Origin of the sequence: Jejuibacter sp. L23, assembly GCF_050815825.1 — a bacterium.
GTDB classification, from domain to species: Bacteria; Pseudomonadota; Gammaproteobacteria; order Enterobacterales; family Enterobacteriaceae; genus Jejubacter; species Jejubacter calystegiae.
This window is the reverse complement of sequence record NZ_CP138199.1, coordinates 3,658,826-4,113,918: the sequence shown is the minus strand read 5'-3', so window position 1 is coordinate 4,113,918 and position 455,093 is coordinate 3,658,826. Positions and strand designations below refer to the sequence as shown.

Here is a 455,093-nt window from a genome sequence, read left to right as displayed (position 1 = left end):
TAAGGAAAAGCTTCGTGACGGCTGGCACGAAACTTAAGCATCTGTTCTATGGGCGAAAACGAACTATCCATTTGGGCATAACCTCATTAATTGCAGCCGATATAGTAACGACGGTGATAAATAAAGTAAATGTATTATTTTCTTAAGTGTGGCTAACGGGGCGATGCCTGAATGGCCGCACAGGCCGCAAGTGGCGCGCCATACAGCGATTTCATCACATCATACTCCCAGGGAAAGCGGGAACCCTTAGGGGAAAAACCAGGAATAATCAGAGGGAGCGCTAATGATTTTGAATAAGTGTGCAATGGAAGGATACAGAATGAGGTTAATTTGAACAGGTTGAAATAAAGGGTGAACCATGTGTGATATGTCTGCCAGAATGTAATAAGCATTATGTTTGAATAAAAATACGGATCGTACATTAGCAAACTCCGGGCCGCCTTAACAGTCGCTATTTGAGCGGAAGTCGGCGGCCCGTTCCTTCAGGTAATGCTTTCCTGACGATGGTAACCGCGCCACCAGACCAGCAACCCGAGCACCGAAACCAGCGCGCCCGCACCGCACACGCCATTCCAACCCGCATGCTGCCAGGCGCTGGCGGAAATCAGCGAACCAGCGGCACCGCCGATAAAGTAGCTGGTCATATAGCCCGCCGTCAGGCGATTACGCGCCTGTGGGTGTGCATGATAGATCACGCTCTGGTTGGTGATATGTACCCCCTGAACGGTGAGATCCAGTACCACAATCCCCAGGATCAGCGCGGGGATGGACCACTGGCCCAGCGCGATCGCTCCCCAGGAGAGTAGCAGTAGCAGCAGCCCGCCGCTGGTGGTCAGGTGAGCTTTGCCCTTATCGGCCAGACCGCCGACCGGTCTGGCGCCCAGAGCGCCTGCCGCACCGGCCAGACCAAAAAGGCCGATGACCCCTTCGGAATAGTTAAACGGCGGCGCCGCCAGCAGAAAGGCCATTGAGGTCCAGAGGATGCTGAAGTTAGCAAAGGTCAGGCAACCCAGCAGGGCACGGGTACGCAGCAGGCGATCGTGGGCGAACAGGCTAAAGATGGAGGCCAATAGCTGACCGTAATTCAGGGTGTTGTGCTCTTTAACCCGCGGCAGACCGCGCCACAGGGCGACTGCCATCAGCGCCATCAGAGCGCTGGCCACCCAGTAGACGGTACGCCAGCCCCCAAGGCTTGCCAGCAGGCCCGCCACGGTGCGCGCCAGCAGTATACCCAGCAGCAGGCCGCTCATAATGGTGCCCACCACCCGACCGCGGCGCTCAGGAGCCGCCAGGGTTGCAGCAAGGGGGACCAGAATCTGCGCGACCACCGAAAACAGCCCGGTCAGCGCGGTACCCAGAATCATCAGCGCCAGATTCTGGCTGAGGGCAGTGATCAGCATACCGCCAGCGGACAGTAGCGTCATCGCCACGATCAGGCTGCGACGTTCAAACATATCTCCCAGCGGTACCAGGAATAGCAGCCCGGCGGCGTAACCCAACTGGGCCGTGGTGACAATAAAACCGGCCTGGTTTACCGACAGGGAAAAGGCGCTGGCGATGGTGTCCAGCAGCGGCTGCGCGTAGTAGTTACTGGCGACGGCAAGGCCGGTGGCGACGGACAGTAGCAGCGTCAGCGAGGGGCTAATGCCTCGATCTTGTTGGGTCATTCGATTTTAGCGTTCGATGGGGGATGGAGCGCACAATAATAGTGAATATTCGCGGCGCTGCCACCCTGAACTCACGGTTTTCAGGTGTCGGATTGTGCCACACGACGGCCTGGCTGGCGTTACAAGGGCAGGGTCTCCAGCGCACGGCGGATGGCCGGGCGCGCCAGCTGTCCGACCAGCCAGGGGCTGTAAGCTGCGGGAATGGCGCTAACGCCTGCCAGCAGGCGAACGACGGGAACCCAGCTGTAATCCATCACTTCGTCCGGGCGTGGCTGCGGTTCGCTATCGGTGCGGGTAAACCAGACCGGGCAGTATTCGTTTTCGATAATACCGCTGGCATCGACGGCGAAATAACGATAGTCGTTATCGATAAGCTGCGGCTGTGAAATGGTCAGCCCCAGCTCCCACTGGCAGCGGCGCCTGACGGCATCGCTCATCTCTTCGTTCGGCATGGGGTGTCCACAGGCCGAATTGGTCCACACGCCGGGCCAGGCTTTTTTACTCAGGGCGCGGCGGGTCAGCAGCAGCTCGTTGCGCTGATTAAAGACATAGCTGGAAAAGGCCAGATGCAGGGGCGTATGGTCGCTGTGCACCCGGGATTTGGCTTCGGTCCCGATAACGCGCAGATTGTCATCCAGCAGCAGGACCTGTTCATCAGGTTGATTCATCGTTACTCCGCGCAGTTCGATTGTGTGGCGATAATGATAAATGACCCTATTATCCGTATAAGAACATAACTTGCGGTTAAACCCGTAGCGATTTGTCGACAGATGCTTTCTTCTGCGTACCACTGGCGCCCAGGGGGCGCCAGTGGCTGATTAACGCGATGCGCTCTGGCTTACCGCGCCTGCGGGGTTAATATCGGTGCGGGTCAGAACCGGCTGGGGCTGCGATGTCGCGCTGCCGCTCAGCTCGCTGACCAGATCGTTAATCCCGTCGCTCATACTGGAAAAACGGGTCAGGGGGGAGCGGGTCACCACCACAAAGGCGCCGACGTTTTTCTCCGGCACCATCGCCATATAGGTGATAAAACCCCCGGCGCCGCCGGTTTTCTGGATAATTCCCGGCCTGCCGTCTTTCGGTTTCATATAGACCCAGCCCAGCCCCAGGGCATCGGCCCGGCCAGGTACGTCCATGCCAATCACTTTAGCAAACTGGCTACGCTGGTAGATCAGCGTCTGCATGCGATCCGCCTGGCTGCTTCTGGAATGGAAGTCGGATGCCAGGAACTGCTGCATCCAGCGCATCATATCGTCCGGCGTGGAGTAGATACCGCCGCTGCCGACAGCGGCCAGCGTATTGTTACAGGGGCTGGCGCCACGTTCGGGGATCATCAGCCTTCCGCACTGATCCGGCGAAGGGGTAAAGGTGGTGTCTTTCATCCCGAGTGGACGGGCGATCTGCTCATCGAACAGTTTGGGATACGGCTTACCGGAAGCGCGCGCCAGGGCATCGGCCAGCAGATCGTAGGCCAGGTTAGAGTAGGCGGCCTGACTGCCGGGGGCGTGTTTCAGGCTGGCCGATTCCAGCCAGTTCCAGCGCTGCTGGCGGGTAGGCCAGATAAAGACCGGGCGGGGAGAGACGCCGCCTGGCTGTTCGCGGGGCAGGGCGCTGGTATGGGTCGCCAGGTTAACCAGCCGGATGGGTTCGCCGTGATAGGTAGGCACCCGGGCGCCAGGCGGCGCGTATTTGCTGAGCGGATCGTCGAGTTGCACCACCCCCTGGTCGAGCAGCTTAACCATCACTTCGCTGGTCATCAGCTTGGTCAGAGAGGCAACGCGGATCACCGAATCGAGCCGCGGCTTCACATTGTTGCCGGGGCGGGTTTCCCCCAGGCTCTGAAAGACGCGCTGGTTGCCGTTAATAACGACCATCGCCATGCCTGTGGCGCCGCTTCCGTAGAAGATATGATTGGCGTAACGCTCGGCGATATCTGCGGTGGACAGCGGGTCCGGCGCCTGTGCCGCCCGGCTAGCGATGGGAAGTGCCGCCAGAGCGATAGCGGCAAAAGAGAGAAAACGATGTTTCAATGCAATCCGTCCAGTGAGTGTACAATTTTTAACTTAAGACTATTGGTGTTTATATCACGATGTGGCGCTTTGCCAGCACAGGTGCGCGTTATCGCACGAAAAAAAACGTAACCTGTCGTTTCACGGGTAACCCTTTTTTACCTGAGCGTACCGACAGAGCCAACGGCCGCCGCTGGCGTGGGTGAGGAAAGTTCCCGGAGGCGCTCTTTCGTGCGATCCAGCAAGGCAGAACGCCTTTTATAAGGAATTACTTAAGACGTACTCTTGTCCATCGTCAACCTGCTTCACGGTTTGATACAAGATTCTGACGTTACTGTGACTCGCTTCACGTTATCTTCTGTGGGTTTGGTCACCTGCGCGGGGCGGGATTCCTGCGCCGCCGCTATGGCGATTCGTGTTTATGCTGGAGTTTTATTGATGTTTAAATCTTTTTTTCCGCGTCCGGCGCTGTTTTTCTCTTCGGCGCTTATCTGGATGCTGGTAACTATCCTGTTCTGGCAGCTGGGCGGTGAACGCTGGCTGAATCATATCGTCGGCGCCAGCGAGCAGGTACCGATCAGTGCAGCCCGTTTCTGGTCCGCCAGTTATCTGCTGTTTTACGGCTACTATTGGGCCTGTACCGCGCTGTTCGCCGGATTCTGGTTTATCCGGGCGCCGCACCGCTGGCAGTACTGGTCGATACCAGGTAGTGCGCTTATTGTCTTCGTCACCTGGTTTCTGGTGGAGGTGGGGCTGGCGGTTAACGCCTGGTATGCGCCGTTCTACGATCTGATCCAGCAGGCGTTAACCTCGCCGGGTAAAGTGCGGATTAATCAGTTTTACAGCGAGATAGGCGTCTTTCTGGGAATTGCGCTGATCGCCGTCGTGGTATCGGTACTGAATAATTTCTTCGTTAGCCATTACGTCTTTCGCTGGCGTACCGCCATGAATCAGTACTATACCGCGCACTGGCAGCGACTGCGCCATATTGAAGGGGCGGCCCAGCGCGTGCAGGAAGATACCATGCGTTTCGCCACGACGCTGGAAGATGTGGGCAGCCAGTTGCTTAAGGCGGTGGTCACGCTGTTCGCCTTTCTGCCGGTGCTGGTGGCGCTCTCTCCCCATATTAAAGAGTTACCGGTGGTGGGACAGATTCCGTATCCGCTGGTGGTGGCGGGCGTGGTCTGGGCGCTGATGGGTACCGCGCTGCTGGCGCTGGTAGGGATCAAGCTGCCCGGTCTGGAGTTTAATAATCAGCGAGTGGAGGCGGCCTACCGAAAGGAGCTGGTCTACGGCGAAGACGATCCCACCCGTGCTGCGCCGCCCACGCTGGGTGAGCTGTTTCACTCGGTGCGCCGTAACTACTTCCGGCTCTACTTCCACTATATGTACTTTAATATCGCCCGCATTCTCTATATGCAACTGGATAATGTTTTCGGCCTGATCGTGCTGTTTCCGTCGATTGCGGCCGGGGCTATTACTCTGGGGCTGATGACCCAGATCCTCAATGTGTTCGGCCAGGTGAGGGAAGCGTTCCAGTATCTGATTCTCTCCTGGACCACCCTGGTGGAGCTGATGTCGATCTACAAGCGTCTGCGCAGCTTCGAGCACCATCTGGATGTGCCGCAGCCGCAGATGATTCAGGAAGCCTGAAGGCGCGGGCGTTGACGGCACAGCGGCATAATGGCAGGCTCCCGGTAGCGAACCCGCAATTTGGAAGGAAATCTATGGAGAATCATCGACGCTTGCGGCTGCCTGCCATCGGGATACTGGCCGCGCTGGTGCTGGCGGGCTGTAGTCAACAACGCGCGCAGCCGCTGCCTGAAGGGGTAAAGCCCGTCGACGTGGCTGCCACCGTACGTCAGAAAATGCCGGCCAGCGTAAAGGATCGTGATGCCTGGGCCCGGGATATCGCCACCACCTTCTCCAGCCAGGGGCTGGCGCCCACCGAAGAGAACGTCTGTTCGGTGCTGGCGGTGGCGGCTCAGGAGTCCACGTATCAGAGCGATCCCACGGTGCCGAATCTGAGTAAAATTGCCTGGCAGGAGATCTACCGCCGCGCCGGTAAGCTTTACGTGCCGGAGTTTATGGTGCGGGCGGCGCTATCGGTGAAGTCCCCCACCGGGAAGAGTTACGCCGAGCGTCTGGATCGCGTGAGGAGCGAAGGGGAGCTGAGCGCTATATTCGATGACTTTATCGATATGGTGCCGCTGGGACAGAAGCTGTTCGGGCGTCTGAACCCGGTCCATACCGGCGGGCCGATGCAGGTCAGCATCGCCTTTGCCGAACAGCACCAGGACGGCTATCCGTGGAAGATAACCGGTACCGTACGCCAGGAGGTGTTTACCCGGCGCGGCGGCCTGTGGTTCGGTACTTATCACCTGCTGAACTATCCGGCCAACTATGACCGGCCTCTCTATCGCTTTGCCGACTTTAACGCCGGCTGGTACGCCAGCCGTAATGCCGCCTTCCAGCAGGCGGTCAGTAAGGCCAGCGGCGTAAAACTGGTGCTGGATGGCGATCTGATCCGCTATGACAGCGACGAGCCGGGTAAGACTGAACTGGCGGTACGTCGGCTGGCGTCACAGCTCGATATGAGCAATAGCGAGATCCACCAGGCGCTGAAACAGGGCGATACCCTGGAGTTTGAAGAAGAGTCGCTTTACGAGAAAGTCTTTGCGCTGGCGGAAAAGCGCAGCGGCAAAAAACTGCCGCGGGCTATTTTGCCGGGGATTACTCTGGAGAGCCCGAAGATCACCCGCAATCTGACCACCGCATGGTTTGCGAAACGGGTGGACGATCGCCGGGCTCGCTGTATGGCTCGCTAGCGGCGTAGATGACGACGCCGCAGGCGTAACGCGGTTACCGAGGCGCCCACCAGCAGGGCGCCAAGGGCAAAAACCCCAATCCCGAACAGGCTGCCAACCCCAAGTCCCATTTCAATCTGTGGGCGGGTGGTATCGCTGTTCTGCATCAGATGTTCAAAGACGCCGGGCGCCTGGATCAGCATATCGACCAGCAGCGAGCCGACCCAGAAAAAAAACAGCACGAAAAGTGCGTAGGCGACGTTGCCCAGGGGAGATCCTTTCCCTTTCGTACCGGTCACCGCCGGTTTCGATAAAGTAAAGTCTGCCATATAACCTCCGGGGATACTGTCCTGAATGCGGGATGTAACCCGTAATGGTCAGTGTGGCAGGTCATAGGGATTGTCAATATCGGATTGCTGGTAATTTCGGGTACAGAATGCTCCTGGAGTCGCAATTTCTGCTCCATTTCACATTTATGTAACTTTTATTTCCGTACGGTAATATTTGAGATTTTCCGCACTTAGGGCCGGTTCAGCGCTGGCAGCGCTGAACCGGCATCTGTTTACGGTATGCTCCCGGCGGCTGGTGGAAGGTCCTGGTAAAGATACGGGTAAAGGTCTGCTGCGACTCGTAGCCATACTTAAGACTGATATCAAACACCTTCTCATCGGTATTGCGCAGATCCCGCGCCGCCATCTTCAGCTTTCTTTCACGGATATAGCGACCCAGGCTCTGTCCGGTGTACTGAAGGAACAGGCGTTGAAGGTGCCATTTGGAATAGCCAGCGTGGCGGGCGATGTCATCAATGCGCAACGGCTGGTGCAGATTATCATCGATCCAGTCGATCAGCGTTTCAATGACCTGATGCGGAATGGACATAGTTTCTCTCCCTTTTTGCGGCAGGTGCGACGTTATTATTTTTGCCACCAGGTGGTGAACGGCTGCTGGTGGTCTGTCCGGACGACTTCCCCCATCTGCGGCGTTAGCAGCGTCCAGGGCTTTTCAGCGGCGGCAGCCACCAGGCGCCGCCAGGGGTCGTTCCATTCATGATTGGCCAGTACAAAGCGCCCGGCGTGGCCGGGAATAACGGCGCGGGCATTCAGATCGCTGGCCCCCTGCGCCGCTTCTTCCGGCATCATATGAATATGTTTCCAGCTCGGGTCGTACTGACCGTTTTCCATAATGGCGATATCAATAGCGCCAAAGCGTTGGCCAATCTCTTTAAAGTGCGGTCCGTAGCCGCTGTCGCCGCTGTAGTAAATCTTGCTGTCCGGCGTGGCGAACAGAAAGCTGGCCCACAGCGTCTGGTTGCTCTTCAGGCCGCGGCCGGAAAAGTGGCGGGCGGGCAGCACGTGTACATTCAGCGTATCTGACAGCGGCCAGCTCTGGTGCCAGTCGGATTCAATAATTCTGGCTGGGGCCATACCCCAGTGGCGCAGGTGCGATCCCACGCCGAGCGGCACCAGCGCCTGGCGGATCTTCGGCAATAGCGCCTTAATCGTGGCGTAATCCAGATGATCGTAGTGATCGTGAGAGATTATCAGCGTGTCGATCTCGGGCATGGTCTCGGCCTGCCAGGGCAGGGCGCGGGAAAAGGCCTTGTTCACGAAAGAGAAGGGCGCGGCGTAGTCGCTAAATACCGGATCGATCAGAATACGTTTGCCGCCCATCTGCAGATACCAGGAGGAGTGGCCAAGCCAGACGATAATCTCCTGTCGGGGATCCAGAGTACGCAGATCGGTAGGGAAATAAGGAAGCGGGGCGTCAGGGCGAAGCCCCTCTTTAGCGCGAAACAGCATCTCCAGCAGCAGTCGGGTTCGGCTTTTATCGCCGGTCAGCATCGGCGTTGGCAGCGCATTATGGAACTGGCCGTCGTAAAAGTTGGGCGAGCGGGCCAGCAGCGCCTGATGGGCACCGTCCGGCGCCCGACCAAAACCGGGCGCAAAGCTGAGCGTCATTCCTACTGTAGTTGCTAGCGACATCATAATCACCGCGCTAATAATGAAAATTCTCATGACCAGGGTGCCAGACGACTCACAGATTTTTAGTCAGCACTGACAATAAGTTGAATATGAGTGAGTAAACACTCATTATATGAGCGAGTTGTTTTCCGTCAAGGAAATTATTAGGCGCACGGTTGAGGTTGCGGCCTGGCGGTAAGCCGTGATTCAATTCGCGGCAATCAGAACCCACGGGAGGTAAAACGAGTGGCTCGTCCAAAAAGTGAAGATAAGAAACAGGCATTACTGGAAGCGGCGACTATTGCCATCGCCCATGCCGGTATTGGCGCCTCTACCGCCATGATAGCGCGCGGCGCCCGGGTGGCAGAAGGAACCCTGTTTCGCTACTTTTCCACTAAGGACGAACTGCTGCGAGCGCTTTACCTGCACCTGAAACAGCTGCTTTGCCAGCGGATCCTGGGCGAGCTGGATCTCCAGAATTCACACCCGAAGGTATTGCTGAATAATATCTGGAACAGCTATATCGACTGGGGGATGGAGTGTCCGGACGGTTACCGGGCCGTCTGCCAGCTGGAAGTCAGCGATAAGATCGATGACGCTATCCGCCGTCAGGCCGACGAACAATTTCCTGAACTCAACGATCTGTGCGAACAGCAGGTACGACCGGTGTTTCGCAGTGACACCTACCGGACTTTTGGCGATCGGATGTTTATGGCGCTGGCGGAAACCACCATCGCCTTCGCCAGCCGCGATCCTGAGCGTGCCAGCGAAGTGAAAAGCATTGGTTTTGAAACCATGTGGCGGGCGTTGGCCAACGACTAAGCGGGGCGGTCCCCGCCTGTTGCAATGTCAGAGAACGACGGAACTTTCCAGGGCGCTGTGTTGGGCATGGCGTTCCAGAGCCAGGTCGATCAGGCGGCTGATTAAGTCGCGATAACCTATGCCGCTGGCCTGCCACAGCTTGGGGTACATGCTGATATTGGTAAAGCCGGGTAGCGTATTGATTTCGTTGACGATGACCTCGTTATTCGGCGTCAGGAACACATCCACCCGGGCCATGCCGCAGCATTCCAGCGCCTGATATGCCTGGACGGCAATGGCGCGAATGCGGTCGTTGATTTCCGGGGGCAGATCGGCGGGCACCACCACGTTGGCCTGGCTGTCGCTGATGTATTTCGCGTCATAGCTATAGAACTGGGCGCTGACCACGATCTCGCCGCAGGTGCTGGCCTGGGGCTGGTCATTGCCGAGTACGGCGCATTCGATCTCACGCCCCTGAATCCCCTGTTCGACAATCACTTTGGTATCGAAGCGGAAAGCCAGATCCAGAGCCGCCTGGTACTCCTGTGCGCTGGTCACGCGGCTGACGCCCACCGAAGAGCCCTGACAGGCGGGTTTAACGAATATCGGCAGCCCGAAACGCTGGCTGAGGGCGGCAAAGTCGACACTGTCGCGGGTAGCTGGCCTCAGAGTGACGAAAGGCGCCACATTGATACCGGCGTCGCGTAGCAGGCGCTTGGCCACATCTTTATCCATACTGGCCGCCGAGCCCAGCACGTCAGAGCCGACAAACGGCAGATTCGCCATCCGTAGCATGCCCTGCAGGGAGCCATCCTCGCCGAGGGTGCCGTGCACGATCGGAAAGATGACGTCTACCGGCAGAGCGTCGCCGCTCAGGGTATCGGTCAGCGCTGGCGCTTCGCTTCCCGGCAGCAGGGCAAGAAGGTGTGGAGAGGGATTCAACGCGATATGCGCCGGGGAGTCGGCGTGATTGAGCCAGCTGTCGGGCGCGTTTAACTGCCAGCGGCCTGTTTTATCCATGCCTAACAGCACCGGTTCAAAGCGCGTTTTATCCAGTGCATCGACAATATTCTTCGCCGACTGTAACGACACTTCGTGCTCGGACGATTTGCCGCCGAACACGATACCCACCCGTAGTTTTGCCATGTCAGAAACCCTATAAGAAAATGGTGCAAAGCAGACAAAATAGCACGCTCCCCACAGGGCTTCATCTGCTTCCTGCGTTCAATATGGCACAACCTTCTATACTGATTATTCTCTACGCGAAGAGCCGGATTCTGCCATGGCAAAATGGGGAGGTTTCCTGATTTTCATGCTGCTGGCGGCGACGTTTGCCTGGTGGGGCACTGGCGCGATACCCCCGCAATACAATCCGTGGGCGCCTCTGACCCTGGACGACCCCCCGACGCTTGTGACCCGCTATAAGCTGCGCGGGCTGGAATCACAGCCTCAGCGCTGTTTTGCGCTGCTGGAGACGGCGCGCGCCAGGGGGATGATAGGCTGGCGTCACCAGCCGGACGGCGGCGGCGAGTGTCCGCTGCACGATCGGGTTCGGGTGGCGAATTTTGGCGCCATCGCGCTAAGCGGTCCCTTTCTGGCCAGCTGTCCGCTGGCGCTACGCAGCGTGATGTTCTGGCATCAGCGGGGAGCGAAGCTGGCCGGTCAGTTACAGGGCAGTGCGCTCACCCGTATCGACCATATCGGCAGCTATGCCTGTCGCAATATTTACCACCGCAGCGAAGGGCGGCGCAGTGAACACGCCAGCGCCGATGTCCTGGACGTGCGCGGCTTTCGTTTTGCCGACGGGCAGCGCATCAATATTCTGAAGGACTGGCCGGAAGACGGGCTGCGCGGCGTACTATTACGGGAACTGTTTTACCAGGGGTGCCCTTATTTCGGCAATTCGCTGGGACCGGAGTTTAACGCCGCCCATGCCGACCACTTTCACCTTGGGGTGAACGGCTTCGGTCTGTGTCGCTAATCCGTTTGTATGATAAAATCGCACCGCCTGGAGGAAGGGCATCGGGTGCGCCATCCCGGGGTGCGCTTTCTGCTACGCTTTTATCTCTTTTTGATTGACGTTTGACTTGCTGAGTAACTCCCCCTGATGGAAAAGTGGAAGATCAACCTAATATCGGTCTGGTTCGGCTGTTTCTTCACCGGCCTGGCCATCAGCCAGATTCTGCCGTTTCTGCCACTTTACGTCGCCCAATTAGGAGTGACTTCCCACGAAGCGCTATCCCTCTGGTCCGGTCTGACATTCAGCATCACTTTTCTGGTTTCGGCTATCGTCTCGCCTATGTGGGGGAGCCTGGCGGATCGTAAAGGGCGCAAACTGATGCTGCTGCGCGCCTCCGCCGGTATGGCGGTAGCGATTCTGCTACAGGCCTTTGCCAGTAACGTCTGGCAGCTGTTCCTGCTGCGTGGTTTGATGGGGCTGACTTCCGGTTATATTCCTAATGCGATGGCGCTGGTGGCATCACAGGTCCCGCGCGATCGCAGCGGTTGGGCGTTAAGTACGCTTTCTACGGCCCAGATTAGCGGCGTGATCGCCGGGCCGCTGCTGGGGGGCTTTATGGCTGACCATCTGGGGTTACGCACCGTCTTTCTGGTGACGGCCGGGCTGCTGATGGTGAGTTTTACCGTGACGCTGTTGCTGATTCATGAAGGGGCCCGCCCGGCCCAGGCAAAGAATGAACGCCTGAGCGGTAAGGCGGTGTTTGCGTCGTTGCCTTATCCGAAGCTGATTATTAGCCTGTTTGTGACCACCATGGTGATTCAGTTGTGTAACGGCTCTGTAGGGCCGATTCTGGCGCTGTTTATTAAAGATATGGCGCCGGACAGCAACAATATCGCCTTTATGAGCGGTCTGATCGCTGCGGTGCCCGGCATCTCGGCGCTGATTTCCGCGCCGCGTCTGGGGCGGTTGGGGGATCGTATCGGTACCTCCCGTATACTGGTGGCGACCCTGGCGGCGGCGGTGGTGCTTTTCTTCGCCATGTCATTTGTCACTTCCCCTGTGCAATTGGCGGTGCTGCGTTTTCTGTTGGGATTTGCCGATGGCGCTATGCTGCCCGCGGTGCAGACGCTGCTGGTCAGAAATGTCAGCGAGCAGGTGACCGGGCGTATTTTTGGTTATAACCAGTCCTTTATGTACCTGGGAAATGTCGTAGGGCCGCTTATGGGGGCCGGAGTATCGGCAATGGCGGGCTATCGCTGGGTGTTTATCGCCACGGCGCTGGTAGTGTTAGTTAATCTGTGGCATCTGGGGCGAACGCTGAAGCAGCAGAAGGCGGCATCAAAAACAATATAAGATTATTGTTAACTGATATATAAACTGCACATTTATTTCCTGACTAAAATGGTCGGTAATTGTGAACTGCGACAGTAAAAACGTTTCGCTGCCGCGGATTCTTTGCAGTTTCGCACATTCTCTCACCGACCTGAAAAAAATATGCTATCCGCCTCTGGGATTTATCCTGCATGAGTGTTAAGTTGGTGTTAAAGAATCCTCGTGGGAATCATCTCATGAAAAACTTAATTGCCGAGCTATTGGTTAATCTGGCTGAAAAAGAGGCCCAGACCAACGATATCGCTGCCCGTCTTGGGGCGCTTGAAGTGGTTGTTACTGCGCTACTGGGGGGGCTTGACGCTCCGCAACGACAGGCGCTGGTGGATAATGTCGAGACGGAAGTCGATCGCTACCGGAAAAACATGAATGCAAACGTTTACACGCCGGAATTATTGCAGCATCACCTGCAAAGACTACTCAGCCAGGCATCCTGAACCAGCCTAATTAATCGCTCTCCGCTGTCATAATATCGTCACCTGCTATTTCTATCATGATCCGGTTTTATTTCGTAAACACCGGATTCGGCAATGTGGCGTGCTGGTTATTGTTGGTGCATTTTCAGGATAATGTTGAACATGTGAAACGATCAGGGCTGTAATCTCTTTTCCCTGGCTTTTTTCTTAATGTCGGGCCACTATTTAGCGCGCACAATAAAAAAGGATCGCATGATGAAAAAATTGTTTATGGCAATGGTCGTTATTGGTATGGCCTGTGGCGCCAGCGTGCAGGCTGCGGAAAAGCAGGCGACGCCGCAACAGCAGCGGATGACCGTCTGTAATCAGCAGGCGGGCGCGAAAAGTCTGAAAGGCGATGAGCGTAAAAGCTTTATGAGCAATTGCCTGAAAAAAGATGCAGCGCAGGCAGAGAAAAAACTTACGCCTCAGCAGGCTAAAATGAAGCGCTGTAACGCCGATGCCGCGAAGAAATCTCTGAGCGGCGATGCGCGCAAGAGTTTTATGAGTAACTGCCTGAAAAAGGCGTAATGCGTGAAGCATAACAGCGCGCCCCGGCGATAAACCGGGGCGTTTTTTATGGAAGCAGGTATCAGGACTTGCTCATCTGGCGGGATTTTGCCATGCACTGTTCCATCGCTTCGATAACGGCGGAGCGTAGTCCTTTCTGTTCCAGCACGCGGACCGCCTCAATAGTGGTGCCGCCCGGTGAGCACACCATATCCTTCAGCACGCCCGGATGTTCTCCGGTTTCCATCACCATTCGCGCCGATCCCATCACCGCCTGAGCAGCAAACTTATAGGCCTGAGCGCGGGGCATACCGCCGAGTACTGCGGCGTCGGCCATGGCTTCAATAAACATAAAGACGTAAGCTGGCGCCGATCCGCTCACGCCGACTACCGGGTGAATCATCTCTTCCGAAATCACCTCCGCCTGGCCGAAGCCGCGGAACAGATTTACCGCATCGGCGGTATCTTCCGGGGTAACCAGCGCATTCGGAGTGACAGAAGTCATACCGGCATTCACCAGCGCCGGGGTGTTCGGCATAGCGCGGATAATTTTGCGATCGTGGCCCAGGGCCATCGCCAGCTGATCGAGGGTGATACCCGCGGCGACAGAGATAACCAGAGAGTCTTTACTCAGGCTTGAGGCGATGTCGGTCAGCATCTTCAGCATGATATTGGGCTTTACGGCGGCGAACACGATATCGGCAATCTGAGCCACCTCCTGCGCGCTCTGGGCGCCGTTGATGCCGAACTGCTCGCGCAGGGCATCGACTTTTTCCTGCGTCGGCGTATAGACCCAGATCTGACCGGCGGAGACCAGGCCACTGGCGATAATGCCCCCCAGGATGGCCTTGCCCATGTTGCCGCAACCAATAAAACCGATTTTCTTATCCACAGCATCACTCCGTCATTTGTCTCTCAAGTAATGATAGAGTATCGCAGCTTGCCCTCCTGATGTAGGGGGAGGGCGCATAATGGGAAGACTGACGATTTTCCCCAATGGGTCATATCAGTGGAACGTGGAGTAGATAATGCAAATCTGGGTGGATGCGGATGCCTGTCCGAACGTAATTAAAGAGGTGCTGTACCGGGCGGCGATGCGGACGCAAATTCCCGTCACTCTGGTGGCGAATCAGGCGCTCAGGGTGCCCGCTTCCCCAATGATCCGCACCCTGCAGGTGGCGTCGGGCTTTGATGTGGCGGATAACGAAATTGTGCGCCGCTGCGCAGCCGGAGATCTGGTTATCACCGCTGATATCCCGCTGGCCGCCGAGGTGCTGGAAAAGGGGGCCGCAGCGCTTAACCCGCGCGGTGAACGCTACAGCCCGGCGACCATCCGTGAACGTCTGACGATGCGTGACTTTATGGAAACGCTGCGCAGTAGCGGCGTTCAAACCGGCGGACCGGCAACGCTCAGTCCGCGCGACCGCCAGCAGTTTGCCGCTGAACTGGACAAGTGGCTGCAGGCGGCCAGGAGGGGTTAGAGCCAGCTGTCGTCGTCACCGCCAAAGTCGCCGTCGCCGCCAAAATCGTCGCCGCCGAAGTTCATCCAGTCGCCGCCGTCATCCTGAGTGACACTGGCGTCCTGGAACGCGTCGTCGCCCCGATCGTTGTCGGCTGCGGAGTTGTCAGCCGCCGGGTTATCGGCTGTCGTGCTGGCGGCATCATTCGCCTGTGGCTCGGGCTCGTTAATGATGTTCACGATCTCCTGCGGCTGGGAATGCTGGAACATGCCGGTCAGCATATTACCCAGTACCACGCCGCCCGCCACGCCTGCCGCCGTCTGTAGGGCGCCAGCCATAAAGCCGCCGCCGCGAGTCGCCTGAGGCGCTGCCGACTGGGCATAACCACCCGGTGCGGCACTCTGCTGGTACTGGCTGGTGCCGGGAATGGGGGCGCTACCACCATGAGGCGCGGCGCTGGCGGTTTGACGCGTCGGCGTGCTCTGCTGGCCGCCGCCGAACAGCCCGGCCAGGAAACCGCCACTGGCCGGTTTGGCCTGTTCCAGTTCGCGAACCTGAGATTCCAGCTCCTGAATTCGGGCATTGAGCTGTTTCACCGCCGCTTCCTGGATCAGGATAGTCTGCGCCATATAGTAGGGGGCGGCAGGCTGACGCTTCAGATGCTCATTAATCCGTGATTCGGCTGCTTCATCGCGTGCTGTGCTGTTATCCTGCGCCTGCTGCAGACGATCAAAAAGCCCATCGATCAGGCGTTGTTCTTCAGATTGCATAGTTTCCTGGCTCCATCATTCTCAATACGGTTACCAGTTTGCCGTAAAATGGCGAGCTGTAAACGGGAATCCGGGTAAAGGTTTGCGGAAATATGTTAACGGACATCTCATTCTTATCTGGCAGGAAAAGGTTGAGCACGATGGCCACTTTCGGTAAGGTGGGGCTGCTATTTGGTACATAAAGTTTACAGTTGATAAATACGTTAGACTTTTCTGGTTATCAGACGCGTACCGTTAACGTTGCACTGTATTATTTACGTTACACTTTTCTCTGTACTAGCCAGCTGATATGATCCCAGTTTCGACCCCCAGTCACAAACCTGGACCGACAAGGACGACGGAGAGAGAGGATTTTCCACCCATGACACAACCCCTGTTTTTAGTCGGCGCACGTGGCTGCGGTAAAACCACGGTTGGCGGCGAGCTGGCGCAGGCCCTTAACTATCGCTTTGCCGATACCGATCACTGGCTGCAACAGAATGCCGGAATGAACGTAGCGCAGATTGTGGAAGGTGAAGGGTGGGCCGGTTTTCGCCAGCGGGAATCCCAGGCTCTGCAGGCCGTAACGGCCCCCGAACAGGTGATCGCGACCGGTGGCGGTATGGTGCTGGCTGACCATAATCGTCGCTTTATGCGCGAACGCGGCGTGGTTATCTATTTAGAGGCGTCGGTGGCCGAACTGGCCAGAAGGCTGGAGGCTTTCCCGGAAGAGGGGCAGCGGCCAACCCTGACCGGCCGTGGGATTAGCGATGAAGTGGCCGAGGTCCTGGCAGCCCGCGATGCCCTGTACCGCGAAGCTGCCCATCACGTGGTGGATGCCAGCCTTCCGCCGCAGCAGGTGGTGACGCAGATTCTGTGCGCGCTGCGACTGGCAGATGCTTGCTAGTTTCCTGACTTCCCGTGTGCGGTGTCCCGCCGCACATTAATTATTCCTTTTGCTCATCGTTTTTACCTGTGACTTCATGGGATTAAAGCGCAACGGTTGACATTTCGTTAATCTTTTTAACGAAACATTTCCCGTAACGTGCCAGGCTTGTGGTTAATTTATAATCGACCGTTGGCACGTGCGCGCTGGCGGCCGTATCCGAAAAGTAGTGGTTGGCAAAAAAGGCGAGCAAGATGAACACATCCCTGGCGATTGTCACCGCCGGCGTCGTGCCGGTGGGTGAAGTCATGCCACTTTTAACCGAACATATCACTGAACAACAAATTACGCATATCAGTCTGTTAGGGCGGCTGACCCGCGAAGAGGCACTGGAGGATTACGGCGCCGCCCCGGGTGAAGAGACCGTGCTGGCGCTGCTCAGGGATGGCGAACTGGTACAGCTCTCACTCACTAAGGTCGAACTGGCGCTACAGGGGATGATCGAGCTCCTGGATAACCAGGACTATGACGTCATTCTGGTACTGGGGAATGGCCGCTACACCCGGCTTAGCACCCGCAATGCGATGCTGCTGGTGCCTGACCGACTGATCCCGCCGCTGGTGGCCTCGATCGTAGAAGGGCATCAGGTGGGGATCCTGCTGCCAACGCCGGAGCTGCTCTCGTTCCAGCAGAAAAAGTGGCGGGAGCTGGGGAATTCGCCCCTGTATACCCCCGCGGCTTCTCTGAGCGATGACAGCGCCCTGGTCGGCGCAGGAAGGGAGCTGGTACAGCGTGGAGCCGATGTGCTGGTGCTCGACAGCCTGGGTTTTCATCAGCATCATCGCGACCTGCTACAGCGGGCGCTGGATGTGCCGGTGCTGCTGTCGCATATGCTACTGGCGCGTCTGACTTCGGAGCTGTTGGTTTAAGCGCTGTGGCGGGGATTGCCGCTGGCAACTATAGTCTTCCCAGAGGGCAACGGGGGAGGCCTTATGCTTAACAGCAATGATTATCTGTTGGGGAAAGTGAAATCCATCGGCTTTACTAGCGCCAGCGCCGGACAGGCCTGTGTGGGGGTGATGTCGGTAGGGGAATATACCTTCGATACCGCGCAGCCGGAAGAGTTTACCGTGGTCAGCGGCGCGTTAAAGGTGCTGCTGCCTGGCGAGGCGGCCTGGAAAACCTTTAGCTCCGGCTCGGTTTTCACCGTACCGGCGCAGAGCGGTTTCCATCTGCAGGTGGCGGAGCCGGTGGCTTATCTGTGCCGCTATCTGGTGCGATGATCGTGAAACTATGCTCACGCGATAACGCCCGCGACCATTACGAACGCGGGCGTTTTTGCAATCAGCTATCCGTTACTTCTGGGCAGCCAGCGCCTGTTTGATCCAGCCGTCGAACTGCGCCTGATGGGCTTTGATCCAGCCATCGACGTGGTTATTGATATCCGCTTCGGATGATTTACCGTCATGCATCATCGCGTTCTGGGCGTTGATATCGGCCAGCGGCAGCTTCATGATGGCGAACAGTTTTGCCGCAGCCGGGTTCTTCGCGGCCCATGCCTTATTGGCGACGATATGCATCACGTTCACCGGGAAGCCGTAGTTGGTGCCGTTCGGTAGTTTGGTATCGATATCTTTCTGCTCGCCAGGCATTGAGGAGAAAGGCACCTGCAGCCAGACCACGTCTTTGCCCGGCTTCATCACATCACTGACCCAGTACGGCGTCCAGGTGTAGTACAGAATCGGCTTGCCCTCTTTGTGGCGGGTGATGGTATCCGCCATCATCGCCGCATAGTTGCCCTGATTATGGGTCACGGTTTTTTCCAGACCGAAGGCCTTAAGCTGATGGTTGATCACCGTTTCACAGCCCCAGCCCGGGTTACAGCCGGTCATATCCGCCTTGCCGTCACCGTTAGAGTCGAACAGTTTGGCGATTTTGGGGTCTTTAAGCTGATCGATACTCTTGATCTTGTACTTATCGGCGGTCTTTTTATCGATCAGATAGCCCTGGGCTGCGCCGGTTACAAAGGTGCCTTCGCGGTAGAACTTGTTATCGCCGCCGGCGGCCTTGTACATATCATCGTGCAGGGGCTGCCAGTTGGTGGCCAGGAAGGTGGCATCGCCAGAGGCAATGGAAGTGTAGGCGACGTTGTAATCCACTTCGCCCGGTTTATCGACGGTATAACCCAGTTTTTCCAGCGCGCGGCTGACCAGTAGGGTCTGGAAAGTCTCTTCGGTAATGGTGCTCTGCACCGGTTTTACAGTGATTCCTTTGCCCGGTAGGGCGTCGGCAAAGGCGCTGGTAGAGACCAGTGTGGCAAAGGCTGTGGCAAACAGGACAGAATGTTTCATCGTTATTCCTTTTGTTTGTGGGAGCAGGGCAGGCGGCTGCGAAGCCGCCCGACGCTTATTTGGTGAAGGGACGCATCAGAAGACCCACCGGACCAGAATGATACCAGTGGCGGCTGCCGCGGCTGCGGGCATCGCGGCCGATGGACTGGGTCAGTCGGTCGAGGATAATCGCGAGGATCACGATCCCTACGCCGCCCACCGAGGCAAGACCCATATCCAGTCGGCCGATCCCCCGCAGTACCATCTGACCCAGACCGCCAACGGCAATCATTGAGGCAATCACCACCATCGACAGCGCCAGCATCAGGGTCTGGTTAACCCCGGCCATAATGGTGGGCATCGCCAGCGGCAGCTGAACCTTAAACAGCATCTGACGCGGGCTGGAACCAAAAGATCGCGCGGCTTCGATCAGATCTTCAGGCACCTGGTTAATCCCCAGGATCGTCAGACGCACGATGGGGGGCAGGGCGAAGATAATGGTCACCACCACCCCGGGCACGTTGCCGATACCGAACAGCATGACGATCGGTACCAGATAGACGAAGGCTGGCGTGGTCTGCATGGCGTCGAGTATCGGGCGCACGATCTTCGCGGTTCGGGGGCTACGCGCCAGCCAGATCCCAAGTGGCAGACCTATCACCACGCAGAACAGCAACGCGGTCAGCACCAGCGCCAGGGTGATCATCGCCTGGGACCAGGCGCCGATGGCGCCGATGACGATCAGCGACACCAGGGTCGCCACCCCCATGCTCAGGCTCGACATCTGCCAGGCGATCAGGGCGAAAATCAGAATCGCCACTGGCGCCGGCATGCCCAGCAGCATTTGCTGGAAGGCGTTCAGGATATAGTCCACCGGTACGCGGATCCCCTGGAACAGCGGGCGGAAGTGGGTGACTATCCAGTCGATGGCGGTGGTGACCCAACTGTCCAGCGGAATCAGCGTATGGTGGAACGGATCCATGATGTTGAAGTGTTCTGGTTGCGGCGCGGGGGCGCTGTTCAGCCAGTCGGCACCGCCGCCGCCGTCCTGCGGCGTCTGGGCCGGGGCGCCCCAGGCATCGGCGGCTGAACCGGCGTCTGCGCCGTTATTCGGCGCCTGGTTTGCGGCATCTGCGGCCTGGTTAGTCGTTTCGGCGCTACCCCATGGATTATTCTGTTCACTCATTGTTTGCTCCCTCCCGATCTAATGCCTGCAGCAGCATCCCCTTGGAGATGATGCCGATGTACTGCTGTGCCTCATCCACGACCGGTACCGCGCAGGGGGCCTGGCCGACGGGGGTGAGCAGCTCGCTGAGTGGCGTATCTGCCATCACGGGTTCCGGAGAGTCGAGCAGCGCCTCATCCAGTCCCTGTCCCGCCGCCAGCGCGCGTTTCAGGGAGTCGATAGAGACGATGCCAAGAAATTTCTGGCCGCGCTCGATGATGTAGCCGAACTCCAGAGCATCGTCCTGAAGCAGCTTCAGCGCCGAGCGGGGACCAAAACCGGTGGTCTTGCGCAGCAGGCCGCGCGGTGTCCGGCGGGCGATATCTTTGGCGCTAAAGACCTGGCTGATATCAACGCCGCGGAAGAAAGTGCGAACGTAATCGTTGGCCGGGTTGTTGAGGATCTCATCCGGTGTACCGACCTGAACCACCTCGCCGTTTTGCATAATGGCAATGCGATCGCCAATCCGCATCGCCTCATCAAGATCGTGGGAAATAAAGACCACGGTGCGCTGATGTTTAGCCTGGAGTTTGACTAATTCATCCTGCATTTCACTGCGAATTAAGGGATCGAGCGCCGAGAAAGCTTCGTCCATTAGCAGAATGTCGGGATTAATGGCCAGGGCGCGGGCCAGACCTACGCGCTGACGCATACCGCCGGAAAGTTCATCCGGGTATGCGTGCGCGTAATTTTCCAGTCCCACCTGGCGCAGGGCGTCGAGGGCTTTTTCCTGGCGCTCCTGCTGAGGGGCGCCGGCTAATTCCATACCGAATGCTGTATTATTCAGGACATTCATATGGGGCATTAGCGCAAAGGACTGGAAGACCATGGCGATTTTTTTTCTGCGCACCTCACGGAGTTCAGGTTCCGATATTCTGGCGATATCCACACCATCGATCAGTACCTGGCCGCGGGTGGGCTCTATCAGGCGATTGAGAAGGCGTACCATGGTGGATTTTCCCGATCCGGAAAGCCCCATAACGACGAAGATCTCGCCTTCTTCAATGGTCAGATTGGCGTCCTTAACGCCCAGTGAAAGCCCTGTTTTCTCTAAAAGTTGCTCTTTTGAGAAACCCTGGTCTATATATTTGAAGGCTCGTTGGGGATGTTCCCCAAATACCTTGTAAAGATTTTTGACTTCTAATTTAATTGCCATGCAAGAGCGTATTCCTGTTTTTATTTGAATATATTGAAATTCCTGGTGAAATAAAACTCAGGCTATACCCTAACATACTCAGATTCTGTGGCAACCCTCATATCCTGAGATGACTTTGCATGAGAATATGCTAATGGTTGTAAATTTACCGTGAGACAAGGGCTCGGAGTGGATAATCGATGAGGCTATTTTTGTGATGTGGTGCAGAAAATGGTCATTTTTCTGATGGAGAAATGAACACCATTTTTAAAGATAATTTTTGTAATAAGCAAATGCTTATAGTGTGTTTTTTTTTGGCCCGAATTCAAATAATTCGGGCGTTATTTTTTATTAATTGATCATTCAATTAAAGAATAAAGAGAGATTAAAAATCCCAGTCTTCATCTTCGGTGGCAACCGCTTTTCCCATCACATAGGAAGAGCCTGAACCGGAGAAAAAGTCGTGGTTTTCATCGGCATTGGGAGAGAGGGCGGCCATAATCGCCGGGTTGACTTCCGCCATTTCAGGCGGGAACAGCGCCTCATACCCCAGGTTCATCAGCGCCTTGTTGGCGTTGTAGCACAGGAACGATTTTACCTCTTCTTCCCAACCGGAATCGCCATACAGCGCTTCGGTATAGGTAAGCTCGTTTTCGTACAGCGCCATCATCAACTCAAGGGCGAAATTGCGTAGATCATCGCGCTGTTCCTGGGTCACGCTCTCCAGCCCCTTCTGATACTTATAGCCGATGTAATAACCATGTACCGCCTCGTCACGAATGATCAGGCGGATAAGATCGGCGGTGTTGGTGAGTTTGCCGCGGCTCGACCAGTACATCGGCAACCAGAAGCCGGAATAGAACAGGAACGACTCCAGAAATACGCTGGCGATTTTTTTCTTTAACGGACAGTGGCTTGCGTACTGTTCCAGGATAATACGCGCTTTATTCTGCAGCGCCTCATTCTCTTCGCTCCAGGCGTAAGCGGCATCCACTTCCCGGGTCTGGCACAGGGTGGAAAAGATAGAGCTGTATGAGCGGGCGTGGACCGCCTCCATAAAGCTGATATTGGAAAATACCGCCTCTTCATGAGGGGTGAGGGCATCTTCCATCAGCGCGGGGGCGCCAATGGTGTTCTGAATGGTGTCCAGCAGCGTCAGGCCGGTAAAGACCCGAATCGTTAGCTGCTGTTCGGCGGGACTCAGGCTCTGCCAGGCGGTGATATCGTTAGATAGCGGTACCTTTTCCGGCAGCCAGAAATTGCTGGTTAGCCGGTTCCAGACCTCGAGATCCTTAGCGTCCTGAATTTTGTTCCAGTTGATGGCGGAAACCCGGGTTAAATGTCTCATTAGTGATTCCTTACAGCGCGCAGGAGACGCAGCCTTCGACCTCGGTGCCCTCCAGCGCCATCTGGCGCAGGCGGATGTAGTACAGCGTTTTAATGCCTTTCTTCCAGGCATAGATCTGGGCCCGGTTAATGTCACGGGTGGTGGCGGTATCCGGGAAGAACAGCGTCAGCGACAGCCCCTGATCCACATGACGGGTGGCTTCGGCATAGGTGTCGATGATTTTTTCCGGGCCGATTTCATAGGCGTCCTGCCACAGGGCCTGGTTTTCATTGGTCATAAAGGGGGCCGGATAGTAGACGCGACCGGTCTTGCCCTCTTTACGAATCTCAATGCGCGACACAATGGGGTGAATGCTGGACGTCGCGTGATTGATGTAAGAGATAGAGCCCGTGGGGGGAATCGCCTGTAAATTCTGGTTATACAGCCCCCATGTCATGACATCGTCGCGTAGCTGCTGCCACATTTCCCGGGTGGGGAGGGTAATACCGGCCCGGGCAAACAGCGCCGCCACCTTTTCGGTCTTCGGCTGCCAGCGCTGTTCCAGATAGGGGCGGAACCAGTCGCCGCTGGCATAGCGGGAAGACTCGAACCCGGCAAAGCGCTGGCTGCGCTCTCTGGCCAGTTGGTTAGAGGCCCGCAGGGCGTGCCAGGTGATGGTGTAGAAGTAGATATTGGTGAAATCCAGCCCCTCTTCAGAGCCGTAGGCGATGCCTTCCCGGGCCAGATAGCCGTGCAGGTTCATCTGCCCCAGACCAATGGCGTGGGAAGCCGCATTACCTGCCTCGATGGAAGGCACAGAGTGAATATGGCTCATATCGGAGACTGCGCTCAGGCCGCGCACCGCCGTTTCTACCGTCAGGCCGAAGTCAGGCGAATCCATGGTATGGGCGATATTCAGCGATCCCAGGTTGCAGGAGATATCGCGCCCCACCTTGCTGTAGCTAAGATCGTCGCGATATTCGCTGGCGGCGTTCACCTGCAAAATTTCAGAGCAGAGATTGCTCATATTAATGTGACCGGCGATGGGGTTGGCGCGGTTCACCGTGTCCTCATACATGATGTAGGGATAGCCGGATTCAAACTGGATTTCCGCCAGAGTCTGGAAGAAGGTGCGAGCGCTGATAGTCTTACGACGCACCCGGCTGTCGGCCAGCAGCTGGTCGTACATTGCCGAAATGCTGATATCCCCGAACGCCTTACCGTACAGGCGTTCTACATCATAAGGAGAAAACAGCGCCATTTGCCGGTTTTCCTTCGCCAGACGGAAGGTGATATCGGGGATCACCACCCCCAATGACAGGGTTTTGATGCGGATCTTCTCGTCGGCGTTTTCGCGTTTGGTATCCAGAAAGCGCAGGATGTCCGGGTGGTGAGCATGGAGCCAGACGGCTCCAGCCCCCTGGCGGGCACCGAGCTGATTAGCGTAGGAGAAGGCATCTTCCAGCATCTTCATCACCGGAATCACGCCCGACGACTGGTTTTCGATCCGCTTAATGGGAGCACCCGACTCGCGCAGATTCGACAGCAAAAATGCCACGCCGCCGCCGCGTTTGGAAAGCTGAAGCGCCGAATTTACGGCGCGACCGATGGACTCCATATTATCTTCGATGCGCAGCAGAAAGCAGGAGACCATCTCGCCGCGCTGCTGTTTGCCCGCATTGAGGAAGGTCGGGGTCGCTGGCTGGAAACGGCCGCTCAGTATTTCGTCCGTCAGCTGGCGCGCCAGGCGTTCATCGCCCTGAGCCAGGGTCAGGGCGACCATACAGGCCCGATCCGCAAAATGTTCCAGATACTGGCTGCCATCGAAGCTCTTCAGCGCGTAGCTATTATAGAACTTCCAGGCGCCGAGGAAGGTGCTGAAACGGTAGCCGCTGGCGTGGGCCTGCTCCAGCAGTTCAACCAGAAAGGCGCGTGAGTAACGCTCAACCACCTGGGCTTCGTAATAGCCTTCCTCCACCAGGGTGGTTAGCCGTGTGTTGGTATCCGGGAAGCGACGAGTGTTGGGCTCAACGTGCTGGTGCAGGTAGCTGTCTACTGCCAGATGGTCTTTGTCGAACTGAATGTGCCCCTGCTCATCATAGAGATTGAGCATCGCGTTCAGGGCGTGCCAGTCAGGCATTTCCGGAGTTACAGAGAGGGGGTCTGTTGTCGCCAAAATTCGGTTACTCCCTTACGCACGTTGTCGATATCTTGTGGGGTTCCCAGCAGCTCGAAGCGGTAGAGCAGGGGAACGTGGCATTTTCGGGCGATGATGTCGCCCGCCAGGCAATAAGCTTTGCCAAAATTGCGATTGCCAGCGGCAATCACGCCGCGCAGCAGCGCGCGATTATGTTCGTTATTCAGAAACAGGATAACCGGGCGGGGAACGGCGCCTTTAGAGCCGCCGCCGCCGTATGTCGGGGTGACCAGGATGTAGGGTTCGCTGACGCACAGAGGCTGCGCTTCATCCACCGGTATGCGCAGCGCCGGTAATCCAAGGCGCTGGATAAAGCGGTGGGTGTTCTCCGATGTACTGGAGAAGTAAACCAGCCGGGTCATGCGCCCGCCGCGCTGTTCACTGGCATCCGCAGTCGGTTGATCATATCGGGGCGGAATCCGCACCAGCTTTCGCTATCGGTGACTACCACTGGCAGCTGGCGATAGCCCTGGCTGCGTAGGCCGTCTGCCATCTCGGGATGCTGGTCCAGGTTAATCAGCTCAAAGTCGAAACCGCGGCTCTCCATAGCGCGCTTCGTCGCGTGGCACTGCACGCAGTTATTACGAGTGTAAATAGTAATGCGCATGATTCGTATTTCCATTTAAAATGACAAGGCGGCGACGTTTAGGTCGTCAGGATCGTCTGTTGTCTGATGGGTAAATACTAGATGTAGTTTGTAAAACTTTCAACCGCGCAATATATGGTATTTTAACCATAAAAAACGCCCCGTCCGGGGCGCTGTCGTTCCGTGCCTGAAACTGGCGCTGGCGCTACATTCTCATGCCGACGGCCAGACGATTGAAGGCGTTCATCAGGGCGATAGCGTGGGTCAGATCGCTGATTTCCTGGGGGCTAAAGTGCTGCTCCAGCGGATGATAAACCTCATCACCGGCACCGCTTTCCGCGATATGAGTGACCGCTTCAGCCCAGGCCAGCGCCGCCTGCTCTTTTTCACTAAAACGCTGGCTGACCCGCCAGCCGGCCAGTGCATCCAGTCTGGCCTGATCTTCGCCGCGTTTGCGCAGCGCGTTGCTGTGCATTTCAAGGCAGTATGCGCAGCCGTTAATCTGGGATACCCGCAGAAAGACCAGCTCGATTAAGCGGCCATCAAGCGGCCCTTTTTCCAGCGCCATCAGCGCCGCAACCATCTGTTTATTCACCTCTGCCGAAAGTTCGCGATAGGGCTGACGTAGTGTGCTCATCTTTTCCTCCTCAAGTGGTCCGGGGAAAATAACACTATAATGGTCTGTAAAAGAGAGCCAGAAAATGGATAAAAATGCAGACCAGAACTTCTTCCTCATTTGTACCGCGCTACCGGCAACTGGCGGAGCAGATTAGGCGTTCCATTGAAAGCGGAGAACTACCGCCCGGTTCCCGCCTGCCGTCCAGCCGCGTACTTGCTCAGGAGCAGGGCGTGTCACGAGCTACCGTGGAAAATGCACTGGGGGAGCTGGTGGCTCAGGGCTGGCTGGAACGCCGTAGCCGTTCGGGAACCTATGTCAGCGCGGCACTTTCCGCCCGGCCCGTCCGTCCCTTACAAAAAGGGGCAGATCGCCGCCATCCGGCGCCGCTGCCGTTCCAGCCTGGCCTTCCGGCGCTGGATGCTTTCCCCCGTGGGCTGTGGGCCAGGGTGATGGGCAGGCGCCTGCGTCAGCAGAGTCGCTTCGATCTGGCATTACCGGATCCCGCAGGAAATTGGGGGCTGCGGCAGGCTATTGCCGACTGGCTGCGTTTTTCGCGTAGTATCGACTGCCGTCCGGAACAGGTATTTATCGCCGCTGGCTACCCCATGGTGATGACGCTGCTGCTACGCGCTCTGGCTCGCCAGGGCGACGGTATCTGGGTGGAAGACCCCGGTTATCCTTTTATCCGCCCGGTGCTGGAGCAAAACGGATTACGGCTGAATCCGGTGCCGGTAGATGGGGAAGGGATGGTGATTGATGAAGCCATCCGCCGCTATCCCGGTGCCCGTTTTGCCCTGTTGACTCCAGCTCATCAGAGTCCGCTGGGCGTTGCACTTGCCGCCAGCCGCCGTCGCCAGCTGCTGGCCTGGGCAGTACAGCGTGATGCCTGGATAATCGAGGATGACTATGACAGTGAATTTCGCTATCAGGGGCGTCCGCTACCGCCTCTGAAGAGCCTGGATGCTCCCCGGCGCGTCATCTATGCAGGCACCTTCAGCAAGACGCTGTTTCCCGCTTTGCGCTGTGGCTGGCTGGTAGTGCCGGAAGAGGTGACGAACGCCTTTGCTGAACAGAGCGTGCTGACGCCCTGTTCCGTACCGCCGCTGATTCAGCTGGCCATCAGCGACTTTATCGGCGAAGGTCACTTCTGGCGCCACCTGAAAAAGATGCGCCAGATCTATACTCAGCGCCGCCGCTGGCTGGAACAGGCTCTGGCGGAACAGGGGTTTCCGGTCGTGCCTCAGGCCGGGGGGATCCAACTACTGATGCCGGTGACCGGGGACGATCGCACTGCCGCGGCCAGGGCTCGTGATGCCGGACTGGCGGTGGAGGCGCTGGGCGCATGGCGACTGGAAAGCCAGGGGGAAGGGGGATTGATCATGAGCTTTACCAATATTGCCAGCGCCCGCCACGCGGAAGAGCTGGCAGCGCGTTTGCATCGGGCATTGTTGTAAAAAATCCGGCTCCGCGAGCGGCTGGAAGAAAGAAGGGGTATTTCTCCGGGTTATGGCTTCCCCGAGTGATGAGCGGGAACCAGACAGGCCCGGACGCGCAGCGCTATACGTCGATCCACGATTGCTGAAAAATTCTGTTACCTTGCCGGGTTCCGGATCGCCCGCCAGCGGTGATTTTTTCTGCTACACCTGGTAAATCTCCCGGTCCGATTCCCGAGAAAAACGCCCGAATCTGCATTTTTGCCCCGGAGTGGGCCGCAGGGCATGGTTTGTGGATTATTCCGAAAGCGCATGCCGGGAGCATCATGTAAGGTTGCGCTGCGGTACAAAGATGACGAGGAAAAACTATGTATTTACGACCCGATGAGGTAGCGCGCGTACTGGAAAAAGCTGGCTTTACCATGGAGGCTGTGACCAACAAAGCCTATGGCTATCGCCGCGGTGACAACTTTGTTTATGTCAATCGCGAGGCGCGTATGGGACGTACCGCGTTGATTATCCACCCGGCCCTGAAAGAGCGCAGCCTGACGCTTGCCGACCCTGCCTCGGAAATCAAAACCTGCAATCACTATCATGAATTCCCGCTATGGCTGGGCGGCGATGCAGAAGAACACTACGGCATTCCTCACGGCTTCAGTTCACGCATTGCACTGGAACGCTATTTGTCCGGGCTGTTTGGCTAATACCGAAAATCCCCTTCAGAGATCAGGCGCTTGCCCTGATTCGCTCGTAGCCGGAAACCCGGAACAGGCGCCGACAGTAATCCAGAAAAAACCCGTATGCGGCGCCCATCAGCATGGAAACCACGATGTTGGAGCTGACAGCCGCGAGGATCTGCGCGGGCTCCGCCCCAACCGACCAGAGGATGGCAGCGTACACGGGCGACTGAAAGCTTACGTAGGCCAGCACATCGGCCAGGGTTTTCCCCCAGCGAGCGTTGGTTAGCCGCCGGGAAAAGCGGATAGCCGCATCACGCCACAGGCCGTAGGGCCAGGCGATGATGATATTGACCGGAATTGAGACCAGCCTGGACGACAGCGACTGCTCGAATGCCATTCCTGAAATAAAGATCTCGATCAGCATCCCCGTAACAAAGCACCAGACCACCATAGCGAAGGTGTCTGCGGCCGCATGGCGCAGATGCGACGTTTTAAATATCACGGGATCCTCTCTTTTTGGCGTCAATTGCTGTAAAAGCGCTTTTGTTATGGTTTTATCTTTTGCTTTAATGGGCTTTGTATAGGATATAGCACTATCTTTGCGGTGGGCAACCAGGTGAAAGTTTTTATTTCCGGGACTTTTAGTCACAAAATTTTTTGCGGAACCTCAAAAGGTGCTATTTACACCATTTTTGACGGTCTTCGTCAGGTAATTTCTTTAATATCAATTTGATGATGGATTCATAATTTCAGACTGCTTTTTCTGAACACCCCGGCAGACCGTTGATAAAATGATCGTAAATGTAGATTTATTGTGAACTAATGGTAAACGCCTGACTGTATCACCCGGAGGGGAGTGCGGATGATGTCCGGTGACTACTGCGATATTTCCGGCAGTCTTACGATCGTCATATTTATTATTGTTAAGCGAATTTTCCCGCGCCTGAAACGATATTTCTCTTCGCGCCAGGTAGCGTCCTTTCTGCGTTTTCAGCACGGAGCAGCAACGCTTGTCCACGGCGATATTCGAAGAATAACCTGAATCCAGAGGAGGTTAATATGACAGATGAATCTCATTGGGGTTTAAATAATATTCAGTTAGGTTACTATATATATCGTTATAGCGGCGTTGTTGTTGAAAGTTTATACGGTTGTGGGGCTGCGACTGGTAATATAATTTCCAATCCAGTACCTTATGACGCCGTTTATTTCTAATCCTTGCCTGATACTGTGGGAGATATATGTCTTTAACATTACAAAACCTCAATAACATCCGTACCCTGCGTGCTATGGCGCGCGAATTTTCTATTGAGCAGCTCGAAGAGATCCTGGAAAAATTCCGGATGGTGGCTGAAGAGCGCCGTGAGGAAGAGAGCTCTCGTCAGCAGGAGATTGCGGAACGTGAAGAGAAGTTAAAGACCTGGGTTGAACTGATGCAGGCCGACGGTATTGACCCGAATGAGTTGATTAAAGAGCTCGGCAGCGCCCCGCGTAAAAAGCGCGCCGCCCGTCCGGCGAAATATCGTTATACCGATCTGGACGGCAGCGAAAAAACCTGGACCGGTCAGGGCCGTACGCCGAAAGCTATCGCTCAGGCTATCGAATCCGGTAAGTCTCTGGACGACTTCCTGATCTGATAATACTCCTCTCCCGTATCGGGAGAGGAGTCGCTTATTTAACAGACGCCGAAATCACCCTCTTCCGTATAGGGGGTGACATCGGCGGCTTTCAGGGTAATCTTTTCTGCGTTTTCATCATTTGTCGCTACGCCGACCACCTGGTCGTCGTGAATTTCCACAATTTTCAGTTTCGGCCCGCCAGTGCGCGGCTGCACAATATCACCAATCTGGTACATCATTGTTCTCCTCTGTTTTGTGATAACGCTACTCTCCTGGTATAGCGTGACTGGCGAGATCTGTTTACTGTTTTATGCCATTCGTGCTGTAGAAATGCTACGAGTGTGTTACCAAAAGGTTTTTGAAGATATGATATTTGCGCTTAACTGAGCCATTTAGAGCCTGTTAGCAGGGATTATAACGCTGGCTTGTAACTGAACGACTTTGGCGAATTAACAATGAAGTATGTCATCCTGCTCATTTTTATTGTCTCTGTTCTGTATGTTCATTATCGGGGACGCGTCCGTTATAAATTCTGGCGCCAGCTATCCGATCACTCCACATTTACTGCACCGCTAAACGGGTTTATGTATCTTTTCTCCCGGGTGCCGACTACGCCTTATCTACCACTGGAAACCTTTCCGGAACTTAAAACATTACAGGATAACTGGCAGGAGATTCGTGAAGAGGGTCAGCAACTGATGGCGCTCCAGGAGATTAAAGCTTCTGACAAATATAACGATGCTGGATTTAACTCATTTTTTAAAACCGGCTGGAAACGCTTCTATCTGAAGTGGTATGAAGAGGCTCATCCTTCGGCGCATCAGCTGTGCCCGAAAACCACTGCGCTGCTAAAGACGATACCCTCCATTAAGGCAGCCATGTTCGCGACGCTACCGGACGGTAGCCGTCTGCCGCGTCACCGCGATCCTTATGCCGGTTCCCTGCGTTACCATTTGGGACTGGCGACGCCCAATGACGATCGTTGTTTTATTGAGGTGGACGGTAAATGCTACAGCTGGCGCGATGGGGAAGGGGTGCTGTTCGATGAAACCTATATCCACTATGCGGAAAACACCAGTGGGGAAAACCGCCTTATTCTGTTCTGCGATGTAGAGCGCCCCATGCGCTACCGCTGGACACAGGCCGTTAACCACTGGCTGGGGCGCAATCTGATGAGCGCAGCAGTGGCACCCAACAGTGATAGCGACCGGGTAGGGGGAATTAACCGCGCCTTTAAATATATTTATTCGATACGGCGGGTGGGCAAACGTCTGAAGAAGTGGAACAAGCCGGTCTATTATCTTATTAAGTGGTTGCTGTTTGGTGGTATCGCCGCGCTGATTTGGTGGGCGCTCTAATCCTCTGGCAGGCCAGCTACATCGAAATGTGCGTAACCGGCCGCCGGAGGTAACCCGGAGCGAATCCGATGGCTACACTAATGCATTTAAAAGCCTGGCCGATAATGGAAACCGGCGCGCCGGATAGCGCCACGTCACCAGGCGGTAATCAACTCAGAGTTAATCAGATCACGGATACGATGAAACAGACAATCTTTCATGGCCACAGGGAAAGCCCGACGGACTTCGCGGCTGGAGATGGCAATGGTGGGCAGCAGCCGGTGCGCTACGCCTTTGAGACAGTGGCATTGCTGTACGATCCCGCCAGGCGGGAAGCGGCCAGCGTGCAGTTTGATAAACTGGCTCGCGCCGGTCAGCGGCGTGCCAGGATGGTGATGGTTCCTGCCGTGGGCAATACGCCGCTGGAGCGCTGTAGCGGGCTGTTGACTAGTGCTCTGGATCAGCAGTGGGGGAATCTGCTGGTGCTGGAAAGTGGCATTCACTTCAGCGCCGATCGCCGTGCCTTGAGGAGGCTGAGCAAGTTGCTGCATCACCTGCCTTATCTGGAGTGGCAGGGGCTGATTCTGGGGGCCAGCTATCAGCAGATAGCGCCGATTTCGGCGCTGCCCGGCGTGGCGCGTATTGGCGCTGCGGACCAGCTGTGCGCCTGGGGTGTCTCCGGCGATTATCTTCCCGAACTGCTGGAAGCCAGCCACCAGGCGCTGGTACGCGGAGAAACCGGCTATGCCGGATGGCAGTCGCTGTTTACCCGGGACTGCTGGCTGGGAATGATGCCCGGGTTTGCCCGAATGCTCTCCCCGGCTCCGGGGGAGTCTCTGCCCGAGGGTAAGGCTTTACCGGCCGCCTGAACCCTGGTGATATCACGCGGCGCTGTGGATTTTGCCGTGCCGCGTTGTCATTTTGTGCTGAAGAGTCGGATATTCATAACGCGCCGGTAAAACCATTTATCTTTCACTTCACTACTAATCACTCGGGGTAATAGGTTATCCTCGCAAGCAAATAGCCATTAATTTAAAGCCTTTTCTTAATTCATTTTTCCGCATTATTAATAAATCGCGTCATTTGTAACTTCATCGTTATTTTTATTAACGTTAAATGTTTCTGCGCTCACGGCTTTTTCTGATAAGAAAAAAACTAAAGTAATCTGTTAGTCTGCTATCGTTTCGGGTAGACTTTTAGGCCGTTTTTTGGGTTGCTATCTTGTGGCCTTTTGTTTATATGAATCATTTATGGAACATTACCCGGTGGGAGCTTATTATCTCCGCCATGACTATCATTGTTGTTAGTATCCTTATATCCACGGGCGTTCAGTGCTATAAAAACTATATAAATGACATCAAATCAGTCATGGTGCTGGATACTGATAACATTACCTTAAAAATAACCTAAACGATTTTAATGAGGTAAAGTGAAAAGTCTATCAAGACCTGGATACGATTGCCGCTATTCTTACCCGCGGAAATGAAGCCAGCGTCCAGCGTGGCGGAGAAGATTGAACGGATTGCCCGGCGACTGTCACGGGCTATTGATGCCAGTCCGCAGATTCCTACCGGCGTTAGCATCGGCATTTCCTGTATTGAGCACGGGTGGCGCTGACCTTTAATCGCGCCGATAAAAAGCTCTATCGGGTTAAAAACAGAGAAAAAATAGCTTCCTACTCTAAGTTCCATCGTTGGTGATCATCTTGAAAATTGATATTAACCGGGCGCTGATCGCGGTGTCCAAAACAGAGGAAAATTTTACCAGCACTCCTTCGTTTCACGGTATCAATGTTGGCTTTATGTGCTACCGGCTGGCGTTGACGATGGGTAAGCCAGAGCCTTTGTGTCAGAAAGCGTTAATTTGCGGTCTGCTGCACGATTGCGGCGTTTCCAGTCAGGATGAGATTCGACGGTTGCTGAACGATGAAGTCGACGTGGGCGTCGACAGCCAGCACAGTATTCGCGGCTACAGGATGCTCCAGGAGTGTGCGCCGTTGCGGCAGTTCGCAAGGCCAGTGCAATATCATCATGGCGACTGGCGGAGAGCACGCGACGGCGGTCTGACGGAAGAAGAGTGCTTTTTGTCGTCCATCGTGAATCTCTGCGATCGGCTGGACGTGGCCTGCCGCAAAACCAGGATCTTCGATTTGCTTCAGCACGGCCAGGAGTCGGAAATCGTCATTGAGCCGGTTTATGATTATCTGATCGCCAACAGCGACTGTGCGGCATTCTACCCGGGCATTCTCGCGGCGTTGCATGAGATGATTGAGGTTGACGATTTCTGGTTCTACTTCCGCGCTCACTATATTGAGACCCTGATCCTTAAGCAGGATCTGAATGCGCTGTTTCCGGCGCAGACCCGTCAGTACTTTATTGATATCGCCCAGTTCTTTTCACGGATTGTCGATAATAAAAGCACCTATACCTATCAGCATTCGCGTAAGGTGGCAGAGCTGGCGTTCTTTATCGCCAGCAAAATGGGGGTGGATGAGGCAGGCCGGTATCAGATTTTCGTGGCCGGGTTGTTGCACGATGTCGGTAAGCTATTTACCGATGAAGAGGTGCTGAACAAAAAGGGGCGGCTCGATAACGCCGAATATAAAACCATTCGCCGCCATGTGACCGATACCCGCGCCATCCTGCGCTATATCCTGGATTCTGAAAAGGTCGTGACCTGGGCTGCCGATCACCACGAACGGCTGGATGGGTCGGGCTATCCGCTAAGGAAGCGGGCAGGGCAGTTAGCGCTGGAAAGCCGCATTATGGCGGTGGCCGACGTCTTTCAGGCGCTGTGTCAGCACCGGCCCTACCGCTCATCGCTGACGCTTGAGCAGGCCATCGCTATCGTTAACGATGAAGCGTCCGGCGGTAAACTTTGCCCCGAAGTCGTGGCGGTATTTAACCAGCATGCCCGGGAATGCTACCGGATTGCGACCTGATGCGATCTGCCTGGAACCGCGAGTAACATACTGGAAGCGGTACGTTTTCTGTGCATACTGTTTAAGGGAAATCGCAAACTCTTTGCGCCATGGCCTTATATTAAGGAGTTCACATGTCTGGATGGTTCGAGTTAAGTAAAAGCAGCAACGATCAGTTCCGGTTTGTTTTAAAAGCCGGTAATGGCGAGATCATTCTTACCAGCGAGCTGTACACCACCAAAAGCGCGGCTGAAAATGGGATTAAATCCGTTCAGACCAACAGCCCGCAGGATGAGCGTTACGAGAAGAAAGAGGCCAGTAACGGCAAGTTATTCTTCAACCTGAAAGCGGCTAATCATCAGGTGATTGGCACCAGCCAGATGTACGCTTCGCCCCAGTCCCGGGAAACGGGGATTGCCTCGGTGAAGAGTAATGGCAGCAGCGAGAAGATTAAAGATCTGACCTCTGCCTGAGCCAGAGAGACTCAAGCCCGCATAGGCAGTGCCATGCGGGCTTTGTGCGTTTAACTAACGCCGTCGGTTATTTTTTAAAGTAGTCCGGCGCCCACGGGCGGGGATCGACTTCCATAAACGGCGCCCGCTCAAAACGGGACTTCAGCGCCCAGGGTACCGTACAGTCGAATATCGTTTTACTGGTGATACCCTGCCCGCGAATCGACGGGCTGTAATCCGGCATCTGGGACGGATCCAACTGGTGCCCTCTGACTCCCGGAATATTAGTGATGCTGACATCGCCCTGCATGCGGGTGGTCATAGCCCACAGAATATCGTCGCTGTCGAAGATATCGACATCCTCATCAACCAGAATAATATTCTTCAATTCCGAGTAAGTCGCCAGCGCAATCAGCGCCGCCTGGGCCTGGCGCCCCTCATCGGACGGCTGGCGTTTTTTCACCTGCAGAACCCCCAGGAATTTACCGCCGCCTGCGGTATGGGCGTAAACATTTTGCAGGAAGCCGGGAATAGCCGCATCGACGGCATTCCAGATACTGGCTTCGGTTGGTAATCCAGCCAGAGTGGTGTGCTCCTCGCCCGGGCCGACCAGAGTCTGAAGAATGGCCTGGTGACGCATGGTGACCGCTTTGACCTTAATAACCGGCAGCGACGGGTTGGCTTCACCGCAGTAACCCGGGAATTCGGGCATGGCGTGGCCGGTATTGGTGTGTTGATCTTCCCGGACTCGCACCTCTGGCAGCAGCTCCCCTTCGATAATAATTTCGGCTCTGGCGATGGCTTTTTGTGCAACGGAAACCCCCTGTACCAGCTCGACCGGCGTCTGGCGCAGCGCCCCGGCGACGCCGAGTTCGTTATAGCCAAAGGGCGTGGTGGGGGCTTCAAAGCAGGCGCCGATGTAGATGGCGGGATCGAGCCCCATATTGATGGTGACCGGCAGCGGTTTTCCGGCCTGTTCCGCTTTCTGACGGAAGACTTCGATATGACGCCCGGCGGCAAGGAACATCGAAAGTTCGTCGCGCTCCTGTACGCAGAGGCGGTGAATCGTCACATCGGTGAGCGAGGCGTCTTCAGGATCGCTGGCTAACACCAGCCCCAGGCAGAAGAACGGACCGGCATCGATGGGGGTATTGGTTGGGGCGGGAAGCAGTTTACGCAAATCGAAGTCGGGGTCGTCAGCGTAAAAGACCTGTTCCTGACAGGGAGCCTGTGAGGCAGGCACCACCACGGGAGCGACGGGATTTTTGACCGCCTGACCGACGTGCAAAGCCAGTTGGGAAGGCTCACACCCCAGCAGCAGCGCGGCCCGCTCGCGACTGGCGTGCATCCCCACCAGAATGCGCGAGTGGGGATAGCCTTTGATGCTGTTAAACATCATCGCCGGGCCGGTGCGGGTAGGGCGTTTCACTGTACCACCCGCGCCGATGTGCCGGTATACGCCCGCCAGTTCGGCATTCGGATCCACCGGATGATTCGTTTCAATAAACTGACCGTCATGCTGTTGCAGCAGCGCGATGGCGCTACGCAAATCCTGAACCTGATTTTCCATATATTCCTCCTTCAAACCGATGGGATCAGTGTGATTCGAATAAGGATTGCTATCAATTGCATCATTTATGCAATATTGATAAGTTTTTTATAATCAAAAGGCGAGGGGGGACAGACGATGCAGTTTCGGCTGATGCGCAACTTTATTACAGTGGCGGAAGAGCTTCATATGCATCGGGCGGCGGAGCGGCTGAACATGGCCCAGCCTGCCCTGAGCCAGCAGATTAAAAGCCTGGAGCAGCGGCTCGGCGTATCGCTCTTTTCCCGGGCCCACCGGCGCTTAACGCTGACCCCCGCCGGTGAAGCTTTTTTGCAAAAGGCGCGTATGGCGATTGAGATGGCCGACCAGGCCGTGCTGGAAGCCAGGCGTACGGCGCGGGGAGAGCAGGGGGTGCTGAATCTGGGCTATGTCTCCAGCGCCATGTTTAATGAAAAACTCCCCGCCATGCTGCGCCAGCTTCGTACCCGCTGGCCTGACATCCGGGTTTCACTGACCACCGGCGACGTTCAGACGCTGTATGAAGCAGTACAAAACTATCGTCTGGATATAGCGGCGATCCGCGCCCCGCTTGCAGCAGTGCCGGATGAGCTGGTGGTGCGGCCTTTCTTTAGCGAAAAAACCAGACTGGCGCTCTGGGAGCAGCATCCGCTGGCGAATGCCACGGCGCTAACCCTGGCGTCACTGAAAAATGAAAACTGGATAACCCTGACCGATCCCGACGGTATGGGGCTGGAGCAGTATTTTACCGATGCCTGCCGCCAGGCCGGCTTTCAGCCGAAGGTGGTGCAAAAGGTTAGCGATGTGCCCACGGTGATAAGCCTGGTCTCGGCGGGTTTCGGCATTGCGCTGCTTCCTGCTTCCGTACAGGCGATTCGGCTCAATAACGTCGTCTATATCGATACGCTGGATCGCCTGGTTCAGAGCGAACTGGCGCTGGTTTATCATCGGGCGATCCGCTCCGAAGTGCTGAAAAAGTTTCTGGGGCAGATTCAGGAATGATAAGAGCCCACCGGCTTAGCGCCGGTTCCAGGGCATTTTTTCCAGCAAAATCGCCATACCGCACCAGCCGCTGATACCGGCAAAAGTCAGTCCGGCGCCGACAAAGGCGGGTAGCAGAAAGAACCCAGGGCTGATGCTGTAACCGGCGATGACTCCCGCCAGAATAAGGCTACCGGCGGCGATTTGTACCTGGCGCATCAGGGGGAGCGGCTGTTTGCTGACTTTCACCGTTGGCAACCCGGCCTGCTTCCAGGCGTTGATTCCACCATCCATTAAAATCACCCGGGCGGGCTCAGTCAGACGGGCAAGAGCATCCGCATTTTGCCGGGTTCGCGAACCGGCCTGACAGTGAAAAATCACCGGTTGAGCAGGGGAAGATCCCGCCAGTTTTGCGCCTGCCTGGATCTCTGACAGCGGCAGGGAAATGGCGTCAGGGATATGCTCGCGGCGAAACTCGTCCCGTTCACGGATATCGACAATCAGCGCGCCTTGCTGGTTAATCTGCTGAATTTCTTTGGGTAATGCGCTGGTAAGACTCATTGTTCTGGCTCCGGGCAGTAAATCGCTTTCAGGGTCGCGACAATTTTCTGAACGGCGTCGTCAATGATGAAGTAGTTCATCCGCTGCGCCTGGCGACGACCCTCAATCAGGTTTTCCTCTTTCATCCTGGCAAGATGCTGCGATGTTGCAGACGGGCTTAGCCCAATAAGCCTGCTGAGCTCACCGGCCGGAGTGCCGGGGGCGTCAATTAGCGTGCAAAGAATCATCAGCCTGCCGGGGTTGCTCATGGCATTCAGTAGCGCAGAGGCTGCCCGGGCGCTCTCTTTAAGCTGGGTGAGGTTGCTTTCGGTCATTTTATTTAGAGAATGCTAAATTAAGGAAAGTCTAAAATACAGGAGGATGAGGAGAAGGGGAAGCGTTACCGAAGTAAAACTTCGGTAACAGGAAAGATTAAATCGACATACCGCCATCGACTGAAAAGGTCGAGCCCGTTACGTAGGAGGCTTTTTCTGAAAGCAGCCATAACACGGTTTCCGCTACATCTTCAGGCTGACCGATACGCCGCATTGGAATCATGTCATCAAGCAGATGTGCATCTCCACCGGTCGAACGCATGTAATTTGGCGTTTCGGTCGCGCCCGGGCGGACCGCGTTGACCCGAATACCAGGGCCCGCATACTCCTTTGCGACTGCGCGCGTTAAACCTACATTCCAATGGCGTATATGAGGGGGAAGCGTGAAAATCTGGATATGGTATATTTTCTGGTAGAAAAACAGCTTGAACCTTACCTTGTCTTCATTGAAAGCCACCCTATCGATTGTAAAGAGATACAGAATGAAGTCTGTAAAATCGTTTTTAACTAAACTGGCGTCCCATTCTGTAGAGGGGCTTATTACAGCTGTTTCCGTTTTTCTGGCTATGGGATCTTTTTTCTGGTTTGACAACATATGGGCAAAGTTGAGTGGCTTTGCTGTCTCTCTCATTGCAGGTTACTTTCTCAGCTATCAGGCTGCAAAATGGCGCCAGTCGTAGTGGTTTATACAAGCGTGTTTTGCTGTAACCGGGGATAGATCACTTAGTTATTTACGGGATTGGTTTTGCGGATATCATCTGGTACGTTTTGGATCCAAATTCGCGTTTAATGCCTTTGGGATCGCCACTAAAAGGCAAGCGCAGGCGCGACGGCGTCAGAGACGGTATAATTTTGGTCGACAACCAACTGAGCTGATTCGCATTTTAATTCAGGATTAAAATTTCTTCTTTTCATTGGAGAACCAGTGGTGTTCTGAGGTGAGCATATCATCTCTGTTCAGGTGGCCAAATTCAGTGAACCACTACAACGAAAACTACACCGTCAAGCTGAAGGATATGTATGAGAGGACTCTGTGTGCAAATGAGTATATACTGTTTAAATAACCATGTTTAATTTATGGGGATTGCATGGTTAATTAAGTTTCTTGTTAATAGAAAAACTTGTTATGGAGAATGTATGAAACTTTCTGCGATCTATATCAAAAATTTTAAAGGGATAAGCGAAGAGATAAAAATTTTAATAGATAATGTCGTGGTTTTGATAGGTAAAAACAATAGTTGTAAGTCGACGATACTAGATGCGTATGAAGCCTATTGCACCTTGGGTTCCGGGAGCCGTAGTCTTGATGATTTTCATAATAGAGATGAATCACTTCCTATAGAAATTACTGGTTTGTTTACTGAGGTTGATGAGGATGATATAAGGCAGATCGGGCAGGAATGGTTTCATGAGGAGCTTGATGGTTTTAGACAATGTTCAAAATTCAAAATAATTTGGGAAGACGCTGAAAACGACGGTAAAAAACTTAGTTTTAGTAATCAGACCAATGATTGGAAAGCAGGAGGCGCTGGAGGGTGGAATTCAATTTTATCAAGTAGATTACCAACTCCTATAAGAATAAATCCAAATGACTCTCATGTTGCTTTAGAAACTATAGTAAAAGATTTAATTGCAAGTAATGCCGTTGAGAAATTAAAAAAAGATAAATCGAAAGCGGCAGGTATAATCGCCGAAATTCAGGTTTTAGCAAAGGAAATTGAAGCTGATTTATTAGATAGTATCCAGGATATAAGTTCTGGTATTGAAGAGAATGTTGATTCGATGTTTAAAGGCGTAAAGGTTAGGTTTGAGACAGGGGTAGGAAAGTTTGAACCAGAAAAAGCGATTAAAGAAGGTAGTCGCTTTATTTTTGATACTAATGGTTGTAGTTCACCTCTTTCACACCAAGGTTCTGGTGTACAACGCGCATTTCTGTGGGCTGCCATTAAGACTTTGTGTGGTAAAGGACTCCTTAAAAAGGGTAGGAAAGCTATAAGCAATGAAAAAGCTAAAATTTTATTAGTAGATGAGCCGGAAATAAATATGCACCCCTCAGTAGTGCGATCTGTACGTGATGCAATTTATACCTTAGCTGATATAGCTGGGTGGCAAGTAATTTGCACAACGCATTCTCCTCTTTTTATTGATCTTACTCGTTCACATACAACCCTCATTAAAGTAACTAATATTCAAAGTAATTTAAAATATTTCCAAACTGAGAAAAATACTTTTACTCCGGATGAAAAGGAAAATTTAAAAACACTAAATAGATGTTGTCCAACAGTTAATGAATTTTTCTTCTATGATAGTTCGATATTGGTGGAGGGGGACACTGAGTTTTTAGCCTACAATCATATCTTGTTTAACTCTGGCAAAGAACATGAATATTGTGTCATAAATTGTAGAGGGAAAGCGAATATACCAACTTTCATAAAAATATTAAATCAATTCGGTAGTAAAGCGATAGCAATACACGATTTAGACCAGAAGTTCATTGAAGGTGATAGAGTAAATGCAATGTGGACAATAAATAAAAGGATTCGGGAGGCGGCAGATCTTTCTAATGGCAATATAATTACTGTTGCTCATCTCCCAGATTTTGAAGGGCACTATTTAAAAGAAAAACCTAAAAAGGATAAGCCGTATAATATTTTCTGTCATTTATCTTCAGAAGACTTTAATATAAATGATAAATATTTATCTTTAAGGAGTAGCTTGAGCGATATTGAAAGTGGTATTCACCTTGGTTTGTATGCAAATTGTGATGCTATTGATGCTTGGGAAGGGGTTGAATTTAATTGACCCCTTCAAAAGAATTAAGGCTATGAAAGATATATAAAGTTGCCCCACCATTGCATTAGTTTTTCTCGTTGTTCAAGGTAAAGAGAGCGATTATACGCTCTCCTTACCTCATTTTTATCTGCATGGGCCAAGGCAGCTTCTATAACATCAGCATTGTGCCCAGCTTCATTCATCGCTGTACTTGCTATTGAGCGTAATCCATGTGCAACTAGCTTACTTCCATAACCAATTCGTTTTAAGGCAGCATTAGCCGTTTGGCTATTCATTGGATGCTTTGGATTATTCCTGCTAGGAAATATAAATTCACGATGAGCGCTAATTGGTTTCATGATATATAAAATATCAATTGCTTGAGACGACAAAGGAACAATATGTTCGCGTTTTGCCTTCATTCTCTCCGCCGGTATCGTCCATAACTTCGCCTCGAATTCGATCTCTGACCATCGAGCGCTAGAAGCCTCAGAAGGGAGCACAAGAGTCAGGAGCTGCCATTCAATCAGACCGGTGTTAACAGCGTAAATCATGATTTCGTTAATACGTTGTACTAAGCGGCGAACGGTTTCGAGTGCGCCACGCGCTTTAATCGGCTCCAGCGCTTCAACTAATGTACGCGCTTTTATCTCCTGAACCGGGATCTCACCAATGGTCGGAAATATATCTTTCTCTAGCGAGCGCCAGATATCTTTCGCGTAATCGGGTGTAACGTTATTGCGCTTCATGGCAAACCAGTTTGCGGCCACGTTTGAAAAAATACTATCTATCGCGATCTGTTTCTGCTACCTGCTCGGCTTGTGTTTGCGGGTCGATGCCTCTAGCTAATAAAGAAAGATACTTCGCGCGCAAACTTCTAGCTTCGGCCAGAGACAGGGCGGGGAATGCGCCGAGGCCCATCATGGGGCGCTGTCTTGTTGCCGGTCTTTGGTAGCGAAAGCGCCACAGCTTTTTGCCGCTAGTTTTCACCATAAGGAAAAGGCCGTCGCCATCATGTAGCGTGAGATCTTTATCAGTCGCTTTAGCGCGTATTAGTAAGGGGGCGTGTTGTCCGTGCCACTGTGGCCGCTCCTTCGTGAATTGGTGTACGTTTTTAGGTATACATCCTATCGTATACCTAAACGTATACCAATAATCACCGGATTTAGCCGGGTGTTCTCGGACAACGACAGACACAAAAAAGCCCGCAGGGCTTGCGCCGTGCGGGCTCTTAGGACCTCATCGGATGACTCTGGTAATCACCGATGGAAGATTTTGGTGGAGCTGGCGGGAGTTGAACCCGCATCCGTAGTTAATGCAAGTGAATGAAAATTAAGATTTTCATTTTTTAATAACTCTGCGCGTGCATTTTATGTGCATATTGGTGTCCGTTTGGCGTCCCTCAACAGTGTGCTGGTGGAGGATTTTTGCTAAGAGGCCTGCGAGGTACAAAAAACAGTAAAAATAGTGGATAATCTGGGTCACTTACTATTGATCCATAATATCCATATGACAACACTGGTGCCACCAACGAAGTTTTGCATTTATTCAGATGAGTCTAGGGCTGGAACCCTGAGATTTATCAATGCGATAGAGTCGATTGGTGTGAGGAAAAAAAGTAAGGTAACTGTCGATTTAAGTAAGGTTAAATTTGCTTCAGCAGCGGCTTCAGTGCTCTTTTTCGCCATCGTTAACAGAGCCCAATTTCTTACCAAAGATCCTAACTTTATTCGTTTTGTCTGGCCCAAGAAAGATGAAAATCCTGAGGGACACCGCTGGATCGTCAGTACCGGCCTTTCTAGAGCATTGCTTGCCGGTACAGATGAGAAGCTAAAAATGCTTACTCGTGAGGAACGTTACTTTCAGTCCGCTGTCGAACCCTTTGAGCACATTATTGATACAGTCGTCATGTTGCAACAGAAGGCTGTCTTGAATGATGATCAATTAGGGCTCTTACTCACAGCTATTAGTGAGGCTCTTTTGAACGTTTCGCATCATGCCTATGAAGATGATGCCTTTAAGGAGGACATACTGCTACTTAAGGGCAAGCGCTGGTGGCAATGTGCATGGTTTAATCCAGATGAGAACAAGGTTGTTTTCATAGTCTGTGACCTTGGCTTGGGGATTTTTAAGAGTTTCGTACAAGAAGACGATGGTTTTAGCGTTCAAAACGAAGTATCTTCTATAAGTAGAGCTATGCTGGTAGGAGAGTCTCGGTTTGTTGGCTCTGGCCGTGGGAACGGCTCGGAAGACATCAAACGTCCGATTGGCGTAGGATGTGAAGATGATGAGACATTACTGATCTTAACAGGGCATGCTCGCTACAACTATAATTCTAAAGACAGGTCTCCTCGGTGTGAGAGGCTAGCTGAGTACATACCAGGAACTTTACTACAGTGGTCGTTGGTTCCCAGGAGATGATTTTATGAGAAACATCGTCATTGCGAAGGAGTTCTCCAGAACACCATTTGGGCGCTATACAACTGATAGCCCCAACAGTGCTGAAAGGTTCCGCCGGGAGCTCCTGGTTCCTGCGCTCAAAGGTGAAGAAAAGGAGGTCGTGGTCGACTTCCGGGGTATCGCTTTGGGTGTTGGATCATCGTTTTTGGAAGAGGCTTTTGGCGGATTAATCCGAAAAGAAGGCTTACCGAAGGCTAACATTAAGGCTCGTCTTGTTATAAAAAGCGATGTTCCGTTCTACAAAGAGCAAATTTACAAATTTATTGATATGGCTCAACCGGAAAGAGCATAAGGGCAATCGTTGATCAAAGAAGCACCAGTATCTTTTTTTGCTCAGTTAGGACAGTATTCGTGGTGCCTTACACTAATTGGCCTCTGTGTCGCCTTGATCGGGTGGCGAGTTGCTTATAAAAATTCTATAAGGCTCGCTACTCGGTCGGAGTCTAAATCCATCATTGATTCAGTATCGAAGTTGGTGATTGAAATTTCTGATCTTTCGATAGACTTTTGGTTGAATAAGTCTTCGCCGATAGATGCGAATATTGATGCTGAGCAAAAAAATAAAGAAATAAGAGCAAAAGTTGATCAGTCCTCAAGCTACTTGTTCAATGTGTTAGCCAAGGCTCAACAGATATCAAAACTTTCGGAAGTGTTATCCCTCCGTGGTCTTTCCATTCCTGATAATTTTCTTTCAACTGTTCTTGAAAAAACAACATTGGATTGTGAAACGGCTTATCAAATGGATCACGAATTTCGGACTGAACGATCTCAAGAAATTGTAAGTGCATGTATGAATGTTATTCATAAACTTTATGAAACTTTCCAGTTCTATCATCCTCCTGCTAAACAGGAAACATTCACGAGGATGATTATGAGGAAGTTCTCAGAGGTAGAAGACTGGCATGATGGGATGAAATAAAGGCCATCACTGGCCTTTAGCTATTATATTAGTGTTTCCATCGTAGGCTGCCAAATAAGTTCCATAATGTCTAAACAGCATTTCTGGCCCCTTGTGCCCCATCTGCCCGGCCAGCCAGAAAAGGTTAACGCCTTGGCTGATATGCCGCGTCGCGAACGTATGCCGCGTCTGGTACGGGTTACGATAGCGGACCCCGGCTTTTTTCAACGTCGGCACCCAGGCCTTTTTACGAATGGCATCAGCATTAGCCCACGGGGCGCCAGTTTTCGGATCGCTGAAGATGTACGGGCTTTTCATAAATGTTATGGCCTTCTGGGCCTGAAGCGCCTGCAGTGCTTCGTTGTTCAGTTCAACATTGCGGGTACCGGCTTTAGTTTTTGTCCCTTTGATTACACCGGCGACGCTGGCGTTTTGCACGTGTGCCGTGTTGCCAATGAAGTCGATATCATCCCAGGCCAGCGCGCATAGTTCAGAGCTACGCAACCCCGTATTGAAGGCGAAGCGGAACAGGTTTTCCCACTCCTGATATCTGCAGGCTGAATAGATAGCGGCCGTTTCCGCCGGTGCGAACGGATCCACTTCATAATCGTCATCATCCGGCACGTTCTCAACGACGTGATAACGTGATGCGCTGACCAGGGTAACAGGATTAACCGCCAGCAGGCCGTCTGTTACAGCCTCATCGAGGGCGCTACGCAAAAATGACAGGTTATTCCTGATCGTTTTTAGCCTTGTCGTTCGCGATGCGATCCAGTTTTTCAGCACGCCGGGCGTTAATTCCGCAACATGCATTTTATGAAGCCCGGAAAGGGCGCTCATGCATTTCTTATAACCGCCTATTGTTGACGGTGAAAGATTCCTGTTTTCGCAAATATTAAGATACTCGTCCAGATACGCTTTAATATTTTTTGTTTTCTTTACCCCTCCAAATATTTGAAGTTTTTTGGATTTCGGAAAGTATTTAGCATATTCAAAATCACCAGTCGCGATTTTATTCTGAATCTCTCCCAGTAAGCGTTCAGCATATTTTATTCCACGGGCATTCACTTCGATTCTGGACAGGGGCTCCCTGCAGAGAACCCCTTTGTATGTGAATGTGATTACCAGTGTCGAACCGCTTTTATTATGGCGCTCCGTTATGCCGCGTGGGAGTGATAGGGATCCTTGTTTTTTCTTGCCCATCTTGTGACCTCAGTTAAGTCAATCCACCGCTCCTTTACGCCATCGATCTTTAATACGTGGACACCTTCAAGCCACAAACCGCGCTGGATCCGCTTATTAACAGCTTCCACGGTTTCGCCGGAATCCCGGCAGTAAGTTGAAATAGGTACGCATTCAAGATTCACGATCCACCCCCGAAACTCTTAAACCAAAATTCTCGACAGCTTTGCATACATCACGTTCATACCGGCAGTGCTGAAATACTCCCTCAAACCAGTATTCTGGATCACAGGTTCTGGGCAGTTCTATTTCACTCCTGGCGGTGACCGTGATACCGCGAGAAACTCCGGGGCGAAGGGATATAGCCCCTTTGCGCTCCAGTGCCTTCAGGTGTTCTGCTGCGGCATTGGCTGAGCGAAACCCCATACCAGCCGCGATTTCGGAATTTGTGGGTGGCATACCGTGCCGGGCTGTGTACTGGTCTATGAATTCCAGAACCTGCCGCTGGCGATCGGTAAGGGCACCTTTTGCGATTAACTTGGCCATGGTCTTTCTCTCCATACAGGCCCGGCTGCACCCGGGCTACTTCTTCAGATATGCACAATTACCGCACCCGCCGCGAGCGCCCTCTGTGCAACTGCGGCAGCGGTCGAAATGGTACTGCCGCTGGTTAATATGGTCATACTGCACTGCATTGCTCCGTTCCAGTTTCTCGACATACGCCAGCATCTTTTCAGCCAGCCTGTATAACTCACAATTCTCTCTGTCTGCCGGGTCGCTGTAGTGGTCTTGCATTGAAATGAAATGATCACGCAACGATTCTTTCTCTTTCACGCTTATCGGGCGGAAGCATAAAAACGTTAAAGGCGTCCAACAGTTGGGCATAGTCTGCTGCCGTCAGTTGCAGAACGTCTGCTTCATTCAGATTGCACAGCTGCGCAATCATACGAAGTTCTTTTTCCTCCTCCACGCCGCGATCCTTCGCGTAGGCAATGCGGTCGCGCACCAGTGGTTCACGCATAGTGACCGTATTCAGCGCCGCGCCATTCTCCAGCGTGACCGGGGAGTACAGGTTAATCGTGACGGTATCACCGGGAAAATTCATGATATTTGCTCCATAAAAAAACGGCCCGCAGGCCGTTGTACATAGTCAGATCAGATTACAGCCGCACTTTTGCCGCCAGGCCGGACAACATATCGGTGCCATTAACCCGGCGCATAAAGCGCTCGGTATCGATTTCAAACAGCGAGATGCCATCAAGCGTCTGTTTGTAATAGCTGACGGCAATATCGACCGTAACCGCATTTTCCGATGTTGTTGCGTTAGACCGGGCATCCGGCGTCACCGTCATCACAAAACCCTCGATCTCCTCAATGGTCCCTTGCGCCGTACCATTCGACAGGTAGCCCTGATACGCAGTGAACCGGGTAGCCGTTATACGGGTTATCCGCCTGCGCCTCGGCATAACCGGCACGGGACATCACCGCAGCGCGGACGGAATCCCCTACAATGTTGCCGTTGCCGGCATGGAGGTGAACCGCGCCCGGTCCGGCGCTCGGCGTGGTCCCGGCAGCCAGGGCAGACAGCAACTTGCTGCGCGCCTGCTCAGCGTTACAGCTCATATCCGCGATACACTCCGCTTTCAGGCTGGCGAATGCCGGAAACTGCTCAAATACGGCAGAAACATCAGCAACCCGCTGGGCGTTTGCCTGCTGCATATTCTGCTGCAGCTGTGCGGCCAGGGCACTGATATCGATATTCCCCATCAGGGGCTGCTGGGCCTGCTGCTGTGAAGCCTGCCCTGGATTCTGATGCTCCCCCTGGATTGAAGGCTCTGTGCCATTCTCCCCTTTCGGTTGCGGGCGGTTCTGTGCGGTATGCGCGCGCGGCGTAAACAAATTTTTGATTTCTTGAGGCATATTTCCAAAATCCTTCAGTTTATTTTCATTGATACAGGCCGCGGCCTGCAGTTCTGGCTCCAGCACATCCGCGAAGCCATTCGCCAGCGCTTCGGCGCCATTCATCCAGGTTTCTGCTTTCAGCATCGCCTCCAGAGCCTCCTGCGACAGCCCCGTTTTTTGCATATAGGCGTTTAACATCAGCGATTCATTACGATCCAGCCAGTCGGCATATTCCCGCATATCGTCCGAGTCACCGGCGACCCCTCCCCAGGGTTTGTGAATCATCATCCAGGCGTTTTCCGGCATGTGGACCGTTGCACCAGGAAGGCAGGCAATCATTGAAGCCATGGAAGCCGCGACCCCGTCGATCCAGATGTCCACTTTTGCCGTCAGGCGCGCCAGGGTGTTATAGATGGCGAAACCGTCCATCACGTCACCGCCCGGACTGTGGATATGCAGGTCAATGGCGGCGGCCTCGAATACACCAACTTCCCGGCAGTCGCTGGCAAACCGCTGGGCTGAAACGCCCCAGGCACCGATAACATCGTAGATGTAAACTTCAACCCGCCCGGCAGCCAGCGCGCGGATCTCATACCAGCACTGCCCGTTAACAGCATCCACTCCGGCCAGGCTGGCGCGGGGGTTAATCATCGTCCCGCGGCGCGGGGTTTGTGGTTGCATTGATAGTCGCTCCTTTATCGTTGGCGGCGTCAGAATCGAACACCAGACCGTTATCGCGGTTGTAATCAACCTCGCGCTTACGCTGTCGCTTAACCTCCTGGGGATTCTGCCCGCGGGCGCGTACCCATTATGCTAGCGACAGAGCGCCGGGATCTGGATCTTGATGATGGTTCTTTCTGGCCAATTCTTGAGGGGATCGCCCCTTCCGCTGATGTTGCCATTATCCCGCTGAAGCCCGGGCAGGCATACGGCGCCTTCCTCACTCGCTTCAATGAACTGACCGGGAGTGTCGAATGAGCTACTTACATCCGATGGACGTTCATTTAGAGCGTAGGGAACGGGTTGATGGCATTGTCATCGATGTTTTTGATGAAGATGGCGATCAGCAACTGACGCTCCCCGGCGAGCTTTCTAATTCTGGTGCTATCGCGGTCATCAGGGAAATAAACCGAGCATTTGAACTGGGAGTGCAATCAGGCAAGCGCCAGCGCAGTCGTGAGTTTCTAGCTCTGTTGAAAGATGGGGAGGCCCGCAGCAATGGCGATGAGTGAATTAAGCGCTATTTATGCCGCTCTGCAACAGGCGGGTGTTACCCGGGTGAAACTGACCAGTCCGGCGGCAGATATTGAAAATGCCGCCGGCAGGGCACCCTGGTGTGCGAATATCAATGTTACCCGCATACAAGGGGGCTCTGATGGCTAAATTCCGTTCTTTACTCCCACCGTCAGCGATAACAGCTGAGCGGTCTATGGAACAGGCCAGTACTGAGCAGATCACAGCCATTAATACCAGTATGGTCCGCCAGGTGAAGAGCGCTGATGACTGCCCGGCGCATCTGTTGCCCTGGCTGGCCTGGGAACTGGCTGTCGATTTCTGGGAGGACACATGGACAGAAGAACAAAAACGGCAGGTGATCCGGGATGCGGCGTATGTGCATCAGCACCGGGGAACGGCCGGAGCGGTGAGGCGTTCACTCAGTGCTGTCAGCCTGCCGACGACCGTTATTGAATGGTGGCAGGAAACCCCGAAACGTGAGCCCTATACGTTCCGGGTAGAGGTTTACAGCCACGACGAAATTAATGCGGAGCTATATGACCGTATTCGTCGGCAGGTAAACAAGGCAAAGAATTTACGTAGTTACCTGAGCTCTATTGATGTGATCGCTGATATCGGTGCGACAGGTAGCTATTTCATCGGTGGCGCAATTACTGCGCATATTGATATCGATATTTATCCGGGGGAATGATGTCAGAATACCTTTCTATTATTACTGACCAGGGAAAAGATCTGGAGGCCGCGGCCAAAGAAAGTGGCACGCAAATAGAGTTACAAAAATTTGTTGTCGGTGATGGTTCAGGAAAGCAGGTGACGCCTGATCCCGCCCGAACTGCGTTGGTTAACGAAGTTTATCGCGGTGATATTTCATCCCTGAAGGTTTCTCCGGATCAATCCAGTCAGTATATAGCTATGCTTGTCCTGCCTCCTGATGTAGGTGGGTTTGTTGTGCGCGAAGTGGGGCTTCTGACGTCTGACGGGGTTCTTTATTCAGTCGGAAGTAGCCCTGCTATTGAGAAGCCGAATGATGGCGTCAGTGTTAATCTACAGTATCGCCTTGCTGTGTCGGAGACTGAAAGTATTACATTACAGGTTGCAACGGGGGATGGGCTGTTTCTCCGGCAGGATGAAAATCTTAACGACGTTAACGATAAAGCAGAGTCCCGCAAAAATCTTGGTCTGGGATCTATGGCTGTCCAGAATGCTAATGCTGTTAATATAACCGGCGGGTCAGCGACATTAAACAATTCAGCATCTAATCCGTTAACGGTAAAAAGTCAGAGTCCGTGCATAAAATTTGAAGAAACGGATACTGGTAAAAGTTACTGGATGGTAGTTGATGGGAGTAACATTCGTTTACATCAAGATTCCACCGCAGGAACTGCAATTTATACCTGGGATTCTGCGAGCAGCATATTTACTATTGCTGGTACAGTTAGATTATTGAGCGCGCTATCAATGTCATCCGGTGGGACAGGAGCAACTACGGCGTCAGGTGCCAGGAGTAACCTCGGTTTGGGTACTATGGCTACGCAGAACAGTAATTCAGTCAGTATCACGGGTGGTAGGGCTGTGTTTGATTCCTCTGCCTCGCTGCCGGTTGTCCTGCAGGGGTCATCACCTGCACTCAGGTTTACGGAGACTGATACTGGTCAACAATATTTTCTGCTGGTAGATGGCAGTAATATTCGTCTTGATCAGGACTCTACGGCAGGAATCAGTGTTTTTTCATGGAGCAAAAACAGCAAGTCTTTTTCCATTGGCGGCTCTGTAAATCCCAGTGATTATTCAAATTTTGATTCTCGCTACCAGGCAAAGGGTAGTTACTACACTACATCACAATCAGATGCACGTTATCAGTTAAAGAATTCGGCTGCGAGGTCTTCAAGCGGATGGTTTAAAGACGCCAGTACAGGAATGATTATCCAGTGGGGTACAGTGACAGTTCCTGTATCATCATCGGCGACATCTGGAGTTTCATTTTCATTTCCTACATCATTTCCTAATGCAGCACTATCAATTACCGCCACGCCTGCAAGAACTGGAGTGTCAGTAAGTGGGAATGTGGCTGTTGTGGCTGTGCCTTCTTTTACATCTAGTGGTGGAAGAATTACTGTTGATACCAATCGTGGTGAGGCAATTTCTATTGCACAGCCAATCAGATACATAGCAATCGGATATTAAAATGAATTATTACTCTGCAACCACCAATGGTTTTTACTCATCTGAAAATGAACAGGCGTTTCATGAGTCCGGCAACTGGCCTGATGATGCTGTGGCTATTTCTGATGCCCTCTATAACAAAATGATGTCTGGTCAGTCGGCGGGGATGGTTGTAGTTGCATCTGATTCCGGGTTACCGGAGTTACAGAAATCTGAACAGCCAGAGCCAGCTCAAGAGGCACTTATAGAAGTTGCTGAAGCCGAAAAATCCCGCTTGCTGAGCGACGCAACAGCGATCATCGCCCCACTTCAGGATGCTGTCGACCTCGGCATTGCTACTGATGACGAAACCGCTTCACTGGTAGCATGGAAAAAATACCGGGTCATGTTAAACCGTGTTGATACCAGTATGGCTCCGGATATTGAGTGGCCAGCAAGCCCTAAGAAATCAACAAAGTAATTATTGTTAAGATGGCACGGCTGATAAGTTTTATATCAGCCGTATTGAATTTTTATCGGGCGATCCCTTCGCTCCGCTTCTGCAGGTTATCTATCCTACCTAATTTTAACTTTATCCACATCGTGAATCTAACCTCAATAAGCTTGTGTGTTATATGTGATATGGCGATGGATATAAGAAACGATATAATAGATAACAGCAAAATCATAGGCATAGAGATTGCGTATTTTCCAAGTCTTTTAAATATTATGTAATTTATAGTGTTGTGTGATAAGTAAAGCGAAAAGGATATATCCCCTAAATATATAAATGCTTTCGGTATGTGTTTTTTTATGATTTCGTTTGATAATGCAAGTGCTAATATCAACACACCAATTGTTCCACCCAGTTTAGGGCTGAGAATTGGTAAGTGTCTGGTGAATACACCGTATGCAATTGTGGGGATTAATATGATTGAAATCAGTAGGGATATCTTCTCTATCCAATTGGGGTTATAATTCTTTTTAATTACTAAGAAAAGCCAGCCGGACAAGGCACCAATAACAAAATCAAGGATGATTGGGTTAGACATTAATCCAAATGCGGCATGATTAACATCGTATCCTGATGGGCTTAATGTCGGGGCCTGTCCAAAAACAAATGGTATCAGGAACACTACACAAGCCGCCCATGATATGAGGGCGGCCATCCGCTCCCTTAGTAAAAGACAAAGGGAGAATGCAATGTAAAAATACAACTCATAGTTTAATGTCCAGCGAACATTATACATTCCACTATCATCAATATAGTGTGGCGCGGCGTTTGCGTCATAAACTGTAAACGTTAAAGCGCTAATTAAATTTTCTGTTTTTGATTCATAGTGAAATGTACTCATTGCACCCATAGAAAAGAAGGCAACAAGCAAAAAGAAATAATAAAGGGGTATTATTCTTGTTGCTCTATTTAGCAGGAATTTACATGATGATTTCCATCCGGCATCATATGCTTGGGTTGTATACACCATAATAAAACCGCTAATAACGAAGAAAATATCCACCCCCATAAAGCTCCATCCAAAGATAGAGTGCCAGTATCCTAGAGTATCTGGTTCCAACCATGCCAGTCTGTAGTGATAATGAAAGATGACTACGAATAAAGCGGCTAGTCCTCTAAGAACCTGTAAAGAATCTAATTTTTTCATTTTATATACAAAATTATTGATTAGTGATAGCTCCAATGTTCCGCATTTTAGACAGAACTCGCTCTAATTCGTCGGGAGTCAGCGCGAGTTGTGCAGCTATGTAGAACAGAATATGCGGCGACATCGCTCGCGGTGATTCCCCGCCGGTGTATTTTCGCCACTGGCTATTACTGGCTACGCCAGCCAGATCGGCCATCTGAGCGCCAGTGTAGCCCAGAACCTCTTTCAGTCGGTTCAGATCGTCAGGAGAGGGAGGGGTGTAGTCGTTAATCAGTCGCATATGTCACCAAAGGAAAAGCCCCCGCAGGGGCTTAGCGCTAAATAAATTTGAGCAGTACGGTTGTGATGGTTGCCACCGCACCAATCAGGCCGGAGGCTACCACGATGGGATACCATGCTGATTCTCTGTTGAGTTTTGATGTTTCGGCAATCAGCTTAGCGATTTCAGCGTTGATTTTTGCTAGTTCGGCCTGGGTCATTTCGTTGGTGCTCATCGTTCTTCCTTTCGGGTTCGGGCTGCGGCCTTTCCGCTACCTCATGCGATAAATGATAGCCCCTTTGGTGCTATTTATCAACGACAGGAAGAAGAAAAAAGCGACGCACAGCTCACAACGCGCCGAAATCGAAATGAAAGATTTATGCCCGGCCAGCTTACCGGCATGGCTCGAGCCGGTAAAGATGTGCTGTTCCGGTTTGGAATTCGACTCGCAAATCAGGAGACGGCAGCTGGTTGCCGACGTGCTTTGTGTGTCGCTGAGCAGCATTTAAAGGCATGTTCCGATAGAACGTAAAAGCTGACTTACTTAAAGATGCATATGTCCGGATCGGGGATATTTATCATGACGGGGATTCCGGACGGCGGAGATGGAATAGCCCGGAGCATTAGTGGCCCGAACGACCTGAGTGACCATAATCGGCCGGGGTGTACTCGGCTGTTTTGACCCTGTATAGTTTAGAAATCATAAACGATGGAGCTATTCGTAATGGCATTGCAGGGAAAGTTTATCATTAACGATGCAGACTACTCGCCACTGATGATCTACGGAGTAGGAACATTTATGGCATTTTCTGGTAATGGGGTATACCGCAACCGTGGCGGGTGTGGAATCATTCCTAATAATGGCCCTATTCCTCGCGGGAAATACTGGATTGTAGATCGCCCTGAGGGGGACTGGAAAAACAGGTTACGATCATGGGCTATAGACGTGGAGCGCACGTATTGGGATGGTGTGCCTACGGATCATTCAAGCTGGTTCGCTCTTTATCGTGATGACCATACGATCGATGATACTACGTGGTTTGAAAGTGTGAGACGCGGCGCTTTTCGTCTTCATCCCGGCCAACTTTCGCTGGGGTGTATTACCCTGGCCCACAGTTCTGACTTTCAAACGATTAGAAATGCGCTATTGAGAACGCAGAAAATCAGAGTGCCGTGTATGAGAAGCCTGATGGCGTATGGAAGCATAGAGGTGATCGCAAATGGTAGTACTTGTCCGTAGGATATTAAAAATTATCTTCTTTATCGTGCTGTCAATTGCGATTGGCAGAAGTTTTGATATCTACTCGTTAGTTAGCGTGGATTCTGCGATCCGCTTGTCTTATCAGCTTTTTGGTGAGGGTGGGCAGGAGAATGTAGAGGCTGTATATTCTCTGATTGATATCGTGATTATAATCATATTAACCACGATTGCATACATGCTCGTAATGAAAGGAATTCGCTACTTCAAAAAGTAAGGTGCGCAGGTATGGCGCACCTGCCTGTTATGACCTCATATTCCAGTCATCGGTATACTGAACATTTCCGTCCACATAACGCCACGTGACTCGTTCGTACATCATAGAGACGGATTCCATGTGGTTGATCTGAGAGTTGCCGGATAGTTTAGCGTTCGGCATGCCTGGGTTAACGCCGGTGATCTTCACGCCTTCAAACAGCATGACAAAATAGGCCTCTTCCTGGCCCGCATGATTGATGCGATACCATTTTATTTCGGCGCTTTTCAGCGTCTGGCCTTTAGCTACTGCCTTATAGAGATACGGGCTGGACGAGTCAAACTCCTTTTCAATTATCACCGGTGAGTGGCTACGAGTGCCTGTGATTTTCCCTGTGTTGCTGTCTACAGGGAGATTTAGCCCGTGGCTGAATCCCACAACCTCAATACTTCCTTCACGATCTTGAACGTCTACAGACCCTTTAATGTCTGCGCCTCCATCGTCCTTGAGCCACATATAAGCCGGTATTGGCATGCTATTTCTCCTTGAGTAAATATCCATGAATTATGCATGGTATCACAACATAAGAAATGCTAAAGGAATAATAGGGGGTAACAGATGGCTATGATAAACACAGGGCGGTAGGCTAAATATCGGCGTACAACACGAGAGTGTAGGGGGCATATGGCCAGGTTGAGTACGGAGGTTCTGCGTAACGTAAAATCAGCATAAAAAAAGAACCCGACGGAACCGCCGGGAAAAGAATCTAAAATACATCAGGTTGAACCGGCGGCCTGTGCACTCCTGTGTCAGTAATCGAAGGGGACCTCCGACCAAGCACGCCATTAGATGATTCTACATGCATGTAACATTTGGTCAACCATGGAGTAATTATGGGAAAACGGCTGGTGTTCAGGAATTAATAGTCTGAGTTTTCCTCAGGTTTCTGGCGTTAGGCATGTATGGATAACAGTGCAAAAAAGAGCCCGACATAATGCCGGGCATAAAGCCATATCGTATTTGCTTTGACGGTTATGTTGATGGAGCCTGCCAGGGGGTGAGGCACATGGGAGGCGCAGAACCCATCACAATGTTTATAGTGCACATAAAACATTTTGGCAACATTGAGTGACCGGATGGCGAGTAAAAAAATCCCGGCGTGGACCGGGAGGATAATAAAAACATCAGATTGAGGTGGCGGGCTTGGTGCATCCACCGGCAGCAGACCTGAGCTACTGGGCCCACCGCAAGTAAATACTACATGTGTGAAGCGTTATATCAACCATTGATTTACCATGGATAAGGTGGTTGATGCATCCGGTATGTTACTAACCAGCATTTGCAGACATATTCCGGTAGCGTGATGGAGGTAGGGGGGGCAGAGCAGCCCATAGATATCCAAAAGCGTTCTGCAAAACTATTTGTTATGCATTGATCTTTAAGCATATTTTTTTCCTCTGTTTTGGCTGTTTTATTGCGCTATTTTTATGGTAATAACCTTTTAAATCAGGTTGTTAGGGTTTAAGAAAATCGCTACCGGTCTGGTATATGCATGTCAGACTTCATCGGCGACCATCCACATATCTGCTTCTTCAAACATCTCTTCCAACAGCCGCAGCAGCTTCTCTTTTTCGTGCTTGGGCGCGTCGGTGTTCAGGCTGCTCGACTCCATAGGCTTAACCTTCACGACGGCATCGGGAAAGATCCTGTGAACGCGTTTTGTCAGTTCAGATAGAATGATCTCCCGGGCGCCGGTCAGGCCGTTAACGTTTCTTTTGTCGTAGATCAGCTCAACAAACATAGCTACCTCGTTAATTCACTGTATACATAAACAGTATAAAATTAACTGTGATTATGTCCAGTAAAAAACGGAAGTGGACTGCCGGGCAAGCATAAAGAAAAACCCCAGACCGTTAAGTCTGAGGTTCTGTCAAAGTGCACGTGCATTTCACGTGCATATTTTTGTCTTTTTTCGGTCTGCCTGCTGTCTGGTCAGTGTCCGTAAGTGGCTGTTTTTCTTGCCGCTGTCCGGTTGCAGTCCTGTCAAAAGTGGTGGAGCTGGCGGGAGTTGAACCCGCGTCCGAAATTCCTACATCCTCGGTACTACATGCTTAGTCCAGTCTTTACATTCACCTGCCAGCTGCGGACGGACACGCCACTAACAAACTAGCCTGATTAGATTTAACGCTTCAACCCCAGGCAAGGCATCCACGCGATCTCTTTTGGGTTTGACCTCTCTTGATCCCCGTCCTAAGAGCGGAGGCTAGGGAGAGAGGGCTCTGAGCAGGTTATTAAGCTGCTAAAGCGTAGTTTTCGTCGTTTGCGACTATTTTTTTGCGGTTTTTTAGCGAGGCCTACCGCACCTCGGCATGCACCTTGGGTTTCGCGAATCCCGTCGAATCCAGAATCAGCCCCAAAGAGTGAATCGAGTATATCACAAATTTATCACGGGAGAACCGTCGCTAACGAGAGTGGCGACAATTCAGGCATCCTGCGCTTGCGGGCCGCCGCGTGATTTAGTCTACCAGCACCCGGGGAACGGTGGCGCCCCACAGGATAGAGGTTTGGGTGAACAGCACATCGGTAATCTCTTCCACCTCTTCACCGGTCACTTCGGCATTGCCCTGTTTGCCGAACAGCACCACTTCGGCGCCTGGGGCGATACCCGATGTGCCGGTAACATCTACCATAATGGTGTTCATCGAGGTTTTGCCCACGGCCGGGTAGCGCTGGCCGCCAATCAGTACGTGGCCCTTGTTGCTGAAGTCGCGCAGGTAGCCGTCGGCATAGCCCACCGGAATGTTAGCCAGCAACGAGTCGCGCTTTAACGTGTAAGTGCGGTCATAGCCGACGGTGGATCCTTTTTTATAGGCGTTAACGGCAGCGACGTTGGATTTATAGGTCATCACTCGCTGATAGCTATGGGTGGCGGTGGTATCGCCATAGAAGATGCCGCCGACCCGCACCAGGTCCAGGCGCGATTCCGGTACCCGCAGCGTGGCCCAGGTGTTGGCGGTATGCAGCGTAATATCGCTGCGCTTCAGCCCGGCGGCGGCGATAACGGCAGCCGCCTGCTGGTTAAACAGCTTCAGCCCGGCGCGGATTTCGGCTTCATCCTCCATTGGGTAGTGGGTCATAATCCCCACCACCTTCAGGTTGCTAAGGTGGGCTATCTGGCTGGCCGTGGCAATGCCCTGTGAGGTACTGACATCCAGACCGTTACGCGACATACCGCCAGAGTTCAGTCCCAGGTGGATGGGCAGAGTTTTACCGCGCTGCTTTGCCAGTGCGTTCAGCTCGCTGGCAACCTGCGGGTTACCGATTAACTCCTCGACGTTATAGTCGATCACTTTCGCCATCTCCTGGGGCGAGGCGCTACGCACCCGCATCAGCCGACCTTTAAAGCCCAGGTCACGCACCGTTTTCACTTCGGCGTTGCTGGCAATGCCAATGCACTGAACGTTATTTTCCATCATGACCGGCGTGACCAGCGACAGGTCGTGGCCGTAGGCGTCGCCTTTCAGAATGGCGCACAGCGTGGATTTCCCGCCCAGTAGCTGCTGAACCTGGTGGATATTGCTGGTCAGCTTGCCGCGCGAGATCTCAAGCCAGGCGTGTCCGGGTTGTTCGGCGCTGCGCGACAGGGCCGCGTGATGGTCTGGTGCGGTCTGATGAGCCGATACCGGTGTGGTGGTCTGCTGGCAGCCGGCCAGCGTAAAGAGCGCCAGCAGCGGCAGCGCGTGGCAAAGTCCTTTAGCGTTTTTCATGGTCTGTCCCAAAGTATTGGTGAATGAGTTTTTATTTTTAACGCATAATTATTCGAATTCAGGCGTGAGTCAATACTCTGGCTATGGCCATTTACTAAGAAAAGTCAGGGGGATAGAGGGAAAATGGCTGCCGCCGTGGCGACAGCACGGGAGGGGAGTTGGTTTAGCGACCGGCGTTTTTCATGATCCGCGCTTTATCGACCTGCCATTCACGATCTTTCACATCGTTACGTTTGTCGTGCTGCTTCTTACCTTTCGCCACGCCAATTTTCACCTTGCACCAGGCGTTCTTCCAGTACAGCGACAGCGCCACTATGGTATAACCTTCGCGGTTAATGCGTCCGTACAGGGTGTCCAGCTCGCGCTGATTCAGCAGCAGCTTACGGGTGCGGATCGGGTCGCAGACTACGTGGGTAGAGGCAACGCTCAGCGGCGTAAAGTTAGCGCCGAACAGGTAGGCTTCGCCATCTCTCAGGATCACATAGCTATCGCCAATATTGGCCTTACCGGCGCGCAGCGACTTAACTTCCCAGCCCTGAAGGGCCAGGCCCGCTTCGTATTCATCTTCGATAAAGTATTCATGGCGGGCGCGCTTATTAAGCGCAATGGTGGCTGAGCCAGGTTTGTGTGCTTTTTTCTTCGTCATAGTGCCGCTCAGTATAGGTAATCCGATGGTAAAACGCACCCCCATCCCGTGGGGGACAGACTATGTTAGCATGTCTTGCTGCGTAATTTTTCTTTGCCAGGCCAGAAATGTTATTATCTGTGGGTTGTATGAGACACAGGAAATGGTATGCCGCAGATCAGTCGCACTGCGCTGGTGCCTTATAGCGCTGAGCAGATGTATCAGTTAGTCAATGATGTAAAGTCCTATCCCGACTTCCTGCCGGGCTGCGTGGGTAGCCGGGTGCTGGAATCCACTCCCGGCCAGATGACGGCGGCGGTGGAGGTGGCGAAAGCCGGGATCAGCAAGACTTTTACCACCCGCAATACGCTGACCAGCAACCAGAGTATCCTGATGCATCTGGTGGATGGCCCCTTTAAGAAGCTGATGGGCGGCTGGAAGTTTACGCCGCTGGCGCCGGATGCCTGTCGTATCGAATTCCAGCTGGATTTCGAATTTACCAATAAGCTGATCGAGCTGGCGTTTGGCCGCATCTTTAAAGAGCTGGCGGGCAATATGGTGCAGGCGTTCACGAGCCGGGCCAAAGAGGTGTACAGTGTCGCCTGAAATCCAGGTCGAGGTGGTTTATGCGCTGCCGGAACATCAGTATCTGCGGCGGGTGACGCTACCCCAGGGGGCGACCCTGGAGCAGGCCATTGTGGCTTCCGGTCTGCTGGAGCTGCGCCCGGATATCAGTCTGCAAAAAAATAAGCTGGGTATCTACAGCCGTCCGGCAAAAGCGGGCGATGAGGTGCACGATGGCGACCGGGTGGAAATCTATCGCCCGCTGATTGCCGATCCGAAAGAGCTGCGCCGTCAGCGTGCCGCAGGCAAGAATAAGTCGTAGCGATTTAGCGCATAAAAAAAGCTCCCCTTGGGAGCTTTTTTTATGCCGGTCCGCCGGTTTACTTCTGCAGCGCGGGCTTGTTGTCGATATTGGTCAGTACGCCGTTGCTGTCGAAGGTCAGCGTCAGGGTCTGCTGGGTGACTTTCTCGTGGCCCGGCTGTTGGCGGAAGATGTAATACCAGGTGTTGCTGCCGAAGGGATCGGTCATCATCGGCGTACCCAGCGCATAGGCAACCTGCTGCTGCGTCATACCGACGCGGATTTTTGAAACGTCGCCAGGAGCCAGATAGTTACCCTGGCTGATGTCAGGGCGATAAACCACTCGCTCCAGAGTGGAACAGCCGGCGGTTAACATCAGAAGAACCGCTGCGGCGGCAGTCAGCGTTTTACAGCGCATAGTGATTTGATTCCTTTTCGGGCCCGAACGGCGCGTGGCTCATACGTAATACGCCGATGATAATAAACCTTTACGCAGTTTAAAACCTTAAAGGCGCTTCACTGAGACCGCCAGCGGTGAAAAAAGTTGGCGGCAGGGTGACTGTTTTTACGCTGTTTTTGCCTGAGTGCCGCGTTTTACGCCGCCTCGCTGATTTTCATGACCCGGTCAGTAGCTCGTTTTATTCTGTTGCGAATTCCTGCGTTATTCACTGTTTTACCCGGCGCCGCACCCGAAATCCGGCTGCGGCGCTGTCCCTGGGCTGTCAGGCGGCCAGTAGATCTTTGGCGTTGGCCAGGGTGTTGCGGGTGACTTCGCTGCCGCCCAGCAGGCGTGCCAGTTCGCGTAGTCTGGCTCGCTTATCCAGCGGCTGCATGCGGGTTTCTGTCACTTCGCCGTCGGTCTCTTTGCTGACAAAGAAGTGGTGGTGCCCGCAGCCAGCCACCTGGGGCAGGTGGGTAACGCACATCACCTGGGTGGAGTCGCCCAACTGGCGCAGCATCTGACCTACGACCGCGGCAGTGGGGCCGCTGATACCCACATCCACTTCGTCGAAAATCAGCGCCGGTGTTTCCATCTTGCGGGCGGTAATCACCTGGATTGCCAGCGCGATACGCGACAGTTCGCCGCCGGAGGCGACTTTGGCCAGCGGCTGCAAGGGCTGGCCCGGGTTCGTACACACGTGGAACTCCACGCGATCCGCCCCTTCCGCCGTCAGCTGGTTTTCGCTGAACTCTACCGCAATGGTCAGGCGGCCATGGGGCATGGCCAGCGCCTGCATGCTGTCGGCGATGAGTCGTTCCAACTCGCGGGCGCTGGCGCTACGGCTCTGGTGCAGGCGTTGCGCGGTTTCCAGCGCCTGGCGATGGTTCTGTTCCACCGCCAGGGCCAGCGCCTCCTGACCTTCGCCCTGTTCGTCCAGCAGGCGCTGTTCTTCCAGCAGTTGCTGGTGTAGTTCCGGCAGCGCTTCCGGCGCAATCTGATGCTTGCGCGCCAGGGCTATCTGACGTGAGATACGCTGTTCCAGCTCAAACAGGCGGTTGGGATCCAGGTCCATGCGATCGCAGTAGTGGCGCAGCTCGTCGCTGGCTTCGTCGATCTGGATGGCGGCCTCTTCCAGCATTTCCAGCACTCCGGAAAGCTTATCGTCCATGCCTGCCAGTTCAGTGACCAGCTGGCGGGCGCTATAGAGCTGGCTGCTGAGCGTCTGATCTTCTCCGTCGGCCAGCAGCGTTAGCGCCTGTTGACCGGTAGAGAGCAACTGACCGCTGTTCGCCAGGCGACGGTACTCTTCGTCGATAGTTTCGAACTCGCCGGCCTGAGGGGCGAACTCATTAAGCTCTTTAAGCTGGTAGTGGAGTAGTTCGGCGCGCGCGGCGCGCTCCTGTGACTGCTGCTGGAAGCTGGCCAGTTCCCGGCAGCTACGATGCCAGGCGCGGTAGCGTTCGGCCATCTCCTGTTGTAACGCCGCTTCCCCCGCGTAACCGTCCAGCAGGTGTTTCTGATGTTCCGGGCGCAGAAGCTGCTGATGGGCGTGTTGACCGTGGATCTGGATCAGCCGCTGGCCCAGGTCGCGTAGCTGAGAGAGAGGGACGGCGGTGCCGTTAATAAAGCCCCGGGAGCGACCATCGGCGTTGATCACCCGACGCAGCAGGCACTCGCTGCCATCTTCCAGGTCGTTCTGCTCCAGCCAGCGGCGGGCGGCGGGCGTATCCTTAAGTGAAAAACGGGCGCACAGGTCGGCACGAGCGGCGCCGGGGCGTACCATTTCGGCATCGGCACGGCCGCCCAGGCACAGGGTCAGTGCGTCGATAGCAATGGATTTCCCCGCGCCGGTCTCGCCGGTGATGGCGGTCATACCACGCTGAAAATCTACCTCAAGGTCGCGAACGATAGCGAAGTTGCTGATGGTGAGTTGTGCCAGCATAGCCACTCTCCTGTATAAATATCAGGGCTGTGTTTTTGCACAGTATAGCCTGGTTTTTTATACAGTAAAGTGGCTGAGTGAATTTCAGAATAATTTTTTTGACCAGCCCAGCTTTGAGCTTAATGTATTGAAATAGCTGTAATCTTTGGGGTGGATCAGGTTCAGGTGATAGTCGCAGCGGCGGATCACCACATCTTCGCCTTCCTGAATAGGCAGGGCGATCTGGCTGTCGCAGCTAATTTCCAGGTCGCTGCGCATATGGGAAAAACGCAGTCGGATGGTGCTGCAACTGTCAATGACCAGCGGGCGCGCCGACAGGGTATGGGGGAACATCGGCACCAGGGTAATGGCGTTTAGCGAAGGCGTCAGAATGGGGCCGCCGGCAGAAAGCGAATAGGCGGTGGACCCCGTTGGGGTAGAGATAATCAGCCCGTCTGAACGCTGGGAAAAAGCGAATTTCTCGTCGATATAGACTTCAAATTCGATCATATGCGCCACCTTGCCGGGGTGCAGCACCACTTCATTGATGGCGGTGCTCAGGCGGCTCTGGCGATCGCGGCGGCATACCTGGGCTTCCAGCAAAAAGCGCTGTTCGGTGATATAGTGCCCCTCAAGGACGTCGGCAAGCTGCTGCTGGGCGTTGTCAGGATCGAGGTCGGTCAGAAAACCCAGATTACCGCGGTTGATGCCGATCACTTTAATATCGTAGCGCGCCAGCACCCGTGCGGCGCCGAGCATATTACCGTCGCCACCGACCACCACGGCGAGATCCGCCTGCTGGCCAATTTCCGCCAGGGTGCCGGTGCGTACCTGAGTGAGCTGAAGCTCCTGGGCGATCTGCTGTTCGACAATGACGTCATAGCCCGCTTCGTGCAGCCAGCGCCAGAGCATTTCGTGGGTGGTCAGCGCGGTGGGGTGGCGTGGATGCCCGACAATACCGATGCAGTTGAAATGTTTATTCATTTTCCAGTCAGGTCCTTAAACAAGGCGTGCGTTCCACAATCTGCCAGCGTCCCTTGAAACCGGGAAACTGATCCCCATAATAAGCGAACCAGCCAGATGAATGCTAAAGAAACGCGGAGAATTTCATGAGTAGTAAAGAACAGAATCGACCAGACGAGCAAGTCTCTGAAGAGAACACCACGGAACAGCAGCATGAAGAGGTGGAAGTGACTGAAGGTGCTGAACAGGTGGATCCGCGCGACGAACGTATCGCTAATCTGGAAGCGCAGTTAGCCGCGGCTCAGCAGCAGGAGCGCGATATTCAACTGCGCACCAGGGCAGAGATGGAAAACCTGCGTCGCCGTACCGAACAGGATGTGGAAAAAGCGCACAAGTTCGCGCTGGAGAAGTTCGTTAACGAACTGCTGCCGGTGCTCGACAGCCTGGATCGCGCCCTGGAAGTGGCCGACAAAGAGAATGGCGATATGGCCGCGATGATTGAAGGGATCGAGCTGACCCGTAAATCGATGCTCGACGTGGTCCGTAAGTTTGGTGTTGAAGTGGTGGGAGATACCCAGGTTCCCTTCAACCCGGATGTTCACCAGGCGATCGCGATGGTGGAATCCGAAGAGGTTCAACCGAACCACGTGCTGATGGTGATGCAGAAGGGTTACACCCTGAATGGCCGTACCATCCGCGCCGCGATGGTTTCCGTGGCGAAGGCGAAGGCCTGATAGCCCGAAGAGTGCCGCCCTCTCTCCGGGAGAGGGCGGTATCGATTATCCCTCCACGCTTTCGCGTAGCGGCTTCACCGGCATCACTCTCACCTGCTTAATCATATTGTCCTGAACGTCCAGGATGTCGATATCATATTGTTCGATGCGTACCCGGGTGCCCGGCGCCGGAATCTCTTCCAGAGCTTCCAGAATCATGCCGTTGATGGTGCGGGCTTCGTCTTCCGGCATCTTCCAGTTAAAGGCCTTATTCAGGTCACGCACGTTGGCGCTGCCTTCAATCAGTACCGAGCCGTCATTCTGCGGGCGGACCTCTTCGGCAAGGGTCGGGGACATCGAAGTGGTAAAGTCGCCGACGATCTCTTCCAGAATATCCTCTACCGAGACCAGCCCCTGAATATCGCCATATTCGTCCACCACCAGGCCGACCTTCTTCTTGTTACGCTGGAATTTCACCAGTTGCACATTCAAGGGCGTGCCTTCGGGGATGTAGTAGATCTCATCGGCGGCGCGCAGGACACTCTCTTTGGTGAACTCTTTTTTCTCGGTCATCAGCCGCCAGGCTTCACGCACCCGCAGCATGCTGATGGAATCGTCCAGCGACTCGCGGTAGAGCACGATACGCCCGTGGGGTGAATGGGTGAGCTGGCGCTGAATGGACTTCCAGTCGTCGTTGATGTCGATACCGACAATCTCATTGCGCGGCACCATAATGTCGTCGACGGTCACTTTCTCAAGGTCGAGCACCGACAGCAGCATATCCTGATTGCGGCGCGAAATCTGGGAGTGGGACTCGTTAACGATGGTACGTAGTTCATCTTTGCTCAGGGCGGCGCTAACGGCGCCATCGGCCCTGATACCCACCAGACGCATCAGAAGGCGGGTGATCATATTGAGCAACCACACCAGCGGCATCATGATGATTTGCAGCGGCGCCAGCAGAACGCTGCTGGGGAAGGCGACCTTTTCCGGGTAGAGCGCGGCAATGGTCTTTGGCAGCACTTCGGCAAACACCAGCACCACAAAGGTGAGTATACCGGTGGCAATGGCCACCCCGGCGTCGCCATACAGACGCATACCAACAATAGTGCCCAGCGCCGAGGCCAGAATATTGACGAGGTTATTACCAATAAGTACCAGACTTATCAGGCGGTCGGGTTTCTGCAGTAGCTTCTCAACCCGCTTTGCGGCGCGGTTCCCCTGCCGTGACAGGTGGCGCAGGCGGTAGCGGTTAAGGGTCATCATTCCGGTTTCAGAGCCGGAAAAGTAAGCAGAAATCACCACCATCACGATCAAACTGACGATCAGCGTGGTGGTTGAGATGTGTTCCAAGAGGGTTTCCTTTACAGTGACAAACTTAGCCGGAGATTTGTTGCAGTATCCGGCTTCCGAAGTAGGCCAGCGTCAGCAGGGCGGCGCCAGCCACGTTGAACCAGACTACGCGCCGTCCGCGCCAGCCGCCATGATAGTGGCCCCATAGCAGGATGATATAGACGAACCATGCCATAATAGACAGGACGGCCTTGTCGATATTTTCCGAGCTGAACAGGTTGTTCATATAGAACAGGCCGGAGCACAGGGTCAGGGTCAGCAGCACGACGCCGACCTGGGTGATGTGAAACATCTTGCGTTCGATGGTCATCAGCGGTGGCATATCGGCGCTAAAGGCCAGCCGCTTATTTTTCAACTGATAGTCGATCCAGGCAAGCTGTAGCGCATAGAGCGCGGCGATAATCAGCGTGGCGTAGGCGAACAGCGACAGTCCGATGTGCACCATCACTCCCGGCGTGGCTTCCAGATGCGTAATAAATTCATTAGGCATAAAGGTCGCCAGGGCCAGGTTGATCAGCGCGAACGCATAGACGATGGGCAGCAACAGCCAGCCGCGATTGCGTGAGGCGACGATGGTCATGACGGTGCAGATCATCAGACTGACCAGTGAGCCGACGTTAAGCAGGCTCAGGTTCTGGCCGCTGTCGCCCGCGAAGATGCGAGCCTGTAGCGCCAGGCCGTGGCAGATTAGCGCGATAATGGCGGAGATCAGGGCGAAACGGCGCCATCCGCTGTTTTTCTTTAACAGGCCAGGGACGATCAGCGCCAGACTGAAAGAGTAGGCGACAAGCGCAAGCAGTGCAAAAACAGGCATATACAGGTGTCGATTATGAGCCAGAGAGTCGATAAGGCAGTATAGCGTTACCCGGCTTCCGCTCCAACCGTTGCTTGCATCGCACATGGGCGGCTTCGTGATATACTCGCCCCCAAATGTTACGTTGCAGTCGCGTGAGCGACCTAAAGTCACCACCCCAGGCAAGAGACAATGTTTGATAATTTAACTGACCGATTGTCGCGCACGCTGCGCAATATCAGCGGCCGCGGGCGCCTTACAGAAGAGAACATTAAAGATACCCTGCGTGAAGTGCGCATGGCGTTACTGGAAGCCGATGTGGCTCTTCCGGTAGTTCGTGATTTTATCAGCCGCGTAAAAGAGAAAGCGGTTGGTCACGAGGTGAACAAGAGCCTGACCCCAGGGCAGGAGTTCGTCAAAATCGTGCGCGGCGAGCTGGTCGCCGCCATGGGCGAAGAGAACAATGAGCTGAATCTGGCCGCGCAGCCGCCGGCGGTGGTTCTGATGGCGGGCCTGCAGGGTGCCGGTAAAACCACCAGCGTCGGTAAGCTGGGTAAGTTCCTGCGCGAAAAGCGTAAGAAGAAGGTACTGGTGGTGTCGGCGGACGTTTACCGTCCTGCGGCCATTAAACAGCTGGAAACCCTGGCTCAGCAGGTGGGGGTCGACTTTTTCCCCTCCGACGTTCAGCAAAAGCCGGTCGACATCGTCAATGTCGCGCTGAAAGAGGCGAAGCTTAAGTTCTACGACGTGCTGCTGGTGGATACCGCCGGTCGTCTGCACGTTGATGAAGCGATGATGGACGAGATCAAGCAGGTCCACGCCGCAATCAATCCGGTAGAGACCCTGTTCGTGGTGGATGCCATGACCGGTCAGGATGCTGCGAATACCGCGAAGGCGTTTAACGAAGCGCTGCCGCTGACCGGCGTAGTGCTGACCAAAGTGGACGGTGACGCCCGCGGCGGTGCTGCGCTCTCTATCCGCCATATTACCGGTAAGCCCATTAAGTTCCTTGGGGTCGGTGAAAAGACCGAAGCCCTGGAGCCGTTCCACCCGGATCGTATCGCGTCACGTATTCTCGGCATGGGCGATGTGCTGTCGCTGATTGAGGATATTGAAAGCAAGGTCGATCGCGACCAGGCTGAAAAACTGGCGAATAAGCTGAAGAAGGGGGACGGTTTCGATCTCAACGACTTCCTGGACCAGCTTAAGCAGATGAAAAACATGGGCGGTATGGCAAGCCTGATGGGTAAGCTGCCGGGCATGGGCCAGTTGCCGGACAACGTGAAGTCGCAGATGGACGATAAAGTTCTGGTGCGCATGGAGGCGATCATCAGCTCCATGACCCGCAAGGAGCGTGAGCGACCGGAGATCATCAAAGGTTCACGCAAGCGCCGTATCGCGACTGGCTGTGGCATGCAGGTTCAGGACGTTAACCGCCTGCTGAAGCAGTTTGACGATATGCAGCGTATGATGAAGAAGATGAAGAAAGGCGGCATGGCCAAGATGATGCGCGGGATGAAGGGGATGATGCCCCCTGGCTTCCCGGGGCGCTGATTGGGCTGCGCTTCCAGGCCATTGTTCACTTCTTCAATTGATTTTTGCGCGAAAATGAGTAAAATTTTCGGGCTTTAATATGACACCGGGCTCCGTTCCTCGATGGAGCCCGGTTGTTTTATTCACACAAGAGGATGTTATGGTAACTATTCGTTTAGCACGTCACGGCGCTAAAAAGCGTCCGTTCTACCAGGTTGTCGTTACTGACAGCCGTAATGCTCGCAACGGTCGCTTCATTGAGCGCGTTGGTTTCTTCAACCCGATCGCCAACGAAAAAGAAGAAGGCACCCGCCTGAACCTGGATCGTATCGAGCACTGGGTTGGCCAGGGCGCTACTGTTTCTGACCGCGTTGCGCAGCTGATTAAAGCCGCGAAAAAAGCAGCTTAATCTGTCACGGTGGTCATGATGAGCAAGCAACACGCCGCGGCGGCGCCCGTTGATCCCATTGTTCTGGGTAAGTTGGGCTCTTCCTATGGCATTCGTGGTTGGCTCAGAGTGTTTTCCTCCACCGAAGAGTCCGACGGCATTTTTGACTATCAGCCCTGGTTTATTAAGCAGGCAGGTCAGTGGCAGCAGCTGGAGATTGAAAGCTGGCGCCATCACAATCAGGATATGATCATCAAGCTGAAAGGCGTTGACGATCGCGATACGGCAAACCAGCTCACTAACAGTGAGATTATGGTTGACGCTTCGCAACTGCCGTCCCTTGAGGAGGGTGACTACTACTGGAAAGACCTTATTGGTTGCCAGGTCGTCACTACCGCAGGGTACAACCTGGGCAAAGTCAGCGAGCTGATGGAGACCGGGTCGAATGACGTTCTCGTCATTCAGGCAAACCTGAAGGATGCATTCGGGGTCAAGGAGCGGCTGGTTCCGTTCCTCGATGGGCAGGTTATCAAGAAAGTCGATCTCACGACCCGAACTATCGAAGTCGAATGGGATCCTGGTTTTTAAACCTCCGGATAAACGGTAACAGAGTGGCGCTATGGGGATTGGCTTGTGTTTATTGGTATAGTCAGCCTGTTTCCAGAGATGTTCCGCGCAATTACTGATTACGGGGTAACTGGCCGGGCGGTAAAAAATGGCCTGCTGAGCATTCAGTGCTGGAGTCCGCGTGACTTTACGCACGACAGGCATCGCACCGTGGACGATCGTCCATACGGAGGCGGACCGGGAATGCTTATGATGGTGCAACCGTTAAAGGATGCCATCAATGCAGCCAGAGCCGCGGCAGGCGAAGGCGCTAAGGTGATTTATTTGTCACCTCAGGGGCGTAAGCTCGATCAGACCGGCGTTAGCGAGCTGGCCACCAATCAGAAACTGATTCTGGTGTGCGGCCGTTACGAAGGGGTTGACGAGCGCGTAATCCAGACCGAAATTGACGAAGAATGGTCAATCGGCGATTACGTACTGAGTGGGGGAGAGTTACCGGCAATGACGCTGATTGATTCGGTTTCCCGGTTTGTTCCGGGAGTACTGGGCCATGAAGCTTCGGCAATCGAAGATTCGTTTGCCGATGGATTGCTGGATTGCCCGCACTATACGCGTCCTGAAGTGCTGGAAGGAATGGAAGTACCGCCGGTATTACTGTCGGGAAACCATGCTGAAATCCGGCGCTGGCGTTTGAAGCAGTCGTTAGGGCGCACCTGGCTTAGAAGACCTGAACTTCTGGAAAACCTGGCTCTGACTGAAGAGCAAGCAAGGTTGCTGGCGGAGTTCCAACTGGAACAGACGCAAGAGCAACAGAACGATGATGGGGCGGTATAACGCCGACCACTCAAAATATCAGTTTACCCAGGATAAGAGATTAAATTATGAGCAATATTATCAAGCAGCTTGAACAAGAGCAGATGAAGCAGGACGTACCTTCCTTCCGTCCGGGCGATACCGTGGAAGTGAAAGTATGGGTTGTTGAAGGTTCCAAGAAGCGTCTGCAGGCATTCGAGGGCGTGGTTATCGCTATTCGTAACCGCGGTCTGCATTCTGCATTCACTGTTCGTAAGATTTCTAACGGCGAAGGCGTTGAGCGTGTATTCCAGACTCACTCTCCGGTTGTTGACAGCATTGCTGTTAAACGTCGTGGTGCCGTTCGTAAAGCTAAACTGTACTACCTGCGTGAGCGTACTGGTAAGTCTGCTCGTATCAAAGAGCGTCTGTCCAAGTAATGTTCGCGTAAGCGACATCCCAGAAGAGGGCCGGCATTTGCCGGCCCTTTTTTATGGCTTCAGGCGCCGGTATAGCATGCCGAGCAGTCCGAGAAACACCCACGTCCATAGCACCAGTACCACGGGCGTAAAAAGGTAATGGAGCAGCGGTATCCAGTAACTCACCCCGACCTGAGGCAGAAAGCTCATCGAGGCGACGCAAAACATCCCCATTGGGAAAATGGCGGACCAGTTCTGCATACTGTAGCCGGGCGTGAAGGCGCGGCTGGCAATACGCCAGATCAGAATAAACACTAGCAGTACCAGCCACCAGCAGGATGCCGACCACAGGAACAGGCTGATGCCCAGGATGATGGGGGCCAGAACATCGAGCCGTGGCAATGAAAGCGCCATGGTATACAGATGGCTACCCGCCAGGGTCGAGATGGCCAGCGCGCCCATATTAATCCACCAGGTCGGCGAAAAGCTTTTATCGTCCATTGGCACAAACAGCCAGCGCAGAAATGCCAGCGCGATCACCATCAGGTACAGCATGATACCGATGGCCCAGATACCGACGCAGAACAGAAAGAAGCCTGCGCTGGCGGTCGCGGGAGCCGACAGGCTGCTCCCCAGTACGGCAACTGAGCATCCTGATACGGTGCACAGCAGCCAGCTACCGTTCATCCCCTGCACCAGCGCGGGTTTGGATTTCGCCATGGTCACGCCGGTGAGCATGGTATTTACCAGCACTACATAGAGTCCGCAGCCCAGCCAGAACAGCGCCATCGGTATCGCCGGTAACGCCGTCATTTGCACATACTGAACCCCCAGCACGTTGGTGGCGGCCACCAGCGTCAGATAACCCGGCCCTTTTTCGTGGTGGGTCAGATCGCGCCAGACGCTGCCCGGGGTAAGGATAAGCTTTCCCACCGCCAGCGTCAGGCAGATGGCATACTGGATATTATTCAGAATAAACAGCACCCGGGCGGCAAAATGTATTCCGGCCAGATGGCAGGCAATGCTGACGATACCGGTGGCCATAATCAGTGCGAAATAGCCGTACTGGAAGTTCCTCACACAATCTCTCCTTGAGGCATGCGCCCATGGGCGCATGGTGAAAAATCTCCCTCTATTATTGCTGAATTTTGGGCGTTATTAAGGCTCCTTTGTGCACAATAGCGAAGGGACATCCGGCGTGGAAAATATCCAACGGTTATCGTAACGCTCAATAATCAGGTTGAGCTCTTTTCCCGGCTGCAGATAAAAACCGGGTACGGTAATGCCGGTATAGCGGGCATCCAGGTTATCTGCCAGTGAAGGAACGACCTTTCCTGAGCTCAGCAGATAAGCGTTATGGCGGTGGGTATAGCTAAAATAGATACTGCGGCCCAGGCTCCAGCTACGGTTGGCACTTTTAAGCACGCCGGAAAGTATTGCCAGTCCCTCTCCATCTTTTAACTGGTAGCTCAGATTACCCGAAAAGGTCTCCCTGCCGATTTCCCAGGTGACCTGGCCGCTACAGTGAATGGTGGGGTTGCTCCAGGCGTACCAGCGAACGATCGCCGCCACGATAATCAGTACCGGAACCGCAAGCAGAAGTATTGATCTACTTTTCATGATGGACGCTCAACCAGGTGGAACACACGGCGTGGGGATTGGTGCGCAAGTCGCTACTGCAGACAAACGCGGTGATTTTATTACTGCTGCTCAGGCCGGAAAGATAGAGCGTTGCCTGGTTTTTGCACAGATCCCGGTGTGCGAGCATATAGCTGAGGTAGTAATCAACGAACACCTCATTCGGCTCGTAAAAAATGCGGCAGGATTGCTCCTTCTGCAACTGCATGGAGAGTGGCAGATAGTGGCTGAAAATGGGGGCAGGTTCGGTATTAAACAGAATAAAGAACAGAAACAGCCCGGCCATCAGATAGCTTATCAGCAGCATTCGCGCTTTGCCGGCGGCTCTGAGCGGCGCTTTGTCCGGTGATTGTGCTGCACCGATGGCCGGGAGAGCGCTGGATTCTACAGGCTGTGGTATGGGCTCATCCGGTATGCTTAATGGCGTGATAAGCGGGGGAGCATCATCTTCCGCTGCTTCACAGGCAGTAAGTCGTGCGATCGCCGTCGTTTCAGACAGCATCATGCCGCGTCGTGAAATGGTTTTAATGGTGTCGCGCGGTAAGCCGACGTTTTGCAGTGAGTTACGTAGCGTCAGTATGGTTTGATAGAAGGTATTTGGTGAGGTTCCTCCATTATTATCCCCCCAGCCAGCGGCAATCAACTCTCTTTGTGGCGACACTTTCCCTGTGTTTTTAATTAAATACAGAAAGCATAGCGTAGCCGGAAGTTGCAGATGAACCTCATTCTCAGTGAGCCGATTATAAAGCGATCTCTCGTTAGGTCTGAATTCAACGCTGTGGTTAATCAGATATCCTTTTTCTGAATGCATTAACCTGAGCACAACAATTTCCTTCCGTTTAGGACTATTCTGTAGACTTTACACGTAACTAACAAAATAAGAATAGGCTTAATGTAAATTTGCGATATAAGAAAACCTAAGAAATAACAAAAAACGTTGTAAAACATGTGGTTATATATATTGTTTTGATTTTTTATTAAGTGATCATAACTGAGGAGAAAATCGACAATTGTGATGCTAGATTAACATCAGATTGTTGATTTTTACTTTTTTTGTAGAGATGTTGTTTCATTTATTGGATCCTGGTGCCGGAGATATCCATGTGATGGCGAACGAGATGAGAAAACCACATGATCGTGAGTTGCTATTTTAAAGCAGCAAGGGTTGTGGCGTAAACGTCAATCATCAGGAAGGTAGACAAATTTGTAGATAAGTTCTTTCTTTAATTAAATGTATGAGGAGAGCCAGTCCGGCTGTCTTTATAAATCGTTATGGTTGGAAATAATCGTAACGATGTGGGTTGAGAGTTTTTACCAACGTTGCAGATCAAGGAAAGTGGCAGATGAAAAGACACAGACGTTATTCCCCGTTGGCAATTGCAGTATCCGCAGCAATATCCTCATTGGTTTTTAATGCTTACGCCTCATCTGGGCTGGAATCTATACCGGCGAATGGAGATTCATCTCTGCTACCCCAGTCTATTCGTGATTTACTTCCTGCTTCAGCACCGTCGAATTACCAGAAACTGTCGCCAGGAAACTATGTTTACAAATGGGATGCGGGAACCATAGCCGTATATGGCGATAATGTTTCGCTAAATGGGCCAGGTATGGAGGCATTTGAACACACGGTGACTGCAATCCAGAATAATAAATCTGGAAGTCCGGTCCTGGTTTTTGGTGATGGGCTATCCATTACTACACAATCGAAAAATTCGGCTAATGCAGGAAAAGATGTGGATGGTATCCGCACTCACGGCACTAATACCCCTGATAATCCGGTGGTGGTTATTGTTGGTGATGATGCATCTATTGTTGTCAATGGAAGCAGTGGTGATGGAATAAATGCCGGTTATTCTTCTTATAGTGGAGGAAATGGCTGGCTGGGTTCTGCTAATATTTACGTTGGCGATAGATTAAATATTAAGGTTACAGGAACCGGTGGCTATGGCATAACCGCGAATGCCATGAAAGACTCTACACTGGCGAAAAATAATATTATCGTTGGTCATGATGCTCGTATTGTGACAGAAGGCAGTTCGGGTTATGGTCTGCGCTCTGGTAGTGATGGTTCCTATATACAGCTTGGTGACAGGGCTATTGTTGAGACGTCAGGGCTTTCAGGCTCGGCGGTCTACAGTCATGGCGGGGCTGGGGTTGTATTGGGCGATGCCGCAACGCTGACCACCAAAGGAAATAGCGCTCATGGTATTTATTCATATAATGGCGCGTATGTTAATACCGGCGATGGGCTGAAAATATTCACAGAAGGAGATACGTCACATGGTATTTATGCGTATTCCAAAGAGGCTAAGGTAACCACTGGTGATAATGCCGAAATTTCCACCACGGGGAAAAGCGCATCGGCAGTCTATGCCAATAATACCGGGGCAGTAACCCTGGGGGCAAATAACGTTATCACTGTCTCAGGCACCGAAAAAACCAGTGCGACAGCGTTATCTCCCCATGGCCTTTATGCCAATAAAGGAAAAATAACGCTGTCTGATGGTAGCACTATTACGATGGCGGGTAATCATGATGCCACTAGCTACGCGATATACGCGAATTCGGGCGGCGTTATCGATGGTTCCGCCGGGGGGCGGTATAACATTAATGGCGATATCCTCTCTTCCGGAACCGATGCCTCATTGGGAGACAGCCATATTAAACTCAACATGACCGCTGGCTCGGTCTGGAATGGAGCCTCATTTCTTGGTGATACCGGAAATTTCGACCTGGTCATGAACGACGCTTCCTGGAATCTGCGTGCTGACTCGACGCTAACCCGGCTTACGCTTAATAGTGGCGCAGCGGTTAATTTCCAACATCAGGATGGGAATTTCCAGACGCTGACCGTGGTCGGCGACTACACAAGGGCTGGTGGTACGATCGCATTCAATACCGTCCTGAATGGCGATGGTTCACCCACGGATAAATTGATCGTTCAGGGCAACACTGCGGGGAATACCCAGGTGTCGGTCAATAATGTGGGTGGTACCGGTGAACAAACGGTGGAAGGTATTGAGATCGTTAACGTCGCCGGGAATTCAGACGGTACCTTTACCAAACAGGGTCGTATCGTGGCGGGGGCTTACGACTATAATGTGGTGAAGAAAGAGAAAAACTGGTATCTGACCAGTTACGTGACGCCGGTTGAGCCTGAACCCGAGCCGGAGCCTGAACCGAAGCCGGAGCCTGAACCGAAACCAGAACCTGAGCCGAAGCCCGATCCGGAACCGACGCCAGAGCCTGTCCCGGAGCCAACGCCAGAGCCAACGCCAGAGCCGATGCCGGAACCCACACCAGAGCCGATCCCGGAACCGCATAATCCGCAGCCCGAACCGGTACATCAGTTCCGTCCGGAGTCCGCCAGCTATATCGCCAACAACTATGCGGCCAACACCATGTTTATCACCCGTCTGCACGATCGACTGGGCGAAACGCAGTACACCGATGCGCTGACCGGCGAACAGCGAGTCACCAGCCTGTGGATGCGTCACGTTGGGGGGCATACTCGCTTTAAAGATCGCAGCGGTCAGTTACACACCCAGAGCAGCACTTACGTGATGCAGATAGGCGGCGATCTGGCGCAGTGGAGCAGTGATGGTCTGGATCGCTGGCATCTCGGTGCCATGGCCGGTTACGGCAATAGCCGCAGCCGCACTCGCTCCAGTATTACCGACTATGGCTCCCGCGGTCAGGTGACTGGCTATAGCGTGGGTCTTTATGGCACCTGGTACGCCAACCAGGTCGATAAGAGCGGCTCTTACCTGGATAGCTGGGTACTCTATAACTGGTTCGACAATAAGGTGATGGGCGACCATTTGGCCACCGAGAAGTATAAATCCCGCGGCTTTACCGCCTCGCTGGAAGGGGGCTATAGCATTAAGCTGGGTGAAAGCGCGCGCGCCAGCTACTGGGTCCAACCGAAAGCGCAGGTTGTCTGGATGGATGTTAATGCCAGAGATCACCGTGAGCATAATGGTACCCGGGTCTCTGACAGAACCGACGATAACTGGCTGACCCGCGTGGGCGTGCGAGGTTATATCAGCGGCCACAGCCAGGTCGATGACGGTAAAGATCGCACCTTCCAGCCGTTCGTTGAGGCCAACTGGATCCATAACACCCAGAACTACAGCGTGAAGATGGGCAATGCATCGAACGAGATGCGCGGCGCGAAAAACATCGGCGAGCTGAAAGTGGGCGTTGAAGGGCAACTGACTCAGCGTTTGAATCTGTGGGGCAATGTGGCTCAGCAGCTGGGCGATAAAGGCTATAGCGATACACAGGGAACCCTGGGGCTGAAGTATCAGTTCTGATTTTCCGACCCGCTCACACTCGGCTGACGATCGAACGGGATCGTCAGCCGTTTTTATTGGCAGCGGCCATACTCAGCATAAGTTCACCAACAGAAGGCAGAAACCATGGCGGGATCGCTTTGTGATATTCCAGACGTCAGCGTTGGCCACGCCCAGGATGCAGAAGCCCAGACCGGTTGTAGCGTGGTGCTATTCGGGCAGGGGGCGGTATGCGGTGTGGATGTTCGGGGCGCGGCGCCGGGAACCCGGGAAACGGATCTACTGAATCCCGTTAATGCCGTTCAGAAGGTCGATGCGCTGGTGCTAAGCGGCGGTAGCGCCTTTGGGCTGGATGCCGCCAGTGGCGTTATGCGCTGGCTGGAAGAGCAGGGCAGAGGCTTCGAGACTGGCTATGGGCGGGTGCCGATCGTCCCGGCTGCGGTGATCTTCGACCTCAATTTTGGCGATCCCCGGGTGCGGCCCGATGCCGCCATGGGCTATCGGGCGGCGCAGCTGGCTTCTCGTGCGCCTTTTGCTTCCGGTAATACTGGCGCTGGCGTGGGTGCCACGCTGGGCAAAATGATCGGTGTATCGCGGGCGATGAAAGGCGGTATCGGCAGCGCCTGCGTGGCCGGGCCCGGTGGGCTACGGGTGGCGGCTATGGTGGTCGTGAATGCGCTGGGAGAAGTGCGGGATCCGGATAACGGTCAGCGGCTGGCAGGCGCCTGTGATGAACAGGGCCAGTTGCTGGATTTACCCTCCCTGGCGCTGAGGGCTGAAGGAGGCGCGGAATTCTCTTCGGGCGCCAATACCACAATTGGCGTGGTCAGCTGCAATGCCCGTCTGGATAAAACCGCAATGACGAAAGTGGCGCAGATGGCTCACGACGGCCTGGCTCGTACCATCTGGCCGGTACATACCATGAGCGATGGCGACACGCTGTTTGCCGCCACTACCGACGGCGTGGCGGCATCGGTGACCATTGTCGGTATGCTGGCCGCCCAGGCGGTCGCCAGCGCGGTGATCGATGGTGTCAGCTCTGCCCATAGCGCCCGCGGTGTACCGGGTCTGGCGACCCTGGGGGGAGAGTAACAGTAGTCACACATTATTTAACTACGAAGCAATAAATCCATTACAATAGCCGCCTTTCACAGGCAGACGGGTGGTTAACGGGTGCGGAGACGTTCGGGCAGGATGATGCGCTACGCGGCGCGACTTGCGCTGTTCGCCATGATGCTTATCGTGGTGGCGCCGCAGATCTCGATCGCGCTACGTCACCATACTGCCGCCGATATGTCCCACGCAGGCCACGTCATGCATCCTGGCATGATGATGCCAGACTCTTCCGGCCTGCATATCGATCACGCCGAAGCCTGCGGCTACTGCGTGCTTCTGAGTCACGTTCCCGGCATTCTCTGGCCGCTGCTGGCATTGCTGGTAGCCCGAGGCGGCCGCTGGCGCGAGGTCGCCAGCCCGGCGCGGCGCCGGGCGTTTTCCCGTTTTCTCTGGTCCCGACCGCCTTGCCGTGCCCCACCTGCGTTGAGTGCTTTGCATTAACCCTTTGTTTTGGCTGCTGCCTTCGGGCTGTGGCCCGTTATGATTTGCATAAAGGAAAGCTAATGACTCAACGTGCATCCCGCCAGGCATGGGTAAACCTGTTGCGGCGGCTCCACTTCTATATTGGCCTGTTTGTCGGGCCCTTCATATTTATCGCGGCTCTTTCGGGAACGCTCTATGTCGCCACGCCCCAGCTTGAGGCGTGGCTGTTTCGCGATGCGCTGACGACAAGTGTTAAAGGCTCGCCTCACCCGCTGGCGGACCAGGTGGCGGTCGCCCGCCAGGCCGCTGGTGCTCCATTGCCGGTGCAGGCGGTGCGTCCGGCATCGCAGACGGGGGAAACCACCCGGGTCATGTTCAGCGATCCGCAACTCGGCGCATCGGAAACCCGCAGCCTGTTTATCGATCCCGTCACTCTGGAGGTGAAAGGCGATATGACGGTCTACGGTACCAGCGGGATTCTGCCGCTGCGTCTGTGGATCGATAATCTGCACCGCTCGCTGTGGCTGGGGGATATCGGGCGTAACTACAGTGAACTGGCGGCATCCTGGATGTGGATCGCCGCGCTGGGAGGGATCGCGCTCTGGTTTCTGACCCGGCCACCGCGCCAGCGTAAACCGACCCGCCATAATGCGTTTGTCAGTCAGCGTCGCTGGCACGTGGCTCTGGGGTGGTTACTGCTGGTTGGATTGCTGCTCTTTTCCGCCACCGGGCTGACCTGGTCGCGCTGGGCGGGCGATAATGTTAACCAGCTACGGGCAGCGATGGACTGGATGACGCCCCAGGTCAATGCATCGCTGAGAGGAGAGCCTGCGGATAACGATCCCCATGCCGGGCATCACAGTAGCCACCATGGAATGGCGATGGCGGAGCCCGGACTGGATAACGGACTGTTTGACGCAGTGCTGTCCGCGGCGCGTCAGGCGGGTATTCAGGCAGCCAGGGTGGAGATTCGACCGGCGAAGACGACGGATCGGGCGTGGACGGTCAATGAGATCGACCGTCGCTGGCCTACGCAGGTGGATGCGGCGGCGGTGAATCCCCATACCCTGACCGTTATTGATCGGACGCGCTTCAGTGAATTTCCGCTCATGGCTAAGCTGACGCGCTGGGGTGTCGATTTCCATATGGGGATTCTGTTCGGTCTGGCTAACCAACTGGCGTTAATGGCCTTTGGCACTGCGCTGTGCGTGCTGATCCTGTTGGGTTACCGGATGTGGTGGCGCCGACGCCCGGCGCCGGGACAGGTGAATCCGGCGCTGACTCTGGTGAATGCCTGGCTGGGGTTGAGCTCTGTAGGCCGTGGCGTGACCTTTGTCACCGCGTTGCTGCTGGGCCTGGCGCTGCCGGTGATGGGCGTGAGTCTGGCGCTGTTTCTGGCGGCGGACCTTGCCCGTTGGCATCGGGCAAGGAGTCAGGCACCGGTCGGCGCCTGATGGTCAGGGGGCGCTGACGATCCACCTCAACCGGTGGTTTTCAGCGTCCCCGACGCAGTTTCTTATTGTGGTACATGCTGCTGTCGGCGATCTCCAGCAGGCTCTCAGAGGTTGAGTCCGGTTCCACCAGGGCATAGCCGACGCTCAGAGAGAGGCTAATGGCCTCGCCGTTGCGCAGCGGCATAGGGGGAACAAACAGATAGCCGAGCCGGGAGATTAGCCGCTGGATCTGCTCATCGATGGTGACATCTGAGATGAGCATGGCGAATTCGTCGCCGCCCAGTCGAAAGGTGGGATAGCGGCGGGCGGAAAAGCGCAGCAGGCGGCTGGCGATCTCCCTGAGTGCCCGATCGCCCGCGGCGTGTCCCCAATTGTCGTTAATCTGCTTAAAGTTATCGCTATCCATAAACAGCAGCGCATGATGGGTGCGCTGCAGCGGATCGGTAAGCACCTTTTCCAGGGCTTCCCGAAAGGCGGCTCGGTTTGCCAGCCCGGTTAACGGATCGTGTAACGCGCTTTTACGCAGTGAGGCGCTGTGGCGCTGCTGCTGCTTCTGCCACTGCTCCATTTCATCCAACAGGCAGTTAAAATCATGGGCGAAACGCTGGAACTCCTCGATAGGCTCGGGTTTGACGCGCCGGGAAAAGTGACGATTCTGGCGGACGTCATGCACCACTTCGGTGATGTTCTGTAATGCCTGAACCAGTCCACGATGAAAATAGTGGCTGATGGCCAGCGACAGGGCAGACGCAAGAATGAGAAAACCGGTCAGCAGCGCCAGCGACAGCCAGATAAAGTGGGTGATGAGCCGGCCTTTCGCCGTCAGCTGTACTTCGCCGACGGGCACGCCATCGTACCAGACGGTCTGTACCACTGGATCCGGCAGCAGCCAGCGTTGGATCAGGGCATCGGGCGTTTTGGGGCGCGGACGCGGTGTTGTCGGCCAGCGGGCGATCGGGCGGCCTTCACTGTCGCGGACCAGAGCAGAAGAAAACTGCTGCTGCCGGCCCAGAGCGGTAAGGGTCTCATGAATTTCGCCGACATCCCGGAAGGCAACTGCCGCTTCCAGGCTATGGCTGACCGTTACCCCTAACAGCTGCATATTTTGTTGAGCATACTGTTTAAGCGTTAGTACGGATGCGATGCTCAGAAACAGCCAGCAGGCGATCATGGCGGTCGCAACGCTAAGAATGCTGATGCGTTGCAGGATACGGCGGAAAGTGGGGCGTCCGGAAGAAATAAGGATGTTACTCATAGTGCGGGGTCCGTGAGCGTGCCAGCAATAAAGCATCCGGACTAACGCGTACGCCGCTACGTACCAGCGTGTCCAGGTAAACGGAAAAAAAAACCTGTTTATCGTGAATAGTCAGGCAGAAATCGCGGCTCATTAAGCATTGAAGATCCTGCCCGGCCATTAGCAATAAAGAATGAGATTGATAACCCGCTATTAATTGCATCTGTTGTTATTCACTTTCATTGCCAAAATAAATGGCATAACACTCTGCGGTTAACGCCTCATTATTATTTTCTACCGCTACCGAAATACAACCTGCGGATATGGCTGGGCATGCCGGTGACGATGGTGCGCACCGACGATGCCGCGGGATGTGCGGCGATAGCCGTTACTGCCAGGAGTCATCCAAAAGGGTTCCATGATTTCATTGATGGTGATTTCGCCAGATGATCGGGTTCTGTTGGATCACCTGCTGTTATTATTTCGTGATAATAACATTTAGTATTTATTGCGTCATTATTTACATCTTTACTGTGAATTATCCCATGTTACTGAAATATATAAAACACGGTTTTTTTAATCACAGATAAATAACTATTCATGCCTTTCGGATATCTATGATGCATAAAGGAAAAAACTCCTCAGGCGGTGCTTTTTTCCTTCAGCGTGCGCGCCAGGCTAAAAAACAAGTGTAACTTATTCGTTACACTTAATGGTTGAAAAGCCGATTAAATAGCATGCCGTAAAGTATTATTTACGAATTATGGATTGAAAAGTTTACCTCTTGCGGTTATGGTAATTGCTCCCGCAGGGGAGACTTTTATCGCCAACGTTTATTAAGGATCGCCATCATGCAAAAAGACGCGCTGAATAATGTCCATATCGTAGAAGAACAGGTCATGATCACCCCCGATCAATTGAAAACCGCTTTCCCGCTGACGGCCGCGCAAACGGAGCAGATTGCCCGTTCTCGCCAGACGATCAGCGATATCATTGCCGGGCGCGATCCGCGTCTGCTGGTGGTATGTGGTCCCTGTTCCATTCATGATCCCGAATCGGCCCTGGAGTATGCGCGTCGCTTCCAGGCCCTGGCGAAAGAGGTTGGCGATAGCCTCTATCTGGTCATGCGCGTCTATTTTGAAAAACCCCGTACCACCGTGGGCTGGAAGGGGCTGATTAACGATCCGCATATGGATGGCTCATTCGATGTGGAAGAGGGGCTGAAAATTGCGCGTCGTTTGCTGGTCGATCTGGTGGGTATGGGGCTGCCGCTGGCGACCGAAGCGCTCGATCCTAACAGTCCGCAGTACCTGGGCGATCTCTTTAGCTGGTCTGCCATTGGCGCCCGTACCACGGAATCCCAGACTCACCGCGAGATGGCTTCGGGCCTGTCGATGCCGGTGGGCTTTAAGAATGGCACTGATGGTAGTCTGGCGACGGCGGTTAACGCCATGCGCGCCGCCGCCATGCCGCACCGTTTCGTCGGTATTAATCAGGCGGGGCAGGTGTGCCTGCTGCAAACCCGCGGCAATCCGGACGGCCATGTGATCCTGCGCGGCGGTAAGTCACCTAATTACGGACCAGATGCCGTGTCCCAGTGCGAAAAAGAGATGGAACAGGCGGGACTGCGTCCGGCGCTGATGATAGATTGCAGCCATGGTAATTCAAATAAAGATTACCGTCGTCAGCCGGCGGTGGCGGAATCTGCCGTCGCACAGATCAAAGATGGGAACCGTTCGATAATCGGTCTGATGCTGGAAAGCCATCTGCATGAAGGCAATCAGTCGTCGGAGCAGCCACGCAGTGCGATGCAGTACGGAGTATCAGTCACCGACGCTTGCATCAATTGGGAAACCACGGAAGCGCTGCTGCGAGAGCTGCATTCCGATCTGGCGAAATCGCTGACGGCGCGTCTGGGTTAAGAGGTTATTCATGGTTGCAGAACTGACCGCGTTACGCGATCAAATCGATGAAGTCGATAAATCACTGCTGGCGTTACTGGCCCGCAGGCTGGAGCTGGTGGCCGAGGTGGGCGAAGTTAAAAGCCGCTACGGATTGCCGGTCTACGTACCCGAGCGCGAGGCATCGATGCTGGCGTCGCGTCGCGCCGAGGCGGAAAAGCTTGGCGTGCCGCCCGATCTTATCGAGGATGTGCTGCGCAGGGTTATGCGTGAATCCTACTCCAGCGAAAACGACAAAGGATTTAAGACCCTGTGTCCGACCCTGCGCCCGGTAACTATCGTCGGCGGCGGCGGCCAGATGGGGCAGCTGTTTGCGAAGATGCTGATCCTGTCCGGTTATCAGGTGCGTATTCTGGAGCAGGAGGACTGGCCTCGTGCCGACGAACTGCTGCAGGACGCCGGTATGGTGATTGTCAGTGTACCTATCCATCTGACCGAGGCGGTCATCGCCCGCCTGCCTGTGCTGCCGCGCGACTGTATTCTGGTGGATCTGGCGTCGGTGAAGAACGCGCCGCTACAGGCGATGCTGGCGGCGCACTCCGGGCCGGTGCTGGGGCTGCACCCGATGTTTGGGCCTGACAGTGGCAGCCTTGCCAAGCAGGTGGTGGTCTGGTGCGATGGTCGTCAGCCCGAAGCTTATCAGTGGTTCCTGGAACAGATCCAGATCTGGGGCGCGCGACTGCACCGCATCAGCGCGGTGGAGCACGATCAGAATATGGCCTTTATTCAGGCGCTGCGCCATTTCGCGACCTTCGCTTACGGCCTGCATCTGGCGGAAGAGAATGTGGACCTGGAACAGCTACTGGCGCTCTCTTCGCCTATTTACCGGCTGGAGCTGGCGATGGTAGGGCGCCTGTTCGCCCAGGATCCGCAACTGTACGCCGACATTATTATGGCTTCTCAGGAGAACCTGGCGCTGGTGGGGCGCTACTACCGGCGCTTCGGCGAGGCGATCGCCTTGCTGGAAAATGGCGATAAGCAGGCGTTTATCGACAGCTTTAACCGCGTGAAGCACTGGTTTGGCGATTATGCGCCGCGCTTTCAGAGCGAGAGCCGGGCGCTACTGCGCCAGGCTAACGACAGCCGCAAGTAACCCTCAGCCGGTAAAAAGCCCGCAGCGCGGGCTTTTTTGCTATGCCGGATTCACCGGCACCACATTCTCGCTGGGGTAGCAGCCCAGCACTTTCATCGAACGGGCGATCTCGCCCAACTCACGCAGCGCCTGCCGCATGTCTGCCGACTCAAGGTTGGCCTGAATATCAAGATAAAACATCTCTTCCCACGGATTACCGTGAATGGGCCGTGATTCCAGCTTCACCATAATCAGGTTGTGGTTACGCAGCACCAGCAGCGCCTCCACCAGCGCGCCCGCCTGCTGGCCGGTAGCCATCAGCAGTGTCGTCTTAGCTGGCACCTGGTCGGAAACGCCGATGGCTTTACGGGCCAGTACCAGGAACCGGGTGATGTTCTGGGTCTGGTTAGCGAGATGGCGATCCAATACCTGCAGCCCATAGAGCGCTCCGCCGTCTTCGCTACCCAGGGCGGCGACCTTCGGTGAGCCGGATTGGGCGACTTTCTCCATGGCGGCGGCAGTACTTTCACAGTACTCGATCTTCCAGTTCGGATGGCGATTAATAAACTGGCTGCACTGCTGGAACGGCTGAGGATGGCTGTAGACGGTTTCGATCTGATCCAGGTCAGTGGTGGTCGCGACCAGCACGCAGTGATCGATGGGCAGGGTTAGCTCGCCAACGATGGAAAGGCTGGTGTGCTGTAGCAGATCGTAGACGTCATTGATGGAGCCTGAGCTGGTGTTTTCCACGGGCACCACGGCGTAATCGGCCTGGCCGGTTTCCACCTGCTGGAAAATATCCTGGAATTTAGGGCAACCGCTTTCGATAAACTCGTCGAAGTGGCGGGCGGCATAGCGACGTGCCGCCAGATGGGAGTATGAGCCTTTTGGCCCCAGGAAGGCGATACGGGCGGAGCGGGGATTAATCTTGTTCAGGTGCTTCTGGAGCAGCGCCTGCTGGGTCAGAACCGAATCTTCGATAATCAACTGGAACAGACGGGTAATGTAGTGAGCATCCAGGTGATGGGGTTTGCCCAGGGCGATAAGCCGTTCCAGCAGGTCGCGCTCGCGGTCGATATCACGCACCGGGCGATGGGACCTGAGCTTGGCCTGACCGACTTCTACCGCCAGCTGGCGGCGTTCGGCCAGCAGGGCCAGTAATTTTTCGTCCAGGGCGCTGATTCTGTTACGCAGGGCCAGCAGGGGGTTGTCGCTCATAGTGCTACCTTTTTTGTCGTTATCATAAAAAAGGCCTCCCGTTTGGGAGGCCTGTCAGTTCGTCTTCGCATTCTTTTTACATGACGAAATGCCTCCCATTCAGGGGAAGGTAAAAAAGAAGAATGCGAAGAAGAACGGCTGAAGTTTCACGATATCTGTTCCATTGGGGACCGGTTTTTAAAGTAACTACACTCGTTTCACTCTGTCAATAAAAAACGCGCCCGAAGGCGCGCTCCTTATATGAAACTGTGTCGATAAAACTCAGACCCCCGGGTCGGCTACCGGCGCCGCATCCTTCACTGAAGCGGTGGCGCGGCGGGCTTCTCCCTTGTGCTGTACTTTGTTCAGCTGGCGCTCCAGCTTGGCGATCAGGTCGTTAATGGCGGTATACATATCGTTATGTTTCGCGCTGGCGACCAGCTGGCCGTTGGGGGTGTTAATGGTGGCATCGGCCACAAATCCCTGCGGCTCTTTGGACAAGATGATGTGGGGGTTAATCAAATGAGTTTGCCATTTGTCCAGTTTGGTGAGACGGTCTGCGACGTGCTGGCGGATTGCCGGGGTGATTTCCATCTGTTTGCTGGTAATGTTCATTGTCATAAATTTACCTCTTGTCTTTCCCGTCTTGGTGATTTCAGCATACCGCTTCTAATGTCAAAATGTGTGATCCAAATCACGGAGATATGTCACGTTTTGTCAACAAAACCTTTTTGTGAGTCAGGACAGGAAGAGGCGATTTTTCACTTGAGCTTTCCGGCGCCAGGGGCCATATTTGATGAGATGTCTTGCAGGTTGATACGCGTCAGCAGGCGAAAAAATGTATAAAAAAACGGCAGCGCACGGGCTGCCGTTTTTTGTGGGACGCTGAATCAGCGGTTGGCGGCAATGATTTTTGCGACCTTTTCCGCTTCGGCATTCAGCTGCAGCTGACGGTAAGCATTTTCCATCAGCGGCAGAGCATCGCGCGTGGCCTGAGTATCCGGATAATCACGCAGCATGCCTTCAACACGGTTTACCACCGCTACCCATGCGCCGCGACGGGTGTAGTACTGAGCGACGGAAAGCTCATATTTCGACAGACGATTTTTCAGGAACGTCATACGACGGGCGGCATCGGTTGCGTACTGACTGTTGGGGTAGCCGCGCACCAGCTTTGAAAAGTCATTGAAGGCGTCGCGGGCATGGCGCGGATCGCGATCCGAGCGATCGACCCCAAAGAAGCCCTGAAGCGCGCTGTCATCCATCGCCATATCGGTTAATCCGCGCATATAAAGTACGTAGTCGATATTGGGGTGGGTCGGGTTCAGGCGCATAAAGCGATCGATGGCGGCCTGCGCCAGCGGAAGATCGGCATTTTTGTAATAGGCGTAGATCAGATCGAGCTGCACCTGCTGCGAGTAAGGTCCAAACGGATAGCGGTTATCCAGCGCTTCCAGTTGCGTTATCGCCGCTTTCCAGTTACCGTCCTGCAGCTTTTGCTGAGCAGTCGAGTAGATGTCGGAGGGTGAACTGTCGGGCACCTCATCTTTGGTGCTGGAGCAACCGACCAGGGCCAGGCTCAGCGTGGCGGCAGCCACCAGATATTTCATGCGCGTCATGACGTTTTGACTTTCCTCAGAATGTTATTCAGGGAGACTCTCCGTTAAGCTCCCGTTGAAGACCAGCTACAATAGCACACTATATTAAACGGCGAAGCCGTAAAAACCCAAGGTTAACGAAGAAGCTGTATATGGCACAACCAGTAAAACTCACCGCAACGGTGTCCGAGTCACAACTCGGCCAACGCTTAGATCAGGCTTTGGCCGAATTGTTCCCGGATTATTCCCGTTCGCGAATAAAAGAATGGATTCTTGACCGGCGGGTGCGGGTCAATGGCAACATTTGCGAAAAACCAAAAGAGAAAGTGTTGGGCGGCGAGAGCGTTGATATCGATGCAGAGATCGAAGAGGAAGCCCGCTTCGAACCGCAGGATATCCCGCTGGATATCGTTTATGAAGACGATGACATCATCGTTATCAATAAGCCACGCGACCTGGTGGTCCATCCCGGCGCAGGTAACCCGGACGGCACGATACTGAACGCGTTGTTGCACTACTACCCGCCGATCGTCGATGTACCGCGCGCCGGTATTGTTCATCGCCTGGACAAGGACACCACCGGGTTGATGGTGGTGGCAAAGACCATTCCGGCGCAGACTCACCTGGTGGATGCGCTGCAACGTCGTGAGATCACCCGCGAATACGAGGCCATCGCTATCGGTCATATGACGGCAGGGGGAACGGTAAATGAGCCTATCAGCCGCCATCCCACGAAACGCACCCATATGTCGGTACATCCGATGGGCAAACCGGCGGTAACCCACTACCGTATTATGGAGCACTTTCGTATCCACACCCGGCTGCGGCTGCGGCTGGAGACGGGTCGTACTCACCAGATCCGCGTTCATATGGCGCACATTACTCATCCTCTGGTGGGTGACCCGCTTTACGGCGGTCGTCCTCGCCCGCCGAAGGGGGCGTCAGAAGCCTTTATCGATGCGCTACGCAAATTCGACAGGCAGGCGCTGCACGCTACCATGCTGAGGCTGTATCATCCCATCACCGGTATCGAGATGGAGTGGCATGCGCCCATTCCTCAGGACATGGTGGATTTGATCGCCGCGCTGCGCGATGACTTTGAAGAACATAAGGACCGGGTTGACTGGCTATGACCAAACTGATCGTTCCAGAGTGGCCGATGCCTGCGGGCGTGGCGGCCTGTAGCTCCACCCGGGTGGGAGGCGTTAGTCATGCCCCCTGGGACTCCATGAACCTTGGGGCTCACTGTGGTGACGATCCCCGGCTGGTGGAGGAAAACCGACGCCTTTTCTATGAGGCGGCGGCATTCCCTTCTGCGCCGGTCTGGTTGGAGCAGGTACACGGTCGTGCGGTGCTGAAGCTGGACGGTACTGTGCCAGCTTCGAAGCGTGCCGATGCCTCCTGGAGCGATCGCCGGTCAACCGTTTGTGCGGTAATGACGGCGGACTGTCTGCCGGTGCTATTCTGTAATACGGCGGGAAATGAAGTGGCTGCTGCTCACGCTGGATGGCGCGGCCTGTGTGAAGGTGTACTGGAAGAGACCGTCTCCTGTTTCCGTGACCGCCCGGAGAATCTTATGGCATGGCTGGGACCCGCCATTGGTCCCGCAGCCTTTGAAGTCGGAGGTGAAGTGCGTGAGGCCTTTGTGGCGAAAGACTCCCAGGCTGAAAGTGCTTTTCGTCCGGTCGGTGAAAAATTTTTCGCCGATATATATCAGATTGCACGTCAGCGCCTGGCGAATGTGGGCGTTCATCAGGTCTTTGGTGGAGAACGCTGCACATTTAGCGAGAGTGGCGATTTTTTCTCTTATCGCCGCGATAGAACGACTGGTCGTATGGCAAGTTTCATCTGGCTGATATAACCTATAAAATCAAGACGATCCAGTACGGGTAGCTATTCCTTCACATAATTATGGTCATTAACCTTGAATAATTGAGGGATGACCTCATTTAATCTCCAGTAGCAATTTTGACCTGTTATGGGAGGAGTTATGCGTCTGGATCGTCTTACTAATAAATTCCAGCTTGCCCTCGCCGATGCCCAATCCCTTGCACTCGGGCACGACAACCAATTTATTGAACCCCTTCATCTGATGAGCGCCCTGCTGAAGCAGGAAGGCGGTTCCGTTGCGCCGTTATTAACGTCTGCGGGCGTTAACGTCGGCCAGCTACGTACATCTATTGAGCAGGCGTTAAGCCGGCTACCGCAGGTGGAGGGTACCGGCGGTGATGTACAGCCTTCACAGGACCTGGTTCGCGCCTTAAATCTTTGCGACAAACTGGCGCAGAAACGTAATGACAACTTTATTTCGTCGGAGCTTTTCGTCCTTGCGGCGCTGGAGTCCCGCGGCACTTTGGCGGATCTGTTAAAAACCGCGGGTGCCACGACGGCTGGCGTGACACAGGCGATTGAGCAGATACGCGGAGGAGAAAGTGTGAACGACCAGAGTGCTGAAGATCAGCGTCAGGCACTGAAGAAATTTACCATCGATCTGACCGAACGGGCGGAAAGCGGCAAGCTGGACCCGGTCATCGGTCGTGATGAAGAGATTCGCCGCACCATCCAGGTGTTGCAGCGCCGTACTAAAAATAACCCGGTACTGATCGGGGAACCTGGGGTGGGTAAAACCGCCATCGTCGAGGGGCTGGCCCAGCGAATTGTCAACGGCGAAGTGCCGGAAGGGCTGAAAGGCCGCCGGGTGTTGGCACTGGATATGGGGGCGCTGGTGGCGGGCGCAAAATATCGCGGTGAATTCGAAGAGCGCCTGAAAGGGGTGCTGAACGATCTCTCCAAACAGGAAGGTAACGTCATCCTGTTTATCGATGAGTTGCACACCATGGTTGGTGCCGGTAAGGCTGATGGCGCCATGGATGCCGGTAATATGCTGAAACCGGCGCTGGCCCGTGGTGAACTGCACTGCGTGGGCGCCACGACGCTCGACGAATACCGCCAGTATATAGAGAAAGATGCCGCGCTGGAGCGTCGCTTCCAGAAGGTATTTGTTGCTGAACCGTCGGTTGAGGATACCATCGCCATTCTGCGCGGGCTGAAAGAGCGTTATGAACTGCATCATCACGTGCAGATTACTGACCCGGCCATCGTCGCTGCCGCAACGCTGTCGCACCGCTACATTTCCGATCGCCAGCTGCCGGATAAAGCTATCGACCTGATCGATGAAGCGGCTTCCAGCATTCGCATGCAGATAGACTCTAAGCCGGAAGAGCTGGACCGCCTCGACCGTCGGATTATCCAGTTGAAGCTGGAGCAGCAGGCCCTGTTGAAAGAGTCTGATGAGGCCAGTCAAAAACGGCTGGAGATGCTCAACGACGAACTGTCGGATAAAGAGCGTGAATATTCGACCCTGGAAGAGGAGTGGAAGGCAGAGAAAGCGTCGCTTTCCGGTACCCAGACTATTAAAGCCGAGCTGGAACAGGCGAAAATCGCCATGGAGCAGGCGCGTCGCGTCGGTGACCTGGGACGGATGTCCGAACTGCAATACGGGCAGATTCCCGAGCTGGAAAAACAGCTGGCATCCGCCACGCAGTCAGAAGGCAAAACTATGCGTCTGCTGCGTAACAAGGTGACCGATGCCGAGATCGCCGAAGTGCTGGCGCGTTGGACCGGTATTCCGGTTGCCAGAATGATGGAGAGCGAGCGTGAAAAACTGCTGCGTATGGAGCAGGATCTGCATCAGCGCGTGATTGGTCAGGATGAAGCGGTAGAAGCCGTTTCGAATGCGATTCGCCGTAGCCGCGCCGGGTTGTCAGATCCTAATCGACCGATCGGTTCGTTCCTGTTCCTGGGACCGACCGGGGTGGGTAAAACCGAACTCTGTAAAACGCTGGCCAACTTTATGTTCGACAGCGACGATGCCATGGTGCGTATCGATATGTCCGAGTTTATGGAGAAACATTCGGTTTCCCGTCTGGTCGGGGCGCCTCCGGGATATGTCGGTTACGAAGAGGGCGGTTATCTGACCGAAGCGGTACGGCGTCGCCCATATTCCGTCATCCTGCTGGATGAAGTGGAAAAGGCGCACCCGGATGTGTTTAACATCCTGCTTCAGGTTCTGGATGACGGTCGTCTGACGGACGGGCAGGGCAGAACGGTAGATTTCCGGAATACCGTGGTGATCATGACCTCCAACCTGGGGTCCGATCTGATCCAGGAGCGCTTTGGCGAACTGGATTATGCCCATATGAAAGAGCTGGTGTTAGACGTCGTAAGCCATAGCTTCCGCCCTGAGTTCATCAACCGTATTGATGAAGTGGTGGTCTTCCACCCACTGGGCGAACAGCATATTGCATCGATTGCCCAGATTCAGCTGCAGCGACTCTATCAGCGTCTTGAAGAGCGCGGTTATACCGTTCACATTTCGGATGAGGCGCTGAAACGGCTGGGTGAAAACGGCTACGACCCGGTTTACGGGGCGCGTCCGTTAAAACGCGCTATTCAGCAACAGATAGAGAACCCGTTGGCGCAGCAGATCCTGTCGGGTGAACTGCTGCCGGGTAAGCCTGTCGAGCTGAAGGTGAAAGACGACCAAATCGTTGCTGTTCAGTCGTAATGGAAAAACGGGCCTTTCGGGCCCGTTTTTGTCTTCTTTTTCGCCGGTTCTGCTATATTTTTACTCATGTCGCTTGAAAAGTGTTCATTTGGCATTTTTTTTAAGATATTCCCTTGCCAGCACGAATTCAGGCCCTATAATGCGCCACCACTGACACGGAACAACGCCTTACGGCACACCGGGTCAGCGGGACGAAAGCGAAAATAAACGCTTGACTCTCAAGCGGGAAAGCGTAATATACGCAGCCCGCGCCACTGACAAAACAGCGCGCAACTGCTCTTTAACAATTTATCAGACAATCTGTGTGGGCACTCGAAAGCACTGATATCCTGAACGTCGAAAGACGCTAAATGAATATCAAGTCTCAAGAGTGAACACGTAATTCATTACGAAGTTTAATTCTTTGAGCATCAAACTTTAATTGAAGAGTTTGATCATGGCTCAGATTGAACGCTGGCGGCAGGCCTAACACATGCAAGTCGAGCGGCAGCGGAAGGAAGCTTGCTTCCTTGCCGGCGAGCGGCGGACGGGTGAGTAATGTCTGGGGATCTGCCTGATGGAGGGGGATAACCACTGGAAACGGTGGCTAATACCGCATAATCTCGAAAGAGCAAAGTGGGGGACCTTCGGGCCTCACGCCATCAGATGAACCCAGATGGGATTAGCTAGCAGGTAGGGTAATGGCCTACCTGGGCGACGATCCCTAGCTGGTCTGAGAGGATGACCAGCCACACTGGAACTGAGACACGGTCCAGACTCCTACGGGAGGCAGCAGTGGGGAATATTGCACAATGGGCGCAAGCCTGATGCAGCCATGCCGCGTGTATGAAGAAGGCCTTCGGGTTGTAAAGTACTTTCAGTCAGGAGGAAGGGTGTGAGCTTAATACGTTCATACATTGACGTTACTGACAGAAGAAGCACCGGCTAACTCCGTGCCAGCAGCCGCGGTAATACGGAGGGTGCAAGCGTTAATCGGAATTACTGGGCGTAAAGCGCACGCAGGCGGTTGGTTAAGTCAGATGTGAAATCCCCGGGCTCAACCCGGGAACTGCATTTGAAACTGGCCAGCTGGAGTCTCGTAGAGGGAGGTAGAATTCCAGGTGTAGCGGTGAAATGCGTAGAGATCTGGAGGAATACCGGTGGCGAAGGCGGCCTCCTGGACGAAGACTGACGCTCAGGTGCGAAAGCGTGGGGAGCAAACAGGATTAGATACCCTGGTAGTCCACGCCGTAAACGATGTCGACTTGGAGGCTGTGAGCTTGACTCGTGGCTTCCGGAGCTAACGCGTTAAGTCGACCGCCTGGGGAGTACGGCCGCAAGGTTAAAACTCAAATGAATTGACGGGGGCCCGCACAAGCGGTGGAGCATGTGGTTTAATTCGATGCAACGCGAAGAACCTTACCTGGTCTTGACATCCACGGAAGGTCTCAGAGATGAGACTGTGCCTTCGGGAACCGTGAGACAGGTGCTGCATGGCTGTCGTCAGCTCGTGTTGTGAAATGTTGGGTTAAGTCCCGCAACGAGCGCAACCCTTATCCTTTGTTGCCAGCGATTCGGTCGGGAACTCAAAGGAGACTGCCGGTGATAAACCGGAGGAAGGTGGGGATGACGTCAAGTCATCATGGCCCTTACGACCAGGGCTACACACGTGCTACAATGGCGCATACAAAGAGAAGCGACCTCGCGAGAGCAAGCGGACCTCATAAAGTGCGTCGTAGTCCGGATTGGAGTCTGCAACTCGACTCCATGAAGTCGGAATCGCTAGTAATCGTGAATCAGAATGTCACGGTGAATACGTTCCCGGGCCTTGTACACACCGCCCGTCACACCATGGGAGTGGGTTGCAAAAGAAGTAGGTGGCTTAACCTTCGGGAGGGCGCTTACCACTTTGTGATTCATGACTGGGGTGAAGTCGTAACAAGGTAACCGTAGGGGAACCTGCGGTTGGATCACCTCCTTACCTTTGGATACAGGTTTCGCAGTGTCCACACAGATTGTCTGATGAAAAACAAAGAAGCAGTGAAAACCTCTACAGGCTTGTAGCTCAGGTGGTTAGAGCGCACCCCTGATAAGGGTGAGGTCGGTGGTTCAAGTCCACTCAGGCCTACCAAATTTTCCCTGATGCCGCGTTGTGAAATGACTCGCATACTGATTGTATGCTTCGCCATTCCACGCCTTGCCTCAGGAAAAATTAACGGTGAACGAGGTTATCTAACGACTTTGGGGCTATAGCTCAGCTGGGAGAGCGCCTGCTTTGCACGCAGGAGGTCTGCGGTTCGATCCCGCATAGCTCCACCATAACACTACTTCAGAATGTACTTAATCGTGCATTGTGAAGTATCTGCTCTTTAACAATCCGGAACAAGCTGAAAATTGATAATCCATAAACGGGAAAACCGTTTAATGGGTCTCTCAAGCTTGCAACACGAAGACATCTTCGGGTTGTGAGGTTAAGCGAATAAGCGTACACGGTGGATGCCCTGGCAGTCAGAGGCGATGAAGGACGTGCTAATCTGCGAAAAGCGTCGGTAAGCTGATATGAGGCGTTATAACCGACGATGTCCGAATGGGGAAACCCAGTGTGATTCGTCACACTATCATTAACTGAATCCATAGGTTAATGAGGCGAACCGGGAGAACTGAAACATCTAAGTACCCCGAGGAAAAGAAATCAACCGAGATTCCCTGAGTAGCGGCGAGCGAACGGGGAAGAGCCCAGAGTCTGAATCAGCGTGTGTATTAGTGGAACGGTCTGGAAAGTCCGGCGATACAGGGTGACAGCCCCGTACACGAAAATGCACATGCTGTGAGCTCGATGAGTAGGGCGGGACACGTGTTATCCTGTCTGAATATGGGGGGACCATCCTCCAAGGCTAAATACTCCTGACTGACCGATAGTGAACCAGTACCGTGAGGGAAAGGCGAAAAGAACCCCGGCGAGGGGAGTGAAACAGAACCTGAAACCGTGTACGTACAAGCAGTGGGAGCACTCTTTATGGGTGTGACTGCGTACCTTTTGTATAATGGGTCAGCGACTTATATTCTGTAGCAAGGTTAACCGAATAGGGGAGCCGAAGGGAAACCGAGTCTTAACCGGGCGTTAAGTTGCAGGGTATAGACCCGAAACCCGGTGATCTAGCCATGGGCAGGTTGAAGGTTGGGTAACACTAACTGGAGGACCGAACCGACTAATGTTGAAAAATTAGCGGATGACCTGTGGCTGGGGGTGAAAGGCCAATCAAACCGGGAGATAGCTGGTTCTCCCCGAAAGCTATTTAGGTAGCGCCTCGTGAATTCATCTCCGGGGGTAGAGCACTGTTTCGGCTAGGGGGCCATCCCGGCTTACCAACCCGATGCAAACTACGAATACCGGAGAATGTTATCACGGGAGACACACGGCGGGTGCTAACGTCCGTCGTGAAGAGGGAAACAACCCAGACCGCCAGCTAAGGTCCCAAAGTCATGGTTAAGTGGGAAACGATGTGGGAAGGCCCAGACAGCCAGGATGTTGGCTTAGAAGCAGCCATCATTTAAAGAAAGCGTAATAGCTCACTGGTCGAGTCGGCCTGCGCGGAAGATGTAACGGGGCTAAACCATGCACCGAAGCTGCGGCAGCGGACGTATCACTTAAGACGTCTTACAGAGGCTTAATGATTGACGGAGCGTTTTTTGCGACGTCAATGCGTTCATTAAAGTCGAGGCGGCTTAAGGATACGTCCGTTGGGTAGGGGAGCGTTCTGTAAGCCTGCGAAGGTGTGCTGTGAGGCATGCTGGAGGTATCAGAAGTGCGAATGCTGACATGAGTAACGATAAAGCGGGTGAAAAGCCCGCTCGCCGGAAGACCAAGGGTTCCTGTCCAACGTTAATCGGGGCAGGGTGAGTCGACCCCTAAGGCGAGGCCGAAAGGCGTAGTCGATGGGAAACGGGTTAATATTCCCGTACTCGGTGTTACTGCGATGGGGGAACGGAGAAGGCTATGTCATCCGGGCGACGGTCGTCCCGGTTTAAGCGTGTAGGCTGACTTTCCAGGCAAATCCGGAAAGTTAAGGCTGAGGCGTGATGACGAGGCACTACGGTGCTGAAGTGACAAATGCCCTGCTTCCAGGAAAAGCCTCTAAGCTTCAGGTAACAACGAATCGTACCCGAAACCGACACAGGTGGTCAGGTAGAGAATACCAAGGCGCTTGAGAGAACCCGGGTGAAGGAACTAGGCAAAATGGTGCCGTAACTTCGGGAGAAGGCACGCTGACATGTAGGTGAAGCCCCTGCGGGTGGAGCTGAAGTCAGTCGAAGATACCAGCTGGCTGCAACTGTTTATTAAAAACACAGCACTCTGCAAACACGAAAGTGGACGTATAGGGTGTGACGCCTGCCCGGTGCCGGAAGGTTAATTGATGGGGTTATGGGTAACCAGAAGCTCCTGATCGAAGCCCCGGTAAACGGCGGCCGTAACTATAACGGTCCTAAGGTAGCGAAATTCCTTGTCGGGTAAGTTCCGACCTGCACGAATGGCGTAATGATGGCCAGGCTGTCTCCACCCGGGACTCAGTGAAATTGAACTCGCTGTGAAGATGCAGTGTACCCGCGGCAAGACGGAAAGACCCCGTGAACCTTTACTATAGCTTGACACTGAACATTGAGCCTTGATGTGTAGGATAGGTGGGAGGCTTTGAAGCGTGGACGCAAGTCTGCGTGGAGCCAACCTTGAAATACCACCCTTTAATGTTTGATGTTCTAACCTGGCGCCATTATCTGGCGTGGGGACAGTGTCTGGTGGGTAGTTTGACTGGGGCGGTCTCCTCCCAAAGAGTAACGGAGGAGCACGAAGGTTGGCTAATCCTGGTCGGACATCAGGAGGTTAGTGCAATGGCATAAGCCAGCTTGACTGCGAGCGTGACGGCGCGAGCAGGTGCGAAAGCAGGTCATAGTGATCCGGTGGTTCTGAATGGAAGGGCCATCGCTCAACGGATAAAAGGTACTCCGGGGATAACAGGCTGATACCGCCCAAGAGTTCATATCGACGGCGGTGTTTGGCACCTCGATGTCGGCTCATCACATCCTGGGGCTGAAGTAGGTCCCAAGGGTATGGCTGTTCGCCATTTAAAGTGGTACGCGAGCTGGGTTTAGAACGTCGTGAGACAGTTCGGTCCCTATCTGCCGTGGGCGCTGGAAGACTGAGGGGGGCTGCTCCTAGTACGAGAGGACCGGAGTGGACGCACCACTGGTGTTCGGGTTGTGATGCCAATTGCATTGCCCGGTAGCTAAGTGCGGAAAAGATAAGTGCTGAAAGCATCTAAGCACGAAACTTGCCCCGAGATGAGTCTTCCCTGAGACCTTTGAGTCTCCTGAAGGGACGTTGAAGACGACGACGTTGATAGGCCGGGTGTGTAAGCGCAGCGATGCGTTGAGCTAACCGGTACTAATGACCCGAGAGGCTTAACCTTACAACGCCAAAGATGTTTTGGTGTGATGTTGAGAGACAGAATCAAATCAGCTTGTGACGGATAAACGCTTATGGCCTGTATGGCGGTAAGTGGAACAGAATTTGCCTGGCGGCGAGAGCGCGGTGGTCCCACCTGACCCCATGCCGAACTCAGAAGTGAAACGCCGTAGCGCCGATGGTAGTGTGGGGTCTCCCCATGCGAGAGTAGGGAACTGCCAGGCATCAAACCAGTGAAGAACCCCGGTCATTGACCGGGGTTTTTTGCGTTGAGTGCACCGGGAAAAATTGTCCTGTCCCCGCGGGTGGAAGGCATCAACCCGCAGTACGCCTCACTATCTTTCCTCTCCAGGTTACGACTGAAAGTGGTCTGGTTCTTGCGTTATTTCAAAATTCCAGGCTGCTTCACAAAAACACAAAACAACAAATAATTAACACTTTCTTTACTCTGTCGCTAAGCGCAATCTGATGCTTTGCGTTTTACCGGCTCCAAAGCCGTACCGGAAGACAGGAGAAATAAATAATGACTGAAGCAACCGTCGAAACACAAAAGACGGAATTAGCCGCCAGCGATACCCGAAAGCGGATCTGGGCGATTGTCGGTGCCTCATCCGGCAACCTGGTCGAGTGGTTTGATTTTTATGTCTACTCATTCTGTTCACTCTATTTTGCTCATATCTTTTTTCCCACGGGAAACCCCACCACACAGCTGCTACAGACCGCCGGTATCTTTGCCGCAGGCTTCCTGATGCGCCCTATCGGCGGTTGGTTATTTGGCTGGATCGCCGACAAACATGGTCGTAAAACCTCCATGCTAATCTCGGTTTGCATGATGTGCTTTGGCTCGCTGGTTATCGCCTGTCTGCCAGGTTATGCGACGATTGGGACCTGGGCGCCGGCGCTGCTGCTGCTGGCTCGCTTATTTCAGGGACTTTCCGTGGGCGGTGAGTATGGCACCAGCGCTACCTATATGAGTGAGGTCGCCATTGAAGGCCGTAAGGGGTTCTATGCCTCTTTCCAGTATGTCACGCTGATCGGTGGTCAGCTGATGGCGCTGCTGGTTGTGGTGGTGCTACAGCAAATTCTGACTGATGCTCAGCTGCACCAGTGGGGATGGCGTATACCTTTCGCACTGGGGGCCGTACTGGCGCTGGTCGCTCTGTGGCTGCGTCGTTCCCTGAATGAGACATCAGAAAAAAGCACCCGGGCATTGAAAGAGGCCGGTTCGCTGAAAGGGCTGTGGCGCAACCGGCGCGCTTTCGTTATGGTTCTGGGCTTTACCGCCGGTGGCTCTCTGGTGTTCTACACCTTTACCACCTATATGCAGAAATATCTGGTGAATACCGCAGGAATGTCGACTTCCGTCGCCAGCGTGGTAATGACGGCGGCGCTGTTCATCTACATGCTGGTTCAGCCGCTATTCGGCGCGCTTTCCGATAAGATTGGTCGCCGTAACTCTATGCTCTGCTTCGGCTCGCTGGCGGCAATTGGCACCGTACCGATTCTGACGGCGCTACAGAACGTCAGCTCGCCGTTTGCGGCTTTCGGTCTGGTGATGCTGGCGCTGTTGATTGCCAGCTTCTACACCTCCATTAGCGGCATTCTGAAGGCCGAGATGTTCCCGGCGCAGGTCCGGGCACTGGGAGTCGGTCTTTCCTATGCGGTGGCTAACGCACTGTTTGGCGGATCTGCAGAATATGTGGCGCTGTCCCTGAAGTCTCTGGGCTCCGAGAGCAGCTTCTTCTGGTATGTTTCTGTTATGGGAGCCGTTTCTTTCCTGGTCTCCCTGATGTTGCACCGTAAAGGGAAGGGGATGAAGCTCTAACGCCCCGCCAGTTGCCAGATGGCGTAGCCGGTGGTTGCACCGGCTACGTCCCACGCAAAGTCATGCCAGCTCCAGCCGGTTCCGGCCGGGCGACTATCCCACAGCTCTTTACCCGCTCCGACAGAGACAGAAAACATAAAGCCGATAGAGGCGCTGCGGTCCCGACTGTAGCCCTGATGCAGGCCATATTCAGTACCGGCGGCGGCCAGCATGGCGGATGCGATAAAGTGCTGTGCCTTATCCTCTCCTCCCCAACTGTCATTGGCCATATGGTGGCCGCAGCCGGACAGAAGCAGGGTGGCGATGACGACGGCGGTGCGACGCATAGCTTATCCCTGAGAGTGAATGCCCCACAGTGCGGGGCGGGTAGTTATCAGAGGATACGGCTGATCAACCTGTCGATACGGATACGGCGCAGGCGTCGTATCAGTTTGCGTACCTTTACCGGGTAATCAGCAATGCTCTGCAGATCCCGATAATGATGCACAACGGTGGTGTGGGTGCGGATCAGCGACAGCTCGTGATCGCGCTGTGCTGCCAGTTGATGCCACGGATCGTGGATCAGAATGGCGTTTTCCAGATCCAGTCGCCAGGCGCGGGGATTCAGGTTGTTGCCCGTAAGCAGCATCCATTCATCGTCCACCCACATCCCTTTCAGGTGATAGCTGTTATCCTCGTCCTTCCAGAGCCGGACGGTCAGTTGCCCGTTATTCACATAGTATTGCAGACGGCTGAGGAAACGGCGTAGATTGATTTCGTAGAGATAAGGCAGTGCGCCGATGATTTTAAAAGGCTGGTCTTCAGGAATATAGAAGTCGTTGGCGGTTTTGTCGCCGACGATAATCTCTACCTGCTTTCCGGTACGTAGCAGATGAATAATGCTGCGTACCAGCACGGCCGGTAAGTTGAAGTAGGGCGTACAGATGGTCAGCTTATGCTCGGTACAGGGCATAAGATGATAGATAGCCTTATTCAACTGGCTGGATTTGCCGAGCCCTACCAGCGGGGTGACCGATAGTTCGTCGTCGCTGGCATCGCCTTTAAAACGCAACGGCGCGTCGCGCAGGGTCTGGCGATAGAGGCGAATCTCGTTTTTGATCTCCGGGCTTTTGGGGCGCACCTTGCTGTCCAGGCGGTTAACCGCGCTGCCGTTCGCCAACTGAGTCTGTACCCAGTCGTACATCAAATCCGCCAGCCGGGAGTTGCGAATCAGATGGTAGCGATCGTAGCGGTATTTATCGTGCTGATGCAGATAGACATCATTCAGACTGGCGCCGCTGTACAGTACGCTGTCGTCGATGATAAAGCCTTTAAAGTGGAGTACGCCCAGTGCTTCACGAGTATTGATCGGCACGCCGTACACCGGAATGCTGACGTCAGGATTCTCCTGCGCCATGCTACAGTACCAGTCGGCATTGGTTTGCGAAGCGGCATCGCCGATGCGTCCACGCTGGGCGCGGTGCCAGTCCACCAGTACGCTCACCTCCAACTCGGGACGGCGGCGTTTAGCCTCATACAGGGCGGAGAGTACCCCTTTTCCGCCATCGTCCTGCTCAAGGTAGAGCGCGACGACGCAGATGCGCCGGGTGGCGCTGGCTATCTTCTGGAGCAGAGTCTGCCGGAAGTCAGCGGGGGTATAAAAGAACTCCACGTCATCAACAGACTGAGAAAGTTTTGGTAGCTGAGCAAGGTGTTGTTGATGTTTATTACGTTTAAATTTAGACAACATCACAGTGCGTTTCTTCTCTATTCATTAGATGGCCTTCTGTTCCATGCAGATGACAGAAGCTGACGATAATACCATTACTGTCCGCCGATGTGGGGGAAGATTTCTGCTTGCTCAGGAATCATCCATCCGGGTCAGATAGCGATAACGTCAGGTTAACGATCCCGTCTTCAAGATCGGTTTTGAGCTTAAAGCCGAGTTTACGCGCCAGGGCGATCATTCCCTGATTGCCTGGCATGGTAATCCCATTCAACTGCTGCAAACCGTGATCTCGGGTATAGCCGATCAATTTTTCCAGCAGTCTGCGACCCAGGCCCAGCCCTTTGAGATCCGAACGAATCAGTACCGCGAATTCGGCATCGATATTATCCGGATCGGAGATAGCCCGGGTTACCCCCAGGATCTCTGCGCTGTCGCCCTGGTGACGCACCGCAACGAACGCCATTTCCCGATCGTAGTCGATCTGGGTCATGTTGGCTAAATCATCATGGGTAAATTCGTTGATTTCACTGAAGTAGCGGTAGTAGAGATCCTCTTTGGTCACCAGGGCGATAAAGCGCTGCAACAGCGGTTCATCTTCCGGAAGGATGGGGCGGAACAGGCAGCGTTCACCGTTTTTCATCTCCACCAGCTCTTCCAACTGTTGGGGATAGGGGCGGATAGCCAGCCGACTGTCGGTATCGCCCTGGAACTCCGCCAGTTGGAGCGTCACATCCAGCAGCGTGAATTCGCTGCCGGAGGCGAGCAGGGGGTGGATGTCAAGGCGCTGGATCTGTGGGCAATCCACGACCAGGTTAGAGACCTGTACCAGCAGGCGGCTCAGGCCGTCAATATCCAGCGCTCTGAGCGCGCTGCGCCCGCGGATCTTCTGACGCTTAATGGCCTGAATCACCAGGTAGCGCGCCAGATTCATATTCAGCGGCGGTAGCGCTACGGCGGCTTGTTCATCAGGGCGCCAGGCGACGCCGCCTTCGCCCAGCATAATCAGCGGGCCAAATACCGGGTCCTGCTCCACGACGACTCGCAGCTCCTGGGCTCCGGCTCTGTTGGCCATACTCTGGACCAGCAACCCGTGAACCCGGGCCTGGGGCCAGGTCTGTCGCACGCGTTCGAGAATGGCATCGGCGGCCTGCTGGACTTCAGCAGGGGTACGCAGATAGAGCATGACCCCCTGAACCTCCGATTTGTGGGGAATATCCGGGGAACGCAGCTTGAGTGCGACCGGGTAGCCGATCTGCCCGGCAATATGCACGGCCTCCACGCTGTCGCTGGCAATCCAGGTTGGCAGCGTTGCCAGACCATAGGCACGCATAATTGGCTGTACCTCGTGGGTATCCAGCGTTGTGGCGCCGTCCTGTAACGCCTGGCGAATCAGGCTATGGGCTTCCCGGGTATCGGCCGTCAGGCTGGCGGGCAGGGCGGGCGTTTCACGTAGCTGTTTCTGGTTACGGCGGTACTCCACCATATGCATAAATGAGGTAACGGTTCCTTCCGGCGTTCGGTAGGTGGGAATACCGGCATCGCTGAATAACCGGCGGGCTTCCTGGGATGAAAACTCTCCGCACCAGTTGGTCAGCAGCGTTACGTGCTTACCGCGCGGATGGCGTGCGACCAGCTCGATAATCTGCCGGGCGCTCTCTGTGCCGGGCGCTGAAGCGCTTGGGGCATGGATGACCATCAACGCATCGACCAGTCGGGTATCGAGCAGTATCTCCAGCACCTGTAGATAGCGCTCCGCTGTGGCATCGTCGCGCAGGTCCAGCGGGTTACCGGGAGTTTCACCTGCGGGCAGTACGGCACTTAACCGACTCAGTGTCTCTTCATCCAACTGGGCCAGTTTGCCGTTGCGCGACTCCAGTTCGTCCAGGGCCAGCGCGGCGGGAGCCGCGCCGTTACTGACAATCATCAGTCGCTCGCCGCGTAGCGGTCGCATATAGCTTAGGGTTTCAACTGCGGAAAAGAGCTCGTGAGTATCCTGTACCCGCAACAGACCAGCGCGCTGAATGGCGGCATCCCAGGCGGCATCCAGCCCTGGCTGGCTTTTTAGCAGCGCCTGGGCCCGGGGACCACGTCCGCTCTTAATCACCAGAATCGGTTTATTGCGTGAAGCGCTGCGCGCTGCTGAGACAAAGCGCCGGGCATCGCTCAGATGTTCCAGATGTAGCAAAATAGCGCTGGTTTTACTGTCTCTGGCCAGGAAATCGAGCAGCTCATCGACATGGATATCGACGCTGTCGCCAAGGGCGATAAACCAGGCAAAGCCCAGTTGGCGCTGCTGGGCCCAGTCAAGAATGGTATTGGAAACCGCGGCGGACTGGGAAACGAAGGCCAGCCGACCTTTATGAATGGGCACCGGCGAGAAGCTGGCGTTCAGCCCCTGCCAGGGGGCCAGCAGACCCAGGCTGTTAGGACCAAGCAGGCGAATCTGCCAGCGGGTGGCGCAGGCCAGCAGTTCCGTGTGCTGTTCCGGCGGGGAAGAGAGCACGATGCAGGCTTTGCATCCCTTGCGGCCCAGCGCTTCCAGAAGTTCCAGGTTGCGTCGGGCGTGGGTGCAGATCACCGCCAGGTCAGGCGTGAAGGGCAGGCTATCGATATCTGGCCAGGCCAGCACGCCGCATACTGCCTTCCAGGAAGGGGTTACCGGCAGAACCGGTCCGGAAAAACCGCCGGACAGCAGGTTGCGCATCATCAGATAGCCGGTGCGCTGCGTTTTATTCGACGCCCCGATCACGGCGATCGATTTGGGGCGTAGCAGGGCCTCTAACCCGCGTTGACTCATGGCGCTCTCCTCCTGGAAATATTCCCTGAGTTTAAACGCTTTCCCGTTCCGTTGCTGTGATGGCGTACTGATGATGCGGTTTTCCGGCAAGATAACGCGCCCGGAACAGCGAGAAATGCTGCTGGAGCCCCAAAGCGGCAACGTCGTCACCCGCCAGAGAGAGCAGGGCGCTGGCTACTTCAGCGGTGCAGTAATGGTCCCTGGCATGTACTTCGCGTAACAGATAGTCGCTCAGGCGATCGAGTTCAACGGAGATCACCGGAAAGCCCTCCAGCCACGGACTTTTACGAAACATTTTGCGCGCTTCCGACCAGGTACCGTCCAGCATAATAAACAGCGGCGTCTTACCGTTATCCGGCGGGGCATTAATGACTGTGCGATCGGCGTTAGCGAACGAGGCCGGGAAGACCACCATCGGCTGCCAGTGGGGCTCGCTCAGCAGCGCGAGCAGCGCCGGAGATGGTTCGGTGCGCGACCACTGAAAGGCGAGGGTATCCGGCAGGATATCGGCGATCAGCCGCCCGGTATTGCTGGGTTTCATCGGCTCGGTATCGTACATCACCAGGCAGAAGCGGCTGCGGGCGGGGGCGGGTTGAATGGTGCTACACAGACACTGCTTTAGTGGCAGCAGACAGCGCTGGCAGCGGCGTATCCGGTTGCCGCGGGCGTGAAACGGGCGAGTGGCGCGCGCCAGGCGTTCGGCGCGCAGACGAAGAACGGCGTTTTCAGTCATCAGGGGCGTTGGCAGAGAATAAAAACGTCATTCTTGCAGAGTGAAGTCAGTGGAACAAGCTCCCGGGGCTCAGAGATTCTCGTCCAGCCACTCTTCGAAAGGGGTCTTTGGCATAGCGCCGCTCAGCATGTCCACCAGTTTCCCCTCTTTAAAGATCATAATTGAAGGGATACTGCGAATGCGGAATCGGGCGCTTAGCTCCGGTTCGGCTTCGGTATTCACTTTCACAAAACGCAGCTGTCCGCTACGCTCTTCGGCAACCTCTTCGAAGACGGGCGCGAAATTGTGGCAGGGACCGCACCAGGGAGCCCAGAAGTCCACCACAACCGGCAGGGAATCTTTCAGCAGTGCATCCAGCGTGGCGCTGGTGGCATTGGTAACCTTGCCATCGAACAGCGCATGGCCGCAGCGCCCGCACTTCGCCGCATCGCCGGCACGTTCGTCGGGTACGCGGTTAATCGCCTGGCAGGCGGTACAAACGGTATTCATAGTAACCTCAGAGTACAGATGTTCAGTCAATGGCCCGGAGCCAGTTATGTTTCAATTATGTTAAACAGTATTCGTAAAAAAACCGTCCGGCACAATTCGTTTTGTTCAATGAGTACAATAGCCGCCGGCTTTTGATGAAAGACAATGGCTAACCGGGGACACTTCGGGTAATCTGCGCGCTTCGCGCAGAGCTGGTGGAGAAAAAAATGAGCGACGACGATTTCAAAGGTAAAAGCGGCAAGGTCAAAGTGATGTATGTCCGCGGCGGTGACGACGATGACAAACGCGGCCGTAACCCCCGCACCGGGAAGGGTGGGGCGAAAAGCAAAGCCTCCACCAGTGGCAAGCGACGCCCTGCGCGTGACGATCGCGGCGGCGAGCGCGATCGTTCTCCGTGGCGTACCGTTTCCCGGGCTCCGGGCGATGATGCACTGACCATGCCGGATCACGGCGGTATCAGCGGTAAGAGCTTTATCGACCCTGAAGTACTGCGCCGCCAGCGAGCGGAAGAGACCCGGGTCTATGGTGAAAACGCCTGTCAGGCGCTGTTCCAGAATCGTCCTGAATCCATCGTTCGCGCCTGGTTTGTACAGAGCGTCACCCCACGCTTCAAAGAAGCGCTGCGCTGGATGGCGGCGAACCGTAAAGCCTACCACGTGGTGGATGACGCCGAGCTGGCGAAGGCTTCCGGTACTGAACATCATGGCGGCGTCTGCTTCCTGATCAAAAAACGTAACGGCCTTACGGTAGAGCAGTGGATCGAACAGGCGCCAGCCCAGGAGTGCGTACTGGCGCTGGAAGAGATTGGCAACCCCCATAACCTGGGCGGGATCGTGCGTAGCTGCGCTCACTTTGGCGTGCGCGGAGTGCTGGTTCAGGATGCGGCGCTGCTGGAATCCGGCGCTGCAGTGCGGACTGCGGCAGGCGGTGCCGAGCACGTTCAGGCCATCACCGGGCCGAGCTTTAACGGCGCGCTGGAGCAGTTCCGCCAGGCCGGGTATCGCATTGTGACCACCTCCAGCCATAAAGGCACGCCGCTTTCCCAGGCGGAGCTGCCGGAAAAAATGGTACTGGTGCTGGGGCAGGAGCAGGACGGGATCAGCGATGCCACCTTTGCCAATGCCGATTTGAGCATTAGCATTGATGGCACCGGCAAGGTTGAGAGCCTGAACGTTTCTGTGGCAGCCGGGGTGATTCTTTCCAACTGGTGGCGTCAGAACAGCCACTAAATAATGGTGTCGCGGTCGCCGGGCCGCGACAAATTATTCTGTCTCGCCTTCCGGCAGGCGCGGTGTCCAGTCGATCGGCTGCTCATTGCGCGATTCCAGATACGCATTGGTCTTCACGAAGTGACCGCAGCCGAAGAAGCCCCGATGGGCCGAAAGCGGCGAAGGATGCGGCGCCTGCAGCACACAGTGGCGTTGACGATCGATAATGCGTCCCTTCTTCTGGGCATGCGCGCCCCACAGCAGAAACACCACGCCTTCCCGATGTTCGTTGATGATGGAGATGACCTTATCGGTAAAGGTTTCCCAACCCAGGCTTGCGTGAGAATGCGCTCTTCCGGCTTCGACGGTCAGCACCGTATTTAGCAGCATCACCCCCTGACGCGCCCAACTTTCCAGATAGCCGTGATTCGGCCGTACAAAACCGGGTATGGATTGCTCCAGCTCTTTATACATATTTTGCAGCGAGGGCGGCGTTGCTATACCGGGACGAACGGAAAATGAGAGGCCGTGCGCCTGGCCCGGGCCGTGGTAGGGATCCTGACCGAGGATAACCACCTTAATATCCCCCAGCTCGGTAAAGCGAAAGGCGTTAAAGACGTCTTTCTGCGGTGGGTAAACGGTCACGCCCTGTTCCCGCTTGATGGCGACGGTCTTAAGGGTTTCAATAAAGTAAGGCTGTTGCTTTTCATCCGCCAGCACGTCGTGCCAGGTGAGGTTCGTTGTCATTCCGCTCTCCTGCGATTATTGTCCGTCATAGATTAACCTCTTCTTTCCTCAGCACAAAATGATGTCCGGACAGATGAGGTCAGTAGTTTAAAAATTGTTGAAAATTTACAAAAATATTTGCGTACTCCCTTTTGGCTAAGTTGATGTAAAACAAATAAATGATTTTATGCCCACAAATTACAGGTGGTTTTTATTGACCCAGGTCAAAGAATGCCCCCATCCTGACTGGTATACAGAACAGTAAAGCAACAAAGGTTTTACCAATGTGCCAGTCTGTGGCGCAGGCATCACCGAATAATGAAGCCTATAGGGAGACGAAAATGATTACTGGTATCCAGATTACAAAAGCCGCTAATGACTCACTGATGAACTCATTCTGGCTGCTGGACAGCGAAAAAGGCGAAGCGCGTTGCGTATGTGCGAAAGCGGGCTTTTCCGAAGATCAGGTTGTTCCGGTAAGTCAGCTGGGCGAAATCGAGTACCGTGAAGTACCGATGGAAGTTCAGCCGCAGGTTCGTGTTGAAGGCGGTCAGCACCTGAACGTAAACGTTCTGCGTCGTGAAACCCTGGAAGACGCGGTTAACAACCCGGAAAAATATCCGCAGCTGACCATCCGCGTATCCGGCTATGCCGTGCGTTTTAACTCGCTGACGCCGGAACAGCAGCGCGACGTTATCACCCGTACTTTCACCGAAAGCCTGTAATTAAGAAGGGTTGAATGTACAAACGCCGTCGGGGCAACCCGGCGGCGTTTTTCTTTATCTGACGAATGAAAAAAGCGCCGGGCTGGCCGGCGCGGGTCGGGCATTATTCGTTCTCGCCCTGGGGCTCAGTCGGATGACCGGTGTTGGGCTTGCGGCGTTTACCGACATTTTTAGTATCGCGATGGCGCTGCTTCACCCTGGGCTTATTCTTACTCTGTTCTTTTTTCTTCTCTTCCCGCTTCAGCTTCACTTTTTTGGACGGCTTGCCCTGTAACTTGTCGCTGGGGGGGCGGGTGGTCGGGCGCAGTTCATCGATCACCCGTACTTTAATCTGCTCCTGGATATAGCGCCCGATTTTGCCCAGCAGCAGGTGGTCGTGCGCCTCCACCAGTGAAATGGCAGTGCCCTTACGACCCGCACGCCCGGTACGGCCGATACGGTGCAGGTAGGTGTCGGCGGTGCGCGGCAGATCGAAGTTAAACACGTGACTGACGTCCGGAATATCGATACCGCGGGCAGCGACATCAGTCGCGACCAGCACGCCCACCCGACCTTCGGTCAGTCGTTTGATCGCCTCATTGCGCTTGGCCTGGGGCATTTCCCCTTCCAGCCAGCAGCTCTGAATCCCCGCTTCATGCAGCCATTTCACCAGCTCATGCACGCGTTCGCGCTTGCGAACAAATACGATGGAGCGGCTGGCATCCGGCTGTTTCAGCATATGGGTTAACAGCGCCGTTTTATGTTCGACATTATCGGCGCGATAGTACCACTGATGAATCTTCTTACGCTCGCGGGTGGATGGGGTGGCAGAGACCTCGACCGGCTCATTCAGCAGACGGCGTGAGAAATCGGCAATGGCTTCGCCTTCCAGGGTCGCGGAAAACAGCATGGTCTGGTTACGCCAGCGGGTTTCGCCGGAGATATGTTCGATGTCCTGGGCAAAGCCCATATCCAGCATCCGGTCTGCCTCGTCCAGAATCAGCATCTCGACGGCGCGGCAGTCAAAATTTTCTTCTTTTATATACTGAAGCAGACGGCCGGTGGTGGCGACCACGATATCCTGGTTCTCGCTGAACACTTCGGCGTGGTTCATGTAGGCAACGCCGCCAGTGATGGTAGCGATATCCAGATGGGTATGAGCGGCCAGCTCCCGGGCCTGGTCGGCAACCTGCATCGCCAGTTCGCGGGTCGGTGTAAGAATCAGTACCCGTGGCGGGCCTGATTTCTTGCGCGGAAAGTCGATCAGGTGCTGCAGGACGGGCAGCAGGTAAGCCGCTGTTTTACCGGTACCCGTCGGAGCGGAGCCCAGGACATCGCGGCCGTCCAGCGCCGGCGGAATAGCGGCTGCCTGAATTGCCGTGGGGCGGGAAAAACCCTTCTCCTCCAACGCGTCCAGCAGGCTTTCGTCAAGTTCGAGTTCGGAAAAAGTGGTTACGGTCATGGTCTACCTCTGTGTGGGGCGCCGATTATAGACGTAATGGCGATGATGTTCGACCTCTTTCCGCCGCTGCTATCTTTTCCCCGCCGCGGCTTTCACCTATGCTACTGCGGTCTTTCCTCCAGGTGGTGAAAATGTCTCAACATAAAACGGTGCTCCCAAAAAATGGATTTACCTTCAAACAATTTTTCGTCGCTCACGATCGCTGTGCAATGAAAGTGGGGACGGACGGTATTCTTCTGGGGGCCTGGGCGCCGGTGGCCGGAGCCGACAGTATTCTGGATATCGGTACCGGCAGCGGCCTGCTGGCTCTGATGCTGGCCCAGCGTACCGGGCCGGAGGTAACGATTGATGCCGTAGAGCTGGATCCCGATGCCGCGAGCCAGGCGACGGAGAATGTCGTGGCGTCGCCATGGCGTGACAGAATTCAGGTGTATCAGGACGATATCCGGACCTGGACCTGTCAACAGACCCGGCGCTATTCGCTGATCGTCAGCAATCCGCCTTATTATCCCCAGGGCGTGGCCTGCGCCAGCGAGGCCCGGGAGCGGGCGCGCTATACCGGCGAACTGGATCACCAGACGCTGCTGGCCTGCGCCGCTCAGTTGATTACCGAAGAGGGCTTTTTCTGCGTAGTATTACCGGAATCGTTGGGGGAGCGCTTTACCGCCATTGCGAAAGAGCAGGGCTGGCACTGCCGTTTCCGTACCGATGTGGCGGAAAATGAGATGCGGCTGCCGCACCGGGTGCTACTGGGATTCTCCCCCAAAGCGGGGGAGTGCTTTAGCGAGCGTATCGTTATTCGCGATGCCCACCACAATTACTCAGAAGCCTGGTGCGGACTGACCCAGGATTTTTATCTGTTTATGTAGCCGACGGCACGAGCAGCGTTGGGCCGGATTCCGCCAGTGGCTGAGGGTAGTCGAGCGTATAGTGCAGCCCGCGGCTCTCTTTACGCGCCAGCGCGCAGCGCACCATCAGTTCCGCCACCTGGGTAAGATTACGCAGCTCCAGGAGATCGCCGGAGACCCGAAAGTGGGCGTAATATTCGTCGATCTCCTGCTGTAACATCCGGATACGGCGCAGGGCGCGCTCCAGCCGTTTGGTAGTGCGCACAATCCCTACGTAGTCCCACATGCACAGTCGCAGCTCGTGCCAGTTATGCTGAATCACCACCTGTTCATCGGCATCAATGACCTGGCTTTCATCCCAGGCGGGTAGCCTGGCAAGTTGGGCACGCTGCGGTAGCTGACGCTCAATATCCTGTGCTGCAGACCAGCCATAGACCAGACACTCCAGCAGGGAATTCGACGCCATGCGATTGGCGCCATGCAGGCCGGTGTAGCTGACCTCGCCGATAGCCCACAGCCCGTCGACATCGGTCCGTCCATGGGTATCTACCATCACGCCGCCGCAGGTATAGTGCGCTGCGGGCACTACCGGTACCGGGTCACGGGTCAGGTCGATGCCCAGCTCGTTGAGTTTTTCCGCAATGGTCGGGAAGTGCTGACGTACAAATTCTGCCGGTTTATGGCTGATATCCAGATGCATGCAGTCCACGCCTAAGCGCTTCATTTCATGGTCAATGGCCCGGGCCACGATATCGCGCGGCGCCAGCTCGGCACGAGGATCCACCTCTGGCATAAAGCGGCTGCCGTCTGGCCGGGTGAGCCAGGCGCCTTCACCGCGCAGCGCCTCCGTCAGCAGGAAATTGCGGGCCAGCGGATGGTAGAGCGCGGTGGGGTGAAATTGATTAAATTCGAGATTCGCCACCCGGCAGCCTGCGCGCCAGGCCATTGCGATACCGTCGCCGGAGGCAACATCCGGGTTGGTGGTGTACTGATAAACTTTGGCCGCGCCGCCAGTGGCTAAAACCACGCCTCTGGCCCGGCAGGTTTCCACCCGATCGGCCTGCTGATTCCAGACCCAGGCGCCAATCGCCCGGCGTGAGCCTGCGATGCCGCACTTATCGGACAGGATAATATCTACGGCATGATAATGTTCGAGGATCTCAATTCCGGGATGGGCAAGCGCTTTGCCAACCAGGGTATTTTCCACCTCTTTACCCGTAGCGTCCGCCGCATGCAGGATCCGCCGGTGGCTGTGGCCCCCTTCGCGGGTCAGGTGGTAGCCCGGCTCGCCGTTAGGGCGCGGCTCTGTATCGAAGGCCACGCCGTTGTCGATAAGCCACTGCACGCACTCTCTGGCATGGCTGGCCACGAAGCGTACCGCATCGGGATCGCAGATACCGGCACCGGCGATAAGCGTATCCTCTACGTGGGCGTCAATGCTGTCGTCTTCATCAAACACGGCAGCGATTCCACCCTGGGCATAAAAGGTTGAGCCTTCATTAACGGGGCCCTTACTCAGTACGATCACCCGGGAATGTTCCGCCAGGCGTAAGGCAAGGCTAAGACCGGCGGCACCGCTGCCGATAATCAGTACGTCACAGGAGAGGTCATTGGCGTGGTTCATGATGGTTTGTTTAATTTACTAAACAGAATAATCCCGAGAATAGCACTGGAAGTCGAAGCTGCCCACGGTTTTTTTCCTGGAAGTTATGTAGAATAAACACTGCATTGTCTGACGCTTTCTGAGAAAGGCATCCCAGGATTTAAGGATGAAAAAAGGTGGTGCATGCGATACTCTGCTGGGGTTTGTTTAACGCGGGTTCATTTTGGTGCGTTACGCTTAACATCGCGAAATGAGAACGATTGATAACCCTGATTCGCGAAAACCACAGAACTACAATGGTATAAAGGGAACTAATTGGATAACCGGCACTCTAATCCTCTGCTTGCTCACGGTGCAGAGTTCGGGTGGAATTTCGATTATGCGTGGGAATTTAGTTTGAGGAGACATTACCTCGGATGAGCGAGCAGCTAACGGATCAGGTCCTGGTCGGGAGAGCGCAGAAAAACGATCAGCAGGCGTTTAACCTGCTGGTGGTACGCTATCAGCATAAAGTGGCGAATCTGGTTTCCCGTTACGTCCCGTCGGGGGATGTGCCGGACGTGGTGCAGGAGTCATTCGTCAAGGCATGGCGAGCCCTGGATTCTTTCCGGGGCGATAGTGCGTTTTATACGTGGCTTTACCGCATTGCGGTAAACACGGCTAAGAATTACCTGGTGGCTCAGGGGCGGCGCCCGCCTTCCAGCGATGTAGACGCTAACGAGGCGGAAAACTTCGAAAGTGGCGGTGCGCTGAAAGAAATTTCGAACCCTGAGAACTTAATGTTGTCTGAAGAGCTACGGCAGATAGTTTTTCGTACTATCGAGTCACTCCCGGAAGATTTACGCATGGCTATCACGCTACGGGAGTTGGATGGACTGAGCTACGAGGAGATAGCCGCCATCATGGATTGCCCTGTTGGGACAGTGCGTTCCCGAATATTCAGGGCGAGGGAAGCTATTGATAACAAAGTCCAACCGCTTATCAGGCGCTAACGATAGCGGATACTGAAAAAGGTATTTAGGCATGCAGAAAGAACAACTTTCCGCTTTGATGGATGGGGAGACGCTGGACAGCGAGCTGCTGAACAACATCTCCGGCGATGAAAGACTGCAAGAAACCTGGCAGAGCTACCACTTGATCCGCGATACCATGCGCGGTGATACCAGCAAAGATATCCTCAACATCGATATTTCTGCTGGCGTGATGGCTGCCATTGCCAATGAACCTGTTCGCCGCGCTGCTCCCGCCATTGAAGAGTCACAGCCTGCGCCGCATCAGTGGCAGAAAATGCCGTTCTGGAAAAAGATGCGTCCCTGGGCGTCCCATATCACGCAGATCGGCGTGGCTGCTTGTGTGTCGCTGGCAGTGATCGTCGGTGTTCAACAATATAACTCGCCTGAAGCCAGTGGCGATGGTCAACCTGAATCTCCGGCGTTCAATACGCTGCCGATGATGGGCAAGGCCAGCCCGGTCAGCCTTGGCGTTCCTTCCGGGAACGAGGTCAGCAATCAGGGCGGCCAGCAACAGCAGCTCCAGGAGCAGCGTCGTCGTATTAACGCCATGCTGCAGGACTATGAACTGCAACGTCGTTTACACGCCGAGCAGCTCCACTTTGATCAGTCGCAGAACCAGCAGGCAGCCTTGCAGGTTCCCGGTAATCAATCATTAGGAAGCCAGTCCCAGTAATGAAGCAACTTTGGTGTGCTCTTTCTCTGGTCGCTGGCTGTCTGTTCTACTCCAACGCCTCGGCGGATACATCGTCCGGGGCGTTGTTGCAGCAGATGAACCTTGCGAGCCAGTCTCTTGACTATGAGCTCTCGTTTATCAGTATCAACGCCCAGGGCGTAGAGTCGTTACGCTATCGCCATGCCCGCCTGAATAACAAACCGCTTGCACAATTGCTGCAACTGGATGGCCCGCGTCGGGAGGTGCTGCAACGCGGCGACGAGATCAGCTATTTTGAACCGGGGCTGGAGCCCTTTACCCTGACCGGGGACTATATCGTTGATTCGCTCCCTTCAATCGCCTACAGCGATTTCCGCAAACTGGCGGCGTATTACGATTTTATCTCCGTTGGTAAAACCCGTATTGCCGATCGCCTGTGCGAGGTGATTCGCGTCGTGGCGCGCGACGGTACCCGCTATAGCTACATTGTCTGGCTTGATTCGGAAACTAAACTGCCGATGCGCGTCGATCTGCTCGACAGAGATGGAGAAACCCTGGAGCAGTTCCGGGTGATCTCCATGACCGTGAACGACCAGGTCGGACAGGGGATGACGGAGCTGGCGCAGGCGAACCTGCCGCCGCTGCTTTCGATACCGGACAGCAAGAAATCGACCTTTAACTGGGCCCCCTCCTGGCTGCCTCAGGGCTTCCGCCAGGTTTCCAGCAGCCATCGCCCTTTGCCGGGCGCTGGCATGTCGGTAGAATCGCGTCTTTATTCGGATGGACTGTTCAGCTTTTCGGTGAATGTCAGCCGCGGTTCGGGCAATAACGGCGATCAGGTACTGCGCACCGGGCGTCGTACGGTGAGTACTGAGCTGCGCAACGGGATGGAGATCACCGTGGTGGGTGAACTGCCGCCCCAGACCGCAAAGCGGGTCCTGGACAACGTAAAGCTGGATAATGCGCAATGATTAAAGAGTGGGCGACAGTGGTGTCATGGCAGAACGGTGAAGCACTGGTGAGCTGCGATGTGAAATCCTCCTGCAGCAGCTGCGCTTCCCGTGCCGGTTGTGGCAGCCGGGTGCTGAATAAGCTGGGTCCTCAGACGGAGCATACCATTGCCGTTCCCAGCAGCGAGCCGCTGGCCGTCGGGCAAAAGGTGGAACTGGGGATCGCGGAAAGCAGCCTGCTCGGTTCCGCCGTGCTGGTCTATATGACACCATTGGCTGGGCTATTCCTGATGGCGGCGCTGTTTCAGGGGCTGTTTAGTACCGATCTGGCCGCGGTGTGCGGCGCCCTGTTGGGCGGCGTGGGCGGTTTTCTGATCGCGCGCGGTCTGTCGCCACGCCTTAGCCGCCGCCAGACGTGGCAGCCGGTGATCCTGAGCGTAGGACTGGCTCCGGATGCGCTACGCGTTGATACTTCTCCTGCCGCAGAACAAAAATAGCCGCCGCTCTTCTTTTATATCCCTCCCTTATACTCAGGGTGTCCAGCCGGAGATGCTGTTTCCCCGCTTTCTGGTTGTAGTGTAGAATGCGGCATTTCCGGCAGAATGATACTGTAGGCACCCTGGCCCAGAATAGCGCGAAGCGCGGCGCCCCCGAGGCATAAGTAAGGCATAAAATCTCCAAATATGAAGAATATACGCAACTTTTCGATCATCGCACATATTGACCACGGCAAGTCGACGCTGTCTGACCGTATCATCCAGATCTGCGGTGGTCTTACCGACCGTGAAATGGCGGCTCAGGTGCTCGACTCCATGGAGCTGGAGCGTGAGCGCGGCATTACCATCAAAGCGCAGAGCGTGACGCTCGACTATAAAGCCCCAGACGGCGAAACCTACCAGCTTAACTTTATCGATACCCCGGGCCACGTAGACTTCTCATATGAAGTTTCCCGCTCGCTGGCTGCCTGTGAAGGGGCGCTGCTGGTGGTGGATGCCGGGCAGGGGGTAGAAGCCCAGACCCTGGCGAACTGCTACACCGCCATCGAGATGGATCTGGAAGTAGTGCCGGTTCTGAACAAAATCGACCTGCCTGCCGCCGATCCTGAGCGAGTCGCTGAAGAGATTGAAGACATTGTCGGTATCGACGCCAGCGACGCGGTGCGCTGCTCGGCCAAAACCGGCGTGGGCGTTCCGGAAGTGCTGGAGCGTCTGGTGCGCGATATTCCGCCGCCGGAAGGCGACCCGGAAGCGCCGTTACAGGCATTGATCATCGACTCCTGGTTCGATAACTACCTGGGCGTGGTCTCGCTGGTGCGTGTGAAAAACGGCACCCTGCGCAAGGGCGACAAGATTAAGGTGATGAGCACAGGCCAGGTGTATAACGCCGACCGGCTGGGTATCTTCACTCCGAAACGCGTCGATCGCACTGAACTGAAGTGCGGCGAGGTGGGTTGGTTGGTCTGCGCCATTAAAGATATTCTCGGCGCCCCGGTGGGGGATACCCTGACCGGCGCGCGCGCCCCGGCGGATAAAGCTTTGCCGGGCTTTAAGAAGGTGAAGCCTCAGGTCTACGCCGGTCTGTTCCCGGTTAGCTCTGACGATTACGAAGCCTTCCGTGATGCCCTGGGCAAACTGAGTCTGAACGATGCATCCCTGTTCTATGAACCAGAAAGTTCTACTGCGCTGGGCTTTGGTTTCCGCTGCGGTTTCCTCGGTCTGTTGCATATGGAGATCATCCAGGAGCGTCTTGAGCGCGAATATGACCTGGATCTGATCACCACCGCGCCGACGGTCGTGTATGAGGTGGAGACCACCGGGGGCGAAACGCTTTACGTCGACAGCCCCTCCAAGCTGCCGGCCATCAACAATATTGAGGAGCTGCGCGAGCCTATCGCGGAGTGCCACATGTTGATGCCGAAGGATTATCTGGGCAACGTAATCACGCTCTGTATCGAGAAGCGCGGCGTGCAGACCAATATGGTCTACCACGGCAACCAGGTGGCGCTGACCTATGAAATCCCGATGGCGGAAGTGGTGCTCGACTTCTTCGACCGCCTGAAGTCCACCTCCCGCGGTTATGCCTCGCTGGACTATAACTTCAAGCGCTTCCAGGCGTCCGATATGGTGCGTGTCGATGTGCTGATTAACGGCGAGCGTGTCGATGCGCTGGCGATGATCACCCACCGCGATAACGCGCCGTACCGCGGCCGCGATCTGGTGGAAAAGATGAAAGAGCTGATTCCGCGCCAGCAGTTCGATATCGCGATTCAGGCTGCCATCGGCAACCATATTATTGCCCGTTCAACGGTAAAACAGCTGCGTAAAAACGTACTGGCGAAGTGTTACGGCGGCGACGTCAGCCGTAAGAAAAAACTGCTGCAGAAGCAGAAAGAAGGTAAGAAGCGCATGAAGCAGGTCGGTAACGTTGAACTGCCGCAGGAAGCGTTCCTCGCCATTCTGCACGTGGGCAAAGACGGCAAATAAACCTTTAAAGGAGTTGGCATGGCGAATATGTTTGCCCTGATCCTCGTGGTCGCCACGTTAATCACGGGATTATTATGGTGCCTGGACAAATTTGTCTTCGCACCAAAGCGTCGGGCACAGCAGGAAGCGGCGCAGGCTGCGGTCACTGAGCCGCTGGATAAAAAATCGCTAAAAAAGGTGGGGGCTAAGCCAGACTGGCTGGAAACCGGGGCGTCTATCTTCCCGGTGCTGGCGGTGGTGCTGGTGGTGCGCTCGTTTATTTATGAGCCGTTCCAGATTCCGTCCGGCTCGATGATGCCGACATTGCTGGTGGGCGATTTTATCCTGGTCGAGAAATTCTCTTACGGCATTAAGGATCCGCTGTTCCAGAAGACGCTGATCGAGACCGGCCATCCCAAACGCGGCGATATCGTGGTGTTTAAATATCCCCGTAACCCGTCAGTGGACTATATCAAGCGCGTGGTGGGCCTGCCGGGCGATCGCGTCAGCTACGATCCGCTGGCGAAAGAGGTGAGCGTTGCGCCAAACTGCAGTTCTGGTCAGGCCTGCGACAGGCAGGTGCCGATTGTTTATAGCGGCATTGAACCTGCTGACTTTATGCAGACCTTTGGCCAGCGCAGCAGCGGCTTCTGGCCGGTGCCGAAAGATGAAACCAAAGAGGGGGCTACCCGTCTTCTGGAGCGTCAGGAGTCACTGGGTGAGATTGCGCACCGTATCCTGATGGTGCCTATCGCCCAGGATCAGCCTGGCGCATACTATCGTCAGTCCGGCCAGAGCGCGGGGACCTGGATCGTTCCGCCGGGACAGTACTTCATGATGGGTGACAACCGTGATAACAGCGAAGACAGCCGTTACTGGGGTTTCGTTCCCGAGAAGAATCTGGTGGGTAAAGCCGTCGCTATCTGGATGAGCTTTGAAAAACAGCAGGGCGAATGGCCAACCGGTGTCCGTTTAAGCCGTATTGGCGGAATTCATTAAAATCAAATAACGACATCCCCAGTCGTTACGTATAGAATATTTCCCCGGATTTTCAGGTGCGGCCCCCGAAAGGGGGCCGCGGCACACCAAAACGTTCTGTTTCCTTCAGCGCGGTTTGGTGTGCTGAATTGTTGACGCATCCATAAACTGGTATCACATGAACCCCATCGTAATAAACAGGCTCCAGCGTAAACTGGGCTACACTTTTCAACATTATGAGCTGTTGCAGCAGGCGCTGACCCACCGTAGTGCCAGCAGCAAGCATAATGAACGTCTGGAGTTTCTGGGTGACTCCATTCTGAGTTTCGTTATCGCCAATGCGCTGTATCATCGTTTTCCGCGCGTTGACGAAGGTGATATGAGCCGTATGCGCGCCACTCTGGTGCGCGGTAACACGCTGGCCGAGATCGCCCGGGAATTCGAACTGGGCGAGTGTCTGCGCCTGGGGCCGGGTGAGCTGAAGAGCGGCGGTTTCCGCCGTGAATCGATCCTGGCGGATACCGTGGAAGCGCTGATTGGCGGCGTGTTCCTGGATAGCGATATTCAGACCGTAGAGCGGCTGATCCTCGAGTGGTACCGTCAACGCCTTGACGAGATTAGCCCGGGGGATAAGCAGAAAGATCCCAAGACGCGGCTGCAGGAGTTCCTGCAGGGGCGCCATCTGCCGCTGCCCACCTACCTGGTGGTTCAGGTGCGCGGTGAAGCGCACGACCAGGAATTTACCATCCATTGTCAGGTGAGTGGCCTGAGCGAGCCGGTTGTCGGAACCGGCTCCAGCCGCCGCAAAGCGGAGCAGGCAGCCGCTGAGCAGGCGCTGAAGAAGCTGGAGCTTGAATGAGCGAAAAAAGTTATTGTGGGTTTGTCGCCATCGTCGGTCGACCCAATGTGGGAAAATCGACGCTGCTGAATAAGCTGCTGGGGCAGAAAATCTCCATCACTTCACGCAAGGCGCAGACCACCCGTCACCGTATTGTCGGCATCCATACGGAAGGGGAGTATCAGGCGATCTACGTTGATACCCCGGGCCTGCATATGGAAGAGAAGCGTGCTATCAACCGGCTGATGAACCGCGCCGCCAGTAGCTCCATCGGTGATGTTGAACTGGTGATCTTCGTGGTGGAGGGCACCCGCTGGACCGCAGATGACGAAATGGTGCTGAATAAGCTGCGCGACGGCAAGGCACCGGTGATCCTGGCGGTCAATAAGGTGGATAACGTTGCCGAGAAATCAGAGCTTCTGCCGCACCTGCAGTTCCTGGGCAGCCAGATGAACTTCCTGGATATCGTGCCTGTCTCGGCAGAGACCGGCATGAACGTGGATACCATCGCCGGCATCGTGCGTAAACATCTGCCGGAAGCGATTCACCACTTCCCGGAAGATTACATCACCGACCGTTCCCAGCGTTTTATGGCTTCGGAGATTATCCGCGAGAAGCTGATGCGCTTCCTGGGGGCCGAACTGCCATATTCGGTGACCGTGGAGATCGAACGCTTCATCACCAATGAGCGCGGCGGCTACGATATCAACGGCCTGATCCTGGTGGAACGCGAAGGGCAGAAGAAGATGGTGATCGGCAATAAAGGCAGCAAGATCAAAACTATCGGTATCGAAGCCCGTAAAGATATGGAAGAGATGTTCGAAGCCAAAGTGCACCTTGAACTTTGGGTGAAGGTGAAATCCGGCTGGGCCGATGACGAGCGCGCGTTGCGCAGTCTCGGTTATATCGACGATCTCTGAGGCAAATCGCGATGGAAGGCTGGCAGCGGGCTTTCGTTTTGCACAGTCGCCCCTGGAGCGAAACCAGCCTGATGCTCGATCTCTTCTCTGAAGAGTCCGGGCGGGTAAAGGCCATCGCCAAAGGCGCCCGCTCCCGCCGTTCCAATCTGAAAGGGGCGCTTCAGCCCTTTACCCCACTGTTGGTCCGCTGGGGCGGCCGTGGGGATGTCAAAACCCTGCGCAGCGCTGAAGCGGTCTCCCTGGCGCTGCCGCTCTCCGGAATTCATCTCTACAGCGCGCTCTACGTCAATGAGCTGGTCTCCCGCGTGCTGGAGCAGGAGACGCGTTTCTCCGGACTTTTCTTCGACTACCTTAACTGTATACAGACTCTGGCGGCGGGTAGCGGTTCACCGGAGCCAGCGCTGCGCCGCTTCGAGCTGGCGCTGCTTGGCCACCTGGGCTATGGCGTGGATTTTATGCACTGTGCGGGCAGTGGTGAAGAGGTCAGCGATACCATGACCTACCGCTATCGCGAAGAGAAAGGCTTTATCGCCAGCCTGGTTATCGACAACAGCAGCTTTACTGGCCGGGATCTGCGGGCGCTGGCGACCCGGGAATTTCCTGACCTTGACAGCCTCAGGGCCGCCAAACGCTTTACCCGCATCGCGCTGAAGCCCTATCTGGGCGGGCGCCCGCTCAAGAGTCGTGAGCTGTTCCGCCAGTTTGTGCCGAAAAAGCGCACTCCGGCGGCGCAGTAGCCCGCGGCGATATCGCGGTGTAAACTGCTGATACTGAAAATCGATTTTACGCCTGTCCCGTCAGGCGACTACGTAAGGCAAGTTCATGGCTGAATTACTGTTAGGGGTCAATATCGACCATATCGCCACGCTGCGTAACGCACGTGGTACCTGCTATCCGGATCCGGTTCAGGCGGCGTTTATCGCTGAGCAGGCGGGGGCGGATGGGATCACCGTACATCTGCGTGAAGATCGTCGCCACATCACCGACCGTGACGTGCGTCTGCTGCGCCAGACCCTTCAAACCCGTATGAATCTGGAGATGGCGGTCACCGATGAAATGGTGGCTATCGCCTGTGAACTGCGTCCCCACTTCTGCTGTCTGGTGCCGGAAAAGCGTCAGGAGGTGACCACCGAAGGCGGTCTGGACGTTGCCGGTCAGGCGGAAAAAGTGGGTGCGGCCTGCAAGCGTCTGGCGGATGCCGGTATTCAGGTTTCCCTGTTTATCGACCCCGAAGAGCAGCAGATTGATGCGGCCGTTGTGGCGGGCGCCCCTTACATTGAAATCCACACCGGCGCTTATGCCGATGCGCCGGATGACGCTGCCCGGGAACGGGAGCTGGCGCGTATCGCTCAGGCCGCGCGCTACGCGGCGCACAAGGGCATCAGGGTCAACGCCGGTCACGGTCTGACCTATCACAACGTGAAGCCCATTGCGGCGCTGCCGGAAATGCACGAGCTGAATATCGGTCATTCGATAATCGGGCGGGCGGTCATGAGCGGCCTGAACGAAGCGGTGGCTGAAATGAAACGCCTGATGCTGGAAGCACGCGGCTAATGGCGGTGCTGGGGCTTGGTACCGATATCGTCGAAATCGCGCGTATCGAGGCGGTGATCGAGCGTTCCGGCGAACGTCTGGCGAGAAGGGTGCTCAGCGATGGCGAGTGGGCGCAGTATCAGGCCCATCAGCAGCCGGTGCGCTATCTTGCCAAACGCTTCGCGGTAAAAGAGGCAGCGGCCAAGGCGTTCGGTACCGGCATCCGCAACGGTCTGGCTTTTGCCCAGTTCGAAGTCTTTAACGATGAGATGGGCAAACCGCAGCTGCGCTTTCACGGCGCGGCCCAGGCGCTGGCTATTCAGATGGGCGTGACGGCGGTGCACGTTTCGCTGGCGGATGAGCGGCGTTATGCCTGTGCGACGGTGATTATCGAAAACTAATACCCGTCATTCTTCGAGCTGCAGGTGTGTTGGCTGCGCTCAGCTATTCGGCCCATCCATGGGCCTCGCCCCTTCGGGGCTGTGCTGAAGCACGTTCATATAGATATGTCCTGCAACTCGAATTATTTAAGGTATAGATATTTTATCTGCATGATGGAGCAGCACAAACTTATCCCAAAGCTGCTCCTCATCTTCGACGTGCGCCGGATCTTTCACAATGGTATTGGGGATCGGACACACCTTCTGGCAGGTCGGCGTCTCATAATGGCCGATGCACTCGGTACAGCGATCGCTGTTGATCTCGTAAATACTCTCCCCCATGGAAATCGCTTCGTTCGGGCACTCCGGCTCGCACATATCGCAGTTGATGCATTTTTTCGTGATAAGCAGCGCCATGGGGCAGACTCTCTACGGCTGAAACGGGCGGCTATTATACGCCGCCGGGCGCTGAAAACCAGCGCCGGGAAAGGGATTTTATGCGTTAATGCATTGTTACGGCATCCACAGCGTGGATTTGGCAATACCGGCCACGTACTGGATCTTCGCCACGTCGATGCTGGCCAGACGGATCGGCGCATGATCCTCATTGACCGGCAGCAGGTGATAGTAGCCGTCACGCTCGAACAGGAAGGTTTTTACCATCACTTCGCCGCCGTGGGTCACCACCAGCACCTCATCGCCCGGATGATAGCTGTGATTGGGCTCGATAATCACGAACTCTCCCTCTTTAATACGCGGCATCATCGAATCCCCAACGCATTTCAGGGCATAGACATCGTCGTCGCTGGAAGGCCAGCGCAGATAGCCATCGCCGCTGCCGACCGGATACTCCATATCGCTCCAGTAACCGCCGTGACCCAGTTGGGTATTGCCCAGTACCGGTACGCCGCGGGAGTGGAACTGCCAGGCCTGGTGAGCCAGTGAGTCGCTGTGAGGGCCTTCCTGTTGCAGGTCGCGCTCGATAAGATCGATGGGCGATACCTGAAAGAAGGCGGCGATATTGCTAAGCGTGGTGTATTTCGGGTCCCGTACCTCGCCGGTCAGCATCCGGTGCAGCGTGGACTGCTGCATTCTGAGCTGGCGCGCCAGTTCGCTGACGCTGGCAACCCCAGACTTATCCATCAGATATTTAATGTTTTTTTGCAGAATATCTGCGGCCTGTCCCATCTCCTTCTCCCGCCTCCTGAAAATGCTTTAATGCATAATTGCATAGAATATTGCGATCTTCAAGGGAACCATGGTAGACAGATTATGCGTTTTCGTATAATCTTCGCATTGTGGCTATACGAAATCGGATTTTACGTGGTGTAGTAACGCAACGTAGGGGCAGAGTTTTCTGACGTGGAGGAGGCATAATGCGCAATATTCAGCAGGTACTTGAACGTTGGGGGGGCTGGGCTGCCAGGGATAACAGCGGGCTGGACTGGTCGCCGGTAGCGGCTGGCTTTAAGGGACTGGTGGCAACCCGGCGCTCTAACCGTCCCAACTGTAGTGATGATGATGGTCTGGCCATCGATGCCTGTATCTCAAGGCTGCGCCAGACCCGCCAGAGCGGAGAGTTCGATCTCCTGATGGCGCACTATGTTTACGGCGTTCCCAAACGAACGCTGGCAAAAATGCTTAAACAGGATGAAAAAACGGTACGGGTACAGATGCAGGTGGCGGAAGGGTTTATTGATGGCTGCCTGAGTATGTCGGATATTCGACTCGAAATGGATCCCGAAGTGGAATTCCAGCGAGTGATTCCCGAAATGAATGCCCGGCGGATGAGAATGCTGGCATAAAAGTGAATTAAATAAAGATTACTTCTCTGGATTGAATTATTCAGACTGATGACTATCGTCAAAATAAATATTGATGAGGCGCCATGCTGGGCGCCTTTTCTTTTTATAAAAAGAAAAAATAATATCTTGTGCGGCCCGCAAATTGAGTGCTAGCCTGATAAAAATAAAAAAGTATTGTTCAGGGTGACTGTAGTGGTGTTTTTCGAAAACCAAAAAATAAATTGCATTAAGGGGTTGCGCGGCCCGCAAAGTTGCTGCTAGCCTGATAAAAATCGCGAAATACATATTACGGCGCCTTAATTAAGGCGCTTTTTTATTTTGCGATAAAGTATCAAATAAGGACTTGTGCGGCCCGCAAAACCGGTGCTAGCCTGATAAAAATCGTGAAATACGTATTCAGGCACCTTAATTAAGGTGCCTTTTTGTTTTTCAGGAAAATGATAAAATAAGAGCTTGCGCGGCCCGCAAAACAGATGCTAGTCTGATAAAAATCGCAGAGTAATAAACAAAAACGCTGCATTTTTTATTATGCTGTAAATATAAAGGCTACCTTCGGGTGGCCTTTTTTATTTGCGCATTAATGACTCCCGCTGTTTTAGGTCGCAGGCCAATAAAGTCAGGAGTGATTAATGAATATCAGTGATAAAGGGCTGGCGCTGATTAAGCGTTTTGAAGGATGCAGCCTGAAAGCGTACCCGGACCCCGCCACTGGCGGGGCGCCATGGACCATTGGTTATGGATGGACTCGCCCCGTGGATGGCGTTGCGGTACATCCGGAGATGGTCATCACTAAACAGAAAGCGGAACAGCTGCTGCGTTGCGGCATCGTCAGCTACGAACAGGCCCTGAACCGGCTGATTCGGGTACGGCTGACTCAGAATCAGTTCGATGCTCTGGTCAGTCTGACCTGGAATATCGGCACTCGCGCTTTTTCCACCTCTACGCTGCTTCAGAAGCTGAACGGCGGTAATTACCAGGGCGCTGCGGATCAATTCCTGCGCTGGGTTCACGCTGATGGCAAGGTAATGCCAGGTCTGGAAAGACGGCGCAGAGCAGAGAAAACGCTGTTTTTAGCAGCACCATAAAGAGGAGTAACGGTATGATACTTGATACAAAAGACTTTGAGCATCATGGTCATCGCTATCGACTTTATATAGCCTATAAAGAACAGGTCACTGAACCAGAATTATTTCATCCACTTTATTTCCTCGACCCCAGTATGCAGTTCGATGTGATGATTCAGAATAACAATGAGTCTGATGGCGCTGCAATATTATATGTCGGGATAGGTTATCCGGAAGGTGTGGATGTTCAGGCGGCACGAACCCGCGATTATACGATTCCGGCGGAAGGTGCTGAATATGAAGGTGGCGGTGGGGCTGAAGCGTTCTACGATTTTATCGCCACGCAGGTTAAACCCTGGGTTGAGTCTGCTTATGCAATAGATACCGGTAAACAGACACTGGCCGGGCATTCATATGGTGGACATTTTGTTCTGTATACCTTGTTTAACCACGGTAACGCATTCCAGAATTATGTCTCTGCCAGTCCTTCGATATGGTGGGGCGATGGCATTCTCGTTCCGGAGGGGGATTTGGTTCTTGATAAAGATATTAATCTTCTGAGCCTGATTATTGGGGAGTATGAAGAAAAAGTTCACCCTGAAAACGGTGAGTCGGACAGGGAACGGATAGAGCGAATTAATGCGGATCCTCGCCTGCGGACCCGTAACCTGGCAATGAGGCTAATCGGCAACGAACAGCGATGCAGTTTCAGTTTTCTACCCGGCCGCCGTCATGGAGGTGTTCCTAAGGATTACGCGAAGATCGCGAATATTATTGCTGGTCAACAGCCCCAGGCCGACGGGCTGTAGCTGTTGTTGAAATCTGGCGTGTAATTCTGTTTGCCCGATATAGAACAAGAGAAAGGAACTATTCCTTTTTAATATTCATTAGAAATGTAATGATGAATGGAGGCTGTATGCCTGACGTTAAATTTCCTGAAAATTCAATTATTCCCTCAATTAAAGAATATTCGACTGTAGCAGATGCTTCGTTATCGTTAAATAAATTAACAACTATCTATATATCTAATGAAAACCAGATTCCCGATCTGGAGAGTAAGCTTGCTGTATTTATTGAGGAGTTCAAGTTACTCACCGGTAAGGCGTTGACATTGACTTATGATAAACCTGTTGAGCAAGCTGGTTGTATTATCGTCGAGATTAATTCTGAAAATGCATCAGGGTATTTTGATGAGCATTATATTGATGTGATGCCTGATGAACTACGAATCGCTTCACCCACTGTTTCTGGCATTTTTTTCGCAACACGAACTGTCTTACAATTTGCTCAGCGTACCGGCACTATCCCTGTGGGAAATATTCATGATTATTCGTTGGTGAAGGAGAGGGGGCTGCTGCTGGATGTTGCCAGAAAGTATTTTCCAGTTGCATGGGTTAAAAAACTGATTGAGCATATGGCTGCACTGAAGCTGAACGTTTTGCAGCTACATCTTTCCGATAATGAAGGGTTCAGACTTGAAACTTCTGTCGATAAAGATAAGTATGGTGTGGACTTCGAAACGCCATCCGTACTTACAAAAAATGATATTCTGGAAATTATTCAATATGCAAAGGAACGATGCATCAGTGTTATTCCTGAGTTTGACAGCCCGGGACATATGGCAAACATTATCGGTAAGCTTCAGGAGCATGATGCCGATAAATATAATGACATTTCCTCCGGTATTTTAACGAAAAACAATCTTAATATTAAAAGTGCTCTGGCGAAGCAGATAGTTTCTGACATTATAAATGAATGGGCGGATGCTTTTGAAGGCTGCCCGGATTTTCACCTGGGTGGAGATGAATTTTATGTTTCTTTATTGCCTTTGATTTTCGGTATAACTCATGATGATGCGGTGACATATCTGAATGAACTATCTGATCAGGTTATCAGGAAGGGAATGAAACCACGTGTCTGGAATGATGAAATATTCAGGGATGGCTGGAGTGTTGAACCGAACAAAAATGGCGTTATCTGTTACTGGTCGGCAACTATCGGATTTGCTATTAACGGACAGGTTATCCACCTGGATCACTATGCACCTGTGACGGATTTTATTTCCCGCGGATATCAGGTTGTTAATGCCAACCAGAATTATCTGTATTATTCTCATGGTAATTATCAACCTAAGCCACAGGAAATTTATACAGAATGGACGCCTCTTGTCTTTGCCGGTAAGAATGAAGGGATTGATGCACAGCAAGTTATTGATGACCTGAGTCAGGTTGTCGGAGCATTATATTGCGTCTGGTGCGATGGAGGCGACTCCCTGGAAGAAGATATCATTTATCAGGATATCAAACTAGCTATTCGCTCAATGTCTGAAAAAAGCTGGGCCAGCGATACGGCTAATGATTATTCCCTGTTTACTGCATTATCTGACGACTGGGAGCCGATCCATCTTTAAATTATATACTTGCCATACTTCAAACCGCATCTTTGTTGGCTGCCTTTGCTCACTCTGGTCACATAGCCGGACTATGTGATCGGGGATTCGCTCAGTTGCCGCCGCGATGCAACTTGAATTAATTAGAGTATAGATTTTGGTCGGTCTGAAAATAATTCTCCAGCGAGAAAAGGTATTCATCATTCTGGAATAGCGTTTGCTACTGATTTTAGTTTCAGGTCCGAATAGGACTGAATAACGTCATTATTAATGCAGCAGTTGAGTTGAGTACACCATGAAGTGGATAGACAGTTTTCTTCCATCGCTGTATGCCGCGCTGGCGGCGGGCAGTATCTCTGCGCTGATGAGCATCTACGACGGCAAGTCGGTAGTGAAAACCGTTACCGGCGCGCTGTCATGCGGGATTCTGACCCTGGCGATAGCCGGCTCGCTGGAGCTGTTTGGCTTGCCCGGTAATTCGGTCACCTTTGTTGGGGCCACTATCGGTTTTGTTGGCGCTGAAAAAGTACGCGATAAGGTGCTGGCGCTGTTTAATCGTCGCACCGATAACCGCCGGGGGCCGGGCGGCTGATGGCAGCTATTTTGACATCCTGGCGACTGGCGGGGGGCTGTCTGCTACTGGCCCTGCTATGCGGTGCCGGTTATCTGGCGGGTAAAAGTACGGCGGATAACCGATGGCAGGCGCGCTGGAGTCAGCGCGACGCCGCAGACGCCCGGGAAGCAGCCCGTCATCAGGCGCAGATTAGCGCGCTGGAGGCGCGTCGGCGTCGTGAAATTGAACAGGTCACCCAACATGCACAACAGCAACTTTCCGCGTTACAGGACGATGCCGCTGCTGCTCGCGCTGGCGCTGAGCGGCTGCGGCGCGAGCTCGAACGACTGCGCCAGTCGCGCACAACTGCCGCCGCTTCCGGAGGCGGCACGACAGCCGACGGTTCCGTGGTTCTGCTCACCGGGCTGCTCGCGGAATCTGTCGAGCGCAATCGACAGCTGGCAGCAGAGGCTGACCGGCGACGCGCAGCCGGCATGGCCTGCCAGCAGGCCTGGCAGGCCATGACTGACAGCCAACCGTAACCGCTTATCGCCACCAGGCAGGACACGATGGCAAACCCGTGCCGAACTTGTTCGGCCAGAAGCCCCTGAAAAATAAACAAGGAAAATCAATTCATTGATTTTCGACCGATATCCACAAAGGGGAAAAACCACGTTTTTTCCCCTTTGTCCTCAAACCAGGGCCCCGATGATTCGGGGCCTTTTTTATGGGGCACGCATCGGCGCAGGGCGCCGGGGAGGAGATGTGAGCAACAGCAGTAATACGCCGGGATGGCTGACGCCCCGGTCAGAAGAGCCCGAATACGATGCCGCGCTGGATGCGCTACTGGCCGACTGGATTGTCGGCGTAGCAGCGCTGGCGCCGGACGCGGTCATTGTCAGGCGGGAAGAGGAGGAGGCGGCACCCCAGGGGGATAACTGGTGCGAATACGCGGTAAGCGAAATCGCTCGCGCCACCAGCGCCGCCTTCTCCCGGCAGGGGGAAGAGCAAGTGACCCAGCAACGGGATGAAACCCTGACCTGCTCGCTCTCTTTTTTCGGCCCCAACGGCCAGAGCATCGGCACCCGATTTCTGGATGGCCTGCTGGTCAGCCAGAACCAGGACGAACTACGGGGGCTGGGTTTCGCCTTTGGCGGCCACGGCGCCCTGACCGGCAGTTCGCAGCAGATAAATAACCAATGGGTAAAGCGTTACGACGTGACGCTGCGCCTTTACCGGACGGTGGCCCGTGAGTACGGCGTTATGGCGCTGACCCAGGCTCCCGTCACTTTCTTTACAGGAGAATAGAGTATGTCACAGGGGTTACCTGTTTCTGATGTGGTGAATGTAGACATCATCATGGCGCCCGGTGCGGCATCGGGCCGTAACTTCGGCTCACTGCTGATTCTGGGCAGTTCGCCGATCATTCCGGTTACCGAGCGTATTCGTCTTTATGCATCGGCTGCCGATATCGGTGAAGATTTTGGCCTTGAAAGCCCGGAATATGTGGCGGCAACGGCATTTTTCTCCCAGTCTCCGCAGCCGCGAGAGGTTTATGTGGGGCGTTGGGCTAAAACGCCGGACGATGAAGAGAATGGTACTGCCGAAACGCTGCCGGAGGCTGTGAATGCCGTTCTGCAGTTTACCAACTGGTACGGAATTGGGATTGCCGACAGCGAAGCGGTCTCCGATGCGGACTATCTGGCCGTTGCGGCGGCGATCGAATCTGCTTCGCCCAGTCGTATTCTGGCGATCACCTCGGCAGATTCCACGATCCTCGACACGACCAACAGTACCGATCTGGCATCGAAACTGAAGGCGGCGGGTTTTGCTCGTACCTTCCTGCAGTATTCGTCCGGCAATCCGTATGCGGCTATCTCCGCATTTGGTCGTGCCTTTACGGTCGATTTTACCGGTAGCCAGACCACTATCACCCTGAAATTTAAACAAGAGCCGGGAGTTACTTATGAATCCCTGCGCAGCAATCAGGCTGCCGCAGTGGATGCCAAAAACGCGAACGTCTTTGTGCTCTATGCCAATGACACCGCCATTCTGCAGCAGGGCGTTATGGCCAACGGTGATTTCTTTGATGAACGCCATGGCCTGGACTGGCTGCAGAATTATGTCCAGACCAACCTTTACAACCTGCTCTACACCAGCACTACCAAGGTTCCTCAGACTGAAGCGGGTATTACGCGCCTGCTGAGTAATGTGGAACAGTCGATGGATCAGGCGGTCCGCAATGGCCTGGTGGCGCCGGGCATCTGGAACGGTGGCGATATCGGCGAACTTGGCGCAGGCGAAACTCTGACCCGCGGCTACTACGTTTACGCTCAGCCGCTAAGCCAGCAGGCACAGTCCGATCGTGAAGCCCGTAAAGCGCCGCTGATTCAGGTGGCCTGCAAGCTGGCGGGTGCCGTGCATTACGCCGATGTCGCTATCAACGTAGTACGTTAAGGAGAAACTAATGAGCACTTACTCTTTTATGGATGTGACCGCTTCCTTCGCGGGCCCGACTGGCATTATCGATCTCGGCGCGGGCTCTGGCCTGTCTGAAGAAGGCATCACCGTGGCCATGGCGGAAGAGAAGAACAGCATGAAAATCGGTGCGGATGGCGAAGTGATGCACTGCATGCGCGTCAGCAAGCATGGAACCGTCACCGTCAAGCTGCAACAGACTTCGCCTTCTAATAAGAAACTTTCTCTGGCCTATAACGCCCAGAGCCAGTCTTCGGCGACATGGGGTAATAACGTGATTGTTATCCGTAATAGCGCATCGGGCGACATCACTACCGCCCGCGGCGTGGCCTTTAAAAAGCTGCCCGACCATGCGAATGCCAAAGAGGGCGGCACGGTTTCCTGGGAATTTGAGTGCGCCAAAATCGATCAGGTGCTGGGGGAGTTCTGATAGATGGAAATCGCGATTAAAGCAGCTAATTACCGTATTGCCCGACTGAACGTCTTCGATCAACTGAAAGTGGCCCGTAAGCTCCTGCCGGTACTGGCGGGGATGCTCACCGACTTTCAGGCGTCCCGTCAGCAGGAGGAGGGCGCCATGGCGGCGCTGTTGCCGAAAATCGCCGACGCCATCAGCACCATGAGTGAAGAGGACTGCAATGCCATTATCCACCCCTGTCTGGGGGTGGTTTCCCGACAGCATATGCAGGCCTGGGTGCCGGTGTTCTCTCAGGGAGAACTGGCGTTTGACGATATCGATCTGATGACCATGCTGCAACTGGTGGCCCGGGTGGTGGCCGATTCGCTGGGAAATTTTTTGCAAGAACTCCCCGGCGCGGCGATGCCCGACCAGCCAGCGGCCTGATTCTCGACACGCTGCCGGGCGGGGAAGATTACATTCTGCGTCCGGCAGAGGTCTTTCATATTAGCTGGATGGATCTGAAAAACGGCGCGGTGGATCTCTGTGACATCGCGCTGATGAATGACTATCTGGCCATGAAAGGAGATAACCAGGCGCGCATTGCACGCTGGAGGGAACAACATGGCTGAAAACGAGGAGAAAACTCAGGATTCCGGTGACGCCACAGAGGCAGCCGGCACCCTGAAGAGCCTGTTTAAACAGCTCGAAAGTGGGTTGGGGAAAGTGGCGCTGTCGCTGGCAGAGACACCGCTGCGGCTTGCCGAATTTACTACGGAGGCTGCCCGGTCGCTGGATGCCGTCGAACAGAAAGCACGCGAAGCGAATGTTACGCTGATGCAGTGGCAGGCGCTGAATTACGCCGCAAAGCAGAGCGGTGGCGACCCACAGGCGCTGATTACGGCGTTTCATAGTCTGCAGGAGACGCTGACTCACTCACCGGCAAGTGTGGCTCAACTGTCGACTCTGGGGGTGAGCGTGTTGGACGGTCAGGGGAATCTGCGCGATGCCCTGACGATATTCCAGTCTTTTAGTGAACGGATGGCTTCGCTACCGCCTGAAAGTGCCGAAAAACTGGCCCGGCAGTTTGGGATCAATACAGAAGCCCATCAGGCTATAAGCCAGGGGATGGGAAGGCAGTTGGGGGATTATCGGGCCGTTTCTGGTGTTGCTATGGCAGGCGCATTGCCGTCAGCGCAGGGGGGTGAAGGTTATCTGAATGCGATGCAGCGTCTGGAACTGTTGCAGGACGGTATTGAGCAGCGCTTTACGGTGCAACTCACCAGTCAACTGAATGAGCCCATGAACCGAGCGGTGGAGCTGATTCTGCAAAAGGTGCCGATGATTTTACCGGTGGTGGATAAGCTGGCCGAAGCTGCCGGAACCCTGGCAACGCTGGTCGTAAACGCGATGGCGGATATCGTGGCATCCATTGAGCAAGTCATCGGTTGGTGGCAGGGGCTGGACGGAGAGGCCCGAAATCTGATCGCAACGCTGGGGGGCGCGGCGGCTGCGATGTGGTTGTTGAATATGGCGTTTCAGGCTTCGCCATTGGGACTGATCCTGGGGCTGGCGACGGCCATTATGCTGCTGTATCAGGATTTCCAGCTATGGAGATCCGGAGGCAACAGCCTGATCGACTGGGAAAGCTGGGCGCCAGGTATTGATTACGCGCTGAAGAGTGTTGCCAGCCTGAAACAGAGTTTTATGTCGTTGATGAATGGCGTTGTCACGCTGGGTAGCGGAATCAATCAGCTGTTTTTACGGTTTGATAAATTTCTGGGGATCGATGTGTCCGGGTTTAGCGCCAGGAAGGTGTTTGACTGGATTATCGAGGGCGTTCGACGTTCGGTTAATGAACTGGATGGTCTTATTAGAGCGATAAATCTTCTGATGGATGGAGACATCAGAGGATCGCTGAGGGTGCTGAGCGATACTTTTCGTCCCTCTGATGAGACTAAACGTCTGAGAGAGTTGTCGGCGGATGCGGCGGCGGATTCCCGGGCGTTAACCAGTGGGGGGCGTGATATTCGTCTGAGTGGAGCACAGGGACTTTCTCCGGCATTCCCTTTCCCGGCTCTGAACAGTGAGCATTATGCGCAACTGAATATGTCGCTGGGGCCGGAACCGGGGCGTGCGCCACTACCCGGGGAGATCCGTGAACCGTCCAGCCCGGCGGTGATAGCGCCGAATCTGCAGCAGGAGACCCATATCAATATCTATGGCGCGACGGATCCCAGAGCGACCGGGTTGGAGGTCGCGGATCGTCAGCAGGGGGTCAATACCTGGCTGGCAGAACAGTACCGAACGGGGGTAGCGTGATGGATATTCTCTCTACACTTCTGAATCAGCAAACGCGTAGTATCAGTCTGATACAGCCGGAAGGTGGACAGACCGGCCTGCTATTGCCCAGCGTGGTAATAAGTGAAAGCCATTCGGATACGCTTGAAATCACCGATCACCCGATTGAAGCTCCCACGACGGAGGGGTACGGCAGTGTTGCCGATCACGCCTGGCGTAAGCCCGGCTCGGTCACCATGAAAGTGGGGTTCGGCAGTAGTGGTTCGCTGCTTGACCTGTGGGACACCTCCGGCGTTGTCTCCATGCCGTGGCAAAGTCCAAAGCAGGTCTATGAAACGCTACAGGGTTTTCAGCGTGCCCGTAGCCTGCTGGAGGTCAACACGGGTAAGCGCCTGTATAAGAATATGCTGCTGAAGTCCCTGACGGTAACCACGGACAAGGATACCGAGAATGTACTGTCAGCGGATCTGATATTTCAGGAGGTGCTTATCTCCCGGGCGACCAAAACCATCGTGGAGGATAAGTCCCGAATGCGCGACAGGCAGAGTACCGCAGCGCAGCGCGATACCGGCAATAAGAGCGCGGTCCCGACAGGCAACAATGCACTGGTCACTCAGATCAGCGGTACGCGGGCAGAGAGGGGGTTTAGCTAATGCAATTAAGTGAAATTCCACTGACGCCGGATAATCAGAGCTTTAACCTGGTGGCTGGCAATGGCCGCTGGTGTTTGCAGTTACTGTGGCGTGACAGCGCCTGGTTTCTGGACCTGCTGGATGAGAGCGGTCATGAGGTGCTGACCGGAATGCCGCTGGTTAATGGCTATAACCTGCTGGGGCAGTATGAGTATCTGGATATCGGATTCGGGCTGCTGGTGGTGAGCGAAGACGATGGATTGGGGGCGCCGGGAATTGACGATCCTGGCGTGCGCAGCCGTCTCTATACCGTAACGGAGTAAATGATGAGCCAGAACTGGATGCGTCATTTCGAACTGAAACTGCTCGACAGGGATGATGAGGAGATTCAGTTGAATGACTTTAAGGTGACCTTTCGTATTGACTGGCGTGACGATTCTTCGCCCGTGGTTGCCGACGTCAAAATCTGGAACCTGTCAGATAATCTCTGCAATCGTTTGATGAAAAAGGAGTATAGCCAGATGACGATTGTCGCAGGCTATGACGGCGGTGGCGAAAACGAAGAGGAGCACAACTACGGTACGCTATTCAGCGGTGAGATTCGCTTTGCCGTTAAGGGGAGGGACGATCTGAAAGACACCTGGATTCAGCTACAGGCAGCGGGAAATTATAGCGCCTGGATTGATATGACCACAGAAACCACTCTGGCCGGAGGGCATACAGTTGCCGATATTAACCGGTTAATGATGCGTGACTTTAATACCCGGGGAATTACCCAGGGGGTGACAGGCGCAATGCCGGAGGTGGTTTACCCCCGTGGCCGCGTCATGATGCGACCGGCGCGTGAACAGATGGATCTGGTTGCTGAAATGTGCGCGGCCACCTGGCAGATGGTCGAGGGACAGTTACGAATGGTGCCGGTGGATAACTATATCGATAACGTCGTGGAGCTGAATGGTGAATCCGGGCTGGTGGGTATGCCGCAGCTAACGCTGAATGAGCAGGTAAACGTAAAGTGCCTGATTAACCCTAATATTCAGCTTAATTCTTTGATTAAGCTTACTAAAAATAAGGTCTATTCACCGCTACCAGCGTCGATGAAGCTGGACGGTAAGTTGCCGGAAAAAACGCAACCCGGGCCGGAATCACCAAAGCCGGGAATTGATGGTCTGGGCGAATATATCGTGCGGGCGATTACCTATAAAGGAGATACCCGGGGAAGTGACTGGTATATGGAGATGACCTGTGAAGCGAAAGGCGATAAGCAGCCGCTGGGCTGGTCTTCGCAATAACGACTATCTGGAATAACCACCCGCTACGGCGGGTTTTTTTATGGGAGGAAGCATGCCCGTTGCAATGCAATCCCTTATCGGCGGCGAAGGGTATACCGCCGCCGCAATGATGAAAAAACTGCAGGCCGGTCTGCGGGTCGCGCTACCGGGCATTATTCAGTCTTTTAATCCCGATACGGTGACCTGTGAGGTACAGCCAGCGCTGCGCGGTCAGCGCACCACCAGCGATGGCAAAACTGCCTCTGTGGCGTTGCCGCTGCTGGTGGATGTCCCCGTCGTTTTCCCCCGGGGAGGCGGCTGTACGTTGACCTTCCCGGTGAACAAAGGGGATGAGTGTCTGGTGGTCTTCGCCGATCGCTGTATCGATTTCTGGTGGCAGAACGGTGGAGTACAGGAGACGGTCGATCCCAGGATGCACGATCTGTCTGATGCTATCGCCATCGTGGGGCCGATGTCGCAGCGTGAAAAGATTGGCGCTATCAGCCAGGACAGCGCGCAGTTGCGCACCGACGACGGCGCCGCCTTTATCGAAATTGCGACCGGCGGCGCTATCACCATGACCAGCCCGCAGGTCACCATTAACGGCCCGCTTCAGGTCAATGGCGAAATCAACTCCACTGGCGATCAGGTCGCTGGCGGCATCAGCCAGATGACCCATAAGCACGGTGGCGTGCAGAGCGGCAGCGGGACGACGGGAGGTCCGCAGTAATGCGATACAGACGTGAAGACAGTCACGGCGATTACACCTTTGGTCAGGGGGACGGCGCCTGGCTGATTGATTCGCCGGAAACGGTGGCACAGGCGGTAAAAACCCGCTTTGAACTCTGGTACGGACAGTGGTTTCTGGACACAGCAGAAGGAATGCCGTGGATGCAGGCGGTACTGGGGCGTCATGACCCCAGCCTGCGCGATATGGCCATCCGCCAGCGCATTCTGGAAACCCCGGGTGTTACCGCGATTTCGGCCTTTGACGCCACCTTTAATTCCACCACCCGCCGGGTCCGCTTTACGGCCACGATCGAGACCCGCTACGGGGAAACAACGGTTACAAGTGAGGCATGATGGCTCTTAATCCTGAAACACTGGGGCTGGCGGCGGAGGTCACCCCGGCGGGGATCAGCGCACCTGATTACCCGACCATCTTAAGCCGCATGACGGACTATTTTCGGCAGATTTACGGTGAAGACGCCTACCTGGATCCGGACAGCAAAGACGGCCAGATGCTGGCGCTCTATGCGCTGGGTATTCACGATGCCAATAACGCCGCCATTGCGGTTTATAACGCTTTCTCGCCGGTGACCGCCAGCGGGCGGGCGCTGAGCAACAATGTAAAAATTAACGGTATTGCCCGCAAAGGGGCCAGCTACTCGTCGGTGGATGTGGTGCTGACCGGAGAAGTGGGCACGCTAATCGCCTCTGGCAGTCTGCGTGATGAAAACGGCCAACTTTGGGATCTGCCGACCAATATCACCATTCCGGTTTCCGGCTCAATTACGGTTACCGCAGTCTGTCAGGCGGCGGGCGCGGTGCCAGTCAGGGCCGGTGCGCTCAATCAGATAGCCACCCCGACCCGGGGCTGGTACAGCGCCACCAATCCTCTGGCGGCAACACCCGGTGAGGCGGTAGAGAGCGATGCCGAGCTGCGTCAGCGTCAGTCGCGCAGTACGGCGCTGGCTTCCCGGACCACGGCCGACGGGCTGGACGGCGCACTGCTGAATATTGATGGCGTCAGTCGGGTACGTATCTATGAAAACGATAGCGATATCAGTGACGACAACGGTCTGCCGCCGCATTCGATAAGCTGCATTGTCGATGGCGGCGATGCAACGCAAATTGCTGAAACCCTTTCTGCTCGTAAGGACCAGGGAACCTCTACATGGGGTACGACCCAGGTGACGGTGACGGGGCGCTATGGCGAACAGAAAAATATCCGCTTCTCGCGTCCGGTGTCGGTACCCATTTATGTTCACATCGAACTGGCGGCCTTACCGGGCTACAGCAGCCAGACGGCACAAGCCATTAAAGAGCAGGTGGTGACCTATATCAACGGGCTTGGGATCGGCGAGTCGCTTCTGTTGAGTCGGCTTTATTCCCCCGCCAACCTGGGCGTGATGAGCGGCGGCGACAGTCGTTATTACGATATCCGCGCGCTGGAGATTGGGAAAAACCCACAGGAGCTGGCGAGCGCCAGCATTGAGATCCTGTTTAATGAAGCGGCCCAGTGTAGTGCGGAGAATATTGAGATAACGGTGATCGCATGAGCAAGTATCTTGAACGGATCACCAACTATCACGTCACGCGCACCTGGTTTCCTCAGCATATCGACTTAATTACCCGGCCTTTTGGCGATGTGGCGACCATGGTCTCTGGCCTGGTGCGCCAGTTTGATATCGACCAGGCGCGAGGGGAGCAACTGGATATTCTGGGGCAGTGGATTGGTCGTTCGCGTCAGGTTAAGACCCCGCTTACCGATGTCTATTTCACCTTTGATAAAGAGGGGCTGGGCTGGGAGCAGGGGACCTGGCTGGGGCCTTACGATCCGGAAACCGGGTTTACTTCCCTGAGTGATGATGTTTACCGGCTGGTGCTAAAGGCGCAGATCGCCATTAACGGCTGGGATGGCTCCGTCGCCGGGCTGGACTCGCTGCTGGCGGTGGTGTTCGCCGGTTCCGGCATCGAAATGCAGATTATCGATAACCTGGATATGTCGGTCACCATCAACGCCATCGCGCTTAATGGTATTGCCGCGACTTCTGCCGAACTGATTGCGGTGATTAAGGCCGGTGAACTCAATGTGAAAGCGGCTGGGGTGCGGATTAAGGCGCTGAATATTATCGACCCGGCGCGACCACGGTTTGGGTTTGATATGGAGACCGACACGGTCCTTGGATATGACGAAAGTTACTGGAGTTAATAATGGCAACGAATGAATTTAAAGCTTTTGCCACCGCGGGTGGCGCCAATGTGCTGAGCCAGGAGGAGTATCTGGCTCTGGCGGCTCTCTCGACCGGCTTTCAGTCCGGTATCGCAAAATCGGCCGAGATGAATAAGGCCCTGCGTCAGGCCACCACCGGCGTGGCGGCGCTGACCCAGTTTATCAGCGAGGCGACGGACAGCGATATTAACGATAACGGCGATGTGAGTGCGCTGGTGACGAAACTGGCCGCCGCCCTGGCCGCCCGCGGCCTGAGCCGTGAGAATCCCTTTGCCGATATCGCTGCCGATGGCACGGTAAATCAGGCTCTCGCAAACCTTGGTTTGGGGGAGGCGGCGAAGATGGATGCCCCGGAACTTTCCGATTTAAACGGGAATAGAGGATATGCCATATTCCCGGCTATAATTAATGGAAAGGTATCAAATATCATCCATCAATGGGGTTTAACATCGGAGTCTAATGCTGTTGGACAAGCAACAGTAACCTTTCCGATCCCATTTCCCAATAAATGCTCATCATTTATCGTAACAGAGATAACTAATTCCCAGCCTGGAATCTCTGGCGCAGCAGCAGTTTTATCATGGGGTGTCGTAGGGACATCATTAACAAAAACCAGTTGCATGGTTCAAAACTCTAAAAATGCTCAGGAAACAGCGTATTGGTACGCTGTTGGATATTAAAATTTCATTCCGGATAACCTAATGATTCTCACTAAAAATAATAGTTAGTATTAAGTGTTTTTTTGAATAACACATAATGGCGCTTGTGGATATTTTAAACCCCTATCCTGTTATTATCTTTAAATTTGATACTCCTGTGAGTAAATATGATGAATAGGGTGTTTTGATAAAACAAAATTTCATCACAAACCTAATGGCTAGCACTTATGGGGTGATTTATTTTTATCTTTAAATAGCGGGCACAGGAGAATGAGATTATATCTATAGCTTCACGAGATAAACTCAAACTTCTATGCCTGCATTTATTTAATATAAGCTGAAGTATTGTTAGATAGATTTATCTATCAGGATGCTCTCACAATATAGCTAAATGCTACGTTACATGGCCGGGTTTCGTTGGCCGTTTTAGGTTTATTCATGCCCGGGTTATTCCAGCCAGTGCTGGTTCTATATGTGCGTAAGGACGAATGCGGAGCTTCTGAAGTATTTGCCAGGCCATTATTATTCCCAACTGGTTTACCATCACTCCGAATATATATTTTTGGCTGATTATAATCAGTCCATTGGCCATTACTCCCCTCTGTTCCGACATAACGCATATTGTCAGAAAATGCCGCGTAAATATCTCTCTCTGTACTACCATTTTCAACACCAGCATAACCTTGGTTGGTTGGCAAACTTAGTGCATGATCTTCGAAAGCAAAATCCTGTTTAGATAGTATTTTACGCCCACTATCAACCCCGCGCCCATCATCCCACCCACGAATAAACTCGCCCCTTAAATCAGGTAATTTCCCGGATGGATAAGCCAGCGCCAGCTTTGGGTATTTCGTTGTATCAAAGGCAGCACCATTACATTTCAGCCAGCCTTCTGGGGCTGTTTCTCCAGGCCAGGGAACGGGCACCCCCACTGGCAGCGCGCTACCTTCCCCCAAACCAAGGTTTCTAAGAACCTCACCCAGCCGCTAGCATAGCCCCTTTTGATCGGGAGACAGCGATGCGGATTGGCTATGTGCGGGTATCCACCAGTGAACAACATACGGCGCTACAGCGTGATGCGCTGGAAAATGCCGGTTGCGATTTAATCTTTGAGGACAAAATCAGCGGGCGCAGTACCGAGCGGCCAGGATTAAACCAGTTGTTAAAGCGGCTGGCGCCGGGGGATACCCTGATGGTCTGGAAGCTGGATCGGCTGGGTCGCAGTATGCGCCATCTGGTGGCGCTGATTGAGGAGCTGCGCGAGCGCGGGGTGAATTTTCGCAGCCTGACCGATGCGATTGATACCTCCACCCCAATGGGCCGTTTCTTCTTTCATGTTATGGGGGCGCTGGCGGAAATGGAGCGCGAGCTGATTGTCGAACGCACCCGGGCAGGGTTGGCAGCGGCCAGGGCACAGGGGCGCATTGGCGGCAGGCGTCCGAAGCTAACGGAGCAGCAGATTGCCCAGATAGGCCGCCTGATTCAGGCGGGCCACTCCCGTGATGCTCTGGCGCGTATCTACGATGTTTCGGTTAAAACAATCTACCGCTATCACCCGGCTGGCGCCGGGCGTTGAGTATCACACCAACCTCTTCACCAGCGCCTCGCTCTGTCGGATAAGCACCGGGGCGTGCTCCAGATCTTTCTGGATCAGCCCCATAAACAGCAGATCGGTGAGCAGCCCCTGCGCGCTGGTGGAAGAGATAGCCGCGCTGCGGGTGGCCTGTTCTTCGGCAAGGGTAAACAGGTTGTGACTGGCGTGCTGATGCAGGCTATTGGGGGCGAAGCCGGTGATTGCCAGCACCGGCATGCCCACGCGTCTGGCCTCTTCGGCCGCCAGATTGATTTCGCGGCGTTCGCCGGAGTAAGAGATCGCGACCAGCAAATCCTGTGCGCTCATCGCCTGTACCGTCGCCAGCAGGGCGTGCATATCCTGCTCCGCCACCGCGTTCACCCCAATCTTCATCAGCTTCCACGCCAGATTCTTCGCCACCAGTCCGGAGGCGCCAATTCCCACCAGCATAATGCGCCGCGCGCCATAGAGCATCTCTACGCCGTGCGCCAGCATCTGTTCGCTGTTGATCTCCAGGGTGGCGTTCATCGCCGCCATATTTTCCCGAATCAGCTTTTCCCCCACGCTGCGCAGCGGATCGTTGCCATAAATATCGTTGTGTACCAGCACCGGGTCCGTGGAAATCGGGTTTGCCAGGGCGTCGCTCAGGGCCAGTTTTAATGCGGGAAAGCCCTTGTAACCGAGCTTCTGGGCGAACTTCACCACGCTGGACTGACTGACGCCAGCCTCTGCCGCCAACTGTTGCGAGCTAAGATGGCGGGCCCGATCCGGCTTTTCCAGCAGGTAGTCCGCAAGGCGCTTGTCGCTCTGGGCCAGCAGGGGATAGCGCTGGCGGATAACTGTCAGGCAGTTCACATCTCTTCCTCAACGTCGGTGGTCAGTCTGTGATCGTTACCGGAAATTATCACAATTACCGCTCGCGATTAAGAATTTTATATTCCATTATAGGCTCAGTTTTATGAATTAAATATTCAAGAGAGGCATAATGAATCTTGGCGCACTGGTTTCTGAATCACGTAATCCTGAAACAATGGATCTGGACGCACTCTCCACCCTGGAGATGGTCACCCGGTTTAATCAACAGGATGCCACGGTGGCGCAAGCGGTAAAAGCCACGCTGCCGCAGGTGGCGCAGGCGGTGGATGCCGCGGCCGCTGCGCTGCTGGCGGGGGGGCGAATTATCTATATGGGTGCCGGTACCAGCGGTCGTTTGGGAATACTGGATGCTGCCGAGTGTCCGCCTACCTTTGGGGTATCTCACGATCTGGTGGTGGGCCTGATCGCCGGGGGACCGGGGGCGCTGCTCAAGGCGGTGGAAGGGGCAGAGGATAATCCGCAGTTTGGCGAACAGGATCTGCGTGAGATCAATCTGGAAGCGCGGGATCTGGTGGTGGGGCTGGCCGCTTCCGGGCGCACTCCCTATGTGCTGGGCGGTCTGGCTTATGCGCGTAGTTGCGGTTGTACCACGGTGGCAATTTCCTGCAATCCGGATTCCGCTATCGCCCGGGCGGCGGATATCGCTATCTCGCCGGTAGTGGGGCCAGAGGCGCTGACCGGCTCCACCCGCCTTAAGTCGGGCACTGCCCAGAAACTGGTGCTGAATATGCTCTCCACCGGTGCGATGGTGAAATTCGGCAAGGTATTTCAGAATCTGATGGTGGATATGAAAGCGACCAATGCCAAGCTGGTGGATCGCGCCTGCCGGATGCTGATGGAAGCCACCGGCACGCCGCGTGAGCGGGCCGAGGTGCTGCTGGCGCAAACCGACTATGAGGTGAAGCCCGCCATTCTGATGGAACTGGCCGGTCTGGATGCGGTAACCGCCAGGGCCCGCCTCGCTGAGCATCGCGGCTATCTGCGCGCCGCGTTGCAGGGATAAAGATCATCAGAGGGAGAAACAGGGATGGACAGACAACAGCTGGCTCAGGCGATTTTGCTGGGCGTTGGCGGGCAGGGCAATATCGTCCGCCTGGAAAACTGTATGACGCGGGTGCGGTTAACGGTGCGCGACGAAGCGCAGCTGGCGCTGGACAAGCTGAAAGGCCTGCCCGGCGTCAGCGGCTATGTGAAGCAGGGGGAGCAGCACCAGCTTATCGTCGGCCCCGGTCGGGCGGCCCAGGTAGTGGAGTCGATGCAGACTCTGATGAGCGGCGCCCCCGCTCAGGCGCAGCCGGTGGATACCGCCGCCCGTACCAAAGCCGAAGCAAAAGCGCGCTATAAAGCACCGATGAGCGATGCGTTGCGCCAGTTGGCCAATGTCTTTATCCCGCTGATTCCGGCCTTTATCGCTTCGGGTCTGATTACCGGCATCGTCAATATCCTTAAGCGCCCGGATATCGTCGGCGATTTTGCGGTGCAAAACCCGAATTTGCTGGGACTGATGGGCATCTTTGGCAGCGCGGTTTTCGCCATTATGAATATTCTGGTGGGGGTTAACGCTGCGAAGGTCTACGGCGGATCGATGGCGATGGGCGGCGTCATGGCCGGGATCCTCTCCAGTCCGCAGCTGGCGCAGATCGAACTGTTCGGCGAACATCTGCAGCCCGGGCGCGGCGGGGTGATCGCCGTGCTGCTGGTGGTGGCGCTGATGTGCTGGATTGAAAAGCGGCTGCGTAGCTGGCTGCCCGGCTCGCTGGAGCTGATTCTTAACCCGCTGCTGACCACGCTGATTGCCGGTACCGTGGCTATCGTGGCGCTACAGCCGCTTGGCGGCTGGATCTCGGATGCTATCGCGCATGGCGCGACTCTGGCTATCGATAAGGGCGGGCTGCTGGTCGGCGCCATTCTGTCCGGGGCTTTCCTGCCGCTGGTGCTGACCGGGCTGCATCAGGGGCTGGTTCCTATTCACGTCGAACTGGTACAGGCGCATGGCTTCAATGCGCTGCTGCCTATCCTCTCTATGGCCGGTGTCGGTCAGGTGGGAGCGGCCATCGCCGTTCTGATGAAAACCCGCAATGCGCGTCTGAAGCAGATGATAAAAGGGGCACTGCCGGTGGGGCTGCTGGGCATCGGCGAGCCGCTGATTTTCGGTGTGACTCTGCCGCTGGGGCGCCCGTTCCTGGCCGCCTGTCTGGGGGGCGCGGTCGGCGGAGCCCTAATCAGCTACTGGAAGGTTTCTACGGTCATTACCTTTGGGCTTTCCGGGCTGCCGCTGGTGTTCACCATGGTTTCCGGTAAAGTGATGTTGTATCTGGCGGGGTATCTGATTACCGTGATTGCCGGTTTTCTGTTTACCTGGCTGATTGGCTTTAAAGATCCAGAGGAGTAACGATTGAGCGATAACGGACGTCGGGTGGTTTTTTTTGACCTGGATGGCACGCTGCACCAACAGGATATGTTTGGCTGTTATCTGCGCTGGCTGCTGCGTCGCCAGCCGTTGAACCTGCTACTGGTGATACCGCTGCTGCCGGTGGTGGCGCTGGGGCTGCTGATTCAGGGGCGCGCTACCCGCTGGCCCATGAGCCTGCTGCTGTGGGGCTGTACCTTTGGCCGCAGCGAACGTCGACTCCGGCAGCTCGAAGCCGATTTTGTCGCGGCGTTTCGGAGCAGGGTCACCGCTTTTCCGGTGGTTCAGCAGCGGCTGAATGACTATCTGGATAGCGCCGATGCCGATGTCTGGCTGATTACCGGCTCTCCCCAGCCGCTGGTGGAGCAGGTCTACGGCGATAGCCCGTGGCTGCCCCGGGTGAAGCTTATCGCCAGCCGTATGACCCGGCGTTGCGGCGGTCAGGTGCTGACCCTGCGCTGCCTGGGCCACGAAAAGGTGGCCCAACTGGAACAGCGGCTGGGCGTGCCGCTTCAGCTCTATAGCGGCTACAGCGACAGCAGCCAGGATAACCCGCTGCTGCGCTTCTGCGAGCACCGCTGGCGGGTCACGCCCCAGGGGCGACTGCAGCAACTGGAGTGAAGTCATCGCCCCGTGTATAATGCGCGCCCCATTAATCCGGAGGTCGCCGTGTCCGAACAGCCCATCGATCATGAATACTGGATGCGCCATGCGCTAACCCTGGCGCAGCGCGCCGGGGAAGAGGGCGAAGTGCCCGTCGGCGCGGTACTGGTCTGGCAAAATCAGGTGATTGGCGAAGGCTGGAATCGCCCTATTGGCCGTCACGATCCCACCGCGCACGCCGAAATTATGGCGCTGCGCCAGGGGGGGATGGTGCTGCAAAACTATCGTCTGCTGGATACCACGCTGTACGTAACCCTTGAGCCCTGCGTGATGTGCGCCGGGGCCATGGTGCATGGCCGGGTCAGCCATCTGGTGTATGGCGCCAGCGATGCCAAGACCGGCGCTGCGGGTTCGCTGATGGATGTGCTGGGCCACCCGGGAATGAATCATCGGGTACAGGTTAGCGGGGGGATTCTTGCGCCAGCGTGTTCGGCACTGTTGAGTGAATTTTTTCGCCAACGGCGAGCGCAAAAAAAGGCGCAAAGGGAAATGGACCGTAATCGGGGATAGCCACTTCGCCTGGGGTGACCGCCGGATACCCCTGGGCCAGTTGAGTGCTTTTCGCTTTTTGGCGCTCTTTCTCTCTCAGGTACCCTTCCAGACTCTGCTGGTAGCGGCGAATATTCTCCACATAGGCGTGGGCTTCGTGACCCCGGGCATAGCCGTAAGTGGTCTGAGTGTAGTAGCGCTTCTGGCTCAGTAGCGGCAATGTCTGCTTCACATCCGCCCAGCTGTCGGGATTCTTTTTCAGCTTTGCGGTCAGTGCCCGGGCGTCCAGCATATGGGCATAGCCCATGTTATAGGCTGCCAGCGCGTACCAGATGCGCTCCTCTTCCGGCACCGTTTCGGGCACCTTACTCATCATCTTCTGCAGATAGCTGGCGCCGCCGCGAATGCTCTGTTCGGCATCCAGCCGATCTTCAACCCCCAGACTTTGCGCCGTATTGCGGGTCAGCATCATCATGCCGCGCACCCCGGTGGGGGAAGTGGCCAGCGCGTTCCAGTGCGACTCCTGATACGAAATGGCCGCCAGCAGGCGCCAGTCGATGCTTTGCGCATACTTTTCAAATAGCGGCTGCAGTTCCGGCAGCACGTTATCGATGGCGCGCAGGAAGCTGCGGGTGTCCACGTAGTCGAAGGTGCCGACGTGGCCCAGGTATTTCTCTTCAAGACGTGCCAGGGTGCCGTCACTGCAGATGTCGTTAAAGAAGTCGAGCAGCGCTGCAGACAGGCTGTCGTCATCGTCACGGGGAGAAAACCAGGTGACGGGCTGCTCTTCGGTGACGTCCAGCGCGACGGCCAGTTGCGGATGAATACGCTGAAACATGCTGATGGCGACGGAGTCGGCGATGGTGTAAGTGATATCGCCGTCCAGCACCTTGCGCAGTAGCTCATTGCTGCTCCGGCGTTCATCAACGTGCCAGCTCAGTTCGGGATACTGACCTTCGCGCAGCTTACGCAGTTCGCTCAGCGCCGCCAGACCGGGCGTCAGGGTCATCTGCTGCGCGGTGATCCCCTCCAGGCTCTTTGGTCTGAGGGTGCCCTTACGGTAGACCAGCTGTTGAGATACGGCGTAATAGGCCGGGCCAGCCTGGTAAGCCTGACGGCGATCGTTGTTATATACCAGCCCGGCCGCCAGAATATCCGCCTTACCGCTGTCCAGATCGTCGAACAGTTGATCGATGGTCGAACGCACTTTCACTTCCAGCTTCACCCCCAGATAGCGGGCAAACTGCTGCGCCAGCTCATAGTCCAGGCCGGTGATTTTATTTTTCTCGCGGTACCAGGTGAGCGGGGTGGCGATGGTACTAACGCGCAGCACTCCCCGACTCTGAATCTCAGCGAGACGGTTTTCAGCTTTGCCAAACCAGGGAACGGAGGGCCATAGCGCAATCGCCAACAACAGGGCGACCACCCCGACAAGCAGATAGTTAATCTTTAGTTTCTTCAATAAGTTAAGTCTCTGCGCTGTCTTAAGTCCTGGTTGGGAGCCAGGAAAATTTCATTATTATACGGGGCTATTGGAGCCGCATTTTGCTCAACAATGCGTGCGCTGGCAACCGCTTAGTGCGTTTTTTGACCATTTTACGTACAGCGTCACAGGAATTTTATTTCTGCGCAAACGGTTTCGTCGCCGCTGTGGATTCTCTATAATGACGCCCGTTTTCCCCTGGTGCCATCGATGGCGCCATACAGTCGCTTCGAAGACGAGAGATCTTATGATGGAAATTCTGCGTGGTTCGCCCGCCCTGTCAGCCTTCCGAATCAATAAATTGCTGGATCGTTTTAACGCGGCCCGGCTGCCGGTAACCGGCGTCTATGCCGAATATATGCACTTTGCTGACCTGGCGGCCCCCCTTGACGATGAGGCGCGCGCGCGGCTTGTGCGCCTGCTGGAATATGGCCCGACCCTGGCAAGCCATGCGCCTGGCGGTACGCTGCTGCTGGTGACGCCCCGTCCCGGTACGCTCTCCCCCTGGTCCTCTAAAGCCACCGACATTGCCCGCAACTGCGGTCTGAGCCAGGTGAAGCGCCTGGAGCGCGGCGTGGCCTGGTATCTGGAAGGGGAGTTGAGCCCCGCTCAGCGCGATGCGGCGGCGGCCCTGGTTCACGACAGAATGATGGAAAGCGTGTTTACCGCGCCTGAGCAGGCCGAATGCCTGTTCGCCCATCACAATCCGCGTCCGGTTCAGAGCGTCGATCTGCTCGGTCGCGGGCGCGAAGCGCTGATCGAAGCCAACGTTCGTCTGGGGCTGGCGCTGGCGGAAGACGAAATTGACTATCTGCAGCAGGCGTTTACCTCTCTGGGTCGCAATCCTAACGATATCGAACTCTATATGTTCGCTCAGGCGAACTCGGAACACTGTCGCCACAAGATCTTTAACGCCGACTGGATTATCGACGGGGAAACTCAGCCGAAGTCGCTGTTTAAGATGATTAAGAACACCTTCGAGCAGACGCCGGAGTACGTGCTCTCCGCCTATAAAGATAATGCCGCAGTGATGGAAGGCTCTGAGGTTGGGCGTTTCTACCCGCAGGACGCCGATGGTCGCTACCAGTATCATCAGGAGCCGACCCATATTCTGATGAAGGTCGAGACCCACAACCACCCGACCGCAATCTCCCCGTGGCCGGGCGCGGCCACCGGCTCCGGCGGTGAAATTCGCGATGAAGGTGCCACCGGGCGCGGCGCAAAACCCAAGGCGGGGATGGTCGGTTTCTCGGTTTCTAACCTGCGTATTCCCGGCTTCGAGCAGCCCTGGGAAGAGGATTTTGGCAAGCCGCAGCGCATCGTTTCGGCGCTGGACATCATGCTGGATGGCCCGCTCGGCGGCGCTGCCTTTAACAACGAATTTGGCCGCCCGGCCCTGAACGGTTACTTCCGTACCTACGAGGAGCGGGTGAGCAGCCACAACGGCGCCGAAGTGCGTGGTTATCATAAGCCCATTATGCTGGCGGGCGGTATCGGTAATATCCGCGCCGATCACGTCCAGAAAGGGGAGATCCCCCCGGGAGCGAAACTGATCGTGCTGGGCGGTCCGGCCATGAATATCGGTCTGGGCGGCGGTGCCGCTTCGTCAATGGATTCCGGTCAGTCCGACGCCGATCTCGACTTTGCCTCGGTACAGCGAGATAACCCGGAAATGGAGCGTCGCTGTCAGGAGGTGATCGACCGCTGCTGGCAGTTGGGGGATAACAACCCGATCCTGTTTATCCACGATGTGGGGGCGGGTGGACTTTCCAACGCCATGCCGGAACTGGTGAGCGACGGCGGGCGCGGCGGCCGTTTTGAGCTGCGGGATATCCTGAGCGACGAGCCGGGTATGAGCCCGCTGGAAGTCTGGTGCAACGAATCTCAGGAGCGCTATGTGCTGGCGGTGGCGCCGGAACGACTGGCGGATTTCGATGCCCTGTGCCGTCGCGAACGCGCGCCCTATGCAGTGATTGGCGAGGCGACAGAGGAAGAGCATCTGACCCTGAATGATAGCCACTTCGACAATCAGCCCATTGATATGCCGCTGGATGTTCTGCTTGGTAAAACCCCGAAAATGACCCGCGACGTGGCCAGCCAGCAGGCTCAGGGCCAGGCGCTGGATCGCACCGGTATCGATCTCATTGATGCGGTGAAAAGGGTATTGCATCTGCCTGCGGTGGCTGAAAAGACCTTTCTGATCACCATTGGCGACCGTACCGTCACCGGTATGGTGGCCCGGGATCAGATGGTCGGCCCCTGGCAGATCCCGGTGGCTGACTGCGCGGTGACCACCGCCAGCCTGGACAGCTATCACGGCGAAGCCATGTCCATGGGCGAGCGCGCGCCGGTTGCGCTGCTGGATTTTGCCGCCTCCGCCCGTCTGGCGGTGGGCGAGGCGCTGACCAATATCGCCGCGGCGCAGATTGGCTCCCTCACGCGGGTGAAGCTTTCCGCTAACTGGATGGCCGCGGCGGGCCACCCCGGTGAAGATGCCGGTCTGTACCAGGCGGTGAAAGCGGTGGGCGAAGAACTGTGTCCGGCGCTGGGGCTGACCATTCCGGTGGGTAAGGATTCAATGTCGATGAAAACCCGCTGGCAGGAAGGCAGTGAAGCGCGTGAAGTGACGTCGCCGCTGTCGCTGGTGATTAGCGCCTTTGCCCGGGTAGAGGACGCCCGTCGTACCGCCACACCGCAGCTCAGCACCGAAGAGAATGCCCTGCTGCTGATCGATCTGGGTCAGGGCCGTAATGCCCTGGGCGCCACCGCGCTGGCCCAGGTTTATCGCCAGTTGGGCGACAGCACCGCTGACGTTCGCTGTCCTGAGCAGCTAAAAGGCTTCTTCGACGCTATCCAGGCGCTGCTGGCCCGCGGTTCGCTGCTGGCTTACCACGATCGCGGCGACGGCGGCCTGCTGGTCACTCTGGCGGAGATGGCCTTCGCCGGTCATTGCGGTCTGGATGTGGATATTGCCGCCCTGGGCGACGATCGCCTGGCGGCGCTGTTTAACGAAGAGCTGGGCGCTGTGATCCAGGTTGCGGCCGATGAGCGCGAAAGCGTGGAAGCGCTGCTGGCGTCCCACGGTCTGGCAGCATGCACCCATTATTTGGGCCAGGCGAGCGTCGGAGATGACTTTATCGTTCGTGCCGGGAGCGAAACGGTGTATCGCGAGAGCCGCAATCAGTTACGTCAGTGGTGGGCAGAAACCACCTGGCAGATGCAGCGCCTGCGCGACAACCCGGCCTGCGCCGATGAAGAGCACGCGGCGAAGGGCGATAATAGCGATCCGGGGCTGAACGTCGCCCTGAGCTTCGATATGGATGAGGATATCGCGGCACCCTTTATCGCCACCGGTGCGCGCCCGAAAGTGGCGGTGCTGCGCGAACAGGGGGTCAACTCTCATGTCGAGATGGCGGCGGCATTCCATCGCGCCGGTTTTGACGCCGTGGACGTGCATATGAGCGATCTGATTGCCGGACGTCACGATCTGGGCGATTTCCATACCCTGGTCGCCTGCGGCGGCTTCTCTTACGGCGACGTACTGGGAGCCGGCGAAGGCTGGGCGAAATCGATTCTGTTCAACGAGCCGGTTCGCGAAGCGTTCCGCGGCTTCTTCCTGCGCCCGGATACCCTGGCTCTGGGGGTCTGTAACGGCTGCCAGATGCTCTCTAACCTGCGGGAGCTGATTCCGGGTAGCGACCTGTGGCCGCGCTTTGTGCGTAACCAGTCCGAGCGCTTTGAGGCGCGGTTCAGTCTGGTTGAGGTGGCGGAAAGCTCCTCGCTGCTGATGGAAGGCATGGCCGGTTCCCGTATGCCGATCGCCGTTTCCCACGGCGAAGGTCGGGTGGAGCCGCGCGTCGGCGCGCCGCTGAGCGAACTGGAAAGCCGGGGACTGGTGGCGCTGCGCTATGTCGATAACTTCGGCAAGGTGACCGAGCGCTATCCGGCTAACCCGAACGGTTCAGCGAATGGCATTACGGCGGTAACCAGTGAAGACGGGCGCGTTACTATTATGATGCCGCACCCCGAGCGCGTATTCCGGAGCGTGGCGAACTCCTGGCATCCGGCACAGTGGGGCGAGGACAGCCCCTGGATGCGTCTGTTCCGTAACGCCCGTCGTCAGTTGGGTTAATGCTGCTGCCTCCCGTTACTCAGGAAAATCGTAACGGGAGGTAATGATAGTGTCGGGAAAGCGCGACAGCATGGGGCATCTGATGTCGCCAAAAGGTGACATTTAACTTGTTGATTTTTTGTTTCTGAGCTTAAACGGGTTATGAGTGTCTCCATAAGGAGACAGTTCTGAGGAGCACTTCTCTGGTCAGTTTAAGAATGTTTTATAATAAACACATTTAAAATCATGAGTTTATTTGTTTTCTTTTATTTTTGGCATAAAACGTGCATTATATGAATCAGTGGCTCATTCACCTTCTTATGTTAGCCCCGCCAGTCGGACGTGCTACATAAACCTACGAATGACGCACAAAAAGGTGCCTGCCGTCCACCATCTGATAATAGTGAGTTCGCTCCTTTATCAGGCATCGGGCGAAACGTTGAGTAAGGCACCGCCTGATTCCAGTAAAGCGGCAGAGTCAATTTGGCTCTGCCGTTTTCACATCTGGCGCTTTCCTCCTGCGTCGCGCTCCGTTAGCATCATGGCATTATGGATAACCTGAGAGCATGCCGTTGAAACGCTGGTCCGTCTTCCCCCGTTCCCTGCGTCAGGTGGTTATGATGGCGTTTTTGCTGGTGCTGGTGCCGCTACTGGTGCTGGCCTGGCAGGCATGGCAGAGCCTGAATGCTCTGAGCGATCAGGCGGCCTGGACCAACAGAACGGCGCTGACCGACGCCCGCCGCAGCGAAGCCATGACCAGCGCCGCGCTGGAGATGGAGCGTAGCTATCGTCAGTACTGCGTGCTGGATAACCCCACCCTGGCGAACGTTTACCAGAGCCAGCGCCAGCGCTATGGCCAGATGTTGGCGGCCCACGCCAGCGTGCTGCCTGATGAGCGCATCTGGCGCACGCTAAGTCACGCCCTTGAAGGGCTGAGCGCCCTGAAGTGCCGCAATAGCGGCCCGGATGAGGCGGCGTCGGCGCAGCTCGAAACCTTTGCCCATGCCAATACCGAGCTGGTACAGGCGACCCGCTCGGTGGTTTCTGCCCGCGGCATACAGCTACAGCGGGAGATTGCCGAACGCGGTCGCTACTTTGGCCGTCAGGCGCTGGCCCTGTTTCTGGTCAGCCTGGCGCTGGTGATGCTGTTTACCCGAATGATTATTGGCCCTGTTAAGGGGCTGGAACGCATGATTAACCAACTGGGAGAAGGGCAGAGGCTGGATGAGATGCCGCTGTTCAAAGGGCCGCGGGAACTGCGCTCGGTAGGGCAGCGCATTATCTGGCTGAGCGAGCGCCTGAGCTGGCTCGAATCCCAGCGCCATCAGTTTTTGCGGCATATTTCCCACGAACTTAAGACCCCGCTTGCCAGCCTGCGCGAAGGTACGGCGCTGCTGGCTGACCGGGTGGCAGGGCCGCTGACGCCGGAGCAGGAAGAGGTAGTGGCGATTCTCGACAGCAGCAGTCACAATCTGCAACGGCTGATAGAACAACTGCTGGACTATAATCGCAAGCTGACCGACGGCGCCAGCACGCTGCAGCCAGTGGCGCTGGCGCCGCTGGTGGAGCGGATTATTGCCGCGCATGCGCTGCCGGCACGGGCTAAACTGATGCAAACCCGGGTCACCCTGGCCCCGGAAGACTGCCTGGCAGACCCCAGTCTGCTGACTAGCGCGCTGGATAATCTCTACTCCAATGCGGTGCACTATGGCACTGAATCCGGTACCATTTATCTGCGTAGCTACCGGGCGGGTGATCATCTGACCATCGAGGTCGCCAACGATGGCCCATCGATTCCGGAAAGTGAACGGGCCATGATTTTCGAACCCTTTTATCAGGGCAGCCAACAGCGCAAGGGCGCGGTAAAGGGCAGCGGTCTTGGACTGAGCATTGCGCAGGATGCGATCCGGCGTATGCAGGGCACCCTGCGCCTGGTGGATGATAACGACGCGGATGTCTGTTTCCGCATCGAACTGCCGGTCTGTACCGGAAATGAGACGATATGACGAATGGGTTGACTGGCGTTGCGCGGTGGCGCAGCGCCTGTACGGGACTGCTACTGGCGGCGAGCCTGACGCTGCTGGCAGGCTGCACGACCGTTAAGGAACAGGGCGCGCACCATGCAGGGGCGCGTCCGGCTGAACCGGAACGCCAGGTGGCGGATTATCTGGCGACGCCCTGTCCCACACTGTGGCGACTCAAAGGCGCCGTGGCGGAAAATAATCCGCTGTACTGGCTGCGGGGCATTGACTGCGCTGAACGGCTGGCGCCTGCCGATGCCCGCTCGCTGGCTCATCGCTTTGATGAAGAGACCTGGCAGGCGGCGTTTCGCCAGGGGATCCTGCTGGCGAAGGCGAAGATTACTCCCCAGGAGCGGCGGCACAATCTGAATAAGCTGGATAACATGAGTTATGCGGTGCCACGTCAGGTGCACACGCTGTATCAGATGCTGCGCGATAACCAGGCCCAGGAGCTGTCGCTCTCCGACGCCCGCTGGCGCTATAGCACGCTTCAGGAGCAGAGCGATAGCGAGCTGGATGAGCTGCGTCAGCAGCAGAAACATCTGCACGGCCAGTTGGAGCAGACCCGGCGTAAGCTACAAAACCTGACTGATATTGAGCGTCAGCTTTCCAGCCGCAAAGGGGCGAGCAGCTACCTGCCCGATGGTGATGCACCAGCCCCCCAGGCGCCGCAAAGCGATGACGCGCAGGAGGCCAAACCATGACACAGCACAGCGGCGCGCGACTGCTATTGGTGGATGACGATCCAGGGTTGCTGAAGCTATTGGGTATGCGTCTTACCAGCCAGGGCTACCAGGTCACCACCGCGGAAAGCGGCCAGCAGGGCCTGAAACTGCTGGCCAAAGAGCGGCCGGATCTGGTGATTAGCGATCTGCGGATGGACGAGATGGACGGCATGCAGCTGTTTGCTGAAATCCAGAAAACGCAGCCGGGGCTGCCGGTGATCATCCTGACCGCCCACGGCTCGATTCCCGATGCGGTGGCTGCCACCCGTCAGGGAGTATTCAGCTTTCTGACCAAACCGGTGGACCGGGACGCGCTCTACAGGGCGATAGACGAAGCGCTGGCCCAGAGCGCCGGGACGGGAGACAACCTGTGGCGTGAAACTATTGTCACCCGCAGTCCGGTAATGCTGCGTCTGCTGGAACAGGCGCGTATGGTGGCCCAGTCGGACGTCAGCGTACTGATTAACGGCCAGAGCGGCACCGGTAAAGAGGTGCTGGCCCGCGCCATTCATCAGGCCAGCCCCCGTGCAGGCAAGGCATTTATTGCTATTAACTGTGGCGCGCTACCGGAACAGCTGCTGGAGTCTGAACTTTTTGGTCATGCGCGCGGCGCTTTTACTGGTGCGGTCAGCAGCCGTGAAGGACTGTTCCAGGCTGCCGAGGGCGGGACGCTGTTTCTCGATGAGATTGGCGATATGCCGGTACCGCTTCAGGTGAAGCTGCTGCGGGTGTTGCAGGAGCGCAAGATACGGCCGCTGGGCAGTAATCGCGATGTCGATATTAACGTGCGTATTCTTTCCGCCACCCACCGGGATCTGCCGAAAGCGATGCAGCGCGGCGAGTTCCGCGAGGATCTGTTCTATCGCCTGAACGTCGTCAGCCTGAAGATTCCGGCGCTGCACGAGCGGGCTGAGGATATTCCGCTGCTGGCGAATCATCTGCTGCGTCAGGCGGCGGAGCGGCATAAGCCCTTTGTGCGCAGTTTTTCCACCGACGCGATGAAACGCCTGATGGCCGCCAGTTGGCCGGGCAATGTTCGCCAACTGGTGAACGTGATTGAGCAGTGCGTGGCGCTGAGCCCGGCGCCGGTCATTAGCGAGGCGTTGATCCAGCAGGCGCTGGAGGGTGAAAACACCGTGCTTCCCACCTTTGTAGAAGCGCGCAGCCAGTTTGAACTGAACTATCTGCGTAAGCTGCTGCAGATCGCCAAAGGCAATGTCACCCATGCAGCAAGAATGGCGGGCCGCAACCGTACTGAATTCTACAAACTGCTGGCGCGTCATGAACTGGACGCCAGTGACTTTAAAGAATAGGCTGTGTTCCCTGATGCCCGACAGTTTATAACCAACGAGGCGCCGACACAGAGGCGAGCGCTGCGTGTAACGCAAGTTGATTTAAGGATGCACCATGAAAAAGATTGATGCGATTATTAAACCCTTCAAACTGGACGATGTGCGTGAAGCGCTGGCCGAAGTAGGGATTACCGGAATGACGGTCACCGAGGTGAAAGGCTTCGGCCGCCAGAAGGGGCACACCGAGCTTTATCGCGGCGCCGAGTATATGGTCGACTTTCTGCCGAAGGTGAAGATCGAAATTGTGGTGGCGGACGATATTGTTGATACCTGTGTCGATACCATTATTCGTACCGCCCAGACCGGCAAGATCGGTGACGGTAAGATTTTTGTCTTTGATGTGGCGCGCGTGGTGCGGATTCGTACCGGCGAAGAGGATGACGCGGCGCTGTAATCGTCACGCTCTGTTAAACAAACGGCCCGCTTTTGCGGGCCGTTTCGTTTTTTACAGCACCTTATGCGGGCCGAAGCATTCGTAGTGGATGCGTGATTTATCCACGCCCAGTTTCACCAGCTGTTCGGCGGCGAACTGCATAAAGCCGACCGGCCCGCACAGATAGAACTGGGTGGCTGAATCGCTGAACTGACCGGCTTCGTCCGCCAGCGTCATCAGCCCTTCGCTATCGAAACGCTGCTGCGCGCGGTCGTCGGCGTCCGGCTGGCTGTACCAGACGTGGCTGTGGAATGCCGGTAGCTGATTGCCCAACTGGGCTACCTCATCAGCGAAGGCATGCACGCTGCCGTTTTCGGCGGCGTGGAACCAGTTCACCTGGCCGCGATGACCGGTAGCGGCCAGAGTGTTAAGCATCGCCAGCATCGGAGTCTGACCGACGCCGCCGGAAATCAGGGTAACCGGTGTTTCAGGCGTAACATCCATAAAGAAGTCGCCCGCCGGCGCCACCAGGTTGACCACATCGCCTTCTTTCGCATGCTGATGCAGCCAACTGGACACCTGGCCTTCGCCTTCGCGCTTCACCGCAATACGGTAGCTCTTGCCGTTGGGATTGCGGGTCAGGGAGTACTGGCGAATCTCCTGATGAGCAAAGCCTTCTGGCTTCAGCCAGACGGCGGTGTACTGGCCAGGGCGGTAGTCGGCCACCGGCTTGCCGTCCACAGGCTCCAGTTCAAAACTGGTGATAAGCGTGCTCTGGGGCTTTTTCGCCGCGATGCGGAAAGGACGGGTGCCTTCCCAGCCACCCGTTTTGGCTTTGGTTTCGTCGTAGATTTGCCCTTCGCGGTCGATAAACACCTGGGCCAGCACGCCGTAGGCTTTACCCCAGGCATCCAGCACTTCGTCGCCCGGGCTGAACATCTCGTCCAGCGTCGCCAGCAGATGGTGACCGACGATCTGATACTGATCGGGGCGGATCTGGAAGCTGGTGTGCTTCTGGGCGATTTTCTCAACGGCCGGCAGAATCGCTGCCAGGTTTTCAATATTGGTGGCATAGGCGCAGATGGCGTTAAACAGCGCTTCACGCTGGTCGCCGTTGCGCTGGTTGCTCATATTGAAAATATCTTTCAGTTCCGGGTTGTGGCGGAACATACGGTCATAAAAGTGGGCGGTGAGTTTGGGGCCGGTGTCGGCAAGCAGGGGGATGGTGGATTTCACGACGGCGATGGTCTGGGCGTCTAACATTGCGCACTCCTTATTCTCAGATTTCTTAAAGTGGTATATGTGATGCATTTTATGGAAATGTCATAACCATGTAAAGGAGGATGTTATGTAAGTGAATAAAATACAACTGGACGATGAGTATCTTTCCTGTCATGCGTGTAAACCTGGAAATCCATAACGCCTTGTTTGGCGGGTAGCCAATCGTTTGCGCACAATCCTTTGTCAAGACCTGTTATCAGACTTTTAATCGGTTATACTGGGGGCCGTTGCCCGCCGTGGGCGAGTCCTTTTATCGTTAGCTGAGTCAGGAGATGCGGATGTTAAAGCGTGAAATGAACATTGCCGATTATGATGCCGAACTGTGGCAGGCTATGGAGCAGGAGAAAGTACGTCAGGAAGAGCATATCGAACTGATCGCCTCCGAAAACTACACCAGTCCGCGTGTGATGCAGGCGCAGGGCTCTCAGCTAACCAACAAATATGCCGAAGGTTATCCCGGCAAGCGCTACTACGGCGGCTGTGAGTATGTCGATATCGTTGAACAGCTTGCCATCGATCGCGCCAAAGAGCTGTTCGGCGCCGACTACGCTAACGTCCAGCCCCACTCCGGCTCTCAGGCTAACTTCGCTGTTTACACCACGCTGCTGCAGCCGGGCGATACCGTGCTGGGCATGAATCTGGCCCATGGCGGCCACCTGACTCACGGCTCGCCGGTTAACTTTTCCGGTAAGCTGTACAACATCGTGCCTTACGGTATCGATGAAAGCGGCCATATCGACTACGCGGATCTGGAAAAACAGGCAAAAGAGCATAAACCGAAGATGATTATCGGCGGCTTCTCTGCATATTCTGGCGTGGTGGACTGGGCGAAGATGCGTGAAATCGCCGACAGCATCGGCGCATATCTGTTTGTTGATATGGCGCACGTTGCCGGGCTTATCGCCGCCGGCGTCTACCCGAACCCGGTTCCGCATGCTCACGTGGTGACTACCACTACCCATAAAACTCTGGCCGGTCCGCGCGGCGGACTGATTCTGGCCAAAGGCGGCAGTGAAGAGCTGTACAAGAAGCTGAACTCTGCGGTTTTTCCCGGAGCTCAGGGCGGTCCGCTGATGCACGTGATTGCCGGTAAGGCCGTGGCGCTGAAAGAAGCCATGGAGCCGGAATTCAAAACCTATCAGCAGCAGGTGGCGAAGAACGCTAAAGCCATGGTGAAGGTGTTCCTGGATCGCGGTTATAACGTGGTTTCCGGCGGTACTGATAACCACCTGTTCCTGCTGGATCTGGTAGCGAAAGATCTGACCGGTAAAGAGGCGGATGCCGCGCTGGGCCGCGCCAACATTACCGTGAATAAGAACAGTGTACCGAACGACCCGAAGAGCCCGTTTGTGACTTCTGGCGTGCGTATTGGTACTCCGGCGGTTACCCGTCGCGGCTTTAAAGAAGCGGAAGTTCAGGAGCTGGCGGGCTGGATGTGCGACGTGCTGGACAATATCCAGGACGAAGCGACCATCGAGCGCGTGAAGCAGAAGGTGCTGGATATCTGCGCCCGCTTCCCGGTTTACGCGTAAGCGCCTCTTATCTTTAAGTAATGCCAGTCAGTTAAGAAACTGACTGGCTTGTTTATCTGGAGTCTATTTCGGACATACTTCCGGAAAGTAAAAAAATATTTAGTGGATTATTTTAGTGTTCTGTATGTCCCCTGGGGGGCTTTCCCGGGTACTTTAGTTAAATTAAAATTATCTGGTCGATATTTATTGTTTTCTGATTTTGTCTTCGCCAGCATGAGCCCCAGAAAGAAAATAGCATTAACAGCATTTCCGCCGCCTTCTCCTACAGCCTCAACAATCAAAACAATAATAAACAGGATCAGCAATATCCATCCACTCTGGCCGGTATCATGTAGTCGCCTGACGGAGAAAGCTAATCCGGCAAGCCAGGAATAAAGGCTAATGCTAATAACGATAAAGAGTCCGACACCAGAATAACCCTGAAAAATAACCTTCAGATAAAATGAAGCCAGAGTTACCAGGATAATAACAATCCACTGAAAGAGCACAAAAAATAAATAACTCTTGCGATCGGCAACGCCTTTGTAAGAAAAAGCCTTCCTGTAACCTTCAACTCCATTTTTGATAAAAAACATCGCTTTCCCCTGCTCTTATCAATGAACGCCAATTGCGTTCATATCCATAACATAAAGATGGTCATCCTGCCGAAATTTATCATGATCCCAATTGTTTGAATAGATTCAAACAATTGGGGGAGTAAAGTCGCCCGTATCCGTTTTTCATTTTTTCAGGGTTGCGGTATTTTGGGGGAATTATCCAAAAAAGGAGTGGGTATGGCCAGGTATCGGGTGGGGAACCGATTTCTTTCGCAGGAAGAATATGATGCAGAGCAGGACGGGAAGTGGATGCCGGGTCTTTTTCTTGTTGGGGCGCTTGGTTCCGGATTCCTGCTCCATACCTATGTGGTTAACCCTGCATGGCATGCTGCCATATGCTTTATTGTGACGGTGTTTCCCGCCGTGGTGATCGGTTGTCTGCTTGCCCGATTTCGAAGGATTATCATAATGCTGATAGATCTGGGGATTGCCCTGTTGGTGATTGCTGTTGTGATTGGGATTCTGGTGAAAATAGTATAGTGCCCCGGGGAGTGGCGCCGTAGCATTCTGGCATTTCTGTTCCCGGACGAGTAAGTCAACGATCAGCTACGCCAGAAGGTGCGCGACAGTAAAATCAGCACCGGATAAATTTCCAGGCGGCCCAGCAACATGGCGGCGCACATCAGGTATTTGGCCGGATCGTTCAGGGTGCCGAATCCTGCCGCGGTTTCGCCGAAGCCCAGCCCCATATTGTTGATACAGGCGGCGACGGTGGCGAAGGCGGTCAGCAGATCGTAGCCCAGCAGATTCAGCAGAATGATAAACAGGCAGGTACAGAGGGCGTAAAGAAAGAAGAAGCTCCAGACGCTGCGCAGCACCCGGTCGCTGACCGGGTGGCCGCCGATGCGCACGCTGATCAGCGCCCGGGGATGCGCCAACTGGTGGATCTCCTGGCGGCTCTGTTTAAACAGCACCAGGAAGCGCAGCGCTTTAATACCGCCGCAGGTAGAGCCGACGCAGCCGCCAAAGAAGCTGCTTAATAGCAGTAAGACAATGATATGTACCGGCCAGTCGGCATAATCACCGGTGGCCAGCCCGTTATCGGTAATCATCGAACTGGTCAGGAAGAAGGCATGGACAAAGGATTCCGGCAGGCCGTACATCCCGGCGCGCCAGACCTCCAGCGTGACGATAATCACCACCACTGCCACGACCAGCAGGAAGAAACGCAGCTCGGCGTTGTGTAAAAAAGGCTTCAGGCTGCGGCGGCTGAGCACCACAAACCAGAGCGCGAAGTTAATGGCCGACAGCAGCGAAAAAAGACCCGCGACGCCCTCCACGGCCAGGCTATCGGCATGGCCCAGGCTTTCATTCCAGGTGGAAAAACCGCCCAGCGATACGGTCGAGATACCGTGGCACAGCGCATCGAAACCGGGCATTCCGGCGAACCAGAAGGCAAGAGAACAGGCGGCGCCCAGCAGCAGATAGGTCAGCCACAGTTGCTTTGCGGTATCCGCCAGCCGCGGCGTCAGGCGCTCTTCCTTAAAGGGGCCCGGCATCTCTGATTGATACAGCTTCATCCCACCAATGCCCAGCAGCGGCAGAACCGCCACCGCCAGTACGATAACCCCCAGACCGCCCACATAGTTAAGCTGCGCCCGGTAGTAGAGCATCGAGCGCGGTAGTCCCGAAACTTCGCTCAGTACCGATGCGCCGGTCGTGGTAATGCCGGATATCCCCTCAAACAACGCATCCACCGGCCGCAACTGTAGCTCATCGCTCAACCACAGCGGCATGGCGCTAATCAGCGAAAACAGCAGCCAGAACAGCACGATAATCAGAAAGCCGTCGCGGGTTTTAAGCTGCACGCTGCTGGTGCGCGTGATGGCCCAGCTTCCGGCCCCAAGCGTGGCGAAAATGGCAAAGGTGAGCAGAAAAGCAAACAGGCTGCGCTCTTTGTTGATAAGAGCGACAAACGCTGGCGGCAGCATGGTCAGGCTGTAGAGAAAGACCAGAAAGCCGCACAGATGGATGACTACCCGGGTGCGGGAGGGCGATGATGAAACGGATTCGGCGCTGGCGTACAAACCTGTTGTCCTCATGACTCCCCCGTTCGGAGGAGGTCGTTCACGTAAACGCGGCTAAAGATATCACAAGCGGTACGCCATATCCTGAAAACACGTCGTCAGATGGCTTCCAGATTCAGGCCCCGGGTCTTCGGCCCGAACAGTCCCACCGACAGCATCACCATCATCATGCTGACCACGATAAAGATAATCACCCCGCTGGTGCCGCTGTATTGCAGAATCAGACCGATCAAAATGCTGGTGAATGCGGTAGATAACCGACTGAAAGAGTAGCAGAAGCCAACGCCTCTGGCCCGAATATGGGTCGGAAAGACCTCGGCCTGATAGGCATGATAGCTAATGGTCAGCCAGGCGTTGGACCAGGTGATCATAAAGCCGCACAGGATCAGCAGCAGAGGCTGGTTCTGGAGTGCGAACAGGGTGCCGAACACCACCGTGGTCAGGGAAGAGAAGACTATCTGCCACTTGTTTTCCATGCGGTGAGCATAGCGGCTGCAGATCAGGCAGCCCACCGGATAGGCCAGGGTGATAAAGAAAGCATAGAGCAGGCTGTGGGTAATGCTGGCCCCCTGGCCGGAAAGCAGAGCCGGTAACCAGTTGCCGAAGCCGAAGAAGCCGATGGCCTGGAAGAAGTTCATCACACACAGCATTAGGGTGCGGCTGCGATATTCCGGCGACCACAATTCCCGGAAGCTGCCGCGACCGGTGGTATTGGACGACATGTCACCGGCATTGAAGCGGGCGGCGGGCTGAAGGCCGCAGCGCCGTTCCATATCGCACATGACCCGGTGCGCCTCATCACTGCGACCGTGACGCGCCAGCCAGCGTGCCGATTCCGGCAGATTTTTACGCACCAGCCAGATAACCAGCGAACAGACGGCGCCGATGATCACCACCAGTCGCCAGCCGCTGACGCCAAAGTAGTTATGGGGCACCAGCCACCAGGAGAGCAGAGCTACCGTGGGCACCGACAGAAACTGGATAAAGAACGCGAAGGAGAAGGCTTTGTTGCGCAGCGACGCTGGCACCCACTCGGTCAGATAGGTATCGATGGTGACCAGCTCAATCCCCAGGCCAATGCCGACCATAAAGCGGCACAGAATCACCCCTTCCGCCGTGGTCTGGCAGGCCATCAGCAGGGAAAACAGGCCATACCAGGCCAGGGCGAACATAAAGGTCAGGCGGCGGCCGAAACGGTCGGCCTGGGGAGCCAGCAGGCTGGCGCCGATGAACAACCCCAGAAAGGTTACCGAGGCGAATGCGGCCTGATCGGCCACGCCAAACAGGCCGTCGCTGCCGGTATGAAAGATGCCATCGGCCACCAGACCGGTGCTGATCCAGGCGGTCTGGAACAGGTCGTAGAGTTCGAAGAAGCCGCCCAGCGACAGCAGCACGATAAAGCTCCACAGGCCGCGGGAGGAGGGCAGAGCGTTGATTCGCCCGGCGATATCGCGCCCGGGAGCGGCATCGGGCTCTGGCGCATCTAAGGGTAAAGTGCGGGATTGCATGTTACTGTTATCCTCTGATAATTATTGTGTTTGCCCGTCAATGTTAAGTTAATGTAAATCGAGTTAAATTTTTAAATCATTAGCTGGCAATGAAAATTCAGCGTAAAAGCAGGAACAGTGACGGTCAGTTAGTGAAAGATATGGGATGAGGCGCTTTTGCCTTCGCCGGCTGGGGTGCCAGCACAGAGAATTCTTCTATCCTTTAACGTATTCCGTGCCTGACATTGCCTCCTCACACCGGGCAGGAAACCGGAGCCTTATGAAAAAGAGTTTATTGTGTCTTGCTATCATCCTGATTACCTGGAGCGCGCGGGGAGAGTCGCAGGTACAGCCTTTCCGTCCGGCGATGGCCAGCTTGTCCAACGAACTGGAGTTCGATGCGCTGCGCGGCCACGTAAAAAGTTTTGAGCAGGCGCTGTATGGCGACAGCGACAAACCGCTGATGGTGGCGAAAGGGCAGTTTGATCCCAGCGGTTGCCTTAAAGAGTATGAACGGGCGGACAGAACCAGCGGCGAGTATATGAAGCTGGTGCGCGGTAGCGACAGCAACACTCTGGTGTCGGTACGCGATAAGCGCAATACCATTGTGCTCAATGACAAATGCCAGATTGTGGAGACCACTAACAGCGATCCTGTCCATAAGCTCTATATCTACGACAATGGCTTTCTGGTGAAAGTTAAGGATGCAAAAGACGCCTGGGTCTATCGCGAGTACTTCTATACCCGCGAAGGCATGCCAAAAAGCATTGTATTTTATAGCGAACAGAACGATGTGCTGCTGATTACCGAGCCAAAGCGCAAGCTGGACGAACCCTGGGATTTTATTACCCAGGGGCTGAGTAACGGTATGCCGTTCTACCAGGCGCTGAAGAAGTGCCGCTACGACAAAATGGCCAACCCTCTGGTCTGCGACTACGCCGTCAATACCCTGACCGACGGCGGCGAAAAGAAAGAACAGCAGCGGATCCGCTATCGCACGACCTATTACTGACTTCCTGCTTGCCTGAATGCGGAGCCTCTGACAGAGTATCGGCTCCGCAGGGGAGGGAATAATGGTCGTGCAATCAACGCGCTGGCTGGCGCTCAGCTACTTTACCTACTTTTTTAGCTACGGCGTTTTTCTGCCATTCTGGAGCGTCTGGCTCAAAGGAACCGGCCTGACGCCGGAAACCATTGGCCTGTTGCTTGGCGCCGGGCTGGTGGCGCGTTTCCTGGGAAGCCTGCTGCTGGCGCCGAGGGTGCGGGATCCGGGACGTCTGGTGCAGGCGCTACGCCTGCTGGCGCTGGTAGCGCTGATCTTCGCTATTGGCTTCTGGTTGGGTAATACCGCGCTTTGGCTGCTATTGGTGATAGTCGGTTTCAACTTTTTCTTCTCTCCCCTGGTGCCGCTGACCGATGCACTCGCCAATACCTGGCAGCGCCAGATAACCATGGATTACGGTCGGGTCCGGCTATGGGGATCGCTGGCCTTTGTCATTGGTTCAGCCCTGACCGGTAAGCTGGTCAGCCTTTACGGTCATCAGGCCATCCTGATGGTACTGACGCTGGGGATCATCGCCATGCTAAGCGGAATGCTGCTACGGCCTTCGGTGGCCCCACAAGGGGACGCCCGCGGCGCAGATCATGTCGGCTGGCAGGCCTGGCGCCAGCTGTTGCAGGAAAACTGGCGTTTCCTGGGCTGCGTGACTCTGCTACAGGGGGCTCACGCCGCTTACTACGGCTTTAGTGCGCTGTACTGGCAAAGCGTGGGCTATTCGCCGAGCGTGGTGGGCTACCTCTGGTCGCTGGGCGTGGTGGCGGAAATCCTGATCTTTGCTTTTAGCAACCGACTGTTCCGGCGCTGGAGCCCCCGGGATCTGCTGCTGCTTTCCGCGCTGTCTGGCGTGGTGCGCTGGGGGCTGATGGGCTGGACCACCGAACTGCCGTGGCTGATTGTGATGCAGATTCTGCACTGCGGCACCTTTACTGTTTGCCATCTGGCGGCGATTCGCTATATCTCGGCGCACCGTGGCGCTCAGGCGATTCGCCTGCAGGCGCTCTATTCGGCGGTGGCGTTGGGGGGCAGTATCGCGCTGATGACCATGATCTCCGGCTTCCTCTATCAGCATCTGGGGGCCGGGCTATTCTGGGTGATGGCGCTGGTGGTGCTACCGGCTCTGGTGCTGCGGCCTTCCGTGGCGGCAAGAGATTAACCTTCCAGAATTTCCCGGATGTGTCGCTGCTGGCGTTCGCCCAGCGGCCCTTCGCTGTGGATCAGCGGTGGCGAAACCAGCGGCAGGGGCGTGGCATAGGGGGTGACAATCACCGCCACCCCTTTGGGCGAACCCGATGCCTGAAAGTCCGTCAGCGACTGATGGCGAATGGCGATGGGCAGCAGCGTTAGTTCACGAAGCTGCTGCTCGATCTCCGCTTCCAGCGCTGGATTGGCGCCCGTGACGATCAGCACCTGGCGTTCATGAAGATCCTGGGCCTGCATCAGCCAGGCGCCGAAAATCACCGCCACCAGGCCCGCTTCATCATCGGAGAAACGCACGCCGTAGCGATTTTCGAACGGGATTAGCGCTTCACGGGTGGTGCGCATCAGCTTTGGATAGAGGGTGGCCACATCCCGGGTCACCGGGCTGGCGACCATAATATCGAACAGCGAGCGGTCCAGCGCCTGGGCCAGGTGAATATAGAGTTGCCTGCTGAGCCCCTTCTCATCGCTGAAGTCACGACCGGAAAGTTCGCGAAAGTAAGCGATCAGATCGGCGATGGCGCGCTTCAGGCGCCGGTCCTGACGCTGGCTATCGTTACGCGGATCCGGGGTTCGCAGCAGCATAAACAGCACCGCCAGGAACAGACGCTCGTTCTCATGGGGGGGATGCGGTGTGCGACGATCCCAGTGGCGCACAATCTCTTTGGCCGCCAGCGCTTCAGCACGGGTCTGGGCCCAGCGCCGCTGGCTGTCGCTAAACTGGGGAATATGGCCCTGCTGATGCTGAGTCAGGCAGAACTGCAGGTAGAGGTTCAGGAACTGGTTGTCGCCAGGTGTGAACTGTCGCTGCAGACGGCGCGAACAGAGGTTGACCAGGGCCTGAAGGTTGGTATCGTCATAGAGCGCGCGTGAAATCCCCTGCTGACGCAGCTCCTGTTTCAGAGCGGGGGCAAACTGATGCCGGACGAAATCCGGACACAGACGCAGGCCCCGACGTAGCCAGTGAAGCAGGCAGAGGCGACGATCCAGTGCGGTGCCTTCAATCCGGTAGCTGCCGTCGGGTTGAGTCAGGATATTAAGCCGATAATTCTCCCGAATTTCATGGCGGGCATCGGCGATATCCTGGTGAACGACGGCTTCATCCACCCCATTAAGGCGTGCGATGACCTGGGGGGTCACCGTCTGTCCCGGAAGACAGAGCGTTAAAAGCAGGTGGCAGCGGCGTTGCGGATCGGAAAGCACAGATGGTGGCGGCTGAAGCAGTGTCATCATCCGATTTTTCCCGTTAGTCGTGTTCAGATCCAAGGATAGTCGAAGTTTTATGCTCCGTTTTTTCTGCTGAGCATTTTTCAGAAGGTTGTTTCGCCTGGCTCACAGTATTTTTCGCTGAGGAATGATGGATATCACTAAATCAGGACGTTGCAGCGCGCTGGCGCTGACTTTGCTGGCCCTCTCTGCCGGTGCCTTTGGGCATCCGCACAGCTTTATCACTCTTGAGAGCCAGATGGTGGTGGAGAATGATGCACTCGCCGGGCTGGCGATGCGCTGGACTATGGATGAAATGACCTCGGCCGATCTGCTGTATGACGCAGGCAGCGCCGCGCCGGATTCACCGGTCTGGAAAAAGCTGGCGGCCGAGGTGATGGCGAATGTGCTGGGGCAGCACTACTTCACGGAATTCTGGCATGGCGATCGGAAGGTGACTTTCAGCAATCTGCCACGCGATTACCGGCTGGCACGCGAGGGGAACAAGGCGGTGCTCTTCTTTACGCTGCCGCTGGCGCATCCCCAGCCGCTGGCAGGGCAACGCTATCGCTTTACCACCTTTGATCCCACTTACTATGTGGATATGCGCTACGACAATGCGAATTCGCTGACGCTGCCAGAAGCGCTGCGCCAGCGCTGTAAGCTCAACCTGAACACCCCGGAGCCCGACGCAAAACTGCAGGCCTGGGCCCTGTCGCTGGATAAAGAAGATGCGCCGCCGCAGGAGATGGAACTGGGTAAACACTTCGCGCAGCAGGTGACGCTGACATGTCAGTAATCAATAACCTTTCCTCACCCCCTGCTCGCCGCTGGCTGGCGTTTTGGCCGCTGGCGCTGCTGATACTGGCAATTGTCGGTGCTGGCGTGGCGCTGTGGCTGAACTGGCCGCAGTTGATGCTAAAGAGCACGCTTTGGCAGCGTGAGGTTAATGGCAAGCTTAGTGCGCTGTTACAGGCGGTGGCCGAAAACCCGGTGCGAGCTGGCAGCGCGCTGCTGCTATTCAGCTTTGCTTATGGCGTGCTGCACGCGCTGGGGCCGGGGCACGGCAAGGTGGTGATGACCACCTGGCTTGCCACTCATCCCTCGCGGCTGCGCGCCAGTCTGGGCGTGACGCTGGCATCGTCGCTACTCCAGGGACTGGTGGCTATCGCGCTGGTCAGTCTGGTGCTGTGGCTGCTGGCGCTGCCGGTGCGCACACTGCATCTCAGCGCTTTCTGGCTGGAAAAAGGGAGCTACCTGCTGGTGGCGCTGCTTGGCGTAATGCTGTGCTGGCGGGCGCTCAGGCGACTGCGCGGTCTGCTGCGGCGCCCGGTTTTCCTGCGGATGACACCGCATCATCAACACAGCGCTACCTGCGGCTGTGGTCATCAGCATCTGCCCTCGTCGCAGCAGATGGAAGAGAGGGGGAGTCTGCGCGAGCGGATTTTGCTGGTGCTGTCGATGGGAATGCGGCCCTGTTCCGGCGCGATCGTGGTGCTGTTATTCAGTAAAGTGATTGATGTTTTCTGGTGGGGTGTGGCGGCGGTGATGGCGATGTCAGCCGGGACTTCGCTGACCATTTCCGGGCTGGCGCTGCTGGTGCATAGCTGTCGGCAACTGGCTCGACGCATGAGCGTGAGTCGAACTCCGGCGCTATGGCAACGGGTGGCCGGTGTCACTCTGGCGCTGGCTGGCGGTGTGATACTGGTGGCGGCGGGAATTATGATGTGGCTGGCGGCGGCTCAGCCGGTCGGGCGGGGGCTCCGCCCCTTCTGACCAGGGGCGGAGTGCGGGCATCAGCGCTTAAGCGCTTCGCTCAGATCGTCGCGCACGCAGGCGAGCAGGGATTTCACCACTCGCGGGTTACCGGCCACGATATTGCCGCTGGTCAGGTAGTTATGACCGCCGACAAAGTCGCATACCAGACCGCCTGCTTCACGCACCAGCAGTTCACCGGCGGCGAAGTCCCAGGGCTTCAGGCCAATTTCGAAGAAACCGTCCACGCGACCGGCGGCAACATAGCCCAGATCCAGCGCGGCGGAGCCGGTGCGACGGAAGTCGGCGCACTGGGTAAACAGGCTGGAAACCATCTTGATGTAGGCAGTGGAGTGCTGCTTGGCTTTGAACGGGAAACCGGTGGCGAGAATGGTGCCGTCCAGATCGCGGGCGCTGCTGCCGCGCAGGCGATAGCCGTTTAGCTGGGCGCCCTGACCGCGGACGGCGCTAAACAGTTCGTTACGCATCGGATCGTAAACCACGGCCACTTCGGTACGGCCCTTAACGCGCACGGCGATAGAGACCGAAAAATGCGGCAGGCGTTTGATAAAGTTGGTGGTGCCATCCAGAGGATCGATAACCCACTGTACATCCTGGTCGCTGCCCGCCAGTTCGCCGGCTTCTTCAGAAATGATGGAATGCTGCGGATAAGACTTACGGATAGTCTCGATGATAATGCGTTCGGCTTCTTTGTCGACGTTGGTGACAAAATCATTGCTGCCTTTCTGGCTGGCTTCCACCGCGTCCGGGGTTTCATAGCTTTTAGCAATAAAATTACCGGCCTTGCGCGCCGCGCGCACGGCGATGTTGAGCATCGGATGCATGAGTTACTCTCACTGGATGTTAAAGAACGGGAAAAACGGGCGGAGTATAGCAGAGGGTTCGGAATGTGTCTTCGCTTTATGGTAGGATCGCCTGTAAAACCTGATTATTAGTCCAAAGGCATATGCTGCAGAATATTCGAATCGTACTGGTGGAGACCTCTCACACCGGCAATATGGGCTCGGTCGCCCGTGCTATGAAGACCATGGGCCTGACCAATCTCTGGCTGGTGAATCCGCTGGTGAAGCCGGATTCCCAGGCGATTGCGCTGGCGGCTGGCGCCAGCGATGTGATTGGCGATGCGCGCATCGTTGATAGCCTGGACGAAGCTCTGAGCGGCTGTAGCCTGGTCGTGGGCACCAGCGCCCGTTCCCGAACGCTCCCCTGGCCGATGCTCGACCCCCGCGAATGCGGCGTAAAAAGCGTTGAAGAGGCGCAGCACGCGCCGGTGGCGCTGGTTTTTGGTCGTGAACGCGTTGGCCTGACCAACGATGAACTGCAGAAGTGCCACTACCACGTGGCGATCCCCGCTAATCCGGAATACAGCTCCCTTAACCTGGCCATGGCGGTACAGGTTATCTCTTACGAAGTCCGTATGGCGGCGCTTGCTGCTGCTGAGCAGACGGCACCGGAACCGGGTGATGAAACGCCTTATCCGCTGGTTGACGATCTGGAACGCTTTTATGGCCACCTGGAGCAGGTGCTGCTGGGAACTGGTTTTATTCGCGCCAACCATCCGGGGCAGGTGATGAACAAGCTGCGCCGTCTGTTCACCCGTGCCCGTCCGGAAAGCCAGGAATTGAACATCCTGCGCGGGATTCTCTCTTCGATGGAAGAGGGGAATAAAGGGAAGCCGCAGAATCAGAAATAGTTGAGTGTTTTACCTGGGTAAATAGTTGACCAAATTACTCAGGAATGTCAGACTTGTGCCGCTATGTAAAAACTATATCTATGGTAAACCCCCGGGTCGAGGGGCATTTTTGAGGTTAAGTAAGACATGAGACTGACATCAAAAGGGCGCTATGCCGTGACCGCAATGCTGGACGTTGCACTCAACTCCGAAGCGGGCCCGGTACCGTTGGCTGATATTTCTGAGCGGCAGGGAATCTCGCTCTCATACCTGGAGCAGTTGTTCTCCCGCCTGCGTAAGAATGGTCTGGTGGCCAGCGTGCGTGGACCGGGGGGCGGTTACCTGCTAGGTAAAGAAGCCGGCAGTATCGCGGTGGGCGAAGTGATCAGTGCCGTTGACGAATCCGTCGACGCTACGCGTTGCCAGGGTAAGGGCGGTTGTCAGGGCGGCGATAAGTGTCTGACGCACGCGCTGTGGCGCGATCTGAGCGATCGCCTGACCGGCTTCCTGAACAATATTACGCTGGGTGAGCTGGTGAACAACCAGGAAGTGCTGGACGTTTCTGACCGCCAGCAGAATGACTCTCATCGCAGCAGCCGCGCACAGGATGCTATCGATCTGAAACTGCGCGCTTAGTACCAGAATAACGATATTCAGAATCAGGACGGGGCGCATCGAGTGACTGGCCGTACGTCCCCGCCAGCCCGACCTGATTCTTTGCATTGAAGTGATGTACGGAGCTTAAGAGCAATGAAATTACCGATTTACCTCGATTATTCTGCGACCACGCCGGTGGATCCGCGCGTCGCAGAAAAAATGATGCAATTCTTAACGATGGACGGAACCTTCGGTAACCCGGCATCCCGCTCCCACCGTTTTGGCTGGCAGGCCGAAGAGGCGGTCGATATCGCCCGTAATCAGATTGCCGATCTGATTGGCGCCGATCCGCGTGAAATCGTCTTCACCTCCGGTGCAACCGAATCTGATAACCTGGCGCTGAAAGGTGCGGCCAACTTCTATCAGAAAAAAGGCAAGCACATCATTACCTGCAAGACCGAGCACAAAGCGGTGCTGGACACCTGCCGTCAGCTGGAGCGTGAAGGCTTTGAGGTCACTTACCTTGCCCCGAAAAGCAACGGTATTATCGATCTGAAAGATCTGGAAGCGGCGATGCGTGACGACACCATCCTGGTTTCCATCATGCACGTGAACAACGAAATCGGCGTGGTGCAGGACATTGCCACCATCGGCGAAATGTGTCGTTCCCGCGGTATCATCTTTCACGTTGACGCCACTCAGAGCGTAGGTAAACTGCCTATCGACCTGAGCCAGCTTAAAGTGGATCTGATGTCTTTCTCCGGCCATAAAATCTACGGCCCGAAAGGGATCGGCGGTCTGTACGTTCGCCGTAAGCCGCGTATCCGCATCGAAGCGCAGATGCACGGCGGCGGTCACGAGCGCGGCATGCGTTCCGGCACTCTGCCGGTACACCAGATCGTTGGCATGGGTGAAGCCTACCGCATCGCGAAAGAAGAGATGGAGACCGAAATGGCCCGTCTGCGCGGTCTGCGTGCTCGCCTGTGGGACGGCCTGAAAGATATTGAAGAAGTTTACCTGAACGGCGACCTGGAACAGGGCGCGCCGAACATCCTGAACGTCAGCTTCAACTATGTTGAAGGCGAATCGCTGATTATGGCCCTGAAAGATCTGGCCGTCTCTTCCGGTTCCGCCTGTACGTCCGCCAGCCTGGAGCCTTCCTATGTGCTACGCGCGCTTGGGCTGAATGACGAGCTGGCTCACAGCTCCATCCGCTTCTCTCTGGGGCGTTTCACGACTGAAGAAGAGATCGATTACACCATCGAGCTGGTGCGTAAATCCATCGGTCGTCTGCGTGACCTTTCTCCGCTGTGGGAAATGTTCAAACAGGGCGTTGATCTGGACAGCATTGAGTGGGCTGCGCATTAATCGATTTCGGACGTAAGGAGTATTTAACATGGCATACAGCGAAAAAGTCATTGATCACTACGAGAACCCGCGTAACGTTGGGTCCTTCGACAACAGCGACCAGAACGTGGGCAGCGGCATGGTCGGCGCGCCGGCCTGTGGCGACGTGATGAAACTGCAGATTAAAGTTAACGGTGAAGGCGTGATTGAAGACGCCCGCTTTAAGACTTACGGCTGCGGCTCCGCTATCGCTTCCAGCTCTCTGGTGACCGAGTGGGTCAAAGGGAAAACCCTGGACGAAGCGCAGGCGATTAAAAACACCGATATTGCGGATGAGCTGGAACTGCCGCCGGTGAAAATTCACTGCTCGATTCTCGCGGAAGACGCTATCAAAGCGGCCATCGCGGACTATAAAAGCAAACGTGAAGCAGAATAATTTTTTTTGAGGTTGTGATATGTCGATTACCCTTAGCGATAGCGCTGCTGCGCGCGTAAACACTTTTCTTGCCAATCGCGGCAAAGGGTTTGGCCTGCGCCTTGGCGTGCGCACTTCAGGCTGTTCCGGTATGGCCTATGTACTGGAGTTTGTCGATAGCCCCGCCGATGATGACGTGGTGTTTGAAGACAAGGGCGTGAAGGTGGTGATCGACGGTAAGAGCCTGAGTTTTCTGGACGGCACGCAGCTCGACTTCGTGAAAGAAGGGCTGAACGAAGGCTTTAAATTTACCAACCCCAACGTGAAGGATGAGTGCGGTTGCGGCGAAAGCTTCAACGTCTGATTCGGCCTCTTCTCTGACTGCCCCACCACCTTCCCGGTGCGTGGGGCAGTGCTTTACTTCGCTAACCCGGAACGGATATGGATTACTTCACCCTCTTTGGGCTGCCGGTTCGCTTTGAGCTCGAAAGCCGCACTCTGGCTGCCCGCTATCAGGAGCTGCAGCGCAAGTTCCACCCGGATAACTACGCCAGCCGCCCGGAAGCTGAACAGCTTCAGGCCGTGACCCAGTCAGCCACCATCAACCAGGCCTGGCAGACTCTGCGCCATCCGCTGCCCCGCGCTGAATATATACTGTCGCTGCACGGTTACGACCTGGCAAATGAGCAGCAGACGGTGCGCGACACCGCCTTTCTGATGGAGCAGCTGGAACTGCGCGAAGAGCTGGACGATATCGAACAGGCCCGTGATGAAGCGCGGCTCGAGGCGTTTATCGCTCGCCTGAACGCAACGATCAAAACCCGCAGCGAACAGATGGTTCAGGAACTGGATAGCGAAGTCTGGGATCAGGCTGCGGATACCGTGCGTAAGCTGCGTTTTCTCGATAAACTGCGGAGCACAACAGAACAACTCGAAGAGAAGCTGCTCGATTTTTAATTCTGGAAGCTTAACATGGCCTTATTACAAATTAGTGAGCCCGGCCTGAGTAACGCGCCGCACCAGCGCAAGTTGGCGGCAGGCATCGATCTGGGGACCACCAATTCGCTGGTGGCCACGGTGCGCAGCGGGCTAACCGAAACACTGGCGGATTGCTATGGGCGCCATCTGCTGCCCTCTGTGGTGAATTATCAGCAACAGGGCCTTATCGTTGGCCAGGAAGCGCGCGCGCTGGCGGCGCAGGATCCTGTTAATACCATCAGTTCCGTTAAACGCCTGATGGGGCGCTCGCTGACGGATATTCAGAGCCGCTATCCTCATCTTCCTTATCGTCTGCATGCCAGTGTTAACGGCCTGCCGATGATCGATACCGCCGCCGGTGTGGTTAATCCGGTGCGGGTTTCCGCCGATATTCTGAAAGCCCTGGCCGATCGCGCGCGTGAAGCGCTGGCGGGGGAGCTGGACGGCGTAGTCATTACCGTTCCCGCCTATTTCGACGACGCCCAGCGTCAGGGCACCAAAGACGCTGCCCGTCTGGCGGGTCTTCACGTTCTGCGCCTGCTGAATGAACCTACTGCCGCGGCCATTGCTTACGGCCTGGATTCCGGCAAAGAGGGGATTATCGCCGTCTACGACCTGGGGGGCGGCACCTTCGATATTTCGGTGCTGCGCCTGAGTCGCGGCGTCTTTGAAGTGCTGGCGACCGGCGGCGACTCCGCGCTGGGTGGTGATGACTTCGATAATCTGCTGGCCGACTGGCTGCGCGAGCAGGCCGGGGTTAGCGACCGTCAGGATGCGACGCTACAGCGTCAGTTACTGGATGCCGCCACCGCTGCCAAAATCGCCCTGAGCGATGCGGATAGCGTGGCAGTCGATGTCGCAGGCTGGCGCGGTAACGTCACCCGTGAACAGCTTAATGAACTGATTGCGCCGCTGGTTAAGCGTACGCTGCTCTCCTGCCGCCGCGCCCTGAAAGATGCGGGCGTTGACGCGCAGGAAGTGCTGGAAGTGGTGATGGTTGGTGGCTCTACCCGGGTACCGCTGGTGCGCGACAGGGTGGGTGAATTCTTTGGCCGCGAACCTCTGACTTCCATCGACCCGGATAAAGTGGTCGCTATTGGCGCCGCGATTCAGGCCGATATCCTGGTGGGCAACAAGCCGGACAGCGAAATGCTGCTGCTTGATGTTATTCCGCTCTCGCTGGGGCTGGAAACCATGGGCGGTCTGGTGGAGAAAGTGATTCCACGTAACACCACCATTCCGGTCGCCCGCGCTCAGGAGTTCACCACCTTTAAGGATGGTCAGACCGCTATGGCGATTCACGTGCTGCAGGGCGAGCGCGAACTGGTGCAGGACTGCCGTTCGCTGGCGCGCTTTTCGCTGCGCGGGATCCCGGCTATGCCGGCAGGCGGCGCCCATATCCGCGTCACTTTCCAGGTGGATGCCGACGGCCTGCTGAGCGTCACCGCGATGGAAAAATCCACCGGCGTGGAAGCCTCAATTCAGGTGAAACCTTCCTATGGTCTGAGCGACAGCGAAATCGCCGATATGATCAAAGACTCCATGGCTCATGCCGGCGAGGATGTTCAGGCCCGTATGCTGGCTGAACAGAAGGTGGAAGCCGCACGGGTGCTGGAAAGCCTGCACAGCGCGCTGGCCGCCGATGGCGAGCTGCTGAGCGACCAGGAGCGCGGAACCATTGAACAGAGCGCGGCCCATTTGCGCACTGTTGCCGCGGGCGACGATGTCGACGCAATTAAAGAAGCCATTAAAACGATAGACAAACAGACCCAGGAGTTTGCCGCGCGCCGGATGGATCTCTCCATTCGTAAAGCGCTCAAAGGCCACTCTGTGGATGAGGTTTAATATGCCAAAGATTGTTTTTCTGCCCCATCAGGATCTCTGCCCGGATGGCGTGGTTGTGGAAGTCGAAGCTGGAGAAACTATTCTTGATGCCGCGCTGCGCAACGGTATTGAGATTGAGCATGCCTGTGAGAAATCCTGCGCCTGCACCACCTGTCACTGCATCGTACGCGAAGGCTTTGATTCGCTGGATGAGAGTAGCGAAGAAGAAGATGACATGCTGGATAAAGCATGGGGACTGGAGCCGGAAAGCCGCCTTGGCTGCCAGGCAAAGGTCACCAGCGAAGATCTGGTGGTGGAAATTCCGCGTTACACAATTAACCATGCCCGCGAGCACTAACGGGGATAGAGTGATGGGACTAAAATGGACCGATAGTCGGGAGATTGGCGAGGCGCTGTACGACAGCCGCCCGGACATCGACCCGAAAACCGTGCGTTTCACCGATCTGCATCAGTGGATTTGTGAACTGGAAGAGTTCGACGACGACCCTAAGGCCTCAAACGAAAAGATTCTTGAGGCGATACTGCTGGTCTGGCTGGACGAAGCGGATTAAGACAACGGGCTGCCAGAAGGCGGCCCGTTTCGATCCAGAACGAAAAAAGAAGGAGTTCAGGATGAGTGAAGCGATGAATATTACCCTTTCCACACAACCGGCCGACGCGCGCTGGGGCGAAAAAGCCAGCTTCAGCATCGGTAATGACGGCATCACCCTGCATCTGAACGGCAAAGAAGATCTGATTCTGATTCAGCGCGCCGCGCGCAAAATTGACGGACAGGGCTTTAAGCGGGTGCGCCTGGCCGGTGAAGGATGGGACCTGGAGAAAAGCTGGGCCTTCTGGATGGGCTACCGGGGTCCGAAAGGGGAGCGTAAGGTTGAATGGGCCGAGCTGGACGAGGCTTCGCAGCGCGAGCTGGAAAGTCGCCTGAAAATTATCGACTGGGTACGCGACACCATTAACCTGCCGGCGGAAGATTTGGGGCCGTCTCAGTTGACTCAGCGGTCCGTCGACCTGCTGAATGACGTGGGCGGCGAGCAGATTAGCTACCGTATCATTCGTGGCGAAGATCTGCGTGAGCAGGGCTATACCGGGATCCATACCGTGGGTCGCGGCTCCGAGCGTTCGTCCGCGTTGCTGACGCTGGACTACAACCCAACCGGTGATGAAAATGCGCCGGTCTACGCCTGTCTGGTCGGCAAAGGGATTACCTTTGATTCCGGCGGCTACAGCATTAAGCCCAGCGCATTTATGGACTCCATGAAGTCCGATATGGGCGGTGCCGCGCTGGCGACCGGCGCGCTGGCTTTTGCGATTACCCGCGGCCTTAAGCGCCGCGTGAAGCTGTTTCTGTGCTGCGCGGATAATATGATCAGCGGCAACGCCATGAGGCTTGGCGATATTATCAGCTACCGTAACGGCAAGCGGGTTGAGGTGATGAATACCGATGCCGAAGGGCGCCTGGTGCTGGCGGACGGCCTGATCGACGCCTGTCGTGAAAAACCGGCGCTGATCGTTGACTGCGCCACCCTGACCGGCGCTGCCAAGACCGCGCTCGGCAATGATTATCACGCGCTGCTGAGCTTTGACGATGCGCTGGTTGAGCGCCTGATGGCAAGCGCCCGGGCCGAAAACGAAGCGTTCTGGCGCCTGCCGCTGGCGGAAATGCACCGCAGCCAGTTGCCATCTAACTTTGCGGATATGAGCAACACCGGCAACGCTGCCTGCCCGGCGGGCGCCAGTACTGCGGCGGGTTTCTTGTCGCACTTTGTTGAAGAATACCAACAGGGCTGGCTGCATATCGACTGTTCGGCCACTTACCGTAAATCGGCGGTGGATCTGTGGGCGGCGGGCGCTACCGGTATTGGCGTTCGTACCCTGGCGAATCTGTTGACCGCGGAGTAAAGATTTGCCCCTCACCCTGACCCTCTCCCCAGAGGGGAGAGGGGATAAAGAGCCACAACCGGCTCCCTCTCTCCAGAGGTGAGAAGGGATAAAGAGCCACTACCTGCCCCCTCTCTCCAGAGGTGAGAAGGGATAAAGAGCCACTACCTGCCCCCTCTCCAGAGGTGAGAAGGGAGAAAGAGCCACAGCCGGCCCCCTCTCCCTTCGGGAGAGGGATGGGGTGAGGGTAAGGGGAAAAATAAATCATTCGGAAAACCCTATGTCAGAAAATAATAATCAACTGGAAACCCTGCTGGCGCAGGCCGCCACCGAACCGGCGTACCGCCCGGCCTTTTTCCGCACCCTGCTGGAGTCCAGCGTTTGGGTGCCGGGTTCTGCGGTGGAAGAGGGCGCTTTCTCTGCCGATTCCGCCGTTGACCTCCACCACTGGGAGAAAGCCGACGGCACATCGGTGATCCCCTTTTTTACCTCGCTACAGACTCTTGAACAGGCGGCCCGGGATGAACAGCCTTTTGTGGTGATGCCAGCGCGGACGCTGTTTGAGATGACCACCGGCGAGACGCTGTTTCTGAATGCCAGGCTTGAGACCGGCAAAGAATTTTCCCCTCAGGAGATCCGCCATCTGCTGAGCCAGGAGGGCGATCCGCTCAGCCAACAGCAGGTGCTGGAAGGGGGCGAGGCGCTACTGCTTTCTGAAATCGCCCAGCCGCCGCAGCAGATGCTCGATTCACTCGCGACGCTGTTTAAAACCATGAAGACGGTGAAGCGGGCGTTTATCTGTTCCCTGAAAGAGCAGGCCCAGGACGAACCGGTATTGCTGATTGGCATTGAGGCTGAAGGGGAGCTCGAGTCGATTATCCAGGCGGCAGGCAGCGTGGCGATAGATACGTTACCGGGAGACGAGCCGGTGGATATCTGCCAGGTGCAGGAAGGTCAGGGGGGGATCAGCCACTTTATGATTGCCCATTTAGCGCCTTTCTATGAGCGCCGCTGGGGCAGCTTCCTGCGTGATTTTAAGGACCGCCGTATTATGTAAAACAAACGACCCGGTCATTCAGGCCGGATCGTTTTGCCGTCAGGCGTCGGGGGCTACCGGCAGATCGTCGCGACTGCCCCATTCGCTCCAGGCGCCGTCATACAGGCGCAGATCCTGAGCACCCAGTTCGGTAAGAGCCAGTAGCACCACGGCTGCGGTCACGCCTGAGCCACAGCTGGCAATCACCGGGCGTTGCGGATCAATTCCCTGCTGTGCAAACAGCGCGCGCAGCGCTTCGGGGCTTTTCAGCGCTCCCTGCTCGACAAGAGACCCCCAGGGCATATTCAACGAACCGGGAATATGGCCGCGTTTCAGGCCCGGTCGGGGCTCATCCACTTCGCCGTTAAAACGCGCTGCCGGGCGGGCATCCACCACCTGAGCCCCCCCTTCGTGGCTGGCGAGTAACACTTCGGTCAGCCGGGCAACGACGTGGGCGTCGAACTCCGCATTGAATTCGCCCTCTTCGGGGGCCGCTACGGCACCGCTCTGTAACGGACGCTGCTCCGCCTGCCAGCCAGCGAGACCGCCAGCCAGAATCGACACCTTACGGGCGCCGAAACTTTTCAGCATCCACCAGGCGCGGGGGGCCGAGAAGAGATCGCCCTCGTCATAGACCACAAGATGGCGATCGTCGTGAACGCCCAGCTCGCGCATGGCGACGGCGAAGCCTTCCGGGCGCGGCATCATATGCGGCAGGGAAGAGGTGTGATCGGACAGGGCTTCGATATCAAAAAACAGGGCGCCGGGCAGGTGGCCCGCGCGGTATTCGCCGGGAACGTCCCGGTGTTCCTGGCCCGGGGGCGCCATGCGGGCATCCAGAATCTGAATTTCTGGGTCATTGATATGTTCTGCAAGCCATTCGCTTGCAACGAAAAGAGACGTACACATGATTGCGTCCTCGCGCCATTACTCGTGTTGAAATTGTTAAATTTTTTTATCCGTTCAACAAGCGCATTTACAGCGTTGCGCGAGATGGCGCAAGAATTAGCGGGAAAATACGCTCCCGGAATCGGGAGCGTGAAAGGGGGCTCAGAATGAATCCTGATGCAGATAGCGCCAGGCATATTGAGCATAAAGCTCCGCACCGGTAGCCATAGCGTCTTCATCGATATTAAAACAGCCGTGATGGTGCGCGAAGTCAGAGCCTTTTTGCGGACAGCCGCAGCCGACCAGCGCGAAACAACCCGGTGCTTTTTCCATATAGAAACTGAAATCTTCACCGCCGGTGGTGGGACGTTCGGTCATGAGCGCCGCATCGCCAAAGGCGTCGCAGATCACCGATTGGGCCAACAGCGCGCTACGCTCTTCGTTTATCACAGGCAGCGTACCGTAGGTGTAATCTACCTGCGCGCTGGCGCCGTAGATGGCGGCAGTATGTTCGGCATAGCGTTCGATGGCGGTTTTCAGACGTTCGCGGGTTTCCAGGGTGAAGCAACGAACGGTGCCATCTAGCACGGCATTTTCCGCGATGACATTAAAGCGTGTACCGACTTCCATTTTACCGATGGTTACGACGGCGGAATCCTGTGCGGCCGTTTCGCGGGAAACGATGGATTGCAGGTTCATTACGAATGAAGAGGCAACCACCGCAGCATCGACGCAGGCTTCCGGCATGGAGCCATGGCCGCCGCGTCCTTTAAACGAAACCTTAAGCAGGTCAGCAGAGGCGAAGGATGAACCCACTTTACAGGAGACCTTACCGGAGGGCATCTGGCTCCAGATATGGATGCCAAAGACATTATCCACGCCTTCCATGGCTCCCTGATTGACCATTTCTCTGGCGCCTTCGGCGATTTCTTCCGCGGGCTGGAAAATCAGGCGGACATTGCCGGGAAGCTGGCTGCGAATGCTATTCAGCGCAGCGGCTGCGCTGAGCAGCATCGCGGTATGGGCATCGTGACCACAGGCGTGCATTTTCCCCGGAGTATGGGATTTGTAGCTCAGGTCATCATTAAGTTCCAGTATCGGCAGTGCGTCCATATCGGCGCGCAGTCCCACTGTTTTCCCGGGTTTACCACCCTGAATTTCGGCAATAATTCCGGTGGGTGTTGTGAGTCGGTAGGGTATGCCGAGTTCGTCGAGAGCTTTAGCGATCTGTTGGGTGGTGCGTATCTCATCCCATGGCAGTTCAGGATGGGCGTGCAGATCGCGGCGAAAATCTATCATCTGATGCTGGTGCGCTTTAATAAATGCCGCAATGGCTGGGTTAGTCATGGTTTTTGGCCTCTGTCATTGCTTTAACCGTGTGGAAGATAACTTCTACGCCTTTGGCTATTTGTTCTGCATCCGTCCACTCATCGGGATGGTGACTGAGTCCATCACGGCTGGGGACAAAGATGAGCCCGGTTGGTGCCAGTCCCGCGAAGACCATGGCGTCGTGCCCGGCGCCGCTGACCATGGTTCTGCGGCTATAGCCAAGCCTGTCGCACTGTTGCTCCAGACTGTGGACAATCTCTGACGCCATGGGGGTAGGGGCAATGTACAGCGTTTGTTCAACTGCCGCAGTGATGCCCTGGTTTGCCTGTTGGTTGATAGCTTCCCGGGTCTGGTCGATAACCTGGCGCAGTTTCCGCTCATCACGTGAACGAATATCTACGGAAAACACGACCTGATGGGGAATAACGTTGGCGCCGTTAGGGTGGACCCGAAGCTTACCGACGGTTGCCACGGTCGCATCCCCGGCCTGGCGGGCGAAATCTCCCACCTGGCTGATGATATGGCTGGCAGCGAGAAGTGCATCCTGGCGTCTGTCCATCGGGGTTGTGCCCGCGTGGCCTGCCTTGCCGGTAAGCGTTACGCTAAGCTGGGTCATTCCGACAACCACATCGACAATACCGATATCGGTGCTGGTTTGTTCCAGCACCGGTCCCTGTTCAATATGTAACTCGATAAAGGCTTTGAGTGATTCAGGAGTGCGAACCACGCTGGAGACATCCCGGGGGGCATAACCGGCTTCTGACATGCGTTGGGCTGCGCTGATACCCGTGCTGTCATGCAGGCTTTCCAGCATCTGAGAAGAAATATGACCGGCCATGGCAGAGGATGCCAGCAGGCCACGTTCGAAGCTGGCGCCTTCTTCTTCTACCAGTGCGACGACTTCCAGCGGGTAATGCGGAGACAGACCCTGTTCATTAAATAATGTGGCGATTTCCAACGCCATAATCACACCGGCCGCACCGTCAAAGGCTCCACCATGGGGAACCGTGTCAAAATGGGAACCAATCATGACCGAAGGGAGATCGGCTCGGGTACCAGGCAGTGTACCGATAACGTTGCCTATGGCGTCTTCGCGAACCTGAAGTCCCGCCTGTTCCATCTGCTGGCATAGCCAGGCGCGTGCGGCGTGGGCCTGCGGACTGTAACTCATACGAGTGATACCCTGACCTGGCGTGGCGTTAAATTCGGCCAGTTCATCAAGAAATCGCCTAATGCGGGAAGCGCAAACTTTCATCGTTTTATCCTGTTATCGGGGTAATGTAGCTAACCAGAATACCGGCCAGCACAACAGAAACCATGGTGACGGAAATAAAACCACCGACCAGCATCGGGCCCAGCATATGGTGAGTTAATACCTCCCGCTCTTTTGCATCCCGGGTCAGGGAGTTAATGGCTTCGTTGGTAATAATATAGTCCGCCGGAAAGCCGTACAGAGCTGTCAGTGAAATGGCGAAGGCCATCGGCATATTAACGCCAAGTAATTTGCCGACCAGCCATGAAACAATAAACATACCTATTACCGCAGTAGTAATCAGCACCAGCATCGGGTAAAGCAAACGTAACAGCATTTCCGGCGTTGCTTTATTTAGCGTGTCGAAAATAAATAACATCAACCCCATAACGGCGAAGCCAAAGCCATTCGCTTTCTGAAGTGTTTGGCGCTCAAGAAAACCGAATGACGTGAAAATGACGCCGAATAACAGGCAGAGTACAAAAGGGCTAATGCTCACCAGCGGGGCGCAGAGATCGGAAACCCACCAGGCCAGAAAACCGACGAAGGCCAGACGCAGGAATTTAAAGTAGCTGGTATTATACTGGGCCGGAAAGGCGTTGAAGAAACGCGGCATTTCCTCTTCACCCGCGACAGTTGTGGTCTGTGCCTTATTCGGCTCTGTCTGGGGTGAGTATTCTTTCCATTCACCGCGACGATACTTTTCCAGTACGTGACGGCCTTCTCGCTGTAGCATAATCGCGGTAAGAGGGTAACCCGCAAAGCCCTGCATGACGTAAATCAAGATAGCGAAGACAGACAGATCGACCAGCCCAGCTTCGGCGGCACCTTTGGACATGATTAACGAAGAAACGATGCCGCCGACCAGCGGAGGAATCGTCACCAATGCAGTGTTCATGTCGAATAACACTGTGCAGACGGCAAATACGGCAATAGCGATGCCTGCGATACCGGCAAGGGCGATCACCACCGTTTTCCACTGTTTACCTAACTCTCGCAGGGACAGCAAAGTTCCCATGTTGGTAATAAGCAAATACATTAGCATTACTGCAATGGCTGGTGTGATTCCGGCCTGACTGATGATATCCGCCGGGAAAAAGGTCCAGTAACCCACCAGGAATAGAACTGCGCAGACGAATACCGACGGTATCCAGGCTTTTGAACGCGTAGAGACGATATCGCCGATATAAAGTATTGCAATAATAATAACGAGTGCGACCATCTGATTCATTGGCAACTTCCATTGTTTTTTATGCTGTCAGGGGATGAGTGCGTTGCCATAATACAATAATTTCCAGAACATTCACGATATGTTATTTCGGGGGTGCCCGGTGTCGTGGTTGAAAATAAGATTATAATATTGGTTTTTTCAGTAACACCTGGTGTTTTATTCTGGGTGTTTTGATTATCCTGGTAATTAATTGTGGTGTTTTGAATAAAGTGTTACGGCGTTTTCTTATGACCTTCCAGCCAGCGGTTCTGGAACGAAGCCACCGGAGAATGTAACGCTCAGGGAGGCATTACCCGTTCAGGACGCGGCAGGCAGAAGGAGATAGACGCAGCTTTACGGAGAACGGGTTAGTGCTCCAGGATGTTGCCGAACATTGTTTCTTTTTAAAAAAATGTTGCCTTTTCCCGTAGGCAACGCCGTGATAGCTCTTTATAATCCTGCGCCAGGCATTACCGGGGGACCCGGTGTAAAACAGAACAACATCATAAGAGGTTATCATGGCTATTGAACGTACGTTTTCCATCATCAAGCCCAACGCGGTGGCGAAAAACGTAATTGGCAGCATCTTTGCTCGCTTTGAGACGGCTGGGCTGAAAATTGTGGGTACCAAAATGCTGCATCTGACCGTTGAGCAGGCGCGCGGTTTTTACGCTGAACACGACGGTAAGCCGTTCTTTGACGGCCTGGTTGAATTCATGACTTCTGGCCCGATCGTGGTTACCGCACTGGAAGGTGAGAGCGCCGTGCGTCGTCACCGTGAAATCCTGGGCGCCACCAACCCGGCGGACGCGCTGGCCGGCACCCTGCGCGCCGACTACGCCGACAGCTTTACCGAAAACGGCACTCATGGTTCTGATTCCGTAGAGTCTGCGGCCCGCGAGATCGCCTTCTTCTTCGGTGAAGGCGAAGTCTGCGCCCGTACCCGCTAAGGGAATCTATTAAGCGGCGCTTACACTTTATTTCCCGGCAGCTGCTTGCAGCCGTGGAATCTGCGCCACAGAATTTGTACAATGCTGCGCCCCTGGAGGCTGAATGCTTCCCGGGGCGCTTCTTTTTTTAACCCGCCAGGGGCCATAACGTGTAACAACGAGGCCGGAAAAAATTATGTCAGAGCAAATTGTCACCCCCGCAGTTGCATCCGCTGCCGATACTGCTAACAACGAAAAAATTAACCTGCTGGATCTCACCCGCCAGCAGATGCGTGAGTTTTTTGTCGAGATGGGCGAAAAACCGTTCCGCGCCGATCAGGTCATGAAGTGGATCTACCACTACTGTAGCGATGACTTCGATGAGATGACCGATATCAACAAGGTGCTGCGTGGCCGCCTGAAGGCGGTAGCGGAAATCCGCGCGCCGGAGGTGGTTGAAGAGCAACGCTCTTCGGATGGCACGATAAAATGGGCGATTCTGGTCGGCGGTCAGCGAGTTGAAACCGTTTATATTCCGGAAGAAGATCGCGCCACGCTTTGCGTCTCTTCTCAGGTGGGTTGCGCGCTGGAATGCAAATTCTGCTCCACCGCGCAGCAGGGCTTTAACCGTAACCTGCGGGTATCGGAGATTATTGGTCAGGTATGGCGCGCGGCGAAAATTATTGGCGCCGCTAAAGTGACCGGTCAGCGCCCCATAACCAACGTGGTGATGATGGGGATGGGTGAGCCGCTGCTAAATCTGACCAATGTAGTACCGGCTATGGAGATCATGCTGGATGACTTCGGCTTCGGGCTTTCCAAACGTCGCGTGACCATCTCCACCTCCGGCGTGGTACCGGCGCTGGATAAGCTGGGCGATATGATCGACGTGGCGCTGGCGATTTCGCTGCATGCCCCGACCGATGAGATCCGCAACGAGATCATGCCCATCAACAAAAAATATAATATCGAGACCTTCCTGGACTCGGTCCGCCGTTATCTGGAAAAATCTAACGCTAATCAGGGTCGCGTGACTATCGAGTATGTCATGCTCGATCATATCAACGACGGTACCGAACACGCGCATCAGCTGGCGGAATGCCTGAAGGACACTCCGTGCAAAATTAACCTGATTCCATGGAACCCCTTCCCGGGGGCGCCCTACGGTCGCAGCTCTAACAGCCGTATCGACCGCTTCTCGAAGGTGCTGATGGGCTATGGTTTCACCACCATCGTTCGTAAGACCCGCGGTGATGATATCGATGCCGCCTGCGGCCAGCTGGCGGGCGAAGTTATCGACCGTACCAAGCGTACTCTGCGTAAGCGTATGCAGGGTGAAGCCATCGACGTTAAAAGCGTCTGATGCATTCGCCGCCCGCACCGGGCGGCGAAAATTCCGCTTTTCGCGATATCATCCAGGATTATGAGTCGCGAAGCGATAATTACGGTGCGTTTTTTCACGCTTTAAGGCAGTATGTAACGGCACAACAACAGTTTAGCCGCGTTAAAGTGGACAACTTTTGTGTACTGAGACCGGACAGGCGAGAAAAAGCTGTCTATGGTTAAGAAACCCGGCGCTAATATACCTGGCGCAAACGGTCGGTTCCGCAGATGGCGGAGTCGATACAACGGGAATAGCGCGGCGGCGAAGCCCGGTTGCGCAGAGATCTTTCGCGGCGCAGGACTAGCGCGAAGAGCGCAATAGTTGCCCTGAATGAAATACGGGGAATTCCAGTCGGCGCCAGTTACTTAATTCGAACCGTACCAGCAGTTGTAGCTAAATGAATACAGAAGCCACTAACGAACAGAATGCAGCACAAAGTACGGGCGAACGTTTGCGTAACGCCCGTGAACAACTTGGACTGAGCCAGCAGACGGTGGCTGAAAGACTGTGTCTTAAAGTCTCTACCGTTCGCGATATCGAAGAGGATAAATCCCCTTCGGACCTGGCCTCTACCTTCCTGCGCGGTTACATCCGTTCCTATGCGCGACTGGTGCATATTCCGGAAGACGAACTGCTGCCTATGATGGAAAAGCAGGCGCCGCTCAGAACCTCTAAAGTACAGCCGATGCAGAGCTTTTCGCTGGGCAAACGCCGTAAAAAGCGCGATGGCTGGTTAATGAGTTTTACCTGGCTGGTGCTTTTTGTGGTGGTCGGCCTTACCGGCGCCTGGTGGTGGCAGAATCACAAAGCGCAGCAGGAAGAGATTACCTCGATGGCGGATCAGCCCGTCACCAACCAAAGCGATGACGGTTCCCAGTCAGTACCGCTGGATACCGGTAGCGCCAACGATAGCGCGACGCCGACCGACAATAGCGCCAGCGCCGTTCAGAACAACACGCCGGCAGCGACCGCGCAGCAGGCTCCGCAGACTCAGCCGGAAAGCGCACCTCAGGCTACGCAACAGCCCGCCAGCCCGGCGGATAATAACGCCGTTGTGGCGCCGAGCCAGGCGAACGTAGAGCAGACAGCGGGCCAGCAGCAGGCGCCTGCCAACGCGCAGGATCCGAACGCAACGACGGCTGGCCAGGGTCAGCTGCCGACCGATGCTGCGGGCGTAACGCCGCCGCCTGCCGATCCTAATGCGATCGTCATGAATTTTAATGCTGACTGCTGGCTGGAAGTCAGGGATGCTACCGGTAAGAAGCTGTTCAGCGGGATGCAGCGCAAAGACGGAAGTCTGAATCTGGCGGGCCAGCCGCCGTACCGCCTGAAAATTGGCGCACCGGCCGCCGTTCAGATCCAGTATCAGGGTAAACCCGTCGATCTGAGCCGCTTTATCAGAACTAACCAGGTTGCACGTTTCACACTGAACGCCGAATAATCGGCGTTCCGTTCCGAAGCCTGCATGACAGAGAAGTAGCATGAACCACGAATCCCCTATCCGGCGCAGGAAGTCGAAGCGCATCTACGTCGGAAATGTTCCTATCGGCGATGGCGCCCCCATCGCCGTACAGTCCATGACTAACACCCGCACCACCGATGTGGCGGCGACGGTTAATCAGATCCAGGCGCTGGAGCGCGTTGGCGCCGATATCGTGCGCGTTTCCGTGCCGACCATGGATGCGGCAGAAGCCTTTAAGCAGATCAAACAGCAGGTGCAGATCCCGCTGGTGGCCGACATTCACTTCGACTACCGCATCGCCCTGAAAGTAGCGGAATACGGCGTGGACTGCCTGCGTATCAACCCGGGTAATATCGGTAACAACGAGCGTATTCGTCAGGTAGTGGACTGCGCTCGTGATAAAAATATCCCGATCCGCATCGGCGTTAACGCCGGATCGCTGGAAAAAGATCTGCAGGAAAAATATGGCGAACCGACTCCGCAGGCGCTGCTGGAATCGGCGATGCGCCATGTGGATCATCTGGATAAGCTCAATTTCGATCAGTTTAAGGTGAGCGTGAAGGCTTCCGATGTCTTCCTGGCTGTAGAAGCTTATCGCCTGCTGGCCAAAGCTATCGATCAGCCTCTGCACCTGGGGATCACCGAAGCGGGCGGCGCCCGTAGCGGTTCGGTGAAATCCGCGATCGGCCTGGGAATGCTGCTGGCTGAAGGGATCGGCGATACGCTGCGCGTTTCGCTGGCGGCGGATCCGGTGGAAGAGATCAAAGTGGGCTTCGATATTCTGAAGTCGCTGCGGATCCGCGCTCGCGGGATCAACTTTATCGCCTGTCCGACCTGCTCGCGTCAGGAGTTCGACGTGATCGGCACCGTCAATGCCCTGGAGCAGCGGCTGGAAGATATCATCACCCCGATGGATGTTTCGATCATCGGCTGCGTGGTTAACGGCCCAGGAGAAGCGCTGGTATCCACCCTTGGCGTGACCGGGGGCAGCAAGAAGAGCGGCTTCTATGAAGACGGTAAGCGTAGCGATCGTCTGGACAACGACGATATGATCGATCAGCTGGAAGCGAAGATTCGCGCCCGGGCAGCCATGATGGACGAAAGCAAACGCATTGACGTTCATCAGCTGGAAAAATAAAGCAAACTGGGAAGCGGCGCGCTTCCCGTGTATGATTGAACCCGCAAAGGCGCTCACGAACTTTCGGAGCCGCCGGAACCGGGTTCATTTTTTGTATAAGAGAACAGAGAACTAACGTGGCAAAGAATATTCAAGCCATCCGCGGCATGAACGATTACCTGCCGGAGGAGACCGCGCTCTGGCAGCGTATTGAAGGCATCCTGAAGCAGGTGCTCGCCAGCTACGGCTATAGCGAAATTCGTACACCGATTGTAGAGCAGACCCCGTTATTCAAGCGCGCCATCGGTGAAGTGACCGACGTGGTTGAAAAAGAGATGTATACCTTTGAGGATCGCAACGGCGACAGCCTGACCCTGCGTCCCGAAGGCACCGCGAGCTGCGTTCGCGCCGGCATCGAGCATGGTCTGCTGTACAATCAGGAGCAGCGCCTGTGGTATATCGGGCCGATGTTCCGCCACGAGCGTCCCCAGAAAGGGCGCTATCGTCAGTTCCACCAGATCGGCGCGGAAGTGTTTGGTCTGGCCGGCCCGGATATCGATGCCGAGCTGATTATGCTGACCGCCCGTTGGTGGCGCGAGCTGGGCATTGAACAGCACGTGAGCCTGGAGCTGAACTCCATTGGTTCTACCGAAGCGCGGGCCCGCTATCGCGAAGCGTTGATCGCCTTCCTGGAGCAGCATAAAGAGACGCTGGATGAAGACAGCCAGCGTCGGATGTACACCAACCCGCTGAGGGTGTTGGATTCCAAAAACGCACAGGTTCAGGCATTGCTTGACGATGCGCCCCAGCTTGGCGACTACCTGGATGACGAGTCCCGCGAACATTTCGCCGGGCTGTGCGCTTATCTGGATGCCGCTGGCATCAGCTACACCGTGAACCAGCGTCTGGTGCGCGGGCTTGACTACTACAACCGCACCGTTTTTGAATGGGTGACCACCAGTCTGGGCTCCCAGGGAACGGTATGCGCCGGTGGCCGCTACGACGGTCTGGTAGAGCAACTGGGTGGCCGAAGCGCGCCGGGTGTCGGCTTTGCCATGGGCCTGGAGCGCCTGGTGCTGCTGGTTCAGGCGGTTAATCCTGAATTTAAAGCGAATTCCGTTGTCGATATTTATCTGGTCTCTTCGGGAAGCGGCACCCAGGCTCCGGCTATGCTGCTGGCGGAGCAGGTGCGCGACCGTCTGCCGGGGTGCCGGTTGATGACCAACTACGGCGGCGGTAACTTTAAGAAACAGTTCGCCCGCGCCGACAAGTGGGGTGCCAGCGTAGCGCTGGTGCTGGGCGAGGACGAGGTAGCCAATGGCAATGTGGTGGTGAAGGATCTGCGCTCCGGCGAGCAGCAGACCGTACCGCAGAGCGACGTGGCCGCCCATGTGCAGACGTTGCTGGGCTAATCCCCGGCAATAAGGCGTGAAGGAGTAAGGACTGCGTGGAAATTTACGAGAACGAACACGACCAGGTCGACGCGGTAAAACGCTTTTTTGCCAATAATGGCAAAGCGTTGGCCGTTGGCGTGGTGATTGGCATTGGCGCCCTGATCGGCTGGCGCTTCTGGAGTAGCCACCAAACGGAATCGGCCATGGGGGCATCTCAAGCCTATGAGCGCGCTATTTCCGGCGCCCAGGCAGGCAAGCCCGATTCGCTGGAAGCTGCCGGCAAATTCGTCACGGATAACAAAAACGCTTATGGGGCGCTGGCGGCCCTGAACCTGGCGCAGAAATACGCCCAGGACAACGACCTGCCGAAAGCGGCGGCTCAGCTGCAGCAGGGGCTTTCCGCCACGAAGGACTCCAACCTGCAGGCGTTGATTAACCTGCGTCTGGCGCGGGTGCAGATCCAACAGAAGCAGGCGGATGCCGCGCTGAAGTCGCTGGATACCATTAAGGGCGAAGGCTGGTCTGCGATTGTGGCCGATCTGCGCGGTGATGCGCTGCTCAGTAAGGGCGATAAGCAGGGGGCTCGCGAAGCCTGGAGTAAAGGGGTTTCCAGCCAGGCATCTCCGGCGCTGCGTGAAACCATGCAAATGAAAATAAACAACTTGTCCAGCTAAGAGGGACCCGATGCAATTGCGTAACTTACTTGTGCCAGGATTGCTGTCTTTGACCCTGCTCAGCGGCTGCTCGCTGTTCAGCAGCGAAGAAGATGTGGTGAAGATGTCTCCGTTGCCGGAAGTGACCAATCAGTTTTCGCCCAGCGAAGCGTGGAGCACTTCCGTCGGTAACGGAATCGGTGACTTCTATTCCAACCTGCATCCGGCTTCCCGGGACGGCGTGGTCTATGCCGCGGATCGCCACGGTATCGTAAAAGCCGTAAACGCCGATGATGGCCGTGAAGTGTGGTCTGTCGACCTGTCTGAAAAAACCGGTTTCTTCTCGCGTAACCGTTCGGCCCTGCTGTCTGGCGGTGTGACCATCGCCGGTACTCATATTTACGTTTCCAGCGAAAAAGCGGTGGTTTATGCCCTGAATGCGGCCGATGGTAGCGTGGCATGGCAGAGCAAAGTCGCCGGAGAGGCGCTCTCCCGTCCGGTGGTCAGCGACGGGCTGGTGCTGGTTCATACCAGCAACGGCATGCTGCAGGCGCTGAACGAGAGCGACGGAGCATCGCGCTGGACGGTGAACCTGGATATGCCAACCCTGTCGCTGCGCGGTGAATCTGCGCCGGCAACCGCCTATGGCGCGGCCATTGTTGGCGGCGATAACGGTCGCGTCAGCGCCGTGATGCTGGAGCAGGGGCAGATGATCTGGCAGCAGCGTATTTCGCAGGCCACCGGCGCCACCGAAATCGATCGCCTGGGCGATGTGGATACCACGCCGGTTATCGTCAATGGCGTGGTTTACGCGCTGGCTTATAACGGTAACCTGACGGCGCTGGATCTGCGCTCCGGCCAGATTATGTGGAAGCGCGAGTTGGGCTCGGTTAACGACTTCGTCGTTGACGGCAACCGTATTTTCCTGGTGGATCAGAATGACCGCGTACTGTCTCTGACCACTGACGGTGGCGTAACGCTCTGGACTCAGAGCGATCTGCTGCACCGTAACCTGACTACCCCGGTGCTGTTTAACGGCTACCTGGTGGTGGGCGATAGCGAAGGCTATCTGCACTGGATTGATACCACCAGTGGCCTGTTCTCTGCTCAGCAGAAGGTGGACAGCTCTGGTTTCCAGACCGAACCGGTTGTGGACGGCGGTAAGCTGTTTATTCAGGCGAAAGACGGTACGCTCTACGCAATTACCCGCTAATATATTAAGCGTAGCGAGAAGGAAACGGCTCCTGTACACATCAGGGGCCGTTTTATTGTTTACTGAAGCGATGCTAACGGCATCGTGGATTGTCAGTTATGAGGCTTTAGATAATGGTACCTGTGGTCGCGCTGGTCGGGCGCCCGAATGTCGGAAAATCTACCCTGTTCAACCGTTTAACCCGCACCCGAGATGCGCTGGTTGCGGATTTCCCGGGACTGACCCGCGACCGTAAGTATGGTCGTGCGGAGGTAGAAGGGCGCGAGTTTATCTGTATCGACACCGGCGGTATCGACGGCACCGAGGAAGGGGTGGAAACCCATATGGCGGAGCAGTCGCTGCTGGCGATTGAAGAGGCGGATGTCGTGTTGTTTATGGTGGATGCTCGTGCAGGCCTGATGCCGGCAGACGAAGGCATTGCCCGCCATTTGCGTACCCGCCAGAAGCCGACCTTCCTGGTGGCTAATAAGACCGATGGTCTGGATCCCGACCAGGCGGTTGGCGAATTCTATGCGCTGGGTATGGGCGATATCACCCCCATTGCAGCTTCACATGGGCGCGGCGTTACCAGTCTGCTGGAGCGCGTACTGCTGCCGTGGATGGAAGATGTCTCGCCTGAAGAGACTACTGACGACGATGAGTTTCCTCCGTTCGATGAATTTGATGAACAGGCGGAAGAAGAGGAAGAGGCGTTCAATCCCCAGGATCTGCCGATCAAAATGGCTATCGTCGGACGTCCTAATGTCGGTAAGTCCACACTAACCAACCGTATCCTCGGTGAAGAGCGGGTTGTGGTCTTCGATATGCCGGGCACGACCCGCGACAGTATTTACATCCCGATGGAGCGCGACGAACGTGAGTATGTACTCATTGACACCGCCGGGGTGCGTAAGCGCGGTAAAGTGACCGAAACGGTTGAAAAATTCTCGGTCATCAAAACCCTGCAGGCAATTGAAGATGCCAACGTGGTGCTGCTGGTCATTGACGCCCGTGAAGGGATCTCCGATCAGGACCTTTCGCTGCTGGGCTTTATTCTTAACAGCGGTCGCTCGCTGGTTATCGCCGTCAACAAGTGGGATGGCCTGAGCCAGGAAGTGAAAGAGCAGGTGAAAGAGACCCTGGACTATCGACTGGGCTTTATCGACTTTGCGCGGGTGCACTTTATCTCCGCCCTGCACGGTAGCGGTGTGGGCAATCTGTTTGAATCGGTACACGAAGCCTACGACAGCGCCACGCGCCGCGTGAGCACCGCGATGCTGACCCGTATTATGAATATGGCGGCCGACGATCACCAGCCGCCGCTGGTACGCGGACGTCGCGTGAAGCTGAAGTATGCCCACGCCGGTGGTTACAACCCGCCGATCGTGGTGATTCACGGTAACCAGGTGAAGGATCTGCCGGATTCCTACAAGCGCTACCTGATGAACTACTTCCGCCGCTCCCTGAATGTGATGGGCACGCCTATCCGTATTCAGTTTAAAGAGGGGGATAACCCCTTTGCAGGCAAGCGCAACACCCTGACTCCGACTCAGATGCGTAAGCGTAAACGCCTGGTTAAGCATATTAAGAAAAGCAAATAGCGAACCGGCGAGATTCACTAAGACGCATCAAAACCATCAAGCCCGCACTGTGCGGGCTTTTTTGTTGACCACTACACTTACCCCAGAAGGAAATACACCGTCCTTTGGCCGGTACCCCGTGGTGTGATTTATCCGTGAGGCGCTTATGACAGAGATAGAAAAAGCTGTATACACATTTAATGACCTCAGCGCGAGCATGGGATATGAGGTCAGTCCTCCATGGTCAGGCAAAATAAAGCCCTATAATTTTGGGCGCGATATCGCTCCGGAACAGCCTGATTTTTGGTGTCAGTACGAGGCGTTATTGCGTATCAGTAATGGGTTATTCGCTGATGGGCACACTTTCTACGGTATCAGCGTGGACGGAGAGCCTGGTCTGATTGAGTACAATGATGCGTTAAATACGCCGGATCTTGAAACAAAAGCCATGCAGGGACGAATAGTCGTAGGGGAGAATAATACCGATATCCTTTACTACGATACCCTTACTGGAAGGTGGGAGTCATGTGACCACATTGGCACGGATAATGTGTGGAAATCATGCGATAGCCTGACTCAACTTGTTCAAACTCAGGTAGATATGCTTACTGAGGTTTAAGTGGAACATGCTTGAATGGGACGGGCGCCCGGAGGTTTATCAATGGTTCTGAGCGGAGAGATTCAGGATGCGTATGGCGCGAAAGTAATGCTAACAGAGCTATTAAATAAAGTCCCTGAGAATAGCTGGGACTGGAGAATGTTTGAGTTTGAGGGCACAGGTGTAGCTCCGCAGGGAATGACAATGCCCGATTTTGAAGATCTGGTGATGTCCGAAGAATATGGGTTTGCTTTTAGCTGGGATAGTCTGACCCAATTTGCCAGCGAACTGTCTGATGTAAAATCATGTGTACTTGCCGCAGTGAGTAGTCCTGTGGATTATGAATCGCTTGATGATGGCTCAGGAGAGGGGGTTATTGCCTTCATCGGTATTTATGACAGTACCGACTGGGAGATAAAAATCCCTTAGCAGTCAGGAAAACCGGGGATTGTTCCCGGTTTTTTATTGTCACCAGCATGGCCTGCCGGATCGGATTATCTTGGAATATTCCTTATGGGATGCTTACAGGTGACTATCAGGCACTCATAAAATTATTGAGCTTCTGTCGGGTTGAGTGATGCACATATGGCAAGGATGTTTACACAGCATGTGAACTGTTATTTATGGTTAAAATATGAACATAAATAGTGTCATTAAGTTTGATCGCTTAACATGAAGTTACGATCTCCTTGTGCCAGAATTAATTATCTACTGGTGACCGATGGGGTTATAAATGTGAAGAAGTTCCTTATATTTTGTCTGCTACCACTTTTTCTGGTGGGTTGTAAGCCAGGAGGAGAGAAGGCAACCCAGTTGGCACAGTCTGTGGTAGCTAATGACATGAACGATCCTGAAACGACAAAATTCCGCAATGTGCATTACGTTCAGGAAGAAGAAAAGCCGGATGGCACCGTCAGAGGCGCTGTCTGTGGGGAGATCAATTCCAGGAACATGTTTGGGGCCTATGATGGCTATCAGCCATTCCTTGTGGTGCTGGAAATGAAGTCTAAAGGAACTTTCTCTAAGAGACTGTAATTAAAATTGTGTAATTGCCTGTTTTTGGTATGTTCACTCCAGTAACGGAGACAGGCATTTATGGACGAAAAGAAACTCAAAGCCCTTGCGGCTGAACTGGCTAAAGGCCTCAAAACCGAAGCCGATCTCAATGCTTTTTCCCGCATGTTGACGAAGCTTACCGTCGAAACGGCGCTCAATGCGGAGCTGACTGACCACCTCGGGCATGAGAAAAATGCGCCCAAAACAGGCTCAAACACCCGCAATGGCTACTCGTCAAAAACGGTGTTATGCGATGACGGCGAGATCGAACTGAACACGCCGCGTGACCGCGAAAACACCTTCGAACCACAGCTGATTAAGAAACACCAGACGCGCATTACGCAGATGGACAGCCAGATTTTATCCCTCTACGCCAAAGGCATGACTACCCGCGAAATCGTCGCCACCTTCAAAGAGATGTACGACGCCGATGTGTCACCCACGCTGATATCTAAAGTCACGGACGCCGTAAAAGAGCAGGTCACGGAGTGGCAAAACCGGCAACTGGATGCGCTGTATCCCATTGTTTATATGGACTGTATTGTTGTTAAAGTTCGCCAGAATGGCAGTGTGATAAACAAAGCTGTTTTCCTGGCGCTGGGGATCAATACTGAAGGCCAGAAAGAGTTACCGGGCATGTGGCTGGCCGAAAATGAAGGAGCAAAGTTCTGGCTAAGCGTGCTGACGGAGCTGAAAAACCGGGGTCTTCAGGACATCCTGATTGCCTGTGTGGATGGTCTGAAGGGCTTCCCGGATGCGATAAACAGCGTCTATCCGCAGACTCACATCCAGTTGTGCATCATCCATATGGTGCGTAACAGCCTGAAATACGTATCCTGGAAGGACTACAAAGCCGTCACCAGCGGGCTAAAAGCAGTTTATCAGGCCCCGACCGAAGAGGCGGCGCTGATGGCGCTGGATGCGTTCGCGGGCGAATGGGACGATAAATATCCGCAAATCAGCAAAAGCTGGCGTACGCACTGGGAAAATCTGAACACGTTTTTCGGCTACCCGCCGGATATCCGTAAGGCTATCTACACCACGAACGCGATAGAATCGCTGAATAGCGTGATCCGTGCCGCGATTAAGAAACGCAAAGTGTTCCCGACAGATGACTCGGTGCGGAAGGTTATTTATCTGGCGATCAAGGATGCGTCGAAAAAATGGAGTATGCCGATCCAGAACTGGCGGCTGGCAATGAGTCGTTTTATTATTGCGTTCGGTGACCGCCTGAGCGATCACCTTTAATACATTGGCAGTTACACAGAATTACTGACAGGCTCTTCTCTAAGGGAGTCTCTTACACCGTCCCCTTTAAGCATGTCTTTGCAGATATCGCAGCGGCAAGGCAAACTAAGATATATCGCGAGCGCTGCGACAGCCAAAAATAACGTTAATCCTTAGCCCGCAGCAAGCGGGCTTCTTATGACAAGCCGGGTGTCTCTTTATTCCTGGTTGTACATGCCAAGTGGCGCAGTTCCTTACTTCATTCCTTAATTTGTAACAGATATCTCCTAAATCCATACGGGTCGTTATTTACAGGCTATTCTTAACTACACGCCGTGATACCTGTGTCATGATTAACAGGTATGACATCCATACGTCTGTAGATGAGGGAACTATGAAAAAAACAATCGTCGCGCTGTCTGCGCTTTTCCTGGCCGCTCCGGTATTTGCTAACACCATGACACATGCAACCGATGAGACCGTTGCCGAAGCGCATAAAGGCGCTAACTCGGCAAAAGAGGGACTGCACCAGGCACAGAATAAAGGCGAGGAGCTGAAGCTGAAGTCACAGCATGCAGCAGAAGGAAAAAGTGACACCATGGGCAGCAAGGTGAGTGAAAAATCTCAGGAAACCTGGCATAAGACCAAAGAGGGCACCGAAAAGGGCTGGAACAGCACCAAAGAAGGCGCCGAGAAGGGCTGGGATAAAACTAAGGAAGGAACCGGCAAGGCCTGGGATAAGACCAAAGAAGGGTCTGAAAAAGCCTGGGATAAAACCAAAGAAGGCGCGGAGAAAGGCTGGGATAAAACCAAGCAGGGCGCCGAAGATCTGAAGAAGAAAGTGACCGAATAATCACGCTGATTCAGACTATCAACAGCCCACGCTATGCGTGGGCTGTTGCGTTTATAGCATCCGCCAGACAAATCCCGCTTTCAGCATTGTCTGGCGGTGGGCGCTACTGCTGGATACCGAGGTATTTTTAAACTCGATAAATGGCGCCAGACTGTCGGTTAACCGGTAGCTGATTTGCAGCTTTCCTTCCGCATCTTCCCGGTGACCGCGATACAGCGTCTGGTTGCTTTTCTTATATTTAATGCCGTAGCTCAGTGACACCCTGTCTATTTTATAGCCGTTCATTAACTGCCACATTTGTGTCTGCTTACGTGGTTTACCCGTGGATCTTTTTATTTCATAGCGATACATCAGCGACAGCTTTTGATGCTTTGCATAGCTGTAACTGAACTTTAACTGTGGCTTATATTTACGGGCATTGGTTTTTCTGCTCCAGCCCATTTCCGGGGTCACATCCAGTAATGAAGACAAACGAAATCTCTGCTTCAAATGATATTTTAATTCATCGTGACCTCCGTGACTCCATGCGGCGACCCCCGATTCCCGGGCGGCGCGTTTATATTCCAGACCGGCGCCGAAGCCGTTAGAAAAACCATGGCTGATGCCCAGACTTTCTTTATGGATCTTATCGACATCGGCGATCTCATGGTAATACTTCAGTTCCAGCGCGCAGGCGTGATGAGCCGCACCGCACAGGAACAGCAGCAGCGAAATAAGATATTTCATGGTGGATGAGCTCCATGCCGCGCTATTGCGGCGAAGCGGCCCGTAGCGAAAGGGCTCCGCTACGGGCGGTCAGTCAGCAGTGGTTACCACTCAGAGTGCCAGTCGATCTCCGGTAGGGCGTCTGAATCGATAGCCTTATGCATATGATCCAGGCTGGAGGCCAGCGGGCAGAGGGTTCCGACCTCGGTTTTACGGCAGTCCGGGGCCTGGTATTCGGTTTTCAGTAGTGGGTGCTGGCTATCCAGCGGCGTCAGGTTGCGGACCTGATCCAGACTCTGGGACTGGAACAGGATGCGGATATAGCGCTGTCCGCTGTCGTTGTCGCGCCAGCGCTCAAATACCAGGCTACCCGCCGGTGGAATATTGCCCTGAGGGTAGTTGCTCTGCTGCCAGTTAAAGCCCAGCAAAGTGCGCAGAAACGCAACGTTGGTGTCATGGGCCACGATCAGCAACCAGCGCGCTTCGGGCGGACCTTTCGGGGCGCGTTTGCCGGTCTGAAGCGCCAGCGCTATCTGGTTAAGCAACACCGAACCACCGCGTCGGGCCACCAGCGGGATATCATTGGTCAGGCTGTATCTAAGGGTGAGCAGCGGCATCAGGGCTGCGACCTCTCCGGCGTTACGGGCATGCCCAAAGGCGACCTGTTCCGGTGGCAGATTTTCGCTCCAGCCCAGGCGAATGGTCTCTGCCATATTCGACAGTACATTCAGCCCCTGAATCGCGACTTTGCCATTGGCGCTGACCTGCGGCGTCCAGGCCTCATCGAAGGCCGGGCAATTGTCGCCAGCGCAGACTGCCTTCTTCAGCCGTGCGACATCCCCGGCATAGCGCTGTTTCAGCTGTTCGGGAGAGCCCTTCATGGCCTGATCGATAGCGGCTTTCGCCTGCTGTGGATCCAGTGTGACCAGCCCCATTTTCAGCGAGTGGAACAGCGGGTCGCGATCGCCTTTCAGGCCGTGAATCGCGACGCCGCAGCCGGGAAAGGCGCCGTCGGTCAGCGCTCTGGCGGTGGCGCGGGTGCGCTGTAGCGGACTTGCCCAGACGTAAAGATCGCCCGGCGCAGGGCAGCCTGCCGGTAACAGACCGTGCTGACGCCAGCTTTTCGCTTCGGCCTGGCCTTTCAGCAGGGCGGCGGCATAGCCGTGACCGGTCAATTCGCCGTCACTGTTGTACCAGACCGGCCAGCTGCGACCGCTACCGGCCTCCATGGCTTCGCGGTTGCCCGGCGTTGGGGGACGAACCCCGTGGCGGCTGACCTCCACCACTTTTTCCAGGGTCCAGGAGGGGGCGGCCAGCGCACTGCCTGTGGAAATGGCGGCAAGGAAAACCCCCGCCAGTAATTGACGTAATTTACACATATTCTTGTCCTTATAGGTCTGATGTCGGCCTGAATCAGGCGCTGACGGAGTGCCTGAGGCTGTTGCGTCGGATAACAATGGCGGCGGTGATACAGGACATCAGCACAGAGGCCAGCCCGGTCGCCACCCAGAATATCGACAGGGCATGAAAATTGTAGAGCGTTTGCCCCGCCTCGATGACGGACGTTTTACTGATGATAACACCGGTAATAAATTCCCCAACGCCAGCACCAACATAGCTGGCGATGCCGATAGTGCCCAACGCTGCGCCAGCGGCTTTTTTCGAGGAGATATCCACCGCGATAAGTCCCCCCAGAAAGCAGGTGAGGGCGCCAATGGAAGCGCCAAACAGCACCATGGCGAAGATATCGCTGTAATAGTGGCGAGGGAACCACAGGATCAGCGCCAGACCCGCCAGATTCAGCATGCCGATCAGAGCCGCCATAATGCTGCGGTTATTGGAAAAGAAGCGATCGGAGAGGACGCCGGCGATAAGGGTACCGGCAATGCCCGCAATGGCGTTAACCCCAACAATGCCGGATGCCTCCAGGGTCGTGTAGTGCTTGGCCTGCTGCAGGAAGAAGATCCCCCATGAGTTAATGGCGTAGCGATCGACATACATAAAGGCGGAGGCCAGCGCCAGGGTCCAGAGGGCCGGGTTGCGCAGCGAGAATAACTGCTTTTTCAGCACCGAGCCGCTGGCCTGAGTGTCATCCTCTTCCTGAGGTGACATAGCAGGGTAACCGGCGCTCTGGGGGGAATCGCACATTAAAAACAGTATCAACACTATGCCCACCGCGCCCAGCACGGCCGTGGTCAGATAGCCCGCATGCCAGCCGAAACCAGCAATCACGGCGGCGATCACGATATAGGTCATCGCTTCACCAATGTTATGGGCAGTGGACCAGATACCGTAAAATGTTCCGCGCTCCTGATCGCCATACCAGCGCGCCAGCGACACCGCGCAGGGGCCTACGCCCATCGACTGGGCCCAGCCGTTAATGCCCCAGAACAGCGTTAGCAATACGACGTTGGTGGTCACCCCCATCATCAGGTTCATGATGGCGCTCAGCAGCAGGCCGAAGGCCATAAAGCGCACTACATTGGCGTGATCGGCCAGAAAGCCGTTCACCAGCTTGCCTATGGCATAGGTGAAGAACATTGCCGAGCCAATCACGCCAAGGTCGGTGGGGGTCAGCCCCAGATCCACCAGGGCGCTCTTGGCCACGGTGAAGGAGAGGCGACAGACGTAAAACATCACATAGGCGACGGTCATCGCCAGAAAGGTGCGCCAGCGCAGCAGGCGAAACGCTTTTTCGTTAAATCCCCCTCGCGGTCGGACCGCGGGAGACGCTTTAAAAAAAGCCAGGATACCAGACATTGTTCTTACTCCACGGCAGGGATTGAATATCAACGTGGCTATGTGTTCACTGACTGTTCCTGAGGTCATGACTCTGCCTGGCTCCGGTGTTTCGTTACGGGCGCATTTCGCCGCTCCGATACCGCCGGGGCGCGTCAGAGTATTTCAGTTGGGCATACTGCCATGCCTGCCGCAGCCTGACCTGTGCACAAAGATGACTTTCCGCTGTCGCACATTAGCCAACGCCGTCGTTCAGCGGCGGCTTGTTATTGTTCTGGCCGCCGTGTTTTTGCAACCGGAGTCCGGTCGTGAAACTGCTACTTCAGTGGTTGGACGATCATCTCCGCCAGTTGCGGGTAGAGCGCCGGTGTGCTCATTAATACCGGGTTGCCGTGATCCAGACCGCCGTCGTCCAGATAGCGATTGGTGATGCCACCGGCTTCCTGAACCAGTACCAGACCGGGCAGGCTATCCCAGGGATTCATATGGGGTTCGTAGTAGCCAATCAGCCGACCGGCGGCGACCTGGGCCGTCATCAAAGCACCGGAGCCGCTACGGATAAACATGCCGCCAGCGCCGAGTAGATGGCTGATAAAGGGAACGAAATCTTCCGGGGTGACCCGATGCGAGGTGCCCACGCCCATAACGCCTTCTTCCACAGAGTGAGCGCCATGTACGCTGATACGCTCCTGGTTCAGGAAAGCGCCTTGGCCCCGGCAGGCGTGGAACAGCTCCTGATGATTGGGATCGCAGACTACGCCGATAACCGGTTCCCCACGGTACAGTACTGCCAGCGAGACGCACCAGGTGTGTAGTCCATTCAGAAAGCAGGCGGTGCCATCGATAGGGTCGACCACCCACAGAAACTCCGCCTCACGAGGCTGACCGCCACTCTCCTCGCCCAGAAAGCCGTCCTGCGGGAAGGTCGTTTCCAGAGTATCGCGAATCTGATTTTCCACATCGCGATCCGCCTGGCTTACCACATCCTGCAGATCGCCGCCTTTATGCTCCACGGCAAGCTGCTGACGCTTGCGGTAAAACGTCATCGCCCGCTGTGCTGCGCTGTCCGCTAACTGGCAGGCGAACTGATAACGTCGTTCTATTTCTGTCGATATTTCTGTGGGGATAGCCCGGTTCATACGTCGTTTTCCTTTTGGTTGCACACGTGTGCAATTTCAGGGTTAAAAAAATGCCCGACCGGCACAGGGCAGTATGGGCACATTGCTCACCCGGTTCTGTGATCCTCTCCAAATAAAATAAAAATTCTGTTTTTTTATAAATAAAATAATAATTTCGACTAGCGGCGGGCGATCAACTGTACGGGAACCACCTTTTTTACCGGCGGGCGCTGATCGTCTTCCATACGCTGGATAAGCAGCGACACCGCTTCACCGGCCAGCCGCTCGACATCCTGGCGCAGGGTGGTTAACTGCCGGGCGGCATATCCGGCCTCCGGAATATCGTCAAAGCCGACCAGCGGCAGCGAAGAAAGCGACGGATGCTGACTAAGGGCGTCACGCAGGCCCAGCGCCAGAGTATCGGTGGCGCAGAACACGCCATCGATATCGGTGCATGTTTGTAACTGCGCAACAGCGTTAAAGCCTGCGTGGTAGTCGCTGCCGTTAACGTCAATGCAGGTAGCATTGGTCAGCGCCTGGCAGAACGCGTCCCGACGCTGCCGGGTACTAAAGTTGGCGGGCTGTTCGCCAATAAATGCCGGGCGCTGGCAGCCGCGCTGCTGCAACCAGCGGGCGGCCTGGCGAGCGCCGTCGACGTTATCGCTATAGACCACATCGGTGCCGGGCAGATCGGTATCGCGATTGATAATAACCACCGGGATACTGCGGGCCACGTATTCCTGGGCCAGAGACAGCGGCGGGGCGCCGGAAGTCATGATAATTCCCGCCACGTGATAGCTCATCAGATCCCGCAGGCCGGGCGCCTGCTGGTAGCTGTCTTCGGCGTTGACCAGCAGAGGGATCAGCCCCTGGCGCGCCAGCTGGTGGGTGAGGGGGCCAATCAGCTGGTTGCGAAAGGCGTTACTGAAACCCGCAGTCACCAGCCCGACAAAATTGCTGCGCCCTTTGTTCATGCTACGGGCCAGAATATTGACCTGATAGCCCAGCTCCCGGGCGGCCTCTTCCACCCTGCGGCGGGTTTCGGGCGCGACGGAAGCCCCGGGCGTAAAAGCGCGCGAAACGGCGGAGCGGGAAACGCCGGCCAGCCGGGCCACATCGCTGGCGGTAACCCATTTTTTCTCGGTGCTCATGGCTTCTCCGATGGACGATAGCTGGCTTCTACTGTACTGGAAGTGGCCTGCGCTATCTATCGTTCAGGTCGGGCATCGCGTTGATTGTTCGCAGATATTAACGGCACGGCTTCGACAGCATAGCAACCAGCGTATACACTTTTCCCCCAGAATTTTATTTGAGTCAGGAATACCCTATGGCCTCGCTGCAAAGACCCGTACTGTCGCTTCCGGATGGCGCCGATAAGCTGCTGCTGCACTCCTGCTGTGCGCCCTGCTCAGGAGAGGTGATGGAGGCGATTCAGGCGTCGGGCATCGACTACACGATCTTTTTCTACAACCCGAATATCCACCCGCAAAAAGAGTATCTGATCCGCAAGCAGGAAAATATCCGCTTTGCGCAGCAGCACGGCGTACCTTTTGTCGACGCTGATTACGATACGGATAACTGGTTTGAGCGGGCAAAAGGGATGGAGTGGGAGCCGGAACGCGGCGTTCGCTGTACCATGTGTTTTGATATGCGCTTCGAACGCACCGCGCTGTACGCCTGGGAGAACGGCTTTCGCGCGATTAGCAGTTCACTTGGCATTTCGCGCTGGAAAAATATGCAGCAAATCAATGATTGCGGGCGTCGCGCCGTGGCGCCTTACGCCGGAATGCATTACTGGGACTATAACTGGCGCAAGCAGGGCGGTGCGGCACGGATGGTGGAAATCAGCAAGCGCGAGCATTTTTATCAGCAGGAGTATTGCGGCTGCGTTTATTCATTACGCGATACCAATCTGCACAGGAAAAATCAGGGGCGACCGCTGATTAAGATCGGCGTTCGTTACTATGGCGATGACAGTGATGCGGAGTAACGCCAGCTCCCGGCAACAGAGGTAAAACGGATGGAAGTACTACATTGCCCTGACTGCGAAGGTTTACTGGTACAAGAGGGCGACCTGGCCCACTGCAACGACTGCGGGCAGGATTTTCAACTGGAGGCGCGCTGCCCCGAATGCCATCAGCCGCTGGAAGTGCTGAAAGCCTGCGGTGCGGTGGACTATTTCTGCCGTAACGGCCACGGTTTGATCTCGAAAAAGCGGGTGATCTTTGCCCCTGGCGCCGGGGCTTAGGGATCGCCGCACTCCTCGCCGTGCTCCCACAGATCTTTTAGCGCTGGCGGGGCGTCAGTCTCCGGCACCAGCAGGATCACATCCTGATATTGGGTGCTGACGTGGCGGGTCCAGGTTATCTGGATCCGGTAGTAGCGTTGGTCGCCCTGGCCGGGGGAATCCGGGCGACCGGGGGGCATCCCCAGCGGCAGTATCTGGCGCAGAATTTCGCACACCCGGCGGCGGCGCTCTTCGTCCAGCGCGGCCAGCACGATGCGCCGCTGGCCGGAAAGGCGTGGGATCCAGGCGAAGCCGCCCTCGCGGGCCAGCTCCACGATGGCATCGTCGGTCAGTTCGGGGAACGGCGCCATTAGAGTACGCCCACCGTTTTCCACGCCTGCTCAATGGCTCCGGCGACCTCGTCATCAAAACGCTGGCGGGCGTGAGCCAGAGTCAATTGTGCGAAGGTGGCGAAGTCGGCATCCTGCGGCAGTTCGCTGTCGCACAGCGTGTCGTACCAGATCCGTCCGGCGCGCTCCCAGGCGTAACCGCCCAGGGCGCTGGCCGCCAGATAAAAGGCGCGATTGGGGATGCCGGAATTCAGATGGACGCCGCCGTTATCCTCCCGGGTTTTGACAAAATCGTTCATATGGCCCGGCTGGGGATCCTTGCCCAGCAGCGGATCGTCATAGGCGCTTCCGGGGTCGGACATAGAGCGCAACCCCTTGCCGTTAATTCCTGACGCCAGCAGATCGGCGCCAATCAGCCAGTCTGCCTCATCGGCACGCTGGCGCAGGTGATACTGCTTTACCAGACTGCCGAACACGTCCGACAGCGACTCATTCAGGGCTCCGGCCTGTTCAAAGTAGACCAGCGCGGCTTCGTGTTCGGTCACGCCGTGGCTCAGCTCATGGGCCACCACGTCAATAGCGATGGTAAAGCGGTTAAAAATCTCACCATCGCCGTCGCCAAACACCATCTGCTGACCGTTCCAGAAGGCGTTCTGGTACTCCTGACCGTAATGGACGGTACCGACCAGCGACATACCCTGATTATCCAGCGAGTCGCGCTGGTACTCGCGCCAGAAGAAGTCGTGGGTAATCCCCAGATAGTCGTAAGCTTCATCTACGGCGCTGTCGCCGCTGGCGGGCTGACCCTCTTTACGGGCCTGCACGCCGGGAAGCTGTTCCTGATTTTGCGCATCGTAGATGTCGCGCAGCAGCGCGCCTTTGGCGCCGGTGGCGGCATGACGCTGTCGGGGATAGCCCTGGGCCATCAGCGTCTGTACATGGGTCAGCGTCTGGCGGGCGCAGCGCTGCTGGAGCGCCGAGCCGTGGGCGATAATTCGGGTCAGAATATAGGGCGGGATAACGCCGGAGTATTGGTTGCGTCTCATTCGGGCCTCCCTGATGTCGATGCCTTCCGCCAGGTGGCTTAAGTATAGCCGCCGGAAGGCGCACCGGTGGTTCAGGGGGCCTTTTTGGCGCGTCGTTTTTTCTCGGGCGTGATGCGGGTCACCTGACTTTCTACCCAGCCGTCCGCCAGGCGGGTGGTCAGGCTATCGCCGGCGTGCACCTGGGCGGTCTGTTTCAGCACTTTGCCGTCAGATGCGGAAGTCACGCTATAACCACGGGCCAGCGTCGCCAGCGGGCTGACGGCTTCAAGGTGAGTCAGGGCGCTGCCAAAGCGCTCGCGGGTGGCGCTCAGGCGACGGGACATAGTCTGAGACAGTCGATATTCCAGATTCTGAATCCGGCTGGCGGCGCGGTGGATACGGGGCTGTGGCTGCTGCTGGTCAAGACGGCGGACCAGGCGAAGCTGGCGCTCGTTAGCGCGTTTCATCTGCTGCTCCAGAGCGCCGTCCATCCGCTGGCGTAGCCGAATAAGCGCGGTCTGCTGGCGGGCCAGGCGTAGCTGTGGATGCTGCTGCTGCAGACGATGATTCACCAGGGAAAAACGTCGGGCGCAACCGGCCAGGTAGTAATCCATCGCCATCTCCAGCCGACGCTGTTGCCCCTGGATCTGACGCAGCAGCTCCTGCTGATTACGGCTGACGATCTCCGCGGCGGCCGAAGGGGTCGGAGCGCGCAGATCGGCCACGAAGTCTGCGATGGTCACGTCGGTTTCATGCCCTACGGCGCTGACGATGGGAATACGGCTGGCGAAAATCGCCCGGGCCACCCATTCGTCGTTAAAGCTCCACAGATCTTCCAGCGAGCCACCGCCGCGCCCGACGATAAGCACATCACACTCATTGCGAAGGTTTGCCAGTTCGATGGCGCGAACGATCTGCGCGGGCGCTTCGGCGCCCTGTACCGCGGTGGGGTAGATAACCACCGGCAGCGAAGGATCGCGACGCTTCAGAACGTGCAGGATATCGTGCAGCGCGGCGCCGGATTTCGAGGTTATCACCCCAACCCGGTGCGCCGGAGTTGGCAGCGCCTGCTTGAGCGCCGGGTCGAACAGCCCCTCGTCATTAAGCTTTTGCTTGAGCAGCTCGAACTGCTGTTGCAGCAGGCCATCGCCTGCGGGCTGCATGCTTTCGGCAATAATCTGGTAGTCGCCGCGCGGCTCATAGAGTGTGATATTCGCCCGAATCAGCACCTGCTGGCCCTGTTCCGGGCGGAAGGTGACGCGGCGATTGCTGTTGCGGAACATGGCGCAGCGTACCTGGGCGCCGTCATCCTTCAGCGTGAAGTACCAGTGACCTGAGGCAGGGCGGCTAAAGTTAGAGATTTCGCCGCTTATCCAGACCTGGCCCATTTCGCGTTCCAGCAGTTGACGCACCGTCTGATTAAGACGGGTGACGGTAAAAACGGAGGCGGGGAGAATCGAAGACATGTGAGCTGGATCAAATTCCAAATCAGCAGGTTATTCAGTCGATACTACCGTTACGACAGGTGAAGGCAAGTTTTTTAGCAAAAAAATGTGGATGCAACCGATTACCACCTGTATAATGCCGCGGCAATATTTTATCTGTTCTCTAACCCCCAGGTCGAGATATTGCCCATGCTACGTATCGCTAAAGAAGCACTCACGTTTGATGACGTTCTGCTGGTTCCCGCACACTCCACCGTTCTGCCGAACACCGCCGATCTCAGTACTCAACTGACCCAATCCATTCGCCTGAATATTCCTATGCTTTCTGCGGCTATGGATACCGTCACCGAAGCGCGTCTGGCGATTGCGCTGGCTCAGGAAGGCGGACTTGGTTTTATTCACAAGAACATGTCCATTGAGCGCCAGGCCGAAGAGGTTCGGCGGGTGAAGAAACACGAAAGCGGCGTAGTGACTGACCCGCAGACCGTGCTGCCTTCCACCACCCTGAAAGAGGTCAGAGAGCTGACCGAGCGTAACGGCTTTGCCGGTTACCCGGTGGTTAACGAAGCTAACGAACTGGTCGGTATCATCACCGGCCGTGACGTGCGTTTCGTGACCGATCTCAGCCAGCCAGTCAGCGCCTATATGACCCCGAAAGAGCGTCTGGTCACCGTGCGTGAAGGCGAGTCCCGCGATGTGGTGCTGACCCGCATGCACGAAAAGCGCGTTGAGAAGGCGCTGGTGGTGGATGAAGGTTTCCACCTGCGCGGCATGATCACCGTGAAAGATTTCCAGAAGGCCGAGCGTAAGCCAAACGCCTGTAAAGATGAGCATGGCCGCCTGCGCGTAGGCGCGGCGGTAGGCGCTGGCGCCGGTAACGAAGAGCGTATCGACGCGCTGGTTGCCGCAGGCGTTGACGTGCTGCTGATCGACTCTTCCCACGGTCATTCAGAAGGGGTGCTGGAGCGCATTCGCGAAACCCGCGCCAAATACCCGGATCTGCAGATTATCGGCGGTAACGTCGCGACGGCCGCTGGCGCGCGTGCCCTGGCGGAAGCTGGCGTTAGCGCAGTGAAAGTGGGTATCGGCCCCGGCTCCATCTGTACTACCCGTATCGTCACCGGGGTAGGGGTTCCGCAGATCACTGCCGTCTCCGACGCCGTTGAAGCGCTGGAAGGCACCGGTATTCCGGTTATCGCCGATGGCGGTATCCGTTTCTCCGGCGACATTGCCAAGGCTATCGCCGCTGGCGCCAGCGCCGTGATGGTGGGCTCCATGCTGGCGGGCACCGAAGAGTCCCCGGGGGAGATCGAACTCTACCAGGGCCGTTCCTTCAAATCCTACCGCGGTATGGGCTCGCTGGGCGCCATGTCCAAAGGCTCTTCCGATCGCTACTTCCAGAGCGATAACGCCGCCGACAAACTGGTGCCGGAAGGGATTGAAGGGCGCGTAGCCTATAAGGGCCGCCTGAAAGAGATAGTGCATCAGCAGATGGGGGGCCTGCGCTCCTGTATGGGCCTGACCGGCTGTGGTACTATCGACGCCCTGCGCACCAAAGCGGAGTTTGTTCGCATCAGCGGCGCGGGGATTCAGGAAAGTCACGTCCACGATGTGACCATCACCAAAGAGTCCCCCAACTATCGCCTGGGCTCCTGATATGACTCGCCCGGCCCTGCGCCGGGCGATTGACTTTAATTGCTACTGCCTCGGAATAAACGTCAATGACGGAAAACATTCATAAACATCGCATACTTATTCTCGACTTCGGTTCTCAGTATACCCAGCTGGTTGCGCGCCGCGTGCGTGAACTGGGCGTGTACTGCGAACTCTGGGCGTGGGATGTGACTGAAGAACAGATTCGTGGGTTTAACCCCAACGGGATTATTCTTTCCGGCGGTCCGGAGAGCACCACGGAAGCCAACAGCCCGCGTGCGCCGCAGTATGTCTTTGAGGCGGGAGTGCCGGTATTCGGCGTGTGCTACGGCATGCAGACCATGGCGATGCAGTTGGGTGGCCAGGTTGAAGGCTCCAGCGAGCGCGAATTCGGCTATGCCCAGGTGGAAGTCACCACCGACAGCATGCTGGTGGAAGGCATTGAAGACGCCCTGAGCGCCAGCGGTAACCCGCTGCTGGATGTCTGGATGAGCCACGGCGACAAAGTGACCGCCATCCCCGACGGTTTTGTGACCGTTGCCAGCACCGAAACCTGTCCGTTCGCCATTATGGCTAACGAAGAAAAACGCTTCTACGGCGTGCAGTTCCACCCGGAAGTGACGCATACCCGCCAGGGCCTGCGGATGCTGGAACGCTTCGTGCGTGACATCTGTGGCTGCGAAGCGCTGTGGACGCCAGCGAAAATCATCGACGATGCCGTTGAGCGCATCCGCCAGCAGGTGGGTAACGATAAAGTGATTCTCGGCCTGTCCGGCGGCGTGGATTCTTCTGTGACGGCGATGCTGTTGCACCGCGCCATTGGCGATCGCCTGACCTGCGTCTTCGTGGACAACGGTCTGCTGCGTCTGAACGAAGCCCAGCAGGTGATGGAAATGTTCGGCGACCATTTCGGACTGAACATTGTTCATGTGCCCGCAGAAGAGCGCTTCCTGTCACAACTGGCCGGTATCGACGAGCCGGAAGCCAAGCGTAAAACTATCGGTCGCGTCTTCGTAGAAGTGTTCGACGAAGAAGCGCTGAAACTGGAAGACGTGAAGTGGCTGGCCCAGGGCACTATCTACCCGGACGTTATCGAGTCTGCCGCTTCCGCCACCGGTAAGGCGCATGTCATCAAGTCGCACCACAACGTGGGCGGCCTGCCGAAAGAGATGAAGATGGGCCTGGTTGAACCGCTGAAAGAGCTGTTCAAAGACGAAGTGCGCAAGATTGGCCTGGAGCTGGGTCTGCCGTTCGAGATGCTGTATCGCCATCCGTTCCCGGGACCGGGTCTGGGCGTTCGCGTACTGGGCGAAGTGAAGAAAGAGTACTGCGATCTGCTGCGTCGCGCCGACGCCATTTTCATTGAAGAGCTGCGTAAAGCCGACCTGTACGACAAAGTCAGCCAGGCGTTCACCGTGTTCCTGCCGGTGCGTTCGGTAGGCGTTATGGGCGATGGCCGTAAGTACGACTGGGTGGTTTCCCTGCGTGCCGTCGAAACCATCGACTTTATGACCGCTCACTGGGCGCATCTGCCTTATGAATTCCTGGGCCGCGTCTCTAACCGCATCATCAACGAAGTGGATGGCATCTCCCGCGTGGTGTATGACATCTCTGGTAAGCCGCCAGCGACCATTGAGTGGGAATGATCCAACGTCTGGCATTGTCAGGCATCTACTGGCATTAATAACATCTAAGTCCGCGTAAATGCGGACTTTTTTCGATTTTGCGTCTGGCAGTGTCTGGCAATATAGGGCATCGTCAAGCAACTCCTTCTTATGGCAGAATGGGTGGTACGATTTGAACCTGATGCCATGTTCGGAACTCGATACCATGCGACCCTCAGTGGGGTGTTCATGGTATCAATATAGGCTAACGCATTGTTTTGTAAGGTGATTATGGAGGGATTGCGGAGGTTCTTGAGCATGGTATTTTTGAGTGGAGATTCAATCCGATCATGCTGACTGATACCAAGCTGCGCAACCTCAAGCCCAAGGACAAGCTCTACAAAGTGAATGACCGTGACGGCCTCTACGTGGCCATCACGCCTGCGGGTTCGATTTCATTCCGCTACAACTACTCGATCCACGGTAGGCAGGAGACCATCACCTTCGGCCGGTACGGTGTCGGAGGGATTACGCTAGCCGAAGCCCGCGAACGGCTCGGCGAGGCCAAGAAGATGATCGCCGCAGGGAAATCTCCAGCCAAAGAGAAGGCGCGGGACAAAGCCCGCGTTAAGGACGCTGAAAACTTTGGTGCTTGGGGCGAAAAGTGGCTACGCGGCTATCAAATGGCTGACGTTACCCGCGATATGCGTCGAGCTACCTTCGAGCGCGAGCTTAAGCCGAAGTTCGGTAACCAGAAGCTGACAGAAATCACCCATGAGGATTTACGGGCGCTGACTGATGCGATCGTGGAGCGCGGGGCGCCGGCAACGGCCGTGCTTTGCCGCGAAATTGTGATGCAGGTCTTCCGTTGGGCCATAGAACGCGGCCAGAAGGTTGAGAACCCGGCCGATCTGGTGCGCCCCTCGACTATCGCCAAGTTCGAGCCGCGAGATCGAGCACTGACGCCAGATGAAATTGGCTTGATGTACCAGTATATGGAGCGCATTGGCACCACACCTTCGATCCGTGCGGCCGCCAAGTTGCTGTTGCTTACGATGGTACGCAAAAGCGAACTGACCAACGCAACGTGGAGCGAAATCAATTTCACCGACGCGCTCTGGACAATCCCCAAGGAGCGGATGAAGCGCCGTAATCCCCATTTGGTGTTCCTTTCTAGGCAGGCGCTCGACATTTTCATAGCTCTGAAAATCTTCGCGGGCAGCTCGGAGTACGTGCTGCCGTCGCGCTATGACTCGGACTTACCGATGAGCAGCGCCACGCTCAATCGGGTGCTCACGCTGATCTATCGTCTGGCTCAGAAGGAAGGACAGTCGCTTGGCAAGTTCGGACCGCACGACTTGCGGCGTACAGCCAGCACGCTGCTGCATGAGGCAGGCTATAACACTGACTGGATCGAGAAGTGCCTTGCGCACGAACAGAAGGGCGTTCGCGCCGTCTACAACAAGGCCGAGTACCGCGATCAGCGCAGGGCGATGCTACAGGATTGGGCGGACATGATCGACGAGTGGACAATCAGGAAGCCCCGCCTCAAGGACTGATTCGGAGCCTTGAGACCTGCTTTTTGTAGCGAAATGCCCACTTCGGTGGGCTTTTCTTTGTCCGTAAAAATATGTTTGACGGACATTTATTATCTCCAAAAATTCTTTAAAAAAACTCCCGGAAAACAAGAGATTTGGCGAATAACGCTGTCCGCCAAACGGACGTTTGACGTGCACTATGTGATTGATTTTTTTTGAAAAAAATGGCGATAGATGTCTGGAAATATAGGGCATTTTAGAGCAATACTTAAGCCTCGCATGATGACAAAACGAGGTATTCGGTATGCAAACAAAATTCACGCATAAGCCCACGGTCCTTATCGACAAAAAGAGGCTGTTAGAAATAATTCCGTTTTCTGAAAGAACAATTTTCAATCTTGAGCAACAAGGGGCATTCCCTCGTCGCATTGCACTCAGCAGCCGAAAAGTTGTTTGGGATTTGGCCGAGATATTGGAATGGCTTGATGCACGTAAGAAAGGCGGCCCGGCTCCCCGGCCCGGAATGGGGGCCTGAATTGTGGCGATTGACTTACGGGCGGCGTTCGAAAACGAACCGCCCACACTGGACTTTATTTGGCCGGGCTTCCTTGCAGGGACAGTAGGCGCGTTGGTGGCTCCCGGAGCCACAGGAAAGAGCTTCTGGGCACTGGAAGCCGCAATGACCATCGCTTGCAGCATTGCCGGTGGTGATCTTTTAGGGCTTTCCCCGGCCAGTACTGGCCGCGTGGTCTATTGCGCTGGAGAAGACCCGAAAGTCGCACTGGTGCGCCGTATTCATTCCATTGGCCAGCACCTGAACCAGCAGTCACGCGAAGCCATCGCGCAGAACCTCACCCTTGAGCCGATCATGGGTAAGCGCTTGAACGTGATGGATGAGCGGCACCTTGCCCGCGTCATTGAATTTTGCGCCGGTGCCCGGTTGATCGTACTGGATACCCTGAGCCGCATTCATGACAGAGACGAGAACAGCAACGGCGACATGGCAAGACTTGTTGCCACGCTTGAGCATGTTGCGGCCAGCACCGGAGCCTCAGTTCTATACCTGCATCATGTCAGCAAAGGTAGCGCCCGCGAAGGTCAGACGGATCAACAGCAGGCAGCACGAGGCGCATCCGCTCTAATCGACAATGCCCGCTGGTGTGGCTATGTCGCCAGAATGACCGAGGCTGAGGCCGAACGCCTCAGTGATCGCATATATGACCGACGGCCTATCGGAAATGAGCGGCGCAAACACTTTCTGCGGTTCGGCGTGAGCAAGGGCAACTACGCCGAAGACGACGATGATCGCTGGTATCAGCGTCATGACGGCGGCGTTTTGCTGCCGGTGGAGTTGTTGGACGCCAAGCAGGACAGCGGAAAGGGGCATCAACGTGAGCAAGCATGACTTAACTCACGCCCGGCACGACCCGGTGCATTGTCTGGCACCCGGCCTGTTCCGTAGCCTCAAACGTGGCGAACGCAAGCGTAGCAAGCTGGACGTTGTATATGACTACGGCAACGGCAAGCGTATCGAGTTCAGTGGGCCGGAACCGCTGGGGGCCGACGATCTCCGTATTCTGCAAGGACTGGTAGCAATGGCTGGACCTTCTGGCCTTGTGCTTTCTCCCGATCCTCAGACAGAAGCCGGTCGGCAGCTGCGGCTATTTCTCGAACCCAAGTGGGAAGCTGTCCAGCAGGATGCGATGGTGGTCAAGGGTAGCTATCGGTCGCTGGCCCGTGAGGTTGGCTATGCGGATATCGACAATACTAGGCCAGTACGCGATTGCATTGAGAGGCTCTGGAAAGTCTCTATCATTGCGCAAAATGGAAGGAAGCGGCAGGGCTTCCGATTGCTGTCTGAGTACGCAAGTGATGAGCAGGACGGCAAGCTGTATGTGGCATTGAACCCTCTTATTGCTCGCGCAATCATGGGCGGGCAGCACATCCGCATAGACATGGCCGAAGTTAGGAAGCTACAGACCGACCCCGCCCGCCTGATTCATCAACGACTATGCGGCTGGATTGACCTCGGTAAGTCGGGGCGGGTAGAGCTGGACACGCTATGCGGCTATGTTTGGCCGGATGAACCGACCAACCCGAATACCATCAAAAAGCGCCGCCAGACGGCACGCAAGGCGCTGGCCGAGCTTGCTGCCGTGGGTTGGAGGCTGGACGAGTATGCTAAGGGCAAATGGGAAATCGGGCGACCCAAGGCATCCGACTGTAACGCTGCTCCCCCTGTTTAACGGCACCCCACCCCCTGTTTAACAGTACCCAGCCCCCTGTTTAACGGCACCCGGCCAGTTTCTGAAAACCCAGCAACGGCGGGCCTTTGCGGGCCGTTCGCAAATTCCATCCAAGATTCTCTAAGAATCTCCAGCATGCGCGCTAAGCGCCGCGCCTTGATGGCGCAGCTCATCGCTTGCTGCTCTTGGTCGGCCTACGGCCGTTGGGCACCAAAAAGGTGGGGTGGGCCAGCCGTCGCCGACGCGGTTAGTTCCGTGGATTACCCACCGGTCGCAGAGCCTGGTCGAGCTGTTGAAACCGGCAAAAAGACATCAGGCACCAAAAAGGGAAGGACAGGGCCAAAACCGGCATAAGGCTCTAATGGACTGAAAAAGCGTACAAAATCGCTCCCGCATGGGTCGTGGTGGTGTTTTTTTCGGCGTCGCAATGGAGTTTATTGCTGTCAGGTGTGAAAACTTCTCACAGGGCGATACAGGCCGTTTTTACGGTGTGTAATAGACGGAGCGGAGAACGTCCTTCCTTTTGGTGCCAAAAAAAGCCCTGCACTTGGCAGGGCGGGCGGGATCATTTGCGGCGCTGCTGGCGCTCTTTTAGTGTTTGTTCCGACATGATGGCCATGCGCAGTTGCTCTATCATCACCACCTGATGCTTGCTTCCGAACAGCGGGAGGCGGTTGATGGACTGCGCCGCCCCAAACAAGCCATTAGCAGCCTTAAGGCGATAACGGTTCATGCGTTGTTCTCGTGGTTCCAGCCACCGCGCAAATGCATCGAGTTGCGGTCCATAGCCCCGTGAGCGCAGGTATTCGCGCAGGAAGTACATGCCGAAGGCGACAGCGAAGGCCGCCACACAGAAAATCAGATATTCAATCATTGTTCGGTCTCCGGTGCATTGGCCGCCTTGGCAGCAGTTGATTGGGTTTCATCGCTCTTGCGGTTTCCAGTCGCTGCCAGCGCGTCAGCCTTGGCCGTCGCTTCCGCTGACATGCCGGGCACCTTCATGCGAGCAAGGGTGCCGGGAATTGGTTTGCTATAGAGGTTCATGCCTCACCTTCCTGTTTCGGGTTGTTGGATTTCTCCGCGCCGGTCGGTTGTGCCGGGGCTGCGGACGGTTCTTGTGCTGGACGAATAACATTGGTTTCTTCCGCAACATCTGCGGATACACCGCTGTTAGGTGGGTGTTTTTCGTCACCCTCATCGCCGTCAGGCATTTGCGGCGGGGTGCCGCCGCCCATACTCGCCGCGCCTTCCATGCCCGGCACAGAGATAGCGGCGAGCGTCCCGAGGCCACGGGTGGCCGCACTAGCCAAGTTGTTAGCGCCGGAGGCCGCTTTTTTCAGTGTTTGCGCCGCCTGCTGCGGCCCACTGAGACCACTGTTGCGCGGAGTGTCGATCGGGCTGTTGATGCCGCTATCTGACAGCGATTTGCCCGCCTGCGAGCCACCGACGCGAGAACCGGCCGACTGAGCGGCTGTGCTACCGCCCGTCGCCGTTCCTTTGGTCGACGTACTGTTCATGGACGGCATGGCGGACGGTGCAAGGTTCTGCTGGCCACCGGCCATGCTCGCATTGATGCTTTCGGCCAATCCACTTCCAGCGCCACCACCAGAACCGCCGCCCAACGCACCCGCAGCGCCACCGGCTGCATTTGCGCCGCCTGACATCATGGAACCCACAGCCAAGCCGCCGACGGCGGCCGTAGCAGTCATTGCCATACCACCGATCGCCGCACCGCCGCCCATCGATGAGCCGGTGATCATGCCCGCAATCAGATCCGGGATAGAACGAGACAGGTAGGCGCACACCAACGACAGACCCAGTAAGGTTAGCGTTGATCCAATATCACCTTGGTAGTGAGCGAACCATTCCTTTGATACCGTCACGATCAGGCCGACAATCAACGTCAGAATGAACAGCTTGGCACCAACGGCCACGGCATAGCGAAGTGGAGCAATTGCGAAATCCCGCGTCCACGACGAACCGCCAAAGCCGACGAACAGCACGGCCGCATTTATCAGTACGTAAGACTCGACAAGCGTCACGAACATAAATGCGGCGATGAACGCGAAACACAGCAGAATGATGATGCCCGAAATAGCAATGACAATCGCAGTTTCGGGAGAGAAAAGAGAAATGCTGGATAGCACTTTCTCTGATAGCTCCACAGCAGTGGCGAACATATCGCCGGGCATCAGTTCCTTGACAAATCCCGAAGCATGTGCCCCTGCTTCACGGAAGCTGTTCACGATAGCCGTGCTCCACTCCGTGGAGTACGTCAGCAAGGCGAGGAAAAAGCCTATCGTCATGACGAACTTGATCAGCTCGCGGAACATTTCTCCTACTTCCGCACTTTGCCAAAGCAAGTTGCCGAACGTCCAAACGAACTGAATCCCAGCGAGCAGGAACAACAAATTTCGGGCATACCCTTGTAACTTTGGCCCCCACTCGCTGGATTTCTCCAGAATCATATCCAAGAGGCTTTGCATTGAAGTGTCGCTTTGCCCCAAATCGACACCGGCGGCCGAGGCGCTTCCGGCTGTCAGAAGCAGGCCGATAATGATGCAATTCAGCATTAGTGAACGCTGCATAATCAGTACCCCTTAGCGCCGCCGCGTGTGCTTTGGCCGCTCCAGAATTTTGCGTCTGCCTCTTTCGGGGTCTGGGGTGTCGTTACCGCGCAATCATTGCCCGCGTAGACAATCACACCAGCCAAAACGGCCCCACCAAGAGCGGAACCGAGGCACAGCATCAAAAGGAAGATCTTAGAAATCGTCATAATCAGTACCCTTTAGCGCCGCCGCGTGTGCTTTGACCGCCCCAGAAATGTTCATCAGCGGCGTTCTTCATGGCCTCCTGCTCGGTTTGCTTGGCCATGTAGTTGCCTTGCAGGGTGATTTGCGTAGCCACCAGATCGCGCAGCTTCTGGAGCTGCTGCACGTTCTGCGCCGCAATCTCGTTCCCGGCTTGAATGGCCTGCTGACGGCCAACGGCCGACTGCGAACGGCTCACCAACTGATCCAGCATCGCGCTCTCATTCTCGAATGTGCTGGTATTTACGCCAGCGGCCTGCATGGCCGTGCGGGCGTTATCGAAGCCCGATTGCGCCCAATCTCGATAACGCTGCGGCATGTTGCTTTGGCCTTGGCCAATCGAGTTCAGATAGCTGTCATAGCCCTTGAACTGCTGGCGAAACTGTTCGTCCAGATTGCTGATGTTGCGGCCGAGCGACTGCGCCGAGTTGTAGACACTGGCCACGCGCTGAAGGTCGCCAGTGATGGTGTTGAACATGCGGTTGGGCAGTGACATGCCCTGCTTAATCATGTTGTCGTACTGCTGGATCTGCGTCTGCAACTGCTGCGCGGTGTTCAGTTGTGTGTTGACCGCTTCGGCGTACTCGTACATCTGCTGATAGAACGTCGAGCAGTTCGAGCAGTAGATGGCATAGGCCGGAGCCGGTGCCATGTAGAGACTTACACTAAGGCTTGCGCTTGCCATTGCTAGAGCGAGCGCCGCGCCTCGACCGAATTTTCGGGCGGCATAAGCTGACGTTTTTTGCGATTCTATTTCCATACCGAATGCCTCGTTTTGTCATCATTAGAGGTTTGATTATTTACCGATATGGAGCAGTTTTAAATATGCGGATAATTTTTTATCTGCATATAATTCAATGGTTTATGTCCGTAAACTGTCCGTCAATCTTCAAGAGATTGTTTCTCAACACTATGATTTTGATCGCGTTTTTCTTGACGCGTGAATGGGGTTCGGCTGTCCGGTTTGTTACGTTTTGCGGACAAAAAAAGCCCACCGAAGTGAGCTTTTGATAAGGCGGTGTGCGGCGTCAGTGGGTCGCGTAATAGGGATTCTGTACGCGATAGAGGTCACGCTCTGTTTCAGGGATGTGCAACGTTTCAAGGTGCCACTCTTCGAGTGAAGAAGCCAGCTCGGCCGCAATGCGCTGGGCTTCCATAACGCTCTTGCTAGACCTCCCACTGGCTCGACCGAGGCAGGCTTGCAATTCGTTGAGTTGATTGGCCAATGCGCTGATGCGGTGAGCTGTCTTCATGATCAATTCCCCTTGCTGATCCTTTCCACGATTTTGTCGAATTCCTCCCGGACTTGATCGTCCGTAAGATCAAGATTAACCAATCCTGACTTTATTGCAATTCTTCCGATTCTTTCTGCTGCCTCATTGTCGAGTTTTGCCAATCTGGCTTTCGCCATTTCAAGCTCAGAAAGCGCATCAGCTCGCCGCTCTGAAAGTGTCTTTCTAGCCAATTTATCCACTCCTCTTTGGTGTTATTTTGGCTTTACGCCGTTGAATGTAATTGCATTCTAACGACCGTCGGCATGCTTGACCATAACAGGATCATCGCTTCCCATCGTGCTTGTAGGGAGCGAGAATTGGCTGACCTCGTTTGATATATCGTGTGACGTATTTTGTGAACTGGGTGTATCCCATTTCGAGCCGGTCCGCGAATGCCTCATAAATCCACACCAGCGGTACCCCGCGCTCGTGCTCCTTCCGCACCTCATCAAGTACCGCTACGAACGATGCGCGGCCACGGCGTTGAGGGCGACGTTCAGTATTTGCATTTTGATGGTCGGTCATGTGCCTTTCTCCGTTCTCGATGTTCGGTCCAAACCAGTATATCCAAGCAAATAAAATTAGCGCAATTTTACGCAATTCTGTGCTCGTAATAACGCGACACTGCGTGATTTAAGGAAAACTAGCGCAATTATAGGAAAATGAACGCAACTGATGTTAGCGAAGCTGGCCATTAGCGTTAAATTGCACTGAGCAGTACGGCAAGATGTGTGTTGTAGGCCTACGCTGCTACGCAGCTAGGGCCTCCACCACCGCCCCTTACTCGCCTGCGGCTCGACGGCATCTTGCTCTGCGAGGCTGACAGTCGCTGCCGCGCCCCACCAATTACGCTGTGGAGGTTTGATGAACGACAACAAGACATCAAAGAGAGAGGCAGACCGGCCGCGCCGTCAGGTGCCCCCTATTAAGGTCTGGGTGACTGATGATGAAAAGGGAGAATTGGTACGCAGAGCGGATGCGGCGGGCTTGTCCTGTGCTGCGTTTTTAAGGGCCATCGGACTGAATCAGCCGATAGGGTCACGGGCTGATTTGGAGGCAGTGCGCGAACTTGTGAAGATGAATGGCAATCTTGGTCGAGTTGCGGGTTTGTTGAAGCTCTGGCTAGCTGAAAGGCGCGGTCAAGGTGCAAGGCCCGTTGACGTTGAGCAGATGATGATCGAATTTCGCGAATTACAGGCGGGAATTCGAGAGAAAATGAGCGCTATAGTCTTTTCCAGAAAATGACGAAGGGTTATGCTCAGTTTTTCGGGTTTTCTGTTTGATGCTTCTTCGGGATTGGTTGCTGGTTTAACCTGCAATACATATCCATTTTGATGTACTTTGGATTGTGCAATCCAATAAAATTCGGTGGGCAACATGAAATATATCAAAATTCTGCATGCTTGATTGTTCCGTAGGGATGGGGGTATCGCGAAATGAAAGACAGATCACATATTGAGGTAATGGTCGAATATCTCCGCGCCAATCCGGCCTATTCAGAACAGTTGCTTGCCGAAGTACGTCGCGATGGAAGTTTGGATGAGTTGGCGATTCTTTTACGACAGATGAAAGAGGCATTTGAGTGCGACTGTACATGTTCGGGATCCGCAGCGAAACAATGATGACCAAGCTGCGTCGGTCGTGACGGCCCAAGCTGGATGCGGTTTCCTCAAAAATGAGTGAATATCCTTTGCGACGCTGGGCGCAAGGTGGCTTCGTAGTGTGTATGCTTAAGTCCGTTTCGCTAATTCTCGCGTTCGGGGGGACTCGCAATCGGCGCGAAAGGGGATAAAATGCTATCTGATATTTCTATAACAAACGAAGCAAGTTACGGGGCAAATACGCAACGTCTGGCAGGACTTCGCTCAATCAATTTTATTTTCGGTACCAATGGATCGGGTAAAACGACTATCTCGCGTGTCATTGCAGACCCCGCTTCAAAACCCGCCTGCGCTGTTACGTGGACCGGTCAGCCACTGGAGCGTCTTGTCTACAACAGTGACTTCTGCTCTCGGAATTTCGCTCAACAGATGCCGGGCATTTTCACGCTAGGGCAGGCGGAGGCTGAAACGCTTGCCAAGATCGAAGCGGCGAACGCCCAAGTGCAATCCCTAACCCGAGACATTGCTCAACTCCAAAATACCTTGGGTGACGTAAGCTCCGGCAAGCTCGGGGAACTCCAGACTTTAAGGACTGGCATAGAACAGAAATGCTGGGAGATCAAGACACTCCACGATCCTTATTTTCAAGAGGCATTCACTGGCTTCCGAAGTTCAAAGGCTAACTTTTGCGACAAGATCCTGATGGAGTGGGCGCAGAACTCTGCTGAGATTGTCCCGCTTGACGAGCTCAAACAACGTGCGCTGACAATTTTTGAGAAAGGGCTCGAACGTCTTACACCCATCGTAGTGTTTGACGCCAACGACCTTGTGGTCCTTGAAGGCTCGGCAGTTCTCTCGAAAAAAATCGTAGGGAAAGAAGACGTCGACATCGCTGCACTTATACGTCGCCTCGGCAACAGCGACTGGGTGCGGCAAGGCCTTGGTTATGTAGACGAAACGGGGCCGCAGTGCCCATTCTGCCAGCAGGAGATGAACGACTCTCTTAAAACAAAACTGAATGACTACTTTGACGAAACCTATCTTGCTGATATCGCAGCAATCGAACGCATAAGGGACGCATATGATGCTCACTCCAAAACCCTTTTGTCTCGGCTCGAGTTGATCCACAGTGCGGGAAGCAAGTATCTTGATGTGGTAGCGTTTCGCGCCGATATCGATCGACTCTCGGCACGGTTAGAGTTGAATCTTCGGCAAATCGACCGCAAACGGAAAGAGGCAAGTTCGCAAGTCACGCTTGAGCCCGTTGGTGAAATCGTCGCCTCCCTTCAAGATGCTATCTCCAACGCGAATACTGAGATAGGTAAGCACAATGCGACAGTTGACAATCTGGCGACCGAGCGGGCCACTCTTATATCGCAAATCTGGAGATGTTTACTTGAGGAGTCGAGGCTCGCATTTACTGACCACGATAACGCGAAAAGGGGGCTTGATCGTGCCGTTACTGGCCTGACGGCCGGGCTTGCTTCAAAGCGAGCGGCGCTTGCAGAGGCCAGTAACGAACTTGCAGCGTTGGAACGCGAAGTAACGAGTGTTCAGCCAACCGTTACGGAAATTAACGCCATTCTAAGATCGTTCGGCTTTACGGGTTTCCGCCTCGCGACCGTTGGCCAACATCAAAACCTCTATGAAATTGTAAGAGGAGATGGGAGCGAAGCGGCTACCACCCTTAGCGAGGGAGAGCGCACCTTCATCACTTTCCTCTACTTTTACCACCTCATTAGAGGCAGTATGAATGCAAGCGGGATAAATGCGGAGCGAGTCGTCGTGTTTGACGATCCTGTCTCTAGCCTTGACAGCGATGTGCTCTTTATCGTCAGTGCTCTGATCAAACGTGTGCTCGATGAGGCTTGCCGAGGGACTGGGCTTATTAAGCAGGTCTTTCTATTGACGCACAACATCTACTTCCATAAGGAAGTATCTTTCGATCCCAAGCGCGGCACAGAATGCCGAGCACATGAGACGTTTTGGATCGTGCGGAAAGTGAACGATGTATCCGTAATCACCAGCTACAATCACAACCCTATCAGTACTTCTTATGAGCTCCTTTGGGCTGAGGTCAGATCGCCGAACCGATCAAATATCGCGCTCCAAAACACGCTAAGACGCATCCTCGAGAACTACTTCAAGATTCTCGGAAACCTTGATAAGGATGACATCTGCGCGAGATTCGAGGGTCGCGACCAGCAAATATGTGGTTCGCTATTTACTTGGGTGAATGATGGATCGCACAGTTTCAACGATGACCTGTACATTTCTGTCGATGAAGCAATGGTCACCCGTTATCTCGATATTTTTCGCAGAATATTCGAAGTCACAAATCACCTCGCGCATTATGAGATGATGATGGGGCCACAAGCGCTAGCTACTCTAGCACTTGCGAATGAGAACACAGCCACCGACGCAGTGGACGAAACGGCAGCATGAGTTACGATTTCAAAAATCTATCATCGGCCGACTTTGAGGATCTTGTTCGAGACCTCATAGGACGAGAAGAAGGACTTCGCTTCGAAGCATTCTGCGCAGGGCCGGATGGCGGTATTGATGGCCGGCACGCGCAGGCTAATGGTAACGTCATTCTACAGGCGAAGCATTATGAAGGTTCGCCGTTCGGTAAGTTGATAGCCACTATGAAGCGTGAGCGATTTTCAATCGATAAGCTCGCTCCGATTCGCTACATTTTAGCGACTTCCTGTAAGTTCACCCCACTTGGAAAGGGTAAGCTCACTCCGCTTATAGGGCCCAGCCTGAGGTCGGAAGCGGATATTTTTGGTCCGGAGGACCTCAACGGTCTTCTCCGGAAGTTCCCAGATATTCTCAAGTCGCACATCAAACTGTGGCTTTCAGGTGCGGGTGTTCTAGACCGAGTCGTACGCGCGGCGGCCCATACCTTTGCAGCGTTCACGCGAGAAGATATTGAACAGAAGGTCCGTGTCTACGCATCAAACCCGAGCTTCGATCAATCACTGGCTACGCTGGAGAAGCATCGGCTTCTTATCATCTCAGGGCCCCCGGGTGTTGGTAAAACGACACTGGCCGAGATGCTGTGTTACACCTTCCTGAGTGAGGAGTGGGAGCTCGTTCCCATCCGTAGTCTAGAGGACGGCTTCGCGGCCATTAGCGACAGCAAAAAGCAGGTGTTCCTTTTCGACGACTTCCTGGGAAGGGTTGCCCTCGACCGGCAAGCTCTGGCGCACAAGGATTCTGATTTAGCGCGGTTCATGAGCCGAGTACGTCGCTCCCCAAATGCTCGTTTTATCCTGACGACGCGCGGGTACATCTTTGAAGAAGCCCGGAGGGTTTCCGAACATCTTGGCGACCAGCGCCTCGATGTAACGAAGTACGTTCTCGATGTTGGTGTTTATACGCGCCGGATTAAGGCGAGGATTCTTTACAATCATCTACTCGTGTCAGAGACACCACAGTCGCATATCCGTGCGCTATTGGAAAGCAAGAAGCTTGCGGAAATTGTTGATCACAAGAACTATAACCCGCGTGTCATCGAGGCTATGACCGATGCATTTCGCATTGGTGATATCGAACCCGCAGACTATGCTGTGGCCTTTATCGGTGCTCTGAATAACCCTAGCCAGATTTGGGATACCGCATTCCGGACACATATCGATCATCGGTGCAGACACCTCTTGATGGCGATGTTTTTTCTCACGGAGTATGGGGTGCCCCTTGGCACGCTTCGCTCGTCTTTCGAGCCCTTACATACAGCGATGAGCACAGCCTATGGCCAACCGCACGGGCCTAAGGACTTCGAAGAAGCCCTTCGCATCCTAGAAGGTAGCTTCGTCAACATTGTCAACATCAGCGGACCAAGGGTTTCTTTTCTCAATCCTTCGCTCAAGGATTATCTCTCATCCTATCTGTTGGACACAGAGCTATTAATTCGTCTTGTCCCTACAGCCGTCTCCATAGACTGGTTGTCGAGTTTGTGGGATTTTGTGTATCCGCGCGGTCTTAGCGAAGACGATCAAACAAAGATCGCCCTAGCCTGCGCTGGCATGCTGGATATGATCGAAACGCGTCCGCACTGGCGCCCGCGAGCTGGCGACGCGCGGTCGCTTGAATACAACGATGCTGCAAACTCCAAACGGCTGGGGATGTTGATGGACTGGTGGCGGCTCACGAACGAGCGGGCATTTGCTGACAGCATCATGGCGATTGCCCGCAATCCACAGCAGGGCTTTGGTGCATGGTTGGATGGAGAGGCCTTGATCGACATATTTTGTCGGCTAGGTGACAAGGGATATGGGCGGCCATTCATATACGAAACCGAATTATTGGAGCTCCTTGAGAAGGCGATCACGGACACTATACGCTGGTGTTCGAGTGACATGCTCTCCACGCTCGTGGATGCAGTGGATGCAGCGCAAGGGCTGCCGTCCAGCATCAACCATGCCTTGCAGGCCGCTGTGCTAGAAGAGTTCGAGGAGAATACCAGTCGCATCAACGAGGATGATAGCGAGTCCTCCTTATCGGATCGTATCGATGCCCTCAAAAAGTTCGCGCCCCGTTTCGGCGTGCCGGAAGATGTTTTGAGTAGCGCCGTCTCAGACATCGAGGACCGAATCGGCGAGATTGAAGACCGGAGCAGTCCCGCTCCCTCCCCGAGTTTCCCACCATCGAACAAGAGAGAGCGGGAGAAGTTTGACGATAGAGCTCTTCGAGACCTTTTCACTCCTCTCTTGGATCGGTAGTAAAGTTATTGCCGTTTAGGCCGTTTCATTCAGGAATGGGATCATCTTCCTGACATGGTATTTATTATGGTATTGCCGATAGGTTTTTTTATAACCATATGATTTTAATGTAAATTAATTATAACAATATAATTGAGTGGGAATAAGCCGATAACCCTTCCTGAGTTTTCATGAACAGGTAAAACTGCAATCAACCCTCTGTTTTTACAGGGGGTTTTTATTTATGTACATTCATACTTGCTCGATATACCGTCCTCGCCCATCCCCATGTCCCAGATCCGTTGAGGTTACCGCCAGCGCCTCTTTGTAGCTTAACCCCTGCCCCTCGTAATAGCGGATCGCATCCTGCGCCCAGGCATAGCGAAGAGCGTGAGGGGAGTATTCGCCCGTCAGCCCGGCATCGCGGAGAGGGTTGTGCCAGTAGTCCATCGCGGATTTCAGATCCGGCTTGTCAATCAGATGCTCGTTACGCTCCCCCGGCAGTTCCTCCTGTATCGGTAGAGCGCTGCCTGTTGAAATTCTGCCGCGGTATTTCCTTCTTATGTATATCCCATTGACATATCCCATGATTGCCTTATGCTGGCACTGTGTATAAAACTTCACCACTGGAGGCGAGAATGGAAAAGACAACCGTATTCAAAAGCAACCGTAGCCAGGCGGTGCGTCTGCCAAAAGCGGTGGCTTTACCGGAGGATGTCAAACACGTGGATATCGTCGCGGTAGGGCGAACGCGCATTATTACTCCCGCAGGCGAAAGTTGGGACAGCTGGTTTGATGGTGAGAGCGTGACGTCTGACTTTATGGCCGCCCGTGAACAGCCAGGTGACCAGGACCGGGAAGAGTTCTGATGCTCAAATACATGCTGGATACCAATATCTGTATCTATACGATCAAAAATAAACCTCAGGCAGTCCGGGAGGCGTTTAACCAGCATTACGGGCGGATGTGCATCAGTTCTGTCACGCTGATGGAGCTGATTTACGGCGCGGAGAAATCTGCCAGCCCGGAGAAAAACCTGCGCGTGGTCGAAGGATTCATCGCCCGGTTGGAGGTGCTGAATTATGGTATCGATGCGGCGGTACAGACGGGGCAAATCCGGGCAGAACTGGCAAGAGCAGGTACGCCCGTTGGCCCGTATGACAGCATGATTGCGGCCCACGCCCGCGCACTGGGTTTAATTCTGGTGACGAACAATACCCGTGAGTTCGAACGTATTAATGGATTACGTCTGGAAGACTGGAGTATCAGCTAAGCCATTTAGTTCAAAGACAATGTCAGGGGAATGATTTAACGTCTGGCGCATAACAGCGATAAAACCCCTCTAAGCCCGCGTGAATGCGGGCTTTTTTGTTTTTGTGTTTACCTCGTGCTATTTAGTACAGACACCTGCCCTGATGATGGGTTAATCAAATCAGGAGAACGCAAGATGTCTGACTATCCCACTGTCGCGCTGATTGGTCCTGGCGCTATCGGGACCACCATCGCCGCTGTTCTGCATGAAGTTGGCCGAACGCCGCTCCTTTGCGGGCGTACCGCGCATTCGCAGTTAATTTTGCGGCACGACGCGAGGGAAGTCGTGGTGCCAGGCCCGGTATTGAACGATCCGGCAGCGATCGGTCGCCCGTTCGATCTGGTGTTTGTCGCGGTGAAAACCACCCAGGTTGCTGATTGCGCCAGTTGGTTGGCTGCGCTGTGTGATGAAAACACGGTGGTATGTGCGCTGCAAAATGGCGTCGAGCAGGAAAGCCAGTTAGCGCCCTACGTCAACGGCGCGACGGTGCTGCCTTCGGTGGTCTGGTTCCCGGCCCAGCGTGAGCCCGATGCTTCAGTCTGGCTGCGCGCTAAACCACGTCTTACGTTGCCTGATGTGCCGCAGGCAAAACGGATAGTTGATGTGCTCGGCGACACAGGCTGCGCGGTTGAGCTGTCAGCCGATTTTATCTCCATCGCCTGGCGTAAACTGCTACAGAATGCCGTTGCCGGTCTGATGGTCCTGGCTAACCGACGCGCCGGGATGTTCTCACGAGAGGATATCACCGAACTGGCTCTGGCTTATCTGCGCGAGTGCCTGGCGGTAGCCCGTGCCAGCGGTGCATCGCTGAACGATGATGTTCCTCAGGAGATCGTTAATGTTTTCCGCCGTGCTCCTGTCGACTTAGGCACCTCAATACTTGCCGACCGACAGGCTAATCGCCCGCTGGAATGGGATATCCGCAATGGCGTGATACAGCGTTATGGTCGCGTTCATGGTATTCCTGTGCCCATCAGCGAGGTGCTGGTGCCGCTGCTGGCGGCCGGGAGCGAAGGGCCGGGGTGAGCTGTTAAGGCCGGGGGGTAAGACCCCCGCTCAATACATCCATCTGTCCGCAGTCTCATCATCAGGGCGCAGGCTCATTACAGGTTCAGGTGCGGATTCGCCGTCAGGCACGGGTGAATAGACGTTGTGCGGGTTTTATGTCACTTTGTGGTGATGATTCCCTATACACGTCTACGATATCTATGTTCAAACGTCTCCTCTCTTCCCTGAGCAGTAAAAAAAATTCCTCAACAGTAGAGCCCGCGGCGGCGGATGAATCATTGATTGTTGCCTACGATGCTTACGGACAGCAGATGAAAATCCCGCGTAGCGAGTGGCGCGACAAGGTGTTTTTGCCTGCTCTGCAACAAAAGTGGGACAGTGCGGCAGACCTCTATAGCGCAATTCTGTCGGGCCTGGAGGATGGTTTCCCTGCCGATCTGATACCGGCTGCCGAACGTCTGGTTGAAATTGACGACATCCCCGAGCGCGCGCATGTGATTCAGGGGATTGTATTAATGGAAAATGGTCAATCCGATGCCGCCGAACGCACGCTGCGTGCCGGGATTGCGAAAGTCGGCGCAACCGGAACGCTGCTGACTAATCTGGCTAAGGTCTTTGCCGGGCGCGGTGAGGACAGCCGCGCAGGCGAAACGCTCTGGCAGGCGATTCAGGCCGATCCGAATCAGGATAACGGCCTGCTTTGGTGGGCAACGCTTCAGCAGGAGAGCCAGGGAGACGCCGGATATCTGAATGCGCTTCGCACGGCAGCAGCTTTACCCGGTAGCTGGAGAGCGCAACTGTGGCTGGCGCGCCATCATCTGGAGCAGGGCGAAACAGAGCAAGCCCGGGTCTTATACCGTGAAGTGCTGGCTGGTAAGGCGTTCGACGCCGGTGCGTTAATGATGATTTCCGGCGATCTGGGACGGAATGGCGAAATCGCGTCAATCGTTGAACTTGTCGCACCGATCTATGACGAACATCAGCATGATCCCATGGCGGGCATTAACATACTGCGCGCTTATCAGGCGCTTGGTGAGGTTGAGGAAGGCGAAAAGCTGCTTGCCCGGATGTATGCCCTGGGTCTGGCGCCCCTTAAACAGCATCTTGATGAGTTCGCGCAGGCTTTTCAGGAGATGCGTAAACAGGATGTTCAGCACGCGGCTGTCGATCCCAATGAGTTGCAGATCAAAACGTTGTCACTGACTCAACCGATTTGGCATTACGGTTTGAATCGGGCTGACTGGCTCTTTAGCCGCAAGCCTGAAGACGCTCAAAAAATAGGATTCTTTGCACTTTCAAAAATAGTGGAAGGCTCTGTGCAATCCGAATCGCAGCTTGAAGACAATATTGGACGTCTGAGCCGTGCTATTCCCCTTTATTTTGCTGAAGCGGTGCATTACTGGAGCCACTACGCGTCGAGTTGTTATATCCAGGTGGTGGAAGGTAAAGGTCCCATATTATCCGGCAATGAGACTGATGGTAACGCGCTTTTCGATCTGGTACCGCCCGCGATGAACTATTTTGTTACCGGAGAAATCGGCTGTTCCGGAAAAGGGGAGCAGGAGCAGTGGCAAGTGTCGCTCACCCTCTGGAACTGCGCGGCAAGAACGAAACAGGTCTCAGAAAGTGGCCAGGCGCTGGAAGCAGAGCTGGGATCGCTGATTCTGGACCTTGAGCAACGTCTGCTTGCGCACGTAGGGTTAAGGCGTGAACAGCCATTGGATCCGTTTTATCTGCGGCCTTCTACAGAAATGATGGGCGTTTATCTGTCTGAACTGGGTCAGGCGTTTATGCTGACGCTGGTTGCGAATAAGCAAATACCCCGAAGCGCCATATGGGGAGAGCGGGCGATGCTTGAATGGCCGCTCAGGATGGCGCTGCATTGGCCGCAGGCGGAAGTTCCGAAGCTAATGTATCTTTCCGGACTGGGGAAGGCATTTGATTATCGCTCTGACCTGGTTGCCGAATATAAGGAACAGAGTCTGGCGCTGTTGCATGAAGCCAGGGAAACAAACAGCCCCGTGGACAGACTGGCTCCGCTGGTCTGGAAATTATTTGATATGCATGATGAGTTTGCTGACCGTCGCCAGCATTTGTCGCCGGGAGCAGATGAAGCCTATGCGGCGTGGCTGGCACGGCTGGCGGATAAGTAAACAGGAATGCTTGAGCCAGCGGGCTATTCTGTTACATCACCCACAATCGCTTATATCAGGGCCGTCTGCGCAAAGTAGGGTGACTGATTGAAATACTCGATCAGAAGCTCGGTAAGAACTCGTATCTTGCGCGCAGGATGTTCGGTGGCCGGATAACATATGTCCCTGCCGGAGGGGGCGGATGATGAGTCATGATCGGCACGAGCGCGCCAGAGGCGACATGTTGCCAGGTCAGGCAATCTGGTAGGTAAGCGATTCCCAACCCAGCTACGGCGGCGGCAACCAGAGCCGTGCCGTTATCGGCTTTAAAACGCCCCTGTGAACGAACCGTAATCACCCTGTTGCCCGCCATAAGCGCTGCCCTGCATCAGGGCCTGGTGGGTGAGGAGAGCCTCAGGTGTTTTTGGCTCCCCATGCGCCAGCAGCCTGGCCAGTATGGGATGCGGTATTGTCGGTCATTCCTGCTCCACGAATAAACCGCGCCCGCCAGGGCTTAAGCACCAGCAGCGCCAGCAGGGCGCAGATAATATCCAGAGTAATGGCGCAGCCGAAGACCAGATTCCAACTGGCGGTATGTTGATAAAGCAGCGCCGCCAGCGGCCCGCCGAAGATCGAGCCGATTCCCTGAGAAATATAAAGCCAGCCGTAATTGGTGGTGGCGAAGCGGGTGCCGAAGGTATCGGTCAGGGTGGCGGGAAACAGCGAGAAAATCTCGCCCCAGCCAAAGAACACCACCCCGGAAAGCAGTACAAACAGCAGCGGATCGTCCTTGCACAGCAGCCATAGCGTCATGGCAATGCCCTCAAGACCGAAAGCGAAAAACATCATCTTTTCGCGGCCTATGCGGTCAGAGATATAGCCGCAGACCGGTCGGGTCAGACCATTCATCACACGATCGATAGTCATCGCCAGCGGCAGCGCCGCCATACCCAGAATGGTGACCGAAGTGATACCAAAATCACCGGCGAAGATAGCCATTTGCGACGTCACCATCAGACCGGAAGTCGACATCATGGTCATCATCACGAACATCAGCCAGAACAGCGGCTGGCGCAACATCTCTCTGGGGGTAAAACTGCGGGTGGTGACGTTTAGTGGCGTATCGATCTGTTGCGCCGGTTGGGGTTTTGGCGCGCGCAGCCCCTGGCCGGCGATAAACCCCAGCACCGCCATCAGCAGGCCGAACTGCCACAGGGTGTTTTCCAGCCCTTTTGCCGCCAGCGCGGTGGTGATGGGGAAGGTGGTCAGGATAGCGCCCATACCGTAGCCCGCCGCTACCATGCCGGTCGCGAAGCCGCGTTTTTCCGGGAACCAGCGCACCATCAGCCCAACCACGCCAATATAGACAATACCGGTGCCCAGGCCGCCCAACACGCCGTAATAAAGATAAAGCTCTGTCAGGGAGTTCATTCTGGCTGCCAGCATCCAGCTTATGCCGGTCAGTACCGTGCCCAGGGTAATCAGACGACGTGGGCCAAAGCGGTCGATCAACCGTCCCTGAAATGGTGAAAAGAAGGTTTGCAGAATAATCAGCAGCGAAAAGGTGAGCTGAATTTCCGCCAGTGGGGCCTGTAGTTTTTCCATCAGTGGGCGGGTAAAAAGCGCCCAGACATATTGCGGGCTGGAGATAGAAATCATGCAAATCAATCCCAGCGCCAGTTGGATCCATTTCATTTTCTGACTGGCAACAACCGCGCCCGATAACGTTGTATTGGTCATATCGCCGCTCCGATTTCGTGAGAGTGAGCCAGCGGTGCATTAACCATGCCATTACCGTGAAATCGATGCGGGAGCCTGAACGGGCGCGGCCTGGCGTGCTTATTCTGTATCCTTTAGGACTCTTTTCTCTGCCCCGTCGTGAGGCAGACGTAGCGTATTCGCGGTGCAACGGATCAATCCCAGCGAGTATTTTGCGGCACATTTTCTGGTTTTATTCTTTGAGGCTGGACAGGGCAGCCCAAAAGCGCGATTTACTCTGCTCAATGTTTTCAGGCAGAGCGAATGAAGGGTCGGTATTTTCGACTATTATTCGCGCGTTTTTTAAACCGGACTAACCGAACTTAGTTTAGGTTCGGGGGCGGAGATGCGTATTGTGAATATTCATGAAGCAAAGACACAGCTATCGCGGCTGGTTGAGCAGGCGGTGGCAGGGGAGCCGTTTACTATCGCCAAAGCGGGCAGGCCGCTGGTAAAGGTCATGGCTCTGGATGCCGCTGAGCCGGGGCAGGAGCAGCGGTTAGGCTTTATGGCGGGAAGGTTCCAGGTTCCGGACGACTTCGATCGAATGGGCGATGAAACCATTGAGAAGCTGTTTGGTGGTGAGCAATGAAATATTTGCTGGATACCCGTGTTCTGCTGTGGGCGGCGGGAATGCCGGAACGCTTATCGCCCGGGGCGGTGGCGCTGCTGAACGATAGGGAAAACAGATTATTTTTTAGCGCCGCCAGCCTGTGGGAGATCGCCATCAAACGTGGTCTGGGGCGCGCTGACTTCCCGGTTGACGGCCGGGTGTTGCGGCGCGGCCTGCTGGATAACGGCTACAGCGAGCTGGCTATCAGCAGCGAGCACGTAGCGGCGACAGAAAGGCTACCGGGGTTGCATAAGGATCCTTTCGATCGCCTGCTGGTGGCCCAGGCTGCAGTTGAGGGCATCACACTGCTGACCGCAGATGCCCTGGTGGCCCGCTATCCCGGGCCGATCGAGCAGATCTGAGGGTTATTCCGGATGATAGTCGCGGTCATAGAAATCGCGTATTGCATTCCAGGCCAGCATGCGGTGACGTTCCAGTAGCAGCATATGGGTGGATTCGCCTATTTCCAGCCACTGGCGCCAGGGCGCATTTTCCAGCTCGCTAAATAGTGCCCTGGCAATCGCCAGCGGGACATCGATATCCCATTCGCCGTGCACCAGCAGTACCGGAACGCGGATATCTGCGGGTTGATAGTATTTGCGGCCCACGCGCCAGTAGTCACGGATATCCTGAATGGGGCCGCTGACGGCACGTATTTTCCCGGGCGTATGGCTCTGGCTCCAGGGATCTTCGGCCAGGGTGGCGTCGGCCCACTGATCGAACCAGCCTGCGGGAATGAGCCTGTCCCGGGCATGTTCCGGTGCGGCGCTTAGCCAGCCGTTCAGGGTTTCGCGCACTGCAATCAACCTCCAGGCGCCGGGATCGCCTCCGCTATCGATACGGGTGGGTTGGTCGTTCAGCCACTGGGGAGCGACCAGCGCCAGCTTGTGGACTCTGGCGTTATTACGGCTGGTCCAGGCGGCAGCGACGGTGCCGCCCCAGGACATGCCGAAGATATTCAGTTGTTCAAGATGACGGCGCTTAAGTACGAAGTCGACCACGCTGCCCAGATCGGCTACGCCATCATCAGTGCCTGCCAGCGGTGGATGTTGCCCGGCTGGTTGATCCATCTCTGGCGGGCGGGTGGAGCGGCCATAGCCCCGCACGTCCAGAGCGTAGACGTCGTAGCCTGCGGCAGCAAGATAGTCGAGAAACGAGATGCCGTTAAAGGGAACGTCGTACAGACTACCTGATGAGTATGTGGCACCGTGTACCAGGACGATGGTGCGCTGAGGGCTGAAGGTTGTCATCGCCGCCGGGCGACGGTGACGGACATGAAGTTGAATATCCGGGCGCTGCGCCGGAACGTACAGTGCTTCATCAATGAGTTCGATACCTTTAATGGTGCGAACGGTGCTCATAGGGGGCTCCTCAGGCGTATTGCCAGCTAAAGACGTTTCCCTGACGGCTAACGTGGCCGACAGAGCTACGGGCGAAATGGGAGGTAAAGACCAGAGCGTCGTGCTCAGTGGCCCAGGTCAGCATGCGTTGGCGCGAGCGTTGTGCCTGTTCTGGCCACTCGCAGTAAAGGGTATTGAGGTCAGGCGCCATAATCTGCAGCGGGTGATGCATGATATCGCCGCTGAACAGCGCCTGTTCTCCCTGGGATTGCAGGGCGATGGACATATGACCGATGCTGTGTCCCGGGGTGGGAATAAACTGGAAGTTATCGAGGAAGTCGCCCCCGTCGGGGCCGATACGTTCGGCCTGTCCGGCAGCGATAACCGGCGCTACGCTGTCTTCAAATACGCCGCGATTCGGAATATTGACCTCGTTGTGGCTGTCCGGGCTGGCATACCACTCCTCTTCACGCTGGGGAAAAACGTAGCGCGCCCGGGGAAAGGTGGGGACCCAACGACCATCGATAAGGCAGGTGTTCCAGCCGCTGTGGTCAACGTGCAGGTGGGTCTGTAGTACGTAGTCGACCTGCTCCGGCTGTATGCCTGCTGCAGCGAGACGCTGTAGCCATGGCGTATTCAACTGATGAAACAGAGGGTTAAGCGGTCGCAGCTTATCGTTGCCTGCGCCGGTATCGATAAGGATGGTATGGTGACGGGTACGAACCAGCCAGCTGTGAATACTCTGGATCAAATGACCGCTGGCAGGATCGAGATCGCCTGGCATCAGCCAGTCGCGGTTCTCTTCAACCAGTTGGGGATCGAGCTTCGGATAGAGCCGGGAAGGCAGGGTGCCATTCAGGGAGAGCTCGTCAATTCGCGTGATAGTGATATCGCCAATTCGGTAACCGGGATTTAGGTGCATAGCCTGTGCTCCGTTGGTGAATTTGTCACCGGTAGTCTATGATTAGCGTCTGTAGTGAACAAATCGATTCAAATTATGTCCTCTATTGATCATTTCAATTTGTGGTCGTTTGACCTGAACCTGCTGATTGCATTCGATGCGTTGATGCGCGAGCGCAGCGTAACCCGTGCGGCGGCCCGTCTGAAGATTCAGCAACCGGCGATGAGCCATAACCTGAAGACGCTGCGGCTGCTGTTTGACGATGAGCTATTTGTCAGAGTGGGGCAGGTGATGAGACCCACTGCCCGGGCGTTGACGCTATCGGCCTCGGTTAACCAGATTCTGGAACAGGCCCAGACTGCGATTACGGCACGTGAAGTATTTCGCCCCGAGGTGGAGCGTCGTACCTTTGCCATTGGATTTTCCAGCGAAATGGAGGTGCTGCTGATGCCGGGGCTGACCGCCAGGGTTCAGTCTGCCGCACCAGGTATTAACCTGTTGGCGCGACCGGCGCAGCCCGCTCAGGTTCACCGCTTGCTGGACGAAGGGGAGATCGATCTCGCTATCGGCTGTTTTGAGTCAGGGAGTGAACGCTATCGTCGGCGTTTGCTGTTTGAGCAGTCATTGATGAGCTGTTTTAACCCGCAATTGTTGGATCTGCCAACGCCGATAGATCGCCCAACCTGGCTGGCTCAGCGCCATGCCCTGGTATCCCAGAATGCCAGCATTCGCGGGTGCCTGGACCGGGCGCTGCAGGCGGCAGGGGTTGAGCTGGAAATGGCGATGGCGGCCCCGGAGTTTCTGACTGTATTGAGCGCCGCCATGCAAACACCGGTGCTGGCGACGCTCCCGGCGCGTATTGTGCGGCGTTACGCGCCGTTGCTGAGTCTGGCGGTTAGCCCTGTCCCCCTTGAGCTGCGGGTGATGCCTATTGCCATGGTCTGGCCGACCCATACAGACAGCGATCCGGCGAGCGAGTGGCTGCGTCAGCAGGCAACGGCGGTGCTGGCTGAGGTCGATTAACTACCTGGTTAGGAGTAGATGCCGTCGCTTATGCGGTTTTTGGGCTGGAATGAGTCGATAATTAGTCGATGATTCTTTACTCAAGGGGACGGGTTCGGGGTATGATCCGGCCGTTATAACAGCAGGGCGCTGACGCTATCTATTGTTTTTGGCGCTACTGACGTGAGATACGGTCCTGGGAGGTACTCAGGCTGGTCTGTTGGGCGCTGACTTTCTCCTGATAGTGATGCCATGCACCGATAGAAGAGTAAATAAAACGGGCAAAGAAGAGAATAAAGCTAATAAGCAGTACGATGCGGATCATGCGACTGTTCGATCGCTGCCGTTTTCGCGTGCCGGTAAACTGTGTCACTGAGTGATCCTGTTGGTAAGCCCGTTTGGGCGATAGCGTCATTAGGGCACAGCGGGAATGCCGGGTCAATGTTTGTACTGTAAAAAAACGTCAGATGTCTGAGATGTTATATAAGTGTTTTTAATTAATAATCGGATTGCTGGAAAAAAGCGATGCGTATTAAAAAACACCCTTAAATAGTCGTGACAGGCCATGTAAATTGATTTTAATCAATTTTAACTTTTAGCGAGTAACTAGAATCAGCACTCGCTTAAGAGAGGGGGAGCTGTGATCCACTTTTCACCACAACGGTCAGGTTGGATGCCTGTCTGAAAATACCATCATGGAGCTTCTGGTATTCTGAAGGACATCTAATGCAATTTTCTGGCTGGTACCAACGAAATAAAAACAAATGGTGGTGTCTTCCGTTAATTCTTCCGGTTTTGATTCACCCATTGGCATTTTATTTTTCCGTTTACACGGAGCTGCACGGCATTCGTGTTGTTCTTTACTATATGTTGCCGGCGATGATGTTGGCACTGATGATGATTTTCAGCTGGGCGGCGCTGCCGGGTATTGTGCTGTCTATTCTGTTTCACTACCTGCCGCTGCGCGGCAGCTTTGACGGTTTTGCCTCTGCGCTGCACTATCTGCTGATGCTCACAATTTGCTGGGGCGGCTACAGCCTTTTCGTGCCGAGGCGTAATAACGTCAACTTCGGCAATATGTACCAGACGGCGGCCCGCATGTTCTGGCTGGTGTTCTGTAGTGCGACCGCCTTTTTCCTGCTGTACCAGAGCGCGATCCGTTTTGGTTTATATGCCGCCCAGGTCAGCCTGTTGGGGGATACTCCCTGGAAAATCAGTACGTTGATTAACTATCAGGCGCTGCTGGTGAGCTGTCTGACCGGTTTGCCGTTCTGCTACTTTATTATTCGTACCCTGCGCCACCCCCGCTTCGCACGCAGCTTTTTCTCGCGTATGCGCGCCCAGTTCCACCCGAATACCACCCGACTGGAGCTGGGGCTGTGGTGGGCCTGTATTCTGCTGTTGCTAAGCCTGCTGCTGCTGCCGCTGACTGACGCCAGCACCATCTTTAATACCAACTACACCTTTACGCTGATGTTGCCGGTGATGATTTGGGGGGCCATGCGTTTTGGTTTCCTGTTTATCACCACGGTCTGGACGATCATGCTGCTTATTGTCAGCCACTATTTTTACCGCTATCTACCGCCAGGCCTGGATTATGACAATCAGATGGCGCTTACCAGCTCCTGTTTTCTGGTGTTTTCGTTTTCCATCTATCTGATGGCGGAGGTAACCACGCGCCAGCGCGCCAGTCACGAAAAGGTACGCTATGCGGCCTATATCGACCCGGTAGTACAGATGCCGAACCTGCGCGCCCTGAACCGGGATCTGAACGGTCACGCCGGTTCTATGCTGTGTCTGCTGCGCTTCCCGGAGCTCGAACTGCTGAGCCGCAACTACGGTATGCTGCTGCGCATCACGTTTAAGCAGGAGATGGCGAACTGGTTAAGCGGGATGTTGCAGGAAGGGGAGCAACTCTATCATCTGTCCAGCGACGAACTGGCGTTACGCCTGAATGGCGAAACCCAGAAAGAGCGTATCGAAGCGCTGGATGAGCAGATCAGGCAGTTCCGCTTCAGCTGGGACGGCATGCCGTTTCAGCTCCAGGTGGGTATTAGCTACAGCTATGTGCGCGCTCCGGTGGCCCATCATCATCTGCTGCTGGGGGAGCTCGGCACCATGGCGGATCACTCTGTACACACCGGCCATCCGGAAAGCCTTCAACTCTATGGCGCTCGCCACGTACAGAAGGCGGTGAAGAGCAAAGTGGATATGATGAACCAGCTTCAACAGGCGCTGGATCATGATGGTTTCTTCCTGCTGGCGCAGCCTATCGAAGGGGTACGCGGCGATACCTATCATGAGATATTGCTGCGGATGAAAGATGAAAACGGCGAGGTTGTCGAACCGGACTGTTTCCTGCCGGTGGCCCACGAGTTCGGCCTGTCATCGAAGATCGATCTGTGGGTGCTGGAAAAGAGCATGGCCTTTATCTCCGACCATCGCGATGCGCTGCCTGCCTGTCGTTTCTCGGTCAATCTGACACCGTCATCGGTGTGTCGACCGCGCTTTGTGAATGACGTTCAGCGTCTGCTAAAACGCTATGACGTACAGGCGTGGCAGTTGGTGTTTGAAGTGACCGAAAGCCACTCTCTGACCAACGTAGAGCAGGCCAGTCGCACCCTTTCTGCATTGCAGCACATGGGGTGTCGGGTGGCGATTGATGATTTTGGTACCGGCTACGCCAGCTATGCGCGGCTGCGCGATCTGAACGCGGATATCATGAAAATCGATGGCAGCTTTATCCGCAATTTACTGGTTAGCAGCCTCGATTATCAGATTGTGGACTCCATCTGCCAGCTGGCGCGTACCAAGAAGATGCAGCTGGTGGCCGAATCGGTCGAAACCGACGAGATTCGTGAGGCCATACGCAAGCTGGGCATTGACTATATGCAGGGGTGGGCGATTGGGCGCCCTCTGCCTCTGGAAGCGCTGGCGCAAGGGAAATAACCTGAGGGCTGCCCCAGTGGCAGCCCTGGATTTTATCAGGCGTCAGGCGCCGACTCTTCCTCTATTTTTAGCTTCCAGCCGGTGACATTGCGCCAGTACAGCTGTTCTTTTTCCAGATCCAGCAGCGACAGCGCGTTCTGGCTGAACCAGTTATGGGGAAAGCGCAGGGTCCAGTGGTGATCGTCGGTTTCCAGCACCAGCGTGGGCGGCGACGTGGAGGCCTGACGCTGGTTATTCAGCAGCACCCCCAGGCGCAGCAGCTTAATCAGTGGAATAAACTGCTTCTTTTTAAACAGCGTAAAGCGCGGTAGCTCGTCAATCTTAATAGCTTTGCGGTGATAGCGCACCAGCGTCGCCATTAACGCCTGCTGCTCCTGGGTAAAGCCGGGCAGGTCGCTGTGTTGAAGGATATAGGCCGAGTGGCGGTGCAGTCCGCTGTGATTAATATTGAGCCCCACTTCGTGCAGCATGGCGGCCCACTGGAGCAGTACCGCCATCTGCGGGTTGGCAAGCTTAGGATTCTGCGCCTGCCACTGCTCGAACATGCGCAGAGTCGTTTCCAGCACCCGCTTCGCCTGTTCGCTGTCGATATTGTACTGGCTTGCCAGGCTCTGGGCCGTGCGGCTACGAATATCCTGATGGCGGAAACGGCCTTCCATTTCATAAAGCACCCCCTCGCGCAGGGCGCCATCGGAAAGACGCAGCTCCTTAATGCGCAACGAGTCGAAAACGCCGCACAGAATCGCCAGCCCGGGTACGAAAACCGCCCGACGCTCGTCAGACAGTCCTGGTAGTTTGAGTGAACTGATGCGCTTGTATTTCAGGACTTCGTGACACAGCATCTCCAGGCGTTCCGGCGTGATCAGTCCATCCTTTTCACCCATCTCCAGCAGTACCTCATGAGCCGCTTTGATGGTACCGGAAGCGCCCAGCGCCACGTTCCAGCCTTCAATGCGGTACTGCCAGGCCAGATTCTCCAGCTTTTGGGTGGCGGCCAGTCGGGCGCGATTAAAGCGCACGGGGGAAATTTCGCCTTCCGGAAAGAAGTTTTGCCCGAAGCTGACGCAGCCCATGCGTCGGCTTTCTACCATACGCGGTTCAAAGTTTTCACCGATCACCAGTTCAGTAGAGCCGCCGCCGATGTCGATCACCAGTTTGCGGCCCCGTTCCGGCTGGGTATGCTCCACGCCCATAAAGATCAGGCGAGCCTCTTCGTTACCGGAGATGATCTCGATGGGGTAGGGGATCACCGCCTCGGCGCGTTTCAGAAATTCCGCCGCATTGGCCGCCTGACGCAGGGAGTGGGTGCCGACGATAGAGACATTGGCGGCGCTGAATCCCTGTAGCCGCTCGGCGAACAGCGCCAGGCAGGCCAGGCCACGCTCCATGGCCTCTTCGCTCAGGATGTTGTCGGCGTCCAGACCATCGGCCAGATGAACGCGCTGCTTAAGACGACCGATGATCTGCATGGCGCCATCCACCACTCGGGCGATGACCATGTGAAAGCTGTTGGAGCCGAGATCGACCGCAGCGAACTCCTGCGGTCGGGGGGCTTGTTGAGTGATCGGCATAGGTATTATTCAGGCTGTTCCAGAGATTTGATGTATTCATAAATCGCCTGTTGCGAGCGGACCTTACGGCGATTGCCGCGCGGTACATAGCGATTACTGAGTTCTTTGTCGATGATGCGCGCTTTAACGGTGTCGCTAAACAGAATGGCGATAATGTCCAGTACCCGCTGCTTCAGGCGCGGATCGAGCAGGGCAACGGCGACCTCGATGCGGTAATCGATGTTACGCGTCATCCAGTCTGCCGAAGAGAGGAAGACTTTTTTGTCGCCCCCGTTTTCAAAGATGTAGACCCGGTCGTGTTCCAGATAACGATCGACGATGCTGATTACCCGGATATTTTCGCTAATACCCTCCAGGTCAGGGATCAGCGAACACATACCTCGCACCAGCAGATTTACCGGTACCCCGGAGCTGGAAGCGGCGTACAGCCGATCCACCAGACCTTTATCGACCAGGTTATTCAGCTTCAGGGTAATGCCCGACGGCAGCCCCTGCTGGGCGTTGGCGATTTCGTTATCCACCAGTTCGTAGAGCAGACGGCGCGAGTTTTGCGGCGAAACCATCAGGTGGTCGAAACTCACCGGCCGGTAGGGGTTTTCAATAAAGTTAAACACCCGACGCACCTCGCCCGTGATGCGGGCATCGGCGGTCAGCAGCGAATAGTCGGTATACAGGCGCGCGGTCTTTTCGTTGAAGTTGCCGGTACCGATATGGGCGTAGCGTACCACCTGCTCCCCTTCGCGGCGGGAGATTAAAAACAGTTTGGCGTGAATTTTCAGCCCCGGGGCCGAAAAGATCACGTGGACTCCGGCTTCGGTCAGACGTTTGGCCCAGTGAATATTGGCCTCTTCGTCAAAGCGCGCCTGGAGCTCCACCACCACCGTCACCTTTTTGCCGTTGTGGGCGGCATGGATCATCGAATCGATAATGCGTGAATCTTTGGCGACCCGGTAAATATTGATTTTGATGGAGATAACGCTCGGATCGAAGGAGGCCTGGCGCAATAATTCCAGCACGTGCTCAAAGGTATGGTACGGATAGTAGAGCAGCACATCGCGCTCGCGAATGGCGTCGAAGCCATTACGGAACCTGTCGAACCAGATATGACGCAGGCGCGGCATCGGCTTATTCACCAGGTTGGCTTTACCTACGTTGGGGAAGTCGATGAAGTCCTTAAAGTTGTGATAGCGACCGCCGGGAATAATGGAGTCATAGCGCGAGATCGACAGTTTGTCGGCCAGCAGTTGCACCATGGCGTCCGGCATATCGCGCTGATAAACGAAGCGCACCGGTTCGGCAGTCAGACGCTGCTTCAGGCTGGAAGACATCAGCTCCAGCATCCCTGACTCCATTTCATGCAATAGCTCATATTCGGCGTCGCGGGTCATCTTCATGGAGTAGGCGTTCAGCGTGTCGTAGTCGAAGAAGCCGCTAAAGATCTCATCCAGGCAGTAGCGCATGATGTTATCCAGCAGAATCATCGGCTTACGCCGACGCGGCGCTTCCGGCGGCAGGTTGACGAAGCGCGGCACTTTATCGGAGGGGATCTCCAGCAACGCATACTTAATCTCTGAACCGCGAATGATCTCCACCGTCAGGTAGGTGTAGTCATCCTTCAGGAACTGCACCAGATCGGTTTCCCGGGTAATCAGGATCGGCGTAATGTGCGGGCGCAGATAGTGTTTGAAGTAGTGACGCAGCCAGTTTTGCTGGTTGGCAGAAAGCTGACGTTCGTTAATCAGGAAGATCTGGTTACGCGCCATCTCCAATAACAGATCGTTATACAGCCCATCGAACTCCTGATCGGCTTTGAGCACCCGGTTCTGGATTCTGGTTAACAGATGGCGGGAGTTGGAGTGGGTACCCTGAACCTTGTTAATCAGGATCCGCCGTTTCAGTTCAGCGAAGCGTACCTTGTAAAATTCATCCAGGTTATTGGAATAGATGCCCAGAAAACGCATGCGCTCAATGAGCGGATTTGATTTGTCCGCCGCTTCCTGAAGTACGCGTTCGTTGAACGATAACCAGCTTAGCTCTTTTTCAATGTACAGCTTTTCCTGACCCATGCGACTCACACTCCGTTTGGTTGGTTCCCGTTTCCGGACGTGGAAAATCCGTCTCGGCGCTTATTATGGCGAGCAATATCCGGGTATGTCCAACGCCAGGCAGAAGTATCAGACAAGACTCTCCTTCCCGGGAGGGAAGGAGAGTGGTTATTCGTCGGCGGCGTAGCCCCGGGAAGGCAGGGGCTGGTCGTCCAGCCAGGCGGCATTATCGCGCATAGCCAGACGGCCATCCATAAACCAGCCGATCACCAGCGGGTAGATGGCGTGCTCCTGGTGCTGAACCCGGGCGATAACGGTCTCTTCGTCGTCGCCTTCAAAGATGGGCACGTTGGCCTGGAGGATCACCGGACCGCCGTCCAGCTCTTCGGTGACGAAGTGTACCGAAGTGCCGTGTTCGCGATCGCCGTTTTCCAGCGCCTGGCGGTGGGTATGCAGGCCGGGATATTTCGGCAGTAGGGAAGGGTGGATATTGAGCAGGCGACCACGATAATGGGCCACAAAAGCCGGGCTAAGAATACGCATATAGCCCGCCAGTACCACCAGATCGGGCGCGTGCTCATCAATCTGCGCCATTAGCGCATGATCATAGGCTTCACGATCCGGATAGTCGCCAGGTGAGAGCGCAAACGCGGCGATACCTGCCGCGCGAGCGCGCTCAAGACCGTAAGCATCGGCCTTATTGCTAAATACCGCCTCAATGGTGCCATCAATCCGTCGTTGCTGGCAGGCATCGATAATCGCCTGCAGATTGCTTCCACTGCCAGAAATAAGCACCACAATCTTTTTCATTACCCAATAACCACGCGTTGTTCAGAGTCAGAGGCCCTGATAATACCGATTTTCCACGCCTTTTCACCCTCTGCATTAAGCAGAGCGATGGCTTTTTCGGCTTCGTCAGGCGCCAGGGCGATGACCATGCCCACCCCGCAGTTAAAGGTGCGATACATTTCGTGCTGGCTGACGTTACCCGCCTGCTGAAGCCAGTCGAACACCGTCGGCCACTGCCAGCTGGATTCATCGATAACGGCCTGGGTATTATCCGGCAGAACGCGCGGAATGTTTTCCCAGAAGCCGCCGCCGGTCAGGTGGGCGACGGCGTGAACGTCGCACTGTTCGATAAGCTTAAGCACCGATTTCACGTAGATGCGGGTCGGCGCCAGCAGATGGTCCGCCAGCGGCTGGCCGTCGAGCTGGGTAGTGAGCGGGTCGCAGCCGCTGACTTCGACAATCTTACGCACCAGCGAGTAACCGTTAGAGTGCGGGCCGCTGGATCCCAGGGCGATCAGCACGTCGCCGTCGGCCACTTTGGTTCCGTCAATAATCTCTGATTTCTCTACCACGCCGACGCAGAAACCGGCCACGTCATAATCTTCGCCGTGGTACATGCCGGGCATTTCAGCGGTTTCCCCCCCGACCAGCGCACAGCCAGCCTGCAGACAACCTTCGGCGATGCCGCCGACGACGCTTGCTGCGGTATCTACGTCCAGCTTGCCCGTCGCATAGTAATCAAGGAAGAACAGCGGCTCTGCCCCCTGAACCACCAGGTCATTGACGCACATGGCTACCAGATCGATGCCGATAGTGTCATGACGTTTCAGATCCATCGCCAGTCGCAGCTTGGTGCCAACGCCATCGGTGCCGGAAACCAGCACCGGCTCGCGGTATTTCTGCGGCAGGGCGCACAGTGCACCAAAGCCGCCAAGCCCCCCCATCACTTCCGGGCGGCGGGTTTTCTTCACCACTCCTTTAATTCGGTCGACCAGTGCATTGCCCGCATCGATATCAACACCGGCGTCTTTATAGCTGAGAGAGGTTTTATCGGTCATAAAAAAGGTTCCAGCGCGGTAGAAAAAATCGCGGTGATTCTAACAGTCCAGGCAAACGTTTGCGAGCCCTTCCGGTAATGAAAAACGCGCTAAGGAAGCAGGGCGCTGAAACAGGGCTCTGCTCTATACTGATCCGGAATCGATTGATCCCGATCGTGCGCCTTAGTGATGGCGCAGCGGCAAAAAAGCGGTATAATCCGGCGATTTTTTTTATGGCTGACGCATTTTGGGGAGATAGAGCATGAAGATTGTGGAAGTGAAACACCCACTCGTGAAACACAAACTGGGTCTGATGCGTGATGTGGACATCAGCACTAAACGTTTTCGTGAGCTCGCCTCGGAAGTCGGAAGCCTGCTGACTTATGAAGCCACTGCCGCTCTGGAAACCGAAACGGTGACTATCGAAGGCTGGAACGGCCCGGTGGAAATAGAACAGATCAAAGGTAAAAAGATAACTGTAGTGCCGATTCTGCGTGCCGGTCTTGGCATGATGGACGGGGTGCTGGAAAACGTACCCAGCGCGCGCATCAGCGTGGTAGGCGTTTACCGCGATGAAGAGACCCTGGAGCCGGTGCCTTACTTCCAGAAACTGGCCTCGCATATCGACGAGCGTATGGCGCTGGTGGTGGACCCGATGCTGGCGACCGGTGGCTCGATGATCGCCACTATCGACCTGCTGAAAAAAGCGGGCTGCCACAATATTAAGGTGCTGGTGCTGGTAGCGGCGCCGGAAGGTCTGGCTGCGCTGGAGAAAGTACACCCGGACGTAGAGGTTTACACCGCCTCTATCGATCAGGGACTCAACGAACACGGATACATTATTCCGGGCCTCGGCGACGCCGGGGACAAGATATTTGGTACTAAATAATTTATTCAGCCGACTTTAACAGTCGGCTTTTTTTTGGATTTTCTTTCTTCGTTTATCACACAGAGGATATTGCTATGACGCGCCGTGCTATCGGGGTGAGTGAAAGACCGCCGCTGTTACAGACGCTCCCACTCAGTCTACAGCATTTGTTCGCCATGTTCGGCTCCACCGTACTGGTGCCGATTATGTTCCATATCAATCCGGCAACGGTCCTGCTATTCAACGGCATCGGCACGCTGTTGTATCTGATTATCTGTAAAGGGAAGATCCCTGCTTATCTGGGCTCCAGCTTTGCCTTTATTTCACCGGTACTGCTGCTGTTGCCGCTGGGCTATGAACTGGCGCTGGGCGGCTTTATCGCCTGTGGCGCGCTGTTCTGCCTGGTGGCGCTGATTGTGAAGAAGGCGGGCACCGGCTGGTTGGATGTGATGTTCCCGCCTGCGGCGATGGGGGCCATTGTGGCGGTGATCGGCCTGGAGCTGGCGGGCGTTGCCGCCAATATGGCGGGCATGCTGCCTGCTGACGGTCAGTCAGTGGACGGCACCACGCTTTCCATTGCGATGGTAACCCTGGGCGTCACGGTCTTTAGTTCGGTTCTCTTCCGCGGTTTCCTGGCGATTATCCCGATTCTGATCGGCGTGCTGGTGGGCTATGCCTTCTCCTTCTGTATGGGCGTGGTGGACATTACGCCGATCCGTGAAGCTCACTGGTTTGCGCTGCCGACCTTCTATACCCCGAAATTCGAGTGGTTTGCCGTGCTGACAATTCTGCCCGCGGCGCTGGTGGTGATTGCCGAGCACGTCGGCCATCTGGTGGTGACCGGAAACATCGTGCGCAAGGATCTGGTGCGCGATCCGGGCCTGCACCGTTCGATGTTTGCCAACGGTTTTTCCACCATGTTCTCCGGTTTCTTTGGCTCGACGCCGAATACCACCTACGGCGAGAACATCGGCGTTATGGCGATCACTAAGGTGTACAGCACCTGGGTGATCGGCGGTGCGGCTATCCTGGCGATTCTGCTCTCCTGCATCGGTAAACTGGCGGCGGCGATCCAGATTATCCCGGTACCGGTCATGGGCGGGGTCTCCCTGCTGCTTTACGGGGTGATTGGCGCTTCCGGTATTCGGGTGCTGATTGAATCTAAAGTGGACTTCAGCAAGGCTCAGAACCTGATCCTGACTTCGGTCATTCTGATTATCGGCGTTAGCGGCGCTAAGATTCACATCGGCGCCGCTGAGCTGAAAGGCATGGCGCTGGCGACCGTGGTGGGTATCGCCCTGAGCCTGATCTTCAAGGTGATTAGCATTCTGCGCCCGGAAGAGACGGTACTGGAGGCGGACGACGACGAACAACAGGCTCCGCACGCTTGATCCTTGTGCAAGCTGGCCCGCCGCTTGCGCGGGCCAGCTTCAACCCTTTCGCTAAACTGTGGTAAACTTCCTCGCGATTTTTTCGCAAGTTCTGGTTGAGGTCCCTCTGAACACACCGGCTCAGCTCTCTTTGCCGCTCTATCTTCCTGACGACGAGACGTTCGCCAGTTTCTGGCCGGGCGATAATCCTGCCTTGCTCGCTGCGCTACAGAACGTTTTGCATCAGGAACACAGCGGTTACATTTACTTCTGGTCCCGGGAAGGAGGAGGCCGCAGCCATCTGCTGCACGCCGCCTGTGCCGAGCTTTCCCTGCGTGGCGAAGCGGTGGGGTATGTCCCGCTGGATAAGCGGACCTGGTTTGTGCCTGACGTACTGGAAGGGATGGAGCAACTGTCGCTGGTCTGCATCGATAATATTGAATGCATCGCCGGGGATGAGTTGTGGGAGATGGCGATCTTTAACCTCTATAATCGCATTCTGGAGTCCGGCAACACCCGGCTGCTGATCACCGGCGATCGCCCGCCGCGCCAGCTTAATCTGCAACTGGCGGATCTGGCATCGCGCCTGGACTGGGGGCAGATCTACCGGCTGCAACCGCTTTCTGATAACGACAAGCTTCAGGCACTGCAGCTGCGCGCCCGGCAGCGCGGTTTTGAACTGCCGGAAGACGTGGGGCGTTTTCTGCTCAAAAGGCTGGATCGCGAAATGCGTACGCTGTTTATGACGCTCGATCAGCTTGACCACGCTTCGATTACCGCGCAGCGCAAGCTGACCATTCCGTTCGTGAAAGAGATTCTTAATCTGTAACCGTTATCAGGCCAGCAGTTCCAGTACCTGTTCCGGCGGTCGACCAATGCGCGCTTTATCGCCCTTAACCACAATGGGGCGTTCGATAAGCTTCGGATTCTCCACCATGGCCTGAATCAGCTGCGCCTCGCTAAGAGAGGCGTCGCCCAGATTCAGCGTCTTGTACAGATCCTCTTTCTGACGCATCAGACTGCGGGCGCTTTCGAATTCCAGCATGTTCAGTAGCTTACTGATGGTGGCTGCATCCGGCGGCGTTTCCAGATAGAGCACGATTTCGGGTTCAACGCCGTTTTCCTTCAGCAGGGTGAGGGTCTCCCGGCTCTTGGAGCAGCGGGGATTGTGGTAGATGGTAACGGTACTGGACATGCCTGATTAACTCCTTAGCTGTTCTTCTGATACTGACGGAAACGCTGCTGCATCTGACGCAGTTGATCGATACGCGCATCGTAACGCGCCTGCTGCAAACTCCCAACCTTCACCTGGCTACTGGCGCTGCTTAATAGCGTAATGGCCTGATCCAACTGACCGCGCAGCGCCAGCAGTTCGGCGCGAGCGGCCAGTTCCTGGTCGCGATTGCCCTGGGCGGCTTCAGCCTGGGCCAGCAGATCCCAGCCGTTGGTATCGTCGCGGTGCGAAAAGGTGTAGCGGTTAAGAATCGTGGCGGCTTTGGCGGACTGCCCGCTCTGAACGTAAGCGTTCGCCAGGTTAAGCTGCAACACCGGGTTGGTTTTTAGCCCCGGGGCGCCATTCAGGCGGCTGATGGCCGAGGCCGCTTTGTTCTGACCCAGATCGATATCCGTGGCGAGATCGAGATACCAGGGGTTGTTCGGGCTGGCGCTTAGCAGCGGCTGGAGCTGACGCCAGGCTTCGGCGTAGTTTTTGTTTTCCATCGCCTGCAGGGCCCGGCCATAGCGGGCGGCGTGCTGCTGACGCACGTTACCTTTATCCAGACTATCCAGCAGCTCGCCGGTGAGCTGGTTGCGGCCGGTGTTATACATGCCCAGCACGCGTACCTTCGCCATATAGAAGGCTTCCGATGACTGAACGACCACCGGACGCATCTGATTGGCGCGGTTGCGGGTATCGGAAAGACGGCTTTCCGGCAGGGGGTGAGTCAGCAGAATTTCCGGTGGGCGGCTGGAGTAGCGGGCCTGGTCGAGCAGCTTATCCAGAAAAGCAGGCATTGCCTGGGGATCAAACCCGGCACGCTGCAGCACCTGCAGGCCGATGCGATCGGCTTCCTGTTCGTTCTGCTGGGTGAAGCTTATCATCCCCTGACGGCTACCGGCCAGGGTGCCGGACATAGCCGCCATCCCGGCCTGGGGGCTGGCCATCGCCAGCAGAATCGATCCCAGCGCGCCGACCCAGGTCAGCGGCGCATAGCGCTTCTGATCTTCCATGGCGCGTGCCAGATGGCGCTGGGTGACGTGGGAGATTTCGTGAGCCATGACCGAGGCCAGCTGGCTTTCGTTATCGGCATAGCGAAACAGCGCTGAATGCAGGACGACATTACCGCCGAAAAAGGCGAAGGCGTTGATTTCATCGTTGCTGATCAGGTGAAAGTAGAACGGCGTGCGCACCGAATGGGCGTGGTTCACCAGGCGCATGCCCAACTGATTAATATACTGCTGGAGCAGCGGGTCATTAATCAGCGGGGCGCTACCGCGCAACTGGCGAATATAAAAGTCGCCCATCTGCATCTCCTGGGCGATGGAGAGCGTGCTTGCGGCGGTTGTTCCGATATCCGGCAACTGGTCCGTGGCGCTATCAGCGAAGGCCGGCGCAGTCTGACCCGCCATCATGGCGGTAATGAGGGTGGCAACCAGTGTTTTTTTCAACTGCCTGAACATAGCCTCTATCCTGTGTAATCAGCGTCTTCTTTTATGACAACCCACCGGCGACAGGGTTCGTTGCCGGTGGGTAACCGGGAGTGTAGCCGCCCTGGGTCGTGAATGGAAAGCTTAATTGCCCGCGTTGGTTTCGGGGTCATCAAAAATAAAAAACGCGGCCTTTACCGCAACATTTCGCTACAATCTGAGCGCATTTTTTTCATCAGGAGACCTCAGGGTTAAGGAAACATGCTCGAACTTTTAACGCAATGGTACCGTCGCCGCTTTAGCGATCCGGAGGCGATTGCGCTTCTTGTGATCCTGGTGATGGGTTTCGGTATTCTGTTCTTCTTTTCCGGTCTGCTGGCGCCGTTGCTGGTGGCGCTGGTGCTGGCTTATCTGCTGGAGTGGCCCACGGCCCGGCTGGAAAGTATGGGTTGTTCACGCTGGCTTGCCACCAGTGTGGTGCTGGTGCTGTTTGTCGGCATTCTGCTAATCATGGCGCTGGTGGTGGCGCCTGTGGCCTGGCAGCAGGGGATCTATTTGATCCGCGATCTGCCCAATATGTTGAACAAACTGACGGATTTCGCCGCTGCGTTGCCCAGGCGCTATCCGGCGCTGGTGGATGCCGGCATTATTGATGCCATGGCGGAAAATCTGCGGGCGCGAATGACGCTGCTCGGCGAGTCGGTGGTGAAATATTCGCTGGCCTCGCTGGTGGGATTACTGACGCTGGCGGTCTATCTGGTGCTGGTGCCGCTGATGGTTTTCTTCCTGGTGAAGGATAAGGTGCAGATGCTCAATGCGGTGCGCCGGGTGTTGCCCCGTAATCGCGGGCTGGCCGGGAAAGTCTGGGCCGAGATGAATCAGCAGGTCACCAACTATATTCGCGGCAAGGTGCTGGAGATGGTGATTGTCGGCGTCGTGACCTGGCTGGGTTTCTTGTACTGTGGGCTGAACTACTCGCTGCTGCTGGCGGTACTGGTGGGGTTTTCGGTACTGATTCCCTACATTGGCGCCTTCGCGGTCACCATTCCGGTGGTGGGGGTGGCGCTGTTCCAGTTTGGACTGGGGGCCGAATTCTGGACCTGCTTTATTATCTACCTGGTGATTCAGGCGCTGGATGGCAACCTGCTGGTACCGGTGCTGTTTTCCGAAGCGGTGAACCTGCACCCGCTGGTGATTATTCTGTCGGTGGTGATCTTCGGCGGTCTGTGGGGATTCTGGGGCGTTTTCTTCGCCATTCCTCTCGCTACGCTGATTAAAGCGGTGGTCAGGGCCTGGCCGGATAGCCTGGTGGACGAGCGGAAGGCTGACTAACGCTGAATGGCAGACCCGCAAAGCGTTGTGGTAGCGGGTCTGTTTCCAGCGGTTAGAAAATCCCCGTGAAGGGGTTCCAGCTGTTGTAGCCTTTAACTTTATGCAGATAGTAAGCGTAGTTGGTCGTGATGCCCCACATGACGCTGACGATAAGGCCGCATAAAGAATCTAAATTCAATCCGGTAATGAGTTCGACGATACCTAAAATAAAGCCGATTGCCACAGAGCAGACAATAAGCGTAAGACATCTTTTCCACATACCCAGAATCAAAAAATAGATCGGGCCGAAGAAAAAGGAGATGACGTTCATATTATATAAGAAGCGTTTGTACCACGGCAGGCGGCGTAATGCTGCTTTAAACTCTGGCGTTTTGGGAGCCCCGTTTTTTTCGAAGAAATCAAAACGTTTCTGCCACTTTTCTGAATGTTGCTGTGTTGTCACTAAGAATGTTCTCATGCGTGAACGGGAAGGCTGGAATTTACATAAATTTAACTAGCGATTCAAGCGATCCCGGTTGCGCGATCCAGAGGAATAAAACAGGGAAGGGGAAGGCGCACCTTAGAATGACGCTTTAAGGTGCGTTTGAACTTAAGAAGATAGCGCGACTCAGGCGGCGTTTTCTTTCAGCCAGGCCAGCACGATATCGTGATGGTTACTGGTCTTGAAGTTGTCGAATACGTGCTCGACGTTACCCTTTTTGTCGATCAGGAAACTGATACGGTGAATGCCGTCATAGGTCTTGCCCATAAAGCTTTTCTCACCCCAGATACCAAACTGTTCACATACGCTGTGGTCTTCGTCGGACAGCAGGGTAAAGTTCAGATCCTCCTTGTCGACAAAGCGGGACAGCTTCTCGGGTTTATCGGTACTGATACCGAGAACCTCGACGCCGTATTGCTTTAACTCATCCATGCTATCGCGCAGGCTGCAGGCCTGAACGGTGCATCCGGGCGTCATTGCTTTCGGATAGAAGTAAACCAGAACACGCTGCCCCTGGAAGTCGGTTAAATTTACCTGTTCGCCGTCCTGATCGGGCAGACTAAATTTAGGGGCGACATCGCCAGCTTTCAGTGGATTCATACGACTCTCCGTCTTATTCATCATCTTGCTGTGGGTAATTCACAACGTTAATAGTGCCTTGCGCATTGAGTTCTGTACACAAGTCTTTAAAGGCCTGCTCAATGTTTGTCGCATCCTGCAGTGCCGGGCTATGCGCCGCGATTTGGATATAAAGCTGCGGCGCTCCCGGCTGCTCGTTTTCATCGTTCGCCTGAGTCCGGGAAATCAGTTCGGCAATATTCATTTGATGGGAGTCGAACAGGTCGGTAAATCGCTCAATCAGGTGAGGGGAGTCCGCCACTTCCACCTGGACGCGTACCGTTGCGGGCATGGCCTGGCGCGCCTGAGCATGGGTGCGTTTCATTACGATCAACAGATCCAGTTCGGCGCCTTTTAACGGCAGCGTGGATTCAATCTGGGTAATGGCATTCCAACTGCCGGAAAGCAGCATGATAAAGGTAAATTCGTCCCCCAACATGGCCAGGCGGCTATCTTCGATATTACAGCCACAACTACTGACGTGTCGGGTGATGGTATTCACGATGCCGGGACGGTCTGCACCTAACGCGGTGATGACCAGATGGTGTTGTGATGAGGCTGTCAAACCGGAGCTTCCTGTGGTTCTGTAGAGGTAATCATAAGGAAAGCATAAAAAAATCCGCCATACAACCGCACAGGTGCCCTGGCCGCTTGCTTTTACTGCGGCTCCAAACGTACCATTGTGGCACTAGTGTACGGAGAGGATGGACCATGTTCACGGGAAGTATTGTCGCGCTGATTACGCCGATGGACGATAAGGGCAACGTCTGTCGGTCCAGCCTTAAGAAACTGATTGATTACCATGTCGAAAGTGGAACTTCGGCAATTGTCTCGGTAGGGACCACCGGCGAGTCTGCCACGCTGAGCCACGATGAACATGGCGATGTGGTGATGATGACGGTTGAGCTGGCGGATGGCCGTATTCCCGTTATTGCGGGCACCGGTGCGAATGCCACCTCAGAGGCCATCTCTCTGACCAAAAGGTTCAACGACAGCGGCATCGTCGGCTGTCTGACGGTCGTGCCTTATTATAACCGCCCCACCCAGGAAGGACTGTTCCAGCACTTTAAAGCGATCGCTGAAAACACCAGCCTGCCGCAAATTCTGTATAATGTGCCCTCTCGTACCGGCTGTGACTTGCTGCCGCCGACCGTTGCGCGTCTGGCGCAGGTGCCGAATATCGTTGGTATTAAAGAGGCAACGGGGAACTTAAGCCGCGTTAACGAGATCAAAGATCGGGTTGCGGATGATTTTATTCTGCTTAGTGGCAACGATGACAGCGCGCTGGACTTTATGCAACTGGGCGGCCACGGCGTGATTTCCGTAACCGCTAACGTGGCGGCGCGTGATATGGCGCGGATGTGTGAACTGGCGGCCGCAGGCGAATTCGCCGCTGCGCGCGAGATCAACCGACGCCTGATGCCGCTGCACGAGCGTTTATTTATTGAACCCAATCCTATCGCGGTGAAGTGGGCCAGCAGGGAGTTGGGACTTGTGGCGACCGATACGCTTCGCCTGCCGATGACCCCGCTGACCGCGGAAAGTCGTCCGGTGGTGCTCGATGCGCTGAAGCATGCCGGTTTGCTGTAAAGTTTAGGGAGAATTGATGGCTTACTCAGTCTCAGTACAAAAATCAACCGTGGCAAAAGTGGTGGGCCTGTCGCTCGTCATGATGCTTGCCGCCTGCAGTTCCGATTCACGCTATAAGCGTCAGGTTAACGGCGATGAATCCTACCTGGAAACACCGGCGCTGGCCGAGCTGCATGCTCCGTCGGGGCTGATGTTGCCGCTGCAGAACGGTCAGTATGATGTGCCGTCGGCTCGCACCAGCGGCGCTATCGGCAAAAAACTCGATATTCGTCCGCCAGCGCAGCCGCTGGCGCTGGTGAGCGGTGCGCGCACTCAGTTCACTGGCGATACGGCGACCATGCTGCTGGAAAGCGGCAATCAGGGCTCCCTCTGGCCGCAGGTGGTGAGCGTTGTTCAGGCTCAAAACTACCCGATTATGAAGCGGGAAGATGCGAATCAGAGCCTGACCACCGACTGGGTAAACTGGAACCGTGCCGATGAAGATCAGCAGTATCGCGGCCGTTACCAGATTGGCGTGCAGCAGCAGGGCTATCAGCAGGCGCTGACGGTGAAACTGCTGAGTCTGGAGCAGAACGGTAAACCGGCTGCCGACGCGGCGTCGATGCAGCGTTACAGCACTCAGATGTTGAACGCCATTGCGGGCGGTCTGGAGCAGAACCAGAGCAACCGCAGCAGCAATGCCAGTACTGGCCGTATCGACGTGCAGAGCGGCGCGGATGATACGGGTCTGCCGATGCTGGTCGTTCGCGCGCCCTTTAACGATGTCTGGAACCGTCTGCCGCCGGTACTGGAGAAAGTGGGGATGAAGGTTAATGACACCACCCGCTCCCAGGGCAGCATGGAACTGAGCTACGATCCGCTTTCCGATAGCGACTGGCAGGCGCTTGGCGCTCGCGATCCGGGCCTGTCCAGCGGTGACTACAAGCTGCAGGTCGGCGACCTCGATAACCGCAGTAGCCTGCAGTTTATCGACCCGAAAGGGCACACGCTGACCCAGTCGCAGAACGATGCGCTGGTGGCGGTATTCCAGGCCGCATTCAGCAAGTAATTCCGGGGCCGGCGCCAACACGCCGGCCTTTTCAATTCGCGTTAATACACTGACTACACCTGGAGTAATAAAGATGCAAAAGCAAGCTGAGTTGTATCGCGGCAAGGCGAAGACCGTCTACAGTACGGAAAATCCCGATCTGTTGGTGCTCGAATTTCGCAATGATACGTCAGCAGGCGACGGTGCGCGCATCGAACAGTTTGATCGCAAAGGGATGGTGAACAATAAGTTTAACCACTTCATTATGAGCAAGCTGGCAGAGGCGGGGATCCCGACGCAGATGGAAAGACTGCTTTCTGACACCGAATCTCTGGTGAAGAAGCTCGATATGGTGCCGGTAGAGTGCGTTATCCGCAACCGCGCGGCGGGTTCGCTGGTTAAGCGTCTCGGCGTGGAAGAGGGCATTGCGCTGAATCCGCCGCTGTTCGATCTTTTCCTGAAGAACGATGCCATGCACGATCCTATGGTCAACGAGTCTTATTGCGAGACCTTCGGCTGGGTAAGCAAAGAGAACCTGGCGCGGATGCAGGAGCTGACCTACAAGGCGAACGACGTGTTGAGCAAGCTGTTCGACGACGCCGGTCTGATCCTGGTGGACTTCAAGCTGGAGTTTGGTCTGTACAAAGGTGAAGTGACCCTGGGTGATGAGTTTTCGCCGGATGGCGCGCGCCTGTGGGATAAGAACACGCTCGACAAGATGGATAAAGATCGCTTCCGTCAGAGCCTGGGCGGCGTTATCGAAGCGTACGAAGAGGTTGCCAAACGTCTCGGCGTTAATTTGGACTAACTGCGCAATCGTTTCCGTTGTCTCCCCCGGAGCCCGCACCCTGCGGGCTCTTTCTTTCTGGTTTATTCCCTTCCCGGCGGTTTTTTTCTGATTCTTACACTGTATTGACGTTTGCTTAGGGAAATACTGGCCTGTCTCCCCGGATATCGCTCATAATTAACCTTATTATCCTAACAACAGGAATGATGTTATGCGTTGGCAAGGGCGTCGCGAGAGCGACAATGTTGAAGATCGTCGTAATCAGTCGCGAGGAGGTTTTCCTGGCGGGGGCCGTGGTTTTCGTCTGCCGCGTGGTAAGGGGGGGATTATCCTGCTGATTGTGATAGTGGTAGCAGGTTATTACGGTTATGACCTGACGCCGCTGCTGACCGGCGGCGGCCAGTCGCAGCTCCAGCAGCAGAGTTCCCAGTCGATTAATCCCAACGAGGATGAAGCCGCGAAATTTACTTCGGTGATCCTGGCGACCACGGAAGATACCTGGAGCCAGCAGTTCCAGCAGATGGGGAAAACCTATCAGAAGCCGAAGCTGGTGATGTACCGCGGAGTGACGTCCACCGGCTGCGGCACTGGCCAGTCAGCGATGGGGCCGTTTTACTGCCCGGCGGATGAGACCGTCTATATCGATCTCTCCTTCTATGATGAGATGAAAAGCAGCCTGGGCGCCGATGGCGACTTTGCTCAGGGCTATGTGATTGCCCACGAAGTGGGTCACCATGTGCAGAAGCTGCTGGGCATTGAACCGAAGGTACGCCAGATGCAGCAGAATGCCTCTCAGACTCAGGCCAACCAGCTGTCGGTACGTATGGAGCTTCAGGCAGACTGCTTTGCCGGAGTCTGGGGTCACGGCATGCAGCAGCAGGATATTCTGGAGGTGGGCGATCTGCAGGAAGCCCTGAACGCTGCCGAAGCGATTGGCGATGACCGATTGCAGCAGCGCAGTCAGGGCCAGGTGGTGCCGGACAGCTTTACCCACGGTACTTCCGAGCAGCGCTATACCTGGTTTAAGCGCGGTTACGACAGTGGCGACCCTAAACAGTGCGACACCTTCGGCGACAACCTGTAACCGATGTGGCTGAATGAACTCGATGCCCTGACGCGCCAGCAGCAGCGTCAGGGCATTCGTCGTTTACTGGTGCTGAGCGGCGAGTCGGACTGGAGCCTGGAACAGGCCAGATGCCTGAAGCAGCGGCTGAGTGGCGACTGGTTGTGGGTGGGTGAGACAGAAGAACAAACTGCCCACTGCGCGCCCGGCGCGATTCGTCGTCTGCTGGGGCGTGAATTTCTTCATGCGATATTCGATGCCCGGACGGGGCTGGATGCCGAAGCGCTGGCGGCGCTGGCGGGAACGCTGCGGGCCGGTAGCTGGCTGGTAGTACTGGCGCCCTCCTGGACTTCGTGGCCGAATCAGCCGGACGCCGACAGTCTGCGCTGGAGCGGTCAGCCTGACCCCATTCCCACCCCGCACTTTATTCACCGTTTGCAACAGGCGCTAAGTCAGGAGCCAGAATGCGTTATCTGGCGCCAGGGGCAGGCGCCACGTCTGCCGGTGCAGGTTGAACGCCCTGACTGGCAGCCTGCCGCTGGTGGTCCACTGGCGGAACAGCAGGCGATTTTGCAGGCGCTGCTCGCTATGCCTGCGGGGGTGGCGGTGGTGACCGGGCCGCGCGGGCGCGGCAAGTCGACTCTGGCGGGGATGCTGGCCCGCCAGTGCGGCAGGCCAGTGGTGATTTGCGCTCCAACCCGGTCCGCCACCGACGTACTGATGCATCACGGCGGTGAGCATGAGTCGTTTATGGCGCCAGACGCGCTGTTGCAGGCGATACAGCGCGGGGAGCCCCCGGTGGGCGAGTGGCTGATTGTTGACGAAGCTGCCGCCATTCCTGCTCCCTTGTTGCGTCAGTTGATCGCCGCTTTTCCCCGAACGCTGTTAACCACGACGGTACAGGGCTATGAGGGAACCGGGCGCGGTTTTCTGCTCAAGCTGTGCGCTTCGCTGCCCCGATTGCAGAGCTTTACGCTCGATGCGCCAGTACGCTGGGCTTCTGGCGATCCGCTGGAGCGTCTTCTCGATCGGGTTATGTTATTCGACGATCGTCTGGCGGCGCCCTGCGCGGGCGATTTGCAATATCAAACGCTGCCAGACGGCGCTTGGCTGAATGACGATGGTCGCGAGGCGCAAACCTGGCGGCTGCTTACCGGAGCCCATTATCGTACCTCACCGCTCGATTTGCGGCGTCTGTTGGATGCTCCAGGCCAGCGTCTGAAGGTCGCCTGCGTGAATGAGCGAGTGGCGGGGGCGCTATGGCTGGTCGAAGAGGGGGGATTAACGCCTGAGCTGAGCGAGGCGGTATGGGCCGGGCTGCGGCGACCGCGCGGTAATCTGGTGGCTCAGTCGCTGGCGGCCCACGGTGGCTCGCCGGATGCCGCTACTCTGAAAGGGCTGCGTATCAGTCGGGTGGCGGTACATCCGGAGCGCCAGCGCCAGGGGATCGGTAGCCGTTTACTGGCGAGCGCTGGTGATATGAGCGATGGTCATGACTACCTGTCCGTCAGTTTTGGCTATACCGATGAACTGTGGCGTTTCTGGCAGCGCGTCGGCTTTATGCTGGTGCGTATCGGCAGCCATAGGGAGGCCAGCAGCGGCTGCCATGCGGCAATGGCGCTACGCCCGCTGAGCGAGCGAGGAGAAGCGCTGGCACTGCGTGAGCAACTCAGACTGCGGCGCGACGCATGTTGGCTGCAACCGTGGATTCGGGAGCCGATTCCGGTTGCTCAGCTTCCAGAGACTACGCTTAATGATGAAGACTGGCGCGATCTGGGTGGTTTCGCCTTTGGTCACCGGTCGTCGGAAGCCTGCATCGGCACGCTACAGCGGTTGCTGCTCAACAGCGAGCTGGCGCTGCCCGGGCTGCGGGGCTGGTTGACGCAGGGGCTGGCGGGGACTGAACTCTGCGCTCAGTTGGGAATAAACGGGCGTCGGGCATTGCTGGTGCGCCAGCGCCAGGAGTGCGCCACGGCGCTAAAAGCGCTGGATGCCCAACGGACAGATGTGCTGGAAGCCTGGCTGGCGAAGGTCAAAAATTTTCAGTGATATCATCAATTTTGTGCCATGGTGATTTTTCGCTATCGGCGTAGAGTGGCCCCCATAGTCAGGAGGCAACGATGAAACATGACCATTTTGTAGTTCAAAGTCCTGCCACACCCCCTCAGCAATTGCTGCTGCTGTTTCACGGGGTGGGCGATAATCCGGTCGCGATGGGGGAGCCTGGCAGCTGGTTTGCGCCGCTGTTCCCCGATGCGCTGGTGGTCAGCGTCGGGGCGCCGAATCCAGGCGGAGCGGAGCCGGGTCGTGAGTGGTTCTCCGTGGCTGATGTCAGCGAAGAGAACCGCCAGGCGCGTATCGATGCGGCAATGCCGCACTTCTGCGCCCTGGTACGTTACTGGCAGGAAAAAAGCGGCGTGATGCCCGCAGCGACGGCGCTGATTGGCTTCTCTCAGGGGGCCACCATGGTGCTGGAAAGCCTGAAGGCGGAACCGGGGCTGGCATCGCGTCTTATCGCCTTTAACGGCCGTTTTGGTCAGTTGCCGGAGCGAGCCAGCCTGACCACCACGGTGCATCTGATTCACGGCGACGAGGATCGGGTCATCGAGCCTCAGCATGCGGTGAAGGCCCACGAGGCGCTACTGGCCGTGGGGGGCGATGTGACGCTGGATATCGTCGAGGGGCTGGGTCATGCCATTGACAATCGCAGTATGCAGCTGGCGCTGGATCACCTGCGCTATACGGTGCCTAAGCACTACTTCGATGAAGCTCTGGGCGGTAAGCCCGGCGAAGACGATGTGATTACGATGATCTAAAACCAGGGATTGCAGGCAATAAAAAAACCGACGGGTGAGGTCGGTTTTTTTATGTTCCGGCGTGGAGCGGATGGCTCTGCCCGGGGGAACTCTTCTATCTAACCCTGGCGATTTTATAACCACCTGCACGGTTTTACAAGTCGTTCCCGGTATAATTCCGCATGGTTAGCTCTGGAGTGATTTTCCTCTTTGGCATTCTGGCCATATCGGTTTCAAGTCCTGGCTGAATTCACGGGTGGTGCCGGATTCGGTGCTCTGGCCGGAGAGGGAACTCTTCTATCTAACCATGAGGAGCCGCTGTGGTGACAGGCAACCCATGAGTAAGCCGCGGTGTGTTCTCCCTCCATGGAGTGGAGAAACGGATGAAAACTTTTATCGATAAGGTTCTCATCGTTCTTAAAGCGCTGGTTGCGCTGCTGGAACTGATTCGCCGGTTTATTGTGCGGTAAGGGCGGAAACGTAACTAAGGACGGAGACCGCCTCCGTCCTTTAATAACGCTTTACGGCTTCTTCTTCGGCCAGTCATCGTCATCGTCCCACTTGTCGTTAAAGTCGCGGTGGGGCGGCAGATCGGGCTTATTGTCCAGATACTTCTTCGGGTCAACGCGCTTCAGATCTTTAATGACGTTGATAAAGATACCGACCAGAATCACCAGTACCAGTATCCACCAGTATTTACTTAGCCAGTCCATGCGCCTCTCCTGAAGGGTAAACGGCCGCTCAGGCGACCAGTTGTTCCATAATACGTTGATACATCCGGGCCAGCAGTTGCAGGTCAGCGGCGTTCACGCACTCGTTAATCTTGTGAATGGTCGCATTCACCGGTCCCAGCTCTACCACCTGCGCCCCCATTCTGGCGATAAAACGCCCGTCAGAGGTGCCGCCGGTAGTCAGCAGCTGCGGCTTAATTTCATTATAGTGCTCAACGGCGTTGACCACCGCTTCCACCAGACGACCACGGGAGGTCAGGAACGGTTGGCCGGACAACCACCAGTCCAGGGTATAGCGCAACTGATGACGTTCCAGCAGTTCGCAGACCCGCTGTTGCAGCATCTCCGCCGTACTTTCGGTGCTGAACCGAAAGTTGAACTGAACGAACAGTTCACCGGGAATCACGTTATTGCTGCCGGTACCGGCCTGGATATTCGCAATCTGCATGCTGGTGGGGGGGAAGAACTCATTGCCCCTGTCCCATTCGATATTCACCAGCTCATCCAGCATAGGCGCGGCGCGGTGTACCGGATTATCCGCCAGCTGCGGATAGGCCACGTGGCCCTGAACGCCGTGAATGGTCAGGTTGCAGGTCAGGGAGCCGCGACGACCGTTTTTTACTACGTCGCCCACCACTTCGCTGCTGGAGGGTTCACCTACCAGACAGTAATCCAGACGTTCATTACGCGCCATCAGCGTTTCCACCACCTTCACGGTGCCGTTTTTCGCGCTGGCTTCTTCGTCGGAGGTTACCAGGAACGCCAGGCGACCACGATGGTTCGGATGCTGGGTGACGAAGCGTTCGGCAGCGACCACCATGGCCGCCAGCGAGCCTTTCATATCGGCAGCGCCGCGACCGAACAGCAGGCCGTCGCGAATGGTGGGCTCGAAAGGGGGATTGATCCAGCGATCGCCATCTCCTGGGGGGACCACGTCGGTATGACCAGCGAAGGCCAGGGTCTCCCCCTCGCCACGCCAGGCCCAGAAATTACGGGTATCGCCGAAATCCATAGCCTCAATGGTAAAACCAATGGCGCGCAGGCGTTCGATAAGCAGATCCTGGCAACCCGCGTCATCGGGGCTGAGGGAGGGGCGGCGAATAAGCTGTTGGGTCAGTTCGATGACCGGGCAAGACATACTACTTAACCTCATTGAAAAACTGCTGATAGCTGCTGTCGCTGAAACCCAGCAGCATAGGCTTCTGCGGCGCGCAGAGCAATGGTCGTTTGATAATCGCCGGCATCTCCAGCATCAGTTCGATAGCCGAAGCGGCGTCGGTAATGGCGTTGCGCCGTGATTCATCCAGCTTACGCCAGGTGGTGCCGCGGGTGTTAAGCAGCGGCTCCCAGCCCAGTTCGGCGATAACGCTTTCCAGTAGCGCGGCGTCAAGACCGTCTGCCCGGTAGTCGTGAAAACGGTAATCGATGTTTTCGGCTTCCAGCCAGCGGCGGGCCTTTTTAATTGTGTCGCAGTTTTTTATGCCGTACAGAGTGACCATGCCAGGTTATCCTTGTGACTTTCAGGGAATAAAGCGTCAGGCGTGACGTTAATTATTTTCGGGGCGTCGAATATTCCCGGGCTGATGGTAAAACAGACGATCAGCGTGAGACGGCGGAATTATTTGGCGCTTCCGGTACTGCGCCAGCATATCAATTTGCCACCTTCCGGGCTACTGCCGTTTCTGATGCGGGCTGGCGGGGGATTTTACGTCGTTATTTTCAGAGTATTCTGCGGTGGCAAGGCATGACCTTTTATCCGGAATTATACAGATGATTTTATCGGGGCGGAAAGAGGATGTTACCGATGTTGATAAAAAACAATGATAATGAGGCTGTAATGATTGAATGCGGACGGGTGAACTGGAAAGAATTTATTGAGATGATGCCCGGTAAATAAAGAGTTCGGTATTTTTAACAGGTAAAGCGCTGCATGGAATCAATAAAGGCGACCTGAAAAGGTCGCCTTTTTACATAACGTTTAATCGGTGGGGCGTTCACGTAGCGGGAAACGGCGCCGTACCAGCACAAAGAAGATAGGGACGAAGATAATCGCCAGTACGGTGGCGGCGATCATTCCGCCGATAACCCCGGTGCCCACCGCGTGCTGGCTGCCGGAACCGGCGCCGTTACTGGTGGCCATCGGCAGCACCCCAAAGACAAAGGCCAGTGACGTCATGAGTATCGGACGCAGGCGCTGGCGGCAGGCTTCCATAGTGGCGGCGACAAGCTCCTTACCCGCGGCGTTCATATCGTTGGCGAACTCCACGATCAGGATGGCATTCTTCGCCGACAGGCCGATCACCGTCAGTAGCCCCACCTGGAAGTAAACATCGTTTTCGAGGCCGCGCAGCCAGGTGGCGAGTAGCGCGCCGGCCACTCCCAGCGGCACCACCAGCATCACCGAGAAGGGCACCGACCAGCTCTCGTAGAGTGCCGCCAGACACAGGAATACCACCAGCAGCGAAATCGCATACAGTGCCGGAGCCTGGGCGCCGGACAGCCGCTCCTGATAAGACATACCCGTCCACTCCAGGCCGAAGCCGGTGGGCAGTTTCTGTACCAACTGCTCCATAATATCCATCGCCGTACCGGTACTGACCCCAGGAGCTGCTTCGCCGACGATCTCCAGCGCCGAGTAGCCGTTATAGCGTTCCAGGCGCGGCGAGTCAGTAACCCAGCGCGAAGTCGCGAAGGCCGAGAAGGGCACCATGGTGCCAACGCTGTTGCGTACGTACCACTTATCGATATCTCCCGGCAGCATTCGGTACGGCGCGGCAGACTGAACATAAACCTTCTTCACGCGCCCGCGATCGATAAAGTCGTTAACGTAGCTCGAGCCCCAGGCCGTTTGCAGCGTGTCGTTAATATCGTCTACCGAAATTCCCATGGCCTGAGCCTTACGCTGGTCGATATCCACCTGCAATTGCGGGCTGTCGTCCAGACCGTTATGACGAACCCGGGTCAGGCGCAAGTCCTGGTCCGCCATGGTCAGCAACTGGTCGCGGGCCTTCATCAATGCATCGTGGCCCAGTCCTGCGTGATCCTGAAGCTCCATATCGAAGCCGGTGGAGTTACCCAGACCGCTGATGGCCGGCGGGCTACTGGCGAAGACCCTGGCCTCTTTAATATTGCGGAAGGCTTTGGTGGCCCGCTCGATAATGGCGAACGACGAGCCGGTCTGCGGATCCCGGTCATCCCAGTCATTCAGGCGAATAAACATGCGCGCCACATTCTGACCATTCCCTCCAGGTCCGGAGCCAATGGTGGCGAAGACCGAGCGGACGTTCTCTTTCTCTTCGGTCAGATAGTATTTTTCAATTTTTTCAACGACCTTCAGGGTCTGTTGCTGCGTTGCGCCCGGCGGCAACTGCACCGACGTGGTAAAGACGCCACGGTCTTCATCGGGCAGGAACGACGTGGGCAACTGCATAAACAGCACCACCATACCGCCCAAAATCAGCACGTAGAGCACCAGCCAGCGCAGGGTGCGCTGCAATATCTTGCCCACGCCGGTTTCATAGCGCTGCGCGTAGCGGTTAAAGGTGCGATTAAACCAACCGAAGAAGCCGCGGCTTCCGTGGTGTTCGCCCTTCTTTAACGGCTTAAGCAGTGTGGCGCACAGCGCCGGGGTCAGGATCATCGCCACCAGCACTGAAAGAATCATAGAAGTGACAATGGTGATGGAAAACTGGCGATAGATAGCGCCGGTGGTGCCGCCAAAGAAGGCCATGGGGATAAAGACTGCCGACAGTACCAGGGCGATACCCACCAGCGCTCCCTGTATCTGTCCCATCGACTTGCGGGTGGCGGCCCTGGGCGACAGACCCTCTTCGCTCATAATTCGTTCGACGTTTTCCACCACTACGATGGCGTCATCCACCAGCAGACCGATGGCCAGCACCATGGCGAACATGGTCAGAGTGTTAATACTGTAGCCAAAGCCATAGAGCACCGCGAAGGTGCCCAGCAATACCACGGGCACGGCAAGGGTCGGGATTAATGTCGCCCGAAGATTTTGCAGGAACAGGTACATCACCGCGAACACCAGTACCACCGCTTCGATCAGCGTTTTCACCACGTCGTGAATCGAGGCCTGGACGAAGGAGGTGGTTTCAAAGGCGATACGGTATTCCAGCCCATGAGGGAAGTACTGAGAGAGCTGGTCGAGCCGGGTCAGCGCCAGCTTTGCGGTTTCCATTTCGTTGGCGCCAGAGGCCAGTTTAATCCCCAGCCCCGAAGCGGCCAGGCCGTTATAGCGGCTCAGGTAGTCATATTTTTCCGCCCCCAGCTCCACTTTTGCCACATCCCCCAGCGTCACCAGAGATCCGTCCTGATTGACCCTGAGTGTGATTTTGCGGAACTGCTCCGGGGTTTCCAGCATCGCCTGGGCGTTGATCGTGGCGTTCAGCGCCTGGTCGTCGACGGCGGGCGTTGCCCCTAATTGTCCTACCGCCACCTGGCTGTTCTGAGACTGTATGGCGCTGACCACATCCTGGGTGGTGAGCTGGTAGCTGTTGAGTTTGTCGGGGTTAAGCCAGATACGCATCGAGTATTGAGTGCCGTAGGCATCCACGTCACCCACGCCGTTCACCCGGCTGAGCGGGTCCTGAATATTACTGGCCACATAGTCGGCGATATCCTGCTTATCCATACTGCCGTCGGTAGAGACAAAGGCGATCATCAGAATATTGGTATCGCCGGTTTTCCTGACGGTTACCCCCTGACTTTGTACCGCCTGAGGCAGCTTGCGCAGGGCGGACTGAAGCTGGTTCTGCACCTGTTGCACCGCTTCATCCGGATCGCTGCCGGCCTGGAAGGTGAGGCGAATGGTCGCCTGGCCGGTATTGCTGCTCTGGGATGACATATACATCAGATTATCGAGCCCGGTCATATTCTGTTCGATAACCTGGGTCACGGTATTTTCCAGGGTCTGCGCCGACGCTCCCGGATAGTTGGCGGTGATCCGCACGTTCGGAGGAGCGAGATCGGGATACTGTTCAACCGGCAGTGACAAAATGGCCATCGTCCCCGTCAGACAGAGCAGGATTGCGATAACCCAGGCAAAAATCGGGCGGTCGATAAAAAAGTTCGCCATGTTAAAGAGGGCCTCAAAACAGCAATGGGCGGTAAAAGTAGCGTGGTTGTCACTTTATCCTCTCCTCCAGAGTTAAACGTGGAGAAAATGAGGAGATAGTGTAAATCAGGGACGTTATATGAACATAAATGTATAGACGGGGGTTATATCCCCCGATTCTCCAGGAACAGCACCGTGGCGGCGACCCTCGAGCGCACGTTCAGCTTGCGCAGCAGGTTACGGATATGCACCTTTACCGTCTCTTCAGAAATATGCAGCGTCCCGGCGATCTGCTTATTGGAAAGCCCGCGGGCGACTTCCTGAAGTACATCAAGCTCGCGTTCGGTCAGCGCAGCGAACGGGGACTCCTGAGCGTCAGACATATCGCGATGATTCAGGTATTCCCGGATGCGCTGGCTAAAGGCGCCGCCCTGGGTCGCCCCTTCGCGGATAGCCTCCAGCAGCGTATCGGGATCGCTGTCTTTCAGCAGATAGCCATCGGCGCCGGCGTCGATCATGGCGCGGATGTCCCCTGGCGCATCGCTCACGGTCAGGATAATGACCCGGGCGGTAATACCGTCGCGGCGCAGGGCATGGAGCGTATCCAGTCCGCTCAGGCCTTTCATATTCAAATCCAGCAGGATGATATCCGGCGCAACGCGTTCGGCCAGGCTAACGGCCTCTGCGCCGCTGCTGGCTTCTCCTTCCACGCTGAATACGTCGTCGGTCTCCAGCAACTGACGGATACCGCGACGCATTAACGGATGGTCATCGACAATTAAAACCCGGTAGCGGATCTTTTCTGACATGGGGTAACTCCCTGGAAGATATTCTCTTGTTATCATTATGGCCGGAGTTCGGCCTGTGCTGTGGTCTCGTCCGCCGCGCCGGGGAAGCTGACGCGTACGCGGGTGCCTCCTTCCGGCAGGCGGGAAATCGTCAGTTCGCCGCCGAGACAGTCGGCGCGCTCCTGCATAATATTAAGGCCGTAATGGCCTTCCGGCTCTTCGAGGCTGGGAATTCCCCGACCGTCGTCAATAATATCGGCAATATAGCGGTTGGGCGCCGCACTGTAACAGCGCACCCGAATCTGCCGGGCATCGGCGTGACGAATGGCGTTCAGGAGCGCCTCGCGGATAATCTGTAACAGGTGCACCTGGCGCGGGGCGTCCAGCGCCTGGTCCGCCAGGTTGCAGGTCAGTTCGATAGTCGCTTCGCTGCGGTCGCGCAGCGGGGCGATCATCTCCTGTAAGGCTTCCGGCAGGTTAGCCTGCTGAAGCGTCAGGCGGAAGGTGGACAGAAGCTCGCGTAGCTGGCGGGTGGCATCGTCCAGCGCCTGGGTAAAATCGCTGATAATGGCCCCGGCGCGCGGGTTCTCATCCGGCACCGCGCGGCGCAGCAGCGTAATCTGAATCCGCAGATAAGAGAGCACCTGGGCCAGGGAGTCGTGAAGCTCCCGGGCGATGGTGGCGCGCTCTTCCATCAGCAGTAATTGCTGGTGCTGCTTCTGGGCCTGAAGCAGCCAGACGCCGCGTCCCAGCATATTGGCGACGCTTTCCATCAGTTGCAGGGCGGGTTGTTTATCCCGGGCCTGCCAGCGTAGCTGACCGATGGTTTGCTGCTGCTGGCGAATAGGCGTGCTCTGCCAGGAGAGGTTGTCACGGGCCCGGCCTGCGCTCAGGCACCAGTAGTCTCCTATCTGCATCTCCAGCGCGCAAACCGGTTCGTGGCGCAATACGATCTGCAGCGCCTGCTGAAAATTCTGATTATCGGTCACGCTAATGGTCATGGCCTGGGAGCAGCCGTACAGTACCTCCAACTGGCGGTTGGCCTCCTGCAGACTCAGGGTCTTTTCCTGGACGCTCTCTTCCAGTCGCTGCCACAGTTTATGCAGTTCCCCGGACATGCGGGTGAAACTGTGCGCCAGCCAGCCCAGCTCATTTGGCAGACTGCTGTCGAGATGCGGATGGTCAAAGTCGCCGCGCTCGATAGATTCGCTGGCAGATACCAGTGCGTTCAGCGGCGCCACCACCTGGCGGCGAATACGGCGCAGGGTGAAGAAGATCAGGGTGATAATCGCCAGAAATCCCACGGCCGACACTGCAATCATGACCCTCATTTTATATTCAGCATGGTGCTGAAGCGCCAGAACGAACAGGTCTATCTGCCCGACATAGTCGGCGATATTGGCCTGATACCACTGGCGATCGCCCTGCGCCAGGCGCAGATCCATCTGGCGCCAGTTGTTATCCAGAGCGCGATAACGCTGGCTGACCTCCCCGGGCGTCAGAGGGCTTTCCAGCGCCCTGAGCACCGGCGCCTTCAGGGTTTGCGCGTACAGTTCCCGATGCTGCGCCAGGGCCTGGGGATCGCCCTGCAGGTCGTAACCCAGCCGATAGCTCTGCATCCGTAGGGATCCGGCGATATTCACCGCTTCCGCATCCCGCATACTGCTGGAAAGCGTCAACAGCGCCGCACCGGTCGTCAGCAGCGACAGCAGAACAATCGAAAAAAAGGCGCGCGCAAGGCTGGTCGAAACCGGGCGTTTTACCATGGCGGGTTATTCATTCACTCATTATTTATGTGGGCGCAAGCTATATCAGAAACGGGGGATGAGGCAAAGCGTTTAGCGCTGAAATTTCGCACTGTGCGGCAGCACGACCGTACCAGGATACGATCTGATAAAAAAGGGATAACGTTACTGTTACGATTCCCGTCAGGACGCTCAAATTTTATTGCATCTGCACAACGTTATTTGATCCACCACAGATTACACCACATCAGGCATTGTCTGCGACGTGAAATATCCTTACTAATAGTGCCACTAAATATCGTGCAGATGGATAATGCCATGATGAGTTCTTTCGTCCTTGCCAGCGCGCAGCGCTGCCTGGGGTGCCGCGCCTGCGAAGTTGCCTGTGTAATGGCCCACAATCAGCAGCGTCATCCACTCACGCCTCAGGGTTTTTTGCCGCGGGTCAGAGTGGTGAAGTCGGTGGGGGCGCGTAATGCGGTCAGTTGTCACCAGTGTGAAAGCGCCCCCTGTCAGGCGAGCTGTCCGGTGGCGGTTATCTCCCGGCGCGATGGGGTGATCCAGGTGGCGCAAAGCGGCTGTATTGGCTGTAAGTCCTGCGAGCTGGCCTGTCCCTTCGGCGTCATGCAGGTGGTGGTGGACGATGACGAGTCAGGGGTTCAGGCACTGAAGTGCGATCTGTGTGAAGGGCGCGAAGGCGGCCCGGCCTGTGTGGCGGAATGTCCGACCGGGGCGATAGCGCTGATGACGCCGCAGTGGCTTGGCGCTCAGGGAAAGGCCCGGCGTCAGCAGGCCGCCAGCGGAAAAGGGCTGGCGCCAACCAGGCCGGTCACAGCAGAACAGCTTCTGGCCGCCATTGCGCCACGCGCCGAACCGGCAAAGCGTGAGGCCGCAGAGCGCCGCCAGGATAGTCAGGAGATTGTCCTGGCGTTCAATGCGAAGCAGGCGCAGACCCAGGCCGAACGCTGCCTGAGCTGCGGTACCCACAGCATCTGCGAATGGACCTGCCCGCTACATAATCCGATTCCCCGCTGGCTGGAGCGGGCCAGGCATCAGGGCGAACAGGCGGCCGTTGAACTGTTGCATCAGACTAACTGCCTGCCGGAGGTCACCGGGCGGGTCTGCCCCCAGGATCGCCTGTGTGAAGGCGCCTGTACGTTACGGGATGAAGGCGGCGCCGTAACTATCGGTAATCTGGAACGTTACGTTGCCGACCAGGCGCTGGACCAGGGCTGGCGCCCGAATCTCTCCGACGTGGTCGCCACCGGTAAACGGGTGGCGGTTATCGGCGCCGGTCCGGCGGGGCTGGCCTGTGCCGATCGTCTGGCCCGGGCCGGCGTGGCGGTCACGGTGTTCGACAGGCATCCGGAGATCGGCGGCCTGCTGACCTTCGGTATTCCTGCCTTTAAGCTGGATAAATCGCTGCTGGCGCGCAGGCGCGAGATTTTCAGCGCCATGGGGATAACGTTTGAGCTTAACTGCGAGGTGGGCCGTGATGTTGCGCTACCTCAGCTACTGACGCAGTACGATGCGCTCTTTGTCGGCGTGGGCACGTATCGCGCCATGAGAGCTGGAATTCCTGGTGAAGAGGCGTCCGGCGTCTGCGCCGCGCTGCCCTATCTTATCGGCTATACCCGGCGTGAAATGGGGCTGGAAGCATCGCCTGCATGGCCGTTGCGCGATATGGCAGGCCAGCGCGTGGTGGTATTGGGCGGCGGCGATACGGCGATGGATTGCGTACGTACCGCTCTGCGCCAGGGGGCGCAGGAGGTGACCTGCGCCTACCGTCGCGATGAGGCCAATATGCCCGGCTCGAAAAAAGAGGTCAAACACGCCCGGGAAGAGGGGGCAAGCTTTGAATTCAACGTTCAGCCGCTGGCCTTTGAAACCGATGAGCGGGGGCAGTTAACTGGGGTGAGGATGTTGCGCACCCGAATGGGAGAGCCGGATGCCCAGGGGCGTCGCCGCCCGGAGCCGATCCCCGGTTCTGAGTTTATTCTGTCTGCCGATGCCGCCATCGTCGCCTTTGGTTTCCATCCCCATGCGCTTCCCTGGCTTGAAGAGATGGGAGTAAGCCTGACCCGGGATGGACGCATTCAGGCCAGCGTCACCAGCCCGCGCCCCTACCAGACCAGTCATCCGCAGATTTTTGCCGGCGGCGATGCGGTACGGGGTGCCGATCTGGTGGTGACTGCCATGGCGGAAGGCCGGCATGCGGCCCGCGGAATCCTCGACTACCTGGGGGTAGTCACCCGACCCTGAAGGGGTAGATTTATCCTAAAGAAACGCCCCTGTCAGGCCTGGCCTGACAGGGGGATTCCCCGTTTCGTGCGCCGCTTTTCAATAAACTCGCCCTAACCTTGATCGCACTACGTCTTTTACCCCTAAAGGGTGATGCGGTGGTAACCCCTGCTCGCCTATGTTAACGCCTGAAAACAGGATCGATGCAACGACCCTTAGCGGCGGCGCGAATTCTGAAATAACAAAAGTAATTCTCTTTTTTCTGGGTGCAATGGAATGGCGATAACGCAACTCTCGCGACGTGGTCTGTTGACCGGCTGGCGCCGTTCGACACAGGCCATCCGCCCGCCGTGGAGCGGCAGCGAAGCCGATTTTATCGAGCGCTGCTCGCGCTGCGACGCCTGCTCGGCAGCCTGTGAAAGCGCCATTATCCTGGCAGGTCAGGGCGGCTATCCCCGAATCGATTTCCGCAACGGTGAATGCACCTTCTGCTATGCCTGCGCCCGCGCTTGTCCGCAAGCGCTTTTTACGCCGCGTGACAGCGCGCCCTGGTCGCTACGGGTGGCGGTGAATGACGTCTGCCTGACGCGCCAGCAGGTGGACTGCCGCAGTTGCGAAGACAGCTGCGAGCCGCAGGCGTTGCGTTTTCTTCCCACCCGCGATGGCGTAGCCGCATTGCAGGTCGATGTATCGCTGTGTACCGGCTGCGGCGCCTGCGTGGCGGGCTGCCCGGTTTCAGCCCTGAGTCTGAGGAGTTCTGATGGACAGTAACTGGCAGGTCTGCGGGCTGATGGTGCAAACCCGCCCGGAAAACGTCGCTACGGTGACAGGCGCGCTGAACGCGCTGCCCGGCAGCGAAGTGGCAGTCAGCGATGCCGCTACCGGCAAGCTGGCGGTTGTGATGGAGGCGGCATCCAGCAGGGAGCTGCTGAACAATATTGAGTCGGCACGCGAACTCGCAGGCGTGCTGGCGGTGTCGCTGGTTTACCACCAGCAAGAGAGCTAAGGTGAGGAAACACCAATGAAACTCAGTCGTCGTAGCTTTATGAAAGCTAACGCCGTCGCCGCGGCCGCTGCGGCAGCCGGCATCAGCGTCTCTTCGGTCGCCCGTGCGGCGGTCGGTAAGAGCGATGCCATAAAATGGGATAAGGCGCCGTGCCGCTTTTGCGGTACCGGATGTGGCGTGCTGGTCGGCACCCAGAATGGTCGCGTGGTGGCCAGTCAGGGCGATCCGGAAGCGCCGGTAAACCGCGGGCTTAACTGCATTAAGGGCTATTTCCTGCCCAAGATCATGTACGGCAAGGATCGTCTGACCCAGCCGATGCTGCGTATGCGCAATGGCCAGTACCACAAAGAGGGGGAGTTTACCCCGATTAGCTGGGATCAGGCTTTCGACATTATGGCGGACAAATTTAAGGGCGCCCTGAAAGAGAAGGGCGCCGACGCCATCGGGATGTTCGGCTCCGGCCAGTGGACCATCTGGGAAGGCTATGCCGCAGCCAAGCTGTTTAAGGCGGGCTTCCGCTCTAACAACATCGACCCGAACGCGCGTCACTGCATGGCGTCCGCGGTAGTGGGCTTTATGCGCACCTTCGGGATGGATGAGCCGATGGGCTGCTACGACGATATCGAACAGGCGGACGCTTTCGTGCTGTGGGGCTCTAACATGGCGGAGATGCACCCGATACTGTGGTCGCGCATCACTAACCGCCGCCTGTCGGATACCAACGTTGAGGTTGCGGTGCTCTCTACCTTCCGTCACCGCAGCTTTGAGCTGGCGGACAACGGTATGGTCTTCACGCCCCAGAGCGACCTGGCCATCCTTAACTATATCGCCAACTACATCATCCAGAATAACGCGGTTAATGACGCTTTCTTTAAGCAGCACGTGAATCTGCGTCGCGGCGTCACCGACATCGGCTATGGTCTGCGCCCCAGCCATCCGCTGGAAAAATCGGCGAAAAACGCCGGTTCCGACGCCTCTGAACCGATGAGCTTCGAAGAGTACAAAGCCTTTGTGGCTGAGTACACCCTGGAGAAAACCGCAGAGATGAGCGGTGTGCCGAAAGATCAACTGGAAGCGCTCGCGAAGCTCTACGCAGACCCGAATAAGAAGGTGATCTCCTACTGGACCATGGGCTTTAACCAGCACACCCGCGGCGTCTGGGCCAATAACCTGTGCTACAACCTGCATCTGCTGACCGGCAAGATCTCCCAGCCTGGCTGCGGACCTTTCTCCCTGACGGGGCAGCCTTCCGCCTGCGGTACCGCGCGTGAAGTCGGCACCTTTGCCCACCGTCTGCCTGCCGATATGGTGGTGACGAACGAAAAGCATCGCGCTATTGCCGAACAGCAGTGGCAACTGCCCAGCGGCACCATTCCCGCGAAGGTGGGTCTGCACGCCGTGGCGCAGGATCGCGCGCTGAAGGACGGCACCCTTAATGCCTACTGGGTGATGTGTAACAACAATATGCAGGCCGGTCCGAATATCGATGAAGATCGCATGCCTGGCTGGCGCGATCCGCGCAACTTCGTGGTGGTTTCCGATCCCTATCCAACGGTGAGTGCCCTTGCCGCCGACCTGATTCTGCCTACCGCGATGTGGGTGGAAAAAGAGGGGGCTTACGGTAACGCCGAGCGCCGTACCCAGTTCTGGCGCCAGCAGGTGCAGGCGCCGGGTGAAGCGAAGTCCGATCTCTGGCAACTGGTGAATTTCGCCAAACGCTTTAAGACCGAAGAGGTGTGGAGCGAAGAGTTGCTGGCCCAGAAGCCGGAGTACCGCGGTAAAACGCTGTACGAGGTGCTGTTCGCTTCTCAGGCCGTGAGTCGGTACCCGCTGAGCGAGCTGGCGGAAGATCAGCTTAACGATGAATCCCGCGAGTGCGGTTTCTATCTGCAGAAGGGGCTGTTCGAAGAGTACGCCGCCTTTGGACGCGGCCATGGCCACGATCTGGCGCCTTTCGACGACTATCACAAGGCGCGCGGCCTGCGCTGGCCGGTGGTGGACGGTAAGGAAACCCAGTGGCGCTACAGCGAAGGCCACGACCCCTATGTAAAAGCGGGCGAGGGTTACAAATTCTACGGTAAGCCGGACGGTAAAGCGGTTATCTTCGCGCTGCCTTTTGAACCGGCGGCGGAAGTACCGGATAAAGAGTACGACTTGTGGCTCTCCACCGGTCGCGTGCTGGAACACTGGCATACCGGCAGTATGACTCGCCGCGTACCGGAGCTGCATCGCGCTTTCCCGGAGGCGGTGCTGTTTATCCACCCGCTGGATGCCAAACAACGCGGCCTGCGCCGCGGCGATAAGGTGAAGGTGGTATCGCGTCGCGGCGAGGTTATTTCGATCGTCGAAACCCGCGGCCGTAACCGTCCACCTCAGGGACTGGTCTATATGCCGTTCTTTGATGCCGCTCAGTTGGTTAACAAGCTGACGCTGGATGCGACGGATCCGCTCTCTAAAGAGACGGATTTCAAGAAGTGCGCCGTGAAACTGGAGAAGGTCTGAGTCCATGGCCAGAACGGACGCGCCCGGTCCCGCCCGTCGTCGCTTTTTGCGCGATGTGACGCGTGCCGCCTGCGGTCTGTCGGCGGTGCTGGTTCTGCTGGGTATTCGTACCGAAAGTAGTCGCGCCAGCGGTGTCCGGCTGCGGCCCCCCGGCGCGTTACCGGAACCAGCCTTTTCCCGGGCCTGCGTTCGCTGTGGTCAGTGCGTACAGGCCTGCCCTTACCAGACCCTGAAGCTGGCGACTCTGGCTTCGGGCGAGGCGGCGGGCACGCCGTACTTTGTGGCCCGGGAGATCCCTTGCGAAATGTGCGAGGAGATCCCCTGTGCGGTGGTCTGCCCGAGCGGGGCGCTGGATAGCGGATTGCCCTCTATCGACGCGGCCCGTATGGGGCTGGCGGTACTGCTGGATCAGGAAAATTGCCTGAACTTCCAGGGGCTGCGCTGCGATGTCTGCTACCGGGTTTGTCCGGCTATCGATAAGGCGATCACCCTCACGCCTGAGAGTAATAGCCGCACCGGTAAACACGCCCGCTTCCTGCCTACGGTGCACAGCAGTGACTGTACCGGCTGCGGCAAGTGCGAACAGGCCTGCGTGCTGGAACAGGCGGCGATTAAGGTGCTGCCCCGGGAACTGGCGAAAGGCGAGCTGGGGCATCACTACCGCTTTAGCTGGCTGGAGGGCGCCGATGGCAAATCGTAAGCAGGAAGCCGGTCGCGATGCGCTGGCGGTAAAAGGGTGGTGGCGTAGCTACCGCTGGCTGTTGCTGCGGCGTCTGTGTCAGGTGATGGTGCTGGCGCTGTTTTTGTGCGGCAGTTGGAGCGGCGTCTGGATTCTGCATGGCAACTACAGCAGTAGCCTGCTGCTGGATACGGTGCCGCTCAGCGATCCGCTGATGGTGCTACAAAGCCTGGCGAGCGGCCATCTGCCTGCGACCCTGGCCCTGAGCGGCGCGCTGATCGTCGGGGGATTTTACGCCCTGGCGGGCAGACGTCTGTTCTGTAGCTGGGTCTGCCCGGTGAATCCGCTGACCGATCTGGCCGCCTGGCTGCGTCGGCGGCTGGGGATCACCGCTTCGGCATCGTTGCCGCGCTGGCTGCGCTATCTGATTCTGGCGCTGGTGCTGGCAGGAAGCCTGCTTACCGGCAGTCTGCTGTGGGAGTGGGTGAATCCGGTGTCGATTGCCGGACGCGGCCTGATCTTCGGCTTTGGCGCCGGGATCTTCCTGCTGCTCGCCCTGTTTCTGTTTGATCTTCTGGTGGTTGAACACGGCTGGTGCGGCCACCTCTGCCCGCTGGGGGCCTTCTATGGCCTGACCGGCGGCGCCGGTGCACTGGGCGTAACCGCAGCCGGGCGCGAACGATGCACCCGCTGTATGGACTGTTTTCACGTTTGTCCGGAGCCGCAGGTACTGCGGGCGCCGGTACTGGATAAGCAAAGTCCGGCCCGGATCGCTGGCCGTGACTGCATGACCTGTGGGCGCTGCGTCGATGTCTGCGCCGAAGAGGTTTTCAAAATAACAATTCGATGGAGTTCGGGAGCAAAAGATGAATAGCCCTGTCCGTAAAAAAGGAGTACTGCGCACCCTGGCGGCGGCGCTGATGTTAATGATGAGTGGCATGGCGCTGGCGGAGGGATCGGTGGATCTGAGCCAGTCGCCGGAAGTCTCGGCGACCCCGGAAGGGGCGATTCGTATGCCCAAACAACAGGAGCGTATGGCACTGAACTATGTGAACCAGCCGCCGATGATTCCGCACAGCGTGGACGGTTATCAGGTGACGACCAATACCAACCGCTGCCTGCAGTGCCACGGTGTAGAACACTACCGCACCACCGGCGCGCCGCGCATCAGTCCCACCCACTTTATGGATAGCGACGGTAAGGTGCTTTCCGGCGTGGCGCCGCGCCGTTACTTCTGCCTGCAGTGCCACGTACCGCAGACCGATGCGCCGCCGATTGTGGAAAACACCTTTACGCCTTCCCAGGGCTTTGGAAAGTAGAGGCGAATGATGGAAGAGCAAAAAAAACCGGGCGTAATTCGCCGTCTGTGGCGCTGGTGGCGCCGTCCGAGCCGTCTGGCGCTCGGCACTTTACTGCTGGTTGGCTTCGGTGTCGGTATTATCTTCTGGGGCGGTTTCAATACCGGTATGGAGATGTCCAACCGCGAAGAGTTCTGTATCAGCTGCCACGAGATGCGTAATACCGTCTACCAGGAGTATATGGAGACGGTACACTACAACAACCGCAGCGGCGTACGCGCCACCTGCCCGGACTGTCACGTTCCCCACGAGTGGGGCCCGAAGATGGTGCGTAAAATCCAGGCCAGTAAAGAGCTGTATGCCAAAGTCTTCGGGATTATCGATACCCCACAGAAGTTTGAGGATCATCGTCTGGCCATGGCTCAGAACGAGTGGCGGCGAATGAAAAACAACAACTCCCAGGAGTGCCGTAACTGTCATAACTTCGACTATATGGACTTTACCGCCCAGAAGACGGTGGCGGCGAAGATGCACGATCGGGCGGTGAAAGAGGGGCAGACCTGTATCGACTGCCATAAGGGTATTGCCCATAAGTTGCCAGAGATGCACGGTATTAAGAACGGATTTTAATCCTGACCCTGAAGCCGCCCCGACCGGGCGGCTCAGGTTGATGACAAAGAGGGAAAAAACGTGGTTTTTTCCCTTTTTGTGATTATCAGACGAAAATCAATGAATTGATTTTCCTTGTTTATTTTTCTGGTGATTCTGGCCGAACAGGTTCGACCCGGGTTTGTCATCAGTCTCAGCCGCCCCTGACCGGGCGGCTTTTTTGTGAGCCGCGACAAATTTTGCCTCACCACGTAGTATAGGGGCGAGCCGTAAGTCGTTGGAGCAACTATGTCATCGCTAAAAATAGACGTAATTAAAGATAAGATCCTGTCGGAAAACTACTTCGTACTGCGCAATATCACCTATAACCTGACTCGTGGGAGCGGCGAGGTGGTGCGCCACAAGCGGGAGGTTTACGATCGGGGCAATGGCGCCACCATCCTGCTCTATAATCGGGAGCGACGCAGCGTGGTGTTGACGCGTCAGTTTCGGGTAGCGACCTGGGTTAACGGTAACGCCGACGGTATGCTTATTGAAAGCTGTGCCGGGCTGCTGGACGCCGACGCGCCTGAAGCCTGTGCCCGTAAAGAGGCAATAGAAGAGACCGGCTTTGAAGTGGGAGAGGTGACGAAGCTGTTCGAACTCTATATGTCGCCCGGCGGTGTGACCGAACTGATTCACTTCTTTATGGCCGAATATAGCGAGGCCGCGCGGGTTAACGCTGGCGGCGGCGTCGATGATGAAGATATAGATGTGCTGGAACTTCCGTTTGAGAAAGCGCTGGCGATGGTGCGCAGCGGCGAGATTCGCGACGGTAAGACGGTTATCCTGTTACAGCATCTGCAACTGCTGGGCATGATGGATTAACGCGGACCCTTCCCTGGGTCCATGCTCTGGTTAACGCGACTGCCGCGCCAGGGTCTGGCGCGCTTTGTCCACGATATTGTCGACGGTGAAGCCGAAGAACGGGAAAAGCTGCTCCGCCGGAGCTGACTCGCCGTAACTGGTCATACCGACCACATCACCGTGCAGGCCGACATATTTCCGCCAGTAATCGGCAATACCCGCTTCGACTGCCACCCGGGCGCCGATACGGGCGGGCAGTACCGACTCGCGCCAGTCGTCATCCTGGGCGTCGAAGGTGTCGGTGGAAGGCAATGACACTACCCGTACGCCCACGCCTTCCTGTTCAAGGCGCTCTGCCGCCTGCATCGTTACCGCCACTTCCGAGCCGGTGGCGATCAGAATCAGTTCGGTTTCCCTCTGACTCTCTTTCAGTACGTAGCCGCCGCGGGCCACCGCGTCGAGCTGTAGCGGTGTGCGATCCATCTGCGGCAGCCCCTGACGCGACAGAATCAGCGCCGTGGGGCCGGTGCGGTGTTCAATGGCCGCTTTCCAGGCGACTGCGGTTTCGACCTGATCGCAGGGGCGCCAGGTGCTGAAGTTTGGGGTCAGGCGCAGGCTGGCGAGCTGCTCTACCGCCTGGTGAGTTGGTCCGTCTTCCCCCAGACCAATGGAGTCATGGGTATAGACCATAATCTGGTGGGCCTTCATTAACGCCGCCATGCGTGCCGCATTACGGGCATATTCCACGAAGGTCAGGAAGGTGGCGCTGTAGGGCAGAAAGCCGCCGTGCAGGGCGATACCGTTGCCGATGGCGGTCATGGCGAATTCGCGCACCCCGTAGTGGATGTAGTTTCCGGCGATATCCTCTTTGAGCGAGCGAGAGCCGGACCAGATGGTCAGGTTACTGGGGGCCAGGTCTGCCGAGCCGCCCATCAGCTCCGGCAGCGACGGGCCGAAGGCGTTCAGGCAGTTCTGCGATGCCTTACGGCTGGCTATTTTCGCCGGGTTGGCCTGCAACTGATGGATAGCCCCCTGGCTCAGGGCCGCCCAGTCTTCCGGTAGTTCGCCGCGCATCCGACGCATAAACTCTCGCCCCTGCTGCGGATTGGCTTCGCTCCATTGCGCCAGCCGGCTCTCCCATTCGGCTTCGGCACGCTCACCGCGCGCTCTGGCATTCCACGCCTGGTAGATATCATCGGGAATCGAGAAGGGGGGATATGTCCAGCCCAGCTGTTTGCGGGCCAGCGCCACCTCCTCTTCACCCAGCGCCGCGCCGTGCGCCTCTTCCTTACCGGCCTTATTGGGGGAGCCGAAACCGATGATGGTGCGGCAGATAATCAGCGAAGGCTTGTCCTTCACCCGCTGGGCTTCCTGAATCGCACGACGGATAGCTTCCGGATCGTGGCCGTCAATCTCATGGACCACGTGCCAGTGATAGGCTTCGAAGCGTCTGGCAGTGTCGTCGGTAAACCAGCCTTTGGTTTCGCCATCGATAGAGATGCCGTTGCAGTCGTAAAAACCAATCAGCTTACCCAGCCCAAGGGTTCCGGCCAGTGAACAGGCTTCGTGGGAGATCCCCTCCATCAGACAGCCGTCGCCCATAAATACCCAGGTATAGTGGTCGACGACCTCGTGGCCCGGCTGGTTAAACTGTGCCGCCAGGGTGCGTTCGGCAATCGCCATCCCCACGGCGTTGGCCAGCCCCTGGCCCAGTGGGCCGGTGGTGGTTTCAACGCCGGGCGTCAGCCCGGATTCGGGGTGACCGGGGGTTCGGGAGTGGAGCTGGCGAAAGTTTTTCAGCTCATCCAGCGGCAGATCGTAGCCGCTCAGGTGCAACAGGCTGTAGAGCAGCATCGAGGCGTGCCCGTTTGAGAGCACAAAGCGGTCGCGATCCGGCCACAGCGGGTTGGCGGGATTATGTTTCAGGAAGTCGTTCCATAACACTTCGGCAATATCCGCCATCCCCATAGGCGCGCCGGGATGCCCCGAATTAGCCTTCTGTACGGCATCCATACTCAGGGCGCGGATAGCGTTGGCAAGTTGTTGTCGGTTCATTATTCACTCCAGGGAAGGCAGTTAGAATCTGGAGGAGAGGAGATCCTCCAGCTTGCGTTGATCGATGGCGAACAGCCGAATGCCTTCGGCTAGTTTGTCCACCGCCATGGGATCTTCGTTGTGTTCCCAGCGGAATTCCGCCTCGTTAAGCGGCGTTGGGCGTTTAAAGCCCTGTGAATTGGGGACCAGCTTGCGGGGCGCCGGTTCTTCGCTTTCCTGTAACTGCTGGAGCAGGGACGGAGAGATGGTCAGGCGGTCGCAGCCCACCAGCGCCAGAATCTGTTCGGTACGGCGGAAGCTGGCGCCCATCACGATGGTCCCGAAATTATGCTGCTTATACCAGGCGTAGATATTGCGCACCGACTTCACGCCGGGGTCCTCATCCACCACGTAGGGATTCAGGGGCTGACGCGCCTGGTACCAGTCGTAAATACGGCCCACGAACGGCGAGATCAAAAAGACGCCCGCTTCGGCGCAGGCTCTGGCCTGAGCGAAAGAGAACAGCAGGGTGAGGTTACAGTTGATGCCCTCTTTTTCCAGCAGCTCTGCGGCGCGAATCCCCTCCCAGGTGGCGGCGAGTTTGATCAGGATGCGTGATTTGTCGATCCCCTGTTGCTGATACAGCTCCACCAGACGGCGCGCTTTGGCAATGCTTTTCTCCTGGTTGAAAGAGAGGCGGGCATCCACTTCGGTAGAAACCCGGCCTGGAACGCTTTTAAGAATTTCTACGCCAAAGTTAACCGCCAGCTTGTCGCAGGCATTCATGACCTGCTCTTCATGGGTGTTCCCCTGCTTTTTGCCCCATTCAATGGCATCGTTAATCAGATGCTGGTACTGCTCCAGCGCCGCGGCCTTAAGCAGCAGGGATGGGTTGGTCGTAGCATCCTGGGGTTGATAGTGGCGAATGGATTCAATATCGCCGCTGTCGGCAACCACGGTGGTGAACTGTTTGACGGCGTCTAGCTGGTTCATTTGAAACTCCCTGGTTATAGAAAATACCTTGTGGCATAACAGAAAAAGGATAGCAGAGAGGTGTGGTAATGCTTTGCAGGATATGTAACATAACGGTTAAAACTAAATAACATTTCGAGACCCGTGATGCTGATACTTTGGCTCTGTTCAAAGTTTGCGTGGCGGCTCGGCGCGATACTCTACCGGTGCCAGATGGCGCCATATCCCTGACATCTTCCTTAGCGAAAAAGATAGGAACAAAAAATGGACGAACAGTTAAAGCAAAGTGCCCTCGATTTCCACGAGTTCCCTGTGCCGGGCAAAATTCAGGTTTCGCCGACCAAGCCGCTGGCAACCCAGCGCGACCTGGCGCTGGCCTACTCCCCGGGCGTGGCGGTACCTTGCCTTGAGATTGCCGCCGATCCCCTCGCGGCCCACAGATACACGGCGCGCGGCAACCTGGTGGCCGTGGTCTCTAACGGTACTGCGGTGCTGGGGCTGGGAAATATCGGCGCACTGGCTGGTAAACCCGTTATGGAAGGGAAGGGCGTGCTGTTCAAGAAGTTTGCCGGCATCGATGTGTTCGACATCGAAGTTGACGAAACGGATTCCGATAAGCTTATCGACGTGGTGGCGGCGCTGGAGCCGACCTTCGGCGGGATCAACCTGGAAGACATTAAGGCGCCCGAGTGCTTCTACATTGAGAAGAAGCTGCGCGAGCGCATGAATATTCCGGTCTTCCACGACGACCAGCACGGTACCGCCATCATCTGTACTGCCGCGGTGCTGAACGGCCTGCGGGTGGTGAAGAAGAACATTTCCGATGTGCGGCTGGTGGTTTCTGGCGCGGGCGCGTCAGCCATTGCCTGTATGAACCTGCTGGTGGCGCTGGGTATGCAGAAGCACAATATCGTGGTGTGCGACTCCAAAGGCGTTATCTATAAGGGCCGTGAAGAGAACATGGCTGAAACCAAGGCTGCCTACGCCGTCGATGACAACGGCCAGCGTACCCTGGGTGAGGCGATTGAAGGCGCCGATATCTTCCTGGGCTGCTCCGGCCCGAAAGTGCTGACTCAGGAGATGGTCAAGAAGATGGCCGACTCGCCGCTGATTCTGGCGCTGGCTAACCCGGAGCCGGAAATCATGCCGCCGCTGGCGAAAGAAGTGCGTCCGGACGCCATTATCTGCACCGGCCGTTCCGACTTCCCCAACCAGGTTAACAACGTTCTCTGCTTCCCGTTTATCTTCCGTGGCGCGCTGGACGTGGGCGCGACTGCCATTAACGAAGAGATGAAGCTGGCGGCGGTACACGCCATTGCCGAACTGGCCCACGCCGAACAGAGCGAAGTGGTCGCTTCCGCCTATGACGATCAGGAGCTTTCCTTCGGGCCGGAATATCTGATCCCCAAACCGTTCGATCCGCGCCTGATCGTTAAGATCGCGCCGGCCGTCGCGAAAGCGGCCATGGATTCCGGCGTGGCGACGCGGCCCATCAGCGACTTCGAAGCCTATAAGGATAAGCTGACCGAGTTTGTTTATAAGACCAACCTGTTTATGAAGCCGATCTTCTCCCAGGCGCGTAAGGATCCCAAGCGAGTGGTACTGGCGGAAGGCGAAGACAACCGCGTGCTGCACGCCACCCAGGAGCTAATCTCGCTGGGGCTGGCGAAGCCTATCCTGATCGGTCGTCCGAGCGTGATCGAAATGCGCATCAAGAAACTGGGTCTGCAGATCGAGCCGGGTCGTGATTTCGAGATCGTTAACAACGAATCCGATCCGCGCTACAAATCTTACTGGAGTGAGTATTACGAGATCATGAAGCGCCGCGGTGTGACTCAGGAGCAGGCCCAGCGGGCGATCCTGAGTAACACTACCGCCATTGGTGCCATCATGGTGCATCGTGGAGAGGCCGACGCGCTGATCTGCGGTACGATTGGTGAATATCACGAGCACTTCTCGGTGGTGGAGAAACTGTTTGGCTATCGCGAAGGGGTGAGTGCGGCCGGGGCGATGAACGCGCTGATGCTGCCGAGCGGCAACACCTTTATTGCCGATACCTATGTGAACGACGATCCGACGCCGGAACAGCTGTCGGAAATCACCCTGATGGCGGCGGAAACCGTGCGTCGCTTCGGGATTGAACCTAAGGTGGCGCTGCTGTCGCACTCCAACTACGGCTCTTCGGATGCTCCGGCGGCTCGTAAGATGCGCCAGACCCTGGAGCTGGTGCGCGAGCGAGCGCCGGATCTGATGATCGACGGTGAAATGCACGGTGATGCGGCGCTGATGGAGAACATCCGTAACGATCGTATGCCGGACAGCCCGCTGAAAGGCTCGGCTAACATCCTGATTATGCCGAATATGGAAGCGGCGCGTATCAGCTACAACCTGCTGCGCGTTTCCAGTTCGGAAGGGGTGACGGTAGGACCGGTGCTGATGGGCGTCGCCAAACCGGTTCACGTGCTGACCTCTATCGCTTCGGTACGTCGTATCGTGAATATGGTAGCGCTGGCGGTGGTTGAAGCCCAGACCAACCCGCTGTAACGAATAGCGGCCATCAAAAACGGCCACTTCGGTGGCCGTTGTTTCAGGTTAAACCCAGTCCCGCACTTTCAGGAAGTCGCTTAACTCCGCCTCCGGGCTGCCAGGCTCGGGCTGGTGATCATACTGCCAGCGCACCAGCGGCGGCATCGACATCAGTATCGATTCGGTGCGCCCGCCGGTCTGCAGACCAAACAGCGTGCCGCGATCCCAGACCAGATTAAACTCCACGTAGCGCCCGCGGCGCCACAGCTGAAATTCGCGCTCGCGCTCGCCCCAGGGCATGGCGCGACGCTTGTCGACAATCGGCAGGTACGCGTCCAGATACCCCTGGCCGACGGCGCGAGTGAAGTCGAAGCAGTGGTCGAAGTCCGGGGTGTTCAGATCGTCATAGAACAGACCGCCAATACCGCGTTGTTCATCCCGGTGTTTCAGCCAGAAATATTCATCGCACCACTTCTTGTAGCGCGGGTAGAGCTCTTCGCCGAACGGCTGGCAGAGATCGCGCGCGGTGCGGTGCCAGTGGCGGGCATCTTCCTCAAAGCCGTAATAGGGGGTGAGATCGAAACCGCCGCCAAACCACCACACCGGTTCGGTCCCTGGCTTTTCAGCCATAAAGAACCGCACGTTGGCATGGCTGGTGGGAACGTAAGGATTGCGCGGATGTACCACCAGCGAAACCCCCATCGCCTCGAAACTGCGGCCTGCCAGCTCGGGGCGGTGCGCTGTGGCGGAAGCCGGCATCTGGTCGCCGTGGACGTGAGAAAAGTTAACCCCTGCCTGTTCGAATAGCTCGCCATTCAGTACCCGAGTACGACCGCCGCCGCCGCCCGGGCGCTGCCAGTTATCTTCGCGAAAGCGGCTGTCATCACGGCTGGCAAGCTCATGACAGATGCTGTCCTGCAGTTCCAGCAGGCAGGTTTTTACTTTTTGAATATCGGGTTTCATGATGCTGCTTTGCGTTTAGAGTGAGCCTTGTGGTTATCGAACCAGTTAAAGTAGTTCACCACGCCGCCCGCGATGGCATGGGCGATTTTCTGACGAAATGCGGTGGTGCCTAACAGGCGCTCTTCTGCAGGGTTGGTGATAAATGAGGTCTCCACCAGTACCGACGGTATAGAAGGTGATTTTAGCACCACAAAGGCGGCCTGTTCAGTGCTCTTACTGTGCAGGCGGTGAACCGCGCGAATTTGCTTAAGCACATGAGATCCCAGGGTCAGACTGTTGCTGATGGTATCGGTCTGAACCAGATCGAACAGCACCTGCTGCAGGTAGTGGTCGCGATTTTTGGCCTTGCTGCCCGCCACGTCATCGGCGGCGTTTTCACGCTCGGAAAGGTATTTGGCCATAGCGCTACTGGCGCCGCGGTTAGAGAGCGCAAAGACCGATGCGCCGGAAACCGAAGGGTTGGTAAAGCCGTCCGCGTGGATCGACATAAAGAGATCGGCGCCGTGCTTGTGGGCGATCTCCACCCGGTCATAGAGCGGAATAAATTCGTCGGTAGTGCGGGTCAGACGGGCATCGTAGCCCTTCTGGCGCAGAATGGTACGCACGTTTTTGGCGATGGCCAGTACTACGTGCTTCTCCATGGAGCCGTTGCTCCCGAGCGCGCCGCTATCGATACCGCCATGGCCGGGATCCAGTACGATCACCCGGCGACCGCCGGATTTACGGCTGGGGGTACTGTGCCCGTTCTGGGTCTTTAATGCCTTACTCTCTTCCCGGGCGTACGCGCTATTGAGTCCGGCAAAGGTCAGTGCAGCCAGACCGGTTAATAAAAACTGGCGGCGTGATGCAATGGGTTGCAGCGTCTTTATTTTACTCATACGGCCTTGTTGTTTTGTCTTTGTGATGTCCCTTGAAGCCTGAAGGCTCCATTATTGTTACTTTAGCCACGCCCCTGGGGCGGGGTGTTGTTATATCCTATCGTAACTTGTGAAACGCCAGCGGCTGATAACAAATGTTTTACTTTTCATTTCAATCAATGACAGTCGCTATTATGCCACCGATAGCGATGTTGTGAGGCCAGGATATTGGCTATTTCTTCTATTGAAGCCATAATCAGCCTTTTCAGGGTAAAAACGCGGGGCTACTCATGGAGATACGCATTTTTCGCCAGGATGATTTCGAAGAGATAATTACGCTCTGGGAACGCTGCGAGCTGCTGCGCCCCTGGAATGATCCTGAAATGGATATCGAACGTAAAATGAATCATGACCCGGATCTGTTCCTGGTCGCCGAAGTGGGCGGAGAGATTGTCGGCTCGTTAATGGGTGGATACGACGGCCACCGGGGGTCGGCATACTATCTGGGGGTGCATCCGGAATTCCGCGGTCGCGGTATCGCCAATGCGCTGCTCAGCCGTCTTGAGAAAAAGCTGATTGCCAGGGGCTGCCCCAAAATCAACATTCAGGTGCGCGAAGATAATGACGTGGTCATTGGAATGTATGAGCGTCTGGGGTATGAACAGCAGGATGTGATTAATCTTGGGCGACGTCTGATAGAAGATGAAGAGTACTAAATGAAGCTGAAGCGCGCCCCGTGGCTCAACGGGGCGCAATAATCGATTACGGTTTGGTGATTCTCTTAACGTCGATTTCGACCGAGTTCCAGTCTTTATCCACTTCACCTTCGATACGGACTTTATCTTTCGGGGTCACCGTCAGACCGCCCCAGACGTCGTCGTCGATATCGACATTGACTGAGCCGCTGGCGTCGCGGAATTCATACAGTTCCTTGCCGACTTTACGTACGATACTGCCTTCCAACACCACCCAGCTATCGTCGCGCAGACCTTTCGCCTTTTCCACCGTGGTATTGGAAACGTTAGGACCAACAAACCCCCCCTGACGCTGGGTCGACTGAGTATCCGGACCGGAAAAACCGCCATTCTGAGCCATTGCAGAGGTTGTGGTCAGAGTGGCAGCGGCGAACAGCAGAGCCAGAACGCTTTTTTTCATCTTAATCTCCTTATTCGTGTTACGCATATGTGCGTACGGCTTTCACAATGCCATAATTTACCGCTTCCATCTTATCTAAAGCTTAAGGCATATGTGGGAAGCATCTGATTATAATAGCCAGGGCTGGTTAAGACTGCCGCCGCTATTTTGGGTGGTGCTGGTGCTACAGGCCCGTACCTGGGTACTGTTGGTGTTGGCAGGAGCCTCACGCCAGCAGGGGGAGACGCTGCTCGCACTGTTCTATCCGGACCGTACCGCCTTTTGGCTCGGCCTGCTGGCGGGGATCCCCGCAGCCCTGGCGTTTCTGCTTAGCGGACGCCGTCACCGGTTTGTGCGACTGTGGCGGGGATGGCGGTGGGTGCTTATCGTGGCACAATTAGCCCTTTCACTCTGGCAACTGTGGATGCTGGCACAGGGAGAGGCGGAAACCGTGACCGCGCTGGCGTTGCTTATCGTCGATCTGCTGGCGCTCTGGTGGCTTCTGGTCAGCCACCGCCTGCGTGCCTGTTTTGAGCAGGATGGCACTTTTACCTGATGCCGCACTCCAATAGTGCGTCATACAACAAGTTCGGGAATGAGAATGAACAAACTGCGAGCATTACTGATCGGGGGGCTGGTACTGATGACGAGCGGTTGCTCGACCCTGTCTGAGGTTCACTGGTCGAAGATGGCGCCCTGGAACTGGTTTGGTTCCTCTATCAGCGTCAGTGATAACGGCGTAGGGGGCATCAGCGCCGCCACGCCGCTTAACGAAGAGGCTCTTGCCGACGGTCTGAACGGGGATTACCGGTTGCGCAGCGGGATGAGGATGACCAACGGGCGGGTGATGAGCTATTACGAAGCCCTGAAGGACGACAAAGTGGCGCTGATTATCAGCGGCGATGGCGGCCAGGTCGGGAAAATCGAGGTGATGGACGAGGATATCGCCACCGCTGACGGCGACGTGAAGCCTGGAACGCCCTTTAGCGACCTGTATAGCAAGGCTTACGGCGCCTGCACCAAAGGCAGCGGCGACGATGCTGAACTGGTGGTCTGCAAGGCGCCGAACAGCCAGCACCTGAGCTATCTGTTCGGCGGTACCTGGCGCGGACCGGAAGGGCTGATGCCTTCTGACGACACGCTGAAAGAATGGACGTTGAAAAAAATCGTCTGGCAGCGTTAAGCCGCGATACTATATAGCCCTGTCGCGCCGCGTTTATCCGGCGCTGATTTCATCACAGGACGGGTGGTATAAGCCCGCATAATAATTAACGCGCTGTCGTTGAGTTTATTTTCAGGAGGAGTTATGTCCCGGGTGCAGACCGGTATTTTGCCGGAACACTGTCGCGCCGCTATCTGGCTGGAAGCGAGTTTTCAGGGGGATTTCGCTGCGCTGAAGCAGGGATGTCAGGATTTTCATGCACGTCTGGAAGCGCTGCGCGCCCAGTGGCCGGATGCCCGCCTCGGCGCGGTGGTGGCCTTTGGACACGATCTGTGGCGCGATCTGAGCGGCGGCGTTGGCGCGCCGGAGCTGAAAAACTTTACCCCGCTCAGTAAGGGACTGGCCCCGGCCACCCAGCGTGATGTGCTGATCCACATCCTTTCCTGGCGTCATGACGTTAACTTCAGCGCTGCCCAGGCCGCGCTGGCGGCCTTCGGCGATGCGCTGAAGGTGGAAGAGGAAACCCACGGCTTCCGCTGGGTGGAAGAACGCGACCTCAGCGGTTTTGTGGATGGCACCGAAAACCCGGCCGGTGAAGAGCTGCGTCGCGAGTATGGCATCATCAACGGCGGCGTGGACGATGGCGGCAGCTACGTGCTCGCCCAGCGCTGGGAGCACAACCTGAAGCAGCTCGACCGCATCAGCGTGCCCGATCAGGAGATGATTTTTGGTCGTACCAAAGCGGCGAATGAAGAGATTGAACCGGAAGAGCGTCCGGTCACTTCGCACCTGACCCGCGTGGACCTGGAAGAAGACGGCAAGAGCCTGAAGATTATTCGCCAGAGCCTGCCTTATGGTACCGCCAGCGGTCCCCATGGCCTGTATTTCATTGCCTATTGCGCGCGGTTGCACAACATCGAGCAGCAGCTACTGAGCATGTTCGGTGAAGCCGACGGCAAGCGCGACGCCATTCTGCGCTTTACCAAACCCGTGACTGGCGGCTACTACTTCGCCCCCTCCCTGGACCGTCTCCTGGCCCTGTGAGTCAACTCTGGCGCGGCTTTCCGGTCGCGCCGCCTTCTTATATTGTTTTGCGCTTGTAAATCACCAAACGGTATATAAAAGCGTTACAGCTTTGCCTCCCGTTATAAATACACTGATATCCATTGAAGTATCGGCGTGATAGCTGCTGGATTCAGATATTAGGGTGGGAGAATGTCCGTTAAGTCATTAAAAACATCAGGACGCGCGCTGGCGGTTTCGCTGCTGTTGCTGGCGGGCCAGGCGCAGGCGACCGAGCTGCTCAACAGCTCCTACGACGTTTCGCGTGAACTATTTGCCGCGCTGAACCCGCCGTTTGCCAAACAGTGGGCCAGTGAAAACAACGGCGATCGCCTGACCATCAAACAGTCCCACGCCGGATCCTCGAAGCAGGCGCTGGCGATTCTGCAGGGCTTAAAAGCCGACGTTGTAACTTATAACCAGGTGACCGATGTGCAGATCCTGCACGATCGTGGACGCCTGCTCCCCGCCGACTGGCAGGGCCGTCTGGCGAATCATAGCTCGCCGTTTTACTCCACCATGGCGTTTCTGGTGCGCAAGGGAAACCCGAAGAATATCCACAGCTGGCAGGATCTGGGGCGCAGCGACGTTAAGCTTATCTTCCCGAACCCGAAAACCTCGGGCAATGCGCGTTACACATACCTGGCTGCCTGGGGGGCAGCTCAGAAGGCAGACGGCGGCGATAAGGCGAAAACCGAACAGTTTATGACCCGCTTCCTGAAGAACGTTGAAGTCTTCGATACCGGCGGTCGCGGCGCCACCACCAGCTTCGTGGAGCGCGGACTGGGTGATGTGTTGATTAGCTTTGAATCCGAAGTGAACAATATCCGCAACCAGTACCCGGACCAGCAGTTTGAGGTCGTGGTGCCGAAGGTCAACATCCTGGCGGAATTCCCGGTGGCCTGGCTGGATAAAAACGTGAAAGCTCGCGGTACTGAAAAAGCGGCGAAGGCATACCTGAATTACCTGTACAGCCCACCGGCCCAGAAGATCATTACCGATTTTTATTATCGGGTGAACAACCCGCAACTGATGGGACAGTTGAAGGATCGCTTTCCGGAAACCGAGCTGTTCCGGGTGGAAGATCTGTTTGGTGGCTGGAGTGAAGCGATGAAAACCCATTTCGCTAGCGGTGGCGAACTGGACCAACTGCTGGCGGCGGGGCGTAACTGATGTTTGCCGCTTCGTCAAAGCGGGTATTGCCAGGCTTTACCCTGAGCCTGGGCACCAGTCTGCTGTTCGTCTGCCTGATTCTGCTGCTGCCGCTGAGCGCGCTGGTGATGCAGTTGTCCCAGATGACCCTGGATCAATACTGGGAAGTGGTTACCAATCCACAGGTGGTGGCCGCCTATAAGGTGACCCTGCTCTCTGCCGCCGTGGCGTCGGTGTTTAACGGCGTTTTCGGCATGCTGATGGCCTGGATTCTGACTCGCTATCAGTTCCCCGGTCGTAGCCTGCTGGACGGGTTGATGGACCTGCCGTTCGCGCTGCCGACGGCCGTGGCGGGCCTGACCCTGGCGTCGCTCTTTTCGACCAACGGCCTGTACGGCGAATGGCTGGGCGAGATGGGCATTAAGGTGACCTACACCTGGCTCGGTATTGCGGTGGCGATGGCCTTTACCAGCGTACCCTTTGTGGTGCGTACCGTTCAGCCGGTACTGGAAGAGCTGGGGCCGGAATACGAAGAAGCGGCTCAGACCCTGGGAGCGACCCGCTTTCAGAGCTTTCGCCGGGTGGTGCTGCCGGAACTTTCTCCAGCGCTGATGGCCGGCGTGGCGCTCTCTTTTACCCGTAGCCTGGGGGAGTTCGGTGCGGTGATCTTCATCGCTGGGAATATCGCCTGGAAGACCGAAGTGACTTCGCTGATGATTTTTGTTCGGTTGCAGGAGTTTGACTATCCGGCAGCCAGCGCCGTGGCGTCGGTGATTCTGGGGGCGTCGCTGTTGCTGTTGTTTAGCATCAACACGCTGCAGAGCCGCTTTGGTAAACGGGTAGGGGGGCACTGATGTCTGAGGTAACCCAACTTTACGATCGTCCACGGGTGGACTGGGTGAAATGGCTGCTGATTGGTATTGGCGCGCTGTTTTCATTCCTGCTGCTGGTAGTGCCGATGATCTACATCTTCACCCAGGCCTTTGCCAAAGGGGTGATGCCGGCGCTGAATAATCTGGCGGACCCTGACATGCTGCACGCCATCTGGCTGACGGTGCTGATCGCGCTGATCACGGTGCCGGTTAACCTGGTGTTCGGTACGCTGCTGGCCTGGTTGGTGACGCGCTTTACTTTTCCCGGTCGCCAACTGCTGTTGACCCTGCTGGATATTCCCTTCGCGGTATCGCCGGTGGTGGCAGGCCTGGTCTATCTGCTGTTTTACGGTATTAACGGCCCGGTGGGATCCTGGCTGGATGCCCACGGCCTGCAGATTATGTTCTCCTGGCCCGGCATGGTGCTGGTCACCATCTTTGTGACTTGCCCCTTCGTGGTACGTGAACTGGTGCCGGTGATGATGAGTCAGGGCAGCAATGAAGATGAAGCCGCTATCCTACTGGGGGCATCCGGCTGGCAGATGTTCCGCCGGGTAACGCTGCCCAATATCCGCTGGGCGCTGCTGTATGGCGTGGTGTTGACCAACGCCCGCGCCATTGGCGAGTTTGGCGCGGTGTCGGTAGTTTCCGGCTCGATACGCGGAGAGACGCTGTCGCTGCCATTGCAGATAGAACTGCTGGAGCAGGACTACAACACGGTCGGCTCCTTTACCGCCGCGGCCCTGCTGGCCCTGATGGCGATTATTACCCTGTTTTTAAAGAGTACGTTGCAGTGGCGCCTGAATAATCAGCACAAACGCCAGCAACAGGAGGGACAACAATGAGCATTGAGATCGACACAATCAAAAAATCATTTGGCCGTACCCGGGTGCTGAACGATATCTCACTGGACATTCCTTCCGGCCAGATGGTGGCGTTGCTGGGGCCTTCTGGTTCCGGAAAGACCACGCTGCTACGTATTATCGCCGGGCTCGAAAGCCAGAGCAGCGGACGTATTCGCTTCCACGGCACCGACGTCAGCCGTCTGCATGCCCGGGATCGTCGGGTAGGCTTTGTGTTTCAGCATTACGCGCTGTTCCGTCATATGACGGTATTCGACAATATTGCCTTCGGTCTGACGGTGCTGCCGCGTCGTCAGCGGCCGGATGCCGCGACTATTCGTCAGAAGGTCACCAAACTGCTGGAGATGGTGCAGTTGGCCCATCTGGCGGACCGCTTTCCGGCTCAGCTTTCCGGAGGTCAGAAGCAGCGCGTTGCGCTGGCCCGAGCGCTGGCGGTGGAGCCGCAGATTTTGCTGCTGGATGAACCCTTTGGCGCGCTGGATGCTCAGGTACGTAAAGAGCTGCGTCGTTGGCTGCGTGAATTGCATGAAGAGCTGAAATTTACCAGCGTCTTCGTGACCCACGACCAGGAAGAGGCGATGGAAGTGGCCGATCGGGTGGTGGTGATGAGCCAGGGCAACATCGAACAGGCCGATGCGCCGGAGTTGGTATGGCGTGAACCGGCGACCCGTTTCGTGCTGGAGTTTCTGGGCGAGGTCAATCGCCTGAGCGGTACCCTGCGCGGCGGTCAGTTCCACGTTGGCGCTCACCGCTGGTCGCTGGGTTTCACTCCGAGCTGGCAGGGCGAGGTGGATCTGTTCCTGCGTCCCTGGGAGGTCGACGTCAGCCGTCGCACCAGTCTGGATTCGCCGCTGCCGGTGCAGGTAGTAGAGGTAAGCCCCCGCGGCCACTATATGCAGCTGGTGGTGCAGCCCGAAGGCTGGAGCCGCGAGCCGCTGACGGTGGTGATGCAGGATGAGCAGCCCCTCAGACGCGGCGATCGCCTGTTCGTCGGTTTGCAGAACGCGCGAATTTATCATGGCGATGAGCGTATTCAGCCGGTTGCGTTAGCGCGCACAGCCTGATAGAAGAGAAGAAAGAGTTACCAGAAGCGGCCATCTGGCCGCTTTTATTTTCTGGATAAGTAAAACGTGAGCACACTGGAAAACACAATTGGCAATACCCCGTTGGTTCGCCTGCAGCGCATGGCGCCGGATAACGGCAGTGAAATTTGGGTCAAGCTGGAGGGCAGCAATCCCGCTGGTTCGGTAAAGGATCGGGCGGCGTATTCGATGATAGTCCATGCCGAGGCGCGCGGCGATATTAAACCGGGCGATGTGCTTATCGAAGCCACCAGCGGCAACACGGGGATCGCTCTGGCGATGATTGCGGCGCTGAAAGGGTACCGCATAAAACTGCTGATGCCGGATAACATGAGCCTGGAGCGTCAGGCGGCGATGCAGGCTTACGGCGCTGAGCTAATACTGGTGAGTAAGAGCGACGGCATGGAAGGCGCCAGGGCGCTGGCCCGGGATATGGCAGAGCGCGGTGAAGGCTACGTGCTGGATCAGTTCAATAATCCGGATAACCCGCTGGCCCATTATGAAACTACCGGGCCGGAGATCTGGCGCCAGACTGCTGGCAGGCTGACCCACTTTGTTTCCAGTATGGGGACCACCGGCACCATTACCGGGACATCGCGTTTCCTGCGCGAGCAGAGTAAGCCGGTCACCGTCGTCGGGCTGCAGCCGGAAGAGGGCAGCAGCATTCCGGGAATTCGTCGCTGGCCCCGGGAGTGGATGCCGGGCATCTTCGATGCCGCGCTGGTAGACGAAGTGCTGGATATCAGCCAACAGGATGCAGAAGTCACCATGCGCCGTCTGGCGAGGGAAGAGGGGATTTTCTGCGGCGTGAGTTCCGGCGGCGCGGTGGCGGGCGCTCTGCGCGTGGCGCGTACCACGCCGGGGGCGGTGGTGGTGGCGATTATCTGCGATCGCGGCGATCGCTATCTTTCCACCGGCGTTTATGGCGAAGAGCCCCTGACTCAGGGAGCGGGTATCTGAATCCTGCCCATAAAAAAACGGCGCCAGAGAGCGCCGTTTTTACATCGGGTAAACGCGATTATTTTTTAATACGGATAACCGGCGTTTCGCCAACGGTTACGCTACCGGACAGCTTGTTGAGCTCTTTGATTTCATCCATATTGGAGATAACAACCGGGGTCAGCGTAGATTTCGCTTTCTCTTCCAGCAGCGGCAGATCGAACTCGATGATCGTGTCACCGACCTTCACGCGCTGGCCTTCTTCAGCGATGCGCTTGAAGCCTTCGCCTTTCAGCTCAACGGTATCGATACCGAAGTGGACGAACAGCTCAATGCCGCTATCAGATTCGATAGAGAAGGCGTGGTTAGTTTCAAAAATTTTACCGATGGTGCCGTCAACCGGTGCGACCATTTTGTCGCCGGTCGGTTTGATAGCGATACCATCGCCAACGATTTTCTCAGCGAATACCACGTCAGGTACGTCTTCGATATTGACGATTTCGCCGGACAGCGGCGCAACGATATCAATTGTACCGGTATCGCTGCCGCCTTTATTGTCACCGAACAGTTTACTAAAAAACCCCATTAACCTTCTCTCCTAAGCAGTAATTTGAGCCGCATCTCGTGGATTAGCAGATTGTTTTTTCTTCAATGAACTTGTTAACCAGCGTCATTAACTCGTCCGTTGTCGGTTGAGCAAGAGCCTGCTCTGCTAACACCTTCGCATCTTCGAAGTTAGTGTTACGGATTATCTTCTTGATGCGCGGGATAGAGATGGCACTCATACTGAACTCATCCAGCCCCATCCCCAGCAACAGAAGTGTAGCACGTTCATCACCAGCAAGCTCACCGCACATACCGGTCCATTTGCCTTCTGCATGAGAAGCATCAATAACCTGCTTGATCAGGTTAAGGACCGACGGCGACATCGGCTGGTAGAGATGCGAGATCATATCATTACCACGGTCTACTGCCAGTGTATACTGCGTCAGATCATTGGTTCCGATACTGAAGAAGTCGACTTCTTTAGCCAGATGGCGGGCAATGGTCGCCGCGGCCGGGGTTTCCACCATCACGCCAATTTCAATTTTTTCATCGAAGGCTTTGCCTTCGTCGCGCAGTTCGGCTTTGTAGCCTTCCAGCGCTTGCTTCAGTTCACGCACCTCTTCGACAGAGATGATCATCGGGAACATGATACGCAGTTTACCGAAAGCGGAAGCGCGCAGGATGGCACGCAACTGATCGCGCAGGATCTCTTTACGATCCATAGCAATACGGATGGCGCGCCAGCCGAGGAACGGGTTTTCCTCTTTCGGGAAGTTCATATAGGGCAGCTCTTTGTCGCCGCCGATGTCCATGGTACGCACGATAACCGCCTGTGCGCCGCAGGCTTCCGCCACGGCCTTATAGGCTTCAAACTGCTCGTCTTCAGTCGGCAGTGACTCGCGATCCATAAACAGGAATTCGGTGCGGTAGAGGCCAACGCCTTCCGCGCCGTTGCGCTCGGCGCCCGCGACGTCGCGCACGGTACCGATGTTGGCGCAAACTTCAACCTGATGACCGTCCAGCGTGATAGCCGGCAGATCTTTCAGCTTAGCCAGTTCGGCTTTCTCTTCGGCAACCTGAGTCTGGAGCTGACGCATGGCGTCGATCTCTTCCTGGCTCGGGTTGACATAAACTTTATTGTTTACCGCGTCGAGGACCAGATAGTCGCCGTTTTTCACCTGACTGGTGACGCTACCAGTACCCACGATCGCCGGCAGCTCCAGGGAGCGGGCCATGATGGAGGTGTGGGAAGTACGGCCACCCAGATCGGTGATAAAGCCCAGCACCTTGTCCAGGTTCAGCTGTGCGGTTTCTGACGGGGTCAGATCGGCCGCTACCAGGATCACTTCGTCCTGAATGGAGCTCAGATCGATAATTGCCAGACCGAGGATATTGCGCAGCAGACGCTTACCGATGTCACGCACGTCAGCCGCGCGCTCCTTCAGGTATTCGTCGTCCAGCTCTTCCAACGCAGTGGCCTGACCTTCGATAACCTCGTACGCCGCTGCATCAGCGGTGGCGTGCTTATCTTTAATCAGGGCTATGATTTCCTGCTCCAGCTCTTCATCTTCCAGCAACATGATGTGGCCTTCGAAGATGGCTTCCTTTTCTTCACCGAAAGTCTCGCCCGCTTTAACTTTGATAGCTTCGAGCTGAGTGGATGCTTTGGCGCGACCGTCCAGGAAGCGTTTGACTTCCTGATCGACGTTGTCGGCAGAAATCTTTTTCCGGTCGATGACAATTTCATCTTCCTTCAGCAAGAGCGCCTTGCCGAAAGCGATACCCGGGGATGCTAAAATGCCTGAAATCATAACCCTACCTTTAATTGACTGATATTAATCCGAAACTGAATGAGTGATTACTCAAGTTCCGCCATCAGTTTTACCAGATGCTCTACGGCTTTCTGCTCGTCTTCGCCTTCAGCGGAGATAGAGACAACGGTGCCCTGAGTCAGGCCCAGAGTCTGCAGCTTAAACAGGCTTTTGGCGCTGGCGCTTTTGCCGTTGGAAGTCACGGTGATCTCGGAGCTAAAGCCTTTAGCTTCTTTAACAAACTGCGCGGCAGGGCGGGTGTGCAGACCGTTCGGAGCGGTAATGGTAACTTCTTGCTGGAACATTGTATTTCCCCAACTTATAGGTTTAGTGTTATGGAACTAAAGTCTAGCCTGGGGGCCACACTTTAGCCTCTATTACTTAAGCGCTGGCGTAACCGGGACGCGGTGCGAATGCTGCAAGCCGTCGAAGTGCGATGGGCTCGATCAGCCATCTTGCCGTTAGCGCCTCGCTCGCCACCGAATATTATGCATCCTGATGCCCGAGTCTACCAATGGGATAAATCGATTCAGCCGTTAAGGGCTCTCAGCGAATAATTTCGCGCATCAAAATAATTAGCAGGTTAAATACCAGAGGCGGGGGGGGTTAAGCAATGCCAACAGGGGTAAAAGTTTGATGGAAGCCACAAAAAAGCACCCCTAAAGGTGCTTTTTTAAGCTTTTTTAACAAGATGGCATCACTGTTGCAACTCTTTTTCGGTAAAGAGATCGGCGAACAGTGCGGTGCTCAGATAGCGTTCGCCGGAAGAGGGCAGAATCACCACAATATTCTTGTTAGCGAAGGTCTCATCTTCCTGCAGTTTCAGCGCGGCGGCGACGGCGGCACCGGAAGAGATACCGGCCAGGATACCCTCTTCTTCCATCAGGCGACGGGCCGTAGAGATGGCTTCTTCATTGGTGATGCCAACAACCTGGTCAACCAGTTCGAGGTCGAGGTTGCCTGGAATAAAGCCGGCGCCAATCCCCTGGATCTTATGCGGACCGGGTTTCAGCTCATCGCCTGCCAGCGCCTGAGCGATAACCGGAGAGTCGGTAGGCTCAACGGCGACGGCGATCAGGTCTTTTTTGCCTTTGGTATTCTTGATATAGCGGGCTACGCCGGTTAGGGTGCCGCCGGTACCGACGCCTGCAATAAACACATCCACATTGCCGTCAGTATCTTCCCAGATTTCCGGACCGGTGGTTTTTTCGTGGATCTCCGGATTGGCCGGATTGCTGAACTGTTGCAGCAGCAGGTATTTTTCGGGGGCGCTGGCGACGATCTCTTCCGCCTTTTGAATAGCGCCTTTCATCCCTTTAGCCCCCTCGGTCAGCACCAGGTTAGCGCCCAGCGCCTTCAGCAGCTTACGACGTTCGACGCTCATGGTTTCCGGCATGGTAAGCGTCAGTTTATAGCCCCGGGCCGCGGCGACGTAGGCCAGTGCGATACCGGTATTGCCGCTGGTCGGTTCAACCAGCTCGACGCCAGGTTTCAGCAAGCCGCGCTTTTCGGCATCCCAAATCATGTTAGCGCCAATACGGCACTTAACGCTGAAGCTGGGGTTACGGGATTCCACCTTTGCCAGGATGCGCCCGTTACCGATGCGGTTGAGACGCACCAGCGGCGTGTGGCCGATTGTCAGGGAGTTATCTTCGTAAATCTTACTCATGGCCGGTCCTTAACTGTATGAAATTTGGGAACCCCACCAGCATACCCGGTTGGAGTCCAGGGTGAAGTAAGGAAATCGCATATCTATATATTGATGCGAAATAAATGACTGACAGTATGGAATAAGGATGAAAATTGCCAGGGTGGGCGCACAAATAGCGTATTGCAGAATGACGCCCGGGACGGGCGTCATCTTTAGCGCTTAACGCCAACGGGCATGTCGGGTCCGGTAGCAGTCCACCCACATGGCGGTGGCGCCGCAGACCGCGACCGGCATGATGACCAGATTCAGTATCGGGATCAGCGTGAACAGGCTGACCAGGGCACCGAACTGCATATTAATCATCTTGCGTTCGCGCAGTGCGATACGCATTTCGGCGAAGGGAACCTTGTGGTTATCGAACGGGTAGTCGCAATACTGAATCGCCAGCATCCAGGCGCTGAACAGGAACCAAAGTACCGGCGCCACGGTCTGGCCGATTCCGGGAATAAAGTACAGAAGCAGCAATACTACGGCCCGGGGCAGGTACCAGGCAAACTTCTGCCATTCGCGTTTCATGATGCGCGGCAGATCTTTCATGATGTCGATAACGCCGGTATCCGGCGGCGTGGCGCCGGTCAACCGTGCCTCGAGCTGTTCCGCCAGTAGTCCGTTAAACGGGGCGGCTATCCAGTTGGCGACGGTGGAAAAGAAGTAGCTGAAGACCAGCAGGATAGAAAGCGTGGCCAGCGGCCACAGCAGATAGCTCAGCCATTGCAGCCAGTCGGGAACGTGACTCATCAGCGCCGGAATCCAGGCCCCCAGTTGGGTAAACAACCACCAGAAGGCGCCGCCCATCCACAAAACGTTAACCAGAAGGGGCAGGAAGACAAAACGGCCGATGCCCGGCTCGCGAATCAGCTTCCAGCCCTGAGAAAAGTAGTGCAGCCCGCTACGGGGGGTGCTGCCGCTGTGTGATACCATGTCTGGCGTTGCTCCTTAATAAGACAACCGATTTGGTGCCCGCCTATCATATGTCGGGCAAAATGCGATAACCACCTCGGAAATGGTCGAAAAAACAGCAAAAAGACCTTTTTAGGAGATCTTTCTGATGAGAAGCTCAAGGGGGCACTTGCACTTAGGCAGATGGACAAATACTCTTAGTGAGTAAATGTTTGCCGCGGTGGCAAGGTGTTAGAACAACAGAGAATATAATGATGCAGGACTTGCGTCTGATATTAATCATTGTTGGCGCGATAGCCATAATCGCCTTACTGGTACACGGACTGTGGACCAGCAGAAAAGAGCGTTCCTCGATTTTCCGGGATCGTCCGCTTAGACGCATGAAGTCTGAGCGCGATGAGTATGAGCCGGAAGCGGAGGCCGACGAAGGCGTCGGCGAAGTTCGCGTGCGTCGGGTTCAGCCAGCGGAGCCGCAGGATGAGCTCCGTGAGCAGGCGCCACAGCACAACTACCAGCCGCCTTATGGCGCGCCGCAGCCGCGTCAGCAGACGCCGCAGCAACAACCGGGACAGCAGCAGGCGCCGCAATCTCAGCCTCAGCGCCCTGCGCCTCAGCCTGCCGTACAGCCACAGCCTGTGGTTCAGCAGCCAGAGCCGGTGGCGCAGCCTCAGCAGCGGCCTCAGGCCCCTCAGCCGACGTCTGCACCGGTTCAGCAACCCCCGCAGCTGGAGATGCCGCCTCAGGCTCCCCAGCCGCAGCCCGAACCACAACAGCCGCCTCAGGCGCCGGAGCCTGTCGCACAGCCTGAACCTGAACCCTTTGCGCCAGAGCCTGCCGCGCCAGCGCCGCGCAAAGAGGCGGTGATTGTCATGAACGTCGCCGCTCACGCCGGCAGCCAGCTTAATGGCGATGTTCTGCTTAACAGCATTCAGCAAGCGGGCTTCATGTTTGGCGAAATGAATATTTTCCATCGCCATTTAAGTCCGGACGGTAGCGGCCCGGTGCTGTTCAGTCTGGCCAACATGGTTAAACCCGGCTCTTTCGATCCGGAAACTATGAATGATTTTATGACTCCGGGCATCACGATCTTTATGCAGGTTCCCTCTTACGGGGACGGGCTGCAAAACTTTAAGCTGATGCTGCAGTCGGCTCAGCACATTGCCGATGAAGTTGGTGGCGTAGTGCTTGATGACCAGCGTCGGATGATGACGCCGCAGAAACTGCGCGAGTATCAGGATACGATTCGTGAAGTGTTGGGCACCCAGCCCTGACGCGCTACGTTAATCGGTTTCCGCTTTCCCTGAACCCCCGCTCGTCGGGGGTTTTTTATCGTTGATGGTGCGATATGGACTCTATAGAAGACAAACTTTTACTGCTGCGAACCACGCTTCGTCATCATGAATATCTCTACCACGTGCTGGATGCTCCGGAGGTACCGGACGCGGAGTACGATCGCCTGATGCGTGAATTGCGTACGCTGGAAGAGGCCCACCCTGAGCTGGTCACGCCGGATTCGCCCACCCAGCGGGTAGGGGCGGCGCCGCTGAGCGAATTTACCCAGGTACGTCATGAAGTGCCGATGCTGTCGCTGGATAACGTCTTTGATGAAGAGAGCTGGCTGGCATTCTATAAGCGCATTCAGGACCGACTGAAGAACGGCGATGAGATCACCTTCTGCTGCGAGCTTAAGCTCGATGGCCTGGCGGTCAGTCTGCTGTATGAAGAGGGTGTGCTCACCCGCGCTTCCACTCGAGGGGACGGCACTACGGGTGAGAACATCACCAGTAATGTGCGGACCATCCGCGCTATTCCTCTGCGCCTGCAGGGGGACAACATCCCCAGCCGGGTTGAAGTGCGCGGCGAAGTGTTCCTGCCGCAGGCTGGTTTCGAAAAGATTAATGAAGAGGCGCGTCGCACTGGCGGCAAGATTTTTGCTAACCCGCGTAATGCGGCGGCGGGCTCTTTGCGCCAGCTGGATCCGCGAGTTACCGCGAAGCGACCGCTTACTTTCTTCTGTTACGGCGTGGGCCTGCTGGAAGGCGGTACGCTTCCGGACAGCCATATCGAACGACTACAGCAGTTTAAAGCCTGGGGGCTGCCGGTGAGCGACCGCGTGCGTCTGTGCAGCGGCGAACAGGCGGTGCTCGATTATTACCATCAGGTGGAGCAGGATCGCGAAACCCTGGGTTTCGATATTGATGGCGTGGTAATTAAGGTCGATTCGTTGCCGCTCCAGGAAACGCTGGGCTATGTAGCGCGGGCGCCGCGCTGGGCCGTCGCCTTTAAATTTCCGGCTCAGGAGCAGATGACTTGGGTACGCGACGTGGAGTTTCAGGTGGGCCGCACTGGTGCTATTACGCCGGTGGCGCGTCTGGAGCCGGTGCAGGTCGCGGGCGTAATGGTCAGTAACGCCACGCTGCATAACGCCGATGAGATCGAGCGTCTGGGTCTGCGCATTGGCGATACCGTGGTGATTCGCCGGGCGGGCGACGTGATTCCCCAGGTAGTGAGCGTGGTAACCTCTGAGCGCCCCGACGACGCCCGGGAAGTGGTCTTTCCGACCCACTGTCCGGTCTGTGGTTCAGAGGTGGAGCGGGTGGAAGGTGAAGCGGTGGCGCGCTGTACCGGCGGACTTATCTGCGGCGCTCAGCGCAAAGAGGCGCTGTGGCACTTCGTCTCTCGTCGGGCTATGGATGTCGACGGTATGGGCGTGAAAATTATCGACCAACTGGTGGATAAAGAGTACGTCAAAACACCGGCAGATCTGTTCCGACTCAGCGCCGGGGTGCTGACAGGATTAGACCGCATGGGGCCGAAGTCGGCCCAGAATCTGGTGAACGCGCTCGAAAAATCGAAACAGACCACCTTTGCCCGTTTCCTCTATGCGTTAGGGATTCGCGAAGTGGGGGAAGCCACGGCGGCCGGACTGGCGGCCCACTATGGCAACCTGGACGCGCTAATGGCGGCGAGCGTGGATGAACTTCAGCAGGTGCCGGACGTCGGCGTGGTAGTCGCCAGCCACGTGCATAACTTCTTTGAAGAAGAGAGCAACCGTGACGTTATTCGCCAGTTGACTGAAGACGTGGGAATTCACTGGCCTGCGCCGGTGGTGGTGCGCGCCGAAGAGATAGACAGTCCGTTTGCTGGTAAAACCGTGGTGCTGACTGGCTCTCTGAGCCAGATGTCACGGGACGATGCCAAAGTGCGCCTGGTGGAACTGGGGGCGAAGGTGAGCGGTAGCGTATCGAAGAAAACCGATCTGGTCATTGCCGGGGAAGCCGCTGGTTCCAAACTGGCAAAAGCCCAGGAGTTAGGGATCGACGTTATCGACGAGGCGGAGATGCTACGCCTGCTGGGGAAATAATCAATGGATAAAGAGCGCCTGATTGAAATTGCCAATACCATCATGCCGTTCGGAAAGTATCAGGGCAGGGCGTTGATTGATCTGCCGGAGGAGTATCTGCTGTGGTTCTCCCGCAAGGGAGAATTTCCGAAGGGGCACCTTGGCGAACTGATGGCGCTGACGCTGCTGATAAAGGTCGAGGGGCTGGACCATCTGGTCCGCCCCCTTAAGCGTCAGTAGTACCATTATCCTTCCTGTGTCGCCTGGATGGCGCCGCTTTCCAGCTGGCGCCGCCGGTAACGCTGCGCCAGCATGGCGCAGACCATCAGCTGAATCTGGTGGAAAATCATTAGCGGCAGCACCATCATCCCTACCGCCTGAACCGGGAACAGAATATTGGCCATCGGAATCCCGTTCGCCAGGCTCTTTTTCGATCCGCAGAAGACAATGGTAATTTCATCCGCCTTGCTGAAACCGGCGCGGCGTGCCACCAGGGTGTTAACCGCTAATACAATCGCCAACAGCACGATGCTGGCCAGTACAATGAAACCCAGTGCACCGATCCCTACCTGACTCCAGATACCGTTATTCACAGCTTCGCTAAAGGCGGTATAGACCACCAGCAGAATCGAGGTCTGATCGGTTTTGCCGATCCACTTACGATGGCGTGCCACCCAGTTCGCGGTCCAGGGGCGTGACAGATGGCCGAGCACGAAGGGCAGCAGCAGTTGCAGCATAATGGCGCCGACCTGGCGCAATCCGTCCTGGCTGGCGCCACCGCCGGTATGCATCAGCAGGCTCACCAGCAATGGCGAAAGGAAAATCCCTAACAGGCTGGAGGCGGAAGCAGAGCAGACCGCCGCCGCCACGTTACCGCCTGCCAGCGAAGTAAAGGCGATGGCCGACTGCACGGTCGCGGGCAGAATGCACAGATAAAGGAATCCTGAGTAGATTTCCGGGCTGACATTCACTGGCGCCCACCAGGCGAACAGCACGCCCAGCGCCGGAAACAGAATAAAAGTGCTGCACATCACCCACAGATGCAAACGCCAGTGGCTGCCGCCTGCGACCAGCGCATCTCGAGATAGCTTGGCCCCGTGCATAAAGAACAGCAGGGCGATGGCGGCGGTGGTCAGCCAGGAGAAATAATCCACGAAGACGCCGCGGGCCGGAAGGAACGAGGCCAGCAGCACGGTTGCGATGAGGGTCAGGGTAAAGGGATCGAAAATACGTAGCAGTTTCATAACGTCACCTGTGATCTTTTCTTTTTATTGTGCAAAGGGTGGTTTAATAAATAAAATTGATTTATTTCATCTATACATGAAGGTTTTCGATGAATTACTCGCTGAAACAGCTTCGCGTTTTTGTCGCGGTGGCCCGGGCCGGAAGTTTCAGCCGGGCCGGACAGCGTATCGGGCTGAGTCAGTCCGCCGTCAGCCACAGCATTAAAGAGCTGGAAGAGACGCTCGGCGTTCGTCTGTTGGATCGCACAACCCGCGAAGTGACGCTGACCGTCGCCGGGCAGCAGCTTGCCGTTCGTCTGGACAGGGTGCTGGATGAACTTAACAATACGCTGCTGGATGCCCGCAGCACCGGTCAGCAGTTGAGCGGTACTGTGAGGGTCGCAGCCAGTCAGACCCTCTCAGCGCATCTGATGCCGCAGTCTATCGCCTGCTGTCAGCAGCGCTATCCGGCGATCCGTTTTGTGCTGCATGACAGACCTCAACATTGGGTGCTGGAAAGTATCCGCAGCGGCGAAGTGGATTTCGGTATGGTGATTGACCCGATTCAGGCGGCGGATCTCGATAGTGAAACGGTACTCTCGGAACCTTTTCTGCTGCTGTGCCGTTGCGATCATTCGCTGGCGGCCCAGGATCAGGTGCCCTGGCAGGCGCTGAATGGTGCCGAACTGGTGTTGCAGGACTATGCCTCGGGCAGTCGCGCGCTGATCGATGAAGCGCTGTCCAGTCAGGGCATTGAAGCCAGTATCGTGCAGCAGATCGGCCACCCTGCCACGCTGTTTCCCATGGTGGAGGCGGGAATCGGCATCAGCGTGTTGCCGGCGCTGGCATTACCGTTACCGGAAAGTCGGCCGTTGGTGGTCAGGAAGCTGGTGCCGGTGGTTCAACGGCAGTTGATGCTGGTGAGGCGTAAAAACCGTTCGCTTTCCGGTGCGGCCCGGGCGGTATGGGATGTGGTGGCGGAACAGGCGCGTTTGCTGAACGAGGCCCGTAAAGGCGATGCGCTGTTTGAATAATCGAAAGGGAAGGGCAGAAAAGCAAAAAGGCGCCTTTAGGGCGCCTTTCTACATGGTGGGTCGTGCAGGGCTCGAACCTGCGACCAATTGATTAAAAGTCAACTGCTCTACCAACTGAGCTAACGACCCGAAGTGGTGGGTGATGACGGGTTCGAACCGCCGACCCCCTCCTTGTAAGGGAGGTGCTCTCCCAGCTGAGCTAATCACCCACTTCGGTACTTCTGTATAACACCAGTTTTATCAACCGGCAAGAAAAGCTGCCGCTGAAGAGTTTGGTGGGTGATGACGGGATCGAACCGCCGACCCCCTCCTTGTAAGGGAGGTGCTCTCCCGGCTGAGCTAATCACCCGGACTCTTCAAACTGCTCTTCTACACGGCGGGATACACTATAAATAGTGGTGGGTGATGACGGGTTCGAACCGCCGACCCCCTCCTTGTAAGGGAGGTGCTCTCCCAGCTGAGCTAATCACCCCCGCTGTGTGGAGTCGCATTATAGGGATAGCGGAAAATGAGTCAACGCCTTTTCCAAAGTTTTTGTTTATTCGTCGTAAAATTAAACAAAGCGCTGTTGGATCCCCCATCGCGGATGGATTTTACGACAATTTTTGGCTATCCAACCGGTGCCTGCCCGCACCGACATTGAGGAATCGCCTCACGGTGGTAGAATGTTGCCCACTTTATTTTCCCTGGCTTGCCGACTTCCGGCACTTTTATACGTAATTAAGGCCGCTTAATGAAAATCAAAACCCGCTTCGCGCCCAGTCCGACTGGCTATCTGCACGTCGGTGGCGCTCGTACCGCACTCTATTCATGGCTGTTTGCCCGTAATCACGACGGCGAGTTTGTGCTGCGTATTGAAGATACTGACCTGGAGCGTTCAACCCAGCAGGCTATTGACGCCATTATGGATGGTATGAACTGGCTGGGGCTGGACTGGGATGAAGGTCCTTATTTCCAGACTAAACGCTTCGACCGCTACAACGCAGCCATCGACGAGATGCTGGCGGCGGGAACGGCCTATAAATGCTACTGCTCGAAGGAGCGGCTGGAAACACTGCGCGAAGATCAGATGGCAAAAGGCGAAAAGCCGCGCTATGACGGGCGCTGTCGCCACGATCACAGCCATCACGACGCCAGTGAGCCCTGCGTGGTGCGTTTCGCTAACCCGCAGGAAGGATCCGTGGTGTTTAACGATCTGATCCGTGGCCCTATCGAATTCAGTAACCAGGAGCTGGACGATCTGATCATCCGCCGTACCGACGGCTCTCCGACCTATAACTTCTGCGTGGTGGTGGATGACTGGGATATGGAGATCACCCACGTGGTACGTGGTGAAGACCATATCAACAACACGCCGCGTCAGATCAACATTCTGAAGGCGCTGAATGCGCCGGTGCCGGAATACGCCCACGTTTCGATGATCCTGGGCGACGATGGCAAGAAGCTTTCCAAGCGTCACGGCGCGGTAAGCGTGATGCAGTACCGCGACGATGGCTACCTGCCGGAAGCACTGCTCAACTATCTGGTGCGTCTGGGCTGGTCCCATGGCGACCAGGAGGTCTTCTCTATCGAAGAGATGAAGCAGATGTTCACCCTGGAAGCAGTCAGCAAATCTGCCAGCGCTTTCAATACCGATAAGCTGCTGTGGCTGAACCATCATTATATCAACCATATGGATCCGAATTATGTGGCGACGCACCTGCAGTGGCATATCGAGCAGGAGCAGATTGATACCCATAACGGTCCTCAGTTGTCCGAGCTGGTAACGCTGCTGGGTGAGCGCTGCAAGACCCTGAAAGAGATGGCGGCCAGCTGCCGTTACTTCTATGAGGATTTTGCGGAGTTCGACGCCGATGCGGCGAAGAAGCATCTGCGCCCGGTCGCTCGTCAGCCGCTGGAAGTGGTACGCGACAAGCTGCAGGCTATTACTGAGTGGAATGCGCACAATATTCACGAAGCCATCCAGGCTACAGCCGATGAGCTGGAAGTCGGTATGGGTAAAGTCGGGATGCCGTTGCGTGTGGCGGTTACCGGCGGTGGTCAGTCACCGGCGCTGGATGTGACTGTTAACGCCATCGGTCAATCCCGCAGCCTGGAGCGCATCAATAAGGCGCTGGAATTTATCCAGGCGCGCGAGCAGGCGTAATAGTGCTAAGTCGCTCTTTCCTTGAGGAAGGGGCGATTATTCCTTCCCCGACAGGCGCCGGAAAATACCGGAAATGCCTTCCCGGTGCAGCAGTGCGGTTAGCTTCTGCCGCTCTTCGTCCGTTAGCTGACGCAGGGCTTCCACCCATAACACTTCAAGCGTATTTTGGCCGCCAGCGTATGGCACGGCGGGTTCGGCAGCGTTTTTCTGGGTGCGCTGGCGCATCAGCGGCGTATTCATCAGAAAGCTTCGCACATCGGCATTAACGTGAACCACATGGGCACGACCGCCTTTTACACCGTGCAGCGGTGTTGTCTGCCAGCCGAACCTGCGGGTCCAGCGGTTAATGGCCTGCGGGGTATAGCCTGTCAATCGCGCCAGCTCTTTTGGCGTCATTTTGTTTTTAAAGGCGATCATCCGTATTCATCCTGGCGGATGCTAAGTCGGGTTAACATGCCGCCGATACCTTCACGTAGTAATAATGAGGTGAGCTGCTTCTGCTCTACCGCGTTCATCTCTCTGACGGCATTAAGCAGCAGATTTTCCAGTGAGGTTTCCCCTGCCTGGTAGACAGCGTTGCTATCGGCGGCGCTACGTTGGGTACTGAGAATAAATTCGCGCACCCGCTCATCAACGTGGATCAGCCGGGCCTTGCCCCCCTGAATACCGGGGCGTGGGGAGGTTATCCAGCGCTCTCTGCGTACCCATTTATTGATTGTCTGACGGCTATAGCCAGTCAGCGCCGCCAGTTCGTCTGGCGTCATTCTCTCCCTGAACATAGTGCTACCATCCTGGTTTGTTTTTAATGGATTAGTTTACGCCATCATATTACGTGAATCCGTGACGGGATTAACTAACATTTGGTCAAAATGCGAACTGCCACGAAGGATTTGCTGCCTTTTTCAACGGTTGATCGGGGAGAGTGAAAATAGCGTTGACACCGGGAAAGGGAATTCATATTATGCCGCCCGTCGAGACGACAAGTCGTTTACGAAGGGGCTATAGCTCAGCTGGGAGAGCGCCTGCATGGCATGCAGGAGGTCAGCGGTTCGATCCCGCTTAGCTCCACCAAACCTTATCCCACAAGGTTCGGATGTTAAACGATGCGACTCGGGGCTATAGCTCAGCTGGGAGAGCGCCTGCATGGCATGCAGGAGGTCAGCGGTTCGATCCCGCTTAGCTCCACCAGATACTGAACCCCTGCTGTTACAGCAGGGGTTTTTTTATGCCTGATTAAGAAAGACCTGAACAGATCTTGCGCAATAATTATCCCTCCGTGCGCGGCTGTACTTATTTTGGTGATGAGCTTTTCTTATTATTTCTTATGCCTGAAATTGGCCGCCTGAGTATCCAGGCAGGGTCACCGTAAATTCCGGCCTGACTGCTCTTATTTGCTGCTTTTTTCCCTTGTCGCCTCTCACTATTTGGTAAAGATGTATTGGCTTCTGCCAGTATTCTGGAGTCACTGTCTGGCAGGGTAAAAAAGGGCTGAATGCCCTGCTTTTCTTGCCTGGATATGCGAACAAACCTATTATTCTGAAGCAGCCAGCCCGGCTACCGATCACAAGAGCGATTAGGCCAAATGAATGGATATTTCACGCCAGCGATAAGGAAATTCGCGATTTCACTGGTGCTTTTCTTGATTCTTCTACCGCTGTCGCGGGCGGTTTCTCCCAGGGCCATCATCGAAGGTAATGATATCTTCCTGGTCTGGATGCCCCTGAGCGCGATTATTGCCATGCTCTATCTGTTTGGGCGTGCGGCGGTGCCGTCGCTGTTTATTGCGCTACTGCTGTTTTTCCCTGTGAAGTTTCATTTAAGCACGGTGCAGTTGTTGGTGTTTATCGGCTGCGTGACGCTACCAGTATTAGTGGCCTGCACGGCGCTGCGCATCATTCTCGGCCGGGCCTGGCGCTTTGCGGTACCGCTCACCGGCCTGGGTGTTCGCCTTTTCTGGCTCGGCTTTTTTGCCCCCTGTTCAGTGAAGCTGTGTATGTATCTGGCCGGTAAAATGCTCGATTTTCCACCGGTACTGAACCACTACTTCGGCAATAACACACCGAAATTTTTCTCCATTGTTGATGTTATGGGGCTGGTTGCGGCAGCGCTTCTGTTTCCACGCCTGTTCTATTATCCGCTGCGTATGCTGCTGAATCCGCGCTTTGCCCGCGCTTTCTGGCGTGCCAGCATTTGCCCTATGCTGGAAGAAGGGCGCCGCAGCTGGTCGCTGTGCTGGGTTGTTCTGCTGGCGACCTTTCTTATCGTGCTGTGCTGGTACTCTGAGACCGTGCTGATCTCCGGTTATCTGGTTCCCCTGGTGTTCGTTCTCTTTACGGTCGGAATTCGTCTGGTGAATCAGGGGTTGATGCACCTGCTATGGGCCTTTTCCGCCTGGCTGCTGCTGACCTTTAACAGCAATTTTCTCGCTGGCGTGGCCAACGGGGGATCGCTCGCTTTTATTCTGTCGGTATTTATTTCGTTTACGGTCTGCCTGTTCTACATGACTACGATCTATCGCAAGAGCGAGTGGATGCAGAGCAACTACTATCGGCAGTCAGAGACCGATCCCCTGACGCTGCTCCCCAACCTGCGTGCGCTGGAGCGTCATCTGGCGGATTATCCCCAGGGGGCGCTGTGCTGCCTGCAGATGTCTAACCTGGAATTTTTGAGCCGTCACTACGGTATTGTGATGCGTATTTACTGCAAACGTAATATCACACAAACGTTGCAACCCTGGCTGCATGAAGGGGAGAGGGTCTTTCAGATCCCAGGCTGTGAGCTGCTGATTTTCCTGCGTGGCCCGGAAATTCAGGCGCGGCTTAGCCATATGGTTGATCTGCTGAGCACCAATAAAATTCACTGGAACGGCCATGAGATCGATATTGAGTATGGCGCTTCCTGGGGCGTGGTAAACCATATCCAGCCGGATGATCTCCAGCAGCGGCTGGGGCAGCTTAGCTGGCTGGCGGAGCAGGCCTGCGCCGATAATCGGGTTCAGGCGATGGATCAGAACGATCAGGAGATGCTGCTGGACCAGAGTTCGGAGCGAGTCTATCTGCTGCGCCAGGTGACCCGGACACTGGACGAAGGGCGGCTCCGGCTCTATGCCCAGCCGATTCTGGATCGCAATGATAAGGGCTATCGCGAGATTCTGTGTCGGATTTTCGACGATAGCGGTCAGATGATTATGCCGGACCGTTTTATTCCCGTGGTGGCGGAATTTAACCTTAGCGCCCGTTTCGATATGCGGATTCTGGCTCAGTTGCTGGAGTGGCTGCGTTGCCATCCCTCATCCCAGACCGGAGCGCGTTTCTCGGTCAACCTGATGCCGCTGACTCTGATGCAGAAGGATATCGCTGGCGATATCATCAGGCTGTTTGAGGATTACGGTGTCATGCCGGAGGCCGTAATTATCGAGGTGACAGAGGCGCAGGCCTTTTCTGATGACGGCGTCAGCCATAGGAACATAGCGCTACTGCGCAGTCGGGGATTTCGAATCGCTATTGATGACTTCGGCACCGGTTACGCCAACTACGGGCGCCTTAAAGATCTGGATGCCGATATCATCAAGATCGATGGGTGTTTCGTGCGCGATATCCTGAACGGCCCGCTGGATTCGATGATTGTCCGCTCCATTTGCGAAATGGCTCAGGCTAAATCGATGACGGTGGTGGCAGAGTTCGTGGAAAACAGTCAACAGCGCGATCTGCTGCTGTCGCTGGGCGTGGATTATCTACAGGGCTGGCTGATAGGTAAGCCGGAACCGCTGGAGGCATAAAAAAACCTCCCGCAGGAGGTTTTTTTACCAGCCGTCTGAGCCTTACAGCACCAGCGCGGCAATGGAAGCAGAGAGTACGCTCACCAGGGTTGAGCCATACACCAGTTTCAGACCGAAGCGGGAAACCACATTACCCTGTTCTTCGTTCAGCCCTTTAATGGCGCCAGCGATAATCCCGATAGAGGAAAAGTTAGCGAACGAAACCAGGAATACCGAAAGAATACCTTCGGCGCGTGGCGACAGGCTACCGGCCACTTTTTGCAGCTCCATCATGGCGACAAACTCGTTGGAAACCAGTTTGGTGGCCATGATGCTACCCGCCTGTAGCGCTTCGCTGGCCGGAACGCCCATAATCCAGGCCACTGGCCAGAAGATGTAGCCCAGAATCCCCTGGAAGGAGATACCCAGCACCGCGGCAAACAGCGCGTTCAGGGCGGCGATAAGAGCAATAAAACCGATCAGCATAGCAGCGACGATAATCGCCACCTTAAAGCCCGCCAGAATATATTCGCCCAGCATTTCAAAGAAGCTCTGTCCGGCGTGCAGATTGGTCATCTGCAGGTTTTCGTCGCTGCCTTCCACACGGTAGGGGTTAATAATCGACAGGACAATAAAGGTGCTGAACATATTCAGAACCAGCGCCGCCACCACATACTGCGGTTCAAGCATGGTCATATAGGCGCCGACGATCGACATAGACACGGTGGACATCGCCGTGGCCGCCATGGTGTACATGCGGTTGCGCGACATCTTGCCCAGAATGTCCTTATAGGCGATAAAGTTTTCCGACTGCCCCAGAATCAGTGAACTGACCGCATTGAAGGATTCCAGGCGACCCATTCCGTTCACCTTCGAGAGCAGGGTACCAATAAATCGGATAACGACGGGCAGTACCCGGATATGTTGCAGAATGCCGATCAGCGCGGAAATAAAGACAATAGGGCATAATACTTTCAGAAAGAAGAAGGCCAGTCCTTCATCGTTCATTTTGCCAAAGACAAAATCGGTGCCTTCACTGGCGAAGCCCAGCAGCTTCTCGAACATCTCTGAGAATCCCTTCACAAATCCCAGTCCGGCCTCCGAATGCAGGAAGAACCAGGCCAGCACAACTTCAATGGCGAGCAGCTGGATGACATAACGAATGCGGATTTTTTTCCGATCGTGGCTAACCAGCAGAGCGAGTAGTGCAACTACGGCAATCGCCAGAACAAAGTGCAGAACGCGGAACATGTTGGCTCCAAATTATGAGGAAGGTTTAATTTCGGCGCACATTCTATGAAACACACGATAATAAAACGAGAGAAAAGTCACACTATGGTGACCTGATTCGTCCACAAAGCTCAATCGAGGGTCAACCCCTGTTATGTAATGTTAATTAAAACAGTGAAACGTTATGTTGTTCTGTTAGAATGATCGTCAGGTCGCTGATTTCCTGTTCGATGACATTTAACTATCAGCGTAGTCGTCCAAACCCCGCCTTTCATTGTTTTCAGCTATCACAATTATCAGGAACCCCCTCAATAAATGCACTTGATAATCATTCGCATTTTGGTAGCATAAAACATAGCAAAGGCTATATTTTTGAGGCAGTGATGACAAACAGTCGCGTTGAAGCTAATACAGGGCGTGCGGCACGCAAGCTAAGACTGGCGCTGATGGGGCCAGCGTTTATTGCCGCCATTGGCTATATCGATCCCGGTAACTTCGCCACCAATATTCAGGCTGGCGCCAGTTTTGGCTACCAGCTGCTGTGGGTGGTGGTCTGGGCCAACCTGATGGCGATGTTGATTCAGATCCTGTCAGCGAAACTGGGGATCGCTACCGGTAAAAACCTGGCTGAACATATACGCGATCGTTACCCGCGTCCGCTGGTCTGGTTCTGGTGGGTTCAGGCGGAAATTATCGCCATGGCTACCGATCTGGCGGAATTCATTGGGGCCGCGGTGGGCTTTAAGCTGCTGCTTGGCGTTTCGCTGCTACAGGGTGCGATACTGACCGGTATCGCCACCTTTTTGATCCTGATGCTGCAACGCCGTGGCCAGAAGCCGCTGGAAAAAGTGATAGGCGCGCTGCTGTTGTTTGTGGCTGGTGCCTATATCGTTGAGTTGATTTTCTCGCAGCCAGACCTGCCAACGCTGGCAAAGGGCATGATCGTGCCCGGGCTGCCGAACGGCGAGGCGGTCTTCCTGGCGGCCGGGGTGCTGGGCGCCACCATTATGCCTCACGTTATCTATCTGCACTCCTCGCTGACTCAGAATCTGCACGGTGGTACCAGGCATCAGCGCTACAGCGCCACCCGCTGGGATGTGGCTATCGCCATGACCATTGCCGGATTTGTTAACCTGGCGATGATGGCGACCGCGGCGGCGGCTTTCCACTTTAGCGGCCACACCGGGGTGGCGGATCTGGATGAAGCCTATCTGACCCTGGAGCCGCTGCTCAGCCACGCCGCCGCCACTATATTTGGTCTTAGCCTGGTGGCTGCCGGTCTGTCATCCACGGTGGTGGGTACTCTGGCGGGGCAGGTGGTGATGCAGGGATTTGTGCGCTTCCATATTCCGCTGTGGCTGCGCCGGGCGATCACTATGGCGCCTTCCTTTGTGGTGATCCTGATGGGGCTGGACGCCACCCGCATTCTGGTGATGAGCCAGGTGCTGCTCAGTTTCGGTATCGCGCTGGCACTGGTTCCGCTGCTGGTTTTCACCAGCGACAAATCGCTGATGGGCGATCTGGTAAACAGCCGCTTGATCAGGCTGCTCGGCTGGCTGATCGTCGCCGTGGTGGTGGCGCTCAACCTCTGGTTACTGATAGGGATGGCAACGGGGAATTCGCGTTGAACGTCCCCTCCTGGTCGGGAGGGGAGGTTTTAGTGATGATGGCGGCCGTGATGCCCATGGCGATCGTGATGACGACGCTCATGATGATGCTTGCGGTAGTGGTGGCGGTCATGATGGCGATACTTCTTATGGCCGCGCCAGGCGTTACGATGGTGCCAGCGGCCGTCATGCCAGCGCCAGTCCCGGTTCCAGCTGTTGCGATCGCGCCAGTGGTGCCCGTCCCAGCGATGACCGCGGTGATCGCGATCGCCAATCTGCAGTTTTACCCCAGGCAGTAGATAAATTTCTCCGGCGTTGGCGAACCAGGGTGTGGCGGCCAGTAGCACAGCGGCAAGAAATAATGACTTCAATTTCATACGAACTCCTTATTATCAGCCGGGTTTATTTCATACCCGTTGTGCTAATTTTAAGGAAGGGTAACGACGTGTTTCATCGCCGCTATTCTTAAATCCTGCGCCGGAGCACTTTTTGTAAAAGTCTGATATTACGCGTTCAGGATGGCCTCGATTTCGGCGCGTTCATCGTTGCTGAACTGACGCATTGCCAGCATGCCCGCGGCATCCTCAATCTGAGCCACCTTACTGGCGCCAATCAGTACCGATGTGACCAGCTCATCGCGCAGTACCCACGCCAGCGCCATCTGAGACAGCTTCTGACCACGGCGCTGCGCCACATCGTTCAGGCGGCGGATGCGCTCCAGGGTCTGGGGCGTGATCTGCTCCGGATTCAGGAACTTACTGGCGCCAGCGGCGCGTGAATCTTCCGGAATCCCGGCCAGATAGCGATCGGTCAACAGTCCGCCTGCCAGCGGTGAAAAAGCGATACAGCCCACGCCGTTCTGCTTCAGCGTATCCAGCAGCCCGTTTTCCGGTTCACGTTCAAACATCGAATATTTTGGCTGGTGGATCAGACAGGGGGTACCCAGGTCGCGCAGAATGGCGAATGCCTGGCGGGCCAGCTCCGGCGGATAGTTAGAAAGGCCGACGTAGAGCGCCTTACCCTGACGCACCAGATGGTCGAGCGCTCCCATGGTCTCTTCCAGCGGAGTTTCCGGATCCGGCCGGTGATGGTAGAAAATATCCACATACTCCAGCCCCATACGCTTCAGGCTCTGGTTCAGGCTGGACACCAGATACTTGCGTGAACCCCAGTCGCCGTAGGGGCCTTCCCACATGGTATAGCCTGCCTTGGATGAGATAATCAGTTCGTCGCGCCACGGGGCAAAGTCGGCCTTTAACAATTGCCCGAAGTTACGCTCCGCCGAGCCAGGAGGCGGTCCATAGTTATTCGCCAGATCGAAATGGGTAATGCCAAGATCGAAGGCGCGGCGCAGTAACTGGCGGCTGTTGTCGATTAGCGTGGAATCACCAAAGTTGTGCCACAGCCCCAAAGAGACCGCGGGCAACTTAAGGCCGCTGTGGCCACAGCGGCGATATTCCATCTGTTGGTAACGGGTATGGCTGGCCTGATAGTTCATGGTCAGAGTCCTGTTTGACTAATTAAAGTGACCGTAGTGTATACGGTTACACTGGCCCTGTGGCAAGTGAATAGGCTTTATAGTTGTGTGGAAATTTAAATTGCCATCATAGGATTATGGTATTTGCCTGGACAGAGGCGGCGGCTACTTAATACTCAGAACAGATACTGACTGAGAAAGGAGCCATTATGCCAATCCACTACAGCGTTGCCGATTATTTGCTGGATCGCCTTGCCGAATGTGATATCGGACATCTGTTCGGCGTCCCCGGAGACTATAACCTCTTTTTTCTCGATCACGTCATCGATCACCATTCGGTGCGCTGGACCGGCTGCGCTAACGAGTTGAATGCCGCCTATGCCGCCGACGGTTACGCCCGCTGTCGCGGCGCGGGCGCGCTGCTTACTACCTTCGGGGTGGGGGAACTGAGCGCTCTGAACGGGGTGGCGGGCAGCTATGCGGAGTACCTGCCGGTTGTCCACATCGTTGGGGCTCCAAAGCGCGAGATCCAACAGCGCGGCGCGCTGGTACACCACACCCTGGGCGATGGCGACTTCCATCACTTCGTGCGCATCGGCGCCGAAATGGCGGCGGCCTGGAGCATTCTGACGCCGCAAAACGCCTGTTCTGAGATTGACCGCGTCATCTGTGCGGCACTGAGCGAGCGGCGCCCGGTCTATCTGCTGCTGCCCTGTGATGTGGCTGAAGCGCCTGCCACACCGCCAGAGTTCTCGCTGGAGATACCAACATATTTTGCCGCACCGAAGCGGCTGGAAGCGCTACGCCTGAGTGTTCAGCAGTTACTGGATAATGCCCCTCGCGTGGCGCTGCTGGCGGATTTCCTGGTGCAACGCTACGGTCTGGACGGTGAGCTACGCAAGTGGATGAGCGAAGCGCCGCTGCCCCATGCCACCACACTGATGGGCAAAGGACTGTTTGATGAGACTCAGCCGGGATTTATCGGTACCTGGAGTGGGGGCGGCAGCGCGCAAAGCGTACGCCAGGCCATTGAAAACGCCGATCTGACCCTCTGCATTGGCGTACGTTTTACCGACACCGTCACCACAGGATTCACTCATCACCTGGAGGAGGCGCGCACCATTGATATTCAGCCGGATGCCGTCAGGGTAGGAAACCGCTGGTTCAGCGGCATCCCCATGGCGCAGTCGGTGGAGGTGATTCAGCAGCTATGCCGCCAGAACCTGCGGGGGCGCGAACTGGATGCGCCATCGCCACCGCCGCTACCGGCCTGTCATGAAGGGCTGCTCGATCAGCATGCCTTGTGGCAAACCCTGCAGGCCTTTATTCAGCCGGGCGATATCGTGCTGGCGGACCAGGGCACGGCCTCTTTCGGCGCCGCTGCGCTGCGTCTGCCCGGGGAGGTTAACTTTATCGCTCAGCCGCTATGGGGCTCGATTGGTTATACGCTACCTGCCGCCTTCGGCGCCCAGACCGCCTGTCCGGATCGCCGGGTGTTATTGATTGTTGGCGATGGCGCGGCCCAACTGACTATCCAGGAGTTAGGAAGCATGCTGCGCGATGGCCTGCGGCCGATTATCCTGGTGCTGAATAACGACGGTTATACGATAGAGCGGGCGATCCACGGTGCCGAACAGCGCTATAACGATATCGCACGCTGGGACTGGACCCGGCTTCCCCAGGCGCTGTGCGTGGACTGCCCGGCGCAAAGCTGGCGGGTGACGGAACGGGTACAGCTGGAAGGGGCGCTCAACAAGGCGGCCTCTTCACGGCGGCTGTCGCTTATCGAGGCGGTACTGCCCCGTCAGGATGTGCCGGAGCTGCTCAGTCGGGTGACCGAATCCCTGGGTTACGCCCAAGAGTCATAACCGTAGCTGAAACGTTTAAGGTTATTCTGTGACGGGGGTCAATATTCACGGGGCATCTGTGCTATGGTCGTTGTTGTTGTCCGGGCTTGATTCTAGAGTATGGACAGACTTTTCAGACTTAAGCGGAGCATCTGACCAATGACCAATTTTGCCCTGGTGGGGGACGTCGGCGGCACCAACGCGCGCCTTGCGCTGTGTTGCCTGGATAATGGCGAAATTTCCCGTGCTAAAACGTATTCCGGGCTGGATTACCCCAGCCTGGAAGCCGTGGTGCGCGTTTATCTGGAAGAACAGAGCGATGTCAGCATTGATAAAGGCTGTATCGCCATCGCCTGTCCGGTCAATGATGACTGGGTGGCGATGACTAACCACACCTGGGCCTTTTCGATTGCGGAGATGCGCAAAAATCTGGGCTTCAGCACCCTGGAAATCATCAACGACTTTACCGCGGTTTCGATGGCGATTCCGATGCTCAGTTCAGAGCACCTGATTCAGTTTGGCGGCGGCAAGCCGGTGGAAGGCAAGCCCATTGCGGTATACGGCGCCGGTACCGGGCTGGGAGTGGCCCATCTGGTGCATGTGGATAAGCGCTGGGTCAGCCTGCCCGGGGAAGGGGGGCATGTGGATTTCTCCCCCAACAGCGAAGAGGAGGATATTATCCTTGAACAACTGCGGGCCGAAATGGGACACGTTTCAGCCGAGCGCGTGCTTTCCGGCCCAGGTCTGGTGAATCTCTATCGCGCTATCGTGAAGGCCGACGGGCGGCAGCCGGAAAACCTGCAACCGAAAGATGTGACCAAACGGGCACTGGACGATAGCTGCACCGACTGTCGTCGCGCGCTGTCGCTGTTCTGCGTGGGGATGGGGCGTTTCGGCGGCGATCTGGCGCTGACCATGGGCACCTTCGGTGGGGTCTATATCGCCGGTGGGATCGTGCCGCGGTTTCTGTCGTTCTTCCAGGCCTCGGGATTTCGCGGCGGCTTCGAAGATAAAGGGCGCTTTAAGTCCTGGGTCGAAGATATTCCGGTTTATCTGATCACCCACGAACAGCCGGGCCTGCTGGGCTCCGGCGCCCATCTGCGTCAGATTCTGGGGCAGGTGCTTTAATGCCGTGCGCCTGGCTTACAGGCGCATCAGCTGGCGAAAGGCCTTTACTCTGCTGCGGCTGACCGGCACCTGAAAATCCAGATCGCGTAGCCGCAGTATGTAGGTATTGTTAAACCAGGATTCGATCTCGCGGATCTTACTGAGGTTGACGCAGTAAGAGCGGTGGCAGCGGAAGAAGTGACCTTCCGGCAGACGGCTGCAAAACTCCGTGATGTTGATCGGCATAATATAGGTCTCACGCCGGGTATAGACGAAAGTCATCTTCTCGTGGGCTTCGGCGTAGTAGATATCATTGATATCGGTCACGATAATCCGTTCGTCTTTGATCAGATTGATCGTGGCGTTTTCGCGCGCAGCGCCACCCTGCGGCTGGTTCTGCTGCTGCCAGGCGTGGTGCAGCTTGTTCAGCATGCTGATAATGCGCGACTCTTCCCAGGGTTTGAGAATATAGTCGAACGCTTCCAGCTCGAATGCCTCTACCGCATGCTCTTTCCAGGCGGTAATAAAAACGACAAAGGGCCGTTTGGCGAATTTGCTGATATTCTGCGCCAGCAGTACCCCGTCGAGAGATGGAATGTTAATGTCCAGGAAGATGGCGTCCACTTCGTGATGCTGCAGATATTTCAGCACGTCCAGCCCGTCGTCAAAGATGCCCACGATCTCCATCTGGCTGTGTTCTTTGATTAACCAGCTCAGCTCCTGCTGGGCCGGGACTTCATCTTCAACGATAATCACTCTCATGCTTCATCCTCCTGCGGGGCCGCACCGGCTCTCGGGACGGTGAAGGCGATTTCGGTGCCGGGCTCCAGGCGGTGAATATGCAGCCCCTCGCCGTAAAGCAGCTTTACCCGGTGGTGTACGTTCAACAGGCCAATCTTATTGCCCGGCATCTCGTTGCTTTCCACCCGGGCGATGACCGCCGGGTCAATGCCATGGCCGGTATCCCGCACGGCAATGCGTACCCGGTTGTCGTACTCGCTAATGCAGATGGTGACCACGCCTTTACCTTTACAGGGCTGAATGCCGTGCACGATGGCGTTTTCGACCAGCGGTTGAATCAGCAGGCTGGGGATCCGGCATTCCACCTCTTCATCAATGTCGTAAATCACCGTCAGCTTATCGCCAAATCGTGCCTGCTCAATGGCGATGTAGTCTTTGATCTGGTACAGCTCGCGCTTGATATCGATGGGTTCGTCGTCATTCAGCTCAATGTTGTAACGCAGATAGCGCGACAGATTAAAAATCAGCTGGCGGGCGGTATCGGGATTCAGCCGAATCGACGATGAAATAGCATTCAGGGCATTAAACAGGAAGTGAGGGTTAATCTTGCTCTGTAGCGCTCGCAGTTCTGCTTTGTTAGCCATTTCGCGCAACTGCTCGGCCCGGGAAACTTCCAACTGGGTAGAGATAATCTGCGACAGTCCTACCGCCATTTCGCGCAGCGAAGAAGTGATCTGGTGGGCGTGGCAGTAGTAAATCTTCAGGGTGCCGGTCACCACCCCTTTTTCCCACAGTGGGATCACCAGCATGGAGTGGATCTCCGGAGTGCGCCAGGCTTCATCATCATTGCGAATAATAATCCGCCCGTAGCGGATAGCCTGGCGGGTGGTGGGGCTGATCTCATCCATATGGCCGCGATAGTTGTCGTGGCCAACTCCGGTGTAGGCCAGCACTTCGGCGGTATTGGTGATCGCCACTGCATCGGCATTGATATCGCGCCGGATGATATCGCAGATCTGATGCAGCGCGTCGCCGTTAATATTACGAAACAGCGGCAGCGTTTTATTGGCAATCTCCAGCGCCAGTTTGGCCTGGCGCGCCGCGCTGGCCTCTTTTTCCCCCTCCACGCTCTGTACCAGCAGTACGATAAAGCCGATACAGACGCTGCCCAGAATCATGGGGATACCGATCTTCGACACAATATCCAGCCCCAGCGCCATATCGGGAGCCAGCAGTACCACCAGCACCATGGTCAGGGTTTCGCACAGCATGCCGCCAAGAATACCGACGCGCCAGTGGTGCGATTTGGGAATACGCAGACTGATCCAGCCAGCGACAAAGCCCGCCACGATACTGGTGATCAGGCAGGGAATAGAGGTAATGCCGTCAATATCGATCAGGTAGCGGTGAATCCCGGCGATAAAACCGGTGATGATCCCCACCCAGGGGCCGAACAGAATACCGCCAGACATCACGGCGATAATGCGCACGTTAACCAGCGAGCCTTCCACCGGCACGCCGGACCAGGTGCTGAACAGTGCGAACAGCGAAAACAAGACCGTCACCGCCATCAACTCTTTGGGCGTATGGGCACGCTTATGCAGCAACTGGCGGAACAGCCGGATGCGAATCAGGAAGAACAGGCAAATCAACATCAGGGCCGCGCGGTCAAATACCGCCAGCAGCATATTGAAAATATCGTGCACCAGGCGCTCGTAACAAAAGGGGAGGGGTTATAGGATAAAAAATCTGGCGCGGGATCGCCAGCCGAAGCCCCATTCAGACGCGCTCCCCGGATAGCAAAACGCAATAACGGTGAAAAAACTCTGCCTGTAGTGCCGTCTGGCTTTAGATATTGCTTATATCAGATACGGTAAGTTAACTGCCTGGTTTTGATCTTAATGTCAGAATAATAATCTTATAATAAATCCGTTTCCCTCTATCCTTCGGTGGATCTTTTTTAATTTGCCTCTCGACAGCATAAAATTTTTCATGGCAGGATGGATAAAGGCCATGCAGTGGCCGCGTCGCTCGGACGGTCCGGGCGCTGACGTGAATAAAGAGGAATCTATGACTGACTCCAGTCCCAAACGCCGTTTCGGGCGTATCGACAGGCTTCCCCCCTATGTGTTTAATATTACCGCTGAACTGAAGATGGCTGCGCGACGGCGCGGCGAAGATATTATCGACTTCAGTATGGGCAATCCGGACGGCGCCACGCCGCCGCATATCGTTGAGAAGCTCTGTACCGTGGCCCAGCGCCCGGATACCCACGGCTACTCCACCTCGCGCGGTATCCCGCGACTGCGGCGTGCGATCTCGCGCTGGTATCAGGAGCGCTATCAGGTAGATATCGATCCTGAAAGCGAGGCCATCGTCACCATCGGTTCTAAAGAGGGGCTGGCGCATCTGATGCTGGCGACCCTGGAGCATGGCGATACGGTGCTGGTGCCAAACCCGAGCTACCCGATCCATATCTACGGTGCGGTGATCGCCGGTGCCCAGGTGCGTTCGGTGCCGTTGGTGGATGGGGTGGACTTCTTTAACGAGCTGGAGCGCGCCATTCGGGAAAGCTACCCCAAGCCGAAGATGATGGTGCTGGGCTTTCCGTCTAACCCCACTTCTCAGTGCGTCGAACTGGAGTTTTTCGAACGGGTTATCGCCCTGGCGAAGCGCTACGATGTGCTGGTGGTGCACGATCTGGCCTATGCCGACATCGTTTACGACGGCTGGAAGGCGCCGTCGATTATGCAGGTGCCGGGCGCCCGCGATGTGGCGGTGGAATTCTTTACGCTTTCCAAAAGTTACAATATGGCAGGCTGGCGTATCGGCTTTATGGTCGGCAACCAGGAGCTGGTGGCGGCGCTGGCGCGCATTAAGAGCTATCACGACTACGGCACCTTTACGCCGTTGCAGGTGGCGGCCATTGCGGCACTGGAAGGCGATCAGCAGTGCGTGCGTGATATCGCGGAGCAGTACAAGCGTCGCCGGGACGTACTGGTTAAAGGGCTGCATGAAGCGGGATGGATGGTGGAATGTCCGAAGGCGTCGATGTATGTCTGGGCGAAGATCCCTGAACCTTACGCCGAGCTGGGCTCGCTGGATTTTGCTCGTAAGTTGCTGAAAGACGCCAAAGTTTGCGTGTCGCCGGGTATCGGCTTCGGCGAATATGGCGATACTCACGTGCGCTTTGCGCTGATTGAAAACCGCGATCGCATTCGCCAGGCGGTGCGCGGCATTAAAGCGATGTTCCGGGCTGACGGGCTGCTGTAACCCAGCGGCAGAAACACAAACAGGAGCCATTGGCTCCTGTTTTTCTTCCCCGGCGGGGTTAATCAAGCATCAGGAAAAAGGTGCCTGCCCACAGCAGCAGAATCACCGAGATGCCCATCAAAAAGTATTTCACGTTACTTTGCTCCGCGTTTCCGCCTGCACGCTTGAATTCACATTTCAATGCTCAAACACAGTACCTGGAAGAGGGCCGATTTAGCGCTCCGCTCCTCTGGCACCATGGCCCGGACGGGTCAGACGGCGCTAATGTACCTGCAAAGCTGGATCGAGACAAGCCTCGCTGCATAGCCTGATAAACATTTGGTGCGGCAGCTGCTTTAGCGTGGTGGCGAAAAGCGCGGCCCTGCTGTTAACACTGTCTGATAACAATGAAATGATGTTTCATTGATTAAGAAAAATCGTATCGCATCGATGGATCAGAAAAATGTCTGGGGGGCTTCTGGTATTCAGACTTTCTTTAATAACAGCCGGTCAGTACATGGCTACTTCCGTCTGGTATCTGTTTGACCCGTGGGACGGCGTGGCGGCATATCAACCTGCGCCGCAGTGGTTAATTTCCACGGCACCAGCGGCGTACAATAAATGCCGCGCCGACGCCGTTAAGCACGCACAGCATAGCGGCTATCCAGATATCTTCCTCTCCGGCCTCGAAGCCGGAGAGGTACCAGAATGTCGGCAGTGTCAGCAACAGGGTAATGGTCAGCCAGGGGATGAGTTGTCGACATGGCATGGTTGTCGCCTCAGCGGAAGAAGGCCGTCGCCTGGCTCAGGGTAATGCCAATACCCCACAGCAGCGGAATTCCCACCATCAGCCAACTGATGATGAGCTGAGGATATTCCGGGTTCGCTTTCCAGTTTATGGCAGGTGACAGCGAGTTTTCCGACGTAGTGACCACCTCGCGCATCCGGTGTTTGTCCGCCACTGGTCGCACCAGCAGCGTGCAGAGCAGGCCGACTATCAGCAGCCCCGATAAGACGATAAGCGTAATATCGTAGACCTGGCGCGGCGGCACGCCGATGCTCAGCTGCCAGTCGCGCAGGTAGTTAACCAGCACCGGGCCGCTAATTCCTGCCGCAGACCAGGCCGTCAGCAGGCGACCGTGGATAGCGCCCACCATCCGGGTACCGAAGGTGTCGGCCAGCCAGGCGGGAATGGTGGCAAAGCCGCCGCCGTACATCGAAATAATGACGCACAACACAATGGCGTACAGGGTGACGTTACCGGCGCTGTTAATCAGCAGTAGCGAACTATAGAGGCTGGCGCCCAGCAGAAAGAAGAGGGAGAAGGTGATTCTGCGGCCGCACAGATCAGATAGCGAGGCCCAGAAGAAGCGCCCCATAATATTGAACAGGCTAAGCAGGCCGGTAAAGCCTGCCGCCAGAGTGGCGATGCGTGCCAGTTGGTCTTTATCAAGCTGCTGCCAGCTGAGATCCAGTCCCAGCAAACGCCCGGCGAAGATCTCCTGCAACATAGGAGAAGCCATGCCCAGTAACCCGATACCGGCGGTGACGTTCAGCCACAGCACCAGCCACAGTAGCCAGAACTGCGGGGTGCGCCAGGCGACATTGACGTGTACCTGAATGGTACTGATGCCGCGGCCAGTTGAAGGCCGGTAGCTTTCGGGAGTCCAGCCTTCGGGCGGTACCCGATAGCTAAGGGTGCCGGTTAGCATAAAGATAGCGTAGAGCAGGGCCAGCGCCAGCAGACTCTGCCAGACGCCATACCCCTGATCGGTGGCGAAAACGGTCATCAGCCAGTCGGCCAGCGGCGCGCCGATCAGCGCGCCGCCGCCAAATCCCATAATCGCCATACCGGCTGCCATGCCCCGTTTATCCGGGAACCAGCGCATCAGCGTAGAGACCGGCGAGATATAGCCCAGACCCAGGCCGATACCGCCAATGGCTCCGGCGCCAAGCCACAGCAGCCATAGCTGGTGGGTGTAAATCGCGAGCGACGACAGCGCCAGGCCGCCGCACCAACACAGGGTTGCTACCATTCCCACTCGCCGTGGTCCCACCTTTTCCAGCCAGTCGCCCCAAAGCGCGGCGGAGGCGCCCAGAAAGACGAAGAACAGGGTGTATGTCCAGCCGAGCATCGATATTTTCCAGTCGCATTCCCGGGTGATGAGCTGCTGCCAGACGCTCATCTCCGCCGGGCAGGTCAGCGGCGCGTTGCCGCCAATCAGCTGTGACATTGGCAACCAGTACACTGAAAAGCCGTAGGCCATGCCGATACACAGGTGCAGCGCAAGGGCCGCAGGCGGAACCCGCCAGCGGTTATAGCCCGGTCGGGCGATGGTGCGCTGCTTACTGAAAAAACCGTGCTCTGCAGTATGAAACGGCAGGTCGCCGACGCTCTGTTGAGTCATATTTCTGCTCCTTGATATGGGATACAACGCCTGGCGATTTAGTAAGCAGAATGGATGCCAGGGGGAGGCTGGCAGGGGCAAAAATGCGAGGAAGAACGATTAAGCGTGGATCAAAAAACGGCGAAATGAACAAGATGGACCATTAAGCAAAACGGATAACCCGGGGGGAGGTCATCACGCTTTCGTATTTTGATAATCAGCAGGATGCAGCGCAGTCCGATATCCTGCGCTACCAGACAGCCTGGAGTGTCTCATATTGAGAACCGCGGGAAGAAAATAAATGCTCAGCTTCCCGTCACCGTGGCGGAACCATCGCGTTTCGCCACCTTAAAATTGCGGGTGTCTTTCGCCAGGTCATCTACCACGCCTTTCATATCGTTCAGTGTCAGCAGCTTACTGGCGTTGGAAATTTGCTTACCCTGGCCTTTACGCACAAACTTCGCCACCACTTTATGGGTTTGCGAATCGATAAGTTCGCCTTCGAAGTAGAGGTGGGTATCCTGGGTTCGATAGCCGGTGACATACTCGGTTCCCGCCAGCGCCAGGGTGATGGGCAGCACCTCATAAAATTGCAGTCCCTGGTTTGAGGTATCTACGGCGGTAATGGCGCTACGGAACACCAGGGTGCCTTTACCCGGTTTATCGACCAGCGGATAGCGTTTCGACACCGCATCCTTCATCTGGATATCGGTATAAGAGAGGATCTTATCCAGCGTCTCTTTACCGATCTGGGTGGTGGGTTTTGGCTCGGGATAATAGACAACCGGCTGATAAATCACGCTGTGATAGTCTTCGGGGTTAAAGTCTTTGGCGATCCAACGCATCACCGGTTTTCCGGAGGCGGTCTCGGCCTCCTCAAGTCCGGAGTAATCTTTCATAAAACCGGAATACTGCTCCGGTGAGGCAAGTTTGCTGGCGCAGCCGCTTAATAAAAGCGCGCAGCCAGCGAATAAAAATGGGACAAAAGTTGAACGCTTCATATCGGCTCCTGGATATAGAGGCGCCAATCATAGCGGTGCCGAAAAAATAGACTACTTAATCATTGTGTTAGCGCATCTAATTTCGTGAGTGGTTATTTCCGATAAAACAAATTAGCGGCTGATAGTTTCCGTAATGAAACATTATAGAGAGATATTAAAAATGTTGTTTTTTTGGGGGGCAGGAATGGAAATACGGATGAATGTGGCGTCCCCTGCAGGAATCGAACCTGCAACTAGCCCTTAGGAGGGGCTCGTTATATCCATTTAACTAAGGGGACGGCGGCGACCAGTATACCTGTTTTTGCCGTCAGGTTAAGCTACCGGTCGCCTGACTGCTTAAAGTATCGCCAGCCGCTATTCCACCTGCGCGCTGCGGGATTTTTTCTGATTCGCCATATCGTTGCGAATCTGGGCGTGGCTAATCAGCGCGAAGATAAAGGTGCCGCCGATAATATTGCCCGCCAGCGTCGGCAGGGCAAAGGGCCACAGGAACTCGCTCCAGCTGGCTTCGCCGTTAAAGACCAGGAAGAAGATCTCGACGCTGCCGACCACGATATGGGTGGTGTCGCCTAAAGCAATAAGCCAGGTCATCAGAATAATGACCCAAATCCTGGCGGAACCGGCGGCGGGCAGCATCCACACCATGGTGCCAATCAGCCAGCCGGAAACAATGGCTTTGGCGAACATCTCCCCCGGGCTGTTATGCATCACCGCCGCGCCGATTTCGCTGAAGGCGGCGCGGGTCGGTTCGTCGAACACCGGCATAAAGTTAATGGCCAGCGCTGCCAGCGCGGTGCCTGCCAGGTTGCCCAGCACCACCAGGCCCCACAGCCGCAACAGTAACAGCAGATTACCCGCGCCGGGTTTATGCATCACTGGCAGCACGGCGGTGACCGTGTTTTCGGTAAACAACTGCTGGCGCGCCATAATCACGATAATAAAGCCGAAGGTATAGCCAAGGCACTCAATCATAAAGGCGCCGGGCACCCCTTCCAGATGGACGTGGAAAATGCCTTTTGCCATTAGCGACGCGCCCATCGACATTCCGGCAGCGATGGCGGACCAGAGCAGCGCCATGGCGTCGCGCTCCAGCTCTTTTTCTCCCTCGTGGCGTATCTGTTCATGGGTGGCCATGGCGCGTGAGGGCAGCGCCTGTTCACGGCGCTCAATCTGTTCGCCTTTTTGCTTCTCTTCGCTTTCGACCTGCTGGTTGTCATTAGACGGGTTCATGATGGTTTTCCCTTCGTTGGTTATCCTGGTATTAAGCGTAGCCGCGCTCTGGCAAAACTATCCGATCACTTTTTGATCTGATTAAAAACATTACCCCTTTATGAGTATCAATCAGGCCCGGCCGGGCTTAGAGCAGGCCAGCGGTGTATGGTATGATTCCCGCGCCCTGAATGATGATGGAGTTCCTCCCCGATGCTTGATGCGCAAAATCTGACCTGCGTTCGTGATGAACGAGTGCTGTTTCAGGCGCTGTCGTTTAGCGTTGGAGCGGGCGATGTGGTGCAGGTTGCCGGTCCTAACGGCGCCGGAAAAACCTCGCTGTTGCGTATCCTGTGCGGGCTGGCCTCTATGGAAGCGGGGCAGGTATGCTGGCGCGATACGCCGCTGCGTCGCGACCGCGAAGGCTACCATCGAGAATTGCTGTGGCTGGGTCATCAGCCTGGGGTGAAAAGCGTGATGACGGCGGATGAAAATCTGCGCTTTTTCCACGCTGGCTCCGATCAGCAGGCACGCTGGCAGGCGCTGGAGGCAGTCGGGCTGGTGGGCTATGAAGATGTGCCTGCGGCCCAACTTTCTGCCGGACAGCAACGGCGGGTCGCATTGGCCCGTCTGTGGCTAAGCACAGCGCCGCTGTGGATTCTGGATGAGCCTTTTACCGCGCTCGATGTCTCCGGGGTTGAAAAACTGACCCAGCGTTTTGAATTTCACGCCGCGCGCGGGGGAATGGTGGTGCTGACCACCCATCAGCCATTACGGCCAATGTCCTGTCCGCTGCGCTGTATTACCCTTGCTCCCAGTGTGATGGAGGAAGGCGCATGATGTGGCAGATCTTCCGGCGCGAGCTGCGGGTGGCGTTTCGCAAAGGGGCGGAGATTATTAATCCGCTGTGGTTTTTCCTGATCGTGATAACGCTGTTTCCGTTAGGACTGGGGCCGGAGCCGCAGATGCTGGCGCGTATCGCCCCTGGCGTGATTTGGGTGGCGGCGCTGCTCTCTTCGCTGCTGGCGATGGAGCGACTGTTTCGCGACGACTGGCTGGATGGCGGCCTGGAGCAACTGATGCTGATGCCGTTACCGCTACCGGCGGTGGTGTTAGCCAAAGTGTGTGCTCACTGGGTGGTGACCGGCCTGCCATTACTGTTACTGTCGCCGCTGGTGGCGATGCTGCTGGGGCTGGATTTTCACAGCTGGCAGATAATGGCCCTGACGCTGCTGCTGGGCACGCCGACCCTGAGCTTTCTGGGCGCCATTGGCGTTGGACTAACGGTGGGGCTGCGGCGCGGCGGCGTGCTGTTGAGTCTGCTGGTGCTACCACTTACCATTCCGCTACTGATTTTTGCCACGGCGGCGCTGGATGCGGCGGCGATGAATCTGCCGGTAAACGGCTATATGGCGATTTTAGGCGCCTTTCTGGCCGGGAGCGCCACCCTGAGTCCTTTTGCCACGGCGGCGGCACTCAGGGTTAGCGTGCAATAACAAAAGAATTTCTGAGCTTTGTGAGCGATAAAACAATGTGGAAAGCATTACATCGACTGGCGATTCCGGAGCGGCTCTATGGCCTCTGCGGGCGCTTTATCCCGTGGCTGGGGTTACTGAGTGCGCTGCTTCTGGTGGTGGGCTGCATCTGGGGCTTTGCCTTCGCGCCTGCGGACTACCAGCAGGGGCAGAGCTATCGCATCATGTATCTGCACGTACCGGCGGCCATGTGGTCGATGGGCATCTACGCCTCAATGGCGATTGCCGCCTTTATTGGCCTGATCTGGCAGATGAAGATGGCCGATTTGGCGGTTGCCGCTATGGCACCGGTCGGCGCTACCTATACCCTGATTGCGCTGATTACCGGCTCTGCCTGGGGTAAGCCGATGTGGGGCACCTGGTGGATCTGGGATGCCCGTTTGACTTCGGAGCTGGTGCTGCTGTTTCTGTACGTTGGGGTTATCGCCCTGTACAACGCCTTTGACGACCGCCGCCTGGCGGGGCGCGCCGCTGGTATTCTGGTGCTGGTGGGCGTCGTAAACCTGCCGATCATCCACTACTCGGTGGTCTGGTGGAATACCCTGCACCAGGGCTCCACCAATATGCAGCAGACTATCGATCCGGCTATGCGGATACCGCTGCGCTGGTGCATTTTCGGGTACCTCACGCTGTTTGTGACGCTGACGCTGATGCGCCTGCGTAACCTTATTCTGATTCAGGAACGCCGCCGCCCGTGGGTGGCCGCGCTGGCGCAAAAAGGGAGGAATGCCTGATGCAACTGGCCTTTAATAGCTGGCAAGATTTCTGGGCGATGGGGGGGTACGCTTTCTACGTCTGGCTGGCGGTCGCAGCAACGGTTGTCGCCCTGTTCGGCCTGGTGGCTCATACCCTGTGGCAGCGTCGTGCGCTGCTGGAAGAGGTTCGCCGTCAACAGTCCCGCGAACGGCGTATTCGCGCGGCGCAACAGAATATTAAGCCTGAGGAAGCATAAGTGAATCCACGTCGAAAAACCCGACTCTGGCTGGCGCTGGCGCTGCTGGCGGGGTTAGCGCTTACTGTCACGCTGGTGCTTTATGCGCTGCGTTCCAATATCGATCTCTTCTATACCCCCGGCGAAATTATCTACGGCAAAGGGGAAAGCCACCTGAAACCGGAGCCCGGGCAGCGCCTGCGGGTTGGCGGCATGGTGATGCCCGGCAGCGTGAAGCGCGATAAAGAGAGCCTGAAGGTGAGCTTTAAGCTTTACGACGCCCGTGGTGTGGTGGATGTCTCTTTTGAGGGCATACTGCCGGATCTGTTCCGTGAAGGGCAGGGCGTGGTAGCCCAGGGGGAGTTTGGCGAAAACAATCATATTGTCGCCAAAGAGGTACTGGCTAAGCATGATGAAAACTATACGCCGCCGGAAGTGAAAGAGGCGATGAAAGAGAACCACCATCGCCCCGCGGAAGCTTATAAGGATAATCACTGATGATGCCGGAAATAGGCAATTACCTGCTCTGCCTGGCGCTGGGCATTGCGCTGGTGCTGAGCATCTGGCCGCTGTGGGGCGCATCGCGTCAGGATGTGCGGCTAATGGCGCTGGCGCGGCCGCTGAGCTGCGCGCTGTTTCTGGCTATTCTCGGGGCGTTTCTGATCCTGGTGTACGCCTTTGTGGTCAATGACTTCACCGTGCTGTATGTGGTGAACAACTCCAATACTGAGCTGCCGGTCTGGTATCGGGTGGCGGCCACCTGGGGGGCCCACGAAGGATCGCTGCTGCTGTGGGTACTGCTGATGAGCGCCTGGACTTGTGCGGTGGCGCTGTTCAGCCGCCGGATGCCGCTGGATTCCGTAGCGCGGGTCCTGGCAGTAATGGGGATGATCAATGTCGGCTTCCTGCTGTTTATTCTGCTGACCTCAGACCCTTTCACCCGCACCCTGCCGGATTTTCCCATTGAAGGGCGCGATCTGAACCCGCTGTTGCAGGATATCGGGCTTATCTTCCACCCACCGCTGCTGTATATGGGCTATGTCGGTTTCTCGGTGGCCTTTGCCTTCGCCATCGCCTCGCTAATGGCGGGCAAGCTGGATACCGCCTGGGCGCGCTGGTCGCGCCCCTGGACTCAGGCCGCCTGGGTGTTCCTGACCATCGGTATCGTACTGGGCTCCGCCTGGGCATACTACGAGCTGGGCTGGGGCGGCTGGTGGTTCTGGGATCCGGTGGAAAACGCCTCCTTTATGCCCTGGCTGGTGGGTACTGCGTTGATGCACTCGCTGGCGGTGACCGAAAAACGCGGCAGCTTTAAGGCCTGGACCGTGCTGCTGGCGATTACCGCGTTCTCGCTCTGCCTGCTCGGTACTTTCCTGGTGCGCTCAGGCGTGCTGGTGTCGGTACACTCCTTTGCCTCGGATCCGGCACGCGGCATGTTTATTCTGGCGCTGCTGGTGATCGTGATCGGCAGTTCGCTGCTGCTCTACGCCGTGAAGGGCAACCGGGTACGGGCCAGGGTCAGCAATGAACTGTGGTCGCGCGAATCCTTCCTGCTGGGCAACAATGTGCTGCTGGTAGCGGCTATGCTGGTGGTGCTGTTGGGCACGCTGCTGCCGCTGGTCCACAAACAGCTGGGACTGGGCAGTATCTCCATTGGCGAGCCCTTCTTTAACACCATGTTCAGCGTGCTGATGGCGCCTTTTGCCCTGATGCTGGGCATCGGGCCGTTGGTACGATGGCGTCGCGATGAACCCCACAAGCTGCGCGGGCGGTTGCTGATTGCGCTGGTGGTTACCGCGTTGCTTGCGTTGCTGCTGCCCTGGCTGTTCCAGGACCGGATCGAAGCGATGACGGTAGTCGGGCTGCTGATGGCCATCTGGGTCTTTGTGCTGGCGCTGATGGAAGTTCATGAGCGTGCCACCGTCAGGCACGGCCTGTGGCGCGGGTTGACGAAACTGTCGCGCAGCCACTGGGGCATGGTGCTGGGCCACGTCGGCGTGGCGGTCACTGTGGTCGGTATCGCCTTCAGCCAGAATTACAGCATCGAACGCGATGTGCGGATGAAGTCCGGCGATAGCGTGAATATCCACCAGTACCACTTCACCTTTCGCGATGTACACGATATTACCGGCCCTAACTACCGGGGCGGGGTGGGAATTATCGACGTCACCCGCAACGGCAAGCCGGAAGCGACGCTGCGTGCCGAAAAGCGCTTCTATAACAGTAATCGGATGATGATGACCGAAGCGGCTATCGATGGCGGTCTGACCCGGGATCTCTACGCTGCGCTGGGCGAAGAATTGGACGATGGCAGTTGGGCGGTTCGTCTGTACTACAAACCCTTTGTCCGCTGGATCTGGTACGGCGGCGTCCTGATGGCGCTGGGGGGCGTGTTCTGTATGCTCGACCCGCGTTACCGTTTACGTAAAACGCTAAAGGGGGCGCGCAATGAATCGTAAAGTGCTGTTTATTCCGCTATTCCTGTTTCTGCTGCTGGCAGCGGCGCTGCTCTGGCAACTGGTGCGCAACGCCGATGGCGACGATCCCACCCGACTGGAATCGGCGCTGATCGGCAAACCAGTGCCGGTATTCCGCCTGGAGTCGCTGGAAAGCCCGGGTAAAATGTACGATCAATCGGTGCTGACCGACGGCAAGCCGCTGCTGCTTAACGTCTGGGCCACCTGGTGCCCCACCTGCCGCGCCGAACATCAGTTCCTGAATGGCCTGTCGGCCCAGGGGATCCGCGTGGTGGGCATGAACTACAAGGACGATCGCCAGAAGGCCGTTCGCTGGTTGAACGAACTGGGCAACCCTTATGCTCTGAGTCTGTTCGACGGCGACGGTATGCTGGGACTGGATCTGGGGGTCTACGGCGCGCCGGAAACCTTCCTGATCGACGGCAAAGGGATCATCCGTTACCGCCACGCCGGCGATCTTAACGATCGGGTCTGGCAGCAGCAGTTGAAACCACTGTGGGATAAATACAGCCGGGAGGCGGGGGCATGAGTCGTTGGTTAATCGGGCTGATGGCCCTGATGATGACGCTCAGTGCCTGGGCGGCCATCGATACTTACCAGTTTAAAAACGAGGCCCAGGAGCAGGAATTCCGCCAGCTTACCGAACAGCTACGTTGCCCCAAGTGCCAGAACAATAGCATTGCCGACTCTAACGCTATGATCGCCGCCGATATGCGCCAGAAGGTGTATGAGCTGCAACAGCAGGGCCAGAACAAACAGCAGATCATCGACTATATGGTGGCGCGCTATGGTCATTTCGTCACTTATGAGCCGCCGCTGACGCCGCTGACCATTTTACTGTGGCTGATCCCGGCGCTGTGCGTGCTGGGAGGCGCGGTGGTGATTGTGATGCGCAGTCGCCGTCGCGGTAAGCGCGATGAGAGCGCCCTGAACGAGCAAGAGCAGCAGCGGCTGAAAGCGTTGCTGGAAAAAGAAAGGAAGGCGCCATGACGCTGCTGATTGTCACTATTATCGTCCTGCTGCTGGCCGTATCTCTGCTGCTGTTTGTGCCCTGGGGACGTGCGCAGAGCCCGGATCGCAACGAAATGAACCGCGCTTTTTATCACGCCCGACTGCAGGAACTGGAACAGGATAATGCGCCGGTCTCACCCGAGCAGCGCGCACGGATGGTCGAAGAGCTTCAACAAAACCTGCTACAGGATATTCCCGACGAACCGGGCTCCCGGGATGCCCGGGCATCCAGCCGCTGGATACTGCTGCCTGCGGTGCTGCTGCTGGCGGCGGTAAGTATTGGCGTATTTCTGAAAACGTCGGGCGTTTCCAAAGTGCGTGAATGGCAGGCGGTGACCCAACAGACGCCGGCGCTGATGCAGCGTGTGATGGATCCCAACGCCCAGCCGCTGAATATGGAAGAGATGGCGCGTCTGGGGTTGGGGCTGCGTACCCGCCTGCAGGATGATCCCACTAACGTTCAGGCCTGGCAGATGCTGGGACGTATCGGTATGGTACTCAACAATGCCAGCACTGCCACCGACGCCTTTGAGCGCGCATGGAAACTGGCGCCGGATAACACCAGCGTCAGGCTGGACTATGCTGAAGTATTGACCCGTTCCGCTGATCCGCAGGATAACCAGCAGGGCGGTGCTATGTTGCGTGAAATGTTGCGCGCCGATCACACCAATATTCGGGTGCTGAGCCTGCTGGCGTTCAACGCTTTCGAACAGAAACAGTACCAGGAAGCTATCGGTGCATGGCAGATTATGCTGCGACTTCTGCCTGCGAACGATGAGCGCAGAGCCGTTATTGAGCGGAGCGTCGCTCAGGCGAAAGTGGAGTCCGGCGTAGACAACGTGAAACTGGCTGTTACAATCACGCTCACACCGGAAGCAAAAAAAACCTTACCCGAGAACGGGATACTGTTTATTTCGGTAACCGATGGCGAATCGAATGTGCCGGTAGCAGTCAAAAAACTGCCGCTGAGCCACTTCCCGCTGTCGCTGACGTTAGATGATACCGACGCCATGATGTCCAACCGGCCATTGTCCGGCCTGCATCGGGGCGTTGTGAAAGTGCATATTTCTCAGAATGGCAGACCCGAGCCGCAGTCTGGCGACTGGCTTGGGGAAAGTGCGACCATTGCGCTGCCAGCCCAGGGGCCGGTGGCGGTTGAAGTGTCGCGGCAGCAGCCTTGAACGCGCCAGTCACATAATACAGGGAGATGCTATGAAAGTTCGCCTGACCGGGCTGGCGATCGCCACCTTACTTTTGGTGGGCTGTGCCAGTTCTTCAGACCCGCAGCAGCAGCAGGGGCGTTCGGATCCTTTCGAAGGATTCAACCGCTCGATGTACAACTTTAACTTTAACGTGCTGGATCCCTACGTTGTACGGCCGGTGGCCGTGGCGTGGCGGGATTACGTGCCGCAACCGGCGCGTAACGGGCTGAGCAACTTCACCAGTAACCTGGAAGAGCCCGCCGTTATGGTGAACTCCTTCCTGCGTGGCGATATCTACAAGGGAATGGTGCACTTCACCCGCTTCTTCCTGAACAGTACCCTGGGGCTGGGCGGCCTGATGGACGTGGCCGGGGCGGCGAACCCGAAACTGCAGCGTACCGAACCGCACCGCTTTGGTAGCACCATGGGCCATTATGGTGTGGGTTATGGCCCTTATATGCAGTTACCGTTCTACGGCAGCTTTACTCTGCGTGAAGACGTCGGCGATATGGCGGACGATCTCTATCCGGTACTCTCCTGGCTGACCTGGCCGCTATCCATCGGTAAGTGGACCATTGAAGGGATTGAAAGCCGCGCCCAGTTGCTGGATTCCGACGGCCTGCTGCGCCAGTCGTCCGATCCCTACATTATGGTGCGTGAGGCTTATTTCCAGCGCCACGACTTTATTGCCAATGGTGGTGAACTGAAGCCGGAAGAGAATCCTAACGCTCAGGCGATTCAGGACGATCTTAAAGACATTGATTCTGAGTAATTGTCGCTTTCTTGTATAAAGAACCGGCTATCATGCCGGTTTTTTATTGTATACAGAAAACCCCCAGCTAGGCTGGGGGTTCCGTGAAGCTTTCAGCTATAAATCAGTTATATAAACCCCTTTTGATTTGTTAAAACACCTTGCGGTCTGGCAACTGCAAGGGTTAAACAAGAAATCAAAAGGGGGTCCCAATGGGGGACGAAAAGAGCTTAGCGCATACCCGATGGAACTGTAAATATCACATAGTTTTTGCGCCGAAATACCGGAGACAGGTGTTCTATGGAGGGAAGCGCAGGGCGATAGGTAAGATCTTAAGAAAGCTGTGTGAATGGAAAAGTGTGAAGATACTGGAAGCGGAATGCTGTGCAGATCATATCCATATGCTTGTGGAGATCCCGCCGAAGATAAGCGTGTCGAGCTTCATGGGTTATCTGAAAGGGAAAAGCAGTCTGATGCTGTACGAGCAGTTTGGAGATCTGAAGTTCAAATACAGGAACAGGGAGTTCTGGTGTCGTGGGTATTATGTAGACACGGTGGGCAAGAACACGGCAAGGATACAGGAATACATAAAGCACCAACTGGAGCAGGACAAGCTGGGAGAACAGTTATCGATTCCGTATCCAGGTAGCCCGTTTACGGGCCGTAAGTAACGAAGTTTGATGCAAATGTCAGATCGTATGCGCCTGTTAGGGCGCGGCAGGTAAGAGAGCCTTATAGGCGCATCTGAAAAACCTCCGGCTATGCCGGAGGATATTTATTATGTAGATAAAGCGGGAAAATAAAATCTCTCCGTATTTGTAGCCAGCTTTCTTATAAAAAACTTTTCTCCCTATTTTATTATCTCTTTTTCCTGTTATGCCTACGGTTATTCCGTTTTGATTAAATAGACTTCTGTTTTTATTTAGAGCGTGGTTAATTGAAAAGGTGATTTAAATAAGAATTTTTCATATTGTATTTTTCAAAACTATCTAAAATAGTGATGTTTGCTGGCGACGTAGGGTAAGAATCGCCTTAATACCGGTGCGTTAGGCTTTAGCGATATTCATAACAAAGCGGATTTTAAAATCGAACATTCTGGTATCATTCTTAGTGGTGGTGGCAAATGGCACCATCACTATCCATAATAAGAACCATCAGCAGCTTTTTTCAGAATCGATTAACTGGCTTATGAATATTGTCGTGGCGGTGATTTGTTCAGGGGAAATATGCTGCGTTGATGAAGGTTTCGTTCACCTTAAGGTTACTTTTCTCTGTCACTTCTGGCACCGGTGAATGGGTAAGGAGGTTCAGGCATCGCCTCCTTACAACCTGGGTTTCCAGTCCGGATGGGGAGCCAGCAGTCAGTATCCAGCGTCGAAACCCTCACTATTTTTCTCAGATATGCCGAAATTTTTGGCGAGAATCATTCCGTAGGCAATTAGCTTGTTATCGTCCGGGATGGAGATTATCGCTCTGCAAATATCCGAATCAATGGCTGGATATGAGATAAAATAAGTATTCGTTGGGATGTCATTAACAGCAATAGTTACTTGCGTAACTATTGCTGTTTTTGTGACGTCATACTGATAACTTGCTATTTTTAAATAAAATTATGACCTGTCTGTTCTGGCATTTTTTAAACGCGCACTGTCATATTTGTACTAATAATAATACGAGAGGGATCGTTCGTTGATTTTTATTGTTCAGGTAGCTATAAAATAAGCGTGGGGAACGCCTCACAACAGGAGAATTATCTTGAATTTATATATCAGGAGATGGGATATATGAGAGATCTTAATATTCATGAAATGAATGAAGTTTCTGGTGCTGGCGTTATCGCTGATGCAGGTACTGCTTTAGGCCGTGGTATTGGTGCTATTGTAGAAAACTGTGGTGTAGAAGGCGCTACGGATGCAGGAGCTTCGCTGGGGACTGGTATTGGCCAGGTAGTTGAAGTCGGTGTTAATCTGGTGGGTTCAATTTTCGGCGGTCTGTTTGGCGGGCTGTTTCGGTAAGAAATAAGGCTCGCTGTCATTAATACCTATAGCCATAAGAGCTCTGTCTTATGGCTATCAAGAAGGTGTCTATGTGAGAGTTGTATGTAGCGAAATGAATATCGTTAGCGGCGATGTCGTTATTCAGAATGGGATCCAGGAGCAGGTAAAACTTTTGGCGATATAATCGGCCGGGGGATGATAACGCTGCCTGGCCCAGCTATACGGTGTTCGGTAATTTTGTTTTTGGTCGACCAGACGCTCAGATTGGTAATAAAAGTGGTGGCTTTATTAGTTCCGGAGTTGGCAAAGGTATTGATGGATTGATTGAAAAAACACTGGTATTAGTGAATATTTATTTATAAGGGAAATGTTTTTTTCTTAAACTTTTTTGTAGTTACGGGCATAAAGTTCCCTTTTGTTTAAGCCTCGTACTTTCAGGAAAAAATGCCGGTATTTTATGAGTAAAAAAGGGTTGTTTCGCCAGGAAGCGCTTGAAAATGCGAAAGCCAGATGGCTCGGACAGGCATTGCTGCTGTCGAGTTATCCAGGATGGGTCGTGATGTTCTTAACCTGTGCTTTTATCGGTGTACTACTGTCAGTGATTATTTTTTGTGATTACACGCGAAGGATCAATGTTAACGGAGAAGTGACCTCCTTGCCAAGAGCCGTAAATATATTTTCACCCGGCCAGGGGTTTATTAGTCATGCCCGGGTAAAGGTTGGTGAGTGGGTTAAAAAAGGTGATTCACTCTATCAAATCGATGTTAGTCGAACGACTCGCTCTGGTAATGTCAGTGAAAATGTTATTCAGGCGATGCGCGAACAAATTCTTATTGTTGAAAATATTATTCGTAAGCTGGAAGTCAATAAAAAAAGTACCTTAGCGCATATGGAAGAGCAGTTGGCGAAGTATCAGAACGCCTTGCAGGAATCATACCGGGTTGTTAATAATGCGAAAAAGGGCATGGCAGACATGAAACTGACCATGGAAAATTATGTTGATTATAAGCGCCGCGGCCTGATTAATAATGATCAGTTAACAAATCAACGTTATCTGTACTATCAACAGCAAAGCGTTTATCAGAATCTGAATACCCAACTAATTCAGCAAAGTTTGCAGATAATCAGTCTGGAAGACGATATCGTCACTAAAGCGACCGGGTTTGATAACCAAATTGCCCAGAATCAGTACCAGTTAAGTAACCTACGGCGCCAGCTGGCGGAGATGGATGCGACAGGAACGCTGCTGGTTAGCTCGCCTCTCGATGGCAGAATAGAGTCTCTGAGCGTGACCCAGGGGCAGATGGTTAATAATGGGGACAGCCTGGCGCAAATTGTACCGGAAAATAGCCAGGGCTATTTCCTGATTCTTTGGTTGCCTGATAGCAGCCTTCCTTATGTTGGCGTTGGGGATAAAATAAATATTCGCTATGAAGCTTTTCCCTATGAGAAGTTTGGTCAGTTTTCCGGGGAAATCGTATCCGTTTCCAGCGTGCCCGCTTCACCTCAGGAGCTGGCGTCATACAGTAATCCCCCCCAAATTCAGCAGAACGGCATGGTTGAACCTTTTTATAAGGCGATTGTGAATATTGAGTTCGATCATAGACGGCGTACGTTGAGGCTGACAAATGGAATGAAAGCTCAGGCTACGGTATTTCTTGAGCGACGGCCTCTTTATCAATGGATTCTTTCGCCTTTCTATGATGTTGTGAATAGTCTGATGGGGCCAGTAAATGGATAAGTCACTATTAGCCCGAATTTATAACCGGCTACAGTTTGCTCTGATAAGAAAGGTGCCTCAGATACTGCAAACTGAAAGCGCAGAGTGTGGGTTAGCCTGTCTGACTATGATTTGCCGCTACTATGGAATGGATGTCGATCTATTCAATTTGCGTCACCGATTCGGAATCTCTTCGCATGGTGCGACGCTTGGCCTGTTAGTGGATATTGCCGGTAAAGTTAATCTTAAGACCCGAGCGCTGTCGCTGGATCTTAACGAAGTTCGCCAGCTCAGAACGCCCTGTATCCTGCACTGGGATATGTGCCATTTTGTGGTACTGATTTCGGCTCGCCGCAACCGCTTTGTAATCCACGATCCGGCGTTTGGTCGTAGGGTCGTAGGGCTTGCCGAACTTTCCCGACACTTTACTGGCGTAGCTCTTGAACTATGGCCGGTTAAAGGGTTCTCAAAGGAAAAATCCCGCAGCAAGATGCGGTTGCGGGATCTGATGAGCAATATTCACGGGCTGGCTGGGGCATTAAGCAAGATCTTCTGCTTCAGTCTGTTGGTCGAAGCCATTAACTTGCTTATTCCGGTTGGTACTCAACTGGTCATGGATCATGTGATTATTGCAGAAGATCACCATCTGCTTTCGCTAATCTGTATCGGACTGCTGGCCTTTATCCTGTGCCGTACATTTATTGGTACGTTACGGGCATGGACCACTCTGGTTATGGCCTCGGTCATTGATGTTCAGTGGAAGAGTGGAATATTCGACCATTTAATGAAGCTACCGCTGGACTATTTCGAAAAGCGTCGTTTGGGTGACATTCAATCACGAATCGGGTCACTGGATATAATTCGTCAGACGCTAACGGAAAACCTGGTTAGCAGCATTATTGATATTATCGTCGCTACGGGCGTATTTATTATGATGGTGCTTTATGGTGGCTGGTTGGTGTGGGTTGTCTGCGCATTTACGCTGTTTTATATGATTTTGCGTATTTCTACTTATAATCGCTATCGTCAGGCCTGGGAAGAGAAGATAGTGAAGGAGGCTAAAGCTAGTTCACATTTTATGGAAACGCTGTATGGAATTAGCACATTAAAGGCGCTGGGGATTACCGGGTTACGCTCACGGTTTTGGCTTAATTTGAATATTGATAGCGCCAATGCGCGAATTCGTACCACGCGGTTGGACATGTTGTTTGGAGGCATTGTCAACTTTATCGGCGCTGTCGACCAGATAACGATCCTCTGGCTTGGGGCATCAATGGTTATTGATGGAGGAATGACGCTGGGAATGTTTGTGGCATTTAGCGCTTATCGTAGTCAGTTTTCCGCTCGGACCGCCAATTTGATTAATATTGCTTTACAGATGAGGCTGCTGGGGCTGCATAATGAGCGCGTGGCGGATATTGTGCTCAGCGAGCCAGAGGAGGAACAACCGGAAAGAGAGCTGGCGGCGGTTAATGAACCCATCGCGTTTCGTACCAGGAATATCGCTTTTCAATATGATGCGTTGTCCCGACCGATTTTCTCCGGGCTGAATATTACGGTTAAAGCAGGGGAAAGCGTGGCGATAGTCGGCCCGTCGGGGGTGGGGAAAACTACGCTAATGAAAGTGATGTCAGGATTACTGAAACCGACCGAGGGAAGCATTATCGCCAATGGGTTGGATATTAATAACGTTGGATTGAATAACTATCGACATAGTATCGCCTGCGTTTTGCAGGACGATAAGCTGTTTGCCGGCTCTATTGCTGATAATATAAGCAGTTTTGAAGAATATAGAGATTATGCCAGGATCGAGGAGTGTACTCGTCTTTGCAATATTCATGATGAGATAATGCATATGCCTATGGGGTATGAAACTTTGATCGGCGAACTAGGGGGAAACCTCTCCGGCGGGCAGAAGCAACGCCTGCTAATCGCGCGCGCGCTGTATCGTCAGCCAGGCATTCTGTTTCTTGACGAAGCGACCAGCCATCTGGATCTGGATAATGAAGCGAAAATCAACCAGGCCATTCGTGACCTCTGTATTACACGTATTTTTATCGCACATCGACCTTCGACTATCGCCAGCGCCGATCGCGTTATCGATCTGACTGCTGGCGTATCGTGATTAATGCGTCATTTCGTCAGTCGCGTAGAGCACCAGTGCCATATAAATCGAGAAATACATACGAAACAGCGAGATAAATTTTTCAGACAGCAGTATGGAAAGGTTATTCTGAATTTTCAGGTAACCTTTTTCCTGCGCCTCTCGTAATACGCTACAGACGTGAGAACGTGAAACGTGGCCATACTGAGCAATTTTCTTGCTGGATAACATAATACAGCGGCTATTTTGTTGAACATATTCCCGGTATATGATTAGCATGATCATATGGCCAGCATCTTTCTCAATAAAGAGTGCAACTTCAGGTAATATATCTACGATAGTAATATAATTTAAAATATAATCACTATAACGAAGCAGGAAATGGGGGATAAAATTTTCCGCATTGCGCGCATAGTGTAAAGAAACGGTGCTGTTCAGAATTTCGTAGGGTTTAAGCATGCTTTGGATCAGCTCAAACGCTTCCTGGAGAAGGCTGGTTGAAGGGGAATACAGACTTTCGCGGCGGTTGTCGTTGCGGCGGCAGGTTTCCAGGCGGCCGGAGACCCGAAGTTGTATCAGTAATGCGTTGAGGGCGCTGGCACTCATCAAATCTTTTCTTTTGAGAATGAAGTGCTTAACTTGCTTTAACGTTGCGCTGGATTTATTACGATAGTAAATCGCCAGAATCGTTGAACAGACGTAGAAACGATGATGCTTAAATAATACTTTGTAAAATAACGGCTTTCGGGTGTAGAATGTACTGAGCATCATCTCGTGAATCATAATCATTTCATTAAGATTCGTTTTCTTACATATATTACAGGCTCTTTCTCTTAATTCATTAATAAGGATATATCGTCGCTGGCTTTCCATGATTGCTACCATCCCTGACTCATTAATTATATAAAAATGCGCGGCGAACATTCGGAGCGCTATAGTAAGGAGCGCAGCGAAAACACTACCCATCCCTCTATTATGACGCTATTTTCGGGATTTGGGCAACAGATAATATAATTTTACGTTGTAACATGGGTGATAGCACGTTGTTCTCTTTACTTATTGCCTGCCACAATGGGAGGGTTCTGGTTAAAAATTAAAGAGTGATTTCGTATAAGAAAGCGTTGGTTAGTAACTAATGAGATTTGGATACAAACTTACAGTATTTCACTATCCGGGGATAACAGCAGGCTGTTGGCGCGGGTGGAAAACGATCCGCTGTTTTTATCGCTGTCCAGCCGCAATACCTTTTACGACTCGTGCTGGCTGATATAGAGTTCGCTACGTTTAAATGTTCAGGGCACCGTTGTCGATGCGCTTAATTATTTTCCAGGATCCGGATTCCGGGAATAAAAAAGGGATGAGCCATGCTCACCCCTTTTGCCTTCATCGTACCGCGCTTAGAAGCGGTAGTTAAAGTTGGCGCCATACAGCCAGGCTTTACCGTCAGATTTAAAGGTGTAAGGACCTTCGTTGATGGTGACGTGCTGACCGTGCATATAGGAAACGCCCACATCCACCGACGCATCCTCGTTAAAGGCGTAGGTGGTGCCCAGGCTAAGCCACAAACGATCCTGATCCGGAATAGAGATGGAGCGGGAGTTAGCCGGAACCGGGCTGTCATCGAAGGCGATACCGCCGCGGAAGGTCCAGTTATCGTCCATATAGTAAGTGGTACCCAACGCCACGCGCCATGCATCCTTAAAGCCTTCATGCTTATAGAACAGGGTCTGCCCGCCTTGTCCTTTGGCCTTCAGCTCCTGGAACTGGCTCCAGCTGGTATAGGTCATGCTGTAGTGAATAGCCCATTTAGGCGCGACCCGGTTGTAGCCTGAAATTTCCCACATCTCTGGCAGATTAAGCGTCAGAGCACCATCCACGGTGCTGCCGTCAGTGCCCATCGGCAAACCGAAACCGCCCAGAATCTGGTTATAGGCCGAAGGCAGCGAGCTCTTATAGGCGCCGTCGAAGTCAATCTTCACTTCGGAGCGGTAGGTCAGACCGTAACGGTTGTTTTTATCCAGTTCGTACAGGATACCGGCGTTCCAGCCAAAGCCCCATTCGTTGCCCTTAAGGCGGGCGATTTGGGTGTCGTAGGGCAGGTTCGCCACCATACCCGCCTGTGCAGGCGGCAGCATGCCGGAGCCCGCGGCGATCTGGCCCATATCCCCGGCATAGCGCTCAATTTTGGCCCGGGCGTAAACGGCATTAAAGCCCAGTCCGAAGCTCCACTGCTCGTTCAGACGATAAGCGCCGCTCAGGTTCAGGTTCATGGTTTCCAGGTCGGTCTTACCACCCATAGTGCCTGCGGCATAGCTATCGGCAAACTCGGTGGCCAGACCGTAGTTGGAGGTCAGCGATGCCCCCCAACCGAAGTGTTCGTTAATCGGTGCCACGAAGTGGATATTCGGCACCCATGCGGTGGGGGCGATGTTATCCGCGTCCAGGCTGTTGCCGGTAGGAGAGGTGCCGGAAATATCCACGTCCGGATCGACGAAGATGGCCCCGGCGGAAAAGCTCGGACGATCGAACATCATAATGGTTGCCGGGTTGCGGCTGGCGGAGCCCGCGTTATCGGCGATGGCGCCTTCCCCTGAATAGGCGCGACCAAGGCCTGAGGAAGAGAACTCGTTTAACTGAAAGCCGGCAGACCACGCGGATGTTGAGATGAGTGCCACTGCGACTGCTATCGATGATTTTGTAAACAGGGTTTTCTGGCTCATGACCAAAACCTCATAATTTATTTTTATTCAAACAATGTTACATGCCGTAACAGGAGCGCGAAGTGTAGGGTCTGTGGTACTGCGAGGAAATCAGACCAGTGGCGAGAGTATGGTACGACCAGCAGGAATGTTGCAGTTATGTATACGATTTTTTTCAATTGTAATTAACGAAACGAGATCTGGCTGGCAATTTCCCGGGGGATTACGGGGTCATTGGCGGGCATTTTTTGTTTTAGATCATTTTTAATTGTGATTTTTGTCACGTAAGCGGTATTCCGACATTCTCAACTGGAGAGGGGCAGGGACGGGGCGTAAAATATTCGCAGTATCTACCGGCGCATCTTCGGGTGCGTAAACAGAGGAAATGATTATGAGCAAATGCAGTGCTGATGAAACTCCGGTTTGCTGCTGCGTTGATGTTGGCACCGTCATGGACAACACTGACTGCACCGCTTCCTGGAGCCGGGTATTCTCAACTAAAGCCGAAGCTGAAAAGATGCTGGCGGAACTGACGGCCAAAGCGCGTCAGGCCGAATCTGAACCCTGCCAGATTACGCCGCGCTTCACCGAAGAAGCCGAAGGCGTGCGCATGGATGTCGATTTCGTTTTCGCCTGCCAGGCAGAAGCACTGATCTTCCAGCTCGGCCTGCGTTAATCCCTCTTATAAGCCCTCCATCCCGGAGGGCTCTTTTTGTATACAGAAAACCCCCAGCTAGGCTGGGGGTTCCGTGAAGCTTTCAGCTATAAATCAGTTATATAAACCCCTTTTGATTTGTTAAAACACCTTGCGGTCTGGCAACTGCAAGGGTTAAACAAGAAATCAAAAGGGGGTCCCAATGGGGGACGAAAAGAGCTTAGCGCATACCCGATGGAACTGTAAATATCACATAGTTTTTGCGCCGAAATACCGGAGACAGGTGTTCTATGGAGGGAAGCGCAGGGCGATAGGTAAGATCTTAAGAAAGCTGTGTGAATGGAAAAGTGTGAAGATACTGGAAGCGGAATGCTGTGCAGATCATATCCATATGCTTGTGGAGATCCCGCCGAAGATAAGCGTGTCGAGCTTCATGGGTTATCTGAAAGGGAAAAGCAGTCTGATGCTGTACGAGCAGTTTGGAGATCTGAAGTTCAAATACAGGAACAGGGAGTTCTGGTGTCGTGGGTATTATGTAGACACGGTGGGCAAGAACACGGCAAGGATACAGGAATACATAAAGCACCAACTGGAGCAGGACAAGCTGGGAGAACAGTTATCGATTCCGTATCCAGGTAGCCCGTTTACGGGCCGTAAGTAACGAAGTTTGATGCAAATGTCAGATCGTATGCGCCTGTTAGGGCGCGGCAGGTAAGAGAGCCTTATAGGCGCATCTGAAAAACCTCCGGCTATGCCGGAGGATATTTATTATTTCTCCATCTTTCCGTGCGTTGACTCGCATTTTCCCGTCGCCGCTCCTGGCTGAATGCCGCTTTCTGGTTAACACTGATATCAGGTCAGACCTCTTTAAAAATTACGCCAGGAAAACAAGGGAGCGTTATGAATCAACCCGGACCGCTGGTCACCCGCCAGGGGGAGCGTATTGCATTTGTCGCCGGTCTGCGTAGCCCATTCGCCCGCCAGGCGACGACACTCCGTGCGCTGCCGGCGCTCGATCTGGGCAGGATGGTGGTGGCGGAATTGCTGGCGCGTAGTGAAATTCCCCCCGAATCCATTGAACAGCTGGTCTTTGGCCAGGTGATTCAGATGCCTGAAGCGCCCAATATCGCCCGTGAAATCGTGCTGGGGACCGGCATGCGGGTAGAGACCGATGCCTACAGCGTCAGCCGCGCCTGTGCCACCAGTTTCCAGGCGGTGGCCAATGTGGCGGAAAGCCTGATGGCGGGAACGATTCGTGCCGGTATCGCCGGCGGTGCCGATTCGGCTTCGGTGTTGCCCATCGGCGTCAGCAAACGGCTGGCGGCTACGCTTGTGGATCTCAACCGCGCGCGCAGTCTGGGGCAACGCATGAAGCTGTTGGCGGGTCTGCGGCCCCGGGATCTGCTGCCGGTGGCACCGGCGGTAGCGGAATATTCCACCGGCCTGAGGATGGGGGATTCGGCGGAACAGATGGCGAAAAAACACGGCATCAGCCGTGAGGATCAGGATGCCTTTGCGCATCGCTCGCATCAGCTGGCAGCTCGCGCCTGGCAGAAGGGGTGGCTGAATCCGGAGGTGATGACCGCGTACGTCCCGCCGTGGCGGGAGCCGGTCAGCGGCGATAACGGCATTCGCCAGGATTCCCGACTGGAAGATTACGCCAGGTTGCGCCCGAGTTTTGATCGCCACCACGGTACGGTCACCGCCGGAAACAGTTCGGCGTTGACCGACGGTGCGGCGGCGCTGGTGATGATGACCGAATCCCGGGTCCGGGAGTTGGGGCTTACCCCGCTGGGTTTTCTTCGCAGTTACGCCTTTCGCGCGCTGGATGTTCGTCAGGATATGTTGCTGGGCCCGGCCTGGGCCACACCGCTGGCGCTGGAGCGGGCCGGAATCGCTATGGCGGATTTAACCCTGTTCGATATGCATGAAGCCTTTGCCGCTCAGGCGCTCTGTAACCTGAAGATGCTGGCAAGCAGCCGCTTCGCCCGGGATGTTCTGGGGCGCTGCCGGGCCACCGGCGAGGTGGACGGCAGTCAGTTTAACGTGCTGGGGGGCTCGCTGGCTTACGGGCACCCCTTTGCCGCCACCGGTGCGCGCATGATAACCCAAACTCTGAATGAACTGCGGCGGCGCGGCGGCGGCCTGGGGCTGGTCACCGCCTGTGCGGCGGGGGGGTTGGGTACCGCCATGGTTCTGGAGGTCGAATAATGGAAACAGGCTCCGCATTTTCCCTGACGCTACGCCCGGATAATGTCGCCGTCATCACCATTGATATTCCCGGCGAGCAGATGAACGTCCTCAGGATCGATTTTGCCGATGAGGTGCGCGCTATGCTGTGCAAGCTAAGGGAAAACCCCGATCTGGCTGGCGTGGTGTTTATCTCCGGTAAGCCGGATAACTTTATCGCCGGTGCCGATATCAACATGATTGCCGGTTGTCAGAGTGCCGAACAGGCCGAAGCGCTGGCGCGTCAGGGGCAGCAGTTAATGGATGAAATTGCCGCCTTGCCGGTGACCACGGTGGCGGCGATTCACGGCCCTTGCCTGGGAGGCGGCCTGGAGCTGGCGCTGGCCTGTCAGCAGCGGGTATGCAGCGACGACGAGATCACCCGGCTGGGGCTGCCGGAAGTTCAACTTGGGCTGTTGCCGGGCTCCGGAGGAACCCAGCGTTTGCCGCGGCTGGTGGGCGCCAGCCGGGCGCTGGAGCTGATGCTGACCGGCCGCCAGTTGCGGGCGAAGCAGGCGTTGAAGATGGGACTGGTGGATGAGGTGGTGTCACAAAGTATTCTTCTCGACAGCGCAGTAGCGCGCATTATGAATGAGAATGTACCGCGTCGTACCTTACCGATACGGGAACGACTGCTGACCGGGCCGCTGGGGCGAGCGTTACTGTTTCGCATGGTGGAAAAGCAGACCCGGCGCAAAACCCGGGATAACTACCCGGCAGCGCAGCGCATTCAGGCAGTGGTACATACGGGGCTGACTCAGAGCGACACCGTGGGCTACGACGAAGAGGCCAGAGCCTTTGGCGAACTGGCGATGACGCCTGAATCTGCGGCGCTGCGCCACCTGTTTTTTATTAGTACCCTGATGAAAAAAGATCCTGCCAGTAAAGCGACGCCGCTACCCGTCAGGCAGGTTGGCGTACTGGGCGGCGGCCTGATGGGGGGCGGTATTGCGTATGTGACCGCCACCCGGGCCGGGTTGCCGGTCAGGATTCGCGACATCCGGGAAGAGGGGATTCATCACGCGCTGAAGCACGCGTGGCAGCAGCTTTCGACCCGGGTCACCCGGTGTCAGTTAACTGTAGCGCAGCGCAATGCGCAGATGGCGTCTATCACTGGCACTACCGATTACAGCGGCTTTGGCCAACGGGATCTGGTGATTGAAGCGGTGTTCGAAGATTTGGCCCTGAAGCGTCAGATGGTGGCGGAGGTCGAAACTCACGGGGCGCCGCAGACGATTTTTGCCTCTAACACCTCGTCGCTGCCTATTAGCGAGATTGCCGCCGGGGCCCAACGCCCGGGGCAGGTGATCGGGCTGCACTATTTCAGTCCGGTGGAAAAAATGCCGTTGGTAGAGGTGATTCCCCATGCCGAAACCGACGAAGCGACGCTCGCCACCGCGGTCTGGCTGGCGAAGCGTCAGGGGAAAACCCCGATAGTGGTGGCCGATCGCCCGGGCTTCTACGTAAACCGCATCCTGGCGCCCTATATTAATGAGGCGCTGCGCTGCCTGAGCGAAGGAGAGCCGGTGGAGCATATCGACGAAGCTCTGACCGCCGCCGGGTTCCCGGTCGGGCCGATACAGCTGCTGGATGAAGTGGGTATCGATGTTGGAACTAAGATCATCCCGATACTGGAACAGGCTTTCGGCAGTCGCTTTAGTCCACCTGAAACGATTGCAGCAATTTTGAACGACGATCGCAAAGGGCGCAAAAATGGCCGTGGCTTCTATCTTTATCCCGCCAAAGGGGGTAAAAGCAGGAACAAGAGGGCCGATCCGGCTATCTACCAGCTTCTTGGCGTGACGCCAGCGGCGCAGCAGAGCGCTCAGGCCATTGCCCGGCGCTGTATGCTGATGTTGTTGAACGAAGCTGCGCGCTGTCTGGATGAATCGGTAGTGCGCAGCGCGCGCGATGGTGATGTCGGCGCGGTCTTCGGGCTGGGGTTCCCGCCGTTTCTGGGGGGGCCTTTCCACTATATAGACAGGCTGGGGGCCCGCACGCTTGTGGCGGAACTGGAACAACTGGCGGAACGTTTTGGCGAACGTTTTAGCCCCTGTCAGGCGCTGCGCGCTCGGGTACAGCGGGAAAAAGCCACCGGTCAGGGGAACCCTGAACCGCAGGAGGGAGTCTGAATAGAGGTAACTGATTGAAGCGTCAGGCAAGGCTTGAATGTTGCGCTGGCTGTTTTGTCATCAGTCATTGACTACACTTACACCATTAAGGTAAAAGACAGCGTTTCATTCGAAAAATGGATCAGGCACAATGCCCGGCCGTCGACTACGCGCAGTTAACAGATGATCCTGTTTAACCGTGCAGGTCGGCGTTTCTGGTTAACAAAAGCGGTGCAATATGCAAGTTTTTATCATGCGTCACGGCGACGCGGCACTCGATGCCGCCAGTGACTCGGTTCGTCCGCTAACCCACTGTGGTTGTGATGAATCCCGTCAAATGGCGACCTGGTTAAAAGGTCAAAAGGTGGATATCGAACGTGTTCTGGTAAGCCCCTATCTGCGAGCCGAACAGACTCTGGATGTGGTGCGTGAAACGCTCTCCGGCCTGTCACAGGTAGAAGTCATGCCGGAGCTGACCCCCTGCGGCGATCCCGCCATGGTCAGCGCCTGGTTGCAGACCCTGGCAAACGAGGGCGTCTCCTCGGTGCTGGTGATTTCACATCTGCCGTTGGTGGGGTATCTGGTATCAGAGCTTTGCCCGGGGGAAACTCCGCCAATGTTCTGCACTTCAGCGATCGCCAGCGTCACACTGGATGCCGAAACCGGACAGGGGAAATTCGACTGGCAGATGAGTCCCTGCAACCTGAAAATGCCGAAGGCGATCTAACCTCCGGCCTGACGCATATCTTCCGATCTGCGCCCCCGAAGCCGCCTCTGTGCGGCTTCGGTCATTTATAGCACCGGTCTGCCGCTACGGTAGCTCCGGCGGCTGCCACTCCTCCACTTCGATCAGCACCAGCAGCGCGGCATCGCCACCCCAGGTCTTTGGTGCCTGATGGAAGGCCATAACGTGAGGGTGCTGCGCCAGCCACAGTGGCGTCTGCTGTTTCAGAATATGTTTGCCGTGACCGTGCATTACGCAGGCGCACCAGACGTGCTCGCGGCGACAGGCCGCAATCAGCGCCCCCAGTTCCTGTTTAGCCTGCAACTGAGTCAGGCCGTGCAGGTCGAGGAACAGCTCTGGCGAATAGTCGCCCCGCTTAAGCTTCTTGAGTTCGAAGTGGCTGACGTCTTCGCGCACGTAGCGCATGGGGCCATCGTTTGACAACAGAGGCTGAAATTCGTCTGAAAAGTAGTGGCTGGCATCCACCTGTTCCTGAATCAGACGTTTGGTCGGCACTTCACTGCTTTTTTTGCGCAGCGGACGGTGCACGACCGTGTCCTGGGAAAGCTTGCGCGTACCGCGCATCAGCTCCCGGAACAGCGCCTTATCTTCGGGGTTAAGTGGATCTTTTTTGTTCATAACGTTCTCATACTCGATGGAGATCGTGGATTTTAGCATTTTCTCATCGACTGTTAATAAAAGCCGTTGTCGCTTTATCTGTCTGAGTGCTGATTTGTCGCGGCGTTCATGGCAAACTAGCCGCCGGAAAGAATGCGCTATCGGCCTGCGGAGGGCAATGTGGATAAAATTTTTGTTGATGAGGCAGTCAGCGAGCTGCATACCATTCAGGATATGCTGCGCTGGGCCGTCAGTCGCTTTAGCGCCGCCAATATCTGGTACGGCCACGGCACCGATAATCCCTGGGACGAAGCCGTACAACTGGTTCTGCCTACTCTCTACCTGCCGCTGGATATCCCGGAAGATATGCGTACTTCGCGCCTGACCTCCAGCGAACGCCACCGCATTGTCGAACGCGTGATCCGCCGGGTGAATGAGCGTATTCCGGTGGCCTACCTGACCAACAAAGCCTGGTTCTGCGGGCATGAATTTTATGTGGATGAGCGCGTGCTGGTGCCGCGTTCGCCGATTGGCGAGCTGATTAATGGCCGCTTCTCCGGGCTGATTGGCCACGAGCCGCGCCACATACTGGATATGTGCACCGGCAGCGGCTGCATCGCCATCGCCTGTGCTTATGCCTTCCCGGAAGCCGAAGTGGATGCCGTGGATATCTCCCTGGATGCCCTGGCGGTTGCCGAGCGCAACATTGACGAGCACGGCATGCAAAATAATGTCACGCCTATTCGCAGCGATCTGTTCCGCGATCTGCCAAAGGTGCAGTATGACCTGATCGTCACCAATCCGCCGTACGTCGATGCCGAAGATATGGGTGACCTGCCGGGCGAATATCATTTCGAGCCGGAGCTGGGGCTGGCGGCGGGGTGCGATGGCCTGAAGCTGGCGCGTCGCATCCTTGGCTGTGCTCCGGACTACCTTAACGACGGCGGCGTGCTGATTTGCGAAGTGGGCAACAGTATGGTGCATATGATGGAGCAGTATCCGGACGTGCCCTTTACCTGGCTTGAGTTCGATAACGGCGGCGATGGGGTCTTTATGCTGACCAAAGAGCAGCTAATCGCCGCCCGTGAACATTTCGGCATCTATAAAGACTAAACGCAAAACAACAGACGGGAGCGGGCAATGAATCCGCTCCTCTTCAAATACAACGACGACAACGGTAAGGAGCCGTGATGGCAGGGAACAGTATTGGACAACTCTTTCGCGTAACGACATTCGGTGAATCCCACGGTCCGGCGCTGGGCTGTATTGTAGACGGCGTACCGCCGGGCATTGCGCTGACCGAAGCCGACCTGCAGCACGATCTGGACCGGCGCCGCCCGGGCACCTCGCGCTACACCACCCAGCGCCGCGAGCCGGACCAGGTGAAGATTCTGTCCGGTGTCTTCGAAGGGGTCACCACCGGCACCAGCATCGGCCTGCTGATTGAAAACACCGACCAGCGCTCCCAGGACTACAGCGCCATTAAGGATCTGTTCCGTCCCGGGCACGCCGATTACACCTATGAACAGAAATATGGCCTGCGTGACTATCGCGGCGGCGGTCGCTCTTCGGCGCGGGAAACCGCCATGCGCGTGGCTGCGGGGGCCATTGCCAAAAAGTATCTGGCGCAAAAACACGGCATTGAGATTCGAGCCTGTCTGACCCAGATGGGCGATATTCCGCTGGAGATCAAAGACTGGTCCCAGGTTGAACAGAACCCCTTCTTTTGCCCGGATCCGGCGAAAATCGACGCGCTGGACGAGCTGATGCGCGGCCTGAAGAAAGAAGGCGACTCTATTGGCGCGAAGGTGACCGTTGTTGCGGATAATGTTCCGCCCGGGCTGGGCGAACCGGTTTTCGACAGGCTGGATGCCGATATCGCTCACGCGCTGATGAGCATCAACGCGGTAAAAGGGGTGGAGATTGGCGACGGCTTCGATGTTATCGCCTTACGCGGCAGCGAAAACCGCGATGAGATTACTCATCAGGGCTTCCAGAGCAACCACGCTGGTGGCGTGCTGGGCGGTATCAGCAGCGGTCAGCAGATCCTGGCCAGTCTGGCTCTGAAGCCAACCTCCAGCATTATGGTGCCAGGCCGTACCCTGAATCGCGCTGGTGAAGAGGTGGAAATGGTAACCCGTGGGCGTCACGACCCCTGCGTCGGGATCCGCGCTGTGCCTATCGCAGAGGCGATGATGGCCATCGTCCTGATGGATCATCTGCTGCGTCAGCGCGGCCAGAACGGCGATGTTGTCAGCCCATTGCCGCGTTGGTGAAGCCATGAAAAAACCGCTTATCGCTCTGGCTTGCGCGCTAATGTGCGCGGGCGCCGCGGCCGCTACGCCGTGGCAGAAAATCACCCATCCTATCGCCGGAAGCCCGCAGTCAGTGGGCACCTTTTCTAACGGCTGTATTATCGGCGCTCATCCGCTGCCGCTGGAATCAGATAACTATCAGGTGATGCGTACCGACCAGCGTCGCTACTTCGGTCATCCGCATCTGGTGGCGTTTATTCAGCGCCTGAGCAGTCAACTGCATCAGGACAATCTGGGCACCATGCTGGTGGGGGATATGGGAATGGCGGCCGGTGGCCGTTTTAGCAGCGGCCACGCCAGCCACCAGACCGGTCTGGACGTCGATATCTTCCTGCAGTTGCCGCACTATCGCTGGACCAGCGCGCAGCTGCTGCGACCCCAGGCGCTCGATCTGGTCTCCGCTGACGGTAAGCGGGTGGTTTCCTCCCGCTGGCAGCCACAGCTTGGCACCATGGTGCGGCTCGCCGCTCAGGACGACGAAGTCACGCGTATCTTCGTGAGCCCGGCCATCAAGCAGCGGTTATGCGAAGATGCCGGAGCCGATCGCGACTGGCTGCGCAAGGTTCGTCCCTGGTTTGGTCATCGCGCCCATATGCACGTCCGTTTGCGCTGCCCGGCAGATAGCCTGGAGTGTGAAGAGCAGGCTCCGCCACCGCCGGGTGACGGTTGCGGCTACGAACTGCAGAGCTGGTTCGAGCCACCGAAGCCTGGTAGTCAGCCCCACAAGAAGAAGACGCCGCCACCGCTGCCGCCTTCCTGTCAGGCCCTGCTGGATAGACACCTGCTATAACAGGAGAGCAAAATGGAATGGTTTATGGTGTCACCACTGCTTCTGGTGGTGCTGTTTTTCGTGGCTGTTCTGGCCGGTTTTATCGATGCCCTGGCCGGGGGCGGTGGACTGTTAACGGTTCCTGCCCTGATGGCGGCGGGTATGTCGCCTGCTCAGGCGCTGGCTACCAATAAGTTGCAGGCCTGCGGGGGATCGCTCTCTGCCAGCCTCTACTTTATCCGGCGTCGGGTGGTGAACCTGGCCGATCAGAAGCTGAATATTCTGATGACCTTTATTGGCTCTACCAGCGGCGCGTTGCTGGTGCAGCACGTTCAGTCGGATATCCTGCGTCAGATTTTGCCGCTGCTGGTGATTGGTATCGGCCTCTACTTTCTGCTGATGCCGAAAATCGGCGCAGAGGATCGTAAGCGCAGGCTGTACGGTCTGCCATTCGCCCTGGTGGCGGGTGGTATGGTCGGTTTTTACGACGGTTTTTTCGGCCCCGGCGCGGGCTCTTTCTACGCGCTGGCGTTCGTTACCCTGTGCGGCTTTAACCTGGCGAAATCCACGGCCCACGCCAAGGTGTTGAACGCCACTTCGAATCTGGGCGGCCTGCTGCTGTTTATTATCGGCGGTAAGGTGGTCTGGGGGACCGGCTTCGTGATGATGGCCGGGCAGTTCTGCGGCGCCCGCCTTGGCTCGCGCCTGGTATTAAGCAAAGGACAGCAGTTGATCCGCCCGATGATCGTGGTCGTCTCCGCGGTGATGAGCGCTAAACTGTTATATGACAGTCATGGACAGGAATTCCTCCACTGGCTGGGGATGGCATAACACGATGAAACATCACTATGAGCAGCTTATCGACGTGTTCGATAGCTGTTTTTTCGATGAATTTAATACCCGTCTGATTAAAGGCGATGATGAACCGATCTATCTTCCGGCAGATGAAGAGGTCGGTTATCACCGTATTATCTTCGCACACGGCTTTTACGCCAGCGCCCTGCATGAGATCTCTCACTGGTGTATTGCGGGCGCCAAACGTCGTGAGCAGGTGGATTTTGGCTACTGGTACTGCCCGGACGGTCGCGATGCGCAGACCCAGGGCCGCTTTGAGGATGTCGAAGTGAAACCGCAGGCGCTGGACTGGCTGTTCTGCGTGGCGGCGGGTTATCCCTTTAACGTCAGTTGTGACAACCTGGAAGGGGATGTCGAGCCGGATCGCATTGCCTTCCAGCGTCGGGTGCATGGCCAGGTGATGGCGTATCTTGAGCAGGGGATCCCGGCGCGACCGGCGCGCTTTATCGACGCCCTGCGTCACTATTACCATACGCCGCCTCTGGCGGCTGAGCAGTTCCCGTGGCCGGAAGATTTCCGGTAAGCGACAGATTTATGATGAGGAAAAACGATGATCGCGGATTTTGAAGCAAGCATTCTGGCGTTAATTGACGATATGGTGGAGCACGCCAGTGATGATGAACTGTTCGCCAGCGGTTATCTGCGCGGCCATCTGACGCTGGCGGTGGCCGAACTGGAACACGGCGAGGATCACTCGCCGGACGCGGTCTATGCCACCGTGGCTGGAAGCCTGGAAAAGGCGATCGGTGCGGGCGAGCTGTCGCCCCCGGATCAGGCGCTGGTACTGGATATGTGGGATCGTCTGTTCCAGAAGGCGAAGGCGCAGTAATTCCCCTCACCATAACCCTCTCCCCAATGGGGAGAGGGAACCCAAAGACGGTATCAACCTACACCCTCTCCCTGGGAGAGGGTTGGGGTGAGGGAGAGGGCCTTCCCCTTCAACAACTTCCTGATCCATAACCGATTCGGATTCAGCGCCGCCAGGGTTGTGGCCTCCAGCGGCAGCGGTTCGCCGCTCATCTGCGCCGCCAGAATTTCGGCCGTGAGCGGCGCGCTGCACAGTCCCCGCGATCCCAGGGCCCCCAGAACAAACAGATTCGGATAAACCGGCGCATTTTCTACCCGCTCTGGCGTTGTCGCCTGTTCAGCCAGATGCGCATAGCGGGAGACCGTGCTGTTAAAATCCGGAACGGCGCCCACCATCGGCATGTGATCGCGGGTGGCGCAGCGTACGCCGCTGCGCGCTTCACCGGCGCTGATATCGACCTCCCTGGCCCACTGCGCTTCGGGGAAGCAGTCGATCAGACGCTGGCGATTCTGCTGCTGGTCGTCTGACCGATAGTCGGTGCTGGTTTCGCCCCGATGGTAGCTGGCGCCAATGCAGTGCTGGTCGAAGCCCGGACTGCGTGGGGTCAGATAGCCGTCGTAGCACAGCACCTGGCGTAATGCGCCCAGCGCTGGCGTTGAGGGGATATGACTGACCTGACCAGCAACCGGGTAAACCGGTAGCGCTTCGCTCTGGGCAAAACCGCCGATCTGATGACCGCAGGCCAGTACCAGCGCCTGATGGCGGCTTGTTTTGCCGTCGGCGAAGTGAAGCATCCAGCCGTCACCGGAAGGCTGGATATCGGCCACTTGACGGCGGTAGTGCAGTTGCAACCCCCTATCCACAGCGAGCGTGAGGGCGGCGGCGGTGAGCTGCGCCGGATTCAGCCAGCCTCCCAGCGGATAACTGATACCGCCGCAGCCGGTCGCCACGCCAGTCAGTTGTTCAGCCTCTCCGCTATTCAGGCCCCGGGCGATGGCGTCCGGTAGCCCTGTGGTCAACATTTTGGCGATCTTGTTGCGACTCTTCTCATTCCAGGCCAGTTGGGTTACGCCGCACCAGTCGTGCTCGAAGGTTAGCGGCAGGGCGTCGTAGAGTCGGCGTGCGAAGGTGAACGCGGCGGGGAAAAAGCCCGCCAGCGCGGAATCTCCGGGGTTGAGCAGGGGATAGAGTGCCCCCTGGCGGTTGCCGGAAGCGCCCTGCGCCGGGGAATCGTCCGCACAGTAGAGCGTGATCTGCCAGCCGCGCCTGAGCAGCGCCAGCGCCAGTAGCGCGCTGGCGATACCGCCGCCGATTAGCGCCGCTTCCCGGCCCTGGGCTGGGGGGCGGTGATACCACGGGGTTTGCCCATGCCCATGCCCAGGCGGGGCGGTTTCCAGCGTACCGGTTAACATTTCACGCTTGCGGCCAAATCCTTTGCGTTTCGCCATGGCAAAGCCCGCCTCCTGTAAACCACGCCGCACAAACCCGGCAGCGGTAAAGGTAGCGAGCGTGGCGCCGGGGCGTGCCAGTCGCGCCATGCCGTGAAACAGTTCCGGTACCCACATATCCGGATTCTTCGAAGGCGCGAAGCCGTCAAGGAACCAGGCATCGACCTGATTGCGATAGCTGTCATCCAGTTGTGACATAGTCTGGTTAATATCACCAAACCACAGATCGAGCGTGACCTGGCCATTATCCAGCAGTAGTCGGTGGCAGCCGGAGAAGGGGAGCGGCCAGCTGTTCTGAAGCTGGTTAGCCAGCTCCGCCAGCTCGGGCCAGTGGCTATGTGCGCGAGTCAGGGAGTCCCTGGTCAACGGGTACTTTTCAAAGCTGATAAAGTGCAGACGCTTCAGCGTTGCCTCGGGATGGGCGGCGCGAAAGGTGTTAAATGCCTGCCAGAGCGTCAGAAAATTGAGCCCGGTGCCGAAGCCGCTTTCGGCGGTGATAAACAGCTCACGCGGGTGCTGCGCAAAGTTCTCCGGCAGCTGATTTCCCCCCAGAAACACATGGCGCGTCTCCTCCAGTCCGTTATCATTAGAAAAGTAGACGTCATCGAATTCTCGGGATACAGGTGTACCCTCTTCGTTAAAGTGGAGGTTGGCCGGTTGTATAGAGGATTGTTTCACGTAAGTTGCTCGTCTGACAGGCAGTAGAACGATCTTAACGATGTGTGTAAGAGTGCGCAAATTTCCCGACTAATTCTCTGATCGGACTTGTTCGGCGTACAAGTGTACGCTATTGTGCGACTCGAAATGACTAATCGTGCATTGACTTGCAAAGAGGTATTGAATGAAACGTGCAGTGATTACTGGCCTGGGCATCGTTTCCAGCATCGGTAATAACCAGCAGGAAGTCCTGGCATCTCTGCGTGAAGGACGCTCAGGGATCACTTTCTCTCAGGAATTTGTCGATTCCGGAATGCGTAGCCACGTATGGGGCAACGTTAAACTTGACACCACCGGCATGATCGACCGCAAAGTGGTCCGTTTCATGAACGACGCCTCCATCTATGCATACCTCTCCATGCAGCAGGCCATTGAAGATGCCGGTCTGAAAGACGAGGTTTATCAGAACAACCCTCGAGTGGGCCTGATTGCCGGATCCGGCGGCTCCTCTAAATCTCAGGTGTTCGGCGCCGATGCGATGCGCAGCCCGCGCGGCCTGAAAGCGGTGGGTCCGTATGTCGTGACTAAAGCGATGGCCTCTGCGGTTTCCGCCTGTCTGGCGACTCCGTTTAAAATCCACGGCGTCAACTATTCCATCAGCTCCGCTTGTGCAACTTCCGCACACTGTATCGGCAATGCGGTCGAACAGATCCAACTGGGCAAGCAGGACATCGTATTTGCCGGCGGCGCCGAAGAGCTGTGCTGGGAAATGGCCTGTGAATTCGATGCCATGGGCGCGCTTTCCACCAAATATAATGACACGCCGGATAAGGCGTCCCGTACCTATGATGCAAGCCGCGACGGCTTCGTTATCGCAGGTGGTGGCGGTATGGTTGTGGTGGAAGAGCTGGAACACGCGCTGGCGCGTGGTGCTCATATCTACGGCGAGATTGTTGGCTACGGTGCGACCTCCGACGGTGCCGACATGGTGGCACCTTCTGGCGAAGGCGCGGTACGCTGCATGAAGATGGCGATGGATGGCGTGGATACCCCTATCGACTATCTGAACAGCCACGGTACTTCCACACCGGTCGGCGACGTGAAAGAGTTGGGGGCTATCCGCGAAGTCTTTGGCGATACCACCCCGGCTATCTCCGCCACCAAGGCCATGACCGGTCACTCCCTGGGGGCCGCAGGCGTTCAGGAAGCTATCTACTCTCTGCTGATGCTGGAGCACGGCTTTATCGCGCCGAGCATCAACATTGAAGAGATGGACGAGCAGGCGAAAGGCCTGAACATCGTCACCGAGCCGACCGAGCAGCAGCTGACTACGGTGATGTCCAACAGCTTCGGCTTTGGCGGCACTAACGCCACGCTGGTGATGCGTAAATACAGCGCCTGATTCAGGTACTGAATGGAAAAGGCCGCACGAGCGGCCTTTTTTACGTCCGGAGCAGATGGAGTCAGCAGTATGTCTGCCATAGAACAAAGCAAAAAAGCCTCTCAATCAGAAAATCTGTCGCTGTTTCGTATCGCCTTTGCCGTCTTTCTGACCTATATGACCGTCGGATTGCCGCTGCCGGTGATTCCGCTGTTTGTGCATCAGGATCTGGGTTACGGCAATACCCTGGTCGGGGTGGCGGTAGGGATTCAGTTCCTGGCCACGGTACTGACTCGCGGCTATGCCGGTAAACTGGCGGATCAGCGCGGCGCCAAACGTTCAGTGATGCAGGGCATGCTGGCCTGTGGGCTGGCCGGGCTGGCCTGGCTGCTGGCGGCGATCCTGCCGGTGCCGACGGCGGCGAAGTTTGCCCTGCTGGTGGTGGGGCGTCTGATCCTCGGTTTTGGCGAAAGTCAGCTGTTGACCGGTAACCTGGCCTGGGGGCTGGGACTGGTGGGGCCCCGACGCTCCGGTAAGGTAATGTCCTGGAACGGTATGGCGATTTACGGCGCGCTGGCGGCGGGGGCACCGCTGGGATTATGGATCCACAGCCACTTCGGTGTGGCGGCGCTGGCGGGTACGACGGTTGCGTTGCCGCTGGTGGCGCTGTTGTTTAATGCCGGCGTGGGACGCGTACCGACCCATAATGGCGAGCGTCCGTCGCTGTGGAGCGTGGTGGGGCAGATTTGGCCCCAGGGCATTGGTCTGGCGCTTCAGGGGGTAGGTTTCGCGGTTATTGGTACCTTTGTCTCACTGTGGTTTGTCAGCCGCGGCTGGCCGATGGCGGGCTTTACCCTGACGGCATTTGGCTGTGCTTTTGTACTGATGCGTATTCTGTTCGGCTGGATGCCGGATCGCTATGGCGGAGTGCGGGTCGCCGTGGTGTCGTTGCTGATAGAGTCCATTGGCCTGACGCTGCTGTGGCAGGCGCCTAATGCCTGGATTGCGCTGACCGGCGCGGCCCTGACCGGTTGTGGGTGTTCGCTGATCTTTCCGGCGCTGGGCGTTGAGGTGGTGAAACGGGTGGCGCCGCAGGTGCGGGGCACGGCGTTAGGGGGATATGCCGCATTCCAGGATATCGCCTACGGAGTGAGCGGACCGCTGACTGGCCTTCTGGCCACATCAATGGGATATCCTTCCGTGTTTCTTGCTGGCGCTATCAGTGCGTTATTGGGGATAGCGGTCACGCTGGCGGCGTTTCGTCGCTAACTGAAAGGCGCCCCGAAGGGCGCCTTTTCACAGCATCAACCAGAGTAACGCGATAACCGCAATCACCACGATCAGCGCCAGGCCTGGGCGCTCCTTCAACTGATTCAGCGGCGCCATAATGGGGCCGAACAGCACCTCCTGCCGGACATGTTCCTCCTGACGGTGGGAGACTTCTTTACGAACGCGATCGCAACGCAGCATTAAGAGCTGATTTAACAGATCCTGCACCTGGGGCGGCGTCAGTATGCTGTTGGGCAGAGCTCCATACTGCTGTCGGGCGTAATCGCCGATCTCCCGCCATTCGTTGCTTTCCAGCGGCTGCTTTAGCGCTGCCTGCAGGCTATGCAGAGTCGGGGCGCTTTCGCGGGACAGCATCAGACGGGCCTGTAACCAGGTGGTCAGCGGCGCATAGTGGCGGGCAGCTATGGGGGCTCCATGCTTTGCGCCGGTCAGCTCCAGCATCGACTGCCAGATAAGCTTCGCCGACTCCCCGGTGGCGGCGGAAAGCTTACCCACCAGTTGATTGAGCGCGTTATGCTCGGCAGGCAGCAGCGGGCGCTCGGTGGCCGGGCGCTGTACCGGTTGGGGGATAGAGAGCTCGCCGCGCTGTAGTAGGGTCAGCACCTGTTTGAGCTGGTCCGGCGTAAGCTGGCTCAGCACCGTCTGCCCGAACTGCTGGCGGATATAATCGCTCACCGCCTGGCGGTTATTGCCGTGCTGGAGTAGCACGGTGAGCTGTTGCAGTACCTGACGCGGCTCATGACGGACCTGTGCCTGACTCAGACGCTGCTGTAGATTCTGCTCGGCGGCGGGAAAGTGACGCGCCAGTAGCGGCTGATCGTTGTTCATACCCAAATCGTGCTTTAGCGCGGCCCAGACACCGGCTCCAGGCTGCTGGCTCAGGGCGATGATACGGGTCACCAGACGCTCCAGCACGGTGCGCTGCTGTGGTGTCAGAGGCTGAGGCGCGGTCTGAGGGCGGCCAACGGGAGGTTCACCCGGAGGATGCGCACCGGCGCCTGAAAGGGGCTGTATCATCGATATTCCTTACTCTGTACGATAAAACATTGAGCGGCAGTAACAGACACTGTCTGGGCCTGGCGGCGGGATTATGGCACACTTATATCCTTTATACTTCATATTGCAGGCACGGGTTTGCCCTGTGCTCACAGAGCTGCCATCCAGGCCCGATTGTAATCTGAAGTGGCTGCGGGGAGATCCCTTCTCCCGCACAAAAACAGGTACGGTAACGTGAAAATTCTCGTCGATGAAAATATGCCTTACGCCCGCGAACTTTTTAGCCGCCTGGGCGAGGTGAAGGCTGTTCCCGGCCGCCCGCTGCCGGTGTCAGAACTGAGCGATGCAGAGGCGCTGATGGTGCGTTCGGTCACGAAGGTGAACGAGGCGCTATTGCAGGGGCATGGGGTTAAATTTGTTGGCACCGCCACTGCGGGTACCGACCATGTGGATCAGGCGTGGCTGGCGCAGCAGGGCATTGGTTTCTCGGCGGCACCTGGCTGTAACGCCATTGCCGTAGTGGAATATGTCTTTTCCGCGCTACTGATGCTGGCGGAGCGCGATGGTTTTGCGCTGCGCGATCGTACTGTCGGGATTGTCGGGGTTGGTAATGTCGGCTCCCGTCTGCAGGCGCGCCTGGAAGCGCTGGGCATTCGCACTCTGCTGTGCGATCCGCCCCGTAAAGACCGCGGCGACGACGGTGATTTTCAGCCGCTGGAAACCCTGGTTCGGGAAGCCGATATTCTCACATTCCATACGCCGCTCTATAAAGAGGGGCAGTATAAAACGCTGCATATGGCCGATGAAGCGCTGATTGCCAGCCTGAAACCCGGGGCTATCCTGGTGAATGCCTGCCGCGGACCTGTGGTGGACAACGCCGCTCTGCGCCGTCGTCTGGAGGCCGGACAGGCGTTGAGCACGGTGCTGGACGTATGGGAGCCGGAGCCGGATCTCGACGTGGAATTGCTTAAGCGTGTCGATATCGGCACTGCGCATATCGCCGGCTACACTCTGGAAGGCAAAGCGCGTGGCACGACCCAGGTGTTTGAAGCCTACAGCACTTTCCTGGGGCAATCCCAACAGGTGGCGCTGGATACTCTGTTGCCAACGCCGGACGTGGTGCGTCTGGCGGTACATGGCCCCCTTAACCAGGCGCTGCTGAAACGTCTGGCGCATCTGGTGTATGATGTGCGCCGCGATGATGCGCTGCTGCGTCATGCAGCGGGGCGACCGGGCGAATTCGACAAGCTGCGTAAGAACTATGCCGAACGCCGCGAATGGTCCTCGCTTTACGTATTATGTGACGACGCCGCAACGGCGGCTCTGCTGCAAAAGCTGGGCTTCGGCGCCGTACACCATCCATCCCATTAATTCTGTTGACCGTCCGCCACAGGGTGGGTGGGCGGTCATTGTCTGGAGTAAACCACCATGTCTGAAGGCTGGAATATTGCCGTGCTGGGCGCCACTGGCGCCGTGGGCGAAGCGCTGTTAGAGCTGCTGGCGGAGCGCCAGTTCCCGGTTGGGGAGCTGTATGCGCTGGCGCGTAGCGCAAGCGCGGGTGAACGACTGCGTTTTGCGGGCAAAAGTCTCGTCGTTGAAGATGCCGAAACCTTTGACTGGAGCCAGGCACAACTGGCGTTTTTTGTTGCGGGTGAAGAGGCTTCGGCGCGCTATGCTCAGCAGGCCGCCGATGAAGGATGCCTGATTATTGACTCCAGCGGCCTGTTCGCGATGGAGCCCGATGTACCATTGGTGGTGCCGGAGGTTAACCCGGGCGTGCTGGCGGACTACCGCAACCGTAATCTGGTCGCCGTAGCGGACAGTCTGACCAGCCAGGTGCTGGTGGCGATAAAACCGCTGATGGAAGAGGGCGGGCTGGCGCGCCTCCAGGTCACCAGTCTACTGGCCGCTTCGGCCCAGGGTAAGGTGGCGGTGGACGCGCTGGCCGGTCAGAGCGCGCGTCTGCTGAATGGCATGCCGCTTGACGATGACGATCACTTTGGGCGCCAGCTGGCGTTTAACCTGTTGCCGCTGCTGCCGGATGCCGATGGCAGCGTGCGCGAAGAGCGTCGCATCGTCGATCAGGTGCGTAAAGTGCTTCAGGATGAGGGCCTGCCGATTTCCGCCAGCTGCATCCGTTCGCCGGTTTTCTACGGTCATGCCCAGATAGTGAGCATGGAAGCCCTGCGCCCGCTGGCCAGCGACGAAGCGCGCGATGCCTTTGAGCGTGGCGAAGATATCCAGCTTAGCGAAGAAAATGATTTCCCGACCCAGGTCGGAGATGCTTCCGGTCACGATCTGCTTTCTATCGGCTGCGTGCGTAACGACTACGGTATGCCGGAACAGGTCCAGTTCTGGTCGGTGGCCGATAACGTACGCTTCGGTGGTGCGCTGATGGCGATAAAAACCGCCGAGAAACTGGTACAGGAGTATATGTACTAATGACGGAGCAGCAGCAACCGCTTTACACCATCGCGCTGGGCATCGAATACGACGGCAGCCGTTATTACGGCTGGCAGCGCCAGCGCGAGGTGCGTAGCGTTCAGGAGAAACTGGAGAAAGCGCTGTCACAGGTGGCGAATGAACCCGTAACGGTCTTCTGCGCCGGGCGAACCGACGCTGGCGTACACGCTACCGGTCAGGTGGTGCACTTTACCACCCATGCGCTACGTAAAGATGCGGCCTGGACGCTGGGCGTAAATGCGAATTTGCCTGGAGACATTGCGGTACGCTGGATGAAAAATGTGCCGGAAAAGTTTCATGCGCGTTTTAGCGCCACCGCGCGCCGTTATCGTTACCTGATCTACAACCACCGCCTGCGTCCGGCGGTGTTGCAGCAGGGGGTGACCCACTACCATGCACCGCTGGATGCCGAACGAATGCACCGGGCTGCTCAGTGCCTGCTGGGGGAAAACGACTTTACTTCGTTTCGGGCGGTGCAGTGCCAGTCGCGTACTCCCTGGCGCAACCTGATGCACATCAACGTGGCGCGTCACGGCGCTTACGTGATGGTGGATATCAAGGCCAATGCGTTCGTCCACCATATGGTGCGTAACATCGTCGGCAGTCTGATGGAGGTGGGCTGTGGCAATCAGCCTGAAGGGTGGATTGCCGAACTGCTGGCGTTGAAGGATCGCACCCTTGCGGCGGCCACGGCAAAGGCAGAAGGGCTGTACCTGGTGGCGGTGGACTACCCTGAAGAATTCGCGCTTCCGCGCCCCCCGATGGGGCCTCTTTTTCTGGCAGACTGATAGTAGCCGAGGAATAAAACACGATGGATTTCATCCGCTTTGTTATTGATTTTATCCTGCATATTGATGCCCACCTGGCCGAAATGGTGGCGCAGTACGGGATTTGGGTTTACGCCATTCTGTTCCTGATTCTGTTTTGTGAAACGGGCCTGGTGGTAACACCTTTCCTGCCCGGGGATTCGCTGCTGTTTGTGGCGGGCGCGCTGGCGTCTCTGCCTTCAAACGAACTGGATGTACATACCATGGTGGCGCTGATGGTGGTGGCCGCTATTATCGGCGATGCAGTGAACTATACGATTGGTCGGCTATTCGGCGACAGGCTGTTCAGCAATCCGAACTCGAAAATCTTCCGCCGCAGCTACCTTGATAAAACCCACGCCTTCTATGAAAAACATGGCGGAAAAACCATTATCCTGGCGCGTTTTGTACCGATCGTTCGCACTTTTGCGCCGTTCGTGGCGGGAATGGGGCGTATGTCCTATCGCCACTTCGCTTTCTATAACGTGACCGGGGCGTTACTCTGGGTACTGCTGTTTACCTATGCGGGCTATTTCTTCGGTAATATGCCGGTGGTACAGGAAAACCTGAAGCTGCTGATTGTGGCGATTATCGTGCTGTCGGTACTGCCCGGTGTGGTGGAAGTGGTGCGTCACAAGCGCGCTGCCGCCCGTCAGGCGAAGGCGAAAGAGTAATTATCACGGGTTAGACCAGTTTTTTGTCCAAACTCGCAGGCCGTTATGTTTTAATGAGCGACATTTATGGCCTGTGGCAGGCAAAAATGGCATCATGCGTCCCACAGAAAAACTGGCATTGACCAGGTTCAGGCAGAAAGGTCATCAATGAGCTGGATTGAACGAATTCTCAATAAAAGCAATATTACACCTACCCGCAAGGCGAACATTCCGGAAGGGGTGTGGACCAAGTGTGACAGCTGTGGGCAGGTTCTCTATCGCGCCGAACTGGAACGTAATCTGGAGGTTTGCCCGAAGTGCGACCACCATATGCGTATGCCGGCGCGCGAGCGGCTGCATACACTGATGGACGAAGGCTCCATGGTGGAGCTCGGTAGCGAGCTTGAGCCGAAAGATGTGCTGAAGTTTCGCGACTCCAAAAAGTATAAGGATCGCCTGGCGAGCGCCCAGAAAGAGACCGGTGAGAAAGACGCGCTGGTGGTGATGAAGGGCACCCTGCACGGTATGCCGGTAGTGGCTGCCGCCTTTGAGTTTGCCTTTATGGGTGGCTCTATGGGCTCTGTGGTCGGTGCGCGCTTTGTACGGGCCGTTGAGCAGGCGCTGGAAGATAACTGCCCGCTGATCTGCTTTTCCGCCTCTGGCGGCGCCCGTATGCAGGAAGCGCTGATGTCGCTAATGCAGATGGCGAAAACCAGTGCCGCGCTGGCGAAAATGCAGGAGCGCGGTCTGCCCTATATCTCTGTGCTGACTGACCCGACCATGGGCGGCGTATCGGCAAGCTTTGCCATGCTGGGCGATCTTAATATCGCTGAGCCGAAGGCGCTGATTGGCTTTGCCGGTCCAAGGGTTATTGAGCAGACCGTACGTGAAAAACTGCCGCCGGGCTTCCAGCGCAGCGAATTTCTGATCGAAAAGGGCGCCATCGATATGATCGTCCGTCGTCCGGAAATGCGCCTGAAGCTGGCGAGCGTGCTGGCTAAGCTGATGAATCTGCCGGCGCCGGATCCCGAAGCGTCCCACGACCCCGTCGTCGTGCCGGATGAACCGGTGCAAGAGCAGGATTCACAGGCCTGACGATGAACAGGGGCAGGGCCGCAGGGCGCTGCCCTTCGTATTTCTGAACCCTGATTACAGAAACGGGCATCATGGAAAAATCTATTCCACAAGCCACGTCGTCTTTGGGCACGTGGCTTTCTTATCTTGAAAATCTGCACAGTTTAACCATCGATCTGGGCCTGGAACGGGTAAGCCAGGTTGGCAGCGCGCTGGACGTTCTGAAGCCAGCGCCTTTCGTTTTTACTGTTGCCGGAACCAATGGCAAAGGCACCACCTGCCGAACTCTGGAAGCCATGCTGCTCTCTGCCGGGCTGCGGGTTGGAGTTTACAGTTCGCCGCATCTGGTGCGCTATACCGAACGGGTCCGTATTCAGGGCGAAGAATTGCCGGAAACGCGCCATACCGCCTCATTCGCGGCAATCGAAGCCGCGCGCGGCGAAACCTCGCTGAGCTACTTTGAGTACGGCACCCTTTCTGCGCTGTGGCTGTTTAAGCAGTCATCGCTGGATGTGGCCATTCTTGAGGTGGGGCTGGGAGGCCGTCTGGATGCAACAAACATCGTGGACGCCGACGTGGCGGTGATTACCAGTATCGCGCTGGATCATACCGACTGGTTGGGGCCGGATCGCGAAAGTATTGGCCGTGAAAAGGCGGGGATCTTCCGTACCGATAAATCTGCGGTGGTGGGGGAGCCGGATATGCCGGAAACCATTAGCGAAGTGGCCCGGGAAAAGGGCGCAATGCTGCGCCGCCGCGGGGTGGAGTGGGATTACGAAGTGACCGGCGATACCTGGCGCTATCGCGATGCCGCAGGCGTGCTGGAAGCGCTACCGCAACCCCTTGTGCCGCAGCCCAACGCCGCCACGGCGCTGGCGGCGCTGCGCGCCAGTCATCTTCCGGTAGGGGAGACCGCCATTCGCGAAGGACTACGCCAGGCAATGTTGCCGGGCCGCTTCCAGCAGGTCGGCGAGTCGCCGCGGGTGATTCTCGACGTGGCCCATAATCCCCATGCAGCGGCTTATCTGGCCGGGCGCCTGAAGACGCTGCCGCGTGAAGGGCGGGTACTGGCGGTGGTGGGAATGCTGCACGATAAGGACATCGCCGGTACGCTTGCCTGTCTGGAGCCGATGGTGGATAGCTGGTATTGTGCTCCGTTGGAGGGGCCGCGCGGTGCGACGGCGCAGCAGCTGATTGAGCACCTTGGTAACGGGCAATGTTTTGATAGCGTGGCACAGGCGTGGCGCCGTGCCTTAAGCGAGGCCCGGCCCCAGGATACGGTGCTGGTGTGTGGTTCTTTCCACACGGTAGCCCACGTAATGGAAGAGATGGAGGCGGTGAAACGAGGTGGCGAGTAAGTTTCAGAACCGATTGGTAGGCACTATCGTGCTGGTGGCGCTGGGCGTCATCGTGTTGCCAGGTCTGTTGGACGGGCAGAAAAAGCATTATCAGGATGAGTTTGCCGCCATTCCCCTGGTTCCCAGACCGGGGGACAGCGATGAACCGGATATGCTGCCGGATGCCGGCGCCGCGCTTCCGGCGCAGCCGCCGGAAGGGGCAGGCGAAGAGGTCCGCGCCAGCAGCGCCACGCCGACGGTGGATACCCGTCGACTGTCTGGCGGTACCGAGACGCAAGTCAGCGAGCCGGAACCGGTCGCGCAGCCTGAGCCGGTGAAACCGCGCGAGCAGCCGAAACCAGCGCCTGAACCTGCTAAACCCGCTCAGCAGGAAAAACCGCCGGTGGGTAAGGCATACGTGGTACAGCTGGGGGCGTTGAAGAACGCCGATAAGGTCAGCGAAATCGTGGCTAAACTTCGCGGCGCTGGCTACCGGGTGTACACTATTCCGTCCACGCCGGTACAGGGCAAAATCACCCGCATTCTGGTTGGACCGGATGCGTCGAAGGATAAACTGAAATCATCCCTCGGAGAGCTGAAGAGTCTTTCAGGCCTGAGCGGTGTCGTGATGAACTACAGTCCGTAACCGGCGCCGGGCAAGCCGGAACGGCGAAATGTGAGGGAGTGGGCAATCAGCGGTTGAACGTTTTTTGCCCACTTTTTCTTTTCTGCGATGCGAAGGAAACCGCTACGCAAACGTTTTCTTTTTCTGTTAGAATGCGCCCCGAACAGGATGTCAGGGCAAGTAGGTACGGAACGAATATGGTCTGGATTGATTACGCCATTATTGCGGTCATCGGCTTTTCCTGTCTGGTAAGCCTGGTCCGCGGGTTTGTGCGCGAAGCGCTGTCGCTGGTTACCTGGGGATGCGCTTTCTTTGTCGCGAGCCACTACTACACTTACCTGGCAACCTGGTTCACAGGCTTTGAGGACGAACTGGTTCGTAATGGGATAGCGATAACGATACTGTTTATCGCCACGCTTATCGTCGGTGCTGTCGTGAACTACGTGATAGGCCAACTGGTCGAAAAGACCGGCCTGTCCGGAACGGACAGAGTGTTGGGGGTCTGCTTCGGCGCCTTAAGGGGCGTGCTGATTGTCTCCGCCATCCTCTTCTTCCTGGACTCTTTCACCGGTATGGCGAAGAGCGAAGACTGGCAGAAGTCGCAGCTTATCCCACAATTCAGTTTCATCATCAGATGGTTCTTTGACTATCTGCAAAGCTCGTCAAGTTTCTTGCCCCGGTAACCACGCCGGGGTTGCGGCTTAATGAGGAATGACAACATGTGCGGTATTGTCGGTATCGCCGGTGTAATGCCGGTAAACCAGTCGATCTATGACGCGTTAACGGTGCTTCAGCACCGCGGGCAGGATGCCGCAGGCATCATCACCATCGATGCGAACAACTGTTTTCGCCTGCGTAAGGCCAACGGTCTGGTGAATGATGTGTTTGAAGCCCGCCATATGCAGCGGCTGCAGGGGAACATGGGAATCGGCCACGTCCGTTATCCCACCGCCGGCAGCTCCAGCGCCTCTGAAGCCCAGCCTTTCTACGTTAACTCTCCGTACGGGATTACGCTGGCGCACAACGGCAATCTGACCAACGCCCACGAGCTGCGTAAGATGCTGTTTGAAGAGAAGCGTCGCCATATCAATACCACCTCCGATTCTGAAATCCTGCTCAATATCTTTGCCAGCGAGCTGGATAACTTCCGCCACTACCCGCTGGATCCGGACAACATCTTCGCGGCCGTAGCCGCCACTAATCAGCAGATTCGCGGCGCTTACGCCTGTGTGGCGATGATTATTGGTCACGGCATGGTGGCCTTTCGCGATCCTAACGGTATCCGCCCGCTGGTGCTGGGCAAGCGCGATGTGGGCGATGGCCGTACCGAGTATATGGTGGCCTCCGAAAGCGTGGCGCTGGATACCCTGGGCTTTGAGTTTCTGCGTGATGTGGCCTCTGGCGAGGCTGTCTACATCACCGAGAAAGGGCAGCTCTATACCCGTCAATGCGCAGAAAATCCCACCACCACGCCCTGTCTGTTCGAGTATGTCTACTTTGCACGGCCGGACTCCTTCCTGGACAAAATCTCCGTCTACAGTGCGCGGGTGGGTATGGGGCGCAAGCTGGGTGAGAAGATCGCCCGCGAGTGGGAAGATCTGGATATTGATGTGGTGATCCCGATTCCGGAAACCTCCTGCGATATCGCGCTGGAGATTGCGCGGATCCTCAATAAACCCTATCGCCAGGGCTTTGTGAAAAACCGCTATGTCGGTCGCACCTTTATCATGCCTGGCCAGCAGCAGCGCCGTAAGTCGGTGCGTCGTAAGCTCAATGCCAACCGCGCTGAGTTCCGTGACAAGAACGTGCTGCTGGTGGATGATTCCATCGTACGCGGCACCACCTCGGAGCAGATTATCGAGATGGCGCGCGAAGCCGGGGCGAAAAAGGTATATCTGGCCTCTGCGGCGCCGGAGATTCGTTTCCCTAACGTTTATGGCATCGATATGCCTTCCGCCAATGAGCTGATCGCTCACGGACGGGAAGTGGAAGAGATTCGCCAGATTATTGGCGCCGATGGTCTGATCTTCCAGGGGCTGGAAGATCTCATTGAAGCGGTACGCGCCGAGAATCCCGATATTGAGCAGTTCGAATGTTCGGTATTTAACGGAGTCTATGTGACGAAGGATGTGGATCTGAAGTATCTGGAGTTCCTTGACTCACTGCGTAACGACGACGTGAAGGCAATGCAGCTTCAGAACGAGGTCGAAAGCCTGGAGATGCATAACGAAGGCTGACCAGTGACGGCCCCCGGATCTGGCCGAACGCGTTCGGCCCAGGTTTGTCATCAGTCTCACGGCTCCCGGAAGGGAGCCGTCTTGCATCATGCGCCATAATCCGGCACAGTTGCCGCACCTTTGATATGAGATGGGCGCAAGCATGAAGCGACTGATTGTAGGTATATCCGGCGCCAGTGGCGCGATTTACGGCGTACGACTGCTGGAGGTGCTACAGCCGCTGCCGGATATCGAAACTCACCTGGTGATGAGCCAGGCTGCCCGCCAGACCCTGGCGCTGGAAACAGACCTTCAATTGCGTGATGTCCATGCGCTGGCTGATGTGGTTCACGACCCGCGTGATATTGGCGCCAGTATCTCTTCCGGTTCGTTCCGGACCCACGGTATGGTTATTCTTCCCTGCTCCATTAAAACGCTGTCTGGCATCGTAAACAGCTATACCGACGGTTTGTTGACCCGCAGCGCTGATGTGGTGCTCAAGGAGCGACGCCAGCTGGTGCTGTGCGTACGGGAAACGCCGCTGCATCTGGGGCACCTGCACCTGATGACCCGGGCGGCGGAAATGGGGGCGCTGATTATGCCGCCGATGCCGGCTTTTTATCATCGTCCGCAAAGCCTGGAAGATCTGATCGATCAGACCGTCAACCGGGTACTGGATCAGTTCAATATCGAACTGCCGCAGGATCTCTTTAACCGCTGGCAGGGCACCGCAAAGGTGCGCTGATAAGGGAAATCTGCAACGCCTTGCCCCAGGATGGGGCAAATCTGTAATCGCGATCATATCCTGACAAATTATTTCCTCTCTGCAATCCGTTTTTCTGCTGTCGCTGTTCTGAAGCTGCTATCTTTTGCCTGTCGGTAACTTTTTATTAACATTTACTGTCTGCCAGACTGGCATAAGACGTGCAAATAGTTTGTGGTAGTCCCGGCTATGCAACACAACATCTGATAATAAAATTTCCCCGTACAGAGGAATCTCCAATGAAAAAGCAGGCTCTTGCACTCACTCTGCTCTTTGGCCTTACCAGCAGCGCGTTCGCGGCACTTCCGCAGACTATTCGTATCGGGACCGATGCCACCTATGCGCCATTCTCATCACTCAATACCCAGGGACAGGTGGTCGGTTTTGATATCGACCTGGGGAATGAAATGTGCAAACGGATGGCGGTAAAGTGCAACTGGGTACCCAGCGACTTCGATGCCCTGATCCCTTCACTCAAGGCAAAGAAGATAGACGCGATTATCTCGTCGCTGTCAATTACCGAAAAGCGTCAGAAGGAGATTGCCTTCTCCGATAAACTTTATGCCGCGGATTCCCGGCTTATTGCCGCTATGGGTTCGCCCATTACACCCACCCTGGATTCGTTGAAGGGTAAACATGTCGGGGTCCTGCAGGGCTCCACTCAGGAGGGATATGCCAACGCCCACTGGCGCACGGCGGGCGTGGATGTGGTGGCCTATCAGAATCAGGATCTGATCTATTCGGATCTGGCTGCCGGGCGTCTGGATGCCGCCTTCCAGGATGAGGTTGCGGCCAGCGAAGGCTTCCTGAAACAGCCTGCCGGAAAAGAGTTTGCTTTCGCGGGACCCGCGGTGAAGGACAAAGCCTTCTTTGGTGACGGAACCGGGGTGGGGCTGCGTAAGGAAGATAGCGAGCTGAAAGCGGCAATGGATAAGGCGCTGGCAGAGATACGTAAAGATGGCACTTACGACAGGATGGCGAAAAAATACTTCGATTTTAACGTTTACGGTGACTGAAATGCTATGCACCACTCTGGTGCCAGATGCGCACCAGAGTGGTGCGTGGATGCATAGTTAGTCACCCGCGGCAGATAAAAATGGGTAATTAAGGCGGAAAGCTTTGGCCTCTGTCATGGAAAAATGGCAGGATAGCCGGTACGCCTGTTGTTTTTACGGCTTTGATAATAAAGATCGCTCAGCTGAGGATAATGATGAAAAAGTTGGCTTTGTCTCTCTCTCTGGTGCTGGCATTTTCCAGCGTTTCCGGCGCCCTGGCTGCCGTTCCCCAAAAACTACGCATCGGTACCGATCCCACTTATGCCCCCTTCGAATCGAAGAGCCCCAGCGGTGAGCTGGTCGGTTTTGACATCGATCTGGCGAAGGAGCTGTGTAACCGCATTAAGACGCAATGTACCTTCGTGGAAAGCCCGCTCGACGCGCTGATCCCGATGCTGAAAGCGAAGAAAATCGACACCATTATGTCGTCGCTATCGATCACCGAAAAGCGCCAGCAGGAGATCGATTTCACGGATAAACTCTACGCTGCCGACTCCCGTCTGGTGGTGGCAAAGGGCTCCACGATTCAGCCGACCCTGGAAAGCCTGAAAGGTAAGCGTGTGGGTGTGCTGCAGGGCACCACTCAGGAGACCTATGGCAACGTCCACTGGGCGGCTAAGGGGATCGAGATTGTCTCCTATCAGGGGCAGGACAATATCTATGCCGACCTGACGGCCGGGCGTATCGACGCCGCGTTTCAGGACGAAGTTGCCGCCAGCGAAGGTTTCCTGAAGCAGCCGGTGGGTAAGGATTATCAGTTTGGCGGTCCGGCGATCAAAGACGAGAAGCTGTTCGGTGTAGGTACCGGTATGGGGCTGCGTAAAGGGGACGACGAGCTGCGCGAAGCCCTGAACCATGCCTTTGCCGAAATGCGTGCCGATGGTACTTACCAGAAGCTGGCAAAGAAGTACTTTGATTTTAATGTGTATGGTGACTGATCGTTACCGTCTGACATGGCGTCTGCGGGCGCCTGTCGTTGCAAACGCTTCATCATGAGACGGACAGATGCTGTACGGTTATTCACAAGTCATTCTTAACGGCGCGCTGGTGACCCTGGAGCTGGCGCTCAGTGCCCTGGTGCTGGCGGTGCTGATTGGCCTGGCAGGCGCTTCGGCGAAGCTGTCGCGCAATCGCCCACTGGCCTGGCTGTTCGGCGGCTATACGACCCTGATCCGCGGCGTGCCGGATCTGGTGTTGATGTTGTTGATCTTCTACGGTCTACAGATGGCGCTGAACGGCGTAACCGAAGCGATGGGTTTCTCCCAGATCGATATCGATCCGCTGGCGGCGGGGATCGTGACGCTGGGTTTTATCTACGGCGCGTATTTTACCGAAACCTTTCGCGGCGCTTATATGGCGGTCCCCAGTGGACATATCGAGGCCGCCACCGCGTTCGGTATGAGTAGTGCGCAAACCTTCCGGCGTATTCTGTTCCCTGCCATGATGCGCTATGCGCTGCCTGGAATTGGCAATAACTGGCAGGTGATTCTGAAGGCCACGGCGCTGGTGTCGCTGCTGGGGCTGGAGGATGTGGTAAAAGCCACCCAACTGGCGGGTAAGGGAACCTGGCAGCCGTTCTGGTTTGCCATTGTCTGCGGCATTATCTATCTGGTGTTCACGACGGTCTCTAACGGCGTGCTCTGGCTGCTTGAGCGTCGTTACTCGGCAGGCGTCAGGAGGGCTGAACTGTGATTGATATTGTGCAGGAGTACTGGAAGTCGCTGCTCTGGACCGACGGCTACCGCTTTACCGGCGTGGCGATCACTCTGTGGCTGCTGATTCTCTCGGTGGTGCTGGGAGGCATGCTGGCGCTGTTGCTGGCGGTGTGCCGGGTATCATCGAATAAGTTTCTGTCGCTGCCGGTCTGGCTGTTTACTTATATTTTTCGCGGTACGCCGCTTTACGTGCAACTGCTGGTGTTCTATTCCGGAATGTACACCCTGGAGGTGGTCAAGGGCAGCGAGATGCTGAGCGCCTTTTTCCGCAGCGGCCTGAACTGTGCGCTGTTGGCCTTTACCCTGAACACCTGCGCCTATACGACCGAAATCTTTGCCGGTGCCATTCGTTCGGTGCCTCATGGCGAGATCGAGGCGGCGCGAGCCTATGGCTTTTCGCGTTTTAAGATGTATCGCTGTATTATTCTGCCGTCGGCGCTGCGTATCGCGCTGCCTGCTTACAGCAATGAAGTGATCCTGATGTTGCACTCCACGGCGCTGGCCTTTACTGCCACGGTACCGGATCTGCTGAAAATCGCCCGCGACATCAATTCGGCGACCTATCAGCCCTTTACCGCTTTCGGGATCGCAGCCGTGCTGTATCTGATTATCTCTTATGTGCTGATTAGCCTGTTCCGCCGGGCGGAAAAACGCTGGCTGCGGCACACTAAACCTGCCTCTGCGCACTGAGTACGACCATGTCTGACTATCAATTAAAGGTAACCGATCTGCACAAGCGCTACGGCGAACACGAAGTACTGAAAGGCGTGTCGCTACAGGCTCGGGCGGGTGATGTGATTTCGATTATCGGCTCTTCCGGCTCTGGCAAGAGCACTTTCCTGCGCTGCATTAACTTTCTGGAAAAACCGAGCGAAGGCAGTATTGTGGTCGATAACCAGGAGATTAATCTGGTGCGTGACCGGGACGGTCAACTGAAAGTGGCGGATAAAAATCAGCTACGTTTGCTGCGCACCCGGCTGACCATGGTGTTTCAGCACTTTAATCTGTGGAGCCATATGACGGTGCTGGAAAATGTCATGGAAGCGCCGGTTCAGGTTCTGGGGTTGAGTAAGGCTGAAGCCCGGGAGCGGGCGCAGAAATATCTGGCTAAGGTGGGCATCGATGAGCGCCAGCAGGCCAAGTATCCGGCGCATCTGTCAGGCGGTCAGCAGCAGCGCGTCTCTATTGCCCGGGCGCTGGCGATGGAGCCGGAAGTATTGTTGTTCGATGAGCCGACTTCGGCGCTGGATCCTGAACTGGTCGGCGAGGTGCTACGTATTATGCAGCAGTTGGCGGAAGAGGGGAAAACCATGGTAGTGGTGACCCACGAAATGGGCTTTGCCCGCCACGTTTCCAGCCACGTGATTTTCCTGCATCAGGGCAAAATTGAAGAAGAGGGAGCGCCGCAGGCGGTGTTCGATAATCCTCAGAGTCCACGGCTACGGCAGTTCCTCTCCGGCTCGCTGAAATAATCATGACTTATGAAGCCGTCAGGAGCCTGACGGCTTTCAGTGCCGGGGCGCTTCGCCCAGTTTTGCCAGCTCTTCCAGCGCCAGACCGGTAATCTGGGCGATCTCTGTGGGGGCCATTCCGGTGCTCAGCAATTTTTGGGCAATGTGCAGACGGGCCTCTCTATCCCCCTGACGTTTCCCCTTGCGGTGGCCTTTGCGTTCCAGATATTGGGCAATGGTTTGCATACTTTGCTCCCTCTCTTTCGGTAGTCGTGTGGCCAGTTGCCGCAGTAACCGGGCTGGCACACGGGCTTTCCCTGCCAGCAGCAGATAGTTGATCAAGGCATCAACGTGCTGGGATGGTGTTTCACTGTCTTGCAGCAACTGCGCCAGCTTATCCATTAACGCCGTCAGATCCCGGCGACGGATATGTTTTTGCAGCAGCGTGAGCGCCGCCAGGCTCCGGTGCCTGAGGATCTCCGCATCGGAAAGTGCCTGAATATCCACCAGGGGCAGCGGGCTGTTGTACAGCCTGCGCGCCCCGACCGGATCGCAGAAGGCATCGAACCAGCGCAGCGACCAGGGCCAGCAGTGAAGTTTCCCCTGGTAGAAGAGCGCCGGAATCACCAGGGGTAATGTGCGATGCCCTTCGTCCAGATGGCGCTGCATGGTGGCGATGGCATAACGGATTAACCGGAACGCCATGAGCTTGTCTGGCGTACTCTGGTGTTCGATCAGCAAATAAATATATCCTTTGCCGTCCGCCGTTTTCATGCGCCAGAGCACATCGCTGTAAAACGGGCGCAGGCTCTGTTCGACAAAGTTGCCGGACACCAGTCTGAGCGTTGATGGATCGCAAATATCACGCAGCCAGCACGGCAGGTGTAACGCAATAAAATCACGGGCCGTGTCAGGGTGAGACAATAACTGGCGAAATACGGCGTCGTGCGGGGTTGTTGCAGCGGCTGATCCCATGATGACCTCCCTGTTAATTGTCCGGAAATTATCACAGACCAGAGAAGACGCCAGCCGCTAAAATAGAAACCCCGAGACGCCTCGGGAAAATAGTTTATTCCGTCGCCAGCAGCCAGCGGGCCGTCGCTTCGTCAGTCACCAGCCCGGAGATCCAGGCGCCGCGCAGCGCAGCGCGAATCGCCTGATATTTCTGCTGCCCGCCGGCGAAGCCGATAATCGGCCGTGAAGTCTGGCTTTCCAGGGGAACGCTGGTCAGTAACTGGTCGGTTTCGCCATAGATGCGTTCGCCATCGTGGTTAAAGAAATGCCCCAGCATTTCCCCCACCACGCCACGGTTATTTAGCTGGCGCACCTGCTCATCGGTAATAAAGCCTTCGGTATTCAGGGGGCAGCCAGGCCCCACTTCGCCAATACCCAGGAAGGTGATGCTGGCAGCTCGGGCGCGGTCCGCCACGCGCTGCCAGACCTGGTGGCGGCACCACATTGTTTTATCTTCCGGGCTGTCGGCATAGAGCGGTGCCGGAATGAAGAAATACTTGCCCTGCATTTTCTCCGCCATTTTGAGCGGCATATCGTAGCGGGTGCCGGAGTCATCCCGGGCGATAGCCCCAATCATGGAGACGCACTGGTGCTGGGGGCGTTCCAGCCAGGGGAGGGCGTCGACAATGGCGCCCAGGGTTTTTCCCGAGCCTATTCCAAAAGTCTGGGGCGATTCATCGGCAATAAACTGCGCCATCACTTCTGCGCCTTCCACTGCCAGAATCTGCAGTGCCGGTTCGTCGATCAGCGCGCCTGACGGAGCCACCCGGCACAGCGTCAGGCCATATTTTTCCTGGAGCGCACTGGCCAGATCCAGGCAGTAACTCACCGGGTGACGAATACTGACGCTGACAATCCCCATTTCGCGCGCCGAGGAGACCAGTCGCTGAGCCACCTGGCGTGAAACACCCAGCGCCTGAGCCACCTCCTGCTGGGTAAGACCGGCAACGTAGTACATCCAGGCGGCGCGTGCCGCGAGTTCCTGTTTTTTCTCTTCTTTATTCATCGTCGTGTCCGATTCTGTCCTGCCGTCATTCTATCCCTGAAGCGTTATTTTCCATAGTGGGCAAAAGCCCTTTAAAAAAGCAAATGTTCAAAATGAGGCGTAGATCGCGGAAAAAAACACCATTCGGCAACTACTATTCAACAACTTTTTAAAAATAGGGCAAATGCTCTTTGATTTGGCAAATATTTAAAACCGGAGCGACTATGACGACGAAATCGGTGTGGATGCATATCGGCGCAGGCTCTTTCCATCGCGCGCATCAGGCCTGGTACCTGCACAGACTGAGGGAGCAGGGGGATGATGCGTGGAGTATCGCCCTGGGAAATGTGCGTTCCGATGCGGCGGCGTTACTGGAACGGCTGGCAGTCCAGCAGGGGAAATACGTGCTGGAGACGGTGACGCCCGACGGCGAGCGGGAATGGGAGACCATTACCTCCATCCGCCGCATTCTGCCCTGGGATAGCGAACTGAGCGCGCTGGTGGCGCAGGGAGCGGCGCCGGAGACCCGCATTATTGCCTTCACGGTGACCGAAGCCGGTTACTACTTAACACCCGATCATGAGCTTGATCTTACCCAGGTCGATATTCAGGCCGATCTGCGCGGCGATGCCTGCACGCTGTATGGCGCGCTGACCCGGATCCTCCACCAACGTATGGCGCAGGGTGGCGCACCGGTGACGCTGTTGAGCTGCGATAACCTGCGCCATAACGGCGGGCGCTTTCGTCACGGTTTTCTCGCCTTCCTGGCGGAAAAGGGCGAGCAACCGCTGGCGCAGTGGGTACGTGATAACACGACCTCGCCGGATACCATGGTCGATCGCATCACGCCGCGTCCTACGCCGGACGTAGCGCAGCGGGTAAAAGAGGCCACCGGCTTTGACGACGGGGCGGCAGTGATGGGTGAATCCTTTATCCAGTGGGTTATCGAAGATGACTTTATCGCCGGAAGGCCCGCGCTGGAGAAGGTTGGGGTGGAGATGGTGGATTCGGTACTGCCCTGGGAGGAGGCGAAAATTCGCATTCTGAACGCCACTCACAGCTGTATCGCCTGGGCAGGGACGCTCGTTGGCTACGATTATATCGATGAGAGTACCCGTCAGCCGCAGATACAGCAGATGGCGCGGGAATATATTACCCGCGATGTGATCCCATCGTTAACGCCCAGTCCGCTCGATTTAGCCGATTACCGCGACGTGGTGCTGGCGCGCTTCGCCAATCCGTGGATCCGCGATACCAACCAGCGGGTAGCGGCAGATGGTTTGTCGAAAATTCCTGGCATGGTGACACCAACCCTGATTGAACGCCTGCGGGCCGGGCATACCCCTGAGGCGACCGCGGTGCTACCGGCGCTGTTTTTCCTGTTTCTTGAACGCTGGGCCCAGGATGCGCTGCCCTGGACTTATCAGGATGGCGTGATACAGCCGGAAGCGCTGCGCCAGCGCCTGACCGGCAGCGATCCGCTGGGCAGTTACCTGCGGGATCCCGCCCTGTTTGGCGAGCTGGCCCAGGATCGGACATTCCACAAGTTGGTGGCGCATACCGTCGCGCGGCTGGAAACCTGGATCGAACAGCACCAGCCTGTTTCTGGCTGAATGTAACGAGCGGCCTCTGTACCTGCCTGAGGCCTTTATTTCCGGTAAAAAAAAGGAAGATTGTTATGCAATCTCAATCTAAAGAATACTGGTTTGGCTTACCGACAAAACTGCTGTGGGGATTCATCGCTATCGCGATCTTCATGTCCGGCGACGGATTCGAAATGGCTTTTTTATCGCGACACATTACCGATATGGGCTTTAGCCCCGCCCAGTCGGCAATGGTATTTACGGTATATGGTCTGGCGGCGGCGCTGGCCGCCTGGGCTTCCGGCGTGGTGGCGGAAATCATTACCCCGCAACGGGCAATGCTGATCGGTTTTGTGCTGTGGATCGTCATGCATGCGCTGTTTATGGCGCTGGGACTGGGGATGCGCAACTACCCGCTGATGCTGCTGTTCTATGGGATTCGCGGCCTGGCCTATCCGCTGTTTATCTATTCATTTATGTTGCTACTGGTTCAGGTGCTGCCGCGGGAACGGCTGGCGGCAGCCACCGGCTGGTTTTGGGCGATGTATTCGGTCGGTATCGGCGTCGTGGGCAGCTATCTGCCCAGTCTGATCATTCCCGGAATGGGGGAAACCGGAACCCTGTGGTTTGCCATCGCCTGGGTGGCCTGCGGCGGGATCCTCGCCTTTTTCAGTCTGCGTAACGTGGAGGTGGATCGCTCGCGAATGAATCTGCCGCTGCGCGATAAGATGACCGAACTCTCCCGGGCGGTCACCATTCTGTTTGTGAACCGCGATGTGTTCTATGCCTGCCTGATCCGCATTATCAATACCCTGTCACTGTTCGGATTTGCGGTGATTATGCCGCTACTGTTCGTCGATCGGCTGGGTTTTTCCATTTCGGAGTGGCTGCAGATTTGGGCGGTCTTTTTCTTTGTAACCATCTTTACCAATATCTTCTGGGGGATCACCGGAGAGGTTATTGGTTGGATTCGTCAGGTGCGCTGGTTTGGCTGTCTGGGCATGGCTGCCTCCAGCCTGGCGTTCTACTACGTGCCGCTCTGGTTTAGTCATAATTACTGGATGGCGATGGTACCGGCGGTGATGCTGGGCATCTTTGTAGCGGCATTTGTGCCGATGACGGCAGTGTTCCCGACTCTTGAGCCGAATCACAAGGGGGCAGCAGTTTCTATCTATAACCTTTCTGCCGGGCTGAGTAACTTTGTGGCGCCGGCCATTGCTTCGGCACTACTGCCATTCTTTGATATCGTGGGCGTGGTGTGGGCCTACACCGGACTCTATCTGTTTGCCGGGGTTCTGACCTTTATTATTCGGGTGCCGCAACCAAAGCGAGTCCGGCAACGCACGCCGACCGCTGAGCCGACGCGCCAGGAGTAATCGCTATCTGGAGGAGGTCTGATCCAGCACGTCCTGTAACGCCTCCTCCAGATCGTACCAGCGAAAGCCAAAGCCCGATGCCTCCAGCCGTTTGGGTAATGCCCGCTGCCCGCCCAGTACCAGCACTGAAGATTCTCCCATCAACGCCCGGATGGCGAACGCGGGGGCGCGAACCAAAGCAGGCCGCTTCAGGGCATGGCCCAGCGCATGGGCAAACTGCTCGTTGCGGACCGGGTAGGGGGCGACCATATTAAAGGGACCACGTAAATCGTTATCCAGCAGCCAGATAATGGCGTTGACCATATCATCAATATGGATCCACGGCAGATATTGACGCCCGCTGCCGCTGGGGCCGCCGAACCCGATGCGAAACAGCGGCAGCAGCTTACCGAGAATACCGCCCTTCGGGGCCAGCACCACGCCGGTACGTAACAGACAGACCCGGGTCTGGTCACCCTGAGCCTGGCAGGCGATCTGTTCCCAGCGGGCGCAGAGTTTATGGGTAAACTCGTTATGCGGCGGCTCCTCTTCGGTCACCACCACTTCCCCGAGATCGCCATAATAGCCGGTTGCCGAGCCGGAAATCAGAATGGCGGGCGGTCTGGCGCTGGCTTTAAACAGCGCAACCAGCTGTTCGGTTATCTGCCAGCGGCTCTGGCACAGACGCTCTTTCTGGGCCGTGTTCCAGCGCCGGTCGGCAATAGGCTCTCCCGCCAGATTAATCACAGCATCAAAACCGTCCAGCGAGGCCTGGTCATACAATCCTTTCCACAGGCTGATGCGCGGATCGAGCAGACTCCGCGCCCGCTCCGGGTTGCGCGTGACCACTGTGATTTCATGGCCCAGGCTCAGCAGGCGTGGCGCGAGATGACGGCCGATCAGTCCGGTGCCGCCGGTGATGACAATTTTCATGAGCCCTCCTGAACGGGAACATGCTCCTCCTTCCATCATAGAAGAGCCTGATTAGATAACAAGTATTTGTAATCAATTGAAATCACACTATAAAGCTAAATTTTTTGGTCAGGCTGCCAGCACCATTCGCGTTTATCGCCAGGTAACTTCCAACGGGGCGGTGAGCCGAAACGGTCGATAAAAAAGTCGATAACCGTCCGGACGCTGAGCGACAGGTAACGGGTATGGGGATACAGCATGGCGATCAGCGGCGGCTCCTGATGAGTGGAAACCGTATAGTCTGGCAACAGTAATGCCAGCTGTCGGGTGCGTAGCAGTTCGCCTATCTGCCAGTCGGGCATCATGATAATACCGGCGCCGCTAAGCGCCGCATTGACCAGGGTTTCAGCGTTGTTGGAGGTCAGCGAACCACTCAGCGTCATCACCTGCGGCGTAGTACCGGGGCGGGAGAAGAAAGTGCGTTGAAGCCCCATGGCGCCCTTGTAGACCAGACAATTATGGTTCATCAGGCTGCGGGGCGTTTCGGGTATACCATGGCGCGCCAGGTAGCCGGGGCTGGCCGCCAGCAGCAGTTCCGAACGGTCGACAATGCGGGCGTGGGCGCCGGAGTCTGCCAGCGGGCCAATACGAAACAGCAGATCGGCGGCATCGGCCAGCGGATCGATAAACTCATCGGTCTGAACCAGCTCAACCTTCAGATCTGGCCAGGCGCGCCACAGCTCCCCCAGCCAGGGGGCGATATGTTTCTGGCCGAAAACTACCGGGGCGTTAATCCGCACCAGACCGCCAGGGGAGCCTTCCCGTTCGTGAACCCGGCGGGTGGTTTCATCCAGCTCGCTCAGCATAGCGCGAAAGGTCTGGCCGTACTGGCGCCCGATCTCTGTTGCAACGATGGCGCGGGTATTGCGGTACAGTAGCTGGGCGCCGAGTTCGCTTTCCAGTTGCTGAATGATCCTTGATACGGAAGAGGGGGACATGTTCTCCCGCCGGGCAACCTGGGAAAAATTCCCCATCTCCAGTACGGCGACAAACAGTCGCATGCTGCGGATATCCACGCTCATGGTCACTCCATTTATGCGGGAATTGCAAAGGTGTTGTGTAGTTTATCCTGTTTTTAGAATAGATGCTCCCGGCTAACATCTGCGTCATCTCATAAAATCAGGTGTACTGACAATGAAATTACTGGCGGTATTTTTGGTCATTCTGGCCGGAATGGGGCTTTCCGTAGAGGCCGGGCTACTTGGCCCGCTTGGTGAGAAAGTGGGTCACTACTGGGCCAGTCTGAGTCTGTTCGGGATAGAGGCGGCGCTGGCAGGGCTGTTGATGCTGTTCTGGGGACCGCGTAATCCGGTCTCTTTTCTGTCGGCGCCGGGCTGGCAGTTAACCGGCGGTATCTGGGGGCCGCTCTACGTCATTATTCTGACCGTGGCGACGCCGATTATCGGCATCACGCTGTTAATGACCGGCGTGCTGGCGGGCCAGGTCGCTAAAAGTCTGTTGATCGACCACTTTGGGTGGTTCGGCGCTGAACGACGCCCGGTTAACGGGAAAAAACTGATCGCGCTGGCGTTTGTCGCTGCCGCGCTGGTACTGATTGCCGGAGGGCGTTAATGATGATTGTGATAATGACTTTACTTGCGCTGGCGGGTGGCGCCTTTCTTAGCGTCCAGGCTGCTGTGAATGCCCGTCTGGGCGCCAGTCAGGGAGCTATCCGCACTGCGTTTCTGACCTTTCTGGTGGGCACCCTGGTCTGCGCGGTTCTGGTTATCTTTTTCGAGCCGCCCCATGCGGTGACGCTGCTGGACGTGCCCAAGTGGCAGCTACTGGGGTCGCTGCTCGGCCTGGTTTACGTGCTGACCATGGTCTTTGCCGTACAGCGTATAGGAACGGCCCTGGCGACGGTGGCGGTGATTCTGGGGCAGCTTAGTATGTCGATTATCATCGACAGCTTTGGCTGGTTGGGCAACAGCGCGATTCCTTTCTCCACTAACCGGGTTCTGGCGGCGATCTGCCTCGCTATTGCGCTGTGGTTTATCTGGCAAAGCCAGCAGGACGAGAAAACGCAGGTCATTCAGGAAGCAGAACAGTCGTAGTTACACGGCATCAGGATTTGGCTGATTCTTCTGTGATGGCCGGGCTTTTTTATCCGGCCTGAACCAGGCTACATTATTGATTCCAATAATCGCCGTGAGAATGCCATGAATCAGCCAGTGATAACGCTATGGAGCGATGCTCAGTATTTTAGCCCCTGGGTTATGTCGGTTTATGTCTCCCTGATGGAAAAGGGGGTGCCTTTTACTCTGGAAACCGTCGATCTGGAACAGCAGGCGAACCTGAATCCGACATGGCCAGGCTATGGCGTGACCCGACGGGTGCCACTGCTGGAGATTGACGGTTTTGCCCTGAGCGAATCATCGGCGATTGACGAATATCTGGAAGAGCGTTTTGCGCCACCCACCTGGGAACGGCTTTATCCGTTCGATCGCGAAAAACGGGCTCAGGCGCGGCAGCTCCAGGCCTGGATACGCAGCGGCCTTGTCGGGCTGCGGGCCGCGCGTCCTACCGACGTTATTTTCGCCGCTGCCCGGCGTCCTCCCCTTGATGAAAGCGTACAGCGTGAAGTGAACAGCCTGTTCAGTCTTGCGCAATCGCTACTGGCCCAGGGATCGCAAAATTTGTTTGGTGAGTGGTGTATTGCCGACAGCGATTTAGCGCTGATGCTCAACCGACTGGTGATGCACGGCGATACCGTGCCGCCGCGCCTTGCGGAATATGCCGGCTTCCAGTGGCAGCGCGCCTCTGTGCAGCGTTTTGTCGCACTATCGGCAAAGGCAGCCGCAGGCTGAACCGTGCTAAAAAATCCGTTATCATTACCTCCTGTCTGATTTACACGGGTATAAGTGAAATGAAACTGATGTTCGCATCGGATATTCACGGTTCGCTGTCGGCCACTGAAAAAGTGCTGGAACGCTTTGCCGCCAGCGGCGCGCAGTGGCTGATTCTGCTGGGAGACTTGCTGAATCACGGCCCGCGCAACGCGCTGCCGGAAGGTTACCAGCCTGCCCGGGTGGCGGAACGCCTTAACAAAGCGGCTGAGCGCATTATTGCGGTACGCGGCAACTGTGATAGCGAAGTGGATCAGATGCTGCTGAACTTTCCCATTACCGCTCCCTGGCAGCAGGTTTTACTGCCGCACGGGCGATTGTTTCTGACCCACGGCCATCTTTATCATCCGGATAAGCTGCCCGCTCTGGCGGCAGGTGATGTGCTGGTCAGCGGCCATACCCATATCCCGATGGCGGAGCGCCGCGGCGAGATTTTTCTCTTCAATCCCGGTTCGGTCAGCATCCCAAAGGGGGGCTTTGCGGCCAGCTATGGAATGCTGGATGATGGACTTCTGAGCGTTTATAGCCTTGAAGATAACGCGCTTATTGCGCAGCAGGATATAACACCGTAATTTGACTGACGACCAGGCATTGCCTGACCATTAACGCGCCGTCAGAGCGCCCAGAACAGAATAAGGTTTCCCGATGGTGGAGCAGAGTCAAACTGGCACGGAATGGGTTGACATTGTCAACGAAGATAATGAAGTGATCGCGCAGTCCAGCCGCGAGCAGATGCGGGCGCAGTGTTTGCGCCATCGCGCGACCTATATCGTGGTGCACGACGGTATGGGCAAAATTCTGGTGCAGCGCCGTACTGAAACCAAAGACTTCCTGCCCGGCATGCTGGACGCTACCGCGGGCGGCGTGGTGATGGCGGACGAACAGATGCTGGATTCCGCCAAACGCGAGGCGGAAGAGGAGCTGGGGATTGCCGGGGTGCCTTTTGCCGAGCATGGACAGTTCTACTTTGAGGATGAAAACTGCCGGGTCTGGGGCGGGTTGTTTAGCTGCGTATCTCACGGCCCCTTTGCACTGCAGGAAGAGGAGGTCAGCGAGGTATGCTGGATGTCGCCGGAGGAGATTACCGCCCGCTGCGACGAATTTACCCCTGACTCCCTGAAGGCGCTGGCGCTGTGGATGAGCCGCAATGCCGGTAATGAGTCGCGCAAAGAGCGTGACGACAAGCCGGTGAAAGCGGAAAAGGAAAAGAGCCCGGAACCAGCCTCAGACCAGAAACCGGACAGCGAACAACCGGCGGAATAAGCTGTTAACAGCTTTCCCGCAGACGGAGCGTTGGCAGTAGCGGCGTGCCGTCTTCCGGCTCTTTCCCGCCAAGGCGCGCCAGCAAGGCGCGTCCGGCTTCTTCCCCAATTCGATAATGTGGTACCGCTACGGTGGTCAGCGCAGGCTGGCATACCCGGCTGGCATCGCTGTCTCCGAATCCGACAATCGCCAGATCGTCCGGTACCCGGATGCGCCGTCTTTGACATTCCCAGAGGGCTCCGCAGGCCAGTTCATCAGAGACACATACCAGGGCGTCCAGCTCTGGCCAGGCTAACAGAAACTCCGGTAGCTGGGCGGCACCGGTTGAGAAATTCGGGGCCGTTGCGGCATTGATGACGCGCCCGGGAGCGAGGTGGTATTTCATCATTGCCTTATACCAGCCCTGCAGGTGCTGCTGAAAAATCCACTGTTCCTGGCGGGCGCACAGCAGCCCGATATTCTGATAGCCGCGCTTTATCAGCATTTGAGTCAGTTCGAACATGGCAGTGACAATATCGATGCCGATATTCATATCAATGGGATCGTCACAGGTCGCGCCGATCTCCAACACTGGCATTTCCACCTGGGTCAGCCAGTTTGTTACCGTTTCGCTATGCTCTACGCTTAGCAGAATTGCAGCGGCAAGATTAGAGGCCATCAGCGTTTCCAGCAATTTTTCTTCCCGCTCCAGGCGATGGCGCGATTCAGCCAGCATGATCTGGTAGCCGGCCGGTTGCAGTACCTGCTGTAATCCGGCGAACATCTCGGTACACCCCGATTCGGCCAGGTCGGGCACAATCATGGCGATGGTGCGCGAAGAGGCAGAGGCGAGGGCGCTTGCCGTCAGATTAGGGGTATACCCTAATTCCTGTACCACGGCCTGAATCTTCTCTCTCAGCTTTTCTGAAACCTGTTCCGGTGTACGCAGCGCGCGTGAAACGGTCATGGTGCCCACGCCTGCCTGCTGGGCCACATCTGCGAGCGTCACTTTGCCAGTGCCACGTCTCTTTCTGGTTATCGACATGCTAATTCCTGCTTCACAACCTGTGAGTTATCTGGCGCTCCCGCTCCGTGCTGCGGATTGGGAATTCCCGCAAGTATACGTCGTAACCCGGGAGGTTTTCTGCCTTTTCTCAGCATTCGCTCTTTCTGATAGCGCTATCACAAATTGCGAGTGCGCTAAATGGTAGCGCTATCTTTTGTGGTGCTCATCACAGTAAGAGGTGAATGCCTTGCATAAAGTTTGTTCATTCCAAACGGGTAGCACCGGAGGTTGAAGATGCTGAGTCGCTGGCTGAACGACGCCACCATTCAACTGGCAACGTCAATGGACGACTGGCAGCAGGCACTGGCGTACTGCGCCCGGCCATTGCTGGATCAGGGGGTGATTACGCCGGGCTATCTGGAGGCTATCCAGCAGCAGTATCGCCAGCTGGGCCCGTATTTTGTGCTGGCGCCGGGACTGGCAATGCCCCATGCCCGACCGGAGCAGGGGGCTTTGGCCACAGGGCTGGCGTTATTAAAGCTGGAGCAGGGGGTGACCTTCGGCGGCGTGGAACAGGAGCCCGTGGATTTGATTATTCTGCTGGCAGCCGCCGATCGCCACAGCCATATTGACGCGCTTGCTGCGCTGGCCGAACTTTTTTCCAGTGAAACGGATTTAGCGGCACTTCATGCGGCCACCCGTCGGGAAGAAATAATGGCGATTATCGCCAGATATTAATTAACCGCTCTTTATTTATTTGCTGTGGTAATCCGCGGCATACACTTCTGTTACTCCTGAATAAAGGTGAATGATGATGAAAATTATGGCGGTGTGTGGATCGGGACTCGGCAGTAGTTTTATGGTCGAGATGAATATCAAAAAAATTCTTAAAAAAATGGAGATTGAAGCGGACGTGGAACATGCCGATCTGGCCTCTGCCACCATAGATGCGGCCGATCTTTTTGTGATGGCGAAAGATATTGCCGCCAGCGCCAGCGTTCCGGAAGAAAAACTGGTGGTTATCGATAACATTATCGATATTAATGAGCTGGAAACCCGGCTGCGTGCTTATTTTTCCCAAAAATAACTTCTGAACATCGGGTGGAATTATGCTGAGTTTCATCGTCGATATATTAAAAGTTCCTGCTATTCTGGTGGGGATTATTGCCCTGACTGGACTGCTGGCGCAGAAAAAAGGATTTTCTGATGTGGTGAAAGGCACCATCAAAACGATTCTGGGTTTTGTCGTGTTGGGCGGTGGTGCTACCGTGCTGGTCAGTTCGCTTAATCCTTTGGGGGGAATCTTTGAACATGCGTTTAATATTCAAGGGATTATTCCTAATAATGAGGCGATAGTCTCTATCGCGCTGGAAAAATATGGCGCGGCAACGGCGCTGATCATGGCATTTGGGATGGTGGCGAATATTGTGGTAGCGCGCTTTACCCGGCTGAAATTTATTTTTCTGACCGGCCATCACACCTTTTATATGGCCTGCATGATTAGCGTGATTCTGACGGTGGCGGGGTTTAAAGGGGGAGCTCTGGTCTTTACCGGTTCGCTACTGTTAGGGCTGGTGATGGCCTTCTTTCCGGCGCTGGCCCAGCGCTATATGCGGCGTATTACCGGCAATGATGATATCGCCTTTGGTCATTTCGGAACCCTGGGCTATGTACTGGCGGGCTGGATCGGGGGACTGTGCGGTCGGGGATCGCGCTCGACCGAAGAGATGAACCTGCCAAAGAACCTGAGCTTCCTGCGCGATAGCTCTATCTCTATCTCGCTGACGATGATCGTCATCTACATGATTCTGGCAGTATGCGCCGGACGCGACTACGTCGAAGGAGAACTTAGCGCCGGTCAAAACTTCCTGGTCTACGCCATTATTCAGGCTATCACCTTTGCTGCCGGAGTATTCATCATCCTTCAGGGGGTGCGGCTGATTCTGGCGGAAATTGTTCCGGCCTTTACCGGATTTTCAGAGAAGCTGGTACCCAATGCCCGACCGGCGCTGGACTGCCCGGTGGTCTATCCCTATGCCCCGAATGCGGTACTGATTGGTTTCCTGTTTAGTTTTCTTGGCGGGCTGGTGGGGCTATTCCTGTTGGGCCAGTTAAAACTGGTGCTGATCCTGCCCGGGGTGGTGCCACACTTTTTTACCGGCGCAACGGCCGGGGTGTTTGGCAATGCCACGGGGGGACGACGCGGCGCGATGCTGGGGGCCTTTGCTAACGGCCTGCTGATTACCTTTTTGCCGGTACTGCTGCTGCCGGTGCTGGGGGCGCTGGGATTCGCCAATACCACCTTCTCTGATGCCGATTTTGGGGTTGTGGGGATCGTGCTGGGCAATCTGGCACGCTGGCTGTCGCCGATACAGATTACCGGTGTGGTGGTGGTCGTGTTCGCACTGCTGGTTATCGCAGGGGTATTGATGAGGAATAAGCCGGTTCGTCGTCACGACGGCGAAGAAAAAGGAGGGGTGAAATCATGACGTCGGTAAGTGAACTGACGCGCCTGGCGCGCGCTATCCGTATTGAAACATTGAAAATGCTGAATCATCTGGGGTTTGGTCATTATGGCGGCAGCATGTCAGTGGTAGAGACCCTGGCGGTACTCTACGGCGATGTGATGCGAATTGATCCCTCAAAAGCAGACTGGCCGGAGCGCGACTATTTCGTGCTATCTAAAGGTCATGCGGGCCCGGCGCTATATAGCACTCTGGCGCTCGGGGGATTTTTTCCCATGGAGGCGCTGGCGACACTGAATCAGAACGGTACCCGTTTGCCGAGCCACCCCGATAGGCTGAAAACCCCGGGGGTGGACGCCACCACCGGTTCGTTGGGACAGGGGATCTCTATCGCGGCAGGGATTGCGCTTTCCCACAAGCTGGCCAGCCGCCCGAACCGGGTATTCTGTATTGTCGGTGACGGTGAGTTAAATGAGGGGCAGTGCTGGGAGGCATTCCAGTTTATCGCCCATCACCGCCTGAATAATTTACTGATCTTCGTAGACTGGAATAAGCAGCAACTGGACGGCACCCTGGATGAAATTATCCAGCCTTTCGATCTGGCCGAAAAGTTTCGCGCTTTCGGTTTTGATGTGCTGACCATCAAGGGGGACGATATTGCGGCACTGCATCAGGCGGCGAAGCCCGCGCGCGGCGAGGAGCAACGGCCATTGCTGGTGATTCTGGACAGTCATAAAGGGCAGGGGGTGCCCTGTCTGGAGGCGTTGAGTAATTCACACCATTTACGGCCCAATGCGAAAATGCGGGCAGCGCTGGAACAGGCTGTCAGAGAACTGGAGGCTATCCATGATTAAGGTTGCCGCCCCGGGCGGAAAAGATAGCGTGGAGATGCGCAGCGTCTATGCGCAGTTTGTCACGGAGCAGATTGCGGCCCAAAGCGGCATTATCGCGTTGGAGGCGGATCTGATGAGTTCAATGGCGATGGACAGCGTGCAGCGTGACCATCCCAGGCACGTAATTAACTGCGGTATTATGGAGGCCAATGCCGTTGGTGTGGCGGCAGGTCTGGCCCTGACCGGGCGGCGCCCCTTTTTTCACACCTTTACCGCCTTTGCCAGCCGTCGCTGCTTCGACCAGCTATTTATGGCGCTGGATTACCAGGGTAACAATGTGAAGGTGATAGCTTCCGATGCCGGGGTGACGGCCTGTCATAACGGCGGGACCCATATGTCGTTTGAGGATATGGGGATTGTGCGCGGTCTGGCGCATGCCGTGGTAATGGAGGCCACCGATGCGGTTATGCTGCGCGGGCTCCTGGAACAATTGATCGATATGGAGGGGTTCTACTGGCTGCGCACTATTCGCAAACAGGCCGCCACCGTCTATCAGCCCGGCAGCCGGTTTACTATCGGCAAAGGTAACCTGCTGCGCGACGGCCAGGATGTGACGCTTATTGCCAACGGTATTATGGTGGGTGAAGCGCGCCAGGCGGCACACATACTGGAACAGCAGGGGATAAGCGCCGCAGTTATCGATATGTTCACCCTTAAGCCTATCGATCGACAGCTGATTGTCAGATATGCACGTCAGACGGGGCGCATCGTAACCTGCGAGAATCACAGCATCCATAATGGCCTGGGCTCCGCCGTTGCCGAAGTGCTGGGAGAGTCCTGCCCGACGCCGATGCGGCGCGTTGGGGTTAATGGGCGCTATGGTCAGGTGGGCACCCAGGCGTTTCTTCAGCAGGAGTATGGCCTTACCGCCGGGGATATCGTTGCGGCGGCGCACGAGCTGTTGTAATAGCTCCCCCGTCTCAGGCGGGGGAGGTTCATACCAATTACAATAACTCCATCACCCGGCGCAGCAGGCGAATGCGCGGTTCGATACTGGCGATATCCAGATATTCCTCCGGGCTGTGAAAACCCGCGCCGATGGGGCCCAGGCCATCAAGCGTCGGAATTCCCGGCGCTGCGGTATGGTTGGCGTCGCTGCCGTCGCCCACCGATTGCCAGCGGATGCCCCCCTTCATCCGCACCCGCTTGATACAGTTTTTTTCCGTTGCCCACTGAGGTGAACTGATTCAGGTCATATTTGGTGTCGAAGGGAAAAGCCAGAAACAGGAAATGTGACAGAGAGTGGGTTTGGGGGGAGAAATGTCCGGGCCGCCCCAAAGGACGGCCCGGACATCAGTACGCCACAGCTTACTGCTGGGTGGACTGAATCGCGGTCAGTGCGATGGTGTAGACGATATCGTCAACCAGCGCGCCGCGGGACAGGTCATTCACCGGCTTACGCATACCCTGCAGCATCGGTCCGATGGAGATCAGATCAGCGGAACGCTGTACGGCTTTGTAAGTGGTGTTACCGGTGTTCAGATCCGGGAAGATGAAGACGGTAGCGCGACCAGCAACCGGAGAATTCGGTGCTTTAGATTTAGCTACGTCGGCCATTACGGCGGCGTCATACTGAAGCGGGCCGTCGATCATCAGATCCGGGCGTTTTTCCTGGGCCAGACGGGTGGCTTCACGCACTTTCTCTACATCGCTACCTGCGCCGGAGGTACCGGTGGAGTAGGAGAGCATCGCGACACGCGGCTCAATACCGAAGGCAGTGGCGGAATCAGCAGATTGAATAGCGATTTCAGCCAGCTGCTCGGCGGTCGGATCCGGGTTGATGGCGCAGTCGCCATAGACGTAAACCTGTTCCGGCAGCAGCATAAAGAACACGGAAGAGACCAGCGAGCTGCCCGGCGCGGTTTTGATCAGCTGCAGCGGCGGACGGATGGTGTTGGCAGTGGTGTGAACAGCGCCAGAAACCAGACCGTCGACTTCGTCCTGCTCCAGCATCAGCGTGCCCAGCACGACGTTGTCTTCCAGCTGTTCGCGAGCAACGGCTTCGGTCATGCCTTTGTTCTTACGCAGCTCCACCAGGCGGGCAACGTAGCTTTCACGTACCACGTTCGGATCGACGATTTCGATACCGGCACCCAGTTCAACGCCCTGAGAAGCCGCAACGCGGTTTACTTCGTCCGGGTTGCCCAACAGCACACAGGTCGCGATACCGCGCTGTGCGCAGATAGAAGCCGCTTTGACGGTACGCGGTTCGTCGCCTTCCGGCAGCACCACGCGCTTGCCTGCTTTGCGCGCCAGCTCGGTGAGCTGGTAGCGGAAGGCGGGCGGAGAGAGGCGACGGCTGCGCTCGGAAGTGGCGGTCAGAGAGTCGATCCACTCCTGACTGATGTGGCTGGCCACATATTCCTGAACCTTCTCGATACGCTCGTGGTCATCGGCCGGAACTTCGAGGTTGAAGCTCTGCAGGCTCAGCGAGGTCTGCCAGGTATTGGTGCTGACCATAAAGACCGGCAGGCCGGTGCTGAAGGCGCGTTCGCACAGTTTGGCGATGCGCTCGTCCATCTGATAACCGCCGGTCAGCAGCAGGGCGCCGATCTCAACACCGTTCATGGCGGCGAGGCAGGCAGCGACCAGTACGTCGGGGCGATCGGCAGAAGTTACCAGCAGAGATCCCGGGCGGAAGTGCTCCAGCATATGGGGAATGCTGCGGGCGCAGAAGGTCACAGACTTCACGCGACGGGTGTTGATGTCGCCTTCGTTAATGATGTCGGCATTCAGGTGACGAGCCATATCGATGGCGCGGGTGGCTATCAGATCGAAGCTCCACGGCACGGCGCCCAGCACTGGCAGCGGGCTGGTTTCCTGCAGTTTTTTGGGCTCGATGTGGATGACCTGGGCCTTGGTGGAGTCGTCGAAGATCTCGGAGAGATCCGGACGAGTACGGCCCTGCTCGTCAACCGGCGCGTTCAGCTTATTGACGATAACGCCGGTGATGTTGCTGTTCTTCGCGCCGCCGAAGCTGCTGCGAGTCAGTTCCAGACGCTCTTTGATCTGCTCCGGGCTGTCGGTGCCGGGTGCCGTCACGAAGACGATTTCCGCGTTCAGCGTTTTGGCTATCTCGTAGTTCAGCGACTGGGCGAACTGGTGTTTACGGGTCGGCACCAGGCCTTCGACCAGCACCACTTCCGCATCTTTGGTATTGGCGTGGTAGTTGGCGATAATCTCTTCCATCAGCACGTCTTTCTGGTTGCTGGACAACAGCGACTCGACGTGGCTCATGCGCAGCGGCTCGGCGGCCGGCAGGTCGGAGTTAGCGCGGATGATGGTGGTCGTCTGGTCAGGCGCATCGCCGCCGCTGCGCGGTTGGGCGATGGGTTTGAAGACGCTCAGACGAACGCCTTTACGTTCCATTGCGCGGATCACGCCGAGGCTGACGCTGGTCAGGCCGACACTGGTTCCGGTTGGAATAAGCATGATGATACGGGACACGATTTATCCTCTTGCTGCAGGCGCCCGCTGCGGCGGGCGCGACACAAAACAACACCGCCAGCAGGGCTGGCGGTGGGGAATCAGGCGGTCAGACGGCTGGCGTCCTGCGCGATGACCAGTTCTTCGTTGGTCGGAATGACGATGGCCGGACGAGTGCCTTCTTTATTGATGAAGCCAGACTTGCCGAAGCGGGCAGCCAGGTTGCGCTCGTGATCGACTTCGAAGCCCAGTACGCCCAGTTTGCCCAGGGAGAGTTCACGTACCATCGCTGCGTTTTCGCCGATGCCGCCGGTGAAGATGACCGCGTCCAGACGACCATCCATCAGCGCGGTGTAGGAACCGATGTACTTCGCCAGACGGTGGCAGTAAACGTCCATCGCGCGCTTCGCATCTTCTTTGGTGTCGTAGTTATCTTCAACGTAGCGGCAGTCGCTGGTCACTTCGGTCAGACCCAGCAGGCCGGACTCTTTGGTCAGCAGCTTGTTGATCTGATCCACACTCATACCCAGAGTATCGTGCAGATGGAAGATGATAGCCGGGTCGATATCACCGGAGCGGGTGCCCATAACCAGACCTTCCAGCGGGGTCAGACCCATGGAGGTGTCAACGCATTTGCCGTTGCGAATCGCAGAAACGGAACCGCCGTTGCCCAGGTGGCAGGTAATGATGTTCAGCTCTTCCACCGGCTTGTTCAGCACTTTGGCGGCTTCCTGGGTGACATAGAAGTGGCTGGTGCCGTGAGCGCCATAGCGACGGATGCCGTGCTCTTTATACAAGCTGTATGGCAGGGCATAGAGGTAAGACTCTTCCGGCATGGTCTGATGGAACGCGGTGTCGAATACGGCCACGTTTTTGTCCTTCAACTGCGGGAAGGATTTCAGCGCTTCTGCGATGCCGATCAGGTGAGCCGGGTTGTGCAGCGGTGCAAAAGATGCGGAGTCTTTGATACCCTGGATAACGCTGTCGTCAATGACAACGGAGCGGGTGTATTTCTCACCGCCGTGCACGATACGGTGGCCGATAGCGGTCAGTTGGGCGGATAGCTCCGGCTTCTGCGCCAGAATGTTATTAACAATAAAGTTCAGCGCTTCGCTATGGGCAGCACCTGCGCCCAGCGCGGCTTCTTCTTTATTTCCGTCCATTTTCCATTTGATGCGGGCTTCCGGCAGGTGGAAACACTCGGCCAGGCCAGAGATGTGCTCTTCGCCGTTAGCGGCATCAATGATGGCGAATTTCAGTGAGGAGCTACCGCAGTTCAGAACCAGTACTAACTTACTCGACATGGAAGTACCTATTTATATACGTGGCTAAAAAAACGACATTCAGTCTCTCAGCGTAGCGTAAGATGACGTCGACGTTTATGATTAACGTCATGCCAGGTTCTTTATTTTGGCATGGCGAAGAAATAGTCATGCGTTCAGGCGATTTCGCGTAAACTAAAGACACAGGCGCAAAGCGCAAAATGTGGCACCAGGTGTTCCGTTACGGTTAACCCTACGGGAATCAAAAGGCGGCCACCAAAGGCCGGCACAGGATACTCGATTGCGCCACTTAATGACAAAACATTTTGAATCTTGTCACTTACTGTTGTTATCTTGCATAAAAATTTTATTTTTTGTTTGTGAATTTGAGGTATAAGCCATGTCATCTTCCCCGAATCGCCCGGTGAGCGGGTTTAGCCTGTTTCGTCGGGGTCAGCAGTACGCCGGGACGTGGCCAATGGAAAAACGTCTTGCCCCCGTCTTTGTTGAAAACCGCGTGATTCGCGCTACCCGTTTCGCCATCCGCTTTATGCCGCCGATCGCCATCTTTACGCTGTGCTGGCAGATAGCCCTGGGGGGCCAGATCGGCCCGACTGTCGCAACCGCGCTATTTGCGCTGAGTCTGCCGCTACAGGGGCTGTGGTGGTTGGGTAAGCGTTCGGTGACGCCGCTGCCGCCGTCAGTCCTTCAGTGGTTCTATGAGGTTCGGGAACGTCTGGAAGAAGCCGGGCAGTCAATGACGCCGGTACAGGGCAAGCCTGACTACCAGGCGCTGGCGGAAACCCTTAAACGCGCGTTTCGCCAGTTGGATAAAACTTTTCTTGATGATTTGTAATCCCCCCTGAATTACGCATATAAAGGAAGGCACATTTATGTGCCTCTTTTTTTAGTCTATTGTTCGCAGGCTCTCAGCCTTGAGGAGTAAAGAAATGGAAATGACCAACGCCCAGCGTCTGATTCTTTCGAACCAGTACAAAATGATGACCCTGCTCGATCCGGACAACGCCGAGCGTTATCGTCGCCTGCAGACCATCGTGGAGCGTGGCTACGGGCTGCAGATGCGCGAGCTGGATCGCGAATTTGGTCAGCTCACGGAAGAGACCTGCCGCGAAATCATCGATGTGATGGAGATGTACCACGCTCTGCACGTCTCCTGGAGCAACCTTAAGGATAACCAGGAGATCGACGAGCGTCGGGTCACCTTCCTGGGTTTTGATGCCGCGACCGAAGCGCGTTTCCTGGGCTATGTGCGCTTCATGGTGAATGTGGAAGGGCGCTACGCCCACTTCGATGCTGGCAGCCACGGCTTTAACTCGCAGACGCCAATGTGGGATAAATACCAGCGTATGCTGAAGGTCTGGCACGGTTGCCCGCGTCAGTATCACCTCAGCGCCAATGAAATTAGCCAGATTATTAACGCCTGAACCGGGAGGTAATGCGTGGAGTGTCAGGGATTCCTGTTCGATCTTGATGGTACGCTGGTGGATTCACTGCCGGTGGTGGAGCGGGCATGGTGCCGCTGGGCCGATCGTTTCGGCATCAACCATGAAGAGGTGCTGAGCTTTATTCACGGTAAGCAGGCGATAACCTCGCTGCGCCATTTTATGGCCGGGCGTGATGAGGCGGACATTCAACGCGAATTCTACGCGCTGGAGAAAATCGAAGCGGAAGATACTGACGGTGTCATCGCGCTGCCCGGGGCACTGGCTCTGCTTGAACAGTTAAACGCGGCGGGTGTGCCCTGGGCTATCGTGACCTCCGGCTCGCTGCCGGTGGCATCGGCCAGGATCCGGGCGGCGGGGCTGCCGGAGCCGAAGGTTCTGGTGACCGCTGAGCAGGTGGCGAAGGGGAAACCGCAGCCGGATGCCTACCTGCTGGGCGCCCAACGTCTGGCGCTGCAACCGGAAGCTTGCGCGGTGGTGGAAGATGCCCCTGCGGGGATCGAAGCTGGTCTGGCGGCGGGCTGCCGGGTGATTGCGGTTAATGCGCCTCAGGGGACGCCGCGCCTCGACGAGGTGGACTTCGCTATCGCGCGCCTGGATGCGCTGCGAATACTGCCTGAGCCCGGCGGTTTAACGCAGGTGGAAACGCACTGAATAATGATTTGGCCCCGCTTCTGGCGGGGCTTTTTTATGGCATGATGCATGTCTGTGTGAATTCAACAAGGATGGGTTGTGAACGCTGAACTTATCTGGGTTCTGTCCCTGTTGGCGATTGCCGTTATTTTATTTGCGACCGATAAGGTACGCATGGATGCCGTGGCGCTGATGGTGATTGTCGCCTTTGTATTGAGCGGCACTCTGACCCTGAGCGAGGCCTTTTCGGGCTTTAGCGATCCGAATGTTATCCTGATCGCCGCGCTGTTTATTATCGGCGAGGGGCTGGTGCGCACCGGTGTGGCGGCGCGGATGGGCTCCTGGCTGGTACAGGTGGCGGGCAGTAGCGAAACCAAAATGCTGGTGCTGCTGATGGTTACCGTTGCCGGGTTGGGCGCATTTATGAGCTCCACCGGCGTAGTGGCGATTTTTATTCCTGTGGTGCTGAGCGTTTCAGCGCGTATGAAAATTGCGCCTTCGGGTCTGATGATGCCGCTCAGCTTCGCTGGTCTCATCAGCGGCATGATGACCCTGGTGGCGACGCCACCTAACCTGGTGGTGAACAGCGAACTGCTGCGCGAAGGGCTGCAGGGCTTCCACTTTTTTAGCGTGACGCCGATAGGCGCGGTTATTTTGCTGCTGGGCATCGGCTATATGCTGGTGGCGCGCTTCGCCCTGAAGGGACGGGAGCGGGACGACGGTAAAGAGGGCTGGAAGCGCCGGACTTTTCGGGATTTGATTAAAGAGTATCGCCTGAGCGGGCGGGCGCGGCGCCTGGCGATTCGCCCGGGTTCTCCGTTGATCGGTCAGCGGCTGGACGATCTGAAACTGCGCGAGCGCTATGGTGCTAACGTGATTGGCCTGGAACGCTGGCGTCGCTTCCGGCGTGTGATTGTGAACGCGACCGGTGGAACCGAGTTTCGGGTGCGGGATGTGCTGTTGATCGATATGTCCAATTCAGAAGTCGACCTGCGCGAATTCTGTGGCGAACAGATGCTGGAGCCGATGATACTGCGTGGCGAATACTTTTCCGACCAGGCGCTGGACGTAGGGATGGCCGAAGTGGTGATGACGCCGGAGTCGGAGTTGATGGGACAGACGGTGCGTCAGATAGCGTTTCGCAGTCGCTATGGTCTGAACGTGGTGGGCATCAAGCGCAACGGCGAAGCGATAGCGGGCGGCTTACTGGATGAGCCGCTGCAGTTGGGAGATACCCTGCTGGTTGTCGGTAACTGGAAGTTGATCAGCCAACTAGGACAGCAGAGCCGCGATTTCGTGGTGCTCAATTTGCCGGTGGAAGAGCAGGAAGCCTCTCCTGCCCATAGTCAGGCACCCCATGCCATTTTTTGCCTGGCGCTGATGGTAGCGCTGATGCTAACCGATGAGGTCCCCAATCCCGTTGCGGCCATTATCGCCTGTCTGTTGATGGGTAAGTTTCGCTGTATCGACTCTGAAAGCGCCTGGAAAGCGATCCACTGGCCAAGCATTATCCTGATTGTGGGCATGATGCCTTTCGCGCTGGCGTTGCAGAAAACTGGCGGGGTGGATCTGATCGTTAAAGGGCTAATGGAGGTGGGCGGTGGTTACGGGCCGCATCTGATGCTGGTTTGTCTGTTTGTGCTGTGCGCCACCATTGGGCTGTTTATCTCTAACACCGCCACGGCGGTGTTGATGGCGCCAATCGCGCTGGCGGCGGCGAAGTCGATGGGCGTTTCTCCTTATCCTTTTGCGATGGTGGTCGCCATGGCGGCATCCGCCGCCTTTATGACGCCGGTTTCGTCGCCGGTGAATACTCTGGTGCTGGGGCCGGGTAACTATCAGTTCAGCGACTTTGTGAAGATTGGCGTGCCATTCACCCTGATTGTGATGGTGGTCTGCGTGTTGCTGATTCCGGTACTGTTTCCGTTCTGATCTCTTCCCGCCCGGTGTTTAACGCCGGGTGGTTATTTCTGATGCGCCGAGAGTTCGTGACGCGCCGCTTGGGCCAGAAAGTGACTACGATCTCGATAAGCGGCGGGATTCTCTTTTACCCGATTATCAATGCAGGCCAGCAGAGTATCGGGTAGTGAAATATTGATGCGCAGCGGCTTACCGCTAAAGCGGCTGATATCGACATCGACGGCGAACCATTCGCTATAGTCTACCCACTGGGGATCCTTCTTATAGCGCAGAGTGCCCGCATCGTGGAGAGTGGACAGATCGACGCTGTCTTCCGCCATCTGTTCCACAATAAGCAGAATGGCTTCCCTTGCCCTGGCGGCCATTTCCGCTTCGGTATCGGCGGCGGAAAGGCAACCGTAGCTTTCGTTACACAGAGCCGGTACCACCAGTCCGAACGCGGTCTGGTCATTTTCCGGTAAGCAAACGCCAACAGAGAAAAACATATATGGCCTCCTGGTTAGTGGGTCTGGATCCCCGCCATCCTTTTGATAGCTTTTACCGTGCCGACAGGTAAATCCTTTTTGGGATGTGGGACCGGGAATGTACGCCCGGTAATGGGAGACCACCAGATTTGATGACTGCCGCCGCCCTGGCGGCGCAGAATGCAACCTGCCGCAGTCAGCGTTTTTATCAGATCGCCGGATTTCATGGCTCCCTCCCGGTAGTGATATTTATACACACGAGTACACACAAATCAAGTTCGGCCTGACCATAATGAAAAATGCGTCACGGCATGATACGGCGTTGTGGTTCCAAAGGGCGGGAGAGAGTGATTTTTTGCGAGAGGTTACGAAGAGAAAAAGAGCCCGTCAGAAGCGGGCTCCAGGAAACGGTTACAGCGGAGAATCCTGGCTGATTTCGTCGAGCGACAGATGAAAGCTGGGAACGAAGACCTGCATAAAATAGTCCATTTCTTCACTTTTTCGCTCGGCCAGGGTCTTTTCCAGTCGGCTCTTTGCCAGCAGAAACTCATTGTTCCCGGCGGACAATTCCTCCAGACATTTCAGGTAAGCGCACAGAGCATCTGCCTGTTTAACCAGCGATTTTTCCTCTGCGCTGCATTGCTGTTCATCGATAAGCGGGGCGAAGATATCGCGCAGCTCTTCGGGAACCATCTCGACCAGTTTGTGCTGGGCTATCTTTTCAATCGCCTTATACTCATGAGCAATCTGGGTGTTGAAATACTTTACTGGTGTCGGTAGATCGCCGGTTAGCACTTCGCTGGCGTCGTGATAGAGCGCCAGCAGGGCGATACGTTCGGCGTTAAGATTGCCGCCAAACTTGCGGTTTTTGATAGCCGCCAGCGCATGGGCGACCATCGCCACTTGCAGACTGTGCTCGGAAACATTTTCCGTACGCACGTTGCGCATCAGCGGCCAGCGATTAATTAGTTTCAGGCGGGAAAGGTGGGCGAAAAAGTGACTCTGGCTCATAGTACATCATTCCGGAAACGGTATTGAGCCATTGTGAGGGCAGCGAAGGGAAGATGCAAATCCCTGCGCTGCCGCGCGCTTTACTGATGGTAACCGGAAAGGAAACGGCCGAATTTGCTGATGGCCATCTCCAGATCGTCAACCCGGGGCAGGGTGACGATACGTACGTGATCCGGGTAAGGCCAGTTAAAGGCGCTGCCCTGAACCAGCAGTACTTTTTCCTGCAACAGGAAGTCGAGCACCATTTTCTGGTCGTCGTGCAGATTAAAACGCTTAGGATCGATGCGCGGGAACATATAGAGCGCGCCATTTGGCTTAACGCAGCTCACGCCAGGAATATCGTTAATCAGTTCCCAGGCGCGATTACGCTGCTCATAAAGACGGCCGCCTGGCAGGATAAATTCGCTGATGCTCTGATAACCGCCCAGGGCAGTCTGAATGGCGTGCTGGGCCGGGACGTTAGCGCACAGCCGCATCGACGCCAGCATTTCCAGCCCTTCGATATAGCCGCGGGCGTGTTTCTTCGGCCCGTTCAACACCATCCAGCCCTGGCGGAAACCCGCCACGCGGTAAGTTTTTGACAGACCATTAAAGGTGATGGTCAGCAGATCGGGCGCCAGTGCGGCAATAGAGTGATGTTGCGCCTCATCGTAAAGAATCTTGTCGTAGATCTCGTCGGCAAAAATGATCAGGTCGTGCTGGCGGGCGAGCTCAACAATCTCCAGCAGCAACTCTTTGGAATAGACGGCGCCGGTGGGATTGTTGGGGTTAATGATGACGATTCCGCGGGTGCGGGGCGTAATCTTTGAACGAATGTCATCCAGATCCGGGAACCAGTCGGATGATTCATCGCACAGATAATGCACCGCATTACCACCGGACAGAGAGACCGCTGCAGTCCACAATGGGTAGTCCGGCGCTGGTACCAGCATCTCGTCGCCGCTGTTCAGCAGAGCCTGCATGGCCTGCACAATAAGCTCTGAAACCCCATTGCCGATATAGATATCTTCGGTGGTAATATCCAGCATGCCGCGCTGCTGATAGTGCTGCATAATGGCTTTACGGGCCGACCAGAGTCCCTTGGAGTCGCAGTAGCCCTGAGCCGTTGGCAGATTGCGGATGACGTCCACCAGGATCTCATCCGGGGCCTCAAAACCGAAAGGGGCCGGGTTGCCGATATTCAGTTTCAGAACCTTATTGCCTTCTTCTTCAAGGCGTTTGGCCTCTTTTAGTACCGGGCCACGGATGTCATAGCAGACGTGATCGAGTTTGCTGGATTTTTCGATGGGTGACATGAATCAGACCTTTTATTGTTACGGCTTCCGGCCGTGGAAGCGCAGCGCCTGTCAATGTACTCCTCCCGCGCGCGCTTTTGAAGCCCGAAAAGAGGGCCAAAACGTCGAGACGGGACAATTGTTACAACATTCGGGAAATAATAAAAAAAAACGGCTCAGGATAAAATAATGTTTTGATTCCACAGGTTTTTATGGGAAAGAACAGATAACTTAGCGTTAAATGCGATACGGTTTTACTCAAGGCGCTATCCAGGAGAAAGTGTGATCCCGACATGCAGAATTATCCTGTTTTTCACTTAAGTAATGGTTAACATTTCCAGGTGAGAAGATTTGAAAATTAATTATCAGGTTAAAAATCTGTAGAGTAAGACAGACAACGTTGTAAGCTAAAGTTGCAAAATGGATGATTAATTATTCAGATACCTCTAATAGGGTAGGTTCTCTGTTGAGTGTTATAAACAGTGAAACAGAGCTTTCAAAAACAGATACAGATCAGATAAATCGCAAGAAAGCTTATAAATGAAGCAAAGTTGCGATAAGATGTTCCCCTACCGTCAGAGTGGGCCAACTCGGTTCCACGTTATCTGCCGGAAGCGATAGTCGCACAAAAACCATGTAGTTCGAAGGGATTAGCTAACAAATAGTCTAACTGTAAAATAGTTTAATTTCCCTAAAGCTAAATTTTACTGAAGTGATAAAAACCATTAATTCTTTAAACGCGTTGACAATGATTTCCATACTTTAATTGACGGGGGTAGCGTATAAAAACGAGAATTTGGCCGTTGGATTGATTAACAGGATATATGAATCCGACAAAAATGCTGTCAATAACCTTCAGTACCAGGAATAGATGTCCCAATAAATAAATCAGGATGACTGCCAGGAACAGGCAGCTTCAGAACTGAACGGAGACGTGCTTCAAAAGGAATTGCTTTATCTCTTTGATAATACACAGCAATAGAACCGGGGCAGCTCCATAAGAGCAACCTACTACGTGAAAAAATATGATAAATGCAAACCGTCCGATACTTAACCTCGATCTTGATCTGCTGCGAACCTTCGTTGCAGTCGCCGATCTGAATACCTTTGCTGCTGCTGCTGCAGCCGTTTGCCGTACTCAGTCCGCTGTCAGTCAGCAGATGCAGCGGCTTGAGCAATTGGTGGGTAAAGAACTGTTCGCTCGCCATGGACGCAACAAGCTGCTAACGGAACACGGTATCCAGCTCCTGGGGTATGCCAGAAAAATCCTACGCTTTAACGATGAAGCGTGCAGTTCATTAATGTTTAACGATCTCCAGGGTGTTCTGACGATCGGCGCTTCTGATGAGTCTGCAGATACCATTCTGCCGTTTTTACTCAACCGGATTAGCTCATCCTGGCCACGGCTGGCGATTGACGTTCGGGTAAAGCGTAATCCTTGCATGCCCGAGATCCTGCGTCAGCAAGAAGTGGACCTGGTCGTTACCACATCGCGCCTGGAGCAGGCTGACTGCCTGACATTACGTACCTCGCCCACGCTCTGGTATTGCGCGGCTGATTATATCTTCCAGAAAGGGGAGACCGTGCCGCTGGTATTACTGGATGAACCCAGCCCCTACCGGGATATGATGGTCGGGCTCCTGAACGAAGCTGGCATTCCCTGGCGTATCTCTTATGTCGCGTCTACGTTGCCGGCCGTTAAGGCGGCGGTGAAAGCGGGCCTGGGGATTACCGCTCGCCCTGTCGAGATGATGAGTCAGGAGCTACGCGTGCTGGGACATTCTGATGGCCTGCCGCAGCTGCCGGAAACCCGCTATCATCTGTGCCGTCACCATACGTCTTCCAGCGAGCTTGCGGAAGCCGTGTTCCGGGCGCTGGGTGATGAACACAACTCCTGGCATTACTACCAGAACGGCGGCGCCAGTGGCGAAGCGCAGTCACGTGGCGAAAGCAGCGGCGACTGATGAAAGCGTCTGTGACTTTCCGAACGTAATGATTAAAAACAGGCCGCTAAACGGTTTTTTAAGCCGGGCGGCTCGTTTTTTAACCTCTCCTCGTCGGCAGGCCTGCTGGCGGTGAAAAAATGCGCTAATTTTATAAAGGCGCCTCTGCTTTTTTTGATCTCAAACCGTGAATCCAGGATGACAGGCCGCATTTCTTGTTAAAAAAACACCGTCATTGTTGCTGCTTTTTTATGTGAATTAACAAAACCGTGTCCTGGATCAAGAAATTACTCCCTTCAGGGGGGATGAAACTCTGACAATTCCTGCCAGAATAGTAGGGTAGTACCCTTTTCACACAGTGACGGACTCGATTCAACAGTAGCATTTTGGGCTATATGTCCCGCAGATGTAATCGATATGGCATAAAATGTTAATGAGAATGGTGTTATGTGAACTAATGTGTGGATACCTTTGTTAAAGTTGACAAAAGGTTATAGAAAGGGGTAAAAAACCCTAATAATTAGCTGCCTTACCGTTCTTCTTTGTGGCAGAAATTGTGCGGTTTTTTGTTCCTTCCCGTAAATCATTGTGGTGTTCATCTGCTGCATGCGCACAGGCAGAGATTCCGTAACCACTTTTTGAGAAAGCTTTGAGTATGTCAACATCCATTGAAGTCATCGCTCACCACTGGGCGTTTGCCATCTTTTTCATTGTTGCCATTGGTCTGTGTTGTCTGATGCTGGCCGGGGCCTGGTTCCTGGGTGGTCGCGCTCGCGCAAGACACAAAAACACGCCCTTTGAGTCAGGTATCGATCCGGTTGGAACGGCACGCTTACGCCTTTCAGCTAAGTTCTATCTGGTTGCCATGTTCTTCGTCATCTTCGACGTAGAAGCGCTTTATCTTTACGCATGGGCAATCTCCGTTCGCGAAAGCGGGTGGGTAGGATTTATCGAGGCCGCAATTTTCATTTTAGTGCTACTGGCAGGTCTGGTTTATCTGGTGCGTATCGGCGCGCTGGACTGGACGCCCGCGCGTTCGCGCCGCGAGCTTGTTAATCCGGAACCGACCAACAGTCACACTCACCAACAACGCTAAACGCGAGGCAATCAGATGGACTATACGCTCACTCGCATAGATCCTAACGGCGAGAATGACCGTTACCCCCTGCAAAAGCAGGAGACCGTAGCCGATCCTCTCGAGCAGCATGTACACCGCAGCGTGTATATGGGCAAGCTCGAGCATGCGCTGCACGATATGGTGAACTGGGGGCGTAAAAATTCCCTGTGGCCTTATAACTTCGGCCTTTCCTGCTGCTACGTTGAAATGGTGACCTCCTTTACGGCGGTGCACGACGTTGCGCGCTTCGGCGCCGAAGTTCTCCGCGCCTCTCCGCGTCAGGCGGATTTTATGGTGGTCGCTGGCACCTGCTTTACCAAGATGGCACCGGTTATTCAGCGTCTTTACGATCAGATGCTGGAGCCCAAATGGGTCATCTCTATGGGGGCCTGCGCCAACTCCGGTGGCATGTACGATATTTATTCTGTGGTGCAGGGGGTGGATAAATTCCTGCCGGTAGATGTGTATATTCCAGGCTGCCCACCGCGTCCGGAAGCGTATATGCAGGCGCTGATGCTTTTGCAGGAGTCTATTGGCAAAGAGCGCCGTCCGCTCTCCTGGGTCGTAGGCGACCAGGGGGTTTATCGCGCCAATATGCAGTCTGAGCGCGAACGTAAGCGCGGCGAACGCATTGCCGTGACAAACCTGCGTACACCAGACGAAATTTAACCGACGTCTGCGGTCGTGAAACCTCCCCTCGCATATTAAAACCCATAAGCGCGAGGTCACGACCGGCAGTCAGCATTGAACCGTTGGCAATGGTGAACAATATGACCGACTTAACCGCGCAAGACGTGACACAGCCAGGCTGGCAAACCCGGGATCATCTGGATGATCCAGTCATTGGCGAACTGCGCAACCGTTTTGGGCCGGATGCCTTTACTGTCCAGGCGACCCGTACCGGGGTTCCCGTTGTCTGGGTCAGAAGAGAACAGCTCCTGGAAGTGGGGGAGTTTTTAAGGAAGCTTCCCAAACCTTATGTCATGCTTTTCGATCTGCATGGCATGGATGAACGACTCCGCACACACCGCGAAGGCTTGCCCGACGCGGATTTTTCCGTTTTCTACCACCTGATTTCCATCGATCGCAACCGCGATATTATGCTGAAAGTGGCGCTGGCGGAAAACGATTTGAATGTGCCGACTTTCACCAAACTTTTCCCGAACGCCAACTGGTATGAGCGCGAGACCTGGGAGATGTTCGGTATTACCTTTACCGGCCACCCGCACCTGACCCGCATCATGATGCCGCCCACCTGGGAAGGGCATCCGCTGCGTAAAGACTATCCGGCGCGCGCCACCGAATTCGACCCCTTCACCCTGACCAAACAGAAAGAAGATCTGGAAATGGAGGCGCTGACCTTCAAGCCGGAAGAGTGGGGCATGAAGCGCGGTAGCGAAAATGAGGACTTTATGTTCCTCAACCTGGGGCCGAACCACCCGTCGGCCCACGGTGCGTTCCGTATTATCCTGCAGCTGGACGGCGAAGAGATCGTCGACTGCGTGCCGGATATCGGTTACCACCACCGCGGCGCGGAAAAGATGGGCGAGCGTCAGTCCTGGCACAGCTACATCCCTTATACCGACCGTATCGAGTATCTGGGCGGTTGCGTTAACGAAATGCCTTACGTGCTGGCGGTTGAAAAGCTGGCGGGCATTACCGTGCCGGATCGCGTCAACGTGATTCGCGTGATGCTCTCTGAGCTGTTCCGTATTAACAGCCACCTGCTCTATATCTCCACCTTTATTCAGGACGTCGGCGCCATGACGCCGGTCTTCTTCGCCTTTACCGACCGCCAGAAGATTTACGACCTGGTGGAAGCGATCACCGGTTTCCGTATGCACCCGGCCTGGTTCCGCATCGGCGGCGTGGCGCACGATCTGCCGCGCGGCTGGGATCGCCTGCTGCGTGAATTCCTTGAGTGGATGCCGAAGCGTCTGGACTCCTATGAGAAAGCGGCGCTGCGTAACACCATCCTGAAGGCCCGTTCCCAGGGCGTGGCCGCCTACGGCGCGAAAGAGGCGTTGGAGTGGGGCACCACCGGGGCAGGGCTGCGCGCCACCGGTATCGACTTCGACGTGCGTAAGGTGCGCCCGTACTCCGGTTATGAAAACTTCGACTTCGAAGTGCCGGTGGGCGGCGGTGTCAGCGACTGCTACACCCGCGTGATGTTGAAGGTGGAAGAGCTACGCCAGAGCCTGCGGATTCTGGAGCAGTGTCTGAACAATATGCCGGAAGGTCCGTTTAAGGCCGACCATCCGCTGACCACGCCGCCGCCGAAAGAGCGCACGCTGCAGCATATCGAAACCCTGATCACCCACTTCCTGCAGGTTTCCTGGGGCCCGGTCATGCCGGCCAACGAATCCTTCCAGATGGTGGAGGCCACCAAGGGGATTAACAGTTACTACCTGACCAGCGACGGCAGCACCATGAGCTACCGTACTCGCGTGCGCACGCCGAGCTTCGCGCACCTGCAGCAGATCCCGTCGGCGATCCGCGGCAGCCTGGTATCGGACCTGATCGTCTATCTGGGTAGTATCGATTTTGTCATGTCAGATGTGGATCGCTAATTATGCACGAGAATCAACAACCACAAACCGAGGCTTTTGAGCTGAGTGCCGCTGAGCGCGAGGCGATCGAGCACGAAAAACATCACTATGAGGATCCTCGTGCGGCCTCCATTGAAGCATTGAAGATCGTCCAGAAGCAGCGCGGCTGGGTGCCGGACGGCGCCATCGAAGCCATTGCGCAGATCCTGGGGATTCCGGGTAGTGACGTGGAAGGCGTGGCGACATTCTACAGCCAGATCTTCCGCCAGCCGGTGGGGCGCCACGTGATTCGCTATTGCGACAGCGTGGTATGCCACATTACCGGCTATCAGGGCATTCAGTCGGCGATTGAAAAGCACCTGCAGATCAAACCGGGTCAGACCACCTTCGACGGCCGTTTTACTCTGCTGCCCACCTGTTGTCTGGGCAACTGCGACAAGGGGCCGACTATGATGATTGACGAAGATACCCACAGTCATCTGACGCCGGACGGGATCCCCGAACTACTGGAGCAGTATAAATGAAGCCGATCACCCTGACTCCCGAAACCCATCCTCTGACCTGGCGCATGCGCGACGATCAACAGCCGGTGTGGCTGGATGAGTACCGCAGCAAAAATGGTTATGAAGGTGCCAGGAAGGCCCTTGGCAGCATGGCGCCGGATGAGATTGTCGCTCAGGTGAAAGACGCTGGCCTGAAAGGGCGCGGCGGCGCGGGCTTCTCCACGGGTTTGAAGTGGAGCCTGATGCCGAAAGATGAATCCATGAACATCCGCTACCTGCTATGTAACGCCGATGAGATGGAGCCTGGCACCTATAAAGACCGTCTGTTGATGGAACAGCAGCCGCACCTGCTGGTGGAAGGCATGCTGATTGCCGCTTTCGCTCTGAAGGCGTACCGCGGCTACATCTTCCTGCGCGGCGAATATGTGGAAGCGGCGGCGAACCTGCGTCGCGCCATCGCGGAGGCGACCGAAGCCGGGCTGTTGGGGAAAAATATCCTCGGTTCTGGTTTTGACTTCGAGCTGTTTGTGCATACCGGCGCGGGTCGTTACATCTGCGGTGAAGAGACGGCGCTGATTAACTCGCTGGAAGGGCGCCGCGCGAATCCACGCTCCAAGCCGCCGTTCCCCGCCACTGCCGGGGTATGGGGTAAGCCGACCTGCGTGAACAACGTGGAAACGCTGTGTAACGTACCGGCGATTCTGGCGAACGGCGTTGACTGGTACAAAGGCATCTCAGCCGGTAAGAGCGAAGATTGCGGTACTAAGCTGATGGGCTTCTCTGGTCGGGTGAAAAACCCCGGCGTCTGGGAACTGCCGTTCGGCACTACCGCTCGCGAGATTCTGGAAGACTACGCCGGTGGTATGCGCGATGGTCTGACGCTGAAAGCCTGGCAGCCAGGCGGCGCCGGGACCGACTTCCTGACCGATGCACACCTCGATCTGCCTATGGAATTTGCCAGTATCGGCAAAGCCGGCAGCCGTCTGGGTACTGCGCTGGCGATGGCCGTCGACAACGAAATCAATATGGTCTCTCTGGTGCGTAACCTGGAAGAGTTCTTTGCCCGTGAATCCTGCGGCTGGTGTACTCCGTGCCGCGACGGTCTGCCCTGGAGCGTGAAGATCCTGCGGGCGCTGGAGCGTGGTGAAGGGCAGCCGGGCGACATCGAAACCCTGGAGCAACTGTGCCGCTTCCTGGGGCCGGGGAAAACCTTCTGTGCTCACGCGCCCGGTGCCGTGGAGCCTCTGCAAAGCGCGATCAAATACTTCCGCGACGAATTTGAAGCGGGCATTAAACAGGACTTCAGCAACCTGCATGCCATTAACGGCATCCAGCCTAACCTGTTAAAGACGCGCTGGTGATTAGCCCCCTCACCCCGACCCTCTCCCCACAGGGGAGAGGGAGATAAAGCGGGAACCCGGCCTTCGGGTTCCTCCTCTCCCGGAGGGAGAGGGCAGGGTGAGGGTGGTTTTACGAATTTTGATTAACGCCCGGTATTCGCCGGGCCAACTGGAAGCATGCTGACTATGGCTACGATTCATGTAGACGGCAAAGAATACGAGGTAGATGGAGCGGATAACCTGCTACAGGCTTGTCTCTCCCTCGGCCTTGATATTCCTTACTTTTGCTGGCATCCGGCGCTGGGAAGCGTAGGTGCCTGCCGCCAGTGTGCGGTGAAGCAGTATCAGAATGCGGAAGATACCCGCGGCCGCCTGGTGATGTCCTGTATGACCCCGGCCGCTGACGGCACCTTTATCTCTATTGATGATGAAGAGGCAAAACAGTTCCGCGAAAGCGTGGTGGAGTGGCTGATGACTAACCATCCCCACGACTGCCCGGTGTGCGAAGAAGGGGGCAACTGTCACCTTCAGGATATGACGGTAATGACCGGCCACAGTTTCCGCCGTTACCGCTTTACCAAGCGCACCCACCGCAATCAGGAACTCGGCCCCTTTATTTCTCACGAGATGAACCGCTGTATCGCCTGCTACCGCTGCGTGCGTTACTACAAAGATTACGCGGACGGCACCGACCTTGGGGTTTACGGCGCCCACGACAACGTCTATTTCGGGCGCCCGGAAGACGGTACGCTCGAGAGTGAGTTTTCCGGCAACCTGGTGGAAGTCTGTCCGACCGGGGTCTTTACCGATAAGACTCACTCCGAGCGCTACAACCGTAAGTGGGATATGCAGTTCGCTCCGAGCATCTGCCAGCAGTGCAGCATCGGCTGTAACACCAGCCCCGGTGAGCGCTATGGCGAGCTGCGTCGCATTGAGAACCGCTATAACGGTAGCGTAAACCACTATTTCCTGTGCGATCGCGGCCGTTTCGGCTACGGCTACGTTAACCTGAAAGACCGTCCACGCCAGCCGGTACAGCGCCGTGGCGATGATTTGATTGCGCTCAACGCTGAGCAGGCGATGCAGGGCGCGGCGGATATTCTGCGTCAGTCTAAAAAGGTTATCGGTATCGGTTCACCGCGCGCCAGCATTGAAAGCAACTTCGCGCTGCGCGAGCTGGTGGGTGCCGACAACTTCTATACCGGCATTGCCGGTGGCGAGCAGGCGCGCATTCAGATGATGCTGAAGGTGCTGCGTGAAAGCGGCGTCAGCACGCCATCGCTGCGTGATATCGAATCCTATGATGCGGTGTTGGTCCTCGGTGAGGATATCACCCAGACCGGCGCCCGCGTTGCGCTGGCTATCCGCCAGGCGATTAAGGGGAAGGCGCGTGAGATGGCTGCCGCCCAGAAGGTGGCCGACTGGCAGATTGCCGCCATCATGAATATCGGTCAGCACGCCAAACACCCGCTGTTTGTCACCAACGTAGATGCTACCCGCCTCGACGATATGGCAGCCTGGACCTATAAGGCGCCGGTGGAAGATCAGGCGCGTCTTGGCTTCGCTATTGCCCACGGGCTGGACGACAGCGCTCCGGCAGTGGAAGGGCTGGATCCGGAGCTGGGCCGTAAGGTGGATGTCATCGTACAGGCGCTGGCTGGTGCGAAGAAACCGCTGATTATTTCAGGCACTAACGCCGGTAGTGAAGCCGTGCTGCAGGCAGCGGCCAACGTGGCCAAAGCGCTGAAAGGGCGCGGTGCCGATGTCGGCGTCACTATGGTTGCCCGTGCGGTCAACAGCGTTGGGCTGGGCATGATTGGCGGCGGTTCGCTTGATGAGGCGCTCACCGAGCTGGAAAACGGCAGCGCCGATGCGGTCATCGTGCTGGAAAACGATCTGCATCGTCACGCTTCGAAAGCGCGGGTTGATGCGGCTCTGAGCAAGGCGCCGCTGGTGCTGGTTGTCGACCATCAGCGCACGGCGATTATGGATCATGCGCATCTGGTGCTTTCCGCTGCCAGCTTCGCAGAAAGCGACGGAACGGTCATCAACAATGAAGGTCGCGCCCAGCGCTTCTTCCAGGTTTACGACCCGACCTACTACGACAGCAGTGCGATTATGCTGGAAAGCTGGCGCTGGCTGCATTCGCTGCACAGCACGGTGGAAAACCGCGAGGTGGACTGGACCCAGCTTGACCACGTGATCGACGCCTGCATTAAGCAGTTCCCGGAACTGGCCGGTATTAAAGATGCCGCTCCTGATGCCTCTTTCCGCATCCGCGGTCAGAAACTGGCGCGTGAACCGCACCGTTACAGCGGCCGTACCGCCATGCGCGCCAACATCAGCGTGCATGAACCGCGTCAGCCGCAGGATCAGGACTCAATGTTCGCCTTCTCAATGGAAGGGAACAACCAGCCGGGAGCCGCGCGCTCTCAGGTACCTTTTGCCTGGGCGCCAGGCTGGAACTCCCCGCAGGCCTGGAACAAATTCCAGGACGAAGTGGGCGGCCATTTACGCCATGGCGATCCTGGCGTTCGCCTGATCGAAGCGGCCGACGGTCAGCTTGATTACTTCAGTGACGTTCCTGCACGTTTTACTCAGCAGGAAGGAAGCTGGCTGATCGCACCTTACTACCACCTGTTTGGCAGCGACGAGATGTCGGCTCGCTCGCCGGTGTTCCAGAGCCGTATGCCGCAGGCTACGGTGCGCCTTAACCCGGCCGATGCTGCAAAGCTTGGCGTTAACGAAGGCGCCATGCTGACCTTTAGCTGGGAAGGGCAGGCCATTACGCTGCCGCTCACGCTTTCCGAAGGGCTGGCGCCGGGTCTGGTGGGATTACCGATGGGCATGCCGGGTATCGCGCCGGTCCTTGCCGGGGCACGTCTTGATAACCTGAGGGAGGCAGCGCAATGAGTTGGTTAACACCGGATGTTATCGAGATCCTGCTGAGCGTCCTGAAGGCCATTGTGATCCTGCTGGTCGTGGTCACCTGCGGCGCCTTTATGAGTTTTGGCGAGCGTCGTCTGCTGGGCCTGTTCCAGAACCGCTACGGACCTAACCGTGTGGGCTGGGGCGGTTCGCTGCAGCTGGTGGCGGACATGATCAAGATGTTCTTTAAAGAGGACTGGATCCCGAAATTCTCGGACCGCGTCATCTTCACCCTGGCGCCGATGATCGCCTTCACCTCGCTGCTGCTGGCCTTTGCTATTGTGCCGGTCAGCCCTAACTGGGTGGTGGCCGATCTGAACATCGGGATTCTGTTCTTCCTGATGCTGGCGGGTCTGGCGGTCTACGCGGTGCTGTTCGCTGGCTGGTCGAGTAACAACAAATACTCTCTGCTGGGGGCGATGCGCGCTTCGGCCCAGACCCTGAGCTATGAGGTGTTTATCGGGCTCTCCCTGATGGGTGTGGTGGCGCAGGCCGGTTCATTCAATATGACCGACATCGTCAACAACCAGGCGCATCTGTGGAACGTCATTCCGCAGTTCTTCGGCTTTGTCACTTTCGCTATCGCAGGCGTTGCGGTGTGTCACCGTCACCCCTTCGACCAGCCGGAAGCCGAGCAGGAGCTGGCGGATGGTTACCATATCGAATATTCCGGCATGAAGTTCGGTCTGTTCTTCGTCGGGGAATACATCGGAATCGTCACCGTTTCGGCGCTGATCGTCACGCTGTTCTTCGGTGGCTGGCATGGTCCGTGGTTGCCGCCCTTCATCTGGTTTGCGCTGAAAACCGCATTCTTCATGATGATGTTTATTTTGATCCGCGCGTCACTGCCGCGCCCGCGTTATGACCAGGTCATGTCCTTCGGTTGGAAGGTGTGCCTGCCACTGACGCTGATCAATTTGTTGGTGACCGCCGCGGTCATTCTCTGGCAGATGCCATAAGGGGTGAGAAAACCATGACATTGAAAGACTTAGTGGTTGGTTTCGGCACCCAACTGCGCAGTATCTGGATGATTGGCATGCACGCGTTCGCCAAACGCGAAACGCGCATGTATCCGGAAGAGCCGGTATATCTGCCGCCGCGCTACCGTGGCCGTATCGTGTTGACCCGCGATCCGGACGGCGAAGAGCGCTGCGTGGCCTGCAACCTGTGCGCGGTCGCCTGCCCGGTGGGCTGTATTTCTCTGCAGAAAGCGGAAACTAAAGACGGGCGCTGGTATCCGGAATTCTTCCGTATCAACTTCTCGCGCTGCATCTTCTGCGGCCTGTGCGAAGAGGCCTGTCCCACCACCGCGATTCAGCTGACGCCGGATTTCGAGCTGGGCGAGTTTAAGCGCCAGGATCTGGTGTATGAAAAAGAGGATCTGCTGATCTCCGGTCCGGGCAAGTACCCGGAATATAACTTTTACCGGATGGCGGGTATGGCAATCGACGGCAAAGATAAGGGCGAAGCGGAAAACGAAGCTAAGCCTATCGACGTCAAAGGCCTGTTACCTTAAGGAGTCGGGAATGGAATTTGCTTTTTATATCTGCGCCCTTGTGGCGGTCCTGGCCACCCTACGGGTGATCACCCATACCAATCCGGTGCATGCGCTGCTGTATCTGATCATCTCTCTGTTGGCTATCTCGGGCGTTTTCTTCGCGCTGGGCGCCTACTTTGCCGCGGCGCTGGAGATCATCGTGTACGCCGGAGCCATCATGGTGCTCTTCGTCTTCGTGGTGATGATGCTTAACCTGGGCAAGTCGGTGGTGGATCAGGAACGCGAGTGGCTGAAGCCGCAGCTGTGGATTGGTCCGGGGCTGCTTTCCGCCATTCTGCTGGCAGTGGTGGTTTACGCCATCCTGAGCGTTAACGACCAGGGCATCGACGGTACCGCCATTAGCGCCAAACAGGTCGGTATCGCGCTGTTCGGCCCCTATGTTCTGGCGGTGGAGCTGGCTTCTATGCTGCTGCTGGCGGGCCTGGTCGTGGCCTTCCACATCGGGCGTGAGGAGAGGCCAGGCGAGCTTTTGAGCAACCGCCCTGGCGATAGCGCGAAAAGAAAAACGGAGGAGCACGCATGATCCCGTTACAACATGGACTGATTCTGGCCGCCGTGCTGTTTGTTCTTGGGCTGACCGGTCTGGTCATTCGTCGCAACCTGCTGTTTATGCTGATTAGTCTGGAAGTGATGATTAATGCGGCCGCCCTCGCCTTTGTGGTGGCGGGCAGCTACTGGGGTCAGGCCGACGGTCAGGTGATGTATATCCTGGCTATTAGCCTTGCCGCGGCCGAAGCCAGTATTGGCCTGGCGCTGCTGCTGCAGCTCCATCGTCGTCGCCAGAATCTGAATATCGATTCAGTAAGTGAGATGCGCGGATGAATCTGCTCTGGTTAACTATTGTTCTGCCACTGATTGGCTATTTGCTGCTCGCTTTTTCCCGCGGGCGCTGGTCGGAAAACCTGGCGGCTGCGGTGGGCGTCGGTTCCGTCGGTCTGGCGGCGCTGGTCACCGCGTACGCCGGTATAGAGTTTATGGAAAACGGTCGCCAGGCTTTCAGCCTGCCGCTGTGGACCTGGATGTCGGTAGGCAACTTCCATATCGACTTCACCCTGGTACTGGACGGTCTGTCGCTGACCATGCTGAGCGTGGTCACCGGCGTAGGCTTCCTGATCCATATGTTCGCCTCCTGGTATATGCGCGGTGAAGAGGGTTACTCCCGCTTCTTCGCTTACACCAACCTGTTTATCGCGAGCATGGTGGTACTGGTGCTGTCCGATAACCTGCTGATGATGTATCTCGGCTGGGAAGGGGTGGGGTTGTGCTCCTATCTGCTGATCGGTTTCTACTACAGCGACCCGAAAAACGGCGCGGCGGCGATCAAAGCCTTTGTGGTCACCCGCGTGGGCGACGTGTTCCTGGCCTTTGCGCTGTTTATCCTCTACAACGAGCTGGGAACCCTGAACTTTCGCGAGATGGTTGAGCTGGCGCCGGCGCACTTCGCCGCGGGCAACAATATGCTGATGTGGGCGACCCTGATGCTGCTGGGCGGCGCGGTGGGTAAATCGGCACAGCTGCCGTTGCAGACCTGGCTTGCGGATGCGATGGCCGGTCCGACGCCGGTTTCCGCGCTGATTCACGCGGCGACCATGGTGACCGCGGGTGTTTACCTGATCGCCCGTACTCACGGCCTGTTCCTGATGACGCCGGAAGTGCTGCATCTGGTAGGCATCGTCGGCGCTGTGACTCTGGTACTGGCGGGCTTTGCTGCGCTGGTACAGACCGATATCAAGCGCGTGCTGGCCTACTCCACCATGAGTCAGATTGGCTATATGTTCCTGGCGCTGGGGGTTCAGGCCTGGGATGCCGCTATCTTCCACCTGATGACCCACGCCTTCTTTAAAGCGCTGCTGTTCCTGGCATCCGGCTCGGTGATTCTGGCCTGCCACCACGAGCAGAACATCTTTAAGATGGGCGGACTGCGTAAGTCGATTCCGCTGACTTACGCCAGCTTCCTGGTGGGGGGCGCGGCGCTGGCTGCGCTGCCGGTGATTACCGCTGGCTTCTACAGTAAAGATGAGATTCTGTGGGGCGCCGCGGCTGGTGGTCATAACATCCTGATGCTGGCCGGTCTGGCCGGGGCGTTCCTGACCTCTGTCTACACCTTCCGCATGATCTTTATTGTGTTCCACGGCAAAGAGCAGATTCATGCTCATCCCGGCAAGGGCATTACCCACCATCTGCCGCTGATTGTGCTGATGATCCTCTCCACATTCGTGGGGGCGCTGATTGTGCCGCCGCTGGCAGGCGTTCTGCCGGAGAGCGACTTCGGTCACGACGGCAAAATGGCGCTGGAAATCACCTCTGGCGTGGTTGCCGTAGTGGGGATCCTGATTGCAGCCTGGCTGTGGCTTGGCAAGCGTCGCCTGGTGACCGCAGTGTCCAACAGCGCGCCGGGCCGCTTCTTCGGTACCTGGTGGTTCCACGCATGGGGCTTTGACTGGTTATACGACAAAGTCTTCATCAAACCGTTCCTGGGTATCGCCTGGCTGCTTAAACGCGATCCGCTGAACGGCATGATGAACATCCCGGCCATCCTTTCCCGCTTCTCAGGCCGTGGCCTGCTGCTGAGCGAGAACGGCTACCTGCGCTGGTATGTGGCATCCATGAGCATTGGTGCGGTCGTGGTACTGGCCCTGCTGATGGTACTGCGCTGAGTTGCAGATGTGGGCATCGCCCCACGAAGAGAACAATTTTTAGGTCATTATTCCTGATAACCAGGCCGGGCCTGAACAGGAATTAAGAGAAGGGACAAACATCGCCATGTTATTACCCTGGCTAATACTAATCCCCTTTATCGGTGGGTTTCTGTGCTGGCAGACTGAACGCTTCGGCGTGAAAATGCCGCGCTGGATCGCGCTGATTACCATGGGGCTGACGCTCGCACTCTCCCTGCAGCTCTGGCTGCAGGGGGGTTACTCTCTGACTCAGGCGGCAGGAGTGCCACAGTGGCAGGAGCAGTATGTTCATGACTGGATCCCGCGCTTTGGCATCTCCATCCATCTGGCGATGGATGGCCTGTCACTGCTGATGGTGGTGCTGACCGCGCTGCTCGGCGTGCTGGCGGTACTCTGCTCCTGGAGAGAGATCGAGAAGTATCAGGGCTTCTTCCACCTGAACCTGATGTGGATTTTGGGTGGCGTTATCGGGGTATTCCTTGCCATCGATATGTTCCTGTTCTTCTTCTTCTGGGAGATGATGCTGGTACCGATGTACTTCCTGATCGCACTCTGGGGTCATAAAGCCTCTGACGGGAAGACCCGCATCAGCGCAGCCACCAAGTTTTTCATCTATACCCAGGCGAGCGGTCTGGTGATGTTAATCGCTATTCTGGCGCTGGCGTTTGTTCACTATAACGCCACCGGCGTCTGGACCTTTAACTACGAGCAACTGCTCAATACGCCGATGTCTCACGGCGTTGAATATCTGCTGATGCTCGGTTTCTTTATCGCCTTTGCGGTGAAGATGCCGGTGGTACCGCTGCACGGCTGGTTGCCGGATGCGCACTCTCAGGCGCCGACCGCCGGTTCCGTGGACCTGGCGGGGATTCTGCTGAAGACCGCGGCCTACGGTCTGCTGCGCTTCTCGCTGCCGCTGTTCCCTAACGCGTCTGCGGAATTTGCCCCTATCGCCATGTGGCTGGGCGTTATCGGTATCTTCTACGGTGCCTGGATGGCCTTCGCCCAGACCGATATCAAGCGTCTGATCGCCTATACCTCGGTTTCCCATATGGGCTTTGTGCTGATTGCCATCTACACCGGCAGCCAGCTTGCCTACCAGGGCGCGGTGATTCAGATGATTGCCCACGGTCTTTCTGCGGCGGGTCTGTTCATCCTGTGTGGTCAGCTCTACGAGCGTATGCACACCCGCGATATGCGCCAGATGGGCGGTCTGTGGAGCAAGATTAAGTGGCTGCCAGCCATGTCGATGTTCTTCGCCGTCGCCACCCTGGGGATGCCGGGGACCGGTAACTTCGTGGGCGAATTCATGATCCTGTTCGGTAGCTTCCAGGTTGTGCCGGTAATCACCGTTATCTCCACCTTCGGTCTGGTGTTCGCCTCGGTTTATTCGCTGGCGATGCTGCACCGCGCGTGGTTCGGCCAGCCGAAGAGCGAGGCGGCGAAACAACAGCTTCCTGGGATGTCACTGCGCGAACTGTTTATCATTCTGTTGCTGGTGGTGTTGCTGGTACTGCTCGGGGTTTACCCGCAGCCGATTCTGGACACTTCTCACGCTGCTATGGGCAACATCCAGCAGTGGTTCACCAGTTCAATTTCAACTACAAGGCCGTAATTCGCCATGACTTTAACTGCACAACACTTGATTGCGCTGCTACCGCTGTTAATCGTGGGGTTAACGGTGGTGGTTGTGATGCTCTCCATTGCGTGGCGACGCGACCACTTTATCAATGCCACGCTGTCGGTTATCGGGCTTAATGCTGCGCTGCTGTCGCTCTGGTTTGTCGGGCAGGCGGGCGCGATGGATGTCACGCCGCTGCTGCGGGTCGATGGTTTCGCCATGCTCTACACCGGGCTGGTGCTGCTGGCAAGCCTCGCGACCTGTACTTTCGCCTATCCCTGGCTGGAGGGGTACACCGATAACCGCGAAGAGTTCTACCTGCTGGTGTTGATCGCCTCGTTGGGTGGCATTCTGTTGGCTAACGCCAACCATCTGGCTGCGCTGTTCCTGGGTATTGAGCTTATCTCACTGCCGCTGTTCGGTCTGATTGGCTACGCCTTCCGTCAGAAACGCTCTCTGGAAGCCAGTATCAAGTACACCATTCTGTCGGCGGCGGCCTCGTCGTTCTTGCTGTTCGGGATGGCTCTGGTCTATGCCGAGTCCGGTTCTCTCTCCTTCGTGGCGCTCGGTAAGAGCCTGGCCGACAGCATGCTGCATGAGCCGCTGCTGCTGGCAGGTCTGGGGCTGATGATTGTCGGTCTGGGCTTTAAGCTCTCTCTGGTTCCTTTCCACCTGTGGACGCCGGATGTCTACCAGGGGGCGCCTGCGCCGGTTTCCACCTTCCTGGCTACGGCCAGTAAAATCGCTATCTTCGCCGTCGTGATGCGTCTGTTCCTGTACGCGCCGCTGGGCGACAGCGATGCGGTGCGGGTGGTACTGGGTGTCATCGCCTTCGCCTCCATCATCTTTGGTAACCTGATGGCGCTGAGCCAGACCAATATCAAGCGTCTGCTTGGTTTCTCGTCTATCTCTCACCTGGGCTATCTGCTGGTGGCGCTGATTGCGCTGCAGAATGGTCAGATATCGATGGAGACGGTAGGGGTCTACCTGGCGGGTTATCTGTTCAGCAGCCTGGGCGCCTTTGGTGTCGTTAGCCTGATGTCCAGCCCGTATCGCGGACCAGATGCCGACTCGCTGTACTCTTACCGCGGGTTGTTCTGGCACCGTCCGGTTCTGTCGGCGGTGATGACGGTGATGATGCTGTCGCTGGCGGGTATCCCGATGACGCTGGGCTTTATTGGTAAGTTCTACGTGCTGGCCGTGAGCGTGGATGCGCACCTGTGGTGGCTGACCGCCGCCGTGGTTATCGGTAGCGCCATCGGCCTTTACTACTACCTGCGTGTGGCCGTGAGTCTCTACCTGAGCGCGCCGCAGCAGCTGAACCGCGATGCGCCTTCCGACTGGGCCTTCACTGCGGGCGGTGTGGTGGTGCTGATCTCGATGCTGCTGGTACTGGTGCTGGGCGTCTGGCCACAGCCGCTGATTAGCCTGGTGCAGATGGCGCAGCCGCTGATGTAATGCCGTTTGTCCGCTTCAGGTTTGGGCAATGAGAGCCTCTCTCCCCGTCGGGGAGAGAGGCTCTGTTTCATTTACCCCGGGTAAATAATGATTATGTCCGGTTTAACGATAACCTTCACTGAACGGCCGGTCTGGAATCCGGCTTCCACCAGCCAGTGGCCTTTCAGATGCAGACTGGGGCTGCGGCTGTAATACGTTGTCATGCCGGTGGCGCGATTTTCGTGACGCGTGCTGATATATCCGACGGTCAGGTTGCGTTGTGTTTTGGAAATAGCGGGGCGTGGCTTATGATGGGCATCAGCCATAATCAACTCCTGTTTAGTTGGTTGTGGTTAGCGGCCTGTCAGTGTTCCTGCACTGGCGGGTCGCGTCTGTGTTAATCAGAGTTTCTGTCTTCTTCCTTCCTCCCCTGAATAAAAATCGCTGTTGGTATTTTAACCTGTAATAAATCACAGTGGTGCGCTGTATTTCTGTTCTCTGAATCTGGTTCGCAATAATTCTGTGCGTTTTCGGTGTTGTTTCATTGATGGGAAATATTATTACGGTGGTGCTGTATTCATGAGCAATATGCTGCGCTGGCGAAGATTCCGTTCACCTTAAGGTGAGTTTGCATATGTGAATAGCGGAGTCGGTGAACGGGTCAGGGGGACTTCAAACGCCAGTCCCCCTGACCACCCCCGGCTTTCCGGCGTAAAAATCGCCCTTCGGGTCCCCTGCGCTACTTCCCGTCGGGCTTATCGGACCGGGCGAGAGCCGCCTTCCCTGGCGGCCTCGCCCTGGAGTGACATCCCTGTCACTCCTCCGGCCCTCCGTGAACGCTTCGGCGATTTTTAGGCCGGAGAGTGTCACCGTCTTTAATCTTCTGCCGGGATTAATTAAAACAGAACAGGGCGGCGGCGATTGAGCCGCGCCTTCCCCGTTCACCGGCTGTGAATCAACAGAGAAGCAGTGACGTAAAGTGAACGGAATAGCCCACTACGCACACATATTCCGCCGGTTTTCGGTTCCCGCGTTCGAATACTTCACGTTAATTTATGAACAATAGAAAACAAAAAACGCCCATCACCAGTACCCCAGCCACTTCCACCATAGCCCGCCGACGGTTAACCAGACCACCAGGTTAATGACGCTCATAATAAAACCGGCCTTCCACCACTGCCCAAGCGTGGTATAGCCGGAACCGAAAATAATCGGCGCCGTACCGGTGGCGTAGTGGGTTAACGACATCATCAGCGAAGAGGAGAACCCCAGAATCAACCCCAGCAGCACAGGCGGCGCGCACAGTGCGATACCGGCCGCGAAGAAAGCGGCGAACATCGCGGTGACGTGGGCGGTGGTGCTGGCGAAGAAGTAGTGGGAATAGAGGTAGACCAGGGTTAACAGTAGCGTACTGCTCACCCAGCCCAGCCCCATATGGCTGATACTGCCGCCGACCGCCAGCGACAGCCAGTGAATCAGCCCCAGCTTGCCCAGGAAGCTGGCCATCATCACCAGCGCGGCAAACCAGACTACCGTATCCCAGGCGCCTTTATGTTTCAGAATATCGTCCCAGCTCAGTACGCCGCTGCCTAACAGCACCGCCAGCCCAATCAATGCCGCGGTAGTCGGATTCACCGCCAGCGCCGGGCCAAACAGCATGGCCGGAACGCCTGCCCACAGCAGCAGCAGTAGCGCGAAGACGGCCAGGGTGATTTTTTCCGGTAGCGTCACCGGACCCAGCCCCTGTAGCTTTTCCCGGGCGAAATGGGGCGCGTCCGGCGTGCTTTTAATTTCCGGGGGATAGAGGAAATAGACAATCAGCGGCATCAGCAGTAGCGAACAGACGCCCGGTACCAGCGCCGCCAGCGCCCACATGCCCCAGCTTAGCTCTACGGCCCCGTGAGTGCCTTTGGCGATCAGGCTAACCACCAGGGGGTTCGGCGCCGTGGCGGTAATGAACATCGCCGAGGTGATCGGGTTGATATTGTAGTTAACCAGCGCCAGATAGCGGCCGATTTTACCGCTGCTATTCAGTTCGGGCCGGGAGCCAAAGCTGTCGGCAATCGACTTCATAATGGGGTGAATAATACCGCCGCCGCGTGCGGTATTGCTGGGCGTGACCGGCGCCAGGGTGGTTTCCGCCAGGGTCAGGGCATAGGCGATCCCCAGCGTTTTCCTGCCAAACAGCGAAATAAAATAGTAACCGATACGCGCTCCCAGCCCGGTTTTATTCAGGCTGATGGAGATCATCATCGAAAAGCCAATCAGCCAGATCAATGGATTAGAAAATCCGCTCAGGGCATCGCTGAGCGCAGCGCCAGGCTTACCTGGATTAGTGACGCCGGTGACGGCGACCAGGGCAATAGCAATAATCGACACCGCGCCAATGGGCATGGCCTTACCGATAATCGCGATAATGGTGCCGATAAACAGCGCCAGTAGCTGCCAGGCATTCGGCTCTACGCTTGACGGCGGCGGAATAAAAAACCAGAGCGCCAGGGTGACGGCAACGGCAACCAGTGTGGGAACAGGCCTGAGCGGCGTGAGTTTATCCATAACATCCCCATTTATTACCCGCGATCGTTCAGATCGGCTGACGACAACCTGAATTCTGTTGGGATGACTTAACGTAATGGTGTTCCGGCAACGGGACGTCCCGGTGGCTCAAGCGTGGGGGGATGCGGTGTTTCTCTCAATGATGTATATCAATGCGATGGGGGATATATGCGATCGTCCTGATAAACGTGCCGGATAGCGTGCTGATATCCGGCCTGTACGGGGGGCTTAAAGGGATACGCTGTAAAAGTCCTCCGCCAGCTCAGTTTCCGGAAACAGCGCCCGGCTTTCGGCCAGCAGGGCGGCAGCGCCCTCCGGACTATAGCGTGAGCTGATATGGGTAATAATCAGCCTGGCGGCATGGGCATCCCGGGCCAGTGCTGCGGCCTGGCGACTGGTTGAGTGGCCGCGACTATTGGCTTTTTCCGCCATGGCGTGCTCCAGCGTCGCTTCATGAACGATCAGATCTGCTCCGTTGGCGAGCGTCAGCGCTGCTGGCCCTGGCGCCGTGTCGCCGAAGATGGCGACAGTTTTGCCGCGTTGAGGCGGCCCCAGCCATTCGCGGCCGTCAATAACGCGGCCATCCTCCAGCCTGACGCGCTCGCCTTTTTTCAGCTTCTGGAACAGCGGACCGGGGGAAACGCCCGCTGCCGCCAGACCGCGGGCGTCCAGAGTGCCTGGCCGGTCGTGCTGCTCAATGCGCCAGCCGTAACACTCCACCGGATGCACCAGGGAAGCGGCGCTGACCCGCAGGTCGCCATCATCAAAAATCTGACCCGCTTTAATTTCCTGAATTTCCAGCGGATAGTCGGTCCAGGAGCCGCTGAGTCGCAGACAGGTTTCAACATATTCCCGCAACCCTTCAGGCCCGTACAGGGTGAGCGGCGCGACGCTGCCCGCCATGGAGCGGCTACACAGCAGGCCCGGCAGGCCGAAAATATGGTCGCCGTGCAGATGGCTGATAAAGATCTTCTCGATATTTCCCGGATGGCTGGCGGTGCGCAGCAACTGGTGTTGGGTGCCTTCACCGCAGTCGAACAACCAGCGTCCGCTGCCCTGATCGCCGGGTTTAAACAGAATGGCGGTGACATTGCGCGAGCGGGTCGGGACACCGGCGGAGGTGCCGAGAAAAGTCAGTTCCATGGTAATGTTCTGTTGTCTGCGTAAATTGAAGTACCAGTATAACGATAACCGTAAGATAAATAAGGAACGCATCATGATTCAGTGGCAGGACCTGCACCATTCCCAACTTTCGGTAACTCAGCTTTATGCGCTGCTACAGCTGCGCTGCGCGGTGTTTATCGTCGAGCAAAACTGCCCCTATCAGGATATCGACGGTGAAGATCTGCGAGGCAGCAACCGCCATATTCTGGGCTGGCGTGAGGGAGAGCTGGTGGCCTGTGCCCGGCTACTGGAAGAGCCGGATGGTGTGGTCGCCATCGGTCGGGTGATCGTGTCCCCTCAGGCCCGGGGCGAGAAGCTGGGCTATCAGTTAATGGAACAGGCGCTGGCGGCCTGTAAGCGCCACTGGCCCGGTGTCGGACAGCGGCTGGGCGCTCAGGCTCACCTTGAAGCATTCTATGCCAGCTTCGGCTTTCAGCCAGTGACCGATATCTATGACGAAGATGGTATCCCCCATATCGGTATGGCGCGCAGCTAGAGTACGCAAATTACCCATATCCTGGCTATAGTCAGTTGAGGTTAACTTGTATGAGGGAGGTAAAGAATGGCAGGGGCTTCAACTGGTTATCGTAACAATCCGGAAGACGATCTGGCGCAGCTCAGGGAAACTCTGGACGAGATCCTGCACGCTTCCGACGATCCCACGGATCAGAAATATATCGAGCTGCGCGAGCTTGCAGAGCAGCGGCTGCATCATATCAGGCAGCGCCTGAGCAGCGCATCGGACAGCTATTACTACCGGGCGAAAAAGGCGGTGTGCTGCACCGACAGCTACGTCCGCGATAATCCCTGGCGCGGGGTAGGTATCGGCGCCGCTGTTGGCGTGGTTCTGGGGTTATTACTGGCCCGCCGCTGATTTCGCACATCGTGCGTCATTGCTGACCTTACCTAATGGGTGGGATTTCTCTTTGCTACCCAGACCACGTATACTTCAGGGCTTTTCAGGGAAGGTGGGGTTACCGTGAATTCACTTACTGGGGCATTGAATCAGCTGCTGCGTCAGCTCGATGGCCCGTTTCCTGAAGCGCCCGGCCTGCGGCAGTTTTATGTCACCGTGACGCCGGAAGGCGAACCCGACGGGCTGGCGTGGCTGGCGAGCCAGTGGCTGTGGCCGCAATTTTACTGGCAACAGCGCGACGGCGTGGAAGAGCTGGCGGCGCTGGGTGCGGTGCGCCGCTTTTCCAGCCTTGCAGCCGCCCGGGATTTTCTGACGGCGGAGCAGGGTGGCGCGCTGATGCGCGTCTGCGGCCTGAACACTTTTGACCCTGGACAGGGTAGCCTGTTCGTTCCGCGCCTGCTGTGGCGCCACCGGGGCGATGAAATCACACTGACGTTAACGCTCTATAGCGAGCATAGCCTCCAGCAGGATGCGCTGGCCGCCCGCCGTTTTCTCCGCCGTCTTGTCGCTCCTCAGCCTCTGGTTGCCATGACCGGTGAATGCCTGGAAGAGCGACACCTGCCCGATAGGGAAGGGTGGCATAGCATGATTACCCGGGCGCTGGATGCGATCATCGCTGGTGATATGGAAAAAGTAGTACTGGCCAGAGCCAGCGATCTGCGCTTTAGCTGCCACCTTTCGCCCGGCTCGCTGCTGGCAGCCAGTCGGGCGGTTAACCGCGGTTGCTACCACTTCTTTATGGCCTTTAATGAGGGTTCGGCCTTTCTGGGCTCCAGTCCGGAGCGTCTGTGGCGCCGTCGCGGTCTGGCGCTCACCACCGAAGCGCTGGCGGGCACCGTGGCCGGGGACGATGACGACGGACGCGCGGCGCATCTTGCCCGGTGGCTGCTGAACGATGAAAAAAACCAGTACGAAAACAGCCTGGTCGTCGAGGATATCTGTCAGCGGCTGGAAGGCGCCGCCAGCGTGACGGACATTGCAGAAGCGCGAATTGTCCGGCTGCGCAATGTCCAGCATCTGAGACGTGATATCGAGGCCCGACTGGCTCAGCCTGACGATGCTCTGTGTTTGCAGCGGCTCCAGCCCACCGCCGCCGTAGCAGGGCTGCCGCGCGAAGCGGCGCGGCGTTTTATTGAACAGGCGGAGCCCTTTGACCGTGAGTGGTATGCCGGCTCTGCGGGCTGGCTCTCCGTTGATGACAGCGAATTTTGCGTATCGCTGCGTTCGGCACGCGTTCAGGAAGACCGCCTGAGGCTGTATGCCGGCGCCGGGATAGTGGCGGGCTCAGTGCCCGATGCCGAATGGCAGGAAATAGAAAATAAAGCGGCGGGATTGCGCTCGCTGCTGTTTTCGTCCGGGCGATGAATGCGCTGATACCGATATATATCAATAATCAGACCTGGCGCAATTCTTATAATATTTGATAAATGAATACCGGACTCCGACATGTCAACAAGTACCTTTAACCGCCGCTGGGCGGCCGTCATTCTGGAAGCGCTGACTCGCCATGGCGTGCGCCACGTTTGCATTGCGCCTGGCTCACGCTCCACGCCGCTTACGCTTGCGGCGGCGGAAAATGGCGCCTTTATCTGCCATACCCATTTTGATGAGCGCGGGCTGGGCCATCTGGCGCTGGGGCTTGCCAAGTCTGGCGGAGAGCCGGTCGCAGTCATCGTTACCTCCGGCACGGCGGCGGCGAATCTCTACCCGTCGCTTATCGAAGCGGGGCTAACCGGTGAGCGCCTGATTCTGCTGACCGCGGACCGTCCGCCGGAGCTGATTGATTGCGGCGCCAATCAGGCGATTCGCCAGACCGGAATGTACGCCAGTCATCCGAGTCAAACCCTTTCCCTGCCGCGCCCGACGCCGGATATTCCGGCCCGCTGGCTGGTTTCGACGATCGACAGCGCCATGGGACAGCTACGTGCCGGGGGGCTGCATATCAACTGCCCCTTCGCCGAGCCGCTCTACGGTGAGCCGGACGCCAGCGGTCTGCCCTGGCAGCAGGCGCTGGGTGACTGGTGGCAGGAGGACACTCCCTGGCTGCGTGAAGAGCAGGAGCTGGGCTGCGCGCGCCAGCGTGACTGGTTCTTCTGGCGTCAGAAACGCGGCGTGGTGGTGGCCGGTCGGCTGAGCGCCAGGGAGGGCGAACAGGTCGCCGCATGGGCTAAAACCCTGGGCTGGCCGCTGATTGGCGATGTGTTGTCCCAGACCGGTCAGCCATTGCCCTGCGCCGATCTGTGGCTCGGTAATGCCCGGGCGGTGACCGAACTGAACGAAGCGCAGGTGATTATCCAGTTCGGCGCCAGCCTGACCGGCAAGCGTCTGCTGCAGTGGCAGGCGACCTGCCATCCGCAGGAGTACTGGCTGGTAGACAACCTGGAAGGACGGCTCGATCCTGCTGCCCATCGCGGGCGTCGCCTGGTGGCGGAAGTGGCCGACTGGCTGGAGATGCATCCCGCGGAAAAACGCGCCCCCTGGGCACAGAGCCTGGCGCCGCTCTCAGAGCAGGCCAGAGCGCGGGTCGGGCAGATGACAGAAACCTTTGGCGAGGCTCAGGTTGCCAGCCGACTGCCGCAGCTACTGCCGCATCAGGGACAGCTGTTCCTGGGCAACAGCCTGGTAGTCAGACTGGTGGATGCGCTGGCGCAGATGCCTGCGGGGTATCCGGTTTACAGTAACCGTGGCGCCAGCGGCATTGATGGTTTGCTTTCGACCGCCGCCGGGGTACAGCGTGCCGTCGCGCGGCCGACCCTGGCTGTGGTGGGCGATCTTTCGGCTCTTTACGATCTAAATAGTCTGGCGCTGCTGCGTCAGTGTCCGGCGCCTTTCGTGCTGCTGGTAGTGAATAACAACGGCGGTCAGATCTTTTCGCTACTGCCAACGCCGGTGAATGAGCGCGAGCGCTTTTACTGCATGCCGCAGAACGTTGATTTTTCTCACGGGGCGGCGATGTTCGGTCTGAACTATCAGGCGCCGCAGAGCTGGGAAGAGCTGACGGCGGTCATAAATAATGCCTGGCGAACGCCGGGGGCCACCGTGGTGGAACTGAAGGTCGAAGAAACCGCAGGCACCCGGACGCTCCAGCAACTGCTGGCGCAGGTCAGCCATCTGTGAAACTCCACGCTACTGCTCATCTGGCCCGGGATGAACATTCTCCCTGGCTGGTCTGGCTGCACGGCTTTCTTGGCAGTGGCGAGGAGTGGCGGCCCTTTATGCAGAGCTTTCCCGGCTGGTCTCAGCTGTGGGTGGATCTGCCAGGACATGGCGGCTCTGCGGATATCGTGGTGAATGACTTTGACGATGTCAGCGCCCGACTGGCGGAAACGCTGGCGTATCACGGTATTGCGCGTTACTGGCTGGTGGGCTATTCGCTGGGTGGTCGGGTGGCGATGTATCACGCCTGTTTGGTCCGGCCGCAGGGGCTACAGGGGCTGGTGGTGGAAGGTGGAAATCCCGGTCTTGAAACCCCTGCGGCCAGACGTGAGCGGGCGGAGAATGACGCCCGTTGGGCTATGCGACTGCGCTCGGAACCGCTGGAACAGGTGCTGGACGACTGGTATCGCCAGCCGGTATTTCGCCATCTGAGCGCGCAACAGCGCGCGGCGCTGGTCGAACTTCGCCGCCGTAACGATCCCCGGGCGCTGGCGGCGATGCTGGAAGCCACCTCGCTTTCGCGCCAGCCGTATCTGGTTCCGCAGTTAAAAGCGCTGACAATTCCTTTTTATTATTTGTGCGGCGAGCAGGACGCGAAATTTCGCGCGCTGGCAAACCGCAATACGTTGCCGCTACGTACCATTCCCGGCGTCGGGCATAACGCTCACCGGGAAAATCCACAGGCGTTTAGCGCGACGCTTTCTGAATTACTTCATTCGGCTTATGAGGAAAAACCATGATTTATCCAGATGAACAAGAGCTCTATGCCCCGGTGAAATGGCACGACTGCTCGGAAGGTTTCACCGATATTCGCTATCACAAATCGGAAGATGGGATCGCGAAGATAACCATTAACCGCCCGCAGGTGCGTAACGCCTTTCGCCCGCTGACCGTTAAAGAGATGCTCCAGGCTCTGGCCGATGCCCGTTATGATGATGGCATTGGCGTTATTGTTCTGACCGGAGAAGGGGATAAAGCCTTCTGCGCAGGCGGCGATCAGAAAGTGCGCGGCGACTACGGCGGCTATCAGGATGACGGCGGGGTTCATCATCTCAACGTGCTGGATTTCCAGCGCCAGATTCGTACCTGCCCGAAACCGGTGGTAGCGATGGTGGCGGGCTACTCCATCGGCGGCGGCCATGTTCTGCATATGATGTGCGACCTGACCATCGCGGCGGAAAACGCCATCTTTGGTCAGACCGGGCCGAAAGTCGGCTCCTTCGACGGCGGCTGGGGCGCTTCCTATATGGCGCGCATCGTGGGGCAGAAGAAGGCGCGTGAAATCTGGTTCCTGTGTCGCCAGTACGATGCGCAGCAGGCGCTGGATATGGGGCTGGTCAATACAGTCGTACCGCTGGCGGAGCTCGAAAAAGAGACCGTGCGCTGGTGTCGCGAAATGCTGAAGAACAGCCCGATGGCGCTGCGCTGCCTGAAAGCGGCGCTGAATGCCGACTGTGACGGTCAGGCGGGGCTGCAGGAGCTGGCGGGTAACGCCACCATGCTGTTCTATATGACCGAAGAAGGTCAGGAAGGACGTAATGCCTTTAACCAGAAACGCCAGCCCGACTTCAGCAAATTTAAGCGGAACCCCTGATGCGTAGCGCCCAAATCTGGCGCTACAGCCTGCCGATGGAGGCGGGCGTGGTGCTGCGCAACCAGCGGCTGAAAAGTCGGGACGGTATGGTGGTTCGCCTGTGTGAGGAAGGCCGTGAGGGATGGGGCGAAGTCGCGCCGCTGCCGGGCTTTAGTCTGGAGTCGCTGGCGGAGGCCGAGCGCCAGACGCTGGACTGGGTCGATGACTGGTTAGCGGAAAACAACCCCGACTGGCCGTCGGCGCCGTCAGTGGCTTTTGGTCTGAGCTGCGCGCAGGCGGAATTGACGGGCGAATTGCCTCTGGCGGCGGAGTATCGCGTCGCGCCTTTATGCACTGGCGATCCGGATGAGCTGTTCGCTATGCTGCAGGCGCTGCCGGGCGATAAGATCGCCAAGGTGAAGGTGGGGCTTTATGAAGCGGTTCGCGATGGCATGGTGGTGAATCTGTTACTGGAGGCCATTGGCGATTTACGGCTGCGGCTGGATGCCAATCGCGGCTGGACACCGCTTAAGGCGCGACAGTTTGCTAAATATGTGAATCCGGAAGTCCGTTCGCGCATCGCTTTTATCGAAGAGCCCTGCCAGACCCGCGAGCAGTCACGGGAATTCGCCCGGGAGAGCGGTATCGCTATCGCCTGGGATGAGAGCCTGCGGGAAGCGGATTTTACTTTCGAGGCGGAACCGCATCTGGCGGCAGTGGTGATTAAGCCAACCCTGACAGGCAGCCTGGAACGGGTGCGGCAACAGGTGGCGCAGGCCAGGGCGGCGGGTCTGGAAGCGGTGATTAGCTCCTCCATCGAGTCCAGCCTGGGGCTCACCCAACTGGCAAGAATCGCCGCCTGGCTGACGCCGGGAACCCTCCCAGGTCTGGATACTCTGTCGCTGATGGAAGCGCAACTGGTACGGCCCTGGCCCGGCAGTTCGCTCCCTGTTATTGCACATAGCGCGCTGGAGCGAGTGCGATGACGTTTAACGACTGGCCCTGGCGTCACTGGCGCCGGGAGCGGCCTGATGCTCCGGCGTTGTGGATCGACCAGCAACGGCTGGACTGGCAAAACCTGGGGTTACGGGTAGATGCCCTGGCGGCGGGTTTCCGGGAACAGGGCGTTCATGAAGGCGATGGCGTAGCGCTGCGGGCCAAAAACGGTGGGCAAACTCTGCTGGCCTGGCTTGCGTTGCTACAGTGCGGAGCCCGGATCCTGGCGCTGAATCCGCAACTGCCGTCCACGCTGCTGGATGCATTACTGCCTGAGATGACCCTGAGCCATGCGCTGGATCTGACCGGAGAGGCATCGCTTTCCGGTCTGCCAGCCCTCGAGTGTCGGGAAACGGCGGGTGAAGCGGTAGTACCGTGGCTACCCGGGCGTCTGGTGTCGATGACCCTGACTTCCGGCTCTACCGGTCTGCCGAAGGCGGCGGTACACAGCGCCGCGGCCCATCTGGCCAGCGCCGAAGGGTTGCTGGCGCTGATGCCTTTTGAACCGGAGGACTGCTGGTTGTTGTCTCTGCCGCTGTTCCACGTTTCGGGGCAGGGAATATTGTGGCGCTGGCTGCTGGCGGGAGCGACCCTGGCGGTGCGCGCCATGCATCCGTTACATGACGCGTTACAGGGGTGTACTCATGCCTCCCTGGTGCCCACCCAGCTCTGGCGCCTGTTGAACGAGGAAATCAGACCTGTGCGGCTTCGCGAAGTGCTGCTGGGTGGGGCCGCGATACCGGCATCCCTGACCCGGGAGGCGGAAGCGCGGGGCATTCGCTGCTACTGCGGATATGGTCTTACGGAACTGGCTTCTACGGTTTGTGCTCGCCGGGCCGATGGCGAAGGCGATGTGGGGCCAGCGCTGCCCGGGCGCGAAGTCAGGGTGGTGGATGACGAAATCCAGATTCGCGCCGCCAGTATGACCAGCGGTTACTGGCGTAACGGCAATGTGCAGCCGGTGGTCGATGCCCGGGGATGGTTCCATACCCGGGATCGCGGCGTGTTAAGGAACGGAACGCTGACCGTGCTGGGGCGTCTCGACAACCTGTTCTTTAGCGGCGGCGAAGGGATCCAGCCCGAGGCAATTGAACGAATTATCGCCGCGCATCCTGGCGTGCATCAGGTGCTGGTCGTACCGGTGGCGGATGTCGAATTTGGTCATCGTCCGGTCGCGGTGGTGGAGTGTGACGGCGCGCTGGATCTGGATACGCTTCGCGGCTGGGCCGCAGAGCATCTGGCGCGTTTTCAGCAGCCGGTATGCTGGCTGCTTCTGCCGGAAACGTTGAAGTCTGGCGGCATTAAAATTTCTCGCCGTGCCGTGCAGACGTGGGTGGAACAGCAGCGGTTATGATCAACAGAAAAGGCCGCCGATATCCCGGCGGCCTGTGTGTTATGCCTGGCGCTGCAACTGCGCCATGTCCTGCGCGCTAAGGCCGGTGATTTTTGACACCGTTGCGGGGGAAAGTCCGCTGTTCAACATCGCGAGGGCGATTTGTCGCGTGGCTTCGCGAATGCCTTCCTGGTGTCCTTCAATGCGGCCCCTTCGCTTATCACTCCGGGCTTTTCGGACAGGGCTAGAGTCGCCGTCCCTGGAGATCTCGCCCTGGAGCGACATCCCTGTCGCTCCTCCGGCTCTCCGTGAATGCTCCGGCGTTTTTTAAGCCGGGATTAGGCCACTACTGTCATGTACTGCGATAGACATCAACTTGCGCTGGCTTCTTCCTCTTTATCTTTACCGCGCTGGCGGCGGCGCGCCAGCCGCACCAGCGGTGGAACCACGATTATCAACACGGCCAGCACCAGCAGGGATTTGGCCACGCCGCTTTCCCACAGGATATTAAGATTGCCATTACTGATAGAGAGCGCGCGGCGCAGGTTCTGCTCCAGCAGTTCTCCCAGCACGAAGCCCAGAATCAGCGGCGACATTGGGAAATGCATTTTGCGCAGGATGTAGCCCAGGATCCCCAAACCTACCATCAGCAGCAGGTCGAAGGTGGTGCTGTGTACCGCATAAACCCCTACCGCAGAGACAGCGGCGATAGCCGGTACCAGGAACCATGAAGGGATAGCGAGCATCCGGGTAAACAGGCCGATCAGCGGGATGTTCATCACCAGCAGCATCACGTTGGCGATAAGCAGCGCCGCGATCAACCCCCAGACGATATCGGGCTGTTCGGTGAACATCGCAGGACCTGGGGTGATGTTATAGAGCGTCAGGGCGCCCATCATCACCGCCGTGGTGCCGGAGCCAGGAACGCCGAGCGTCAGCATCGGAATAAAGGAGCCGCAGGCCGAGGCGTTATTCGCCGCTTCCGGTGCCGCCACGCCGCGAATATTCCCTTTACCAAAGCTCTCTTCATCGCCGCTGATTTTTTTCTCCATCATCCAGGTGATAGCGCTGGCGATGGTGGCACCGGCGCCGGGTAGGATCCCTACGAAGAAACCGATGAACGAGGATCGCAGCGTGGTGCCTGCGCACTGGCGCGCTTCCTTAAGGTTAAACAGCAGGCGCCCGGTTTTGCGCACCAGGCCCTGGCCGCTACTGGTGCTCTCCAGCATCAGCAGGATCTCGGATACCGAGAACAGGCCAATCACCACCACCACAAACTGGATGCCGTCGGAAAGATGCACGCTGTCGAAGGTAAAGCGGTAAACCCCGGTATTGGCATCGACGCCGACTGTCGCCAGCCCCAGACCGATTAACGCCGCCAGGAAGGACTTCAGCGGGTTCTGAGCCATCATGCTGCCCAGACAGGCGATAGCAAACACCATCAGCGCAAAGTATTCCGCCGGACCGAAGGCCAGCGACCAGTTGGCCAGCAGCGGGGCGAACAGGATGATACCGCAGATAGCGATCAGCGATCCCACGAAGGAGCTGACGGCAGAAATAGAGAGCGCCACGCCTCCGCGTCCCTGTTTCGCCATCGGGTAACCGTCCAGCGCCGTCATAATGGCGCCAGCATCCCCCGGAACATTAAGCAGGATCGAAGAGATACGCCCGCCATATTCACAGCCGATATAGACGGTGGCCAGCAGTATCAGCGCCGATTCGGGGGGCAGATGCAGGGCAAAGGCCAGCGGCAGCAGGATAGCCACGCCGTTAATCGGTCCAAGGCCCGGCAGCAGCCCGACGATGGTGCCGACAAAACAGCCGATCAGGGCGATCATCAGGTTGCCGGGGGTCAGTGCCACGGCAAAGCCCTGGGAAAGATAGAGCCAGGTATCCATCGCGGTCTCCGTTATTGAGGCAGCCACGCGCCCAGGGGCAGCGTGACGTCCAGCAGTCGATCAAAGGCATACCACAAGGCGATGCCCAGGAAGGCGCCGGAAAGCAGCGCCGCGGGAAGCCTGGCGCCAAACAGCAGGCCAAGCGTGGCGGTGAGTAACGCGGTGGCCAGCGCAAAGCCGAGCCACTCAAAACTCCAGGCGTAAATCACCAGCGCCAGCATCATAATCAGCAGGCGGCGCAGGGTAGTGGCAGACGGCCAGTCCACTTTTTCCGGGCGGCGCACCAACAGCATCAGTGAGCACAGCAGCATCAGCGCCATAATGACGACCGGAAAGGGACGAGGCCCCACCGGCTCATAGCTGTATTCGCTGTGGATCTGCCAGCCGACAATCAGCCCACCGATACATAGCAACGCCCAGATAACGGCAAAAATACGATCGCTCATCGTAGCCTCCGGTTATTTCGCCAGACCGAACTCTTTGGCTTTATCGCGGTAGTAGGTCACCTGTTTCTTCACGTAGGCATCCAGATCTTTGCCGGTTTTATTGAATTCAAACAGGCCGCGCAGATCGCGCTGTTTCTTGAATTCGTCGCTCTGCTGGAGTTTGTTAAAGGCGTCCACCCACCACTGATAATCGGCGTCGCTAACCTTAGGCCCAACGTAGAAACCGCGCATCACAGACCATTCCACGTCGTAGCCCTGCTCTTTGGCGGTGGGGATATCAGCCAGCTTGCCGGGCAGGCGCTTGTCCGACAGCACTGCCAGTACGCGGATCTTATCGCCGCCGACATAGGGGATCATTTCACTCAGATCGCCGGAGATGGCCTGAACGTGATTGCCGAGCAGAGCGGTAATGGGTTCGCCGCCCCCTTCAAAGGCGACGTAGCGCATCTTGCGCGGATCGACCTTCGCCTGTTGAGCGACAAGCGCCGTTTTCATCCAGTCCTGGCTGCCGATAGAGGCTCCGGCACCAAAGACGACGTCGTTGGGATTCTTTTCCAGCGCGGTCATCAGATCCTTCAGGTTTTTCCACGGGGAGTCGGCGCGAACGGCGATCATGCCGTAGTCGGTACCGACGCTGGCGACCCAGCGCACATCGTCAACGCCGTAGCGGCCAAACTTGCCCTGAGCCAGGTTAAGCAGGGAGCCGCCGGAAAAGGCGACCACGGTGCCGGGCTCGTCCGGGCGCTGGGCGATGACGGCGTTATAGGCCACAGCCCCCACGCCGCCAGGCATATAGGTGACACGCATCGGTTTTTCGATGGCGCCGGTCTCCAGCATGCTGACCTGCAGCAGCTTACAGGTCAGGTCGAAGCCGCCGCCGGGCTTGGCGGGAGCGATACATTCGGTACGCGACGGCGCCTTTTGCTCCGCCTGGGAAGGCAGCGCGCCGAGCAGCAGGGGGAACACGGCCAGGGTCGCGATCAGGCTCTTTTTCATTGCTTATCCTCATACCATAGATGTGAGTCATTGTTATTGCTTGTCGTGGACCGCCGGTGACGGCCTGGTTGCGTGATTGTTAAGGCAGTTACCTTTCATTTCCCTTTCAGCGACGGATGGATGTGAATTTATGTGACGGGGGTCGTGGGTTAACCGGCTGAAGAGACGAGATTATCGCGGTACCGTTTTGCTAACCCACCTGCAAATACGGCAATCATTTGTTGCAAAAATGTAATGTATTTCCATGATCTCTGTGGATCGGAAATCACGACGTCTCACATACCCGTTCGGGTTTTGCGGAGACGTACAAGAATAAGAGCAGGGGAAAATGCGTCTGTTACTGGCTGAGGATAATCAGGAGCTGGCCCACTGGCTGGAAAAGGCTCTGGTACAGAGCGGCTTTGCCGTGGACTGTGTGTTTGACGGCCAGTCGGCCGATCATCTGCTGCAAAACGAGGGCTATGCCGTGGCGGTGCTGGATATTGAGATGCCGCGCCTTGACGGCCTGGCGGTACTGCAGCGCCTGCGCCAGCGTGGACAGTCGCTGCCGGTACTGCTGCTGACGGCCCGCAGTTCGGTGGCGGATCGGGTTCGGGGGCTGAATCACGGCGCCGACGACTACCTGGCAAAACCGTTCGAGCTGGAGGAGCTGGATGCCCGACTCAGGGCGCTGGTACGGCGCAGCGAGGGGCAACTGCAGGAGACCCAGTGTCTGGGGGAACTGAGCTGGCATGATGGCGGCTACTTCGAACTTCAGGGGCGGCCGCTGTCGCTGACGCCGCGCGAACAGGCGCTATTGACGGTGCTGATGTATCGTCGCCGTCGCCCGGTGGCACGCCAGCAACTGTTCGAGCAGATTTTTAGCCTGAGCGACGAAGCCAGCCCGGAAAGCATTGAAATCTACGTTCACCGGTTACGCAAGAAGCTACAGCCCGGCAACGTGCGTATCACCACCATCAGGGGGCTCGGCTATTTGCTGGAGTGCAGCGATGAACTGGCTTAAAGGTCCTTCATCGCTGCTCTCCCGCCAGTTGCTGTTTCTTGGTCTGCCGCTGGTGGTGCTGTGGGGGTTTTCGGCCTTCAGCAGCTATATCAGCGCTATGAATGCCGCCACTCAGGCGTTTGATCGAATGCTGCTGGCGTCCACTCGTACCGTGGCGGAACGGTTGGTGGTGCGCAATGGGCGATTGCAGGTGGATGTGCCCTGGGTGGTGCTCGACAGCTTCGAGCGCAATATGGATGACCGACTCTACTACAAGGTGGTTGATACCGAGGGCAGGGTGATTTCCGGCTATGACAGCCTGCCGGATATTCCTGGCGGCACGCCGCGCAGTGAACTCTATCCGGCACTGGCGTGGTTCTGGCATACCCGCTGGCGCGGGCAGGGAATGCGGGTGGCCTGTCTGTTGCAGCCGGTAAACGAAGGGGGCATCAACGGTATGGCCAGGATCTACGTGGCCGAAACCCTGCAATCCCGGCGTGAGATGGCGGCGAACCTGCTGGCGTCATCGCTGTGGACCCAGGGGGGACTGGTGATACTGACCCTGATTTTGAGCGGGTGGCTGCTGCGCCGCGTACTGCGGCCGCTGCGTCGTCTTTCGGCGCATCTGGCCCGGCGCCAGCCTGGCGATCTCTCGGCGTTACCGGCGCTGCTGCCGTGGTCGGAAACCCGGCCGTTGATGAGTGCCTTTAACCGCTATCTTGAACGTCTGCGGCACCTGATTGCCCGCCAGGCGCGCTTTAGCGCCGATGCTTCGCACCAGTTGAAAACGCCGCTTACCGTGCTGAAGACCCAGGTGGCGGTGGCGCTGGCAAGTCAGGATCCTCAGGTATGGCGCCAGAGCCTGGAGGCGATGAGTGGCACTCTGGACGGCACGGTACAGCTCACAGAGCGGCTGCTGCAGCTGGCCAGTCTTAAGCGTCGCGAGCCGGGAAGTCAGGCCTTTACCCGGATCGATCTGGTGGCGCTGGCCCAGGCCTGCTGTTTTTCCCGGCTCACCCAGGCGCGCAGTCGGCGTATTGACCTGGGCTATGAAGGGGAAACCAGTCCGGTCTGGATTGACGGCGAAGAGCTACTGTTGGCGGAAATGTGCGCCAATCTGCTGGATAACGCCCTGAAATATACGCCTACTGGCGGCACCGTCACCGTACGGGTGGTATGTCAGACGCCCCAGGCGCTGCTGGAAGTAGAGGACAGCGGGCCGGGGATCGACGAGCATCAGACGCAGCAGGCGCTCACGCCGTTTCGCCGTCTGGAACAAGGATCGATGCAGCCGGGAGCGGGACTGGGGCTGGCGTTGGTTAATGATATCGCGCGCTGGCACCGTACCAGGCCGGAACTGCTGCATGGAGAAACGCTGGGGGGATTACTGGTGCGGGTGCGGCTGATGAGCCGTGAAAAGCGGGGGCCCTGAGGCCCCCGGCGGGAATTACTTCTGTGCTTTTAGCGCTTCCAGCGCGCTTGCGACGCCCGCGCCGTAGGCCGGATGCACCTGGGTAAACAGGCCAATCTGGCGTTCCTGAATAAATTCCGGCACCTGCGCCAGTTCGCCGGCGATACGACCAAACATCCGCTGATGCTCTTCTTCGCTCAGCAGTTCAAACAGCTTGCGCGGCTGGCTGAAGTAGTCGTCATCTTCCCGGTGGTTCCAGTGATCGGCGGCGCCTTCCAGCGACAGCGGCGGTTCGCTGTAATCCGGCTGTTCCTGGAATACCCCAAAGCTGTTCGGCTCGTAGGTCGCGCCGTTACCGCTGTTACCGTCAACGCGCATGGCGCCGTCGCGGTGATAGTTGTGGAACGGGCAGCGCGGGGCGTTGACCGGGATCTGGTGATGATTCACGCCCAGGCGATAGCGGTGAGCATCGCCGTAGGAGAACAGACGGCCCTGCAGCATACGGTCTGGCGAGAAGCCGATACCGGGAACGATGTTGGCCGGAGACATGGCAACTTGCTCGACTTCGGCAAAGTAGTTGTCCGGGTTGCGGTTCAGCTCCAGTTCGCCCACTTCAATCAGCGGGTAGTCGGCATGCGGCCAGACTTTGGTCAGATCGAACGGGTTGTAGGGTACCTTAGAGGCGTCGGCTTCCGGCATCACCTGAATGTAGAACTTCCAGCGCGGGAAGTCGCCTTTTTCAATAGATTCAAACAGATCGCGCTGGGAGCTTTCGCGGTCTTCGGCCACCAGGCGTTTGGCTTCGTCATCCATCAGGTTTTCAATACCCTGCTCGCAGCGCAGGTGGAATTTCACCCAGAAGCGCTGGTTATCGGCATTGATAAAGCTGTAGGTGTGGCTACCAAAGCCGTGCATAAAGCGGTAGCCGCGCGGCAGGCCGCGATCGCTGAAGTCAATGGTCAACTGATGCAGGGATTCCGGTAGCTGAGAGAAGAAGTCCCACTTATAAGTTGGGTTACGCAGGTTGGTACGCGGATCGCGTTTCACTACATGGTTGAGATCCGGGAATTTCAGCGGGTCACGCAGGTAGAACACCGGGGTATTGTTGCCCACCAGATCCCAGTTGCCTTCTTCGGTATAGAATTTGATGGCGAAACCGCGGATATCGCGTTCGGCATCGGCGGCGCCACGTTCACCGGCAACGGTGGAAAAACGGATGAAAAATTCGGTCTTTTTCCCCTGCTCGAAGACTTTGGCACGGGTATAGCGGCTGATATCCTGGGTGATGGTAAAGGTGCCGTAAGCGCCGGAGCCTTTGGCGTGCATGCGGCGTTCGGGAATCACTTCACGGTCAAAGTGCGCCAGCTTTTCCAGAAACCAGACATCCTGTAGCAGCATGGGGCCACGCGGGCCTGCGGTCGCTACGTTATTGTTGTGAGCCACAGGGGCGCCTGCGCCAGTAGTTAAGCCTTTCTTGCTCATCGATTGTCTCCCTGGGATAAAATCGGGTGGGTTGTTAATTTTCCGTTTATGACGGATCACGCTACGCCTTATTGTTGTCCTGGTTGTTGATCGCACGCAATTTGGCTTTCTCTATCACAGTTATTTTCCCTGCCTGTCATAATCATCATAAAAATAAGGATTTTTCTGCACTTCCGGGCTGGGATAAGGCCTGGATTTTGAAATATCCAGGCGCAGGAGGTTATTCAGGCTGACCGCCAGGCTATAGTGGAACTCTTTATTTGTGCGGGACCGAACGATGATAAAAGTAGAAATGCTCTCCACTGGCGATGAAGTGCTGTATGGGCAGATTGTGGATACCAATGCCGCCTGGCTGGCGGATTACCTGTTCGAACAGGGGTTGCCGATGAGCGGGCGTAGTACCGTAGGGGATAATCTGGAAGCGCTGGTTTGCGCTTTGCAGCGTCGTAGCCGGGAGTGCGACGTACTCATCGTTAACGGCGGTCTGGGGCCGACCAGCGACGACCTCAGCGCCGAGGCGGCGGCCCGTGCCGCAGGTGTGGCGCTGGTGGAGGATGCCGGCTGGCTGGAGACCATGGCGCGTTACTTCTCTTCCCGCGGTCGCGAGATGTCGCCCGCTAATCGCAAGCAGGCGCTGATTCCGCAGGGGAGTGAGGTCATCGACAACCCGGTGGGCACCGCCTGCGGCTTCGCGATGCGGCTGAATGGCTGTCTGCTCTGCTTTACCCCGGGCGTTCCCAGCGAGTTTAAAACCATGGTGGCCCAACAGATCCTGCCGATGCTGCGTCGCTGCTTTGAACTGCCTGCGCCACCGCTCTGCCTGCGCCTGACCACCTTTGGGCGCGGTGAGAGCGAGCTGGCTCAGGCGCTGGATACCCTGCCGCGCCCACAGGGTGTGACGCTGGGTTACCGCTCTGCCATGCCGATTATCGAACTGAAGCTAACAGGCCCGGATGCCATGCGTACACAGATGATGACGCTGTGGCAGGAGGTGCGGCGAGTGGCGGGTGATAGCCTGATTTTTGAAGGTACAGACGGCCTGGCTGCACGGCTTGCCGGGCTGCTTGCGGCTCGGGAGTTGCGGCTTGCGGTCAGCGAACAGTTTACCGGTGGCCTGCTGTGCTGGCAGTTGGGGGAGGGCGGCGTGACGCTACAGGCGGGGGAAGTTCTGGCGCCGCCATCTCAACCGGAAACTTTGGTACAGAGCGCGGCACGAGCGGCCCGGTTTGCAGAACAAACTCAGAGCGATCTCGCGCTGGTGGTGGGAGCCCGGCAGGAAGAGCATCTGAATCTGGTGCTACATACGCCTGAGGGGAGCCAGGGGCTGAAGATTTCGCTTAACGGTCGGCGCTACAGCCAGCGCGACCTTCAACAGGTGTGCGCCATGATGGCGCAGAACATGCTACGCCGCTGGCTGGAAGGGCTGCCGCTGGAGGCCAGCCATAGCTGGATCCAGGTGGAGTCGCGTTTTCCTTCCTGACCTGTCGCCCCGGAGAATCATTCCGGGGCTATTTCCAATATGTTGTTTTTCGACCGCCAGAAAGTTCCCTGTCACCCGTTTTGGGTATTTTAATAATGATTTTTTGTTTTTTTGTGAGCGAAAACGCGCAATTGGTAATGGGGATTGTGTGGTTTTCTGGGCGCTGTCGTCATTTTTTAATAAATATGTAACACAATGTGCGATGTTTCACATTAAAATATGCTCGTATTCACTATTATTACGCTCGAAAAAGAAAATTGATTATTCTTTAATCAGTTAATAATCAAAATAATCAGTGAATTGCCAGAAATAAAACGCCACGGAGGCTACATGTTAACTATTTTTAAACCCGCCGCGCATAAGGCGAGGCTACCGGCTGAAAAAATCGATCCGGTTTATCGTCGTCTGCGCTGGCAGATTTTTATGGGGATATTCTTCGGCTACGCCGCTTATTACCTGGTGCGTAAGAACTTTGCGCTGGCGATGCCTTATCTGGTAGAGCAGGGTTTTTCCCGCGGCGATCTGGGTTTTGCGCTTTCCGGCATTTCCATCGCCTACGGTTTTTCCAAATTTATTATGGGCTCGGTCTCCGATCGCTCGAATCCGCGCGTTTTTCTGCCGGCGGGGTTAATTCTTGCCGCCGCCGTGATGCTGTTTATGGGATTTGTACCCTGGGCGACGTCCAGCATTGCCGTGATGTTCGTACTGCTGTTCCTGTGTGGCTGGTTCCAGGGAATGGGGTGGCCGCCGTGCGGGCGTACCATGGTGCACTGGTGGTCCCAGAAAGAGCGTGGCGGCATCGTTTCGGTCTGGAACTGCGCCCATAACGTGGGCGGCGGTATTCCACCGCTGCTGTTTCTGTTGGGGATGGCCTGGTTCAACGACTGGCACGCGGCCCTGTATATGCCCGCTTTCGCCGCCATTCTGGTCGCGCTGTTCGCTTTCGCCATGATGCGCGATACGCCGCAATCCTGCGGCCTGCCGCCGATTGAAGAGTATAAGAACGACTATCCGGACGATTACAGCCAGGAGCACGAGCAGGAGCTGACGGCGAAGCAGATCTTTATGCAGTACGTTCTGCCGAACCGCCTGCTGTGGTACATCGCTATCGCGAACGTTTTTGTCTATCTGCTGCGTTACGGCATTCTCGACTGGTCGCCAACTTACCTGAGAGAGGTGAAGCACTTCGCGCTGGATAAATCCTCCTGGGCCTATTTCTTCTATGAGTATGCCGGTATTCCCGGGACTCTGCTGTGCGGCTGGATGTCCGATAAGGTGTTCAGAGGCAATCGCGGCGCTACCGGCGTCTTCTTTATGACTCTGGTGACCATCGCCACGGTGGTGTACTGGTTGAACCCCCCCGGAAATCCGGGAATCGACATGACCTGTATGATCGTTATCGGCTTCCTGATTTATGGTCCTGTGATGCTGATTGGTCTGCATGCTCTGGAGCTGGCGCCCAAGAAGGCGGCGGGGACTGCGGCAGGCTTTACCGGGCTGTTCGGCTACCTGGGTGGTTCAGTGGCCGCCAGTGCGATAGTCGGCTATACCGTCGACTTCTTCGGCTGGGATGGCGGCTTTATGGTGATGATTGGCGGCAGCGTGCTGGCGGTACTTCTGCTGCTGGTCGTGATGATAGGTGAACATAAGCACCATCGTGAAATGCAGGCAAAACAGGAGAACAAAGGATGATATTCCAACGACGACTGGCAGGCGTCGGTATAGGTATCGTGGTTGCCGGTATGATGGTGGGTGCGGCGGCTCAGGCACAGGATAAGCTCGTTATCGCCCATCGCGGCGCCAGCGGCTATCTGCCGGAGCATACGCTACCGGCCAAGGCGATGGCCTATGCTCAGGGTGCGGATTACCTTGAGCAGGATCTGGTGATGACCAAAGATGATCAACTGGTGGTGCTACACGACCACTATCTGGACCGGGTCACCGATGTGGCTAAGCGTTTTCCGGGGAGGGCCCGTAAGGACGGGCGCTATTACGCCATTGATTTCACCCTGGCGGAAATTAAGTCGCTGAAGTTTACCGAAGGGTTCGATATCGAAAACGGTAAGCAGGTGCAGACTTATCCCGGCCGCTTCCCGATGAATAAGTCGGATTTTCGGGTTCACACCTTTCAGGAAGAGCTGGAGTTTATTCAGGGTCTGAATCACTCCACCGGTAAAAATATGGGCATCTATCCGGAAATTAAGGCGCCCTGGTTCCATCATCAGGAAGGCAAGGATATTGCGGCGAAGGTGCTGGATGTTCTTAAACAGTATGGCTATACCGGTCCACAGGATAAGGTTTATCTGCAATGCTTTGATGCGAATGAGCTTAAGCGGATTAAAAATACCCTGGAGCCGCAACGCGGTATGAACCTGAAACTGGTGCAGCTTATCGCTTATACCGACTGGAATGAAACCCAGCAGCAACAGCCGGACGGTAAATGGGTGAATTACAGCTACGACTGGATGTTTAAACCCGGCGCCATGAAGCAGATTGCGCAATATGCCGACGGTATTGGCCCCGATTACCATATGCTGGTAGAAGAGGGCTCAACCAAAGGCAACATTCGCCTGACCGCGATGGTGAAAGAGGCCCACGCCAGTAATATGGTGGTACACCCTTATACGGTACGCGCCGATGATTTACCGGACTATGTGAGCGACGTCAATCAGCTGTTCGACCTGCTCTATAACCGGGATAACGTGGACGGCCTGTTCAGCGACTTCCCCGATAAGGCCCGCGCTTTTCTTGATAAATAAGCAACGACCATAAAAAAACGCCAGTCGGTATGCACCGACTGGCGTTTTTTCTGACCTTAATCAGTCACATCTCGATTTCGATATCGCCTGTAGCCTGGCAGCAGCAGGGCAGTATCTCGCCGGGCTGAATAAAGGCCAGCGGCTGACTCAACCAGTTAACCTGGCCGGCGATCAATCGGGTACGACAGGCGCCGCAATAGCCTTCGCGGCACTGATACTCCACATCGACCTGGTGCGATTCCAGCGCCGCCAGCAGCGACGGGTGTTCGTCCTGGCACTGGAGCTGGGTGCCGCTGTGGCGAAGGAGGATACGGAAAGCCATAATCAGAGCTGGAAGTTGCTCAGATCGTCGGCGTCGATATTGGAATCGATCTGACCGACCAGGTAAGAGCTGACTTCCACTTCCTGAGGCGCGACCTGAACGTTGTCAGACACCAGCCAGGCGTTGATCCAGGGGATCGGGTTGGAGCGGGCTTTGTCGTACGGCATATCCAGGCCCACTGCATTCATACGAATGTTGGTGATGTACTCAACGTACTGGCACAGAATATCCTTGTTCAGGCCGATCATCGAACCGTCGCGGAACAGATAGTTGGCCCACTCTTTTTCCTGCTGCGCCGCCATAACAAACAGATCGTAGCACTCCTGCTGGCATTCACGGGCAATCTCGGCCATTTCCGGGTCATCTACGCCGCTACGCATCAGGTTGATCATATGCTGGGTGCCGGTCAGGTGCAGCGCCTCATCACGGGCGATCAGCCGGATGATTTTGGCGTTGCCTTCCATCAGTTCGCGCTCGGCAAAGGCGAAGGAGCAGGCGAAGCTGACATAGAAGCGAATCGCTTCCAGGGCGTTCACGCTCATCAGACACAGGTAGAGCTTTTTCTTCAGCTCGTGCAGGTTAACCGTGACGGTCTTGCCGTTAACGTTGTGGGTGCCTTCGCCCAGCAGATGCCAGTAGCTGGTCATCTCAATCAGGCCGTCGTAGTAGGTGGAGATATCCTTCGCGCGCTTGAGGATCTCTTCGTTGGTGACGATGTCGTCGAACACCAGCGCCGGATCGTTGACGATGTTCCGGATGATATGGGTATAAGAGCGCGAGTGGATGGTTTCTGAGAAGGCCCAGGTTTCCACCCAGGTTTCCAGTTCCGGAATCGAGATCAGCGGCAGCAGGGCGACGTTCGGGCTACGGCCCTGAATGGAGTCCAGCAGGGTCTGATATTTCAGGTTGCTGATAAAGATATGTTTCTCGTGATCCGGCAGGCTCTGATAGTCAATGCGGTCGCGGGAGACATCCACCTCTTCCGGACGCCAGAAGAAAGAGAGCTGCTTCTCGATAAGCTTTTCGAAAATCTCGTATTTCTGCTGGTCGAAGCGGGCCACGTTGACCGGCTGACCGAAAAACATCGGTTCGCTTAGCTGGTCGTTTTTCGTCTGTGAAAATGTGGTGTATGCCATGTTATTTGTTCCTGTGATACGAAAAACAGGGGCAGGTTAGCCCGCCCCCTGATATCAGATTTTGCAAGCGCCGCTTTCGCAGCCATCATCCTGGATGGAAGGCGCCAGGTCGTCCTGAGAATCTTCCGCGCCGTCGCGGGTGTTCTGATAGTAGAGCGTCTTCACACCGAACTTATAGGCGGTCAGCAGATCCTTAAGCAACTGCTGCATCGGCACCTTACCTGACGGGAAGCGTACGGGATCGTAGTTGGTGTTGGCGGAAATCGACTGATCGATAAACTTCTGCATCAGGCCTACCAGCTGCAGGTAACCGTCGTTGCCCGGCATATCCCACAGCAGCTCATAGTTATCCTTCAGACGCTCATATTCCGGCACCACCTGGCGCAGAATGCCGTCTTTCGAGGCCTTAATGCTGATGTGGCCGCGCGGCGGCTCGATACCGTTGGTGGCGTTCGAAATCTGCGAAGAGGTTTCAGACGGCATCAGGGCAGAGAGTGTCGAGTTGCGCAGGCCGTGAGTCTTAATGGATTCACGCAGAGCCTCCCAGTCGCAGTACAGCTGCTCGTTGCTGATGGCATCGAGATCCTTTTTATAGGTATCGATGGGCAGCACGCCTTGCGCGTAGGTGGTTTCATTGAACCACGGGCAGGCGCCCTGTTCCTTCGCCAGTTCGTTAGAGGCTTTCAGCAGCCAGTACTGGATAGCTTCGAAGGTTTTGTGAGTCAGATTGTTAGCGCTGCCGTCGGAGTAGCGGACGCCGTGCTTCGCCAGGTAGTAGGCGAAGTTGATAACGCCGATACCCAGAGTACGACGGCCCATTGCGCCGCGTTTCGCTGCCGGAATCGGGTAATCCTGGTAGTCGAGCAGGGCATCCAGCGCACGTACCGCCAGGGTGGCCAGCTCTTCCAGCTCGTCCAGGCTTGAGATGGCGCCCAGGTTAAAGGCGGAAAGGGTGCACAGCGCGATTTCGCCGTTTTCGTCGTTCACGTCGTCCATCGGTTTGGTCGGCAGGGCGATCTCCAGGCAGAGATTGCTCTGGCGAACCGGCGCCACCTGGGCGTCGAACGGGCTGTGGGTGTTGCAGTGATCCACGTTCTGGATGTAGATACGGCCGGTAGAGGCGCGTTCCTGCATCATCAGAGAGAACAGCTCTGCGGCCTTAATGCTCTTCTTACGGATGCTGCCGTCATTTTCGTACTGCACGTACAGGCGCTCGAACTCTTCCTGATTGGCGAAGAAGGCGTCGTAGAGGCCAGGCACATCGGACGGGCTGAACAGCGTGATGTCGCCGCCTTTCAGCAGGCGGGTATACATCAGCTTGTTGATCTGCACCCCGTAGTCCATATGACGGACGCGGTTAGCTTCGGTACCACGGTTGTTTTTCAGTACCAGCAGGCTTTCGACTTCCAGATGCCACATCGGGTAGAACAGGGTGGCGGCACCGCCGCGAACTCCGCCCTGGGAGCAGGATTTCACCGCCGTCTGGAAGTGCTTGTAGAACGGAATACAGCCGGTGTGGAACGCTTCGCCGCCGCGGATCGGGCTGCCCAGGGCGCGGATACGACCGGCATTGATGCCGATGCCGGCGCGCTGGGACACGTATTTCACAATGGCGCTGGAGGTGGCGTTAATGGAGTCCAGGCTATCGCCGCACTCAATCAGCACGCAGGAGCTGAACTGGCGGGTCGGGGTACGTACGCCGGACATAATCGGCGTCGGCAGCGAGATCTTAAAGGTGGAAATCGCGTCATAGAAGCGCTTCACGTAGTCCAGACGGGTTTCGCGCGGATAGCCAGAGAACAGGCAGGCGGCAACCAGAATATAGAGGAACTGGGCGCTTTCGTAGATTTCGCCGGTCACGCGGTTCTGGACCAGGTATTTACCTTCCAGCTGTTTTACCGCGGCGTAGGAGAAGTTCATATCGCGCCAGTGGTCGATAAAGCCATCCAACTGCTCGAACTCTTCCCTGGTATAGTCTTCCAGCAGGTGGCGGTCGTATTTACCCATTTCCACCATTTTGGATACATGATCGTAAAGCTTCGGCGGTTCGAACTGGCCGTAGGCTTTCTTACGCAGATGGAAGATGGCCAGACGCGCAGCCAGGTACTGGTAGTCCGGCGCTTCGCGGGAAATCAGGTCTGCCGCCGCTTTGATCATGGTCTCGTGGATATCGGAGGTTTTCATCCCGTCGTAGAACTGGATCTGGGAACGCAGTTCAACCTGAGAGATGGAGACGTTATTCAGCCCCTCTGCCGCCCAATCCAGTACCCGATGGATTTTATCCAGATTAATGCGCTCAGTGCGACCGTCACGTTTTGTAACCAGCAGACTCTGATTCATGTGGGAAATACCTGTCCGTGAGATGAAAATATCCCCCGTTTTATTCACAGAAGCAGCCCTGTGACTAACTCTGTGGATAAATACTATATGTAGGGGGTTGAAGATAAATGAACCGCTATATGGTGAGTATTCTAGTAAGGAATCTCGGGAGAACAAGTATTGATTTTGTTATCAAATTGGGGTTGTCAGGTAGGGGATTTCGCTAAGTCCACGCCACGTAAGGGCCGGGCGGGTTGTCAATGACCTGGAAAAAAAAATGAAAATTTGATCGAGTGCTGAATTCTTAGCCCTGCCAGGAAAAATCCATTCTGAAACCAGGTAAAAGTCCTGGAGAAAACCGGCACCTTTCGGGTGCCGGAATGAACAGCTCAGGCCGTTGTATGCAACATATAGTTAACATCCACGCCGGGACCCAGGGAAAAGCGATCGCGCAGCGGGTTATAGTGCAGGCCGGTCATATGTTTTTCCCGTAACCCGCTGCTACCCACCCAGCCAACCAGCTCCGCCGGCTTGATAAATTTCTTCACGTCGTGGGTGCCACGCGGCACCATGCGCATAATATATTCCGCGCCGACCACCGCCATCAGCCAGGCTTTGCCATTACGGTTGATGGTCGAAAAGAAGATGTGGCCACCGGGTTTTACCAGGCGTGCACAGGCGTTGACCACCGATTGCGGATCCGGCACGTGCTCCAGCATTTCCATGCAGGTCACTACGTCATAGGCCTGAGGATGCTGGTCGGCATGCTGTTCCACGGTTTGCTGAACGTATTCGACCTGGATACCGCTTTCCAGCGCGTGGAGGCGCGCCACCTGCAGCGGCTCGGCGCCCATGTCCAGACCGGTGACCGTGGCGCCTTCCCGGGCCATGCTTTCGCTCAGAATGCCGCCGCCGCAGCCGACATCCAGCACTTTCTTGCCAAACAGGCCGCCCGCGCGTTCGCAAATATAGCCCAGACGCAGGGGGTTAATGCGGTGCAGGGGGCGGAATTCCCCCTCCATATCCCACCAGCGGGAGGCGACCGCTTCGAATTTGGCAATCTCATCCCGATCGACATTGGGTGAAAGCGGCGCGTTTTCTTGATTCATGGCGGTTCACACTCCTTCTTTGTTGTAAAAGCGAGTATATCAGGCCGGGCGCCTGAATAAAGCGCCGGGAGAGCGCTATCCTGCTTACCTGAGCCGCCAGGGCTGTGTTATAATTTTTGACCTTTAAATCCGGGATACAACAGAGGGATAGCGGTTACATGAGCGACCTTGCCAGAGAAATTACACCGGTCAATATTGAGGAAGAGCTTAAGAACTCTTACCTGGACTACGCGATGTCGGTCATTGTTGGCCGTGCACTGCCGGACGTCCGCGATGGCCTCAAACCGGTTCACCGTCGCGTCCTGTACGCCATGAACGTACTGGGAAATGACTGGAACAAAGCCTACAAAAAGTCGGCCCGTGTCGTTGGTGACGTAATCGGTAAATACCATCCCCACGGCGATTCCGCTGTTTATGACACCATTGTTCGTATGGCGCAGCCTTTCTCCCTGCGCTATACCCTGGTCGATGGCCAGGGTAACTTCGGCTCCATTGACGGCGACTCCGCGGCAGCGATGCGTTATACCGAGATTCGCCTGGCGAAGATCGCCCATGAGCTGATGGCCGATCTGGAAAAAGATACCGTCGACTACGTGGATAACTACGACGGTACCGAGAAAATTCCTGATGTGATGCCGACTAAGATCCCTAATCTGCTGGTTAACGGCTCTTCCGGTATCGCGGTGGGGATGGCGACCAACATTCCGCCTCACAACCTGACCGAAGTCATTAACGGCTGCCTGGCCTATATAGATGATGAAGACATCAGCGTTGAAGGGCTGATGGAGCACATCCCCGGGCCGGACTTTCCCACCGCCGCCATTATCAATGGCCGCCGCGGGATCGAAGAGGCCTACCGTACCGGTCGCGGTAAGATCTACATTCGCGCGCGCGCGGAAGTGGAAACCGACGCGAAAACCGGGCGTGAAACCATCATCGTTCACGAGATTCCCTACCAGGTTAACAAAGCGCGTCTGATCGAAAAGATCGCCGAACTGGTAAAAGATAAGCGCGTCGAAGGGATCAGCGCCCTGCGCGACGAATCCGATAAAGACGGGATGCGCATCGTTATTGAAGTGAAACGCGATGCCGTGGGTGAAGTGGTGCTGAACAACCTTTACTCCCAGACCCAGCTTCAGGTCTCTTTCGGGATCAACATGGTCGCGCTGCACCACGGTCAGCCGAAGATCATGGCCCTGAAGGAGATACTGGAAGCCTTCGTCCGTCACCGCCGCGAAGTGGTGACCCGCCGTACCATTTTCGAACTGCGTAAGGCCCGCGATCGTGCGCATATCCTGGAAGGTCTGGCGATCGCCCTGGCCAATATCGACCCGATCATCGAACTGATTCGCCGGGCGCCGAACCCGGCCGAAGCCAAAGCGGGTCTTATCGCGAAAGCCTGGGATCTGGGTAATGTCTCCGCCATGCTGGAGCGTGCTGGCGACGACGCGGCACGCCCCGAATGGCTGGAGCCGGAATATGGTATTCGTGACGGTAAATATCATCTGACCGAACAGCAAGCTCAGGCGATTCTGGATCTGCGTCTGCAGAAACTGACCGGCCTGGAGCACGAAAAGCTGCTCGACGAATATAAAGAGCTGCTGGAACAGATTGCCGAACTGCTGCACATCCTTGGCAGTGCCGAGCGCCTGATGGAAGTGATTCGTGAAGAGCTGGAGCTGATTCGCGATCAGTTCGGCGACAACCGCCGTACCGAAATCACCGCCAACAGCGCTGACATCAACATCGAAGACCTGATAAGCCAGGAAGATGTGGTCGTCACCCTGTCTCATCAGGGCTATGTGAAGTATCAGCCGCTTACCGATTACGAAGCTCAGCGTCGCGGCGGTAAGGGCAAATCTGCTGCCCGTATAAAGGAAGAGGACTTTATCGACAGGCTGCTGGTGGCCAACACCCACGACACCATCCTCTGCTTCTCCAGCCGCGGTCGTCTGTACTGGATGAAGGTCTATCAGCTACCGGAAGCCAGCCGCGGCGCCCGTGGTCGACCTATCGTCAACCTGCTGCCGCTGGAAGCGGACGAACGTATTACCGCTATTCTGCCGGTGCGTGAATACGAGGAAGGGGTCAACGTCTTTATGGCAACCGCCAGCGGTACCGTGAAGAAAACTGCCCTGACCGAGTTCAGCCGTCCGCGTAGTGCCGGTATCATCGCCGTGAATCTGAACGATGGCGACGAACTGATTGGCGTGAACCTGACCGATGGCAGCGACGAAGTGATGCTGCTCTCCGCTCACGGTAAAGTGGTGCGCTTTAAGGAAGACGCCGTGCGCGCCATGGGTCGTACCGCTACCGGCGTACGCGGCATTAAGCTTGCCGAAGGCGACCGTGTGGTATCGCTGATTGTTCCGCGCGGCGAAGGGGCTATCCTGACCGTCACGCAGAACGGCTACGGTAAGCGTACTGCCGTGAGCGAGTATCCGACCAAGTCCCGCGCCACTCAGGGGGTTATCTCTATCAAGGTGACCGAGCGTAACGGTCACGTGGTGGGCGCGGTTCAGGTGGATGACTGCGACCAGATCATGATGATCACCGATGCCGGTACCCTGGTGCGTACCCGGGTTTCCGAAGTGAGCATCGTGGGCCGTAATACCCAGGGCGTGATTCTGATCCGTACCGCGGAAGATGAAAACGTAGTGGGTCTGCAGCGCGTGGCTGAGCCGGTGGATGACGAAGAGCTGGACGCTATCGACGGTAGCGTGGCGGAAGGCGAAGATGAAATCGCGCCGGAAACCGACAGCGATGATGACGCTGATGCCGAAGGCGACGATAACGCCTGATTGGTTTAGTTGACGTGATAAACCGGCCGGGGAGACCTGGCCGGTTTTTTTATACGCGCGTTCAGAACAGCAGCAGGCCGATAATAAAGAGCGGCGCTGAGAAGAGCAGGGCGGTCATACAGAACCCCATGATATCGCGCACTCCCAGCCCGGCAATGGCCAGCGCAGGCAGCGCCCAGAATGGCTGAGCCATATTCATCCACTGTTCTCCATAGGCGATAGCCATTACTGATTTGCCCATATCAGCGCCCAGCTCCTGAGCGGCCTGCATCACAAAGGGGCCCTGAATCACCCAGTGGCCGCCGCCGGAAGGTACCGCGAAATTGATTAATGCCGAGCTAAAAAAGGTCATCAGTGGAAAGGTGTCCTGACTGGAGACCCGAATAAAAAATTCGGTAATCAGGCCACCGAGGCCGGAGTGTTCCATCATCAGTTGAATACCGGCATAGAAGGGGAACTGAATCAGGATCCCGGCAGTGCTGCGCGCCGCCGCGACGGCGGCACGCATATAGGCCATTGGCGTGCCGTGCAGCAGCAGTCCGGCAATCATAAACATCAGATTGACGGTGTCGATCGTGATGTTAAAGCCGTGGCCGATAAACCAGATAACCAGAAAGGCGATACCGAGCGCGCCGATAATCAGCGCCAGCAGGCGGCTCTCTTCCAGACGTTCGGCAGGAGTCGCGTCGGTAGCCAGGGTCTTGCGGGTCGGGGCCTCTTCACGCAGCAGTTCGGGATCGATGGTTACCACCTGGTGCGGCGCGGGCATCATCATCCGGGTCACCAGCGGCATCACCACAATCAGTGCCAGGGTGATAAACAGATTAAAACCGGTAAACAGCGTCTGACTGACCGGTATCAGGCCGACGATGTGCTCCACCGGATTACCGGGTGTTGCCGCCAGCAGCGGCATCGATCCGGAAAAACCGCCGCCCCAGGTCAGAAAACCGATATAGGCGCAGGCGATCAGCAACGGATAATGGGAACCCGCTACCCGCCGCGCGACTTCCCGGGCGAACATGGCGCCGACCACCAGTCCGAATCCCCAGTTGATGACACAGGCGACGGAGCCGAAGAAAGTGACCAGCATCACACCCTGGGTCGGCGTTTTTGCCAGCGATGCGGTGCTGCGCAACAGGCGCCTGACCGGGCCGGAGCTGGCCAGCGCGTGGCCGGTCACTACAATCAGCGCCATCTGCATGCTGAACTCCAGCAGATTCCAGAAACCGTCGCCCCACATGCCTACCAGCGAAACCGGCGTGACGGGGGTCAGCCATAGCGCCAGCCCAAAGACCAGCAGGGTTAACAGCATGGCGAAAATGAGCGGATCGGGCAGCCAGCGGCTGACCAGACGCGTCATCAGGTATGAAATACGCCCGGGCATCAGGTTTCTCCTGTCAGTTTGCTGAAAAGCGGCGCCCGACTGCGGGCCACGTATGGGATGCAGTGTGGTAAATGTTAATTAATAGTTAAAGAAAGTTTTATTAATTGTGTGATTCAGGCGGGCTTTGTCGACGGGCGGCAAAGTAAATCGGCCACAGGAATGGGAGTCCTGGCGTTGCGGGAGAAGGCGTTTGCGGATACCTTATCCGCATTCCTCCAGAGGTATTAAGGACGCCGGGGCCGCTTTGAAATATTTTGTCTCCTTTCGCACCACGCTGAAAGTTTCTCGCTATCTGTTTCGCGCGCTGGCGCTGCTGCTCTGGTTACTGATCGCGCTGTTCTCGGTATTTTACATCGTGAATGCGCTGCATGAGAAAGAGTCGGAGATTCGCCGCGAATTTAATCTGAGCTTCGATCAGGCCCAGCGTTATATCCAGCGCACCTCGGATGTCATGAAGGAACTGAAATATATTACCGAAAACCGTCTGGAAGGCGCCCGGCAGCCGCCGCTCCACAACAGCGACGATGAAACCGTTCAGCCGCCCAATTTTGTGCCGCTGTTTGCGGATTCTGACTGCTCGGCGCTGGGCAACACCTGGCGTGGTTCGCTGCAGTCGTTGGCCTGGTTCCTGCGCTACTGGCGGGAAAATTTTTCGGCCGCTTACGATCTTAATCGGGTATTTCTGGTCGGCGGCGACAGCCAGTGCATGGCGGATTTCGGGCTACGAAACTTGCCACTGGAGCGCGAAGGGGCGCTGAAATCCCTGCACGATAAGGTGCTGAAGTATCGCAATACTCCGCAAAATGAACAGTCCAACAGCCTGTACTGGATAAGTCAGGGACCGCGCCCGGGGATCGGCTATTTCTATACTCTGACGCCGGTCTATCTGGCGAACCGCCTGCAGGCGCTGCTGGGCGTGGAGCAGACCATCCGGATGGAGAACTTCTTTACGCCGGGCAGTCTGCCGATGGGGGTTACCGTACTGGATGAAAACGGTCATCCGCTGTTTTCACTCACCGGCGGCGATAGCGCTATTGTGCCGGACAGCCGCTGGGTGCAGGAGCGCGCCTGGTTTGGCTATACCTCCGGCTTTAAAGAGCTGATCCTGAAAAAGAATCTGCCGCCTTCTTCACTGAGCGTGATCTATTCGGTGCCGGTGGATATGGTGCTGGAGCGCATCCGGATGCTGATTCTGAATGCGGTGCTGCTCAATGTGCTGGTGGGGATCGTACTCTTTACCCTGGCCCGCCTGTACGAGCGGCGGATCTTTATTCCGGCGGAATCCGACGCCCAGCGTCTGGAAGAGCACGAACAGTTTAACCGTAAGATCGTAGCCTCGGCGCCGGTGGGGATCTGCATTTTGCGTACCCAGGACGGCACCAATATCATCAGTAACGAGTTGGCTCACAACTACCTGAATATGCTGACGCCAGAAGACAGGCAGCGCCTGACCCAGATTATCTGCGGCCAGCAGGTCAACTTCGTGGACGTGCTGACCAGCGACAGTACCAATCTACAGATAAGCTTCGTACATTCGCGCTATCGCAACGAGAATGTGGCGATCTGCGTGCTGGTAGACGTCAGCGCCCGCGTGAAGATGGAAGAATCCCTGCAGGAGATGGCCCAGGCGGCGGAGCAGGCCAGTCAGTCGAAGTCGATGTTCCTGGCGACGGTCAGCCACGAACTGCGTACCCCGCTGTACGGTATTATCGGTAACCTGGATCTGTTACAGACCCGGGAACTGCCGAAAGGGGTCGATCGGCTGGTCACGGCGATGAATAACTCCTCCAGCCTGCTACTGAAAATTATCAGCGATATCCTCGACTTCTCCAAAATCGAATCGGAGCAGTTGAAGATCGAACCGCGCGAGTTTTCGCCGCGTGAGGTGATGAGCCACGTGACGGCCAACTATCTGCCGCTGGTGGTGCGTAAGCAGCTCGGGCTCTACTGCTTTATTGAACCGGATGTCCCGCTGGCGCTGCGTGGTGACCCGATGCGTCTGCAGCAGGTGATCTCCAATCTGTTAAGTAACGCAATCAAGTTTACCGACGTGGGCTGCATTATTCTTCACGTCTCGGTGGATGACTGCTATCTGCGTTTCCGGGTTCGCGATACCGGGTTGGGAATCGCCGCTAAAGAGGTGGTGCGTCTGTTCGACCCCTTCTTCCAGGTGGGTACCGGCGTACAGCGCAACTTCCAGGGAACCGGTCTGGGGCTGGCGATTTGTGAAAAACTGGTCGGCATGATGGATGGTGATATCGCGGTGGATTCGGAGCCTGGCATTGGCAGTCAGTTCACTATCCGTATTCCGCTGTATGACGCGCGCTTTTCGATGCCAGAGGGCATTGAGGCACTGGAAAAGAGCTGTTGCTGGCTGGCGGTGCGCAACGCTTCACTGTACCACTATCTGGAGCGACTGCTCGGACGTCACGGCATTCCGGTCCAGCGCTATAACGGCGAAACGCCGGGCGAAGAGGACATACTACTGGTGGACGACGATCCGCATAATCAGTGGGCGGGCAGGGCGCAGGTGGTCTTCTGTCGGCGCCATATTGGCGCGCCGCTGGAACGTGTCCCGGGCTGCTGGATTCACAGCGTCTCCTCGCCCCATGAACTGGTTGCGCTGTTGGGCCGTATCTTTAGCGTAGAGGTGCAGCACGAGGGGGGCGCGCCGGAGCTACCGGCACCGGACACCATTCGCGAGCAGAATGACGATATGATGATTCTGGTGGTGGACGATCATCCGATTAACCGCCGCCTGCTGGCGGATCAGCTGGCCTTGCTGGGCTATCCGTGTCTGACCGCTAACGATGGGGTGGACGCGCTGAATGTGTTGAGCAAGAATCATATCGATATCGTCCTCAGCGACGTCAATATGCCCAATATGGACGGCTATCGTCTGACTCAGCGAATTCGCCAGCTGGGGCTGACGCTGCCGGTGGTTGGGGTAACGGCGAATGCGCTGGCGGAAGAGAAGCAGCGCTGCATTGAGTCCGGAATGGATAGCTGCCTGTCGAAGCCGGTGACGCTGGATATTATCAGGCAGACCCTGGCGCTTTATGCTGAGCGGGTGCGTAGTACCCGGGAATAAAAAAGCTCTCCGTAAGGAGAGCTTTTTTACCGGAGCATGTTGTTACTCTTTATCGGCGGGCGTCAGGCTGACCGAAGAGAGATAGTTCAGCAGGGCGATGTCGTTATCAACGCCCAGCTTCATCATGGCCGATTTCTTCTGGCTACTGATGGTTTTAATACTGCGGTTCAGCTTGCGGGCAATCTCCGTGACCAGGAAGCCCTCGGCGAACAGGCGCAGTACCTCGCTCTCCTTCGGAGAGAGACGCTTGTCGCCATAGCCGCCGGCGCTGATTTTTTCCAGCAGGCGGGAAACGCTCTCCGGGGTAAACTTCTTCCCTTTTTGCAGCGCGGCCAGAGCCTTCGGCAGATCGGTCGGGGCGCCTTGCTTAAGGACGATCCCTTCGATATCCAGATCCAGCACGGCGCTGAGAATAGCCGGGTTGTTGTTCATCGTCAGAACGATGATCGACAGGCTCGGGAAGTGGCGCTTGATGTACTTAATGAGCGTAATGCCATCGCCATATTTATCGCCCGGCATGGAGAGATCGGTGATCAGCACATGCGCGTCAAGTTTCGGCAGGTTGTTGATTAAAGCTGTGGAATCTTCAAACTCACCGACAACGTTCACCCACTCAATCTGCTCAAGAGACTTGCGGATGCCAAACAGTACGATCGGATGATCGTCGGCAATAATTACGTTCATGTTGTTCATGTAATAGGCTACCTTGCTATGCTACAGCAAGCTTTTGACATAACTGTCAATCTCGCTGATACATTTCTCTATGGCCGGCGCATCTTTCTCACGAATATGATGTTCCAGCGTTTCACATAACTGCTTGCCGGGTACCAGATTAAGCATGGCAAACACCCCTTTAAGGCGGTGAGCCGTCTGTGCCAGCGAAGCAAAATCGTCCGTTGCTGACTCAGTATACAGCCTCTTTACATCATCCGGTACTGTATCGACAAAGAGCGCGTAATAGCCACTGGCGTGGAGTTGAGCGCTTTCATCGCTGACGGGCGATGCCGTTTCAGTTACGGTTTCCTGTGCCAGTTGCTCTTCTATTAGTTGTAGCACTGCTTCCTGCATGGCATGACTAATATTAAAGTTAACGCGGTACTGGCCTGGGCCGAGTTTCCGCATTCCTGGCTCATCATCGCTTAAAAGTATGCCGGAATCTGTAAGATTAGACGGATTATCAGTCAAAAAGAGATCAAAGTCTTGACTGGTTGTTTTTTCATCTGGCGTGACGCAGGTGGCGCCCCAGCTTTCCAGCTTACGTACCACAATGTTGCGGACCTCGTTCGCCGTGATGTCCACCAGGGCTATCACATCGTCCAGCAGGCCTTCATCCTGCTCTTCCGTGGTTTCGTTGAGCTGTTGGGGCATGCTGACGTGCAGGCTGTAACGGGTACCCAGTCCTTCCCGGGTTTTAATATTGAGATGCCCGTCCAACTGGCGCGCCAGTTGGTTACACAGCCAGAAGGTCAGGCCGTCGGCCGTGTCGAAATCATCTTCGCTGGTCGCATTGCGGAACGGAAAGTGCAGATTGTCGATCTCGCCGCGTGCGATCCCTTCCCCGGTGTCCATCACCCGGAACAGGAGGCGGTCTTCTGAGCCCTCTTCGGCGCTGATCTCCAGAGTAATCTTGCCGATAGGAGTGGTGACGATAGCATATTGCAGCAGCATCAGCAGGATCTGACGCAGGGCTTCGCGATCGCCGTGCCGCTCGTCGTTTGCCGCCAGGCAGTTATTGGTCAACAGCTGTAGCCCTTTGCGACGAATGGCAGGCAGTACTTCCGGCACCACATCATCAATCAACGATTGCAGGGTAAAGCTTTGGTTATGAGGCTTCCAGCCGCCATCTTCCAGCAGCGTCGCCAGTTGAATTTCGTCGACCAGCCGCACCAGGCGTTGAGCATCATCCACCAGAGCGCGGCGCGGTTCATCGGCAAGCATCGCTGCCTTATCCGCCAGCTGATTTACCGGGCGTTTCAGCGCGTTGCTGATGTGCTTCATAAACTCTGCGCGTCCGCTCTGGTTGCGTTCATACAGCAACTGAGCCTGGCGCAGTTTCTTGTTCACCAGAATCTCTTTGTCCTGATCGCGAATCACAAAGATCTGCAGGCGAGGGGCTATCTGGCTGCGGAACAGGCGAATTTCGTAAAGCTCGTTGTTGACCGTCGCCTGAATCACCCCCTGATGCTGATCCGCCATAGAGGCAATGTTCTGCAGGTTCAAATGGGGCAACAGATGATCGGCCGTCGGGTTGCTGATTAGCGTGCGGCGGGATTCCGGGTCCCAGGCCAGTAACCCGAGAGGAAGCTGGGCGACGATCTCTTCATTGAGCGCCCGCAGGGTTTGCAGTTCGCCGCTGGCGGCGCTGCTCTCTTCCTGGCGCGGCGCCGGGTTGCGGAAGGTGGTGTAACCGAATAGCGCCAGTGCCAGCAGGCCGATATTCAGCAGCAGGGGCAATAAGATGTTCTGCAGGGTGTCGGTTAACAGTGAACCGAAGGGAACCTGCCAGACCAGCTTCAGGTGGGTGCTGGTCAGCGGAGCCACAATTTCCAGCCGGGTGCCATTAAAGGTGACGGCTACGCTGTCCCGGGCCTCTTTCTCCTGTCCGCTGGCGCTGACGGCGTCATCATCCGGGTCCAGCCGGAAGTTTTCCAGCGGCATGCCCGGCGGGATCAGATCGTTGATTGGTAGATCGAAGGCCACCACCGTTGCCAGGTGGCCCGGCTGGTTAAAGGTGGTGCGCAGCGTAAAGTAGTAGCCGTTCTGCCATGCCAGACGACGCAGCGGCGAAAAGCTTTCGCGTTCGTCCAGGGCGTTAGCCTGCTGGAGCATTTCGGCCCGTCGTGAATCGACAATACTGCTGACGCCGGACTCTTTTAGCCCGGTGGATAGATCCTTAAGCGGCAGCGTGGATACCAGGATCAAACTGTTGTCCTGGCCATTAAGGTAGTACATCGACCAGGGGGTAGATTCTGCGCCCCACAGGGTATCGAGATAGCTGGAGATACGCTGGGTCATCTCCAGCGTAGTGCTGTCATGGGAGCCGAAAATCAGCGCTTCCGTCTTACGGCGCGGCTTTTCCAGATACCAGACATCCTGACGCAGACGGGTTTCCTGCAAATTATCGCTGCCTTCGCCGGAAGAGGGCGGCGTGGCGATATTGTCGTAGATTTGCCATGTGGCGTAGCGCCAGGTATCGACCCGCTTATGCAGCGCCCGGGTGATATCGGCGACCTGGTAGCTCTTACTCTTCAGCCAGGCGTTAACGGAGCTCTGAACCATCACTCCCATGGTGACCAGAAGGACGATGATCAATAGCAGAAAGAAGCGGGTAATGCTGCCCGGCATAAGGGAAAATTTATTGGGGCTCATAGCGTCAGATTGACTCATTATTCCGGTGTAATCCTGCGGCCCCTGGCCGTTGGTTAGTGGATGAAGATATCAATGGCGCGCAACAGGCCGCGCAGATGCCAAAAGCATACCGGGAAAAGGGGCTGGCGTCATCGCCAATCAGGGCGCCGACGGCGCGAAATATCGCAAAAAATGGGCGAATAATAGCGCGAGACAGCGCTGGCAATGATGAAAAGCTGGCGACCCGATGAGAGAGTGAAGGGGGGGCATTTTTTGACTGGCGTGATAATCCAAAAGGAAATATTTGACTCGGTGAATTAATTTGGATGCAGTTTATTCTCAACAAAACATTGATTGAAGCTTAAACAATTTCTGGGTTTTGTGACGAGTGCAACCTTATTAGCATAAATAAAGGTAAATTTAAGTAAAAAGGAAATAAAAAAAACCGGATCGAAGATCCGGTTTAAATAGGGGTAAACGGACATTCAGAACTGAATGACGGTAATAAATAAAGTTAATGATGATAGCGAGAGTGATTCTATATTTGAATGGCGTCACTGTTTTGACAATCAGTGCTTAACCTTTTCTTTACTGGGATAAGAAGTATCTGTTGCCTGTTATTGCAGGGCTTTCTTAACCTTTGATGCGCTGTTTTTTGCTTAATGTGCGGAAAAAAGTTCCCTGTGATTTACATTTGGTTACATCTATATTGCAGACCGAAACATCTAAAAAGTTTTAGTATCATAATCCCATTGGATTATTCCGTATTTGTTTTACACAATGGGTTGCCGGCTGATTATGAGGGTAATCAGCAAGCAGTGGCAAATTACCTGAATTATTTGGTTTGCATCGTGCAGCAGGTATTCACAAATCGGCTTTAAAGCGATGAAAAAAGCCAGCCGCACAGCGCCGGGCCTCTGAGGGGGGGCTCGCAATACCCGGTCGCCCTTTACGGTTTTGCGATGAGGGGGCGCGCTGAGATGTCGCCAGTAATGAGGGTAAAAAAGGCATATAACAGAGGGTTAATATAATGAAACTGAAAGTTCTGTCCCTGCTGGTTCCAGCTCTGCTGGTAGCAGGTACCGCGCACGCGGCCGAAATCTACAATAAAGACGGAAACAAGCTGGATCTTTACGGGAAAGTCGACGCTGAACACTACTTCTCCGATGACGACGGTGCTGATGGCGATCAGACCTATATGCGTATCGGCTTCAAAGGCGAAACCCAGGTTAACGACCAGATCACCGGCTATGGCCAGTGGGAATATCAGATCAACGCCAATACCGATGAAAGCGAAAACAATGCCTGGACTCGTGTGGCCTTTGCCGGTCTGCGCGTAGGTGACGCTGGCTCTCTGGACTATGGCCGTAACTACGGCGTTATCTATGATATCGGCGCCTGGACCGACGTACTGCCGGAATTCGGCGGTGACACTTACGGTTCTGATAACTTCCTGATGTCCCGTGCTAACGGCGTTCTGACCTACCGTAACAGCGACTTCTTCGGTCTGGTGGACGGTCTGAACTTTGCCCTGCAGTATCAGGGTAAAAACGGCAGCGCCCGCGGTGAAGACTTCGATGGTCGTAAACTGCAGAAGCAGAACGGTGACGGTTACGGTCTGTCCGCGACCTACGATCTGGGTGCTGGCTTCGCCATCGGTGGCGCCATGTCCTCCTCCAAGCGCACCTGGGATCAGAACAACCTGACTCCTTATGGCAACGGCGACCATGCTGAAGCCTATACCGGTGGTATTAAGTACGACGCCAACAACATCTACCTGGCGGCTATGTACACCCAGAACTACAACACTGCCCGCTTCGGTGGTCGTGATAATGATATCTACGGCTTTGCTAACAAAGCGCAGAACTTTGAAGTGGTTGCTCAGTACCAGTTCGACTTCGGTCTGCGTCCGTCTATTGCCTACCTGCAGTCGAAAGGTAAGGACATTGAAGGCTGGGGCGACCAGGATCTCGTGAAATACGTGGATGTGGGCGCAACCTACTACTTCAACAAAAACTTCTCCACCTTCGTGGATTACAAAATCAACCTGATCGACAGCAACGACTTTACCCGTGCCGCGGGTATTGGTACCGACGACATCGTTGCGCTGGGTATGGTTTACCAGTTCTAAAAAAACATTTGCGCGTCACCAGAGGGTCCTTCGGGGCCCTTTTTTTATCTGTTAGCTAAACCACCGACCGCCGACTGCCACAACGAACCGCTTTTGTTGTACCCTTGCCTGCGCATGTAACCAGAGGAAAGAAAAATGGATCTGACGCTGATGCGACGCGCGCTGCTGGTGGCGGCCGTAGCGCTGGTGGCGGGCTGCGACAACGCGCCGCAAAAAACGGCATCGAAAGGGCTGGTGCTGGAAGGTAAAACCATGGGGACTTACTGGCGTGCCAGTCTGGCCGACGTTGAGCCGGGGCGCGGCGCGGAACTGCGCCAGAAAATCCAGGCCCAGCTGGATGCCGACGATCGGCTGCTCTCGACCTGGAAGCCGGACTCGGCCCTGTCGCGCTTTAATCAGTCGCGATCCATCGCCCCCTGGCCGGTGGATGAAGCGATGAGCGATATCGTCACGCTGTCGCTGCGTATCGGGGCGAAGACCGATGGCGCCATGGATGTGACCGTCGGTCCGTTGGTGAATCTGTGGGGATTCGGCCCGGATAAGCAGCCGGTACAGACGCCGACTCAGACGCAGATTGACGCCGCCCGGGCGCAAACCGGCCTTAACCACCTGAAGGTGATTAACGCGTCAGGCCGACAGTGGCTACAGAAGGATCTGCCGGAACTCTATGTGGATCTCTCCACCGTCGGTGAAGGCTATGCCGCCGATCATCTGGCGCGCCTGATGGAACAACAGGGCATCAGCCGCTATCTGGTTTCGGTGGGTGGAGCGGTCGTGACCCGGGGCACTAATCCGGAAGGGCGGTCATGGCGGGTCGCAATTCAGAAACCGACCGATAAAGAGAACGCCGCTCAGGCGGTTGTCGATCTCAACGGTCACGGAATCAGCACTTCCGGCAGCTATCGCAACTACTATGAGCTGGACGGTAAACGGATTTCCCATGTGATCGATCCCACCACCGGCCGCCCGATTCAGCATAAGCTGGTGTCGGCCACGGTCATTGCGCCGACGGCGCTGGAAGCCGACGGCTGGGACACCGGGTTGATGGTGCTGGGCACCGAGAAAGCAAAGCAGGTCGCGCAGAAAGAGGGGCTGGCGGTCTATCTGATTGTCAAAGAGGAAAAGGGATTCTCTACCTGGATGTCGCCGCAGTTTAAAACTTTCCTGCTGAGCGAATAAAATTAAAAAGCAAGAAACCGGGTTTTTAGTGGGGAACTGGCTGGCACAGTAGCGGAAAACCTGAACATAAGGAGTCCGTTATGACCGAATACATTACCGATGAATGCCGCTGGCAGGCGCTTCAGGCGCGGGATTCGGCGGCGGATGGTCACTTCGTCTTTGCCGTGATCACCACCGGCATTTTCTGTCGCCCCTCCTGTCGTGCGCGTCATCCGCTACGGCGCAACGTTCGCTTCTTCGGGGATGCCGCTAAAGCGGCGGAGGCAGGCTTTCGCCCCTGCAAACGCTGTCAGCCGGACAGAGAGGATGCCCGGGCGCGGCAGCGGGAGCGAATTATCGAGGCCTGCCGCCTGCTGGAGCGCAGCGAAACGCCGCTGACGCTCGAAAAACTCGCACGCCAGGTGGCGATGAGTCCGTACCATTTTCATCGTCTGTTTAAAGCTATGACCGGCCTGACCCCCCGGGCCTGGCAGCAGGCCCGCCGCGCCAGCAAGGTGCGCGAGGCGCTGGCGTCCGGGCAGGAGGTGACCCGGGCGCTTTACGATGCCGGCTATCCTTCCGGTAGCAGCTTTTATCAGCAGGCGGATGCCGCGCTGGGGATGACGGCGCGTCAGTATCGCCAGGGCGGCGAGCGGGCCGATATTCGCTATGCCCTGACGCACTGTCAGCTGGGAGCGCTGCTGGTGGCGGAAAGCGCACGCGGTATCTGCGCCATTCTGCCGGGGGACGAGCCTCAAAGCCTGGTGGCGGAGCTGACGCAGATGTTCCCCCGGGCACGGCTGGATGCCGACGATCGCGGCTTTGCACAACGGGTCGCCCAGGTGGTGAGCTGGCTGGACAGGCCTGTAGGCGCCTTCGCGCTGCCGCTGGACTTACAGGGCACCGCGTTTCAGCGTCAGGTGTGGCAGGCGCTACGCAGCATTCCCGCTGGCGCCACCCTGAGCTACCAGGCTCTTGCTGCGCGTATCGGGCGACCGCAGGCCACCCGAGCGGTGGCTGGCGCCTGCGCCGCGAACCGGCTGGCGGTGGTGATTCCCTGCCATCGTATTATTCGCCAGGATGGCGCGCTCTCTGGCTACCGTTGGGGCGTGGCCCGTAAGCGACTGCTACTGGCGCGGGAAGCCGAACAGGAGGAGTAACGATGCTCAGTCTTTTTGACGGTGAAGCTCCCTGGCAGGAGCCGCTGGGGGCGGGGGCGATGATTCTGCGTCGTTTTGCCAGCGCGCAGGCGCAGGCATTGCTGCAGGCGATTGAACAGGTGGCGACAGACTCTCCTTTCCGCCAGATGGTGACGCCGGGGGGATACCGCATGTCGGTGGCGATGACCAGCTGCGGCCCGCTGGGCTGGGTGAGCAGTCCTCAGGGCTATCGCTATGCCGAATGCGATCCCTTAAATCATCGTCCCTGGCCTGCCATGCCCGAAGCCCTGCGGCGGCTGGCTGAAACCGCAGCCTTCGACGCGGGTTACCCGGAGTTCCGTCCGGATGCCTGTCTGATCAACCGCTATGCTCCCGGGGCGAAGCTGTCGCTGCATCAGGATAAAGATGAACGCGATCTTAGCGCCCCTATTGTTTCGGTGTCGCTGGGGTTGTCGGCCATTTTCCAGTTTGGCGGCGCTAAGCGTCACGATCCGCTGCGCCGCTTTTTACTGGAACATGGCGATGTGGTGGTGTGGGGAGGTCCGTCGCGCCTGTGGTATCACGGTATTCAGCCCTTAAAACCGGGCCATCATCCTGCTACGGGGGAATGCCGCTATAATCTGACCTTTCGTCGGGTCGCGTAAAGCGAGTAAAAATAAGAATTATTCTTGCCGTCTGGCGCCAGCCGTTTAAACTGCCCGCTGATTTAGCGTCGTTGTGGATTGATGGTTTATGAAACTTCTCTTTGTCGTCTGGCGCCAGTATCGCTGGCCCTTTCTGATGGTGATGGCGTTAAGCCTCGCCAGCGCCGCATTAGGCATTGGACTTATTGCTTTTATCAATCTGCGCCTCATCGAAACGGTGGATCGCTCGCTGTCGATACTGCCGGAATTTCTTGGGCTGTTGCTGCTGCTGATTGTTGTCACTCTGGGCTCCCAGTTAGCGCTTACTACCCTGGGGCACCACTTTGTTTACCGGCTACGTAGCGAATTTATTAAACGGATTCTGGATACCCACGTCGAGCGCCTGGAGCAGTTAGGCAGTGCTTCGCTACTGGCGGGGCTGACCAGCGACGTGCGGGCCATTACCATCGCCTTTGTGCGCCTGCCGGAACTGGTGCAGGGAATTATTCTGACGGTGGGCTGTGCGGCTTATCTGGCCTGGCTATCGCCCACCATGCTGTTTGCCACCGCCGCCTGGGTGGTGGTGACCATTATCGGCGGCTGGCTGCTGGTCTCCCGGGTTTATCGCCATATGGCGATTCTGCGTGAAACCGAAGACAAGCTCTACAACGACTACCAGACGGTGCTGGAGGGATGCAAGGAGCTGACCCTGAATCGCGAACGCGCCGCGGATATCTACCAGAATACCTATATTCCCGATGCCAAAGAGTACCGGCACCATATTATCCGGGCCGATACCTTCCATCTTAGCGCTCTTAACTGGTCCAACATTATGATGCTGGGGGCTATCGGCCTGGTCTTCTGGATGGCCAACAGTCTGGGCTGGGCCGACACCAATGTGGCTGCGACTTACTCCCTGACGCTGCTGTTCCTGCGCACCCCGATGCTTTCTGCCGTAGGGGCGCTTCCTACGCTACTTGCCGCCGAGGTGGCCTTTAATAAATTGAACCGCTTTGAACTGGAGGCGTATCGCGAAAGCTTCCATCATCCCCGGGCGCCTGAAGCATGGCAGACTCTGGAGCTGCGCGATGTGGTCTTTACCTATGGGGAAGGGGGCTTTACCGTCGGGCCGCTGAACCTGACCATTCAACGCGGCGAGCTGCTGTTCCTGATTGGCGGCAACGGCAGCGGCAAGTCGACCCTGGCAATGCTGTTAACCGGGCTGTACCGGCCGGTTTCCGGTTCGCTGTGTCTGGATGGCAGGCCGCTTGCCGCAGAGGATATGGAGGCCTGGCGTAGCCTGTTCTCGGCGGTCTTTACCGATGTCAGTCTGTTCGAGAGGCTGCTGGGGCCGGAAGGTCAGAGCGCCGATCCGGCGCTGGTGGAGCAGTGGCTGGCGCGTCTGCAGATGGAAAATAAGCTGAAGCTGGACGACGGACGCATCCTGAACCTGAAGCTTTCCAAAGGGCAGAAGAAACGGGTGGCGCTGCTGCTGGCTATTGTGGAACAGCGCGATGTTATTCTGCTGGATGAATGGGCCGCGGATCAGGATCCTCACTTTCGCCGTGAGTTTTACCAGGTGCTGCTGCCGCTGATGCAGCAGATGGGGAAAACCGTGTTCGCCATCAGTCACGACGATCACTACTTTGTGCATGCAGATCGCCTGCTGGAGATGCGTCAGGGGCAACTGAGCGAGCTGGTGGGCGAAGATCGCGAACACGCCAGCCGTGATGCGGTGGCCCGTACCGGCAGTTAATCAACCACGATTGCGCACTATTCCAGCGAACGATCGCTTTTTTTACGCCAGAACAGCGCGATATGGCGGTCGTTTATTATTATTTACAGAGCCTGCCAGTATGCTTGCTGCCTTCCCGTACGGGAAGGCGCGATTGAGTTAATGTTTCCAGGGATGTCGAGTTATGACCGCGACTGTTAAATACAGTATTCAAGAGCGTGCCGCAGACCGGGCGCGCATTCGCTATCTGCTCTCCGAAGGGGAAGAGGTCACCGAAGCGATACTGGGTAAACCCGGTCCCGTGGATGAGCATGACGCACAGCGGTTACATGACGATATTGATGAAGTCACCCAGTTGGCCCGCCGTCTTCCCGAGCCCGACCTGGCCGATACCCTTGAAGCGTTGCCTTCTGAAGAGCGCCACGCCCTGTGGCGCCTGGTGGGGGAAGAGAAACGCGGTAAGGTGCTGCACGAGGTTTCTGAGCACGTCTGGGAAGATCTGATCGATGAGATGAGCGACCGCGACCTGCTACGGGTGCTCAGTACCCTGGATATCGACGAACAGATTTACCTGGCCCAGCGCCTGCCCCGCGATCTGACAGGCCGCCTGCTGGCAACCCTGTCACCGGAAGAGCGGGCCCGGGTGGGGCAGGTACTGCGCTATGAAAAAGGCAGCGTCGGCGCCATCATGGAGTTCGAGGTCATCACGGTCCGCGCTGAGATCACCCTGGCCACGGTACAGCGCTACCTGCGGCGTTTGGGTAAAATGCCGGAAAACACTGACAAACTCTTTGTCACCACCCGGGATATGACGCTGCTGGGTGAGCTGGAGTTGACCACTATTCTGCTGCACCGCCCCCAGACCCGGGTGGAAGAGGTGATGGAGAAAAACCCCGTCACCTTTATTCCGACCGACCCGGATGAAGAAGCGGCGCGCACCTTTGAACGAGACAACCTGGTCAGCGCCGCGGTGGTCGATCACCAGGGTAAGCTGATGGGGCGTCTGACGGTTGATGAGATAGTCGATGTGGTTATCGAAGAGACCGACAGCGGCCTGCGCCGGATGGGGGGGATCAGCGCGGAAGAGGATGTCTTCGCACCGGTAGGCAAGGCGGTAAAATCTCGCTGGGCCTGGCTTGCCATTAACCTCTGCACCGCGTTTATCGCTTCAAGGGTAATCGACGGTTTTGAACATACCATCTCCCAACTGGTGGCGCTGGCCTCGCTGATGCCCATCGTGGCCGGTATTGGCGGCAACACCGGTAATCAGACCATCACCATGATTGTACGCTCCCTGGCGCTTCAGCACATTCAGCCTGGCAACTTCGGTTTTCTGCTGGGGCGTGAAATGGGTGTGGCGTTAATCAATGGCCTGGTGTGGGGCGGCATTATGGGCATCGTAACCTGGCTGCTGTACGACGATATGGCGCTGGGAGCGGTAATGACGCTGGCGATGGTGCTGAATCTGCTGGTTGCGGCGGTGATGGGTGTAATTGTGCCGATGGTGATGGTGCGACTCGGGCGCGATCCTGCCGTGGGATCCAGCGTGATGATTACCGCGATTACCGATACCGGCGGTTTCTTTATTTTCCTGGGGCTGGCGACGCTGTTCCTGATGTAAACCGGAGCGCCGCCAGCCGCCTGTTACAGCA

Annotated in this window: 440 protein-coding genes, 9 tRNA genes, 3 rRNA genes, 1 other RNA gene, 6 pseudogenes and 1 other annotated feature (2 of these 460 running past the window's edge); of the genes and pseudogenes, 286 read left to right on the top strand and 173 right to left on the bottom strand. The window is 56.1% G+C overall.

Annotated elements, in window-relative coordinates; all coding sequences use genetic code 11:
- The 4 genes from mprA to ampH form a co-directional block, all read right to left on the bottom strand.
- Positions 1–71, bottom strand: partial view of a transcriptional repressor MprA gene (mprA, locus tag SCU88_RS19775; RefSeq protein WP_175340919.1) — the 5' end (the start) only. The gene continues 460 nt to the left of window position 1, outside the view; only the first 71 of its 531 coding nucleotides appear in the window; its start codon is at positions 69–71; the stop codon falls past the left edge of the window.
- A gap of 411 nt (positions 72–482) precedes the next feature.
- The gene (locus SCU88_RS19770) at positions 483–1,667 is read right to left on the bottom strand and encodes an MFS transporter (protein WP_175340918.1); all 1,185 of its coding nucleotides are present in this window, start codon (positions 1,665–1,667) and stop codon (positions 483–485) included.
- Between the two features lie 119 nt (positions 1,668–1,786).
- Entirely contained in the window at positions 1,787–2,335 is a 549-nt protein-coding gene (gene idi, locus SCU88_RS19765; RefSeq protein WP_175340917.1) for an isopentenyl-diphosphate Delta-isomerase, read from the bottom strand.
- Between the two features lie 150 nt (positions 2,336–2,485).
- The gene (ampH, locus tag SCU88_RS19760) at positions 2,486–3,646 is read right to left on the bottom strand and encodes a D-alanyl-D-alanine-carboxypeptidase/endopeptidase AmpH (RefSeq protein ID WP_421805511.1); all 1,161 of its coding nucleotides are present in this window, start codon (positions 3,644–3,646) and stop codon (positions 2,486–2,488) included.
- 468 nt (positions 3,647–4,114) lie between these two features.
- Here ampH and sbmA point away from each other — a divergent pair, with 468 nt between their 5' ends.
- Together sbmA and SCU88_RS19750 are read left to right on the top strand one after the other, a co-directional pair.
- Complete coding sequence (sbmA, locus tag SCU88_RS19755; protein WP_138099050.1) at positions 4,115–5,329, top strand: peptide antibiotic transporter SbmA; 1,215 nt, start codon at positions 4,115–4,117, stop codon at positions 5,327–5,329.
- Between the two features lie 74 nt (positions 5,330–5,403).
- Positions 5,404–6,504, top strand: coding sequence for a DUF1615 family protein (locus SCU88_RS19750; RefSeq protein WP_175340916.1), 1,101 nt, complete (start codon positions 5,404–5,406; stop codon positions 6,502–6,504).
- Here SCU88_RS19750 and SCU88_RS19745 read toward each other — a convergent pair.
- From SCU88_RS19745 to SCU88_RS19735, 3 genes are all read right to left on the bottom strand, one after another.
- Entirely contained in the window at positions 6,501–6,812 is a 312-nt protein-coding gene (locus SCU88_RS19745; RefSeq protein ID WP_138099048.1) for a DUF2755 family protein, read from the bottom strand. The two genes, SCU88_RS19750 and SCU88_RS19745, sit on opposite strands and share 4 nt — an antisense overlap.
- Before the next feature lie 202 nt (positions 6,813–7,014).
- Positions 7,015–7,362 (bottom strand): RamA family antibiotic efflux transcriptional regulator, encoded by a 348-nt coding sequence (locus SCU88_RS19740; RefSeq protein WP_138099047.1) that lies wholly within the window; start codon positions 7,360–7,362, stop codon positions 7,015–7,017.
- Between the two features lie 35 nt (positions 7,363–7,397).
- Complete coding sequence (locus tag SCU88_RS19735; protein WP_175340915.1) at positions 7,398–8,498, bottom strand: MBL fold metallo-hydrolase; 1,101 nt, start codon at positions 8,496–8,498, stop codon at positions 7,398–7,400.
- 192 nt (positions 8,499–8,690) lie between these two features.
- Between SCU88_RS19735 and SCU88_RS19730 the strand changes: the two genes are divergently transcribed.
- Positions 8,691–9,266 carry a TetR family transcriptional regulator gene (locus SCU88_RS19730; RefSeq protein WP_175340914.1) on the top strand — a complete coding sequence of 192 codons (576 nt, stop codon included), beginning with the start codon at positions 8,691–8,693 and terminating at the stop codon, positions 9,264–9,266.
- Positions 9,267–9,293: 27 nt separating this feature from the next.
- Here SCU88_RS19730 and ddlA read toward each other — a convergent pair whose 3' ends face one another.
- A complete protein-coding gene (gene ddlA, locus SCU88_RS19725) occupies positions 9,294–10,391 on the bottom strand; it encodes a D-alanine--D-alanine ligase (RefSeq protein ID WP_175340913.1) in 1,098 nt (365 codons plus the stop codon).
- A gap of 136 nt (positions 10,392–10,527) precedes the next feature.
- On the opposite strand from ddlA, the gene SCU88_RS19720 reads away from it, so the two are divergent.
- The 4 genes from SCU88_RS19720 (at position 10,528) to SCU88_RS19705 (ending at position 13,580) form a co-directional block, all read left to right on the top strand.
- The gene (locus SCU88_RS19720) at positions 10,528–11,226 is read left to right on the top strand and encodes an extensin family protein (protein WP_175340912.1); all 699 of its coding nucleotides are present in this window, start codon (positions 10,528–10,530) and stop codon (positions 11,224–11,226) included.
- 126 nt (positions 11,227–11,352) lie between these two features.
- Positions 11,353–12,558, top strand: a complete 1,206-nt coding sequence (locus tag SCU88_RS19715) for an MFS transporter (protein WP_175340911.1) — start codon at positions 11,353–11,355, stop codon at positions 12,556–12,558.
- A gap of 215 nt (positions 12,559–12,773) precedes the next feature.
- Positions 12,774–13,031, top strand: coding sequence for a sigma-S stabilization anti-adapter protein IraP (locus SCU88_RS19710; protein ID WP_168198859.1), 258 nt, complete (start codon positions 12,774–12,776; stop codon positions 13,029–13,031).
- 234 nt (positions 13,032–13,265) lie between these two features.
- Complete coding sequence (locus SCU88_RS19705; protein WP_138099320.1) at positions 13,266–13,580, top strand: PsiF family protein; 315 nt, start codon at positions 13,266–13,268, stop codon at positions 13,578–13,580.
- Between the two features lie 61 nt (positions 13,581–13,641).
- Here the strand turns inward: SCU88_RS19705 and proC are convergent, their stop codons facing one another.
- Positions 13,642–14,451, bottom strand: coding sequence for a pyrroline-5-carboxylate reductase (gene proC, locus SCU88_RS19700; RefSeq protein WP_138099040.1), 810 nt, complete (start codon positions 14,449–14,451; stop codon positions 13,642–13,644).
- Positions 14,452–14,587: 136 nt separating this feature from the next.
- Between proC and SCU88_RS19695 the strand changes: the two genes are divergently transcribed.
- A complete protein-coding gene (locus SCU88_RS19695) occupies positions 14,588–15,040 on the top strand; it encodes a YaiI/YqxD family protein (RefSeq protein WP_138099039.1) in 453 nt (150 codons plus the stop codon).
- Here SCU88_RS19695 and SCU88_RS19690 read toward each other — a convergent pair.
- Entirely contained in the window at positions 15,037–15,789 is a 753-nt protein-coding gene (locus tag SCU88_RS19690; RefSeq protein WP_175340910.1) for a DUF2076 family protein, read from the bottom strand. The genes SCU88_RS19695 and SCU88_RS19690 overlap by 4 nt on opposite strands.
- Before the next feature lie 361 nt (positions 15,790–16,150).
- Here SCU88_RS19690 and aroL point away from each other — a divergent pair, with 361 nt between their 5' ends.
- The 3 genes from aroL to ppnP all read left to right on the top strand — a co-directional run bounded on the left by aroL (position 16,151) and on the right by ppnP (position 17,937).
- Entirely contained in the window at positions 16,151–16,675 is a 525-nt protein-coding gene (aroL, locus tag SCU88_RS19685; protein ID WP_138099037.1) for a shikimate kinase AroL, read from the top strand.
- 233 nt (positions 16,676–16,908) lie between these two features.
- A complete protein-coding gene (locus SCU88_RS19680; RefSeq protein ID WP_175340909.1) occupies positions 16,909–17,583 on the top strand; it encodes an AroM family protein in 675 nt (224 codons plus the stop codon).
- 63 nt (positions 17,584–17,646) lie between these two features.
- Positions 17,647–17,937, top strand: a complete 291-nt coding sequence (gene ppnP / locus SCU88_RS19675) for a pyrimidine/purine nucleoside phosphorylase (RefSeq protein WP_138099035.1) — start codon at positions 17,647–17,649, stop codon at positions 17,935–17,937.
- A 72-nt stretch (positions 17,938–18,009) separates the two neighbouring features.
- Here ppnP and proX read toward each other — a convergent pair whose 3' ends face one another.
- The 8 genes from proX to SCU88_RS19635 all read right to left on the bottom strand — a co-directional run bounded on the left by proX (position 18,010) and on the right by SCU88_RS19635 (position 26,091).
- Positions 18,010–19,005, bottom strand: coding sequence for a glycine betaine/L-proline ABC transporter substrate-binding protein ProX (gene proX, locus SCU88_RS19670; RefSeq protein WP_138099034.1), 996 nt, complete (start codon positions 19,003–19,005; stop codon positions 18,010–18,012).
- Positions 19,006–19,060: 55 nt separating this feature from the next.
- Complete coding sequence (proW, locus tag SCU88_RS19665) at positions 19,061–20,170, bottom strand: glycine betaine/L-proline ABC transporter permease ProW (RefSeq protein ID WP_138099033.1); 1,110 nt, start codon at positions 20,168–20,170, stop codon at positions 19,061–19,063.
- The gene (proV, locus tag SCU88_RS19660; RefSeq protein WP_175340908.1) at positions 20,163–21,365 is read right to left on the bottom strand and encodes a glycine betaine/L-proline ABC transporter ATP-binding protein ProV; all 1,203 of its coding nucleotides are present in this window, start codon (positions 21,363–21,365) and stop codon (positions 20,163–20,165) included. The genes proW and proV overlap by 8 nt, the downstream gene beginning before the upstream one ends.
- A 364-nt stretch (positions 21,366–21,729) precedes the next feature.
- Positions 21,730–22,692, bottom strand: a complete 963-nt coding sequence (nrdF, locus tag SCU88_RS19655; protein WP_175340907.1) for a class 1b ribonucleoside-diphosphate reductase subunit beta — start codon at positions 22,690–22,692, stop codon at positions 21,730–21,732.
- Positions 22,693–22,702: 10 nt separating this feature from the next.
- Positions 22,703–24,847, bottom strand: coding sequence for a class 1b ribonucleoside-diphosphate reductase subunit alpha (gene nrdE / locus SCU88_RS19650; RefSeq protein ID WP_175340906.1), 2,145 nt, complete (start codon positions 24,845–24,847; stop codon positions 22,703–22,705).
- A complete protein-coding gene (gene nrdI, locus SCU88_RS19645; RefSeq protein ID WP_175340905.1) occupies positions 24,820–25,230 on the bottom strand; it encodes a class Ib ribonucleoside-diphosphate reductase assembly flavoprotein NrdI in 411 nt (136 codons plus the stop codon). Before nrdI ends, nrdE begins: the two co-directional genes overlap by 28 nt.
- A complete protein-coding gene (nrdH, locus tag SCU88_RS19640; protein ID WP_138099028.1) occupies positions 25,227–25,475 on the bottom strand; it encodes a glutaredoxin-like protein NrdH in 249 nt (82 codons plus the stop codon). Before nrdH ends, nrdI begins: the two co-directional genes overlap by 4 nt.
- A gap of 184 nt (positions 25,476–25,659) precedes the next feature.
- Complete coding sequence (locus SCU88_RS19635) at positions 25,660–26,091, bottom strand: carboxymuconolactone decarboxylase family protein (RefSeq protein WP_138099027.1); 432 nt, start codon at positions 26,089–26,091, stop codon at positions 25,660–25,662.
- Between the two features lie 74 nt (positions 26,092–26,165).
- Here SCU88_RS19635 and SCU88_RS19630 point away from each other — a divergent pair, with 74 nt between their 5' ends.
- Both SCU88_RS19630 and SCU88_RS19625 read left to right on the top strand, forming a co-directional pair.
- Positions 26,166–27,527, top strand: a complete 1,362-nt coding sequence (locus tag SCU88_RS19630; RefSeq protein ID WP_175340904.1) for an aminotransferase class I/II-fold pyridoxal phosphate-dependent enzyme — start codon at positions 26,166–26,168, stop codon at positions 27,525–27,527.
- 347 nt (positions 27,528–27,874) lie between these two features.
- Positions 27,875–28,210: a DUF2002 family protein gene (locus tag SCU88_RS19625; protein ID WP_138099025.1), complete on the top strand. Its 336-nt coding sequence runs from the start codon at positions 27,875–27,877 to the stop codon at positions 28,208–28,210.
- A gap of 22 nt (positions 28,211–28,232) precedes the next feature.
- Here the strand turns inward: SCU88_RS19625 and SCU88_RS19620 are convergent, their stop codons facing one another.
- A complete protein-coding gene (locus SCU88_RS19620; protein ID WP_421804689.1) occupies positions 28,233–28,688 on the bottom strand; it encodes an L-alanine exporter AlaE in 456 nt (151 codons plus the stop codon).
- Positions 28,689–29,245: 557 nt separating this feature from the next.
- Between SCU88_RS19620 and SCU88_RS19615 the strand changes: the two genes are divergently transcribed.
- Together SCU88_RS19615 and stpA are read left to right on the top strand one after the other, a co-directional pair.
- A complete protein-coding gene (locus SCU88_RS19615) occupies positions 29,246–29,401 on the top strand; it encodes a hypothetical protein (RefSeq protein WP_168198858.1) in 156 nt (51 codons plus the stop codon).
- A gap of 26 nt (positions 29,402–29,427) precedes the next feature.
- Complete coding sequence (gene stpA, locus SCU88_RS19610) at positions 29,428–29,823, top strand: DNA-binding protein StpA (protein ID WP_138099024.1); 396 nt, start codon at positions 29,428–29,430, stop codon at positions 29,821–29,823.
- Between the two features lie 38 nt (positions 29,824–29,861).
- On the opposite strand, the gene SCU88_RS19605 is transcribed toward stpA, so the two are convergent.
- Complete coding sequence (locus tag SCU88_RS19605) at positions 29,862–30,041, bottom strand: hypothetical protein (protein WP_138099318.1); 180 nt, start codon at positions 30,039–30,041, stop codon at positions 29,862–29,864.
- Positions 30,042–30,260: 219 nt separating this feature from the next.
- On the opposite strand from SCU88_RS19605, the gene lpxO reads away from it, so the two are divergent.
- From lpxO to SCU88_RS19580, 5 genes are all read left to right on the top strand, one after another.
- The gene (lpxO, locus tag SCU88_RS19600) at positions 30,261–31,163 is read left to right on the top strand and encodes a lipid A hydroxylase LpxO (protein WP_138099023.1); all 903 of its coding nucleotides are present in this window, start codon (positions 30,261–30,263) and stop codon (positions 31,161–31,163) included.
- 68 nt (positions 31,164–31,231) lie between these two features.
- A complete protein-coding gene (locus SCU88_RS19595; protein WP_175340903.1) occupies positions 31,232–32,011 on the top strand; it encodes a hypothetical protein in 780 nt (259 codons plus the stop codon).
- A 613-nt stretch (positions 32,012–32,624) separates the two neighbouring features.
- A complete protein-coding gene (locus tag SCU88_RS19590) occupies positions 32,625–32,759 on the top strand; it encodes a hypothetical protein (protein ID WP_431810048.1) in 135 nt (44 codons plus the stop codon).
- 88 nt (positions 32,760–32,847) lie between these two features.
- Positions 32,848–34,083: an HD domain-containing phosphohydrolase gene (locus SCU88_RS19585; protein WP_175340902.1), complete on the top strand. Its 1,236-nt coding sequence runs from the start codon at positions 32,848–32,850 to the stop codon at positions 34,081–34,083.
- A 113-nt stretch (positions 34,084–34,196) separates the two neighbouring features.
- The gene (locus SCU88_RS19580) at positions 34,197–34,535 is read left to right on the top strand and encodes a DUF1508 domain-containing protein (protein ID WP_175340901.1); all 339 of its coding nucleotides are present in this window, start codon (positions 34,197–34,199) and stop codon (positions 34,533–34,535) included.
- Positions 34,536–34,602: 67 nt separating this feature from the next.
- Here SCU88_RS19580 and SCU88_RS19575 read toward each other — a convergent pair whose 3' ends face one another.
- Positions 34,603–36,084, bottom strand: coding sequence for a UbiD family decarboxylase (locus SCU88_RS19575; protein WP_138099019.1), 1,482 nt, complete (start codon positions 36,082–36,084; stop codon positions 34,603–34,605).
- A 117-nt stretch (positions 36,085–36,201) separates the two neighbouring features.
- Between SCU88_RS19575 and SCU88_RS19570 the strand changes: the two genes are divergently transcribed.
- Positions 36,202–37,083 (top strand): LysR substrate-binding domain-containing protein, encoded by an 882-nt coding sequence (locus SCU88_RS19570; protein ID WP_175340900.1) that lies wholly within the window; start codon positions 36,202–36,204, stop codon positions 37,081–37,083.
- Positions 37,084–37,098: 15 nt separating this feature from the next.
- On the opposite strand, the gene SCU88_RS19565 is transcribed toward SCU88_RS19570, so the two are convergent.
- From SCU88_RS19565 to SCU88_RS19555, 3 genes are all read right to left on the bottom strand, one after another.
- Complete coding sequence (locus SCU88_RS19565; RefSeq protein ID WP_175340899.1) at positions 37,099–37,623, bottom strand: rhodanese-like domain-containing protein; 525 nt, start codon at positions 37,621–37,623, stop codon at positions 37,099–37,101.
- Entirely contained in the window at positions 37,620–37,937 is a 318-nt protein-coding gene (locus SCU88_RS19560) for an ArsR/SmtB family transcription factor (RefSeq protein ID WP_138099016.1), read from the bottom strand. The genes SCU88_RS19565 and SCU88_RS19560 overlap by 4 nt, the downstream gene beginning before the upstream one ends.
- A 97-nt stretch (positions 37,938–38,034) precedes the next feature.
- Positions 38,035–38,568, bottom strand: coding sequence for an SDR family NAD(P)-dependent oxidoreductase (locus tag SCU88_RS19555; protein ID WP_431810047.1), 534 nt, complete (start codon positions 38,566–38,568; stop codon positions 38,035–38,037).
- 506 nt (positions 38,569–39,074) lie between these two features.
- On the opposite strand from SCU88_RS19555, the gene SCU88_RS19550 reads away from it, so the two are divergent.
- Positions 39,075–40,739, top strand: a complete 1,665-nt coding sequence (locus SCU88_RS19550; RefSeq protein WP_175340898.1) for an AAA family ATPase — start codon at positions 39,075–39,077, stop codon at positions 40,737–40,739.
- 20 nt (positions 40,740–40,759) lie between these two features.
- Here SCU88_RS19550 and SCU88_RS19545 read toward each other — a convergent pair.
- Positions 40,760–41,790: pseudogene (locus SCU88_RS19545) on the bottom strand (tyrosine-type recombinase/integrase).
- Positions 41,791–42,218: 428 nt separating this feature from the next.
- Here SCU88_RS19545 and SCU88_RS19540 point away from each other — a divergent pair.
- From SCU88_RS19540 to SCU88_RS19530, 3 genes are read left to right on the top strand one after another with little or no spacing between them, the layout of a single operon-like run.
- On the top strand, positions 42,219–43,130 hold the full coding sequence (locus SCU88_RS19540; protein ID WP_175340897.1) for a hypothetical protein: 912 nt from the start codon (positions 42,219–42,221) through the stop codon (positions 43,128–43,130).
- Positions 43,131–43,134: 4 nt separating this feature from the next.
- Positions 43,135–43,461 (top strand): STAS-like domain-containing protein, encoded by a 327-nt coding sequence (locus tag SCU88_RS19535; protein ID WP_175340896.1) that lies wholly within the window; start codon positions 43,135–43,137, stop codon positions 43,459–43,461.
- A 9-nt stretch (positions 43,462–43,470) separates the two neighbouring features.
- Entirely contained in the window at positions 43,471–44,088 is a 618-nt protein-coding gene (locus SCU88_RS19530; RefSeq protein ID WP_175340895.1) for a hypothetical protein, read from the top strand.
- A 6-nt stretch (positions 44,089–44,094) separates the two neighbouring features.
- Here the strand turns inward: SCU88_RS19530 and SCU88_RS19525 are convergent, their stop codons facing one another.
- From SCU88_RS19525 to SCU88_RS19500, 6 genes are all read right to left on the bottom strand, one after another.
- The gene (locus SCU88_RS19525) at positions 44,095–45,270 is read right to left on the bottom strand and encodes an Arm DNA-binding domain-containing protein (protein WP_175340894.1); all 1,176 of its coding nucleotides are present in this window, start codon (positions 45,268–45,270) and stop codon (positions 44,095–44,097) included.
- A complete protein-coding gene (locus tag SCU88_RS19520) occupies positions 45,225–45,434 on the bottom strand; it encodes an excisionase (protein WP_431810046.1) in 210 nt (69 codons plus the stop codon). The genes SCU88_RS19525 and SCU88_RS19520 overlap by 46 nt, the downstream gene beginning before the upstream one ends.
- Positions 45,424–45,795: a LexA family transcriptional regulator gene (locus tag SCU88_RS19515; RefSeq protein ID WP_175340893.1), complete on the bottom strand. Its 372-nt coding sequence runs from the start codon at positions 45,793–45,795 to the stop codon at positions 45,424–45,426. Before SCU88_RS19515 ends, SCU88_RS19520 begins: the two co-directional genes overlap by 11 nt.
- A gap of 262 nt (positions 45,796–46,057) precedes the next feature.
- Positions 46,058–46,354: a phage tail assembly protein gene (locus tag SCU88_RS19510; protein ID WP_175340892.1), complete on the bottom strand. Its 297-nt coding sequence runs from the start codon at positions 46,352–46,354 to the stop codon at positions 46,058–46,060.
- Positions 46,355–46,409: 55 nt separating this feature from the next.
- Complete coding sequence (locus SCU88_RS19505; protein ID WP_175340891.1) at positions 46,410–46,715, bottom strand: phage major tail tube protein; 306 nt, start codon at positions 46,713–46,715, stop codon at positions 46,410–46,412.
- Complete coding sequence (locus SCU88_RS19500) at positions 46,621–47,832, bottom strand: head maturation protease, ClpP-related (RefSeq protein WP_175340890.1); 1,212 nt, start codon at positions 47,830–47,832, stop codon at positions 46,621–46,623. Before SCU88_RS19500 ends, SCU88_RS19505 begins: the two co-directional genes overlap by 95 nt.
- 126 nt (positions 47,833–47,958) lie before the next feature.
- On the opposite strand from SCU88_RS19500, the pseudogene SCU88_RS19495 reads away from it, so the two are divergent.
- The 6 genes and pseudogenes from SCU88_RS19495 to SCU88_RS19470 all read left to right on the top strand — a co-directional run.
- Positions 47,959–48,129, top strand: a pseudogene (locus SCU88_RS19495) (HD family hydrolase); the annotation flags it as partial.
- Positions 48,126–48,383, top strand: coding sequence for a hypothetical protein (locus tag SCU88_RS19490; RefSeq protein ID WP_431810045.1), 258 nt, complete (start codon positions 48,126–48,128; stop codon positions 48,381–48,383). The pseudogene SCU88_RS19495 and the gene SCU88_RS19490, both read left to right, overlap by 4 nt.
- Positions 48,376–48,534, top strand: a pseudogene (locus SCU88_RS19485) (baseplate assembly protein); the annotation flags it as partial. The gene SCU88_RS19490 and the pseudogene SCU88_RS19485, both read left to right, overlap by 8 nt.
- Positions 48,535–48,580: 46 nt before the next feature.
- Positions 48,581–49,078 carry a phage tail protein I gene (locus tag SCU88_RS19480; protein ID WP_431810044.1) on the top strand — a complete coding sequence of 166 codons (498 nt, stop codon included), beginning with the start codon at positions 48,581–48,583 and terminating at the stop codon, positions 49,076–49,078.
- Positions 49,075–50,571, top strand: a complete 1,497-nt coding sequence (locus SCU88_RS19475) for a phage tail protein (protein ID WP_175340888.1) — start codon at positions 49,075–49,077, stop codon at positions 50,569–50,571. The genes SCU88_RS19480 and SCU88_RS19475 overlap by 4 nt, the downstream gene beginning before the upstream one ends.
- Before the next feature lies 1 nt (position 50,572).
- Positions 50,573–51,010 (top strand): tail fiber assembly protein, encoded by a 438-nt coding sequence (locus SCU88_RS19470; protein WP_175340887.1) that lies wholly within the window; start codon positions 50,573–50,575, stop codon positions 51,008–51,010.
- 52 nt (positions 51,011–51,062) lie between these two features.
- Here the strand turns inward: SCU88_RS19470 and SCU88_RS19465 are convergent, their stop codons facing one another.
- The 3 genes from SCU88_RS19465 to SCU88_RS19455 are packed head-to-tail and all read right to left on the bottom strand — an operon-like array spanning position 51,063 to position 52,684.
- On the bottom strand, positions 51,063–52,190 hold the full coding sequence (locus tag SCU88_RS19465; RefSeq protein WP_175340886.1) for an acyltransferase family protein: 1,128 nt from the start codon (positions 52,188–52,190) through the stop codon (positions 51,063–51,065).
- A gap of 13 nt (positions 52,191–52,203) precedes the next feature.
- Positions 52,204–52,470: a helix-turn-helix transcriptional regulator gene (locus SCU88_RS19460; RefSeq protein WP_175340885.1), complete on the bottom strand. Its 267-nt coding sequence runs from the start codon at positions 52,468–52,470 to the stop codon at positions 52,204–52,206.
- A 37-nt stretch (positions 52,471–52,507) separates the two neighbouring features.
- Complete coding sequence (locus SCU88_RS19455) at positions 52,508–52,684, bottom strand: hypothetical protein (RefSeq protein ID WP_175340864.1); 177 nt, start codon at positions 52,682–52,684, stop codon at positions 52,508–52,510.
- 489 nt (positions 52,685–53,173) lie between these two features.
- On the opposite strand from SCU88_RS19455, the gene SCU88_RS19450 reads away from it, so the two are divergent.
- Complete coding sequence (locus tag SCU88_RS19450; RefSeq protein WP_175340884.1) at positions 53,174–53,689, top strand: tlde1 domain-containing protein; 516 nt, start codon at positions 53,174–53,176, stop codon at positions 53,687–53,689.
- The gene (locus SCU88_RS19445; protein ID WP_175340883.1) at positions 53,670–53,924 is read left to right on the top strand and encodes a hypothetical protein; all 255 of its coding nucleotides are present in this window, start codon (positions 53,670–53,672) and stop codon (positions 53,922–53,924) included. Before SCU88_RS19450 ends, SCU88_RS19445 begins: the two co-directional genes overlap by 20 nt.
- A gap of 27 nt (positions 53,925–53,951) precedes the next feature.
- Here SCU88_RS19445 and SCU88_RS19440 read toward each other — a convergent pair whose 3' ends face one another.
- The 5 genes from SCU88_RS19440 to smpB form a co-directional block, all read right to left on the bottom strand.
- A complete protein-coding gene (locus SCU88_RS19440; RefSeq protein WP_175340882.1) occupies positions 53,952–54,437 on the bottom strand; it encodes a type VI secretion system tube protein TssD in 486 nt (161 codons plus the stop codon).
- Between the two features lie 1,021 nt (positions 54,438–55,458).
- Positions 55,459–55,704: a DinI-like family protein gene (locus tag SCU88_RS19435; RefSeq protein WP_175340881.1), complete on the bottom strand. Its 246-nt coding sequence runs from the start codon at positions 55,702–55,704 to the stop codon at positions 55,459–55,461.
- 249 nt (positions 55,705–55,953) lie between these two features.
- Positions 55,954–56,318: a transfer-messenger RNA gene (ssrA, locus tag SCU88_RS19430) on the bottom strand.
- 101 nt (positions 56,319–56,419) lie between these two features.
- On the bottom strand, positions 56,420–57,670 hold the full coding sequence (gene alr, locus SCU88_RS19425; RefSeq protein ID WP_175340880.1) for an alanine racemase: 1,251 nt from the start codon (positions 57,668–57,670) through the stop codon (positions 56,420–56,422).
- Between the two features lie 163 nt (positions 57,671–57,833).
- The gene (gene smpB / locus SCU88_RS19420; protein ID WP_138098996.1) at positions 57,834–58,316 is read right to left on the bottom strand and encodes an SsrA-binding protein SmpB; all 483 of its coding nucleotides are present in this window, start codon (positions 58,314–58,316) and stop codon (positions 57,834–57,836) included.
- A 147-nt stretch (positions 58,317–58,463) separates the two neighbouring features.
- Between smpB and SCU88_RS19415 the strand changes: the two genes are divergently transcribed.
- Together SCU88_RS19415 and SCU88_RS19410 are read left to right on the top strand one after the other, a co-directional pair.
- Positions 58,464–58,901, top strand: coding sequence for a type II toxin-antitoxin system RatA family toxin (locus SCU88_RS19415; protein WP_138098995.1), 438 nt, complete (start codon positions 58,464–58,466; stop codon positions 58,899–58,901).
- Positions 58,891–59,181 (top strand): RnfH family protein, encoded by a 291-nt coding sequence (locus SCU88_RS19410; protein ID WP_138098994.1) that lies wholly within the window; start codon positions 58,891–58,893, stop codon positions 59,179–59,181. The genes SCU88_RS19415 and SCU88_RS19410 overlap by 11 nt, the downstream gene beginning before the upstream one ends.
- A gap of 58 nt (positions 59,182–59,239) precedes the next feature.
- Here SCU88_RS19410 and bamE read toward each other — a convergent pair whose 3' ends face one another.
- The 3 genes from bamE to nadK all read right to left on the bottom strand — a co-directional run bounded on the left by bamE (position 59,240) and on the right by nadK (position 62,507).
- The gene (gene bamE / locus SCU88_RS19405; protein ID WP_138098993.1) at positions 59,240–59,578 is read right to left on the bottom strand and encodes an outer membrane protein assembly factor BamE; all 339 of its coding nucleotides are present in this window, start codon (positions 59,576–59,578) and stop codon (positions 59,240–59,242) included.
- Between the two features lie 304 nt (positions 59,579–59,882).
- On the bottom strand, positions 59,883–61,544 hold the full coding sequence (gene recN / locus SCU88_RS19400; RefSeq protein ID WP_175340879.1) for a DNA repair protein RecN: 1,662 nt from the start codon (positions 61,542–61,544) through the stop codon (positions 59,883–59,885).
- A gap of 84 nt (positions 61,545–61,628) precedes the next feature.
- Positions 61,629–62,507, bottom strand: coding sequence for an NAD(+) kinase (nadK, locus tag SCU88_RS19395; protein ID WP_175340878.1), 879 nt, complete (start codon positions 62,505–62,507; stop codon positions 61,629–61,631).
- A gap of 125 nt (positions 62,508–62,632) precedes the next feature.
- On the opposite strand from nadK, the gene grpE reads away from it, so the two are divergent.
- Positions 62,633–63,220, top strand: a complete 588-nt coding sequence (grpE, locus tag SCU88_RS19390) for a nucleotide exchange factor GrpE (RefSeq protein ID WP_138098990.1) — start codon at positions 62,633–62,635, stop codon at positions 63,218–63,220.
- A gap of 45 nt (positions 63,221–63,265) precedes the next feature.
- Here the strand turns inward: grpE and SCU88_RS19385 are convergent, their stop codons facing one another.
- Both SCU88_RS19385 and SCU88_RS19380 read right to left on the bottom strand, forming a co-directional pair.
- Complete coding sequence (locus tag SCU88_RS19385; protein WP_175340877.1) at positions 63,266–64,552, bottom strand: CNNM domain-containing protein; 1,287 nt, start codon at positions 64,550–64,552, stop codon at positions 63,266–63,268.
- A 25-nt stretch (positions 64,553–64,577) separates the two neighbouring features.
- On the bottom strand, positions 64,578–65,366 hold the full coding sequence (locus SCU88_RS19380; RefSeq protein ID WP_138099317.1) for a cytochrome C assembly family protein: 789 nt from the start codon (positions 65,364–65,366) through the stop codon (positions 64,578–64,580).
- A 171-nt stretch (positions 65,367–65,537) separates the two neighbouring features.
- Here SCU88_RS19380 and ffh point away from each other — a divergent pair, with 171 nt between their 5' ends.
- The 5 genes from ffh to rplS all read left to right on the top strand — a co-directional run bounded on the left by ffh (position 65,538) and on the right by rplS (position 69,065).
- The gene (gene ffh, locus SCU88_RS19375) at positions 65,538–66,899 is read left to right on the top strand and encodes a signal recognition particle protein (protein ID WP_175340876.1); all 1,362 of its coding nucleotides are present in this window, start codon (positions 65,538–65,540) and stop codon (positions 66,897–66,899) included.
- Positions 66,900–67,038: 139 nt separating this feature from the next.
- A complete protein-coding gene (gene rpsP / locus SCU88_RS19370) occupies positions 67,039–67,287 on the top strand; it encodes a 30S ribosomal protein S16 (RefSeq protein ID WP_138098987.1) in 249 nt (82 codons plus the stop codon).
- A gap of 18 nt (positions 67,288–67,305) precedes the next feature.
- Positions 67,306–67,854 carry a ribosome maturation factor RimM gene (gene rimM, locus SCU88_RS19365; protein ID WP_138098986.1) on the top strand — a complete coding sequence of 183 codons (549 nt, stop codon included), beginning with the start codon at positions 67,306–67,308 and terminating at the stop codon, positions 67,852–67,854.
- 45 nt (positions 67,855–67,899) lie between these two features.
- Positions 67,900–68,667, top strand: a complete 768-nt coding sequence (trmD, locus tag SCU88_RS19360) for a tRNA (guanosine(37)-N1)-methyltransferase TrmD (RefSeq protein WP_138098985.1) — start codon at positions 67,900–67,902, stop codon at positions 68,665–68,667.
- Between the two features lie 47 nt (positions 68,668–68,714).
- Positions 68,715–69,065, top strand: a complete 351-nt coding sequence (gene rplS / locus SCU88_RS19355; protein WP_138098984.1) for a 50S ribosomal protein L19 — start codon at positions 68,715–68,717, stop codon at positions 69,063–69,065.
- Positions 69,066–69,116: 51 nt separating this feature from the next.
- Here the strand turns inward: rplS and SCU88_RS19350 are convergent, their stop codons facing one another.
- The 3 genes from SCU88_RS19350 to SCU88_RS19340 all read right to left on the bottom strand — a co-directional run bounded on the left by SCU88_RS19350 (position 69,117) and on the right by SCU88_RS19340 (position 71,343).
- On the bottom strand, positions 69,117–70,124 hold the full coding sequence (locus SCU88_RS19350; RefSeq protein WP_175340875.1) for a tellurite resistance/C4-dicarboxylate transporter family protein: 1,008 nt from the start codon (positions 70,122–70,124) through the stop codon (positions 69,117–69,119).
- Between the two features lie 78 nt (positions 70,125–70,202).
- Positions 70,203–70,664, bottom strand: a complete 462-nt coding sequence (locus tag SCU88_RS19345) for a hypothetical protein (protein ID WP_175340874.1) — start codon at positions 70,662–70,664, stop codon at positions 70,203–70,205.
- Positions 70,654–71,343, bottom strand: a complete 690-nt coding sequence (locus SCU88_RS19340; RefSeq protein WP_431810043.1) for a winged helix-turn-helix domain-containing protein — start codon at positions 71,341–71,343, stop codon at positions 70,654–70,656. The genes SCU88_RS19345 and SCU88_RS19340 overlap by 11 nt, the downstream gene beginning before the upstream one ends.
- Positions 71,344–72,025: 682 nt before the next feature.
- Here SCU88_RS19340 and SCU88_RS19335 point away from each other — a divergent pair.
- From SCU88_RS19335 to SCU88_RS19320, 4 genes are all read left to right on the top strand, one after another.
- Entirely contained in the window at positions 72,026–75,001 is a 2,976-nt protein-coding gene (locus SCU88_RS19335) for an autotransporter outer membrane beta-barrel domain-containing protein (RefSeq protein WP_175340872.1), read from the top strand.
- A gap of 105 nt (positions 75,002–75,106) precedes the next feature.
- The gene (locus SCU88_RS19330) at positions 75,107–76,072 is read left to right on the top strand and encodes a P1 family peptidase (RefSeq protein WP_175340871.1); all 966 of its coding nucleotides are present in this window, start codon (positions 75,107–75,109) and stop codon (positions 76,070–76,072) included.
- A gap of 81 nt (positions 76,073–76,153) precedes the next feature.
- Complete coding sequence (locus SCU88_RS19325; RefSeq protein ID WP_241666551.1) at positions 76,154–76,537, top strand: DUF2946 domain-containing protein; 384 nt, start codon at positions 76,154–76,156, stop codon at positions 76,535–76,537.
- A gap of 62 nt (positions 76,538–76,599) precedes the next feature.
- Positions 76,600–77,973 carry a PepSY domain-containing protein gene (locus tag SCU88_RS19320; protein WP_175340870.1) on the top strand — a complete coding sequence of 458 codons (1,374 nt, stop codon included), beginning with the start codon at positions 76,600–76,602 and terminating at the stop codon, positions 77,971–77,973.
- Between the two features lie 40 nt (positions 77,974–78,013).
- Here the strand turns inward: SCU88_RS19320 and dgcN are convergent, their stop codons facing one another.
- Together dgcN and SCU88_RS19310 are read right to left on the bottom strand one after the other, a co-directional pair.
- A complete protein-coding gene (dgcN, locus tag SCU88_RS19315) occupies positions 78,014–79,228 on the bottom strand; it encodes a diguanylate cyclase DgcN (RefSeq protein ID WP_175340869.1) in 1,215 nt (404 codons plus the stop codon).
- Positions 79,221–79,388 (bottom strand): hypothetical protein, encoded by a 168-nt coding sequence (locus SCU88_RS19310; RefSeq protein WP_431810181.1) that lies wholly within the window; start codon positions 79,386–79,388, stop codon positions 79,221–79,223. The genes dgcN and SCU88_RS19310 overlap by 8 nt, the downstream gene beginning before the upstream one ends.
- Before the next feature lie 670 nt (positions 79,389–80,058).
- Here SCU88_RS19310 and aroF point away from each other — a divergent pair.
- Together aroF and tyrA are read left to right on the top strand one after the other, a co-directional pair.
- A complete protein-coding gene (gene aroF / locus SCU88_RS19305; RefSeq protein WP_175340867.1) occupies positions 80,059–81,129 on the top strand; it encodes a 3-deoxy-7-phosphoheptulonate synthase AroF in 1,071 nt (356 codons plus the stop codon).
- A 10-nt stretch (positions 81,130–81,139) separates the two neighbouring features.
- On the top strand, positions 81,140–82,261 hold the full coding sequence (gene tyrA, locus SCU88_RS19300; protein ID WP_175340866.1) for a bifunctional chorismate mutase/prephenate dehydrogenase: 1,122 nt from the start codon (positions 81,140–81,142) through the stop codon (positions 82,259–82,261).
- 39 nt (positions 82,262–82,300) lie between these two features.
- On the opposite strand, the gene pheA is transcribed toward tyrA, so the two are convergent.
- The 4 genes from pheA to bamD all read right to left on the bottom strand — a co-directional run bounded on the left by pheA (position 82,301) and on the right by bamD (position 85,056).
- Positions 82,301–83,458, bottom strand: coding sequence for a bifunctional chorismate mutase/prephenate dehydratase (gene pheA / locus SCU88_RS19295; RefSeq protein WP_175340865.1), 1,158 nt, complete (start codon positions 83,456–83,458; stop codon positions 82,301–82,303).
- A 24-nt stretch (positions 83,459–83,482) separates the two neighbouring features.
- Positions 83,483–83,609, bottom strand: a sequence feature (Phe leader region).
- Complete coding sequence (locus SCU88_RS19290; protein WP_196240491.1) at positions 83,558–83,608, bottom strand: hypothetical protein; 51 nt, start codon at positions 83,606–83,608, stop codon at positions 83,558–83,560. (Overlaps the previous feature by 51 nt.)
- A 110-nt stretch (positions 83,610–83,719) precedes the next feature.
- Positions 83,720–84,058: a ribosome-associated translation inhibitor RaiA gene (gene raiA, locus SCU88_RS19285; RefSeq protein WP_138098973.1), complete on the bottom strand. Its 339-nt coding sequence runs from the start codon at positions 84,056–84,058 to the stop codon at positions 83,720–83,722.
- 269 nt (positions 84,059–84,327) lie between these two features.
- Positions 84,328–85,056: an outer membrane protein assembly factor BamD gene (gene bamD / locus SCU88_RS19280; RefSeq protein WP_138098972.1), complete on the bottom strand. Its 729-nt coding sequence runs from the start codon at positions 85,054–85,056 to the stop codon at positions 84,328–84,330.
- Positions 85,057–85,187: 131 nt separating this feature from the next.
- On the opposite strand from bamD, the gene rluD reads away from it, so the two are divergent.
- The 9 genes from rluD to SCU88_RS19235 all read left to right on the top strand — a co-directional run bounded on the left by rluD (position 85,188) and on the right by SCU88_RS19235 (position 96,867).
- On the top strand, positions 85,188–86,168 hold the full coding sequence (gene rluD, locus SCU88_RS19275) for a 23S rRNA pseudouridine(1911/1915/1917) synthase RluD (RefSeq protein WP_138098971.1): 981 nt from the start codon (positions 85,188–85,190) through the stop codon (positions 86,166–86,168).
- Positions 86,165–86,896: a purine nucleoside phosphorylase YfiH gene (yfiH, locus tag SCU88_RS19270; RefSeq protein WP_138098970.1), complete on the top strand. Its 732-nt coding sequence runs from the start codon at positions 86,165–86,167 to the stop codon at positions 86,894–86,896. Before rluD ends, yfiH begins: the two co-directional genes overlap by 4 nt.
- Positions 86,897–87,025: 129 nt before the next feature.
- Positions 87,026–89,602, top strand: coding sequence for an ATP-dependent chaperone ClpB (clpB, locus tag SCU88_RS19265; RefSeq protein WP_138098969.1), 2,577 nt, complete (start codon positions 87,026–87,028; stop codon positions 89,600–89,602).
- A gap of 418 nt (positions 89,603–90,020) precedes the next feature.
- Positions 90,021–91,562: ribosomal RNA gene (locus SCU88_RS19260) — 16S ribosomal RNA — on the top strand.
- 73 nt (positions 91,563–91,635) lie between these two features.
- Positions 91,636–91,712: transfer RNA gene (locus SCU88_RS19255), tRNA-Ile, on the top strand.
- 112 nt (positions 91,713–91,824) lie between these two features.
- Positions 91,825–91,900, top strand: a tRNA-Ala gene (locus SCU88_RS19250).
- A gap of 150 nt (positions 91,901–92,050) precedes the next feature.
- Positions 92,051–95,046 (top strand): 23S ribosomal RNA (locus SCU88_RS19245).
- 104 nt (positions 95,047–95,150) lie between these two features.
- Positions 95,151–95,266, top strand: a 5S ribosomal RNA gene (gene rrf / locus SCU88_RS19240).
- The 16S, 23S and 5S rRNA genes sit together here with 2 tRNA genes alongside, the layout of an rRNA operon.
- Before the next feature lie 299 nt (positions 95,267–95,565).
- A complete protein-coding gene (locus tag SCU88_RS19235) occupies positions 95,566–96,867 on the top strand; it encodes an MFS family transporter (RefSeq protein WP_138098968.1) in 1,302 nt (433 codons plus the stop codon).
- Here the strand turns inward: SCU88_RS19235 and SCU88_RS19230 are convergent.
- The 5 genes from SCU88_RS19230 to trxC all read right to left on the bottom strand — a co-directional run bounded on the left by SCU88_RS19230 (position 96,864) and on the right by trxC (position 102,594).
- Positions 96,864–97,193 carry a YfiM family lipoprotein gene (locus SCU88_RS19230; protein ID WP_138098967.1) on the bottom strand — a complete coding sequence of 110 codons (330 nt, stop codon included), beginning with the start codon at positions 97,191–97,193 and terminating at the stop codon, positions 96,864–96,866. The genes SCU88_RS19235 and SCU88_RS19230 overlap by 4 nt on opposite strands.
- 47 nt (positions 97,194–97,240) lie before the next feature.
- A complete protein-coding gene (pssA, locus tag SCU88_RS19225) occupies positions 97,241–98,596 on the bottom strand; it encodes a CDP-diacylglycerol--serine O-phosphatidyltransferase (protein ID WP_175342103.1) in 1,356 nt (451 codons plus the stop codon).
- A gap of 118 nt (positions 98,597–98,714) precedes the next feature.
- Positions 98,715–101,372, bottom strand: coding sequence for a GNAT family N-acetyltransferase (locus SCU88_RS19220; protein WP_175342049.1), 2,658 nt, complete (start codon positions 101,370–101,372; stop codon positions 98,715–98,717).
- Positions 101,373–101,403: 31 nt separating this feature from the next.
- On the bottom strand, positions 101,404–102,105 hold the full coding sequence (locus SCU88_RS19215; protein ID WP_175342050.1) for a DTW domain-containing protein: 702 nt from the start codon (positions 102,103–102,105) through the stop codon (positions 101,404–101,406).
- 69 nt (positions 102,106–102,174) lie between these two features.
- A complete protein-coding gene (gene trxC / locus SCU88_RS19210) occupies positions 102,175–102,594 on the bottom strand; it encodes a thioredoxin TrxC (RefSeq protein WP_138098964.1) in 420 nt (139 codons plus the stop codon).
- Between the two features lie 206 nt (positions 102,595–102,800).
- Between trxC and SCU88_RS19205 the strand changes: the two genes are divergently transcribed.
- The gene (locus SCU88_RS19205; protein ID WP_175342051.1) at positions 102,801–103,823 is read left to right on the top strand and encodes a tRNA/rRNA methyltransferase; all 1,023 of its coding nucleotides are present in this window, start codon (positions 102,801–102,803) and stop codon (positions 103,821–103,823) included.
- A 33-nt stretch (positions 103,824–103,856) separates the two neighbouring features.
- Here the strand turns inward: SCU88_RS19205 and ung are convergent, their stop codons facing one another.
- Complete coding sequence (ung, locus tag SCU88_RS19200; RefSeq protein ID WP_138098962.1) at positions 103,857–104,549, bottom strand: uracil-DNA glycosylase; 693 nt, start codon at positions 104,547–104,549, stop codon at positions 103,857–103,859.
- 320 nt (positions 104,550–104,869) lie between these two features.
- Here ung and grcA point away from each other — a divergent pair, with 320 nt between their 5' ends.
- A complete protein-coding gene (gene grcA / locus SCU88_RS19195) occupies positions 104,870–105,253 on the top strand; it encodes an autonomous glycyl radical cofactor GrcA (protein ID WP_138098961.1) in 384 nt (127 codons plus the stop codon).
- Positions 105,254–105,356: 103 nt separating this feature from the next.
- Here the strand turns inward: grcA and srmB are convergent, their stop codons facing one another.
- The gene (gene srmB / locus SCU88_RS19190) at positions 105,357–106,694 is read right to left on the bottom strand and encodes an ATP-dependent RNA helicase SrmB (RefSeq protein ID WP_175342052.1); all 1,338 of its coding nucleotides are present in this window, start codon (positions 106,692–106,694) and stop codon (positions 105,357–105,359) included.
- Between the two features lie 131 nt (positions 106,695–106,825).
- Between srmB and trmN the strand changes: the two genes are divergently transcribed.
- Positions 106,826–107,563 (top strand): tRNA(1)(Val) (adenine(37)-N(6))-methyltransferase TrmN, encoded by a 738-nt coding sequence (trmN, locus tag SCU88_RS19185; RefSeq protein ID WP_175342053.1) that lies wholly within the window; start codon positions 106,826–106,828, stop codon positions 107,561–107,563.
- Here trmN and nadB read toward each other — a convergent pair.
- On the bottom strand, positions 107,556–109,166 hold the full coding sequence (gene nadB, locus SCU88_RS19180) for an L-aspartate oxidase (RefSeq protein ID WP_138098958.1): 1,611 nt from the start codon (positions 109,164–109,166) through the stop codon (positions 107,556–107,558). The two genes, trmN and nadB, sit on opposite strands and share 8 nt — an antisense overlap.
- 294 nt (positions 109,167–109,460) lie before the next feature.
- Here nadB and rseD point away from each other — a divergent pair, with 294 nt between their 5' ends.
- The 12 genes from rseD to acpS all read left to right on the top strand — a co-directional run bounded on the left by rseD (position 109,461) and on the right by acpS (position 118,892).
- On the top strand, positions 109,461–109,565 hold the full coding sequence (gene rseD / locus SCU88_RS19175; protein WP_138098957.1) for a rpoE leader peptide RseD: 105 nt from the start codon (positions 109,461–109,463) through the stop codon (positions 109,563–109,565).
- Positions 109,562–110,137, top strand: a complete 576-nt coding sequence (gene rpoE / locus SCU88_RS19170) for an RNA polymerase sigma factor RpoE (RefSeq protein ID WP_138098956.1) — start codon at positions 109,562–109,564, stop codon at positions 110,135–110,137. Before rseD ends, rpoE begins: the two co-directional genes overlap by 4 nt.
- A 31-nt stretch (positions 110,138–110,168) precedes the next feature.
- Complete coding sequence (rseA, locus tag SCU88_RS19165) at positions 110,169–110,831, top strand: anti-sigma-E factor RseA (RefSeq protein ID WP_138098955.1); 663 nt, start codon at positions 110,169–110,171, stop codon at positions 110,829–110,831.
- Complete coding sequence (gene rseB, locus SCU88_RS19160; RefSeq protein ID WP_175342054.1) at positions 110,831–111,781, top strand: sigma-E factor regulatory protein RseB; 951 nt, start codon at positions 110,831–110,833, stop codon at positions 111,779–111,781. Before rseA ends, rseB begins: the two co-directional genes overlap by 1 nt.
- Entirely contained in the window at positions 111,778–112,257 is a 480-nt protein-coding gene (rseC, locus tag SCU88_RS19155; RefSeq protein ID WP_138098953.1) for a SoxR-reducing system protein RseC, read from the top strand. The genes rseB and rseC overlap by 4 nt, the downstream gene beginning before the upstream one ends.
- Positions 112,258–112,443: 186 nt before the next feature.
- Positions 112,444–114,243, top strand: a complete 1,800-nt coding sequence (gene lepA, locus SCU88_RS19150; RefSeq protein ID WP_138098952.1) for a translation elongation factor 4 — start codon at positions 112,444–112,446, stop codon at positions 114,241–114,243.
- An 18-nt stretch (positions 114,244–114,261) separates the two neighbouring features.
- On the top strand, positions 114,262–115,221 hold the full coding sequence (gene lepB / locus SCU88_RS19145; protein ID WP_175342055.1) for a signal peptidase I: 960 nt from the start codon (positions 114,262–114,264) through the stop codon (positions 115,219–115,221).
- A gap of 157 nt (positions 115,222–115,378) precedes the next feature.
- Complete coding sequence (rnc, locus tag SCU88_RS19140; protein WP_138098950.1) at positions 115,379–116,059, top strand: ribonuclease III; 681 nt, start codon at positions 115,379–115,381, stop codon at positions 116,057–116,059.
- Positions 116,056–116,958 (top strand): GTPase Era, encoded by a 903-nt coding sequence (era, locus tag SCU88_RS19135; protein WP_175342056.1) that lies wholly within the window; start codon positions 116,056–116,058, stop codon positions 116,956–116,958. The genes rnc and era overlap by 4 nt, the downstream gene beginning before the upstream one ends.
- Before the next feature lie 11 nt (positions 116,959–116,969).
- Complete coding sequence (gene recO / locus SCU88_RS19130; RefSeq protein ID WP_175342057.1) at positions 116,970–117,695, top strand: DNA repair protein RecO; 726 nt, start codon at positions 116,970–116,972, stop codon at positions 117,693–117,695.
- An 85-nt stretch (positions 117,696–117,780) separates the two neighbouring features.
- The gene (gene pdxJ, locus SCU88_RS19125; RefSeq protein WP_175342058.1) at positions 117,781–118,512 is read left to right on the top strand and encodes a pyridoxine 5'-phosphate synthase; all 732 of its coding nucleotides are present in this window, start codon (positions 117,781–117,783) and stop codon (positions 118,510–118,512) included.
- Entirely contained in the window at positions 118,512–118,892 is a 381-nt protein-coding gene (gene acpS / locus SCU88_RS19120; RefSeq protein WP_138098946.1) for a holo-ACP synthase, read from the top strand. Before pdxJ ends, acpS begins: the two co-directional genes overlap by 1 nt.
- A 126-nt stretch (positions 118,893–119,018) precedes the next feature.
- On the opposite strand, the gene SCU88_RS19115 is transcribed toward acpS, so the two are convergent.
- On the bottom strand, positions 119,019–119,288 hold the full coding sequence (locus SCU88_RS19115; protein ID WP_138098945.1) for a YfhL family 4Fe-4S dicluster ferredoxin: 270 nt from the start codon (positions 119,286–119,288) through the stop codon (positions 119,019–119,021).
- 96 nt (positions 119,289–119,384) lie between these two features.
- A complete protein-coding gene (locus SCU88_RS19110; RefSeq protein ID WP_138098944.1) occupies positions 119,385–120,059 on the bottom strand; it encodes a S24 family peptidase in 675 nt (224 codons plus the stop codon).
- A gap of 188 nt (positions 120,060–120,247) precedes the next feature.
- Between SCU88_RS19110 and SCU88_RS19105 the strand changes: the two genes are divergently transcribed.
- From SCU88_RS19105 to SCU88_RS19010, 20 genes are all read left to right on the top strand, one after another.
- Positions 120,248–120,676, top strand: a complete 429-nt coding sequence (locus SCU88_RS19105) for an antiterminator Q family protein (RefSeq protein WP_175342059.1) — start codon at positions 120,248–120,250, stop codon at positions 120,674–120,676.
- A 629-nt stretch (positions 120,677–121,305) separates the two neighbouring features.
- On the top strand, positions 121,306–121,761 hold the full coding sequence (locus tag SCU88_RS19100) for a lysozyme (protein ID WP_138098942.1): 456 nt from the start codon (positions 121,306–121,308) through the stop codon (positions 121,759–121,761).
- A gap of 14 nt (positions 121,762–121,775) precedes the next feature.
- Positions 121,776–122,549, top strand: coding sequence for an alpha/beta hydrolase (locus SCU88_RS19095; RefSeq protein WP_138098941.1), 774 nt, complete (start codon positions 121,776–121,778; stop codon positions 122,547–122,549).
- A gap of 107 nt (positions 122,550–122,656) precedes the next feature.
- Complete coding sequence (locus SCU88_RS19090) at positions 122,657–124,150, top strand: family 20 glycosylhydrolase (protein ID WP_175342060.1); 1,494 nt, start codon at positions 122,657–122,659, stop codon at positions 124,148–124,150.
- A 274-nt stretch (positions 124,151–124,424) separates the two neighbouring features.
- Positions 124,425–124,721: a phage holin, lambda family gene (locus tag SCU88_RS19085; protein ID WP_138098939.1), complete on the top strand. Its 297-nt coding sequence runs from the start codon at positions 124,425–124,427 to the stop codon at positions 124,719–124,721.
- Complete coding sequence (locus SCU88_RS19080) at positions 124,721–125,224, top strand: DUF2514 family protein (protein ID WP_175342061.1); 504 nt, start codon at positions 124,721–124,723, stop codon at positions 125,222–125,224. Before SCU88_RS19085 ends, SCU88_RS19080 begins: the two co-directional genes overlap by 1 nt.
- 223 nt (positions 125,225–125,447) lie before the next feature.
- Entirely contained in the window at positions 125,448–125,990 is a 543-nt protein-coding gene (locus tag SCU88_RS19075; RefSeq protein ID WP_175342062.1) for a phage neck terminator protein, read from the top strand.
- A gap of 3 nt (positions 125,991–125,993) precedes the next feature.
- The gene (locus SCU88_RS19070) at positions 125,994–127,139 is read left to right on the top strand and encodes a DUF3383 family protein (protein ID WP_175342063.1); all 1,146 of its coding nucleotides are present in this window, start codon (positions 125,994–125,996) and stop codon (positions 127,137–127,139) included.
- A gap of 10 nt (positions 127,140–127,149) precedes the next feature.
- A complete protein-coding gene (locus tag SCU88_RS19065) occupies positions 127,150–127,590 on the top strand; it encodes a phage structural protein (protein WP_175342064.1) in 441 nt (146 codons plus the stop codon).
- Between the two features lie 3 nt (positions 127,591–127,593).
- Positions 127,594–128,004 carry a phage tail assembly chaperone gene (locus SCU88_RS19060; protein WP_175342065.1) on the top strand — a complete coding sequence of 137 codons (411 nt, stop codon included), beginning with the start codon at positions 127,594–127,596 and terminating at the stop codon, positions 128,002–128,004.
- 68 nt (positions 128,005–128,072) lie between these two features.
- Entirely contained in the window at positions 128,073–128,189 is a 117-nt protein-coding gene (locus SCU88_RS19055) for a DUF6889 family protein (RefSeq protein ID WP_431810042.1), read from the top strand.
- Positions 128,182–129,879, top strand: coding sequence for a hypothetical protein (locus tag SCU88_RS19050; protein WP_175342066.1), 1,698 nt, complete (start codon positions 128,182–128,184; stop codon positions 129,877–129,879). The genes SCU88_RS19055 and SCU88_RS19050 overlap by 8 nt, the downstream gene beginning before the upstream one ends.
- Positions 129,879–130,511: a phage baseplate protein gene (locus SCU88_RS19045; RefSeq protein ID WP_175342067.1), complete on the top strand. Its 633-nt coding sequence runs from the start codon at positions 129,879–129,881 to the stop codon at positions 130,509–130,511. The genes SCU88_RS19050 and SCU88_RS19045 overlap by 1 nt, the downstream gene beginning before the upstream one ends.
- The gene (locus SCU88_RS19040; RefSeq protein WP_175342068.1) at positions 130,511–130,813 is read left to right on the top strand and encodes a phage baseplate plug family protein; all 303 of its coding nucleotides are present in this window, start codon (positions 130,511–130,513) and stop codon (positions 130,811–130,813) included. The genes SCU88_RS19045 and SCU88_RS19040 overlap by 1 nt, the downstream gene beginning before the upstream one ends.
- A 3-nt stretch (positions 130,814–130,816) precedes the next feature.
- Positions 130,817–131,782, top strand: a complete 966-nt coding sequence (locus SCU88_RS19035) for a hypothetical protein (protein ID WP_431810041.1) — start codon at positions 130,817–130,819, stop codon at positions 131,780–131,782.
- Positions 131,783–131,834: 52 nt separating this feature from the next.
- Positions 131,835–132,491, top strand: a complete 657-nt coding sequence (locus tag SCU88_RS19030) for a Gp138 family membrane-puncturing spike protein (protein ID WP_175342070.1) — start codon at positions 131,835–131,837, stop codon at positions 132,489–132,491.
- On the top strand, positions 132,491–132,844 hold the full coding sequence (locus SCU88_RS19025; RefSeq protein ID WP_175342071.1) for a hypothetical protein: 354 nt from the start codon (positions 132,491–132,493) through the stop codon (positions 132,842–132,844). Before SCU88_RS19030 ends, SCU88_RS19025 begins: the two co-directional genes overlap by 1 nt.
- Positions 132,844–134,043 (top strand): baseplate J/gp47 family protein, encoded by a 1,200-nt coding sequence (locus SCU88_RS19020; RefSeq protein WP_175342105.1) that lies wholly within the window; start codon positions 132,844–132,846, stop codon positions 134,041–134,043. The genes SCU88_RS19025 and SCU88_RS19020 overlap by 1 nt, the downstream gene beginning before the upstream one ends.
- Positions 134,040–134,696 carry a DUF2612 domain-containing protein gene (locus SCU88_RS19015; protein ID WP_175342072.1) on the top strand — a complete coding sequence of 219 codons (657 nt, stop codon included), beginning with the start codon at positions 134,040–134,042 and terminating at the stop codon, positions 134,694–134,696. Before SCU88_RS19020 ends, SCU88_RS19015 begins: the two co-directional genes overlap by 4 nt.
- 2 nt (positions 134,697–134,698) lie before the next feature.
- Positions 134,699–135,397, top strand: coding sequence for a gp53-like domain-containing protein (locus SCU88_RS19010; protein ID WP_175342073.1), 699 nt, complete (start codon positions 134,699–134,701; stop codon positions 135,395–135,397).
- Positions 135,398–135,741: 344 nt separating this feature from the next.
- Here the strand turns inward: SCU88_RS19010 and SCU88_RS19005 are convergent, their stop codons facing one another.
- Positions 135,742–136,332, bottom strand: coding sequence for a tail fiber protein (locus SCU88_RS19005; RefSeq protein WP_175342074.1), 591 nt, complete (start codon positions 136,330–136,332; stop codon positions 135,742–135,744).
- Positions 136,333–136,394: 62 nt separating this feature from the next.
- Here SCU88_RS19005 and SCU88_RS19000 point away from each other — a divergent pair, with 62 nt between their 5' ends.
- Complete coding sequence (locus tag SCU88_RS19000; protein ID WP_175342075.1) at positions 136,395–136,952, top strand: recombinase family protein; 558 nt, start codon at positions 136,395–136,397, stop codon at positions 136,950–136,952.
- 3 nt (positions 136,953–136,955) lie between these two features.
- Here SCU88_RS19000 and SCU88_RS18995 read toward each other — a convergent pair whose 3' ends face one another.
- Complete coding sequence (locus tag SCU88_RS18995; protein WP_175342076.1) at positions 136,956–137,804, bottom strand: MurR/RpiR family transcriptional regulator; 849 nt, start codon at positions 137,802–137,804, stop codon at positions 136,956–136,958.
- 130 nt (positions 137,805–137,934) lie between these two features.
- Between SCU88_RS18995 and murQ the strand changes: the two genes are divergently transcribed.
- The 4 genes from murQ (at position 137,935) to tadA (ending at position 141,408) form a co-directional block, all read left to right on the top strand.
- Positions 137,935–138,828 (top strand): N-acetylmuramic acid 6-phosphate etherase, encoded by an 894-nt coding sequence (murQ, locus tag SCU88_RS18990; protein WP_175342077.1) that lies wholly within the window; start codon positions 137,935–137,937, stop codon positions 138,826–138,828.
- A gap of 24 nt (positions 138,829–138,852) precedes the next feature.
- On the top strand, positions 138,853–140,217 hold the full coding sequence (locus tag SCU88_RS18985) for a PTS transporter subunit EIIC (protein ID WP_175342078.1): 1,365 nt from the start codon (positions 138,853–138,855) through the stop codon (positions 140,215–140,217).
- A gap of 3 nt (positions 140,218–140,220) precedes the next feature.
- The gene (gene yfhb / locus SCU88_RS18980) at positions 140,221–140,856 is read left to right on the top strand and encodes a phosphatidylglycerophosphatase C (protein WP_138098930.1); all 636 of its coding nucleotides are present in this window, start codon (positions 140,221–140,223) and stop codon (positions 140,854–140,856) included.
- Positions 140,857–140,937: 81 nt separating this feature from the next.
- The gene (gene tadA, locus SCU88_RS18975; protein WP_241666668.1) at positions 140,938–141,408 is read left to right on the top strand and encodes a tRNA adenosine(34) deaminase TadA; all 471 of its coding nucleotides are present in this window, start codon (positions 140,938–140,940) and stop codon (positions 141,406–141,408) included.
- Here tadA and mltF read toward each other — a convergent pair.
- A complete protein-coding gene (gene mltF / locus SCU88_RS18970) occupies positions 141,299–142,849 on the bottom strand; it encodes a membrane-bound lytic murein transglycosylase MltF (RefSeq protein ID WP_138098928.1) in 1,551 nt (516 codons plus the stop codon). The genes tadA and mltF overlap by 110 nt on opposite strands.
- 268 nt (positions 142,850–143,117) lie before the next feature.
- Here mltF and purL point away from each other — a divergent pair, with 268 nt between their 5' ends.
- From purL to glnB, 5 genes are all read left to right on the top strand, one after another.
- Positions 143,118–147,002 carry a phosphoribosylformylglycinamidine synthase gene (gene purL / locus SCU88_RS18965; protein ID WP_175342079.1) on the top strand — a complete coding sequence of 1,295 codons (3,885 nt, stop codon included), beginning with the start codon at positions 143,118–143,120 and terminating at the stop codon, positions 147,000–147,002.
- Between the two features lie 551 nt (positions 147,003–147,553).
- The gene (locus SCU88_RS18960; RefSeq protein WP_175342106.1) at positions 147,554–148,987 is read left to right on the top strand and encodes an ATP-binding protein; all 1,434 of its coding nucleotides are present in this window, start codon (positions 147,554–147,556) and stop codon (positions 148,985–148,987) included.
- Positions 148,984–149,706, top strand: a complete 723-nt coding sequence (qseG, locus tag SCU88_RS18955) for a two-component system QseEF-associated lipoprotein QseG (protein ID WP_175342080.1) — start codon at positions 148,984–148,986, stop codon at positions 149,704–149,706. The genes SCU88_RS18960 and qseG overlap by 4 nt, the downstream gene beginning before the upstream one ends.
- Positions 149,703–151,040, top strand: coding sequence for a two-component system response regulator GlrR (glrR, locus tag SCU88_RS18950; protein ID WP_175342081.1), 1,338 nt, complete (start codon positions 149,703–149,705; stop codon positions 151,038–151,040). The genes qseG and glrR overlap by 4 nt, the downstream gene beginning before the upstream one ends.
- Before the next feature lie 94 nt (positions 151,041–151,134).
- Positions 151,135–151,473, top strand: a complete 339-nt coding sequence (gene glnB / locus SCU88_RS18945; RefSeq protein ID WP_138098924.1) for a nitrogen regulatory protein P-II — start codon at positions 151,135–151,137, stop codon at positions 151,471–151,473.
- Between the two features lie 51 nt (positions 151,474–151,524).
- Here glnB and hmpA read toward each other — a convergent pair whose 3' ends face one another.
- Complete coding sequence (gene hmpA / locus SCU88_RS18940) at positions 151,525–152,715, bottom strand: NO-inducible flavohemoprotein (protein ID WP_175342082.1); 1,191 nt, start codon at positions 152,713–152,715, stop codon at positions 151,525–151,527.
- A gap of 296 nt (positions 152,716–153,011) precedes the next feature.
- Between hmpA and glyA the strand changes: the two genes are divergently transcribed.
- A complete protein-coding gene (gene glyA / locus SCU88_RS18935) occupies positions 153,012–154,265 on the top strand; it encodes a serine hydroxymethyltransferase (protein WP_138098922.1) in 1,254 nt (417 codons plus the stop codon).
- Positions 154,266–154,372: 107 nt separating this feature from the next.
- Here glyA and SCU88_RS18930 read toward each other — a convergent pair whose 3' ends face one another.
- Positions 154,373–154,840 carry a DUF805 domain-containing protein gene (locus SCU88_RS18930; protein WP_175342083.1) on the bottom strand — a complete coding sequence of 156 codons (468 nt, stop codon included), beginning with the start codon at positions 154,838–154,840 and terminating at the stop codon, positions 154,373–154,375.
- A gap of 198 nt (positions 154,841–155,038) precedes the next feature.
- Between SCU88_RS18930 and SCU88_RS18925 the strand changes: the two genes are divergently transcribed.
- Positions 155,039–155,341 carry a hypothetical protein gene (locus tag SCU88_RS18925; protein WP_175342084.1) on the top strand — a complete coding sequence of 101 codons (303 nt, stop codon included), beginning with the start codon at positions 155,039–155,041 and terminating at the stop codon, positions 155,339–155,341.
- Positions 155,342–155,403: 62 nt separating this feature from the next.
- On the opposite strand, the gene SCU88_RS18920 is transcribed toward SCU88_RS18925, so the two are convergent.
- A complete protein-coding gene (locus tag SCU88_RS18920; RefSeq protein ID WP_175342085.1) occupies positions 155,404–156,903 on the bottom strand; it encodes a TrkH family potassium uptake protein in 1,500 nt (499 codons plus the stop codon).
- 83 nt (positions 156,904–156,986) lie between these two features.
- Positions 156,987–158,396, bottom strand: a complete 1,410-nt coding sequence (locus SCU88_RS18915) for an MFS transporter (protein ID WP_138098917.1) — start codon at positions 158,394–158,396, stop codon at positions 156,987–156,989.
- Positions 158,397–158,655: 259 nt separating this feature from the next.
- Between SCU88_RS18915 and SCU88_RS18910 the strand changes: the two genes are divergently transcribed.
- A complete protein-coding gene (locus SCU88_RS18910; RefSeq protein WP_138098916.1) occupies positions 158,656–159,387 on the top strand; it encodes a YnfC family lipoprotein in 732 nt (243 codons plus the stop codon).
- A 61-nt stretch (positions 159,388–159,448) separates the two neighbouring features.
- Complete coding sequence (locus SCU88_RS18905; protein WP_138098915.1) at positions 159,449–160,588, top strand: 3-phenylpropionate MFS transporter; 1,140 nt, start codon at positions 159,449–159,451, stop codon at positions 160,586–160,588.
- Here SCU88_RS18905 and csiE read toward each other — a convergent pair.
- Positions 160,585–161,865: a stationary phase inducible protein CsiE gene (gene csiE / locus SCU88_RS18900; RefSeq protein ID WP_175342086.1), complete on the bottom strand. Its 1,281-nt coding sequence runs from the start codon at positions 161,863–161,865 to the stop codon at positions 160,585–160,587. The two genes, SCU88_RS18905 and csiE, sit on opposite strands and share 4 nt — an antisense overlap.
- Before the next feature lie 124 nt (positions 161,866–161,989).
- Here csiE and SCU88_RS18895 point away from each other — a divergent pair, with 124 nt between their 5' ends.
- On the top strand, positions 161,990–162,637 hold the full coding sequence (locus SCU88_RS18895) for a DUF1007 family protein (RefSeq protein WP_431810180.1): 648 nt from the start codon (positions 161,990–161,992) through the stop codon (positions 162,635–162,637).
- Positions 162,628–163,614, top strand: a complete 987-nt coding sequence (locus SCU88_RS18890; RefSeq protein ID WP_175342088.1) for a nickel/cobalt transporter — start codon at positions 162,628–162,630, stop codon at positions 163,612–163,614. The genes SCU88_RS18895 and SCU88_RS18890 overlap by 10 nt, the downstream gene beginning before the upstream one ends.
- A gap of 20 nt (positions 163,615–163,634) precedes the next feature.
- Here SCU88_RS18890 and suhB read toward each other — a convergent pair whose 3' ends face one another.
- Positions 163,635–164,438, bottom strand: a complete 804-nt coding sequence (gene suhB, locus SCU88_RS18885) for an inositol-1-monophosphatase (protein WP_138098911.1) — start codon at positions 164,436–164,438, stop codon at positions 163,635–163,637.
- Between the two features lie 122 nt (positions 164,439–164,560).
- Between suhB and trmJ the strand changes: the two genes are divergently transcribed.
- The 11 genes from trmJ to sseB all read left to right on the top strand — a co-directional run bounded on the left by trmJ (position 164,561) and on the right by sseB (position 173,403).
- Positions 164,561–165,307, top strand: coding sequence for a tRNA (cytosine(32)/uridine(32)-2'-O)-methyltransferase TrmJ (trmJ, locus tag SCU88_RS18880; RefSeq protein ID WP_138098910.1), 747 nt, complete (start codon positions 164,561–164,563; stop codon positions 165,305–165,307).
- A 126-nt stretch (positions 165,308–165,433) separates the two neighbouring features.
- Positions 165,434–165,922 (top strand): Fe-S cluster assembly transcriptional regulator IscR, encoded by a 489-nt coding sequence (gene iscR / locus SCU88_RS18875; RefSeq protein WP_138098909.1) that lies wholly within the window; start codon positions 165,434–165,436, stop codon positions 165,920–165,922.
- 114 nt (positions 165,923–166,036) lie between these two features.
- Positions 166,037–167,251 carry a cysteine desulfurase gene (gene iscS, locus SCU88_RS18870; protein WP_138098908.1) on the top strand — a complete coding sequence of 405 codons (1,215 nt, stop codon included), beginning with the start codon at positions 166,037–166,039 and terminating at the stop codon, positions 167,249–167,251.
- A gap of 28 nt (positions 167,252–167,279) precedes the next feature.
- Positions 167,280–167,666 carry a Fe-S cluster assembly scaffold IscU gene (iscU, locus tag SCU88_RS18865; RefSeq protein ID WP_138098907.1) on the top strand — a complete coding sequence of 129 codons (387 nt, stop codon included), beginning with the start codon at positions 167,280–167,282 and terminating at the stop codon, positions 167,664–167,666.
- A 19-nt stretch (positions 167,667–167,685) separates the two neighbouring features.
- Positions 167,686–168,009 (top strand): iron-sulfur cluster assembly protein IscA, encoded by a 324-nt coding sequence (gene iscA / locus SCU88_RS18860; protein WP_138098906.1) that lies wholly within the window; start codon positions 167,686–167,688, stop codon positions 168,007–168,009.
- Between the two features lie 77 nt (positions 168,010–168,086).
- A complete protein-coding gene (gene hscB, locus SCU88_RS18855; RefSeq protein WP_138098905.1) occupies positions 168,087–168,602 on the top strand; it encodes a co-chaperone HscB in 516 nt (171 codons plus the stop codon).
- 15 nt (positions 168,603–168,617) lie between these two features.
- A complete protein-coding gene (gene hscA / locus SCU88_RS18850; RefSeq protein ID WP_175342089.1) occupies positions 168,618–170,468 on the top strand; it encodes a Fe-S protein assembly chaperone HscA in 1,851 nt (616 codons plus the stop codon).
- Between the two features lies 1 nt (position 170,469).
- Positions 170,470–170,805: an ISC system 2Fe-2S type ferredoxin gene (gene fdx / locus SCU88_RS18845; RefSeq protein ID WP_138098903.1), complete on the top strand. Its 336-nt coding sequence runs from the start codon at positions 170,470–170,472 to the stop codon at positions 170,803–170,805.
- A 13-nt stretch (positions 170,806–170,818) separates the two neighbouring features.
- Complete coding sequence (gene iscX, locus SCU88_RS18840) at positions 170,819–171,019, top strand: Fe-S cluster assembly protein IscX (RefSeq protein WP_175342090.1); 201 nt, start codon at positions 170,819–170,821, stop codon at positions 171,017–171,019.
- Between the two features lie 61 nt (positions 171,020–171,080).
- Positions 171,081–172,367, top strand: a complete 1,287-nt coding sequence (gene pepB, locus SCU88_RS18835) for an aminopeptidase PepB (protein WP_175342091.1) — start codon at positions 171,081–171,083, stop codon at positions 172,365–172,367.
- 259 nt (positions 172,368–172,626) lie between these two features.
- The gene (gene sseB / locus SCU88_RS18830; protein WP_175342092.1) at positions 172,627–173,403 is read left to right on the top strand and encodes an enhanced serine sensitivity protein SseB; all 777 of its coding nucleotides are present in this window, start codon (positions 172,627–172,629) and stop codon (positions 173,401–173,403) included.
- 39 nt (positions 173,404–173,442) lie between these two features.
- Here sseB and sseA read toward each other — a convergent pair whose 3' ends face one another.
- From sseA to SCU88_RS18810, 4 genes are all read right to left on the bottom strand, one after another.
- Positions 173,443–174,291 carry a 3-mercaptopyruvate sulfurtransferase gene (gene sseA, locus SCU88_RS18825; protein WP_175342093.1) on the bottom strand — a complete coding sequence of 283 codons (849 nt, stop codon included), beginning with the start codon at positions 174,289–174,291 and terminating at the stop codon, positions 173,443–173,445.
- 141 nt (positions 174,292–174,432) lie between these two features.
- The gene (locus SCU88_RS18820) at positions 174,433–175,617 is read right to left on the bottom strand and encodes an amidohydrolase (protein ID WP_175342094.1); all 1,185 of its coding nucleotides are present in this window, start codon (positions 175,615–175,617) and stop codon (positions 174,433–174,435) included.
- On the bottom strand, positions 175,610–176,854 hold the full coding sequence (locus SCU88_RS18815; RefSeq protein WP_175342095.1) for an allantoate amidohydrolase: 1,245 nt from the start codon (positions 176,852–176,854) through the stop codon (positions 175,610–175,612). Before SCU88_RS18815 ends, SCU88_RS18820 begins: the two co-directional genes overlap by 8 nt.
- 4 nt (positions 176,855–176,858) lie before the next feature.
- Positions 176,859–178,082 (bottom strand): hypothetical protein, encoded by a 1,224-nt coding sequence (locus SCU88_RS18810; RefSeq protein ID WP_175342096.1) that lies wholly within the window; start codon positions 178,080–178,082, stop codon positions 176,859–176,861.
- A 497-nt stretch (positions 178,083–178,579) separates the two neighbouring features.
- Here SCU88_RS18810 and ndk point away from each other — a divergent pair, with 497 nt between their 5' ends.
- From ndk to SCU88_RS18745, 13 genes are all read left to right on the top strand, one after another.
- Positions 178,580–179,011: a nucleoside-diphosphate kinase gene (gene ndk, locus SCU88_RS18805; RefSeq protein ID WP_138098895.1), complete on the top strand. Its 432-nt coding sequence runs from the start codon at positions 178,580–178,582 to the stop codon at positions 179,009–179,011.
- Between the two features lie 175 nt (positions 179,012–179,186).
- Entirely contained in the window at positions 179,187–180,353 is a 1,167-nt protein-coding gene (locus SCU88_RS18800) for a bifunctional tRNA (adenosine(37)-C2)-methyltransferase TrmG/ribosomal RNA large subunit methyltransferase RlmN (RefSeq protein WP_138098894.1), read from the top strand.
- Between the two features lie 418 nt (positions 180,354–180,771).
- Entirely contained in the window at positions 180,772–181,815 is a 1,044-nt protein-coding gene (gene rodZ / locus SCU88_RS18795; protein ID WP_175342097.1) for a cytoskeleton protein RodZ, read from the top strand.
- Between the two features lie 40 nt (positions 181,816–181,855).
- Positions 181,856–182,974 carry a flavodoxin-dependent (E)-4-hydroxy-3-methylbut-2-enyl-diphosphate synthase gene (ispG, locus tag SCU88_RS18790; RefSeq protein WP_175342098.1) on the top strand — a complete coding sequence of 373 codons (1,119 nt, stop codon included), beginning with the start codon at positions 181,856–181,858 and terminating at the stop codon, positions 182,972–182,974.
- Positions 182,975–183,090: 116 nt separating this feature from the next.
- Entirely contained in the window at positions 183,091–184,365 is a 1,275-nt protein-coding gene (gene hisS / locus SCU88_RS18785) for a histidine--tRNA ligase (RefSeq protein ID WP_138098891.1), read from the top strand.
- A 35-nt stretch (positions 184,366–184,400) separates the two neighbouring features.
- The gene (locus SCU88_RS18780) at positions 184,401–185,021 is read left to right on the top strand and encodes a tetratricopeptide repeat protein (RefSeq protein WP_175342099.1); all 621 of its coding nucleotides are present in this window, start codon (positions 184,401–184,403) and stop codon (positions 185,019–185,021) included.
- A gap of 10 nt (positions 185,022–185,031) precedes the next feature.
- Positions 185,032–186,213, top strand: coding sequence for an outer membrane protein assembly factor BamB (gene bamB / locus SCU88_RS18775; protein ID WP_138098889.1), 1,182 nt, complete (start codon positions 185,032–185,034; stop codon positions 186,211–186,213).
- A gap of 113 nt (positions 186,214–186,326) precedes the next feature.
- Positions 186,327–187,793 carry a ribosome biogenesis GTPase Der gene (gene der / locus SCU88_RS18770; protein ID WP_138098888.1) on the top strand — a complete coding sequence of 489 codons (1,467 nt, stop codon included), beginning with the start codon at positions 186,327–186,329 and terminating at the stop codon, positions 187,791–187,793.
- Between the two features lie 145 nt (positions 187,794–187,938).
- A complete protein-coding gene (locus tag SCU88_RS18765) occupies positions 187,939–188,391 on the top strand; it encodes a YrhA family protein (RefSeq protein ID WP_175342100.1) in 453 nt (150 codons plus the stop codon).
- 42 nt (positions 188,392–188,433) lie between these two features.
- Positions 188,434–188,799: a hypothetical protein gene (locus SCU88_RS18760; protein ID WP_175342101.1), complete on the top strand. Its 366-nt coding sequence runs from the start codon at positions 188,434–188,436 to the stop codon at positions 188,797–188,799.
- A gap of 306 nt (positions 188,800–189,105) precedes the next feature.
- A complete protein-coding gene (locus SCU88_RS18755) occupies positions 189,106–189,405 on the top strand; it encodes a hypothetical protein (RefSeq protein ID WP_175342102.1) in 300 nt (99 codons plus the stop codon).
- 60 nt (positions 189,406–189,465) lie between these two features.
- Entirely contained in the window at positions 189,466–190,674 is a 1,209-nt protein-coding gene (locus SCU88_RS18750) for an IS256 family transposase (protein ID WP_431810040.1), read from the top strand.
- A 373-nt stretch (positions 190,675–191,047) separates the two neighbouring features.
- Positions 191,048–191,506, top strand: a complete 459-nt coding sequence (locus tag SCU88_RS18745; protein ID WP_175341986.1) for a hypothetical protein — start codon at positions 191,048–191,050, stop codon at positions 191,504–191,506.
- Positions 191,507–191,557: 51 nt separating this feature from the next.
- On the opposite strand, the gene SCU88_RS18740 is transcribed toward SCU88_RS18745, so the two are convergent.
- The 5 genes from SCU88_RS18740 to SCU88_RS18720 all read right to left on the bottom strand — a co-directional run bounded on the left by SCU88_RS18740 (position 191,558) and on the right by SCU88_RS18720 (position 197,219).
- Complete coding sequence (locus tag SCU88_RS18740; RefSeq protein WP_138098885.1) at positions 191,558–192,232, bottom strand: oligogalacturonate-specific porin KdgM family protein; 675 nt, start codon at positions 192,230–192,232, stop codon at positions 191,558–191,560.
- Between the two features lie 83 nt (positions 192,233–192,315).
- Positions 192,316–193,590 carry a histidine-type phosphatase gene (locus SCU88_RS18735; protein ID WP_175341985.1) on the bottom strand — a complete coding sequence of 425 codons (1,275 nt, stop codon included), beginning with the start codon at positions 193,588–193,590 and terminating at the stop codon, positions 192,316–192,318.
- Positions 193,591–193,624: 34 nt separating this feature from the next.
- Entirely contained in the window at positions 193,625–194,971 is a 1,347-nt protein-coding gene (locus tag SCU88_RS18730; protein WP_138098883.1) for an MFS transporter, read from the bottom strand.
- Positions 194,972–195,267: 296 nt separating this feature from the next.
- On the bottom strand, positions 195,268–196,077 hold the full coding sequence (locus tag SCU88_RS18725; protein WP_431810179.1) for an inositol monophosphatase family protein: 810 nt from the start codon (positions 196,075–196,077) through the stop codon (positions 195,268–195,270).
- Between the two features lie 170 nt (positions 196,078–196,247).
- Positions 196,248–197,219 (bottom strand): substrate-binding domain-containing protein, encoded by a 972-nt coding sequence (locus SCU88_RS18720; RefSeq protein WP_175341983.1) that lies wholly within the window; start codon positions 197,217–197,219, stop codon positions 196,248–196,250.
- Between the two features lie 176 nt (positions 197,220–197,395).
- Here SCU88_RS18720 and SCU88_RS18715 point away from each other — a divergent pair, with 176 nt between their 5' ends.
- Together SCU88_RS18715 and SCU88_RS18710 are read left to right on the top strand one after the other, a co-directional pair.
- A complete protein-coding gene (locus SCU88_RS18715) occupies positions 197,396–198,058 on the top strand; it encodes an epoxyqueuosine reductase QueH (RefSeq protein ID WP_175341982.1) in 663 nt (220 codons plus the stop codon).
- Positions 198,059–198,088: 30 nt separating this feature from the next.
- A complete protein-coding gene (locus tag SCU88_RS18710; RefSeq protein ID WP_175341981.1) occupies positions 198,089–198,316 on the top strand; it encodes a zinc-ribbon domain-containing protein in 228 nt (75 codons plus the stop codon).
- On the opposite strand, the gene SCU88_RS18705 is transcribed toward SCU88_RS18710, so the two are convergent.
- The 3 genes from SCU88_RS18705 to xseA all read right to left on the bottom strand — a co-directional run bounded on the left by SCU88_RS18705 (position 198,313) and on the right by xseA (position 201,136).
- Positions 198,313–198,666, bottom strand: coding sequence for a protealysin inhibitor emfourin (locus SCU88_RS18705; RefSeq protein ID WP_138098878.1), 354 nt, complete (start codon positions 198,664–198,666; stop codon positions 198,313–198,315). The genes SCU88_RS18710 and SCU88_RS18705 overlap by 4 nt on opposite strands.
- A complete protein-coding gene (locus tag SCU88_RS18700) occupies positions 198,666–199,691 on the bottom strand; it encodes a M4 family metallopeptidase (protein ID WP_175341980.1) in 1,026 nt (341 codons plus the stop codon). Before SCU88_RS18700 ends, SCU88_RS18705 begins: the two co-directional genes overlap by 1 nt.
- A gap of 71 nt (positions 199,692–199,762) precedes the next feature.
- On the bottom strand, positions 199,763–201,136 hold the full coding sequence (gene xseA / locus SCU88_RS18695) for an exodeoxyribonuclease VII large subunit (RefSeq protein ID WP_175341979.1): 1,374 nt from the start codon (positions 201,134–201,136) through the stop codon (positions 199,763–199,765).
- Between the two features lie 168 nt (positions 201,137–201,304).
- On the opposite strand from xseA, the gene guaB reads away from it, so the two are divergent.
- The 6 genes from guaB (at position 201,305) to repC (ending at position 208,156) form a co-directional block, all read left to right on the top strand.
- Positions 201,305–202,771 (top strand): IMP dehydrogenase, encoded by a 1,467-nt coding sequence (gene guaB, locus SCU88_RS18690; RefSeq protein ID WP_138099312.1) that lies wholly within the window; start codon positions 201,305–201,307, stop codon positions 202,769–202,771.
- A gap of 65 nt (positions 202,772–202,836) precedes the next feature.
- Positions 202,837–204,414 (top strand): glutamine-hydrolyzing GMP synthase, encoded by a 1,578-nt coding sequence (guaA, locus tag SCU88_RS18685; RefSeq protein WP_138098876.1) that lies wholly within the window; start codon positions 202,837–202,839, stop codon positions 204,412–204,414.
- Positions 204,415–204,722: 308 nt separating this feature from the next.
- Positions 204,723–205,931 (top strand): tyrosine-type recombinase/integrase, encoded by a 1,209-nt coding sequence (locus SCU88_RS18680; RefSeq protein WP_175341978.1) that lies wholly within the window; start codon positions 204,723–204,725, stop codon positions 205,929–205,931.
- A 283-nt stretch (positions 205,932–206,214) separates the two neighbouring features.
- Entirely contained in the window at positions 206,215–206,445 is a 231-nt protein-coding gene (locus SCU88_RS18675) for an AlpA family phage regulatory protein (protein WP_175341977.1), read from the top strand.
- Positions 206,446–206,448: 3 nt separating this feature from the next.
- Positions 206,449–207,315, top strand: coding sequence for an AAA family ATPase (locus SCU88_RS18670; RefSeq protein WP_175341976.1), 867 nt, complete (start codon positions 206,449–206,451; stop codon positions 207,313–207,315).
- On the top strand, positions 207,302–208,156 hold the full coding sequence (gene repC / locus SCU88_RS18665; protein WP_175341975.1) for a replication protein C, IncQ-type: 855 nt from the start codon (positions 207,302–207,304) through the stop codon (positions 208,154–208,156). Before SCU88_RS18670 ends, repC begins: the two co-directional genes overlap by 14 nt.
- 565 nt (positions 208,157–208,721) lie before the next feature.
- Here repC and SCU88_RS18660 read toward each other — a convergent pair.
- From SCU88_RS18660 to SCU88_RS18630, 7 genes are all read right to left on the bottom strand, one after another.
- On the bottom strand, positions 208,722–209,030 hold the full coding sequence (locus SCU88_RS18660; RefSeq protein ID WP_175341974.1) for a hypothetical protein: 309 nt from the start codon (positions 209,028–209,030) through the stop codon (positions 208,722–208,724).
- On the bottom strand, positions 209,027–209,200 hold the full coding sequence (locus tag SCU88_RS18655; RefSeq protein WP_175341973.1) for a hypothetical protein: 174 nt from the start codon (positions 209,198–209,200) through the stop codon (positions 209,027–209,029). The genes SCU88_RS18660 and SCU88_RS18655 overlap by 4 nt, the downstream gene beginning before the upstream one ends.
- Positions 209,197–210,744 carry a P-type conjugative transfer protein TrbL gene (gene trbL, locus SCU88_RS18650; RefSeq protein ID WP_431810039.1) on the bottom strand — a complete coding sequence of 516 codons (1,548 nt, stop codon included), beginning with the start codon at positions 210,742–210,744 and terminating at the stop codon, positions 209,197–209,199. The genes SCU88_RS18655 and trbL overlap by 4 nt, the downstream gene beginning before the upstream one ends.
- A gap of 190 nt (positions 210,745–210,934) precedes the next feature.
- A complete protein-coding gene (gene trbJ, locus SCU88_RS18645; protein ID WP_175341972.1) occupies positions 210,935–211,726 on the bottom strand; it encodes a P-type conjugative transfer protein TrbJ in 792 nt (263 codons plus the stop codon).
- Positions 211,727–211,994: 268 nt separating this feature from the next.
- Positions 211,995–212,219: a hypothetical protein gene (locus SCU88_RS18640; RefSeq protein WP_175341971.1), complete on the bottom strand. Its 225-nt coding sequence runs from the start codon at positions 212,217–212,219 to the stop codon at positions 211,995–211,997.
- A 2-nt stretch (positions 212,220–212,221) separates the two neighbouring features.
- The gene (locus tag SCU88_RS18635) at positions 212,222–212,440 is read right to left on the bottom strand and encodes a TraC family protein (RefSeq protein WP_249539618.1); all 219 of its coding nucleotides are present in this window, start codon (positions 212,438–212,440) and stop codon (positions 212,222–212,224) included.
- Between the two features lie 82 nt (positions 212,441–212,522).
- The gene (locus SCU88_RS18630; RefSeq protein WP_094249133.1) at positions 212,523–212,765 is read right to left on the bottom strand and encodes a TraK family protein; all 243 of its coding nucleotides are present in this window, start codon (positions 212,763–212,765) and stop codon (positions 212,523–212,525) included.
- Between the two features lie 339 nt (positions 212,766–213,104).
- Between SCU88_RS18630 and SCU88_RS18625 the strand changes: the two genes are divergently transcribed.
- The 4 genes from SCU88_RS18625 (at position 213,105) to SCU88_RS18610 (ending at position 218,568) form a co-directional block, all read left to right on the top strand.
- On the top strand, positions 213,105–213,485 hold the full coding sequence (locus tag SCU88_RS18625; RefSeq protein ID WP_175341970.1) for a plasmid mobilization protein: 381 nt from the start codon (positions 213,105–213,107) through the stop codon (positions 213,483–213,485).
- A 191-nt stretch (positions 213,486–213,676) separates the two neighbouring features.
- Positions 213,677–213,862: a hypothetical protein gene (locus SCU88_RS18620; RefSeq protein WP_175341969.1), complete on the top strand. Its 186-nt coding sequence runs from the start codon at positions 213,677–213,679 to the stop codon at positions 213,860–213,862.
- Positions 213,863–214,033: 171 nt separating this feature from the next.
- Positions 214,034–216,286 carry an AAA family ATPase gene (locus tag SCU88_RS18615; protein ID WP_175341968.1) on the top strand — a complete coding sequence of 751 codons (2,253 nt, stop codon included), beginning with the start codon at positions 214,034–214,036 and terminating at the stop codon, positions 216,284–216,286.
- Entirely contained in the window at positions 216,283–218,568 is a 2,286-nt protein-coding gene (locus tag SCU88_RS18610; protein ID WP_175341967.1) for a restriction endonuclease, read from the top strand. The genes SCU88_RS18615 and SCU88_RS18610 overlap by 4 nt, the downstream gene beginning before the upstream one ends.
- A gap of 231 nt (positions 218,569–218,799) precedes the next feature.
- Here SCU88_RS18610 and SCU88_RS18605 read toward each other — a convergent pair.
- A pseudogene (locus SCU88_RS18605) lies at positions 218,800–219,051 on the bottom strand (integrase domain-containing protein); the annotation flags it as partial.
- Between the two features lie 134 nt (positions 219,052–219,185).
- Here SCU88_RS18605 and vapB point away from each other — a divergent pair.
- The 4 genes from vapB (at position 219,186) to SCU88_RS18585 (ending at position 223,020) form a co-directional block, all read left to right on the top strand.
- Positions 219,186–219,416 carry a type II toxin-antitoxin system VapB family antitoxin gene (gene vapB, locus SCU88_RS18600; protein WP_138098875.1) on the top strand — a complete coding sequence of 77 codons (231 nt, stop codon included), beginning with the start codon at positions 219,186–219,188 and terminating at the stop codon, positions 219,414–219,416.
- Positions 219,416–219,820, top strand: a complete 405-nt coding sequence (vapC, locus tag SCU88_RS18595; RefSeq protein WP_006687278.1) for a type II toxin-antitoxin system tRNA(fMet)-specific endonuclease VapC — start codon at positions 219,416–219,418, stop codon at positions 219,818–219,820. Before vapB ends, vapC begins: the two co-directional genes overlap by 1 nt.
- A 174-nt stretch (positions 219,821–219,994) precedes the next feature.
- Positions 219,995–220,885, top strand: a complete 891-nt coding sequence (locus tag SCU88_RS18590; RefSeq protein WP_175341966.1) for an oxidoreductase — start codon at positions 219,995–219,997, stop codon at positions 220,883–220,885.
- Between the two features lie 182 nt (positions 220,886–221,067).
- Entirely contained in the window at positions 221,068–223,020 is a 1,953-nt protein-coding gene (locus SCU88_RS18585; protein WP_175341965.1) for a tetratricopeptide repeat protein, read from the top strand.
- Between the two features lie 100 nt (positions 223,021–223,120).
- On the opposite strand, the gene SCU88_RS18580 is transcribed toward SCU88_RS18585, so the two are convergent.
- Positions 223,121–223,372, bottom strand: coding sequence for a LysR substrate-binding domain-containing protein (locus SCU88_RS18580; protein ID WP_431810038.1), 252 nt, complete (start codon positions 223,370–223,372; stop codon positions 223,121–223,123).
- Between the two features lie 41 nt (positions 223,373–223,413).
- Positions 223,414–224,739 (bottom strand): oxalate/formate MFS antiporter, encoded by a 1,326-nt coding sequence (gene oxlT / locus SCU88_RS18575; RefSeq protein WP_175341964.1) that lies wholly within the window; start codon positions 224,737–224,739, stop codon positions 223,414–223,416.
- A gap of 364 nt (positions 224,740–225,103) precedes the next feature.
- On the opposite strand from oxlT, the gene SCU88_RS18570 reads away from it, so the two are divergent.
- Complete coding sequence (locus SCU88_RS18570; protein ID WP_175341963.1) at positions 225,104–225,349, top strand: type II toxin-antitoxin system prevent-host-death family antitoxin; 246 nt, start codon at positions 225,104–225,106, stop codon at positions 225,347–225,349.
- On the top strand, positions 225,346–225,732 hold the full coding sequence (locus SCU88_RS18565) for a PIN domain-containing protein (RefSeq protein ID WP_175341962.1): 387 nt from the start codon (positions 225,346–225,348) through the stop codon (positions 225,730–225,732). Before SCU88_RS18570 ends, SCU88_RS18565 begins: the two co-directional genes overlap by 4 nt.
- 3 nt (positions 225,733–225,735) lie before the next feature.
- Here the strand turns inward: SCU88_RS18565 and SCU88_RS18560 are convergent, their stop codons facing one another.
- Both SCU88_RS18560 and SCU88_RS18555 read right to left on the bottom strand, forming a co-directional pair.
- The gene (locus tag SCU88_RS18560) at positions 225,736–226,731 is read right to left on the bottom strand and encodes an alpha/beta fold hydrolase (protein WP_175341961.1); all 996 of its coding nucleotides are present in this window, start codon (positions 226,729–226,731) and stop codon (positions 225,736–225,738) included.
- Positions 226,732–226,741: 10 nt separating this feature from the next.
- On the bottom strand, positions 226,742–227,632 hold the full coding sequence (locus SCU88_RS18555; RefSeq protein ID WP_138098868.1) for an MBL fold metallo-hydrolase: 891 nt from the start codon (positions 227,630–227,632) through the stop codon (positions 226,742–226,744).
- A 75-nt stretch (positions 227,633–227,707) separates the two neighbouring features.
- On the opposite strand from SCU88_RS18555, the gene SCU88_RS18550 reads away from it, so the two are divergent.
- On the top strand, positions 227,708–228,634 hold the full coding sequence (locus SCU88_RS18550; RefSeq protein ID WP_175341960.1) for a LysR substrate-binding domain-containing protein: 927 nt from the start codon (positions 227,708–227,710) through the stop codon (positions 228,632–228,634).
- A 154-nt stretch (positions 228,635–228,788) separates the two neighbouring features.
- On the opposite strand, the gene SCU88_RS18545 is transcribed toward SCU88_RS18550, so the two are convergent.
- Both SCU88_RS18545 and SCU88_RS18540 read right to left on the bottom strand, forming a co-directional pair.
- Positions 228,789–228,938, bottom strand: coding sequence for a YfgG family protein (locus tag SCU88_RS18545; protein ID WP_421805504.1), 150 nt, complete (start codon positions 228,936–228,938; stop codon positions 228,789–228,791).
- Between the two features lie 339 nt (positions 228,939–229,277).
- Positions 229,278–229,427, bottom strand: a complete 150-nt coding sequence (locus tag SCU88_RS18540; RefSeq protein WP_241666674.1) for a hypothetical protein — start codon at positions 229,425–229,427, stop codon at positions 229,278–229,280.
- Here SCU88_RS18540 and SCU88_RS18535 point away from each other — a divergent pair.
- Positions 229,397–231,562: an EAL domain-containing protein gene (locus SCU88_RS18535; protein ID WP_431810178.1), complete on the top strand. Its 2,166-nt coding sequence runs from the start codon at positions 229,397–229,399 to the stop codon at positions 231,560–231,562. The genes SCU88_RS18540 and SCU88_RS18535 overlap by 31 nt on opposite strands.
- 35 nt (positions 231,563–231,597) lie before the next feature.
- Here SCU88_RS18535 and ppx read toward each other — a convergent pair whose 3' ends face one another.
- The 4 genes from ppx to purM form a co-directional block, all read right to left on the bottom strand.
- Entirely contained in the window at positions 231,598–233,133 is a 1,536-nt protein-coding gene (gene ppx, locus SCU88_RS18530; protein ID WP_138098864.1) for an exopolyphosphatase, read from the bottom strand.
- Positions 233,134–233,138: 5 nt separating this feature from the next.
- Entirely contained in the window at positions 233,139–235,199 is a 2,061-nt protein-coding gene (gene ppk1 / locus SCU88_RS18525; protein WP_138098863.1) for a polyphosphate kinase 1, read from the bottom strand.
- A gap of 147 nt (positions 235,200–235,346) precedes the next feature.
- Positions 235,347–235,988 carry a phosphoribosylglycinamide formyltransferase gene (purN, locus tag SCU88_RS18520; protein WP_175341958.1) on the bottom strand — a complete coding sequence of 214 codons (642 nt, stop codon included), beginning with the start codon at positions 235,986–235,988 and terminating at the stop codon, positions 235,347–235,349.
- On the bottom strand, positions 235,988–237,025 hold the full coding sequence (gene purM, locus SCU88_RS18515) for a phosphoribosylformylglycinamidine cyclo-ligase (RefSeq protein WP_175341957.1): 1,038 nt from the start codon (positions 237,023–237,025) through the stop codon (positions 235,988–235,990). The genes purN and purM overlap by 1 nt, the downstream gene beginning before the upstream one ends.
- Positions 237,026–237,266: 241 nt before the next feature.
- Between purM and upp the strand changes: the two genes are divergently transcribed.
- From upp to SCU88_RS18500, 3 genes are all read left to right on the top strand, one after another.
- Positions 237,267–237,893 (top strand): uracil phosphoribosyltransferase, encoded by a 627-nt coding sequence (gene upp / locus SCU88_RS18510; protein WP_138098860.1) that lies wholly within the window; start codon positions 237,267–237,269, stop codon positions 237,891–237,893.
- A gap of 74 nt (positions 237,894–237,967) precedes the next feature.
- Positions 237,968–239,263 carry a uracil permease gene (gene uraA, locus SCU88_RS18505; protein ID WP_138098859.1) on the top strand — a complete coding sequence of 432 codons (1,296 nt, stop codon included), beginning with the start codon at positions 237,968–237,970 and terminating at the stop codon, positions 239,261–239,263.
- A gap of 106 nt (positions 239,264–239,369) precedes the next feature.
- Positions 239,370–240,071 carry a DnaA inactivator Hda gene (locus SCU88_RS18500; protein ID WP_241666664.1) on the top strand — a complete coding sequence of 234 codons (702 nt, stop codon included), beginning with the start codon at positions 239,370–239,372 and terminating at the stop codon, positions 240,069–240,071.
- 6 nt (positions 240,072–240,077) lie between these two features.
- Here the strand turns inward: SCU88_RS18500 and arsC are convergent, their stop codons facing one another.
- Together arsC and bepA are read right to left on the bottom strand one after the other, a co-directional pair.
- Positions 240,078–240,437: an arsenate reductase (glutaredoxin) gene (arsC, locus tag SCU88_RS18495; protein ID WP_138098857.1), complete on the bottom strand. Its 360-nt coding sequence runs from the start codon at positions 240,435–240,437 to the stop codon at positions 240,078–240,080.
- Between the two features lie 14 nt (positions 240,438–240,451).
- On the bottom strand, positions 240,452–241,921 hold the full coding sequence (gene bepA, locus SCU88_RS18490; protein ID WP_175341956.1) for a beta-barrel assembly-enhancing protease: 1,470 nt from the start codon (positions 241,919–241,921) through the stop codon (positions 240,452–240,454).
- 228 nt (positions 241,922–242,149) lie between these two features.
- Between bepA and SCU88_RS18485 the strand changes: the two genes are divergently transcribed.
- Positions 242,150–243,220 carry an AI-2E family transporter gene (locus SCU88_RS18485; RefSeq protein WP_138098855.1) on the top strand — a complete coding sequence of 357 codons (1,071 nt, stop codon included), beginning with the start codon at positions 242,150–242,152 and terminating at the stop codon, positions 243,218–243,220.
- 52 nt (positions 243,221–243,272) lie between these two features.
- Here the strand turns inward: SCU88_RS18485 and SCU88_RS18480 are convergent, their stop codons facing one another.
- From SCU88_RS18480 to SCU88_RS18470, 3 genes are all read right to left on the bottom strand, one after another.
- Positions 243,273–243,662 (bottom strand): DUF2628 domain-containing protein, encoded by a 390-nt coding sequence (locus SCU88_RS18480; protein ID WP_138098854.1) that lies wholly within the window; start codon positions 243,660–243,662, stop codon positions 243,273–243,275.
- A gap of 165 nt (positions 243,663–243,827) precedes the next feature.
- Positions 243,828–244,301, bottom strand: a complete 474-nt coding sequence (gene bcp / locus SCU88_RS18475; protein ID WP_175341955.1) for a thioredoxin-dependent thiol peroxidase — start codon at positions 244,299–244,301, stop codon at positions 243,828–243,830.
- A 13-nt stretch (positions 244,302–244,314) separates the two neighbouring features.
- On the bottom strand, positions 244,315–244,884 hold the full coding sequence (locus SCU88_RS18470) for a glycine cleavage system transcriptional repressor (protein ID WP_138098852.1): 570 nt from the start codon (positions 244,882–244,884) through the stop codon (positions 244,315–244,317).
- Positions 244,885–245,030: 146 nt separating this feature from the next.
- On the opposite strand from SCU88_RS18470, the gene dapA reads away from it, so the two are divergent.
- The 7 genes from dapA (at position 245,031) to dinQ (ending at position 252,051) form a co-directional block, all read left to right on the top strand.
- Positions 245,031–245,909, top strand: a complete 879-nt coding sequence (dapA, locus tag SCU88_RS18465; RefSeq protein WP_138098851.1) for a 4-hydroxy-tetrahydrodipicolinate synthase — start codon at positions 245,031–245,033, stop codon at positions 245,907–245,909.
- Positions 245,910–245,925: 16 nt separating this feature from the next.
- A complete protein-coding gene (gene bamC / locus SCU88_RS18460; protein ID WP_175341954.1) occupies positions 245,926–246,957 on the top strand; it encodes an outer membrane protein assembly factor BamC in 1,032 nt (343 codons plus the stop codon).
- 73 nt (positions 246,958–247,030) lie between these two features.
- The gene (gene purC, locus SCU88_RS18455) at positions 247,031–247,744 is read left to right on the top strand and encodes a phosphoribosylaminoimidazolesuccinocarboxamide synthase (RefSeq protein ID WP_138098849.1); all 714 of its coding nucleotides are present in this window, start codon (positions 247,031–247,033) and stop codon (positions 247,742–247,744) included.
- A 190-nt stretch (positions 247,745–247,934) separates the two neighbouring features.
- Positions 247,935–248,807, top strand: a complete 873-nt coding sequence (ypfJ, locus tag SCU88_RS18450) for a KPN_02809 family neutral zinc metallopeptidase (protein WP_138098848.1) — start codon at positions 247,935–247,937, stop codon at positions 248,805–248,807.
- A gap of 3 nt (positions 248,808–248,810) precedes the next feature.
- A complete protein-coding gene (locus SCU88_RS18445; RefSeq protein ID WP_175341953.1) occupies positions 248,811–250,835 on the top strand; it encodes a GNAT family N-acetyltransferase in 2,025 nt (674 codons plus the stop codon).
- 71 nt (positions 250,836–250,906) lie between these two features.
- The gene (ypfH, locus tag SCU88_RS18440; RefSeq protein ID WP_138098847.1) at positions 250,907–251,602 is read left to right on the top strand and encodes an esterase; all 696 of its coding nucleotides are present in this window, start codon (positions 250,907–250,909) and stop codon (positions 251,600–251,602) included.
- A 362-nt stretch (positions 251,603–251,964) separates the two neighbouring features.
- Positions 251,965–252,051, top strand: a complete 87-nt coding sequence (gene dinQ / locus SCU88_RS18435; RefSeq protein WP_431810177.1) for a damage-inducible type I toxin DinQ — start codon at positions 251,965–251,967, stop codon at positions 252,049–252,051.
- Positions 252,052–252,102: 51 nt separating this feature from the next.
- On the opposite strand, the gene SCU88_RS18430 is transcribed toward dinQ, so the two are convergent.
- The 6 genes from SCU88_RS18430 to narQ form a co-directional block, all read right to left on the bottom strand.
- Positions 252,103–252,294, bottom strand: coding sequence for a YpfN family protein (locus tag SCU88_RS18430; protein ID WP_138098845.1), 192 nt, complete (start codon positions 252,292–252,294; stop codon positions 252,103–252,105).
- Positions 252,295–252,322: 28 nt separating this feature from the next.
- Positions 252,323–253,450, bottom strand: coding sequence for a succinyl-diaminopimelate desuccinylase (dapE, locus tag SCU88_RS18425; RefSeq protein WP_175341952.1), 1,128 nt, complete (start codon positions 253,448–253,450; stop codon positions 252,323–252,325).
- A gap of 1 nt (position 253,451) precedes the next feature.
- Positions 253,452–253,811, bottom strand: coding sequence for an ArsC family reductase (locus SCU88_RS18420; protein ID WP_175341951.1), 360 nt, complete (start codon positions 253,809–253,811; stop codon positions 253,452–253,454).
- Between the two features lie 479 nt (positions 253,812–254,290).
- Positions 254,291–257,407, bottom strand: coding sequence for a multidrug efflux RND transporter permease AcrD (acrD, locus tag SCU88_RS18415; protein WP_175341950.1), 3,117 nt, complete (start codon positions 257,405–257,407; stop codon positions 254,291–254,293).
- A gap of 143 nt (positions 257,408–257,550) precedes the next feature.
- Positions 257,551–258,195 (bottom strand): nitrate/nitrite response regulator protein NarP, encoded by a 645-nt coding sequence (narP, locus tag SCU88_RS18410; protein WP_138098841.1) that lies wholly within the window; start codon positions 258,193–258,195, stop codon positions 257,551–257,553.
- A 35-nt stretch (positions 258,196–258,230) separates the two neighbouring features.
- Positions 258,231–259,940: a nitrate/nitrite two-component system sensor histidine kinase NarQ gene (gene narQ / locus SCU88_RS18405; protein WP_138098840.1), complete on the bottom strand. Its 1,710-nt coding sequence runs from the start codon at positions 259,938–259,940 to the stop codon at positions 258,231–258,233.
- A gap of 300 nt (positions 259,941–260,240) precedes the next feature.
- Here narQ and aegA point away from each other — a divergent pair, with 300 nt between their 5' ends.
- The 9 genes from aegA to nudK all read left to right on the top strand — a co-directional run bounded on the left by aegA (position 260,241) and on the right by nudK (position 269,121).
- Complete coding sequence (aegA, locus tag SCU88_RS18400; protein ID WP_175341989.1) at positions 260,241–262,181, top strand: formate-dependent uric acid utilization protein AegA; 1,941 nt, start codon at positions 260,241–260,243, stop codon at positions 262,179–262,181.
- 261 nt (positions 262,182–262,442) lie between these two features.
- Positions 262,443–262,931, top strand: coding sequence for a ferredoxin-type protein NapF (napF, locus tag SCU88_RS18395; protein ID WP_175341988.1), 489 nt, complete (start codon positions 262,443–262,445; stop codon positions 262,929–262,931).
- Complete coding sequence (gene napD, locus SCU88_RS18390) at positions 262,921–263,166, top strand: chaperone NapD (protein WP_175341949.1); 246 nt, start codon at positions 262,921–262,923, stop codon at positions 263,164–263,166. The genes napF and napD overlap by 11 nt, the downstream gene beginning before the upstream one ends.
- 15 nt (positions 263,167–263,181) lie before the next feature.
- The gene (gene napA / locus SCU88_RS18385) at positions 263,182–265,668 is read left to right on the top strand and encodes a nitrate reductase catalytic subunit NapA (RefSeq protein WP_175341948.1); all 2,487 of its coding nucleotides are present in this window, start codon (positions 263,182–263,184) and stop codon (positions 265,666–265,668) included.
- 4 nt (positions 265,669–265,672) lie between these two features.
- Complete coding sequence (gene napG / locus SCU88_RS18380; RefSeq protein ID WP_138098837.1) at positions 265,673–266,368, top strand: ferredoxin-type protein NapG; 696 nt, start codon at positions 265,673–265,675, stop codon at positions 266,366–266,368.
- Positions 266,355–267,221 carry a quinol dehydrogenase ferredoxin subunit NapH gene (gene napH, locus SCU88_RS18375; protein ID WP_175341947.1) on the top strand — a complete coding sequence of 289 codons (867 nt, stop codon included), beginning with the start codon at positions 266,355–266,357 and terminating at the stop codon, positions 267,219–267,221. The genes napG and napH overlap by 14 nt, the downstream gene beginning before the upstream one ends.
- Positions 267,214–267,666, top strand: a complete 453-nt coding sequence (gene napB, locus SCU88_RS18370) for a nitrate reductase cytochrome c-type subunit (RefSeq protein WP_138098835.1) — start codon at positions 267,214–267,216, stop codon at positions 267,664–267,666. The genes napH and napB overlap by 8 nt, the downstream gene beginning before the upstream one ends.
- Positions 267,667–267,672: 6 nt before the next feature.
- Entirely contained in the window at positions 267,673–268,275 is a 603-nt protein-coding gene (napC, locus tag SCU88_RS18365; RefSeq protein ID WP_175341946.1) for a cytochrome c-type protein NapC, read from the top strand.
- Between the two features lie 267 nt (positions 268,276–268,542).
- Entirely contained in the window at positions 268,543–269,121 is a 579-nt protein-coding gene (gene nudK, locus SCU88_RS18360) for a GDP-mannose pyrophosphatase NudK (RefSeq protein ID WP_175341945.1), read from the top strand.
- 30 nt (positions 269,122–269,151) lie between these two features.
- On the opposite strand, the gene tkt is transcribed toward nudK, so the two are convergent.
- Positions 269,152–271,155, bottom strand: a complete 2,004-nt coding sequence (gene tkt / locus SCU88_RS18355; protein WP_175341944.1) for a transketolase — start codon at positions 271,153–271,155, stop codon at positions 269,152–269,154.
- Between the two features lie 21 nt (positions 271,156–271,176).
- Entirely contained in the window at positions 271,177–272,127 is a 951-nt protein-coding gene (tal, locus tag SCU88_RS18350; RefSeq protein ID WP_175341943.1) for a transaldolase, read from the bottom strand.
- A gap of 243 nt (positions 272,128–272,370) precedes the next feature.
- Here tal and maeB point away from each other — a divergent pair, with 243 nt between their 5' ends.
- On the top strand, positions 272,371–274,650 hold the full coding sequence (gene maeB / locus SCU88_RS18345; protein ID WP_138098829.1) for an NADP-dependent oxaloacetate-decarboxylating malate dehydrogenase: 2,280 nt from the start codon (positions 272,371–272,373) through the stop codon (positions 274,648–274,650).
- 48 nt (positions 274,651–274,698) lie between these two features.
- On the opposite strand, the gene hemF is transcribed toward maeB, so the two are convergent.
- Both hemF and amiA read right to left on the bottom strand, forming a co-directional pair.
- On the bottom strand, positions 274,699–275,595 hold the full coding sequence (gene hemF, locus SCU88_RS18340) for an oxygen-dependent coproporphyrinogen oxidase (protein ID WP_175341942.1): 897 nt from the start codon (positions 275,593–275,595) through the stop codon (positions 274,699–274,701).
- Entirely contained in the window at positions 275,592–276,473 is an 882-nt protein-coding gene (gene amiA, locus SCU88_RS18335) for an N-acetylmuramoyl-L-alanine amidase AmiA (protein WP_138098818.1), read from the bottom strand. Before amiA ends, hemF begins: the two co-directional genes overlap by 4 nt.
- Before the next feature lie 269 nt (positions 276,474–276,742).
- Between amiA and SCU88_RS18330 the strand changes: the two genes are divergently transcribed.
- The gene (locus SCU88_RS18330) at positions 276,743–277,168 is read left to right on the top strand and encodes a GNAT family acetyltransferase (RefSeq protein ID WP_175341941.1); all 426 of its coding nucleotides are present in this window, start codon (positions 276,743–276,745) and stop codon (positions 277,166–277,168) included.
- A gap of 46 nt (positions 277,169–277,214) precedes the next feature.
- Here the strand turns inward: SCU88_RS18330 and SCU88_RS18325 are convergent, their stop codons facing one another.
- Positions 277,215–277,607, bottom strand: a complete 393-nt coding sequence (locus tag SCU88_RS18325) for a YgiW/YdeI family stress tolerance OB fold protein (RefSeq protein WP_175341940.1) — start codon at positions 277,605–277,607, stop codon at positions 277,215–277,217.
- A 91-nt stretch (positions 277,608–277,698) separates the two neighbouring features.
- Here SCU88_RS18325 and SCU88_RS18320 point away from each other — a divergent pair, with 91 nt between their 5' ends.
- From SCU88_RS18320 to cysM, 8 genes and pseudogenes are all read left to right on the top strand, one after another.
- Positions 277,699–278,142 carry a DUF2919 family protein gene (locus tag SCU88_RS18320; protein ID WP_175341939.1) on the top strand — a complete coding sequence of 148 codons (444 nt, stop codon included), beginning with the start codon at positions 277,699–277,701 and terminating at the stop codon, positions 278,140–278,142.
- Positions 278,143–278,187: 45 nt separating this feature from the next.
- Positions 278,188–278,769 (top strand): RpoE-regulated lipoprotein, encoded by a 582-nt coding sequence (locus tag SCU88_RS18315; protein WP_138098811.1) that lies wholly within the window; start codon positions 278,188–278,190, stop codon positions 278,767–278,769.
- A gap of 123 nt (positions 278,770–278,892) precedes the next feature.
- Complete coding sequence (locus SCU88_RS18310) at positions 278,893–279,792, top strand: Dyp-type peroxidase (RefSeq protein WP_138098809.1); 900 nt, start codon at positions 278,893–278,895, stop codon at positions 279,790–279,792.
- A gap of 171 nt (positions 279,793–279,963) precedes the next feature.
- Entirely contained in the window at positions 279,964–280,983 is a 1,020-nt protein-coding gene (locus SCU88_RS18305; RefSeq protein WP_175341938.1) for a thiosulfate ABC transporter substrate-binding protein CysP, read from the top strand.
- Complete coding sequence (gene cysT, locus SCU88_RS18300; RefSeq protein WP_138098805.1) at positions 280,983–281,816, top strand: sulfate/thiosulfate ABC transporter permease CysT; 834 nt, start codon at positions 280,983–280,985, stop codon at positions 281,814–281,816. The genes SCU88_RS18305 and cysT overlap by 1 nt, the downstream gene beginning before the upstream one ends.
- A pseudogene (cysW, locus tag SCU88_RS18295) lies at positions 281,816–282,686 on the top strand (sulfate/thiosulfate ABC transporter permease CysW). The gene cysT and the pseudogene cysW overlap by 1 nt, the downstream one beginning before the upstream one ends.
- Positions 282,676–283,761 (top strand): sulfate/thiosulfate ABC transporter ATP-binding protein CysA, encoded by a 1,086-nt coding sequence (gene cysA / locus SCU88_RS18290; RefSeq protein ID WP_175341936.1) that lies wholly within the window; start codon positions 282,676–282,678, stop codon positions 283,759–283,761. The pseudogene cysW and the gene cysA overlap by 11 nt, the downstream one beginning before the upstream one ends.
- A 66-nt stretch (positions 283,762–283,827) precedes the next feature.
- Positions 283,828–284,739: a cysteine synthase CysM gene (gene cysM / locus SCU88_RS18285; RefSeq protein WP_175341935.1), complete on the top strand. Its 912-nt coding sequence runs from the start codon at positions 283,828–283,830 to the stop codon at positions 284,737–284,739.
- Positions 284,740–284,797: 58 nt separating this feature from the next.
- On the opposite strand, the gene crr is transcribed toward cysM, so the two are convergent.
- The 5 genes from crr to cysZ form a co-directional block, all read right to left on the bottom strand.
- Entirely contained in the window at positions 284,798–285,304 is a 507-nt protein-coding gene (gene crr, locus SCU88_RS18280) for a PTS glucose transporter subunit IIA (protein WP_175341934.1), read from the bottom strand.
- A gap of 43 nt (positions 285,305–285,347) precedes the next feature.
- On the bottom strand, positions 285,348–287,075 hold the full coding sequence (gene ptsI / locus SCU88_RS18275) for a phosphoenolpyruvate-protein phosphotransferase PtsI (RefSeq protein ID WP_175341933.1): 1,728 nt from the start codon (positions 287,073–287,075) through the stop codon (positions 285,348–285,350).
- A gap of 47 nt (positions 287,076–287,122) precedes the next feature.
- Positions 287,123–287,380: a phosphocarrier protein Hpr gene (ptsH, locus tag SCU88_RS18270; RefSeq protein ID WP_138098793.1), complete on the bottom strand. Its 258-nt coding sequence runs from the start codon at positions 287,378–287,380 to the stop codon at positions 287,123–287,125.
- Positions 287,381–287,772: 392 nt separating this feature from the next.
- Positions 287,773–288,744 carry a cysteine synthase A gene (gene cysK, locus SCU88_RS18265; protein WP_175341932.1) on the bottom strand — a complete coding sequence of 324 codons (972 nt, stop codon included), beginning with the start codon at positions 288,742–288,744 and terminating at the stop codon, positions 287,773–287,775.
- Between the two features lie 201 nt (positions 288,745–288,945).
- A complete protein-coding gene (gene cysZ, locus SCU88_RS18260) occupies positions 288,946–289,707 on the bottom strand; it encodes a sulfate transporter CysZ (protein WP_175341931.1) in 762 nt (253 codons plus the stop codon).
- Between the two features lie 230 nt (positions 289,708–289,937).
- Between cysZ and zipA the strand changes: the two genes are divergently transcribed.
- The 3 genes from zipA (at position 289,938) to SCU88_RS18245 (ending at position 293,269) form a co-directional block, all read left to right on the top strand.
- The gene (gene zipA, locus SCU88_RS18255) at positions 289,938–290,957 is read left to right on the top strand and encodes a cell division protein ZipA (RefSeq protein ID WP_431810037.1); all 1,020 of its coding nucleotides are present in this window, start codon (positions 289,938–289,940) and stop codon (positions 290,955–290,957) included.
- 74 nt (positions 290,958–291,031) lie between these two features.
- Complete coding sequence (ligA, locus tag SCU88_RS18250; RefSeq protein WP_175341929.1) at positions 291,032–293,050, top strand: NAD-dependent DNA ligase LigA; 2,019 nt, start codon at positions 291,032–291,034, stop codon at positions 293,048–293,050.
- Between the two features lie 3 nt (positions 293,051–293,053).
- Positions 293,054–293,269 carry a DUF3820 family protein gene (locus SCU88_RS18245; RefSeq protein WP_138098781.1) on the top strand — a complete coding sequence of 72 codons (216 nt, stop codon included), beginning with the start codon at positions 293,054–293,056 and terminating at the stop codon, positions 293,267–293,269.
- A gap of 5 nt (positions 293,270–293,274) precedes the next feature.
- Here SCU88_RS18245 and SCU88_RS18240 read toward each other — a convergent pair whose 3' ends face one another.
- Positions 293,275–294,273 carry a bile acid:sodium symporter family protein gene (locus SCU88_RS18240; RefSeq protein ID WP_138098779.1) on the bottom strand — a complete coding sequence of 333 codons (999 nt, stop codon included), beginning with the start codon at positions 294,271–294,273 and terminating at the stop codon, positions 293,275–293,277.
- 89 nt (positions 294,274–294,362) lie between these two features.
- Between SCU88_RS18240 and SCU88_RS18235 the strand changes: the two genes are divergently transcribed.
- The gene (locus tag SCU88_RS18235) at positions 294,363–295,286 is read left to right on the top strand and encodes a LysR substrate-binding domain-containing protein (RefSeq protein ID WP_175341928.1); all 924 of its coding nucleotides are present in this window, start codon (positions 294,363–294,365) and stop codon (positions 295,284–295,286) included.
- A 53-nt stretch (positions 295,287–295,339) separates the two neighbouring features.
- On the opposite strand, the gene SCU88_RS18230 is transcribed toward SCU88_RS18235, so the two are convergent.
- The 4 genes from SCU88_RS18230 to SCU88_RS18215 form a co-directional block, all read right to left on the bottom strand.
- A tRNA-Lys gene (locus SCU88_RS18230) sits at positions 295,340–295,415 on the bottom strand.
- Between the two features lie 4 nt (positions 295,416–295,419).
- Positions 295,420–295,495 (bottom strand) — tRNA-Val (locus SCU88_RS18225).
- A gap of 64 nt (positions 295,496–295,559) precedes the next feature.
- Positions 295,560–295,635 (bottom strand) — tRNA-Val (locus SCU88_RS18220).
- Positions 295,636–295,682: 47 nt separating this feature from the next.
- Positions 295,683–295,758, bottom strand: a tRNA-Val gene (locus SCU88_RS18215).
- Between the two features lie 261 nt (positions 295,759–296,019).
- Here SCU88_RS18215 and gltX point away from each other — a divergent pair.
- A complete protein-coding gene (gene gltX, locus SCU88_RS18210; RefSeq protein ID WP_175341927.1) occupies positions 296,020–297,432 on the top strand; it encodes a glutamate--tRNA ligase in 1,413 nt (470 codons plus the stop codon).
- A 36-nt stretch (positions 297,433–297,468) separates the two neighbouring features.
- Here the strand turns inward: gltX and SCU88_RS18205 are convergent, their stop codons facing one another.
- Positions 297,469–297,849, bottom strand: coding sequence for a YfeC-like transcriptional regulator (locus tag SCU88_RS18205; protein WP_175341926.1), 381 nt, complete (start codon positions 297,847–297,849; stop codon positions 297,469–297,471).
- Positions 297,846–298,211: a YfeC-like transcriptional regulator gene (locus SCU88_RS18200; protein ID WP_138098771.1), complete on the bottom strand. Its 366-nt coding sequence runs from the start codon at positions 298,209–298,211 to the stop codon at positions 297,846–297,848. Before SCU88_RS18200 ends, SCU88_RS18205 begins: the two co-directional genes overlap by 4 nt.
- A 216-nt stretch (positions 298,212–298,427) precedes the next feature.
- Between SCU88_RS18200 and SCU88_RS18195 the strand changes: the two genes are divergently transcribed.
- From SCU88_RS18195 to SCU88_RS18185, 3 genes are all read left to right on the top strand, one after another.
- Positions 298,428–298,503, top strand: a tRNA-Ala gene (locus tag SCU88_RS18195).
- 41 nt (positions 298,504–298,544) lie between these two features.
- Positions 298,545–298,620 (top strand) — tRNA-Ala (locus tag SCU88_RS18190).
- A gap of 442 nt (positions 298,621–299,062) precedes the next feature.
- Positions 299,063–301,210, top strand: coding sequence for an EAL domain-containing protein (locus SCU88_RS18185; protein ID WP_431810176.1), 2,148 nt, complete (start codon positions 299,063–299,065; stop codon positions 301,208–301,210).
- A gap of 42 nt (positions 301,211–301,252) precedes the next feature.
- Here the strand turns inward: SCU88_RS18185 and SCU88_RS18180 are convergent, their stop codons facing one another.
- Positions 301,253–302,440, bottom strand: coding sequence for a NupC/NupG family nucleoside CNT transporter (locus SCU88_RS18180; RefSeq protein ID WP_175341924.1), 1,188 nt, complete (start codon positions 302,438–302,440; stop codon positions 301,253–301,255).
- Positions 302,441–302,802: 362 nt separating this feature from the next.
- Between SCU88_RS18180 and SCU88_RS18175 the strand changes: the two genes are divergently transcribed.
- Positions 302,803–304,047: an Nramp family divalent metal transporter gene (locus tag SCU88_RS18175; RefSeq protein ID WP_175341923.1), complete on the top strand. Its 1,245-nt coding sequence runs from the start codon at positions 302,803–302,805 to the stop codon at positions 304,045–304,047.
- A gap of 29 nt (positions 304,048–304,076) precedes the next feature.
- Here SCU88_RS18175 and SCU88_RS18170 read toward each other — a convergent pair whose 3' ends face one another.
- Together SCU88_RS18170 and mgrA are read right to left on the bottom strand one after the other, a co-directional pair.
- Positions 304,077–304,403 carry a DUF2502 domain-containing protein gene (locus SCU88_RS18170; RefSeq protein ID WP_138098763.1) on the bottom strand — a complete coding sequence of 109 codons (327 nt, stop codon included), beginning with the start codon at positions 304,401–304,403 and terminating at the stop codon, positions 304,077–304,079.
- Positions 304,404–304,531: 128 nt separating this feature from the next.
- Entirely contained in the window at positions 304,532–305,524 is a 993-nt protein-coding gene (gene mgrA / locus SCU88_RS18165) for an L-glyceraldehyde 3-phosphate reductase (protein WP_138098761.1), read from the bottom strand.
- Positions 305,525–305,712: 188 nt separating this feature from the next.
- On the opposite strand from mgrA, the gene SCU88_RS18160 reads away from it, so the two are divergent.
- Together SCU88_RS18160 and glk are read left to right on the top strand one after the other, a co-directional pair.
- Positions 305,713–307,371 carry a thiamine pyrophosphate-binding protein gene (locus SCU88_RS18160; RefSeq protein ID WP_175341922.1) on the top strand — a complete coding sequence of 553 codons (1,659 nt, stop codon included), beginning with the start codon at positions 305,713–305,715 and terminating at the stop codon, positions 307,369–307,371.
- 138 nt (positions 307,372–307,509) lie between these two features.
- Positions 307,510–308,478, top strand: coding sequence for a glucokinase (gene glk, locus SCU88_RS18155; protein ID WP_138098759.1), 969 nt, complete (start codon positions 307,510–307,512; stop codon positions 308,476–308,478).
- 15 nt (positions 308,479–308,493) lie between these two features.
- On the opposite strand, the gene SCU88_RS18150 is transcribed toward glk, so the two are convergent.
- On the bottom strand, positions 308,494–309,219 hold the full coding sequence (locus tag SCU88_RS18150) for a LytR/AlgR family response regulator transcription factor (RefSeq protein WP_138098757.1): 726 nt from the start codon (positions 309,217–309,219) through the stop codon (positions 308,494–308,496).
- Complete coding sequence (locus tag SCU88_RS18145) at positions 309,216–310,904, bottom strand: LytS/YhcK type 5TM receptor domain-containing protein (protein ID WP_175341921.1); 1,689 nt, start codon at positions 310,902–310,904, stop codon at positions 309,216–309,218. The genes SCU88_RS18150 and SCU88_RS18145 overlap by 4 nt, the downstream gene beginning before the upstream one ends.
- A 364-nt stretch (positions 310,905–311,268) precedes the next feature.
- Between SCU88_RS18145 and alaC the strand changes: the two genes are divergently transcribed.
- Entirely contained in the window at positions 311,269–312,471 is a 1,203-nt protein-coding gene (gene alaC, locus SCU88_RS18140) for an alanine transaminase (protein ID WP_138098753.1), read from the top strand.
- A 58-nt stretch (positions 312,472–312,529) separates the two neighbouring features.
- On the opposite strand, the gene ypdK is transcribed toward alaC, so the two are convergent.
- The 6 genes from ypdK to SCU88_RS18110 all read right to left on the bottom strand — a co-directional run bounded on the left by ypdK (position 312,530) and on the right by SCU88_RS18110 (position 317,068).
- Positions 312,530–312,589 (bottom strand): membrane protein YpdK, encoded by a 60-nt coding sequence (gene ypdK, locus SCU88_RS18135; RefSeq protein ID WP_421805496.1) that lies wholly within the window; start codon positions 312,587–312,589, stop codon positions 312,530–312,532.
- A 450-nt stretch (positions 312,590–313,039) separates the two neighbouring features.
- Entirely contained in the window at positions 313,040–313,219 is a 180-nt protein-coding gene (locus tag SCU88_RS18130) for a hypothetical protein (protein WP_138098751.1), read from the bottom strand.
- A 10-nt stretch (positions 313,220–313,229) separates the two neighbouring features.
- Positions 313,230–314,858, bottom strand: coding sequence for an MFS transporter (locus SCU88_RS18125; protein WP_175341920.1), 1,629 nt, complete (start codon positions 314,856–314,858; stop codon positions 313,230–313,232).
- Positions 314,859–315,142: 284 nt separating this feature from the next.
- The gene (locus SCU88_RS18120; RefSeq protein ID WP_175341919.1) at positions 315,143–315,838 is read right to left on the bottom strand and encodes a DUF3313 family protein; all 696 of its coding nucleotides are present in this window, start codon (positions 315,836–315,838) and stop codon (positions 315,143–315,145) included.
- A 203-nt stretch (positions 315,839–316,041) separates the two neighbouring features.
- Positions 316,042–316,116, bottom strand: a tRNA-Arg gene (locus SCU88_RS18115).
- A gap of 76 nt (positions 316,117–316,192) precedes the next feature.
- A complete protein-coding gene (locus tag SCU88_RS18110) occupies positions 316,193–317,068 on the bottom strand; it encodes a formate/nitrite transporter family protein (RefSeq protein WP_175341918.1) in 876 nt (291 codons plus the stop codon).
- Positions 317,069–317,260: 192 nt separating this feature from the next.
- Here SCU88_RS18110 and ccmA point away from each other — a divergent pair, with 192 nt between their 5' ends.
- The 14 genes from ccmA to SCU88_RS18040 all read left to right on the top strand — a co-directional run bounded on the left by ccmA (position 317,261) and on the right by SCU88_RS18040 (position 330,796).
- Positions 317,261–317,887, top strand: a complete 627-nt coding sequence (ccmA, locus tag SCU88_RS18105; RefSeq protein ID WP_175341917.1) for a cytochrome c biogenesis heme-transporting ATPase CcmA — start codon at positions 317,261–317,263, stop codon at positions 317,885–317,887.
- A complete protein-coding gene (ccmB, locus tag SCU88_RS18100) occupies positions 317,884–318,543 on the top strand; it encodes a heme exporter protein CcmB (RefSeq protein WP_175341916.1) in 660 nt (219 codons plus the stop codon). The genes ccmA and ccmB overlap by 4 nt, the downstream gene beginning before the upstream one ends.
- Positions 318,544–318,578: 35 nt before the next feature.
- Complete coding sequence (locus tag SCU88_RS18095; RefSeq protein ID WP_175341915.1) at positions 318,579–319,316, top strand: heme ABC transporter permease CcmC; 738 nt, start codon at positions 318,579–318,581, stop codon at positions 319,314–319,316.
- Positions 319,316–319,534 (top strand): heme exporter protein CcmD, encoded by a 219-nt coding sequence (ccmD, locus tag SCU88_RS18090; RefSeq protein ID WP_175341914.1) that lies wholly within the window; start codon positions 319,316–319,318, stop codon positions 319,532–319,534. The genes SCU88_RS18095 and ccmD overlap by 1 nt, the downstream gene beginning before the upstream one ends.
- On the top strand, positions 319,535–320,011 hold the full coding sequence (gene ccmE / locus SCU88_RS18085) for a cytochrome c maturation protein CcmE (protein WP_175341913.1): 477 nt from the start codon (positions 319,535–319,537) through the stop codon (positions 320,009–320,011).
- Entirely contained in the window at positions 320,011–321,972 is a 1,962-nt protein-coding gene (locus SCU88_RS18080) for a heme lyase CcmF/NrfE family subunit (RefSeq protein WP_175341912.1), read from the top strand. The genes ccmE and SCU88_RS18080 overlap by 1 nt, the downstream gene beginning before the upstream one ends.
- Positions 321,962–322,519 (top strand): thiol:disulfide interchange protein DsbE, encoded by a 558-nt coding sequence (gene dsbE / locus SCU88_RS18075; RefSeq protein WP_138098711.1) that lies wholly within the window; start codon positions 321,962–321,964, stop codon positions 322,517–322,519. Before SCU88_RS18080 ends, dsbE begins: the two co-directional genes overlap by 11 nt.
- Positions 322,516–322,980, top strand: a complete 465-nt coding sequence (locus SCU88_RS18070) for a cytochrome c-type biogenesis protein (protein WP_138098709.1) — start codon at positions 322,516–322,518, stop codon at positions 322,978–322,980. Before dsbE ends, SCU88_RS18070 begins: the two co-directional genes overlap by 4 nt.
- Positions 322,977–324,182 carry a c-type cytochrome biogenesis protein CcmI gene (ccmI, locus tag SCU88_RS18065; RefSeq protein WP_175341911.1) on the top strand — a complete coding sequence of 402 codons (1,206 nt, stop codon included), beginning with the start codon at positions 322,977–322,979 and terminating at the stop codon, positions 324,180–324,182. The genes SCU88_RS18070 and ccmI overlap by 4 nt, the downstream gene beginning before the upstream one ends.
- 31 nt (positions 324,183–324,213) lie before the next feature.
- Complete coding sequence (gene mlaA / locus SCU88_RS18060; protein ID WP_175341910.1) at positions 324,214–324,975, top strand: phospholipid-binding lipoprotein MlaA; 762 nt, start codon at positions 324,214–324,216, stop codon at positions 324,973–324,975.
- Positions 324,976–325,166: 191 nt separating this feature from the next.
- Entirely contained in the window at positions 325,167–325,625 is a 459-nt protein-coding gene (gene tnpA / locus SCU88_RS18055) for an IS200/IS605 family transposase (RefSeq protein WP_175342350.1), read from the top strand.
- 1,113 nt (positions 325,626–326,738) lie between these two features.
- Positions 326,739–326,969, top strand: a complete 231-nt coding sequence (locus SCU88_RS18050) for a hypothetical protein (protein WP_138098703.1) — start codon at positions 326,739–326,741, stop codon at positions 326,967–326,969.
- A gap of 439 nt (positions 326,970–327,408) precedes the next feature.
- Positions 327,409–328,692, top strand: coding sequence for an HlyD family efflux transporter periplasmic adaptor subunit (locus SCU88_RS18045; RefSeq protein ID WP_175342329.1), 1,284 nt, complete (start codon positions 327,409–327,411; stop codon positions 328,690–328,692).
- On the top strand, positions 328,685–330,796 hold the full coding sequence (locus SCU88_RS18040; protein ID WP_175342330.1) for an ABC transporter transmembrane domain-containing protein: 2,112 nt from the start codon (positions 328,685–328,687) through the stop codon (positions 330,794–330,796). Before SCU88_RS18045 ends, SCU88_RS18040 begins: the two co-directional genes overlap by 8 nt.
- Here the strand turns inward: SCU88_RS18040 and SCU88_RS18035 are convergent, their stop codons facing one another.
- Both SCU88_RS18035 and fadL read right to left on the bottom strand, forming a co-directional pair.
- Positions 330,797–331,558, bottom strand: a complete 762-nt coding sequence (locus SCU88_RS18035) for a hypothetical protein (protein ID WP_431810036.1) — start codon at positions 331,556–331,558, stop codon at positions 330,797–330,799.
- A 614-nt stretch (positions 331,559–332,172) separates the two neighbouring features.
- Entirely contained in the window at positions 332,173–333,495 is a 1,323-nt protein-coding gene (gene fadL / locus SCU88_RS18030) for a long-chain fatty acid transporter FadL (RefSeq protein ID WP_168198849.1), read from the bottom strand.
- A 370-nt stretch (positions 333,496–333,865) separates the two neighbouring features.
- Between fadL and SCU88_RS18025 the strand changes: the two genes are divergently transcribed.
- From SCU88_RS18025 to sixA, 5 genes are all read left to right on the top strand, one after another.
- Complete coding sequence (locus tag SCU88_RS18025) at positions 333,866–334,150, top strand: DUF406 family protein (RefSeq protein WP_175342332.1); 285 nt, start codon at positions 333,866–333,868, stop codon at positions 334,148–334,150.
- Between the two features lie 181 nt (positions 334,151–334,331).
- Positions 334,332–334,790 carry an IS200/IS605 family transposase gene (gene tnpA, locus SCU88_RS18020; RefSeq protein WP_175342350.1) on the top strand — a complete coding sequence of 153 codons (459 nt, stop codon included), beginning with the start codon at positions 334,332–334,334 and terminating at the stop codon, positions 334,788–334,790.
- Positions 334,791–335,029: 239 nt separating this feature from the next.
- Positions 335,030–336,340, top strand: a complete 1,311-nt coding sequence (gene fadI / locus SCU88_RS18015) for an acetyl-CoA C-acyltransferase FadI (RefSeq protein WP_175341236.1) — start codon at positions 335,030–335,032, stop codon at positions 336,338–336,340.
- Positions 336,340–338,490, top strand: a complete 2,151-nt coding sequence (gene fadJ, locus SCU88_RS18010; RefSeq protein WP_175341235.1) for a fatty acid oxidation complex subunit alpha FadJ — start codon at positions 336,340–336,342, stop codon at positions 338,488–338,490. Before fadI ends, fadJ begins: the two co-directional genes overlap by 1 nt.
- 217 nt (positions 338,491–338,707) lie before the next feature.
- Entirely contained in the window at positions 338,708–339,196 is a 489-nt protein-coding gene (gene sixA / locus SCU88_RS18005; protein WP_175341234.1) for a phosphohistidine phosphatase SixA, read from the top strand.
- Positions 339,197–339,280: 84 nt separating this feature from the next.
- On the opposite strand, the gene smrB is transcribed toward sixA, so the two are convergent.
- The gene (smrB, locus tag SCU88_RS18000; protein WP_138098685.1) at positions 339,281–339,832 is read right to left on the bottom strand and encodes an endonuclease SmrB; all 552 of its coding nucleotides are present in this window, start codon (positions 339,830–339,832) and stop codon (positions 339,281–339,283) included.
- Positions 339,833–339,991: 159 nt separating this feature from the next.
- Between smrB and prmB the strand changes: the two genes are divergently transcribed.
- From prmB to SCU88_RS17970, 6 genes are all read left to right on the top strand, one after another.
- A complete protein-coding gene (prmB, locus tag SCU88_RS17995; RefSeq protein ID WP_175341233.1) occupies positions 339,992–340,924 on the top strand; it encodes a 50S ribosomal protein L3 N(5)-glutamine methyltransferase in 933 nt (310 codons plus the stop codon).
- 77 nt (positions 340,925–341,001) lie between these two features.
- Positions 341,002–342,087 carry a chorismate synthase gene (gene aroC, locus SCU88_RS17990; RefSeq protein WP_138098681.1) on the top strand — a complete coding sequence of 362 codons (1,086 nt, stop codon included), beginning with the start codon at positions 341,002–341,004 and terminating at the stop codon, positions 342,085–342,087.
- A gap of 4 nt (positions 342,088–342,091) precedes the next feature.
- Positions 342,092–342,916 (top strand): penicillin-insensitive murein endopeptidase, encoded by an 825-nt coding sequence (mepA, locus tag SCU88_RS17985; RefSeq protein WP_175341232.1) that lies wholly within the window; start codon positions 342,092–342,094, stop codon positions 342,914–342,916.
- 12 nt (positions 342,917–342,928) lie between these two features.
- Complete coding sequence (locus tag SCU88_RS17980) at positions 342,929–343,726, top strand: sulfite exporter TauE/SafE family protein (RefSeq protein WP_138098677.1); 798 nt, start codon at positions 342,929–342,931, stop codon at positions 343,724–343,726.
- Positions 343,727–343,730: 4 nt separating this feature from the next.
- A complete protein-coding gene (locus SCU88_RS17975; RefSeq protein ID WP_175341231.1) occupies positions 343,731–344,273 on the top strand; it encodes an elongation factor P hydroxylase in 543 nt (180 codons plus the stop codon).
- Between the two features lie 27 nt (positions 344,274–344,300).
- Positions 344,301–344,579, top strand: coding sequence for a YfcL family protein (locus tag SCU88_RS17970; RefSeq protein WP_138098673.1), 279 nt, complete (start codon positions 344,301–344,303; stop codon positions 344,577–344,579).
- Between the two features lie 53 nt (positions 344,580–344,632).
- Here the strand turns inward: SCU88_RS17970 and mnmC are convergent, their stop codons facing one another.
- The gene (mnmC, locus tag SCU88_RS17965) at positions 344,633–346,684 is read right to left on the bottom strand and encodes a bifunctional tRNA (5-methylaminomethyl-2-thiouridine)(34)-methyltransferase MnmD/FAD-dependent 5-carboxymethylaminomethyl-2-thiouridine(34) oxidoreductase MnmC (protein ID WP_175341230.1); all 2,052 of its coding nucleotides are present in this window, start codon (positions 346,682–346,684) and stop codon (positions 344,633–344,635) included.
- A 163-nt stretch (positions 346,685–346,847) separates the two neighbouring features.
- Between mnmC and fabB the strand changes: the two genes are divergently transcribed.
- Complete coding sequence (gene fabB, locus SCU88_RS17960; protein WP_138098669.1) at positions 346,848–348,065, top strand: beta-ketoacyl-ACP synthase I; 1,218 nt, start codon at positions 346,848–346,850, stop codon at positions 348,063–348,065.
- Between the two features lie 69 nt (positions 348,066–348,134).
- Positions 348,135–349,313 carry an arabinose transporter gene (locus SCU88_RS17955; protein WP_175341229.1) on the top strand — a complete coding sequence of 393 codons (1,179 nt, stop codon included), beginning with the start codon at positions 348,135–348,137 and terminating at the stop codon, positions 349,311–349,313.
- Between the two features lie 27 nt (positions 349,314–349,340).
- On the opposite strand, the gene flk is transcribed toward SCU88_RS17955, so the two are convergent.
- Entirely contained in the window at positions 349,341–350,351 is a 1,011-nt protein-coding gene (gene flk / locus SCU88_RS17950; RefSeq protein ID WP_138098665.1) for a flagella biosynthesis regulator Flk, read from the bottom strand.
- Positions 350,352–350,564: 213 nt separating this feature from the next.
- On the opposite strand from flk, the gene pdxB reads away from it, so the two are divergent.
- The 15 genes from pdxB to hisP all read left to right on the top strand — a co-directional run bounded on the left by pdxB (position 350,565) and on the right by hisP (position 364,509).
- On the top strand, positions 350,565–351,701 hold the full coding sequence (gene pdxB, locus SCU88_RS17945) for a 4-phosphoerythronate dehydrogenase PdxB (RefSeq protein ID WP_175341228.1): 1,137 nt from the start codon (positions 350,565–350,567) through the stop codon (positions 351,699–351,701).
- Between the two features lie 57 nt (positions 351,702–351,758).
- Positions 351,759–352,772 carry an aspartate-semialdehyde dehydrogenase gene (locus SCU88_RS17940; protein ID WP_138098661.1) on the top strand — a complete coding sequence of 338 codons (1,014 nt, stop codon included), beginning with the start codon at positions 351,759–351,761 and terminating at the stop codon, positions 352,770–352,772.
- Positions 352,772–353,581 (top strand): tRNA pseudouridine(38-40) synthase TruA, encoded by an 810-nt coding sequence (gene truA / locus SCU88_RS17935; protein WP_175341227.1) that lies wholly within the window; start codon positions 352,772–352,774, stop codon positions 353,579–353,581. The genes SCU88_RS17940 and truA overlap by 1 nt, the downstream gene beginning before the upstream one ends.
- A gap of 23 nt (positions 353,582–353,604) precedes the next feature.
- Positions 353,605–354,273: a DedA family protein gene (locus tag SCU88_RS17930; protein WP_175341226.1), complete on the top strand. Its 669-nt coding sequence runs from the start codon at positions 353,605–353,607 to the stop codon at positions 354,271–354,273.
- A gap of 147 nt (positions 354,274–354,420) precedes the next feature.
- Positions 354,421–355,347 carry an acetyl-CoA carboxylase, carboxyltransferase subunit beta gene (gene accD / locus SCU88_RS17925; RefSeq protein WP_175341225.1) on the top strand — a complete coding sequence of 309 codons (927 nt, stop codon included), beginning with the start codon at positions 354,421–354,423 and terminating at the stop codon, positions 355,345–355,347.
- Between the two features lie 71 nt (positions 355,348–355,418).
- Entirely contained in the window at positions 355,419–356,684 is a 1,266-nt protein-coding gene (gene folC, locus SCU88_RS17920; protein ID WP_431810035.1) for a bifunctional tetrahydrofolate synthase/dihydrofolate synthase, read from the top strand.
- A complete protein-coding gene (gene dedD, locus SCU88_RS17915; RefSeq protein ID WP_175341224.1) occupies positions 356,674–357,309 on the top strand; it encodes a cell division protein DedD in 636 nt (211 codons plus the stop codon). The genes folC and dedD overlap by 11 nt, the downstream gene beginning before the upstream one ends.
- A 176-nt stretch (positions 357,310–357,485) precedes the next feature.
- Complete coding sequence (gene cvpA / locus SCU88_RS17910) at positions 357,486–357,971, top strand: colicin V production protein (protein WP_138098649.1); 486 nt, start codon at positions 357,486–357,488, stop codon at positions 357,969–357,971.
- Positions 357,972–358,007: 36 nt separating this feature from the next.
- Positions 358,008–359,525, top strand: a complete 1,518-nt coding sequence (gene purF, locus SCU88_RS17905) for an amidophosphoribosyltransferase (RefSeq protein WP_138099305.1) — start codon at positions 358,008–358,010, stop codon at positions 359,523–359,525.
- Positions 359,526–359,667: 142 nt separating this feature from the next.
- On the top strand, positions 359,668–360,249 hold the full coding sequence (locus tag SCU88_RS17900; protein WP_175341223.1) for a UbiX family flavin prenyltransferase: 582 nt from the start codon (positions 359,668–359,670) through the stop codon (positions 360,247–360,249).
- A gap of 257 nt (positions 360,250–360,506) precedes the next feature.
- Complete coding sequence (gene argT / locus SCU88_RS17895) at positions 360,507–361,283, top strand: lysine/arginine/ornithine ABC transporter substrate-binding protein ArgT (RefSeq protein ID WP_175341222.1); 777 nt, start codon at positions 360,507–360,509, stop codon at positions 361,281–361,283.
- A gap of 194 nt (positions 361,284–361,477) precedes the next feature.
- Positions 361,478–362,260: a histidine ABC transporter substrate-binding protein HisJ gene (gene hisJ / locus SCU88_RS17890; RefSeq protein ID WP_138099304.1), complete on the top strand. Its 783-nt coding sequence runs from the start codon at positions 361,478–361,480 to the stop codon at positions 362,258–362,260.
- A 67-nt stretch (positions 362,261–362,327) separates the two neighbouring features.
- Entirely contained in the window at positions 362,328–363,014 is a 687-nt protein-coding gene (locus tag SCU88_RS17885) for a histidine ABC transporter permease HisQ (protein WP_175341221.1), read from the top strand.
- Positions 363,011–363,727, top strand: coding sequence for an ABC transporter permease (locus SCU88_RS17880; protein WP_138098641.1), 717 nt, complete (start codon positions 363,011–363,013; stop codon positions 363,725–363,727). The genes SCU88_RS17885 and SCU88_RS17880 overlap by 4 nt, the downstream gene beginning before the upstream one ends.
- A gap of 8 nt (positions 363,728–363,735) precedes the next feature.
- Positions 363,736–364,509: a histidine ABC transporter ATP-binding protein HisP gene (gene hisP, locus SCU88_RS17875; protein WP_175341220.1), complete on the top strand. Its 774-nt coding sequence runs from the start codon at positions 363,736–363,738 to the stop codon at positions 364,507–364,509.
- Between the two features lie 36 nt (positions 364,510–364,545).
- Here the strand turns inward: hisP and SCU88_RS17870 are convergent, their stop codons facing one another.
- Both SCU88_RS17870 and SCU88_RS17865 read right to left on the bottom strand, forming a co-directional pair.
- Positions 364,546–365,463, bottom strand: a complete 918-nt coding sequence (locus SCU88_RS17870) for an Rpn family recombination-promoting nuclease/putative transposase (RefSeq protein ID WP_175341219.1) — start codon at positions 365,461–365,463, stop codon at positions 364,546–364,548.
- A 94-nt stretch (positions 365,464–365,557) separates the two neighbouring features.
- Entirely contained in the window at positions 365,558–366,508 is a 951-nt protein-coding gene (locus SCU88_RS17865; protein WP_175341218.1) for a sugar-binding domain-containing protein, read from the bottom strand.
- Between the two features lie 203 nt (positions 366,509–366,711).
- On the opposite strand from SCU88_RS17865, the gene dalD reads away from it, so the two are divergent.
- Both dalD and SCU88_RS17855 read left to right on the top strand, forming a co-directional pair.
- Complete coding sequence (gene dalD / locus SCU88_RS17860) at positions 366,712–368,100, top strand: D-arabinitol 4-dehydrogenase (RefSeq protein ID WP_175341217.1); 1,389 nt, start codon at positions 366,712–366,714, stop codon at positions 368,098–368,100.
- A gap of 65 nt (positions 368,101–368,165) precedes the next feature.
- A complete protein-coding gene (locus SCU88_RS17855; protein WP_175341216.1) occupies positions 368,166–369,446 on the top strand; it encodes an RbtT/DalT/CsbX family MFS transporter in 1,281 nt (426 codons plus the stop codon).
- A 3-nt stretch (positions 369,447–369,449) separates the two neighbouring features.
- Here the strand turns inward: SCU88_RS17855 and SCU88_RS17850 are convergent, their stop codons facing one another.
- Together SCU88_RS17850 and SCU88_RS17845 are read right to left on the bottom strand one after the other, a co-directional pair.
- Positions 369,450–370,358 (bottom strand): TIGR01777 family oxidoreductase, encoded by a 909-nt coding sequence (locus tag SCU88_RS17850; RefSeq protein WP_138098631.1) that lies wholly within the window; start codon positions 370,356–370,358, stop codon positions 369,450–369,452.
- 95 nt (positions 370,359–370,453) lie between these two features.
- Entirely contained in the window at positions 370,454–371,419 is a 966-nt protein-coding gene (locus SCU88_RS17845) for a LysR substrate-binding domain-containing protein (protein ID WP_175341215.1), read from the bottom strand.
- Positions 371,420–371,531: 112 nt separating this feature from the next.
- On the opposite strand from SCU88_RS17845, the gene SCU88_RS17840 reads away from it, so the two are divergent.
- The 5 genes from SCU88_RS17840 to yfcD all read left to right on the top strand — a co-directional run bounded on the left by SCU88_RS17840 (position 371,532) and on the right by yfcD (position 374,506).
- Positions 371,532–371,969 carry a DMT family transporter gene (locus SCU88_RS17840; protein ID WP_175341214.1) on the top strand — a complete coding sequence of 146 codons (438 nt, stop codon included), beginning with the start codon at positions 371,532–371,534 and terminating at the stop codon, positions 371,967–371,969.
- Between the two features lie 2 nt (positions 371,970–371,971).
- Positions 371,972–372,451: a DMT family transporter gene (locus SCU88_RS17835; protein WP_138099302.1), complete on the top strand. Its 480-nt coding sequence runs from the start codon at positions 371,972–371,974 to the stop codon at positions 372,449–372,451.
- Between the two features lie 105 nt (positions 372,452–372,556).
- Positions 372,557–373,204, top strand: coding sequence for a glutathione transferase (yfcF, locus tag SCU88_RS17830; RefSeq protein ID WP_138098625.1), 648 nt, complete (start codon positions 372,557–372,559; stop codon positions 373,202–373,204).
- A gap of 59 nt (positions 373,205–373,263) precedes the next feature.
- Positions 373,264–373,815: a phosphodiesterase gene (gene yfcE, locus SCU88_RS17825; protein WP_175341213.1), complete on the top strand. Its 552-nt coding sequence runs from the start codon at positions 373,264–373,266 to the stop codon at positions 373,813–373,815.
- Positions 373,816–373,888: 73 nt separating this feature from the next.
- Complete coding sequence (yfcD, locus tag SCU88_RS17820) at positions 373,889–374,506, top strand: NUDIX hydrolase YfcD (protein ID WP_138098621.1); 618 nt, start codon at positions 373,889–373,891, stop codon at positions 374,504–374,506.
- A 4-nt stretch (positions 374,507–374,510) separates the two neighbouring features.
- On the opposite strand, the gene SCU88_RS17815 is transcribed toward yfcD, so the two are convergent.
- Complete coding sequence (locus SCU88_RS17815) at positions 374,511–375,530, bottom strand: LacI family DNA-binding transcriptional regulator (protein WP_138098619.1); 1,020 nt, start codon at positions 375,528–375,530, stop codon at positions 374,511–374,513.
- Between the two features lie 255 nt (positions 375,531–375,785).
- Here SCU88_RS17815 and SCU88_RS17810 point away from each other — a divergent pair, with 255 nt between their 5' ends.
- The 5 genes from SCU88_RS17810 to SCU88_RS17790 all read left to right on the top strand — a co-directional run bounded on the left by SCU88_RS17810 (position 375,786) and on the right by SCU88_RS17790 (position 379,756).
- Entirely contained in the window at positions 375,786–376,229 is a 444-nt protein-coding gene (locus SCU88_RS17810) for a PTS sugar transporter subunit IIA (RefSeq protein WP_138098617.1), read from the top strand.
- A 76-nt stretch (positions 376,230–376,305) separates the two neighbouring features.
- A complete protein-coding gene (locus tag SCU88_RS17805) occupies positions 376,306–376,578 on the top strand; it encodes a PTS sugar transporter subunit IIB (RefSeq protein WP_175341245.1) in 273 nt (90 codons plus the stop codon).
- A 22-nt stretch (positions 376,579–376,600) separates the two neighbouring features.
- Positions 376,601–377,980, top strand: a complete 1,380-nt coding sequence (locus SCU88_RS17800; RefSeq protein WP_175341212.1) for a PTS ascorbate transporter subunit IIC — start codon at positions 376,601–376,603, stop codon at positions 377,978–377,980.
- Positions 377,977–378,810 (top strand): 1-deoxy-D-xylulose-5-phosphate synthase N-terminal domain-containing protein, encoded by an 834-nt coding sequence (locus SCU88_RS17795; protein ID WP_175341211.1) that lies wholly within the window; start codon positions 377,977–377,979, stop codon positions 378,808–378,810. The genes SCU88_RS17800 and SCU88_RS17795 overlap by 4 nt, the downstream gene beginning before the upstream one ends.
- Positions 378,803–379,756 (top strand): transketolase family protein, encoded by a 954-nt coding sequence (locus tag SCU88_RS17790; RefSeq protein WP_175341210.1) that lies wholly within the window; start codon positions 378,803–378,805, stop codon positions 379,754–379,756. Before SCU88_RS17795 ends, SCU88_RS17790 begins: the two co-directional genes overlap by 8 nt.
- A gap of 37 nt (positions 379,757–379,793) precedes the next feature.
- Here SCU88_RS17790 and SCU88_RS17785 read toward each other — a convergent pair.
- The 3 genes and pseudogenes from SCU88_RS17785 to ackA all read right to left on the bottom strand — a co-directional run.
- Positions 379,794–379,973, bottom strand: a pseudogene (locus tag SCU88_RS17785) (M20/M25/M40 family metallo-hydrolase); the annotation flags it as partial.
- Positions 379,974–380,157: 184 nt separating this feature from the next.
- The gene (gene pta, locus SCU88_RS17780) at positions 380,158–382,296 is read right to left on the bottom strand and encodes a phosphate acetyltransferase (RefSeq protein ID WP_138098609.1); all 2,139 of its coding nucleotides are present in this window, start codon (positions 382,294–382,296) and stop codon (positions 380,158–380,160) included.
- Positions 382,297–382,376: 80 nt separating this feature from the next.
- Complete coding sequence (ackA, locus tag SCU88_RS17775) at positions 382,377–383,579, bottom strand: acetate kinase (RefSeq protein ID WP_175341209.1); 1,203 nt, start codon at positions 383,577–383,579, stop codon at positions 382,377–382,379.
- Between the two features lie 358 nt (positions 383,580–383,937).
- Here ackA and yfbV point away from each other — a divergent pair, with 358 nt between their 5' ends.
- From yfbV to SCU88_RS17755, 4 genes are all read left to right on the top strand, one after another.
- A complete protein-coding gene (yfbV, locus tag SCU88_RS17770; protein ID WP_138098605.1) occupies positions 383,938–384,393 on the top strand; it encodes a terminus macrodomain insulation protein YfbV in 456 nt (151 codons plus the stop codon).
- Positions 384,394–384,487: 94 nt separating this feature from the next.
- Positions 384,488–384,982, top strand: a complete 495-nt coding sequence (locus SCU88_RS17765; protein ID WP_138098603.1) for a YfbU family protein — start codon at positions 384,488–384,490, stop codon at positions 384,980–384,982.
- A gap of 15 nt (positions 384,983–384,997) precedes the next feature.
- Entirely contained in the window at positions 384,998–385,654 is a 657-nt protein-coding gene (locus tag SCU88_RS17760; RefSeq protein ID WP_138098601.1) for a sugar phosphatase, read from the top strand.
- Between the two features lie 78 nt (positions 385,655–385,732).
- Positions 385,733–387,565 carry an SLC13 family permease gene (locus tag SCU88_RS17755; protein WP_175341208.1) on the top strand — a complete coding sequence of 611 codons (1,833 nt, stop codon included), beginning with the start codon at positions 385,733–385,735 and terminating at the stop codon, positions 387,563–387,565.
- A 32-nt stretch (positions 387,566–387,597) separates the two neighbouring features.
- Here SCU88_RS17755 and SCU88_RS17750 read toward each other — a convergent pair whose 3' ends face one another.
- The 4 genes from SCU88_RS17750 to SCU88_RS17735 form a co-directional block, all read right to left on the bottom strand.
- Complete coding sequence (locus SCU88_RS17750) at positions 387,598–388,038, bottom strand: type II toxin-antitoxin system HicB family antitoxin (protein ID WP_138098598.1); 441 nt, start codon at positions 388,036–388,038, stop codon at positions 387,598–387,600.
- Between the two features lie 14 nt (positions 388,039–388,052).
- Positions 388,053–388,244, bottom strand: coding sequence for a type II toxin-antitoxin system HicA family toxin (locus tag SCU88_RS17745; RefSeq protein ID WP_138098596.1), 192 nt, complete (start codon positions 388,242–388,244; stop codon positions 388,053–388,055).
- Positions 388,245–388,428: 184 nt separating this feature from the next.
- On the bottom strand, positions 388,429–389,028 hold the full coding sequence (gene yfbR, locus SCU88_RS17740) for a 5'-deoxynucleotidase (RefSeq protein WP_175341207.1): 600 nt from the start codon (positions 389,026–389,028) through the stop codon (positions 388,429–388,431).
- A gap of 80 nt (positions 389,029–389,108) precedes the next feature.
- Complete coding sequence (locus SCU88_RS17735) at positions 389,109–390,323, bottom strand: aminotransferase class I/II-fold pyridoxal phosphate-dependent enzyme (protein ID WP_175341206.1); 1,215 nt, start codon at positions 390,321–390,323, stop codon at positions 389,109–389,111.
- A gap of 1,004 nt (positions 390,324–391,327) precedes the next feature.
- On the opposite strand from SCU88_RS17735, the gene lrhA reads away from it, so the two are divergent.
- The 14 genes from lrhA (at position 391,328) to nuoN (ending at position 407,997) form a co-directional block, all read left to right on the top strand.
- Entirely contained in the window at positions 391,328–392,266 is a 939-nt protein-coding gene (gene lrhA, locus SCU88_RS17730) for a transcriptional regulator LrhA (protein ID WP_175341205.1), read from the top strand.
- 628 nt (positions 392,267–392,894) lie between these two features.
- A complete protein-coding gene (gene nuoA, locus SCU88_RS17725) occupies positions 392,895–393,341 on the top strand; it encodes an NADH-quinone oxidoreductase subunit NuoA (protein WP_138098588.1) in 447 nt (148 codons plus the stop codon).
- Between the two features lie 15 nt (positions 393,342–393,356).
- Positions 393,357–394,031 (top strand): NuoB/complex I 20 kDa subunit family protein, encoded by a 675-nt coding sequence (locus SCU88_RS17720; protein WP_138098586.1) that lies wholly within the window; start codon positions 393,357–393,359, stop codon positions 394,029–394,031.
- 89 nt (positions 394,032–394,120) lie between these two features.
- Positions 394,121–395,932 carry an NADH-quinone oxidoreductase subunit C/D gene (gene nuoC, locus SCU88_RS17715; RefSeq protein WP_175341204.1) on the top strand — a complete coding sequence of 604 codons (1,812 nt, stop codon included), beginning with the start codon at positions 394,121–394,123 and terminating at the stop codon, positions 395,930–395,932.
- Positions 395,933–395,934: 2 nt separating this feature from the next.
- Positions 395,935–396,435 (top strand): NADH-quinone oxidoreductase subunit NuoE, encoded by a 501-nt coding sequence (gene nuoE / locus SCU88_RS17710; RefSeq protein ID WP_138098581.1) that lies wholly within the window; start codon positions 395,935–395,937, stop codon positions 396,433–396,435.
- The gene (nuoF, locus tag SCU88_RS17705) at positions 396,432–397,775 is read left to right on the top strand and encodes an NADH-quinone oxidoreductase subunit NuoF (RefSeq protein WP_138098579.1); all 1,344 of its coding nucleotides are present in this window, start codon (positions 396,432–396,434) and stop codon (positions 397,773–397,775) included. Before nuoE ends, nuoF begins: the two co-directional genes overlap by 4 nt.
- A gap of 165 nt (positions 397,776–397,940) precedes the next feature.
- On the top strand, positions 397,941–400,667 hold the full coding sequence (nuoG, locus tag SCU88_RS17700; RefSeq protein WP_138098577.1) for an NADH-quinone oxidoreductase subunit NuoG: 2,727 nt from the start codon (positions 397,941–397,943) through the stop codon (positions 400,665–400,667).
- Positions 400,664–401,641, top strand: coding sequence for an NADH-quinone oxidoreductase subunit NuoH (gene nuoH, locus SCU88_RS17695; protein ID WP_138098575.1), 978 nt, complete (start codon positions 400,664–400,666; stop codon positions 401,639–401,641). Before nuoG ends, nuoH begins: the two co-directional genes overlap by 4 nt.
- Positions 401,642–401,655: 14 nt before the next feature.
- Complete coding sequence (gene nuoI / locus SCU88_RS17690) at positions 401,656–402,198, top strand: NADH-quinone oxidoreductase subunit NuoI (protein ID WP_138098573.1); 543 nt, start codon at positions 401,656–401,658, stop codon at positions 402,196–402,198.
- 10 nt (positions 402,199–402,208) lie between these two features.
- Positions 402,209–402,763 (top strand): NADH-quinone oxidoreductase subunit J, encoded by a 555-nt coding sequence (gene nuoJ / locus SCU88_RS17685; RefSeq protein ID WP_138098571.1) that lies wholly within the window; start codon positions 402,209–402,211, stop codon positions 402,761–402,763.
- Positions 402,760–403,062, top strand: a complete 303-nt coding sequence (gene nuoK, locus SCU88_RS17680) for an NADH-quinone oxidoreductase subunit NuoK (protein ID WP_138098569.1) — start codon at positions 402,760–402,762, stop codon at positions 403,060–403,062. The genes nuoJ and nuoK overlap by 4 nt, the downstream gene beginning before the upstream one ends.
- Positions 403,059–404,897 (top strand): NADH-quinone oxidoreductase subunit L, encoded by a 1,839-nt coding sequence (nuoL, locus tag SCU88_RS17675; RefSeq protein ID WP_175341203.1) that lies wholly within the window; start codon positions 403,059–403,061, stop codon positions 404,895–404,897. Before nuoK ends, nuoL begins: the two co-directional genes overlap by 4 nt.
- Positions 404,898–405,003: 106 nt before the next feature.
- Positions 405,004–406,533: an NADH-quinone oxidoreductase subunit M gene (gene nuoM / locus SCU88_RS17670; RefSeq protein ID WP_138098565.1), complete on the top strand. Its 1,530-nt coding sequence runs from the start codon at positions 405,004–405,006 to the stop codon at positions 406,531–406,533.
- A gap of 6 nt (positions 406,534–406,539) precedes the next feature.
- Positions 406,540–407,997: an NADH-quinone oxidoreductase subunit NuoN gene (gene nuoN, locus SCU88_RS17665; protein ID WP_138098563.1), complete on the top strand. Its 1,458-nt coding sequence runs from the start codon at positions 406,540–406,542 to the stop codon at positions 407,995–407,997.
- A gap of 71 nt (positions 407,998–408,068) precedes the next feature.
- On the opposite strand, the gene SCU88_RS17660 is transcribed toward nuoN, so the two are convergent.
- From SCU88_RS17660 to rnz, 3 genes are all read right to left on the bottom strand, one after another.
- Positions 408,069–408,302 (bottom strand): SymE family type I addiction module toxin, encoded by a 234-nt coding sequence (locus SCU88_RS17660; protein ID WP_175341202.1) that lies wholly within the window; start codon positions 408,300–408,302, stop codon positions 408,069–408,071.
- A 757-nt stretch (positions 408,303–409,059) separates the two neighbouring features.
- The gene (locus SCU88_RS17655; RefSeq protein WP_175341201.1) at positions 409,060–410,532 is read right to left on the bottom strand and encodes a DASS family sodium-coupled anion symporter; all 1,473 of its coding nucleotides are present in this window, start codon (positions 410,530–410,532) and stop codon (positions 409,060–409,062) included.
- A gap of 228 nt (positions 410,533–410,760) precedes the next feature.
- Entirely contained in the window at positions 410,761–411,675 is a 915-nt protein-coding gene (rnz, locus tag SCU88_RS17650) for a ribonuclease Z (protein WP_175341200.1), read from the bottom strand.
- A gap of 73 nt (positions 411,676–411,748) precedes the next feature.
- Here rnz and SCU88_RS17645 point away from each other — a divergent pair, with 73 nt between their 5' ends.
- From SCU88_RS17645 to menE, 8 genes are all read left to right on the top strand, one after another.
- Complete coding sequence (locus SCU88_RS17645) at positions 411,749–412,192, top strand: GNAT family N-acetyltransferase (RefSeq protein ID WP_175341199.1); 444 nt, start codon at positions 411,749–411,751, stop codon at positions 412,190–412,192.
- 66 nt (positions 412,193–412,258) lie between these two features.
- Positions 412,259–412,570, top strand: a complete 312-nt coding sequence (locus SCU88_RS17640) for a DUF883 family protein (protein ID WP_175341198.1) — start codon at positions 412,259–412,261, stop codon at positions 412,568–412,570.
- 105 nt (positions 412,571–412,675) lie between these two features.
- On the top strand, positions 412,676–413,977 hold the full coding sequence (gene menF / locus SCU88_RS17635; RefSeq protein WP_175341197.1) for an isochorismate synthase MenF: 1,302 nt from the start codon (positions 412,676–412,678) through the stop codon (positions 413,975–413,977).
- An 81-nt stretch (positions 413,978–414,058) separates the two neighbouring features.
- Positions 414,059–415,729, top strand: coding sequence for a 2-succinyl-5-enolpyruvyl-6-hydroxy-3-cyclohexene-1-carboxylic-acid synthase (gene menD, locus SCU88_RS17630; RefSeq protein ID WP_175341196.1), 1,671 nt, complete (start codon positions 414,059–414,061; stop codon positions 415,727–415,729).
- A complete protein-coding gene (menH, locus tag SCU88_RS17625; RefSeq protein ID WP_175341195.1) occupies positions 415,726–416,508 on the top strand; it encodes a 2-succinyl-6-hydroxy-2,4-cyclohexadiene-1-carboxylate synthase in 783 nt (260 codons plus the stop codon). Before menD ends, menH begins: the two co-directional genes overlap by 4 nt.
- Complete coding sequence (gene menB, locus SCU88_RS17620; protein WP_138098546.1) at positions 416,505–417,362, top strand: 1,4-dihydroxy-2-naphthoyl-CoA synthase; 858 nt, start codon at positions 416,505–416,507, stop codon at positions 417,360–417,362. The genes menH and menB overlap by 4 nt, the downstream gene beginning before the upstream one ends.
- Complete coding sequence (menC, locus tag SCU88_RS17615; protein ID WP_175341194.1) at positions 417,362–418,327, top strand: o-succinylbenzoate synthase; 966 nt, start codon at positions 417,362–417,364, stop codon at positions 418,325–418,327. Before menB ends, menC begins: the two co-directional genes overlap by 1 nt.
- Positions 418,324–419,691, top strand: a complete 1,368-nt coding sequence (gene menE / locus SCU88_RS17610; RefSeq protein ID WP_175341193.1) for an o-succinylbenzoate--CoA ligase — start codon at positions 418,324–418,326, stop codon at positions 419,689–419,691. Before menC ends, menE begins: the two co-directional genes overlap by 4 nt.
- A 350-nt stretch (positions 419,692–420,041) precedes the next feature.
- Here menE and SCU88_RS17605 read toward each other — a convergent pair whose 3' ends face one another.
- Genes SCU88_RS17605 through SCU88_RS17595 form a run of 3 tightly spaced genes read right to left on the bottom strand, consistent with a single transcriptional unit; the run spans position 420,042 to position 423,010 of the window.
- Entirely contained in the window at positions 420,042–421,568 is a 1,527-nt protein-coding gene (locus tag SCU88_RS17605) for a tripartite tricarboxylate transporter permease (RefSeq protein WP_138098538.1), read from the bottom strand.
- An 11-nt stretch (positions 421,569–421,579) separates the two neighbouring features.
- A complete protein-coding gene (locus tag SCU88_RS17600) occupies positions 421,580–422,014 on the bottom strand; it encodes a tripartite tricarboxylate transporter TctB family protein (protein ID WP_138098536.1) in 435 nt (144 codons plus the stop codon).
- A 12-nt stretch (positions 422,015–422,026) separates the two neighbouring features.
- The gene (locus SCU88_RS17595) at positions 422,027–423,010 is read right to left on the bottom strand and encodes a tripartite tricarboxylate transporter substrate-binding protein (protein WP_175341192.1); all 984 of its coding nucleotides are present in this window, start codon (positions 423,008–423,010) and stop codon (positions 422,027–422,029) included.
- 328 nt (positions 423,011–423,338) lie between these two features.
- Here SCU88_RS17595 and tctD point away from each other — a divergent pair, with 328 nt between their 5' ends.
- Positions 423,339–424,013, top strand: a complete 675-nt coding sequence (gene tctD / locus SCU88_RS17590) for a transcriptional regulator TctD (RefSeq protein ID WP_175341191.1) — start codon at positions 423,339–423,341, stop codon at positions 424,011–424,013.
- Positions 424,000–425,424, top strand: a complete 1,425-nt coding sequence (locus tag SCU88_RS17585; RefSeq protein WP_175341190.1) for a sensor histidine kinase N-terminal domain-containing protein — start codon at positions 424,000–424,002, stop codon at positions 425,422–425,424. Before tctD ends, SCU88_RS17585 begins: the two co-directional genes overlap by 14 nt.
- 15 nt (positions 425,425–425,439) lie before the next feature.
- On the opposite strand, the gene SCU88_RS17580 is transcribed toward SCU88_RS17585, so the two are convergent.
- Positions 425,440–426,885, bottom strand: a complete 1,446-nt coding sequence (locus SCU88_RS17580; RefSeq protein WP_175341189.1) for a catalase — start codon at positions 426,883–426,885, stop codon at positions 425,440–425,442.
- A 277-nt stretch (positions 426,886–427,162) separates the two neighbouring features.
- Between SCU88_RS17580 and SCU88_RS17575 the strand changes: the two genes are divergently transcribed.
- From SCU88_RS17575 to glpQ, 3 genes are all read left to right on the top strand, one after another.
- Entirely contained in the window at positions 427,163–428,365 is a 1,203-nt protein-coding gene (locus SCU88_RS17575) for a nicotinamide mononucleotide deamidase-related protein YfaY (protein ID WP_175341188.1), read from the top strand.
- 330 nt (positions 428,366–428,695) lie between these two features.
- The gene (gene glpT / locus SCU88_RS17570) at positions 428,696–430,057 is read left to right on the top strand and encodes a glycerol-3-phosphate transporter (protein WP_138098524.1); all 1,362 of its coding nucleotides are present in this window, start codon (positions 428,696–428,698) and stop codon (positions 430,055–430,057) included.
- Positions 430,054–431,124 (top strand): glycerophosphodiester phosphodiesterase, encoded by a 1,071-nt coding sequence (gene glpQ, locus SCU88_RS17565; protein WP_175341187.1) that lies wholly within the window; start codon positions 430,054–430,056, stop codon positions 431,122–431,124. The genes glpT and glpQ overlap by 4 nt, the downstream gene beginning before the upstream one ends.
- Positions 431,125–431,188: 64 nt before the next feature.
- Here the strand turns inward: glpQ and yfaE are convergent, their stop codons facing one another.
- The 4 genes from yfaE to ubiG form a co-directional block, all read right to left on the bottom strand.
- Complete coding sequence (gene yfaE / locus SCU88_RS17560; protein ID WP_138098520.1) at positions 431,189–431,446, bottom strand: class I ribonucleotide reductase maintenance protein YfaE; 258 nt, start codon at positions 431,444–431,446, stop codon at positions 431,189–431,191.
- 2 nt (positions 431,447–431,448) lie between these two features.
- On the bottom strand, positions 431,449–432,582 hold the full coding sequence (gene nrdB / locus SCU88_RS17555; RefSeq protein ID WP_175341186.1) for a class Ia ribonucleoside-diphosphate reductase subunit beta: 1,134 nt from the start codon (positions 432,580–432,582) through the stop codon (positions 431,449–431,451).
- A 54-nt stretch (positions 432,583–432,636) separates the two neighbouring features.
- Complete coding sequence (nrdA, locus tag SCU88_RS17550) at positions 432,637–434,922, bottom strand: class 1a ribonucleoside-diphosphate reductase subunit alpha (RefSeq protein ID WP_175341185.1); 2,286 nt, start codon at positions 434,920–434,922, stop codon at positions 432,637–432,639.
- A 368-nt stretch (positions 434,923–435,290) separates the two neighbouring features.
- Positions 435,291–436,010, bottom strand: coding sequence for a bifunctional 2-polyprenyl-6-hydroxyphenol methylase/3-demethylubiquinol 3-O-methyltransferase UbiG (gene ubiG, locus SCU88_RS17545; protein ID WP_175341184.1), 720 nt, complete (start codon positions 436,008–436,010; stop codon positions 435,291–435,293).
- Positions 436,011–436,168: 158 nt separating this feature from the next.
- Between ubiG and gyrA the strand changes: the two genes are divergently transcribed.
- Positions 436,169–438,811 (top strand): DNA topoisomerase (ATP-hydrolyzing) subunit A, encoded by a 2,643-nt coding sequence (gene gyrA, locus SCU88_RS17540; RefSeq protein WP_138098512.1) that lies wholly within the window; start codon positions 436,169–436,171, stop codon positions 438,809–438,811.
- A gap of 61 nt (positions 438,812–438,872) precedes the next feature.
- On the opposite strand, the gene SCU88_RS17535 is transcribed toward gyrA, so the two are convergent.
- Complete coding sequence (locus SCU88_RS17535; RefSeq protein WP_175341183.1) at positions 438,873–440,195, bottom strand: TIGR00366 family protein; 1,323 nt, start codon at positions 440,193–440,195, stop codon at positions 438,873–438,875.
- Between the two features lie 244 nt (positions 440,196–440,439).
- Between SCU88_RS17535 and rcsC the strand changes: the two genes are divergently transcribed.
- Complete coding sequence (gene rcsC, locus SCU88_RS17530) at positions 440,440–443,286, top strand: two-component system sensor histidine kinase RcsC (RefSeq protein WP_175341182.1); 2,847 nt, start codon at positions 440,440–440,442, stop codon at positions 443,284–443,286.
- Between the two features lie 42 nt (positions 443,287–443,328).
- On the opposite strand, the gene rcsB is transcribed toward rcsC, so the two are convergent.
- A complete protein-coding gene (rcsB, locus tag SCU88_RS17525; RefSeq protein ID WP_175341181.1) occupies positions 443,329–443,979 on the bottom strand; it encodes a response regulator transcription factor RcsB in 651 nt (216 codons plus the stop codon).
- 21 nt (positions 443,980–444,000) lie between these two features.
- Positions 444,001–446,673, bottom strand: coding sequence for a phosphotransferase RcsD (rcsD, locus tag SCU88_RS17520; RefSeq protein WP_175341180.1), 2,673 nt, complete (start codon positions 446,671–446,673; stop codon positions 444,001–444,003).
- 991 nt (positions 446,674–447,664) lie between these two features.
- Here rcsD and SCU88_RS17515 point away from each other — a divergent pair.
- The 6 genes from SCU88_RS17515 to mgtE all read left to right on the top strand — a co-directional run bounded on the left by SCU88_RS17515 (position 447,665) and on the right by mgtE (position 455,062).
- Positions 447,665–448,765, top strand: a complete 1,101-nt coding sequence (locus tag SCU88_RS17515; protein WP_175341179.1) for a porin OmpC — start codon at positions 447,665–447,667, stop codon at positions 448,763–448,765.
- 135 nt (positions 448,766–448,900) lie between these two features.
- Positions 448,901–449,944 carry an FAD:protein FMN transferase ApbE gene (gene apbE / locus SCU88_RS17510; RefSeq protein ID WP_175341178.1) on the top strand — a complete coding sequence of 348 codons (1,044 nt, stop codon included), beginning with the start codon at positions 448,901–448,903 and terminating at the stop codon, positions 449,942–449,944.
- Positions 449,945–450,024: 80 nt separating this feature from the next.
- Complete coding sequence (gene ada, locus SCU88_RS17505; RefSeq protein WP_175341177.1) at positions 450,025–451,083, top strand: bifunctional DNA-binding transcriptional regulator/O6-methylguanine-DNA methyltransferase Ada; 1,059 nt, start codon at positions 450,025–450,027, stop codon at positions 451,081–451,083.
- 2 nt (positions 451,084–451,085) lie between these two features.
- Positions 451,086–451,727, top strand: coding sequence for a DNA oxidative demethylase AlkB (gene alkB, locus SCU88_RS17500; RefSeq protein WP_175341176.1), 642 nt, complete (start codon positions 451,086–451,088; stop codon positions 451,725–451,727).
- A gap of 88 nt (positions 451,728–451,815) precedes the next feature.
- The gene (locus SCU88_RS17495) at positions 451,816–453,462 is read left to right on the top strand and encodes a multidrug ABC transporter permease/ATP-binding protein (protein ID WP_175341175.1); all 1,647 of its coding nucleotides are present in this window, start codon (positions 451,816–451,818) and stop codon (positions 453,460–453,462) included.
- 163 nt (positions 453,463–453,625) lie between these two features.
- On the top strand, positions 453,626–455,062 hold the full coding sequence (mgtE, locus tag SCU88_RS17490; protein ID WP_138098491.1) for a magnesium transporter: 1,437 nt from the start codon (positions 453,626–453,628) through the stop codon (positions 455,060–455,062).
- A gap of 23 nt (positions 455,063–455,085) precedes the next feature.
- Here the strand turns inward: mgtE and SCU88_RS17485 are convergent, their stop codons facing one another.
- Positions 455,086–455,093, bottom strand: partial view of a SulP family inorganic anion transporter gene (locus SCU88_RS17485; RefSeq protein WP_175341174.1) — the end only. Its footprint extends 1,486 nt past the window's final position; 8 of the gene's 1,494 nt are visible here — the last part of the coding sequence; its start codon lies beyond the right edge, outside the window; it ends in the stop codon at positions 455,086–455,088.

Excerpts from the sequence above, each read along its gene's own strand:
- SCU88_RS19770 (WP_175340918.1), bottom strand. The coding sequence starts at position 1,667 with ATGACCCAACAAGATCGAGGCATTAGCCCCTCGCTGACGCTGCTACTG.
- idi (WP_175340917.1), bottom strand. The coding sequence starts at position 2,335 with ATGAATCAACCTGATGAACAGGTCCTGCTGCTGGATGACAATCTGCGC.
- sbmA (WP_138099050.1), top strand. The coding sequence starts at position 4,115 with ATGTTTAAATCTTTTTTTCCGCGTCCGGCGCTGTTTTTCTCTTCGGCG.
- SCU88_RS19750 (WP_175340916.1), top strand. The coding sequence starts at position 5,404 with ATGGAGAATCATCGACGCTTGCGGCTGCCTGCCATCGGGATACTGGCC.
- SCU88_RS19745 (WP_138099048.1), bottom strand. The coding sequence starts at position 6,812 with ATGGCAGACTTTACTTTATCGAAACCGGCGGTGACCGGTACGAAAGGG.
- SCU88_RS19740 (WP_138099047.1), bottom strand. The coding sequence starts at position 7,362 with ATGTCCATTCCGCATCAGGTCATTGAAACGCTGATCGACTGGATCGAT.
- SCU88_RS19735 (WP_175340915.1), bottom strand. The coding sequence starts at position 8,498 with ATGAGAATTTTCATTATTAGCGCGGTGATTATGATGTCGCTAGCAACT.
- ddlA (WP_175340913.1), bottom strand. The coding sequence starts at position 10,391 with ATGGCAAAACTACGGGTGGGTATCGTGTTCGGCGGCAAATCGTCCGAG.
- SCU88_RS19720 (WP_175340912.1), top strand. The coding sequence starts at position 10,528 with ATGGCAAAATGGGGAGGTTTCCTGATTTTCATGCTGCTGGCGGCGACG.
- SCU88_RS19715 (WP_175340911.1), top strand. The coding sequence starts at position 11,353 with ATGGAAAAGTGGAAGATCAACCTAATATCGGTCTGGTTCGGCTGTTTC.
- SCU88_RS19710 (WP_168198859.1), top strand. The coding sequence starts at position 12,774 with ATGAAAAACTTAATTGCCGAGCTATTGGTTAATCTGGCTGAAAAAGAG.
- SCU88_RS19705 (WP_138099320.1), top strand. The coding sequence starts at position 13,266 with ATGAAAAAATTGTTTATGGCAATGGTCGTTATTGGTATGGCCTGTGGC.
- SCU88_RS19695 (WP_138099039.1), top strand. The coding sequence starts at position 14,588 with ATGCAAATCTGGGTGGATGCGGATGCCTGTCCGAACGTAATTAAAGAG.
- SCU88_RS19690 (WP_175340910.1), bottom strand. The coding sequence starts at position 15,789 with ATGCAATCTGAAGAACAACGCCTGATCGATGGGCTTTTTGATCGTCTG.
- aroL (WP_138099037.1), top strand. The coding sequence starts at position 16,151 with ATGACACAACCCCTGTTTTTAGTCGGCGCACGTGGCTGCGGTAAAACC.
- SCU88_RS19680 (WP_175340909.1), top strand. The coding sequence starts at position 16,909 with ATGAACACATCCCTGGCGATTGTCACCGCCGGCGTCGTGCCGGTGGGT.
- ppnP (WP_138099035.1), top strand. The coding sequence starts at position 17,647 with ATGCTTAACAGCAATGATTATCTGTTGGGGAAAGTGAAATCCATCGGC.
- proX (WP_138099034.1), bottom strand. The coding sequence starts at position 19,005 with ATGAAACATTCTGTCCTGTTTGCCACAGCCTTTGCCACACTGGTCTCT.
- proW (WP_138099033.1), bottom strand. The coding sequence starts at position 20,170 with ATGAGTGAACAGAATAATCCATGGGGTAGCGCCGAAACGACTAACCAG.
- proV (WP_175340908.1), bottom strand. The coding sequence starts at position 21,365 with ATGGCAATTAAATTAGAAGTCAAAAATCTTTACAAGGTATTTGGGGAA.
- nrdF (WP_175340907.1), bottom strand. The coding sequence starts at position 22,692 with ATGAGACATTTAACCCGGGTTTCCGCCATCAACTGGAACAAAATTCAG.
- nrdI (WP_175340905.1), bottom strand. The coding sequence starts at position 25,230 with ATGACCCGGCTGGTTTACTTCTCCAGTACATCGGAGAACACCCACCGC.
- nrdH (WP_138099028.1), bottom strand. The coding sequence starts at position 25,475 with ATGCGCATTACTATTTACACTCGTAATAACTGCGTGCAGTGCCACGCG.
- SCU88_RS19635 (WP_138099027.1), bottom strand. The coding sequence starts at position 26,091 with ATGAGCACACTACGTCAGCCCTATCGCGAACTTTCGGCAGAGGTGAAT.
- SCU88_RS19630 (WP_175340904.1), top strand. The coding sequence starts at position 26,166 with ATGCAGACCAGAACTTCTTCCTCATTTGTACCGCGCTACCGGCAACTG.
- SCU88_RS19625 (WP_138099025.1), top strand. The coding sequence starts at position 27,875 with ATGTATTTACGACCCGATGAGGTAGCGCGCGTACTGGAAAAAGCTGGC.
- SCU88_RS19615 (WP_168198858.1), top strand. The coding sequence starts at position 29,246 with ATGACAGATGAATCTCATTGGGGTTTAAATAATATTCAGTTAGGTTAC.
- stpA (WP_138099024.1), top strand. The coding sequence starts at position 29,428 with ATGTCTTTAACATTACAAAACCTCAATAACATCCGTACCCTGCGTGCT.
- SCU88_RS19605 (WP_138099318.1), bottom strand. The coding sequence starts at position 30,041 with ATGTACCAGATTGGTGATATTGTGCAGCCGCGCACTGGCGGGCCGAAA.
- lpxO (WP_138099023.1), top strand. The coding sequence starts at position 30,261 with ATGAAGTATGTCATCCTGCTCATTTTTATTGTCTCTGTTCTGTATGTT.
- SCU88_RS19595 (WP_175340903.1), top strand. The coding sequence starts at position 31,232 with ATGGCTACACTAATGCATTTAAAAGCCTGGCCGATAATGGAAACCGGC.
- SCU88_RS19590 (WP_431810048.1), top strand. The coding sequence starts at position 32,625 with ATGAAGCCAGCGTCCAGCGTGGCGGAGAAGATTGAACGGATTGCCCGG.
- SCU88_RS19580 (WP_175340901.1), top strand. The coding sequence starts at position 34,197 with ATGTCTGGATGGTTCGAGTTAAGTAAAAGCAGCAACGATCAGTTCCGG.
- SCU88_RS19575 (WP_138099019.1), bottom strand. The coding sequence starts at position 36,084 with ATGGAAAATCAGGTTCAGGATTTGCGTAGCGCCATCGCGCTGCTGCAA.
- SCU88_RS19570 (WP_175340900.1), top strand. The coding sequence starts at position 36,202 with ATGCAGTTTCGGCTGATGCGCAACTTTATTACAGTGGCGGAAGAGCTT.
- SCU88_RS19565 (WP_175340899.1), bottom strand. The coding sequence starts at position 37,623 with ATGAGTCTTACCAGCGCATTACCCAAAGAAATTCAGCAGATTAACCAG.
- SCU88_RS19560 (WP_138099016.1), bottom strand. The coding sequence starts at position 37,937 with ATGACCGAAAGCAACCTCACCCAGCTTAAAGAGAGCGCCCGGGCAGCC.
- SCU88_RS19555 (WP_431810047.1), bottom strand. The coding sequence starts at position 38,568 with ATGAGAGAGACAGCAAAGCCACTCAACTTTGCCCATATGTTGTCAAAC.
- SCU88_RS19550 (WP_175340898.1), top strand. The coding sequence starts at position 39,075 with ATGAAACTTTCTGCGATCTATATCAAAAATTTTAAAGGGATAAGCGAA.
- SCU88_RS19540 (WP_175340897.1), top strand. The coding sequence starts at position 42,219 with ATGACAACACTGGTGCCACCAACGAAGTTTTGCATTTATTCAGATGAG.
- SCU88_RS19535 (WP_175340896.1), top strand. The coding sequence starts at position 43,135 with ATGAGAAACATCGTCATTGCGAAGGAGTTCTCCAGAACACCATTTGGG.
- SCU88_RS19525 (WP_175340894.1), bottom strand. The coding sequence starts at position 45,270 with ATGGGCAAGAAAAAACAAGGATCCCTATCACTCCCACGCGGCATAACG.
- SCU88_RS19515 (WP_175340893.1), bottom strand. The coding sequence starts at position 45,795 with ATGGCCAAGTTAATCGCAAAAGGTGCCCTTACCGATCGCCAGCGGCAG.
- SCU88_RS19510 (WP_175340892.1), bottom strand. The coding sequence starts at position 46,354 with ATGAATTTTCCCGGTGATACCGTCACGATTAACCTGTACTCCCCGGTC.
- SCU88_RS19505 (WP_175340891.1), bottom strand. The coding sequence starts at position 46,715 with ATGCCGAGGCGCAGGCGGATAACCCGTATAACGGCTACCCGGTTCACT.
- SCU88_RS19500 (WP_175340890.1), bottom strand. The coding sequence starts at position 47,832 with ATGCAACCACAAACCCCGCGCCGCGGGACGATGATTAACCCCCGCGCC.
- SCU88_RS19490 (WP_431810045.1), top strand. The coding sequence starts at position 48,126 with ATGAGCTACTTACATCCGATGGACGTTCATTTAGAGCGTAGGGAACGG.
- SCU88_RS19480 (WP_431810044.1), top strand. The coding sequence starts at position 48,581 with ATGGAACAGGCCAGTACTGAGCAGATCACAGCCATTAATACCAGTATG.
- SCU88_RS19475 (WP_175340888.1), top strand. The coding sequence starts at position 49,075 with ATGATGTCAGAATACCTTTCTATTATTACTGACCAGGGAAAAGATCTG.
- SCU88_RS19470 (WP_175340887.1), top strand. The coding sequence starts at position 50,573 with ATGAATTATTACTCTGCAACCACCAATGGTTTTTACTCATCTGAAAAT.
- SCU88_RS19465 (WP_175340886.1), bottom strand. The coding sequence starts at position 52,190 with ATGAAAAAATTAGATTCTTTACAGGTTCTTAGAGGACTAGCCGCTTTA.
- SCU88_RS19460 (WP_175340885.1), bottom strand. The coding sequence starts at position 52,470 with ATGCGACTGATTAACGACTACACCCCTCCCTCTCCTGACGATCTGAAC.
- SCU88_RS19455 (WP_175340864.1), bottom strand. The coding sequence starts at position 52,684 with ATGAGCACCAACGAAATGACCCAGGCCGAACTAGCAAAAATCAACGCT.
- SCU88_RS19450 (WP_175340884.1), top strand. The coding sequence starts at position 53,174 with ATGGCATTGCAGGGAAAGTTTATCATTAACGATGCAGACTACTCGCCA.
- SCU88_RS19445 (WP_175340883.1), top strand. The coding sequence starts at position 53,670 with ATGGTAGTACTTGTCCGTAGGATATTAAAAATTATCTTCTTTATCGTG.
- SCU88_RS19440 (WP_175340882.1), bottom strand. The coding sequence starts at position 54,437 with ATGCCAATACCGGCTTATATGTGGCTCAAGGACGATGGAGGCGCAGAC.
- SCU88_RS19435 (WP_175340881.1), bottom strand. The coding sequence starts at position 55,704 with ATGTTTGTTGAGCTGATCTACGACAAAAGAAACGTTAACGGCCTGACC.
- alr (WP_175340880.1), bottom strand. The coding sequence starts at position 57,670 with ATGAAAAACGCTAAAGGACTTTGCCACGCGCTGCCGCTGCTGGCGCTC.
- smpB (WP_138098996.1), bottom strand. The coding sequence starts at position 58,316 with ATGACGAAGAAAAAAGCACACAAACCTGGCTCAGCCACCATTGCGCTT.
- SCU88_RS19415 (WP_138098995.1), top strand. The coding sequence starts at position 58,464 with ATGCCGCAGATCAGTCGCACTGCGCTGGTGCCTTATAGCGCTGAGCAG.
- bamE (WP_138098993.1), bottom strand. The coding sequence starts at position 59,578 with ATGCGCTGTAAAACGCTGACTGCCGCCGCAGCGGTTCTTCTGATGTTA.
- recN (WP_175340879.1), bottom strand. The coding sequence starts at position 61,544 with ATGCTGGCACAACTCACCATCAGCAACTTCGCTATCGTTCGCGACCTT.
- nadK (WP_175340878.1), bottom strand. The coding sequence starts at position 62,507 with ATGAATAAACATTTCAACTGCATCGGTATTGTCGGGCATCCACGCCAC.
- grpE (WP_138098990.1), top strand. The coding sequence starts at position 62,633 with ATGAGTAGTAAAGAACAGAATCGACCAGACGAGCAAGTCTCTGAAGAG.
- SCU88_RS19380 (WP_138099317.1), bottom strand. The coding sequence starts at position 65,366 with ATGCCTGTTTTTGCACTGCTTGCGCTTGTCGCCTACTCTTTCAGTCTG.
- ffh (WP_175340876.1), top strand. The coding sequence starts at position 65,538 with ATGTTTGATAATTTAACTGACCGATTGTCGCGCACGCTGCGCAATATC.
- rpsP (WP_138098987.1), top strand. The coding sequence starts at position 67,039 with ATGGTAACTATTCGTTTAGCACGTCACGGCGCTAAAAAGCGTCCGTTC.
- rimM (WP_138098986.1), top strand. The coding sequence starts at position 67,306 with ATGAGCAAGCAACACGCCGCGGCGGCGCCCGTTGATCCCATTGTTCTG.
- rplS (WP_138098984.1), top strand. The coding sequence starts at position 68,715 with ATGAGCAATATTATCAAGCAGCTTGAACAAGAGCAGATGAAGCAGGAC.
- SCU88_RS19345 (WP_175340874.1), bottom strand. The coding sequence starts at position 70,664 with ATGAAAAGTAGATCAATACTTCTGCTTGCGGTTCCGGTACTGATTATC.
- SCU88_RS19335 (WP_175340872.1), top strand. The coding sequence starts at position 72,026 with ATGAAAAGACACAGACGTTATTCCCCGTTGGCAATTGCAGTATCCGCA.
- SCU88_RS19330 (WP_175340871.1), top strand. The coding sequence starts at position 75,107 with ATGGCGGGATCGCTTTGTGATATTCCAGACGTCAGCGTTGGCCACGCC.
- SCU88_RS19320 (WP_175340870.1), top strand. The coding sequence starts at position 76,600 with ATGACTCAACGTGCATCCCGCCAGGCATGGGTAAACCTGTTGCGGCGG.
- dgcN (WP_175340869.1), bottom strand. The coding sequence starts at position 79,228 with ATGAGTAACATCCTTATTTCTTCCGGACGCCCCACTTTCCGCCGTATC.
- SCU88_RS19310 (WP_431810181.1), bottom strand. The coding sequence starts at position 79,388 with ATGGCCGGGCAGGATCTTCAATGCTTAATGAGCCGCGATTTCTGCCTG.
- aroF (WP_175340867.1), top strand. The coding sequence starts at position 80,059 with ATGCAAAAAGACGCGCTGAATAATGTCCATATCGTAGAAGAACAGGTC.
- tyrA (WP_175340866.1), top strand. The coding sequence starts at position 81,140 with ATGGTTGCAGAACTGACCGCGTTACGCGATCAAATCGATGAAGTCGAT.
- pheA (WP_175340865.1), bottom strand. The coding sequence starts at position 83,458 with ATGAGCGACAACCCCCTGCTGGCCCTGCGTAACAGAATCAGCGCCCTG.
- raiA (WP_138098973.1), bottom strand. The coding sequence starts at position 84,058 with ATGACAATGAACATTACCAGCAAACAGATGGAAATCACCCCGGCAATC.
- bamD (WP_138098972.1), bottom strand. The coding sequence starts at position 85,056 with ATGACGCGCATGAAATATCTGGTGGCTGCCGCCACGCTGAGCCTGGCC.
- rluD (WP_138098971.1), top strand. The coding sequence starts at position 85,188 with ATGGCACAACCAGTAAAACTCACCGCAACGGTGTCCGAGTCACAACTC.
- yfiH (WP_138098970.1), top strand. The coding sequence starts at position 86,165 with ATGACCAAACTGATCGTTCCAGAGTGGCCGATGCCTGCGGGCGTGGCG.
- clpB (WP_138098969.1), top strand. The coding sequence starts at position 87,026 with ATGCGTCTGGATCGTCTTACTAATAAATTCCAGCTTGCCCTCGCCGAT.
- SCU88_RS19235 (WP_138098968.1), top strand. The coding sequence starts at position 95,566 with ATGACTGAAGCAACCGTCGAAACACAAAAGACGGAATTAGCCGCCAGC.
- SCU88_RS19230 (WP_138098967.1), bottom strand. The coding sequence starts at position 97,193 with ATGCGTCGCACCGCCGTCGTCATCGCCACCCTGCTTCTGTCCGGCTGC.
- pssA (WP_175342103.1), bottom strand. The coding sequence starts at position 98,596 with ATGTTGTCTAAATTTAAACGTAATAAACATCAACAACACCTTGCTCAG.
- SCU88_RS19220 (WP_175342049.1), bottom strand. The coding sequence starts at position 101,372 with ATGAGTCAACGCGGGTTAGAGGCCCTGCTACGCCCCAAATCGATCGCC.
- SCU88_RS19215 (WP_175342050.1), bottom strand. The coding sequence starts at position 102,105 with ATGACTGAAAACGCCGTTCTTCGTCTGCGCGCCGAACGCCTGGCGCGC.
- trxC (WP_138098964.1), bottom strand. The coding sequence starts at position 102,594 with ATGAATACCGTTTGTACCGCCTGCCAGGCGATTAACCGCGTACCCGAC.
- SCU88_RS19205 (WP_175342051.1), top strand. The coding sequence starts at position 102,801 with ATGAGCGACGACGATTTCAAAGGTAAAAGCGGCAAGGTCAAAGTGATG.
- ung (WP_138098962.1), bottom strand. The coding sequence starts at position 104,549 with ATGACAACGAACCTCACCTGGCACGACGTGCTGGCGGATGAAAAGCAA.
- grcA (WP_138098961.1), top strand. The coding sequence starts at position 104,870 with ATGATTACTGGTATCCAGATTACAAAAGCCGCTAATGACTCACTGATG.
- srmB (WP_175342052.1), bottom strand. The coding sequence starts at position 106,694 with ATGACCGTAACCACTTTTTCCGAACTCGAACTTGACGAAAGCCTGCTG.
- trmN (WP_175342053.1), top strand. The coding sequence starts at position 106,826 with ATGTCTCAACATAAAACGGTGCTCCCAAAAAATGGATTTACCTTCAAA.
- nadB (WP_138098958.1), bottom strand. The coding sequence starts at position 109,166 with ATGAACCACGCCAATGACCTCTCCTGTGACGTACTGATTATCGGCAGC.
- rpoE (WP_138098956.1), top strand. The coding sequence starts at position 109,562 with ATGAGCGAGCAGCTAACGGATCAGGTCCTGGTCGGGAGAGCGCAGAAA.
- rseA (WP_138098955.1), top strand. The coding sequence starts at position 110,169 with ATGCAGAAAGAACAACTTTCCGCTTTGATGGATGGGGAGACGCTGGAC.
- rseB (WP_175342054.1), top strand. The coding sequence starts at position 110,831 with ATGAAGCAACTTTGGTGTGCTCTTTCTCTGGTCGCTGGCTGTCTGTTC.
- rseC (WP_138098953.1), top strand. The coding sequence starts at position 111,778 with ATGATTAAAGAGTGGGCGACAGTGGTGTCATGGCAGAACGGTGAAGCA.
- lepA (WP_138098952.1), top strand. The coding sequence starts at position 112,444 with ATGAAGAATATACGCAACTTTTCGATCATCGCACATATTGACCACGGC.
- lepB (WP_175342055.1), top strand. The coding sequence starts at position 114,262 with ATGGCGAATATGTTTGCCCTGATCCTCGTGGTCGCCACGTTAATCACG.
- rnc (WP_138098950.1), top strand. The coding sequence starts at position 115,379 with ATGAACCCCATCGTAATAAACAGGCTCCAGCGTAAACTGGGCTACACT.
- era (WP_175342056.1), top strand. The coding sequence starts at position 116,056 with ATGAGCGAAAAAAGTTATTGTGGGTTTGTCGCCATCGTCGGTCGACCC.
- recO (WP_175342057.1), top strand. The coding sequence starts at position 116,970 with ATGGAAGGCTGGCAGCGGGCTTTCGTTTTGCACAGTCGCCCCTGGAGC.
- pdxJ (WP_175342058.1), top strand. The coding sequence starts at position 117,781 with ATGGCTGAATTACTGTTAGGGGTCAATATCGACCATATCGCCACGCTG.
- acpS (WP_138098946.1), top strand. The coding sequence starts at position 118,512 with ATGGCGGTGCTGGGGCTTGGTACCGATATCGTCGAAATCGCGCGTATC.
- SCU88_RS19115 (WP_138098945.1), bottom strand. The coding sequence starts at position 119,288 with ATGGCGCTGCTTATCACGAAAAAATGCATCAACTGCGATATGTGCGAG.
- SCU88_RS19110 (WP_138098944.1), bottom strand. The coding sequence starts at position 120,059 with ATGGGACAGGCCGCAGATATTCTGCAAAAAAACATTAAATATCTGATG.
- SCU88_RS19105 (WP_175342059.1), top strand. The coding sequence starts at position 120,248 with ATGCGCAATATTCAGCAGGTACTTGAACGTTGGGGGGGCTGGGCTGCC.
- SCU88_RS19100 (WP_138098942.1), top strand. The coding sequence starts at position 121,306 with ATGAATATCAGTGATAAAGGGCTGGCGCTGATTAAGCGTTTTGAAGGA.
- SCU88_RS19095 (WP_138098941.1), top strand. The coding sequence starts at position 121,776 with ATGATACTTGATACAAAAGACTTTGAGCATCATGGTCATCGCTATCGA.
- SCU88_RS19090 (WP_175342060.1), top strand. The coding sequence starts at position 122,657 with ATGCCTGACGTTAAATTTCCTGAAAATTCAATTATTCCCTCAATTAAA.
- SCU88_RS19085 (WP_138098939.1), top strand. The coding sequence starts at position 124,425 with ATGAAGTGGATAGACAGTTTTCTTCCATCGCTGTATGCCGCGCTGGCG.
- SCU88_RS19080 (WP_175342061.1), top strand. The coding sequence starts at position 124,721 with ATGGCAGCTATTTTGACATCCTGGCGACTGGCGGGGGGCTGTCTGCTA.
- SCU88_RS19070 (WP_175342063.1), top strand. The coding sequence starts at position 125,994 with ATGTCACAGGGGTTACCTGTTTCTGATGTGGTGAATGTAGACATCATC.
- SCU88_RS19065 (WP_175342064.1), top strand. The coding sequence starts at position 127,150 with ATGAGCACTTACTCTTTTATGGATGTGACCGCTTCCTTCGCGGGCCCG.
- SCU88_RS19060 (WP_175342065.1), top strand. The coding sequence starts at position 127,594 with ATGGAAATCGCGATTAAAGCAGCTAATTACCGTATTGCCCGACTGAAC.
- SCU88_RS19055 (WP_431810042.1), top strand. The coding sequence starts at position 128,073 with ATGGATCTGAAAAACGGCGCGGTGGATCTCTGTGACATCGCGCTGATG.
- SCU88_RS19050 (WP_175342066.1), top strand. The coding sequence starts at position 128,182 with ATGGCTGAAAACGAGGAGAAAACTCAGGATTCCGGTGACGCCACAGAG.
- SCU88_RS19045 (WP_175342067.1), top strand. The coding sequence starts at position 129,879 with ATGGATATTCTCTCTACACTTCTGAATCAGCAAACGCGTAGTATCAGT.
- SCU88_RS19040 (WP_175342068.1), top strand. The coding sequence starts at position 130,511 with ATGCAATTAAGTGAAATTCCACTGACGCCGGATAATCAGAGCTTTAAC.
- SCU88_RS19035 (WP_431810041.1), top strand. The coding sequence starts at position 130,817 with ATGAGCCAGAACTGGATGCGTCATTTCGAACTGAAACTGCTCGACAGG.
- SCU88_RS19030 (WP_175342070.1), top strand. The coding sequence starts at position 131,835 with ATGCCCGTTGCAATGCAATCCCTTATCGGCGGCGAAGGGTATACCGCC.
- SCU88_RS19025 (WP_175342071.1), top strand. The coding sequence starts at position 132,491 with ATGCGATACAGACGTGAAGACAGTCACGGCGATTACACCTTTGGTCAG.
- SCU88_RS19020 (WP_175342105.1), top strand. The coding sequence starts at position 132,844 with ATGGCTCTTAATCCTGAAACACTGGGGCTGGCGGCGGAGGTCACCCCG.
- SCU88_RS19015 (WP_175342072.1), top strand. The coding sequence starts at position 134,040 with ATGAGCAAGTATCTTGAACGGATCACCAACTATCACGTCACGCGCACC.
- SCU88_RS19010 (WP_175342073.1), top strand. The coding sequence starts at position 134,699 with ATGGCAACGAATGAATTTAAAGCTTTTGCCACCGCGGGTGGCGCCAAT.
- SCU88_RS19000 (WP_175342075.1), top strand. The coding sequence starts at position 136,395 with ATGCGGATTGGCTATGTGCGGGTATCCACCAGTGAACAACATACGGCG.
- murQ (WP_175342077.1), top strand. The coding sequence starts at position 137,935 with ATGAATCTTGGCGCACTGGTTTCTGAATCACGTAATCCTGAAACAATG.
- SCU88_RS18985 (WP_175342078.1), top strand. The coding sequence starts at position 138,853 with ATGGACAGACAACAGCTGGCTCAGGCGATTTTGCTGGGCGTTGGCGGG.
- tadA (WP_241666668.1), top strand. The coding sequence starts at position 140,938 with ATGCGCCATGCGCTAACCCTGGCGCAGCGCGCCGGGGAAGAGGGCGAA.
- purL (WP_175342079.1), top strand. The coding sequence starts at position 143,118 with ATGATGGAAATTCTGCGTGGTTCGCCCGCCCTGTCAGCCTTCCGAATC.
- qseG (WP_175342080.1), top strand. The coding sequence starts at position 148,984 with ATGACGAATGGGTTGACTGGCGTTGCGCGGTGGCGCAGCGCCTGTACG.
- glrR (WP_175342081.1), top strand. The coding sequence starts at position 149,703 with ATGACACAGCACAGCGGCGCGCGACTGCTATTGGTGGATGACGATCCA.
- glnB (WP_138098924.1), top strand. The coding sequence starts at position 151,135 with ATGAAAAAGATTGATGCGATTATTAAACCCTTCAAACTGGACGATGTG.
- hmpA (WP_175342082.1), bottom strand. The coding sequence starts at position 152,715 with ATGTTAGACGCCCAGACCATCGCCGTCGTGAAATCCACCATCCCCCTG.
- glyA (WP_138098922.1), top strand. The coding sequence starts at position 153,012 with ATGTTAAAGCGTGAAATGAACATTGCCGATTATGATGCCGAACTGTGG.
- SCU88_RS18930 (WP_175342083.1), bottom strand. The coding sequence starts at position 154,840 with ATGTTTTTTATCAAAAATGGAGTTGAAGGTTACAGGAAGGCTTTTTCT.
- SCU88_RS18925 (WP_175342084.1), top strand. The coding sequence starts at position 155,039 with ATGGCCAGGTATCGGGTGGGGAACCGATTTCTTTCGCAGGAAGAATAT.
- SCU88_RS18920 (WP_175342085.1), bottom strand. The coding sequence starts at position 156,903 with ATGAGGACAACAGGTTTGTACGCCAGCGCCGAATCCGTTTCATCATCG.
- SCU88_RS18915 (WP_138098917.1), bottom strand. The coding sequence starts at position 158,396 with ATGCAATCCCGCACTTTACCCTTAGATGCGCCAGAGCCCGATGCCGCT.
- SCU88_RS18910 (WP_138098916.1), top strand. The coding sequence starts at position 158,656 with ATGAAAAAGAGTTTATTGTGTCTTGCTATCATCCTGATTACCTGGAGC.
- SCU88_RS18905 (WP_138098915.1), top strand. The coding sequence starts at position 159,449 with ATGGTCGTGCAATCAACGCGCTGGCTGGCGCTCAGCTACTTTACCTAC.
- csiE (WP_175342086.1), bottom strand. The coding sequence starts at position 161,865 with ATGATGACACTGCTTCAGCCGCCACCATCTGTGCTTTCCGATCCGCAA.
- SCU88_RS18895 (WP_431810180.1), top strand. The coding sequence starts at position 161,990 with ATGGATATCACTAAATCAGGACGTTGCAGCGCGCTGGCGCTGACTTTG.
- SCU88_RS18890 (WP_175342088.1), top strand. The coding sequence starts at position 162,628 with ATGTCAGTAATCAATAACCTTTCCTCACCCCCTGCTCGCCGCTGGCTG.
- suhB (WP_138098911.1), bottom strand. The coding sequence starts at position 164,438 with ATGCATCCGATGCTCAACATCGCCGTGCGCGCGGCGCGCAAGGCCGGT.
- trmJ (WP_138098910.1), top strand. The coding sequence starts at position 164,561 with ATGCTGCAGAATATTCGAATCGTACTGGTGGAGACCTCTCACACCGGC.
- iscR (WP_138098909.1), top strand. The coding sequence starts at position 165,434 with ATGAGACTGACATCAAAAGGGCGCTATGCCGTGACCGCAATGCTGGAC.
- iscS (WP_138098908.1), top strand. The coding sequence starts at position 166,037 with ATGAAATTACCGATTTACCTCGATTATTCTGCGACCACGCCGGTGGAT.
- iscU (WP_138098907.1), top strand. The coding sequence starts at position 167,280 with ATGGCATACAGCGAAAAAGTCATTGATCACTACGAGAACCCGCGTAAC.
- iscA (WP_138098906.1), top strand. The coding sequence starts at position 167,686 with ATGTCGATTACCCTTAGCGATAGCGCTGCTGCGCGCGTAAACACTTTT.
- hscB (WP_138098905.1), top strand. The coding sequence starts at position 168,087 with ATGGATTACTTCACCCTCTTTGGGCTGCCGGTTCGCTTTGAGCTCGAA.
- hscA (WP_175342089.1), top strand. The coding sequence starts at position 168,618 with ATGGCCTTATTACAAATTAGTGAGCCCGGCCTGAGTAACGCGCCGCAC.
- fdx (WP_138098903.1), top strand. The coding sequence starts at position 170,470 with ATGCCAAAGATTGTTTTTCTGCCCCATCAGGATCTCTGCCCGGATGGC.
- iscX (WP_175342090.1), top strand. The coding sequence starts at position 170,819 with ATGGGACTAAAATGGACCGATAGTCGGGAGATTGGCGAGGCGCTGTAC.
- pepB (WP_175342091.1), top strand. The coding sequence starts at position 171,081 with ATGAGTGAAGCGATGAATATTACCCTTTCCACACAACCGGCCGACGCG.
- sseB (WP_175342092.1), top strand. The coding sequence starts at position 172,627 with ATGTCAGAAAATAATAATCAACTGGAAACCCTGCTGGCGCAGGCCGCC.
- sseA (WP_175342093.1), bottom strand. The coding sequence starts at position 174,291 with ATGTGTACGTCTCTTTTCGTTGCAAGCGAATGGCTTGCAGAACATATC.
- SCU88_RS18820 (WP_175342094.1), bottom strand. The coding sequence starts at position 175,617 with ATGACTAACCCAGCCATTGCGGCATTTATTAAAGCGCACCAGCATCAG.
- SCU88_RS18815 (WP_175342095.1), bottom strand. The coding sequence starts at position 176,854 with ATGAAAGTTTGCGCTTCCCGCATTAGGCGATTTCTTGATGAACTGGCC.
- SCU88_RS18810 (WP_175342096.1), bottom strand. The coding sequence starts at position 178,082 with ATGAATCAGATGGTCGCACTCGTTATTATTATTGCAATACTTTATATC.
- ndk (WP_138098895.1), top strand. The coding sequence starts at position 178,580 with ATGGCTATTGAACGTACGTTTTCCATCATCAAGCCCAACGCGGTGGCG.
- SCU88_RS18800 (WP_138098894.1), top strand. The coding sequence starts at position 179,187 with ATGTCAGAGCAAATTGTCACCCCCGCAGTTGCATCCGCTGCCGATACT.
- rodZ (WP_175342097.1), top strand. The coding sequence starts at position 180,772 with ATGAATACAGAAGCCACTAACGAACAGAATGCAGCACAAAGTACGGGC.
- ispG (WP_175342098.1), top strand. The coding sequence starts at position 181,856 with ATGAACCACGAATCCCCTATCCGGCGCAGGAAGTCGAAGCGCATCTAC.
- bamB (WP_138098889.1), top strand. The coding sequence starts at position 185,032 with ATGCAATTGCGTAACTTACTTGTGCCAGGATTGCTGTCTTTGACCCTG.
- der (WP_138098888.1), top strand. The coding sequence starts at position 186,327 with ATGGTACCTGTGGTCGCGCTGGTCGGGCGCCCGAATGTCGGAAAATCT.
- SCU88_RS18765 (WP_175342100.1), top strand. The coding sequence starts at position 187,939 with ATGACAGAGATAGAAAAAGCTGTATACACATTTAATGACCTCAGCGCG.
- SCU88_RS18760 (WP_175342101.1), top strand. The coding sequence starts at position 188,434 with ATGGTTCTGAGCGGAGAGATTCAGGATGCGTATGGCGCGAAAGTAATG.
- SCU88_RS18750 (WP_431810040.1), top strand. The coding sequence starts at position 189,466 with ATGGACGAAAAGAAACTCAAAGCCCTTGCGGCTGAACTGGCTAAAGGC.
- SCU88_RS18745 (WP_175341986.1), top strand. The coding sequence starts at position 191,048 with ATGAAAAAAACAATCGTCGCGCTGTCTGCGCTTTTCCTGGCCGCTCCG.
- SCU88_RS18740 (WP_138098885.1), bottom strand. The coding sequence starts at position 192,232 with ATGAAATATCTTATTTCGCTGCTGCTGTTCCTGTGCGGTGCGGCTCAT.
- SCU88_RS18735 (WP_175341985.1), bottom strand. The coding sequence starts at position 193,590 with ATGTGTAAATTACGTCAATTACTGGCGGGGGTTTTCCTTGCCGCCATT.
- SCU88_RS18730 (WP_138098883.1), bottom strand. The coding sequence starts at position 194,971 with ATGTCTGGTATCCTGGCTTTTTTTAAAGCGTCTCCCGCGGTCCGACCG.
- SCU88_RS18720 (WP_175341983.1), bottom strand. The coding sequence starts at position 197,219 with ATGAGCACCGAGAAAAAATGGGTTACCGCCAGCGATGTGGCCCGGCTG.
- SCU88_RS18715 (WP_175341982.1), top strand. The coding sequence starts at position 197,396 with ATGGCCTCGCTGCAAAGACCCGTACTGTCGCTTCCGGATGGCGCCGAT.
- SCU88_RS18710 (WP_175341981.1), top strand. The coding sequence starts at position 198,089 with ATGGAAGTACTACATTGCCCTGACTGCGAAGGTTTACTGGTACAAGAG.
- SCU88_RS18705 (WP_138098878.1), bottom strand. The coding sequence starts at position 198,666 with ATGGCGCCGTTCCCCGAACTGACCGACGATGCCATCGTGGAGCTGGCC.
- SCU88_RS18700 (WP_175341980.1), bottom strand. The coding sequence starts at position 199,691 with ATGAGACGCAACCAATACTCCGGCGTTATCCCGCCCTATATTCTGACC.
- xseA (WP_175341979.1), bottom strand. The coding sequence starts at position 201,136 with ATGTCTTCGATTCTCCCCGCCTCCGTTTTTACCGTCACCCGTCTTAAT.
- guaB (WP_138099312.1), top strand. The coding sequence starts at position 201,305 with ATGCTACGTATCGCTAAAGAAGCACTCACGTTTGATGACGTTCTGCTG.
- guaA (WP_138098876.1), top strand. The coding sequence starts at position 202,837 with ATGACGGAAAACATTCATAAACATCGCATACTTATTCTCGACTTCGGT.
- SCU88_RS18680 (WP_175341978.1), top strand. The coding sequence starts at position 204,723 with ATGCTGACTGATACCAAGCTGCGCAACCTCAAGCCCAAGGACAAGCTC.
- SCU88_RS18675 (WP_175341977.1), top strand. The coding sequence starts at position 206,215 with ATGCAAACAAAATTCACGCATAAGCCCACGGTCCTTATCGACAAAAAG.
- SCU88_RS18660 (WP_175341974.1), bottom strand. The coding sequence starts at position 209,030 with ATGATTGAATATCTGATTTTCTGTGTGGCGGCCTTCGCTGTCGCCTTC.
- SCU88_RS18655 (WP_175341973.1), bottom strand. The coding sequence starts at position 209,200 with ATGAACCTCTATAGCAAACCAATTCCCGGCACCCTTGCTCGCATGAAG.
- trbL (WP_431810039.1), bottom strand. The coding sequence starts at position 210,744 with ATGCAGCGTTCACTAATGCTGAATTGCATCATTATCGGCCTGCTTCTG.
- trbJ (WP_175341972.1), bottom strand. The coding sequence starts at position 211,726 with ATGGAAATAGAATCGCAAAAAACGTCAGCTTATGCCGCCCGAAAATTC.
- SCU88_RS18640 (WP_175341971.1), bottom strand. The coding sequence starts at position 212,219 with ATGAAGACAGCTCACCGCATCAGCGCATTGGCCAATCAACTCAACGAA.
- SCU88_RS18630 (WP_094249133.1), bottom strand. The coding sequence starts at position 212,765 with ATGACCGACCATCAAAATGCAAATACTGAACGTCGCCCTCAACGCCGT.
- SCU88_RS18625 (WP_175341970.1), top strand. The coding sequence starts at position 213,105 with ATGAACGACAACAAGACATCAAAGAGAGAGGCAGACCGGCCGCGCCGT.
- SCU88_RS18620 (WP_175341969.1), top strand. The coding sequence starts at position 213,677 with ATGAAAGACAGATCACATATTGAGGTAATGGTCGAATATCTCCGCGCC.
- SCU88_RS18615 (WP_175341968.1), top strand. The coding sequence starts at position 214,034 with ATGCTATCTGATATTTCTATAACAAACGAAGCAAGTTACGGGGCAAAT.
- SCU88_RS18610 (WP_175341967.1), top strand. The coding sequence starts at position 216,283 with ATGAGTTACGATTTCAAAAATCTATCATCGGCCGACTTTGAGGATCTT.
- vapB (WP_138098875.1), top strand. The coding sequence starts at position 219,186 with ATGGAAAAGACAACCGTATTCAAAAGCAACCGTAGCCAGGCGGTGCGT.
- vapC (WP_006687278.1), top strand. The coding sequence starts at position 219,416 with ATGCTCAAATACATGCTGGATACCAATATCTGTATCTATACGATCAAA.
- SCU88_RS18590 (WP_175341966.1), top strand. The coding sequence starts at position 219,995 with ATGTCTGACTATCCCACTGTCGCGCTGATTGGTCCTGGCGCTATCGGG.
- SCU88_RS18585 (WP_175341965.1), top strand. The coding sequence starts at position 221,068 with ATGTTCAAACGTCTCCTCTCTTCCCTGAGCAGTAAAAAAAATTCCTCA.
- SCU88_RS18580 (WP_431810038.1), bottom strand. The coding sequence starts at position 223,372 with ATGGCGGGCAACAGGGTGATTACGGTTCGTTCACAGGGGCGTTTTAAA.
- oxlT (WP_175341964.1), bottom strand. The coding sequence starts at position 224,739 with ATGACCAATACAACGTTATCGGGCGCGGTTGTTGCCAGTCAGAAAATG.
- SCU88_RS18570 (WP_175341963.1), top strand. The coding sequence starts at position 225,104 with ATGCGTATTGTGAATATTCATGAAGCAAAGACACAGCTATCGCGGCTG.
- SCU88_RS18565 (WP_175341962.1), top strand. The coding sequence starts at position 225,346 with ATGAAATATTTGCTGGATACCCGTGTTCTGCTGTGGGCGGCGGGAATG.
- SCU88_RS18560 (WP_175341961.1), bottom strand. The coding sequence starts at position 226,731 with ATGAGCACCGTTCGCACCATTAAAGGTATCGAACTCATTGATGAAGCA.
- SCU88_RS18555 (WP_138098868.1), bottom strand. The coding sequence starts at position 227,632 with ATGCACCTAAATCCCGGTTACCGAATTGGCGATATCACTATCACGCGA.
- SCU88_RS18550 (WP_175341960.1), top strand. The coding sequence starts at position 227,708 with ATGTCCTCTATTGATCATTTCAATTTGTGGTCGTTTGACCTGAACCTG.
- SCU88_RS18545 (WP_421805504.1), bottom strand. The coding sequence starts at position 228,938 with ATGATCCGCATCGTACTGCTTATTAGCTTTATTCTCTTCTTTGCCCGT.
- SCU88_RS18540 (WP_241666674.1), bottom strand. The coding sequence starts at position 229,427 with ATGCCAATGGGTGAATCAAAACCGGAAGAATTAACGGAAGACACCACC.
- ppx (WP_138098864.1), bottom strand. The coding sequence starts at position 233,133 with ATGCCGATCACTCAACAAGCCCCCCGACCGCAGGAGTTCGCTGCGGTC.
- ppk1 (WP_138098863.1), bottom strand. The coding sequence starts at position 235,199 with ATGGGTCAGGAAAAGCTGTACATTGAAAAAGAGCTAAGCTGGTTATCG.
- purN (WP_175341958.1), bottom strand. The coding sequence starts at position 235,988 with ATGAAAAAGATTGTGGTGCTTATTTCTGGCAGTGGAAGCAATCTGCAG.
- purM (WP_175341957.1), bottom strand. The coding sequence starts at position 237,025 with ATGACCGATAAAACCTCTCTCAGCTATAAAGACGCCGGTGTTGATATC.
- upp (WP_138098860.1), top strand. The coding sequence starts at position 237,267 with ATGAAGATTGTGGAAGTGAAACACCCACTCGTGAAACACAAACTGGGT.
- uraA (WP_138098859.1), top strand. The coding sequence starts at position 237,968 with ATGACGCGCCGTGCTATCGGGGTGAGTGAAAGACCGCCGCTGTTACAG.
- arsC (WP_138098857.1), bottom strand. The coding sequence starts at position 240,437 with ATGTCCAGTACCGTTACCATCTACCACAATCCCCGCTGCTCCAAGAGC.
- bepA (WP_175341956.1), bottom strand. The coding sequence starts at position 241,921 with ATGTTCAGGCAGTTGAAAAAAACACTGGTTGCCACCCTCATTACCGCC.
- SCU88_RS18485 (WP_138098855.1), top strand. The coding sequence starts at position 242,150 with ATGCTCGAACTTTTAACGCAATGGTACCGTCGCCGCTTTAGCGATCCG.
- bcp (WP_175341955.1), bottom strand. The coding sequence starts at position 244,301 with ATGAATCCACTGAAAGCTGGCGATGTCGCCCCTAAATTTAGTCTGCCC.
- dapA (WP_138098851.1), top strand. The coding sequence starts at position 245,031 with ATGTTCACGGGAAGTATTGTCGCGCTGATTACGCCGATGGACGATAAG.
- bamC (WP_175341954.1), top strand. The coding sequence starts at position 245,926 with ATGGCTTACTCAGTCTCAGTACAAAAATCAACCGTGGCAAAAGTGGTG.
- purC (WP_138098849.1), top strand. The coding sequence starts at position 247,031 with ATGCAAAAGCAAGCTGAGTTGTATCGCGGCAAGGCGAAGACCGTCTAC.
- ypfJ (WP_138098848.1), top strand. The coding sequence starts at position 247,935 with ATGCGTTGGCAAGGGCGTCGCGAGAGCGACAATGTTGAAGATCGTCGT.
- SCU88_RS18445 (WP_175341953.1), top strand. The coding sequence starts at position 248,811 with ATGTGGCTGAATGAACTCGATGCCCTGACGCGCCAGCAGCAGCGTCAG.
- ypfH (WP_138098847.1), top strand. The coding sequence starts at position 250,907 with ATGAAACATGACCATTTTGTAGTTCAAAGTCCTGCCACACCCCCTCAG.
- dinQ (WP_431810177.1), top strand. The coding sequence starts at position 251,965 with ATGAAAACTTTTATCGATAAGGTTCTCATCGTTCTTAAAGCGCTGGTT.
- SCU88_RS18430 (WP_138098845.1), bottom strand. The coding sequence starts at position 252,294 with ATGGACTGGCTAAGTAAATACTGGTGGATACTGGTACTGGTGATTCTG.
- dapE (WP_175341952.1), bottom strand. The coding sequence starts at position 253,450 with ATGTCTTGCCCGGTCATCGAACTGACCCAACAGCTTATTCGCCGCCCC.
- SCU88_RS18420 (WP_175341951.1), bottom strand. The coding sequence starts at position 253,811 with ATGGTCACTCTGTACGGCATAAAAAACTGCGACACAATTAAAAAGGCC.
- acrD (WP_175341950.1), bottom strand. The coding sequence starts at position 257,407 with ATGGCGAACTTTTTTATCGACCGCCCGATTTTTGCCTGGGTTATCGCA.
- narP (WP_138098841.1), bottom strand. The coding sequence starts at position 258,195 with ATGTCAGAAAAGATCCGCTACCGGGTTTTAATTGTCGATGACCATCCG.
- narQ (WP_138098840.1), bottom strand. The coding sequence starts at position 259,940 with ATGGTAAAACGCCCGGTTTCGACCAGCCTTGCGCGCGCCTTTTTTTCG.
- aegA (WP_175341989.1), top strand. The coding sequence starts at position 260,241 with ATGAGTTCTTTCGTCCTTGCCAGCGCGCAGCGCTGCCTGGGGTGCCGC.
- napD (WP_175341949.1), top strand. The coding sequence starts at position 262,921 with ATGGACAGTAACTGGCAGGTCTGCGGGCTGATGGTGCAAACCCGCCCG.
- napA (WP_175341948.1), top strand. The coding sequence starts at position 263,182 with ATGAAACTCAGTCGTCGTAGCTTTATGAAAGCTAACGCCGTCGCCGCG.
- napG (WP_138098837.1), top strand. The coding sequence starts at position 265,673 with ATGGCCAGAACGGACGCGCCCGGTCCCGCCCGTCGTCGCTTTTTGCGC.
- napH (WP_175341947.1), top strand. The coding sequence starts at position 266,355 with ATGGCAAATCGTAAGCAGGAAGCCGGTCGCGATGCGCTGGCGGTAAAA.
- napB (WP_138098835.1), top strand. The coding sequence starts at position 267,214 with ATGAATAGCCCTGTCCGTAAAAAAGGAGTACTGCGCACCCTGGCGGCG.
- napC (WP_175341946.1), top strand. The coding sequence starts at position 267,673 with ATGATGGAAGAGCAAAAAAAACCGGGCGTAATTCGCCGTCTGTGGCGC.
- nudK (WP_175341945.1), top strand. The coding sequence starts at position 268,543 with ATGTCATCGCTAAAAATAGACGTAATTAAAGATAAGATCCTGTCGGAA.
- tkt (WP_175341944.1), bottom strand. The coding sequence starts at position 271,155 with ATGAACCGACAACAACTTGCCAACGCTATCCGCGCCCTGAGTATGGAT.
- tal (WP_175341943.1), bottom strand. The coding sequence starts at position 272,127 with ATGAACCAGCTAGACGCCGTCAAACAGTTCACCACCGTGGTTGCCGAC.
- maeB (WP_138098829.1), top strand. The coding sequence starts at position 272,371 with ATGGACGAACAGTTAAAGCAAAGTGCCCTCGATTTCCACGAGTTCCCT.
- hemF (WP_175341942.1), bottom strand. The coding sequence starts at position 275,595 with ATGAAACCCGATATTCAAAAAGTAAAAACCTGCCTGCTGGAACTGCAG.
- amiA (WP_138098818.1), bottom strand. The coding sequence starts at position 276,473 with ATGAGTAAAATAAAGACGCTGCAACCCATTGCATCACGCCGCCAGTTT.
- SCU88_RS18330 (WP_175341941.1), top strand. The coding sequence starts at position 276,743 with ATGGAGATACGCATTTTTCGCCAGGATGATTTCGAAGAGATAATTACG.
- SCU88_RS18325 (WP_175341940.1), bottom strand. The coding sequence starts at position 277,607 with ATGAAAAAAAGCGTTCTGGCTCTGCTGTTCGCCGCTGCCACTCTGACC.
- SCU88_RS18320 (WP_175341939.1), top strand. The coding sequence starts at position 277,699 with ATGTGGGAAGCATCTGATTATAATAGCCAGGGCTGGTTAAGACTGCCG.
- SCU88_RS18315 (WP_138098811.1), top strand. The coding sequence starts at position 278,188 with ATGAACAAACTGCGAGCATTACTGATCGGGGGGCTGGTACTGATGACG.
- SCU88_RS18310 (WP_138098809.1), top strand. The coding sequence starts at position 278,893 with ATGTCCCGGGTGCAGACCGGTATTTTGCCGGAACACTGTCGCGCCGCT.
- SCU88_RS18305 (WP_175341938.1), top strand. The coding sequence starts at position 279,964 with ATGTCCGTTAAGTCATTAAAAACATCAGGACGCGCGCTGGCGGTTTCG.
- cysT (WP_138098805.1), top strand. The coding sequence starts at position 280,983 with ATGTTTGCCGCTTCGTCAAAGCGGGTATTGCCAGGCTTTACCCTGAGC.
- cysA (WP_175341936.1), top strand. The coding sequence starts at position 282,676 with ATGAGCATTGAGATCGACACAATCAAAAAATCATTTGGCCGTACCCGG.
- crr (WP_175341934.1), bottom strand. The coding sequence starts at position 285,304 with ATGGGGTTTTTTAGTAAACTGTTCGGTGACAATAAAGGCGGCAGCGAT.
- ptsI (WP_175341933.1), bottom strand. The coding sequence starts at position 287,075 with ATGATTTCAGGCATTTTAGCATCCCCGGGTATCGCTTTCGGCAAGGCG.
- ptsH (WP_138098793.1), bottom strand. The coding sequence starts at position 287,380 with ATGTTCCAGCAAGAAGTTACCATTACCGCTCCGAACGGTCTGCACACC.
- cysK (WP_175341932.1), bottom strand. The coding sequence starts at position 288,744 with ATGAGTAAGATTTACGAAGATAACTCCCTGACAATCGGCCACACGCCG.
- cysZ (WP_175341931.1), bottom strand. The coding sequence starts at position 289,707 with ATGGTATCACACAGCGGCAGCACCCCCCGTAGCGGGCTGCACTACTTT.
- zipA (WP_431810037.1), top strand. The coding sequence starts at position 289,938 with ATGATGCAGGACTTGCGTCTGATATTAATCATTGTTGGCGCGATAGCC.
- ligA (WP_175341929.1), top strand. The coding sequence starts at position 291,032 with ATGGACTCTATAGAAGACAAACTTTTACTGCTGCGAACCACGCTTCGT.
- SCU88_RS18245 (WP_138098781.1), top strand. The coding sequence starts at position 293,054 with ATGGATAAAGAGCGCCTGATTGAAATTGCCAATACCATCATGCCGTTC.
- SCU88_RS18240 (WP_138098779.1), bottom strand. The coding sequence starts at position 294,273 with ATGAAACTGCTACGTATTTTCGATCCCTTTACCCTGACCCTCATCGCA.
- SCU88_RS18235 (WP_175341928.1), top strand. The coding sequence starts at position 294,363 with ATGAATTACTCGCTGAAACAGCTTCGCGTTTTTGTCGCGGTGGCCCGG.
- gltX (WP_175341927.1), top strand. The coding sequence starts at position 296,020 with ATGAAAATCAAAACCCGCTTCGCGCCCAGTCCGACTGGCTATCTGCAC.
- SCU88_RS18205 (WP_175341926.1), bottom strand. The coding sequence starts at position 297,849 with ATGATCGCCTTTAAAAACAAAATGACGCCAAAAGAGCTGGCGCGATTG.
- SCU88_RS18200 (WP_138098771.1), bottom strand. The coding sequence starts at position 298,211 with ATGTTCAGGGAGAGAATGACGCCAGACGAACTGGCGGCGCTGACTGGC.
- SCU88_RS18180 (WP_175341924.1), bottom strand. The coding sequence starts at position 302,440 with ATGTTCCGCGTTCTGCACTTTGTTCTGGCGATTGCCGTAGTTGCACTA.
- SCU88_RS18175 (WP_175341923.1), top strand. The coding sequence starts at position 302,803 with ATGACAAACAGTCGCGTTGAAGCTAATACAGGGCGTGCGGCACGCAAG.
- SCU88_RS18170 (WP_138098763.1), bottom strand. The coding sequence starts at position 304,403 with ATGAAATTGAAGTCATTATTTCTTGCCGCTGTGCTACTGGCCGCCACA.
- mgrA (WP_138098761.1), bottom strand. The coding sequence starts at position 305,524 with ATGAACTATCAGGCCAGCCATACCCGTTACCAACAGATGGAATATCGC.
- SCU88_RS18160 (WP_175341922.1), top strand. The coding sequence starts at position 305,713 with ATGCCAATCCACTACAGCGTTGCCGATTATTTGCTGGATCGCCTTGCC.
- glk (WP_138098759.1), top strand. The coding sequence starts at position 307,510 with ATGACCAATTTTGCCCTGGTGGGGGACGTCGGCGGCACCAACGCGCGC.
- SCU88_RS18150 (WP_138098757.1), bottom strand. The coding sequence starts at position 309,219 with ATGAGAGTGATTATCGTTGAAGATGAAGTCCCGGCCCAGCAGGAGCTG.
- alaC (WP_138098753.1), top strand. The coding sequence starts at position 311,269 with ATGACTGACTCCAGTCCCAAACGCCGTTTCGGGCGTATCGACAGGCTT.
- SCU88_RS18130 (WP_138098751.1), bottom strand. The coding sequence starts at position 313,219 with ATGCCATGTCGACAACTCATCCCCTGGCTGACCATTACCCTGTTGCTG.
- SCU88_RS18125 (WP_175341920.1), bottom strand. The coding sequence starts at position 314,858 with ATGACTCAACAGAGCGTCGGCGACCTGCCGTTTCATACTGCAGAGCAC.
- SCU88_RS18120 (WP_175341919.1), bottom strand. The coding sequence starts at position 315,838 with ATGAAGCGTTCAACTTTTGTCCCATTTTTATTCGCTGGCTGCGCGCTT.
- SCU88_RS18110 (WP_175341918.1), bottom strand. The coding sequence starts at position 317,068 with ATGAACCCGTCTAATGACAACCAGCAGGTCGAAAGCGAAGAGAAGCAA.
- ccmA (WP_175341917.1), top strand. The coding sequence starts at position 317,261 with ATGCTTGATGCGCAAAATCTGACCTGCGTTCGTGATGAACGAGTGCTG.
- ccmB (WP_175341916.1), top strand. The coding sequence starts at position 317,884 with ATGATGTGGCAGATCTTCCGGCGCGAGCTGCGGGTGGCGTTTCGCAAA.
- SCU88_RS18095 (WP_175341915.1), top strand. The coding sequence starts at position 318,579 with ATGTGGAAAGCATTACATCGACTGGCGATTCCGGAGCGGCTCTATGGC.
- ccmD (WP_175341914.1), top strand. The coding sequence starts at position 319,316 with ATGCAACTGGCCTTTAATAGCTGGCAAGATTTCTGGGCGATGGGGGGG.
- SCU88_RS18080 (WP_175341912.1), top strand. The coding sequence starts at position 320,011 with ATGATGCCGGAAATAGGCAATTACCTGCTCTGCCTGGCGCTGGGCATT.
- dsbE (WP_138098711.1), top strand. The coding sequence starts at position 321,962 with ATGAATCGTAAAGTGCTGTTTATTCCGCTATTCCTGTTTCTGCTGCTG.
- SCU88_RS18070 (WP_138098709.1), top strand. The coding sequence starts at position 322,516 with ATGAGTCGTTGGTTAATCGGGCTGATGGCCCTGATGATGACGCTCAGT.
- ccmI (WP_175341911.1), top strand. The coding sequence starts at position 322,977 with ATGACGCTGCTGATTGTCACTATTATCGTCCTGCTGCTGGCCGTATCT.
- mlaA (WP_175341910.1), top strand. The coding sequence starts at position 324,214 with ATGAAAGTTCGCCTGACCGGGCTGGCGATCGCCACCTTACTTTTGGTG.
- tnpA (WP_175342350.1), top strand. The coding sequence starts at position 325,167 with ATGGGGGACGAAAAGAGCTTAGCGCATACCCGATGGAACTGTAAATAT.
- SCU88_RS18050 (WP_138098703.1), top strand. The coding sequence starts at position 326,739 with ATGAGAGATCTTAATATTCATGAAATGAATGAAGTTTCTGGTGCTGGC.
- SCU88_RS18045 (WP_175342329.1), top strand. The coding sequence starts at position 327,409 with ATGAGTAAAAAAGGGTTGTTTCGCCAGGAAGCGCTTGAAAATGCGAAA.
- SCU88_RS18040 (WP_175342330.1), top strand. The coding sequence starts at position 328,685 with ATGGATAAGTCACTATTAGCCCGAATTTATAACCGGCTACAGTTTGCT.
- SCU88_RS18035 (WP_431810036.1), bottom strand. The coding sequence starts at position 331,558 with ATGATTCACGAGATGATGCTCAGTACATTCTACACCCGAAAGCCGTTA.
- fadL (WP_168198849.1), bottom strand. The coding sequence starts at position 333,495 with ATGAGCCAGAAAACCCTGTTTACAAAATCATCGATAGCAGTCGCAGTG.
- SCU88_RS18025 (WP_175342332.1), top strand. The coding sequence starts at position 333,866 with ATGAGCAAATGCAGTGCTGATGAAACTCCGGTTTGCTGCTGCGTTGAT.
- tnpA (WP_175342350.1), top strand. The coding sequence starts at position 334,332 with ATGGGGGACGAAAAGAGCTTAGCGCATACCCGATGGAACTGTAAATAT.
- fadI (WP_175341236.1), top strand. The coding sequence starts at position 335,030 with ATGAATCAACCCGGACCGCTGGTCACCCGCCAGGGGGAGCGTATTGCA.
- fadJ (WP_175341235.1), top strand. The coding sequence starts at position 336,340 with ATGGAAACAGGCTCCGCATTTTCCCTGACGCTACGCCCGGATAATGTC.
- sixA (WP_175341234.1), top strand. The coding sequence starts at position 338,708 with ATGCAAGTTTTTATCATGCGTCACGGCGACGCGGCACTCGATGCCGCC.
- smrB (WP_138098685.1), bottom strand. The coding sequence starts at position 339,832 with ATGAACAAAAAAGATCCACTTAACCCCGAAGATAAGGCGCTGTTCCGG.
- aroC (WP_138098681.1), top strand. The coding sequence starts at position 341,002 with ATGGCAGGGAACAGTATTGGACAACTCTTTCGCGTAACGACATTCGGT.
- mepA (WP_175341232.1), top strand. The coding sequence starts at position 342,092 with ATGAAAAAACCGCTTATCGCTCTGGCTTGCGCGCTAATGTGCGCGGGC.
- SCU88_RS17980 (WP_138098677.1), top strand. The coding sequence starts at position 342,929 with ATGGAATGGTTTATGGTGTCACCACTGCTTCTGGTGGTGCTGTTTTTC.
- SCU88_RS17975 (WP_175341231.1), top strand. The coding sequence starts at position 343,731 with ATGAAACATCACTATGAGCAGCTTATCGACGTGTTCGATAGCTGTTTT.
- SCU88_RS17970 (WP_138098673.1), top strand. The coding sequence starts at position 344,301 with ATGATCGCGGATTTTGAAGCAAGCATTCTGGCGTTAATTGACGATATG.
- fabB (WP_138098669.1), top strand. The coding sequence starts at position 346,848 with ATGAAACGTGCAGTGATTACTGGCCTGGGCATCGTTTCCAGCATCGGT.
- SCU88_RS17955 (WP_175341229.1), top strand. The coding sequence starts at position 348,135 with ATGTCTGCCATAGAACAAAGCAAAAAAGCCTCTCAATCAGAAAATCTG.
- flk (WP_138098665.1), bottom strand. The coding sequence starts at position 350,351 with ATGATACAGCCCCTTTCAGGCGCCGGTGCGCATCCTCCGGGTGAACCT.
- SCU88_RS17940 (WP_138098661.1), top strand. The coding sequence starts at position 351,759 with ATGTCTGAAGGCTGGAATATTGCCGTGCTGGGCGCCACTGGCGCCGTG.
- truA (WP_175341227.1), top strand. The coding sequence starts at position 352,772 with ATGACGGAGCAGCAGCAACCGCTTTACACCATCGCGCTGGGCATCGAA.
- SCU88_RS17930 (WP_175341226.1), top strand. The coding sequence starts at position 353,605 with ATGGATTTCATCCGCTTTGTTATTGATTTTATCCTGCATATTGATGCC.
- accD (WP_175341225.1), top strand. The coding sequence starts at position 354,421 with ATGAGCTGGATTGAACGAATTCTCAATAAAAGCAATATTACACCTACC.
- folC (WP_431810035.1), top strand. The coding sequence starts at position 355,419 with ATGGAAAAATCTATTCCACAAGCCACGTCGTCTTTGGGCACGTGGCTT.
- cvpA (WP_138098649.1), top strand. The coding sequence starts at position 357,486 with ATGGTCTGGATTGATTACGCCATTATTGCGGTCATCGGCTTTTCCTGT.
- purF (WP_138099305.1), top strand. The coding sequence starts at position 358,008 with ATGTGCGGTATTGTCGGTATCGCCGGTGTAATGCCGGTAAACCAGTCG.
- SCU88_RS17900 (WP_175341223.1), top strand. The coding sequence starts at position 359,668 with ATGAAGCGACTGATTGTAGGTATATCCGGCGCCAGTGGCGCGATTTAC.
- argT (WP_175341222.1), top strand. The coding sequence starts at position 360,507 with ATGAAAAAGCAGGCTCTTGCACTCACTCTGCTCTTTGGCCTTACCAGC.
- hisJ (WP_138099304.1), top strand. The coding sequence starts at position 361,478 with ATGAAAAAGTTGGCTTTGTCTCTCTCTCTGGTGCTGGCATTTTCCAGC.
- SCU88_RS17885 (WP_175341221.1), top strand. The coding sequence starts at position 362,328 with ATGCTGTACGGTTATTCACAAGTCATTCTTAACGGCGCGCTGGTGACC.
- hisP (WP_175341220.1), top strand. The coding sequence starts at position 363,736 with ATGTCTGACTATCAATTAAAGGTAACCGATCTGCACAAGCGCTACGGC.
- SCU88_RS17870 (WP_175341219.1), bottom strand. The coding sequence starts at position 365,463 with ATGGGATCAGCCGCTGCAACAACCCCGCACGACGCCGTATTTCGCCAG.
- SCU88_RS17865 (WP_175341218.1), bottom strand. The coding sequence starts at position 366,508 with ATGAATAAAGAAGAGAAAAAACAGGAACTCGCGGCACGCGCCGCCTGG.
- dalD (WP_175341217.1), top strand. The coding sequence starts at position 366,712 with ATGACGACGAAATCGGTGTGGATGCATATCGGCGCAGGCTCTTTCCAT.
- SCU88_RS17855 (WP_175341216.1), top strand. The coding sequence starts at position 368,166 with ATGCAATCTCAATCTAAAGAATACTGGTTTGGCTTACCGACAAAACTG.
- SCU88_RS17850 (WP_138098631.1), bottom strand. The coding sequence starts at position 370,358 with ATGAAAATTGTCATCACCGGCGGCACCGGACTGATCGGCCGTCATCTC.
- SCU88_RS17845 (WP_175341215.1), bottom strand. The coding sequence starts at position 371,419 with ATGAGCGTGGATATCCGCAGCATGCGACTGTTTGTCGCCGTACTGGAG.
- SCU88_RS17840 (WP_175341214.1), top strand. The coding sequence starts at position 371,532 with ATGAAATTACTGGCGGTATTTTTGGTCATTCTGGCCGGAATGGGGCTT.
- SCU88_RS17835 (WP_138099302.1), top strand. The coding sequence starts at position 371,972 with ATGATTGTGATAATGACTTTACTTGCGCTGGCGGGTGGCGCCTTTCTT.
- yfcF (WP_138098625.1), top strand. The coding sequence starts at position 372,557 with ATGAATCAGCCAGTGATAACGCTATGGAGCGATGCTCAGTATTTTAGC.
- yfcE (WP_175341213.1), top strand. The coding sequence starts at position 373,264 with ATGAAACTGATGTTCGCATCGGATATTCACGGTTCGCTGTCGGCCACT.
- yfcD (WP_138098621.1), top strand. The coding sequence starts at position 373,889 with ATGGTGGAGCAGAGTCAAACTGGCACGGAATGGGTTGACATTGTCAAC.
- SCU88_RS17815 (WP_138098619.1), bottom strand. The coding sequence starts at position 375,530 with ATGTCGATAACCAGAAAGAGACGTGGCACTGGCAAAGTGACGCTCGCA.
- SCU88_RS17810 (WP_138098617.1), top strand. The coding sequence starts at position 375,786 with ATGCTGAGTCGCTGGCTGAACGACGCCACCATTCAACTGGCAACGTCA.
- SCU88_RS17805 (WP_175341245.1), top strand. The coding sequence starts at position 376,306 with ATGAAAATTATGGCGGTGTGTGGATCGGGACTCGGCAGTAGTTTTATG.
- SCU88_RS17800 (WP_175341212.1), top strand. The coding sequence starts at position 376,601 with ATGCTGAGTTTCATCGTCGATATATTAAAAGTTCCTGCTATTCTGGTG.
- SCU88_RS17795 (WP_175341211.1), top strand. The coding sequence starts at position 377,977 with ATGACGTCGGTAAGTGAACTGACGCGCCTGGCGCGCGCTATCCGTATT.
- SCU88_RS17790 (WP_175341210.1), top strand. The coding sequence starts at position 378,803 with ATGATTAAGGTTGCCGCCCCGGGCGGAAAAGATAGCGTGGAGATGCGC.
- ackA (WP_175341209.1), bottom strand. The coding sequence starts at position 383,579 with ATGTCGAGTAAGTTAGTACTGGTTCTGAACTGCGGTAGCTCCTCACTG.
- yfbV (WP_138098605.1), top strand. The coding sequence starts at position 383,938 with ATGTCATCTTCCCCGAATCGCCCGGTGAGCGGGTTTAGCCTGTTTCGT.
- SCU88_RS17765 (WP_138098603.1), top strand. The coding sequence starts at position 384,488 with ATGGAAATGACCAACGCCCAGCGTCTGATTCTTTCGAACCAGTACAAA.
- SCU88_RS17750 (WP_138098598.1), bottom strand. The coding sequence starts at position 388,038 with ATGTTTTTCTCTGTTGGCGTTTGCTTACCGGAAAATGACCAGACCGCG.
- SCU88_RS17745 (WP_138098596.1), bottom strand. The coding sequence starts at position 388,244 with ATGAAATCCGGCGATCTGATAAAAACGCTGACTGCGGCAGGTTGCATT.
- yfbR (WP_175341207.1), bottom strand. The coding sequence starts at position 389,028 with ATGAGCCAGAGTCACTTTTTCGCCCACCTTTCCCGCCTGAAACTAATT.
- SCU88_RS17735 (WP_175341206.1), bottom strand. The coding sequence starts at position 390,323 with ATGTCACCCATCGAAAAATCCAGCAAACTCGATCACGTCTGCTATGAC.
- lrhA (WP_175341205.1), top strand. The coding sequence starts at position 391,328 with ATGATAAATGCAAACCGTCCGATACTTAACCTCGATCTTGATCTGCTG.
- SCU88_RS17720 (WP_138098586.1), top strand. The coding sequence starts at position 393,357 with ATGGACTATACGCTCACTCGCATAGATCCTAACGGCGAGAATGACCGT.
- nuoC (WP_175341204.1), top strand. The coding sequence starts at position 394,121 with ATGGTGAACAATATGACCGACTTAACCGCGCAAGACGTGACACAGCCA.
- nuoE (WP_138098581.1), top strand. The coding sequence starts at position 395,935 with ATGCACGAGAATCAACAACCACAAACCGAGGCTTTTGAGCTGAGTGCC.
- nuoF (WP_138098579.1), top strand. The coding sequence starts at position 396,432 with ATGAAGCCGATCACCCTGACTCCCGAAACCCATCCTCTGACCTGGCGC.
- nuoG (WP_138098577.1), top strand. The coding sequence starts at position 397,941 with ATGGCTACGATTCATGTAGACGGCAAAGAATACGAGGTAGATGGAGCG.
- nuoH (WP_138098575.1), top strand. The coding sequence starts at position 400,664 with ATGAGTTGGTTAACACCGGATGTTATCGAGATCCTGCTGAGCGTCCTG.
- nuoI (WP_138098573.1), top strand. The coding sequence starts at position 401,656 with ATGACATTGAAAGACTTAGTGGTTGGTTTCGGCACCCAACTGCGCAGT.
- nuoJ (WP_138098571.1), top strand. The coding sequence starts at position 402,209 with ATGGAATTTGCTTTTTATATCTGCGCCCTTGTGGCGGTCCTGGCCACC.
- nuoK (WP_138098569.1), top strand. The coding sequence starts at position 402,760 with ATGATCCCGTTACAACATGGACTGATTCTGGCCGCCGTGCTGTTTGTT.
- nuoL (WP_175341203.1), top strand. The coding sequence starts at position 403,059 with ATGAATCTGCTCTGGTTAACTATTGTTCTGCCACTGATTGGCTATTTG.
- nuoM (WP_138098565.1), top strand. The coding sequence starts at position 405,004 with ATGTTATTACCCTGGCTAATACTAATCCCCTTTATCGGTGGGTTTCTG.
- nuoN (WP_138098563.1), top strand. The coding sequence starts at position 406,540 with ATGACTTTAACTGCACAACACTTGATTGCGCTGCTACCGCTGTTAATC.
- SCU88_RS17660 (WP_175341202.1), bottom strand. The coding sequence starts at position 408,302 with ATGGCTGATGCCCATCATAAGCCACGCCCCGCTATTTCCAAAACACAA.
- SCU88_RS17655 (WP_175341201.1), bottom strand. The coding sequence starts at position 410,532 with ATGGATAAACTCACGCCGCTCAGGCCTGTTCCCACACTGGTTGCCGTT.
- rnz (WP_175341200.1), bottom strand. The coding sequence starts at position 411,675 with ATGGAACTGACTTTTCTCGGCACCTCCGCCGGTGTCCCGACCCGCTCG.
- SCU88_RS17645 (WP_175341199.1), top strand. The coding sequence starts at position 411,749 with ATGATTCAGTGGCAGGACCTGCACCATTCCCAACTTTCGGTAACTCAG.
- SCU88_RS17640 (WP_175341198.1), top strand. The coding sequence starts at position 412,259 with ATGGCAGGGGCTTCAACTGGTTATCGTAACAATCCGGAAGACGATCTG.
- menD (WP_175341196.1), top strand. The coding sequence starts at position 414,059 with ATGTCAACAAGTACCTTTAACCGCCGCTGGGCGGCCGTCATTCTGGAA.
- menB (WP_138098546.1), top strand. The coding sequence starts at position 416,505 with ATGATTTATCCAGATGAACAAGAGCTCTATGCCCCGGTGAAATGGCAC.
- menC (WP_175341194.1), top strand. The coding sequence starts at position 417,362 with ATGCGTAGCGCCCAAATCTGGCGCTACAGCCTGCCGATGGAGGCGGGC.
- menE (WP_175341193.1), top strand. The coding sequence starts at position 418,324 with ATGACGTTTAACGACTGGCCCTGGCGTCACTGGCGCCGGGAGCGGCCT.
- SCU88_RS17605 (WP_138098538.1), bottom strand. The coding sequence starts at position 421,568 with ATGGATACCTGGCTCTATCTTTCCCAGGGCTTTGCCGTGGCACTGACC.
- SCU88_RS17600 (WP_138098536.1), bottom strand. The coding sequence starts at position 422,014 with ATGAGCGATCGTATTTTTGCCGTTATCTGGGCGTTGCTATGTATCGGT.
- SCU88_RS17595 (WP_175341192.1), bottom strand. The coding sequence starts at position 423,010 with ATGAAAAAGAGCCTGATCGCGACCCTGGCCGTGTTCCCCCTGCTGCTC.
- tctD (WP_175341191.1), top strand. The coding sequence starts at position 423,339 with ATGCGTCTGTTACTGGCTGAGGATAATCAGGAGCTGGCCCACTGGCTG.
- SCU88_RS17585 (WP_175341190.1), top strand. The coding sequence starts at position 424,000 with ATGAACTGGCTTAAAGGTCCTTCATCGCTGCTCTCCCGCCAGTTGCTG.
- SCU88_RS17580 (WP_175341189.1), bottom strand. The coding sequence starts at position 426,885 with ATGAGCAAGAAAGGCTTAACTACTGGCGCAGGCGCCCCTGTGGCTCAC.
- SCU88_RS17575 (WP_175341188.1), top strand. The coding sequence starts at position 427,163 with ATGATAAAAGTAGAAATGCTCTCCACTGGCGATGAAGTGCTGTATGGG.
- glpT (WP_138098524.1), top strand. The coding sequence starts at position 428,696 with ATGTTAACTATTTTTAAACCCGCCGCGCATAAGGCGAGGCTACCGGCT.
- glpQ (WP_175341187.1), top strand. The coding sequence starts at position 430,054 with ATGATATTCCAACGACGACTGGCAGGCGTCGGTATAGGTATCGTGGTT.
- yfaE (WP_138098520.1), bottom strand. The coding sequence starts at position 431,446 with ATGGCTTTCCGTATCCTCCTTCGCCACAGCGGCACCCAGCTCCAGTGC.
- nrdB (WP_175341186.1), bottom strand. The coding sequence starts at position 432,582 with ATGGCATACACCACATTTTCACAGACGAAAAACGACCAGCTAAGCGAA.
- nrdA (WP_175341185.1), bottom strand. The coding sequence starts at position 434,922 with ATGAATCAGAGTCTGCTGGTTACAAAACGTGACGGTCGCACTGAGCGC.
- ubiG (WP_175341184.1), bottom strand. The coding sequence starts at position 436,010 with ATGAATCAAGAAAACGCGCCGCTTTCACCCAATGTCGATCGGGATGAG.
- gyrA (WP_138098512.1), top strand. The coding sequence starts at position 436,169 with ATGAGCGACCTTGCCAGAGAAATTACACCGGTCAATATTGAGGAAGAG.
- SCU88_RS17535 (WP_175341183.1), bottom strand. The coding sequence starts at position 440,195 with ATGCCCGGGCGTATTTCATACCTGATGACGCGTCTGGTCAGCCGCTGG.
- rcsB (WP_175341181.1), bottom strand. The coding sequence starts at position 443,979 with ATGAACAACATGAACGTAATTATTGCCGACGATCATCCGATCGTACTG.
- rcsD (WP_175341180.1), bottom strand. The coding sequence starts at position 446,673 with ATGAGTCAATCTGACGCTATGAGCCCCAATAAATTTTCCCTTATGCCG.
- SCU88_RS17515 (WP_175341179.1), top strand. The coding sequence starts at position 447,665 with ATGAAACTGAAAGTTCTGTCCCTGCTGGTTCCAGCTCTGCTGGTAGCA.
- apbE (WP_175341178.1), top strand. The coding sequence starts at position 448,901 with ATGGATCTGACGCTGATGCGACGCGCGCTGCTGGTGGCGGCCGTAGCG.
- ada (WP_175341177.1), top strand. The coding sequence starts at position 450,025 with ATGACCGAATACATTACCGATGAATGCCGCTGGCAGGCGCTTCAGGCG.
- alkB (WP_175341176.1), top strand. The coding sequence starts at position 451,086 with ATGCTCAGTCTTTTTGACGGTGAAGCTCCCTGGCAGGAGCCGCTGGGG.
- SCU88_RS17495 (WP_175341175.1), top strand. The coding sequence starts at position 451,816 with ATGAAACTTCTCTTTGTCGTCTGGCGCCAGTATCGCTGGCCCTTTCTG.
- mgtE (WP_138098491.1), top strand. The coding sequence starts at position 453,626 with ATGACCGCGACTGTTAAATACAGTATTCAAGAGCGTGCCGCAGACCGG.